Origin of the sequence: Nocardia sp. NPDC004151, from assembly GCF_042874235.1 — a bacterium.
Classification (GTDB): Bacteria; Actinomycetota; Actinomycetes; order Mycobacteriales; family Mycobacteriaceae; genus Nocardia.
This window is the reverse complement of the sequence record NZ_JBIAMR010000006.1, coordinates 55,896-384,297: the sequence shown is the minus strand read 5'-3', so window position 1 is coordinate 384,297 and position 328,402 is coordinate 55,896. Positions and strand designations below refer to the sequence as shown.

The 328,402-nt window shown below is 68.9% G+C and carries 294 protein-coding genes, 4 tRNA genes and 2 pseudogenes (1 of these 300 running past the window's edge); 164 read left to right on the top strand and 136 right to left on the bottom strand.

All coding sequences use genetic code 11. The features are described 5' to 3' along the window. Nucleotides 1-912: pseudogene (locus ACFYTS_RS17210) on the top strand (Fe-S oxidoreductase); the annotation flags it as partial. A 174-nt stretch (nt 913-1,086) separates the two neighbouring features. After that, nucleotides 1,087-1,848: a copper homeostasis protein CutC gene (locus tag ACFYTS_RS17205; RefSeq protein WP_357274450.1), complete on the top strand. Its 762-nt coding sequence runs from the start codon at nt 1,087-1,089 to the stop codon at nt 1,846-1,848. Between the two features lie 722 nt (nt 1,849-2,570). Here the strand turns inward: ACFYTS_RS17205 and ACFYTS_RS17200 are convergent. The 3 genes and pseudogenes from ACFYTS_RS17200 to ACFYTS_RS17190 all read right to left on the bottom strand — a co-directional run. Continuing rightward, nucleotides 2,571-3,854, bottom strand: a pseudogene (locus ACFYTS_RS17200) (YibE/F family protein); the annotation flags it as partial. Nucleotides 3,855-4,284: 430 nt separating this feature from the next. Then, nucleotides 4,285-5,496, bottom strand: coding sequence for a pyridoxal phosphate-dependent aminotransferase (locus ACFYTS_RS17195; RefSeq protein WP_357094657.1), 1,212 nt, complete (start codon nt 5,494-5,496; stop codon nt 4,285-4,287). A gap of 95 nt (nt 5,497-5,591) precedes the next feature. After that, entirely contained in the window at nt 5,592-6,950 is a 1,359-nt protein-coding gene (locus tag ACFYTS_RS17190; protein WP_357274451.1) for an ABC transporter C-terminal domain-containing protein, read from the bottom strand. 256 nt (nt 6,951-7,206) lie between these two features. Here ACFYTS_RS17190 and ACFYTS_RS17185 point away from each other — a divergent pair, with 256 nt between their 5' ends. Next, the gene (locus ACFYTS_RS17185; protein WP_387305143.1) at nt 7,207-7,656 is read left to right on the top strand and encodes a hypothetical protein; all 450 of its coding nucleotides are present in this window, start codon (nt 7,207-7,209) and stop codon (nt 7,654-7,656) included. A gap of 135 nt (nt 7,657-7,791) precedes the next feature. Here ACFYTS_RS17185 and ACFYTS_RS17180 read toward each other — a convergent pair whose 3' ends face one another. From ACFYTS_RS17180 to ctaD, 3 genes are all read right to left on the bottom strand, one after another. Continuing rightward, on the bottom strand, nt 7,792-9,219 hold the full coding sequence (locus ACFYTS_RS17180) for an Hsp70 family protein (RefSeq protein WP_387305141.1): 1,428 nt from the start codon (nt 9,217-9,219) through the stop codon (nt 7,792-7,794). A 205-nt stretch (nt 9,220-9,424) separates the two neighbouring features. Further along, entirely contained in the window at nt 9,425-9,997 is a 573-nt protein-coding gene (gene dcd / locus ACFYTS_RS17175) for a dCTP deaminase (protein ID WP_357274457.1), read from the bottom strand. Between the two features lie 168 nt (nt 9,998-10,165). Continuing rightward, on the bottom strand, nt 10,166-11,911 hold the full coding sequence (ctaD, locus tag ACFYTS_RS17170; RefSeq protein ID WP_357274459.1) for a cytochrome c oxidase subunit I: 1,746 nt from the start codon (nt 11,909-11,911) through the stop codon (nt 10,166-10,168). Between the two features lie 300 nt (nt 11,912-12,211). On the opposite strand from ctaD, the gene ACFYTS_RS17165 reads away from it, so the two are divergent. Then, nucleotides 12,212-12,282 (top strand) — tRNA-Gly (locus ACFYTS_RS17165). 51 nt (nt 12,283-12,333) lie between these two features. On the opposite strand, the gene ACFYTS_RS17160 is transcribed toward ACFYTS_RS17165, so the two are convergent. The 4 genes from ACFYTS_RS17160 to ACFYTS_RS17145 form a co-directional block, all read right to left on the bottom strand. Then, complete coding sequence (locus tag ACFYTS_RS17160; RefSeq protein WP_357274460.1) at nt 12,334-12,789, bottom strand: hypothetical protein; 456 nt, start codon at nt 12,787-12,789, stop codon at nt 12,334-12,336. A gap of 139 nt (nt 12,790-12,928) precedes the next feature. After that, nucleotides 12,929-13,291 carry a hypothetical protein gene (locus ACFYTS_RS17155; protein WP_357274462.1) on the bottom strand — a complete coding sequence of 121 codons (363 nt, stop codon included), beginning with the start codon at nt 13,289-13,291 and terminating at the stop codon, nt 12,929-12,931. A 32-nt stretch (nt 13,292-13,323) separates the two neighbouring features. After that, complete coding sequence (locus ACFYTS_RS17150; protein ID WP_357274464.1) at nt 13,324-13,620, bottom strand: hypothetical protein; 297 nt, start codon at nt 13,618-13,620, stop codon at nt 13,324-13,326. Then, complete coding sequence (locus tag ACFYTS_RS17145) at nt 13,607-13,831, bottom strand: hypothetical protein (RefSeq protein ID WP_357274466.1); 225 nt, start codon at nt 13,829-13,831, stop codon at nt 13,607-13,609. The genes ACFYTS_RS17150 and ACFYTS_RS17145 overlap by 14 nt, the downstream gene beginning before the upstream one ends. A 98-nt stretch (nt 13,832-13,929) precedes the next feature. On the opposite strand from ACFYTS_RS17145, the gene ACFYTS_RS17140 reads away from it, so the two are divergent. The 4 genes from ACFYTS_RS17140 to ACFYTS_RS17125 all read left to right on the top strand — a co-directional run bounded on the left by ACFYTS_RS17140 (nt 13,930) and on the right by ACFYTS_RS17125 (nt 17,572). Beyond that, on the top strand, nt 13,930-14,709 hold the full coding sequence (locus ACFYTS_RS17140) for an alpha/beta fold hydrolase (protein ID WP_387305136.1): 780 nt from the start codon (nt 13,930-13,932) through the stop codon (nt 14,707-14,709). A gap of 9 nt (nt 14,710-14,718) precedes the next feature. Then, the gene (locus ACFYTS_RS17135) at nt 14,719-15,477 is read left to right on the top strand and encodes a crotonase/enoyl-CoA hydratase family protein (protein WP_387305133.1); all 759 of its coding nucleotides are present in this window, start codon (nt 14,719-14,721) and stop codon (nt 15,475-15,477) included. A 156-nt stretch (nt 15,478-15,633) separates the two neighbouring features. Next, nucleotides 15,634-16,740 (top strand): DUF4185 domain-containing protein, encoded by a 1,107-nt coding sequence (locus ACFYTS_RS17130; RefSeq protein WP_357274472.1) that lies wholly within the window; start codon nt 15,634-15,636, stop codon nt 16,738-16,740. A 103-nt stretch (nt 16,741-16,843) separates the two neighbouring features. Next, on the top strand, nt 16,844-17,572 hold the full coding sequence (locus tag ACFYTS_RS17125; protein ID WP_387305130.1) for an SAM-dependent methyltransferase: 729 nt from the start codon (nt 16,844-16,846) through the stop codon (nt 17,570-17,572). A 15-nt stretch (nt 17,573-17,587) separates the two neighbouring features. Here the strand turns inward: ACFYTS_RS17125 and ACFYTS_RS17120 are convergent, their stop codons facing one another. Further along, entirely contained in the window at nt 17,588-18,478 is an 891-nt protein-coding gene (locus ACFYTS_RS17120; RefSeq protein ID WP_387305127.1) for an SDR family NAD(P)-dependent oxidoreductase, read from the bottom strand. Between the two features lie 78 nt (nt 18,479-18,556). Between ACFYTS_RS17120 and ACFYTS_RS17115 the strand changes: the two genes are divergently transcribed. Continuing rightward, a complete protein-coding gene (locus ACFYTS_RS17115; protein ID WP_357274478.1) occupies nt 18,557-19,129 on the top strand; it encodes a TetR/AcrR family transcriptional regulator in 573 nt (190 codons plus the stop codon). Between the two features lie 37 nt (nt 19,130-19,166). Here ACFYTS_RS17115 and ACFYTS_RS17110 read toward each other — a convergent pair whose 3' ends face one another. Further along, nucleotides 19,167-19,772, bottom strand: coding sequence for an alpha/beta family hydrolase (locus ACFYTS_RS17110; RefSeq protein ID WP_387305124.1), 606 nt, complete (start codon nt 19,770-19,772; stop codon nt 19,167-19,169). Between the two features lie 369 nt (nt 19,773-20,141). Here ACFYTS_RS17110 and ACFYTS_RS17105 point away from each other — a divergent pair, with 369 nt between their 5' ends. Beyond that, complete coding sequence (locus ACFYTS_RS17105) at nt 20,142-21,968, top strand: acyl-CoA dehydrogenase (RefSeq protein ID WP_357274482.1); 1,827 nt, start codon at nt 20,142-20,144, stop codon at nt 21,966-21,968. 138 nt (nt 21,969-22,106) lie between these two features. On the opposite strand, the gene ACFYTS_RS17100 is transcribed toward ACFYTS_RS17105, so the two are convergent. Continuing rightward, nucleotides 22,107-23,810, bottom strand: a complete 1,704-nt coding sequence (locus ACFYTS_RS17100; protein WP_387305122.1) for a VanW family protein — start codon at nt 23,808-23,810, stop codon at nt 22,107-22,109. A gap of 257 nt (nt 23,811-24,067) precedes the next feature. Here ACFYTS_RS17100 and gnd point away from each other — a divergent pair, with 257 nt between their 5' ends. The 4 genes from gnd to ACFYTS_RS17080 all read left to right on the top strand — a co-directional run bounded on the left by gnd (nt 24,068) and on the right by ACFYTS_RS17080 (nt 28,352). Next, the gene (gnd, locus tag ACFYTS_RS17095) at nt 24,068-25,096 is read left to right on the top strand and encodes a phosphogluconate dehydrogenase (NAD(+)-dependent, decarboxylating) (protein ID WP_387305119.1); all 1,029 of its coding nucleotides are present in this window, start codon (nt 24,068-24,070) and stop codon (nt 25,094-25,096) included. Between the two features lie 71 nt (nt 25,097-25,167). Continuing rightward, complete coding sequence (locus tag ACFYTS_RS17090; protein WP_387305116.1) at nt 25,168-26,337, top strand: glycoside hydrolase family 3 N-terminal domain-containing protein; 1,170 nt, start codon at nt 25,168-25,170, stop codon at nt 26,335-26,337. A gap of 130 nt (nt 26,338-26,467) precedes the next feature. Further along, on the top strand, nt 26,468-27,076 hold the full coding sequence (locus tag ACFYTS_RS17085) for a TetR/AcrR family transcriptional regulator (RefSeq protein WP_357274490.1): 609 nt from the start codon (nt 26,468-26,470) through the stop codon (nt 27,074-27,076). Nucleotides 27,077-27,176: 100 nt separating this feature from the next. Continuing rightward, the gene (locus ACFYTS_RS17080) at nt 27,177-28,352 is read left to right on the top strand and encodes a DUF5685 family protein (RefSeq protein ID WP_387305114.1); all 1,176 of its coding nucleotides are present in this window, start codon (nt 27,177-27,179) and stop codon (nt 28,350-28,352) included. A 216-nt stretch (nt 28,353-28,568) separates the two neighbouring features. Here ACFYTS_RS17080 and ACFYTS_RS17075 read toward each other — a convergent pair whose 3' ends face one another. Then, nucleotides 28,569-29,435, bottom strand: a complete 867-nt coding sequence (locus ACFYTS_RS17075) for a MaoC family dehydratase (RefSeq protein WP_387305184.1) — start codon at nt 29,433-29,435, stop codon at nt 28,569-28,571. Beyond that, the gene (locus ACFYTS_RS17070; RefSeq protein WP_387305111.1) at nt 29,435-30,793 is read right to left on the bottom strand and encodes a 3-oxoacyl-ACP reductase; all 1,359 of its coding nucleotides are present in this window, start codon (nt 30,791-30,793) and stop codon (nt 29,435-29,437) included. The genes ACFYTS_RS17075 and ACFYTS_RS17070 overlap by 1 nt, the downstream gene beginning before the upstream one ends. A gap of 187 nt (nt 30,794-30,980) precedes the next feature. Between ACFYTS_RS17070 and ACFYTS_RS17065 the strand changes: the two genes are divergently transcribed. After that, complete coding sequence (locus ACFYTS_RS17065; RefSeq protein ID WP_357094168.1) at nt 30,981-32,303, top strand: acetyl-CoA C-acetyltransferase; 1,323 nt, start codon at nt 30,981-30,983, stop codon at nt 32,301-32,303. A gap of 74 nt (nt 32,304-32,377) precedes the next feature. Here ACFYTS_RS17065 and ACFYTS_RS17060 read toward each other — a convergent pair whose 3' ends face one another. Beyond that, the gene (locus ACFYTS_RS17060) at nt 32,378-33,487 is read right to left on the bottom strand and encodes an ADP-ribosylglycohydrolase family protein (RefSeq protein ID WP_387305108.1); all 1,110 of its coding nucleotides are present in this window, start codon (nt 33,485-33,487) and stop codon (nt 32,378-32,380) included. Between the two features lie 16 nt (nt 33,488-33,503). Beyond that, a complete protein-coding gene (locus ACFYTS_RS17055; RefSeq protein ID WP_357274500.1) occupies nt 33,504-33,944 on the bottom strand; it encodes a hypothetical protein in 441 nt (146 codons plus the stop codon). Nucleotides 33,945-34,310: 366 nt separating this feature from the next. On the opposite strand from ACFYTS_RS17055, the gene ACFYTS_RS17050 reads away from it, so the two are divergent. The 4 genes from ACFYTS_RS17050 (at nt 34,311) to ACFYTS_RS17035 (ending at nt 40,643) form a co-directional block, all read left to right on the top strand. Next, nucleotides 34,311-34,805 carry a universal stress protein gene (locus tag ACFYTS_RS17050; RefSeq protein WP_357274502.1) on the top strand — a complete coding sequence of 165 codons (495 nt, stop codon included), beginning with the start codon at nt 34,311-34,313 and terminating at the stop codon, nt 34,803-34,805. A gap of 163 nt (nt 34,806-34,968) precedes the next feature. After that, complete coding sequence (locus ACFYTS_RS17045; RefSeq protein WP_387305105.1) at nt 34,969-36,060, top strand: isochorismate synthase MenF; 1,092 nt, start codon at nt 34,969-34,971, stop codon at nt 36,058-36,060. A 148-nt stretch (nt 36,061-36,208) separates the two neighbouring features. Further along, nucleotides 36,209-36,379 (top strand): DUF2613 domain-containing protein, encoded by a 171-nt coding sequence (locus ACFYTS_RS17040; protein WP_071812209.1) that lies wholly within the window; start codon nt 36,209-36,211, stop codon nt 36,377-36,379. Continuing rightward, entirely contained in the window at nt 36,360-40,643 is a 4,284-nt protein-coding gene (locus ACFYTS_RS17035; RefSeq protein ID WP_387305102.1) for an alpha-(1->3)-arabinofuranosyltransferase, read from the top strand. Before ACFYTS_RS17040 ends, ACFYTS_RS17035 begins: the two co-directional genes overlap by 20 nt. Nucleotides 40,644-40,656: 13 nt before the next feature. Here ACFYTS_RS17035 and ACFYTS_RS17030 read toward each other — a convergent pair whose 3' ends face one another. After that, nucleotides 40,657-41,808 (bottom strand): acyltransferase family protein, encoded by a 1,152-nt coding sequence (locus ACFYTS_RS17030; RefSeq protein WP_387305099.1) that lies wholly within the window; start codon nt 41,806-41,808, stop codon nt 40,657-40,659. Nucleotides 41,809-41,995: 187 nt separating this feature from the next. Between ACFYTS_RS17030 and ACFYTS_RS17025 the strand changes: the two genes are divergently transcribed. From ACFYTS_RS17025 to ACFYTS_RS17015, 3 genes are all read left to right on the top strand, one after another. Then, on the top strand, nt 41,996-43,132 hold the full coding sequence (locus ACFYTS_RS17025; RefSeq protein ID WP_357274506.1) for a DUF3068 domain-containing protein: 1,137 nt from the start codon (nt 41,996-41,998) through the stop codon (nt 43,130-43,132). A gap of 185 nt (nt 43,133-43,317) precedes the next feature. Continuing rightward, complete coding sequence (locus ACFYTS_RS17020) at nt 43,318-44,607, top strand: polysaccharide biosynthesis protein (protein ID WP_387305182.1); 1,290 nt, start codon at nt 43,318-43,320, stop codon at nt 44,605-44,607. A 9-nt stretch (nt 44,608-44,616) separates the two neighbouring features. Next, entirely contained in the window at nt 44,617-46,506 is a 1,890-nt protein-coding gene (locus ACFYTS_RS17015) for a hypothetical protein (protein ID WP_387305097.1), read from the top strand. 72 nt (nt 46,507-46,578) lie between these two features. Here ACFYTS_RS17015 and ACFYTS_RS17010 read toward each other — a convergent pair whose 3' ends face one another. Further along, entirely contained in the window at nt 46,579-47,748 is a 1,170-nt protein-coding gene (locus tag ACFYTS_RS17010; RefSeq protein WP_387305094.1) for a glycosyltransferase family 4 protein, read from the bottom strand. Nucleotides 47,749-48,014: 266 nt separating this feature from the next. Between ACFYTS_RS17010 and ACFYTS_RS17005 the strand changes: the two genes are divergently transcribed. Then, entirely contained in the window at nt 48,015-48,806 is a 792-nt protein-coding gene (locus ACFYTS_RS17005) for a class I SAM-dependent methyltransferase (protein ID WP_387305091.1), read from the top strand. 15 nt (nt 48,807-48,821) lie between these two features. Here ACFYTS_RS17005 and ACFYTS_RS17000 read toward each other — a convergent pair whose 3' ends face one another. Beyond that, complete coding sequence (locus ACFYTS_RS17000) at nt 48,822-49,124, bottom strand: hypothetical protein (protein WP_357274514.1); 303 nt, start codon at nt 49,122-49,124, stop codon at nt 48,822-48,824. A gap of 203 nt (nt 49,125-49,327) precedes the next feature. Further along, nucleotides 49,328-49,531 (bottom strand): hypothetical protein, encoded by a 204-nt coding sequence (locus tag ACFYTS_RS16995; RefSeq protein ID WP_357274516.1) that lies wholly within the window; start codon nt 49,529-49,531, stop codon nt 49,328-49,330. Between the two features lie 239 nt (nt 49,532-49,770). On the opposite strand from ACFYTS_RS16995, the gene ACFYTS_RS16990 reads away from it, so the two are divergent. Then, a complete protein-coding gene (locus ACFYTS_RS16990) occupies nt 49,771-51,210 on the top strand; it encodes an aldehyde dehydrogenase (RefSeq protein WP_387305088.1) in 1,440 nt (479 codons plus the stop codon). A 130-nt stretch (nt 51,211-51,340) separates the two neighbouring features. Here the strand turns inward: ACFYTS_RS16990 and ACFYTS_RS16985 are convergent, their stop codons facing one another. From ACFYTS_RS16985 to ACFYTS_RS16975, 3 genes are all read right to left on the bottom strand, one after another. Then, nucleotides 51,341-53,167 carry a phosphoenolpyruvate carboxykinase (GTP) gene (locus ACFYTS_RS16985; RefSeq protein WP_357274520.1) on the bottom strand — a complete coding sequence of 609 codons (1,827 nt, stop codon included), beginning with the start codon at nt 53,165-53,167 and terminating at the stop codon, nt 51,341-51,343. Nucleotides 53,168-53,410: 243 nt separating this feature from the next. Continuing rightward, complete coding sequence (locus ACFYTS_RS16980; RefSeq protein ID WP_387305179.1) at nt 53,411-55,294, bottom strand: hypothetical protein; 1,884 nt, start codon at nt 55,292-55,294, stop codon at nt 53,411-53,413. Between the two features lie 51 nt (nt 55,295-55,345). Further along, a complete protein-coding gene (locus ACFYTS_RS16975; protein ID WP_387305085.1) occupies nt 55,346-56,014 on the bottom strand; it encodes a GTPase domain-containing protein in 669 nt (222 codons plus the stop codon). 268 nt (nt 56,015-56,282) lie between these two features. Here ACFYTS_RS16975 and trmB point away from each other — a divergent pair, with 268 nt between their 5' ends. Genes trmB through ACFYTS_RS16960 form a run of 3 tightly spaced genes read left to right on the top strand, consistent with a single transcriptional unit; the run spans nt 56,283 to nt 61,212 of the window. Continuing rightward, entirely contained in the window at nt 56,283-57,137 is an 855-nt protein-coding gene (gene trmB / locus ACFYTS_RS16970) for a tRNA (guanosine(46)-N7)-methyltransferase TrmB (RefSeq protein ID WP_387305083.1), read from the top strand. Next, on the top strand, nt 57,134-57,904 hold the full coding sequence (locus ACFYTS_RS16965) for an NYN domain-containing protein (protein WP_357094131.1): 771 nt from the start codon (nt 57,134-57,136) through the stop codon (nt 57,902-57,904). Before trmB ends, ACFYTS_RS16965 begins: the two co-directional genes overlap by 4 nt. Then, nucleotides 57,904-61,212 carry an MMPL family transporter gene (locus tag ACFYTS_RS16960; protein WP_387305081.1) on the top strand — a complete coding sequence of 1,103 codons (3,309 nt, stop codon included), beginning with the start codon at nt 57,904-57,906 and terminating at the stop codon, nt 61,210-61,212. Before ACFYTS_RS16965 ends, ACFYTS_RS16960 begins: the two co-directional genes overlap by 1 nt. 59 nt (nt 61,213-61,271) lie before the next feature. Here ACFYTS_RS16960 and ACFYTS_RS16955 read toward each other — a convergent pair whose 3' ends face one another. From ACFYTS_RS16955 to ACFYTS_RS16930, 6 genes are all read right to left on the bottom strand, one after another. Then, nucleotides 61,272-63,545, bottom strand: a complete 2,274-nt coding sequence (locus ACFYTS_RS16955; RefSeq protein WP_387305078.1) for a DUF2339 domain-containing protein — start codon at nt 63,543-63,545, stop codon at nt 61,272-61,274. An 89-nt stretch (nt 63,546-63,634) separates the two neighbouring features. Beyond that, nucleotides 63,635-64,444, bottom strand: a complete 810-nt coding sequence (locus ACFYTS_RS16950) for an alpha/beta fold hydrolase (protein ID WP_387305076.1) — start codon at nt 64,442-64,444, stop codon at nt 63,635-63,637. A 42-nt stretch (nt 64,445-64,486) separates the two neighbouring features. Then, the gene (locus ACFYTS_RS16945) at nt 64,487-65,131 is read right to left on the bottom strand and encodes a DUF1707 domain-containing protein (RefSeq protein WP_357275863.1); all 645 of its coding nucleotides are present in this window, start codon (nt 65,129-65,131) and stop codon (nt 64,487-64,489) included. A 106-nt stretch (nt 65,132-65,237) separates the two neighbouring features. Beyond that, nucleotides 65,238-65,900 (bottom strand): response regulator, encoded by a 663-nt coding sequence (locus tag ACFYTS_RS16940; protein ID WP_387305073.1) that lies wholly within the window; start codon nt 65,898-65,900, stop codon nt 65,238-65,240. A gap of 14 nt (nt 65,901-65,914) precedes the next feature. Further along, complete coding sequence (gene macS, locus ACFYTS_RS16935; RefSeq protein WP_357274536.1) at nt 65,915-67,105, bottom strand: MacS family sensor histidine kinase; 1,191 nt, start codon at nt 67,103-67,105, stop codon at nt 65,915-65,917. Further along, nucleotides 67,089-68,381: an AI-2E family transporter gene (locus ACFYTS_RS16930; RefSeq protein ID WP_387305069.1), complete on the bottom strand. Its 1,293-nt coding sequence runs from the start codon at nt 68,379-68,381 to the stop codon at nt 67,089-67,091. The genes macS and ACFYTS_RS16930 overlap by 17 nt, the downstream gene beginning before the upstream one ends. Before the next feature lie 226 nt (nt 68,382-68,607). Here ACFYTS_RS16930 and ACFYTS_RS16925 point away from each other — a divergent pair, with 226 nt between their 5' ends. Genes ACFYTS_RS16925 through ACFYTS_RS16915 form a run of 3 tightly spaced genes read left to right on the top strand, consistent with a single transcriptional unit; the run spans nt 68,608 to nt 71,718 of the window. Beyond that, nucleotides 68,608-70,125, top strand: a complete 1,518-nt coding sequence (locus ACFYTS_RS16925) for an adenylate/guanylate cyclase domain-containing protein (protein ID WP_357275868.1) — start codon at nt 68,608-68,610, stop codon at nt 70,123-70,125. A 4-nt stretch (nt 70,126-70,129) separates the two neighbouring features. Next, nucleotides 70,130-71,284, top strand: a complete 1,155-nt coding sequence (locus tag ACFYTS_RS16920) for a YbhN family protein (protein ID WP_387305066.1) — start codon at nt 70,130-70,132, stop codon at nt 71,282-71,284. Nucleotides 71,285-71,334: 50 nt separating this feature from the next. After that, nucleotides 71,335-71,718 carry a DUF3054 domain-containing protein gene (locus tag ACFYTS_RS16915; protein ID WP_357274540.1) on the top strand — a complete coding sequence of 128 codons (384 nt, stop codon included), beginning with the start codon at nt 71,335-71,337 and terminating at the stop codon, nt 71,716-71,718. A gap of 7 nt (nt 71,719-71,725) precedes the next feature. On the opposite strand, the gene ACFYTS_RS16910 is transcribed toward ACFYTS_RS16915, so the two are convergent. Further along, nucleotides 71,726-73,402 carry an NTF2-like N-terminal transpeptidase domain-containing protein gene (locus ACFYTS_RS16910; RefSeq protein WP_357274542.1) on the bottom strand — a complete coding sequence of 559 codons (1,677 nt, stop codon included), beginning with the start codon at nt 73,400-73,402 and terminating at the stop codon, nt 71,726-71,728. 337 nt (nt 73,403-73,739) lie between these two features. On the opposite strand from ACFYTS_RS16910, the gene ACFYTS_RS16905 reads away from it, so the two are divergent. From ACFYTS_RS16905 to ACFYTS_RS16885, 5 genes are all read left to right on the top strand, one after another. After that, entirely contained in the window at nt 73,740-74,357 is a 618-nt protein-coding gene (locus ACFYTS_RS16905; protein ID WP_357274544.1) for a hypothetical protein, read from the top strand. Nucleotides 74,358-74,385: 28 nt separating this feature from the next. Then, the gene (gene aroQ, locus ACFYTS_RS16900) at nt 74,386-74,823 is read left to right on the top strand and encodes a type II 3-dehydroquinate dehydratase (protein WP_357274546.1); all 438 of its coding nucleotides are present in this window, start codon (nt 74,386-74,388) and stop codon (nt 74,821-74,823) included. A gap of 160 nt (nt 74,824-74,983) precedes the next feature. Further along, on the top strand, nt 74,984-75,913 hold the full coding sequence (locus ACFYTS_RS16895) for an ABC transporter ATP-binding protein (RefSeq protein ID WP_357274548.1): 930 nt from the start codon (nt 74,984-74,986) through the stop codon (nt 75,911-75,913). Further along, nucleotides 75,910-76,761: an ABC transporter permease gene (locus tag ACFYTS_RS16890; RefSeq protein ID WP_387305062.1), complete on the top strand. Its 852-nt coding sequence runs from the start codon at nt 75,910-75,912 to the stop codon at nt 76,759-76,761. Before ACFYTS_RS16895 ends, ACFYTS_RS16890 begins: the two co-directional genes overlap by 4 nt. A 28-nt stretch (nt 76,762-76,789) precedes the next feature. Then, complete coding sequence (locus ACFYTS_RS16885) at nt 76,790-76,993, top strand: helix-turn-helix transcriptional regulator (RefSeq protein ID WP_387305175.1); 204 nt, start codon at nt 76,790-76,792, stop codon at nt 76,991-76,993. Here the strand turns inward: ACFYTS_RS16885 and ACFYTS_RS16880 are convergent. After that, complete coding sequence (locus ACFYTS_RS16880) at nt 76,921-77,853, bottom strand: NAD(P)-dependent oxidoreductase (RefSeq protein ID WP_387305060.1); 933 nt, start codon at nt 77,851-77,853, stop codon at nt 76,921-76,923. The genes ACFYTS_RS16885 and ACFYTS_RS16880 overlap by 73 nt on opposite strands. A 138-nt stretch (nt 77,854-77,991) precedes the next feature. On the opposite strand from ACFYTS_RS16880, the gene ACFYTS_RS16875 reads away from it, so the two are divergent. Then, entirely contained in the window at nt 77,992-78,348 is a 357-nt protein-coding gene (locus ACFYTS_RS16875; protein ID WP_379272881.1) for a winged helix-turn-helix transcriptional regulator, read from the top strand. Here the strand turns inward: ACFYTS_RS16875 and ACFYTS_RS16870 are convergent. Continuing rightward, nucleotides 78,345-79,460 (bottom strand): glycerate kinase, encoded by a 1,116-nt coding sequence (locus tag ACFYTS_RS16870; RefSeq protein ID WP_387305058.1) that lies wholly within the window; start codon nt 79,458-79,460, stop codon nt 78,345-78,347. The two genes, ACFYTS_RS16875 and ACFYTS_RS16870, sit on opposite strands and share 4 nt — an antisense overlap. A 98-nt stretch (nt 79,461-79,558) precedes the next feature. On the opposite strand from ACFYTS_RS16870, the gene ACFYTS_RS16865 reads away from it, so the two are divergent. Beyond that, the gene (locus ACFYTS_RS16865) at nt 79,559-79,882 is read left to right on the top strand and encodes a GNAT family N-acetyltransferase (protein ID WP_357097358.1); all 324 of its coding nucleotides are present in this window, start codon (nt 79,559-79,561) and stop codon (nt 79,880-79,882) included. 3 nt (nt 79,883-79,885) lie between these two features. Here ACFYTS_RS16865 and ACFYTS_RS16860 read toward each other — a convergent pair whose 3' ends face one another. Then, nucleotides 79,886-80,647: a lysophospholipid acyltransferase family protein gene (locus ACFYTS_RS16860; protein WP_357274558.1), complete on the bottom strand. Its 762-nt coding sequence runs from the start codon at nt 80,645-80,647 to the stop codon at nt 79,886-79,888. Nucleotides 80,648-80,771: 124 nt separating this feature from the next. Between ACFYTS_RS16860 and ACFYTS_RS16855 the strand changes: the two genes are divergently transcribed. The 3 genes from ACFYTS_RS16855 to ACFYTS_RS16845 all read left to right on the top strand — a co-directional run bounded on the left by ACFYTS_RS16855 (nt 80,772) and on the right by ACFYTS_RS16845 (nt 82,788). Continuing rightward, entirely contained in the window at nt 80,772-81,386 is a 615-nt protein-coding gene (locus ACFYTS_RS16855; protein ID WP_357274560.1) for a YqgE/AlgH family protein, read from the top strand. Nucleotides 81,387-81,559: 173 nt separating this feature from the next. After that, complete coding sequence (locus ACFYTS_RS16850) at nt 81,560-82,066, top strand: sigma-70 family RNA polymerase sigma factor (protein ID WP_387305055.1); 507 nt, start codon at nt 81,560-81,562, stop codon at nt 82,064-82,066. Beyond that, nucleotides 82,063-82,788: a zf-HC2 domain-containing protein gene (locus ACFYTS_RS16845; RefSeq protein WP_357274564.1), complete on the top strand. Its 726-nt coding sequence runs from the start codon at nt 82,063-82,065 to the stop codon at nt 82,786-82,788. Before ACFYTS_RS16850 ends, ACFYTS_RS16845 begins: the two co-directional genes overlap by 4 nt. Here ACFYTS_RS16845 and ACFYTS_RS16840 read toward each other — a convergent pair. From ACFYTS_RS16840 to ACFYTS_RS16830, 3 genes are all read right to left on the bottom strand, one after another. Further along, nucleotides 82,785-83,555: an ABC transporter permease gene (locus ACFYTS_RS16840; RefSeq protein WP_387305052.1), complete on the bottom strand. Its 771-nt coding sequence runs from the start codon at nt 83,553-83,555 to the stop codon at nt 82,785-82,787. The two genes, ACFYTS_RS16845 and ACFYTS_RS16840, sit on opposite strands and share 4 nt — an antisense overlap. Further along, nucleotides 83,552-84,511: an ATP-binding cassette domain-containing protein gene (locus ACFYTS_RS16835; protein WP_387305050.1), complete on the bottom strand. Its 960-nt coding sequence runs from the start codon at nt 84,509-84,511 to the stop codon at nt 83,552-83,554. The genes ACFYTS_RS16840 and ACFYTS_RS16835 overlap by 4 nt, the downstream gene beginning before the upstream one ends. Nucleotides 84,512-84,629: 118 nt before the next feature. Then, nucleotides 84,630-85,145 carry an EXLDI protein gene (locus ACFYTS_RS16830; RefSeq protein WP_357274571.1) on the bottom strand — a complete coding sequence of 172 codons (516 nt, stop codon included), beginning with the start codon at nt 85,143-85,145 and terminating at the stop codon, nt 84,630-84,632. Between the two features lie 193 nt (nt 85,146-85,338). Here ACFYTS_RS16830 and ACFYTS_RS16825 point away from each other — a divergent pair, with 193 nt between their 5' ends. The 4 genes from ACFYTS_RS16825 to ACFYTS_RS16810 are packed head-to-tail and all read left to right on the top strand — an operon-like array spanning nt 85,339 to nt 89,873. Then, complete coding sequence (locus ACFYTS_RS16825) at nt 85,339-87,042, top strand: thiamine pyrophosphate-binding protein (RefSeq protein WP_387305047.1); 1,704 nt, start codon at nt 85,339-85,341, stop codon at nt 87,040-87,042. A 3-nt stretch (nt 87,043-87,045) separates the two neighbouring features. Beyond that, the gene (locus tag ACFYTS_RS16820) at nt 87,046-87,705 is read left to right on the top strand and encodes an SRPBCC family protein (RefSeq protein ID WP_387305044.1); all 660 of its coding nucleotides are present in this window, start codon (nt 87,046-87,048) and stop codon (nt 87,703-87,705) included. A 9-nt stretch (nt 87,706-87,714) separates the two neighbouring features. Further along, nucleotides 87,715-88,758: a 3-oxoacyl-[acyl-carrier-protein] synthase III C-terminal domain-containing protein gene (locus ACFYTS_RS16815; protein ID WP_357274577.1), complete on the top strand. Its 1,044-nt coding sequence runs from the start codon at nt 87,715-87,717 to the stop codon at nt 88,756-88,758. After that, entirely contained in the window at nt 88,755-89,873 is a 1,119-nt protein-coding gene (locus ACFYTS_RS16810) for an aminotransferase class I/II-fold pyridoxal phosphate-dependent enzyme (protein ID WP_387305042.1), read from the top strand. The genes ACFYTS_RS16815 and ACFYTS_RS16810 overlap by 4 nt, the downstream gene beginning before the upstream one ends. Here ACFYTS_RS16810 and ACFYTS_RS16805 read toward each other — a convergent pair. Then, the gene (locus tag ACFYTS_RS16805) at nt 89,827-90,795 is read right to left on the bottom strand and encodes a bile acid:sodium symporter family protein (RefSeq protein WP_357274581.1); all 969 of its coding nucleotides are present in this window, start codon (nt 90,793-90,795) and stop codon (nt 89,827-89,829) included. The two genes, ACFYTS_RS16810 and ACFYTS_RS16805, sit on opposite strands and share 47 nt — an antisense overlap. Before the next feature lie 127 nt (nt 90,796-90,922). On the opposite strand from ACFYTS_RS16805, the gene ACFYTS_RS16800 reads away from it, so the two are divergent. The 5 genes from ACFYTS_RS16800 to ACFYTS_RS16780 are packed head-to-tail and all read left to right on the top strand — an operon-like array spanning nt 90,923 to nt 93,985. After that, complete coding sequence (locus ACFYTS_RS16800; protein ID WP_387305039.1) at nt 90,923-91,861, top strand: TIGR04222 domain-containing membrane protein; 939 nt, start codon at nt 90,923-90,925, stop codon at nt 91,859-91,861. Further along, a complete protein-coding gene (locus ACFYTS_RS16795) occupies nt 91,858-92,742 on the top strand; it encodes a DUF692 domain-containing protein (RefSeq protein WP_357274585.1) in 885 nt (294 codons plus the stop codon). The genes ACFYTS_RS16800 and ACFYTS_RS16795 overlap by 4 nt, the downstream gene beginning before the upstream one ends. Further along, entirely contained in the window at nt 92,739-93,089 is a 351-nt protein-coding gene (locus ACFYTS_RS16790) for a hypothetical protein (protein ID WP_387305036.1), read from the top strand. Before ACFYTS_RS16795 ends, ACFYTS_RS16790 begins: the two co-directional genes overlap by 4 nt. 27 nt (nt 93,090-93,116) lie before the next feature. Further along, nucleotides 93,117-93,539: a hypothetical protein gene (locus tag ACFYTS_RS16785; RefSeq protein ID WP_357274589.1), complete on the top strand. Its 423-nt coding sequence runs from the start codon at nt 93,117-93,119 to the stop codon at nt 93,537-93,539. A 14-nt stretch (nt 93,540-93,553) separates the two neighbouring features. After that, nucleotides 93,554-93,985 (top strand): GNAT family N-acetyltransferase, encoded by a 432-nt coding sequence (locus ACFYTS_RS16780; protein ID WP_357274591.1) that lies wholly within the window; start codon nt 93,554-93,556, stop codon nt 93,983-93,985. 1 nt (nt 93,986) lies between these two features. Here the strand turns inward: ACFYTS_RS16780 and ACFYTS_RS16775 are convergent, their stop codons facing one another. Beyond that, complete coding sequence (locus tag ACFYTS_RS16775; RefSeq protein ID WP_357274593.1) at nt 93,987-94,391, bottom strand: SdpI family protein; 405 nt, start codon at nt 94,389-94,391, stop codon at nt 93,987-93,989. 161 nt (nt 94,392-94,552) lie between these two features. Between ACFYTS_RS16775 and leuS the strand changes: the two genes are divergently transcribed. Next, nucleotides 94,553-97,426, top strand: coding sequence for a leucine--tRNA ligase (gene leuS / locus ACFYTS_RS16770; RefSeq protein ID WP_357274595.1), 2,874 nt, complete (start codon nt 94,553-94,555; stop codon nt 97,424-97,426). 64 nt (nt 97,427-97,490) lie between these two features. Here the strand turns inward: leuS and ACFYTS_RS16765 are convergent, their stop codons facing one another. The 3 genes from ACFYTS_RS16765 to ACFYTS_RS16755 all read right to left on the bottom strand — a co-directional run bounded on the left by ACFYTS_RS16765 (nt 97,491) and on the right by ACFYTS_RS16755 (nt 99,915). Beyond that, nucleotides 97,491-98,273: a polysaccharide deacetylase family protein gene (locus ACFYTS_RS16765; protein ID WP_387305032.1), complete on the bottom strand. Its 783-nt coding sequence runs from the start codon at nt 98,271-98,273 to the stop codon at nt 97,491-97,493. Between the two features lie 54 nt (nt 98,274-98,327). Then, nucleotides 98,328-99,125, bottom strand: a complete 798-nt coding sequence (locus ACFYTS_RS16760; protein WP_357274599.1) for a polysaccharide deacetylase family protein — start codon at nt 99,123-99,125, stop codon at nt 98,328-98,330. Between the two features lie 85 nt (nt 99,126-99,210). Next, complete coding sequence (locus ACFYTS_RS16755; RefSeq protein WP_387305029.1) at nt 99,211-99,915, bottom strand: SDR family oxidoreductase; 705 nt, start codon at nt 99,913-99,915, stop codon at nt 99,211-99,213. Nucleotides 99,916-100,162: 247 nt separating this feature from the next. On the opposite strand from ACFYTS_RS16755, the gene ACFYTS_RS16750 reads away from it, so the two are divergent. Then, nucleotides 100,163-101,503, top strand: coding sequence for a glycogen debranching protein (locus ACFYTS_RS16750; protein WP_357097401.1), 1,341 nt, complete (start codon nt 100,163-100,165; stop codon nt 101,501-101,503). An 86-nt stretch (nt 101,504-101,589) separates the two neighbouring features. Continuing rightward, nucleotides 101,590-102,318, top strand: coding sequence for a glycoside hydrolase family 25 protein (locus ACFYTS_RS16745; RefSeq protein ID WP_379102690.1), 729 nt, complete (start codon nt 101,590-101,592; stop codon nt 102,316-102,318). A gap of 19 nt (nt 102,319-102,337) precedes the next feature. Here ACFYTS_RS16745 and ACFYTS_RS16740 read toward each other — a convergent pair whose 3' ends face one another. The 3 genes from ACFYTS_RS16740 to ACFYTS_RS16730 all read right to left on the bottom strand — a co-directional run bounded on the left by ACFYTS_RS16740 (nt 102,338) and on the right by ACFYTS_RS16730 (nt 105,722). Further along, entirely contained in the window at nt 102,338-103,063 is a 726-nt protein-coding gene (locus ACFYTS_RS16740; protein ID WP_387305025.1) for an amino acid ABC transporter ATP-binding protein, read from the bottom strand. Next, nucleotides 103,060-104,853 (bottom strand): ABC transporter substrate-binding protein/permease, encoded by a 1,794-nt coding sequence (locus ACFYTS_RS16735; RefSeq protein ID WP_387305022.1) that lies wholly within the window; start codon nt 104,851-104,853, stop codon nt 103,060-103,062. The genes ACFYTS_RS16740 and ACFYTS_RS16735 overlap by 4 nt, the downstream gene beginning before the upstream one ends. Nucleotides 104,854-104,945: 92 nt before the next feature. Next, entirely contained in the window at nt 104,946-105,722 is a 777-nt protein-coding gene (locus ACFYTS_RS16730; RefSeq protein WP_387305019.1) for an LLM class F420-dependent oxidoreductase, read from the bottom strand. A 193-nt stretch (nt 105,723-105,915) separates the two neighbouring features. Between ACFYTS_RS16730 and ACFYTS_RS16725 the strand changes: the two genes are divergently transcribed. After that, a complete protein-coding gene (locus ACFYTS_RS16725) occupies nt 105,916-106,986 on the top strand; it encodes a sn-glycerol-3-phosphate ABC transporter ATP-binding protein UgpC (protein WP_357097411.1) in 1,071 nt (356 codons plus the stop codon). A gap of 30 nt (nt 106,987-107,016) precedes the next feature. Here the strand turns inward: ACFYTS_RS16725 and ACFYTS_RS16720 are convergent, their stop codons facing one another. Beyond that, entirely contained in the window at nt 107,017-107,517 is a 501-nt protein-coding gene (locus ACFYTS_RS16720) for a helix-turn-helix domain-containing protein (protein WP_357274614.1), read from the bottom strand. Between the two features lie 98 nt (nt 107,518-107,615). On the opposite strand from ACFYTS_RS16720, the gene ACFYTS_RS16715 reads away from it, so the two are divergent. Next, nucleotides 107,616-108,785, top strand: a complete 1,170-nt coding sequence (locus ACFYTS_RS16715; protein ID WP_387305016.1) for a thiolase family protein — start codon at nt 107,616-107,618, stop codon at nt 108,783-108,785. Between the two features lie 59 nt (nt 108,786-108,844). Here the strand turns inward: ACFYTS_RS16715 and ACFYTS_RS16710 are convergent, their stop codons facing one another. Further along, complete coding sequence (locus tag ACFYTS_RS16710; protein WP_387305013.1) at nt 108,845-109,813, bottom strand: hypothetical protein; 969 nt, start codon at nt 109,811-109,813, stop codon at nt 108,845-108,847. A gap of 122 nt (nt 109,814-109,935) precedes the next feature. On the opposite strand from ACFYTS_RS16710, the gene ACFYTS_RS16705 reads away from it, so the two are divergent. Beyond that, nucleotides 109,936-110,913 carry an o-succinylbenzoate synthase gene (locus ACFYTS_RS16705; protein WP_387305010.1) on the top strand — a complete coding sequence of 326 codons (978 nt, stop codon included), beginning with the start codon at nt 109,936-109,938 and terminating at the stop codon, nt 110,911-110,913. A gap of 8 nt (nt 110,914-110,921) precedes the next feature. Here ACFYTS_RS16705 and ACFYTS_RS16700 read toward each other — a convergent pair whose 3' ends face one another. Both ACFYTS_RS16700 and ACFYTS_RS16695 read right to left on the bottom strand, forming a co-directional pair. Then, nucleotides 110,922-111,434, bottom strand: a complete 513-nt coding sequence (locus ACFYTS_RS16700) for a TIGR04338 family metallohydrolase (protein ID WP_357274622.1) — start codon at nt 111,432-111,434, stop codon at nt 110,922-110,924. 11 nt (nt 111,435-111,445) lie between these two features. After that, complete coding sequence (locus ACFYTS_RS16695) at nt 111,446-112,288, bottom strand: DUF2786 domain-containing protein (protein ID WP_357274624.1); 843 nt, start codon at nt 112,286-112,288, stop codon at nt 111,446-111,448. A 151-nt stretch (nt 112,289-112,439) separates the two neighbouring features. Here ACFYTS_RS16695 and ACFYTS_RS16690 point away from each other — a divergent pair, with 151 nt between their 5' ends. From ACFYTS_RS16690 to ACFYTS_RS16665, 6 genes are all read left to right on the top strand, one after another. Then, complete coding sequence (locus ACFYTS_RS16690; protein ID WP_357274626.1) at nt 112,440-113,744, top strand: ABC transporter substrate-binding protein; 1,305 nt, start codon at nt 112,440-112,442, stop codon at nt 113,742-113,744. Nucleotides 113,745-113,947: 203 nt separating this feature from the next. Next, complete coding sequence (locus ACFYTS_RS16685) at nt 113,948-114,859, top strand: carbohydrate ABC transporter permease (protein WP_387305172.1); 912 nt, start codon at nt 113,948-113,950, stop codon at nt 114,857-114,859. Continuing rightward, the gene (locus ACFYTS_RS16680) at nt 114,859-115,749 is read left to right on the top strand and encodes a carbohydrate ABC transporter permease (RefSeq protein WP_357097426.1); all 891 of its coding nucleotides are present in this window, start codon (nt 114,859-114,861) and stop codon (nt 115,747-115,749) included. Before ACFYTS_RS16685 ends, ACFYTS_RS16680 begins: the two co-directional genes overlap by 1 nt. A 305-nt stretch (nt 115,750-116,054) precedes the next feature. Next, complete coding sequence (locus ACFYTS_RS16675; protein WP_387305007.1) at nt 116,055-118,268, top strand: transglycosylase domain-containing protein; 2,214 nt, start codon at nt 116,055-116,057, stop codon at nt 118,266-118,268. 175 nt (nt 118,269-118,443) lie between these two features. Beyond that, the gene (locus ACFYTS_RS16670; protein ID WP_387305169.1) at nt 118,444-118,899 is read left to right on the top strand and encodes an effector binding domain-containing protein; all 456 of its coding nucleotides are present in this window, start codon (nt 118,444-118,446) and stop codon (nt 118,897-118,899) included. 7 nt (nt 118,900-118,906) lie between these two features. Continuing rightward, nucleotides 118,907-119,332 (top strand): GyrI-like domain-containing protein, encoded by a 426-nt coding sequence (locus ACFYTS_RS16665; RefSeq protein WP_357274632.1) that lies wholly within the window; start codon nt 118,907-118,909, stop codon nt 119,330-119,332. Between the two features lie 126 nt (nt 119,333-119,458). Here ACFYTS_RS16665 and ACFYTS_RS16660 read toward each other — a convergent pair whose 3' ends face one another. Both ACFYTS_RS16660 and ACFYTS_RS16655 read right to left on the bottom strand, forming a co-directional pair. Further along, a complete protein-coding gene (locus tag ACFYTS_RS16660; protein WP_357274634.1) occupies nt 119,459-120,556 on the bottom strand; it encodes an inositol-3-phosphate synthase in 1,098 nt (365 codons plus the stop codon). Continuing rightward, nucleotides 120,549-121,130, bottom strand: a complete 582-nt coding sequence (locus tag ACFYTS_RS16655; protein WP_357274636.1) for a PadR family transcriptional regulator — start codon at nt 121,128-121,130, stop codon at nt 120,549-120,551. Before ACFYTS_RS16655 ends, ACFYTS_RS16660 begins: the two co-directional genes overlap by 8 nt. Before the next feature lie 194 nt (nt 121,131-121,324). Between ACFYTS_RS16655 and ACFYTS_RS16650 the strand changes: the two genes are divergently transcribed. From ACFYTS_RS16650 to ACFYTS_RS16640, 3 genes are all read left to right on the top strand, one after another. Beyond that, nucleotides 121,325-121,738, top strand: coding sequence for a DUF5318 domain-containing protein (locus ACFYTS_RS16650; protein WP_357274638.1), 414 nt, complete (start codon nt 121,325-121,327; stop codon nt 121,736-121,738). A gap of 777 nt (nt 121,739-122,515) precedes the next feature. Further along, on the top strand, nt 122,516-124,690 hold the full coding sequence (locus tag ACFYTS_RS16645) for a transglycosylase domain-containing protein (protein WP_387305166.1): 2,175 nt from the start codon (nt 122,516-122,518) through the stop codon (nt 124,688-124,690). A gap of 93 nt (nt 124,691-124,783) precedes the next feature. Continuing rightward, entirely contained in the window at nt 124,784-126,397 is a 1,614-nt protein-coding gene (locus ACFYTS_RS16640) for a glycosyltransferase 87 family protein (protein ID WP_357275878.1), read from the top strand. A 33-nt stretch (nt 126,398-126,430) separates the two neighbouring features. Here ACFYTS_RS16640 and ACFYTS_RS16635 read toward each other — a convergent pair whose 3' ends face one another. Next, nucleotides 126,431-127,738 carry a TerD family protein gene (locus tag ACFYTS_RS16635; RefSeq protein ID WP_387305002.1) on the bottom strand — a complete coding sequence of 436 codons (1,308 nt, stop codon included), beginning with the start codon at nt 127,736-127,738 and terminating at the stop codon, nt 126,431-126,433. Nucleotides 127,739-127,849: 111 nt separating this feature from the next. Here ACFYTS_RS16635 and ACFYTS_RS16630 point away from each other — a divergent pair, with 111 nt between their 5' ends. The 4 genes from ACFYTS_RS16630 (at nt 127,850) to dhaM (ending at nt 131,026) form a co-directional block, all read left to right on the top strand. Further along, nucleotides 127,850-128,590: a hypothetical protein gene (locus ACFYTS_RS16630; RefSeq protein ID WP_357274642.1), complete on the top strand. Its 741-nt coding sequence runs from the start codon at nt 127,850-127,852 to the stop codon at nt 128,588-128,590. A 101-nt stretch (nt 128,591-128,691) separates the two neighbouring features. Continuing rightward, complete coding sequence (dhaK, locus tag ACFYTS_RS16625; protein ID WP_387304999.1) at nt 128,692-129,693, top strand: dihydroxyacetone kinase subunit DhaK; 1,002 nt, start codon at nt 128,692-128,694, stop codon at nt 129,691-129,693. Beyond that, the gene (dhaL, locus tag ACFYTS_RS16620) at nt 129,693-130,304 is read left to right on the top strand and encodes a dihydroxyacetone kinase subunit DhaL (protein ID WP_387305165.1); all 612 of its coding nucleotides are present in this window, start codon (nt 129,693-129,695) and stop codon (nt 130,302-130,304) included. Before dhaK ends, dhaL begins: the two co-directional genes overlap by 1 nt. Further along, nucleotides 130,301-131,026 (top strand): dihydroxyacetone kinase phosphoryl donor subunit DhaM, encoded by a 726-nt coding sequence (gene dhaM / locus ACFYTS_RS16615; protein WP_387304996.1) that lies wholly within the window; start codon nt 130,301-130,303, stop codon nt 131,024-131,026. The genes dhaL and dhaM overlap by 4 nt, the downstream gene beginning before the upstream one ends. 3 nt (nt 131,027-131,029) lie before the next feature. Here dhaM and ACFYTS_RS16610 read toward each other — a convergent pair whose 3' ends face one another. Genes ACFYTS_RS16610 through ACFYTS_RS16595 form a run of 4 tightly spaced genes read right to left on the bottom strand, consistent with a single transcriptional unit; the run spans nt 131,030 to nt 136,738 of the window. Continuing rightward, complete coding sequence (locus tag ACFYTS_RS16610; RefSeq protein WP_387305162.1) at nt 131,030-131,836, bottom strand: HAD family hydrolase; 807 nt, start codon at nt 131,834-131,836, stop codon at nt 131,030-131,032. Nucleotides 131,837-131,857: 21 nt separating this feature from the next. Next, the gene (locus tag ACFYTS_RS16605; RefSeq protein WP_387304993.1) at nt 131,858-134,287 is read right to left on the bottom strand and encodes a phosphoribosyltransferase; all 2,430 of its coding nucleotides are present in this window, start codon (nt 134,285-134,287) and stop codon (nt 131,858-131,860) included. Next, nucleotides 134,284-135,495: an HpcH/HpaI aldolase/citrate lyase family protein gene (locus tag ACFYTS_RS16600; RefSeq protein WP_357274654.1), complete on the bottom strand. Its 1,212-nt coding sequence runs from the start codon at nt 135,493-135,495 to the stop codon at nt 134,284-134,286. The genes ACFYTS_RS16605 and ACFYTS_RS16600 overlap by 4 nt, the downstream gene beginning before the upstream one ends. Before the next feature lie 40 nt (nt 135,496-135,535). Continuing rightward, nucleotides 135,536-136,738: a hypothetical protein gene (locus ACFYTS_RS16595; protein WP_387304990.1), complete on the bottom strand. Its 1,203-nt coding sequence runs from the start codon at nt 136,736-136,738 to the stop codon at nt 135,536-135,538. Nucleotides 136,739-137,000: 262 nt separating this feature from the next. On the opposite strand from ACFYTS_RS16595, the gene ACFYTS_RS16590 reads away from it, so the two are divergent. Together ACFYTS_RS16590 and ACFYTS_RS16585 are read left to right on the top strand one after the other, a co-directional pair. Continuing rightward, nucleotides 137,001-137,576: a TerD family protein gene (locus ACFYTS_RS16590; protein ID WP_357274658.1), complete on the top strand. Its 576-nt coding sequence runs from the start codon at nt 137,001-137,003 to the stop codon at nt 137,574-137,576. Nucleotides 137,577-137,722: 146 nt separating this feature from the next. After that, on the top strand, nt 137,723-138,829 hold the full coding sequence (locus ACFYTS_RS16585) for a DUF475 domain-containing protein (protein ID WP_387304987.1): 1,107 nt from the start codon (nt 137,723-137,725) through the stop codon (nt 138,827-138,829). 75 nt (nt 138,830-138,904) lie between these two features. Here ACFYTS_RS16585 and ACFYTS_RS16580 read toward each other — a convergent pair whose 3' ends face one another. Further along, the gene (locus ACFYTS_RS16580) at nt 138,905-139,867 is read right to left on the bottom strand and encodes a DUF389 domain-containing protein (RefSeq protein ID WP_387304984.1); all 963 of its coding nucleotides are present in this window, start codon (nt 139,865-139,867) and stop codon (nt 138,905-138,907) included. Nucleotides 139,868-139,966: 99 nt separating this feature from the next. After that, nucleotides 139,967-140,905: a DMT family transporter gene (locus tag ACFYTS_RS16575; RefSeq protein WP_387304981.1), complete on the bottom strand. Its 939-nt coding sequence runs from the start codon at nt 140,903-140,905 to the stop codon at nt 139,967-139,969. Nucleotides 140,906-140,989: 84 nt separating this feature from the next. Between ACFYTS_RS16575 and ACFYTS_RS16570 the strand changes: the two genes are divergently transcribed. Continuing rightward, entirely contained in the window at nt 140,990-141,550 is a 561-nt protein-coding gene (locus ACFYTS_RS16570) for a CGNR zinc finger domain-containing protein (RefSeq protein ID WP_387304978.1), read from the top strand. Here the strand turns inward: ACFYTS_RS16570 and ACFYTS_RS16565 are convergent. Continuing rightward, on the bottom strand, nt 141,452-142,870 hold the full coding sequence (locus ACFYTS_RS16565) for a hypothetical protein (protein ID WP_387304975.1): 1,419 nt from the start codon (nt 142,868-142,870) through the stop codon (nt 141,452-141,454). The two genes, ACFYTS_RS16570 and ACFYTS_RS16565, sit on opposite strands and share 99 nt — an antisense overlap. A 237-nt stretch (nt 142,871-143,107) precedes the next feature. Here ACFYTS_RS16565 and rpsF point away from each other — a divergent pair, with 237 nt between their 5' ends. From rpsF to dnaB, 5 genes are all read left to right on the top strand, one after another. Further along, nucleotides 143,108-143,398 (top strand): 30S ribosomal protein S6, encoded by a 291-nt coding sequence (gene rpsF, locus ACFYTS_RS16560; RefSeq protein WP_357274669.1) that lies wholly within the window; start codon nt 143,108-143,110, stop codon nt 143,396-143,398. A 103-nt stretch (nt 143,399-143,501) separates the two neighbouring features. Beyond that, a complete protein-coding gene (locus ACFYTS_RS16555; protein ID WP_120739211.1) occupies nt 143,502-144,059 on the top strand; it encodes a single-stranded DNA-binding protein in 558 nt (185 codons plus the stop codon). A gap of 61 nt (nt 144,060-144,120) precedes the next feature. Further along, nucleotides 144,121-144,390 carry a 30S ribosomal protein S18 gene (rpsR, locus tag ACFYTS_RS16550; protein ID WP_040814320.1) on the top strand — a complete coding sequence of 90 codons (270 nt, stop codon included), beginning with the start codon at nt 144,121-144,123 and terminating at the stop codon, nt 144,388-144,390. A 17-nt stretch (nt 144,391-144,407) separates the two neighbouring features. Further along, entirely contained in the window at nt 144,408-144,863 is a 456-nt protein-coding gene (rplI, locus tag ACFYTS_RS16545; protein WP_357274672.1) for a 50S ribosomal protein L9, read from the top strand. 490 nt (nt 144,864-145,353) lie between these two features. Continuing rightward, nucleotides 145,354-147,999, top strand: a complete 2,646-nt coding sequence (dnaB, locus tag ACFYTS_RS16540; protein WP_387304971.1) for a replicative DNA helicase — start codon at nt 145,354-145,356, stop codon at nt 147,997-147,999. On the opposite strand, the gene ACFYTS_RS16535 is transcribed toward dnaB, so the two are convergent. Then, entirely contained in the window at nt 147,996-148,355 is a 360-nt protein-coding gene (locus tag ACFYTS_RS16535; RefSeq protein WP_387304968.1) for a hypothetical protein, read from the bottom strand. The genes dnaB and ACFYTS_RS16535 overlap by 4 nt on opposite strands. Before the next feature lie 456 nt (nt 148,356-148,811). Here ACFYTS_RS16535 and ACFYTS_RS16530 point away from each other — a divergent pair, with 456 nt between their 5' ends. The 3 genes from ACFYTS_RS16530 to ACFYTS_RS16520 all read left to right on the top strand — a co-directional run bounded on the left by ACFYTS_RS16530 (nt 148,812) and on the right by ACFYTS_RS16520 (nt 153,421). Next, nucleotides 148,812-150,731, top strand: coding sequence for a CocE/NonD family hydrolase (locus tag ACFYTS_RS16530; RefSeq protein WP_387304966.1), 1,920 nt, complete (start codon nt 148,812-148,814; stop codon nt 150,729-150,731). 116 nt (nt 150,732-150,847) lie between these two features. Next, nucleotides 150,848-152,773 (top strand): DUF6301 family protein, encoded by a 1,926-nt coding sequence (locus tag ACFYTS_RS16525; protein ID WP_387304963.1) that lies wholly within the window; start codon nt 150,848-150,850, stop codon nt 152,771-152,773. 9 nt (nt 152,774-152,782) lie between these two features. Beyond that, nucleotides 152,783-153,421 carry a class I SAM-dependent methyltransferase gene (locus ACFYTS_RS16520; protein WP_387304961.1) on the top strand — a complete coding sequence of 213 codons (639 nt, stop codon included), beginning with the start codon at nt 152,783-152,785 and terminating at the stop codon, nt 153,419-153,421. A 12-nt stretch (nt 153,422-153,433) separates the two neighbouring features. Here ACFYTS_RS16520 and ACFYTS_RS16515 read toward each other — a convergent pair whose 3' ends face one another. Then, nucleotides 153,434-153,856: a helix-turn-helix domain-containing protein gene (locus ACFYTS_RS16515; protein WP_357274683.1), complete on the bottom strand. Its 423-nt coding sequence runs from the start codon at nt 153,854-153,856 to the stop codon at nt 153,434-153,436. 66 nt (nt 153,857-153,922) lie between these two features. On the opposite strand from ACFYTS_RS16515, the gene ACFYTS_RS16510 reads away from it, so the two are divergent. The 3 genes from ACFYTS_RS16510 to ACFYTS_RS16500 all read left to right on the top strand — a co-directional run bounded on the left by ACFYTS_RS16510 (nt 153,923) and on the right by ACFYTS_RS16500 (nt 158,201). Next, the gene (locus tag ACFYTS_RS16510) at nt 153,923-154,846 is read left to right on the top strand and encodes an NADP-dependent oxidoreductase (RefSeq protein ID WP_387304960.1); all 924 of its coding nucleotides are present in this window, start codon (nt 153,923-153,925) and stop codon (nt 154,844-154,846) included. 68 nt (nt 154,847-154,914) lie between these two features. Beyond that, nucleotides 154,915-156,450: an FAD-binding protein gene (locus tag ACFYTS_RS16505; protein ID WP_387304957.1), complete on the top strand. Its 1,536-nt coding sequence runs from the start codon at nt 154,915-154,917 to the stop codon at nt 156,448-156,450. Nucleotides 156,451-156,650: 200 nt separating this feature from the next. Beyond that, on the top strand, nt 156,651-158,201 hold the full coding sequence (locus tag ACFYTS_RS16500; RefSeq protein WP_387304955.1) for a phytoene desaturase family protein: 1,551 nt from the start codon (nt 156,651-156,653) through the stop codon (nt 158,199-158,201). A gap of 10 nt (nt 158,202-158,211) precedes the next feature. Here ACFYTS_RS16500 and ACFYTS_RS16495 read toward each other — a convergent pair whose 3' ends face one another. From ACFYTS_RS16495 to ACFYTS_RS16480, 4 genes are all read right to left on the bottom strand, one after another. Further along, nucleotides 158,212-158,856, bottom strand: coding sequence for a class I SAM-dependent methyltransferase (locus tag ACFYTS_RS16495; protein ID WP_357274691.1), 645 nt, complete (start codon nt 158,854-158,856; stop codon nt 158,212-158,214). Nucleotides 158,857-159,039: 183 nt separating this feature from the next. After that, entirely contained in the window at nt 159,040-159,960 is a 921-nt protein-coding gene (locus ACFYTS_RS16490) for a LysR family transcriptional regulator (protein ID WP_379277052.1), read from the bottom strand. A 66-nt stretch (nt 159,961-160,026) separates the two neighbouring features. After that, nucleotides 160,027-161,436 carry an IS607 family element RNA-guided endonuclease TnpB gene (gene tnpB / locus ACFYTS_RS16485; RefSeq protein ID WP_387304952.1) on the bottom strand — a complete coding sequence of 470 codons (1,410 nt, stop codon included), beginning with the start codon at nt 161,434-161,436 and terminating at the stop codon, nt 160,027-160,029. Between the two features lie 286 nt (nt 161,437-161,722). Beyond that, the gene (locus ACFYTS_RS16480) at nt 161,723-162,349 is read right to left on the bottom strand and encodes a GDSL-type esterase/lipase family protein (RefSeq protein ID WP_387304950.1); all 627 of its coding nucleotides are present in this window, start codon (nt 162,347-162,349) and stop codon (nt 161,723-161,725) included. Nucleotides 162,350-162,545: 196 nt separating this feature from the next. Here ACFYTS_RS16480 and ACFYTS_RS16475 point away from each other — a divergent pair, with 196 nt between their 5' ends. After that, nucleotides 162,546-164,987: a YbhN family protein gene (locus ACFYTS_RS16475; RefSeq protein ID WP_387304947.1), complete on the top strand. Its 2,442-nt coding sequence runs from the start codon at nt 162,546-162,548 to the stop codon at nt 164,985-164,987. 56 nt (nt 164,988-165,043) lie between these two features. Here the strand turns inward: ACFYTS_RS16475 and fadD5 are convergent, their stop codons facing one another. Continuing rightward, the gene (fadD5, locus tag ACFYTS_RS16470; protein WP_387304944.1) at nt 165,044-166,609 is read right to left on the bottom strand and encodes a fatty-acid--CoA ligase FadD5; all 1,566 of its coding nucleotides are present in this window, start codon (nt 166,607-166,609) and stop codon (nt 165,044-165,046) included. A gap of 283 nt (nt 166,610-166,892) precedes the next feature. On the opposite strand from fadD5, the gene ACFYTS_RS16465 reads away from it, so the two are divergent. From ACFYTS_RS16465 to ACFYTS_RS16445, 5 genes are all read left to right on the top strand, one after another. Further along, entirely contained in the window at nt 166,893-167,867 is a 975-nt protein-coding gene (locus tag ACFYTS_RS16465) for an NAD(P)H-dependent flavin oxidoreductase (RefSeq protein WP_387304941.1), read from the top strand. Nucleotides 167,868-168,022: 155 nt separating this feature from the next. Then, the gene (locus tag ACFYTS_RS16460) at nt 168,023-168,190 is read left to right on the top strand and encodes a type II toxin-antitoxin system VapB family antitoxin (protein WP_357098794.1); all 168 of its coding nucleotides are present in this window, start codon (nt 168,023-168,025) and stop codon (nt 168,188-168,190) included. 184 nt (nt 168,191-168,374) lie between these two features. Further along, entirely contained in the window at nt 168,375-171,137 is a 2,763-nt protein-coding gene (locus ACFYTS_RS16455) for an acyltransferase domain-containing protein (RefSeq protein ID WP_387304938.1), read from the top strand. 35 nt (nt 171,138-171,172) lie between these two features. Next, a complete protein-coding gene (locus tag ACFYTS_RS16450; RefSeq protein WP_387304935.1) occupies nt 171,173-171,562 on the top strand; it encodes a hypothetical protein in 390 nt (129 codons plus the stop codon). Between the two features lie 7 nt (nt 171,563-171,569). Then, the gene (locus tag ACFYTS_RS16445) at nt 171,570-172,733 is read left to right on the top strand and encodes a cation:proton antiporter (RefSeq protein WP_387304932.1); all 1,164 of its coding nucleotides are present in this window, start codon (nt 171,570-171,572) and stop codon (nt 172,731-172,733) included. 9 nt (nt 172,734-172,742) lie between these two features. Here ACFYTS_RS16445 and ACFYTS_RS16440 read toward each other — a convergent pair whose 3' ends face one another. The 3 genes from ACFYTS_RS16440 to ACFYTS_RS16430 form a co-directional block, all read right to left on the bottom strand. Further along, nucleotides 172,743-173,138 carry an RNA-binding S4 domain-containing protein gene (locus tag ACFYTS_RS16440; RefSeq protein WP_357274713.1) on the bottom strand — a complete coding sequence of 132 codons (396 nt, stop codon included), beginning with the start codon at nt 173,136-173,138 and terminating at the stop codon, nt 172,743-172,745. 17 nt (nt 173,139-173,155) lie between these two features. Then, nucleotides 173,156-173,767, bottom strand: a complete 612-nt coding sequence (locus ACFYTS_RS16435; RefSeq protein ID WP_357275884.1) for an NlpC/P60 family protein — start codon at nt 173,765-173,767, stop codon at nt 173,156-173,158. Nucleotides 173,768-174,051: 284 nt separating this feature from the next. After that, nucleotides 174,052-174,306 (bottom strand): hypothetical protein, encoded by a 255-nt coding sequence (locus ACFYTS_RS16430; RefSeq protein WP_357098812.1) that lies wholly within the window; start codon nt 174,304-174,306, stop codon nt 174,052-174,054. Nucleotides 174,307-174,462: 156 nt separating this feature from the next. Between ACFYTS_RS16430 and ACFYTS_RS16425 the strand changes: the two genes are divergently transcribed. Together ACFYTS_RS16425 and ACFYTS_RS16420 are read left to right on the top strand one after the other, a co-directional pair. Further along, nucleotides 174,463-175,647, top strand: a complete 1,185-nt coding sequence (locus tag ACFYTS_RS16425; protein ID WP_387304927.1) for an AAA family ATPase — start codon at nt 174,463-174,465, stop codon at nt 175,645-175,647. An 89-nt stretch (nt 175,648-175,736) separates the two neighbouring features. Further along, nucleotides 175,737-177,692, top strand: coding sequence for an acyl-CoA dehydrogenase family protein (locus tag ACFYTS_RS16420; RefSeq protein ID WP_357274717.1), 1,956 nt, complete (start codon nt 175,737-175,739; stop codon nt 177,690-177,692). A gap of 63 nt (nt 177,693-177,755) precedes the next feature. Here the strand turns inward: ACFYTS_RS16420 and ACFYTS_RS16415 are convergent, their stop codons facing one another. Next, a complete protein-coding gene (locus ACFYTS_RS16415) occupies nt 177,756-178,184 on the bottom strand; it encodes a hypothetical protein (RefSeq protein WP_387304924.1) in 429 nt (142 codons plus the stop codon). Nucleotides 178,185-178,413: 229 nt separating this feature from the next. On the opposite strand from ACFYTS_RS16415, the gene ACFYTS_RS16410 reads away from it, so the two are divergent. Then, complete coding sequence (locus tag ACFYTS_RS16410) at nt 178,414-179,400, top strand: alpha/beta hydrolase (protein WP_357274722.1); 987 nt, start codon at nt 178,414-178,416, stop codon at nt 179,398-179,400. Between the two features lie 182 nt (nt 179,401-179,582). After that, complete coding sequence (locus ACFYTS_RS16405) at nt 179,583-179,870, top strand: hypothetical protein (protein ID WP_357098825.1); 288 nt, start codon at nt 179,583-179,585, stop codon at nt 179,868-179,870. A gap of 128 nt (nt 179,871-179,998) precedes the next feature. Here the strand turns inward: ACFYTS_RS16405 and ACFYTS_RS16400 are convergent, their stop codons facing one another. Further along, nucleotides 179,999-181,336, bottom strand: coding sequence for an acetyl-CoA acetyltransferase (locus tag ACFYTS_RS16400; RefSeq protein WP_357274724.1), 1,338 nt, complete (start codon nt 181,334-181,336; stop codon nt 179,999-180,001). 336 nt (nt 181,337-181,672) lie between these two features. Here ACFYTS_RS16400 and ACFYTS_RS16395 point away from each other — a divergent pair, with 336 nt between their 5' ends. From ACFYTS_RS16395 to ACFYTS_RS16380, 4 genes are all read left to right on the top strand, one after another. Then, nucleotides 181,673-182,503, top strand: coding sequence for a hypothetical protein (locus ACFYTS_RS16395; protein WP_387304920.1), 831 nt, complete (start codon nt 181,673-181,675; stop codon nt 182,501-182,503). A gap of 40 nt (nt 182,504-182,543) precedes the next feature. Then, entirely contained in the window at nt 182,544-184,472 is a 1,929-nt protein-coding gene (locus ACFYTS_RS16390) for a fumarate reductase/succinate dehydrogenase flavoprotein subunit (protein WP_357274728.1), read from the top strand. A gap of 2 nt (nt 184,473-184,474) precedes the next feature. Further along, nucleotides 184,475-185,221: a succinate dehydrogenase/fumarate reductase iron-sulfur subunit gene (locus tag ACFYTS_RS16385; protein WP_357274730.1), complete on the top strand. Its 747-nt coding sequence runs from the start codon at nt 184,475-184,477 to the stop codon at nt 185,219-185,221. 146 nt (nt 185,222-185,367) lie between these two features. After that, nucleotides 185,368-185,565, top strand: a complete 198-nt coding sequence (locus ACFYTS_RS16380; protein ID WP_357274732.1) for a hypothetical protein — start codon at nt 185,368-185,370, stop codon at nt 185,563-185,565. A 98-nt stretch (nt 185,566-185,663) separates the two neighbouring features. Here the strand turns inward: ACFYTS_RS16380 and ACFYTS_RS16375 are convergent, their stop codons facing one another. After that, nucleotides 185,664-185,867 (bottom strand): DUF397 domain-containing protein, encoded by a 204-nt coding sequence (locus tag ACFYTS_RS16375; RefSeq protein ID WP_357088699.1) that lies wholly within the window; start codon nt 185,865-185,867, stop codon nt 185,664-185,666. Next, complete coding sequence (locus tag ACFYTS_RS16370) at nt 185,864-186,751, bottom strand: helix-turn-helix transcriptional regulator (protein WP_357274736.1); 888 nt, start codon at nt 186,749-186,751, stop codon at nt 185,864-185,866. Before ACFYTS_RS16370 ends, ACFYTS_RS16375 begins: the two co-directional genes overlap by 4 nt. A gap of 253 nt (nt 186,752-187,004) precedes the next feature. Here ACFYTS_RS16370 and ACFYTS_RS16365 point away from each other — a divergent pair, with 253 nt between their 5' ends. The 3 genes from ACFYTS_RS16365 to ACFYTS_RS16355 all read left to right on the top strand — a co-directional run bounded on the left by ACFYTS_RS16365 (nt 187,005) and on the right by ACFYTS_RS16355 (nt 188,881). Next, nucleotides 187,005-187,208, top strand: a complete 204-nt coding sequence (locus tag ACFYTS_RS16365) for a hypothetical protein (protein ID WP_357088694.1) — start codon at nt 187,005-187,007, stop codon at nt 187,206-187,208. A 339-nt stretch (nt 187,209-187,547) separates the two neighbouring features. Further along, entirely contained in the window at nt 187,548-188,018 is a 471-nt protein-coding gene (locus ACFYTS_RS16360; protein ID WP_357274739.1) for a GNAT family N-acetyltransferase, read from the top strand. A gap of 2 nt (nt 188,019-188,020) precedes the next feature. After that, nucleotides 188,021-188,881: a hypothetical protein gene (locus ACFYTS_RS16355; protein ID WP_387304914.1), complete on the top strand. Its 861-nt coding sequence runs from the start codon at nt 188,021-188,023 to the stop codon at nt 188,879-188,881. A gap of 9 nt (nt 188,882-188,890) precedes the next feature. Here the strand turns inward: ACFYTS_RS16355 and ACFYTS_RS16350 are convergent, their stop codons facing one another. From ACFYTS_RS16350 to ACFYTS_RS16335, 4 genes are read right to left on the bottom strand one after another with little or no spacing between them, the layout of a single operon-like run. Next, entirely contained in the window at nt 188,891-189,874 is a 984-nt protein-coding gene (locus ACFYTS_RS16350) for an SCO2521 family protein (protein ID WP_387304911.1), read from the bottom strand. Between the two features lie 12 nt (nt 189,875-189,886). Further along, nucleotides 189,887-190,936: an SCO2522 family protein gene (locus tag ACFYTS_RS16345; RefSeq protein ID WP_357274745.1), complete on the bottom strand. Its 1,050-nt coding sequence runs from the start codon at nt 190,934-190,936 to the stop codon at nt 189,887-189,889. Then, nucleotides 190,933-191,865 (bottom strand): SCO2523 family variant P-loop protein, encoded by a 933-nt coding sequence (locus tag ACFYTS_RS16340; RefSeq protein ID WP_357274747.1) that lies wholly within the window; start codon nt 191,863-191,865, stop codon nt 190,933-190,935. Before ACFYTS_RS16340 ends, ACFYTS_RS16345 begins: the two co-directional genes overlap by 4 nt. Next, nucleotides 191,862-193,742 (bottom strand): SCO2524 family protein, encoded by a 1,881-nt coding sequence (locus ACFYTS_RS16335; protein WP_387304909.1) that lies wholly within the window; start codon nt 193,740-193,742, stop codon nt 191,862-191,864. The genes ACFYTS_RS16340 and ACFYTS_RS16335 overlap by 4 nt, the downstream gene beginning before the upstream one ends. A 212-nt stretch (nt 193,743-193,954) precedes the next feature. Between ACFYTS_RS16335 and ACFYTS_RS16330 the strand changes: the two genes are divergently transcribed. Genes ACFYTS_RS16330 through ACFYTS_RS16320 form a run of 3 tightly spaced genes read left to right on the top strand, consistent with a single transcriptional unit; the run spans nt 193,955 to nt 196,948 of the window. Beyond that, entirely contained in the window at nt 193,955-194,842 is an 888-nt protein-coding gene (locus ACFYTS_RS16330; RefSeq protein WP_387304906.1) for a carbohydrate ABC transporter permease, read from the top strand. After that, entirely contained in the window at nt 194,832-195,662 is an 831-nt protein-coding gene (locus ACFYTS_RS16325; protein ID WP_357274754.1) for a carbohydrate ABC transporter permease, read from the top strand. Before ACFYTS_RS16330 ends, ACFYTS_RS16325 begins: the two co-directional genes overlap by 11 nt. Nucleotides 195,663-195,673: 11 nt before the next feature. Then, entirely contained in the window at nt 195,674-196,948 is a 1,275-nt protein-coding gene (locus tag ACFYTS_RS16320) for an ABC transporter substrate-binding protein (protein WP_387304903.1), read from the top strand. Between the two features lie 7 nt (nt 196,949-196,955). Here the strand turns inward: ACFYTS_RS16320 and ACFYTS_RS16315 are convergent, their stop codons facing one another. Together ACFYTS_RS16315 and ACFYTS_RS16310 are read right to left on the bottom strand one after the other, a co-directional pair. Then, a complete protein-coding gene (locus tag ACFYTS_RS16315; protein ID WP_387305160.1) occupies nt 196,956-197,879 on the bottom strand; it encodes a DNA-3-methyladenine glycosylase family protein in 924 nt (307 codons plus the stop codon). A gap of 59 nt (nt 197,880-197,938) precedes the next feature. Further along, nucleotides 197,939-200,716: an FAD-binding and (Fe-S)-binding domain-containing protein gene (locus ACFYTS_RS16310; protein ID WP_387304901.1), complete on the bottom strand. Its 2,778-nt coding sequence runs from the start codon at nt 200,714-200,716 to the stop codon at nt 197,939-197,941. Between the two features lie 133 nt (nt 200,717-200,849). Here ACFYTS_RS16310 and ACFYTS_RS16305 point away from each other — a divergent pair, with 133 nt between their 5' ends. From ACFYTS_RS16305 to ACFYTS_RS16280, 6 genes are all read left to right on the top strand, one after another. After that, nucleotides 200,850-202,730 (top strand): ABC transporter ATP-binding protein, encoded by a 1,881-nt coding sequence (locus tag ACFYTS_RS16305; RefSeq protein WP_387304898.1) that lies wholly within the window; start codon nt 200,850-200,852, stop codon nt 202,728-202,730. Nucleotides 202,731-202,825: 95 nt separating this feature from the next. Beyond that, a complete protein-coding gene (locus ACFYTS_RS16300) occupies nt 202,826-203,785 on the top strand; it encodes a class I SAM-dependent methyltransferase (protein ID WP_387304896.1) in 960 nt (319 codons plus the stop codon). Nucleotides 203,786-203,975: 190 nt separating this feature from the next. Continuing rightward, nucleotides 203,976-204,446 (top strand): hypothetical protein, encoded by a 471-nt coding sequence (locus tag ACFYTS_RS16295; RefSeq protein ID WP_357274766.1) that lies wholly within the window; start codon nt 203,976-203,978, stop codon nt 204,444-204,446. Between the two features lie 73 nt (nt 204,447-204,519). Next, a complete protein-coding gene (locus ACFYTS_RS16290; protein ID WP_387304894.1) occupies nt 204,520-205,596 on the top strand; it encodes a DNA polymerase IV in 1,077 nt (358 codons plus the stop codon). A gap of 30 nt (nt 205,597-205,626) precedes the next feature. After that, nucleotides 205,627-206,412 (top strand): enoyl-CoA hydratase/isomerase family protein, encoded by a 786-nt coding sequence (locus ACFYTS_RS16285; protein ID WP_387304891.1) that lies wholly within the window; start codon nt 205,627-205,629, stop codon nt 206,410-206,412. Between the two features lie 69 nt (nt 206,413-206,481). After that, nucleotides 206,482-207,474, top strand: coding sequence for an oxidoreductase (locus tag ACFYTS_RS16280; RefSeq protein ID WP_387304888.1), 993 nt, complete (start codon nt 206,482-206,484; stop codon nt 207,472-207,474). Here ACFYTS_RS16280 and ACFYTS_RS16275 read toward each other — a convergent pair. From ACFYTS_RS16275 to ACFYTS_RS16265, 3 genes are all read right to left on the bottom strand, one after another. Further along, nucleotides 207,471-208,175 carry an endonuclease/exonuclease/phosphatase family protein gene (locus ACFYTS_RS16275; protein WP_387304886.1) on the bottom strand — a complete coding sequence of 235 codons (705 nt, stop codon included), beginning with the start codon at nt 208,173-208,175 and terminating at the stop codon, nt 207,471-207,473. The genes ACFYTS_RS16280 and ACFYTS_RS16275 overlap by 4 nt on opposite strands. Nucleotides 208,176-208,320: 145 nt before the next feature. Next, complete coding sequence (gene lon, locus ACFYTS_RS16270; protein WP_387305158.1) at nt 208,321-210,702, bottom strand: endopeptidase La; 2,382 nt, start codon at nt 210,700-210,702, stop codon at nt 208,321-208,323. Nucleotides 210,703-210,861: 159 nt separating this feature from the next. Continuing rightward, nucleotides 210,862-211,473, bottom strand: a complete 612-nt coding sequence (locus ACFYTS_RS16265) for a TetR/AcrR family transcriptional regulator (protein ID WP_387304883.1) — start codon at nt 211,471-211,473, stop codon at nt 210,862-210,864. Nucleotides 211,474-211,571: 98 nt separating this feature from the next. On the opposite strand from ACFYTS_RS16265, the gene ACFYTS_RS16260 reads away from it, so the two are divergent. From ACFYTS_RS16260 to ACFYTS_RS16220, 9 genes are all read left to right on the top strand, one after another. Further along, on the top strand, nt 211,572-212,453 hold the full coding sequence (locus ACFYTS_RS16260) for a metal-dependent hydrolase (RefSeq protein ID WP_357274781.1): 882 nt from the start codon (nt 211,572-211,574) through the stop codon (nt 212,451-212,453). Continuing rightward, nucleotides 212,450-213,472 carry a PDR/VanB family oxidoreductase gene (locus tag ACFYTS_RS16255; protein WP_387304880.1) on the top strand — a complete coding sequence of 341 codons (1,023 nt, stop codon included), beginning with the start codon at nt 212,450-212,452 and terminating at the stop codon, nt 213,470-213,472. The genes ACFYTS_RS16260 and ACFYTS_RS16255 overlap by 4 nt, the downstream gene beginning before the upstream one ends. 23 nt (nt 213,473-213,495) lie before the next feature. Further along, nucleotides 213,496-214,005 carry an SRPBCC family protein gene (locus ACFYTS_RS16250; RefSeq protein WP_387304877.1) on the top strand — a complete coding sequence of 170 codons (510 nt, stop codon included), beginning with the start codon at nt 213,496-213,498 and terminating at the stop codon, nt 214,003-214,005. After that, nucleotides 214,002-215,465 carry a flavin-containing monooxygenase gene (locus ACFYTS_RS16245; protein ID WP_387304874.1) on the top strand — a complete coding sequence of 488 codons (1,464 nt, stop codon included), beginning with the start codon at nt 214,002-214,004 and terminating at the stop codon, nt 215,463-215,465. The genes ACFYTS_RS16250 and ACFYTS_RS16245 overlap by 4 nt, the downstream gene beginning before the upstream one ends. After that, complete coding sequence (locus ACFYTS_RS16240) at nt 215,465-216,298, top strand: short-chain dehydrogenase/reductase (RefSeq protein WP_387304871.1); 834 nt, start codon at nt 215,465-215,467, stop codon at nt 216,296-216,298. The genes ACFYTS_RS16245 and ACFYTS_RS16240 overlap by 1 nt, the downstream gene beginning before the upstream one ends. Continuing rightward, entirely contained in the window at nt 216,295-218,013 is a 1,719-nt protein-coding gene (gene fadD11 / locus ACFYTS_RS16235; RefSeq protein ID WP_387304869.1) for a fatty acid--CoA ligase FadD11, read from the top strand. Before ACFYTS_RS16240 ends, fadD11 begins: the two co-directional genes overlap by 4 nt. A gap of 67 nt (nt 218,014-218,080) precedes the next feature. Then, a complete protein-coding gene (locus ACFYTS_RS16230; protein WP_357274795.1) occupies nt 218,081-218,932 on the top strand; it encodes an alpha/beta hydrolase in 852 nt (283 codons plus the stop codon). After that, entirely contained in the window at nt 218,925-219,497 is a 573-nt protein-coding gene (locus tag ACFYTS_RS16225; RefSeq protein WP_387304866.1) for a TetR/AcrR family transcriptional regulator, read from the top strand. Before ACFYTS_RS16230 ends, ACFYTS_RS16225 begins: the two co-directional genes overlap by 8 nt. A gap of 4 nt (nt 219,498-219,501) precedes the next feature. Then, the gene (locus ACFYTS_RS16220) at nt 219,502-220,509 is read left to right on the top strand and encodes a zinc-binding dehydrogenase (protein ID WP_357274800.1); all 1,008 of its coding nucleotides are present in this window, start codon (nt 219,502-219,504) and stop codon (nt 220,507-220,509) included. Nucleotides 220,510-220,532: 23 nt separating this feature from the next. Here ACFYTS_RS16220 and ACFYTS_RS16215 read toward each other — a convergent pair whose 3' ends face one another. After that, a complete protein-coding gene (locus ACFYTS_RS16215; protein WP_387304864.1) occupies nt 220,533-221,609 on the bottom strand; it encodes a metallophosphoesterase in 1,077 nt (358 codons plus the stop codon). Between the two features lie 227 nt (nt 221,610-221,836). Between ACFYTS_RS16215 and ACFYTS_RS16210 the strand changes: the two genes are divergently transcribed. From ACFYTS_RS16210 to ACFYTS_RS16185, 6 genes are all read left to right on the top strand, one after another. Beyond that, nucleotides 221,837-223,192, top strand: a complete 1,356-nt coding sequence (locus ACFYTS_RS16210) for a hypothetical protein (RefSeq protein ID WP_357274804.1) — start codon at nt 221,837-221,839, stop codon at nt 223,190-223,192. Nucleotides 223,193-223,279: 87 nt separating this feature from the next. Beyond that, nucleotides 223,280-224,071, top strand: a complete 792-nt coding sequence (locus tag ACFYTS_RS16205) for a TIGR03084 family metal-binding protein (protein WP_387304862.1) — start codon at nt 223,280-223,282, stop codon at nt 224,069-224,071. A gap of 381 nt (nt 224,072-224,452) precedes the next feature. Further along, nucleotides 224,453-225,154, top strand: coding sequence for a hypothetical protein (locus ACFYTS_RS16200; RefSeq protein WP_387304859.1), 702 nt, complete (start codon nt 224,453-224,455; stop codon nt 225,152-225,154). Between the two features lie 10 nt (nt 225,155-225,164). Continuing rightward, nucleotides 225,165-226,358 (top strand): L-2-hydroxyglutarate oxidase, encoded by a 1,194-nt coding sequence (gene lhgO, locus ACFYTS_RS16195; RefSeq protein ID WP_387304856.1) that lies wholly within the window; start codon nt 225,165-225,167, stop codon nt 226,356-226,358. A 51-nt stretch (nt 226,359-226,409) separates the two neighbouring features. Continuing rightward, on the top strand, nt 226,410-226,910 hold the full coding sequence (locus ACFYTS_RS16190; RefSeq protein ID WP_357274813.1) for an SRPBCC family protein: 501 nt from the start codon (nt 226,410-226,412) through the stop codon (nt 226,908-226,910). Between the two features lie 10 nt (nt 226,911-226,920). After that, nucleotides 226,921-227,571: a ribonuclease H gene (locus ACFYTS_RS16185; protein WP_357274815.1), complete on the top strand. Its 651-nt coding sequence runs from the start codon at nt 226,921-226,923 to the stop codon at nt 227,569-227,571. 122 nt (nt 227,572-227,693) lie between these two features. Here ACFYTS_RS16185 and ACFYTS_RS16180 read toward each other — a convergent pair whose 3' ends face one another. From ACFYTS_RS16180 to ACFYTS_RS16140, 9 genes are read right to left on the bottom strand one after another with little or no spacing between them, the layout of a single operon-like run. Beyond that, complete coding sequence (locus ACFYTS_RS16180) at nt 227,694-228,572, bottom strand: hypothetical protein (RefSeq protein ID WP_357274817.1); 879 nt, start codon at nt 228,570-228,572, stop codon at nt 227,694-227,696. A 51-nt stretch (nt 228,573-228,623) separates the two neighbouring features. Then, nucleotides 228,624-229,796, bottom strand: coding sequence for an MlaD family protein (locus ACFYTS_RS16175; RefSeq protein ID WP_357274819.1), 1,173 nt, complete (start codon nt 229,794-229,796; stop codon nt 228,624-228,626). Next, entirely contained in the window at nt 229,793-230,914 is a 1,122-nt protein-coding gene (locus ACFYTS_RS16170; RefSeq protein ID WP_357274821.1) for an MCE family protein, read from the bottom strand. Before ACFYTS_RS16170 ends, ACFYTS_RS16175 begins: the two co-directional genes overlap by 4 nt. After that, on the bottom strand, nt 230,911-232,002 hold the full coding sequence (locus ACFYTS_RS16165) for an MCE family protein (protein WP_387304852.1): 1,092 nt from the start codon (nt 232,000-232,002) through the stop codon (nt 230,911-230,913). Before ACFYTS_RS16165 ends, ACFYTS_RS16170 begins: the two co-directional genes overlap by 4 nt. Next, entirely contained in the window at nt 231,999-232,994 is a 996-nt protein-coding gene (locus ACFYTS_RS16160) for an MCE family protein (RefSeq protein ID WP_387305155.1), read from the bottom strand. Before ACFYTS_RS16160 ends, ACFYTS_RS16165 begins: the two co-directional genes overlap by 4 nt. Next, on the bottom strand, nt 232,994-234,037 hold the full coding sequence (locus ACFYTS_RS16155; RefSeq protein WP_357274826.1) for an MCE family protein: 1,044 nt from the start codon (nt 234,035-234,037) through the stop codon (nt 232,994-232,996). The genes ACFYTS_RS16160 and ACFYTS_RS16155 overlap by 1 nt, the downstream gene beginning before the upstream one ends. Continuing rightward, the gene (locus tag ACFYTS_RS16150) at nt 234,034-235,488 is read right to left on the bottom strand and encodes an MCE family protein (protein ID WP_387304850.1); all 1,455 of its coding nucleotides are present in this window, start codon (nt 235,486-235,488) and stop codon (nt 234,034-234,036) included. Before ACFYTS_RS16150 ends, ACFYTS_RS16155 begins: the two co-directional genes overlap by 4 nt. A gap of 12 nt (nt 235,489-235,500) precedes the next feature. Then, nucleotides 235,501-236,364 (bottom strand): ABC transporter permease, encoded by an 864-nt coding sequence (locus ACFYTS_RS16145; protein ID WP_357274830.1) that lies wholly within the window; start codon nt 236,362-236,364, stop codon nt 235,501-235,503. A 3-nt stretch (nt 236,365-236,367) separates the two neighbouring features. After that, nucleotides 236,368-237,186, bottom strand: a complete 819-nt coding sequence (locus ACFYTS_RS16140) for an ABC transporter permease (RefSeq protein ID WP_357088587.1) — start codon at nt 237,184-237,186, stop codon at nt 236,368-236,370. Nucleotides 237,187-237,685: 499 nt separating this feature from the next. Between ACFYTS_RS16140 and ACFYTS_RS16135 the strand changes: the two genes are divergently transcribed. Continuing rightward, nucleotides 237,686-238,348: a serine protease gene (locus ACFYTS_RS16135; RefSeq protein WP_357274832.1), complete on the top strand. Its 663-nt coding sequence runs from the start codon at nt 237,686-237,688 to the stop codon at nt 238,346-238,348. A 103-nt stretch (nt 238,349-238,451) separates the two neighbouring features. On the opposite strand, the gene ACFYTS_RS16130 is transcribed toward ACFYTS_RS16135, so the two are convergent. After that, nucleotides 238,452-239,081, bottom strand: a complete 630-nt coding sequence (locus tag ACFYTS_RS16130; protein WP_357088584.1) for a hypothetical protein — start codon at nt 239,079-239,081, stop codon at nt 238,452-238,454. 122 nt (nt 239,082-239,203) lie between these two features. Here ACFYTS_RS16130 and ACFYTS_RS16125 point away from each other — a divergent pair, with 122 nt between their 5' ends. The 6 genes from ACFYTS_RS16125 to ACFYTS_RS16100 all read left to right on the top strand — a co-directional run bounded on the left by ACFYTS_RS16125 (nt 239,204) and on the right by ACFYTS_RS16100 (nt 246,186). Further along, on the top strand, nt 239,204-240,502 hold the full coding sequence (locus ACFYTS_RS16125; protein WP_387304845.1) for a cytochrome P450: 1,299 nt from the start codon (nt 239,204-239,206) through the stop codon (nt 240,500-240,502). A gap of 295 nt (nt 240,503-240,797) precedes the next feature. Further along, complete coding sequence (locus ACFYTS_RS16120) at nt 240,798-241,703, top strand: Ig-like domain-containing protein (protein WP_387304842.1); 906 nt, start codon at nt 240,798-240,800, stop codon at nt 241,701-241,703. A gap of 239 nt (nt 241,704-241,942) precedes the next feature. Next, nucleotides 241,943-242,872, top strand: a complete 930-nt coding sequence (locus ACFYTS_RS16115) for a sugar ABC transporter permease (protein ID WP_357274836.1) — start codon at nt 241,943-241,945, stop codon at nt 242,870-242,872. 68 nt (nt 242,873-242,940) lie between these two features. Further along, entirely contained in the window at nt 242,941-243,732 is a 792-nt protein-coding gene (locus ACFYTS_RS16110; protein WP_357088804.1) for a carbohydrate ABC transporter permease, read from the top strand. Nucleotides 243,733-243,751: 19 nt separating this feature from the next. Next, nucleotides 243,752-245,080: an ABC transporter substrate-binding protein gene (locus tag ACFYTS_RS16105; protein ID WP_357274838.1), complete on the top strand. Its 1,329-nt coding sequence runs from the start codon at nt 243,752-243,754 to the stop codon at nt 245,078-245,080. 26 nt (nt 245,081-245,106) lie between these two features. Further along, nucleotides 245,107-246,186, top strand: coding sequence for a sn-glycerol-3-phosphate ABC transporter ATP-binding protein UgpC (locus ACFYTS_RS16100; protein WP_357274841.1), 1,080 nt, complete (start codon nt 245,107-245,109; stop codon nt 246,184-246,186). 66 nt (nt 246,187-246,252) lie between these two features. Here ACFYTS_RS16100 and ACFYTS_RS16095 read toward each other — a convergent pair whose 3' ends face one another. From ACFYTS_RS16095 to ACFYTS_RS16085, 3 genes are all read right to left on the bottom strand, one after another. Then, nucleotides 246,253-248,235, bottom strand: a complete 1,983-nt coding sequence (locus tag ACFYTS_RS16095) for a M13 family metallopeptidase (protein WP_387304839.1) — start codon at nt 248,233-248,235, stop codon at nt 246,253-246,255. A gap of 87 nt (nt 248,236-248,322) precedes the next feature. Beyond that, the gene (locus tag ACFYTS_RS16090; protein ID WP_387304837.1) at nt 248,323-248,703 is read right to left on the bottom strand and encodes a DUF397 domain-containing protein; all 381 of its coding nucleotides are present in this window, start codon (nt 248,701-248,703) and stop codon (nt 248,323-248,325) included. A gap of 31 nt (nt 248,704-248,734) precedes the next feature. Further along, nucleotides 248,735-249,586 carry a Scr1 family TA system antitoxin-like transcriptional regulator gene (locus ACFYTS_RS16085; protein WP_357274847.1) on the bottom strand — a complete coding sequence of 284 codons (852 nt, stop codon included), beginning with the start codon at nt 249,584-249,586 and terminating at the stop codon, nt 248,735-248,737. Nucleotides 249,587-249,676: 90 nt separating this feature from the next. On the opposite strand from ACFYTS_RS16085, the gene ACFYTS_RS16080 reads away from it, so the two are divergent. Further along, complete coding sequence (locus tag ACFYTS_RS16080; RefSeq protein WP_387304835.1) at nt 249,677-250,189, top strand: hypothetical protein; 513 nt, start codon at nt 249,677-249,679, stop codon at nt 250,187-250,189. Here the strand turns inward: ACFYTS_RS16080 and ACFYTS_RS16075 are convergent. Next, a complete protein-coding gene (locus tag ACFYTS_RS16075; RefSeq protein ID WP_357274852.1) occupies nt 250,167-250,697 on the bottom strand; it encodes a DUF4190 domain-containing protein in 531 nt (176 codons plus the stop codon). The genes ACFYTS_RS16080 and ACFYTS_RS16075 overlap by 23 nt on opposite strands. A gap of 9 nt (nt 250,698-250,706) precedes the next feature. Continuing rightward, a complete protein-coding gene (locus tag ACFYTS_RS16070) occupies nt 250,707-251,480 on the bottom strand; it encodes a pirin family protein (protein WP_357274854.1) in 774 nt (257 codons plus the stop codon). Between the two features lie 281 nt (nt 251,481-251,761). On the opposite strand from ACFYTS_RS16070, the gene ACFYTS_RS16065 reads away from it, so the two are divergent. The 3 genes from ACFYTS_RS16065 (at nt 251,762) to ACFYTS_RS16055 (ending at nt 255,307) form a co-directional block, all read left to right on the top strand. Continuing rightward, nucleotides 251,762-252,232 (top strand): NUDIX domain-containing protein, encoded by a 471-nt coding sequence (locus ACFYTS_RS16065; RefSeq protein WP_357088557.1) that lies wholly within the window; start codon nt 251,762-251,764, stop codon nt 252,230-252,232. Beyond that, nucleotides 252,229-253,584: a hypothetical protein gene (locus ACFYTS_RS16060; protein WP_387304832.1), complete on the top strand. Its 1,356-nt coding sequence runs from the start codon at nt 252,229-252,231 to the stop codon at nt 253,582-253,584. The genes ACFYTS_RS16065 and ACFYTS_RS16060 overlap by 4 nt, the downstream gene beginning before the upstream one ends. A gap of 79 nt (nt 253,585-253,663) precedes the next feature. After that, a complete protein-coding gene (locus tag ACFYTS_RS16055) occupies nt 253,664-255,307 on the top strand; it encodes a DUF4185 domain-containing protein (protein WP_387304829.1) in 1,644 nt (547 codons plus the stop codon). Between the two features lie 27 nt (nt 255,308-255,334). Here ACFYTS_RS16055 and ACFYTS_RS16050 read toward each other — a convergent pair whose 3' ends face one another. From ACFYTS_RS16050 to ACFYTS_RS16010, 9 genes are all read right to left on the bottom strand, one after another. Continuing rightward, on the bottom strand, nt 255,335-256,198 hold the full coding sequence (locus tag ACFYTS_RS16050) for a biotin-dependent carboxyltransferase family protein (RefSeq protein ID WP_357274861.1): 864 nt from the start codon (nt 256,196-256,198) through the stop codon (nt 255,335-255,337). 3 nt (nt 256,199-256,201) lie between these two features. Beyond that, the gene (locus ACFYTS_RS16045; protein WP_387304826.1) at nt 256,202-256,939 is read right to left on the bottom strand and encodes an allophanate hydrolase subunit 1; all 738 of its coding nucleotides are present in this window, start codon (nt 256,937-256,939) and stop codon (nt 256,202-256,204) included. 16 nt (nt 256,940-256,955) lie between these two features. Continuing rightward, nucleotides 256,956-257,708 (bottom strand): LamB/YcsF family protein, encoded by a 753-nt coding sequence (locus ACFYTS_RS16040; protein WP_379102943.1) that lies wholly within the window; start codon nt 257,706-257,708, stop codon nt 256,956-256,958. 127 nt (nt 257,709-257,835) lie between these two features. Beyond that, on the bottom strand, nt 257,836-258,954 hold the full coding sequence (locus tag ACFYTS_RS16035; RefSeq protein ID WP_357274867.1) for an ATP-binding cassette domain-containing protein: 1,119 nt from the start codon (nt 258,952-258,954) through the stop codon (nt 257,836-257,838). Then, nucleotides 258,951-260,135: a DUF885 domain-containing protein gene (locus tag ACFYTS_RS16030; RefSeq protein ID WP_387304824.1), complete on the bottom strand. Its 1,185-nt coding sequence runs from the start codon at nt 260,133-260,135 to the stop codon at nt 258,951-258,953. The genes ACFYTS_RS16035 and ACFYTS_RS16030 overlap by 4 nt, the downstream gene beginning before the upstream one ends. Nucleotide 260,136: 1 nt before the next feature. After that, nucleotides 260,137-260,568 carry a DUF885 family protein gene (locus ACFYTS_RS16025; protein WP_387304822.1) on the bottom strand — a complete coding sequence of 144 codons (432 nt, stop codon included), beginning with the start codon at nt 260,566-260,568 and terminating at the stop codon, nt 260,137-260,139. A gap of 5 nt (nt 260,569-260,573) precedes the next feature. Beyond that, complete coding sequence (locus ACFYTS_RS16020) at nt 260,574-261,341, bottom strand: ABC transporter permease (RefSeq protein ID WP_387304819.1); 768 nt, start codon at nt 261,339-261,341, stop codon at nt 260,574-260,576. Further along, nucleotides 261,341-262,132, bottom strand: a complete 792-nt coding sequence (modA, locus tag ACFYTS_RS16015; protein WP_387305151.1) for a molybdate ABC transporter substrate-binding protein — start codon at nt 262,130-262,132, stop codon at nt 261,341-261,343. Before modA ends, ACFYTS_RS16020 begins: the two co-directional genes overlap by 1 nt. Then, the gene (locus ACFYTS_RS16010; protein WP_387304816.1) at nt 262,105-262,533 is read right to left on the bottom strand and encodes a molybdopterin-binding protein; all 429 of its coding nucleotides are present in this window, start codon (nt 262,531-262,533) and stop codon (nt 262,105-262,107) included. The genes modA and ACFYTS_RS16010 overlap by 28 nt, the downstream gene beginning before the upstream one ends. A gap of 140 nt (nt 262,534-262,673) precedes the next feature. Between ACFYTS_RS16010 and ACFYTS_RS16005 the strand changes: the two genes are divergently transcribed. After that, nucleotides 262,674-263,501, top strand: a complete 828-nt coding sequence (locus tag ACFYTS_RS16005) for a hypothetical protein (protein WP_357274876.1) — start codon at nt 262,674-262,676, stop codon at nt 263,499-263,501. Between the two features lie 27 nt (nt 263,502-263,528). Here ACFYTS_RS16005 and ACFYTS_RS16000 read toward each other — a convergent pair whose 3' ends face one another. After that, the gene (locus ACFYTS_RS16000; protein WP_387304813.1) at nt 263,529-264,992 is read right to left on the bottom strand and encodes a CCA tRNA nucleotidyltransferase; all 1,464 of its coding nucleotides are present in this window, start codon (nt 264,990-264,992) and stop codon (nt 263,529-263,531) included. A 173-nt stretch (nt 264,993-265,165) separates the two neighbouring features. Between ACFYTS_RS16000 and ACFYTS_RS15995 the strand changes: the two genes are divergently transcribed. The 8 genes from ACFYTS_RS15995 (at nt 265,166) to ACFYTS_RS15960 (ending at nt 277,291) form a co-directional block, all read left to right on the top strand. Further along, complete coding sequence (locus ACFYTS_RS15995; protein WP_357088536.1) at nt 265,166-265,720, top strand: NUDIX hydrolase; 555 nt, start codon at nt 265,166-265,168, stop codon at nt 265,718-265,720. Beyond that, nucleotides 265,717-268,248, top strand: a complete 2,532-nt coding sequence (locus ACFYTS_RS15990) for a DUF6049 family protein (RefSeq protein WP_387304809.1) — start codon at nt 265,717-265,719, stop codon at nt 268,246-268,248. The genes ACFYTS_RS15995 and ACFYTS_RS15990 overlap by 4 nt, the downstream gene beginning before the upstream one ends. Before the next feature lie 473 nt (nt 268,249-268,721). Continuing rightward, a complete protein-coding gene (locus tag ACFYTS_RS15985) occupies nt 268,722-272,621 on the top strand; it encodes a murein biosynthesis integral membrane protein MurJ (protein ID WP_387305148.1) in 3,900 nt (1,299 codons plus the stop codon). 183 nt (nt 272,622-272,804) lie between these two features. Beyond that, nucleotides 272,805-273,362, top strand: coding sequence for an RNA polymerase sigma factor SigM (gene sigM, locus ACFYTS_RS15980; protein WP_357274885.1), 558 nt, complete (start codon nt 272,805-272,807; stop codon nt 273,360-273,362). 140 nt (nt 273,363-273,502) lie between these two features. After that, complete coding sequence (locus tag ACFYTS_RS15975) at nt 273,503-274,294, top strand: hypothetical protein (protein WP_387304806.1); 792 nt, start codon at nt 273,503-273,505, stop codon at nt 274,292-274,294. A gap of 231 nt (nt 274,295-274,525) precedes the next feature. Next, nucleotides 274,526-275,509 carry a thioredoxin-disulfide reductase gene (trxB, locus tag ACFYTS_RS15970; protein WP_387304804.1) on the top strand — a complete coding sequence of 328 codons (984 nt, stop codon included), beginning with the start codon at nt 274,526-274,528 and terminating at the stop codon, nt 275,507-275,509. An 11-nt stretch (nt 275,510-275,520) separates the two neighbouring features. Beyond that, a complete protein-coding gene (gene trxA, locus ACFYTS_RS15965; RefSeq protein WP_357088521.1) occupies nt 275,521-275,856 on the top strand; it encodes a thioredoxin in 336 nt (111 codons plus the stop codon). A 238-nt stretch (nt 275,857-276,094) separates the two neighbouring features. Continuing rightward, nucleotides 276,095-277,291 carry an N-acetylmuramoyl-L-alanine amidase gene (locus ACFYTS_RS15960; protein ID WP_357274892.1) on the top strand — a complete coding sequence of 399 codons (1,197 nt, stop codon included), beginning with the start codon at nt 276,095-276,097 and terminating at the stop codon, nt 277,289-277,291. Nucleotides 277,292-277,372: 81 nt separating this feature from the next. Here the strand turns inward: ACFYTS_RS15960 and ACFYTS_RS15955 are convergent, their stop codons facing one another. From ACFYTS_RS15955 to rpmH, 9 genes are all read right to left on the bottom strand, one after another. Further along, complete coding sequence (locus tag ACFYTS_RS15955) at nt 277,373-278,092, bottom strand: GNAT family N-acetyltransferase (RefSeq protein ID WP_357088516.1); 720 nt, start codon at nt 278,090-278,092, stop codon at nt 277,373-277,375. 160 nt (nt 278,093-278,252) lie between these two features. Beyond that, on the bottom strand, nt 278,253-279,266 hold the full coding sequence (locus ACFYTS_RS15950; RefSeq protein ID WP_387304800.1) for a ParB/RepB/Spo0J family partition protein: 1,014 nt from the start codon (nt 279,264-279,266) through the stop codon (nt 278,253-278,255). Between the two features lie 50 nt (nt 279,267-279,316). Then, nucleotides 279,317-280,285 carry a ParA family protein gene (locus tag ACFYTS_RS15945; protein WP_387304798.1) on the bottom strand — a complete coding sequence of 323 codons (969 nt, stop codon included), beginning with the start codon at nt 280,283-280,285 and terminating at the stop codon, nt 279,317-279,319. A 310-nt stretch (nt 280,286-280,595) separates the two neighbouring features. Further along, nucleotides 280,596-281,375, bottom strand: a complete 780-nt coding sequence (gene rsmG / locus ACFYTS_RS15940; RefSeq protein ID WP_357088507.1) for a 16S rRNA (guanine(527)-N(7))-methyltransferase RsmG — start codon at nt 281,373-281,375, stop codon at nt 280,596-280,598. Nucleotides 281,376-281,458: 83 nt separating this feature from the next. Beyond that, nucleotides 281,459-281,995 carry a protein jag gene (locus ACFYTS_RS15935; RefSeq protein ID WP_387304793.1) on the bottom strand — a complete coding sequence of 179 codons (537 nt, stop codon included), beginning with the start codon at nt 281,993-281,995 and terminating at the stop codon, nt 281,459-281,461. Nucleotides 281,996-282,025: 30 nt separating this feature from the next. Then, nucleotides 282,026-283,108: a membrane protein insertase YidC gene (gene yidC / locus ACFYTS_RS15930; RefSeq protein ID WP_357275896.1), complete on the bottom strand. Its 1,083-nt coding sequence runs from the start codon at nt 283,106-283,108 to the stop codon at nt 282,026-282,028. A gap of 4 nt (nt 283,109-283,112) precedes the next feature. Further along, the gene (yidD, locus tag ACFYTS_RS15925; protein WP_357274901.1) at nt 283,113-283,454 is read right to left on the bottom strand and encodes a membrane protein insertion efficiency factor YidD; all 342 of its coding nucleotides are present in this window, start codon (nt 283,452-283,454) and stop codon (nt 283,113-283,115) included. Further along, complete coding sequence (rnpA, locus tag ACFYTS_RS15920) at nt 283,451-283,822, bottom strand: ribonuclease P protein component (RefSeq protein WP_387304791.1); 372 nt, start codon at nt 283,820-283,822, stop codon at nt 283,451-283,453. Before rnpA ends, yidD begins: the two co-directional genes overlap by 4 nt. A gap of 87 nt (nt 283,823-283,909) precedes the next feature. Continuing rightward, nucleotides 283,910-284,053, bottom strand: coding sequence for a 50S ribosomal protein L34 (gene rpmH, locus ACFYTS_RS15915; protein WP_033085250.1), 144 nt, complete (start codon nt 284,051-284,053; stop codon nt 283,910-283,912). Nucleotides 284,054-284,612: 559 nt separating this feature from the next. Between rpmH and dnaA the strand changes: the two genes are divergently transcribed. The 13 genes from dnaA (at nt 284,613) to ACFYTS_RS15850 (ending at nt 300,506) form a co-directional block, all read left to right on the top strand. Then, nucleotides 284,613-286,718, top strand: a complete 2,106-nt coding sequence (gene dnaA / locus ACFYTS_RS15910; RefSeq protein WP_387304787.1) for a chromosomal replication initiator protein DnaA — start codon at nt 284,613-284,615, stop codon at nt 286,716-286,718. A gap of 781 nt (nt 286,719-287,499) precedes the next feature. Then, nucleotides 287,500-288,669 (top strand): DNA polymerase III subunit beta, encoded by a 1,170-nt coding sequence (gene dnaN, locus ACFYTS_RS15905; protein WP_357274908.1) that lies wholly within the window; start codon nt 287,500-287,502, stop codon nt 288,667-288,669. Nucleotides 288,670-288,763: 94 nt separating this feature from the next. Beyond that, the gene (gene recF, locus ACFYTS_RS15900) at nt 288,764-289,936 is read left to right on the top strand and encodes a DNA replication/repair protein RecF (protein ID WP_357274910.1); all 1,173 of its coding nucleotides are present in this window, start codon (nt 288,764-288,766) and stop codon (nt 289,934-289,936) included. Between the two features lie 114 nt (nt 289,937-290,050). Beyond that, on the top strand, nt 290,051-290,644 hold the full coding sequence (locus tag ACFYTS_RS15895; protein ID WP_387304784.1) for a DUF721 family protein: 594 nt from the start codon (nt 290,051-290,053) through the stop codon (nt 290,642-290,644). Between the two features lie 422 nt (nt 290,645-291,066). Then, nucleotides 291,067-293,109: a DNA topoisomerase (ATP-hydrolyzing) subunit B gene (gene gyrB, locus ACFYTS_RS15890; protein ID WP_387304781.1), complete on the top strand. Its 2,043-nt coding sequence runs from the start codon at nt 291,067-291,069 to the stop codon at nt 293,107-293,109. Nucleotides 293,110-293,188: 79 nt separating this feature from the next. Continuing rightward, nucleotides 293,189-295,702: a DNA gyrase subunit A gene (gyrA, locus tag ACFYTS_RS15885; RefSeq protein WP_357274918.1), complete on the top strand. Its 2,514-nt coding sequence runs from the start codon at nt 293,189-293,191 to the stop codon at nt 295,700-295,702. A gap of 89 nt (nt 295,703-295,791) precedes the next feature. Then, entirely contained in the window at nt 295,792-296,709 is a 918-nt protein-coding gene (locus tag ACFYTS_RS15880) for a DUF3566 domain-containing protein (RefSeq protein ID WP_387304778.1), read from the top strand. 138 nt (nt 296,710-296,847) lie between these two features. Continuing rightward, a tRNA-Ile gene (locus ACFYTS_RS15875) sits at nt 296,848-296,921 on the top strand. A 30-nt stretch (nt 296,922-296,951) separates the two neighbouring features. Next, nucleotides 296,952-297,024, top strand: a tRNA-Ala gene (locus ACFYTS_RS15870). Nucleotides 297,025-297,085: 61 nt separating this feature from the next. Then, the gene (locus ACFYTS_RS15865) at nt 297,086-297,193 is read left to right on the top strand and encodes a DLW-39 family protein (protein WP_357274922.1); all 108 of its coding nucleotides are present in this window, start codon (nt 297,086-297,088) and stop codon (nt 297,191-297,193) included. A 71-nt stretch (nt 297,194-297,264) separates the two neighbouring features. Then, entirely contained in the window at nt 297,265-298,290 is a 1,026-nt protein-coding gene (locus ACFYTS_RS15860) for an adenylate/guanylate cyclase domain-containing protein (protein WP_357274924.1), read from the top strand. A 387-nt stretch (nt 298,291-298,677) separates the two neighbouring features. Then, nucleotides 298,678-299,667, top strand: coding sequence for an ATP-binding cassette domain-containing protein (locus ACFYTS_RS15855; protein WP_357274927.1), 990 nt, complete (start codon nt 298,678-298,680; stop codon nt 299,665-299,667). Then, a complete protein-coding gene (locus tag ACFYTS_RS15850; RefSeq protein ID WP_387304775.1) occupies nt 299,664-300,506 on the top strand; it encodes an ABC transporter permease in 843 nt (280 codons plus the stop codon). Before ACFYTS_RS15855 ends, ACFYTS_RS15850 begins: the two co-directional genes overlap by 4 nt. A 25-nt stretch (nt 300,507-300,531) precedes the next feature. Here ACFYTS_RS15850 and ACFYTS_RS15845 read toward each other — a convergent pair whose 3' ends face one another. From ACFYTS_RS15845 to ACFYTS_RS15835, 3 genes are read right to left on the bottom strand one after another with little or no spacing between them, the layout of a single operon-like run. Further along, on the bottom strand, nt 300,532-300,711 hold the full coding sequence (locus ACFYTS_RS15845; RefSeq protein ID WP_357274929.1) for a hypothetical protein: 180 nt from the start codon (nt 300,709-300,711) through the stop codon (nt 300,532-300,534). 54 nt (nt 300,712-300,765) lie between these two features. Further along, on the bottom strand, nt 300,766-302,604 hold the full coding sequence (gene glmS, locus ACFYTS_RS15840; RefSeq protein WP_387304772.1) for a glutamine--fructose-6-phosphate transaminase (isomerizing): 1,839 nt from the start codon (nt 302,602-302,604) through the stop codon (nt 300,766-300,768). A gap of 15 nt (nt 302,605-302,619) precedes the next feature. After that, nucleotides 302,620-302,889, bottom strand: coding sequence for a hypothetical protein (locus tag ACFYTS_RS15835; RefSeq protein ID WP_246598244.1), 270 nt, complete (start codon nt 302,887-302,889; stop codon nt 302,620-302,622). A 141-nt stretch (nt 302,890-303,030) separates the two neighbouring features. Between ACFYTS_RS15835 and ACFYTS_RS15830 the strand changes: the two genes are divergently transcribed. Both ACFYTS_RS15830 and ACFYTS_RS15825 read left to right on the top strand, forming a co-directional pair. Further along, nucleotides 303,031-303,558, top strand: a complete 528-nt coding sequence (locus ACFYTS_RS15830) for a peptidylprolyl isomerase (protein ID WP_387304769.1) — start codon at nt 303,031-303,033, stop codon at nt 303,556-303,558. Nucleotides 303,559-303,596: 38 nt separating this feature from the next. Beyond that, nucleotides 303,597-304,466 (top strand): rhomboid family intramembrane serine protease, encoded by an 870-nt coding sequence (locus ACFYTS_RS15825; protein WP_387304766.1) that lies wholly within the window; start codon nt 303,597-303,599, stop codon nt 304,464-304,466. On the opposite strand, the gene ACFYTS_RS15820 is transcribed toward ACFYTS_RS15825, so the two are convergent. Beyond that, the gene (locus ACFYTS_RS15820; protein WP_357274937.1) at nt 304,463-304,906 is read right to left on the bottom strand and encodes a PH domain-containing protein; all 444 of its coding nucleotides are present in this window, start codon (nt 304,904-304,906) and stop codon (nt 304,463-304,465) included. The genes ACFYTS_RS15825 and ACFYTS_RS15820 overlap by 4 nt on opposite strands. 107 nt (nt 304,907-305,013) lie before the next feature. After that, a complete protein-coding gene (crgA, locus tag ACFYTS_RS15815; RefSeq protein ID WP_357088463.1) occupies nt 305,014-305,280 on the bottom strand; it encodes a cell division protein CrgA in 267 nt (88 codons plus the stop codon). Nucleotides 305,281-305,429: 149 nt separating this feature from the next. Here crgA and ACFYTS_RS15810 point away from each other — a divergent pair, with 149 nt between their 5' ends. From ACFYTS_RS15810 to ACFYTS_RS15800, 3 genes are all read left to right on the top strand, one after another. Further along, complete coding sequence (locus ACFYTS_RS15810) at nt 305,430-306,068, top strand: aminodeoxychorismate/anthranilate synthase component II (RefSeq protein ID WP_357274939.1); 639 nt, start codon at nt 305,430-305,432, stop codon at nt 306,066-306,068. A gap of 90 nt (nt 306,069-306,158) precedes the next feature. Continuing rightward, nucleotides 306,159-306,842, top strand: coding sequence for a RibD family protein (locus tag ACFYTS_RS15805; protein WP_387304761.1), 684 nt, complete (start codon nt 306,159-306,161; stop codon nt 306,840-306,842). After that, on the top strand, nt 306,832-307,293 hold the full coding sequence (locus ACFYTS_RS15800; protein ID WP_387304759.1) for a dCMP deaminase: 462 nt from the start codon (nt 306,832-306,834) through the stop codon (nt 307,291-307,293). Before ACFYTS_RS15805 ends, ACFYTS_RS15800 begins: the two co-directional genes overlap by 11 nt. Before the next feature lie 85 nt (nt 307,294-307,378). Here ACFYTS_RS15800 and pknB read toward each other — a convergent pair whose 3' ends face one another. The 7 genes from pknB to ACFYTS_RS15765 all read right to left on the bottom strand — a co-directional run bounded on the left by pknB (nt 307,379) and on the right by ACFYTS_RS15765 (nt 317,525). Continuing rightward, nucleotides 307,379-309,283 carry a Stk1 family PASTA domain-containing Ser/Thr kinase gene (pknB, locus tag ACFYTS_RS15795; protein ID WP_357274945.1) on the bottom strand — a complete coding sequence of 635 codons (1,905 nt, stop codon included), beginning with the start codon at nt 309,281-309,283 and terminating at the stop codon, nt 307,379-307,381. After that, a complete protein-coding gene (locus tag ACFYTS_RS15790; protein WP_357274947.1) occupies nt 309,280-310,887 on the bottom strand; it encodes a protein kinase in 1,608 nt (535 codons plus the stop codon). Before ACFYTS_RS15790 ends, pknB begins: the two co-directional genes overlap by 4 nt. A gap of 109 nt (nt 310,888-310,996) precedes the next feature. Then, entirely contained in the window at nt 310,997-312,490 is a 1,494-nt protein-coding gene (locus ACFYTS_RS15785) for a peptidoglycan D,D-transpeptidase FtsI family protein (RefSeq protein ID WP_387304755.1), read from the bottom strand. Further along, nucleotides 312,487-313,953 (bottom strand): FtsW/RodA/SpoVE family cell cycle protein, encoded by a 1,467-nt coding sequence (locus tag ACFYTS_RS15780; RefSeq protein WP_357274952.1) that lies wholly within the window; start codon nt 313,951-313,953, stop codon nt 312,487-312,489. The genes ACFYTS_RS15785 and ACFYTS_RS15780 overlap by 4 nt, the downstream gene beginning before the upstream one ends. Beyond that, nucleotides 313,953-315,461: a PP2C family protein-serine/threonine phosphatase gene (locus ACFYTS_RS15775; protein WP_387304752.1), complete on the bottom strand. Its 1,509-nt coding sequence runs from the start codon at nt 315,459-315,461 to the stop codon at nt 313,953-313,955. Before ACFYTS_RS15775 ends, ACFYTS_RS15780 begins: the two co-directional genes overlap by 1 nt. Then, the gene (locus ACFYTS_RS15770; protein ID WP_213558686.1) at nt 315,458-315,925 is read right to left on the bottom strand and encodes an FHA domain-containing protein; all 468 of its coding nucleotides are present in this window, start codon (nt 315,923-315,925) and stop codon (nt 315,458-315,460) included. The genes ACFYTS_RS15775 and ACFYTS_RS15770 overlap by 4 nt, the downstream gene beginning before the upstream one ends. Nucleotides 315,926-316,133: 208 nt before the next feature. Further along, nucleotides 316,134-317,525 (bottom strand): FhaA domain-containing protein, encoded by a 1,392-nt coding sequence (locus tag ACFYTS_RS15765; protein WP_387304750.1) that lies wholly within the window; start codon nt 317,523-317,525, stop codon nt 316,134-316,136. 260 nt (nt 317,526-317,785) lie between these two features. Between ACFYTS_RS15765 and ACFYTS_RS15760 the strand changes: the two genes are divergently transcribed. Further along, nucleotides 317,786-317,868, top strand: a tRNA-Leu gene (locus tag ACFYTS_RS15760). Between the two features lie 753 nt (nt 317,869-318,621). Here ACFYTS_RS15760 and ACFYTS_RS15755 read toward each other — a convergent pair. Next, on the bottom strand, nt 318,622-319,668 hold the full coding sequence (locus tag ACFYTS_RS15755; RefSeq protein WP_387304748.1) for a stage II sporulation protein M: 1,047 nt from the start codon (nt 319,666-319,668) through the stop codon (nt 318,622-318,624). Between the two features lie 178 nt (nt 319,669-319,846). Between ACFYTS_RS15755 and ACFYTS_RS15750 the strand changes: the two genes are divergently transcribed. Further along, nucleotides 319,847-320,659: an RDD family protein gene (locus ACFYTS_RS15750; protein WP_387304746.1), complete on the top strand. Its 813-nt coding sequence runs from the start codon at nt 319,847-319,849 to the stop codon at nt 320,657-320,659. Here the strand turns inward: ACFYTS_RS15750 and ACFYTS_RS15745 are convergent. From ACFYTS_RS15745 to ACFYTS_RS15725, 5 genes are read right to left on the bottom strand one after another with little or no spacing between them, the layout of a single operon-like run. Next, entirely contained in the window at nt 320,637-321,980 is a 1,344-nt protein-coding gene (locus ACFYTS_RS15745) for a DUF58 domain-containing protein (RefSeq protein ID WP_387304744.1), read from the bottom strand. The genes ACFYTS_RS15750 and ACFYTS_RS15745 overlap by 23 nt on opposite strands. 3 nt (nt 321,981-321,983) lie before the next feature. Beyond that, nucleotides 321,984-323,009: an AAA family ATPase gene (locus tag ACFYTS_RS15740; protein ID WP_387304742.1), complete on the bottom strand. Its 1,026-nt coding sequence runs from the start codon at nt 323,007-323,009 to the stop codon at nt 321,984-321,986. Beyond that, nucleotides 323,006-324,073, bottom strand: coding sequence for a DUF4129 domain-containing protein (locus ACFYTS_RS15735; RefSeq protein WP_387304740.1), 1,068 nt, complete (start codon nt 324,071-324,073; stop codon nt 323,006-323,008). Before ACFYTS_RS15735 ends, ACFYTS_RS15740 begins: the two co-directional genes overlap by 4 nt. After that, nucleotides 324,070-324,945 (bottom strand): hypothetical protein, encoded by an 876-nt coding sequence (locus tag ACFYTS_RS15730; protein WP_387304737.1) that lies wholly within the window; start codon nt 324,943-324,945, stop codon nt 324,070-324,072. Before ACFYTS_RS15730 ends, ACFYTS_RS15735 begins: the two co-directional genes overlap by 4 nt. Before the next feature lie 10 nt (nt 324,946-324,955). Further along, nucleotides 324,956-325,522, bottom strand: coding sequence for a TetR/AcrR family transcriptional regulator (locus tag ACFYTS_RS15725; RefSeq protein WP_357274969.1), 567 nt, complete (start codon nt 325,520-325,522; stop codon nt 324,956-324,958). A 78-nt stretch (nt 325,523-325,600) separates the two neighbouring features. Between ACFYTS_RS15725 and ACFYTS_RS15720 the strand changes: the two genes are divergently transcribed. Next, on the top strand, nt 325,601-327,172 hold the full coding sequence (locus ACFYTS_RS15720; protein ID WP_387304734.1) for an MFS transporter: 1,572 nt from the start codon (nt 325,601-325,603) through the stop codon (nt 327,170-327,172). A gap of 73 nt (nt 327,173-327,245) precedes the next feature. Here the strand turns inward: ACFYTS_RS15720 and ACFYTS_RS15715 are convergent, their stop codons facing one another. After that, nucleotides 327,246-328,402, bottom strand: the 3' portion of a protein-coding gene (locus tag ACFYTS_RS15715) for a DUF4407 domain-containing protein (protein WP_387304731.1). The gene runs 703 nt beyond the window's last position; 1,157 of the gene's 1,860 nt are visible here — the last part of the coding sequence; its start codon lies beyond the right edge, outside the window — the gene reads right to left on this strand; its stop codon occupies nt 327,246-327,248.

Below are 328,402 nucleotides of genomic sequence, written 5' to 3'. Positions count from 1 at the left end.
GAGCCGGAGCCCGCTCCGGAGCCGGTCAAGGCCGCGGTCGCGGTCGCCGAAGCTCCGGCCGAGGCCGCTCCGAAGGCCGCTCCGGCCGGTGGCGGCCTGGGCATGAAGGGTGGCCTGAAGCCGCCGGGTGGCGGTAAGGGTCTGGCCATGAAGGGCGGGCTCAAGGCCCCGGGCGCGAAGACCGAGGCTCCGGCCGCCGAGGCCGCTCCGGCCGCCGAGGAGACCGCCGCCCCGGCTCCGGCCAAGGGTCTCGCCATGAAGGGCGGCCTGAAGGCCCCCGGCGGCAAGGGTCTGCAGATGAAGGGCGCCGCCAAGGCTCCCGGCGCCAAGGCCGAAACCGCTTCCGCCGCCGCGGCTCCCGCCGAGGCCGCTCCGGCCGAGGCCGCCACCGCTCCGGAGGCTCCGGCCGCCAAGCCGGGCGGGCTCGCCATGAAGGGCGGCCTGAAGGCCCCCGGTGGCAAGGGTCTGCAGATGAAGGGCGCCGCCAAGGCTCCGGGCGCCAAGCCCGCCGCCGCGGCCGCTCCCGCCGAGGCTCCCGCGGCCGCCGCTCCGGCTCCGGCCGCCGAAGCTCCCGCGGCCGCCGCCCCGGCCGCGGAGGCCAAGCCGTCCATCGCGCCCAAGGGTCTGGCCATGAAGTCGGGTCTGAAGCGTCCCGGCCCGAAGGCTCCGGGCGCCGCTGCTCCGGCAGCCGCCCCGGCGCCGGAAGCACCTGCGGCTCCCGCTGATTCGGCTCCGGCCGCTCCGGCTCCCGAGGCCGAGCCCGCCGCTCCGGCCGAACCGGCCGTGCCGGAGAGCAACGGCACTCCGGAGGCCAACGGTGCTTCGGAAGGCAATGGCGCGACGCCGCCCGCCGCGAAGCCGGGTGGTCTCGGCTTCAAGTCGGGCATGAAGGCTCCGGGCCGGAAGAACTAGGCTCCGGCCCGAAACACCGGGCTGCCGAACCTGATTGACCAGGGCGGCGCTACCGATTCGGTAGCGCCGCCCTGGTCGTTTCCGGTCACGGTGTGGCCCGGTTCACGAGGCGTTCACCGCGCAGCGGCTAATCTCGGGCAACAAACTCGGCGGGAGTTCGCCATACTGCAAGGTATGACGGATGCGCGGGCGGTGCGGGTCGAGATCGGGGTGGAGTCTCTGGGCGGGGTCCGGATCGCCGAACAGGCGGGGGCGGCGCGCGTGGAGTTGTGTTCGGGCCTGACGGTCGGGGGGCTCACGCCGGGTCCCGCGCTCATCGAGGCGGCCGTGGCCGCGGCCGGGCACACCCAGGTGCACGTCCTGATCCGGCCGCGCCCCGGCGATTTCCGCTACACGCCCGACGAGGTGGCGCTCATGCGCGCCGATGTCGAGCGGGTCCGCGCGGCGGGCGCGCACGGTGTGGTGCTCGGCGTGCTCGACGAGGACGGGCACGTGGATCCGGCCGCCAATACCGAACTGCTGGCCGCCGCCGACGAGCTGGAGGTCACCTTCCACCGCGCGTTCGACGTGTGCGCCGATCCCTACGCGGGGTTCGACCAGCTGCTGGAACTGGGTTTCACCCGGCTGCTCACCTCCGGCCGCCAGGAGTCGGTGCTGGACGGCGCGTCCCTGATCGCGCGCATGGTGAGCCTGTCCGACGGCCGCATCGACGTGATGGCCTGCGGCGGCCTGCGCGCCGATAATGCCCGGCGGGTGATCGAGCTGACCGGCACGCGGGATCTGCATGCGGCCGTGCGCATTCCGGTGCCGGGCCGCCCGCAGCCGGATACCGAGGTCACCTTCGCCGAGTTCGGAGTGCCGAGCGGTTTCGACCATTTCGCCACGGACGCCGACGGAGTCGCGGCGCTGTGTGAAGCGGCGAGAACGGCAGTCTGACCGGACGCGAACTCCACTGCGATCCAACGTTCACCGCCCTGCACCGCACCCTGAACTGGGAGTACTTCATCGGCGGCACCCGGGTCGCGGTCTTCGACGGCGGCAACAACCCCCCGCCCCAGGACGGCGTCAGCCACACCGTGGACCTGAGCGAGTACGGCGGCCGTCAGAAACTGCTGGCGGTCTGGAACATCGGCGACACCGTCAACGCCTTCTACTTTTCCTCGGAAACACGCCCCTCGCACTATCTTTCGCTCCAGCAGTCCGTTCGATCAGGAGTCGGGCCGCGAATGCCGCCCGCCGCGCGGCGGTTCGGGTGGCGGCCCCGGGTTCCGCGCCCCCGGTTCCGACCACGGCTCGTCGGGATGGAACCAGGACGACGTGGTGTACCGCGGCTCCTGGGGCGGCGCCCCACCATCGAACCACGACTGCTGCGGCGGTGGCGCGGGCTCGACCGGAGTCGGAGCCGGTTGCACCACACTGGTTCTCGGCGCCGTCGGCTCGCCGTCCCCGGACTCGGAGGGTGCCTGGGGCGGCACCGGCTGCGGCCCGGTGCGCGGGTCGCCGGTATCCGGTCCGAGCCGCACCACGAACTGCGAACCCGAGCGCGGTGCGTTCTGATCGCCGCCACGCCGCGGCGCGGGCTGTCCGCCGGTGCGCGGGCCGCCTGCCGGTCCACCGGGTCGCCGCGGCGTATTCCGTTGCGGCCCACCACTCCGCGGCCGATTGCCACCCGTGGCCGCGACCGTGCGCGCCGTGCCCGGCGGCCGCGCGAGCAGCACCGCGATGGCGGTGGTCAGCGGCACCGACAGCGCCAGCGCGATACCACCGACCGCGGAGCGCGCGATCTCGATGCCCACCGCGTCGCCGGTCAGCACGTCGCGCATGGACCGCCCCGCCACGCTGAACAGCATCAGCAACGGCAGCGCGCCGCCGGCGTAGGCGAGCACCAGGGTGTAGACGGTACTGGCGATGTGGTCGCGCCCGACCCGCATGGCCGCCGCGAAAATCCCGCGCCGCGTTGCCTTCTCGTCCAGCGCCGCCAGTTCGAAGGCCGCGGACGCCTGCGTGATGGTGACGTCGTTGAGCACACCCAGCGAGCCGATGATGAACCCGGCGAGCAGCAGCCCGGTAATGCTCACATGCTGCAGATAGGTGGCGACATTGGTGTTCTGCTCTTCGGAGAACCCGGTCAGATGGGTCATCTTCAGTGCCGCCCAGGACAATACGGCCGCCAGCACCATCGCCGACAGCGTGCCCAGCAGTGCCGAGCTGGTGCGCAGATTCACCCCGTGCGCGAGATAGAGCACCGCGTACAGGATCACCGCGCCCGCGACGAGTGCCGTGGGGATGGCGGGTTTTCCGTCCAGCAGCGCGGGCAGCAGGAACACCACCAGGACGCCGAAGGCGACCACGAGTCCGAGCAGCGCCCGCAGTCCGCGCCACCGCGCGACCGCGATGATGACGACGGCGAACACGATGCCGATGATGGTCAGCGGCAGTCCGCGCGCGTAGTCGTCGAACGAGTAGGTGGTGACCAGGCTGGGGTCGGCGTTCTTATCGGCCTTCGGATCCACTTGGCGCACGATGCGGATCTTGTCGCCGGCGCGCAGATCGGGTTGACCGGGCCCGGGCGCGATCTCGAAGAGCGTCTTCTCCCCCTGGCTGGGTCCGGAGTCGATGGTGACGATGCTGCGCTGGCACGAGTAGCCGTTGGCGCGCGGGGCCTGCGGTTCGTCGCTGAAGACCCGGCCGTTGGAGGGGCTGCCGCAGGGTCCGATGTCCTGCTTGATCACGGTTCCGGCCTCGGTCTGCACCGCACCGCCGCCGCCGTTCTGCATGGGCAGCGGGATGTCGATGTGCTGAGCGCTGGGCCAGAGCCAGATCAGCCCGGCCACGACCGCCACGCCGATCAACGCGAGCAGTCCGATCACGACCTTGGCCGCATTGGTGCCGATCGCGATGGGTCCCGAGTGGTCGTGATGGTGGTGATGGTGATCGCTCACGCGGAGAGCCTAAACGAAAACCATTTTTGACATGCTGAGAGGTCTCGGCATTTGGCCAGGTGAGGCGGTCGCGATCGCGAGAATTTTTTAGGGGGCGGCGGAGAGCAGGGGGATGTCTCCGCCGCCCGGGGTCAGCGGCCCAGGGGGGGTAGGCCGACTAACCAGGGCCGGACGGCCCAGGGGGGGTAGGCGGTCCGGCCGGGCACTCGAAGTGCCGAGGACCACTGTACACAAAAGACGGTTCTTTGCGCTAGCTAAGTCTCTAAAAACCCAACTTTTTCGTACCAGCGGTTTGTTTTAGCCAGAGTCCCACCTGCGCCACACCCCGCGAGGGAGGGTGTCCACTCCTGGACAAAACCGCATAAGCGCAGGTCGAGAGGGCTCACGGGATACCCCATGAACCCTACCGGTCGATATTTCCGCCCGGAAGTTACTGGCGGTAGCTGGACAGGAAGTTGCCGAATCGTTCGATGGCGACCGACAGATCCCGCGCCCACGGCAGCGTCACGATGCGCAGGTGGTCGTGATGCGGCCAGTTGAAGCCGGTGCCCTGCACCATCAGGATCTTCTCCTGCAGCAGCAGATCCAGCACCAGCTTCGAATCGTCGTGGATCTCATGGACTTCCGGATCCAGCCGCGGGAACGCGTACAGCGCGCCCTCCGGCTTCACACACGACACACCCGGAATCGTGTTCAGCTTCTGCCAGGCCACATCCCGCTGCTCCAGCAGCCGCCCGCCCGGCAGCACCAGATCGTCGATGCTCTGATGTCCGCCCAGCGCCACCTGAATGGCATGCTGCGCGGGCACATTCGGACACAGGCGGGTGGAGGCCAGCAGGTCGATGCCCTCCAGGAAGCCGCCCGCGTGATCCTTCGGACCGGTGATGACCAGCCAGCCCGAGCGGTAGCCCGCCACCCGGTAAGCCTTGGACAGACCGTTGAAGGTCAGGCACAGCAGATCGGGGGCCAGCGTGGCCAGCGACACATGCTTGGCGTCGTCGTAGAGGATCTTGTCGTAGATCTCGTCGGCCAGCAGCAGCAGCTGATGCTTGCGGGCCAGGTCCACCACCTGCTGCAGCACCTCGGCGGAGTACACCGCCCCGGTGGGGTTGTTCGGGTTGATCACGACAATCGCCTTGGTCTTGTCGGTGATCTTGGATTCCATGTCGGCGATGTCGGGCTGCCAGCCGTTGGACTCGTCGCACAGGTAGTGCACCGGGGTGCCGCCCGCCAGCGAGGTCATCGCCGTCCACAGCGGGTAGTCCGGGGCGGGGATGAGCACCTCGTCGCCATTGTCGAGCAGCGCCTGCATGACGATGGTGATCAGCTCGGAGACGCCATTGCCCAGGTAGACGTCGTCCACATCGAATTCCGGGAAGCCCGGCACCACCTCGTAGCGGGTGAAGATGGCCCGGCGCGCCGACAGGATGCCCTTCGACTCGCTGTAGCCCTGCGCGTACGGCAGCGCCGCGATCATGTCGCGCATGATCACGTCGGGCGCGTCGAACCCGAACGGCGCGGGATTGCCGATGTTCAGCTTGAGGATGCGATGCCCCTCGGCCTCCAACCGCGCCGCATGCGCGTGTACCGGCCCCCGGATCTCGTAGAGAACGTTCTGGAGCTTGGTGGACTGCTCCAGCATGCGCGGGGACCGATGCGAAGGGTGACTCTGAGGGCTCACCCGACCGAGTCTAATTTGCCCTCCGCTTCGCTCCGGGCCTGGTTCGCGGCTGCGAATCAGCGGGCCGTATCGGGCGGCAACACGCTGCGGGCGGCGGTGGAGCCGCAGAACTCCTCGATTCGCTCGTCCAGGTCCTGCGCCTCGCCCGCGGCACGGAACTCGGGGCTGGCGAGGCGCCGGCGGAGCACGGACAGGCGTTCCTCGAGTTGGGCGATGCGTTTGTCCTCGTCCAATTCGAGCACCGGTTCGAGGGCCGCGGCCGCGCCGTCGAGGCTGCCGTTGATCAGGTGCGCGGCGGCGTTGTCGATCCGGGCGAGCGACTCCGCGCCGTAGGAGCGCTTGTCGGTGGGGCCGTTCACGTACAGGTCGATGGCGCGGCGGGTGGCGTCCAGCGCGGGTTCGGCCTGACCGAGGTGGATGTAGGTGGCGCCCGCGTAGTAGTGGCTCTTGGGCTGGTCGAAGCCGAAGACACCGCCGACGTCGTCGTGCAGGGTGTCGCTGGATTCGCCGTCGCGGGCCTCGTCGGCGGCGCGGATGCAGCGTTCGGTATCGGCGGCGCTGCCCAGCCGCGACCAGATGCGGGCCTCGATGTTCAGCAGCCGCACCTTCGAGGTCGCGGATTCGGTGTAGCGCTGGCCGCTCTGGGCCAGCAGCACCGCGCGGCGCGGGCGTTCGGAGCGGTACTCGATGAGCGCCTGCATGCCGCGAGTCCAGGCGCGCAGCGGATTGTGCTCGCACAGTTCGGCGTAAGCCCATGCGGCCCTGGCCTGTTCACCGGCCGCGTCGAAATAGCCCAGATCCGTACTGGCATTCGCCAGCAGACCGGACAACGTACCCGCCAACAGATACAGATGCGCCGTATCCGAGGGCCGCTGATGGCCTTCCAGCAACCGGTACACGCGCCGCCGGACCCGCAACATCTCCACCATCATCGGCACCGGAGGCATGTGCACGTAGTCGTTGGCGATGCGCGTGACATCGGCATCGAGCTGTTCCAGCAGGGTGGCACCCACATTGGTGCCCTCCGCCCGGCCGGCGTGCTCGCTGGCTTCATGGGCAGCCGCCATTATCAAGTCCCTCTCCGAAATCGCCGCTAACGCATCGCCCCTCATCGCACCCGTGTCGACGAGGGCCAGCAGTTCCGCGTCGCTGGAATAACTGGCCTGCGCCGGCATGCCGCTCCACAACTCGGAACCGCCTTGGCGCACATCGAAACCGGGAACGGCGGGGCCACTCGAGGGCTGGTCGATCAAGGCCGCGAACCGTGCCCGCACCACATCGTCGGACCGGGCAAGGGATGTATCGAGGGCGGCCTGATTGACGGGGCGGGGATGCACCCGATCGCCCCCGGCCTCCCACTTCGAGACCAGTCGCTCGTGCACCCCCAAGTGGGCGGCGAACTCCCGGATACTCATGCGTTTGGCATCACGGAGGGCACGGGCCTCTTTGCCTGACCAGTGCCGTACCACGGTGCCATCCCTTCCGAACGAACTCCGAACTCCAGGGTACGAGCGGAAACTGGCCGCGGCCACAGCCGAAACCTAGCTGGTACCAGGCTTTATGCGTAGCCGCAACAGTGGCGGCGGAAAGGCAGTGGAAGGCGGGTGTGCGGGCGTTTTCCCATCCGGCTCCGGCGCGCGACCCTGGTGACCAGGGGAAGGAGGCGGGGAAGTGAACGCGGACAAGCGCAGAACAGTGGACGACTGGGTTTCCTACTACCGGCACGAGTTCGGACTGCCGGTCACCGAACGCGGCGGATTCGTCATTCTCCCCGTCACCGCGGAGGTCGCGGTCGTGCACCTACCGGTCGCCCGAGCCGAAAAGGTCCGCAGCGCACTGCAACAGCGCCGGACCGATGGCCCCATGCTGGCGCGCCAGATTCGCTGGAGCTTTCTGGCCGAACCGGATTCGGTGCCCGGCGCGCAGATCATGGAGGTCCTCGACCGCCTCGACATCGGCATTCCGACTATCGGCAGCGCGGTCATGCTCCCCACCGGCCTCGGCCGCTGGACCCGCGAGGGCTGCCACTGGGTGCGCCCGCCCGCCCGAGACTCCAAACTCCCACCCCTGTCGGCGATCATCACGGCAGCTCTGGCGGTGGGAACGGGAAGCGAGGATTGAACGCAGCCTTTCCTCGCACCGGCGCGCCACGCGCCGGAGCCACCGGGTTCGCCCCCTCTTGGCAGTCGACGGGGCGGACTCGGTGTTGAATTTGCCCCTCCGCTGCGCTCCGGGGCGGGTTGGTCTACCTGTGCGTCAGCGCACTTGCTGCTGCTGCGCGGGGGCAGGCGGGAAGAGCGGCGGCAGGGTGGGCACGACCACCGGCGGGAGGCCGGGGATGAGCGTGATGGTGTTGGGGCCGACCGTGGTGGTGGGGGCCTCGGTGGTGGTGGTCGTGTTCTGCGGCTGCGGCGGCCCGGCCAGCGCCTCGTTGGTGGCGTCGGTGGTGCTCGGGACGACGGTGGCCGGTTCGCTCGGGCGGGTGGTGCTGGTCGGCACCGAGCTGGTGACCGCGTCCTGGCGCTGTGAATCGTGGCTCAGCACTTGGGTTCCCCAGCCCAGGGTGATGCCGATGGCGGCCACCACGACCAGCGCGCCCACGGCGACACCGGCGAGGCTGACCTCGCGGCGGCGGCCCGGGCCGGCGGGCGGGCCCGCGACCAGTGGCCGGGCCGGGGCGGGCTCGGCGGGCCGCGGCGCGACCTCGTCGCGCGGCGCGGCCGGGAACGGGGCGGGGGCCGGGCGTGGCATGACCGGGCGGGCCAGCATGGCGGCGCCGCGGGTCACCACGGTCTCGGGAGCGGCGGGCACGATCACCGGGACGCCCAGCCAGCGCCGCAGAACCTTTGCCACCAGCGGAATCTGGGCGCAGCCGCCGAGCAGGGCGACGGCCTGTACGGGCTGCTCGGAGCGCAGGATGACATCGCGGGTCATGCGCGCGGAGGATTCGACGGCCAGCATGATGAGGGCCTCGAAGTTCTCCTGCGACAGCAGGACCAGCCCCTCGGTGGAGGGCAGAGCCACCGCGCTGCTGCCGGAAAGCTGTTCCTTGGCCTCGCGGCACAGCTTGTCCAGGGCGGTGAGGCCGGTGTGATCCGGCGGATGGGCGATGCGCCCGGAGGCGATCTGCTGTTCGCGGATGAGCGCGTCCAGGTAGTCGCCGCTGATATCGCTGGTGCGCTCGGTGAAGCAGACCTGGCGGGTGCCGATGTCGACCACCGTCACGGACAGACCGGACGCACCCAGGTCGTAGAGCGCGACGGTGCCGAAGCCCGGCCCAGGGAGGTGGGGCCGTAACTCGCCGGAGTATTCGAGGAACTCCAGGGCCGCCACCACATCTGGCACCAGCTCGTAGTTGGTGAACTGCCGCCGCGCCAGCTCGGCGCGGATGGCGCGCGCGTGGTTCTCGTCGCGGTAGGCGATGGCGGTGGCGCTGATCCGCGAGTCGGCGGCCAGCACCGCTCCGACCGCGTCGGCGACCAGCTCGTCGACGCGACGTTCGCCGACCGGCACGGCCTGCACATCGAACGCGTCGGGGGGACCGTCGAATCCGCTGCGGGCCCGGCCGTATCCGGGCGCGGGCGGGGCGGCGAAATTCCTGGTGGGCTCGGCGGATTCACCGGTGTACGGACGTGCGACGCGAACCGCGCCCGCCCCCACCGACACTCCCAGCACCGAACTCATCGCCAGCCCATCTCGTTCACACCTACCTGTCGTCGCCACCTTACGACGTGCCGGGCCATCCGTACACCCGGCGAACCCGCCCACCGGACGGCGTAATAGCGCCATTCCATGACGGTCAACTGTCCAGGCAGCGACCGATTTCCGCCGGGCGCCCGGCCGAACCGGCTACCCCGTAACACAACTCACGCGCGCCGGGGTCCGTGGCTCACTGCCGGGCGGCGAAGTTCAGGTAGGCCTTCGACGGCGTCGGCCCGCGCTGCCCCTGGTACTTGGAGCCCACGGTGGCGCTGCCGTAGGGGTGCTCGGCCGGACTGGTGAGCCGGAACAGGCACAACTGGCCGATCTTCATACCCGGCCACAGCGTGATCGGCAGGTTCGCGACGTTCGACAGCTCCAGGGTGATGTGCCCGCTGAACCCCGGGTCGATGAACCCGGCGGTCGAGTGGGTCAGCAGCCCGAGCCGTCCCAGGCTGGACTTGCCCTCCAGCCGCCCGGCCAGATCGTCGGGCAGCGAGCACACCTCGAGCGTGGAGCCGAGCACGAACTCACCCGGGTGCAGCACGAACGGCTCCCCCTCGGCGGGCTCGACCAGCGAGGTCAGCTCGTCCTGCCGCTGCGCCGGGTCGATATGGGTGTAGCGGGTGTTGTTGAACACCCGGAACAAGCTGTCCAGCCGCACATCGATGCTCGACGGCTGCACCAGCTTCTCGTCGAACGGATCGAGCCCGAGACGACCGTTGGCGATTTCCTTGCGGATGTCGCGATCACTAAGCAGCACGTGCAAGAGCGTATGTCAATGGTCGGGCTGTGTTCGATTTGCCCTCCGCTTCGCTCCGGGCGGGTTCGCGGCCCCGAGGTCTCGATTCTTCCCTCCACCGCTTCGCTCCCCCACTCCAAGGCGGAGGTCGATCAAGCCGCAGTCCAGAATCGAGACGGCCGCGAACCTTCAGGTTGCGGTATCGCTAACCGAAACATCGATGACCTGCTTCGGCTTGCGCAGACCCCAGGTGGCGTGGGCCTCCGCGCGCATGCGCGGCACCATGTGCGGGTAGTGCAGCTCGAAGGCGGGGCGCTCGGAGCGGATGCGGGGCAGCTCGTAGAAGTTGTGCCGCGGCGGCGGGCAGGTGGTGGCCCACTCCAGGGAGTTGCCGTAACCCCACGGGTCGTCCACCGTCGCCAGTTCGCCGTAACGGTAGGACTTGAAGACGTTCCAGACGAACGTGACCATCGAGAACCCGAGGATGAACGAGCCGACCGTCGAGATGGTGTTGAGCGTGGTGAATCCGTCGCTCGGCAGGTAATCCGCGTAGCGCCGCGGCATGCCCTCGTTCCCCAGCCAGTGCTGCACCAGGAAGGTGGTGTGGAAGCCGAGGAACGTGGTCCAGAAGTGCAGCTTGCCGAGCCGTTCGTCGAGCATCCGCCCGGTCATCTTGGGGAACCAGAAGTAGATGCCCGCGAAGGTGGCGAACACGATGGTCCCGAACAGCACGTAATGGAAGTGCGCCACAACGAAATACGAGTCCGACACGTGGAAGTCCAGCGGCGGCGAGGCCAGGATGACGCCCGACAGCCCGCCGAACAGGAACGTCACCAGGAAGCCGACCGAGAACAGCATGGGTGTCTCGAAGGTCAGCTGACCTCGCCACATGGTGCCGATCCAGTTGAAGAACTTCACCCCCGTCGGCACCGCGATCAGGAATGTCATGAACGAGAAGAACGGCAGCAGCACCGATCCCGTCGCGTACATGTGGTGCGCCCACACCGCGATCGACAGCGCGCCGATGGCCAGCGTCGCGTACACCAGGGTGGTGTAGCCGAACAGCGGCTTGCGGCTGAACACCGGGAAGATCTCGGTCACGATCCCGAAGAACGGCAGCGCCACGATATAGACCTCGGGATGCCCGAAGAACCAGAACAGATGCTGGTAGAGGATGGCCCCGCCGTTGGCCGAGTCGAAGACGTGCCCGCCCAGGTGCCGATCGAACTCCAGCCCCATCAGCGCGGCGGTCAGAATCGGAAACGCCAGCAGCACAAGCACACTGGTGACCAGGATGTTCCAGGTGAAGATGGGCATGCGCCACATGGTCATGCCCGGGCAGCGCAGGCACACGATCGTGGTGACCATATTGACACCGCCCAGGATGGTGCCGACGCCGGACACCGCCACGCCCATGATCCACAGGTCCGCGCCCATGCCCGGCGCGTGTTCGGCCAGGCTGAGCGGGGTGTAGGCGGTCCAGCCGAAGTCGGCCGCGCCGCCGGGGGTGATGAATCCGGCGGTGGCCATGAGCGCCCCGAACAGGTACAGCCAGTAGCTGAGCGCGTTCAACCGCGGGAACGCCACGTCGGGCGCGCCGATCTGCAGCGGCAGCACCGCGTTGGCGAAGCCGAACACGATCGGGGTCGCGTAGAACAGCAGCATGATGGTGCCGTGCATGGTGAACAGCTGATTGAACTGTTCCGGGGTCAGGAACTGCATGCCCGGCCGGGCCAGCTCCGCCCGCATCAGCAGCGCCATCAGGCCGCCGATCAGGAAGAACGCCATGGCCGTGAACAGATACATGTTCCCGAGCATCTTGGGATCGGTGGTGGTGATGGCCTTCCACAGGTAGGAGCCCTGCGGGCTCTTCCGACGTGGAAACGGCCGCACGGGTTCGAGCTCGGGAACCTCACGAGCGGGCACCGCGGTCATACGTCCTCCTCGACCGCCGAGCAGGAGCACCGAACCAGCGCCAGCTAACGTTCAGCGCATCCAAACTTCCAGTGGTGGACGGGTTTTCGACCCTGCGGGTCAGTGTAGGACCGGCCGTGCACGGAACTCGGTGCTTCGGTGAAATAGCTACGCGATCTTCGGCGCGTCGCGCCGACACGGGTGATAGATGGGGGCTGGGCCCCCGCCGCCCCGCACCCTCGAAACCCGTGCGGCCCGGGCCCGTGAATTTGCACCGGCGGAGAAGTGGTCTGATAGAGTCGCGTGCGCAAGCAGGACCGTGCCGGTGTGGTGTAGTGGCAACACGCTACCTTCCCAAGGTCGAATTGCGGGTTCGATTCCCGTCACCGGCTCCGACGACAAGCCCCGCCCGATTCGGGCGGGGCTTGTCGCATGTCAGGGCCCTACTTGGTGCATTCGGTGGCGATCCGCTTGCCGGCCTTGCCCGCCTTGAGCAGATCCTCGGTGCCGAGGTTCACCTTGGTGGGGTTGGCGCCGTTGGCGCTCTCGATGATCTTCTGGATGCCGCTGTCGGACAGGCCTTCCTGGATGTAGATCCCGGCCACGCAGTCGGCGGTCTGCTGGTTGAGTTTGCCCTTGTCCTGCAAGGCTTTCGAGATCTCGGCGGCGGTCAGCGCGCCGACCGCGCCCGGCGTCGCCGCGATCGAGGACGGGAGGGTCACCCCGGAGGGGAGCGTGGGCAGGCCGGACGGGAGGGAGGTGGGCAGGCCGGACCCGCTGGTCGGCGCCACGGACGTCGGCACACCCGCGGGCGTGGGCGTGGCCGCCTGCTGGCTGTTGGCGCAGGCGGACAGTAGGGGCAGCGCGAGCAGCGCCACCACGACGACGGATTTCCGCATGATGTGATCCCTCCCGGATGCCGGGTCGATCCCGGTCGATTCAGAAATTGCACACCGGCACCGGAGAGTTAACAAGGGCGGCGCGGAAACCGCAGGCCGCCAAGGCCCCTGGCGGCCGGAGCCGCCGGGGAGACACCCGCTACTGCTGCTTGAGGCAGTCGGTCACGATCTTGTTGGTGGCCGCGCGCGCCTTCTCCGCGTCCTCCTTGCTCATACCGAGCGACTCCGGATCGGTGGCGGCCGCCGACTTGGCGTCGTTCTTGATCATGATGCGCAGGCCGTCCTGCGAAATACCCTGATCCACATAGACTTTGGCTGCGCAGTCGGCGAGCTTGGTGTCCTTGAGGCCGCCGTCCTGCAACGCCTTGGAGACGTCCGCCTGGCTGACGTCGGCGGGCTTGTCGCCGCCGCCGCAGCCGGCCAGCAGGGGAAGGGCGACGAGCGCGGCAGCCATCAGGCCTGTGCCGCTCAGAGAAAGACGCACCGGTGCCTCGACTCTCATGATTCGATGGGAGAAATACGCCTGGCACCTTCTCACAGATCCATCGCGGCGCGCAGCGCTGTGTCGATTCGCTCGGCCGTCTCGGCGTCCACCTCGGCGACCCGCTCGGCCAGCCAGCCACGATAGATGCGGCCCAGATTGCCGGCGTGCACCCAGCCGTGGCCGGGAATCGGGACCGCGAGGATGTCCTGCGGATCGGCGGCCTCGACCTCGGCCGCGATCAGCCAGGGCCGCGGCGACTCATTGATGCCGTCACTGGAGATGAGAACGATGGTGCGGGTGCGGGTGGTGCCGTGCGGGTGGTAGACCCAGAGTTCACCCCTGCGCACGCAGCTCCTTCTCGGCGGCCAGCATTTCCGCCTCGTCGGCGGCGGCGAGGTCGACCGGATCCGATGCCGGGCCGCACCCCAGCCGCACGGCTTCGCGGCGTGCGGCGCGGGAGATCCACGCCGACGGCGACATGCCCGCGCGGGCGGCGGCGTCCTGGGCATAGGACCAGGCGGCCTCGTCCAGCGACAGGGTCACTTTCCGGGTTGCCATACCTTTTATCGTACCGCCGGAGGCCCATTTCCCAGCCTGTTGGCGACACGTCAACAACTGTAGGGTGACATCAGCGATCGCGGCCTGGGGAGTGACAGATGACCATGTTGAACCATTACCGGACCGGCAGCGGCGAGCCGCTCGTGCTGGTGCACGGCGTCGGCAGCCGCTGGGAGGTGTGGGAGCCGATCATCGGCACGCTCGCCGAATCCTTCGATGTGATCGCCGTGGACCTGCCCGGCTTCGGCAGCAGTGAGCCGCTGACCGACACCACCGTCACCACCCTGGCCGACACGCTCGCCGAATTCCTCACCGCCGAGGGGCTCGAGCGGCCGCATCTGGCGGGCAATTCCATGGGCGGCGGCATCGCCCTGGACCTGGCCGCGCGCGGCCTCGCCCGCTCGGCCACCGCCTTCTCCCCCATCGGCTTCTGGGACACGGCCGGCCGGATCTGGTGCCAGCAGGCGCTCGGGCGCGCGAAACAACTGCTCACCGCGCTGCACCCGGCCGTACCCGCCCTGCTCGGCAACACCGTGGGCCGGTCCGCCACGCTCGGCCTGGTGTTCGGCAAGCCCTGGCAGCTCGACCTCCGGATGTCGACGCAGACCGTCGAGGGCCTGCTCGGCGCGGAGGGCTTCGACGCCGCGCTGGCCTCCTTCACGAACTTCCGGCTCCCCGATCCGGCCGCCCTGTCCGATGTCCCGGTCACCATCGCCTGGGGCAATCGTGACATTCTGCTCACGTACGCCACCCAGGCCCGCCGCGCCCGCGCGCTGCTGCCCGGTGCGCGGCACGTCACCCTGCACGGCAGCGGCCATACGCCGTTCTCCGATGATCCGGCCGGCTGTGCGCGACTGCTCCTGGACCAGCTCGGATAAGGAATGACCGTGAGCCACAACGTTTCCCTGACCATCACCGGCGACCGGGCGTACGTGGCCCTGGACCGGCCGGACAAGCACAACGGCCTGACCATCGACATGCTGAACGAGCTCGTCCGGGTGGCGGGCGTGATCGCCAAGCGCCCGGACGTGCGCGCGGTCATCCTGTCCGGCCAGGGGCCCAGCTTCAGCTCCGGCCTGGACGTCGCCAAGGCGATGGGCAATCCGCTCGACGTGGTCCGCAACTTCGTCCCGCTGCCGTGGCGCGGCACGAACACCTTCCAGGAGGCGTGCTGGGCTTGGCGGCGGCTGCCGCAGCCGGTGATCGCGGTGGTGCACGGTCGTTGCTACGGCGGCGGACTGCAGCTCGCGCTGGCCGCCGACTTCCGGTTCGTCACACCGGATTCGGAGTTCTCGGTGATGGAGGCCAAGCACGGCCTGATTCCCGACATGACCGGCGCGGCCACGTTGTCGCGGCTCATCGGCATCGATCAGGCGCTGCTGCTGACCATGACCGCCGACCCGGTCGACGCCGCCTACGCCGAGCGCATCGGTCTGGTCACCGAGGTGTCCGCGGACCCGCTCGCGGCCGCGGAGAAGCTGGCCGATCGGATCGCGGCGCGCTCCCCGCACGCGGTCGCGGCCGCCAAGAAGATGTTCGACCGGACGTGGCAAACTTCGGTGCGCCGGACCCTGTCCATCGAACGCGCCACCCAGCTGCCCCTTATCGTTCGACAGGCCCTCGGACGTGATAGGAATGGAAAGTAAGCCAATTCACGGCAAACACACTGGTGTGCAGTCACGATCGACTCGCTATCACTGTTAGCATTTTCACACTTTGCCAACGAGTCGAACGCATTGTGCGGTCCGCCACATACCGTTTGGTCCGCGCATTATTCGGCGAGACCCGGAGGACGCACGCAATTGACCAAGACCGCTCCGCTGCTGCTGTCCGCTGTGGCCGGTGCCACGGCCTTGTTCGTGGCGATGACATCACCGGCCGCAGCAAACCCCAACGCCATCAATCCGATTCCCGTGCTCAACGGAACCAACGGTTTGCCACAGCTGCCCGGCCGGACCAAGGCCGTCTTCCAGGTCACCGGCATGGCGAGCCCCAACAACACCCAGGCCTACAACGTGCTCGGCACCGATCTGGGCATCATGTGGGACAACGGCAACGGCGAACTGCTGACCGCCTTCGGTGACACCGCCGGTCTGGGCCTGCCGAACCTGCTGGTCGGCAGCACCTGGGCCTGGCGTTCCAACATCCTGGTCCGCTCGCACACCCAGGACCCGTCCAACGGCATCTACTTCGACTCGGTGGTGCGGGACATCTTCGGCCAGGCCCGGGACCTGATCCCGAGCCCCAAGATCCCCTTCATCGAGATCAGCCGCATCCCGACCGCGGCCATCTCGGTCGGCGGCACCCAGATCATGAGCCTTATGTCGGTGAAGAGCTGGGACGACGTCGGGCAGTGGACCACCAACTACTCCAGCCTCGCGGTCTCCGGCGACAACGGCGAGAACTGGGTCGAACTGCCGGCCACCCGCCGCGGCGACGACGGCGGCAACTCCAACTTCCAGATGAACGCCTTCGTCAAGCGCGGCGGCTTCCTGTACGACTTCGGCACCGACTCCGGGCGCAACCACCCGGCCTACGTGGCCCGCGTCCCGGAGGGCGCCGCCACCGATCTCGACGCGTACGAGTACTGGGACGGCGGGCGGTGGCAGAAGGACGTCAATGCCGCACAGCCGGTGGTGGGCGGCGGCGTCTCCGAGATGTCGGTGATGTGGAACGACTACCTAGGGCAATACATCATGCTGACCACGGACCCGTGGAACTCGGTGGTCATGTACACCTCGCCCAGCCCGGAGGGGCCGTGGAGCCCGCCGTCGGTGCTCATCGACACCCGCGAACTCCCGACCGCGTACGCGCCGTACATCTTCCCGTACCAGACCGGGCGCGACCTCTACTTCCTCACCACGGTCCACAGCCAGTACAACGTGCTGCTGATGCACACGACGCTCTAGCGGAACCCCGCTCCAGGGACTCTCCCCGCTCGACCTGCCGCCCGCGAACGCCCCGCGTTCGCGGGCGGCTTCGTCTCCGCGCACAACTTCTAAACTCGTTCCCATGGATGCCGCCGCATGGGACGAGCACTACTCCACCACCGAACTGGTGTGGGGCGCGCCCCCGAACGCCACGGTGGTCGAGCAGGTCTTCGGGCTGGAACGCCGGGTGCCGGTGGGCGGGTACGGGGCCGGCGAGGGCCGGCCCGAGCTGCCGCGGGTGCTGGACCTGGGCTGCGGCGAGGGCCGCAACGCGCTCTGGCTCGCCACCCACGGCTGGCAGGTGGACGCCGTCGACTTCTCCCAGACCGGTATCGACAAGGGCCGTACCGTCGCCGCCCGGCTCTCCCGCTCGGTGCGCGGGCGCATCCGCTGGGTGCACGGCAATGTCACCGATCTGGACCGTGCGGGCATCACCGGCCCCTACGAACTGATCCTGGTCGCCTTCCTGCACCTGCCGCCCGAGGACCGTCGCATCCTGCTGCTGCGCGCGGCCGGGATGCTCTCCCCCGAGGGCACCCTGCTGGTCATCGGCAACGACACCCTCAATCTGGTCGAAGGCTATGGCGGCGAACAGGATCCGGCCCTCACCTTCACCCCGGCCGACATCATCGCCGATCTCGCCGCCGCCGAACCGGCCATTCGGGTCCAGATCGCCGACCGCGTGCACCGGCCCACGGAGGACCGCGACGCCATCGACGCCCTGGTGGTCGCCACCCGTCCGGCGGTCGAGGACCCGGACGCGCCGCGGGCCCTCGAGGTTCCGCAGCCCCCGGCACTGGACATGTTCTGACGGGCGCGCGGCTCGTCAGTGGTCGACCGTCAACCCCGTGAGCCGTGCGCTCTCGTCCCACAACCGGGTGCGGCGGGCCGGATCGGTGGTGTGCGCGGCGGTCGCGACATCCTTGCGGCGCACGAAGAATCGACCGGACACGCCCTCGACTTCGGGCGCGGTGGCCAGCCAGACCGGCGTATCGGCCCCGGCGTCGGGACCGGGCAGCAGCGGATTGACCCACTGCGACCAGCCGAAGATCCGCAGCAGCCCGCGCGCGGACTCCCGGCCCAGCCCGGTGTGCCGGATGATCCCCGGATGCGCGCCGTTGACGGTCACGCCACTGCCCGCGAGCCGCTCGGCCAGGCTGTAGACGAACATCGCGTTCATGTTCTTGGTGCGCCCGTAGGCCACGAAAGGCCGGAAACTGGGCGGGAATCCGAGCGCGCGCGGATTCCGGAATCCCAGGTCGTCGAGATCGACGGGCACCGAGCGCAAGGCGGTCGGTGACGCCCCGACCACCACCAGTCGCGCGGATCGCCCCGCGTCGGCGAGGTTCTCACCCAGGGTGCGCAGCAGCAGGTACGGCGCGAGGTGATTGGTGGCCAGGGTCGGCTGCAAGCCCTCGGCGGTGCGGTCGGCGATGTCGGCCACCACGGCGGCATTGCTGATCAGGATGTCGATCCGGCTGTCCCGCAGGCGATCCGCGAGCGCGCGCACGTCCGCGACCAGCGAGAGGTCCGCGAGTTCGTCCCGCAGTACGGCGTCGGGCACCGCCGCCGTGATCCGTTCCCGCGCGGCGCGCAACCGGCCCGGATCCCGCCCGACCAGCACCACCTCCGCACCGGCCGCGGCGAGTTGCCGCGCGATCGCTTCCCCGATGCCATTCGTCGCGCCCGTGACGACGGCTGTTGTTCCCCGGTCCATACCCGCTCCCCTCAAAGGTTGACAGTGTCAACCTAGGCGCGCTGGTTGACACTGTCAACCTCTGATTACGATGGACCGATGCCGCCGTCCACCCGCACCGTGCTGCTCGATTCCGCCCTCCGCCTGCTCGACGCCGGCGGGGTCGAGGCCGTCACGCTGCGCGAGGTCGGCAGCGGCGCGGGCGTCTCGCACAACGCGCCCTACAAGCACTTCGCCAACAAGGACGCGCTGCTCGCGGCGGTCGCCGCGCGCGAATTGTCCGAACGCTCAGCGGATTTCGCACGCATCGTGCAGGAGCGCCCGGAGCCGGTCGAAATGCTGCGCGGGGTGCTGCACGGCTATATCGCGTGGGCCCTCGAACACCCCGCCCGCTTCAAACTGGTCTTCGGCCACTGGGCCGACGAGACCCCCGAACTCGCCGAAACCGGCCGCAATGCCCAGAACGCGCTGATCGCCCTGGTCGGACTGGCCCAGGAGGCGGGCAGCCTGCCCGGCGGCGACACCGAACGCCTGGCCTCCCTGGTCCGCGCGCTGGCCCACGGGGCCGCCGACCTCGCCTCCTCCGGCCACCTGGACGCGAACGGCAAGGGGCACGCGACGCCGACCGACCTCGTCGACGACCTGCTCGCCTACCTGAGCAAAGCCCGCTGAGCCCGCGGGCCGAACCCGGTCGGCGGTACCCACCCGCTCAGTTCGCGGACCAGCGCTCCAGCCACGGCTCGATCGCGGCGACGATCTCGTCGAACCCGGCGCGATACGAATGCGCCTGTCCCGCAATGACATGCACCTCGGCCGCATCGGCGGCGTCGGGAATGCCGAAGGGGTCGCGCGCGCCGTTGACCACGACGACCTCGATATCGCCGGGGTCGAGCAGTTCCTCGCGCCGCGACTTCTCCGGCTTACCCGGCGGATGCAGCGGGAACGACAGCGCGACCACGCCGCGCGCACCGGCCGCGCGCGCGGTCCGGCACGCCACCCGCGCACCATTGCTCCGCCCGCCCTGGACCAGCGGCGCGCCCCGGACTTTCTTCCGCAAGGCCGCGATGATCTCCAGCCAGGCCGCGTCCTGCACGTCGGCCTTGCCGGGCGCGCGCCGCCCCGCGACCCGATAGGGCTGGGTCACCAGCGCCACCGCGCCCCCCAGGGCGACAGCCGAATCCCGCACGGCCAGCAAATCTTTCGCATCCACCCCGCCGCCGGCGCCGTGGGTGAGCACCAGCAGGAATCCGGGCTTGTTCCGCCCGGGCTCGGCGATCTCCACCTCCGCCGGTCCGGCACTCGTCTCGATCCGCATATACGCACCGTAACCACCGTCACAGGCCGGTTTCGCGCGGCACACCGGCGGTGTGCGCGAGGGTTGCCCACCCGCCCGGAACCGACTGTGTCGAGGGCCTCACATCGCCCCGGCATCGATCTCCGACAGGGCTTTCACCTGCGATGACGGGATCCCCACGGACTCAACACAACCCCAACCCGCGGTTACCCGCGTGCTTTCGGTCACATTCGGCCTCGATCGGGTTGGCGGGCCTCCTACCGGTCGGTAACATGGCGCATAAGTTACCCGCTAGTAGCGCTGCTTTACGGTGTCTACCCGGTGGAGACCTTACGGGCGGGAACGGCACACACCGAACCGCACCCATCTCAATGGAGAGTGAGTACGACCATGGGTCACTACAAGAGCAACGTCCGCGACCTCGAGTTCAACCTCTTCGAGTTCCTGGGCATCCAGAAGCTCCTCGACGCGGGCGCCTACGGCGACCTCGACGCCGACACCGTCAAGGAAATGCTGAGCGAGGTCCGTCGCCTGGCCGAGGGCCCGCTGGCCGAGTCCTTCGCCGATGCCGATCGCAACCCGCCGGTCTTCAACCCGGACACCCACACGGTCACCCTCCCCGAGTCCTTCAAGAAGTCCTACCGCGCCCTCGAGGACGGCGGCTGGTCCAAGGTTCCGGTCCGCGAGGAGCTCGGTGGCCTGGGCGCCCCCTCCGTCGTCGGCTGGGCGCTGGGCGAGATGGTCCTGGGCGCCAACCCGGCCGCCCAGATGTACGCCGCCGGTGCGGGTTTCGCGCAGGTCTTCTACAACAACGGCACCGATGAGCAGAAGCAGTGGGCGCAGAAGATCGCCGACCGCAACTGGGGCGCCACCATGGTGCTGACCGAGCCCGACGCGGGCTCCGACGTCGGCGCCGGCCGCACCAAGGCGATCCAGCAGGAGGACGGCTCCTGGCACATCGAGGGCGTGAAGCGCTTCATCACCTCGGGTGACTCGGACGACCTCTTCGAGAACATCATGCACCTGGTGCTGGCCCGCCCCGAGGGCGCCGGCCCGGGCACCAAGGGCCTGTCGCTGTTCTACGTGCCGAAGTTCCACTTCGACTTCGACACCGACACCATGGGTGAGCGCAACGGCGTGTTCGTCACCAATGTCGAGCACAAGATGGGCATCAAGGTCTCGGCCACCTGTGAGGTCACCTTCGGCGGCCACGGCGTGCCCGCCAAGGGCTGGCTGGTCGGCGAGATCCACAACGGCATCGCGCAGATGTTCGACGTCATCGAGAACGCTCGAATGATGGTGGGCACCAAGGCCATCGCCACCCTGTCGACCGGTTACCTGAACGCGCTCGAGTACGCCAAGACCCGCGTCCAGGGCGCCGACTTGACCCAGATGACCGACAAGGCCGCCCCGCGCGTCACCATCACCCACCACCCGGACGTGCGTCGTTCGCTGGCCATGCAGAAGGCGTACGCCGAGGGCCTGCGCGCCGTGTACCTGTACACCGCCGCGCACCAGAACGCCGACGTCGCCGAGCTGGTCTCGGGCGCCGACGCCGACACCGCGTTCCGCGTCAACGACCTGCTGCTCCCGATCGTCAAGGGTGTCGGCTCCGAGCGGGCCTACCAGTACCTGACCGACTCGCTGCAGACCTTCGGTGGCTCCGGCTTCCTGCAGGACTACCCGATCGAGCAGTACATCCGCGACGCCAAGATCGACTCGCTGTACGAGGGCACCACCGCCATCCAGGCGCAGGACTTCTTCTTCCGCAAGATCGCCCGCGACCGCGGCGTGGCGCTGGCCCACGTGGCCGGCCAGATCCAGAAGTTCATCGAGCGCGAGGGCGGCAACGGCCGTCTGAAGGCCGAGCGCAAGCTGCTCGCCACCGCCCTCGAGGATGTCCAGGGCATGGCCGCCACCCTGACCGGGCACCTGATGGGCGCCCAGCAGGACCCGAAGGAGCTCTACAAGGTCGGCCTGGGTTCGGTCCGCTTCCTGCTGGCCGTCGGTGACCTGATCATCGGCTGGCTGCTGCTGTCGCAGGCCGAGGTCGCCATCAACGCCCTCGACGCCGGCTCCACCGAGAAGTTCTACGACGGCAAGATCGCGACCGCGCAGTTCTTCGCCCGCAACGTGCTGCCCGAGCTGACCTCGGTCCGCACCGTCCTGTCGAACCTCGACAACGACATCATGGAGCTGGACGAAGCCGCGTTCTGACGAAGGGTCCCGGGGGCTTCGCCCCCGAAACTCCGTAGGGAAACGTGGGGCCCAGCCCCCAAACCCGCCAGCAAAGCGATGCGGCCCGGATTCTTCCGGGCCGCATCGCTTTCGGTCGTTATTGGAACCGTTTGGCCGTTATTGGCACCGCACGACCGGGATCGGGTCGTACTTGACGGTGCGGGTGTTGCGGGAGATCTCCTTGCCCGTCTTGGCGTCGCGGATGACGCGGGTGTCGGAGGTGGTGAAGCCGGAGCCGCCGCTGGAGGGGACGCAGTCCTTGCCCGCGGGCAGCGTGATGGTCTGGGGCTCGGTGTATTTGGAGCGATCCCCGGTGATCGATTCGACCTCGACGGTCTTGGTGCTCCACATGCGGACGGTCACGTTCGAGTCGTCGGAGGTGGCGTCGATGATCACGCCGTACGGGGTGTTGTTGCGGAACTTCAGGTCGATCGCGCCGTCGAAGACGGTGGCCTCACGGGCGGCCGGATAGCGCGAGATGTAGTAGCTGTGCTCGGTGTGGCCCGCGTCCTCCATGCCCGCGAAATAGGCGGCGTTGTAGAGGGTGGTGGCGAACTGCGAGATGCCGCCGCCGACCGCGTTGGCGGGACGGCCGTTGTTGATGATGCCGGACTCCACGTAGCCCTCGGCCAGACCGCGGGGGCCGGTGAAACCGTTGAGCGAGAACGTCTCCCCGGGCCGCACCAGCGCGCCGTTCACCTTGCGGGCGACCACGCCGATGTTCACCCCGGACGGTCCGCTGAACCCGCCGGTGGTGAAGGAGCCGATCACCTCGGTGATGCCGAGCTTGCCCGCCTCCTCGGTGGTCAGCTTGGGCTGCACGTCCTTGTAGGTCACCGGCTTGACCCGCATACCGGGCGAAGTCAGCACGGCCGGAAGGTCTTCCAGGGTCTTGTCCCAGTCGACCAGCAGCCCGGGCACCGCGGGCCGCACAGTGGCGCGGGAACCGCTCAGGTCGAAGCTCGCGTCCTGCGGCTTCGTCTCGGTGGCCTGCAACTGCGGGGCCAGGATCGCGATCATCGCCTCCCGGTTGCTCGAAAGGCCCAGTCCGCCATGGCCGTCCGGCGGGAAGGAGAGCACGCTCGCGATCTGCGCCGGTTCCACGGTGGCGTCGCCGCCCTGTCCGGTGAATGTGATCGGGGCGCGCACGGCCGGTTCCGCGACCATCCGCACGGTGCGGTCGACGGCGTCGGCGGTCACCTTGGCCGGGGTCTCCACCATGGGCAGGGTCACCGTCGAGCCGTCGGCCCAGTGCTCGATCAGCGTGGTGCGGGCGGCCGGGACGTCGAGGGTCAGGCCGGGCACCGGGCGGACCGCGACGGGCCGCGCGCCCTCGAAGGCGATCCCGCCCTCGACCGGACGCCGATCGTGCGCCCGCAGGGCCTCCAGCTGCTTGTCCAGGGCCGCGGCGTCGACGGTTGAGGCTGGCTCCACATCATGGGTGGTGAAGAAGGATGCGATCCGGGTGAAGGGGTTGAGCGGCTGACCGCCGATCCGGTCCCACGTGCCGTCCCAGTCGACGTCCAGTCCGGCGGCCCGCGGCACTACTTCGGTGGTGGTGTCCCCGGCGCGGACGGTGACCGGGTGGGTCGCCCGCTGTTCGAGCGCGGGTTCCAGTCGGGCCCGCGCGGCCGCCCGGTCCTCGCCGCCGATATCGATCCCGGCCACCTGTGTACCGCGCGGCACATTTCCGGACGAAACGGACAGATCAACCAGGTATCCGACCGTCGCGGCGGCTGCCAGCACACCCACGGCGATCCCGGCGCGACGCCCGGCCTTCGAATTCAGAACGTGGCGTACATGAGCAATTCCACCGGTCACGAACCATCTCCCAGATTTCAGCAAATCTGCTGCAACGATACCGGGCGTGTGATTTCGGACCAGTCCTGAGACGCAGAGAGCTCCGTGCGGTTGCCGGGTCGGGGGTCTGGCAACAGCACGGAGCCACCCGTTCTATCGACACCGGTTCCAGGGTGTTACACACCCATTTCACGAATCGGGAAAAGTTTCCGGCGAGGGCTATCGTCGTCATAGCGAACGCAACATCTGATCTCGAAAGAGGCGGAGGAGCGACACCTATGCAGCTGGGGATGATCGGACTCGGGCGGATGGGCGCGAATATCGTGCGCCGGATCGTGCGCGACGGGCACACCGCGGTCGGATATGAACGCAAGTCCGCACACATCGAGGAACTCGCCGGGGAACTCGGCGACAAGTTCCAGGGCAGTACCGAACTCCAGAAATTCGTGGCCATGCTCGACACCCCGCGCGTGGTGTGGGTGATGATCCCCGCCGGTGCGACGGGCGCGGTCATCGATGATGTCGCCGAGCTGCTGGAGCCCGGCGACATCATCGTCGACGGCGGCAACAGTCGCTACCACGAGGACATCGCCCGCGCGAACACACTGCGGCCCAAGGGGATTCACTACATCGACATCGGCACCTCGGGCGGCGTGTTCGGCCTCGACCGCGGCTTCTGCCTGATGATCGGCGGCGAACCGGAACCGGTCGCGCACCTGGATCCGCTGCTGAGATCCATCGCCCCCGGCGTGGACGCCGCACCCCGCACGCCCGGGCGCAGCGGCACTCCGTCCCAGGCCGAGCAGGGCTATCTGCACTGCGGCCCGGCGGGTGCGGGGCATTTCGTGAAGATGGTGCACAACGGGATCGAATACGGCGCCATGGCCGCCTATGCCGAGGGCCTCAATATCCTGCACAAGGCGAATGTCGGCAAAGAGCGGGACGACGAGCATTCCGCCGAAGTCACGCCGCTCGAACATCCCGAGTACTACCGCTACGACATCGATATCCCCGAGGTCGCCGAGGTGTGGCGGCGCGGATCGGTGGTGGCGTCCTGGCTGCTCGATCTCACCGCGGCCGAGCTGTACGCCGACCCGAATCTCGACTCCTTCGGCGGCCGGGTCTCCGACTCCGGCGAGGGCCGCTGGACCGTGGACGCCGCCATCGACGAGGGCGTGCCCGCACCGGTGCTGTCGGCGGCCCTGTTCCAGCGCTTCGCCTCCCGCGGCGAAGCCCTGTTCGCGGACAAGACGCTGTCGGCCATGCGCCAGGCCTTCGGCGGGCACCACGAGCTACCGAAGCAGTAAATGGGATACGGACCACGGCTCGCGGCTGGCCGCTGAAGTCTCGGCGAGGCGGGGGAGCTACCGTCGGAGATATGCGCCTTGCACCGGGGATCGTTGTCGCGGTAACCGCCCTCGCACTGACCGCCTGTTCGAGCGGAAAGGGCACCAACGACGCCGCGCCGAGCAGTAGCGTCAGCGCGGCGGCGAGCAGCAGCGCCGTCGCGCCGCCGCCGACGACGCCGGGTAAACAGGACTGCGCGGCGGGGTACCTCTCGGAGTTCACCCTGCGGCAGAAGCTCGCGCAGTTGCTGACCGTCGGCGTGACCGGTGAGGCCGACGCCGAGAACGTGGTGCGGAACGAGCAGATCGGCGGCATCTTCATCGGCAGCTGGACCGACAAGGCGATGCTGGCCCAGCATCAGGTCGACGCGGTGCAGCAGGCGTCGCGGACCCCGCTCATGGTGACCATCGACGAGGAGGGCGGCCGGGTCTCGCGGGCCAAGGACCTGATCGGGCCCGCGCCCTCGGCCCGGGTGATCGCCCAGACCATGAGCCCCGACGAGTTCTACACCTTCAGCCTGGACCGCGCGAAGAAGCTGCGGGCCCTCGGTGTGACCGTGGACTTCGCGCCGGACACCGATGTGAGCGCGCAGGCCGACGACTCGGTGATCGGCGACCGCTCCTTCTCCGATGATCCGGATGTGGTGACGCAGTACGCGGGCGCGCAGATCCGGGCGATGAAGGACGCCGGGCTGGGCAGCGTGATCAAGCATTTCCCGGGTCACGGCTCGGGTTCGGGTGATTCGCACACCGGCGCGGTGCGCACGCCGCCGCTGGATCAGATGCAGACCACGGACCTGGTGCCGTTCCGCAATCTGGTGGATTCGGGCGCCGCCGTGATGGTCGGGCACCTGGATGTGCCGGGTCTGACCACCCCGAATGTGCCGGCGAGTATCAGCCCGCAGGCGATGGCGCTGCTGCGTCAGGGCACGGGTTACGGCGCAGCACCCTTCGAGGGGGTCATCTTCACCGATGACCTGGGCGGCATGGCCGCGATCACCAGCCGGATGAGCATCGAGGACGCGGTGGAGGCCGCCCTGATCGCGGGCGCCGACAATGCCCTGTGGATCACCACGGACGCGGTGCCGAAGGTGCTGGACCGGCTCGTGGCGGCGGTGAACAGTGGCCGCTTACCGGGATCCCAGGTGGATGCCTCGGTCTTGCGCATGGCAAAGTTCAAGGGCTCCGCGCCGCACTGCTGAGATCATCCCCGACGCCGCCGTCCAGGCTTGGCGAATCACCGGCAATTCACACTGGCGGAACTTACCATGGAGTAAGATAAGGGCTTCGGCGCTTGCGATGAGCGCCGGATGTCCGGTCCGAGGAGAGTGAATGGCAGGCGGAACGAAACGGCTTCCTCGCGCGGTGCGCGAGCAGCAGATGCTCGACGCCGCCGTGGAGGTCTTCTCGCGCAAGGGCTACCACGACACCTCGATGGACGCGATCGCCGCCGAGGCGAAGATCTCCAAGCCGATGCTGTACCTCTACTACGGCTCCAAGGACGAACTCTTCCGCGCCTGCATCCTGCGCGAGAGCGCGCGGTTCATCGAGGCGGTCGCGGTCGCGGGCAACCCCAAGCTCACCCCGCACGAGCAGCTGCGCGCGGGCCTGGAGGCGTTCCTCGCCTACGTGGACCAGAACCGGCTGTCCTGGCAGGTCCTCTACCGGCAGGCGCTCGGCCAGCAGCCGTTCGCCACCGAGATCGCCAACAGCCGCGACCGGGTCATCGAGCTGACCGCGAAACTGCTGGAGTCCAGCGCCAAGTACGCCGAGCCGGGCACCAATTTCGAGGTGGTGTCGGTGGCGGTGATCGGCGCGGGCGAGGCCATCGCCGACCGGGTCGCGAGCGGGCAGATCGATATGGACGTGGCCGTGAATCTGCTCGACGATCTGGCCTGGCGCGGCCTGTCCGGCAACAAGAAGCGGGCCGAGCCCGCCTGAGCTGGTCGGCCCACCGGACTTGCCGTCCCGGCGCGCGCCTGCCACAGTTCGCTGCGATCGTGTTGCAGGACGGCCCTTCCGGCCGGGGAGCGGGGACATCTTGTTCGGCTTGCTGAAGCCGTGCGCGCACAGTGCGGCACGGCACGGAATCGATCCCTCGGCGTGGCAGGCGCACATGTGCGGCCTGTGCCTGGGCCTGCGCGACGGCCACGGCCAGCTGGCCCGCGCGGCCACCAATACCGACGCCATCGTGCTCGAGATCCTCACCGAGGCGCAGCAGTCGCTGCCTTCGCCGCGCACGGCCGCGGGCCCGTGCGCGCTGCGCGGCATGCGCCGGGCCGAGGTGCTCGCCGCGGACGCGCCCGGGGTCCGGCTGGCCGCCACCGCGTCACTGCTGCTGGGCGCGGCCAAGATTCGCGATCACGTGGACGACGGCGACGCCCACCGGCTGGCCCGCCGCCCGCTGACCCGCGTCTCCACCCGCTGGCACGCCCGGGCCCGCTCGGCCGCGGCGCCGCTGGGCCTGGATGTGGAACCCCTGATCGCGGCCATCGAATCGCAGCTGCGCCTGGAGAACTCGCCCGGCAGCTCGCTGGCGGAACTGACCGAGCCGACCCAGGTCTGCGCCGCGGAACTGTTCGCGCACACCGCGATCCTGGCCGATCGCCCCGAGAACGCCGACGCGCTGCGCGAAGCCGGATGGCATTTCGGCCGGATCGCCCATCTCGCGGACGCGCTCGAGGATCTCGACGCGGACCGCGCCGAGGGTCGCTTCAATCCGCTGTCCGCCACCGGAATCACACCCGAGCAGGCGCATGCCTTGGTGGCCGAATCGAATTCGCTGCTGCGCGCGGCCCTGACCCGGGTCGCCCTGGACCGGACCGCGACGGTGCGCTGGGCGCTGCTCGATCCGCTGGGCAGTGTGGTCAAGCGGCTCGGCCGGGCCGCGGGCGTCGTCCACACCTGCGCCACGGGCGCGTGCCGCACCCAGGCCGCCGCTCTGCCGGTGGCCGCCTTCACGCAGCGCCCCGATTCCGATGACCTGATCAAGCAGCCGAGCCTGCTCGAGGGTCTCGGCATCATCTGCACCCAGTACTGCACCGGTTACGCGTGCTGCGCGGAGCACACCGGCCCGTGCAGCGGCCGCCGCAAAGAGCCGTGGATGAACTGCTGCGACGGCTGCGGGAACTGCGGCTGCGACGGCTGTGACGGCTGCGGAGACTGCTGCGACTGTGACTGCGACTGCTGCGACTGCGGTTGCGATTGCAGCTGCTGACGGCCGGATTTCGTCCGGCTCCGGAATGGCAAGAGCCGCACGCTGTTCCGTCCCGGATGTAGAAACCCCTGCGTGGCGACATCCGAAATATGAAACAGCGTGCGGCTCCTCACCCCCATCGGGCGAACCGCGAATCGCGATCCGGCCCGAGTCTGCGGGTGCCGGGCTCAACACTCCCTCGCGCCGCGGAGCTGAGACCGCTCCGTTTTGCGAGGATCAGCGCAGCGTAGCCGTCAGATGCGGATAGCCCTTCTTCGGGTGCTTCAAGGACAAGTCCCACCCACCGGACGCCTGGTCGGCGTACACGTTCACGGTGGACGGCAGCAGGATCGGCTTGCCGAACTTCACCGAGTAGGTGGTCCGGTCCGGAACCCGGCCCTCGATGGAACCGAGAATGGCGGCCGCCGACCACATGCCGTGCGCGATGGGCTTCGCGAATCCGAAGGCCTTGGCGCCCAGCGCGGAGGTGTGGATCGGGTTGTGGTCGCCCGAGGCGGCGGCGTAGCGGTTGATCATCTTCTGGTCGACCCGCAGCGTGCGCAGCGGCGGGGGCGGCACCTCGTCCGGCTTCGGCTCCGGCTTGGGGCCGCCGGACAGCGAGGTGCGCTGCTGGTGCAGGAAGGTGGTGACCTGCCGCCACACCAGCTCACGGCCGACGCTCACCTCGGTGACGGCGTCCACGAGCAGGCCTTTCGGGTGCTCGCGCAGGTTCTCGATGTGGGTGTCGAAGTCCAGCGGCTCGGCGACCGAGATGGGGCGGGTGCGCTCGATGACGTTCTCCGCGTGCACCGCGCCGACCGCCACGAACGGGAAGTCCCGGGCGACGACCAGCTGCATGGCCAGCGGGAAGCTGAGCACGAACGGGTAGGTCAGCGGCAGCGAGTCGCTGAAGCGCAGCCCGGTGGCCCGGCAGTAGGCGGCCAGGTGGTCCGGGTTCACCCGGAAGCCCTCCAGCCGGACGCGACGGTCGGGCAGGGTCGGCTTGCGGGCCGAGAGTCCGGGCACCGGCAGCGCGCCGAGGGCGGCCTTGACGAACAGGCCGCCGTTCTTCGGCACCTCGGACAGAGTGATGGTCTGCGACATCATGCTCCGATCATGGCCTGGCCGCAGACGCGAACGATGTTGCCGTTCACCGCGTTCGAGGCCGGGGAGGCGAAGTAGGCGATGGTCTCGGCGACGTCCACGGTCTGACCGCCCTGCAGCAGGGAGGACAGCAGGCGGCCGCCCTCGCGAGTGGCGAGCGGGATGGCGGCGGTCATGGCGGTCTCGATGAAGCCGGGGGCGACCGCGTTGATGGTGATGCCCTTCTCGGCCAGCTTCGGGGCCTCGGCGTTGACCATGCCGATGACACCGGCCTTGGAGGCGCCGTAGTTGGTCTGACCACGGTTGCCCGCGATGCCCGCGATGGAGGACACGTCGATGACGCGGCCCCCGGCGCGCAGCGCGCCCGCGGCGACCAGGCCCTCGGTGATGCGGTGCGGCGCGGCCAGGTTCACGTTGATGACCGAGTTCCAGCGGCCCTCGTCCATATTGGCGAGCAGCTTGTCGCGGGTGATGCCGGCGTTGTGGACGACGATGTCGATGCCGCCGAAACGCTCGGTGGCGAAGGCGGCCAGCTTCTCGGCGGCGTCGGCGGCGGTGACGTCGAGCGCGAGCGCGGTGGCGCTGACCTTGTTGGCGGTCTCGGACAGCGCCTCACCGGCGGCCGGGATGTCGGCGACGATCACGGTCGCGCCGTCACGGGCGAAGACCTCGGCGATGGTGGCGCCGATACCGCGGGCGGCGCCGGTGACCACGGCCACCTTGCCCTCCAGCGGCTTGTCCCAGGAGGCGGGGGCGACGGCGTCGTCGGAGCCGACCCGGAAGACCTGGCCGTCGACGAAGGCCGACTTGCCCGACAGCACGAAACGCAGGGTGGACTCCAGACCCGTTGCGGCGGTGGCGGCTTCGGGGTGCAGGTAGACCAGGTTGGAGGTGGCTCCGCGCAGCAGCTCCTTGCCGACCGAACGGGTGAAGCCCTCGAGCGCACGCTGCGCGATCTGGCCGTCGACCGAACCGGCCAGCTCCGGGGTGGTGCCGATGACCAGCACACGGCCCGAGGGGGCGATGCTGCGCATGGCGGGCTGGAAGAACTCGAACAGCTGCTGCAGCTCTTCGATGGTCTTGATGCCGGTGGCGTCGAACACGAGCGCGCCGAACTTCACACCCGGGGTGACGGCGTCGACGAAGGTGTAGTCGCCCAGCAGGTTTCGCACGGCGTCCGCGGCGCGGCCCTTGCCGCCGAGCAGCACGGGGCCCGGGAGGGCGGCCTCGCCCGCCTTGTAGCGACGCAGCGTCTCCGGCTGCGGCAGGCCCAGCTTCGAGGCCAGGAACGCGCCGGGGGCGGAGTGAACGAAAGATCCGTAGAGGTTGGGAGCGCCCTTGCTCTTGCTGGCAGCCACGTTTCCTACCTTCTCCTTGTCTAGGCCCGCGGACGGTGGATTCTTCAAGAGCGGCATTGCGCACATCTGCGGGGTACGGTGTCGACAATGAACTTACTCCAGAGTAAGTTTAATGTAAACCGACTGACGTGCGCCCCTCGGGGACGCACGGGCGGAAACTCCCACCGACGAGACACTGGAGACTCGAGTGACCACCAAAGCCCGTTCTGCGAAGGCCGCGGCCAAGAACACCAAGCAGGCCCGCCCGGTTGCCATCCTCGGCGGTAACCGCATCCCGTTCGCGCGGTCCGACGGCAAGTACGCCCACGCCTCCAACCAGGACATGTTCACCGCCACCCTGAACGGCCTGGTCTCCCGCTTCGGCCTGCAGGGCGAGCGCCTGGGCATGGTCGTCGGCGGCGCGGTGCTCAAGCGCGTCGGCGAGCACGGCATGATCCGCGAGAGCGTGCTGGGCTCGACCCTGTCGCCGTACACCTCGGCCCACGACCTGCAGCTCGCCTGCGGCACCGGCCTGCAGTCCATCGTCACCGTCGCCGACGGCATCGCCCTGGGCCGCATCGAGAACGGTATCGGTGGCGGCACCGACACCACCTCCGACGCGCCGATCGGAGTCAGCGAGGGCATGCGCGAGTGGATGCTCGACGCCAACCGCGCCAAGAAGAACTCCGACTACGTGAAGCTGGTCGGCCGTCTGCGCCCGTCCATGGTCGGCATCGAGATCCCGCGCAACGCCGAGCCGCGCACCGGCCTGTCCATGGGTGACCACGCCGCCATCACCGCCAAGGAGTTCGGCATCTCCCGCGAGGCGCAGGACGAGCTGGCCTACCTGTCGCACAAGAACATGGCCGCCGCCTACGACCGCGGCTTCATGGACGACCTCATCACCCCGTTCCTGGGCCTGACCCGCGACGACAACCTGCGTCCGGGCTCCACCCTGGAGAAGCTCGCCACCCTGAAGCCGGTCTTCGGCACCAAGCTGGGCGACGCCACCATGACCGCCGGCAACTCCACCCCGCTGACCGACGGCGCGTCCGCGGTGCTGCTGGGCTCCGAGGAGTGGGCGGCCTCGCGCAACCTCTCGCCGCTGGCCTACCTGGTGGACTCCGAGGTCGCCGCGGTGGACTACATCCACGGCCCCGACGGCCTGCTCATGGCCCCCACCTACGCGGTGCCGCGCATGCTGGCCCGCAACGGCCTGACCCTGCAGGACTTCGACTACTACGAGATCCACGAGGCCTTCGCCTCGGTGGTGCTCGCCACCCTGCAGGCGTGGGAGTCGGACCAGTACTGCAAGGAGCGCCTGGGCCTGGACGGCGCGCTCGGCAAGATCGACCGCTCCAAGCTGAACGTGAACGGCTCCTCGCTCGCCGCGGGCCACCCGTTCGCCGCCACCGGCGGCCGCATCATCGCCCAGACCGCCAAGCAGCTGGCGGAGAAGGGTGGCGGGCGCGCGCTGGTCTCCATCTGCGCCGCGGGCGGCCAGGGCGTCGTCGCCATCGTCGAGCGCTAGCCGACACCGCGTCACCCCCGCGAAGGCGGTGCGGTCCGAGTCTTCGGATCGCACCGCCTTTCTCGTATCCGGGGCTATACGAACAGGTTTCGCGTGCGGCCGGCCAGGTCGGCGAGACCGTCGCCGTCGATGGTGGAGAGCGCGGCGGCCCCGGTCAGGATGCCCGCCACCGAGCCCACGGTCGCGCTGTTCGAGTCGGTCTCCCAGCCGCCCCGGACGGTCAGGGTGACCGTCCGGTCGAAATCGCCTTCGCCCCAGAGCAATCCGGCCGCGATGAGGCAGGCGTTGCCGATGGCGTGCACCCGGTTGTAGTGGTCGTGGCGGGCATGGACGGCGGCCACCGCCCGCTCCCAGGTGTCGCCCCGGGCGTGGTCGGCGAGCACCTCGGCCAGGGCGACGGCGAGGCGGGAACGGGCCGGGACGACGGCCGCGGCGGTGCTCAGCGCCGAGGCCGGCACGTGGTCGGTGAAGGCGGCCGCGATCAGGGCGGCCGACCACATGGCGGCCCATAAACCGTTGCCCGTGTGGGAGATCGAGGCGTCGCGGGCGGCCGCGCCGGCAGCCCGCCGGGGGTGTCCGGGGTGGGTGTAGCCGTGGATGTCGGCGCGGGCGAGGGCGCCGACCCACTCCCGGTACGGGTTTCGGTGGATGGCGGTGTCGGGCGGGGCGAAACCGTCGATGAGATTGCGATACGCGACCCGTTCGGCGGTGTAGGTCCGAAGGAACGGCAGGCGCTCGAGCCATTCGGCCGCAACGTCGTCGGGGCTGAAGTCGAGGCCGCGGCGTTCCAGCAGGTGCAGGCCGAGCACGGCGTAGTCGACCTCGGTGGCGGCGCGGGAGCGGGCGGTGTGGCGGCCGAGCCAGCCGCCGTGGAGGCGATCCAGCAGTTCCGGTTCCGGCAATGGTCCGGCCGAATCCTGGTCGCTCCCGGCCGGATTGCCGAGGTGCGGTGCGTCGGCCCATTCCGTGTACGGCCAATCCGGTAGCCGGGGTGCGTGTTCGATCTTGTCCAGGAGTCGGAAGCAGGCTGCGGGAACCGGCCGGTCGGTGTTCGCGAGCTCGTGCACTTCTTCCTCGAAGTCGTCCACGGCGTAACCGGATTCGGCGCGCTGACACCACTCGTAATACAGCAGGGCACGGGGGTCGGCCTCATGATGGCCGAACATGGCCGCCTCGATCGTCACCTCGATACCGCAGCGGTCACAGCACCGCACGGGTGGCCGCGACCACCTCGGAGAGCAACGGCAGCGATTCGTCGCGACGGGGCTCGCGCGCCCACCAGCGACCCTCGTGGGTGTGCCGCCCGAATCCGGTGGGCAGGATGACATTACTGCGATGCGGGCCGATGTCGACGCTGTTGCGCTCCAGCAGCTCCAGCAGGTCGTCGCCGGGGTAGCCGTCGAAGACCGCGAGGAAGGTGCGGCGCGGCGGCTTGTCGCGCACCAGCACCGGGCCGGGCGTGCCGCGCCCCATCATCTCGTGAAGGATCAAGCCCCCCAAGGGTTCCGGGGTGTTCAACGCCGCGATGGTGTCGTTGAGCGGTAGCACCACGAAGCCGGGGGTGGTCACGTGCACGTAGGGGAGACCGAACAGGGAGCGGTACACACGCGCCCACTCCTGCGGGGTCGTCAGCTCGTCCAACCGCACAATCCACCCCTCGTTCGGGCCCTGCTCCAACGACGGCGATGTCGATCGTCGGCGACCGCCGACGATTTCAGTGAAAACCCGTACCCCCCATCGCACCACCGCTTTGGGTGAATCGTTCGCAAACTGTGGAGAACTTGCGACCGTGTCGAATTGCCCTACGCTTCGCTACGGGCGGGTTCGCGGCCCCTGGTCCCGATTCTTCCCTCCTCCGCTCCTCCGCCCCGCTCCCCCGCTCCAAGCGCGGGGAGGCGGAGCGCAGTCCAGAATCGGGACGGCCGCGAACACTGAGTTCGGGCTTGACAGGTAGTTCTCGGGGTAGTGTCTGAGAGACAGAGAGGCGTTCCCACCAGGAGGTTCGTCATGCCCTGCGATTTGATGCTGATCGCCTACGACGGCTCCGAGAACGCCCGGCGGGCCGTCGAATACGCGGGACGGTTCCTGGCCGCGAATCGGGCCGTGGTGCTGACGGCGTGGGAGCCGATGGTGCGACAGGCCGCGCGGCTGTCGGGGTTGTCCGGGGTGATGCAGCCGGAGTGGATGACCGACGACGAAATAGAGGACGTCGCGCTCGCGGACGCCCGGAATATCAATGCCGAAGGCGTGCGGCTGGCCAAACTGGCCGGTCTCAACGCTGAGGCGCGCACCGTGGAGTGCAGCACCACCATCTGGACCGCGATCGTCGAGACCGCCGACGAGCTGGATGTGGACATCATCGTGGCGGGCACCCGCGGGGCCACCGGCATCCGCGCCCTCATGCACTCCAGCGTCGCCGACGCCGTGCTCAAGCACTGCCACCGGCCGGTGCTGATGGTCCCGCCGGGCCGCGAACCCGCCCCGAAACCCGCCGGTCGGTGAGGCTCCGGCGCCGCTCGGCGCCCCGCTCGCGGGCCGGATCGCACCGCTTGCGGGAAAGATGCTGGGCCGCAGGGTGATCCGTCTCACCACGCCGACGGCCGGGTGAGAGATGCGTCGCTCCCCGGGCTCGAGCGCGCGGGCGCGGGGCTATCGTCGATCCATCATGGACGGATTTCTGCTCGCGACCCCGGACGGTGTGCTGCGCACCTCCGGCACCCGGGCCACGTTCGACTCGGCGGCGGCCGCGAGCACGGCGCTGCGGTCCGGCGCGGCAGAGCTGATCGTGGGCGCACTGCCCTTCGATCCGCGCGGGCGGGCCGCGCTGACCGCGCCCGAGCAGGCCCTCCACACCGCCGGTCCGTGGCGGCCCGCCGCCCTGCCGGACCTGCCCGACGTCCGGGTCGTCGCCGAAATACCGAGTGCCGCAGACCATGTCGCGCGGGTCACCAAACTGGTCGAGCAGCTGGGCGATCCCGCGCAGCCGCTGCGCAAGGTGGTGGCCGCCCGCGTGCTGCGGGTGGCGGCGGAAGCCCCGCTGGAACCCGAGGTGATCGCGGGCCACCTGGTCACCGGGCATCCGCGCGCCGCCGTCTACGCCGTCGACCTGACCGCCGCCGGACGGCCGGGCGACACCCTGCTCGGCGCGACGCCGGAAACCCTGGTGTCGCGGCACGGCCGCGCCGTCTCCCTGCGCCCGCTGGCGGGCACCCTGCCCCGGCTCGCCGATCCGGCCGCCGACGCCGAGCAAGCCCGGGATTTGCTGGCCAGCAGCAAGAATCGCGACGAGCACGCGTACGTGATCGACTGGATCCGAGAACGGCTGACCCCCGTCTGCACCGAGCTATCCATCCCCGACGCCCCCGAACTGCTCTCCACCCCCGAGGTCTGGCACCTGGCCACCCCCATCCGCGGCGTCCTGCGCGACCCGGCCACCACCGCCCTGGACCTGGCCGTTCTCCTGCACCCCACCCCCGCGGTCTGCGGCACCCCCACCGACCTGGCCCTGGACGCCATCACCGCGCTCGAGGGCGACCGCGGCTTCTACGGCGGCGCGGTCGGCTGGTGCGACGCCGCGGGCGACGGCGACTGGTTCGTGGCGATCCGCTGCGCCGAACTCGCCGCCGACGCCCGCACCCTGCACGCTTCCGCCGGCGGTGGCATCGTCGCGGCTTCCGACCCGGTCGCCGAACTCCACGAGACCACCGCCAAACTCCGCACCTTCCTGGGCGGATTGCACTGCGTGATGCCCGAGTAGCGGCAGCGCTGACACCACCTGTCGCGGGGGTTCGGGGGCGCGGCCCCCGGGATTCATTTCGACCGGCGGTGTGGGGGCGGGCAGCCCCCACGTCAAAACCTGCTAGGTTGGCCGGGTTACGCATGCGTCCGATGTTGGGAGTACCGCGATGAAGTTTGCCGTTCCTGGTGCAGCGAGTGCTGTCGGTGGAGCCCTCGTCGGCCTGGCGGCGGTCCTGGTCATCACAATGGCGGCCTCGCAGGACAAGCGGCCCGATATCGACCGCAGCGGTGACGCCTCGTCGTCGCTGCTGAACAACGTTGAGTACGGCTCGCGCTGACCGGACGACCTCCGAACCAGACCACACCGAAGACTCACAGTCCGCGACCGGTCCGGACGAGGACCGGTCGCCGACTACCGCGCCGCTGGGCCGCCGCTGGCTGCTCGGCAGCGTCATCGCAGCATTCCTGCTGACCTTTCTGCAGGCCCCCGGGCAAACCGTCGCCGATACCAAGTACGACCTGGCGCAGAATCCGCTCGGCTTCCTGTCCCGCGCCTCGCATCTGTGGAGTAGCCAGGCCCCGATGGGCCAGGTGCAGAACCAGGCGTACGGCTACTTCTTCCCGCACGGGGCGTTCTTCTCGCTCGGGCACGTGCTCGGACTGCCCGCCTGGGTGACCCAGCGCATCTGGTGGGCGCTGCTGCTGCTCGCCGGATTCTGGGGCATTGTCCGGCTCTGCGAGACCCTCGGCATCGGCAGCCGCGGGTCGCGGGTGATCGCCGCGGTCGCGTTCGCCCTGTCTCCCCGCGTGCTCACCACCCTCGGCTCGATCTCCTCGGAGACGCTGCCGATGATGCTGGCCCCCTGGGTGCTGCTGGCCCCGGCCGCGCTGGGCGTGGCGATGCGGCGGGACCGGAACACCGAACCACCGCGGCGCGGGATGGCGACGCCCGCCGGCAGCGCCGCGGCCCTTGCCCTGATGGGTTCGGTCAACGCCGTGGCCACGGCGGCGGCCTTCCTGCCCGCGGCCCTGTGGTGGTTGTCCTACAAACCGAATCGGGCGTGGTGGCGGTTCACCCGCGCCTGGATCCCGCTGCTGGCGCTGGGCACCTTCTGGTGGGTCGTGCCACTGTTGTTGCTGGGCAAGGTGAGTCCGCCGTTCCTGGACTACATCGAGTCCTCGGGCGTCACCACGCAGTGGGCGTCGCTGGGCGAGGTGCTGCGTGGCACCGACAGCTGGACGCCGTTCGTGTCGCCGGAGCGCATCGCGGGGGCGGTGCTGGTCACCCAGCCCGCCGCGGTGCTGGCCACGGGTCTGCTGGCGGCGGCGGGCATGGCGGGCCTGGCCATGCGGGCCATGCCGAATCGCGGTCGGCTGGTGCTGATCCTGATCGTCGGCCTCACCGGCATCTGCGCGGGCTACGCGGGCGCGCTGGGCGGGCCATTCGCCGAGCAGGTGCGCCTGTTCCTGGATTCCGGCGGCGCGCCCCTGCGGAACGTGCACAAGCTGGAACCGCTGATCCGACTACCTCTGGTGCTCGGGCTCGCGCACCTGCTGGCCCGGGTCCCGCTGCCCGCCTCGGTGCCGATGCCGGTGTGGCGCAGGGCGTTCGCGCATCCGGAACGCGATCGCATGGTGGCGGTGGGGGCGCTCATCCTGACCGCGCTGGCCCTGTCCACCTCGCTGGCCTGGACCGGCAAACTCGCACCGCGCGGCAGCTACGACGAGGTCCCGGCCTACTGGCGGCAGACGGCGGACTGGCTGGCGCACAACGCCTCCGACACCCGCGCGCTCATCGTGCCGGGCGCGCCGTTCGCCTCCCAGGTGTGGGGCCTGACCCGCGACGAGCCGATGCAGGCGCTGGCGAGCACCCCGTGGGCGGTGCGCGACGCGGTGCCGCTCAACCCGCCCGGCGCGATCCGCGCCATGGATTCGGTGCAGCGGCTCATCGCCGACGGGCGGCCGTCGGCGGGCCTGGCGACGACGCTGGCCGGACAGGGCATCGGAGTCCTGGTGCTGCGCAACGACCTCGACCCGGAGACCTCCCGATCGACCCGGCCGATGCTGGCGCACCGCGCCATCGAAGGATCACCGGGGATCCGGAAGGTCACCGAGTTCGGGGATACCATCGAGACCGGCAAGGTGGAGGGCCTGGTCTCGGACGGGGATCTGCGGCCCGGCTACCCGGCGGTCGAGATCTACCGCGTCGAGGCGCTCGCGCCCGGCACGCCCACCAGCGTGCGCGGCGGTGTCGGCGCGCCGGATTCGTTCCCGGGCGCGTTCACGGTCCCGCTCGCGAATCTCCCTGTCGTGCAGGGCGGACCCGAAGCCGTGGAACGACTGCGGCGCAATCCGGCCGTACCGGCCGGACCGGTCCTGCTGTCCGCCGACGCGAACACCGCCGGACTGCTGCAGCACGGCGTCACCATCACCGACACCCCGATGGACCGCGAAGCCGACTTCGGGCGCGTCGACAACCACAACTCGGCGCTGCGCGCGCCCGGCGACGCCCGCCGCACCCACAATCTGGTCCCCGACTATCCGGTGCCCGGCGCGCCGCTGGTGGAGGGCGAATGGTCTGGCGCCACCGTCACCGCCTCCAGCGCCGCGGGCGACGCCACCCAGCTGGGCGGGGCCGCGCCCGGCAGCTCCACCGCGGCCGTGGTGGACGGCGACCCGGCCACCGCGTGGATCAGCAATGGCGCCGAACACGCGGTCGGCCAATGGCTTCGACTCGACCTGGACAAGCCGGTGAGTTCGGCGGTACTGCGGCTGACCACCAGCCCGGCCGCCATCGGCAGCCCGATCAAATGGGTCGAGGTCGAGACCGCCAAGGGCACCGTCGCGGGCCGCATCACCGAACCCGGTGCGCCCGTGTCGATCTCACTGCCGCCGGGGCGCACCGACTGGATCAAGATCACCGCCGTGCACACCGAGGACGGCAGCGCCGGCGGACAGTTCGGGATCGCCGAACTGAGCCTGGACGACTACGCCGACCGCGAGAACCCTGTCACCGTCGACATCCGGCATCGCACCGTGCTCCCGCCCGCCCCCACCGGCGCCACCGTCGCGGGCTGGGACCTGGGACAGGAATTCCCCGGCCGCAGCGCCTGTTTCGACTCCCCCGACCGGATCCGGTGCAGCAAGGGCCTGGCGCTGGCCGCCGAGGAACCGAGCCTGTTCGAACGCACCCTCCAGGTGCCGGAACCCGTCACCGTGGCCCCGGACCTGATCGTGCACACCCGCCCCGGCCCCGCCCTGGAGGCCCTGCTCACCGATCCGGAGCGGCCCATCGCCCGCGGCCGGGCCGATGTCGCGGACCCGCGCGGCTCGGCGCTCGCCGCCACCGACGGCGACCCGCTCACCAGCTGGACCGCGCCCGAGACCACGGTGCGCAACCCCGCCGGGCCCAAACCCACGCTCACCATCGAACTTCCGGCCCCCACCCTGGTGACCGGGCTGACCGTGACACCCTCGCGCGGCGACCTCCCCGCGCACCCGACGGCCGTCACCGTGAACCTGGGCGACGGTCCACAGGTGCGGGAGGTGCGGCCGGACTCCGGCAGCACCACCCGCCTGGAGCTGCACCCGACCGTCACCAGCCGCATCGAGATCTCGCTGCAGAGCTGGGACGGCGTGCTGGACCGCACCGCACTGGGTTTCGCGCAGGAACAGCCGCCGGGCCTGGCCGAGGTGACCGTGCTCGGCCCGGACTATCCGGCTCCCGCCGATTCGAATCGGCCCATCACCATCGACTGCGCGCACGGGCCCACCATCGTGGCGGCCGGTCGCACCCTGCACACCACGGTCACCGGGACCGCCGCCGAATTGCGTTCCGGCGCACCGCTGTCCGCCACCGTGTGCGGGGTGGACGACAATGGCGGCGGCGCGTCGGAAGAGCACTCCTTCGAATTCCTCTCCGGGCGTGTGGATGTCGCGGTCGCGCCGACCGATCTGTTCACCGTCGACGAGCTGCGCCTCGACCGCACCCCTCCCCTGCCCGCCGCGACGGAGGGGACCGAGGCGACCGGCGACCGGGTGCTGGTGCTGCCGCTGTCGACGAATGTCGGCTGGCAGGCCACGACGGCCGACGGCACCGCGCTGAAACCCGTGGTGATCAATGGCTGGCAGCAGGCGTGGCTGGTGCCGGCCGGCGCGCACGGCCCGATCACCGTGTCCTTCCCCACCGACCGCTGGTACCGGCTGGCCATCTTCGGCGGTCTGGTGCTGCTGATTCCGTTGCTGGCGCTGGCCTTCCGGGGCGCACGGTCGCCGGTTCGCTCGGACGGTGCGCCGCCGCGCGCCTGGCGCAGCCGGACCGTCGCCGGGCTCGGCTTGGCCGCCGGGGCCGGCCTGATCGCGGGCCCGGTCGCGTTGGTGCTCACCGTGTTCGGCTTGATCGGCGATCATCTGCGGCCACGCGGGTGGTCGCGCATCCTGATCGCGCTCGCGGGCGGCGGCACCGCCGTGTGCGCCGCCGCGCTGTCCACCGGACCGTGGCGGTCGTTCGAGGGCTATGTCGGCGGTTCGCTGTGGGTCCAGTTCCCGGCGCTGGTCGCGATCATCGCGGTCGGGATCGCGGCCCTCCCGCCGCGGCGCTGAATCACGCTGCCGCTCAGCCGAAGCGGCGGCGCGTCCACTTCCGGACCGGCTCCTCGACGAGGGCGAAACTGGCGGCCGCCAGAGGCAGCGTGAAGACGACGGTCAACAGGTAGACCATCACGAAATGCCCGCGGAACGGCACCACGCCGAACACCGGGAACACGATCGACAGCACCGCCAGGTGCCAGATGAAGATGCCGTAGGACCAGCGGCCGAGGGTGGCCGCGACCCGGCTCTCCAGCCACCGGTGCGGCAGGTCCGGCCGGAGCACCAGCGGGGCGATCAGCCCGAAGCCGACGATCGCGCCGAGCGCCATCTTGGCGGCGTACTGCCAAGGCTGGCCGTGCACCAGCCCGCGCGGCCCGGCCAGGTCGGTGGTCGCCAGGACCATGGCCGCCACGGCGAGCGGCCACATCAGCCACCGGTTGCCCGCCACCCGCCGCCACGTCGGCGCGGGCTGGTCGGCGAGTTCGGCGAGCAGCATGCCGACCGCGAACCAGGGCAGGTAGCCGGGCAGCCAGTTGTCGGAGTGGATGCCGTCGGGGGTGGGGACGGGGAGGAAGTTCCAGCCGAGACCGATCAGGGCGAGGCCGAGCACCACCGGCACCCGCAGTCGCGCCCGCTGCCCGCGCAACCACACCAGCGCGAACGCCAGCAGCGGCAGCACCAGATAGAAGGCGACCTCCACCGAGAGGCTCCACATCTGGGTGAGCCCGTCGGTCAGCGTGAACGGCACGAAGACCTGCAGCAGGCCCAGATTCGACAGCCACACCCGCAATCCGGCGGTATGCGCCGCGCTCGGCAGCAGGATCAGCACCGCGCACACGACCACCCAGTAGGCGGGCAGGATGCGGGCCGCGCGGTGCAGCAGATAACGTCCGGCGCTCGGTGCCACCCCGTGGCCGCGGGCCGCCGCGGCGTGCGGCCGCCACAGCAGGAATCCGGACAGTGCGAAGAACACCGCGACCGCGAGGTCGAAGCGCTCCCAGACCCGGCCGAGCACCGGCTGACCGGTGGCGCCGGTCTGGAAGGCGACGTGGGTGAGCACGACCCCCAGGGCGGCGAGCGCGCGCATGCCCTCGAGTGCGGGAACGAAGCGGCCGGGACGGACCGGCGCCGGGTCCAGGCCGGGCGTCTCCGCGGTGGTGAGGGTGGTCGTCGTCATCGGGTCCCAGTGTGCCTTGCGGGTGTTCCGCGGATCATCCGGCTTTTGACTTGGGGGCGTTTCGGGGTGTTTTCCTGCCTCGGCCACACTCAGGGACCGCTCGGACTGTTAGTGTCTGGGCTCACGAGTGCTGCGCGGCGACCGCAGTACTGGAAGAAACACGCGTTCGACGACGAGGAGAACCTGCATGGCACTCAGTGCCGGTACCAGAAGGACGGTTGCCTGCGTACTCGTGGGGCTCGGCGCGATGCTGCTTGTCGCCGCCATCATGATTCCCACGTACACGGTGAGCCGCCTCGCGAAGACGCCGTTGGACCTGGAGATCACGACCGTCGCGACCAACCCGCAGACCGGGGCGCCCAGTGAGGTGCTGGACTCGAAGTCGCTGACTTCGACGACCGGTTCGGCGAAGGTGGACCAGAACGTCCCGCTCGTCTCGCAGCGCTTCCTCACCGTCGAAAACCCGTCCGACGCTTCGGAAATGACCATTCAGGCCGGTCAGACCCTGCGCCGCACGGACAAGCAGGGCGACACCGGCCTGCTGACCGCAAGCATCGACCGCGTCACGGTGGACCGCAAGACCGGTGAGCCCGTCGAGTCCGTGGACGGCGGCCCCAACGGCGCGATCGCCGTGACGGTCGACAAGAAGGGCGAGTCGGTCATGGACCCGGTGCAGCACGTCGGTCTGCAGTACCGCTTCCCGATCGGCACCGAGAAGAAGACGTACCCGTACTTCGATCTCAACACTCGCAAGACCTACGACGCCGCGTATGTCGAGGAATCCGAGATCAACAGCCTGAAGGTCTACCACTTCCAGATGACGGCGCCGGTCACCGACCTGTCCACCGTCGCGAACTCGCCGACCAACAAGCTGACGCTGCCCGCCGCCAAGTGGGGCGTGGAGGGCGACGGCGACGTCACCATGGCGCGCTTCTACACCAACGTCCGCGACCTGTGGGTCGAGCCGGACACCGGCACCGTCATCAAGGGCCAGGAGCAGATTCACCTGTTCTACGCCCGCACCGGTGACAAGCCCGAGGTGACCGCGCTCAAGTCGACCCTGGTGTTCGACGAGAACACCATCGAGTCGCAGATCTCGGTGGCCAAGGAGAACATCGACAAGCTGTCGCTCTACGGCCGCACCCTGCCGATCATCCTGGGCGTCGTCGGCCTGCTGTTCCTGATCGCCGGCATCGTCCTCGGCCTGCTCGGCAAGAACGGCGACGGCCGGACCCCGGCCCGCCGCGTCCCCGCCCCCGCGGGCGGCCCGGCCCCCTCGTTCGACGCGCCGACCCAGCAGATCGACATGAACAAGCGCCCCTGACGGCACCCGTTCCCGGCGGCCCAGCACCTTTCGCAGGTGCTGGGCCGCTGTCGTTGGCGGACACACGTCCGGGTTGCGCGGGGTGGCGGGCCGGAACCCGGACCCCGGATGGGAGCATTGCGGGCGTGTCTGTTGTACGCCGTCTGCCCGTGGTCAAGGACCTGACCTTGGTGACGGCGGGGGCCATGACCGCGAATGTCGCGGGGTATCTGCTGCAATTGCTCGCCAGCCGCTGGCTGGGGGTGTCGGGCTACAGCTCCTTCGCGAGCCTGCTCGCGATCCAGGTGCTGTGCGCCGTGCCCGCGCTGGCTTTGCAGAACGTGGTCGCGCGCGAAGTGGTCCGCGGCGCACCCGTGACGGCCGTACGCGGACTCGCGCTGCGCTGTGCCGCGCTGGTCGCGGCGGCCGCGGTCGTGCTGGTGCCGATCGTCGCCCTCGTATTGAAGGTGAGTGTCGCGGCCGCGGCGGGCGCACTCTGCTCCGCTCCCCTGCTGGTCCTGCTCGCGGGCGAACAAGGGATTCTCCAGGGTGGCAGCCGATTCCGGCCGCTGGCGTGGGTGCTGGGCGGCGCGGCGATCCTCCGGGTGACTCCGGCCCTGGTCGCGCTCGCGGTCGGCGGCGGGCCCGCGCCCGCACTCTGGGCGGGTGCCGCCGGGGCCGCCGTCGCGGCCGTCGCTGCCCGGCGCGTCGCCGACACAGTCGGCACCCCGCACCCCGAATCCCCGGTCACGCAGCGGGGATCCTCGGGGCGCACGGCGGCGGGCGGCTCCGAGAACGCGGCACAGGCTGTTGCCGCCGAGGCGGCGGCTCCGGTCCCTTCCGTCGGCGAACGCACGCGCGACGTGGCCCTCGGGGTGGTTCCGGTCTTCCGGGCGGCGCAGGTGCAGGCGGCATTGATGGCGTTGTCGTCGGCCGATCTGCTCATCTCACGAATCGTGCTCAGCGAGAACGATGCCGGGCGGTACGCGCTGGGGGCGATCGCGGCCAAGATCGCGTTCTGGCTGCCGCAGGCCGTCGGCGTGGTGCTGTATCCACAGATGGCGCAGCCCAAGCATTCCGCGCGGGCCATGCGGTCCGCGCTGGCGGTGCTGATGGGGATCGGCGCGGTCACGGTGCTCGGGGCCGCGCTGGCCGCCCCGCTGGCCCCCTTGTTCGCGGGACGCGACTACGCGCCGATCCAAGGGCTGCTGTGGCTGTTCGCGCTCGACGGTGCCCTGCTGGCGGTTCTGCAAGCGGTGCTGTTGTCGGCGATCGCGGCCGACCGCACCGCGCCCGCGGCGATCACCTGGGTCGGGCTGGGCATCGGGGTCACGGTCATGCTGACCTGCGCCCACTCGGTGCTCACCCTGATTCTCATCGCCACGGTCACCGCGGCCGTCACCACCCTGGTCCTGACAGCGGTCACCCTGCGCACCGCCCGCGACGACGCCGAGACCCCTTCGCGGGTCCCCGATCTCGGGCCGACCGGAACGTAGGGTGCCGGTGTGAACGCGGTCGGTGGAGAACGGCGGTGGCGCGGGCTGATCCCGGCCGGGTACAGCCTGCTGCTGTCCGTGATCGTCCTGGGCCCGCTGCTCGGCCCCGGCTACCTGCTCCTGCGCGACGCCGTCAGCACCCCGCGCTCGTATCTCACCGACTCCGCGCTCGGGCTCGGTGACGCCGCACCTCGCGCGGTGCCGCAGGACGCGCTGATCGCCACCCTGTCCGCGGTCGTCGACGGCGGACTGATCGTCAAAGCGATTCTCCTGATGGCCCTCTGGCTGTCCGGCTGGGGCGCGGCGGTCCTGGCCCGCGACCTGTTGCGGGTCTCGCTGGGCCCGCGGCTGGTCGCGACGACCGTCGCCGTCTGGAATCCGTACGTGGCCGAACGTCTGCTCCAAGGACATTGGAGCCTGCTCACGGGCTACGCCGCCCTGCCCTGGATCGCGCTGCTCGCCTGGCGGTTACGCGCGGGACCGGACCCAGCCCGAGCAAGCGCGGACGTGGCGTCACGCCACCCGCGACGCCTCAGCTCCGTAGGCGGGTGGGCCGGGCTGGCGGGCTGTCTGGCCGCGGCGGGGCTCACGCCCACCGGATCCCTGCTCGCCGGTACGTTGGCGCTCGTGCTGGTGGGCCGCCGGAATCTGGTGGGCGCGGCGTTGCTCTGGATCATCTCCGCTGCCCCGTGGCTCACCGCGACCGCGCTCTCCTCCGCCGCGGCGGAGCCCTCCGATCCGGCGGGCGTCGCGGCCTTCGCGGCCCGCGCGGAACCCTGGCTCGGCACCCTGGGCAGCCTCGCCGGACTGGGCGGCATCTGGAACGGCACGGCTGTTCCCGGCTCACGCACCACCTTTTTCGCCCTGGTGGGGACTCTGCTGTTGCTCGCCCTGGTGGCGACGGGCGTGCGTACGGTGGTGAGCCGAGCCCCGGAAGAGGCTGCGACCGTGCCGAATACGGGGACCGACCACGGACTGGTCGTCCGTCGCCGACTGGTGTGGTTGGGGCTCGCGGCGATCGTGTTGCCCGCGCTCGGGGCGACCGGGTGGGGGCTGTCGGCGGGCGAGTTCCTGGTGCGTGAGGTGCCGGGGACCGGGCTGTTGCGTGATACTCAGAAGTATGTGGCGCTGGCGGTTCCGGCGTACGCGTTGTGCGCCGCGGCGGGGTGCCTGGTGGTGGGACGCTGGATCTCCCACGTGGGGGCGGACGAGGCGAGCGACCTGCCCCGGCGGGCCCGAACCGCCGGGGCCGCAGCGCTTTTCCTCGCGATCCTGTTCCTGACGCTGCCGGATATGGCGTGGGGTGTCGGTGGCGCATTACGACCGGTGCACTATCCGGACGGGTGGCGGAAGGTCGCGGCCGAGGTGAGCGCGCCCGGCGATGTGGCGGTGCTGCCGGGCGGGATGTTCCGCAAGTTCCGGTTTTCGGGGAGCGCGCCGGTACTGGATCCCGCACCGCGCATGTTGCCGCGAGATGTGCTGCAGACCGGGGAACTTCCGGTGCGCGGCGGCAGTGTCGCCGGTGAGGGCGCACGCGCCCGGAAGGTGGAGAGCCTGCTGCTGCGCGGTGGGTCCGTGCGCGAACTGGCGGGCCTCGGCGTTGGATGGGTGCTGGTCGAGGGTGGTACGCCCGGACCGTTGGGTGATTCGAAAACCGTTCTGGCCCAGCTGACTCCGGTCTACGCGGATCGAGATGTACAGCTGTACGAGGTGCCGGGCGAGATCGCCACGCACGAGGCTTCCGCGAGCAGCCGCCGGATCGCCGGGGCCGCACACCTGCTGTGGGTCGCGCTGCTGGCCGGCGGATTCCTCACCGCCGCAGTCCTTTCGGTGCGGCGCGGGTCAGTCCTTCGGGAAGCCGCGCGCGAATCCCGCACCGATCACGACAACGCTGATTAGCGCGATGACGACGATGATCCGCATGCCTCGATGCCGGGAATCATGACCGCGTCGCGGCGGGACTTCGGCGAATCAGACGCGCGCGGGCGCGATCAGCCCGCTCACCCGCTGACCGCGGGTCACCGCGGACAGCACCTCGTAGACGCCGTTTCCGGTTTGCTCCCAGGAGAATTCACGCGCCCGCGCCCGCGCTTTCTCCCCCAGCACGGTGCGGGCCTCGCTGTCGCGGAGCAGTTCGCCGACGGCCGCGGTGAGCTGGGCGGAGTCGTCGACCAGTAGCCCGGTGACGCCGTCCACGACGGAATCGGTGAGCCCGCGCGAACTCCGGTAGCCGACGGTCGGCACCCCGTGCTGGGCGGCTTCGATGACGGCCAGTCCCCAGCCCTCCTTGCGGGAGGGCAGCACGTGCACCCAGGCGCGGGCCAGCAGGCGATGCTTCTCGTCCTCGTCGACGTGCCCGTGGAAGGTGACCGCGTCGGCGATGCCGAGCTCGTGGGCGTGCGCGCGCAGATTCTCGTCCCACCAGCCGCCGCCGACCACATCCAGGTGCAGGCCGGGGATGCTGTCGCGCAGTCCGGCGACCGCCGCCATGGCGTCCTCGATCTGCTTGTGCGGCACCAGCCGCGAGAGCACCACGATGCTCGGATGCGGGGTGCGGGCGGATTCGTCACCGGCGGGCACGCATTCGGGGATGGGCTCCGCGCCATTGCGCACCACCGCGATCCGCGGCGCGTCCACGCCGAGCGCGGTGAGCTCTTCGGCGGACGGCAGCGACACCGTGAGGTACTGGTCGCCCCGATGCACGCGCGGCGAGAGCCGCGATTCGATCCACCACCCGATCCGGCCGACCAGCTTCCCGGCCACCGGCCACTGCTCCCGATGCCCGTGGTGCACCAGCACCACGGTCGGCGCGGCCGTCACGGTGCGAGCGAAGAAGGGGATCCCGTTCTGGGTGTCGATGACCGCGTCGGGCCGCAGCCCCTTCAGCGGTCCGAGCCCGACACGCCCGAGCGCGATGGCGGCCAGCGCCCGCGGGTACACGGTGAACCGCCCGCCGCCGCGACTGATCTCGATCCCGTTGACCGATTCCCGCCGCGCCGCACCCGGATATCCGGCGGTCCGCAGCGTCACCTTCACACCGCGCGCGGCCAGCTGCGCGCCGACCTGCTCCAGATACCGCTCACTCCCGCCGCCCTGCGGATGCCCGGTGTCGCGCCAGCACAGCAGCAGCACTTCACGCACGGGCGAATCTCCAGGACAGAGTAGGTGGGCGGACAGACAATGGGCTCAACCGTACCGGTTCACCCGAACTTCAGTGGACAGCCTGGAGCATTCATCGGATCGCATCCGCTACTCGCGCGACGGAACGACTGGTTTGGCGAGGTGAGGGCACCCCTGGGGTAACCCCGGAATCGGGTTGGCTCCGAACCGCCGGCACGGGTGCCGGGCGGTGAGCGGAGTCCAGGCCGCCCGCTGAAGTCGCGGAGAGGCGGGTTAGCCTTGCCGCCGTGCTTCGAGCCGATCAGACCACAGTGCGCCGTCCGCGATTCGCCCGCCGGGCGACGCTGCGACGCTCGCTGCGGCTGCTGGGGAGCTTCCGGTTCGAGCAGACCGATCCCGCCGTGTTCTACGGCGGTGTGGCCACCGATACGGCCGAGCTGGTGTCGGACTTCTACCGGGATCTGACCGGGCAGTCGCTGCGCGGCACCGTGGTGCTGGACGTGGGCGGCGGGCCCGGCTATTTCGCGGACGAGTTCGGTCGCGCGGGCGCGCGCTATCTACCGGTCGAACCGGACCCCTCGGAAATGCACGCGGCCGGGTTGCGGGTCGCGGGCGCGGTGCGCGGGTCGGGCATGGCCTTGCCGTTCCGCGACGACGCGGTGGAGGTGTGCGTCTCCTCGAATGTGGCCGAGCACGTGCCGCAGCCGTGGGTGATGGCGGCCGAGATGCTGCGGGTGACGAAACCCGATGGCCTCATGGTGTTTTCGTACACGGTGTGGCACGGCCCGTTCGGCGGGCACGAGACCGGGCCGTGGCATTACCTGGGTGGGGAATACGCGGCCAGTCGGTATCGCCGCAAGCACGGGCGGGAGCCGAAGAACCGCTTCGGGCGTTCGCTGTTCGCGGTCAGCGCGGCCGAGGGCGTGCGCTGGGCCGCGGCGACACCGGACGACATCGAGATCCTGGCGGTGTTCCCGCGCTACCACCCGCGCTGGGCATGGTGGGTCGTTCGGGTTCCCGTGCTGCGGGAGCTGCTGGTCAGCAACCTGGTGGTGGTGGCCGCCAAGCGGCCGCGCTAGCCCACCCGGGCGCGCTCAGCGGAGGGAGAAGCCGCGCCGCCACACGCGGCGGAAGCCGGTGCAGGCCTCGGATTCGCCCCACGGTGACTCCTGGGTTGCCAACCCCACGGTCTCCATAGCGGTCAGGCCGACCTGACTGGCGAGGTCGTTCACGGCGGCAACCGCCTCGGCCGCCAGTAATGCGGCGGTGGCTTGCGCTGTGGTGAGGGTCCGGCCGGGTAGGAAGGACACCACCCATCCGCCCGCGCCGACGCTTTTCGCCTGATGCGGCGTGAGATCGCTGGTCATCAGCGCTCTGCCGACCACTTGCACCGCCATGACTCGGACTCCCCTGTGCGGTAACGGTTCATGTTACGTGCGAGCTATCCACGGTAGCTACAAAGCATGCTCGCTATGGCTTCCGAATGCAATAGTGCGTTCGGCGAAAATCGAACCGACAGGTCGGGATTCGATTATTCGGAGCGCTCACGATTTGCCACAAGAATGCGGAAGCGCTTGCGCCACTACGCGTCCGACGCGGATCAGTCCTCCGGCATCAGAAGTCGCAGCGCCGGTTGCCCTTTCCGGACAGTCGGATAGGTCGCCTCCACCACCTCCACCCGCCACCCTGGCGGCAGCACCCGCCGCAATTGGCCCGCCGCACGCTGCATGGGGGTGCTGGTCACCGAAGAGTCGGTATCGGACAACTCATTCACCAGGAAGTCATCGAGCCGCGTATCAGCCATGCGGGGATCTACCTTTCGAAGAGCTATGGAATAGCGACCGACCGAAGTGGTGGAGAAAGGTGTTCTGACCCGAGCATAGGCCACCGCCGGGCAACCGAGATTTCAAACCGCGTATTGCCTCGCCGGTAACAAGGGTGCTTAGAAACTGAGGGGTCCAATTTCAAAGAAAATCCCGGCCAGCGGGACGATTGCCCACCGGGACGCGGACAAGTCAGGGCGCAAAACTGTAACGTGTTCTCATGGAGTACCAGAGTCTGTTCATCGGTGGCCGCTGGACCGCGCCGGCCGGCCCCGACACCCTGCCCGTCGTCTCGCCCGCAACCTTGGAAACCGTCGGCAGCGTGCCTGTCGTCACCCGCGCCGACGTGGACGCCGCGGTCGCCGCCGCCCGCCGGGCCTTCGACAGCGGACCCTGGCCCGCCACCCCGCCGGAGGAACGCGCCGCCCTGCTCTCCCGCGCCGTCGCGCTGCTGGACCAGAAGTCCGGGGACATCGCCAACGCGCTCTCCGCCGAGACCGGTGCGCCGCCGATGGCCGCCAGCACCCTCAACTACGTCTCCGGCCGCGCCACCCTCGACTACTACGCCGGCCTCGGGAAGTCCTTCCCCTGGACCGAGACCCGCACCGGCCTGTTCGGCACCACCCGCGTCTCGCGCGAACCGGTCGGCGTGGTCGCCGCCGTCATCGCCTGGAACGTGCCCATCTTCCTGGCCATCAACAAGCTCGCCCCCGCCCTGCTCGCCGGGTGCAGCGTGGTCCTCAAGCCCGCGCCGCTGACCCCGCTGGCCGCCAACCTGCTGGCCGACATCTTCGCCGAGGCCGGACTGCCCGAAGGCGTGCTCTCGGTGCTGCCCGCCGAGGCCGACGCCTCCGAGTACCTGGTCTCGCACCCCGGCGTCGACAAGGTGACCTTCACCGGCAGCTCCGCCGTCGGCCGCAAGATCGCGAGCATCGCGGGCAGCCAGCTCAAGCGGTGTTCGCTGGAACTCGGCGGCAAGTCGGCCGCCATCCTGCTGCCCGACATGAACATCGAGGACATGCCGAAGCTGGCCTTCTCCGGCCTGATGAACAGCGGCCAGGCCTGCGTGGCCCAGACCCGCATCCTCGCCCCCCGCGGCCGCTACGACGAGATCCTCGAGGCCCTCACCGCATCGGTGGACCTGTTCCCGATGGGCCTGCCCGACGATCCGGCCGCCCAGCTCGGCCCGCTCATCTCGAAGGCGCAGCGCGAACGCGTCGAGGGCTACATCGCCAAGGGCAAGGACGAGGGCGCGCGCCTGATCCGCGGCGGCGGCCGCCCCGACGACCTGCCCGGCTGGTACGTCCAGCCCACCGTCTTCGCCGACGTGGACAACGCCATGACCATCGCCCGTGAAGAGATCTTCGGCCCGGTCCTGTCGGTCCTCCCGTACGACACCGAGGAGGAGGCCATCGCGATCGCCAACGACAGCGACTACGGCCTCGCCGGTTCGGTGTGGACCGCCGACGTCGAGCACGGCGCGACCGTCGCCGCGAAGGTCCGCACCGGCACCTACGCCATCAACTGGTACGCCTTCGACGCGTGCGCGCCCTTCGGCGGCTACAAGACCTCCGGCATCGGCCGCGAGAACGGCCCCGAGGGCCTCGACGCCTATTGCGAGACCAAGTCCCTGCTCCTGCCCATGGGGTACGGCGCGTAACCAGCCGAACAAGAAACGGCTCGCCCGCACAATCCGTGCGGGCGAGCCGTTTTCGCTTATCGGGGGCGTGGGAGGTGAGATCCCCGCCCCATGGTGTGGGTGTGGGGGGCGGAGCCCCCACGACCGGCTGTCACGCCAAGCGCTGCTTGAGCGCCTCGAACTCGTCGCGCAGGCCCGAAGGCAGCTTGTCACCGATGAACTGGAACCACTCCTCGATCGAGGGCAGCTCGTTCCGCCACTCCTCGACGTTGACCGCGAGGGCCTCGTCGACGTCGGCGGCGGTCACGTCGAGGCCCTCGAGGTCGAGGTTCGCCGCGACCGGCACATTGCCGATCGGGGTGGCGATGGCCTCGGAGCGGCCCTCGATGCGGCCGACGATCCACTCCAGCACACGGGAGTTCTCACCGAATCCGGGCCACAGGAAGCGGCCGTCGTCGCCACGGCGGAACCAGTTGACGTAGAAGATCTTCGGCAGCGCCTGGGCGTCGGCGTTCTTGCCGAGGGTGATCCAGTGGTTCAGGTAGTCACCCACGTGGTAGCCCATGAACGGCAGCATGGCCATCGGGTCGCGGCGGACGGTGCCGACCTTGCCCTCGGCGGCGGCGGTCTGCTCGGAGCCCACGGTCGAGCCCATGAACACGCCGTGCTGCCAGTCGAAGGACTCGGTCACCAGCGGGATGGTGGTCTTGCGGCGACCGCCGAACAGGATGGCCGAGATCGGCACGCCCTGCGGGTCGTCCCACTCGGGGGCCAGGGTCGGGCACTGCGACATCGGGGTGCAGTAGCGCGAGTTCGGGTGCGCGGCGAGGGTTTCCGACTCGCGCTCGTACCAGTCGTTGCCCTTCCAGTCGACGAGGTGGTCCGGAGTGCCCTCGAGGCCCTCCCACCACACGTCGTTGTCGTCGGTGAGGGCGACGTTGGTGTAGACGGTGTTGCCGGCCTCCATGGTGGCCATGGCGTTCGGGTTCGAGCTGCGGTTGGTGCCGGGGGCGACACCGAAGAAGCCGAACTCCGGGTTGACGGCATATAGTCGGCCGTCCGCGCCGAAGCGCATCCACGCGATGTCGTCACCGAGGGTCTCGGCGCGCCAGCCCGGGATGGTCGGCTGGATCATGGCGAGGTTGGTCTTGCCACAGGCCGACGGGAACGCCGCGGCGATGTAGTAGGCCTTGTTCTCGGGCGAGATCAGCTTGAGGATCAGCATGTGCTCGGCCAGCCAGCCCTCGTCGTGCGCCATGGCCGAGGCGATGCGCAGCGAGTAGCACTTCTTGCCCAGCAGCGCGTTGCCGCCGTAACCCGAACCGTAGGACCAGATCTCGCGGTCCTCGGGGAAGTGGGTGATGTACTTGGTGTCGTTGCACGGCCACGGCACGTCGGCCTGGCCCTCGGCGAGCGGCGCGCCGACGGAGTGCAGGGCCTTCACGAAGGGGCGGTCGGTGCCCAGCTTCTCGAGGGCGGCCTGGCCGGCGCGGGTCATCACGCGCATGGAGACCACGACGTACTCGGAGTCGGTGATCTCGACGCCCAGCTTGGGGTCCTCGGCGCCGAGCGGGCCCATGCAGAAGGGCACCACATACATGGTGCGGCCCTTCATGGAGCCGCGGTACAGCTCGGTCATGGTGGCGCGCATCTCGGCCGGGTCGACCCAGTTGTTGGTCGGACCGGCGTCGGCCTCGTTCTTGGAGCAGATGTAGGTGCGCGATTCGACGCGGGCCACATCGGAGGGGTCGGAGAGCGCCAGGTACGAGTTGGGCTTCTTCGACTCGTTCAGCTTCTTGAAGGTGCCGGCGGCGACCAGCTGCTCGGAGAGACGGGCCGCTTCCTCTTCGGACCCATCCGACCAGACCACGCGGTCGGGCTGGGTGAGTTCTGCGACCTCCTGTACCCAGGCAAGCAGTTCCTTGTGCTCGGTGGGCGCGGTGCCATCGTGAAGACCAGGAATGGTCGCTGAGGTCATGAAAACTCTCCTGAGATGGGCGGCCCCGATGAACATCGAGCCGAGGAGCGCGGCTCGCGACACCGAGTGCCACCAATTGCGGCAAGGCTCCCGTCGGTCCCGCACGCGTGCCCATACCGGCTGGACGCACGTACAGGAACTCGGCGGATGCCCTGGTTCCTGCCATAGAGGTTAACGCCATATATCGCGCTGTACGGAATCGGGTTGTCCAGTCGGTACCGGGTCGAAACCTCCGACCAGCCGCTATACGAATTCGAGTGCGACCAGGTCACGTTCGCATGCCTGCACGAGCGCGGGTCGCCGCTGCGCCGCGTGCCGCAATTGCGCCTCCAATTCACCAACCCGCAAATCGGTTTCGACCATGCGGGCGGCGGCGCTGCCGAGCACCTCGTCGGTGAGCCGTTCCTCGGCGTCCACCAGGGCGGTGGCGACCCGCTGTTCCAGTCCCGCGCGGGCGTCGACCAGTGCGTCGGCGACCCATTGCCGCAGGTGAGCGCCCTCGGCGAGGCGTCGGCGGGCGCGCACCACCCAGCCCGCGCCCGCGGCACCCAGGACCAGACTGATCGGCATGATCGCGTAGTCGAAGGCCTGCAACAGGGCCAGCGGCGTCACCAGCAGCCGCCCCAGCCCGAACCCCGCCGAGGCCCCCAGCACCAGCACCAGGTGGTCTTCCACGCCCCGCAGCCGCGGTCCCGGCGTCGGCGCGGCGCGCGACACCCGGTCCGCAGGGGCGGGAAAAGATATATGCCATTCCTCCGCGACGGATTCCTCGACCTGACGGCACAATTCGCCGATCCGGGACCGAATCGACCGATCCATCTCCTGTGTGAGTTTTTCCACACATTCGCCGACGCGCCGCGGAAATTCTGCGAGCGCATTCCGCGCCAACCCGTCGATCTCATCGCGCAACTCGCCGTGCAGCCCCCGAATCCGCGCCCCGACCTCGTGCAACAGCTCCACCCGAGCCAACTGCGCCCGATTCCGCACCACGCTCATCGCCGCCCCGCGACCCCCGTCCCCCACCGCCAGCAACCGCGCCCTCTCCTCCCGCAACCCCGCCACGTCCCCACCGTCCCGCACCTTCCCCAACTGCCCCCGAATCCGGCGCCGCGTCTCTTCCAGCACCCGCTCGCGCACGATCGCCACCTGATCCCCGACCGCGCCCGCCCCGGCCGCCGCCACCAACCGCGCGTGCAACAACCCCACCCCCGACCGATCCACCAGCGCCGCGTCCCCCGCCGCGCGCCCCACCGCCGCCATCCGCGCCGACACCGGCACGATCTCCTCCCCGCCGCCGCCCGCCTCGGCCAGCAGCTCCACATCCAGCTTCCGCACCTCCCGCCACTCCCGATGCGCGTGAATACCGTCGAGCGCGAACACGATCCGCGTCCCGTCGGCCCGCAACCCTCGCACTCTCCCGATCAGCTCCGCACCGATCAGGGCACCGGCATCGAGCACGACCAGCGCCACCGGGTGCGGTCCGGCCTCCGGCCCGCGGCCGCCATCGCCCGCCGCGCCGACAACGGTGAGGTCGACGCGCGGCCGATACCGGGCCAGTTCCACCCGCAATGCCGCCGCGTGTGATTCGTCACCGCCGATGAGCGCGACCACTTCGGACTCCCGCGGCTGCGGCGTCGCCATCCCGCGCAGCAAGGCCAGCCCGTGCGGATTCCACCGCATGACAACGGCTTCCACGGCCTCCGGCAACACCGCTGCCGCGGCCGCGGTCGGCGGGGCCGCCACCGACCCGCTCGCCTCGGCCGAGTCGTCCACCCGCTCGCGGGTGTCCGCGGGATCCGGACCGGACGGCGAGCAGGAAGTTTCGGAGCCCGGCTGGTCGGCGGGGGCCGTCCGGTCCAGCGGAGGCAGGTCGAGCCGGCCACCGGGAGCGGGGTCCGCCCGTGGAGCGGTCCGAGTCGTGGCCGCCCCCTGATCCGGGTTCGTGGAAACGCGAACCGGTGGCGGCAATGCGAGGCTGCCGACCGCGGCTGCCGACTGGTCCGCACCCGTGAGCTGGATGTCGGCTCGCGCCGCAATGGATTCCGGCTCCGGCGCGACGGAATCGGGACGCGCGGGCGCCGGCTTCCGCTCAGGAAGCGAGGGGTCGGCGGAGCGGTGTGCGGGCATCACCACCGCTGATTCGTTTCCGGCGGTGGGTTCGGCTCGGTGGCCGGCGGATCAGTCGTGGATGCCCGCGGCGACGGCTTCGTAGCGGCGGTGGATTTCGCGGTGGAGGCGGTCGATTCCGCTGGCGCAGTGCAGGATCTGGAGCAGTCGCTGGGCGGGGAGCCCGGGATCGTGACGCAAGGCGGTCAGGGCGCAGGAGACGCCGAAGAGCTCCCAGCGGTCGAGGAGGGCACGCCGGGCTTCGAAGTCGGGGGCGAGGCCCGGGGTGAGGAAGAGGTCGTGGGAGAGGGCCAAGGGCGGGTCCGGGCGGTCGCGGTGGCGGCGCAGGGCGGTCAGGTCGGCGTCGTCGAGCGTGCCCGCCCGGGTGCGCGCGGCCAATGCCGCGACCACGGGGAAGACCGGACGACCGAGGTCGGCGGTGAGCGCCTCCGCGGTGGTGGCGGCGTCGGACCAGCGGACACCGATGGCGTCGGCCTTGTTCAGCGCGATGAGGGTCCGGTCCGTCGGGAGGGTGGCGAGGATGCGCCGGTCGGCGGCGTCGGCCAGACCGGGCAGGACATAGAGGAGAAGGTCGGCGTCGAGGGTGGGGTTCGGGCGGCCGGGGCGGTCGAGCGGGCCGGTTTCCTCGGCGGTGAGCAGGGACAAGGCGCGGCAGAGCGTGGTCTTCCCGGCGCGGGCGCGGCCGGTGACCTGGATGCGCGGCGTTCGCCGGGGCGGCACGCGGGCAGCGTAGCGGGCGGATGCGGAGGTGGGGGCGGAAAACTCTCACGGAACTCACAATCAAGACCGCGCGGTCGGGGACGCGGGCTCGGGAGCACCCCGCGACAGGTGGTGGAAATGGCAACTACCGCAAGGTGAGTCACCGTGCGGTCGTCATCGCGCGTGGTCGCGTCGGCGTGTCCGGTGTGGCGTCCGGCCTGGCAGCCGGATTGATCTTGGCCGTCGGAACCCGTGGTCGATTGCTGCGCCAAGGATCGAATACTGGACAATGGACGCCGTGAACGACGCCGCGAACCCCTCTGCCGAGCCAGCTCCCGGGCCGCGGTCCGCCGACCCCGCCGGTGACCCCGGTCACTCGGAGAACCCCGCCGCCGAGTCGGAGCAGACCGCCGGCCGCGAGCGCCCCGTCGGCGGCAACCGGCTCTATCCCCGGGTCACCAGCTTCCGCGCCCGCCGCGGCGCGGTGTCGCCCACCCGCCAGGATGCCTGGGATCGGGTGTGGCCGGTGATCGGCAAGGACGTGTCCGACGAAAAGCTGGACGCCGACGCCTGGTTCGGCCGTTCGGCCCCGCTGATCATCGAGATCGGCTGCGGCACCGGCACGGCCACCGCGGCCATGGCGCAGGCCGAGCCGGAGTTCAACCTGATCGGCATCGAGGTCTACAAGCCGGGTCTGGCGCAGCTGGTGCAGCGGGTGGAGCGGGAGGGGATCGACAATCTCCGACTGCTGCGCGGCGATGCCGTGGATGTCCTGGAAAATATGATTGCTCCCGAATCGCTGACGGGCGTGCGCGTGTTCTTTCCGGACCCGTGGCCTAAGGCCCGCCATCACAAGCGGCGGCTGTTGCAGCCGGAAACCTTCGCACTCATCGCAAGTCGGCTGATTCCGGGCGGCGTGTTGCACGTCGCGACCGACCACGCGGACTACGCGGAGTGGATCGGCCTGCACGGCAATGCGGAACCCCAGCTCATCGGCATGAACGAGCCCACCGGTGGGGACCCTGACGCGTATCGAAACAAGGCACCGATTGGTTTCGAACGTCCGATTACCAAGTTCGAAAACAAAGGACTCCGCGCGGGTAGCGCCATCACCGAGTTCATCTGGGGGAAGATCGAATCATGAGCGTCAGTGAGATGACCCCGGAGGTCGCGGAAGTTGCCGGAATAATGCACGGCGGCGACTCGACCGGACTACAGGGCACCACCGGGCTCCACGGCAACGCAGCCGTAGCCATTGGCGGCACCGCCACCGACGTACGCCGCGTGCTGTTGGTCTGGGATGCACCGAATCTCGATATGGGCCTGGGCGCCATCCTCGGCGGCCGCCCCACCGCCGCCTACCGCCCGCGCTTCGACGCGCTGGGCCGCTGGCTGCTGGCCCGCACCGCCGAACTGTCGGTGGGCAGCACCACCCGGGTGGAGCCCGAGGCCACCGTCTTCACCAATATCGCCCCCGGCACCGCCGATGTGGTGCGGCCCTGGGTCGAGGCGCTGCGCAATGTCGGCTACGCCGTCTTCGCCAAACCCAAGATCGACGAAGACTCCGACGTGGACAGCGACATGCTCGGCCACATCGAGCTACGCCGCCGCGGCGCCGGACTGGCGGGGATCATGGTGGCCTCCGCCGACGGGCAGGCGTTCCGCGCGCCCCTCGAGGAGATCGCCGCTTCCGGCGTGCCTGTTCAGGTGTTGGGTTTCCGCGAGCACGCGAGTTGGGCCGTCACGTCGGATATTCTCGAATTCATCGACCTCGAGGACATCCCGGGCGTGTTCCGTGAACCGCTGCCCAGGGTCAGCCTCGACTCGCTGCCCGACGAGGGTGCGTGGCTGCAGCCGTTCCGGCCGCTGTCGGCCCTGCTCACCTCCCGCCCCGCTCAAGGAGTCGCTTAGTGTTCACCCGCTGGGGCGACCTGGTCTACAAGCTGCGCTACACCGTCCTGGGTGTGGTCGTCGCCGCACTGCTCTCATTGGGAGCGTTCGGGTTCGGGCTGGAGGACCATCTCAGCTCCAGCGGATGGGACGACCCGACCTCGGAGTCGACCGCGGCCGCGCAGCTCAAGGACAAGGTTTACAACCGCGACCACAACAGCGATGTGGTGCTGCTGTACACCGCGCCCGACGGCGGGACCATCGATGACCCGGCCTGGAATCAGAAGGTCATCGAGTCCCTGAACAACCTGCCCAAGCAGCATCCGGAGATCACGCAGGTCAACGCGTCTCCGTGGCGGACCGAGACCGGTCAGCAGCTGGCGCAGGCCGCGAGCCCGGATCGCAAGCATGCCTTCGCGACCGTCGCCATCAAGGGCGACAACGACACCGAGATCATGCGCAACTACCGGAATGTCAAGAACGCCTTCGACGTTCCGGGCGTGACGGTCGAGGTCGGCGGTATGCAGCCGATCGCGGGCACCCTGAACGACACCATGGCGCAGGACCAGAAGCGCATGGAGATCATCGCGATTCCGGTGGTCGCCGTCCTGCTGTTCTTCATCTTCGGCGGCGTCGTCGCGGCCGCACTGCCGCTGATCATCGGTGGCCTCACCGTGCTCGGCGCGAACGGCATCGTCATGGGGATCACGAAGTTCACCGAGGTGAATTCGTTCGTCTCCCCGGTGGTTTCGATGATCGGCCTGGGCCTGGCCATCGACTACGGCCTGTTCATAGTCAGCCGCTTCCGGGAGGAAGTGGCCGACGGCTACGACACCAAATCGGCGGTGCGGCGCACGGTGCAGACCGCCGGCCGCACGGTCATCTTCTCGGCGACCATGATCATCGCCGCCAGCGCCGGCATGCTGCTGTTCCCGCAGGGCTTCCTGAAGTCCGTGGCCTACGGCACCATCGCGACCGTCGCACTGGCCGCGATCTCCGCGATCACCGTCCTGCCGGCGCTGTTGTCCATTCTCGGGCCGCGCGTGGATGCCCTGGGCCTCAAGCGTTTCCGCAAGGAGAAGACCACCGAGCAGATCGAGAACGGCTTCTGGGGCCGGATGACCGCGTGGGTCATGAAGCACCCGCTGAAGGTGGCCATCCCGATCACCATCGGCCTGCTGCTGCTCATCATCCCGGTGAAGAACCTGCAGTTCGGCGGCATCTCGGAAACCTATCTCCCGCCGGACAATTCGACCCGTCTGGCGCAGCAGCACTTCGACGAAGTGTTCCCGATGCGCAAGTCCGATCCGCTGCAGCTGGTCATCATCACCGACGACTCGCGCAGTGTCGGACCGCTCATCAGCGCGGCCAACGCGGATACGCCCGGCCTGCTGTCCAACGGCAAGTTCCAGATCCCGTCGAAGCCGCCGAACGGCTCCAACGTGTGGGTCTCGGAAGGCCGCCTGGAGAAGGGCGCGGACAAGGCCGCCGCCATCGAGGTGCTGCGCGCCATGGAGGTGCCCGAGGGCGTCGACATGATGGTCACCGGCCAGCCCGCCATCGAACAGGATTCGATCAGCGCGCTGCTGGACCGCATGCCATTGATGATCGCGCTGGTGGTGCTGGTGACCACCATCCTGATGTTCCTCACCTTCGGCTCGCTGGTGCTGCCCATCAAGGCGGCGCTGATGAGCGCGCTCGGCCTGGGGTCCACGCTCGGCATCCTGACCTGGATCTTCATCGACGGTCACGGCGCGGGTCTGTTGAACTTCACGCCGCAGCCGATCATGTCGCCGGTGCTGGTGCTGATCATCTCCGTGGTCTACGGCCTGTCCATCGACTACGAGGTGTTCCTGCTCTCCCGCATGGTGGAGTCGCGCACGCAAGGCGCGAGCACCACCGAGGCGGTGCGCGCGGGCACCGCGCAGACCGGCCGCATCATCACCGCGGCCGCGCTCATCCTGCTGGTCGTCACGGGCGCGTTCGCGTTCTCCGACCTGGTGATGATGCAGTACATCGCCTACGGCATGGTGTCGGCGCTGTTCATCGACGCGACCGTGCTGCGCATGCTGCTGGTCCCGGCCACCATGAAACTGCTCGGCGACGACTGCTGGTGGGCGCCCAAGTGGATGAAGAAGGTTCAGCAGAAGATCGGCCTGGGCGAGCCCATCCTCGACGATGAGCGGCCCGGCGGCGGCGAGGTGGTGGACCTGGTCAAGACCACCCCGATCACCGACCCGGTCACCATGCAGATCCCGATCGTCTCCGACGGTTCCACGCCCGCGCGCCCGCGCAAGCCGCGCCCGCGCCGCACCGTCGACGTGGACAGCGAGGCCCCGACCCAGCGCATCGACACGGTGACGCCGGCCGAGTCCACGCCGCCCGCCGACAACACGCCGCAGCCGCCGGAGAACACCGCGCAGCAGGTGGAGAACGCCGCGCCCGCGCCGGAACCGGAGCGCCCCCGGACCGGATTCCCGTCCGCCACCACGCGTCCCGGCTTCGGCGTCACGCCGTCGACCACCGCGCCCCCAGCCTTCGCCAAGCCCACCGGAATCACCGAACCCAGCACCGAGGCGACCTTCAGCCCGCCGGTGGAGACCTTCGGGACCGCGTCGGAGAGCTATGGCGCGCCCGCGGAGTCGGTTCCGCCGCTGGCCCCACGCCGGGTGATCAGTGCGGCCGCCGCGGAAGCGCCGACCACCGAACTCGGTTCCGTCCCGCCGGTCGCCCCGGCCGGACCCGCCGAGTCCGCCGCGCCCCGCGGTCCGGTGACCCCGATCGGCGACTTCGCCTCGCCCGCACGCGGTTCCGCCCCCGGTCTGCCGCAGCGCAAGCCCGAACAGCCCGCCGCGCCCACCGAGAGCCAGGCGTACGGCCAGGACGTGAGTGTCACGCCCCCGCCCGCCCCGGTCACGCCGGCCAGTTCGGTGCCGTCGATCTCGCAGCCCGCACCGCCGGTCACCCCGGTGCCGCAGCCCGAGGCGACACCACCCGCGTCCACGGTCGGGTCGGAGCGGGTGCTGCCGCCGCCCGTGCCGAAGATCGCGCCGCATCCGGCCACCCGGGCCCAGCTGTACCAGCCGCAGCCGGAGGGCGAGCAGCCCGCGCCGGAAGCCGCTCCCGCGGAACATCATCCGGCGCATCACGCGGCCGGTGAGCAGCCCGAGGACGGCGGCGGGCGCAGCAGCATCGAGCAGTGGATGTCGGATCTGCGCACCTCCCGTCGTCGTCCCGGCAAGCCGGAGGAGGACGACGCCAAGCACCGCGGTGGTGAGGGGCAGCAGGTGAGCGTCAACGAACTGCTGCGTCGCCAGAACAACGACTGACGCGATACGACGCGGGAGGCCCGGCCGAATCCTCGGCCGGGCCTTCGTTTTCCACCGCTCTAGGTGCGTGCGTTCAGATCGGCGAAGGCCCGCGCGTAGCGGGTGCCGACCATCAGCAGCAGCACACCCACCACCAGGAACGCCGCCGCGCGCAGCAGGCCCGCCAGGGTCGCCAGGTCGAACAGGAACAGCTTGGCCAGGGCCGCGCCGGTGAGCAGCAGGCCCGCCACCAGCGCCACCTTCGCCTGCGGCGACCTGCGCGAGAGACGGCGCAGACCGAACAGCAGGGCTGCGGTGGCCGCGGCCATCCAGATCACCGTGGCGATGCCGTGTCCGGCGAGGAACCCGTCGCGGCTGCCGGTGGCGACGCCGAGCGAGACGGTCAGGGCGGTCACCGCGTACAGCCCGCCGATCCCGGCGAACACCGACAGGACGGTGGCGTCGGACTCCCGGTCGAGCAGACCCAGACGACGCGCGGTCCAGGCCGCGACCGCCAGCACCGCGAGCAGGAACACCGCCGACAGCGCGGTCGAAATACCCAGGTGCGCTTCGGCTTCCGCCTGCCCCGCCAGCGTGGCCGGGTCGGCGCGGAACAGGAACACGAGCGCCCCCAGCCCGCCGTAGGCCGCGCCGAGCGCCGCCGCGAACCGCGACCGCTGCTGTCCGGCCACCGCCAGGAAGCCCATGGCGACCACGAACAGCGCCGTCGGCAGCGTCCGCACCTCGGTCACGCCGACACACGCCTCGAGCAGCGCGACCGCGCCGGCCAGCGCGGACACCGCCGCCAGGTGCCCCGGAATACGCGCGGCAGCACCGAGTTTCGGCACCCACGGCACCGCCGCGACCAGCAGCAGCACCGCCGCGACCGCACCGGCCACCACCGTCGGCCCGGTACGCCCGGAGAACAGCACGGGCGCGGCCAGCATGGGTACGGTCGCCGCCCCGAAGCTCAGGCTCGCGGTCACGTCACCCGCCCGCAGCCGCCCGGCGAGCACCGCACCGGCCAGCCCGGTCACCGCGATGACGATCGCGGCGGCCAGCGCCTGATACCGGTCCGGGCCCGCGCCCGCATCGAGGGCCGTGCCGACCACCGCGAGCAGGGTCACCAGCACCGCCGGAATCGTCCGAATCACGTGCAGCCACGGCCAATCCCGCACCAACTGCACCGGCAGGGCGGCGATCTGCAACACGATCAGGAAGCCGACGAGAAGCATCAACTCGGTCGACACGAACGGCGCGAGCACCGCCGCCCCGGCGGTGACCAGCACGGCCAGACCCTGGGAGTTCCACCGCATGGCGAGCGCCATGCCCCCGGCCGCGATCCCGAATGCCACCACGTACCCGACAATGGGATCCAGCCACCGGTACATCGTGGTCATGGCGACGACATCCAGATATCCCCCGGCGATACCGGTGGCCGCCAATGCGATTCCCCCGACCCGGCCCCCCGGCTCGGCGAACACTCGCGCCCCGACCCCCACCAGAGCGGCCGAGAACAGTCCACCGGCAACAACTCTCGGCACCGGCCCGAAGAACCCGGCCTGCGCCGCCAGCACCAGCAGCATGACCACGCCGATCAACGTGACCGCCACCCCGGCCACGGCCAGCACCCGGCTGATCACACCTTCCCGCTGCCACCACGGCTCCCGCACCGGCCGCCCGGCCACCACGCGCCGCTGCTGCGGTAACCCGGGCATCGGCGACAGCGGCTGCGCACCCGGACCGGCCCAGCCCGGCCCAGCCGCGCCTACCGGACCTGGGACAGGCTGCGCCCCAGGCATTCCCATCGGACCCGACGGCGGGATCCAACCGGAGGCGGGTGGGATCGGCGCACCCGGCACCCCGGGCATTCCGATACCTGACGAGGGCGGCTGCCCCCACCCGGCCGCCGGACCAGCGCCGGGCGCTCCCGGGGTCGGAACCCCCTGCTGCGCAGGCCATCCCGGCACGCCCACGGGTGACTGCCCCCATATGGGCGCGGCCCCGGCCGGGCCGGACCCCGGCGCACTCCAGGCCAGAACCTCCTGCCCCGTCGGAACCGTCCCCTGAACCGGCAGTCCGCCCTGCTCAGCAGCGGCAACTTCATCGAGTGTGCCCGGAACGCCCTGGTCCGTCCGCCGTTCCGTGACCGAGACGGTCGAAGGGGCCTCAGAACTGCCCGCTCCGGCAACGCCCGTACCGGTCGCGGTCTGTGCCGCGGTGCGCATGGTTTCGGCGAGAACCTGCGTGTGCAGGGTGTCGAGGTCGCGGCCGAGGATGTTCAGGTGCTCGCCGAGCGAGGTGAATTCGGTCGACAGCCGCGCGATCAGGCGGGGATCGATGGCGGGATTCATGCCCGCAATGCTCCCGACCTGGAGGTTCTGCCACATGAGTAGAAACACCCGGGTGCCGGGCGATTACTACGCGAGTCGCAGTCGAGCGGTCAAGCGGAGTGGGCGGCCGCGCGCGCGATGGTCGCGGTGATCTCGGCGGTGATCAGGTCGGGCGCTTCCAGCATGGGGACGTGGCCCAGGTCCGGCAGCGGCCGGATCTGCACGGCCGCGGTGGGGGTGAGGGGCGCGTAGACGTGCGGCGGCAGCACCCGGTCGTGTTCGGGCAGCAGGATCGTGGTGGGGACGTCGAGCTCGGCGAGGCCGGTGAAGCCCACCGGCAGCTCGGGGTCGGTCGCGAGGTCGTCGACGATGGCGCATTCGGTGATGGCCGCGGTCATGGCCTTGGCGAGCGGGTTCGGCACGGCGGCGGGCCGGTAGGCGAGCAGCGGCAACAGCAGGCTGCGCAGCAGGGACGGCATGGTCGGCTGCTGGCCGGGGCCCAGCCCGATGAGCGGCCCGAAGGCACGGAACCGGCGCAGCAGCGAATCCGCGGCGGCCGGGGTGCGCCACAGTCCGGCGGGCGCGATGGCGGTGCAGGAGCGGGCCCGGCCGCGGGCGGCGAGTTCCAGGGCGATCCAGCCGCCCAGCGAGTTGCCCGCGATATGGACGGTGTCCCAACCGGATTCGTCGAGCAGCCGTTCGCAGTGGTCGACCAGGGCGGTCACGGTGGCGGGACGCGCCGCCTCGGGTCCGCCCCAGTGCCCGGGCAGGGTGGGGGCGAGCACGGTGTGGCTCGCGGCCAGGTCGTCGAGCACGCCGCCCCAGGACTGCCAGGTGAGCAGGACGCCGTGCAACAGCAGCAGCGGTTCGCCGCGGCCGGTTCGATGCACTGCCTCGGGGGCCGGGACGCCTTCCACCATGGGCGTGACCCTACCGTCCGGCTCCGGCTCCCGCCGACCGGTTCACGCCCCGTTGAGGAAGCGCTTCCAGTTGGTCCCGAACGGGTGCTTGGCGGTGACGGAGCTGAATCGCAGGCTCCCGCGCACGATGATGTGCAACGGACCCATCGGCGGCCCGCTGCGCACCTTGGTGTTGGCGCTGGACCCGATCAGGTCGATGGCATTGAGATCCACGGTCGCCTCGGCGGGCAGGATGAGTTCCAGCGAGCTGCAGGTGTCGTTCACGTGGATCTCCACCACCTGGGTGGACATGACGGCCTGGGTGAAGTCCAGGTGCACGCTGCCCATCATGCTGTTCAGCACGAGGCTGGGCGGCACGTGCCAGACGCCCCTGCGATGCACGCTCGACATGCGCGCGCGAATCACATTGCCGGGCATGGGTTGCGGCAGACGCGGCGGCCCGCTCACGAATCGGGGCTGCGGCGCCACGTAATGCGGCGCGGCGGGGGCGGGCTGCCCGACCAGCCGGACCCCCGGCAGATCGATCAGCACCGCGTTGAGTTCGCCGCGGGTCTTGGCCGCGAGCGCGGTGTCCATGCGCTCGGTGAATTCCCCCAGCGACAGCATGCCCAGCCCGACCGCTCGCTGCAGCAGCCGGCCGACATGTTCGCGTTCTACATCAGATACCCGTAGATCCCGGTCGCCGATCACGGTGCCGGTCTCGAGCGCGGAAACCGCTTCAGGACCTCCCATGTCTTCGAGGCTAGCGAGCCCGGACCGGTCACCGCATCAGGGCAATCCCTGAACCGCTCCCCTACTCGAGGCCCTGTTCGATGGCGTACCGGGTCAGTTCGACGCGATTGCCGAGCTGGAGTTTGCGCAGCGTGGACTGCACGTGGTTCTCGACGGTGCGGTGGCTCAGCCCCAGCCGGGTGGCGATCTGCCTGGCGGACAAGCCTTTCGCCACCATCCGCAGCACTTCGGTCTCGCGGTCGGTGAGCGCGGGCCGGTGGGGTTCGTCGCGGTCGGCGGGGGTGCTGGCGATGCGGCGGAATTCGCCGAGGACCAGTCCGGCGAGGCCGGGGGTGAATACCGCCTGGCCGGCGGCGGTGGCGTGCACCGCGTCGAGGAGTTCGGTGGCCGAGGCGCTCTTGACCAGGTAGCCGGTGGCCCCGGCCTTGATGGCGTCGAGCACGTCGTCGCGTTCGGCCGACGCGGACAGCACCAGCACCCGGGTGCGCGGGGAGACCCGCAGCACCTCGGCGGTGGCGTCGGCGCCGTTGCCGTCGGGGAGCTGCATGTCCATCAGCACGACGGCCGGGCGGACGGCGGCGGCGCGGGCTCCGGCCGAGCGCACGCCGTCGGCGGTGGCGACCACGTCGAACCCGGCCTCGGCCAGGTCGCGGGCGACGCCGTCGCGCCAGATCGGGTGGTCGTCGACCACCATCACGGTGATCCGGTCCGCCACTTCGCTCATGTCCGCCTCCGCTCTCATTGTGGCCGTTCGACGGGAATCCGGAACTCCCATTCCGCGCCCGCCCCCTCGTCGCCGTCCTCGGGTACCGCCTCGAACAGCAGCTGCGCGGTGCCGCCGAGCGCGGCGACCCGGCCGATGATGGAGCGCGAAACACCCATGCGCCCTTGCCCTTCGGCCTCCGCGAGCCGCCCGGGCGGAATACCCGGACCGTCGTCGCGCACGCTCACGACGATCTCGTCACCCATATCCTCCAGCAGCACATAGGCTTTCGCGCCCGGTCCGGCGTGCTGGACCACATTCGCCAAGGCGGCGGCGACGGCCGCGGCGACCTCGCGGGCCGCCCAGTGCCCGAGCAGCACCGGATCGCCGGGCGTGGAGACGAAGACGGACGGCGTGGTCTGCGCGGTGAGCAGCGGCCGCAGGTCCTCGTCCACCCCGCTGACGTCGGCGGGTTCGCCCTGTTCGGAGATGAGCACCCGCAGCGCGACCTCCTGCTCCCCCGCCCGCTGCGCCAGTTCCGCTGTCGGCCCGCCGATCTCGTTCCCGCGCCGCTTGATGTAGCTGAGCACCTGGAGGACGCCGTCGTGCACCTGGCGGGCCAGCCGTTCGCGTTCCTGGGCGGCGGCGGTGAGCCGGATGGCCCGCTGGAGCTGCGCGTGGGCGCGGCGGGCGGTGTTGGAGGCCAGGCCCAGGGCCAGGCCCACCGAGATCAGCACCGGCAGCGTGGCGTCGCGCCAGACATCGACATCCCATTGGGCGCGGGCGGTGATGACGGCGGCGGAGACCAGCAGCCCCGAGCAGATGCCGCCGAACGGTCCCCACAGGATCGCCGCGGAGACCACGGCATTGGCGGCCCACAGCGTGGTGGGCAGGGTCTGGTGGCCGTGGTACCAGTCGTACGGCGCGACCAGCCGGGTGGCGAAGATGAGGGCGATCACCACCACGTGGTCGCCGATCACCACACCGGTGCGCACCCGCGGCTCGTGGCGGATCCGCCACTGCGACAACAGGATCGCGGAAATGCCCGACCACACCGCCATGACGGCGATCAGCGCCCAGCTCAGCCGCTGATTGGTGTAGTGCGGCACCGAGGCGATCTGCTGGCCGACCGCGTACAGCAGGGTGACCAGCCGGAACGCCTGCACCGCCCGCCACAGCGGCGCGGTCGCCCCCCAGGCGGGATCGGGTTCAGGCCCCGGTGTCACCCTCGGTCCCCGGTGTCGCCGTTCCGCCCGCGGGCTTCGGAGCGGGGATCGCCGGGCGCTCGTCGGCGGCCGCCGGCAGCGGGATCTTGTACCGGTCGGGGTCGGGCCGGTCGGGTTCGGCGCTGAACATCGGTTTGTCCGGGTCGCCGCTGTGCAGCTCCTGATAGAGCTCCTGCGGCGAATCGGCGAGCAGCGAGCGGATGGCGGTATTGAGCACCGCTACGAACGGGACCGCCAGCAGGCCGCCCGCCAGCCCGGCCAGCACCACGCCCGCCGCGATGGCCAGCACCACGGCCAGCGGGTGGATGCGCACCGCGCGGCCCATCAGCAACGGTTGCAGCACATGGCCTTCCAGCTGCATGACCGCCACCGTGATGCCCAGCACGATGAGCGCGGTGACCAGGCCCTTGGTCATGAGGGCGATGAACACCGCCACCGAGCCGGCGATGAACGAACCCACGATGGGGATGAACGCGCCGATGAAGACCAGCGAGGCCAGCGGAAGCGCCAGCGGCACATTGAGAATGGCCAGGCCGGCGCCGATGCCGATGGCGTCCACGGCCGCCACCAGCACGGTGGCGCGGACGAAGCCGGTGAGGGTGCCGAAGCCGAGCCGTCCGGCAGCCCGCACCCGCGCCCGGTGCGCGGTCGGGACGATGCGGGTGCAGAACTCCCAGATCTGGTCGCCGCCGTAGAGGAAGAAGATGAGGATGAACAGCGTCAGGAACGCGCCGGTGAAGAATTCGCCGATGACGGTGGCGGTGGTGAGCGCCCCGCTGGTGAGCGCGTCCTTGTTGGATTCGACGGTCTTGACGATGGTGTCGCCGGCGTTGCGGATCTGATCGTTGCTCAGGTGCAGCGGCCCGTTGATCAGCCAGTCCTGCACCTGGTGCACGGAGGTCTTGAACTCGTCGGACAGCTGCGGCACACCGGAGACGAACTGTTCCACGACGAAGGTCATGATCCCGGCCAGGATCCCGAGCGACCCGATCAGCGCGACCAGCACCCCGATGGCCCGCGGCACCCCGAACCGCTGCATCCAATTGACCAGCGGCGCCATCAGAGCCGCGCCCAGCAGCGCGATGGAAATCGGAATCGTCACCGTGGACAGCCGCCGTGCCAGATACGCGACCGCGACCACCGCCGCGAGAATGAGGAGCAGCCGCCAGCTCCATTCCGCGGTCTGCCGGACGAGCGGGTGCACAGCCTCCGCGTCGCGCCGCCGTACTCCGCCGGGCTCGTCGGATCTGCTGGACAGTGCCTGCTCCTCGCTCACACCGGCGAGCCTACTGTGCCCGCACGGCTCCCGGTCCTAGGCGCGTGTCGGGAAACACCGTTCCGACCTGCCTATCTCAGGCGATTCCATGGAGGTTCGCGGCGCGTCTCGTTCTGGACCGACGAGACCTCCAGCGCCGCGAACCCGCCCGCAGCGAAGCGGAGGGCAATCGAGCACCGCTAGATTGGAGCTCGTGTCAGCGCCCCTGGAAGCGGTCAAACAGACCATGCATACCCGCTGGCCGCTGTACTTAGCTTCGATGCTCGCGGCCAACGCGTTCGGCGCTGTCCTGGTGTGGGCGTTCATCGAGTACGGGTTGCCGGTGCCGGAGGGCGGCACCAGCGCGACCCGCGAGACCGGGCTGCTGGTGCCCGCGCTGGTCTTCGTGATCGGCGGATTCCTGAGCGTGACGGCGTCGGCGCTGATGCTGCGGCCGGTGATGCGGTGGCAGATGCGGGGCGGGCCGCCGTCGCGGCAAGAGCAGATGGCGGCGCTGCACGCCCCGTTGCGGCAGGCCATCGTGCATCTGGTGTTGTGGCTGATCGGCGGCGCGGTGCTGGCCTCGCTGATCATCGTGCGCACCCCGGAGCTGGCGGCGGCGGTGATCGTCACCGAATGTATGGCCGCCACCATCGTTTTCGGCTTCACCTACATGCTGGGGGAACGGATTCTGCGGCCGGTCGCGGCCGAGGCGCTGACCGTGGGGGCCTTCGACCACACCCTGACCGCGGGTGTCGGCACCCGGATGGCCATGACCTGGGGGATGGGCACCTTCGCGCCGACCATCGCCATCGTGCTGCTGTGCGTCACCCAGATTTCTTCTCGCGTCCAATTTTCCGCGCAGTCGCTGGCGGTCTCGATTCTCTTGCTGTGCGGCGTGGTGATCATGCAGGCGCTGGCGCTTTCCATGCTCACCGGCTCGTCCATTTCCGATCCGATCCGCCAGCTCAGCCAGGCCATCGACCGGGTGCAGGAAGGCGCCCGGGATGTGCAGGTGGAAGTTTTCGACGGCTCCGAGATAGGGCTGCTGCAGGTTGGCTTCAACCGAATGATGGGCGAGGCCGCGAAACGCCGGGAACTGCAGGAATTATTCGGTCAGCATGTCGGCGAGGATGTGGCCCGGCGCGCCCTGGAGTACGGCACCGAACTCGGCGGTGAAACCCGATTCGTGGCGGTCCTGTTCGTGGACATGGTCGGCTCGACCGCGACCGCGGCGGAACGCCCGCCGACCGAAGTGGTCAGCCTGCTCAACGAGTTCTTCCGGGTCGTGGTCGATGTCATCGACCGCCATCACGGGCTCATCAACAAATTCATGGGCGACGCCGCGCTGGCCATCTTCGGTGCGCCGCTGGATCGCCCCGACGCGCCGACCGCGGCCCTGGCCGCGGCCCGTGAACTGCGTGAAGCCCTGCGCGAGGTGGTCGGCCTGGATATCGGGATCGGCGTCTCGGCCGGGCTCGCGGTGGCTGGGAATATCGGCGGTGCAAATCGTTTCGAATACACCGTGATCGGCGATCCGGTGAACGAGGCGTCGCGTCTGACCGAACTCGCGAAAGATCGGCCCGAACGCGTCCTGACCTCGTCGAGTGCCCTGTTCTTCGCCGATGAGAACGAACAGCGGCATTGGCAGACCGGAGAAGAAGTGCAACTGCGTGGCCGCCGCCGGAAAACCCGGCTGGCGTGGCCGCGGGAAAGCACCGACCCCGCTGCTGCAGACGAGGCGGCGGCGAGTTCGTTAGGCTGACGACGTGACGGCCCATGGTGAGCTGGACGGCGAACCCACGCCGCCCGCGGACAACGCGCGCCGTGGCAGATTCTGGTGGGCCAAATGGGTGCTGGGCGCCGCGCTCGTGGGACTGCTGATTTCCGAGGGCATTTACCTATATCCCCGCCTGCACGAATCCTGGAAGAACCTCACCGAAATACATGGGGGCTGGGTCGCCGCCTGCATCCTCATGCAGGCGGTTTCCATGTCCGGGTTCGGTCGCATCCAGAAACAGCTGCTGCACGCCGGCGGCGTGGAGGTGAGTCAGCGCAAGTCGGTGTCGGTGGTGTACGGCTCCACCGGTATGTCGCTGACCTTGCCCGCCGGTCAGGTGTTCTCGACCGCCTTCACCTACCGCCAGACCCGCCGCTGGGGAGCGAGCCCGATCGTGGCGTCCTGGCAGCTGGTGATGTCGGGCGTGGTGGCGGCGGCGGGGCTGGCGCTACTGGGCCTGTTCGGCACGGTGCTGGCCGGGGACCGGGTGGGTCCGGCCAAGGTGATCTTGACGCTGGGCACGGTCGCGCTGCTGATCTGGGCGGTGAACTACGTGTCCCGGCACCCGGACGGGGTGCAGGGCCTGCTGCAGCGAATCCTGCACCTGGTCAACCGGATCAGACGCAGACCCGCGGACGACGGCATGGACAAGATCGAGGAGATCATGTCCCAGCTGGAATCGGTGGACCTGGGCAAACGCGATGGCGCGTGGGTGGTGGCCTGGGCACTGGTACACCGGCTCGCCGACGTCGCCTGCCTGGGATTCGCCTGCTACGCGGTGGGCGCGGACCCGCGCTGGGCGGCGCTCATGCTGGCTTTCGCGGCCGGAAAGGCCGTGGGCACCATTCCTTTGGCTCCCGGCGGCATCGTCTACGTGGACGCCACCCTCATCTACTCGCTGACCGCCGCGGCCGGGCTGCCCGCCGCGCAGGCCGTGGCCGCCGCCTTCCTCTACCGGCTGGTGAGCTTCATCCTGGTGGCGATCGTCGGCTGGATCGTCTTCCTGTTCCTGTTCCGCAAGCCGCAGGCCGGTGACGCCGAACTGGAGAAGGAGTTCGAGGAGCGCGGCAATTCGCTGGTCACGGACCGCCGCCGCGCCGCGCCTCCCGCGGACCCGGGCTCCCCCGCCGCCCCGGATCTTTAGCGTGGTGTCCCTGCACGAGCGTTCGCGGGCGGCCCGATAGCCTGTCCCGCGTGAAGAAACTCGTGCCCTTCGTCGTGGATGTCGCCCTGGTGATCGTGTTCTGCGCGATCGGGCGGCGCAGTCACGACGAGGCGATCGCCGCGGGCCTGCTGCGCACGTTCTGGCCGTTCGGCACCGGGCTGCTGCTGGGCTGGGTGCTCGCGGCGGCGGTGGCGGCGGGCCGGGAAGGCGTCTCGGCGGCACGGCGTTTCGACGGCCGCACGGTGTGGCCGACCGGCGTGATCGTGTGGCTGAGCACGCTGGCGGGCGGCATGCTGCTGCGCGCGGTGTCGGGTCAGGGCGTCGCGGTCAGCTTCGTCATCGTGGCCGCGACCGTCCTCGGGCTGTTCCTGGTCGGCTGGCGCGCGGCCGCGCAGGCGGTGTCCTCCCGCTGAACCGCCGCTAGTCCGGGGTGGCCAGCGACTGCAACAGCCGGGCGGCCACCCGAGCGGTGAGGTCGCCGCTGTCGGGATCCTCGATGTGGATGGCGAAGGCCAGATCCCCGAGGGTCGCGACCAGCCACCCGTTGTTGCCGGTGGTGGCGCTGTAGACCTGGACATCGCGATACCGGCCGAGGGCGGCCATCTCCGGCGCGCCGCCACCGTCGTGCAGCATGGCGCGCAAGCGGTCGGTGGCCTCCGGCGGCAGCGCGGCCAGGTCGGCCTCGGTGGTGGCCGGCTGGCCGATGGCGATCATCGGCTTGGGCACCTGCCCGCGCGCGACCGCGGCCGCCGCGATGGCCATGCCCCAGGGGCTGGCCAGCAGTGAGTCGGCGGCATTGCCGCGGCCGACGTTCTCGGCGGTGTTCTTCCCGGTGGGCAGACGGCCGGTGGTCTCGTCGAGGCCGGGCACCCGGAAGTCGATGCCGATGCCGAGCAGGCTGGCCGCGTCGGCGGCGTCGCCGACCGAGACATCTTGCGGCGCTTTGTGTTTGGTGACCGCGGCGACATTCTTGAACAGCTCGATCATGCCGCCGACCGGGTACAGCCCGGTGAAGGCGATATTGCCGCGCTCACTGGCCTGACTGTTCTGGGCGACCGCGACCAGGGCCCCACTCGAGGGCTGGATGGCGACGATGGAGGTCGGCGAGCCGGTGCTCACCGCGGCGTCCTCGGCGGCGCGCTGCAGGTGCTGGTCCATGGTGCCCGGAACGTCGGGTCCTGGCGGGCCCTGCTCCCCGGCGAGCTGGGTGACCATGGCCCCATCGGGCTCGAACAGCTGCACGCCCCAGCCGGAGTGGCTGTCGCGGTTCTCGTCCCACACCTTGGTGAGCGCGTCGAGCATGGGCGACCACACCCGGCGGTCGGCGGAGATGAGCTTGGGCTGCTTCTCCAGCACCACGCCCGGGATCGGGGCCATGCGCGGTTCGAGGATGGCGAAGTCGCCGTCGCGCAGGTTGACCGCGGTGATGGGTTTGCCCTGCGCGGCCGAAAGCTGTTGCATCAGGGCCGGTCCGTCGATGAGCGGGGCGACGGGGGCGATGGCGGCGGCGAGCGCGTTGGTCGAGGCGACCGGGTCGGCGATCTTGGCCGGGTCCAGCTTGACCACATTGATGGTCTGCTCGGTCATGAGCGGCTGGCCGACGATGTCGTTCACCCGCGGGGAGGGGTGGGCCTCGGTGCGGACCAGTTTGGCGGTCCGCTTGGCGTCGAGCTGCGGCATGACCAGGGCGGGATCCCACGAAATGCGCCAGCCCACACTGAGTTTGCGGACGGTGCCGTTGAGGTCGTACTTCCAGTTCCGGTTCTCGCCGAAGTTCCAGGCGCCGGTCATGGAGAAGAGGCCAGTCGTACCGTCCAGTTTGATGAACTGGGTCACGCGGTAGTCGGGCTTACCCGACCCCAGGCCCTCGAAAACTTGCTTCAGCGTTGCCGAAGCGCCCGCCGGATAGGAGGTCAGTCGCGACGCTCCGTCGTAGTCCTTCTTGTCGATCAGCGAGGTGAACTGTTCGACCACGTTCTCCGCGCCCGTCGATTTGTCCCGAAACCCACACGACCCCATCGCGATCGCGACGGCCGCCACACCCGCGAGTGCGATCGCACCCCGAACTCGGAAGCGGCGGGATCCCCACACATCCATATCGCCCACTCTTCACTCTGGCCACATCAGCATCAGGTCCACGGTACCGCGCTCCGAACGCCGCGGCGCCACCTTCTCCACCAGGTGCGCACATACTGAGCATCACCATAGTGCCGAAATCGTTCAGCAGGGACCAGTTACATGATCACCGGTCGGTTACAGCACTGGCGTGTTCGAGACTCGGCAGACCATTCGGTTCTCACTGGTGACAGCCCCGCGCGCGATTCGTGACCATGCCTCGAGACCCCGTTCTCCCAGAGCGGAACCCACGCCCTCAATTTCGACGTAACGTTGTAATCAGCATTACAACTCCATGCCGTAAGTGAGTGTGACCAACATGAGACACGGACATCGTGGACCCGGCTTCGGACGCACCGGCGGTTGGCAGCAGGCCGACCTCCCTGACGTCTCGGACGCCCCCGACTGGTTCGCTGGCAGATTGCCAGCCGACTGGTTCACCGGTCCCGCAACCCTCGAGGTCGATCGCGACGAAATCGTCGTCCTCGGCGAACTCCCCCTCCCCCCAGCCGAATCCGCCCCCGCCGCCGAACCCGGCGCGGACGCCCCCGCCGCCGACGCGGCCCCGGCCGGCGTCCCGCAGGCCACCCGCGAGGGCCTGCTCGCCCGCTTCCGGGAGTCCACCCGGCCCGCCCGCATGCAGATCGCCCAGGAGGCGCAGGCCCGCTACGGCCGCAATGTCGCCTGGGGCGTGCTCGTGGACGGCGAGCGAATCATGTTCACCCATCTGGCCGTACCGGTCATGACCCGATTGCGCCAGCCCGAGCGCAAGGTGCTCGACACCCTCGTCGACGCCGGGGTCGCCCGCTCCCGCTCCGACGCGCTGGCCTGGACGGTCAAACTGGCCGGCAAGCACGCCGAGGAGTGGCTCGGGGAATTGCGCACGGCCATGCGCAAAGTCGACGATCTGCGGACGGAGGGACCGCGCGGCCTGTGATCGCCGGACCGGCCGATAGAGTGGGCGCATGCCTGCTACCGGTCCGATCCTGGTGCTCAACGGCCCCAATCTGAACATGCTGGGCACCCGTCAGCCCGAGGTGTACGGGGCCGACACGCTCGACGATGTGGTCGAACTGTGCCGCAAGACCGCGGCCCGGTTCGATCGCGAGATCGTGGCGTTCCAGTCCAATCACGAGGGCGCGCTGATCGACCGCATCCACGCCGCCCGCGGTGTGGAGTCCGGCATCGTCATCAACCCGGGCGGGCTCACCCACACCTCGGTGGCGCTGCGGGACGCGCTGGTGATCCCGGAGGTGCCGATCGTCGAGGTGCACATCAGCAATGTGCACGCCCGCGAGGAGTTTCGGCACCACTCGTTCGTGTCCCCGATCGCGACCGCGGTGATCGCGGGCATGGGCATCCAGGGCTACGCGGCTGCCATCGAGTTCCTCAGCACGCGCTGACCGGTTCCCCAGCACGCGCCGATCGGCGCGAATCCTTCGACGAAGGGCCCGGCTCTCCCCAGAGCCGGGCCCTTTTTCACGTTCTGGACACATAGCTTGAGCACCTCAAAATGTAGTAGTTATGCTACATACGATCCGTCTTCTACTACCGAGGGGTGTCATGACGGTCGGCGAGGACGTCGTACTCGACGTCGAGAATCTGCGCATGCGCTACGGCACGCGCGACGTGCTGCACGAGGTCGGTTTCCAGGCGCATCGCGGCGAGGTGCTGGCCCTGCTCGGTCCCAACGGCGCGGGCAAGACCACCACCATCGAGATCCTCGAGGGCTTCCGCATGCGCTCGGCGGGCCGGGTCGAGGTGCTCGGCACCGACCCCGCGCACGGCGGCGAAGCCTGGCGGGCGCGCCTGGGCGTGGTGCTGCAATCGTGGCGCGACCACGGCAAATGGCGGGTGCGCGAACTCCTCGACTACCTGGGCATGTTCTACGCGCCCTACTCCACCCCCGCCATCCGACGGCCCTGGGACACAGACGAACTGATCGCCGCCGTCGGCCTCACCGAGCACGCGGACGCCAAGGTGATGACCCTGTCCGGTGGCCAGCGTCGCCGCCTGGACGTGGCCATCGGCATCGTCGGCCGCCCCGAACTACTGTTCCTGGACGAGCCGACCGCGGGCTTCGATCCGCAGGCGCGCCGTGAATTCCACGACCTGGTGCACCGTCTCGCCGACGACGACCACACCACCATCCTGCTCACCACCCACGATCTGGACGAGGCCGAGAAGCTGGCCGACCGCATCCTGATCCTGGCGGGCGGCCGCATCATCGCCGACGGCTCCGCCGATCAGCTCTCCCGCCGCATCGCGGGTGAGGCCGAGGTGAAGTGGACCCGCGACGGGCAGCGCTTCGTGCACACCACCACCGAGTCCACCAAGTTCGTCCACGAGCTGTTCAAGCAGTTCGGCGAGGCCGTGGAGGAGCTCGAGGTGCGCCGCGCCTCGCTCGAGGACACCTACATGACCCTGGTCCAGCGGTTCGAATCCGGCCAGGGCGACATCGAATTGCACAGTTTGGAAGAGGTGGCCCGATGAACCCGACGACCATGGCGATCCGGGCCGGGCTCCGGCGCGGGCGCATCGAAGTGGTGCAGACCCTCACCAACGGGATGGACATCTTCTCGCAGTTCTTCTGGCCGGTGGCCACCATGGTCGCGGTGTTCTTCATGCGGCACGGCGACTTCGAGGGCACCGGCGTCGGCCTGGGCGCGCTGGCGCTGCCCAGCGTGCTCGGCATGCTGGTCGCCTTCACCGGCATGTTCGGCATCGCCCAGGGCCTGGCCATGGATCGCGAGGACGGGACCCTGTTGCGCGCCAAGGCCACTCCCAACGGGATGCTGGGCTATCTGATCGGCAAGGTCACCGCGGTCTCCGGCGTCACCGTGGTGCAGGTGGCGCTGATCCTCGGTTTCGGCCTGTTCGCCATCGGCGGGGTGAGCCTGGACAGCGTCGGCGCGTGGGCCACCCTGATCGGCATCCTGGCGCTCGGTCTGCTGGCGTGCCTGCCGCTGGGCGCGATCATCGGCTCGGCGTTCGACAGCCCGCGCAGCATCGGCTTCGTCTCGTTCCCCATCATGGGTCTCGTGGCGATCTCCGGAATCTTCTACCCCATCACCGGCCTGCCCGGCTGGCTGCAAGCGGTGGCGCAGGTGTTCCCCATCTACTGGATGGGCCTGGGCATGCGCTCGGCCATGCTGCCCGACAGTGCTTCGGTGGTGGAGCTGACCCACTCCTGGCGGCACCTGGAGACCGTCGCGGTGCTGGGCGCGTGGGCAGTCGCGGGCATCCTGATCGCGCCGATGGTGTTGCGCCGCATGGCCCGCCGCGAATCGGGTGCGGCGGTGGCGGCCCGCCGCGAGAGGGCCATGGCGCGTGCCTACTAACAGCGAGGTCATCTACAACCGGATCGCCATGTTGCGGGCCGAGCGCGGTATCTCGCGGCGGGAACTGGCCGAGGCCCTGGGCGTGCACTATCAGACGGTCGGCTATCTGGAGCGCGGCGAGTACAGCCCGAGCCTGCACCTGGCGCTGCGGCTGGCGACCTATTTCGAGGTGCCGGTGGAGATCATCTTCTCCACCGCCCCGTTCCCGCGCATCGGCTCCGAAACCGCCTGAGCCATCAGCTCATAGGTCGACACCGGGTTCCCGGCCGCCAGGCTGGCGGCCACCGCCCGGCGCCAGAACTCCTGGGCGGTGTGCGAGAGCGTGGCGTCCACGCCGGCCTCCTCGCTGGCGTCGATGACGTGCTGGGCGCCCGCGTCCATCATGCGCAGCCCCGCCAGGTCGGCCCAGCCGCCGCTCGCGTTCCGCACCGAGAACTGCTCCATGAAGTACGGGAAGGCGGCATTGGAGCGCACCGCGAACGGCACGAACTGCGCGATGTCGTGGCCTGCCCGGGCGATCATGGCCGTGGCCTGGTCGAAGGCCAGCAGCCAGGGATGGAAGATGGTGAGCAGGCCCTGGTAGAAGACCTGGGCCAGACCGTCATCCGCGCCCAGGTATTCCTGCGGGCCGAGTGGGCGCAGCAGCTCGGCGTGCGGGTCGAAGACCGCGCGCGGGCCGCTGTAGAAGATGTACGACGCCGGGTGCTCGATATTGTTGCCCGCCGACATGACGCCGCCGGACAGGAATTCGGCGCCGCGCTCCCGCACCCACGCCGCGCCCCGGCGCGCCTGCTCGGGTGAATCCGAGGACAGGTTGGCGATCACCTTGCCGCTCAGGCGATCCGCGTCCGGCCCGAGAACGTCGTACATGGCCGCGTAGTGGGTGAGGCTGAGCACCGTCACCTCGTTGGCGTCGAGCGCCTCGGCGACGGTGCCCGCCCGCTTCGCCCCGAGCTCGACCATGGCGTCCGCCTTCTCGGGGCTGCGGTTCCAGACCGTCACCTCGACCCCGGCCTTCAGGAATGCCTTCACCATCGCCCGGCCCATCGGGCCCAGGCCGATGACGGTGACGGAATTGCGCTGATCGGACATGCTGTACCCCTTCGATTTCGGCTGTTCTGTGGTGGCGCGCCGGAATCGATGGTGGCCCGGGATCGGTAGCCTCGGGAAGACCGCACCCGCGGGTGCGGTTGCTTACCTGGAAGTTGGCGATCTGGTCAGGAGGGCGCGATGAGTACCGGTGGTGACGGGGATCACGAGGTGTGCGGCATGTCCATCGCCATCGGCGCGGTCGGCGGCAAATGGAAACTGCACCTGATGTGGGTGCTGGCCGAGGGCACGCAGCGCTTCGGGCAGATCCGGCAACTGCTGACCGGCGTGAGCGAGAAGGTGCTCACCGAGAACCTGCGGCAGATGGAGGCGAGCGGTCTGGTGCACCGGGAGATCTTCCCGGAAATCCCACCGCGCGTGGAGTATTCGCTGACCGAGCTGGGCCAGGAGCTCAGCGCGGCCCTGCGACCGCTGGAGGAGTGGGGCGACCGCAATCGGAACCGGATTCCCGGCCGCGCGCTCACCCCGTCCGCCTAGGCTCCGCCGATCCGCTCACCGATCCGTTCCAGTAGATCCGCGGCATCCGCCATGCTGCGGGCCGGGTCGGGCTCCAATTCCGACAGCGCGTAGGCCGCCTCGAATCCGGCGCCCCGCACCTGGTCCGGGGTCAGCCGCACCCGGCCCGCGACCGCGATGACCGGCAGGCTCGCCGCCCGGGCCGCGCGGCAGACCCCGATCGGGGCCTTGCCGGACAGGCTCTGCGCGTCCAGTGAGCCCTCCCCGGTGACGACCAGGTCGGCGTCCTTCAGCTGGGCCGGGAAGTCGATGAGGTCGAGGATCAGCTCGATGCCCGGGCGCAGTCGCGCGCCGAGAGCGGCCAGCGCCCCGAATCCGGTGCCGCCCGCCGCGCCCGCACCCGCCCGGTCCGCCCATTCCGGCCCGAGCACGGCGGCCCAATTCTTCAGTGCTGCTTCGAGAGTGGTGACCTGCTCGGGGTCCGCGCCCTTCTGCGGGGCGTAGATGGCGGCCGCGCCGTCCGGTCCGAGCAGCGGGTTGTCCACATCGCTGGCCAGGGTCACGGTCGCATCGGCCAGGCCGGGATGCAGATCGCTGCGGTCCACGCGTACGGCGCGCGCGAGAGCCGCTCCCCCGCAGGGCAATTCGTGGCCGTCGACATCGAGGATGCGCAGGCCGAGGGCTTGCAGCAGGCCCGCGCCGCCGTCGGTGGAGGCGCTGCCGCCCAATCCGAGCACGATGTCGCGCGCACCCCGGTCGAGCGCGTCACCGATCACGTCGCCCACGCCGTAGGTGCTGGCGTGCAGGGGATCCGGTTGCCTGTCCGGCAGTTTCGCGAACCCGCTCACCGCGGCCAGCTCCACCACGGCGGACCGACCGCGCACCGCGTAGGAGGTGGTCACCGGCGCGAGGGTGGGCCCGAAGCTGTCGACCTCGATCCGCTCCCAGCCCGCCGCCACGAAGGCGTCCACGGTCCCGTCGCCGCCGTCGGCCACCGGTGAGCGCCGCACCTCGGCGCCCGGGTCGGCGCGGGTGATTCCCGCCGCGAGTGCGTCCGCCACCTGTGCGGCGGTCAGTGAGCCCTTGAATTTGTCCGGGGCGAGCAGCACCCGGCGCGGCCGTGGGTCCGTCATGCGTCCAGTGTGATCGCTGCGGCGGAAAGCGACACGCCAGGCGACACGGTTCGACCAAACGGACAAATTGCCAGGGCCGGGGAACTAGCGTCGCACGCATGCCGAGTCAGTCGATCGAGGTCCGTAAGAATTCCGCGCTGGAGCGGTTCGAGTTGTATATCGACGATTACCTCGCCGGGGTCGCGGCGTATCAGGACACCGCCAATGAGCGGGCCTTCGTGCACACCGAGATCTATCCCCAGTTCGAGGGGCAGGGGTACGGGCGCAAGCTGGTGCAGGGCGCGCTCGATCAGACCCGGGACGCCGGGTTCGGGATCCTGCCGCTGTGCCCGATGGTGCACCACTTCGTCGAATCCCGGCCCGAATACCTGGCTTTGGTGCCGCACTGGTCCCGGGAACGGCTCAATCTGCCGCAGCACTGACGCCTAGTACTCCTTCACCGCTCCGTCCAGCGCGACCTGCAGTTCGTCGCGGACCACCCGGGTGATCTCGGCCGGTTTGGCGGGCAGCCCGGCGACCGGCACCCCGAAGTAGAAGCTGGCCGAGTACGCCTCCTCCTTGGTGGGCTCCACCGCCGGATCCAGGCGCGGTCCGTAGCTGAGCCCGAGGCTCACCAGCGCCGGTTCGGCGCCGAGCTTCTTGGCTCGGAAGGCGATGTGCCCGATGCCGCTTCCGATGGTCTGCACCTGGGTGGGGTCGACATCGTTGCAGGTCCCCTCCGGGAACACCGCGATCCCGTCCCCGCGGGCCATGCGCTCGGCGCAGATGTCGATCATGCGCTGCCCAGCCGCGTTGACCGCGCGCAGCCCGTGGTCCTTGCCGCGGAACACCGGGATCCCGCCCATCATGTCGATGCGTTCGCGCAGCTTGGGCTCGGTGAACAGCTCGTCCTTGGCCAGCACCCGGGTGCGTCCGATGACCGGCCGCAAGGCGCTGCGCCAGGCCGCGGCGGCGACCGTGTACGGATCCAGCTGGGAGAGGTGGTTCACCGCGATGAGCAGCGGACGCCGCTGGGAGATCAACTCGCGCAACTTCTCCCGCGCCCCGGCCGCATAGGTCACGCGGGGCCGGTAGCGACGACCCAGCAGCCAGTAGGCCGCCTTCGCCTTCAGCAGGTTCTGCTGATGGTCACGGTAGAAGTCGTACACGATATCGGCGTTCTCGAGGATGACCTCGGGGCGTTCCATAGCGCCCACCCTAGCTACCAACCGCAAGGTATGCGGGACAAGTTCTTCCGCCCCCCGACGGCACAAAAGGGTAACCGGCAAATTAAGCAACGCAATTACCCAGTCTCAGTGCGATGATGACTGAGTGGCACGTGCAGAGGAACACGGTGACCGATCTCGACGCGAATTCCGGCATGAGGACCAAGTGGTTCGGCCAGGAACTCTGCTGGTGTCGGCAACCGATCTGACCGAGCCGTCCTTCCGGCGCTCGGTGGTCTACATCCTCGAGCACAATGACGGCGGCACCTGGGGCGTGGTGCTCAACAAGCCCAGCGACACCGCCCTGCACGATGTGCTCCCCAACTGGTCCGAACTCGCTGCCGGGCCGCGCGCCCTCTACATCGGCGGCCCCGTGAAACGCGATGCGGCACTCTGCCTGGCCACCATCAAGGTGGGCGCGTCCATCGCCGGGGTGGCCGGCGTGCGGCGGGTCGACGGCCGGGTGGCCCTGGTGGACCTGGATTCCGACCCCGACCAGATCGACGGTCTGGTCGACGGCATCCGGGTCTTCGCGGGCTACGCGGGCTGGACCTTCGGCCAGCTGCAAGGCGAATTGGACCGCGGCGACTGGATCGTGCTCTCGGCTCTGCCCACCGACCCCCTGGCGGGCCGCGTCGACCTCTGGGCCCACGTCCTGCGCCGCCAACCCCTCCCCCTCTCCCTCCTCGCGACGCACCCGATCGAACTGGAACGCAACTAGGATCGTGGATCCGGTATGGCACCCACTGCCGTCCCGAACGCGACAACTGATCTGGTGATCCATGGGTAACTCACCGGGTACGCCCAGAACGCCAGCTTCACACCGCCGGTCCGGTGCGCGACCGATGTGGCACCCCGCCGTCGGCGAGAGTCGCGGAGAGGCGGGTTAGCGCGATGCCGGAGGACCAGGCCGCCCTGCTCCGGGCGCTCTACGAGGAGCACGCGGGCGCACTGTGGCGCTACACCTACGGGTTGGTCGGAGATCCGGGCCGGGCCGAGGACATCGTGCAGGAGACCCTGCTACGCGCCTGGCAGCGGCCCACTGTGCTGGATCAGTCCACCAGTTCCGCGCGGGCGTGGCTGTTCACCGTCGCCCGTAACCTGGCGGTGGACGAGCATCGCAGCGCGCGCAGCCGGCGCGAGTTCCGCACCGATCGCCCCCCGGAGGTGCCCGAACCGGACAAGACGGATCGGGCGCTGGACGGGTGGCTGGTGGCGGACGCGCTGGCGCGACTGAGCGTCGATCACCGCGAGGTGATCGTCCGCGCCTACTACCGGGGCCTGTCCACGCATCAGATCGCGGGGGAACTGGAGATTCCGGAGGGCACGGTCAAATCGCGCATGCACTACGGCATGCGGGCGTTGCGATTGGTGCTGCAGGAGATGGGGGTGACGAGATGACCGAGGGCCATGAGCTGTGCGATGGCTACACCACGTGGGATGGCGCATATGTGCTCGGCGCTCTCACCCGGGACGACCGCCGCGAGTACGAGGAGCATCTGACCGGATGCGACACCTGCCGCGCGGCCGTGTCGAAACTGGCGGGACTGCCCGGCCTGCTGGCCCTGGTGGACCCGGAGACCGCGCTGTCGATTGCGGCGCAGGAGGATCCGGCCGCGAGCGTGCCGCCGCCGCCCGAACGCCTGCTGCCCGCCCTGGCGAACCGGGCGCTGGCGAGCCGCCGGCGCGGCCGCCGGCGGTCGATCGGCGCGGCGGTGGCGGCGGCGGCCGCGGCGGTGGCCGTGGCGGTGCCGGTGACCGCGACCGTCGACCGATCCGACCGTCCGGCGGTGGTGCAGCAGGTGGTGGCGCAGGGACCGCTGAAGCCGCAGACCGACACCCCGATGCAGGCCACCTTCAAGGTGGTGTCGATCAACGGCCAGACCCGGGTGGACATGTGGTGCGCCTACCCGCCGTCCGACGAGAAGGACGAGGTGTACGCGTGGACGCTGACGATGTGGGTAACCCGCGTCGACGGCGTGCAGTCCAAACTCGCCGAGTGGACGGTCAAGTCGGGCCAGAGCCTGACCCTGGACGGCACCGCGTCGGCCTCGCCGGAGCAGTTGAAGACGGTGGAGATCCGCAACCTGTCCGGCAAGGTCCTGATGGCGGCCGGGCTCTAGGCGGTCTTGCGACGGAAAGTCGTGGTGGCCCAGAAGTATCCGGCGACGGTGATCACCACGCACCAGCCGATGGCGAGCGCCCCGTTGTGCCCGATCGGCCCGCCCATCAGCAGCCCGCGCAGGGTTTCGGTGATCGGCGTGAACGGCTGGTACTCGGCGAACTGCTTCACCCCGGCGGGCATGGTGTCGGTGGGCACCAGCCCGCTGCCGAGGAAGGGCAGCAGCATGATCGGCATGGGCAGGTTGGAGGCGCTCTCCGGAGTCTGGGCGACCAGGCCGAAGCCCGCGCCGAGCCAGTTCACCGCGAACACCATCAGCCCGAGCAGTCCGAACGCCGCCAGCCATTCCAGCGCGTTCGCGTGCGGCCGGAAGCCGATGGCGACCGCGGCCAGCGTCATCACGACCACCCCGGCCATGCCCTGGATCCAGGTGCCCACCACGTGCCCGGTCAGCACCGACGGATGCGAGAAGTGCATGGTGCGAAAGCGATTGATGATGCCCTTGGTCATATCGGTGGACACCCCGACGGCGATGCCCGCGACCATGTAGGCCGGGATCAGCAGCATCATGCCGGGCGTCAGATAGTCGATGTACCGGCCGCCGGTGGCGGACTTCAGCGCGCCGCCGAATACGAAGTTGAACAACAGCAGCAGCACCACCGGCATGATGACCAGCGCGAAGGTCATGCCCGGATACCGCTTGGCGTGCACCAGATTCCGCCGCAGCATCGTCTTGGAATCGGCGAACGACGTGGTGAGAGTGCTCATTTCAGGTTCTCCTCGATGGAAGCGTGGCCGCCGGTGAGGGCCAGGAAGACATCGTCGAGGTCGGGGGTGTGCACGGACAGTCCCGCGGGCTCCACCCGCGCCGCGTCCAGCCGGTCGAGCACCTCGCGGACCGAGCGCACCGCGCCGTCGCTCGGAATGGCCAGCGTGAGATCACCGTTGACCCGCGCCGCGTCGCCGAACAACTGTGCGACGGAGTCGAATTCACCGCGTTCGAGGAAGTCGAGCCGGATATATCCGCCCGGCACCATGCGCTTGAGCTGATCCGCCGTGCCCTCGGCCACCAGCCGCCCCTGATGCAGCACGGCGATGCGATCGGCCAGCTGATCGGCTTCTTCGAGGTACTGGGTGGTGAGGAAGATGGTGACGCCCCGCGCGGTGAGGTCGCGAATGATGTCCCACATGGCCCGGCGGCTGCGCGGATCCAATCCGACGGTGGGTTCGTCGAGGAAGATGATGCGCGGATCGCCGACCAGCGTCATGGCCAGATCGAGTCGCCGCGTCATACCGCCGGAGTAGCTGGACGCGATCTTGTCGGCGGATTCCTCGAGATCGAAGGTGGCCAGCAGTTCCGCTGCGAGCCTGCGGTTCTCGGCGCGCGGCAGCTGGTGCAGGTCCCCCATCAGCAGGAGATTCTCCCGCCCGGTGAGCAGTTCGTCGACGGCCGAGAACTGGCCGGTGACCCCGATGACCGACCGCACCCCGCCGGGATCGGTGACCGGATCGTGCCCGCCGACGCTGATCTCGCCGCCGTCGGGCCGCTTCAGCGTGGACAAGATCTCCACGGTGGTGGTCTTGCCCGCGCCATTGGGCCCGAGCAGCGAGAACACGCTGCCCGCGGGCACGGTGAAGTCGATGCGGTCTAGCACGATCTGCTCGCCGAAGGATTTGCACAGGCCGGTGACGCTGATGGCCGCCGGACCGGGTTCGAGGTTCATGTCTCCCTCTCATCAATTAATAGGCATGAATGCATGCGTCATCTACGCCGTGACCGCCGAGGCTTGCGGTCAAGGTTGTCGGTTACAGCTGTTCGGTTGTGTTACACGGATTGTCGAATCAGATGTCGAGGTCCTCGACGTTCGGATGTTCGGTGGCGTCGATAACGCGGGCGTAGAGCCGATCCGGGATCTTGCCCCTCAGCTCCTGCACGGTGTCGAAGACCTCGAGGGTGAAGTCTCCCCAATTCTGTTCCCCCACACCGAGGAAGCGCCGCCATTGCCGCCAGTCCTTGAGGATGTTGGTGTCGGCCGGGAACTCCGACCAGTTGGAGAAGTGGCTGTGCACCGCGTACGCGCCTTTGCGTGTGCGGTACACCCGAATGTCCTCGATGCGCTCATTGGTCACCTGGTGCCAGTCGGTCAGCAGGGTGGCGGAGAATCGAACCTGCCGGATCCCGTCCTTGCCGACCTTGAGGACCACCTCGTCGTAGCCCTGCTGGCGGCCCTCCTCGAGCTCGATGAAGCGCCGCAACGCCGTCACGATCGCCCCCGAGAGATTGCCCCCGACCAACTCCTGAGCCCGCTGAAAGAGTGTGAGGTCGTCATCGGAAACGTAGATCGTCTTGTTCGGCATGACCCAACTATACGTAGACGTATACATACACGGCAAGAGTTGATCCAACTCTCGGAACTCTCAGGGACTTCACCCCTGAAACCCCACGAACACCGGCAGTCGAGCAGCAGGATTGAACCGCTGGCTACCCGGATTTCGTATCCCGAGTGAGCGGTACTCGGTCACCGGTGGCGACCACCGAAAGGAATCGCCCATGCATAGCGGTACACGGGTCGCGGACCGGCTGGTCCAGGCGATCTCGACGCTGGGCGTACGGCACCTGTTCGGGGTCGGCGGCGCCAATATCGAGGACCTGTACGACGCGGCCTACGAACAGCGCGACCTGATCACCGCGGTCGTCGCCAAGCACGAGTTCGGCGCGGCCACCATGGCCGACGGCTACGCGCGCTCCACCTCGGGTCTCGGGGTGGTCTGCGCGACGTCCGGCGGCGGGGCCGTGAACCTGGTCGCGGGGCTCGCCGAATCCTTCGCTTCCCGGGTGCCGGTGCTGGCCCTGATCGGCCAGCCCCCGACCGCGCTGGAGGGCCGGGGCGCGTTCCAGGACTCCAGCGGGCAGGCGGGCAGCTTCGACGCGGTCGCGCTGTACTCGCCGATCTCGCAGTACTGCGCGCGGGTGGAGGCTCCCGCCGACCTGCCCGCGCACCTCGCCCACGCCGTCACCGCCGCCCGCCGCGGTGGCCCCGCGGTCCTGTTGCTGCCCAAAGATATTCAGCAGGCCGACCTGGTCATCCCGGATTTCGTGCCGCCCTCGCGCGACTACCGCCGGGAGATCGAGAGCCTGTGGCGGGTGGTGCACATCGTGCGCGGCGCCCGGGCCCTCGGCAAGATCGTGATCATCGCCGGGGACCAGGTGGCCCGCGACGACGCCCGCGACGAACTGGCCCGCTTCGCCGCCCGGCTGGACGCGGCCGTCGGGGTCGCGCCCGACGCCAAGGACGTCTACCACCACGCCGACCCGGGGTTCTGCGGCGTCTCCGGCAGCATGGGCAATCCGGAACTGCTCGACGCGCTGCAGGGCGCCGCCCTGTGCCTGCTGATCGGCACCCGTATGCCGGTCACCGCCCGGGCGGGTATGGAGGACGCGCTGGCGGCCGTGCCGCTGGCGAGCGTCGGCGCGCTGCCGCCGTACCTGCCCGCCGCCCACGCGCACAGCAATTACCTGTCCAAGACGCTCAACGAGCTGATCGCCGAATTGGATTCCGCCCCGGCCGAGAACACCGCCCGGATCATTCCGCTGCGACCCCATCCGCACCGCGAGCCCGCCCTCACGCCGCTGCCCGTCCCGCCCGCACACGGTCCCGGACTGCGGTATCGCGAGGTGGTCGAGATCATCAACGACGCCCTGCCGCCAGGCGCGGACGTGTTCGCCGATGCGGGCAATACCGGTGCGGCCGTGGTGCATCACCTGCGGCTGCCGCGCGGCGGCCGGTTCACGGTGGCGCTCGGCATGGGCGGCATGGGGTACGCGTTCGGGGCCGGCATCGGATCCGCGTTCGCCCGCCACCACCGCCCCGACGGCGGCCCGCGGCGCACCTTCGTGATCGCCGGGGACGGGGCGTTCTTCATGCACGGCATGGAGATTCACACCGCCGTCGAGCACCGGCTGCCGATCACCTTCATCGTCCTCAACAACAACGCGCACGCCATGTGCGTCACCCGCGAACAGCTGTACTACGGGGATCGGTACAGCTTCAACCGATTTCGTCCCGCGTATCCGGGCGCGGGGATGGCCGCCATGTTCCCGGATCTGTGCACCCACGCACCGGAGAACCGGGCCGAGCTCGCCGCGGCGCTGCGGCACTGCCTCGACCGCCCGGGTCCGTCGTTCGTCGCGATCGACTGCGATCCCGACGAAATCCCGCCGTTCACACCGTTCCTGACGCCACCCAGGAGGTAATCCGTGACCACCCGTGCCCTGCCCGCCCTCAGTGACATTCCGGACGCGGTCGTGCCCGGCGTGCTGCGGATCGAGAACTCCGATCGCGACGCCACCACCCCGATCATCCTGGACATGCTCCGCTCGGTGTACCCCCACGACCAGATCTTCGGCGACTTCTGCCCGGTCCAGGGCTATATCGACGCCCCGCCCCGGGACCTGTACGAGTACCTCGCCGACACCCGGTGCCTGGAGGAGTGGACCTACAGCCTGCGCGGATTCACCGAGACCGAGGAACCCGGACTGTGGGAGTCCTACGACCGGCTGGGCGACAACACCCGGATCTACACCCGCACGGTGGCCAATCCCGAAGCCATGACCGTGGACTACCACTGCGCCTGGGATCAGCGCGAGCACCTGTGGATGGTCTATCTGATGCGGGTGGTCGACGCCCAGGTGGTGTTCGACAAGCCGGGCTCGGTGGTGCTGTGGACGAACTGCCATCACCCGTTCTACGACAAGAACCCCTGCAAGGACACCGCGCCCGACAAGCGCAAGGTGTGGGTGGGCGACTTCTGGGAGATGTTCTCCGCCGGGCACCAATTGGAGCTCGACAACCTCCGGGGCATCGCGGAGTACCGGGCCTCGCACGGGCTACCCATCAAGCCCGCCTGGATGAAATGAGGACGCGCCATGGACTTCACCGATCCCGCCCTGCGGATGCCGCCCGCGGTCAGTCTGGTCGATGTCGCCGGGTACCTGCCCGGTGATCCGGTCGGCACCGAGTACTTCACGCAGTTCTCGCGCTCGGACCGGATGGCCAAGAACGTCATGTTCCGCGCTCCCCAGGGCCGTCACCATGTGGGTCGCGACGAGACCGCCGTGGACATGGTCGAGCAGGCCGTCGCCCCGCTCATCGAACGCCATGGGGCACAGGAGATCTCGAACATCGACGTGCTGCTCACCCACACCCAGCTGCCCGACAACCCAGTGCTGGGGGCCGGCCCGGAAGTGGCGCGGCGGCTGAACATGAAGCCGCGCTGGGTTTTCGACATCCACAACGGCGGCTGCGCGGCGTTCGTGCACATGATGTGGACCGCCCGCATGATCCTGCAGACCACCGACGCGCGCACCGCGCTCATCGCCTGCACCCAGAACTGCGCGGGCCCGGTGTTCACCCAGCCCGATATCCGCGGGCTCGCGCAGGCCCCCGTCCCCGGCGACGGCTGCGGGGTCGGGCTGCTGGTGAAGGACGGTTCCGCGCCGATCCTCGACATCGAATGCCGCACCTATCCGGAGTTCGCGGGCGATATGGAATTCAGCACCAACGGCGACCGCAAGTACTGGGAGCCGGGCGAAGGCCAGGGCTGTGTCAGCTTCACCGAATCCAAAGTGGCCAAGGTGATGACGCGCGGCAATCGGCTGGTGCCGGAGGTCGCGCAGGCGGTGTGCAAGCGGATCGGCGTGAAGTCCAGCGATCTCGACACCTTCGTCACCAACCAGCCCAACCGGCTGTTCCTGCGCAATTGGAACGAGGCCATGGAACTGCCGCCCGAACGGCATCCCGACACCTTCGACAGCTGCGGAAACCTGTTCGCCGCGGGCATTCCGGTGACCCTCGACGCCGAGAACCGGGCGGGGCGGCTGCGCAACGGATCGGTGGTGCTGATGGCCGCCTTCGCGCACGCGGGCGACTTCGCGGGTGCGGCGGCCGTGCGCTGGGGAGCCGCCCGATGACCCGCCCCGTGCCGTGGCCGACGGGGCTGCGCGCCGACTCGGGCGCCGTCCGCTTCGACCTGAGCCTGAGCGAGAATCCTTTTCCGCCGCTGCCTTCCGTCATCGCCGCGATCGACACCAGTCTCGGCGGGGTCAACCGGTACCCGGAATTCCTGCCGCAGCGGCTGCCCCGGCTGATCGGCGAGCACCTCGGGGTGGACGCCGACCGGATCGTGGTGGGGGCGGGCGCGACCGGGGTCACCATGCAGATCATGCAGACCCTCCCTCGCCCCGGATCCGAATTCGTCTACGCCACACCGACCTTCGATGGCTATCCGATCATGGCGAACATGGCGGGACTGCGGCCGGTGGCGGTGCCGCTGGACGGCAACGGCAACCAGGACCTGTGGGGCATGGCGCGTGCGGTCGGCGACCGCACCGGACTGATCGCGGTGTGCCGCCCGCACAATCCGACCGGCACCGTCGTCGGGGCCAGCGAGTTGAAGGCGTTCCTGTGCTCGGTTCCGGCGCGGGTGCCGGTGATCCTGGACGAGGCGTACGTCGAATTCCTCGGCGCGGCCGACGCACTGGACCCGCTCGAACTTATCCACAGGCATCCCAATGTGCTGGTCCTGCGCACTTTCTCGAAGGCGTACGGGCTGGCCGGGCTGCGGATCGGCTACGCCTTCGGCGCGGCGGAGCCGGTGCGGCGGGTGCGGCGGCTGCAACTGCCGTTCGGGGTGCCAGGCCCGGCGGTGGCCGCGGTGCGCGCCTCCTATGCCGCGGAAGCCGAACTGGGCGAACGGATTCTGCGCATCGCCACCGAACGCGAGCTACTCCGGACAGACCTGCGCCGCGCGGGCATCCGGGTGCCGCGCTCGAGCGCCAACTTCCTGTACCTGCCCGGCCGCGACATCGCGCCCGCGCTGGCCCGGGCCGGGATCGCGGCCAAGCGCTACCCGGACGGCAGCGCCCGCATCGCGGTGGGTCATCCGGGTGCGCACCGCGCCGTGCTGCACGCCCTGGCCGACCGGCCCTCCGCCGGACTGCGCCGCGCGCTGCGGCGCGAGGACAGCCGGCTGCTGTCACTCACGGCGCGGTACGAGCCCAGCGTCCTGCGAGAGCGGCACAGGTGATCAGCTGAATCTGGTGGAACATCATGAGCGGCAGCACGACCAGGCCCACCGAGTGACCGGCGAACAGCACCGTCGCCATGGGCAGCCCGGTGGCCAGGCTCTTCTTGGAACCGCAGAACACCACCACGATCCGGTCGGCGCGATCGAACCGCACCGCCTCGCCGAGGAAACCGGTGGCCGCCAGCACGATCGCCAGGATCACGCAGCACACCACCGCCAGCCCCAGAATCCGCCACGGCGACATGGCGTGCCAGATGCCCTCCACCATGCCCGCGCTGAAGGCGCTGTAGACCACCAGCAGGATGGACCCGCGATCCACCAGCTTGGTCGGCTCGGCGTAGCGGGACAGGAAGCCCTTCACCTTGGGCCGGATCAACTGGCCCACGAAGAACGGCACCAGCAGCTGGAGCACGATGTCCACCACCGCGGACGGATCCACGCTCGCCTGGCCGGTGGTGTTCATGAGCAGGATCACCAGCGCGGGGGTCAGGAACACGCCCAGCAGGTTCGACACCGTGGCGCTCACGATCGCGCCCGCCACATTGCCCTTGGCGATGGAGGTGAACGCGATCGAGGACTGCACCGTCGACGGCACCAGGCACAGGAACAGCACGCCGGTGTAGAGGTCGGGGGTGAGGATGTGCGGCACCAGCACCCGCGCGGCCAGGCCGATCAGCGGGAAGACGATGAACGTGCAGGACAGCACCGTCAAGTGGAGTCGCCAGTGCTTGAGGCCCTCGATCGCCTCGTGCGGCGCCAGGCGGGTGCCGTAGAGCAGGAACAGCAGCGCGATGGCTATCTTCGTCAGCCAGTTCACGACCTCGGCGGCGTCGCCCCGGGCCGGGAAGATGCTGGCCAGGACGACCATCCCGAGGATCGACAGAATGAAGCCGTCGATGTAGAACTTGCTGAGAAATCGCACCGGATCAGGCTAATCACCGAAAGTTTCTTCGGATGACCACCCCGAGGTCGCTCGGATAACACGGCACCCGCGCAGCCGCGATACTGGAGTTGATCGACTGTCACGACGACTCCCGAGGGGAATCGCCATGGTCCATGGGACCGTCGCGGCCGCCGCCGCGACCAACACCTGGGGGATATCCGGCCCGGCCTTCCTCTTGTTCTATGTCCTCGCCGGGTTGCTGGCGATCGCTGCCGGATACGCGATCCGCGCGAGCGTGCTGCGGCGGATCGACCCGGCCTGGCCGCCCGCGGGACCGCTGACGCCGAGCGAGACCGCCCTGCTCGTCGACGACCGGCGGCCGGTGCTGGCGGCGCTCGCACAGCTGCGCGGCCACGGGATCATCGATTCCAGCGGCAGACCGGTCCGGCCCTACAGCGCCGGCGAGGCCTCGGAGCTGGATCAGATCTCCCGCACCCTGTGGGCGAGCCTGAGCCGATCGGACCAGCTCAACATGACGTCGATGCTGGTCGCGACCGCCGGCGTCACCGATCGGATGCGCAAGGACCTCAGCTACCGCGGCTACCTCTTCGGCGACCAGCAGCGAAAATCTCTGCGGACGGCCCGGTTTCCGCTCTTCGCCGTGCTGCTGCTCGGACTTGCCCGGCTGATCGCTGGTGTGGCAAGCCATCATTCGGTGGGCTTCCTGGTGATCGTCATGATCGTGCTGAGCGTCGTCACCGTCGTGGTGGGTCGCGCGCCGCGGCTGACCCGACGCGGCCGCGACACCATCGAGCACGCCCGCAACAACAACCTGCATCTGAGACCCGCCAACGCGCCCGCCTACGCGGCGTACGGCGCCGGTAGCGCCGCCCTCGCGGTCGCGCTCTACGGCTCGCTCGTGTTGTGGACCCTGGACCCGGCCCTCGCCGGGGCCGCCGATCTCGCGGCCGGAACCAGTGGCGGCGGAAGCAGCTCGTGCGGCAGCGGATCCAGCTGCGGCACCAGCGACAGCGGAGGCGGCAGCAGCTGCGGAAGTAGCAGCAGCTGCGGCAGCAGCTGTGGCGGAGGAGGCTGCGGCGGATGACCGGATCACCGCTTCCCGAGGGCGCGCTGGGCATCGGCTGGCGGCGCGAGATCTGCGGCATGGTCGCCGCGCTGGACGGCATCGGCTTCTGCGAGGTCATCGCGGAGACGTTGGCGCCGAGCGGTTCCGGGCGCAGGCGCGGGCGGGGCGCCGGGGCCGTGGTGCCGGAGGAACTCGCCGCGCTGGTGGCGCGCGGGATACCGGCGGTGCCGCACGGTGTTTCACTATCCCTGGGCGGTGCGGAAGGGGTGGACGACCGGCGGGTCGCGCATCTCGCCGACTGCGCGCGGGCCCTGGGCTCGCCGCTGGTGAGCGAGCACATCGCCTTCGTGCGCGCGGGCGGACTGGAAGCCGGTCACCTGCTGCCGGTCCCGCGCACCCGCGAGGCGCTGGATGCCTTGGAGCGCAATATCTTCCGCGCCAGCAGACAGCTGGACGTACCGTTGGCGGTGGAGAATATCGCGGCGCTGTTCGAATGGCCGGACGCCGACTACACCGAGGCCGAGTTCCTGCAGGAACTGGTGGAACGCACCGGCGTCTATCTGCTGCTCGATATCGCGAATGTCTATGCCAATGCCCGCAATACGTCACGTGACCCGCTGACCGAGCTGTTGCGGCTACCCGCCGAACGGGTCGCCTACTGCCATGTGGCGGGCGGCCACGAGTCGGACGGACGCTACATCGACACGCATGTGCACAGCGTCCCCGCCGAGGTCCTGGACCTGGTGGCCGAGTTCACCACCGGGCGATCGGTCCCGCTCATGCTGGAACGCGACGGAAACTACCCGCCCGCAACCGAACTCGCCGCCGAGCTGAACGCCATCGCCGCGGCGTCCGGCCGCGCGCCCGTCACCCTGCACCCGGAGGCGATTCCGGCATGACCATCGAATCGGAGCGCGCCGCGGGCACACTCGCCGAACAGCAGGCCGCGATCGTGCGCGCCCTGGTCGCCGGGGACAGTCCGCCGCCCGGCTTCGACACCGGTGACCTGGCGGCCACCGCCCACGGCCTGCTGCACAAGCGGGCCGACGAGGTGGCGCGGCGCTTCCCGGGACTGGCCGTCGCCGCCGGTCCCGACTTCCGCACCCGGTATCTCGAGTGGGCGCGCACCCGCCCGAAGACCAGCACCCCCGAGGACGCGGCCGCCTTCGCCGCGTCGGTCGGCCTGCCCGACCCGCGCCCGCGCCGCGGCCTGCGTGCGCGACTGCTCGGCCGCGGTCGGCACTGAGGCCACCCGGATCGGCAATGATGGATCGTGGTCTTCTCCAGGCGTGATCCGCGACACGGCTTCCGGCCCAATCCCGCACCGGCGGCCGGGACGGCCAGCCGGGTGCTGTTCCGATTCGGTGTGGCGCGATGGGAATTCGTACTGCGGCAGACGATCCTCGAGCCGGGCGGCCGCACCGGCTGGCACTACCACGACGGAACCCTGTTCGTGCTGGTCACCGGTGGTGCGCTCGATCATCCGCGAGCGGATTGCACGCCTGTCACCGTGCGGCCGTGGCGAGTCTTCCGCGAGCCCAGCGGTCCCCGGCACGCACATCTGGCGCGCAACAGCGGCGGACGGCCCATCATGCTGACCGTGTTCTACGTGAATCCGAAGGGCAGCCCGCTCTCGCGGGGCATTCCGACCCCGCCGTGCGCGGGCGAACCCTCGGCGAGTGATCCGGCGCACTGAGGCATGCTGAGTTCATGATCGAGGTCGTCACCGTCAGCACCGAGCGGGAACTCGCCGACGCCTACGCCGTGCGGTTGAAGGTCTTCGTCGCCGAGCAGGGCGTGCCGGAGGAGATCGAGATCGACGAGCTCGACGAGGTCGCCGATCATTTCCTGGGACTGCTGGACGGCAGGCCCGCGGGGGCCGGGCGGCTCATCGTGCGGGACGGGATCGGGATTCTCGGGCGGCTGGCCGTGCTGGCCGAGTCCCGCGGCACCGGACTCGGCGCGGCCCTGGTCCGGGCCATCGAGGAGCGGGCGCGGGCCCGTGGACTGGTCGCGATCGAACTGCACTCGCAGACCCACGCCACCGGCTTCTACGAGAAGCTGGGCTACGTGCGGTTCGGGGAGATCGGCATGGACGCGGGCATCCCGCACATCTGGATGCGGCGCTCGCTCACCGAGTGAGTCAGGCGGTCTCGCAGGTGTCGCGCAGCGAGCACCCGCCGCATGCGCTGCCGCACCCGCCGACCTTCTCCTCCGGGAAGGCGTTCGCGATGGCCTTCTCCGCCGCCGCCGCGCCCGCACCCATGGTGAACAGCGCGATCACCACGGCGACCACCGCGAGCGCCAAGGCCGGGACGCCCCCGGCCACCAGCGCCACCGCGCCGCTCGCCGCGAGCAGCAGACCCGCCACGATGGAGGTCGGGCCGGCCACCTTGTTGGCCAGCTTGAAGGCCTCCTCGGTCTTCAGCGCCGCGTCGGAGTGCACCCCGAAATAGCGATTGCCGGGCAGGGTGCCGGTGAGTCCGAGCACGCCCGTGACCACGGCCACAGCCGCGAGGACAAAGAGGATCAGCGCCACGACGAACACCCCGCCACGGTACCTGTCAGGCCGGTGCGGACCCGCCGCGGGCCTGCTCCGGACACCGTCGGCGGGAGCAGCCTCGACCCTTTTTGGGGCCCGAGGTACCGACGTTTTACCCTGGTGAGCGACCTTAATCGGGGATTGGCTGGACAAGCGAAGGCAGGACCGTGCAGGACACCCGTGCAACCGAAACACCCACCGCGACCGCGGCGGGGGGCGGCGACGTTCCCGCACACCGCTACAACGCCGACCTCGCCGGCCGCGTCGAGCGCAAGTGGCAGCGCAACTGGGAGGAGCGCGGCACCTTCTTCGCGCCCAACCCGGTCGGCCCGCTGGCCGCCGGCGTTCCCGCCGACAAGCTGTTCATCCAGGACATGTTCCCGTACCCGTCGGGCGCGGGCCTGCATGTCGGACACCCGCTGGGCTACATCGCCACCGACGTGTTCGCCCGCTACCACCGCATGCACGGCCGGAATGTGCTGCACGCGCTGGGCTATGACGCCTTCGGCCTGCCCGCCGAGCAGTACGCGGTGCAGACCGGCGCGCACCCGCGCGACACCACCATGTCGAACATCGCGACCATGCAGCGGCAGCTGGACCGGCTGGGCCTGGGCCACGACCGCCGCCGGTCGTTCGCGACCACCGACCCCGAGTACTACAAGTGGACGCAGTGGATCTTCCTGCGCATCTACAACGCCTGGTACGACGAGGGCCTGAACAAGGCGCGCCCGATCACCGAGCTGATCGCCGAATTCGATTCCGGCAAGCGGTCTCCCGCCGACGGCCGGGCCTGGGCCGGCCTGTCGCCGGTCGAGCGCAATGCCGTGGTCGACTCCTATCGCCTGGTGTACCAGACCGATTCGATGGTCAACTGGTGCCCGGGCCTGGGCACCGTGCTGTCCAACGAGGAGGTCACCGCCGACGGCCGCTCCGAGCGCGGCAACTTCCCGGTGTTCCGCAAGCGCCTGTGGCAGTGGATGATGCGCATCACCGCCTACTCCGATCGCCTGGTCGACGACCTGGACGAGCTGGACTGGCCGGAGAACGTGAAGTCCATGCAGCGCAACTGGATCGGCCGCTCGCGAGGCGCGCAGGTCAGGTTCGAGGCCGGCTCGGACATCATCGAGGTCTTCACCACCCGCCCCGACACCCTGTTCGGCGCCACCTACGTGGTGGTCGCGCCCGAGCACGAGCTGGTGGACCGGCTGACCGGCAGCACCTGGCCGTCCGGCACCGAGGCCCGCTGGACCTTCGGCAATGCCGACACCCCGGCGGAAGCCGTTGCGGAGTACCGCAAGTCGATCGCGGCCAAGTCGGATCTGGAGCGTCAGGAGAACAAGGAGAAGACCGGCGTCTTCCTGGGCACCTACGCCACCAACCCGGTGAACGGCGCCCGCGTGCCGATCTTCATCGCCGACTACGTGCTGTCCGGCTACGGCACCGGCGCCATCATGGCCGTCCCCGGCCACGATCCGCGCGACTGGGAGTTCGCCACCGCCTTCGGCCTGCCCATCGTGGAAGTCGTGGCGGGCGGCGACATCTCGCAGGCCGCCTACACCGGTGACGGCACCCTGGTGAACTCCGGATACCTGGACGGCCTGGACATCGACACCGCCAAGGCCAAGGTGATCACCCAGCTGGAGTCCGACGGCCACGGCAAGGGCACCGTCCAGTACAAGCTGCGCGACTGGCTGTTCGCCCGCCAGCGCTACTGGGGCGAGCCCTTCCCGATCGTCTACGACGAGGACGGCGCGCCGCACGCGCTGCCGGAATCCATGCTGCCGGTGACGCTGCCGGAGATGGAGGACTTCGCGCCGGTCACCTTCGACGCGGACGACGCCACCTCCGAGCCGTCCCCGCCGCTGGCCAAGGCCACCGACTGGGTGCACGTCGAACTGGATCTGGGCGACGGCCCCAAGAAGTACCGCCGCGACACCAATGTCATGCCCAACTGGGCGGGCAGCTCCTGGTACCAGCTGCGCTACGCGGACCCGACCAACACCGACGCCTTCTGCGCCCCCGAGAACGAGAAGTACTGGCTGGGCCCCCGGACCGCCGAGCACGGTCCGAAGGATCCGGGCGGCGTGGACCTGTACGTCGGCGGCGTGGAGCACGCGGTGCTGCACCTGCTGTACGCGCGCTTCTGGCAGAAGGTGCTGTTCGACCTGGGTGACGTGTCCGGCTTCGAGCCGTACCGCCGCCTGTTCAACCAGGGCTACATCCAGGGCTTCGCCTACACCGACGCGCGCGGCGCCTACGTGCCCGCCGCCGAGGTCGTGGAGCGGGACGGAAAGTTCTTCTGGACCAACGCCTCCGGCGTCGAGGAAGAGGTCTTCCAGGAGTACGGCAAGATCGGCAAGTCGCTGAAGAACGCCATCTCCCCCGACGAGATGTGCGACCTGTACGGCGCGGACACCTTCCGCTTCTACGAGATGTCGATGGGTCCGCTGGACACCTCGCGCCCGTGGGCGACCAAGGACGTCGTGGGCGCGCACCGCTTCCTGCAGCGCGTGTGGCGCCTGACCGTGGACGAGGAGACCGGCGCGCTGAAGGTCACCGACACCGAGCCCTCGGCCGAGGCGCTGCGCCTGCTGCACAAGACCATCGCCGGGGTCGACGACGACTACGCCAACCTGCGCGACAACACCGCGGGCGCGAAGCTGATCGAGCTGACCAACTACCTGACCAAGAACTACGGCGACGGCGCGCCCCGCGCCCTGGTCGAGCCGCTGGTCCTGATGCTGGCCCCGATGTCCCCGCACGTGGCCGAGGAACTGTGGGAACGCCTGGGCCACCACACCGCCCTGGCGCACGGCCCCTTCCCGAAGGCGGATCCCGCACTGCTGGTGGAGGATTCGGTCGAGTACCCGATCCAGGTCAACGGCAAGGTCCGCAGCCGGATCAGCGTGCCCGCCGACGCCGATCAGGCCGCGGTCGAGGCCGCCGCCCTGGCCGACGAGAAGATCGCCGAGCTGCTGGGCGGCAAACCGCCGCGCAAGATCATCGTGGTGCCCGGCCGCCTGGTGAACATCGTCGCGTAGCCGACAGCCGAATCGGTCCCGGCGTGCAGTGCACGCCGGGACCGATTTCCTTTTGTCCCAGGCTTTACCGCGGCGGGATGAGCACGTCGTTGAGGGTGACCAGTTGCAGGTTGCGTTCGCGGACGATGTCCATGAGCTGGTCGTAGATGTGGGTGACGGTGGGGCGGTTGGCGTGGCCGATGACGATGGACTGGGCTCGGAACCATTGGCGGGCGGCGTCGAGCAGGATGCCTTCGTTGATCACCGTGTTGGTGTCGCTGAGGCTGCCGTACCACATGGTCGGGACGGTGTAACCGCAGTCGGCGGCCACCGCGTCGACACCGGCATTGTGCCTGCCGAAGGGCGGGCGGTAGTACGGCGTGGTGTCGACGCCGTACTGGTCCCAGAGGAAGTCCTTGCAGCGGTTCAGCTGGTCGGCGATCGCGCCGCCGGACAGCCGGGTCAGGTCCGGATGGTCCCAGGTGTGGTTGCCGAGCTGAATCTGCCCGGAATCGACCATGGGGCGCAACGCATCCCGGTGATCGAGCCAGCCCGGGTAGTAGGCGGTGACGAAGAAAGTGAGACGCGCACCGGTAGTGCGCGCGAAATCGATGAACCCGCCGATGGTTTCGGAGCTGGCGCCGTCATCGATGGTGAGCGCCATATGGTTTCCGTCGCCGGGCAGCCCCTGGATGGTGCCCGGCCCGATCGGCGTCTTGGGCCCGAAATCCGGTGTCACCCCGGGCACTGGCGGAACGATCCCGGAAGACCCGGTATCGAAGGGGAATTCGGCGCGGGCTTCCCCCGCTCCCAGCAATCCGGCGACCCCACCCGCAGCCAGCAACGTCAACAGCCGACGTCTGTCCATCTCGACCTTCAATCACTCTTCCGAACGAAACTCCCGCGCCCCCCGGCGCAGCCGTCAGGCCGGTGACACCAGCACGTCGTTGAGGGTCACCAGCGAGAGGTTGCGCGCACGGATGATCTCGACCAGACGGTCGTAGCAGTGCGTCACGGCGGGGGCGTTGGCGTGGCCGATCACGATGGCCTGCGCGTTGAAGTACTTCTGCGCGCACTCGATCAGATAGTCCTCGGTGATGACACCGGAGTCGGACAGCGAGCCGTACCACATGGTGGGGACGGTGTAACCGAGATCGGCTGCCACCTTGTCGACGGTAGCATCGTGGCGGCCGAAGGGGGGCCGGAAATACGGGGTCCCGTCCACGCCGAAGTTGTTGTGCAGGAAGGTCTTCGCCTTGGTCAGCTGGGCGGCGATCTCGGTGGTGGACAGCTTGGTCAGGTCCGGGTGATCCCAGGTGTGATTGCCCAGCTGGATCTGCCCGGATTCCACCAGCGGCCGCAGAGCGGCCTTGTGCGTGGTCCACGAGTCGTAGTACGCGGTGACGAAGAAGGTGAAGCGGGCCCCGGTGTCCTTGGCGAACTTCACGTAGGCCCCGACCACCTCGGGGCTGGCGCCGTCGTCGACGGTGAGGGCCAGGTTATTGCCGTGTCCGGGCAGCGCCGTGATCGTGCCCGCGGGAATCGCGGACTTCTGCGCGGGCGGCGCGGCGATCGACTTCGGCGCCGCGGACGGCGCAGGCGTCGCGACGGGTCCACTGATCCGCGGGGTCACCTTGGGGGTGGGGCCCTCCGAAGAGCACCCGGTCAAGGCGGCCGCAGTGCCCGCCGCGAGCATCGCGAGCAACTGTCGTCTATCCATCGCGTTCGTTATATCCATACGGCGTGAACCGGGCACCAATTCTGTGCGAAATGATCGCAATTCAGCACGGAAATTCAGGTTCCTCTCAGCGGGCGATGGGACGCAGCACGATCTCGGTCGGATGGGCGTCACGCGGCGTCTCCACCGCATTGCGGACCGCCCGCGCCACCGTCTCCGCGGTGAGGAACTCGTTCGGGTCGTAGTCGCGGCCCTCCCCCGCGATGATCTCGCGCTGCATGTCGGTGTCGATCCGGCCCGGATGCACCGAGGTCACCCGCAGCGCCGGTTCCTCCAGCCGCAGCGCGTCACCGAAGGCCCGCAACCCGAACTTGCTGGCCGCGTACACGCCCCAGCCCGGATTCGCCCGCAGTCCGGCGCCCGAATTGATCAGCACCACATGGCCATTGGCGGCGCGCAGCGCGGGCAGCAACAGTCTGGTCAACTCCGCGACCGCGATCAGGTTGGCTTCCAACGTATTCCGCCACTGCGCAACCGACGAATCGGCTATCGTTCCCAGGTCGGCGATCCCGGCATTGTGCACCAGGACATCCAGCCGTTCGATACCGTCCACCGCGCGCGCCACCGCCGCGTAATCGGTGAGATCGACCGGCCATCCGGCGCTGCCGGGCAGCTCGCGCAGCACCGGTTCCAGGGCCTGCCGCGTGCGCGCGCCCAGCAACAATCGATGTGCCGGAGCCAGTTCCCGCGCAATCGCCGCCCCCAGCCCCCGGCTGGCCCCGGTGATCAACGCGGTCGGCCGGTCGGATTCGGGCCTCGCGGAATTCGCCATGTGATCACCGTAACCGGCCCCGCCGGTCCGGCGATGCTCCGGACGGGCACACCACCGCTAGCTGATTCACGAGAAGGCGAACGAAGTGCAATCTGGCGATCAGGAGTCGTCCACAGGCGATCAGGAGTCGTCCACGGGCGACCCAGCGCAGTCCACTGTCCACGCGTCATCCCCGATCCACCGAGCGTCGAGCCACACCTCCTCGCCCTACCGCGCATACCTCCGGGTACCGGCGCAGAATAGGGCGATGACACACCCGGGATTCACGCCCACCCAGCTCGCGGCCCGCGCGGCCTACCTGCTGCGCGGCAACGACCTGGGCACCATGACCAGCGCCGCGCCCAAGCTCTATCCACACATGTGGAGCTGGGACGCGGCATTCGTAGCGGTTGGTTTGGCGCCGCTCAGCGTCGAACGCGCGGCCCTGGAACTGGACACCCTGCTGTCGGCGCAGTGGCGCAACGGGATGATCCCGCACATCGTGTTCGCCAATGGGGTGGACGGCTACTTCCCCGGGCCCGCCCGATGGGAATGCCGCCGCCTCGCCGCCGACGCGCCCGACGGGCCCGACACGTCGGGAATCACGCAGCCGCCCGTGCATGCCATTGCGGTGCAACGGATTCTGGACCACTCGCGCCGGCACGGGCGCAGCACCCGCGCGGTCGCCGAGGACTTCCTGAACCGGCGCTGGCCCGACCTGATGCGCTGGCACCGCTGGCTGGCCTACGCGCGAGATCCCAAGCAGCACGGGCGGATCACGCTCTACCACGGCTGGGAATCCGGCATGGACAACTCGCCGCGCTGGGATCGGGCCTACGAGAACGTGATTCCCGGTCCGGACCTGCCGCCGTACCAGCGCGCCGACACCCAGGTGGTGGGCGATCCCACGCAGCGCCCCTCCGACCGCGAGTACGACCGCTACCTGTGGCTGGTCGAGCAGATGCGCCGCGCCGGGTACGACGACTACCAGCTGGCCTCCACCATGAGCTTCGCGGTCGAGGACGTGTTCGTGACCGCCATCTTCGCGCTGGCCTGCGATGTGCTCGCCAATATCGGCGAGGACTACAAGCAGCCGCACGCGGACGTGCGCGAACTCTACGAGTGGGCCGACTACTTCCGCGCGGGCGTGATCGCCACCACCGACGCGCGCACCGGCGTGGCCCGGGACTTCGACGTGCGCGCCGACAAATGGATCGAGACCGAGACGCTCGCGTCCTTCGCGCCGCTGCTCAGCGGCGGACTCCCCCGCGACGCCGAACGGCGGCTGCTGCGGCTGTTCGAGGGCCCGCGCTGGTGCGGGCACCCGGATCTGCGCTACGCGCTGCCGCCGTCGACCTCCCCGGTGGCGCGGGACTTCCGCTCCCGCGAGTACTGGCGCGGACCGGTGTGGCCGGTGATCAGCTGGCTGTTCTCCTGGGTGTTCGCCCGCCGCGGCTGGGCCGAGCGCTCGTTCATGCTGCGCGCGGAAGGACTGCGCCAGGCCAGTGACGGCAGCTTCGCCGAGTACTACGAGCCGTTCACCGGTGAACCCCTGGGCAGCATGCAGCAGTCCTGGACCGCGGCGTCGGTGCTGGACTGGCTCGGCTGACGGCCGGACAGATCGGCTAACGATTGGCGAATTAGACAGTCGCGCCTTCGCCGCTCCGGCGGCGGTTCGGCCTAGCGTTTTTGTGCATGACCGGACGCACACTGATGAAAGTGCTAACTGTCGCGGCTACAGGCATCCTCATGGCTACCCCAGCCGGGGTGGCTGCCGCCGATATCGAGGGCCCGGACGTGGCCTCGTGGCAGCACCCCGGCGGCGGCAGCATCAACTGGTTCGGCGTACGCGCCGCCGGATACTCGTTCGCCATGCTCAAGGCGACCGAGGGCCTCAACTACGTGAACCCGTACTTCGTGCAGGACAGCCTGTCCATGCGAGTGGCCGGCGTCGCGCGCGGCACCTACCACTTCGCGCGCCCGAACCTGCTCCCCGAGGCGCAGGCCGCGTTCTACTCGGCCATGGTGCTGGGCCAGAACGGGCCCATGGACCTGCCGCCGGTGCTGGACCTCGAGGACTCCGGCGGACTGCCCCCGGCCGCCCTCATCGACTGGACCCACCGGTACCTGAACACGGTCCGCGCGCTGACCGGCCGGATGCCGATCATCTACACCTATCCCCGCTTCTGGCAGACGGCCATGGCCGACTCCAACGAGTTCACCGCCTACCCGCTGTGGATCGCCGACTACCGCGGCAACGACCAGCCCGAGGTCCCGGGCGGCTGGCCGCACTGGACGTTCTGGCAGACCACCGACGCCGGCCGGATCCCCGGCATCGCCGCGGGCGTGGATCTGAACATCTACAGCGGCGCGCAAGGCGACTTCGGCCGCTACGCGAACCTGCCCTTCGCGGGCAGCAGCTGACCCGCTCGCCGAGAGTCGGTCACAGCACCTGGGAGAGGAACTGGCGCAGCCGAGGGGTTTCCGCGTTCTCGAAGAGCGCCTCGGGTGCGCCGGTTTCCACCACCCGGCCGTGATCCATGAACACGACCCGATCGGATACCGAACGGGCGAAGCTCATCTCGTGAGTGACCACGATCATCGACATGCCGCCGCTCGCCAGCTCCGACATGAGCGCGAGCACGCCCTTGACCAGCTCCGGATCCAGCGCCGAGGTGGCCTCGTCGAAGAACATGATGTCCGGCTTCATGGCCAATGCCCGGGCGATGGCGACGCGCTGCTGCTGACCGCCGGACAGTGACGAGGGGCGCACGTCCGCCTTCCCCGCCAGTCCGACCGCCTCCAGCTGCTGCAGCGCCAGCGTCCGCGCCTGCTCCTTGGACAGCCCGTGCAGTTTGCGGGGACCGAGCGCCACATTGTCGGCGACGGTCCGGTGCGGGAACAGGTTGAAGTGCTGGAACACCATCCCGATCCGCTGCCGCAGCCGGTCCGGGTTCTCGCCCAGCACCGACGCGCCGTCCAGCAGGATGTCGCCGGAGTCGGGTTCGTGCAGCCGGTTCAGCACCCGCAGCAGTGTCGACTTGCCGGACCCGGACGGCCCGATCACCGTGGTGGTCTTGCCCGCGTCCACGTGCACGTCCACGCCGCGCAGGATCTCGGTGCGGCCCAGCGTCAATCGCAGGCCGGTGCCGGTGAGGGAGGCACTCATGCTCCACGCCCTTCCGTGATGACGGCCCGTTCGACGGGTTCGGCGGGATCGCCGGCGGCGGAGCGGCCGTCACGCATGCGCTTGTCGATGTAGTTGACCAGGTGCGTGAGCGGCACCGTCAGCAGCAGGTACACCAGGCCGGCCGCCACCAGCGGCGACAGATTGCCGGTCTGCGCGTTGAGATCCCGGCCCACCGCGAACAGTTCGCGTTGCGAGGCCAGCAGACCCAGGAAGTAGATCAGCGAGGAGTCCTTGATCAATGCGATGAACTGGTTCATCAGCGCGGGCAGCACCCGGCGCACGCCCTGCGGGATCACCACCAGCGTCATGGCCTGCCGGTAGCCGAATCCGATGGCGCGGGCCGCCTCCAGCTGCCCGGCCTCCACCGACTGGATGCCGGACCGGAAGATCTCACCGATGTACGCCGAGGCCAGCAGCGCCAGCGCCACCGCGCCCAGCCAGTACGGGTTGTTGCCGGTGATGCCCTTGACCACCGGTCCCACGCCGAGACCGATGAGCAGGATGATCACCACGGCGGGCAGACCTCGGAAGATGTCGGTGTACACCCGTGCGGGCCAGCGCAACCAGCGGGTGCGGGAGATGCCCGCCACCGCGAGCAACATGCCGAGCACGGTGCCCAGCAGGCCCGAAACCAGCGCCAGGATCAGGGTATTGGGCAGACCCGTCTTGATCAGATCCGGGAAGGCCTTGCGGTACAACGACCAGTCGAAGAACGTGTCCTTCAACCGCCGCAGCGTCGACTTCGGCTGCGCCGTGCCCGCCCCGGACCGGTCGCCCGCGTGTTCGGCTGCGATCTTCGCGAAGTCCGGAAGCTGTGGTGCCGCCGCGGCTTTGGAGCCCGGCTTCCAGCCCGGCGGCAGTTCGCGTGGCACCCAGTTCTCGTACAGCTTGGCGTAGGTGCCGTCCGCGATCACCGCGTCCAGGCCCGCGTTGAGCGCGTCGGTGAGCGGCTGATGGCCCTTGCGCACCGCCCAGGCGGTGAAGTTGTTGACGCTGAACGTGTTCTGCGTGATCGAGGTCGGATCGCCAGGCTTGATCGCGCCGATGGCCTGCTGCGACGGCGCCACCCAGGCGTCGATCTGTCCGGACTTCAGGTTCGCGTAGGCGGTGTTGTAGTCGGGGAACTTCACCGGATCCAGGTGCAGTTCGTTGACCACATACTCGTCCTGCACGGTGCCCTGCACCACGCCGATCCGCTTGCCCCGGTTCAGGTCCCCGAAACCGTGGATGGCGCTGCCGTTCGGCACCACCAGGGAGAAGTAGCCGAAGTCGTAGCCGTTGGTGAAGTCGACCAGCTGCCGCCGGGCGTCGGTGGTGGTGATGCTGGACGAGCCGATGTCGAAGCGGCCGTTGGCGACCTGGGCCAGCAGGCCCGCGAACTCGGTGCCGGTGAACTCCACCTGCAGGCCGAGTTTCGCGCCGATCGCCTTCAACAGCTCGTTGTCGAAGCCGGTGAACGTGCCCTTGGAGTTCACGCAGATGCTCGGCGGGGCGTCCGACAGGGTTCCGACGCTCAGTTTGCCGGGCGTGAGCAGCCCCAGCTTGGTGATGTCGATCGTGTTCAGCGGCACCGTGGTGGGCGTCGTGAACCGGTCCGCGCTCTGGTTCTGCCGCCCCGAGGCCAGGTTGGTCGGCGCCGCGCTGGCCGCCGCCGGACCGGGCGGCGAACACAGATCACGGTCGTCGGCCGCCGCGCCGCCCACGCCGAGCGTGGCGACGCCGACCAGCCCTACCAGCAGGACACCCGCCAGGTGCCGCAAGGAAACCATGGCAAATCACCCTAGTGCCGGATGTTTGCCACTCCAGGTTTAGCCTCACGCCGATTCGGAAGCGTCACCTTCCCGAACCCGATCGACCCGGTCTACCCCTGATTGACGCGATCGCGCCAGGTCACCGCCTCCTGGATCCGGGCGGTGTCGTAGTCGGGTCCGCCGGAGCTCACCGTGAACAGGGTCACGCCCGCCGCGTGATAGTCGTCGGCCGCGTCCAGGCCCGGCCAGGCCACCGACTTCTCGATCGCCGCGGCGTCGGTGCCGACCTCGGCGCAGTGCTCGCCCAGGATGCCGATCTTGCGCTGCAGCACGTCGATGTCGGAGAAGCTGTGCCAGATGTCGGCGTACTGGGCGACCAGTCGCAGCGTCTTCTTCTCCCCGCCGCCGCCGATCAGGATGGGGATGTCGCGCACCGGCTGCGGGTTCAGCTTGGCCAGCCGGTCGGTGATCCGGGCCATCGATTCCTTGAACAGCGCGAGACGGCTTCCGGCCGTACCGAATTCGTACCCGTACTGGTCGTAGTCCTTCTCGAACCAGCCCGCGCCGACACCGAGCACGAGCCGCCCGTTGCTGATGTGGTCGACGGTGCGCGCCATATCGGCCAGCAGGTCCGGATTGCGGTAGCCGCCGCCGGTGACCAGCGCGCCGAGCTCCACCCGCTCGGTCTGCTCGGCGATCGCGCCCAGCATGGTCCAGCACTCGAAGTGCGCGCCCTCGGGATCGCCGTACAGCGGATAGAAGTGGTCCCAGTTGAAGACGATGTCCACCCCGATGTCCTCACATCGCCGCACCGCGTCCCGGATCAACCCGTAGCCGGGCGCGTGCTGCGGCTGAAGCTGGACTCCGATACGAACCGGTTTGCTCATGACGTACTCCTCGTCGCGGGGCGGAGATCGATTCGAGGCTACCGAGGTAGGGCGACCCGGGTGCGCCTACCATGTCCCCGGAACCGCTCCCGGGGGTTCGGGGGCGCAGCCCCTGAGAGTCCCGAGAGTTGGGTCCATCCCCTCTACTACGGATCGTCCGGCACGTTCCTGCCGGTGAAGGGAAGTGCTAACCGTGGCAACGGTGACTTTCGACCAGGCCACCCGGCTGTACCCCGGCTCGGGCAAGCCCGCCGTCGACGCGTTGAACCTGGAGATCGCCGACGGCGAGTTCCTGGTGCTCGTCGGCCCCTCGGGCTGCGGCAAATCCACCTCGCTGCGCATGCTCGCGGGGCTCGAGGAGGTGAGCGACGGCCGAATCCTGATCGGGGACAAGGACGTCACGCACGCCGAGCCCAAGGAACGCGATATCGCCATGGTGTTCCAGAACTACGCGCTGTACCCGCACATGAGCGTGGCCGAGAACATGGGCTTCGCGCTGAAGATGGCCAAGGTCTCCAAGGAGGAGCGGCAGCAGCGCGTGCTCGAGGCCGCCAAACTGCTGGACCTGGAGCCCTACCTGGACCGCAAGCCCAAGGCCCTGTCCGGCGGTCAGCGCCAGCGTGTCGCCATGGGTCGCGCCATCGTGCGGTCCCCGCAGGTGTTCCTGATGGACGAGCCGCTGTCGAACCTGGACGCCAAGCTGCGCGTGCAGACCCGCACCCAGATCGCCCAGTTGCAGCGCCGGCTCGGCACCACCACCGTCTACGTCACCCACGACCAGGTCGAGGCGATGACCATGGGCGACCGGGTGGCGGTACTCAAGGACGGGCTGCTGCAGCAGTGCGCGTCCCCGCGTGACCTGTACCGGGATCCGGCCAACCTGTTCGTCGCGGGCTTCATGGGCTCGCCCGCCATGAACCTGTTCACGCTGCCGGTCGGCAACGGCTCGGTGACGCTCGGCGGCTGCCCGCTGCCGCTGCCGCGCTCGGTGGCGGCGGCCACCGGCGAGCGGGTCGTGGTCGGCGTCCGGCCCGAGCACCTGGACTTGGTCGGCACCGGGGCGGGCATCGCCATGGAGGTGGACGTGGTCGAGGAGCTGGGCTCCGACGCCTACATCTACGGCCGCACTTTCGGTGAGGGGGAATCGATTGTGGCGCGCGCGGATTGGCGCAACCCGCCGACCAAGGGCGCGCAGCTCTCGCTGGTCGCGGACCCGGCGCACACCTACTTCTTCCACCCGGAGGACGGCAGCCGGCTGCACTGACGGGTCAGGTTCGCACTGACGGTTCAGGTTTCAGGAATGGCGGCGGGCTTTCCGCCGCCATTCGTCGTTCACCCGGATGCGCAGATTCTCCAGTGGAACCTCGTTGCCCGAGGCGCTGCGCAGTTCGGCGCGGACCGGCTCGCCGCTGGAGTCCTCCAGCCGTTCCAGCGGCGCGGGCCCGTCCTGCAGATATTTGTCACCCCACTGCCAGAGCGCGACCACGGCGGGCAGCAGGTCCCGCCCCATCTGAGTGAGCACGTATTCGTTGCGGGTGCGCTTGCCCTCCTCCTGGTAGGGCCGCTTGGCCAGCAGTCCGGCGTCGACGAGTTTGCGCAGTGCGCTGGAGGCCGCCGCGTCGGTGATCCCCACCCGCGCCGCGAAGCCGTCGAACCGCGTGGTGCCGTAGTACGACTCCCGCAGAATGAGCACGGCCGAGCGGGTGCCGACGATGTCCATCGCCTTGGCGATCGAACACTCCTCGGGCTTCCACGAGCTCAGGTCGCTGAGTTTTCCCTCCAGTACGGCCGACATGGCGTACATCATACCTTGCTGACTTGCCCTAACTATGGCCAGCTTCTACCCTGACTTTAGAGACATCTAGTCAGATGCCCGCTCGGAAGGGAACGTCAATGAGAGACGCAGTCATCGTCGAAGCCGTCCGCACTCCCATCGGCAAGGGCAAGGCCACCGGCGCACTGCACGGCGTGCACCCCGCCGACCTGCTCGCGCACAGCCTGCGGGAAGTGGTACGACGCTCCGAGATCGATCCGGCGCTGATCGACGATGTGATCGGCGGCGTGGTCACCCAGGTCGGCGAACAGGGCTCCAACCTGACCCGCCGCGCCGCCCTGGCCGCCGGATATCCCGAATCGGTTCCGGCCACCACCGTGGACCGGCAGTGCGGCAGCAGCCAGCAGGCCATCCACTTCGCCGCCCAGGGCGTGATCGCCGGGGCCTACGACATCGTGGTGGCCGCGGGCGTGGAATCCATGAGCCGGGTTCCCATGGGGGCCAACCTGATCGGGGCCGAGGATATCGCCGGGGTCGGCTTCGCCGAACGCTATCCGGACGGCCTGGTACCGCAGGGCATCAGCGCCGAACTCATCGCCGCCAAGTGGGGGCTGACCCGCACCCAGCTCGACGAATTCGCCCTCGCCAGCCACGAGAAGGCCGCCGCCGCAACCAAGAACGGGGCCTTCGAGGCCCAGCTGTCGCCCTTCGACGGACTCGCCGAGGACGAGGGCATCCGCCTGGGCAGCACCCTCGAGACCCTGGCCGCCTTGCGCCCCGCCTACTACAGCGAGGAGATGGCTGCCCGGTTCCCGCAGATCGGCTGGAACATCACCGCCGCCAACGCCAGCCAGATCAACGACGGCAGTGCCGCCACCCTCATCATGACCAGTGAACGCGCCGCCCAGCTGGGCCTGCGTCCGCTGGCCCGGGTGCACAGCTTCGCCGTCGCGGGCGACGACCCGCTGCTCATGCTCACCGCGGTCATCCCCGCGACCCGGAAGGTGTTGCAGCGCTCCGGACTCGACCTCGCCGACATCGACCTGTTCGAGGTCAACGAGGCCTTCTCCTCCGTCGTCCTGGCCTGGGCCCGGGAGACCGGGGCCGACCTGTCCAAGGTCAACGTGAACGGCGGCGCCATCGCCCTCGGCCACCCCCTGGGCGCCTCCGGAGCCCGCCTGGCCACCACCCTCGTCCACGCCATGCACGACCGCGGCGCCCGCTACGGCCTGCAAACCATGTGCGAGGCGGGCGGTCTCGCCAACGCCACCATCTACGAACGCCTCTGAAACCGAACGCCGCCCCGGCAACCACCGGGGCGGCGACTCACCACATCGCGAGACGCTCCTCAGCTGATGGCCGTGGCCACCAGTACATGCCCCGCACCGCCCGCGACGACGATCACCGGCAGCGCGATGGCCGTCCAGATCCACGCGCGACGACCGGTCATGGCCGCTACCGAGGCCAGCACCATGGCCCCCACCAGCGCCAGGAACATGCCGCCCCCGCCGATCAGCAAGCCCCACAGGGCCGAGGCGGGCGGGCGGATCACGATGCACTGCACCGAGAAGTCCTTTTTCGCGGTGCAGCGGTTGTGGACCAGATCGAACAGTTTCGCGAACAGATCGTAGGCCCAGCCGAACGCCGCGACCACGCCGAGCAGATACAAGCCGGCCGCGAGCGCGATATCCCTGCGGGCCAGCGGCTTCCGCTCCGGCGCGGCCGCCGCCTCGACCCCTGACGGCCGCAGCGGCGCGGGCATGGTCCGATCGTCCACTTGCGGCGCTTCGGCATGCGGCGCCGGACCGGGAGCCGGGGCAAAGCTCGTGTCCGGGTTGGGGAGTGACTGTTGCGGCGGCCCGGGCGGCCACGCCGGACCGCCCGGCTGACCGGGACCGACGGGACCGGCCGCGGGCGGGCGCGCGCCCGGCGCCATACCGGCCGGACCGCCCGATCGCGGTGGGACACCGACTACTTCGGGAGCCTGCGGCGGCACTCGCGGCGGCGGGTTCTGCCGGCCGCCCTTGGGAAGAGTGGGCGCGGCCTGATCGACAGCACCGGCCCGCGGCCCGCCGGGCGGCTGTGGGGGTGGGGGCGGCGGCGCCTGCCCACGCGGTCCGGGCAGCGTCGGCCCCTCCGGGCCGGCCAGGTGGGCGGCGTCCTTCGCCCCCGGTCCACCGGAGCCGGGTAGCGAGCGCGGCGATCCGGCGGCGCGCTGGCCGGGACCGGCCTGGTGCCGGCGGCCGTCCGGTCCGCCGGGCCCGGGCGGGGGAAAGTTCTCCGGCGCTGGACGTCGGGGATCGTTGGGCGGGTTCATGATTGCGGTCTCCCCCACGGCGCAGGTCTGCGAAGCCGGACATGGCTCCATTTCGCATTGTCGCCGGGGGCGGGCCGCGCCGCCACCTCGGGTCCGCGCGGGCGGTCGGTAGGGTGCGACGGATGAGCGACAGTGCGGTGGATTTCGAGTCGGCGGTGGTCTACGCGATTCCCATGCGAACCCGATTCCGGGGGATCACTGTTCGCGAGGGCATGCTGATTCCCGGGGCCTCGGGATGGGGAGAATTCTGCGCGTTTCCCGAGTACGACGACCGGGAAGCGGCGTCCTGGCTGGCCACGGCGGTGGAACAGGCGACGATGGGATGGCCGGAGCCGGTGCGGGATCGGGTGCCGGTGAACTGCATCGTGCCCGCGGTGGGGCCGGAACGGGCGTACGAGATCGTGGCCGGGTCCGGCTGCCGCACCGCGAAGGTGAAGGTCGCCGACCACCCCGACTCGCTGGGCGAGGATCTGGAGCGGGTGGCGGCCGTGCGCGACGCGCTCGGGCCGGACGGCGCGGTGCGGGTCGATGCCAATGGGCTCTGGGATGTGGACACCGCCATCGACCGGATCGGGCGAATCGACCGGGCCGCAGGCGGTTTGGAATATGTCGAGCAGCCGTGCCGGACGATCGAGGAATTGGCGGCCGTGCGCAAACGGGTGAATGTGCGCATCGCCGCCGACGAGTCGATTCGGCGGGCCGAGGATCCGCTGCGCGTGGCCGTGGCGGGCGCAGCCGATGTCGCGGTCCTGAAATGCACTCCGCTGGGCGGGGTCCGGCGCGCACTCGAGGTCGCGGCGGCCGCGGGGCTGCCGTGCCTGGTGTCCTCGGCGCTGGAGACCAGCGTCGGACTGGCCGCGCAGGTCGCGCTGGCCGGCGCACTCCCCCACCTCGATTTCGCCTGTGGCCTGGACACTTTGTCACTGCTCACCGGCGATGTGGTCACCGCGCCACTGCGCCCGGTCGACGGCCGGCTGGAGGTGCCGCGCACTCCCCCGGCCCCGGATCCCGAACTCCTGGACCGGTACCGCCACCCCGACGCCGAGCGCACCGAGTGGTGGCGTCAGCGCCTGGCCCGGGTCCGGAAATTGCTGCCCTAGCACGCTACTCAGGCGATGCGAACGCCGCACGAATACATCGTGGTGCGCAACAGCAGTGCGGCTTCGGGCCCGATGACGCCGTCCACCAACTCCACATACCGGGCGCAGAACTCGGGGCCGTGCGGCGCGGCCTCGGTCAGCTCCGGGTCCAGATGGTGCGCCAGCTCGTGCAGGATCACCAATTCGCGTAGCGCCCAGGCACTTCCACCGGCGTGCAGCGGCACCGCGAGCACGGCCCCCGCCGACTCGTAGTGCGCGGCCTTGGTCCCGGCCCGGGCGCGCACCGTCACCGGGACCCCCGCCCGATCCCACTGGGCACGCACCCAGTTCAGCGCCAGCACCCGGTCCGCGTAGCTCTGCACCGATTCCACCGACCCGAACCGCCGCTCGATGGGCAGCGTCAGATGCGATCCGTGCACTTCGACCGTCCGCGTGTCGAATTCGTCGGCGCGGTCGAACATTCCGCGCACCAGACCCTCGGCGTCGTACACCCGGGACCGCTGCGCATCCCGGGCAGCCATGCGCGCGTTCGCTATTCGCCCGAACCGCGCGGCAGCTGCCCGCGCGCGCCACCGAGTTCGGCGGCGCCGCCCAGCCGCGCGGCCTTGCCCGCCCGGTCCCCGGCCCGCCGGGCGGCCGCCGAGTACCCGGCCGAGGCCTGCGGGCCCCGCCAGGTGCCGCGCGCTTCCGAGGTGCGGGAGTAGTAGTCGGTGAGCTCGAGTTCCTTGTCGCGCAACGCGAGCGCGGTGCCCGTGGGCGCGGCCCCGGCGGCATCGGCCCGCACGGCTTCCTTCTCGACCTCCGCCTTCACCTCGCCGAGGCGGCGGCCGATCCGCGCGGCGAAGGCCATCTGAAAGTTCAGGCGCGCCGTCACCGCTGCGACCGGCACCTCCACCGGATGGTGGTAGACGCGGCCGTATTTTCGCTCGACGACGACCTTCTGCGCGGTGGCCGTCTTGTACGCGCCCGATTTGATGTAGTGGTCGGAGGCACGCACCATCTGCACCAGCAGGCTGGTGTACAGCGCCGAACAGGTGTCGATATCGGTGTCGAAACCGTAGGCGTACACCGTCGTCGAACTGCGGGCCACATCACAGCGCACGTCATTGGCGGCGGCGATGGCCACGAACAGCTGGACATATGTGCGTAGACCACGTTTTCCGGGTTCCCCGATCGGGATCACCCGCTGCGTCGGAGCAGGGCGTCGTTCCCGGTTGGCGATATGCGCCCGCGCCACCGCCAGATCCACCGACGAGCCCGTCGCGAGCCGTTGCGCGGCGGCGAGGAAGGCTTCGGCCTCGTGCTCGTTATCGGTCGATTCGGCCTGCCGCAACAGGCCCCCGATCCGGGTGAGCATCTTGTCCTGAGAAGACATCGCGGCCCAGCCTAGCGGCAGCGGTGATCGCCGGGGTCACCCACGCGGAGACCAGGTACTCCCCGCGCACGGTAGCGTCACCATGTATCTTGCCTTGTGCAGCCCCGGCTGAGTGTGCCACTGGTCACTCATCGACCCTGGAGTATTCGCAATGGCTTTGAAGAAGGTGTCCTCTCTACGCTCGACGTTGGTGCCGCGTGCCGTGCTGGCCGTCACCTCCGCGGCTCTGCTGACCGCGACATTCGCCGCGGGCTGCTCGAGCAGCAACGGCGGGAACAGCTCGACCGGTGAGAACCTCACCGGCCGTGGCCCGATCACCTATGTGGAGGGCAAGGACACCACCGAGACCGGTGCGGTGAAGCAGCTGGTCGAGCGCTGGAACGCCGCCCACCCGGACGAGAAGGTGACGTTCAAGGAGCAGTCCAACGACGCCTCCCAGCAGTACGACGACCTCAAGCAGCACATGCAGGCCAAGGCGTCGGACTACGACGTGGTCGCGCTGGACGTGCCGTGGACCGCGGAGTTCGCCGCCAAGGGCTGGATCCAGCCGCTGAAGGACTCCTTCCAGATCGACACCTCCACCCTGCTGTCGCCGCCGGTCGCCTCGGCCACCTACAACGGCACCCTGTACGCGGCTCCCCGCAACACCAACGGCGGCCTGCTGTTCTACCGCAAGGACCTGACGCCGGAGCCGCCCAAGACCTGGGCCGAGATGATCTCCCTGTGCCCGAAGGCCCGCGACGCCGGAATCGGTTGCTACGCAGGCCAGCTGGCCCCCTACGAGGGTCTGACCGTGAACACCGCCGAGGTCATCAACGCCTTCGGCGGCAGCTTCGTCGGCGCCGACGGCAAGACCCCGACCGTGAACAGCGCGCAGTCCAAGGCCGGTCTGCAGACCCTGGTCGACGCCTACAAGAACGGCGACATCCCGAAGGAGGGCATCTCCTTCAAGGAGCCGGAGTCGCAGAACGCCTTCGTCACCGGCAAGCTCATGTTCATGCGCGGCTGGCCGTCCACCTTCGGTGACGCCGGGTCCGACGCCTCCGCGGTGAAGGACAAGTTCGGCGTCGCCCCGCTGCCCGGCAAGGACGGCGTCGGCGCCTCCACCCTCGGTGGCTACAACGCCGCGATCAGCGCCTTCTCCAAGAACAAGGCCACCGCGCTGGACTTCCTGCGTTTCCTGATCAGCGAGGACGCCCAGCACATCGTGGCCTCCGGCGCGCTGCCGTCGGTCCGCGCCTCGGTCTACGACGACCCGGCGCTGATCGCCAAGATGCCGTATCTTCCCGCACTGAAGGAATCCATCGCCTCCGCGGTGCCGCGCCCGGTGACCCCCTTCTACCCCGCGGTGTCGAAGGCCATCCAGGACAACGCCTATGCTGCGTTGACCGGAAACAAGTCGGTCGACGATGCCATCGCGGGCATGCAGAAGGGCATCGAGACCGCCGGATCGTAGGGCGTGCTCGACGGCGAAGCCCCGGAGAACGATCAAGGGCTGAGTCCCGTAGGAGAAGAGAACAGGTGTCACGTCCTTCGGGAGCGACCGATATCGAGTCGCCCGACCGTACGGAGCCGAGCGTGAAATCCGTAGCGCCACAGAACAACGCGCCGCAGACCAAACGCCGGGGTGATCGGCTGGGCGTCTCGGCCCGGGCATGGATGTTCGTCACCCCGGTGCTGCTCGCCCTCGCCGTGGTCATCGGCTATCCGGTGGTCCGGGCCCTGATCATGTCCTTCCAGAAGGACTCCGGCCTGGACAAGTCCACCGGCATGTTCGTCGAGGGCGGCGGCGCGGGCTTCAGCAACTACACGCACTGGCTGCTGCAGCAGTGCACCAACTCGCTCGGCGAGACGGTGGACTGCCCGACCGGCAACCTGGGCTCACAGTTCTGGGCCGCCATCGGCGTCACCCTGCTGTTCACCGTCGTGACCGTCGCGCTGGAGGCCACCATCGGCCTCGGCATGGCGGTCATCATGGGCAAGACCTTCAAGGGCCGCGCCCTGCTGCGCGCCGCCGTGCTCATCCCGTGGGCCATCCCGACCGCCATCACGGCGCGGTTGTGGGAGTTCATGTTCCAGTACGACGGCGTGGTGAACCGCATCTTCGGCACCCACATCCTGTGGACCGCCGACCCGTGGCCCGCCCGCTTCGCGGTCATCGCCGCCGACGTATGGAAGACCACCCCCTTCATGGCGCTGCTGATTCTCGCGGGCCTGCAGGTGATTCCGGAGGACGTGTACGAGGCCGCGCGCGTGGACGGCGCGTCCGCGTGGCAGCGGTTCCGGCACATCACCCTGCCGCTGCTGAAGCCGGCGCTGCTGGTGGCGGTGCTGTTCCGCACCATGGACGCGCTGCGCATGTACGACCTGCCCGCGATCATGACCCAGTCCAACCCGGCCACCCGCACCATCTCCATGCTGGTGGTGGACCAGGTGCGCCAAGGCCCGAACAGCGCGTCGGCGCTGTCGGTGATCACCTTCCTGCTCATCTTCACCGTGGCGTTCTTCCTGGTGAAGGTGTTGGGCGCGAACGCCGTTCGCACCCAGGAAGAACAGCGGGAGGCCCACTGATGAGCACCAACGTCGTCGAGCGGGCCGCGAACAAGCCCGCGCCGCAAGCGGTTCCGTGGAGCAAGCGGCTCGCATCCGGCCGCGTCTACCTGGGCGCGCTGATCGTGCTGGTGTGGGGTCTGGGACCGTTCTACTGGATGGTCGTGACCGCGCTCCGCGATCCCGCCTACACCTTCGACAACACGCCGTGGCCCACCCACGTCACGTTCGAGAACTTCCGCAACGCCTTCGACACCAGCCGCGGCAACAACTTCGGCCGGGCGCTGGGCAACAGCGTGATCATCGGCGCGGCCACCACGGTGGTGGCGCTGCTGATCGGCATCATGGCCGCCTACGCGCTCGCGCGGCTCACCTTCAAGGGCAAGTACCTGGTGTCCGGACTCATCCTGTCCGCCTCCATGTTCCCCGTGGTGGTGCTGGTGACGCCGCTGTTCCAGCTGTTCACCGACCTCGGCTGGATCGGCCACTACCAGGCCATGATCATCCCGAACATCTCGTTCGTACTGCCCATGACCGTGTACATCCTGGCGTCCTTCTTCGCCGAACTCCCCTGGGAGCTCGAAGAAGCCGCACGGATCGACGGCGCGTCGCGGTTCCAGGCGTTCCGGCTGATCATGCTGCCGCTGGCCGCCCCCGCGGTGTTCACCACCGCCATCCTCGCGTTCATCGCGGCGGTCAACGAATACCTGCTGGCGCGACTGCTCTCCAGCGACAAGACCGAACCGGTGACGGTCGCGGTGGCCCGCTTCTCGGGCAACAACCCGCTGGTCCAGCCGTACACGGCGATCATGGCGGCGGGCACCATCGTCACCATTCCGCTGGTCATCATGGTGCTGCTCTTCCAGCGCCGCATCATCTCCGGCCTCACCGCGGGCGGCGTCAAGAGCTGAGCTGATTGCCTCCGCTTCGCTCCGGCGGGGTTCGCGGCGCTGGAGGTCTCGTTCTTCCCTCCCTCCGCTGCCCCGCTTCGCTCCTCCGCTCCACTCGGTCCAGAACGAGCGCTCCGCCACCCCGCGCTTGCGCCGCGAACCACCGGGTCTTCCGAGCCCGGTGGCGTAGCCTCCGGCCCCGTCAATTGCGCCGAGTGGCCGGAGCGTCGATTAGCATGGGGCGAGCCGCGGCCGGCGTCACGGGGTTTCAGTGTGCCCCCACCCCGGTGGGGTCGAACCGCGCTTTGTCGACGCTCCGGAAGGAGATGCTCGTGAGCTCGTCCCGCGACCGGCACGGAGGAGAACCGGAAGCGTCCGCCACCAGGGCGGAGTGGAACGAGCTGGCGGCCAGCGCATCCCATCGGCAGCGGCATCCCTCGCCGAGCCGCCCACGGCGGCGGGCCAAGCCGCCCGTCAACCCTGATCACCCGGGTACTCCACCGGCGCACACCCGCGGACAGCAGATCCGGCGACTGGTCCTCGCACTGTTCCTGGTGCTGGTGGTCATGCCGACCACCCTGCTGGGCGTCGCCTATTGGAGCGCCGAGATCCCGGACCCGAACGCGGTGCAGACCAACCAGATCGCCACCATCTTCACCTCCGACGGCGCCACCGTGATCGCGAAGGTCGTTCCGCCGCATGGCAATCGGGTGCCGGTGCCGCTCACCGACGTGCCGCTGCCGGTGCGCCAGGCCGTGCTGTCGGCGGAGGACCGCAACTTCTACTCCAATCCGGGCTACTCCACGTCGGCGTTCCTGCGCGCGGCCCGCGACAACCTGCTCGGCCGCGACGACGCCGGCGGCGGCTCCACCATCACCCAGCAATACGTGAAGAACGCCTTCCTGAGTTCGGAACGAACGCTGAGCCGGAAGATGCGCGAGCTCATCATCTCCGCCAAGATGGCCCGCGAATGGAGCAAGGACGAGATCCTCGCCGCCTACCTCAACACCATCTACTACGGTCGCGGCGCGTACGGCATCTCCGCCGCGGCCCACGCCTACTTCGGCAAGTCGGCCCCCGAGCTCACCCTGGCCGAGGGCGCGGTACTGGCCTCGGTCATCCGCACCCCGTCGCTGCTGGACCCGGAAACCCACCTCGACCAGCTACGCGCCCGCTGGGCCTACGTGCTCGACGGCATGGTCGAGATGGGCACGCTGACCCGTGACGACCGCGCCGCCACCCAGTTCCCGCTCATCATCCCGGGCACGGCGTCGGACGACGGCACCCCGCGCGGCCCCGAGGGCCTGATCCGCGCCCAGGTGCTGCGCGAACTGCGCGCCTCCGGGATCAGCGAGCGCGAACTGAATACCGGTGCGCTGCAGATCATCACGACCATCGACGCCAAGGCCCAACAGGGCGCGCAGACCGCGGTCGGCAACGCGCTGTCCGGGCAGCCGAGCGAACTGCGCTCGGCGGTGGTGTCGGTCGACCCGCGCTCGGGCGCGGTGCGCGCCTACTACGGCGGACCCGACGGCATCGGCTTCGATTTCGCGCAGGCCCCGCTGCAAACCGGTTCCGCCTTCAAGACTTTCGCGGTGGTCGCCGCGCTGGAACAGGGAATTCCGCTGACCTACCAGCTCGACAGCGCGCCACTCACCGTCAACGGCGAGAAGATCCAGAACGTCGGCGGCGAGTCCTGCGGCACCTGCTCGCTCGGGGAGGCGTTCAAGCGCTCGCTCAACACCAGCTTCTACCGGCTGTCCGGAACCCTGTTCGAGGGCCCGAAGGCGATCGCCGACGCGGCCCACCAGGCCGGTATCCCCGACCAGATCCCGGGCGTACGCGGCAAGACCCTGACCGAGGACGGCGGCGGCCCGCCGCTGCCCGCCATCGTGCTGGGCGCCTACTCGGTGCGCCCGATCGACATGGCCTCGGCCTACGCCACCCTGGCCGCCTCCGGCGCCTACCGCGCACCCTATTTCGTGCAGAAGGTCGTGACCGGCGACGGCCGGGTGCTGCTCGACCGCGGCGCCGCGCCCGGCGGATCCGAGCAGCGTATCCAGGCCGACGTCGCCGACTCCGTCGCCCAGGCCATGCTCCCCATCGCCGCCTACTCCAACGGCCATGGCCTGGCCGGCCGGCCGTCCGCGGCCAAGACCGGCACCACCCAGCTCGGCACGACCGGCCAGAACAAGGATGCCTGGATGGTCGGCTTCACCCCGGCTTTGTCCACCGCGGTCTGGGTGGGAACCGAACAGCCCCAACCCATCCGGACTGCCCGCGGCGCCGCCATCTACGGTTCCGGCATGCCGTCCGACATCTGGAAGCAGACCATGGACGCCGCGCTGGCCGGAACACCGGTCGACCAGTTCCCCGGTCCGGCGCCGGTCGCCGGGAATCCCCCGGCCAACAGCAATTACGACATCCTGAACCCGCCGACCCCGGCCCCCGCGCAGGAACCGGTCCTGGTCATCCCGCCCGCTCCCGCGCCTCGCGAGGTCGAGATCTTCCCCGGCCTCAGCGTCCCCGTCCCCGGGTAGCGTTCATAACATTCATGTCCTGTTGATCATGTTTCGTGCCTACCGCTCCATCCGCGCGCGGCCGCGGATATTGTGGAACCCGCTACCGGATTCAGCGACTCCGAATGCCGGTGGCAGGATGCGGGTTGGGAGCAGGGTGGGGTCGGAGACAGCACGAGACTTAGGGGCGACGCCGGTGGAATTCAATGTTGTTGAACGCCACGAAACGCTGGTAGCCGGAACGGTGCTACGCAGCCCGGCACTCGCGGTCGAAGGGCCGCGCCGCGCGAAGGTCGAGGAGGCCTGGAAAAGAACGATCGCACGCGATCTGCCGGGCCCGCCCGCGACCGCGTACGTGGATCACGCGCCCGAGATCGGTTCGTATCTGACCCATATCGTCGGCTACGAATGCAAGAATCCGGACGACCTATTGCCCGGCGATGTACTGGCGCGTATCCCGGGCGGCGTTTTCGCCCGCTTCATTCGCAGCGGCGACAATCTCGGCGACGTGATCGTGTCGATCTGGCGGACGGTCTGGGATCTCGAGGCGGCCGGCAGCCTGGTGCGCGCCTACACCGGGGATTTCGAGCACTATCCGGACAACCGGACGGTGGAGGTTTTCGTCGCGCTGGATCCGAGCGCGGAGGGGTAGGGGAGCAGTGGACTTCGAAATCGTCACCCTGGAGGAATTCCTGGTCGGCGGGCTGACCATCCCTCTGGCGGGCCGTGAGGTCACCGCCCGCGACCTGGACCTGGTGAACTTCACCTGGGACCGCTATCTGGCCCGGGAGAAGAAGGCCGAACGCGTCGCCGCCTACATCGGCCAGAACGATCACGCGGTAGCCGTTCTCGGATACCAGCTTTCGGGCCTGCCCGACCTGGACACCGGCGACGTCATGACCCGCATCCCCTCGGGCCGCTACGCGAAATTCGTTGTCTCGGACAAGCCTTACGATCTGCTCCGCACCGCCTGGGCCCAGGTCGCCAAGGCCGAGAACGCGGGCACCATCACCCGCTCCCACGCCGCGGAGATCGAGCGATACACCGGTCCCACATCCGTCGAGGTCTACGTCTCCCTCGACTGACGTCGAAAAACCGATAAAGGGCGGCATCGCGATTGCGATGCCGCCCTTCGTGTTCGGTGCGTCGGGGCGGAGCCCCCACGTCTCCCATCGAGGGTTCGGAGGTGCAGCCCCCGAGAGCGATGCGAGTTATTCGGCGTCGATGATGAAGGCCTCGAGCTGGGCGCGGGCCACGTCGTCGGCCAGCTGCTTGGGCGGCGACTTCATCAGGTAGGCCGAGGCCGGGAGGACGGGTCCGCCGATGCCGCGATCCTTGGCGATCTTGGCGGCGCGGACGGCGTCGATGATGATGCCGGCCGAGTTCGGCGAGTCCCACACCTCGAGCTTGTACTCCAGGTTCAGCGGCACGTCACCGAAGGCGCGACCCTCGAGCCGGACGTAGGCCCACTTGCGGTCGTCGAGCCACTCGACGTAGTCCGACGGGCCGATGTGCACGTTGCGGTCGTACACCTTGCCCGAGAGCGGGCCCTCGAGGTTGGAGGTCACGGCCTGGGTCTTGGAGACCTTCTTCGACTCCAGGCGCTCACGCTCGAGCATGTTCTTGAAGTCCATGTTGCCACCGACGTTGAGCTGGTAGGTGCGGTCCAGCACGACGCCGCGGTCCTCGAACAGCTTGGCCATCACGCGGTGGGTGATGGTCGCGCCGACCTGGGACTTGATGTCGTCGCCGACGATCGGCACGCCGGCGTCGGTGAACTTCTGGGCCCAGACCGGGTCGGAGGCGATGAACACCGGCAGCGCGTTGACGAAGGCCACGCCCGCGTCGATGGCGCACTGCGCGTAGAACTTGTCGGCCTCTTCCGAACCGACCGGGAGGTAGGAGACGAGGACGTCGACCTTGGCATCCTTCAACGCCTGGACGACGTCGACCGGCTCGGCCTCGGACAGCTCGATGGTCTGCGCGTAGTACTTGCCGATGCCGTCCAGCGTCGGTCCACGCTGCACGGTCAGACCCGACGGCGGCACGTCGGAGATCTTGATGGTGTTGTTCTCGCTGGCGAAGATAGCGTCGGACAGGTCGAAACCGACCTTCTTGGCGTCGACGTCGAACGCGGCAACGAACTTCACATCACGGACGTGGTACGGACCGAACTTCACGTGCATGAGTCCGGGGACGGTCGAATTCTCGTCGGCGTCCTTGTAGTACTGCACGCCCTGAACCAGGGAAGATGCGCAGTTACCCACGCCGACGATGGCCACCCGAACTTCGGTGTTGATCTCACTCATGGCCGATATTTCCCTCTTTCTGTGGTGCCGCCTTCGTCGATTGCTCCGCAGCAATCAACTCGTTGAGCCAGCGCACTTCGCGCTCGCTTGATTCGAGACCGAGTTGATGGAGCTGGCGGGTATAGCGGTCCAGTTGCCCACTGGCTCGCTTTATCGCTTCCCGCAGTCCTTCTCGGCGCTCCTCGACCTGCCTCCGCCGCCCCTCCAGGATTCGCATCCGCGCTTCCGCGGGGGTGCGGCCGAAGAAGGCCAGATGAACGCCGAAGCCGTCGTCGGTGTAGTTCTGGGGTCCGGTGTCGGCGAGCAGTTCGGCGAACCGCTCCCGCCCCGGGTCAGTCAGGTTGTAGACACGCCGCGCACGGCGCGTTGCAGAGCTCGACCACGAGGCTGTCGCAGGGCCCTGCGGACTCTCCTCCGCGATGAGGCCGTCGGCCTGCATGCGCCGCAGGGTCGGATACAGCGACCCGTAGGAGAAGGCCCGGAACGGGCCCAGCAGACCGGTGAGCCGCTTGCGCAGCTCGTAGCCGTGCATCGGCGACTCGAGGAGCAGCCCGAGGATTGCCAACTCCAGCACCGGGCTTCACCCCCTGACTGTTGTGTTCAGACCTAACCGATGGATGCAGTTACAAACTATATCGCGCCGATATAAACGGCGCACCGAACCACCGCGACCCGGCGTGTGGCGACCCGCGTTACGCCGTGTGGCGAATTGATCAGAGTCCGTCCGGGGCGTGCGGGCCGAGGGCCACCGCAAGTACTCTGGGTCGCGTGCGAATACAGCGGCAGGTAGTGGACTATGCGCTCCGGCGCCGGTCCCTGCTGGCCGACGTCTACGCGGGGCGGGTGGACGTCGCGGATGTGTGCGATGCCAATCCGTACCTCCTGCGGGCGGCGAAGTTCCACGGGCGGGGAAGCGAGGTCACGTGCCCTATCTGCAGGAAAGAGCAGTTGACACTCGTCTCGTGGGTCTACGGCGACGGCTTGGGCGCCGTCGCGGGCTCCGCTCGCGCGCCGGAGGAACTGGTCCGGTTGGCCGAGACTCGGGAGGAGTTCTCGGTGCATGTGGTCGAGGTGTGCCGGACCTGCAGTTGGAACCATCTGGTGCAGTCCTATGTGCTGGGCCTAGCCCCGGCGCCGACGGGCCGACGCCGCGCCGGCACCCGTCGTACGGCCGCCGAGTGAGAGGCCACGTCGACTGCTGATCCGCGGGCACGCATGCCCGCCGCGGTACACCGACAGTGACCGCATCGAGCCCTGCCCGGGGACCCGGACCGTATCGAGAAGTAATTGGAGAGCCAGGCTGTGACATCGCCCTATGACGACGGACCGCACGGCGGCCGCCCCCGTGGCGGTTCGCAACCCGGCCCCGGTGGTTACCCGCCGCCGGCCCAGGGGGGACGGCCCGCGGGGCCGCCGCCCGGGGCGCGTCAGCCCATGGGGCCTGGTGGCCCGCAGCGCGGCAACGGCGGTGGTCCCGGCGGGATGCCGCCGCGCGGACCGAACGGCCAGCCGCAGCGCGGGGGCGCGCCGCAGGGCGGACAGCCGGCCCGTCGGCCCGGACCGCCCGGGTCGCCGCCCAGACCCGGCAATCCGGATGCGACCCGCAAGCTTCCCAACCCCGCCGCCGATCAACGCGTGAACACCGGCGCACGACAGGCGGTTCCGAATCACGTCTCCCGGACGGCCGCCTCGGACCGCCCCCAGCGGGTCGCCGATCGCGGGATGCGCGCGGGCGCCGCGGCGGGCGCGGGCGCGGCGACGCGGACCCGCCCGGCCGAGGGCAACCGGCCGCCGACCGGTGGCCAGCCCGCCACCCGGCGTCCCCAGGGCGGCACCCCTCCCGGCCCGCCGCCGCGGCGGCCGGGCGGCAACGGTTCCGGAGGCGGCAAGGGCGGCGGCAAGGGCGCCCCCCGCAAGACCTCCATCTGGCGGATCATCCGCCGGACCATCTACGTGGGCATGGCGCTGGTGCTCGGCCTGGGCAGCACGGTCTTCCTGTACGCCTATTCGACGGTCAACGTGCCGCAGCCCGGCGACCTGAAGAACAACCAGGTGGCCACCATCTACCTGGCCGACGGCAATTCGGTGCTGGCGAAGATCATTCCGCCCGAGGGCAACCGGACCGATGTGACGATCGATCAGATCCCGCCGCACGTCCGCAACGCGGTCATCGCGGCCGAGGACCGGTCGTTCTACACCAACCCGGGCTTCTCGATCCAGGGCTTCGGCCGCGCGTTCGTCGGTCAGCTGACCGGCAATTCGAGCGCCGGTGGTGGTTCGACGATCACGCAGCAGTACGTGAAGAACGCGATGGTCGGCAACGAGCACTCGCTCACCCGAAAGCTGCGTGAGCTGGTGATCTCGGCCAAGATGGCCAAGCAGTGGTCCAAGGACCAGATCCTGGCCGCCTACCTGAACACCATCTACTTCGGCCGCGGCGCGTACGGCATCGACGCGGCGGCCAAGGCGTACTTCAACAAGCCGGTGCAGGATCTGAGCGTGGCCGAGGGCGCGGTCCTGGCGGCCACCATTCAGCAGCCGTCGAACCTGGATCCGGAGAAGAACCCGCAGGGCGCGCAGACCCGCTGGAAGTACGTGCTGGACGGCATGGTCGACGGCGGCAACCTGCCCGCCGCGGACCGCGCGAACATGCAGTACCCGGCGGTGATCTCGGCCGCCGAGGCACAGCACGACAAGACCCTGGACGCGGGCCCGGAGGGCCTGATCAAGACCCAGGTGCTCAAGGAGCTGGAAGCCGCGGGCATCTCCGAGCACGACCTGAACACCCAGGGCCTGCAGATCACCACCACGATCGATCAGAAGGCCCAGGACGCCGCCGTCAACGCGGTGAACAAGGTGATGGACGGCGAGCCGGAGAAGCTGAAGGCCGCGGTGGTGTCGGTGGATCCCAAGACCGGTGCGGTGCGCGCCTACTACGGCGGTTCCGACGGCCAGGGCTTCGACTTCGCCAATGCCGGTCTGCAGCCGGGCTCCTCGTTCAAGGTGTTCGGCCTGGCCGAGAACCTGGAACTGGGCAAGCCGCTCTCGACCATGTACGACAGCTCCTCGCCGTTCAAGGTCAACGGCATCGAGATCCACAATGTCGCCGACGAGAACTGCGGCATGTGCACCATCGCCGAGGCCACCAAGCGGTCCTACAACACCAGCTTCTACCGGATGATGCTGGACATGCCGGGCAACGGCCCGCAGAAGATCGCCGACATGGCGCACCGGCTCGGCATCCCCGCGAACGTCGACGGCATCGGCAAGACGCTGGTGGAGCCGGACGGCTCGTCGCCGAACAACGGTATCGTGCTGGGCCAGTACAACGTTCGCGTGCTGGACATGGCCTCGGCGTACGCCACGCTGGCCGCGTCGGGCATGTACCACGCGCCGCACTTCGTGACCAAGGTGGTCGCCTCCGACGGCACCGTGCTGATGGATCGCGGCGACGTGGCCGGTGAGCGCAAGATCTCTGCGGCGGTGGCCGACAACGTGACCGACGCGATGAAGCCGATCGCGCAGTACTCGAACAAGCATCAGCTCGCGGGTGACCGCCAGTCCGCGTCCAAGACCGGTACCGCCCAGCTGGGCGACACCATCGAGAACAAGGACGCCTGGATGGTCGGCTACACGCCGTCGCTGTCCACCGCGGTGTGGATCGGCACGGCCGCCGGAAACGAGAAGCTGCGCAACGTCAATGGCGGCATGATCTACGGTTCGGGCCTGCCGTCCGACATCTGGAAGTCGACCATGGACGGCGCCCTCAAGGGCACGACGAACGAGTCCTTCCCGAAGCCGGGCAATATCGGTAGCTCGCAGGGTGGTGTGCCGTCCTGGTCGGCCCCGTACACCGCGCCCTCGACCACCGAGGCGCCGCTGCCCCCGGTCGTCACCACCAGCCAGATGCCGATCCCGGGTCTGCCCGGGTTCTCCATCCCGGTGCCGGGCCTGGCGCCGAATCCGCAGAACCAGCGGCAGCAGACCCAGCCCGAACCCACCCAGGAGCAGCAGGGCGGCGGCACGGGTCCGATGTCCGGGCAACCGGTCGCGCCCGCGGACGGGGGCGCCACGACCACGGCTCCGAACAGCGGTGGCGGTACCGGCAACGGCAATGGGCGGCCGAATCGGTAGCCTGCTGGCGTGATCGAGCAGCAACTGGCGCACCGGTCGGCCGCCGCGAGCGGACCGGCCGGCGCGGCGCCGGAGCCGGGGGAGGCAGCAGGAGTGGAACAGGCTCGTGCGCAGCGTGATACACCGGTCGGCTACGAGTCGCCGGCGCCGCTGGCGGCCGATCTGCGATCGGCCGACGACCGGGACAAGCCGAGTCGCACCGACACGCTGACCGCGCAGCTGTGCGATCCGCTCGGCGGCCCGGTCGGCGACCACGCGGTGATCGGCCGGGTCCGCTTCTGGACCCCGATGCGGGTGCTGATGGCGTTCGCGGTGCTGTTCCTCGCGTTCGGCTGGTTCGGCAAGGCGGCCTGCATCCAGCAGCGGCCGGACTCCTCGGGAGTCATGGGCCTGGACTGGAACAACGGCCGCCAGTACCTGGCCATGTGCTACTCGGACACGGTGCCGCTGTACGGCGCCGAGCATCTCAACGAGGGCGCGTTCCCGTACAAGAAGCAGTGGGTCGAGTTCAGCGACGGCAAGCCTCAGGTCCGCTACATGGAGTACCCGGTGCTGTCCGGGATGTACCAGTACATCTCCATGGGAATCGCCAAGGCGTGGAAGGTCTCTCCGCTGCCGGGCAGCGGCGCGCTCGAGGTGGTCATCTACTTCAATGTGGTGGCGATCGGCCTGGCGCTGGCCTGGCTGGTGACGATCTGGGCGACCGCGCGATCGGCCGGGCGGCGGATCTGGGATGCCGCGCTGGTGGCGCTGTCGCCGCTGGTGGCGGTGCACGCGTTCACCAACTTCGATTTGCTGGCAACGGCTTTCGCGGCGGGCGGCCTGCTGGCCTGGGGCCGCCGCCGTCCGGTGCTGGCGGGCATCCTGCTGGGCTTGGGCGGGGCGGCGAAGCTGTATCCGCTGCTGCTCCTGGGACCGATCCTGATCCTGTGCGTCCGCGCCGAACGGCACGATGAGGACGACGCGGCCTTCGGCGGCCTGACGCCGATGCGGGCCGCGGGTGCGGCGGTGGCGTCGGCGGCGATCACCTGGCTGGCGGTGAACGCGCCGATCGCGGCGCTGTACCCGAACGGCTGGTGGGAGTTCTTCCGGCTCAACACCGAACGGCACGCGGACCCGGATTCGATCTACAACGTGATCACCTCGTTCACCGGCTGGGCCGGATTCGACGGGGTGCTCGGCTCACAGGATGTGCCGACCGTGCTGAACACGGTGTCGCTGCTGCTGTTCATCGCGGCGTGCGCGGGCATCGGCTGGATCGGCCTGACCGCCGCGCGGCGGCCACGGCTGGCGCAGCTGGCCTTCCTGGTGGTGGCGGCGTTCCTGCTGACCAACAAGGTGTGGAGCCCGCAGTATTCGATCTGGCTGGTGCCGCTGGCCGTGCTGGCGCTGCCGCACCGGCGGATCCTGTTGGCCTGGATGACGATCGACGCCCTGGTGTGGGTGCCGCGCATGTACTACTACCTGGGCCCGGATCACAAGGGCCTGCCCGAGCAGTGGTTCACCGGCACCGTGGTGGTGCGCGATCTGGCGGTGATCGCGTTGTGCGTCCTGGTGATCCGCCAGATCTACCGTCCCGCCGAGGATCCGGTGCGCCGCGACGGCGCCGACGATCCGGGCGGCGGTGTGCTCGACCGCGCCCCGGATCCTCAGCATCCGTGGCTGCCGTCCTGGCTGTGGCCGCGCCGGCCGGAACCCGTGCCCTGAGCCGACGCTCAGGGCCGGGACCCGCTCACCGCCTCAGAGAAAGCGGGCCAGCTGCGGAACGGCCTCGCCCGGGTGCTTGGCCTGGAAACCCTCACCGAGGGCCTGGAACTTCCAGTCCCCGCCGGGAGCCGGGCGGAACATCTTGCCCATGGCCATGCCGGTGAACGGCATGCCGCCGGTGAGGGTGAAGCGTGCCATCTCGGCATTGGTGGCGCTGTCCACCAGACGGCAGTAGGCATTGGCGAGCTGTTCGAAGGTGTGGCCCTTGTAGGAGGTCACGATGAACAGCAGGGTGGTGACCGACGGCGAGATGCGCGACAGGTCGACGCTGATCTCCTCGTCGTCGCCCTCGCCCTCACCGGTCAGGTTGTCGCCCTGATGGCGGATCGACCCGTCCTTGGAGGTGAGGCTGCCGTAGTACACGACGTCGACCGGGCCGTGTCCGGCGAACATCACCACCGAGGCGTCCAGGTCCACGTCCACGGCCTTGTTGCCGAAGATGCCGCCGCGCTTGACCGGGTCCCAGCCCAGACCCATCTTCACGTAACTCAGTGCGGCGCCGCCCTCTTTGCGCAGGTTGATGCGCTGGCCCTTGACCAGGCTGACGACGTGGCCGGTGGGCAGATCGCGATCGGCCTGCGGCGCGGGCGGCGGCGGAGGCGGTGGCGGCGGGAAGCCGCCGGTGGGCGCGGGGGGCGGCGGGAAGCCGCCGGTCGGCGCGGGGGGCGGCGGGTAACCGCCCGTGGGCTCGAATTGCGCGGGCGGGGGCGGATATCCGCCCGTGGCCGGGGCGAACTGCTCGGGAGCGGGTGCGGACACGGGCGCGGGCTGCGGCGTGTCGTCGACGCGCACGCCGTGGTCGGTGACCAGCGCGGCGAAGCCGCCCGCGTACCCCTGCCCGACCGCGCGGGCCTTCCAGCTGCCCTGGCGGCGGTACAACTCCAGTGCGATGACGATGGATTCGGTGCTCAGGCCCTCGATCCGGTACTCGTACAGCGAGTTTCCGGCGGCGTCGGAGACCCGGGCCACGGGCGCGGACAGTTGCCCGAAACTGCCGTTGGCGTCGTCGAGGGTGATGACGGCCCGAAGCTGTTCGATATCAGCGGGAATCGCGTCCAGCGACACCGCCAGCACGGCGGGCGTGCCCGGCGCGCCGGGGCGCAGTGTCACCCCCGGCCCGGAGGGCTGGTTGAAGAACACGAAATCGGCGTCGGTGCGCACCGTGCCCGCCGGGGTGACGAGTAGCGCGGACAGGTCGGCCGGTGCGGCCACCTCCACGCTGATCACCAGTTCGTGGACACTCAGCGGACCGTTCTGGCCCTTCACCAAAACTGCGGACACGATCGACCCTTCGCTTGACGGTGCGGTCGCTGCCACTCTACGAGAATGTGGCGACACGGGCCGGAGGCGTGGTGGCCGAGTATGCCGGGAACGCGTGGCAGTATCGGCACCGTGAGCGACGGTGAGGTGGAACCCGCGGAAGCGCACGAACAGTACCTACGCGCCTTCCGGCACCCGGCCGTGTCCCGCGACCAGCTGCGCGACCTGCTCGACGCGGTGAACGCCTTCCTGGACACCATCACGCCCAAGGAGGGCGAGGTCACGCCGCGCGGCGGCTGGGCCCCGGAGTCCACGGCCATGGCATTCCAGATCGGGCGCGCGGTCGAGCAGGTGCTCTCCGAGCGCGAGGACGCCGATCGGGAGCTGGTGCGCCGCCGCGATATTCGGGACCGCCTGGTGGCGGCGCTGGACGCGGTGCTGGACTGCCTGCGCACCCTGCCGGAGCTGGCCGAGGCCGAGGTGTCGCTGGGCACCCTCTGCGTGAACGAGGGCTTCCAGGTCTACGACGACGGTTCGGTCCGCACCACCCCGGAACAGGAGGCCACAGCGGACGCGGGTCTGCTGGAGCGCCGCCGGATCGAGTTGGACGAGCAGATGACGGCCGCGGTGGCCGCGCGCACCGCCCTGGTGGAGGACACCACCGATCTGATCCGGGAACGGCTCGGCGTGGCCGAGGTGGGGATTCCGTGGGTGATCCTGGCCGCCACCCAGGGCGGCCTGGATGTCTCCGAGCCGTTCGAATTCGCCGCCGACCATCTGCCCGACGGTGAACTGCGGGATCTGATGGTGCAGCTGGTCACCGATATCGAGCTGGCCCGCACCCTCGAGGAACCCGCGCAACCGCTGGCTTAGCCCGAATCCCGTCGCAAAAGCCCGAAACCACATCGCCGCCGCACCGGCGGTGCGAGTCTGACTCGCAGGGACCCGAACCGGCCTTCCGACGGGAGATTTCGGTGAAGAAGCTCATCAACGATCCGGCCGATGTGGTGGACGCCGCCCTGGCCGGGATGGCCGCGGCGCATCCGGAACTGCGGGTGGACACCGAACGACGCATCGTGGTGCGCGCCGACGCACCGCGCCCGGGCAAGGTCGGCCTGGTCTCGGGCGGCGGCTCCGGACACGAACCTCTGCACGGCGGCTTCGTCGGCCTCGGCATGCTGGACGCGGCCTGTCCCGGCGAGATCTTCACTTCCCCGGTGCCCGATCAGATCCAGGCCGCCACCGCGGCCGTGGACTCCGGGGCGGGCGTGCTGCACATCGTGAAGAACTACACCGGCGACGTGATGAATTTCGAGATGGCCGCCGAACTGGCCGCCGCCGAATCCGGTGCGGAGGTCCGCGCGGTCGTGGTGAACGACGATGTGGCGGTGCAGGACAGCACCTACACCGCCGGACGGCGCGGCGTCGGGGCGACGGTGATCCTCGAGAAGATGGCGGGCGCGGCCGCCGAACAGGGCCGGCCGCTCGACGAGGTGGTGCGTGTCGCGGAGGTGGTGAACGCGTGCTCGCGCAGCATGGGGATGGCGCTGACCTCCTGCACCGTCCCCGCCGTCGGGCACCCCACTTTCGAGCTGGGCGACGCCGAGATGGAGATCGGCATCGGCATCCATGGCGAGCCCGGCCGGGAGCGGGTGCCGCTGGCCTCGGCCCGCGATGTGGCGGGGATGCTGCTGGAGCCGATTCTCGCGGATCTGCCGTTCGCAGCGGAGGATCGGGCGCTGTGCTTCGTCAACGGCATGGGCGGGACGCCGCTCATCGAGCTGTACCTGATGTTCGACGAGGTGTCGCGGATCCTGCGCGGGCGGGGGATCCGCGTCGAGCGCTCGCTGGTGGGACCGTACATCACGTCACTCGACATGGCGGGCTGCTCGGTCACCGTGACTCGCCTGGACGAGGAGCTGACGGCGCTGTGGGACGCGCCGGTGCGGACTCCGGCGCTGCGGTGGGGCATCTGATGGCGGCGGTCGACGTGTCCGCGTGGGTGCGCGGATTCGCGGCGCTGGTGGACGAACACGCCACGGAGTTGACCGCACTGGACGCCGCCATCGGTGATGCCGATCACGGGACGAATATGCGGCGGGGTATGACAGCGGCCGTTGCGGCACTGGATGATTCGTCGTCACCGGCCGACACCATGAAGCAGACCGCGCTCGTGCTGATCCGCACCATCGGCGGCGCCGGCGGGGCGCTGTTCGGCACGTTCTTCCTGCGCTTCGCCGGCTCCATCGACAGCGGTTCGGACATGGTCGATTTCGCGCGGGCGTTCCGGACGGGCCTGGACGGTGTCATCGCGCGCGGAAAGGCCGAGCTCGGGGACAAGACCATGGTGGATGCCCTCGCTCCCGCCGCCGATGCCTTGGACAGGGAAGTCGCGGGTGGCGCCTCGGCCGAGGTGGCCCTGGATGCCGCGGTCGCTGCGGCGCAGGGCGGCCGGGATGCCACGACGCCGCTGGTGGCGCGCAAGGGCAGGGCGTCGTATCTGGGTGAACGCAGTGCGGGACACCAGGATCCGGGCGCGACCAGTGCCACGCTGCTGGTCCGGGCGGCGCGGCGGGCATTGCGATGATCGGACTGGTGGTGGTCTCGCACAGCCGGGCGCTGGCCGAGGCCGCGGTGGCGCTGGCCGCCGGGCTGCTGCCCGATCAGGGTGTGGCGGTGCGGATCGCGGCGGGCCTGTCCGCGGCGGAATTCGGCACCGACGCGGTCGCGGTCGCCGACGCGGTCCGGGAGGCCGATTCCGGGGACGGCGTGCTGGTGTTGATGGATCTGGGGAGCGCCGTGCTGTCCGCCGAGACCGCGCTCGATCTGCTCGAATCCCCAGTGCGGGTGCGTCTCTCCGCGGCACCGCTGGTCGAGGGTCTGGTGGTGGCGCTGGCCGTGGCGGGTGGGGGCGCTGATCTCGAGACCGTCGCCCGCGAGGCCGAGGGCGCGCTCACCGCGAAGCGGTCGCAGCTCGGTTCATCCGTGGAACCGGGGGGCGCGATCGATCCACATCTATCCACAGGTAGTGCACCTGTGGATAACTCCGCCGTCATCGAGATATTCGAGGTGACCGGTCGGCACGGATTGCATGCCCGCCCCGCTGCCGAGTTGGTCTCGGCCCTGCGGGATTTCGACGCACACGTCGAACTCCGCAATGACACCACCGGCATCGGACCGGTGCGCGGCGACAGCCTGACCAGCGTCCTCACCCTCGGCGTACTTCCCGGTCATCGGCTGGAAGTGCGCGCGACCGGTCCCGATGCGGCCCTGGCCGTCGCGAAGGTTCGCGCCCTGACCGTGAATTGACGCCTAGCGCGGTACCGCCGCGCCCAGGAAGAAGTCGACGATCTCCTCGGACGCCTGGATACCGGACGCCGCGGTGATCGCCACCCGGGGATGAGTCCAGTTCCGCTGTTCCAGCTCACCGTGGCGGGGCCGGATGGCGGCGTCGGCGGTGATCAGCATCTCCGCGTCGAGCGAGCCGTCGCCCGCGGCCAGCAGCGGCGACCCGGCGCGCAGTTCACCCGAGTCCAGCATGCGGTGTCGAACCTCGTGCACCGCATGGCTTTTGCACACCGGGGTCGGCATGGCATAGATCTTGCGGCCCTGCTGCGAGGCCGACCAGCCGCGCGGGCGGCACCAGGCGTCCCAGTCGGCGAGGAATCCGGCGGGCAGCCGGGCCTGGTCCACGACCAGGTAGCAGAACAGGTCGTCGGCCTCGCGCAGTCGCAGCGCGAACGATTCGTCCACGCGGGCCCGCAGTTCCGCGCGCACCTCGACGAGGGTGGCGCATTCGGCGCGCACCCGGGCGTCGAGGGCGGAACGCCAGCGCCGGTCCGGCAGGCCGTTGCGCAGGATGCTGCCGCCATTGCTGGTGACGGCGTAGGGCCACGGCCCGCCGGGCAGGCGGATGCGCTGGAACTGTTCGATGGTGCGGGTGGTGACCGGTACCACCGCCGAGGTCTCGGCCAGGATCTCGAGCCGTTCGGCCGCCGTCACCGTCATGTACGAGAGCGGCTGTCCCTCATACTCTTCCACGCACACCTTGTCGGGGTCCGCGTTCCCGAAGGCCGCTCGCGTATAGATCAGCGTCCGATCGAGATCGGTCGCCACCATCACCTCGCGCTGCTGCACCCGCTACCCCTTCACTTCCTTGATCAAGCCCATACAGGCGTACGCCAAATCCGGCACGACTTCGACCGGCACGCCGCGCGCCGCGGCGAGCAGCCGGATGTGCGCGTGCTCGCCCGCGTCGGGATCTCGCACCAGCACCCGCCACGGCACCCGCCGCAGCAGCACCCGGGTGGTCTCTCCCACACCGGGTTTCACGAAGTTGACGCTCGAGATCCCGTACTCGGCCCGCACCCGCTCCACCGAGGCCCAGCCGGCCCAGGTGGGGGTCCGGTCGGCGGTCAGCAGCTCGCGCACCCGCGCGTCCACCCGCGGGCGCACCCGGTCGAAGCAGCCGCTCACGGCGTCCAGCAGGCGGTTGGACTGGTCCTCGCCCGCGAGGTCGCGGTAGAACTTGGCGCCGTGGAACTGTCCGGGTGCGAGCAGCCGGTCATTGAGTACCGTGCGCGAAATCAGCCCCGACACGGTCGAATTCAAGCACGCGGAGGCGATCAGGAAGTCGTCGCGCGTGCCGAAGGTCCGCGCGCAGCCGCCCGGATCGGCCAGTACCGCCAGGTCCGGGTCGAACCGGGCCCCGCCCGCCGCGTGATACGCCGCCAGCGCCGAGTCGAGTTCGCGGGTGATGGCGCCCTTGCCGGTCCAGCCGTCCACGAACACCACCCGCGCCGGATCGTGGTTGCGCGCGAGGTGATCCAGTGCGGCCGCGTCGATTCCGCGATCCCGCACGATCGACACCGCGTAGTGCGGCACCTCGATTCCCCGGCCGCCCAGCCACCGGCGCATGAGCACCCCGACGGGCGTCCCGGCCCGCGCCAGGGACGCCAGCACGATGTCGTCCCCGCGTTCGGCGACCACCAGCTCCGCGACGGTCGCCACCGCCAGCGCCAGCCGCTCGGCGCTCTGCTCGAGCACCCGGTCGAACAGCTCCCGATACTCGGCATCCGGCTGATATTCCACCGGCAGCGACTCCGCGTAGTGCGCCGCCCCCGATTGGATCCGCCGCTCGCGTTCGGCGACATCGGCTTCCAGGGCGACGCCGGACAGATCGGTGAGCAGCCACGCCACCTCGTCGCGCGCGTACGACCCGAACTCCGGCCCGTACAACGGTTCCGGCGGCGCCGAACGCGTCGCGGCGAGCGCGCGCGGGTCCGATTCGGTCAGCACGGCCAGCAGCACATCGGAACCTGACGCGGTGAGCACGTCGACGAGTCCGCCTGCGGCCGTGAGCCGTTCGGTGTCCGCCGGAGTATCGACGACGACCAGCAGGATCGGATCGACCGCCGCACGATCCTCGCCCGGCCACCGGGCGTTGTACAGGTATCGCGGAGCGTCCTCGCCGGTCTCGGGCGCGGTGAAGCGGAATCCGCGGCGCAGCGGGTACCCCGGCTCGTCGAGAACATAGGCCGGTGAACGCGTCGTCGTCTGGTAGCGAGCGGGAATCCCGTTGTCCGCCAACCCCGCCGCGATGCGCAGCGGCAGGTACATGAGTTCCTCGTGGGCGATGACGATGACCGGCCGCGGTTCGGCCAGTTCGGCGGAGAGGGCCTTGGTGGCGCGGGCGAGCGCCGCCTCGAAGGGTTCGGTGTCCGAGTCGAGGAAGCCGTGGCGACCGCCCTCGGGAACATCGTGGGGCCAGGGGATCTCGACCCGGGTGCAGGCGCCCCGGAGTTCGGCGACCGGGTTCAGCACGGGATCGGGCAGTGCGGCGACCGCGTCGATCAGGTCCGCGGGCAGCACCGTGCTGCCGCCCGCCAGACAGACGGTGTCGATGCGCGCGCCGAGGTCGGCGGCCGCCTGCTCGAAGGCGCGGCGGTCGGCGTCGGTCCGCATGTCCACCAGGGATGCCAGGATGTAGTGCGTGCGCGGGGTCAGGGTGTGCAGGGCGCGGACGGCGTCCAGTGCCGTTGCGCCGGTGGAGATCTCGTCGTCGACGAGCACCATGGGCAGGTCGTTGTGGAAGACCGCGGCGGGCATGGGTTGCAGCAGGTGGGAGGTGGCGTGCGAGTGGCCCTCCTCGAAGCCCGCGAGGGTGTCGGCGGTCGGCACGTCGCGGCGGGTGGAGTGCAGGTAGCACCGGGCGCCGATGCGGGCCGCCACGGTGTGGCCGAGTCCGGTCGCGGTTTCGGCGAAGCCGAGCACGACCGCGCTGCCGGGCCGGTCGCCGGACGCGGCGAGTACGTCGAGCACCAGGTCGCCGAGCCGGTCGCCCGCCTCGAGCACCCGGTGCGGGTCGGTGGGCAGATGCTTGCCGAGCACCGTCGAGACCAGCAGGTGGGCGCGGCGCGGATTGCGGCGCAGCCCGGGTTCGACGAGCGTCTCCACGCGCCAGTCCGGACCGGGCAGGCGGGTACCGGTGTGGTGCAGGGTGAGGCCGAGTTCCCTGGTGGCCCAGGGGAGTTCGCGGGTGGCCGAGGGTAGGGCGGGGTCGGCGGTCACGATTCGACCAGGGCCTTGAGCAGGTCCACGAAGGAGACTCCTTTGTTGGCGACGCCGAAGACCCGGGCGCGCAGCATGATCTGGTGGGCCCAGCTGCGGTGCGGGCGCATCTCGTTCATCTTGTTGCGGTATTCGGAGGCGGCGACCCCGCCCGCGCCGGTGCTGAGAATGTCGGCGGCGTCGGCGTATTCCTCGTGGGTCACGATGGACAGCGCGTGCACGACCGCGACGTGGGTGGGGTGGATGACGGTCTTGCCCTGGATGCCGTTGGCGCGGTCCAGGGTGATCTCCCGCAGCAGCCCGTCCATGTCGCGGCTGACCAGCGACTGCCGGAACGGGACGGCGTCCACCTCGGCGAAGGGCGCGGTGCGCAGCAGCGGCCGGAACATACGGGTGTGGTCGGCGAAGTACTCCCAGACCGGTCCGGTGATGGTGAATCCGGTGCCGTCGGCGCGGCCCAGATAGTTGACGATGTCGGCGATGACGTCGGCGACCACGCGCACGTCGTAGATGGTGAGGTCGCGGTCGCGGCGAATCCCGAAGGTGGAGCACATGTCCGTGGCCCCGATGCGGACGGCGAGGATGCGGTCGCGGTGCGCGGTGAGCAGCTCACCGATGCGCCCGAGTTCCCGATCGCGGGTCTCGCGGTGTACCAGCGCGGGAGATTCCAGCACCGGCATACCGAGGACGGTGCGGCCCAGCCGTTCCGAGGCGAGTTCCAGCGCGTGCAGGTAGTCGGCGGCGCAGGCGCTGTCGAACTTGGGCAGCACGAATCCGGTGAGCGCCGTCGCGCCCGCCCCGAGTCGTGCGGCGATCTCGCCGATGCTCTGCGGGTCGCGTACCCGCACGAACAGCAGCGGGTAGGCCTCGCCGCTGGCCGCCAGTTCGTCGAGGGTGGCGGCGGCCTGCCACTTCCCGTACTCGACGGCGTGGTCGGCGACCGCGTCCTCGAGGTCGATGACCATCGAGCAGACGCCGCGTTCGGCGCGGCGCAGGATGGTGGCGGTGAGGTCGGCGCGGGTGGCGGGCACGTACAGGGTCGCGCCCAGTGCCATGGCCAGCAGGTCGCGATCGCGGGAACCGCCGAAGGCCTCGGGCAGGCGGTGGAACAGCCGCCGCAGCTCCGGGCCCGGCACCTGCCGGAAATGCCGCAGCGGGAAGCGCTTCCGCAAGGAGACCGGTGCGACGTCCGAGTCGCTGGTGATCATCGCGGTCATCGTCGCGGACGTCCTCCTGGTGACTGTCGTTCTATCTGTCGGTATTTCGCATGCGTTCGACGACTCCGGCGACGAACGCGGTGATCGCGTCGAGTTCGGACACGTACGCCCAATAGTCGGGATGGCGGCCGGTCAGGCCCGCGGTGGCCCGGTCCAGGCGTTCGGCCTGGGCGTCGAGCACCGAACCCCATTGCGGGACGACGCCTTTGTTGACCGCCAGCATCTGCGCGTCGCGCAGTTTGAAGCGAACGGCCTTGGCGCGCTCGGCGGGTTGTTCCCGGACCGCGCGTAGCTGGGCGAGCCGGTCGGTGACGGCCTCGGCGCTCTCCTCGGCGGCGGCGAGGCGGGCGCGGGCGGTGGTAGTCAGGTCGAGCGCGTCCTCCGGGTCGTGGGCGGCCAGGGCGGCCCGGGCGCGGGTCAGGTCCGCGTCGGCGGCCTCGACGGCCTCCCGGGCTTGTCGCTCATTGTTGGCCAAATCGTTCGATGACGCAGCCGCGAATTCCCGCAGCAGCGCGGACATGGCCGGGGCGACGCGGTCCAGACGATTACGGGCGGCGTCGAGCCGGGTGGCCGCCGATGCCAGCGCCGTGGTGGCCGAATGCTGTTTGCCGGGAGCGGCTTCCAGGGCGCTGGACAACTCCCGGGTGCGGGACTCGAGCCGGGTCGCGGCGTCGCGGGCGGGGCCCCCGGCGCCGCCGATCGCGGCGGCCTCGAGTGTGAGCAGCGCCTCATCCAGAGCCGCCGCGCATTGCCGGACCGAGGGGTAGGCGGCGTACGGGGAGGCGTCGGCCTGCTGCCGGACCCGCTGCGCGTCGGCGCGGGTCTGCGAGACCAGTTGCGGCACCGAGCCGAACACCGCGACCGCGTGCTCGAGGTGGGCCTGATCCCCGCGGTAGAAGTCGTCGACCGCCCGCGCGGCGTCGGTGAGCCGACGGACCACGCCGTCGATCTCGGGCTGCGGAATCACCCCCGTGCCCTCGCGTTCGACCTGCTCGAGGCGCTCGTCGAGGGCGAGGTAGGCGCCGGACGCGTCGTAGCAGCGGGCACGCACCGGTTCCCAGCGCGCGGCCGCGCCACGTTCGGGGAACAGCGCGGCGGACGCGGCGACGGCGGCCTCGGCGATGCTCTGCCGCCGATCCATATCGAGGAAGGCCGCCGTCAGCATCGACCGGGCCTGTTGCACCCATTCGTTGTCCCGGGGTGCCCGGAACCATCCGCTTCGACGGCCTGCCACGCCACGATCGTAGGCAACCCTGGACGATCACGGCGACCGTGCGTCGGCGAACATCTCGGCCACGCGTTGACGATTGCCGCGACCGCGGCGATGGAGTGTGTGACCCTGTCCTGTGACAGGCTGTCGTCGCACAATGTTCTTGACCCATTCCTACCCATGGCTTGGGGAAACCATTACTGTCGACGACGGCGGAACCTGGACAGTGGGCGAAGCCGTTAGACAAGAAACGCTTCGAACGCTAAACAACGGAAGGATCCCCGCAATGGGTGTCAGTTTGTCCAAGGGCGGTAACGTTTCACTGACCAAGCAGGCGCCGAACCTGACCCAGGTCGCGGTCGGCCTGGGCTGGGACGTGCGCACCACCACCGGCACCGACTTCGACCTGGACGCCAGCGCCATCGCGACCGGCGGCGACAAGAAGGCGCTGTCGGACAAGCACTTCGTGTTCTTCAACAACCTGCAGTCCCCGGAGGGCACCATCGTGCACGCCGGCGACAACCTCACCGGTGAGGGCGAGGGCGACGACGAGGTCATCAACATCGACCTGGCCAACACCCCGCCGGCCGTGGAGTCCATCTTCTTCCCGGTCTCGATCTACGACGCCGACTCGCGCGGCCAGAGCTTCGGCCAGGTCCGCAACGCCTACATCCGGGTCGTGGACCGCGCCAACGGAACCGAGCTGGCCCGCTACGACCTGTCCGAGGACGCGTCCACCGAAACCGCCATGGTGTTCGGTGAGCTCTACCGCAACAATGGTGAGTGGAAGTTCCGGGCCGTCGGCCAGGGCTACGCCTCGGGCCTCTCGGGCATCGCCCGGGACTTCGGCGTCAACGTCTGACGCGACCAGCTCGCGACCGACGCGAAGTACCAGCGTCTCAATAGAACACACGGCGACACGTCGAGGGCTCGGTCGCACGAGCCCTCTTCGTGTGTCCGCTCGACCGGCATGTCACCCGACCCCGGCACAACGAAAGGCCCACTGCGGTGCGAATATTCGGCCTCTCCATCATCGTCACCGTACTGTCGCTGATCGCGGCGCTGGTGTACGGCGGACCCACGGCCCTGGTGCTGTGCGCCATCCTGGGCATCCTCGAGGTGTCCCTATCCTTCGACAACGCGGTCATCAACGCCAGCATCCTGCAGCGGATGAGCGAGTTCTGGCAGCGCATCTTCCTGACCATCGGCGTGGTCATCGCCGTGTTCGGTATGCGCCTGGTGTTTCCGCTGGCCATCGTGTGGATCACGGCCGGGCTCAGCCCCGTTCGCGCGTTCGACCTGGCCATGAACCCGCCCGCCGACGGCGCGCTCACCTTCCCCGACGGCAGCGCCTCCTACGAGAAGCTGCTCACCGACGCGCACCCGCAGATCGCGGCCTTCGGCGGCGCGTTCCTGCTGCTGCTGTTCTTCAACTTCATCCTCGAGGAGCACGAGGTCACCTGGCTGGGCTGGATCGAACGCCCGCTGGCCAAGCTCGGCAAGCTGGACATGCTCGCGGTGGTGCTCACCCTGGCGGGCATCGTCATCGCGGCGGAGTTCATCGCCCATGACGACGACCGCGGCACCGTGCTGCTGGCCGGCATCCTCGGCACCATCACCTACATCGTGGTCGACGGACTCGGATCGCTCTTCCACACCGAGGAACACACGGGCGAAGGCGGACCCTCGGAGGTCGTGAAGGCCACCGGTAAGGCGGCGTTCTTCCTGTTCCTGTACCTGGAAGTGCTCGACGCCTCGTTCTCCTTCGACGGCGTGATCGGCGCGTTCGCCATCACCTCCGACCCGATCCTGATCGCCCTGGGCCTCGGCCTGATCGGCGCCATGTTCGTCCGCTCGATCACCGTGTACCTGGTGCGCAAGGGCACCCTCTCGGAGTACGTGTACCTCGAGCACGGCGCGTTCTGGGCCATCGGCGCCCTGGCGGTCATCCTGCTCATCACCATCGGCGTGCACGTCAACGAGGTGATCAGCGGTCTGGTCGGCGTGGCGTTCATCGGCGCGGCGTTCATCACCAGCATCATTCGCAACCGGCGCGAGGAAGCGGAAGCCGACGATGCGGAACCCGAACTGGAGAAGTCGCCCAGCCTGAGCTGACCCGCACACGAAACACGAAGCCCGCCGTCCGATTCCGGACGGCGGGCTTTTCTGTTCACACCGCGGCTCGCGCGTTCACACCATGCGGCGCGGGATGGCGTGGTGTTTGGCCCGCCGCACCGATACCTGCGACCACAGCACATGTTGCAACCACAGGGTCAACCAGCCCGCGACCGCCATTCCGACGATGTTCACCAACAGCTGCGCGAGACTGCCCCAGACCGTCGCACCGTCGGCGACGGCCACGCCGAGCGCGATATTGCCGGCCGCGGGCACCGTGGTCACCGAGATGAAAACACCCGCCAGGCCGAGCGATTTGGCCGAGGTGATGGACAGCACGCCCGCGGCACCCGCCACCACGGCCACGATGAACGACCACTTGTCAGGCGTGTAGATGAAATGGGTGGCCGGACGGGGGCCGGTCACCTGCGCGACCGTGATCCAGCCCAGTGCCCGTCCGATCAGCGCCAGAACGATGGTGACGCCGATCGCGGCCACGAAGCCGAACACCAAGGTGCGCAAGGCCAGTCGAAACAGGACGAAACGCCGCCGCACCAGGGCTACCCCCAGCGCGGCGATGGGGCCGAACTCCGGACCCAGCACCATCGCACCGACGGTGAGGATCTGCGAATCGGTGATGATGGCGATACTCGCGATGACGATGGCCAACGTCAGGAAACTCAGGTAAGTCCAGTTCAACTCGGTTTCGTCGTAGGCTCGCTGCGCCACCTGCGCCCAGACCACCGAATCCGTACTGCTGCCCGGGGTACGCACCTCGGCCTCGAACCCGCTGCGCGACAGCCAGGTACCCACCTGGTCGATCTCGATGCTGCCCTCTTGGTGCACCCGCATCTCACGCAGCCGCGCCACCAGATCGTTGGCGGCCTCACGGGCGATCTGCGCGGTGATCAAGTCGCCGGGCGGACGCAGTGCCGCCCCGCGGACCAGGACCAATCCGGTCACCGCGTCATCGGATTCGAGGACCTCGAGCACGTCGTCGGTCATGGCGGCCGGGGAGAGTATCCGCAGGTGCAGCATGTGGACAGTCTGCCCGTCGCGGGGCCTGGATCGTGTGCCGGCAATACGAAACGGGCGGGATGTCAGCGAATTCGCGCCCCACGACCCTGCCGCGCGGGTTCACACCCGCTGCACATGCGGGCCGACCTCGATGCGGTGGGGCGCGGCGGCGGGTTCCAACTCATGTTCCGGGCCGGGCGCCGCGGCGGCGCGCCGGGAGGCGAGGACCAGGCCCAACAGCCCGACCGCCAGCCCGGCAATCGTCAACGGGCGCAACGGCTGACCGATGACCAACCAAGCCATGACGGCGGTGACGGCCGGGATGGCGAAGAAGAAGCGGCTGACGCGGGTGGTGTCCCAGCGCTGCAGCATGGTGTTCAGCAGCAGGAACGCGCCGATGGAGTTCACCAGCACCATCCACACCATGGAACCGGCGAAGCGGGCGGGCCCGGCGATGTGGAAATCGCCGCCCGCCCAGGCCATCGCGCCCGCGAACGGAGCGCTCACCGCAATGTGCAGTGCGGTGCCGGTGCGCGGATCGATCTCCGGCGTGAAGCGCTTCTGGTAGACCGTGCCGAGGCTGAGTCCGAGCAGACCGACGACGCACAGCAACAGGCCCGGCAGCGAGAAGCTGGACTGATCCGTCACGGCCAGCCCGACACCCAGGCCGCCGACCCCGAAGCCCAGCCACTGCCGCGCGCTCACGGATTCGCCCAGGGCCCCGGCGAATACCGCGATCACCACCGGGCTCAGGCCCTGAACCAGGGAGATCACCGCGGCGGTGACGTGCTCGTGCATGGCGGTGTAGAAGGCGCCGAACTGGACCATCTGCATGAGCAGGCCCGCCACCAGGGTGTGCGCGAGCACCCGGCCGCGCGGCCAGACCGCACGGGTCAGCAGCGCGAACACGATGAGCAGCGCGCCCGCGATGCCGAATCGGGCGAAGAGCACCAGCATCGGCGGAGCCGCGCCGACGCCGATGATCCCGGCGATGAAGGCGCTGCTCCACATGAGGATCAGGGCCGGTGGGCCCGCGACGTCCAAGAGCCGGTTCTCCATGATCCCTCCAAGCGCTAACCCGTTCAGGTGGTTATCACCGTCGCACCACGTCACATAACCTGTCAAGGGGGTTATGATCGGGACATGTCATCGTTCGCCGACCCGCACCTGTTCGTCAGCGGCAATCTCGCGCTGAACTTCATCGGCACGGCGCAGGAACGGCGCACCGCCTTCATCGAACGCCTCACCAGCGCCGAAGACCTGGGCGAATGGACCGTCGCGGCCGGAATCCTCGACACCGCGCCCGACTGCGCGGACGCCCTCGAACCCGCGCTCGCGCTACGCGAGGCGGCCTGGCGGCTCATGCAGGCCACCCTGCACGGCGAACCCCTCGCCGACGCCGACCGCACGCTGCTCAACCGGCACGCGCACGCCGGCCTGCCCGAACTCACGCTGCGCGCGGACGGTTCGGTCACCCGCGGCGGGACCATCGAAACGGCGCTCACCGCCATCGCCCGCTCCGCCGTCGAACTACTCGGCGGCCCGGAACGCGAACGGCTCAAGGAATGCGGGCGAGACGCCTGCACCCGCCTCTACCTGGACACCTCACGCGGCGGTTCGCGCCGGTGGTGCGATATGGCGGTCTGCGGAAACCGAGCCAAGGGCAAGGCTTTCCGCGCCCGGAACGCCGATACGGAAGGGTGACCGCTCCGAGGCGGACACGAACACGAAGAAGAACACCAGCAGCAGCACCGCCCGGCCCCACACGCCGATCTGCACCAGGTACTGCTCCACCTCGTACGGGTGACCCGACCCGAGCTCGTAGAAGTAGCGGAAGACGCCGACGCCGATACACAGATCCGCCAGCAGATACGCGATCACCAGGCTCCACGGCACCCGCAACAGCACCAGGAACGGGATCAGCCACAGCGTGTACTGCGGCGAATGCACCTTGTGGAACAACAGGAATCCACACAGCATGGCGCCGCTGACCCCGATCCACGGATACACCCCGGCCAGCCGATACCGGCGCACCCCCAGCCAGCAGGCCAGCACGAACGACGCCACCACCAGCGTCGGCGAGAGCACCGACACCACGTGCTGGAAGGCCGATTCCGACTCCTGCGACGGACCGAACAGCGGGCGCAATCCCCAGTACCAGATGGAATTCGTGGTGATATCGGCCTGCCGCAATTGCTGGAAGGTGATCGACGCGCGCCAGCCGTCGTAACCCGCGAGCGCGAACGGCAGATTGATCGCGACCACCGTGCCGATCGCGGTCGCGGCCACCATCAGCGCGCCGCGCACATCGAATCGTTTCTCCCGCAAGGGATGTTCACCGAGCAGCACGTAGATCAGCAACGGCAGCACGAAGATGCCCGGATACAACTTGAAACAGAAGCCGATCGCCAGGAACACCGCCGCGGCGATCGCGCGATCCCGCAGGGAATACCGGGTCAGCGTCGTCATCACGTAGAACGCGGCGACCGCGGTCGCGACCACCGGCAGTTCCCAATTGTGAAAGGCGTAGAGCACCAACGGCGGTGCGGCCGCCCACAACAATGCCGCCGGACCGGCCATACGGGCCAGCAGGTACGCGGTCAACAAAGCGAACGGGGCCAGCAGCAGCGCCGAATGCCACAGGAAGGCCGCGTCGGTATGCGCGCCGATACCGCCGATCCACATGAACAGGCCGCTGAGCACCGGATACTCCACCGCGCCGCCGGTCAGCTGACCGTCCGGGGTGATGCCGCCGGTTATATAAGGAAAGACGTGGTGATCGATGCCGCGACCCAGCCACAAGTACTGGATGTCGGAATAACAGACGTCCGAATCCTTGATCACGTCGAAGAGCGCGCTGCGCCCGGATTCGTCATACGGGCCGACCGCGCAGCGCGCCTTGTTCACGAACGCGATCAGCAAGGTGAGCCCGCACACCAGCGTCGAGACGACCGCGATCATCGACCCGCGCGCATCGCCACGGCGGGGCGCGGCCGCAACGCTGACGACGGGTCGATTCGGCATGGGCATCACCCTAGGTGGCTGGTCGGCGTGTTCGCCTGTTCAAAATCTGGACTGGCCCGATTTCGCAGGCCACGCCTTGGTTATCTACCCCGGATCCGGCGCCGTGAACGCCGTCCGGACCCCTTTTCCGTTCATCGCGGCCGCTCATGTAGCCTTGTCGGGTTGCTGACGCAACGAACCCTCCTGCCCACGGACAGTCCGTGGGCCGTTCACAGTCCACAGGAGGTGATGAGGTCCGTGCGTCATTATGAAGTGATGGTTATTCTCGATCCAGCGATGGATGAGCGCACCGTCGGCCCGAACCTGAACAACATGTTGGGTGTTGTCGGGTCCGAGGGCGGCAAGGTCGACAACGTCGACATATGGGGTCGCCGTCGTCTCGCCTACGAGATCGCCAAGCAGGCCGAGGGCATCTACGCGGTCGTCACCCTGACCGCCAAGTCCGAGACCGTCAGCGAGCTCGATCGCCAGCTGGGCCTGAACGAGTCGGTGCTGCGCACCAAGGTGCTGCGCCTCGACAAGAAGTAAGACCAGTCCTCCCGCGACGTCGCTCGTAACCGTCGGTGCCAATCTCTAGGCTGACCGGTGAACGCGAGCGCATTGCGGACTGCACCGGAAAGCAGGAGGAACCATGGCCCAGGGCGACACGGTCATCACCGTCATCGGCAATTTGACGGCTGACCCCGAGCTTCGATTCACGCCCGCGGGAGCGGCCGTCGCGAACTTCACGGTCGCGTCGACTCCCCGTGTGTTCGACCGTAATACCAATGAATGGAAAGACGGCGAAGCGCTTTTCTTGCGCTGCAACATCTGGCGTGAAGCTGCGGAGAACGTTGCCGAGAGCCTGACCCGTGGCTCGCGAGTGATCGTGAGCGGACGACTGAAGCAGCGCTCCTACGAAACCCGCGAGGGTGAGAAGCGCACGGTCGTCGAACTCGAAGTCGACGAGGTGGGTCCCTCCCTGCGGTACGCGACCGCGAAGGTCAACAAGACCACCCGTGGCGGTGGTGGCGGCGGCTTCGGCGGTGGCGGACAGGGCGGCGGCGGCCAGCAAGGCGGCGGCGGCTTCTCCGGTGGTGGCAGTGGTGGGGGTCGTGGCGGCCAGAGCGCCGGCGACGACCCGTGGGGCAGCGCCCCCGCGGCCGGCTCCTTCGGGGGCGGGCCCATGGACGACGAACCGCCGTTCTAGACAACGGCTTTCCCCGGAATCCGCTTCGGCGGGATTCCCAAAATTACGGAGTTGAAAGACCATGGCCAAAGCACCGGCACGCGAAAAGGTGCTGAAGAAGAAGGCTTGCACCTTCTGCAAGGAAGACAAGGCCGGCAAGAAGAACAACACGGCCGGCGCGAAGATCGACTACAAGGACACCGCGCTGCTGCGCAAGTACGTGTCCGACCGTGGCAAGATCCGCGCGCGCCGGGTGACGGGCAACTGCGTCCAGCACCAGCGCGATATCGCTGTCGCCGTGAAGAACTCGCGTGAGGTCGCTCTGCTGCCTTACGTGTCCACCGCTCGCTGAGAAAGGAAGACACAGCTATGAAGCTCATCCTCACCGCTGATGTCGACAACCTCGGTGCGCCCGGCGACACCGTGGAAGTCAAGGACGGCTACGGCCGTAACTTCCTGCTCCCGCGCGGCCTGGCGATTGTCGCCACCCGTGGCGCGGAGAAGCAGGTCGAGGGCATTCGCCGGGCACAGGATGCCCGCCGCGTGCGCGACCTGGACCACGCCAACGAGCTGAAGCAGGCCATCGAGGGCCTGACCGGCGTGTCGCTCGCGGTCAAGACCGCCGGCACCGGCAAGCTCTTCGGTTCGGTCACCGCGGCCGACGTCGCCTCGGCGATCAAGACCGCCGGCGGCCCGGTCGTCGACAAGCGCAGCATCGAGCTGCCGAAGGCCCACATCAAGAGCACCGGCAAGCACGGTGTCGTGGTGCATCTGCACCCGGATGTGGTCGCCAAGGTCGACCTGCAGGTCACTGCCGCCGAGTAATTCGGTTGATCGGAGGCCGCCTCACCCGTGGGGGCGGCCTCCGATTTCTTTTGTTTGCTCAGGAATCGCCAGATTTCGGATCGGTTGTGGATTGCCCAGCAAACCAACCGTTTTCGTTGTGCGACCAGTCACACCCGTGTGACCGTTCGTTAACCCAACACGCCCGGCCGTTGCCGTCCAGCGACACGCCGCACGAAATTGATCCACAGCTGCGAACAATGAGAATTACGCCACTACCAGCGCTTTGAGCAGCGCAATCGACTGTTGTCCCCAAGTTTTCCACAGGGGGTGCACAACAGGCGGTGAACAATACCCACGTTATCCACAGGTGTGTACACAGCTCGGTTTGGCGGGTCACCGTCCGGTCGCCTAGGTTCGCCTTCGAGGTCGTGACCACGGCTCGAGCGTGGCGGTCCCAACATGTCGGTGCGCTGGCGTACAACGGGTCTTGCACGCCGTTGCGGCGCGAGCAGAGAGGACGGTCGAGCCCATGGCAGTCGTCGATGATCGCGGCCACGACGATCACGGGCACTCCGACTATCCCGACGCTCCCGGTGAGGATTTCGGCCGTCAGCCGCCTCACGACATGGCGGCGGAACAATCCGTTCTCGGTGGCATGCTGCTGTCCAAGGACGCCATCGCCGACGTCGTCGAAGTCATCCGCCCCGGCGACTTCTACCGCCCCGCGCACCAGGCCGTCTACGACGCCATCCTCGACCTCTACGGCCGCGGCGAACCCGCCGACCCGGTCACCGTCGCCGCCACCTTGGACCGCAAAGGCGAACTCAAACGCATCGGCGGCGCACCGTATCTCGTCACCCTGACCCAAACGGTCCCCACCGCCGCCAACGCCGGCTACTACGCCGAGATCGTCGCGGAGAAGTCGGTGCTACGCCGCCTCGTCGAAGCGGGCACCCGCATCGTCCAATACGGCTACGCCGGCGCCGACGGCCAGGACGTGGCCGAGGTCGTGGACCGCGCCCAGGCCGAGCTCTACGACGTCACCGAACGCCGCTCCAGCGAGGACTTCGCACCCCTCACCGACATCCTCCAGCCGACGATGGACGAACTCGACTCCATCGCCTCCCGAGGTGGCATCTCCCTCGGCGTCCCCACCGGCTTCACCGAACTCGACGAGATCACCAACGGCCTCCACCCGGGCCAGATGGTCATCGTCGCGGCCCGACCCGGCGTGGGCAAGGCTCTCGCGCTCGATACCCCGCTGCCGACACCGGGCGGCTGGACCACTATGGGCGAGGTCAAGGTCGGCGACGAGTTGCTGGACGCACAGGGCCGACCCACACGTGTGGTTGCCGCCACCGAAGTGATGCTGGACCGCCCTTGCTACGAGGTCGAATTCTCGGACGGCACAGTCATAGTCGCGGACGAACAACATCAGTGGCTCACCGAGACACGATCCTCGCGCCGGTCGGCGCAGCAGGCCGCCACCGGCCAGAACCGGCATCGGAATCAGAAGACCTTCGCGGAAGTGCGGACGACTGCCGAAATCGCGGCCACTGTGCGCTGCACGACCGCCGATCGACGGCTCAACCACTCGGTGGTGAACACCGAGGCATTGCAACTGCCCGAGCGCGACCTGCTCTTGCCCCCGTACACATTGGGCGCTTGGCTCGGCGACGGTAGTTCGGCGTGTGCGCAGCTGACCACGGCCGACCCCGAGATCGTGTATCGGATCGAGAACGAGGGCATCGTGGCGACGCACTCGGATTCCGCACCGCTGCGCTACAGCCTCCGGCTACCCGAGGACGCGCCGATCGATCCGCGCGACTGCATCGTCTGCGGTACGGAGTTCATCCCATTCACCAGTGAGGTCCGCACCTGCGGCCGATCCTGCGGTGGTAAAGCTCGTTTCGTCTCCGGTCCGGCGCCCAGCCCGACCTGCCCGCAGTGCGGCGGCCCGTCCATCGGACTGCGTCTGTGCCAGTCCTGCCGCAATTCCGTCGGCAGCGTGCAAGCTCGTCTGCGCACCATCGGGGTGCTCAACGACAAGCACATTCCTGCCGAGTACCTGCGCGCTTCCGAGACGCAACGACGCGCCCTGCTCGCCGGCCTGCTCGACACCGACGGGACCGTCACCAAGGGCGGCTCGGTCCAGTTCGCAGTGACCAACGAGCAGCTTGCCCGGGATACCGAAGAGCTGATCGTGAGCCTCGGCTACCGCTGCCAGCTGTCGACCAAGCGAGTCCGAGGCCGTACCGAAGCGAGTTCGACCGCCTACACCCTGACCTTCGCCACCGAGGACGAGGTCTTCGGTCTGAGCCGAAAAGAGCTGCTGCACAAGCAACGACGTGGCGCGGCCACTACATCACGCTCCAGCTCGCGCTTCATCGTGGATGTCCGTCCGATCGCATCGGTCCCGGTCCGCTGTGTGGAGGTGGACAACGCGGATCATCTCTACCTCGCGAGCCGAGCGATGATCCCGACTCACAATTCCACCCTGGGCATGGATTTCATGCGCAGCTGCTCCATCAAGCACGGCATGGCCAGCGTCATCTTCTCCCTGGAAATGAGCCGCACCGAAATCGTCATGCGCCTCCTATCCGCGGAAGCGAAAATCAAACTGGGCGATATGCGTTCGGGGCGTATGAGCGACGACGACTGGACCAAGCTGGCGCGGCGCATGAGCGAAATCAGCGAAGCGCCGCTGTTCGTGGATGATTCGCCGAACCTGACGATGATGGAAATTCGGGCGAAGGCCCGACGGCTCAAGCAGAGGCACGATCTGCGCCTTATCGTGGTGGACTATCTCCAGCTGATGAGTTCAGGTAAAAAGGTTGAATCGCGACAGCAGGAAGTTTCTGAATTTTCGCGAAGCCTGAAGCTCATGGCGAAGGAACTGGAGGTGCCTGTGATCGCGATTTCGCAGCTCAACCGTGGTCCTGAGCAGCGGACGGATAAGCGGCCCATGGTGTCCGATTTGCGCGAGTCGGGATCGCTTGAACAGGATGCCGACATGGTTATTCTGTTGCATCGCCCTGATGCATTCGAACGAGATGACCCTCGCGGCGGCGAAGCGGATTTAATTTTGGGTAAGCACCGAAACGGCCCTACTGCGACGATTACCGTTGCTCACCAATTGCACCTGAGTCGCTTCGTCGATATGGCACGAGGTTAGCATAATTCGCTGCCGTCGAACACGGATTCGAGATACATTGAGTTCGTGCAGACAAACCATGCTCCCGAGGAGTCATCCGGTAGACGCACCAAAACCTTTGGGTCCTGCAGACTGGGCGGTCTAGCAGAATCGGCACAAGTCTTCCGCGCCGATAATGGGACTTCTATATCACTGAAGAAACTTCTGGAATCGCGGACGGCAGTGATACCGAAGTGGGAGGCAGCCGCTGTCACGGCAGCCAGATTCTCCTCGTCGATGCTGGCGTAGCGGATGGGCTGGCGCTTCACGCAGGACCCATCACCGATCATGTGAGCCAACAGGATCACCTCGGGATCGGGCATTTCGATGGCGCTCACGGGCTGCGGGATCCAACGTGGGATGGCAACCCGGTCGTTGACTCCGAGTGCCTCTGCCGGTCGCCAGCCGCTCACAGTCAATAGCTGTGAATCGGCTGCCATCTCCAGCGAACGGCCGGACGCCACGTGAAGGCGCACGACCCAACGATGTGTTCTGGGATCGGATCGCCGACGTGACCGATCTTGGAGAACAGGACGTCTTCTCGGCATCCGTTCCAGGTACTGAGAACCTTGTTGCACAGGGGGTTTCCGTCTACGCCGGAAACTAGCCTGTCCATCCGAGGGGGTCCTATTCGTCGGTTCGGTCGAACCTGCGAAAGGACCTACCGTGGATATCACCGACAAGACGGCGGCTACTGGGCGGCGGGAGTGGCTGGGGCTGGGTGTGCTGGCCTTGCCTATTCTGTTTGAGCGATTGTCGGCCGGTGGGGGTGGGCGCGGCGTTACCGTCGATTCATGACCCGGAGTGGGCGACGGCGTGGCCGGATCGCACAGGTGGGAGCGGTGGTCGCGCTGATCGCCGCCGGGTGCGGGAGCGGCGGCGGGTCGGGGCCGCAGGACGCGGGGAGCTGGCCGCCCGCGGGTGGGCGTGGGGCGTGCGCGGTGGACAAGCAGGAGGACGTACCCGCGACCATGCGGGACGGGGTGGTGTTGAAGTCCGATGTGTATCGGCCGAGGACCGGTGATGCGGTGCCGGTGGTGCTGATGCGGACGCAGTACGGGAAGGCGGCGGCGCAGATCCAGCCGTACCGGTATCGGACGCCGGAGTGGTTCGCTTCGCACTGCTATCTCGTTGTGGTGCAGGATATTCGCGGACAGGGTCGGTCGGCGGGGGTGTTCACCGAGTTCGGGAACGACATGACCGACGGCTACGACTCGGTGGAGTGGGCGGCCGCGCTGCCGGGGACGAATGGCAAGGTCGGGATGTACGGGTCGTCCTATGTCGGTGCGACGCAATGGCTTGCGGCGATCAGCACGCCGCCGCATCTGACCACGATCGTTCCGGCCAATACCGCCTCGGATTACTACGACGGGTGGACTTACGAGGGCGGAGCGTTCCGGTTGGGGTTCGTCGAGCCGTGGGCCATGGAGACGATCGGGGCGAGCGCGGCCGCCAATCGCGGCGATACCGGCACCGCCAAGCAGCTGGCGGCCGACGGCGCGAACTACACCCGGTGGCTGGGTTTCCGCCCGTATCAGCAGTTTCCGCCGCTGCACCCGGGGGATCCGGTGATCGCGCCGTGGTTCTACGACTGGGTGCGGCATTCGACCCGCGACGACTATTGGAAGCAGTGGAGCATTCGGGACCGGTACGCGAGTGTCACAGTCCCCGTCTTGAATTTCGAGGGCTGGTACGACGCGTTCCTGGCCGGTGGCGTGGAGAACTTCACGGGGATGGTGGCCGGGGGCGGTTCGCCGGAGGCACGGGCAGGGCAGCGGCTGGTGCTGGGGCCCTGGGATCACCTGGGATGGGGTCGGCCCGGAAGCGGGGTGACGACGCCCCTGCTGGCCGCGACCGGGGCGGCGGGCGACAGTCCGATCAATGAGCTGATGCTGGCCTGGTTCGACCATTTCCTGAAGGGCGAGGACAACAAGGTTTCCGGGCGGCCGGTGGTCGACTATTTCGTGATGGGCGCGAACAAGTGGAAGTCGGCGTCGGCGTGGCCGTTGCCGAATACCCGCTGGACCACCTACTACCTGTCCGGGAACGGCGGCAATTCGATGCTGGGGCGGACGGGCGCGCTGACCGCCGAGGCGCCGAAGGATCCGCAGCAGCCGGATCGGTTCGAGTACGACCCGTTGAATCCGGTGCCGAGCGCGGGCGGGCATTCGTGTTGCGGGGCGTCGTCGGGCCCGCAGGGGCCGGTGGATCAGTTTGTCGTGGAGCAGCGGTCGGATGTGCTCACCTATACGACCGCGCCGATGCCGGGGGATACGGAGATCACCGGTCCGGTTCGAATGACGTTGTGGGCGGCCTCGAGTGCGCCGGATACCGATTTCACGGCGAAGCTGGTGGCGGTGGCGCCGGACGGGTCCACGGTGAACCTCAACAATGGGATCATTCGGGCGACGTTCCGGGATTCGCTGGAGCATCCGACGCCGATCGTGCCGGGGCAGCCGTACAAGTACTCGATCGATATCTGGCCGACGAGTTATCTGGTGAAAGCGGGATACAGGATCCGGGTGGAGGTGTCGAGCAGCGATTTTCCGCAGTTCGCGCCGAATCCGAATACCGGTGATCCGTTCGGGGAGAACACGAATACGCAGGTCGCGACGCAAACCGTCTATCACGACCCGGACCATCCGTCGGCGCTGGTGCTGCCGATCATTCCGGCGGGCGACGCGGGAAGTTCGCGATTCCCGACCGAGCATTGAAGACCGTGGCCGGGCTTCCCGTGAGTTGTCCGCCCCGTGGGAAGCGCCGGCCGCTTACATAATAGTCGCGGCCGCGTAGTTTCCCGACATGGCCGGGCCGGGGTTAGTGTCGCGAGGTGGGATTCGAGGTACGGGTCGATATCGCGGGTGCGGTCGAGATCGTCGGTGCGGCCGCGGGGTTCGGCTGGCGTTGGGGTTCCGGGAATGCCGCGGAATTCGCCCGACTGGTCGGTTGGACCGGGCCGCAACCGGTCGGCACCCTCCGCAACGGTCCGGTCTTCTCGCGCACCGGGCTGCCGGTGTGGTGGGACTCGGCCATGTTCTGGGGCAGTGACCGCGGCCTGGACCATGTGCGCGTGGCCATCTCCGATTGCCCGGATCCCGCGGACGCCCGCAGCCGGGACCTGCTCGCCGCCGCCATGGCCCGCGCCGCCGCGGAGTTCACCACCCGCTGGGGCGATCCGGAGACCACCGCCGCGGGTCCCGCCGAGGGCCTGGCCTGGCGTTTCCCGAATGTCTTCGCGGGTCTGACGATCGGCGCGGACACCGTGGACCTGCTGCTGGTGAACCCGACCGCGCAACGGTATTGGATGGAGCGCCGCCACGAGGCCGCCCGCCGTCGCGCCGCCGTGGGCCCCTGGATCCGGTTCGCCGAGAGCCTGGCGGGATTCCTGGAGACGCTGCCGCTCGACGGGCGACTGCTGGTGACCGCGCCCGGTGGGCGCTTCGTGCAGTTCGAGTCCGGGCCGGAGCAGCTGGCGGGCGAGCTGGCCCGCAGCGAATTCATCGATCCCGCCTGGTATTACGGCCCCGAACTGGAACGACAGCTCATCGAGCTGGGCTGGACGCCGCCTCGCGAGGGCAATTGGACGCGCGGCCTCTCCCGGCGCGCGGGCACCGTCGCCATGAGCGGGCTGGCCCTGCGCACCACCGACACGCTGCGCGCGGTCGGGGTCGCCGCACCGACCGAACTGGTGGCCGACGCCTGGGTGGAGGGCGGCACCGACCTGGAGGTGAGCACGCTCGGCATTCCGCCGCACCCGACCTCCCGCACCCAGCGCGCGGAATTCCTGCGCCGCCACGCCGTCTCCGAATTCGATGCCGGGCCGCTGCGCGTGGATGTGCCCGCCGGCGTCGAGATCGCCCGCGCCGCCCGCGCCTTCGAGTGGACCTGGACCCGCGCCGACCTGGACGGTTTCGCCGCCGCCGTGGGCTGGAAACCGGTGTACGACACCGATGTCGGGGAGCGCACGGTGTGGGCCGACACCGCGCTCCACGTGGACGATCCGCGCGCCCGCTTCTGCTTCGACGGCGACCGGCTCGAGGCGGTCTGCGTCACGCTCAGCGACAGCATCGAATCCTTCCTCTACGACGAGGGCCTGCCCGCCGAGGTCGCGGCGCAGCGCACCGCCGCTCGGGCCCGTGCGCTGGACGGGTTCCGTGCCGAGTTCGGGGCGCCCCGGCACGCGGTGCTGGGCCAGGCGTACGGACCGGCCTGGCCGGAGGGCCGCCTCACCTTGGGCCTGGTTCCGGAGGCCGACACGGTGGAGCTGTATCTGGTGCGGCCGGGCGAACGCGACCGCCGCCTCATCATCGAGCAGCAGCGGGCCGCGTATCGCGCGCACGATCGCGAATGGGAGCAGTGCTACGAGGAATTGGCCGCTCTCATCACCGATCTGGCGGACTCCGGCCAGCTCACCGTCGATGCCGGCGACCCGCATCGGGCCCGGGTCGACCGGGACGGCGACCTGCTGCGCCTGGAACTGGCCACCGCCACCGCCCGCGAATTGTCGCCGCGCGTGTTGAAGTTCATGCTGCGCGACGGCTGGCAGCATCCCGATCACCGCTATCCGCTGTGGCACATCGACCTTCAGCTGCCCGCGCTGCCGCGGGACCTGCGCCGTCTGGCCCGGCTGGCGATCCTGCCGCTGCGCACCCTGATGCCGCCGCAGGCCCGGTTGCGGGTGCTGTTGAACGGCGAGTACCTGCCGGTTCGGGCACCGTCCACGGGCGCGATCGGGGCACTGCCGACGGAGGCCTAGAGTCGAAACATGGTGGACAGTGCGGACATAAGGGTTACCCGGGACGCGTACGACGAGGTCGCGGAGCTGTACACCGATATGTTCCGGCGGCAGTTGCAGGACAACCCGTTCGACGCCGTGATGCTCGACGCGTTCGCCCACACGGTGCGGGAGCACGGGGCGGGACCGGTCGCCGATATCGGCTGCGGTCCGGGCCGGATCACCACGCATCTGGCGGCGGCCGGACTGGAGGTGTCCGGAATCGACCTGTCGCCGGAGATGATCCGGATCGCCCGCGAGCAGTACCCGGACCTGTCCTTCAAGGTCGGCCCGATGGAGCGGCTGCGGTTCGAGGACGAGTCGCTGGCCGGAATCGTGGCCTGGTACTCCATCATTCACACCCCGCCGACCCGGATTCCCGATGTGCTGACCGAATTCGCCCGGGTGCTGCGACCCGGCGGGCACGCGCTGTTCGGCTTCCAGGCCGCCGACGAACCGACCGGCGTGCACGACTACGACCACAAGGTCGCCCCCGCCTACCGCTGGGCTCCGGTCACGTTCGCCGAAGCGCTGGCCGCGCACGGCTTTCGCGCCACCGCGACGCTGGCCCGGGAGGCCCGCCCCGACGAGCGCACCCCGCAGGCCACCGTGCTGGCGGTCAAGGTGTGAGCGAACCCGGGTTCAGGAGCTGACCGGTTCTGGCTCGCGGGCCGCCCGTTCGTCGAAAGCGGCTCGGGCGACGGCGATCTCATCGGCGTGCCGCAGCGCCCACTGTCCCATGGCGTGCGTGATGTGCCCGAGATCCGCGCCGAGTTCGGTCAGCGCGTACTCGACCCGGGGCGGCACGGTCGGGTACACGGTCCGCCGGACCAGCCCGTCACGTTCCAGGTCTCGCAGCGTGCGGGTGAGCACCTTCTGGGTGATGCCGTCGAGGCGGCGGCGCAGTTCGTTGAACCGGATCGGGCCGCCCTCCTTGCGCAGCGTGCCCAGCACCAGCAGCACCCATTTGTCGGCGAGCACCGCGAGCACATCGCGGGCGGGGCAGCGCCGCAGGTAGCTGTCGACCAGATTTCCGGATGGCTCCCAGTCGGAGACGGTATCCATGAGGTACCTCGGGATCAAAAGAGTGCCTTCTTCCCGATGGAGACTATCCCGCGCAGGATCGAGATCATGAAAGCGATCAGTCAGCGCACCCTCGGCGGACCCGGCGTTCTGGAGACAGTGGAGGTCGAACGGCCGCGCCCCGGCGCACGTGAGGTGCTGGTGCGGGTGGAGGCCACCTCGATCAATGCCGCCGATTGGAAACTGCGCTCCGGCGCGATCACCAAACTGGGCCCGCCGCCGTTCACCCTGGGCCTGGACCTGTCGGGCGTGGTCGCCGAAGTCGGGGCGAAGGTCACCGAATTCCGGCCCGGGGACGAGGTTTTCGGCAATGTCGTCAGCCGTTCGGGCGCGAACGCCGAATACACGGTGACCCCTGCGGAATTCCTCGCCGACAAGCCCGCCGGACTCGATCACGTCCGAGCCGCCGCGCTGCCCACCGCGGCACTCACGGCGTGGCAGGCTCTCGCCGACGTCGAACCGGGACAGCGGGTTCTGGTACACGCGGCAGCGGGTGGCGTCGGCCATCTGGCGGTGCAGATCGCGAAGGAGCGCGGCGCGTACGTGATCGGCACGGCCCGCACCGCCAACCACGAATTCCTGCGCGACCTGGGCGCCGACGAGCTGATCGATTACACGACAACCGATTTCACCACCGCCGTGCGCGACGTGGACCTGGCCTTCGATTTGGTCGGCGGCGATTACGCGGCCCGATCTCTGCGCGTGCTCACCCCGCGCGGCCGGGTGATCGACGCCCAGGGCGAGGAAGCGCTCGACGATCCCCGCTACCACCGTCACTACTTCACCCCGTCCGGCGCGGACCTCGCCCGGGTGGCCGAGCTGGTGGTGGCCGGTCGCCTGCGCGCGGTGATCGACCGGGTGCTGCCGCTCGCCGACGCGGCCGCGGCGCACGCGCTGGGCGAGTCCGGGCGGGTGCGCGGCAAAATCGTGCTGACCTCCTGGAACCGATCGGCTATCCGGCCATTGGGATAGTTGATGCGCCGGGCGCGCCCGCCCGCATACCGTCGCGCGGAGAGACCGCGTCGATCAGGGAGCAAACGGTGACGGACTGGAACGAAGAAGTCGATGTCCTGGTGGCAGGGTCGGGCGGCGGCCTGGCCGGGGCCTATACGGCCGCCCGCGAGGGGCTGAGCGTGGCGGTGGTCGAGGCCACCGAGAAGTTCGGCGGCACCACCTCGTTCTCCGGTGGCGGCGGCGTCTGGTTCCCCTGCAACCCGGTGCTGCGGCGCGAGGGCGTGGACGACACCGTCGAGGACGCGCTCACCTACTTCCGCGCGGTGGTCGGCGACCGCACCCCGGCGGACCTGCAGGAGACCTACATCCGCAATGGCGCGAAGGTCATCGAGTACCTGGAGCAGGACGACGCGTTCACGTTCCAGATGTTCCCGTGGCTGGACTACTTCGGCAAGGCCCCGAAGGCGCGTCTGGACGGCAAGCGGCACATCGTGCCCGCGCCGCTGAAGGCCGCCAAGCTGGGTGAGCTGAGCGAGTCCGTGCGCGGACCGCTGGCCACCGAACGGCACGGCGACCCGCAGCCGGACTATCTGATCGGTGGGCGCGCCCTGGTCGGCCGCTTCCTGCTGGGCCTGTCGAAGTACCCGAACGTGGCGCTGCACCTGAACACCGCGCTGGTCGAGCTGGTGACCGAGGACGGCGCGGTGACCGGTGCGATCGTGGAGCGCGACGGTCAGCGCATCGCCATCCGGGCCCGCAAGGGCGTGCTGCTGGCGGCCGGTGGTTTCGAGGGCAACGACGAGTTGCGCCGGCGCTACGGCGTGCCGGGCGTGGCCCGGGACACCATGGGGCCGTGGGGCAATCAGGGCAAGGCGCACGTGGCGGGCATCGCGGCGGGTGCGGACACCGACCTGATGGATCAGGCGTGGTGGTCGCCGGGCCTCATCCATCCCGACGGGCGCGCGGCGTTCGCGCTGTGGTTCACCGGCGGCATCTTCGTCAACCAGGCCGGTGAGCGGTTCGTCAACGAGTCCGCGCCCTACGACCGGCTCGGCCGCGACATCATCGAGCACCTCGACGACGGCTCGGTGACCCTCCCGTTCTGGATGATCTACGACGACGCCGAGGGCGTGGTGCCGCCGATCAAGGCCAGCAATGTGCCGATGGTCGAGGCGGAACGCTTCATCGAGGCGGGCCTGTGGAAGACCGCCGACACGCTGGAGGGTCTGGCCGTGGAGATCGGCGTGCCCGCCGACGCGCTGATCGCCACCGTGGCCCGCTTCAACGAATTCGTGACCGCGGGCGTCGATCCGGACTTCGGCCGCGGCGACGAGGCCTACGACCGCGCCTTCTCCAATGGCGAACCGCCGCTGGCCCCGATCGTGCGGGGCCCGTTCCACGCGGCCGCCTTCGGCATCTCCGACCTGGGCACCAAGGGCGGTCTGCGCACCGACACCGCCGCCCGCGTCCTGAACGAGGCGGGCGAACCCATCCCGGGTCTGTACGCCGCGGGCAACACCATGGCCGCGGTCAGCGGCACCGTCTACCCAGGTGGCGGCAACCCGATCGGCGCGTCGGTGCTGTTCAGCCACCTCGCCGCGCTCGACATGAGCTCCCGCTAGAACACCCCGGAGAACACCCCGGAGGTTCGCGGCGCAAGCGCGGGGTGGCGGAGCGCTCGTTCTGGACCGAGTGGAGCGGGGGAGCGCAGCGGAGGAGCGGAGGGAGGGAGGGAGGGAAGAACGAGACCTCCAGCACGCCGCGAACCCGCCCCGGAGCGAAGCGGAGGGGCAAATCGAGCACAGTGTGATGCGATGGAGGCATGACGCAGGCGGGATACGACGTGATCGTGGTCGGCGGCGGCCACAACGGGTTGGTGGCCGCCGCCTACCTGGCCCGGGCCGGGAAGTCGGTGCTGGTGCTGGAACGCGCGGACCATACCGGCGGCGCGGCCGTTTCCGAGCGGGTGTTCCCCGGCTTCGACGCGCGGCTGTCGCGGTACTCGTATCTGGTGAGCCTGCTGCCCGAACGGATCGTCCGAGACCTGGATCTGAGTTTCGAGACCCGCAAGCGCCGTATCTCCTCGTACACGCCGATCGGCGATGCGGGGCTGCTGGTGGACAACGGCTCCGAGGCGGCGACCCGCGCGAGTTTCGCGCAGGTCACTGGGTCGGAGCGGGATTACGAAGCGTGGCAGCGGTTCTACGCCATGACCGGGCGGCTGGCCGAGCGGGTGTTCCCGACTCTCACCCATCCGCTGCCCACCCGCGCCGAATTGCAGCGCACGGTAGATGATTCCGCCGCCTGGGAGGCGATCTTCGAACGGCCCCTGGGGGAATCGGTGGAGTCCGCCTTCACCGACGACACCGTGCGCGGCGTGGTGCTCACCGACGCGTTGATCGGCACCTTCACCCACGCCCACGATCCGTCGCTGCTGCAGAACCGTTGCTTCCTCTATCACGTGATCGGCGGCGGCACCGGCGACTGGAACGTGCCGGTCGGCGGCATGGGCGCGCTCACCGACGCGCTCGCGGCGGCGGCCCGCCGGGCAGGAGCGGAGATCCGGACCGGCCGCACCGTCATCGGCATCGACACCGACGGCGACACCGCGGAAGTCCGCTTCACCCACGGCGATCGCACGGGCACGGCCGGCGCCCGGCACGTGCTGGTGAACGCCGCGCCGTACACACTGGCGGGCCTGCTGGGCGAGTCGGCCGACAAACCCGAAGGCGCGCAGCTGAAGATCAATATGCTGCTGCGGCGGCTGCCGAAACTCCGTGACCCACGCGTGGATCCGCGCACCGCCTTCGCCGGGACCTTCCACGTCTCCGAGTCCGCGGCCCAGCTCGACCGCGCCTATCGGGAGGCCGCGGCGGGCGGGCTGCCCTCGGCACCGCCGTCGGAGATCTACTGTCACACCCTCACCGACCCGTCGATCCTCGCGCCGGAGCTGATCGAGAACGGCTTCCACACCCTCACCCTGTTCGGACTCCATACGCCCGCACGGCTTTTCGCCGATGATCCGCGCGGCGCGAAGCGGCGCTTGGTGGACGCCACTCTGGCGCAGCTGGATTCGGTGCTGGCCGAACCCATCGGTGACTGCCTGGCATTGGATGGTGAGGGCAATCCGTGCATCGAGGCCCGCACCCCGGTCGAACTCGAACGCGAGGTGGGCCTGCCCGGCGGACATATCTTCCACGCGGACTTGACTTTTCCCTATCGCACCGGCTCCGCCGACAGCCCGGCGGAGCGTTGGGGCGTCGCGACCGGGCATCGCAATGTCCTGCTGTGCGGGGCCGGCGCGGTGCGCGGCGGCGGGGTCAGCGGCATCGGCGGGCACAATGCCGCCATGGCGGTCCTGGAACAGGACTGAGCGGGTCCCGTCACCGCGAGGGCAGCAGCTGGGTGACCCGCCACAGCCGCCGCGGCAGCTCGCCCTCCTCGAACGCGTGCCGGTCGCGCAGTTCCCAGCCCGCGGCCAGGCTGTCCACCAGCGCCTCGGAGAAGAAGTGCACCGCGAACCCGCCGTGCTCGTAGATGTCGTCGCCCAGCGCCTTACCGGTGCCGAAGTGCGCGTCGTCGGTATTGCGGACGGTGTAGACGAACGCCCCGCCGGGCTTGAGCACCCGGCGGATCTCCGCGACCAGGTCCCGCAGTTCCTGGGTGCTGAGGTTCATGCACAGCAGCATGTGCGCGTAGACCGCGTCCACGCTGCGGTACGGCAGCGGAATCGGCTGGCGGACATCGTGTTCCAGGGTGGTCACCCGCGCGCTCAGCCCGGCCGCGTCCGACCACTCCCGCAACTGGGCCAGCCCGACGGCGCTGAAATCGGTGGCCGTGACCCGAAAACCGCGGCGCGCCAGATAGATCGCGTCGCGGCCGTGGCCCGCGCCCAGTTCCAGCACCTCGACGGCGCCCTGCTCGCGGAACAGGTCGGCCGCGTACACCGCGGCCTCCGAGGGCTGCTCGCCGTACATGCCCGGATGCGTGCGGTAGGTGCGCTGCCAGTGTTCGTGCTGGTCGCTCATGCTGTGTCCTTTCGAGCATGAGCGGAGCGCTGCGTGGTTACGCTGCGCTGCCGCCTCCGCGCTTGACCGCTCATGCTGCGTCCTTTCGAGCATGAGCGGAGCGCTGCGTGGTTACGCTGCGCTGCCGCCTCCGCGCTTGACCGCTCATGCCCCCATCATGTCCGACCGGCGGCTGCCCGGGGGCTAGGACGTGCGGCGGCCGTCCGCGCCGTGCTGGCCGCCCATGATGTCGGAGCAGCAGCGAATGAAGTAGCGCACCACCGGATCGGCCTCGGAGGCGTCGGGCCACACCACCGCGACCCGGGTGGGGCCGATGCCGTGCACGGGCCGGAACACCACGCCCGGGAATTCGGTGCGGGAGGTGGAGGCGGGGGTGAAGCTCACCCCGAAGCCGTTGGCGATGGCGCGCAGCCATTCGTCGGTATTGCGGGCGATGGCGCCGATGATGGCGGTGTCCGCGGGCCGCGAGTCCAGGCCCATCCAATAGTCTCGCCACCAACCGGTTTCGGCGGGCGAGGCGACGTAGGGCTCGTCCCACAGTTCCCGGAACGCGATGTCGTGGCGGTCCGCGAGCGGATGGTCCTCGGGCAGCGCGATCCAGCGCGGTTCGGCGAACAGTTCTCGCAGGTGGTATTCGTCCTGACCGGGAAAGGGCAAGCGCAGCAGGGCGACATCCACATCGCCCTCGTCGAGTCCGGCGGTCGGGTCGGTCCAGCCGCCCTGGTGCAGATCGACCTGCCAGTCCGGGTGCAGCCGATGGAAGACCCGGATGATTTCCGGGATGTGGCCGTCGGCCGCGCTGTTCACGCAGCCCAGCCGCAGTACCCGGGAGGCGCGGCTGGAGTCGCTCTTGGTGGCGCGCAGGATCCGGTCCCAGGACGCGAGCAGCGCGGGCAGCTGCTCGGCGAGCACCTTGCCGGCCGCGGTCAGGGTCCAGCCCGCCCGGGACCGGATGAACAGCTCCACACCCAGCTGCTGTTCGAGCTGTTTGATCTGGGTCGCCAGCGCGGGTTGCGCGACATGCAGTCGCTGCGCCGCCCGCGGCAGGTTCTCCGCATCCGCGACTGCCAGGAAGTAACGCAGTAGTCGCGTGTCGATATCCATGCCACCAGGTTAGGAACAGGGCAATGCCACCAGGTTAGGAACCAAGGCAACCGGTAGGCATACCGTTCACGGCAGGTGTTGTCTAGTTCCGTGACCTGCGAGATTGCTCCGGCAGGGTTGGCCCGCAACCGCAGTTTCGGGTCTTCCCGTGGCGATACCACCGCCCTGCGAGCCGGGTCTTACACGGTTTCCAGCGGGCATCTTTACCGTCCCGACGCAACTCGCCGAGGACACCAACGCCGCCAAATTACGGGCAGCGTTCACATCACGATCCAACACCAGACCGCAATGATCACAACGGAATACGCGCTCACCCAAAGCCAGCTTGGTTTTCACTGTCTTGCAGGAAGAGCACGTTTTGGAACTGGGGTACCAGCGGTCGGCGGTCACCAACCGCCCGCCGTACCAGCGGGACTTATATTCGAGCTGGTGGCGCAGTGTGGAGAACCCGGCCGACCAGATCGCCTTGGCCAGGGACCGATTGCGCAGCATCCCCGCAACATTCAAGTCCTCCACCACGATCGTCCCGTAGGTGCGGGTCAGGCGGGTGGTGAGCTTGTGGAGCCCGTCACGGCGCATCGCGGTCACACGATGCTCGAGGCGGTTGGCATTGGCGTTGGCCTTCTCCCACCGCCGCGACGGCCCCACGCCGTGCTTGTGGTCGGGGCCTCGGCGGCGAGACCGCACCCGCCCAAGCCGGCGACGCCGCTGCTGGGTCTTCTGGTAATGCTTCGGGTCCGGGACAATCTCGCCCGTGGACAGGACGGCCAGGGACTTCACGCCGACATCCAACCCAACCCCGGCGTCAGGCCGCGCGGGTTTCGGATCGTTGCGCTGGACCCGGACGGTGAACGACACCCACCAGCGGCCACCGCGCCACGACAGGGTCATGCCGCCCAGTTTCGCGGTCCCGTTGCGCAGCCGCCTGGCGAGCTTGCGCGTCGATTCACCGGTCCGGACGACCCCGATACGGGGAATCTTGACCTGCCGCGACCCGTCGCCGAGACCGTAACTACCGGTGGTGACGGTGAACGACTGGTGCGAGTGCTTCTTCTTCCGGGCCGGGACGCCCATCCTCGGGCCGGTGCGGGTGCCGCGTTTGGACTTCGAGTGGTTGGCGAACGCATCAGCAACGCGCGCAAGCCCGCACGAGTACGCCTCTTTACTGTTCTCCACCCACCACGGCGCGACCGTATCTTTCTCGGCGTTCCAGGCTTTGCGGAGACTGTACGCGGATTGGTTGACCCACGGTGTCAGGTCTTCGTCGGGGATGCCGTAGGTGGCTTCGGCCTGCCGCTGCGCCCAGTTGGCGAGGACCTTGCGGCGGCCCCAGTTGTAAGCGAACCGGGTTGCCCCGCAATGGGAACGCAAGGCTTGTGCCTGGTCGTGAGTCGGTTCCAACGCGAACCGGTACGCCTGAATCTGCCTCACCCCAGCCTCTCCGGGGCGATCGTTCGACGACGATGGTTCGCTCACCTGTTCGACATTAGAGAAGCCGGACCAGACACGACAACATCGAAACCGAAGACACGCCAATCGAATTACAGCCACCGCACCGAAGCCCGACCGTCCCACCGCAACGCGCAACGCGCAACGGCACGAAACGTCACAAACCACCCAACAGTTTGACTATCCCCTGGCTTGGAGGATGGGATTCGGGCGGCATGCTACCGGCGGTTCCGGGTCGGGAGGGGCGGCGCGCGGGGAGTGACGGTGGTCGCGTCCGGCGATTCGTGGACCAATGGCTGGGCCCCGGCGAGAATCAGCGCACGACAGGCAGTTCCGACCCCGGATCGGCGAGCCAGAGCAGCCAGTGAGGGGCGAGCAGGGCGGCGAACTCCTCGTATCCGGTCGCGCTCGGGTGGTAGCCGTCACCGGCGGCGATGTCGCGCATCCAGATCTGGTTCTCACGTAAGGGCTGATGGGCCCGCAGGTAGGGCGCCTGCGCCTCCTCGCACAGCTCGGCGTAGCGGACGTCGAGGTCCAGCAGCCGGGCATTGTGCTCATCGTCGACATTCGGGGGCGGCGCGACCACCATTGCCTGCCAACCCTTTTCCCGCGCCCGGCGCAGGATCTCGGCCAGATTGCGCACCGACTCCGCGGAATCGACTCGGGGACGCCCGTTCTCGAACTGGGTGTCGTTGACGCCGGTGGAGATCACCACCCGGCAGTCCGCGCCCGCGGGCAGCCGGGGCGCGCATTCGGCCTCCCACCGCCCCCGTAGCTCGGTGCTGTTCTCCCGACGGATCCCCAGGTTGTAATAGGTCAGGGGCTGCCGGGCCGCGGCGGCGCGGGCCGCCAGCCGCCCCGCCCACCCCAGGCATTTCTGATCACCGACCCCGGCGACGAACGACTCCCCCAGAAAGCAGACACGCAGATCGAGCACCACGGGCAGATCCTCGCACGCCGGTCGAACCGCCGCCCGATGCTCGGGACAAGCCGGAAAAACCGATACCCGGAACCGGGCGCGGCGGACGCTTCGGGCCAGGCTTGTCGGGCAGTGTCCGGCGCACGGGTTACGGTTAGCGGCGTCAGCCGACCCTGGGACCACAGCCGTTCCCACGATCCGAAAGCGCGAATAGGACATGCGAGTCGACGGGCGGGAGATTCCCGTCTCCGGCAGCCTGCTGCAGCCGCGGATCCGCCGGACCAGTGACATTCTGCGCGTCGTGCTGTCCGCGCTGTCGGTGGCCGTGGTCATCGCGGGATCGTTGATCACCAGGCCGCAGTGGGAGGATTTGGAGCGGTCGGTATCCACCATCGTGGGTTTCCTGACCCCGGAACAGTCCAACCTGGTCTACATCGTCTACGGCATCGCCGTGCTGGTGCTGCCCTTCGCCATCCTGGTGCGGCTGGTGCTGCGCCGGCAGTGGAAGCTGCTGGCGGGTTTCATCTCCGCGGGCCTGATCGCGGTGGCGCTGTTCTCCATCACGGACAGCGGGTTCTCCGCGCCCCGCTGGCATCTGTCCGAACCCGACCAGGTCAACACCTTCCTGTCGCAGTTCCTCGACGACCCGCGCTGGATCGCCATGCTGGCCGCGACGCTCACCGTGGCCAGCCCGTGGCTGCCCGCCCGGGCCCGGCGCTGGTGGTGGACGCTGCTGCTGGCGTTCGTGCCGATCCACCTGTTCGTCTCGCTGGTGGTGCCCGCCCGCGCGGCTCTGGGTCTGGTGGTGGGCTGGCTGGTGGGCGCGGTGATCGTGCTGGTGGTCGGCACCCCCGCGCTGGAGGTGCCGCTGGCCGCGACGGTGCGGGTGCTGGCCCAGCGCGGCTTCCGCGTCACCGCGTTCACGGTGCTGCGCCCGGCCGCCCGCGGGCCGCTGGTGCTGTCGGCCTCGACGACGCCGCAGCCCGAGCTCAGCGCCTCGCCCAACGGTCCGTCCGGTACGGCCGAGACCGGCGAATCCCATTCGCCGGACGATGAATTGATCATCGAGCTGTACGGCGCGAACCAGCGCAGCCGGGGAATGCTGCAGCAGCTGCGGCGCTGGCTGACCATTCGCAGCGGCGAGTATCCGGCCCCGTTCGCGTCCATGCGCCGCGCGGTCGAGCACAAGGCGCTGATGGGTTTCGCCATCGCGGATCTGGGCCTGGCCAGCTACAAACCGCTCACCGTCGCGGCGCTGGACCGCGGCTGGACGCTGTACGCGCACACCGTGCCCCAGGGCCGTCCGCTCGCGGCCGCCGACGGGGAACCGGCGCTGACCCGGGTGTGGCAGGCGCTGCACCGCATGCACCAGGCCCAGATGTCGCACGGGGACCTGCGCACCGACGAGATCCGCATCCTCGACGACGCCGTGCTGTTCGGCGGCTTCGTGCAATCGGAATTCGGCGCCTACCAGGTGCGTTTCGACTCCGACGTGGCCCAGCTGCTGCTCGGCTCGTCCGCGTTGTTCGGCACCGGCCCGGCGGTGCGGACCGCGCTCGAGGTGCTGGACAAGCAGGCCGTGCTCGACGCCTCGGCGCGACTCACCAAGACCGCCATGCCCACTCACGTCCGCCAGGCGGTGCCCGACGCCGGCGAGCTGATGAAGTCCATCCGCGAGGAAGTGGCCGCGCAGACCGGGCAGGACAAGATCGAGGCCGCGCAGATCAACCGCTTCTCGCGCAACCAGATCATCCAGCTGGTCCTGCTGATCGGCCTGGTGTACGTGGCCTACCCGTACATCAGCGCGGTGCCGACCTTCGCCTCCGAACTGGGCAACCTGAACTGGGGGTGGGCGCTGCTCGGCCTGACCGTGTCCGCGCTGACCTACGTGGGCGCGGCGATGGCGTTGTGGGCGTGCGCCTCCGAGGCGGTGAAGTTCGGCAACCTGCTGCTCATGCAGATCGCCAACACCTTCGCCGCGACCACCACCCCGGCCGGTGTCGGCGGTCTGGCGTTGAGCGTGCGCTTCCTGCAGAAGGGCGGGCTCGGCGCGGTGCGGGCCACCGCGGCGGTCGCGTTGCAGCAGACCGTTCAGGTGGTGACCCACGTGGTGTTGCTGCTGATCTTCGGCGCGCTGGCCGGAACCTCCACCGACCTCTCGCATTTCGTGCCCAGCGCCACCGTGCTGTACCTCGTGGCCGGCGCCCTGCTGGGCCTGCTGGGCGTGACCATGTTCGTCCCCAAGGTGCGCAAGTGGCTGCTCAACGAGGTGCGCCCGCAGCTGGCGGACGTGGTCGGCCAGCTGAAGGACCTGGCGCGGCGACCGGGGCGGCTGGCCATGATCGTGGGCGGCTGCGCCACCACCACCCTCGGCATGGCGCTGGCGCTGTGGGCCAGTATCGAAGCCTTCGGCGGCAGTACGACTTTCGTGACCGTCACCATCGTCACCATGATCGGCGGCACGCTGGCCTCGGCCGCGCCGACACCCGGCGGTGTGGGCGCGGTGGAGGCCGCGCTCATCGGTGGTCTGGCCGCGTTCGGAGTGTCGGCGGGGATCGCGGTCCCCGCCGTGCTCCTCTACCGCGTGCTGACCTGCTGGCTGCCGGTGTTCTGCGGCTGGCCGATCATGCGCTGGCTCACCGCGAAGGACATGATTTGACAGTCGCGCCCGGTGCGGGAGCAACGGGCGCGGGCGGCTAGAGCACAGCTGTCGGGTCAGGCCGAATACTGGTCGCGCAGTGTGACCTTCACGACCTTGCCGCTGGCATTGCGGGGCAGCTCGGGCACCACCACCAGATGCTTGGGGTGCTTGTAGCGGGCCAGGGACTCGTTCAGGAACGGCTCCAACTCCTCGAGGGTCAGCTCGTCGATGCCCGCGGCCAGCGCGACCACCGCCACCAGCACCTCGCCCCACTTCTCGTGGGCGCGGCCGACCACGGCGGCCTCATGGATCTTGGGGTGCGCGAAGAGCACGTTCTCGACCTCGGCGCAGTAGATGTTCTCGCCGCCGGAGATGATCATGTCCTTCTTGCGGTCCACCACGTAGACGAAGCCCTCCTCGTCGCGGCGCACGAGGTCACCGGAGTGGAACCAGCCGCCGTGAAAGGCCTCCGCGGTGGCCTCGGGCTTGTTCCAGTAGCGCTGCATGAGAGTCGGTCCGCGGTAGACGATCTCGCCGATCTCACCCTGGGCGACATCGTTCATCTCGTCGTCGACGACCCGGACCTGCAGGGTCGGGATGGGCAGGCCGACCGAGCCGAGCTTGCGCAGCGCGTCCTTGCCCTCGAGCACACAGGTGATGGGCGACAGCTCGGTCTGACCGAAGACCGCCACGTTGAAGGCGTCCGGGAAGCAGTCGGCCATGGCCCGCAGCACCGTGTCCGAGGCGGGGGCCGCGCCCCACGACAGCGCCCGCAGAGCCAGCTTGCGCTGCTTGACGGTGGGTTCCTCGCAGATGAGCTGCCACTGCGCCGGGACGCAGAACGCGGTGGTGGCCTGCTCGGCCTCGATGGCGTCGAGGAATTCGGTGGCGTCGAACGCGCCCAGCGGGTGCAGCACGGTGGTGCCGCCGAGCATGAAATACGGTGCGAGACTACCCAATCCGGCGATGTGGAACAGCGGGGAGGTGCAGAAGCCGATCGAATCGGGGGTGATCTCCAGGGCCCGGATACAGGTCAGCGCCTGCGCGTTCATGTTCGCGTGGGTGAGCACCGCGCCCTTGGGGCTGCCGGTGGTGCCCGAGGTGTACATGATCAGGCAGGGCGTGTCCTCCGGAATGTCCAGCGGCGCATGGGGTTCGCCCGGCTCGGCGAGCAGCTCGTCGTAGCCGAGCACGCCCTCGCCGGTCCGCCCGTTGATCACGACCACGGTGGACAGCTCCGCGGCCTGCCCGGCCACGCCCACCGCGAGCGGCTGCAGCACCGAGTCGGTGACGATCGCCTTCGCGCCGGAGTCGGCCACGATGTAGGCGACCTCGGGCGGGGTGAGCCGGAAGTTCACCGGCACCGCGATGGCGCCGAGGGCGTTGATGCCCATGACCGCCTCGATGTACTCGGTGTAGTTCAGCGCCAGGATGAGCACGCGATCGCCGAACCCGACCCCTCGACGGGACAGCGCGTCGGCGAACTTCTCCGACCGCTCGTGCAGCTGCTTCCAGGTGGTCTCCGCGCCCTTGAACGTGAAGGCCACGTGGCCGGGCCGCATGGCCGCGTGCGTGGCGATCTGGTTCACCCAGTGGTTGCGAACCGATCGAATCGGCTCGTCTAGCGGCTGGAAGGTCATGCGGTGTCCTTTCACGCTGATCGACCGTGAGAATACCGCTTAACTTTCTGACGTGACAAGGGTTACAGAGAAGGATTAATCGATACGTTCTCACCCAGTCATACAGCAGTTCAGAGGCTGTATTCGGGGGTGCACCACCCTGTTGTCCGCAGGCAACCATCCACAGACCCACAGGTGACGGCACTGCGTTTATGCAAACTCTGACTCACATCAGGGTTGTCGCCCCATATGCAACTATGCGAGTATCGGGGCAGTTGCGAGAGGCAGGGAGAGGACAGCGCCCATGGCACTGAAGACCAGATTCACCGAGACCTTCGGGGTGGAGCACCCGATCGTGCAGGGCGGCATGATGTGGGTCGGCCGCGCCGAGCTCGCCGCGGCCGTCTCCGAGGCGGGCGGCCTCGGCATCATCACCGCGCTGACCCAGCCCACGCCCGACGACCTGCGCCGCGAGATCGACCGCGCGCGGGAGCTGACCGACAAGCCCTTCGGCGTGAACGTCACCATCCTGCCGTCGATCAACCCGCCGCCGTACCAGGAGTACGCGCAGGCCATCATCGACTCCGGCGTGAAGATCGTGGAGACCGCCGGGTCCAACCCCGAGCCGTTCCTGCCGTACTACAAGGACGCCGGGATCAAGGTGCTGCATAAATGCACCAGCGTCCGGCACGCGCTCAAGGCCCAGAAGATCGGCGTCGACGGCGTGTCCATCGACGGCTTCGAATGCGCCGGCCACCCCGGCGAGGACGACGTGCCCGGTCTGATCCTGATCCCGGCCGCCACCCAGGCGCTCGACATCCCGGTCATCGCCTCCGGCGGTATCGCCGACGCCCGCGGCCTGGTCGCGGCGCTGGCGCTGGGCGCGGACGGCGTGAACATGGGCACCCGCTTCATGTGCACCCAGGAGTCGGCCATCCACCAGACGGTCAAGGAGCAGATCGTCGCCAACTCCGAGCGGGCCACCCAGCTCATCTTCCGCACCATGCACAACACCGCGCGGGTGGCCGACAACGAGATCAGCCGCAAGGTCGTCGAGATCGAAAAGGCGGGCGGCAAGTTCGAGGACGTCCGGGACCTGGTCGCGGGCGCCCGCGGTCGCCGGGTGTTCGAGGAGGGCGACCTGGACGCCGGCATCTGGTCGGCCGGTCAGGTGCAGGGCCTCATCGACGACATCCCGACCTGCGGCGAGCTGGTGTCGCGCATGGTCGCCGAGGCCGAGGCGCTGATCGGGCAGCGGCTGGCGGACATGCTCGGCTGAGCCCTTCGGGATGTCCGGCGAAAGTCGGTACGTCCCAGACAATTACGACAAGAGCCCTTGGCACTCGTGCCGAGGGCTCTCGTCATTCGGGGTATCCCCGGACGCTGGATCCGTCATGCTTTTCAGTAACGACGGATGCGGCGGAGGTGCCTGAAATGGCAATCACTCGAATCTATCTCGACGACGACGCGCTGCGCCGGACCATGGCCATCTCCGGTGTGTACACCGAACAGGACGCGGTGAACCTAGCACTGCGGTTCTTCAGTACCCACGCCACGGCCGAGGATTTCGACCAGCCCTTTCACTCTCGCACCGCCTCGTAATCCCAGGTGGCGGTGAGCCTCGCGCCGGTCGCGGGGCCGTGCCTGCTCGAAAGGTCTTCAGACCGCGAGGAAATCTTGGCAGAATCGCCGGAGTACCTCGACGGCCGACAGCGCGCGGACACGGGAGGGCATTCCTGTGCACCACAGTACGAGAGCGACCACCGATCCCACCCCGGCGACGAGGGTGTCGATCGTCGGTGTCGGTTGCCGGGCCACCGGCACCGACTTCGACCACGCGTGGTTCGGGCTGGACCGGCTCGCCGCCGTCGGCCTGACCCCGCGCCAGCGCACCACCCTCGAGGCGGCCGTCGAAGCCCTCGACGACTCCGGATTGGGTTGCCTGGCAACCGGTTCCCGGGCGGCGGTCGTGTTCGGCACGATCGGCGGCACCAACACGGCACACCACCTGTCGCGGGCGCTCGACCTGCGCGGGCCCAGCCTGACCGTGGACAGCCAGCGGGCCTCACCGCTGGTGGCGGTGGACATGGGCGTCCGGCTGCTGGCCGACGAATCCGTGCCGTTCGTCCTCGCCGGGGGCGTGGATCTCACGCTGCTCCCGGACATCTCGGACCTGCGCCTGCCGCTGCCACGAGGCGCGGGACTCGAGGGCGGCGACCGCGCGGGCGGTGGCGCCGGGGTGTGCACCGTCCTGGTGCTGCAACGCACCGGCGACGCGTTGCGCACCCGGACCCGCCGGTACGCCGAAATCGGCGGCCCCGGAATCGGTTTCCGTGAGGCGCGCGGTGTGGACGCGCACATCGCCCTCGACGATCCGCGCCGGGGCGGATCGTCCGACGCCGACCGCGGCGAGGAACCGCCCGTCCTCATCCCGGTCTCCGGACCCGACGCCGTCACCATCCGCCACCTGGCCCTGCGCTGGGCCGTCGCGCTCGGCTCGTACCGATCCCTGCGCGAATTCGCCGCCGCCACGGCCAGACTCGTGCCCGAACCGGCGCGCGCCGCCGTTCTCGCACGGGACGGCATCGAGGCCGCCGCCCAGTTGCGCGCGCTCGCCCGCCGGATCGAGGCGAGCACCGCGACGGATCACGCACGGGCACCGCTGGCGACGCCCGGCACCGGCTCCCTGACAGCCGCTCCCTTCGTGACGGTCTCCGGGCCCGATGTCTTCACCCCGGTCCGCGAACGTGCCAACGGCGGTGTGCTTTTCCTGTTCCCCGGGACCGGAGACCATCCGCGCATGGGACGCGCCCTCGCCGCGCGCTACCCGGTCTTCGCCGCGGCCCTCACCAGGGCTGTCGACGTGGTCGTCGCGGTGGGCGGCCCGCGAGTATGGACGCCGCGCTATGGATTCGGGCGGAACGGGCACGTCGCGGTGTCGGCCTCGACCCCGCACCCGGCGTCGGACCATTCACCGCCGTCCACGGCCACCGCCGCCTCGAGTCGCGGCGATGACCGAGCAGACGCTGCGGAGCTCGACGAGACACCGTGCGCGGGTGCCCCTCCCGATAACCAGACCGGCAGTGGGATCCACGGCGATCTCCGAGACTCCAGTAGGCACGACGGGGGAGTCACGGGCATCCCGGATGGCCGCGATGGGATCGTTGCCCGGCAGATTTCGCTGTTCGTCTTCCAGTACGCGCTGACGGAATTACTGGAGTCGTGGGGGATTCACGCGGACGGGGTCGCCGGGCACGGTGCCGGCGAGGTCGCGGCGGCGGTCGGGTGCGGCGCGTTGTCGCTCGAGGACGGGGCGCGCGTCGCGGTGGCGCGAGCGCGGCTGGTGGCCCGGGCCGGTGGCGGCGGGACCGCGGCGGTGCTGGAAGCGACCCCCGCCGAGGTGAATCAGCTGGTCACGCCGATGAGCGCGGAGGTCGCGGTGGCAGCCGTGGACGGCCTGGCGATCACCGTGTCAGGTGAGCCACGGTATGTCGATGCGCTGGTCCGGCGAGCCCATCGGCGCGCCATCTTCGCACAGCGGGTACCCGCCGGATCGGACCACGAGCCGCCACACCTGCCGATGGTCCGCGGCCGCGCCCACGAATTGCGCGGCGAGCTCGCTGATCTCGCGCCCCGGCACCCGTGGTGGCCGCTCTATTCGACCACCCGACGCGGCGCCGTGTTGCGCCCCGACAGCCCGGATTGCTCGCCCCTGATGGACGGCGAGTATTGGACCGCGAACGTCTCGCAGGCGGTCGAGCTCGCGGCGGCGTTGGACGGTGTTGTCGCGGACGGCTTTTCGACCGTGCTCGAGGTCGGTCCCACCTCGGTGCTGACCTCCGCGGTGAGGGAGCGGATCGCGCTGCGGGACGGCGCGTGGCCCGTGCTGGCGGCGGATGACGAGGCGGGGAGTCTGTTGCGCACGATCGCGCGGTTGTATCTGGAGGGGCGGACCGTGGATTGGACCGCACTGGGTCCGCACACGACCGCACCGCCGCAACGGCAGTGGCGGCGACCGGATTCCGGTGATTCGGGCAGTTGGCCGCGGCCCGGGTTCGCCGCGGACGGACATCCGCCCGGTCCGGTGTTCCCCGATGTGGAGATCCGTCCCGAGGGGACATATGTGGTAGCGGGCGGGCTGGGGCCGCAGGGCGAAGCCGCGGTGCGGTGGCTGCTGGCGGCCGGTGCGCGGGACGTGGTGGTGTTGACTCGCACACCGCGGCCGCTGCCCGCCCGATTGACCGGCATGGAGGATCGGATCGTCATGATGCGGTGCGACTGCGCCGATCGCGCCGACCTCGCGACAGCCCTGCAGGACATACGCGAATGCGGGTCGGCGGTACGGGGTGTGGTGCACGCGTCCGGCGCGACGCGACTGGTGGCGGCGACCAATCTGCTGGAGCTGACCGCGGCCGATCCCACGGACTTCACCGTGCTGCTGACCTCGGCGCCCGGCGCGGGCGGGCCGGAGGCGGTGCGGGAACTCGCGGACGCGCAGGCGGATCGGCGGGTCATCTGCGTGGAGTGGGAGGTCGGGCCCGCAGCCTGAACGAGGATCGGCGCCGGCTGAGGCATGATGACTGGATGACGGATCCCGAGATCACGGTCGAGTGGAAGAAGGAGCCGGACGAGCACGATTACCCGGCCGCCGCGGACTACCTCGAGATGCTGGCGGAGCCGGACGTCATCGAGCAGGTCGTCCAGTCGCTGCGCGACGCGCCGGTGACCCACAAGAAGGCCAAGGACCTGTTGCGGGCATCGCACCTGGAGATCCTGCCCAGCTACAACCCCTACGTGCGGCGTGACCTGGCCAAGATCACGGCCGGGAAGGCGCTGTCGCCGATCCTGGTGGTGCGCGGCGACTTCCGCAAGGGCGTGCCCATGCAGATCGTCGACGGCTACCACCGGGTGTGCGCCATCTATTACACCGACGAGAACATCGCGATCCCGGTGAAGATCGCCCCGCTGCCGTGAGCTCGGCGTGAACTTCCAGACCCTCACCCTGATCACCGTCCTCGGACTGGCCGGGCCCTGGCTGGCCTGGCGGCAGTCCTGGCATCTGCCGGTGATCCTGGGCGAGCTGCTGGCCGGAATCGTCTTCGGCACCACCGGCTTCGGCCTGCTGCACCCGGCCGACCCGACCTTCACCTTCCTGGCCGACGTCGGCTTCGCGGTGGTCATGTTCGTGGCGGGCACCCACGTTCCGGTGCGCGACGCGGCGATCCGCTCGGCGCTCGGGCGCGGCGCGGTGCGCGCGGTGGCGGTGGGCGTGCTGGCCATGAGCGCGGGGCAGGGCATCGCGGTCTGGTTCGACACCGGGCACGGGCTGCTCTACGCGGTGCTCATCGCCTCGTCGTCGGCGGCCATCGTGCTGCCGATCATCGATTCGCAGGGCCTGGGCGGAAAGCCGGTCCTGGAGTTGACCGCTCAGGTCGCCCTCGCCGACGCGGCCGCGGTGATCGCGTTGCCGCTGGTGATCGATACGGGCAATGCGGGCCGGGCGGCCATCGGCGCGCTGCTGGTCGCGGCGGCCGCGCTGATCGTCTACTTCTTCCTGCGCTGGCTCGAGGAATCCGGTATCCGGCACCGGCTGCACACGGTGTCCGAGGATCGGAAGTTCGCTCTCGAATTGCGGGTCAGCCTGGCGCTGCTGTTCGCCCTCGGCGCGCTGGCCACCCGCAGTCACGTGTCGATCATGTTGGCGGGCTTCGCCCTCGGTCTGGCGGTGGCGGCGGTCGGCGAACCGCGCCGGGTGGCCAGGCAGCTGTTCGCCCTGAGCGACGGATTCCTCGCGCCCTTGTTCTTCGTCTGGCTGGGTGCGCGTCTGAACCTGCGCGAGTTCGGCGACCACCCGTACCTGATCCTGCTCGGCCTGGCCCTCGGGGCGGGCGCGGTGCTGGCCCACGCGCTCATGCGGGTGCTGGGTCAGCCGGTTCCGTTGGGCGCCATCGCCTCGGCGCAGATCGGGGTCCCGGTCGCGGCGGTCACGGTGGGCACCCAACTGCATGCGCTGAAACCGGGCGAACCGGCCGCCCTCATGCTGGGCGCACTGGTGACCATTGCCGCGGCCGCGTGGGGAGCCCGGTCGGCCGCGGCGACGCAATCGGGGAATCTCGCTCCGGCGCAGGGCGATAAGAAGTCCTGAGCGTCCCGATCAGTCGGATTCGCGACCGAGGAGTTTGTCGGTCTCGCGGCGCTCCCGCTTGGTGGGGCGTCCCGCACCGCGATCCCGGCGCGGTATCAGCGCGGTCAGTTGCGGATCGGGCGGCGGCGGGCTCTTGTCGATCATGCACTGTACGGCCACGGCCGCGCCCACCCGTTTGGTGATGAGCTGCTCGACGATGACGATGCGTTCGGTCCCGTTGACGCGCACCCGGATCTCGTCACCGGGTTTCAGCGAGTGCGCGGGTTTCACCGGCACGCCGTTCACCCGGACATGCCCGGACCGGCAGGCCGCCGCGGCCGCCGAGCGGGTCTTGAAAATGCGGACGGCCCAGGTCCAAGAATCAACTCGGGCCTGGGCCGTAGTGCTCAGTGGAGCAGGGGTCACGCTCTAAAGATTACGTGTCACGCGTTGACGACGCGGCGGGCGGTGACCACCTGGCTGGCGTGCAGCGGGGTGTAGGAGACCGGGGTGCCGGACTGCACGGCGTTCAGCAGCTTGCCGTCGCCGGCGTAGATGCCGACGTGGCCGCCACCGTTGGTGATGACGATGTCGCCGGGCTGCAGGTCGTCGAAGGCGACCGGGGCGCCGACATTGGACTGCTCGAAGCTGGTGCGGGGCAGCTCGATTCCGGCCTGCTTGTAGGCCCACTGGACCAGGCCGGAGCAGTCGAAGCTGTAGGGACCGGTCGCACCCCAGGAGTACTGGGCGCCGACCTTGGTCTCGGCCGCGTGCAGGGCGATGTCACCCACGGAGCTCGGCTTGTTGAAGATGGTCGGCAGCTGGAACTGCGGAGCGGGCGCGACCGCCGGAGCGCCGACCTGGGCGCCGCCGCCCAGAGCGCCGGGGGTCTGCAGCGCCGTCGCGGCGTCCTTGACCGTCTGGTTGAACTGCTGCACCTGGGGCGTGAATTCGTCCGGCACATCGAAGTTTCCGATGCCGGGGATCTCGACGGTGGCGGCCGTGGCGGTGATCGCCGGGAAGACACCAGTAGTCGTCGCCGCCATCGCACCCATGACGATGGCACCCTTCACGGAAGCCGGAAGCTTCGATTCCTGCTGCAAGCTGTGCTTACCCACTGAGACGCATCTCCGATCGTGCTGCTTGTAACTTCGCGGGCTGCCTCTCCGATGAAGCAACAGACTCCGCTAAGTCACGAGAAGATTACGACTCGGTCGCCCGGTTGTCCACCCGACACAGGCGGCGCGTCCAATGTTTCCGAAAACGTCCCGCTAAGCGGTCATTTCGGTGTAAAGAGCCGTGGATCACGAGACGGTATAGGCGATCGTTCCGGCCGTTATCAACCCTTCGCCTGAGCGCCCCGCTCCAGTTCGGCAATCCGCCGGCGCGCGTCGGCGAGGTCCACTTCCAACTGGCCCAGGGCCATCACCAGCGGTCCCACCGCGAGGTCGGCCACCAGCTGCGGATCGTCGTACCCGCGCTCGATGGCGACCAGGATGTTGTTGCGGATGCGCGCGGCGACCACCGCCTCGGCGGGGACGTTCCAGGACTCGACCACCTCCGCGACGGTGGGGGGTACGACTTCTTCCGACATGAACCCTCCTGCCCTGGATCCCAACGAATCAGGCATAAGGGTAGAGACCCCGGGCGACACCGCGGGCACATGTGCCACATGCCGGTCGATAGCTGCGTCTAGGGCCCGCCATAGATACCCGGATAATCCGTGATTCCCGCGCTACGGTTGGGCCGCATGGACCCCGTCAAGAATCCGTACGCACCCGGCGCGGGGCAGCGGCCACCGGAACTCGCGGGCCGGGGCCGGCAGCTCGCGGCCTTCGACATCGTGCTGGAACGGGTGGCGAAGGGCAGGCCGGAGCGCAGCGTCATGCTCACCGGACTGCGCGGGGTCGGAAAGACGGTGCTGCTCAACCAGCTTCGCTCCGCCGCCCGCACCCGCGGATGGGGCACCGGCAAGCTGGAGGCGCGGCCGGATCAGGAACTGCGGCGGCCGCTGGCCTCGGCGCTGCACATGGCGGTGCGTTCCCTGGCCGTGGGACACCGCAATCCGGAGCAGGTGGACGATTTCCTGGGGATTCTCAAGGCTTTCGCGCTGCGCTCCACCGCCGACAAGGGCATGCGGGACCGCTGGAACCCGGGCATCGACGTGCCCGCGGTGACCGGGCGCGCCGACTCCGGCGATATCGAGATCGACCTCGTCGAGCTGCTCGTGGAGGCCGCGGCGCTGGTGCGCGATCACGGCATCGGGATCGCGGTGTTCATCGACGAGATGCAGGATCTCGGGGCCGCCGACATCTCCGCCATCTGCGGGGCCTGCCACGAATTGAGCCAGGACGCCGCGCCTTTGATCGTGGTCGGGGCGGGGCTGCCGCACCTGCCCGCGGTGCTGACCGCGTCCAAGAGCTACTCCGAGCGGTTGTTCTCCTATCACCGGATCGATCGGCTGGATCGGGAGTCGGCGGATCAGGCGTTGATCGCGCCCGCCGAGCGGGAGAGCGTGGAGTACTCGGCGGAGGCGCTGGACGCGCTCTACAAGAAGGCCGACGGGTATCCGTATTTCGTGCAGGCGTACGGCAAGGCGGTGTGGGACGCGGCGGCGCGGAGTCCGATCTCGGCCGAGGACGTGGCGGTGGCGTCACCCGCCGCCGAAGAAGAATTGGCGGTCGGTTTCTTCGGTTCCCGCTACGAACGCGCTACGCCCGCCGAGCGTGAATACATGCGCGCTATGGCCGATCTGTCCGGAGACGACGGACCGGTCGCGACCTCGGCGGTCGCCAACGAACTGGGGCGAAAACCCGCATCTCTGTCCCCGGCCCGGGACGGGCTGATCAAGAAGGGACTCATCTATTCGGCCGAGCGCGGCACCATCGGTTTCACGGTTCCGCATTTCGGCCGCTATCTCCGTGGTGTGCAATAGGAATGGTGAACGATCGATATACCCCTACCGGTGGGTAACAAAGGCTCCTACACTCGAATGTGATTCTCATCACGGTCGAGGAGGACATCATGGCGACTGTCGCCAAAGTCGACGCCACCGAAGAACAGGCCCGGGCACTCGTCGAGGAATCCCGCGAAACCACCTGGGCAAAGCCATCCTTCGCCAAGGAGATGTTCCTCGGCCGATTCCGGCTCGACCTCATCCATCCCTTCCCCCGCCCCAGCGCCGCCGACGAGGCCGCGATCGAGGCCTACCTGACCCGGCTGCGCGCGTTCTGCGAGACCATCGACGGCCTCCGCATCGAGGCCGAGGGCCGCATCCCCGACGAGTACGTGCGCGGGCTGGCCGAGCTCGGCTGCTTCGGGCTCAAGATTCCCGCGGAGTACGGCGGGGTCGGACTCTCCCAGGTCGGCTACAACCGCGCGCTCATGCTGGTCGGCTCCGCGCACGCCAGCCTCGGCGTGCTGCTCTCGGCGCACCAGTCCATCGGCGTGCCGGAACCGCTGAAGCTGGCGGGCACCCCGGAACAGAAGCGGGAGTTCCTGCCGCGCTGCGCCCAGGGCGCGGTCAGCGCGTTCCTGCTCACCGAACCCGATGTCGGCTCCGATCCGGCGCGCATGGCCTCCACCGCCACCCCCACCGCCGACGGCGAGGCCTACGAACTCAACGGCGTGAAGCTGTGGACCACCAACGGCGTGGTGGCCGAACTGCTGGTGGTGATGGCGCGGGTGCCCAGGAGCGAGGGGCACCGCGGCGGCATCTCCGCGTTCATCGTGGAGGCCGACAGCCCCGGCATCACCGTGGAACGCCGCAACGGGTTCATGGGTCTGCGCGGCATCGAGAACGGCGTCACCCGCATGCACAATGTGCGGGTCCCGAAGCGAAACCTGGTGGGGCGTGAAGGCGACGGGCTGAAGATCGCGCTGACCACCCTCAATGCCGGTCGCCTGGCGATTCCGGCCATGTGCACCGCGGCGGCCAAGTGGTCGCTGAAGATCGCGCGGGAATGGTCGGCCACCCGTGTGCAGTGGGGCCGCCCGGTCGGCGAGCACGGCGCCGTCGGCACCAAGCTGTCCTTCATCGCCGCAACGACTTTCGCGCTGGAGTCGGTGCTCGACCTGTCCGCCACCATGTGCGACGAGAACCGCAACGACATCCGCATCGAGGCCGCGCTGGCCAAACTGTGGGCTTCGGAGATGGCCTGTCAGATCGCCGACGAGCTGGTGCAGATCCGCGGCGGCCGCGGCTACGAGACCGCGGCATCGCTGCAGGCCCGCGGCGAAAGGGCGGTCGCCGCCGAGCAATTGGTGCGGGATCTGCGGATCAACCGCATCTTCGAGGGCTCCAGCGAGATCATGCGCCTGCTCATCGCCCGCGAGATGGCCGACGCCCACATGGCCGCCGCCGGCGCCCTGGTCGACCGCAATGCCGAACTGAAGGACAAGGCCAAGGCGGCGGTCGGCGCGAGCGGCTTCTACGCCAAGTGGTTCCCGCAACTGGCCGTCGGCGCGGGCACCGCCCCGGTGAGTTACGGCGAATTCGGCCCCCTCGCACGCCACATGCGCTACGTCGAACGCATGTCCCGCAAGCAGGCCCGCGCCCTCATGTACGGCATGGCCCGCTGGCAGGCCAAGCTCGAATACAAACAGGGCTTCCTCGGCCGCATCGTCGACATCGGCGCCGAACTGTTCGCCATGGCCGCCGCCTGCGTCCGCGCCCAGTCCCTCCGCGTCGCGGGCGGCCCCGACGGCGAAGCCGCCGAGGAGCTGGCCGAAGTCTTCTGCCGCCAGTCCCGTCTCCGCATCGAGCGCCTCTTCGACGCCCTCTGGTCCAACACCGACGACGCCGACACCGACCTGACCCGCGGCATCCTCGACGGCCGCTATCGATGGATCGAGGGCGGCGCCCTGGACCCGAGCGAAGGCACCGGCCCCTGGATCGCCGAATGGCAGTTCGGCCCGTCGGTGGAGAAGAACCTGATCCGCCCGTTCCTGCCGTCCACGAAAACGGAGGCCGCGACCTAGCCGACGGCGCGCGCGATAAAACTCTGCCGCTATCTAGCGAATTGCCTAGATAGCGGCAGATTCTCAGGACGAGGGGTGGGGCGCCAAGGCGCGGGCCCAGATCTCGCGGAGGGCGATGGCGACGAGGACGATCGGCAGGGCGGGGAGGACGGCGGAGGTGCCGCGGCCGCCGCAGCCGGTCGGATTTACCGACCAGAGCACGATGGCCGCGACGAACGGGGTGCCGACGGTCATCAGGCCCGGGGCGAGGCGGCCGACCGCGGCCGCTTCCACCGCGGCGGCGATGATCAGGACCAGGAAGGCTACGACCGCGATCGGGCCGGCCATGCAGAAGCCGTCGGAGGGGAGGTAGTCGGCGTATCCGCGGGGCAGGTCGACGTCGCCGGTCCAGCTGAAATCGGCGCTGCCCGGCCACAGGGTCGCGACGACGAAGACCCACCAGCACGCGTGGCCGGTGACATGGACGAACCGGAACAATCGGTCTCGTGTCACCGGGTCAACTTTAGTCGTGGACTATCTAGGGGTTTCTATTGTTTTTGATAGATACAAGTAGATATTCATGAGGTGCAAGTTGCCGAGGCGGGGGAGGATCCGTCGGCAGGCTGTATAGATCAGCGGAGACAGTTGGACAACTTGTGCATAACGCCTGGTGTGGGGGGTTAACGCCGGGGGCATCCATTCCGACAACCGGGCAAGAAGGCGCACTCTTCAGGAGGACGTCATGTCCACGCTCAACTCTCGCGCGGCCGATTTCGACGGCCGCCACATCACCGTCACGGCGGATGACGGCGTGCCGCTCGCGGTTCGCGAGTTCGGCGCCACCGATGCCCCGGTCACCGTGGTGTTCGTGCACGGACACTGTCTGCGCGCGGAATCGTGGGCGTTCATGCGCGGGCATCTGATGGAGACCTGGGGCGAGGACACCCACATGGTGTTCTACGACCATCGCGGACACGGGGATTCGGGCAATGCGGACCCCTCGACCTACACCATCGAGCAGCTGGCCAAGGATCTGGACGCGGTGTTGCGGGCCGTGGTGCCGACCGGACCCGTTGTGCTGGTGGGGCATTCGATGGGCGCCATGACGGTGCTGGCGTACGCGCGGCTGCACCCGATGGCCATCGGCACCCGGATCGTGGGCGTCGGCCTGATCTCCAGCGCCGCCAATGGCGTGACCCGGGTGGGGCTGGGACGGCTGCTGAGCCCGCCCGCGGTGAGCTCGCTGCGCGCTGCGGTGAAGCGCGCGCCGCGGGCCATGCAGGCCTCGAAGCATCTGAGCCGCAGGATCTTCGAGCCGATCATGCGTGACGCCACCCTGGGCACCCGGAAGGTGAGTCCGCGCATGCTGGCGGTGGCGACGGCCATGCTCAACGACACCTCGCTGCTGACCATGGCCAGCTTCCTGGAGTCGTTGATCCAGTTCGACGAGTCCGCGACCCTGCACCGGCTGGGCGAGATTCCGGTGCTGGTGCTGGCCGGGTCCGCGGACATCATGATCCCGTTCGCGCATTCGGTGGTGCTGGCCTCCCAGGTCGCCGATGCCGAGCTGGTGCGCCTGGACGGGGCCGGGCACAGCGTGATCCTGGAGCGGGCCGAGGAGGTGGCCGCGGCGGTGGTCGGGCTGGTGGCGCGCGCGACCGCGGCGATGCGCGCCGAGAACCCGGATTTCGGCCCGGACGGCGGGCCCGAGTACGCCATCGCGGGGTAGCCGGAAGCCGCTCGGCGACGGCCCGATTCGTGGATCTGAAACGTGTCAGACCCCGATTCGAGCCCTCTCGACAGGCCCTCGACCAGCAAATATCCATCGCGGACGAGACGAATCCCGCATGATCACGTACTGTGTTGTAGATCACGATGTGTGGTCTGTCACACAGGTCGAGGAGGTTTTCGATGACACGCAGCGAGATTGCGGAACTCCGCTACGCGGTTGGCCAGCTCCGCCAGTGCGTGGGCGCGCTGCGCTCGCACTACGGAGACGCGGGCACCGTCCGCCGGCTGGAGAACGATCTGGAGCGGCTCAGCATCGATGCCGACGAGTTCGAGCAGACCCCGCCCCCGGAGTCCCCGGCCGCGAAGCAGGAGACCATCTACGTCCCGGACGCCAAGCACGACGAGGCGGCCTGGATGGGCGCGCAGGACGAGGGCCTCGGCTTCCACTCCCGTCCCCGCACCAAGTAGCCGAACCGTCGTTTCGAACAGCAGCTGAGCCACCTCGACAATGGCGTCGGGGCTCGGTGATTCGGCCAGCGCGTCGGGTGAGCTCAGTTGCCGCTGTAGCGCGCCGATGAGCCGCGCATGGGGATCAGTCAGGGGCGGTGACGACCTCGACCGGAGCGCCGGCCGCCCGCGCCACGGAAGCGCGCACCGCGCGGCGTCTCGGAAACCGGTGTTCGATCCGGTGATTCGAAGATCGCCGCCAGGGCGGTGTCGGGGCCCGCGGGGGTGACCGCCAGGCCGAGTCCGCCTTCCCGGCGAGCCAATTCGTACAGCATGGTGGTGACCATGCGCAGGCCCGCGGCGCCGCCCGGCTCGCCCAGGGCGATCGACCCGCCGTGCACATTCAGGCGGCCGTCCGCGGGGTCCGCGATACCGCCCGCGTGTTCCGCCGACCCACCGGCGTGTTCCGTCAGGCCCAGCACGCGGGCCAGCGCCAGAACCTCGACGGCGGACGATTCCTCGACCTCCAGCAAGGCCAGATCGGACAATTCGAATCCATTGCGCCACAGGGTCTTCGCGATCGCGCCGGTGGCGGCCGGAGCGGTGGCGTCGGCGGGCGCGGCGGCGCTGGCCCAGTCCATCAGGTAGGCCAGGGGTTCCAGGCCCAGGTCGGCGAGGCGGTCCTCGGCGACCACCAGGCAGGCCGAGGCGGCGAGGCCACGGGTGCTGCTGTTGGCGGCGGTGGTCACCCCGCCGGGGCGGAACGGGGGCAGGGCGGCGAAGGCGCGGTGCGAGACATCGTCGCGCAGGCCCTCGTCGCGGTCGACCAGACGCACCACCTCGGAGTTCGGGTCGTCCGGTCGGGCACACACGACCGTCGGCGCGATCTCGGCTCCGAAGACGCCCTGCCGGTGAGCGCGGGCCGCGCGGCGGTGGCTGACCGCGGCGAAGTCGTCGGCGGCGGTCCGGTCCAGGCCGTGGTGGCGGGCCAGCTGTTCGGTCCGCACCGAATCCGCTTGTCCGCGTGCCGGTTCCGTGGCCCACAGCGCGATCTGCTCGTCGGTGCTGGGGCCGGCGTCCGGAGCTCCGGGCCCGGCGGCGGGCGTCCGGACGCTGGCGAATTGCGCGGCAAACGACGGTGCGGCACAAGGATATTCGGCCCCCACGGCCAGCACCACGCCCGCCGCGCCGGACCGCACCATCATGGTGGCGGTGATCAGGGCACGCAGGCCGCTGCCAGGTCCGGATCCGACGGTGAATTCGCCGAGCTCGGGGGACAGCCCGCAGCGTGGCAGCGCGGGGCGGATGACGCCGGGGTCGGGCACGGCGGTGACCAGCTGTTCCACCCGGAGCGGGTCGATGCCAGACCGGCCGAGCACCGCCCCAATAGCCGTGCCGACCAGACGGTTCGGCGGCACCGCGGCGAGCGCGCCGCCGGGCAGGCCCACCGGTGTGCGCATCGGCATGACGATGGCGGCACGTCTCATCATCGGCTCCCTTCCAGCCCTCATCAGGGGGACAGGCCACCACACCCTTGTTGCTGCCGTGTGACGGTGTGTAACCGGCGAAAACAACCCTCCGGAGCTGCGCAGTCACGCCACGGCCAATCCCGGTGACAGCCCGCCGAGTTCGCGCGATTGCCGTTTGTTCACTACACGAACGAAACGCGAAAGTTCGCAGGAAATGTGGCGCAAATCACTGGATCACGAAATAGCTGATGCGAGCTCGAGTAATAGCACTCCTGTCGTAGGGTGCTCACCATCACATTCGATGCCGGAGGTAACGATGACGTTCCACGGGGTAGAGCAGCGAGGCAGGCCGCAGTGAGCGCCGCACCAGTCAAGGCTTCTGAATCGAGTACCGGGGTTTTCAGCAGGGGTCGGGCCGCCATCGCGGCACGCACACTGCGCACCGACCGGTGGTGGTTGCCGCCGGCATTGACGGTGCTCGGACTGGGGGCGTTCGTCGTCTACGCGACCGTCAGATCCTTTGTGCGGACCGCGTATTGGGTGAACGACTTCCACTATCTGACACCGTTCTATTCGCCCTGCCTGAGCGCTTCGTGCGTCGAGGGCTCGAGCCACTTCGGCACCCCGATCGGCCACCTGCCCATGTGGATTCCGCTGGGCTTCCTGGTGCTGCCGTTCCTGCTGCTGTTCCGGCTCACCTGTTACTACTACCGCAAGGCCTACTACCGGTCGGTGTGGATGTCCCCGCCGGCCTGCGCGGTGGCCGAGCCGCACGCCGAATATTCTGGGGAGACCAAGCTTCCGCTGATCATCCAGAACGCACACCGCTACTTCTTCTACGTCGCGGTGATCATCTCGGTGATCAACACCTACGACGCGGTGATCTCCTTCCACGCCAAGGACGGTGGCTTCGGCATCGGCCTGGGCACGGCGATCATCACCGGGAACGCCCTGCTGCTGTGGGCGTACACGCTGTCGTGCCACTCCTGCCGGCACATCGCGGGCGGGCGGCTCAAGCACTTCTCGCAGCACCCGGTGCGCTACCGCTTCTGGACCGTGGTGTCGAAGCTGAACACCCGGCACATGCAGTTGGCCTGGACCACGCTGGGCACGCTGGTCCTCACCGATTTCTACGTCATGCTGGTCGCGAGCGGAACCATCTCCGATCCTCGCCTCATCGGCTGACAGTCCTCTATTCCTCAGTCTCCCAGGAGTATTCGGTTCCATGCCTGAAGTCGAGCGGCACAAGTACGACGTCGTCGTGATCGGTGCCGGCGGTGCCGGTCTGCGTGCGGTGATCGAGGCCCGCGAACACGGGTTGTCGGTGGCGGTGGTCTGCAAGTCCCTGTTCGGGAAGGCGCACACCGTCATGGCCGAGGGCGGCTGCGCGGCCGCCATGGGCAATGCCAACGAGAAGGACAGCTGGCAGGTCCATTTCAAGGACACCATGCGCGGTGGGAAATTCCTCAACAACTGGCGCATGGCCGAACTCCACGCCCAGGAGGCGCCCGACCGGGTGTGGGAGCTGGAAACCTATGGGGCGCTGTTCGATCGAACCCCGGACGGGCGGATCAGCCAGCGCAACTTCGGCGGCCACACCTATCCGCGGCTGGCGCACGTCGGTGACCGCACCGGCCTCGAGATCATCCGCACCATGCAGCAGAAGATCGTCTCGCTGCAACAGGAGGATTTCGCGCAGACCGGCGACTACGAGGCGCGGATCAAGATCTTTGCCGAGTGCACCATCACCGAACTGCTCAAGGACGGCGACAAGATCTCCGGGGCCTTCGGCTACTGGCGGGAATCGGGCCGCTTCATCCTGTTCGAGACGCCCGCGGTGGTCATCGCCACCGGAGGCGTCGGCAAGTCCTACAAGGTGACCTCGAACTCCTGGGAGTACACCGGCGACGGCCACGCGCTCGCGCTGCGCGCCGGGGCCTCGCTGATCAATATGGAGTTCCTGCAGTTCCATCCGACCGGCATGGTCTGGCCGCCCTCGGTGAAGGGCATCCTGGTCACCGAGGGTGTGCGCGGCGACGGCGGGGTGCTCAAGAACTCCGACGGCAAGCGGTTCATGTTCGACTACATCCCGCCGGTGTTCAAGGGGCAGTACGCCGAGAGCATCGAGGAGGCGGACCAGTGGTTGAAGGACAACGACTCCGCCCGCCGCACCCCGGACCTGCTGCCCCGTGACGAGGTGGCGCGTGCCATCAACGAAGAGGTGAAGGCGGGACGCGGCACCGAACACGGCGGCGTGTACCTCGACATCGCCTCGCGGCTGCCCGCCGACCAGATCATCAAGCGGCTGCCGTCCATGCACCACCAGTTCAAGGAGCTGGCGGACGTGGACATCACGAAGGAGCCGATGGAGGTCGGGCCGACCTGCCACTACGTCATGGGCGGCATCGAGGTCGACCCAGACACCCAGGCGGCGAAGGTGCCGGGCCTGTTCGCGGCCGGGGAGTGCGCGGGCGGCCTGCACGGATCCAACCGGCTCGGCGGCAACTCGCTGTCGGACCTGCTGGTGTTCGGCCGTCGCGCCGGACTGGGCGCGGCCACCTACGTGGAGCAGCTGGCCGCACGGCCCAAGATCTCCGACACCGATATCGCCGCGGCCGCGAAAGCGGCGGTGACGCCGTTCGATCCGCCGGACGAGGGCCGGGGGGAGAACCCCTACACCCTGCACATGGACCTGCAGCAGACCATGAACGACCTGGTCGGCATCATCCGCAAGGAACACGAGCTGAAGCAGGCCGTGGAGAAGCTCTCCGAACTGCGCGACCGCTACGACCACGTCACCGTGGAGGGGCACCGGCAGTTCAACCCGGGCTGGCACCTGGCCATCGACCTGCGAAACATGCTGCTGATCAGCGAATGCGTCGCGCAGGCGGCGTTGTTGCGCACCGAGAGCCGCGGCGGTCACACCCGCGATGACCACCCGGGCATGGATCCGGTGTGGCGGAATCAGTTGCTGGTCTGCACGATCGGCGAGGACGAGGTCGGCTTCTCGGTGCCCGCGGTCACCGTCACCTCCGAGGCCCAGATCCCAATGCGCGCCGAGCTGCTGCGGCTGTTCGACCTGGCCGAACTCGAAAAGTATTACACCCCCGCCGATCTCGCGGAGCTGCGGGACGACGCCGGAAAGGCGGAATAGCCATGGGTTATCAGGCGAAGTTCAAGGTGTGGCGCGGCGATACCGAGGGCGGCGGCCTGCACGACTTCACCGTGGAGGTGAACGAGGGCGAGGTGGTGCTCGACATCATCCACCGCCTGCAGGCCACCCAGGCCCCGGATCTGGCGGTGCGCTGGAACTGCAAGGCGGGCAAGTGCGGTTCCTGCTCGGCCGAGGTGAACGGCCGGCCGCGGCTGCTGTGCATGACCCGGATGTCGACGTTCACCGAGGACGAAGTGGTGACGGTGACGCCGATGCGCACCTTCCCCGTCATTCGCGACCTGGTCACGGATGTGTCGTTCAATTATCGGAAGGCGCGCGAGGTCCCGTCGTTCACACCGCCGGTGGATCTGAAGCCGGGCGATTACCGGATGCAGCAGGCCGACGTGGAACGGTCACAGGAATTCCGCAAGTGCATCGAGTGCTTCCTGTGCCAGAACACCTGTCACGTGGTGCGCGATCACGAGGACAACAAGCACGCATTCTCCGGCCCGCGTTACCTGATGCGTATTGCGGAACTCGAAATGCATCCTCTCGATGTGGCGGATCGCCGTGATCTGGCGCAAGAGGACGCCGGGCTGGGCTACTGCAATATCACGAAGTGCTGCACCGAGGTGTGCCCCGAGCACATCAAGATCACCGACAATGCGCTGATACCACTCAAGGAACGCGTGGTGGACCGGAAATACGATCCGATCGTCTGGCTGGGAAACAAACTGTTCCGTCGCTGACGATCACCACAGAAAATTTGCCACCGGGGCCCCGCGCACCAGCGCGGGGCCCCGGATTCCCAGCGCTGAGAGTTGATCACGAAACGGCAGCCGTTCAGCAACGAAACCATGTTTACGCGCGTTAAAACATGGGTATCCAACTATTCGTGGACCGAGGACTGAAGAATGCACGTCCCCGGTACCGCAAATTGGGTCCTGACGACTGGGTCGAACGGCTGATCGTAGGGATGCTCTTCGCGGTATCGGCGATGGGCGTATACATACTGACCGGCGCTTTGATGCCTTCGGTCGCGATCGGTGTGCTGGTGGCCGCCGTCGCGATCGGAGTAGTCGCGATTCTCTGAGTGTGATCGTGAACGACTGATGCCGAGGTGTGCGGGCAATGGAGCCCGCGCACCTCGTTCAGTTTCTCAGCGCTCGCGAATCGTCCGCCGCACGTGAATCACCTGTCGAAGCGACCGTTTTCGAGGCCGGCGGTGAACGACGACCACTCCGCGGCGCCGAACACCAGCGCCGGCCCCTGCGGATTCTTGCTGTCCCGCACGCCGACCCGGCCCGCGGGCAGGAACGCCACTTCGACGCATTCCTTACCGGCCCCGCTGCGGCTGCTCTTGAACCAGCGGGCCCCGGAAAGCTCCACACTCATGCCGAATACTCCTTCGCCACCTGCCGCAGCAGGCTTCTGCTGTCCTGAACGTCCAACGCGCAGCGTTCCAGCCCCGCCTGGGCCCGGCGATAACGCTGAACGTCGCCCTGTCTCTCGAGATACAGATCGCCGGTGAACCCCTCCACGTAGACCACCGGGGGCTCCACCGGCTGCCCCTTGCCGTCGGATCCGAACTCCAGGATCACGAACGGGCCGGTCGAAAGTCCCAGGGGGACACCGGCGGCGAAGGGCAGAATGCGCAGGACGACATTGGACCGGGTACTCAGTTCCGCCAAGTGCCGCACCTGCGCCGCCATCACCCTTGCACCTCCCACCAGGCGGCGCAATACCGATTCGTGCAACACCATGGCGATCGCGGCCGGGCGCATGCGCCGGGTGATCATGGCCTGGCGCTGCATGCGCAGCTGAACGCGCCGATCCACCTCGGCCGCCGTCTCTTCCGGGTATCCGAGCCGGTTCAGGGCCCTTGCGTAGTCGGAGGTCTGCAGCAGGCCCGGCACCAGTTCCGATTGGTAGCAGGACAACTGCTGCGCGGATGCCTCCAAACCCACGTAGACGTCGAAGTTCTCGGGAATCAGGTCGCCGTAGGAGTGCCACCAGCTCTTGACGGCCGCCTGCTGCGCCAAACCCTTGAGTCCGTCGGCGATTTGGGCGGGGATCCCGTAGATCCGGCACAGCTCCTGGATGTCGATGGTGCGGATGCGGTCCGCGTTGCCCTTCTCCAGCCGCTGCAGGGTGCTGGCGCCCCACTCCATCAGCTTGGCGGCCTCGGCGATGGTCAATCCTGCCTGGATACGCCAGTCCCGTAGGTAGCGGCCGAGCTGGCGGCGCGGCAGGGTGGATGACGCGGGACCTTCTGACACAACACGCTCCATTCGCGTTCGCGGGCATGGATCGGGGGACGCGAGGTTCGTCCACTATGGAGAATCGTCCTCTCCCAAGTGGATTCGCTGCTGGGAATTCGCGCAATTTTGCGTTCTCCTTGTCGAAATTCGCCCGCTTGGCGTCTGCTCGTGGTGTGCTAGATATGTGCCCGGAGCGGTGTAGCTAGGCCCCTTTCCTTTCCTGAACCTCCGGGCACTTCAGGAACCAGCGGGAACGAGGAGTGGTCTGGACATGCAACTGACGTCCCTCAATTTGCACATCGCCGTTTTGTCGCGCTGCCGCCGGGATCCGGGGGTGATGACCGCCGAACAGGCCCACGCAGCAATGCAATTGCACCTCGATTGCACCGTGCAGACCTGCAAGGTGCGTCGACGAGCCCGGGCCACCCTGGTGGAGGAGGGACGGTGCGTGCTCGACGAGCGCGCGTTGCCATGACGTCCATCGAACCAGCGCACTCGGGCTTCGACCGGGTCGTGTATCGGCTGTTGTGGCTGGTGCTCGACACCCGTTCCACGCGCCATCGCACCCGGAAGTTTTCGCGGTCCGGGACATACCGGGGAATGCCCCCGGCCGCGATAAACGCTGCGGCACAGCGCTTTCGAACGCCCCGCGCCTAACCTCCGGGCGACGGCGGCGTGGTCCCCACCGCGTGCAGCAGCGCGGTTCGGCCCGTTCGTTCCACAGACGGCGAGCGGGCCGAACCGCACCCATCCTTCGGCGTGACGCTTACCCTGGAATCCATCGCACTTGCGCCCGGGGTGGAGGGGAACACCGTTGTTGGCCTTCGAAGAGCCGGATATTCCGGTATGTCGGACTGCGTCGCTGGCGGATCTGGACGCCATTCGAGCGCTCGAGGTGGTCGAGTTCGAACATCTCGCGTATCCGTATTTCGTTCTGCGGCAATTGTTCGAATTACACGGAGCAAACTGGACGGTTGCTGAAGATGCGGGGGAGGTGTGCGGGTATGTCCTCACCGCCATCGACGGCGACGGCACGGCGTGGTTCCTCGGCTTCGCCGTGGCTTCCGCCTGCCGCGGCCGCGGTTTCGGCCGGGTCCTGCTGGAAGCCGCGCTGGCCCACTGCCGCAAGGTCCACGCCGAACAGGTCTACGTGACCGTGAAGCCGGGCAATCGCACCGCCTATCACCTGTACAAGGAGGTCGGGTTCGCCTGGGCGGACCACGAGCCCACCTACTTCGGGGCCGATGAGCCCCGAGATGTGCTGGTGCACAGGATCTACCATTGATCATGCTCGAGAGAAACGCGCCGTCGTCACCCTTCGTGGCCGATATGAGCATGCGGATCGAGCGCCACGCCGACGCCTACGGCGAGAGCATCACCGAATTCCTCTCCCAGCCACACGGATTGCGGCGGCGCGCCACCGAGCAACCCCTGCTGGATCTGTTCACCCGGCACACCGAGGCGGTGGTCGCCACCTACGATCCGCCCGGAATCCGCCGGGCCGGCGACAGTCTCGTCTTCGGCCACATCTACGCGCCCGCGCTGCTCCGCCCGGCCGGGCCGGATCCGCAGGCCGTGCCGGTCAACCAGCTGCTCGCGGCGCTCATCGCCGCGGAGGTCGAGTTCCGGGGCCCGCTCCGGCTGAGCCGCACCCAGAATCGGCTGCTCGCCGAGGCGTACGAACGTCTGGGACGTCCGCTCGTCCAGGCCGGACTGCCCGGACACGCCGCCCTGGCCTATCGGCGCGCGGGCAGTCTGTATCGCATCGACGAGGACACCGACGCCGAGGACCGCTGCGGGCTCGCGCTGGCCCGGGCCCGGCGGCAGGCGCAGCCGCAGGCCTGGAGGCGGCTCGGCGGCCTGGTCCCGGATCTGGTCTGCGGCTACGGGTATCGGCCGTTCCGGATGCTGTGGTTCGTGGTGTTCCAGCTCCTGGTCTTCACCGGCGCGGTGGCGTTGCGCGCGGAGCAGCCGGTGGCCGTGACCGTGTACCAGGTGCTGATGAACTACCTGAACCCGCTCGGTATCGGCGACACCGATCACCTGCGGGTGGGCGGCCGGGCGGTGTTCGTCACCGAGGCGTACACCGGTGCGGTCACCATGTCGGTGTTCTTCGCCCTGCTGGTGCGCCGCTGGTTCCGGCTCTGAGCACCGCCATCACCACTGCACGGTGCTGATCTTGGAGCTGCGCAGCGCTTCCAGGGTGGCCACCGCCAGCCGGTCGCGCAGGTGCCCGACCTGCGCGGTCCACTGCCGGGTGAAACCGGGATCGGATTCCAGCCGGGTCCACAGTTCGCGCAGCCGGGGCGGGGTGTGCGCACCCGGCATCCACAGGTGCACCAATTGTTCGAGCAGCGGAGCCAGTTCGCCTGTGGGATCGCGTTCGAGCACGGGACGATTCGCGTCCGACAACGCGGCGGCGAGGGTGGACAGCAGCCAGTCGTGGACGGCGAGGTCTTCGCAGAAGCGCTGCACCCCGGCCAGGTCCCGGACAGTCGGCACCATGATCCGGACAGACCGGGTGTTCTCGTCCTCCAGCCGGAAGGCGAACAGCGTCCGCCCCCGCGCGCTCCCATCCACCGGCGGCGCGACGCGCGCGGCCCAGCGCAGCCGAGTCGCCCCGGAGTGCACCGGCGGATCCTGGTCCAGCCGCGGATCGGTGCGCACCCGGGTGAGTAGCCGTTCGCTGATCGAGCCGAGGTCGAGGGTGGTGGCGCTGGACGCCTCCAGGAAGCCCTCGGTGAGGTCGACCGCCGTGGCGGTGTCGTCGCCGATGCGGTGCACCAGTTCGACGGTCCCGGCCCGGCTCAGATAGTGCGACCAGGGCCGCCGGTTCTGATTGGCCGCCCGCACCACACTGGAGCAGGCCGAACTCTGGATCACCCGGCCGCCGACCAGTACGGCGTGCGCGGCCACCGTGCCGATGGCCCGGCTGTCGGACCGCGACACCGTCGCCAGTCGGCAGTCCACGCCCACCGGTGTGGTCGGCGAGATGGCCAGCGCCAGTGGTCGTTCCCGCATCAGCACCCGCTGCCCGGGCAGCAGCGAGAGCAGCGCCGACGCTTCCCGCGCCGCCAGACCCCCCGCATTCGGCAGCAGCGCGGTGCGCACCTCCCCCAGCAGGACCAGCGGATCGCTCATACGGCGGCCACCTCAGACGTCACCGAGGAACAGGTGGTTCAACCGGCGGGTGGCCTGACGCGGCACCGCGACCGGAATCCGTTCGCCCGCACCGCGTTCGGCGAGCTTGGCGTGCACATCGTCGTCGAGTTGCAGGTGGTCCAGGATCACCCGCACCGCGTGCTCGATACCCAGGTAGCTGTAGGGCAACACCGACAGCGCCCGATAGGCGGCGAACGGTTTGGCCTGCGGATTCAGCTGCACCACCGCGGGCAGCCGCGACCACTCCTCGGGCCACGGGTCGCCCCACGCCACCGGGGCGGCCACCATGGCGCCCTCGTCGCGAATCATCCCCAGCCGCAACAACTGCCAGATGGAGGCGAGGAACGGGCAGGACCAGAGGATGCGCTCCACCTGCTGTCCGGCCACCTCCTCGAGCCGGCGACTCCACAGCTGGACGTCCAGGAAAATGGAGTGGTTGCGGGCCCCGAACTCCTCCGGTGGCCGGTACCGCGCGATCCGCATGGCCTGTCCGGCATCGTATTCCGAGGAGCGGCGGCCGTTGCACAGCCAGCCGGATTCGACGGTGGGCGGGCGGCGTCCGGTGCTGTCGCGTTCGGGTTCGGCGACGATGCGCGCCGCCATCATCTCGGCCAGCCGCACCGGTTCGCCCACGGGTTCACCGTCCAGGAACGCCGGCACCTCCGCGCACCCGGCCTCACGGGCCAGGTAGTCGATGCGGACCTCGCATTCCTCCGCGGCGGTCAGCAGTTTCTCGAGCACGTGCCGGGGGTCGGCGACGCGGCGGGCGTCGCGGCCGCGGCCCGGGGTGCGGCCCCAGAAGTAGTCGTCGACCAGGAAGCAGGTGCTGACCCGCGCGCCCGGGCCGAATTCCTTTTCGGCGGCCGCGATCTGGGTCTCGACGATGGGCGCGACCTTGCGCAGTTGCGCGCGGATCCGGTCGACGCCGTTCACCAGCTCGTCCATGTAGAAGTGCCCGACCTCGATGGACAGGTGCGAGAGCGGCTGCCCGGCCACGCGGTTGCGTTCGCCGGCCTCGCTGTAATCGGTCGCGGAGCTCATCTGCGTATCTCCACCTGTTCCCAGACGGCGTCGTTCATGAGTTTCTCGGTGAGCGTGCGGAACGCGTCCACGGTCTCGGCATTGGCGACGTGGGCGGCGACATCCACATCCAGGATCACCTGCTCCCGGCATTGCAGCATCGGTTCCACCGGGGTCTGGCCCAGTATCCCGCTCGGACCCATCCCGTGCCGGTTGGCCGCGCGGGTCAGGGTGTTGTGTTGTTCCTGCAGCCAGGCAGCCTGGGCCGGACGCAGCCCGGCGGTGCGGTTCAGTTCGGGTACCGCGATGCGGACGAAGCGCAGCGAGTTCAGCAGTCCGGTGCGGTCGTGTCCCCACGCCTCCCCGGTGGCCAGCACCCCGTGGTCGTCGTGCACCAGGCCGCGGGCGGCGGCGATGTGCTGGCGGGTCCAGCGATGGAAGATGAGCCACCGGCACACCGCGCGCGACAACTGCGACTGCTTGGTCGCGCTGAGCGCGAGCGCCAGGGCGATGGAGCGGCCCGCGCTCAGATCCACGAAGGTGACGTCGAATTCCTGCTCGCAGGTGGCGAACAGAGCGGCGCAGCGGTCGATCATGCGCTCGTCGAGGGTGGTGAACTCGGAGCCGCCGAGATCACCGGGGAACAGCACCAGGCGGCCCGAGGGATGCCGGGACCGGCTCAGTTCCATCCGGTCGGTCTCCGAGCGCACGCTCAGCCGGGCGGGGGAGCCGTTCTCGTTGAGCAGGTACGCGTGCAGGCCGGTGCCGTCACGCACCCCGTTGTCGATGCGGCTGATCTCGAAAGTCCCGCCCGCGGTGGGCGATCCGAAATCGAAGTCCAGATAGGCGACCTTGTGGCCCTTCATGCTCAGCCAGTACGCCATATTGCAGCTGGTGACCGAGCGGCCGGTGCCGCCCTTGTCGGACGCGGAGAACACGAGCACGGTCATTCGCTCCTGGTGGCGTCGAGCCGGGCATAGGCGAGTTCGTCCAGCTCCAGGAGAGCCTGCGAGGCCAGACTGACGGCGGTGCCCGGGCGCTCGTCGATGAGTGTGCGGGCCCGTTCCAAGCGTTGCTCGGCCAGCGCCAATGCGGTACGGCCCGCGGTGATGTCGGTTTCGCTGAGCTCCAGTATCTCCCGGTTGAGCAGGTGTTCGGCCTCGGTGAGCAGCTCCATCGCGCGGGTCGCCGAGTTCGGCGCGCGCAGTGGCGGTTCCCGGTACATGCGGGCGGCGGTCACCATGCACTCGACCACACGCTCGGTGAGATACCAGGACGGCAGATGCGAATCGCTGCCGCCGAAGATGCGGCTGGGGTCGTCCCAGAGGCCGGTGGCCGGTCCCTCACGGAAGGCGCGCTGATCGAGGTGGTCCATGGTGGCCTGGGCCAGCGCCATCAGCTGATCCCGGGTCTCGATGGTGCCGGAGAGCCGCGCCGCCTGCAGGGTGCGCTTCAAAAGCACCGTGGCGTAATCGGATACGGTCCACAGCAGCAGCGGGCCGTCCAGCTCCTCGCTGCCCAGCAGGCGCAGGCTCACGCCCGGGGTGTGCATGGTGCGGGCCGGGTCCCCGGCGGTGAAGCGGCGGATGATGCGGCCGCGGCGGGCCAGTTCGTCGAAGATGGTGGCGGCGCGATCCAGGTCGTCGTCATTGGCCTCGCGGTTGAGCAGATCCTGCATGAGGACCGCGGACACGATGAGACTGAAGTAGTCGGACTCCTCGCCGTCGGAGGTGCGCCACGGAATGTCCTCCAGCGGCCAGCGGCCATTGCCGAAGCGGGCCACCGCCGCCCAGTAGCGCTGAGCCAGATCCCAGCGCAGCTGCAGCGCCTCGGCCAGACGCCGCTGCTCGGGATCGAGCAGGTCGAGTTCGCGGGTGCGCTGCGAGGTGAGGTCGTTGATGCCGTCCAGCGCCACCACGGTGAAATGCAGGTAGGGGCGGGCGACGGCGTGGCCCGGCTGCTGCGCGACGGGCAGGTCGACGAAGTCGATGTCGGCGGCCTTGCGCACGATGGCCCAGCTCCAGCCGCATTCGAACAGCATGTCCGAGCTGTCCAGGTCGACGCCCTCGATCTGGCTCAGCGTGGCGTCGTTGCGTAGTCGGATCCGGACCCGGTCCAGGCGGTCCCGCACCGCCCGTACCACCGTGTCGGTGGAACCGCCCGTCTGATTCAGCATCGACAGCATGGCCTGCCCCGCCGGGGACTTGGGCGTCACCGTGTTCACCACGAAACTGCGGATCAGCCCCACCATCGCGGCGGTCAGGCGGGTATTGATGTGCGCGTCGAGGCGGTCGATGCGGGGGCCCAGGTCGATGGCGGTCCGGTTTCGCCGGCCCACCGCCAGCGCCGACACCGGACCGCTGAAGCCGCGCAGGAACTTCAGGGCGGCCAGGCACAGGGTCAGCGACATCGAATAGGAGTCGACGACTTCGAGCGCGTGCTGGTCCGAGGTCGGCTCGGCGCCGTCGGAGGAGGCCAGATAGCTGCCCGCGGCGAAGTTCGGCAGTTCCTTGCCGGTATCCGGATCGTGGTCGGTGTGCCGTTCGACGTACTGCTCGAGCAGCCACACCACCCGCTCGCCGATCCGCAGGCCGTCATCGCCCAGTGGGGACAGCACCGCGAGGATGTCGTCGGCGATCTCGTCGGGCGTCTCCAGGCCGAATCCGTCGATCTCGGTGGCCGGATACAACAGGCACAGCAGCTGTTCGGCGTCGCTGATGGAGTTGGAGCCGTTGCGGCCGCCCCAGACCCAGGCCCCGTCCTGGTAGCACGCGGTCAGCAGCGACCGCCAGACTCCGAGGATCTGTTCCCGTGGCTTGATTCTCATCGACGCCGTCCCCTGCCCTGTCGTGGCCAGCCTCGCCGTCATCGCGATGTACGAGCGCGGCACAAACTATCATGCGCCGACGCCGCGCACCGGGTGGAAAGCCGGCTCGAAATCGCGTCGCGCACAGCGCAATATCGGACATCACACAATATCGGGCAAGTCGGGCGTGGGACGGCGCGCGCACCCGCGCCGGGCCGGTAGCGTCGCCCATCATGGACCGGACGGCCCGCCGCGCCACAGCCGGCACCAGGCACGCCGCGGTCGGCTACGCGCTGCTGCTGCCCAGTCTGCTCGGGGTCGGCTGCTTCCTGTTGCTGCCGATCGCGGTGGTGCTGTGGCTGAGCCTGCACAGCTGGAATCTGCTGGGGCCCACCCGATTCACCGGCTGGGACAACTGGCGATCCGTCCTCACCGACCGGCAATTCGGACATTCCATCCTGGTGACACTGGTGTTGACGGCGCTGGTGGTGCCGGTGCAGACGGTCTTGGGGTTCGCGGTGGCGGCGCTGCTGGCACGACGCGGGCGGGCCGGAACCGTGCTGCGGGTGGTGTATGCGCTGCCGTGGATGTGCGCGCCCGTGGCGGTAGGCGTGGTGTGGCAGTGGATCTTCGCGCCGACCGGCGGGGCGCTGAACGCCGTCCTGGGGCATCGGGTGGAGTGGTTGAGCTCGCCGAGCCTGGCGCTGCCCGCCGTGGCAGCGGTCATCGTGTGGATGAATGTCGGATATGTGGCTTTGTTTTTCGTGGCCGGGATCCGGGCCATACCGCCCGAGATCCTCGACGCGGGGGCCTTGGACGGAGCCGTCGGGTGGCGGCGGGTGCGTTGGCTGATCCTGCCGTTATTGCGGCCGACCATGTTCTTCGTGCTGGTCACCGGGGTGCTCAGCGTGTTCCAGACCTTCGATGCGGTGTACGCGCTGACCAAGGGCGGGCCGGGGCACCACACGGATGTCGTTGCCATGCGGATCTATTCGGAGGCGTTCGACGCCGCGCATCCGGGGCGGGCGGCGGTCATGGCGGTGGTGGTGTTCGCGGTGATGTTCGTGATCACGGTGGCGCAGCACCGGTACTTCCGGAATCGGACCAGCTATGAGTACTGACCGGCGGACGGCGGCGCGGGCGGTCGCCGCGTACGGGGTGTTGATTCTCGGGGCGCTGCTGACGGTCGCGCCGCTGGTGTTGAGCGCCATGACGGCGTTCAAGACACCCAAGCAGTTCGCGGCCGAATCCGCCATGGCCACACCGGATCCAGTGACTGTGGATAACTTCCGCACAGTGCTGGATCAGGGGCTGGGCCGGGCTGTCGCGGTCACCGCGCTGATGACGGTGTGCATAACCTGTGGACAACTCGTGACGTCGATCATGGCGGCATATGCGTTCGCACGCACCAGGTTTCCCGGACGGGACGTGCTGTTCTGGGTATACCTCGGGACCATGATGGTGCCCAGCGCGGTCACCCTCGTGCCGCTGTACCTCATGTTCGCGAAACTGGGGTGGCTCAACACCTTCTGGGCGCTGGTGCTGCCGTTCCTGTTCGGGTCGCCGTACGCGATCTTCCTGCTGCGCCAGTACTTCCTGGCCATCCCGGGGGAGATCATCGACGCGGCGCGGGTCGACGGCGCGAACACCCTCGACATCCTGTTCGGCGTGGTGGTGCCGATGAGCAGGCCCATTCTGGCCACCCTCACCGTCATCACGGTGGTCTCGCAGTGGAACAGCTTCATGTGGCCGTTGGTCGCCGCGTCCGGGGCGAAGTGGCAGGTGCTGACGGTGGCGACGGCGAACATGCAGACCCGGTACAACGCGCAGTGGACGCTGATCATGGCCGCCACCACGCTCGCGATCGCGCCGCTGGTGCTGCTGTTCGTGGTCTTCCAGCGGCAGGTGCTGCGGTCCATCGCGGTGACCGGACTCAAATGAGGAGCCTCCACGTGAAGGACTCGACCCGGGCGGTCCTCGGAATCATCGTGGTCGCGGTACTGCTGGTGGCCGCGGCGCTGTGGCTCGGGCGAGATGCGGAGAGCGGCGGGCGGACGGTGGTGCGGCTGCGGATCTGGGATCAGAGTTTCGTCACCGCCTACCGGGCCTCGCTGGATGATTTCCAGCGCGCCAACCCGGATGTCGAGGTGCGAATCACGCTGGTGCCGTGGGCGTCCTACGCGCAGAAGCTACGGCTGGACGTGGCGGGCGGGATCGCCGACGACCTGTTCTGGACCAACCTCTACGAGGACTACGCCGACGGCGGACACCTGATGGATATCGGCGCGACGCTCGGACCGGAGGCCGCGCGCGGTTGGGATCCCCAGGCCGTCACCCAGTTCACCCGGAACGGGACGCTCTGGGCGGTACCGCAATTCGTGGACGGCGGTAGCGCGGTCTACGTCAATCGGGACCTGCTCGGGCAGGCCGGGGTCGATCCGGGTGAACTGGCCGGACTGCGGTGGAATCCGGATCCCGGGCAGGACACCTTCCGGCCGGTCCTGCGGCGGCTGGCCGCGGTCTCCACATGGCCGTACAACGCCGCCAACGACTTTCAATCGATCGCGCTGCCGTATCTGGGCTCGGCGGGCGGGCAGCTCCAGCGGGACGGGCGGTTCGCGTTCGACTCTCCGCAGGGGCGCGACGCCTACGGATACACCGTGGGTCTGGTGGCCGACCGGCTGTCACCATCGGCCGCCGACACCAATACCAGCGGCGACTTCGCCAAGAACGCCTTCTTGCAGGGCCGGATGGCCTTGTTCCAGTCCGGCACCTTCAATCTGGCCACCATCGCACGGAATGCCGGATTCCCTTGGGGATTGGCCATGATTCCCGAGGGACCGGCCGGTCGGGTCAGCGCCAACAATGCCATCGGGGTCGCGGGCAATGCCGCCACCGCACATCCGGACGCGGTGCGGCGCGTACTGGCATGGCTGGGCAGCGCGGCCGGCAACCGCTACCTCGGCCTGGACGGGAACACGATTCCGGCGGTGGTGTCGGAGCAGCAGGTGTATCGCGACTACTGGGCGCGGCGCGGTGTGGACGTGTCGCCGTTCTTCGACGTGCTGCGCGGCCGGACGATCAGCGCCGGTGGTGGGCCCGGATTCCCGGTCGCGCTGCAGGCGATCACGCCCATCTTCGACGAGATGTACCTGGGCCGAATCCCGGTGCCCGAAGCCCTGACCCGCGCGCAGCGGGCGGCGGACACCGCCGCCGAACAGCGGTGATCGGCGTTCAGATGCGGCTGTGATCGGTATAGGGCGTGCGCGGACCGAACTTCGGCTTGTGCGCGAAACCGGCCAGTCCGAGCAGCCGCACCGCCCGATACCGGTGCGGGCGTAGCGGTTCCAGGTATTCGACCATGGCGTCGTCGTCGATCGGCTCACCCAGCAGAGTCCAGCCGACCATGGCGGCCAGATGGAAATCGCCCACCGACAGGGCGTCCGGATCGCCGAAGGCGCGCTGCGCGATCTCGGCGGCCGTCCAGATCCCGATCCCCGGCACGGTACGCAGCCGGTGCGCGGCGTCGGCGTGACCCAGGGTGGCGGCCTGCTCCAGCTTCGGCGCCATCCGGGCCGCCAGCACAATGGTTTTCGAGCGCTGCGGCCCGACATTGGCGCGGTGGTAGACCCACGACGGGATATGCCGCCAGGTCTCGGCGTCCGGCATCACCCGCAGACCGGCGGGGGCCGGTCCGGGCGCGGGAGTCCCGTAGCGCCACACCAGTTTCCGCCAGGAGTCATGGGCGGTCCTGGTGTGCACCTTCTGCTCCAGCACCGCGGGAACCAGCGCCTCCCACACCAGACCCGTGCGCAGCATGCGCAGGCCCGGATTGCGGCGGTGTGCCTCGACGATCTTGGGATGTTCGGGAGTGAAGTCGCTGACGTCCTCGTCCAGGCACAGCATGCGCGGCAGCTGCGCGAGGAATTCCTCGCTGCCCGGGCCCCAGGCGCGGGCGTCGACGGTGTGCCGGTCGCGCTGACGCAACCGGTAGGTGACCTCGCCGGACGGCATCCGCGAGGCGTGCCAGTGCGAGCCGTCGGGCGTTTCGCGGTGGCAGGGGTCGCCGAATCCGCGGCGCAGCGGGGAGATGGTGGCGGCCAGATCCAGCGGCCGGTCCGAGCTCAGCGTCCGGCTGTGCTCCGCGGCGACAGCCACCGGCCCGCGAGCGGGCTGGGCGGACGGCGGGGAAGTCACCGCGTCATTCTAGGGACGCCTCACCGGTCCAACAGGAACTGGGCGAGATGGCGGGAGGAACGCCCGGTCAGCTGCGCGGCCTGGGTCCGGCAGGAGAAGCCGTCCGCGAGCAGGATCGCGTTCGCGGGCGCGGTGCGCAGGGCCGGGAGCAGGCCGCGCTCGGCGACCGCGACCGAGACGTCGTAGTGGCCGCGCTGCATGCCGAAGTTGCCCGCGAGTCCGCAGCAGCCGATGACCTCGATCACCCGCGCGCCGGTGCGGTCCAGGATCCTGCGGTCGGCGGCGAATCCGAACACGGCGTGCTGGTGGCAGTGCGGCTGCACCAGCACCGTGCGGCCGGAGCGGTCCGGGGGCTGCCAGCCGGGCTGGGTCTCCAGGAACTCGGCGAGGGTGTGCACCGCGGCCGCGACGGCGGTGGCGCGCGGGTCGTCCGGGAGCAGGCGAGGGAGGTCGTCACGGAGGGCGGCGGTGCAGGACGGCTCCATGCCGACGACCACGCCGCCGGATCGGACGTGGGCGTCGAGCGCGTCGACGGTGGCGCGCAGTCGCTGTCGCGCGCCGTCCAGTTGGCCGGTGCTGATCCAGGTCAGGCCGCAGCAGACGCGCCGGTCCGGGATGTGCACGTGATGGCCGAGCGATTCGATCAATTCGACCGTGGCGGTGGCGATCTCGGGATCGAAAGCGTCGGTGAAGGTATCCGTCCACAGCAGCACGCCCGGCCCGTCCTGCGGAGGCGCCGAAGGACGCCAAGTCCGGCGGAAGCTCTTCTTCGCGAGTGCGGGCACCGTGCGGCGGGAATCCATTCCGGCCGCCCGCAATCCGAGTCCGCGCAGCGGACCGGCACCGCTGAGCGCGTTGACCAGACCCGGCAATCGCGACGCCGCTGCCAGCCAGCGCGGCAGCTGACCGAGGGTGTAGTGATCGATCGGCCGGGGCCTGCCCCGATAGCGGCGGTACAGCGTCTCCGACTTGTAGGTGGCCATGTCGATGCCGGCCGGACACTCGGAATGGCAGGCCTTGCAGGACAGACACAGGTCCAAGGACTCCGCGACGGCCTCCGACCGCCAATCCAGCTCGCCCCTGACGACATCCTGGAGAACTCGGGCGCGGCCCCGGGTGCTGTCCTTCTCGTCGGCGGTCGCCAGATAGGACGGACACATGACGCCGCCGGGAGTGTCCGCGCGGCACTTGCCGATACCGACACAGCGGTGCACCGCGGCGGCCAGATCACCGTCGGCGGGGAAGGCGAATCCACCCGTGGTGGGCACCGGGCGCAGACCCGCCAGGCGTAGGTCGGCGTCGAGCGGGCGGGGATGAACGAGGACACCGGGATTCAGGACCGCGTCCGGATCGAACAGCGCCTTGAAGCCCGCGAAGGCGTCGAGCGCGTCCTGGGAGTACATGAGCCGCAACAGATCCGAACGGGCGCGGCCGTCGCCGTGCTCACCCGACAGCGAGCCGCCGAACCCCACCACCTGCCGGGCCGCGTCCTCGAGGAAGGCGCGGAAGCGTTGCGGCGCATCGGCTATCGGCAGATCCAGGCGCACGTGGACGCAACCGTCGCCGAAATGGCCGTACAACAGGCCGTCCACGCCGTGCTCACGGGTGAGCCGCTCGAAGTCGCGCAGGTAATCCCCCAGGCGGGCGGGCGGCACCGCGGCGTCCTCCCAGCCGGGCCAGGCCGGATGACCGTCCGGGGTGCGTCCGGCCAGGCCCGCGCCATCGGCTCGGATGCCCCACAGTGCGCCAGCCACGGCCGCGTCGGTCACCAGCCGGGAGTCGAGGGCGTGGGCGGACGCGCGCAATTCCTCAGCCTTCTCGCGCGCCTGTTCCGTTGTGTCACCGTCGATTTCGATCAGGAGCCAGCCGCGGCCACGCGGCAGTTCGGGCACCGCGCCCCGGTGCACACGCACCACATCGACCAGGCGAGCATCCATACCTTCCACGGCGATCGGCCCGGCGGCCATGATCGTGGCGATATCGTCGGCGGCCGTGGGCATGTCCGGGTAGCCGAGCACGACCAATACCGTCGCCGCGGGCACCGGGACCAGATCGACGGTCGCGTCGAGCAGAAGTCCACAGGTTCCCTCGGTGCCGACGAAGGCCTTGGCCGCCGACGAACCGCGTTCCGGCAGCAGATGTTCCAGCGCGTATCCGGATGCCTGCCGTTCGAATCTGCCGAGTTCGGTGCGAATCAAGGCCAGGTGTGCCCGGGTGAATTCGGGCAGCCCAGCGAGTACCGACGGATCGGCGCCGAGGGTGCGCTCCACGCCGCGCCCGTCGAGAATCCGCAACTCCCGCACCGTATCCGAGGTCCTGCCCCAGGCCACGGCGTGCGGGCCGCAGGCATTGTTGCCGATCATCCCGCCCAGCGTGCACCGGTTCTGGGTGGAGGGATCCGGGCCGAACCGCAGCCCGTGCGCCCCCGCCCGCCGCTGCAACGCGGCCAGCACCACGCCCGGCTGCACGCGGGCGATCCGCCGGTCGGGGTCGAGCTCGAGGATCCCGGTCAGGTGGCGGCTGAAGTCGAGGACCAGACCCGGTCCGATGGCATTGCCCGCGACCGAGGTGCCCGCCCCGCGCGCGGTCACCGACAGTCCCTCGGCCCGGGCGATATCGAGGGCGGCCATGACATCGGCCGCGTCGCGCGGAAACACGACGGCCGCCGGTGGCACCCGATAGTTCGACGCGTCCGAGGCGTACTCAGCCCGCCGGCGCGGTCCGGTGTCGACCTCGCCGGTGATCGACCCGCGTAATGCCCGCTCCCACGCCGCGCTCACGTCCCGACCTCGCTTCACGGGTCCAACCCTAGGCGGGTTTCGCTGCGAGCGAACTCCTGACCAGGCCGGAAGCACTTGCCCTCAACCTTTGTTGAGGTCTTAGTGTCGGTGGTGCGGGGTTTGCTGTACCCCGGACAGGTGAGGAGCGGGGATGAGTATCGAATCGGTGGCGTGGAATCAGCTCTATCGGCAGATGCACGCGCCCACGGAGCAGCGGCCGCTGCGGATGGCGACGGCGAAGCGGATCCTCGCTTTCGCGCGCCCGCATCACCGGCAGCTGGTGTCGTTCCTGATCTTCAGCATCGTCTCCGCGCTACTCGCGGTGGCGACGCCGGTGCTGGCGGGACGCGTCGTCGACGCCATCGTGTCGCACGGCGCGCCGCGGACGGTCATCGTGCTGGCGGTGATCATCGCGGTGGTCGCGGTCCTGGACGCCGGGCTGGGCCTGGTGATCCGGTGGCTGTCGGCGCGCATCGGAGAAGGGCTCATCTTCGATCTGCGCACCGCGGTGTTCGACCACGTCCAGAAGATGCCGATCGCCTTCTTCACGCGTACTCGGACCGGCGCACTGGTGAGCCGGTTGAACAATGACGTCATCGGGGCGCAGCGGGCCTTCAGCACCACCCTGTCCGGGGTCGTCACCAATGTGGTGACCCTCGCGCTGACCCTGGCCGTGATGCTGCGGCTGTCCTGGCAGATCACCCTGCTCGCGCTGGTGCTGCTGCCGGTGTTCGTCCTGCCCGCGCGGCGCATGGGCGACCGGCTGGCCGGGATCCAGCGTGAGGCCGCCGGGCTCGACGCGGCCATGAGCACCCAGATGACCGAACGCTTCTCCGCGCCCGGCGCCACCCTGGTCAAACTGTTCGGGCGGCCGCGGCAGGAGTCGGCGGAGTTCGGGCTGCGGGCCGGGCGGGTGCGCGATATCGGGGTGCGCACCGCCATGCTGCAGACGGTCTTCGTCACCGCGCTCACCCTGGTCTCGGCGCTCGCGCTGGCGCTCGTCTACGGGCTCGGCGGCTACCTCGCGCTGAAGGGACAGATGGAACCCGGCTCGGTCGTCGCGCTCTCGCTGCTGCTGACCCGGCTGTACTCGCCGCTCACCGCGCTGGCCAGCGCCCGGGTGGACGTGATGTCGGCGCTGGTGAGCTTCGAGCGGGTCTTCGAGGTGCTGGATCTGAAGCCGTTGATCCAGGATTCGCCGCTGGCCGGGCCGGTGCCGCCGGGTCCGGTGGCGGTCGAGCTGGACGGCGTCAGCTTCGGCTATCCATCGGCGGACAAGGTGTCGCTGGCCTCGCTCGAGGATGTGGCGACCCTGGACACCCGGGGCGGTGAGGAGGTGCTGCACGAGGTGTCGCTGCGCGCCGAGCCCGGGCAGATGGTGGCGCTGGTCGGCTCCTCCGGGGCCGGGAAATCCACCATCGCGCAATTGGTTTCGCGGCTCTACGACGTGGACTCCGGCGCGGTGCTGCTGGGCGGCAAGGATGTGCGGGAGCTGACCGGGCAGTCCATCCAGGACACCGTCGGCCTGGTCACCCAGGACGGGCATCTGTTCCACGACAGCATTCGCGCCAACCTGCTGCTCGCACGGCCCGAGGCCACCGAGGACGACCTCTGGGACGCGCTGCGGCGGGCCCGGCTGCGCGACCTCATCGAATCGCTGCCCGACGGTCTGGACACCGTGGTCGGCGAACGCGGTTACCGCTTGTCCGGTGGTGAACGGCAGCGGCTCACCATCGCCCGACTGCTGCTCAAACAGCCGCGCGTGGTGATCCTCGACGAGGCCACCGCCTCGCTGGACTCCACCTCGGAGGCGGCCGTGCAGGAAGCGCTGGCCGAGGCGCTCGACGGCCGCACCGCCCTGGTCATCGCGCACCGGCTGTCGACGATCCGCAATGCCGACCAGATCGTCGTGCTCGAGCACGGCCGGATCGTGGAACGCGGCACCCACACCGAACTGCTCGCCGCGGACGGCCGCTACACCGAGCTCTACCGCACCCAGTTCGCCGATTCCAGCGTGCCCGCGACGGCCTGATCGGACTCGGCGGGGTCGGCCTGATCGGACCGGACACCTTGCCGGATCGGCAAAAGGATTCGAGGCGGGTGGGCGCTCCCCGATAGCGTCGGGGCATGAGCGCTCACTCCCACGAACAGGCAGGCACGCACGGACACCAGCATTCCCACGGTCACGGCCACGGGCATGCGCACGGTCACGGTCACACGCACGACGGAATCGACTGGGCGACCATGATTCCCGACCTGCAGCGCGACGACGCCATGTCGGCCGCCACCAATGCCGAGATCGCGCGCCGACTGGTCGGATCGATTCCCGCCGGGGTCGAGGCGGTCGTGCTCGACATCGGTGCGGGCGCGGGCGGTCAGAGCGTGGCGTTCGCGCGCGAACTACTCGCCCGCGGCGGCGGCCGGTTGCTGATCGTCGACGCCGTGCCCGAACTGCTCGAGGTCGCCCAGCAGGCCGTGAAGGTCGCGCTGGACGGCGACGACCGGGTGCACGTCGAGACGGTGACCGCCGATGCCGCGGCCGCGGACTTCGGCGCGGGACTCCCGGCCGCGGACCTGGTGTGGGCCTCCCGCATGGTGCATCACCTGCCCGATCAGCAGGCGGGCGTGGCACGCTTCGCCGGACTGCTGCGTCCCGGCGGGCGGCTGGCGCTGGCCGAGGGCGGGGTGAGCGTGCGGTGCCTGCCGTGGGAACTCGGCATCGGCGCACCCGGTCTGCAGGATCGGCTGCTGGGCCTGCGCGACGCAGGCTTCGCGCAGATGCGCACCGACATCACCGGCGCGGTCTCCATGCCCTACGGCTGGAATGTGGCGCTGACCCGGGCGGGGCTGGCCGAGTCCACCTCCTTCAGCGTGCTCACCGATCACCCCGCGCCGCCCGCACCGGCCGTGCGCGACAGTGTGGTGGCGTGGCTGACCGGTTTGAGCGAGCGGGTCGGTGAACGCCTCGACGCGGCGGACCGGGCCACCATCGCGGCCCTGCTGGATCGAGACGCCGATACGTATATCGGTGCGCGCGAGGACATTTACATTCTCGGGGCCACCACGGTGTTCGTCGGCCGCCGCTGATCCGGCTCCCGCCATGCCGCGGGACGACATGTCGATCGGGCGCGATCGTGATCTGGCCGTGCCCGAACCGACACCGTGTTGTGGCCGCAGAACCCGCTCCGACCTCCCGAAATGCCCTGCTATGCGGCATAATTCGAGCTCCCATGGCATAACCCACATGATCGTTTCACATGCCGGGGGAGGAGTTTCGGTGACCCGTACCAAGGAGCAGCGGCAGACGGCCGCGACCCGCGTCGACGATATCGAGGGCGTGCTCGGTGCACGCCGATATCGGCCCTCGATGGACGCGCCTCCCCTGGAACTACGGGTGACCAGCGGCACCAAACGCACCGACGAGGACTGGATCGTCCCCAAACAGCTGGTCGCCGAATGCGTCTCGGGCAAGCTGGTGGTCGACTTCACCCAGGCCCGGTGCTCCCGGCGCGAGATCGACATCCGGGTCGCGGCCGGTGCGGGCGCCATCGTGCTGATCGTGCCGCGCGGCTGGCGAGTCGACACGGACGGCGTGCGACCCGGCAACGGCACCGTCGCCAATCGGGTCAAGCTGCCGCGGTTCCCGGGCGCCCCGCTGATCCGGGTCACCGGGGAGGCCGATTCGGGTGCGGTGAAGGCGCGCTACGCCTACCGCACGCCCATCGGGCTGCTGCGCCGCTCCCGCTGACCCCGGGCGCGCTGCCACCCGACGGATTCCGCGGATCCCGGCATTCCGGGAAACCATGCGGTATGACGGAAGGGTGACGCGCTGGCTGCTGCACGTCGACCTCGACCAATTCCAGGCCGCGGTCGAATTCCGGCGGCACCCGGAGCTGCGCGGGCAGCCGGTCATCGTGGGCGGGAACGGCGATCCCACCGAACCTCGCAAAGTGGTGTCCTGCGCGTCCTATCCGGCGCGGGCATTCGGGGTGCGCGCGGGTATGCCGCTGCGCACCGCCGCGCGAGCCTGCCCGGACGGTGTCTTCCTGCCGCAGGATCTGGCCACCTACGCCGAGGCGTCCGAGGAGATCATGGCGCTGCTGCGCACCTTCCCCGGACGGGTGGAGGTGCTCGGCTTCGACGAGGCCTTCCTCGCCGTCGACACCGAGGATCCCGAGGAACTGGCGGGCGAGATCCGGTCCGCCATCGCGGAATTGGATCTGACCTGCGCGGTCGGCATCGGGGACAACAAGACCCGGGCCAAACTGGCCACCGGGTTCGCCAAGGCCGTGGGGAAATCGCCGCCGGCGGCCGACGAGCCGCCGCCCGAGCAGGACGCGGGGACCGGGGTATTCCGGCTGACCAGCGCCAACTGGGTCGAGTTGATGGCTCACCGGCCGACTACCGCGCTGTGGGGGATCGGCGCGCGCATCGCGAAACGCATGAGCGGGTTGGGCATCGAGACCGTGGCCGATCTGGCCGCCGCCGACCGAGGCTTGCTGGCGGCCGAGTTCGGGCCCAATACCGGGCCCTACCTGTGGGTACTCGGGCACGGGGCGGGCGACACCGATATCGCCGAGCCGCGAGAACCGGTGGGGCACAGCCGCTCCGAGACCTTCCCGCGCGACCTCACCGAACGCGACGAGATCGACGCCGCGGTGGTGCGGCTGGCCACCCAGGTGGCGGAGGAGACCTTCGCGGCCGGGCGGGCCATCGGGCGGGTGAGCGTGACGGTGCGGACCAAGACCTTCTTCACCCGCAGCAAGCAGCGGAAACTACCCGCGCCGACCACCGACGCCGACGAGATCGCGCAGACCGCGTTGGAGGTACTGGACGGGTTCGAGCTGGATCGGCCGATCCGGTTGCTCGGGGTCCGTGTCGAGTACGCCATGCTGTGATCAGGTCTACCGACGGAAGGCATCCTCTCGATGAGCGACAACTACGAGAACATCCTGTTCGAGCACGACGGCCCGATCGCCCGCATCACGCTGAACCGGCCGAACGCCGCCAATGGCATCGATCAGGCGCTCGCCGAAGAGCTGGAGCGCGCGGCCACCTACTGCTCGGAGGATCCGGCGGTGAAGGTCGTGGTGCTGACCGGGGCCGGGCGGTTCTTCTCCGCGGGCGGCGACGTGCGGGCCATGGCGGCCAGCGGCGACACCGGCGCGTTCATCGAGAAGCTGGCCGGGACCCTGCACCGCGCGGTGTCGGCGCTGGCCCGGATGGACGCGCTGCTCATCGTGGGCGTGAACGGCACCGCCGCGGGTGCGGGCATGAGCCTCGCGGTGGCCGGTGACCTGGTGGTGGCCGCCGAGTCCGCCGCCTTCACCATGGCGTACACCAAGATCGGCCTGAGCCCGGACGGCGGCGCGTCCTACTATCTGCCGCGTCTGATCGGCCTGCGCAAGACCCAGGAGCTCATGCTCACCAACCGCACCCTGCGCGCGGCCGAGGCCCTGGAGTGGGGTCTGTTGCACCGCGTCGTCGCCGACGACGAGCTGGCCGCGGCGGTCGAGGCGCTGGCCCAGGAGTTCGCGGCCGGTCCCAAGGCATCGAACGCGGCGGTGAAGAAGCTGCTGCTGGTCTCCGGGCAGCACAACCTGGAGGAGCAGCTCAACACCGAGGCGGCGTTCATCACCCGTAACGCGGAATCCGCGGACGGCCAGGAGGGTATCGCCGCCTTCACCGGGAAGCGCGCCCCGAAGTACGCCTGACGTCCGGATTCGTCTGAGCCCGGCCGTTTTCCCCGATCCGGCCGGAGCTCCGCCCCCTATGCTCGGACCATGGGTTTCCAGGCGATGGTGGCACAGGAATCGGACAGCGGGATCGCCCTCATCCGGGAGGAAGTCGCCGACGACTTCCTCATGCCGGGTGACGTGACGATCAAGGTGCATTTCTCGAGCGCCAACTACAAGGACGGACTGGCCATCACCCCGCGCGGCGGCGTGGTGCGGCAGTACCCGCTCATCCCCGGCATCGACCTCGCCGGTGAGGTGGTCAGCTCCACCGATCCGGAGTTCGCGCCCGGCGACCTGGTGGTCGCCCACGGCTACGACATCGGCGTCGCCCACCACGGCGGCTTCGCCGAATACGCCCGCGTCCCCGCCGGCTGGGTGGTGAAACTGGACGGCCTCACCCCGCGCGAGGCCGCCGCCATCGGCACCGCGGGCTATACCGCCGCCATGAGCGTGCAGGCCCTCCTCGACCGCGGCCTCACCCCCGACTCCGGCCCGGTCCTGGTCACCGGCGCGACGGGCGGCGTCGGCACCGTCGCCGTCGACATCCTCTCCGGCCTGGGCTTCGAAGTAGTGGCCTCCACCGGCAAACTCGGTGCGAGCGAATTGCTTTCGGCCCTCGGCGCGACCTCGGTCATCGGCCGCCTCCCCGCCGAAGGGGAAAAGCTCCGCGCCCTCGGCAAGGCCCAGTGGGCCGCCGCCGTCGACAGCGTGGGCGGCGAATCGCTGGCCCACATCCTCAGCACGGTCAAATATGGTGGCGCGGTGGCTGTTTCCGGCCTGACCGGCGGCTCCGACCTCCCCACCACCGTCATGCCCTTCATCCTGCGCGGCGTCTCCCTCCTCGGCATCGACTCGGCCCACTTCCCGATCGCCCAGCGCCGCGACCTGTGGGCCCGCCTCGCCAAAGACTTGAAACCCCAGCACCTCTCATTGCTGGAAAATTACGCCCCCATCACCGAAGCCGAATCCGTCCTCCGCTCCATCCTCGACGGAACCCACTCCGGCCGAACGATTCTCGGCGTCGCAGGCGAGTTCTAGCCGACGATCGCATGAACGAGATTGTGGTCGGAGGCTCCGGCCACATCCTCGACGACGAGGTCGCGCACGGGCACTCCGTGCGCGACAACATGATCGATGAACTGGGACTTCGACCCCGAGTCGCGAGGGCGGGTCGGGATGGAATCCGACGGGAACTCGGCCACGGTGTATCCGTCGCCCAATCCGGCCGCCAGCACCGCCCTGTCGATATTGAAGTCACCGAGCAGGACCGCCGGTCCGGTCGCGGTGAGTTCGCGCAGCTGAGCCAGTTGATCGACGCGACGCTCGTCGCCGGTCACGTGCGTGGCGACAATCCGCAGTCCGTCGATCTCGATGGCGACCCAGCCATTGCCCGGATCGGAGTCGAAGGGCACCGCGCCGACCTGCCGTGCGGATCCGTTCACCATGAGCACGAGATGCTCGGTCCGATCCGCCAGGACATCCGGCACGCGCCGCGGCTTCGGCACCCGCGGGTAATCGAGAACGTGGAATTCCCTGGCCGGCAGCGCAGCTCGAAGGCTTGCCAGCTGGTCGCCACTGACCTCCATGAGCGCGATGACGCGCTCGGTCCGGGCCGCGAGGGTCGCAGTCACGGCCGCGATGCGCTTCGATTCCTCCGGCCACTTCTCGGCGATAGTACTGGCCCAGTTGTCGGCATGGATGCGGTGCAGGACATTCCAGGTGGCGACGGTAATCACCATTGCACCCTATGAGATCCGAACGGACCGTGCGGCTTTCGTTTCATGTGAAACATAGAAGTTCGCTCAGAGGTTGCGGGGTATCGGCCCGCCGAAACGAAAGGAGCCGTGTGTCCGCACAGCAGACACACGACTCCGGCTCGATCACTTACGCGGTCGCGCTCAGCTGCCGCCCGTCGTAGGCCGGTTCGGCGACCGGTTCGATGGCGTAGGCCAGGATCTCGGCCACGTCGGCCACGGGGCGGACATCCAGGGCGGCCAGCACCTCGGCGGGGACCTCGTCCAGGTCCGGCTCGTTGCGGGCCGGGATGAACACGGTCTTCAGGCCGGCGCGCTGGGCGGCGAGCAGCTTCTGCTTCACGCCGCCGATCGGCAGCACCCGGCCGTTCAGCGTGACCTCACCGGTCATGCCGACATCCGCGCGGACCTGGCGACCCAGGGCCAGCGACACCAGGGCGGTGACCATGGTGACGCCCGCGGACGGTCCGTCCTTGGGCACCGCGCCCGCCGGGAAGTGGATGTGGATATTGCGATCCAGCACCTTCGGCTCGATGCCGATCTCTTCCAGGTGGGAGCGGACGTAGGTCAGGGCGATCTGCGCGGACTCCTTCATGACGTCACCCAGCTGGCCGGTCAGGGTCAGCGAGCGATCGCCCTCGGCGGCATTGGCCTCGATGTAGAGGACGTCGCCGCCCGCGCCGGTCACGGCCAAACCCGTTGCGACGCCGGGAACCGCGGTGCGTTCCACCCCGTCGGGGGTGAAGCGCGGACGGCCCAGGTAGTCCTTCAGGTCACCCAGTCCGATCACCAGCTTGCCGGACGCCGTCGCGTCGGCGTCGTAGCCCAGATCCTGGTCGTACCCCAGGCCCTCCGGCACGAATTCGCCCTTGCCGACCAGGCTTTCGGTGTCCGAGATGTCCGCGGACTCCGACAGCTTGGTGGCCGCCTTGCGCAGCGCCTTCGCGATCAGCCGCTCCATCTGGCGCACACCGGCTTCCCGGGTGTAGTTGGCGGCGACCTCACGCAGCGCCTCGTCCGTGATCGAGACCTCCTCGGCGGTCAGAGCGTTGCGCTCCAGCTGCCGCGGGATCAGGAAGTCGCGGGCGATGGCCACCTTGTCGGCCTCGGTGTAGCCGTCGACGCTGATCAGTTCCATGCGGTCCAGCAGCGGGCCGGGGATCGTCTCGAGGACGTTCGCGGTCGCGATGAACAGCACGTCGGACAGGTCCAGATCCAGGTCCAGGTAGTGGTCGCGGAACGTGTGGTTCTGCGCCGGGTCCAGCACCTCCAGCAGGGCCGCCGCGGGATCGCCGCGGAAGTCGCTGCCGACCTTGTCGATCTCGTCCAGCAGGACAACGGGATTCATCGATCCCGCCTCCTTCATGGCGCGGACGATGCGGCCGGGCAGCGCGCCCACGTAGGTGCGCCGGTGACCGCGGATCTCGGCCTCGTCGCGCACGCCGCCCAGGGCGACACGAACGAACTTGCGGCCCAGCGCCCGTGCCACGGACTCACCCAGCGAGGTCTTGCCGACGCCGGGCGGACCGACCAGCACCAGCACCGCGCCGGAACCGCGTCCGCCGACGACCTCCAGGCCGCGGGCGGCCCGGCGGGAACGCACGGCCAGGTACTCGACCATGCGGTCCTTGACCTCGTCGAGGCCGTGGTGGTCGGCGTCCAGCACCGCGCGGGCGGCCGAAACATCGGCGGAGTCGGTGGTTTTCACCGTCCACGGCAGTTCCAGCACGGTGTCCAGCCAGGTGCGGATCCAGCCCGTCTCCGGGCTCTGATCACTGGAGCGTTCCAGCCGTCCGACCTCGCGCAGCGCGGCCTCGCGGATGTCGTCCGGCAGGTCGGCGTTCTCGACGCGGGTGCGGTAGTCCTCCGCGCCGTCCGGCTCGTCCTCGCCCAGCTCCTTGCGAATCGCGTTGAGCTGCTGGCGCAGCAGGAATTCGCGCTGGGTCTTCTCCATCCCCTCGCGGACGTCCTCGCTGATCTTCTCGCTGATCTCGGTCTCGGCGATGTGCTGGGTGGTCCAGTCGATCAGCTTGTTCAGTCGCGCTTGGGTATCCGGAGTGTCGAGGATCTCGCGCTTCTGCTCGTTGCTCAGGTACGAGGCCCATCCGGCCGCGTCGGCCAGCGTGGACGGATCGTTCATCTGATTGACCGCGTCGATCACCTGCCACGCCTCGCGGCGCTGCAGGACCGACACGACCAGCTTCTTGTATTCGGCCGCAAGCTCTTTCGTGCGTCCGTCGGCGGCCGGAATCTCCACCGGCTCGGCCTCGACCCACAGCGCCGCGCCCGGCCCGGTCACGCCGTGCCCGATCTTGGCCCGGCTCTCGGCCTTCAAGACCGCCGCGGGCGCGCCGCCGCGCATCCGGCCGACCTGTTCGATGGTGGCCACCACGCCGTAGGCGGCGTAGCCCTCATCGAGGCGAGGCGCGACCAACACCTGGTTGACCTTGCCCGCGCGGGCGGCATCGATGGCGGCCTGCGACGACTCGTCCAGCTCGATCGGCACGACCATGCCGGGCAGCACGATCGGATCGGTCAGGAACAGGACCGGCAGGTTCTGAGGTGTAGTCACGTCTTCGACCCCTTCCAAGGTTGAGCGTCACCCAGTCAACCTCGGAGGTATACCGATTGTTCCACCCCGCTGTTCGCCGGCGGCGAACGTGGCCGCGACCTAGGGAATGAGGATCGGGACCAGGTAGGTCCTGGCGAAAGCCGTGAGCGCGGGTTCGGAGTCGAGGTCGATGCCGCCGGTTGGTTGCAGGATCAGGGAGTGGACTATTCGGCAGACGACTTCGGTGCGGGAGGAGAGGTCCGCGGGTTCGGGTAGGGCGTTGTCGGTCAGGACTTTTCGGAGGAGTTCGGTGGCGGAGACGACAGCGAGGACGAAGGGGGCGGCGCCGTCGGTGGTGAATTGGGGGAGGAGGCGCTCGGGTTCGAGGGTCATCAGGCGCTCGACCAGGGGGTGGGTGCGCCAGCGGGTGACGACGGTGGAGAAGACGGCGGCGACCGTGTCGGCGAAGGTGTCGTGGCGGGACGGGATGTCCTCGAGGTCGTCGAGGAGGCGGCGGACCTCCCGGGCGGTGACGGCCCGGACCAGTTCGTCCCGGGAACCGATGCGGCGGTAGACGGTGACGCGGTCGACCTCGGCTTGGCGGGCCACGTCCTCGATCGTCGTCTTCTTGACTCCGACGCGGCCGAATTGCACCAGGGCGGCGTCGAGGATGCGGTCCTCGATGGAGTCCGTTCCGGGGGTGTCTTTCGAGGTGGCGGCTGTCGGGGGCACGGTTCGAGGCTAACAGTCGGATGCAGCGATGCAACAATTTGCGGTGATTTGTGGCTGCAACATTGCCATGGTGTTTGTTGCTTTGTTACGGTCGCGGCATGGCTGAGGACAGTGCAACGAGGCGCTCCTATCAGGACGAGGCCCACGCGATTCAGGCTCGGGACGTGCATTTCGACTTCTCGTCGGTGCCGATGCACTACATCCCGGGGGAGGTGCTGGCGACGCACGTCGTGAATGTCATGCACCTGGTGCTGCCGGAGGGGGAGCGGGCCATGGCGGCCTGCCTGGCCGAGGCGCTGCCATTGATCGACGACGAGCGGTTGCGGGAAGAGGTCGCGGGGTTCGTCGGACAGGAGTCGATGCACGCGAGCAGCCACGAGGGGGCGCGGAAGCACCTGCAGGAGATCGGACTCGACGTCGAGTCGTATGTCTCGAAGATCGCGTGGCTCACCGATCGGGTGCTCGGCGATCACGGCCTCACCGGGCGCGCGAAGCAGGAATGGCTGAAGGAACGGCTCGGATTGTTCGCGGGGATGGAGCATTTCACCGCGGTCATCGGCGAGTGGCTGCTGGAAACCGATGCGCTGCAACGGGCCGGGATGGATCCGACCATGCTGGATCTGGTCCGGTGGCACGGCGCGGAGGAGGTCGAGCACCGCAGCGTGGTGTTCGACGCGTACATGCACGTCGACGGCGGATACGGGCGTCGGGCCCGGACCGGGCTGCTGGCCAGTGGACTGCTGCTGCCGCTGTTCGTGATGTCGACCGCGTACCTGTACCGCCGCGATCCGAGCCCGGACAAGGGCCGCTTCTGGCTGAAACAGTTCGTGAGCGCGACCCGGCGGCAGGTGATTCCGAACTTCACCACCTTCGTCACCGAGATGCCGCGCTACCTGGACCGGAGATTCCATCCCTCCCAACTGGGTTCGATGGACAACGCGCTGCGCTACCTGGCGCACTCCCCGGCGGCCCGCGCATGACGGCCGCGCCGACCTTCGGGCTGCGGGCGCTGGGCGCGGCGGTGGACGTGTACAAGAAGGTGTTCACCACCCCCGCGCTGTCGCGACCGCACCCGGTACGCCACAACGGCTTCGACATGGACGCCGTCGTCGAGACGGCCGAGGCGGAAGCCGAGGATGTGGTGAGCCTGACCCTGGTGCGGCCCGGCCGGGAACGGTTGCCCGCGTGGCGGCCCGGATCGCATCTGGACCTGTTTCTGCCGTCCGGCCGGCAGCGGCAGTACTCGCTGTGCGGCGATCCTGTCGACCAGCACTGCTATCGGATCGCGGTGCGCCGGCTGCCCGACGGTGACGGCGGATCAGTGGAGATGCACGCGCTGCGCCCCGGCGATCCCGTGCGAATTCGCGGTCCCCGCAACGCGTTCACGTTTGTCGAGCGCGCGCCTTCCTATCTCTTCCTCGCCGCCGGAATCGGCATCACGCCGATCCTGCCGATGGTGCGCGCGGCCGGAAAGCGCGGCCACCTCGTCTATCTGGGGCGATCCCGGGACACCATGCCGTTCCTGGACGAACTGCCCGTCGACACCGACATCCGCCCCGATGACGAGTGCGGCGCGCCCGATATCGCGGCGATCCTGCGGACCGCGGAGCCCGGCGCGGCGGTCTACGTCTGCGGCCCGCCGCCGGTCCTGGAGGCCGCACAGCGCACGCTGTTCGCGGTGAATCCGACAGCCTCCCTGCACACCGAACGCTTCTCCGCGTTACCGGTGATCGACGGCCGGGAATTCGCTCTGACTTTGGCGCGCAGCGGAATCGAGGTGCGGGTCGGCAGCGCCGAAACCGCGCTGGACGCCATCCGCCGGGTGCGACCCGACGTCGCCTATTCCTGCCGCCAAGGCTTCTGCGGCACGTGCCGGACGCGCGTGCTGTCCGGCTCGGTCGACCATCGCGACCGGCTGCTCACCGAGGCCGAACGACCCGGTCACATGCTCACGTGTGTGTCCCGCGCGGTCGACGGCCCGCTCGTGCTCGACCTCTGACCAGTGAAAGGCCGAACGGTCTCATGCTCACTCGCTTCCCGCTCACACCCACCGATGACACCTTCCTGACCACCGCCGCGCACCGCTACGTCCACGTGGTCGATCTCCCCGGCTCCCCGCAGGCGGTCTGGCAGCTGCTGATCGCCGACGATGCCCTGGCCTCCTGGTCGGCGGCGGTCACCTCGGTCGAATGGCTGTCGCCCCGCCCCTTCCGGGCAGGCACCACCCGGGTGGTCACGCTCGGCGGCGTCGTCAGCCTGCTGGAGCGGTTCTACCGCTGGGAGCCCGGTTCGCGAATGACCTTCACGGTCGACGCCGCGTCGATTCCCGGTCTGAAACACTTCGCCGAAGACATTCGGCTCGAGCCCATCTCGACGGGAACACGGTTGACCTGGACCTTCGCCCTCGAAGGAACCCCGGCGCTGCGCCCCCTGCTCACCGCGGCGAGCCCACTCCAGCGGTACGTCACCCAGACGATCGCCCGGGGCGTCGCCCGTCGGGCGCAGCCGGCTTCCGCGGAGGCCCGACGATGACCGACTCCATCGAACACCGGAACATCGTCATCCTCGGCGCGGGCTTCGGCGGGATCGGGCTCGCGATCAAGTTGCGGGAAGCCGGATTCGAGGATCTGGCGCTGCTGGAACGCGCGGCGGATCTGGGCGGGACCTGGCAGGCCAATACGTATCCCGGGTGCGCGTGCGATGTGCCGTCGCAGTTGTACAGCTACTCGTTCGCGCCGAATCCCGACTGGTCGCGCACGTATGGGCGGCAGCCGGAGATTCTGGAGTACATCCGGGCTGTCGCCACCGAACACGATGTGGTGCGGCACATTCGGCTCGAAACCGAGGTGCTGGACGCGCGCTGGGACGAGGAGCGTTCGCATTGGCTGATCGAGACCTCACGAGGGCCGATCACGGCGGACTATTTCATCGCGGCGGCGGGAATCTTCGCGGAGGCGAAGTATCCGGACCTGCCGGGGCTGGACACCTTCGAGGGCACGGCATTTCACTCCCTGCACTGGGACCACTCCCACGATCTGACCGGGGAGCGGGTCGCGGTGATCGGGACCGGCGCGTCGGCGGTGCAGTTCATTCCCGAGATCCAGCCGAAGGCCGCGCGGCTGACCGTGTTCCAGCGTTCCGCGCCCTGGATCGTGCCGCGCATGGACCGGCGAACGCTCGGGATGGAACGTGCGATGCTGCGCCGGATTCCCTTGACGCAGCGCCTGGTTCGCGGCACCTGGTACGCGCTGATCGAGAGCTTCGGCCTGGTCGGATTCGTGGACAATCGATTCCGGCATCCGTTCGAGACGCTCGGGCGGATCCAGCTGCGACGGCAGATCCGCGATCCGGAGCTGCGCGCGAAGCTGACCCCGGACTACATGATCGGCTGCAAGCGGGCGATCTTCTCCGACGCCTATCTGCCCGCGCTGGAGCGGGACAATGTCGAGGTCGTCACCGACGGTATCGCGGAAGTCCGCCCGCACTCGGTAGTGACACGCGCAGGCGTCGAAATCCCGGTCGACACCATCGTTTTCGGCACCGGATTCGAACCCCTCGCCGCCGCTTTCGAACACATCACCGGCCGCGACGGCCTCAGCATCGCCGAGCTGTATCGCAAACAGCCACGCACCTACCTCGGGACAGCGGTCGCCGGCTTCCCCAACTTCTTCTGCACCCTCGGCCCGTTCGGCGCGGCGGGCAACCAGTCGGCCGTCTACATGATCGAGTCGCAGATCGCCTACATCGTCGACGCCCTCGCCACCGTGCGCGACCGCGGCGCGCGCCGGGTGGAAGTGCGGGCCACGCAACAGGACGCGTTCGTGGCCGAGATGCACCGGCGCAGCGCGGCGACGGTGTGGCTCACCGGCGGCTGCGAGACGTACTACACGACGCCGGACGGCAGCAATGCCGGACTGTATCCGGGCTGGAGCTTCGAGTACCGCAGGCGCACACAGCAGTTCGATTCCGACGCGTACGAGGTGAGCGCCTGATGGAGTACGACATCGACGGCAAGGTCGTCCTGATCACGGGCGCGGGCCAGGGCATCGGCCGGGCCCTCGCCGCCATCCTGTGCCGGCGCGGCGCACGGGTGATCGTCGCCGATATCGACGCGACCGCCGCGCGGCGAACCGCACTCGACCTCGGCGAACGCGCCCACGCCGTCACCGCTGACGTCACCGATCGGGCGCGGATGGCGGCCGTGATCGCCGAGGCGGTCGAGCGGTTCGGCGGCCTGGACGTGGTCGTCGCCAACGCGGGCGTGACACCGGTGCCCGCCACCCTGCGCACCATGGACCCGCGCGACTTCGACCGCGTCCTCGGCATCAACCTGACCGGCGTCTTCAATACCGTGCACCCCGCCCTCGACCACATCGTCCGCGCCCGCGGCCACGTCGTCGTGGTGTCCTCCTGCGCCGCCTTCGCCCCCGGCATGGGCGGGTCGCCGTACATGATGAGCAAGGCCGCGGTCGAGCAGCTGGGCCGCGCCCTGCGGGTGGAGCTCGCCGCGAGCGGGGCCACCGCCGGCGTCGCCTACTTCGGCATCGTCGAGACCGCCATGACCCACGACATGCTCGACGCCGACGACCTCGGCCGCCGCCTGGACGCCTTGCTGCCCTGGCCACTGAGCGTGCGCATCACCGCCGACCAGGCCGCCCGCACCATCGCCGACGGCATCGCGCGCCGCGCCGCCCGCACCATCGCACCGCGCGGATGGACGCCCTACGCCCTGCTGCGCGGCGCGATCAATGTCGTACTCGACGGCCGACTGGCCGCGAATCCCACTGTCCACCAGCTCATTCACGCGATCGAGGACCGCCGATGACCGACACCCTGCCCGCGGCCTTCCAGCACACCGCCGCCCTCGACCCCGACGCGATCGCCCTGCGCACTCCTGGCGACACACGCACTCTGACCTGGCGGGACTACGCCCGTCAGGTGCGGGAGGTCGCCGCCGGGCTAGCCGCCATCGGCGTCACGCGCGGGGACACCGTGGCGCTGATGATGAGCAACCGGGTCGAGTTCTATCCCCTCGAAGTCGGTGCGCAGCATCTGGGAGCGACATCGTTCTCGGTGTACAACACACTGCCCGCCGAGCAGCTGGCGTACGTGCTCGGGAACGCGGGAGCGCGAATCGTGATGTGCGAGCCGCAATACGTGGAGCGGTTGCGGAGCTGCGGGGCGCCACTCGATCGGATCATCTGCGTCGACGACGCGCCCGAGGGGACCATGACGGTCGCCGAGCTGATCGCTTCCGGTGCAGCCGATTTCGACTTCGAGGCCGCATGGCGGGCCGTTCGACCGGAGGACATCGCCACCCTGATCTACACGTCCGGGACCACCGGCAATCCCAAGGGCGTGGAGACCACGCACGCCAATCTGCTGTTCCAGGTGCGCGGGATCGCCGAGGTACTGGGGTTCGTATTCGGCGACACCATCACCTCGTTCATGCCGACCGCGCACATCGCCGACCGGCTCACCGCGCTGTACGTGCAGGAAGTGCTCGGCACCCAGGTCACCTGCGTCAGCGACGCCAAGGAGATCGCGCCCGCGCTGGTCGATCTGAAGCCGACCGTGTGGGGTGCGGTGCCCCGGGTGTGGGAGAAGCTCAAGGCCGCAATCGAATTCAAGGTCGCCAACGAACCGGACGTGGATCGGCGGGCGGCGATGGAGTGGGCGCTGTCGGTGGCTGCCACCCGCAGCGGCTACCAGCTGGCCGGCGCAGCCGTGCCCGAGGATGTCGCCGCGGATTGGAAGCGCGCCGACGACTTGGTGCTGCGACACCTGCGGGCCGCCCTGGGGTTCGACCGGCTGCGCTGGGCGCTGTCGGGAGCAGCGCCGATTCCGCCGCAGACCCTGGGATTCTTTGCCGGACTGGGTATTCCGATCGCGGAGATCTGGGGCATGTCGGAGCTGTCGTGCATCTGCAGCGTCTCCCATCCGGACGACGCGAAACTCGGCACAGTCGGAAAACTATTGCCCGGCATGGCGGCCCGGCACACCGCCGACGGTGAGCTCCAGGTGCGCGGACCACTGGTGATGAAGGGGTATCGAGGGCTGCCCGAGCAGACCACGGAGGCGATCGACGCGGAGGGCTGGCTGTCCACCGGCGACATCATCACCGTCGACGCGGACGGATTCCTCACGGTCGTGGACCGCAAGAAGGAACTGATCATCAACGCGGCGGGCAAGAACATGTCGCCCACCCACATCGAGAACACGGTGAAAGCCGCGACCCCGCTGATCGGGGCCATGGCGGTGATCGGTGACGGTCGGCCGTACAACACGGCGCTGATCGTGCTCGACGAGGAGACCGGGGAGCGATTCGCCGACCCGGCGGTGCTCGAGGCGATCGCGGCCGGGGTGGCCGCCGGGAACGAACGCCTGTCCCGGGTGGAGCAGATCAAGCGGTTCGTGGTGCTGCCGACCTTCTGGGAGGCGGGCGGCGACGAGACCACGCTGACCATGAAGCTGAAGCGCAAGGCCATCGCCGCCAAGTACGCGAAGGAGATCGACGAACTCTACGAAGTCAGGGGTTGACGCGGTTGGCTAACTCGATTAGCTTTATGGCTATCGCAGTTAGCCACTCTCGGAGAGCGACAAGACCATGACGCAGTACGTGGACATCGACGGCGGCCGGATCGCATACGACGAGCAGGGCACCGGCCCGCTGGTGGTGCTGTCCCATGGGATGGGCATCGACCGCACCGTGAACCGGCGCCTCGCCCCGCTGCTGGCGGCGGCCGGATACCGGGTGGTCAACACCGATATGCGCGGCCACGGCGAATCCAGCCTGGACTGGGCGTCGGAGACCGGCAAGGCGGCCATCAGCCGCACCGATGTCGCCCACGACCTGCTGGCCGTCATCGAGAAGCTGGGCGGCGGCCCCGCCATCGTGGTGGGCCACTCGCTCTCGGGCGGCTCGGCCACCATCGCCGCCGCGCTGCGGCCGGACCTGGTGCGGGCGATCGTGGAGATCAACCCCTTCACCCTCACCCAGAAGGCCGACGTGGGAGCGCTTTTCACCAACGCGCGCCACCGCCGCGGCATGGTCCCGCTGATGGGGACCATGATGTTCAAGAGCATCGGGCAGTGGCTGAAGTACCTGCGGGTGGCCATGCCGTCCCAGCCCGCCGACCTCGACACCTACCTGGGCGAGGTGGCCGCGAAGCTGAACGAGCCCGGTCGCATGGCCGAGTTCATGAAATGCGGCAAGTCCACCCCGGCCGACGCGGAAGCCCAGGTGCCCAACGTGACCCGGCCCGCGCTCATCCTGATGGGCACCGCCGACCCGGACTTCCCGAGCCCCGAGGCCGAGGGCCAGCGCATCGTCGCCGCCCTGCCCGCCGGACTGGGCAGCCTGGGCCTGATCGAGGGCACCGGCCACTACCCGCAGTTCGAGGCCGCCGAGCGCACCGCCGAACTGATGCTGCCGTTCCTGAAGGAACACCATGCCTAGGGCCGGGCTGAACCGGCCCGACGTCATCGCCGCCGGCGCCGCCCTCGCCGACGAGGTCGGCTTCGGCGACCTGGCGCTGGGCGCGCTCGCGCAGCGGCTCGGAGTGCGCACGCCGTCGCTGTACAAGCACATCGAGAGCTTGGCCGATCTGCAGCACGGCATCGCCGCGCTCGCCATGGCCGAACTCGACGCCCGGGTCCGCGACGCCATGCACGGACTCGCGGGCCGCGACGCGCTGACCGCCTTCGCCAACGCCTTCCGCGGCTACGTGGTCGAACATCCGGGCCGGTACGCCGCCACCGTGGGCGCGCGCTTCACCGGGCCGGACGACCCACTGCTGCAATCGGGTTCGCGGCTGCTGGAATCCATGGAGGCGGTGCTGCGCGGCTACGGCATCGGCGCCGACGAGATGGTGCACGCGCTGCGCACGCTGCGCTCCACCTTCCACGGTTTCGCCAGCCTGCAGGCCTCCGACGGCTTCCAGTGGAGCGACGACGCCGAGCAGAGTTTCGTCTGGATGATCCGTTTTCTCGACCGTGGACTCACCGACATCGGCCTACGATGATCCGATGACGATGCTGGCCGCACGACTCCATCTGGGACCCGAACGCCGACTCGAACTGGACCGGGTGCCGATCCCGGAACCCGGCCCGGACCACGTGCTGGTCAAGGTCGAAGCCGCCGGTGTGTGCCTGTCCGACGTGCACCTCATCGACGGCACCCTCACCCCGCTGTTCCTGCGCGGGGACGTGGTGACGCTCGGCCACGAGGTCGCGGGCACCGTCCACACCCTCGGACCGGGGGTCACCACCGCGAAGGTCGGCGATCGAGTCCTGTTGCAGGCGGGCGAACTGCGCGGCGGCGCCACCTTCACCCGCGGCGTCGACTACGACGGCGGCTGGGCCGAATACACCCTGGCCCGCGTCGACACCCTGGTCCCGATTCCCGACGAACTGCCCTTCGAACAGGCCTGCTTCATCCCCGACGCGGTGTCCACGCCGTGGGCGGCCATCACCGCCACCGCCGAGGTGAAAGCCGGTGAGGCCGTGGGCGTCTGGGGTGTCGGCGGGCTCGGCGCGCACGGGATCCAGTTATTGCGCCTGGTCGGGGCCGCACCCATCATCGCGATCGATCCGCTGCCCGCCGCCCGTGAGCGCGCGCTGTCCTTCGGCGCGGATCTGGCGTTCGATCCGGCCGATCCGGACCTGCGCGCCAAGATCTTCCAGGCCAGCGGCACCGGTCTGGCCGCGGCCTTCGACTTCGCGGGCGTGGCGCCGGTGCGCGAACAGGCGGTCACCTGCCTCGCACCGCAGGGCCGCCTGGTGCTGGTCGGGCTGACGGACAAGCCGATCACCATTACCGGCGGCACCGCGTTCAGCTTCTTCCAGCAGCAGCTGCGCGGGCACTACGGGTCCGCACCGGAGCATGTCACCCAGCTGGTGAAACTCCAAGGGCTGCAACGAATCGACTTCGCGCGCTCGGTGAGCGCCGTGGTGCCGCTCGCCGACGCCCCCAAGGCCGTGCACGCCCTGGAGGCCAAGGAAGGCAACCCGATCCGGATCGTCCTGAAACCGTAGGCGACGAGCGTGCCTGGTGCGGGCTAGCCGAGCCGACGTTGGAAGACGTTGGCGGACTGGCCGTTCGAGAGGTCGACGGTGTAGACCCCCAGGTCCGCTGAGGCGGGGGTCAGGTCCAGGACCATGAAGCCCAGGTCGTTGTAGTTCTCGTAGAGCGCGACGTTGGGGCTGCCCTCGCCGCCCGAGGACGGTTCGCCGTGCACGGATTTCGCGGCCGCGCCGGAGATGATCTGCCGGGTGCCCTTCGACGCGGTGGTGGGTTCGAGCACCTGCAGCGAATGATCGTGGCCCGACAGCAGGAACTGACAGCGGCCGACCACGTGCGCCTCGAAGAAGTCCCGCGCGTGGCGGCCGTCGATCGGGCCGATGGTCAATCCGTCGTATTCGCCGGCGTTCCCGTGCGGCCCATTATTGCGGTACGGATGGTGGGTGCAGGCGATCTTCCAGGGCGCGGGGGACTCGTCGAGAGCGCGGTCCAGCCAGGCCGCCTGCTCGGTCATGAACTGGCCGTCGGCCGCCCAGTACGGCTGGAAGAGCGGGGGCAGGTAAGCGGCGACGGGATTCAGGTCGAGCACGAAGAACTCGACGACCGGATTCTCCTGCGGAACCCGCACCGAGTAATAGCGCGACGGCATGAACCAGCGGGCCGAGCGAGCGTGATAGGCCACCTCGTGATCGCCGCGCAGCAGCCAGCCGCCATCGCCGGGCAGGATCGAGGAATTGTCGTGATTGCCCTGCACCATGAGCCAGGGGAAGTCGAGGTCGTGGTTGGGGTTCTCGAACTTGGCCGCGAACTGGGCGTCGTCGTCGGCCCACGGGCCCTGCTCGTAGACATTGTCGCCGAGGGCGAGGGCGAGCGAGAACGGGTCGCGCGCATGCTGTTCGCGCATGGCGTCGGCGACCTGCCACTGCGGGCGCGCGCCGGTGCCCGCGTCGCCGGTGACGAGCACGCGCAGCCGCTGCGCGTCAGGGAAGGCGAATTTACCGACGGCCGGGGCGTTCTCGGCCTGCGCGGGCGCCGCGCCCACGGTCAGCGCCGCGGCGCCGCCCATTGCCGCGGCGGCGGTGCCGCCGATGAAGGCCCGACGATCGACGGTCATACTCTGCTCCCTGCCTGTCACCCTGGACTCCCCGACTACCACCCTGGTCGGTTGACCAGTATTCCGAACTCCCGGACCCGCCGCAGAGTACGTCGCCATGACCCCGCCCACACCGGCACGACACGACACGTTCTTCCAGGCCAGGACCTTTTGACAGCGACTCGGACCGATGAGAGTGTTGGGGATCTGATTTCTCACCACGAGCTCGGCCGTAGGGGGACCCCGCAATGACGACACTGGCCTCGGGCCTGTTCCTGGATTGGGAACAACTGACGGGCCAGTCCAAACTCGTGGTCGATCTGATCAGCTTCCCCATCTTCAGCGCCATCGCCGGCTGGCTCACCAACTGGACCGGCGTGCTGATGTTGTTCTGGCCGGTCTACTTCAAGGGTTTCCGGGTGCCCGGCCTCGAGATCCTCTACCCCTACCTGCCGCGCCGCGTCCAGGTGCTGCCCACCTTCTCCGGCGACGGCAGGCAGCTCGGCTTCCAGGGCTTCATCCCCGCGCGCGCCGAGAAGATGGCCAGCATCTGTGTGGACGTGGCCATCATGCGGATCGGCAGTCCCAAGGACTTCATTCGCGAACTCGACCTCGAGGGCATCGCCGACCACATCGCCGAGGTGGGCCGCAAACAGGTGCCGGGCATGGTCGACGAGATCATGAGCAAGGAGAACCCTGACCTGTGGGGCGCGGTGCCCAAGTCCGTGCGCAATGCGCTCTACCAGCGCATCGAACGCGAACTGCCGTCGCTGGCCCGGACCGCCTTCGACCAGCTCGGCGACAATGTCGACCAGCTGATCGACATCAAGGACTTCGTCATCCGGTATCTGCGGGAGAACCCGGAGATCCTCAAGGACCTGACCACCACCATCGCCGCACCGGAACTCAAGTTCATGGTCCGCATCGGCCTGCTGGGCGCGCCGTTCGGCCTGCTGCTCGCGCTGTACATGCATGTGCACCAGAGCATTCCGGTGCTGGGCTGGATCCCGCCGTGGCTGGTCATCCTGTCCGCGACCGCGACCATCGGCGTGCTGGTCAATGTCATCGCCGTCAAGATGGTGTTCGAGCCGGGCGATCCCCAGCCTTGGTACAAGTACCTGTGGAAGCAGGCGCTGCTGGCCAAGCGGCAGCCCGAGGCCGCCGCCGATCTGGCCCACATCCTGGCCTACCAGGTGCTGACCCTGCCGAACCTGGCGGGCGAACTGCTCAGCGGCCCCAACGGTGACAAGACCCGGCAGCTGCTGGAACGGCTCATCGCCAAGGAGATCCACCGCCAGCTCGGGCCGACGCACTCGGTGGTGCGGACCGTGTTCGGCAAGCGGCAGTTCGACAATCTGAAGATCGGCGCGACCACCGCGGCGGTAGGGCTGGCCCCGAGCCTGGCCGACGATCCGGAATTCGCGGCCGCGCAGGCCAAGAAGATCGACGAGTTCGCGGCCCGCAAGCTGCAGCAGCTCACGCCGGGCGAGTTCATGGAGATGTTCTACGCCTCCGTCGAGCAGGACGCCTGGCTGCTGTATCTCCACGGCGCCGCCCTGGGCCTGGTGGTCGGGGCCGTGCATCTGATCCTTTTCGGCTGGTAGACAGCCCTTTCGGAGCAACTCTCCGGCAGCCCAGGAAATCAAGCACGCATGCTTGCATTTTTCCGGGACGGCTGCGATGCTGGGCCCGTGGCCGATCTCGAGGCATTGCTCGCCGACTTCACCGCCGAATGCGCCGATCTCGATCGGCTGATCGCGGACCTGGATCCGACCGGCTGGGAGCGCGACACGCCCGCCGCCGGGTGGACCATCGCGCACCAGATCGCCCACCTGAACTGGACCGATCAGGTCGCCGCCATCGCGGCCACCGATGCGGCCGAATTCGACAAGCTGGTGCAGGCGGCGCTGCCGAAGGCCCTCACCTTCGTCGACGAGGCCGCCGAGGAGGGCGCGAAAACCCCTGCGCCGCAATTGCTCGCCGACTGGCGTCGCGACCGTGCCGCCCTGGTGGAGGCGCTGCGCGCCGTTCCGGCCGGGACCAAACTGCCCTGGTTCGGCCCGCCCATGAGCCCCGCCTCCATGGTCACCGCCCGCCTGATGGAGACCTGGGCGCACGGCCAGGACGTGGCCGACACGCTCGGCCTCACCCGGGAGCCCACCGCTCGGCTGCGGCACATCGCGCACATCGGCGTCCGGACCCGGAACTTCGCGTACATGACGCACGGCAAGACCGCTCCCGCCGAGGAGTTCCGCATCGAGCTGACCGCGCCCGATGGCAGTCTGTGGACCTGGGGCCCGGACGACGCCGCGCAGCGGATCAGCGGTCCGGCCTGGGATTTCTGCCAGCTGGTCACCCAGCGTCGCCATCTCGACGATCTGGCTCTCGAGGTGCGGGGCGAGGAGGCGTTGGAATGGCTGGGCCTGGCCCAGGCCTTCGCCGGTCCGCCCGGAAGCGGCAGAACGGCGGGCCAGTTCGCCTGACCCGCCGTCGATCCCGGCCTCCGACCAGAATCCCCAATTCCCACAGGGGCTTTTCTCCCAGCGGTCCGGGCAATGCCCGACCGACCGGGAGGGAGCGAGCGAGCGCCAGCCTGGGTGCGCCGTGCCTGGTGCCGACCGGACGCCGTTGGCCGGAGGTCTCTTCGATGGCAGTCGAGTTGGCGCTCGCCGCTAACAAGTTTTTACCCAGGCTTTCGCTGCCGAAAACCTGATGATGCCCAACCTTTCTCGATAGTGATCCTGGTCTCACCCCAGGCATGTGGTACCCGCCGCCACCGTAATCTGGACGTGCGTACGACTTTCAATGGTGCGGGTCTGCGTTGCGCAGGGGGCCCCAGGGGAGAGGGAGAGGACGCACCAGTCATGTCGCATCAATTGGCGACCCAGGCCGCCCGGTCGACCCGGCGAACAGCCCAGGTGATCCGCTACAGCGCCATCGTCACCGCCAGCATGGCCAGCATCGGGCTGACCGTCGCGGCGGGCTCGTACATCGCCAACGAGATGGCCCAGCGGCCCGGCAAGCTCACGACCACCACACCGGCCGGACGCCCGGCGCTCGCCGCGCCCGGCCCCGCGACCGATCGGCCGGGCGTCCAGCTCGGCGCGCCGATCGCCGAGAAGATCACGCTGACCTCGCTTTTCAGCAAATATCCGCTGGATTCCGCAGTGGCGCAAGTGATTCCGGACCACACCCCGGGCACCGCTCCCGCGGCCGAGACGCCGCGGCCGCTGGCCGGTCAGCTCCGGCTCGGCACCACCTATGTGGGCGCGCAGCTGGCCGGGGTTCAGCACGAGACGGTGACCCTCACCCTCGACACCAACGTCTTCGCCACCGTGGCCGACGTGCTGCTGAACTCGCCACTCGGGCAGCAGCTGGGAATCACCACCGATCCGACCGCCAACACCCGGCTGCGCACCGATGTGAACAGCCGCGGCGACGTGACGCTGACCCTGTCGGATCCGGCGCTGGGCACCTACGGCCTGCAGATCGCCCGGCATCCGGTCCCGGCCGCGGCCGATACGAACGTCGTCCACGGAGCAGACTCCGCGACCGTCACTGTGTGAGACTTCCGGTGTGTACGACTACTGCGTGATCGGCGGGGGCATCGTCGGGGTGGCGACCGCGCGCCGCATTCTCCAGCGTCACCCGGGGGCGAGCCTGCTGCTGGTGGAGAAGGCCGGACAGCTGGGCCTGCACCAGACCGGGCACAACAGCGGGGTCATCCACTCCGGCATCTACTACGAGCCCGGAAGTCTGAAGGCGCGGCTGTGCGTGCGCGGCGCGGAGCTGACCAAGGAATTCGCGGCGGCACACCACATTCCGTTCGAGGAATGCGGAAAACTGCTGGTGGCCACCGATGCGGCAGAGCAAGCGCGGATGCTCGCGCTCTACGAGCGGTCGGTCGCCAACGGGGTCGAGGTGGAATTGCTCGACGCCGCCGAACTGGTGCGACGGGAGCCGCGGATCACCGGGGTCGGGGCCCTGTTCGTGGCGAGCACCGGTATCATCGACTACGGCAAGGTGACCCGGGCGCTGGCCGAGGACGTGCGCGCGGCCGGGGGCGAGATCGTCCTGAACGCGGAGATCGCCGCCATCACCGAAACAGACTCAGCGGTAACAATTTCCGGTCCGCCCGGCACCTGGCAGACCCGGCGGCTGGTGGTGTGCGCGGGCCTGCAGGCCGACCGGATGGCGCGACTGGCGCGACTCGACATCGATCTGCGCATCGTGCCCTTCCGCGGCGAGTACTACCAACTGCCGCCGCACCGCAAAGATCTGGTGAACACCCTCATCTACCCGATCCCGGATCCCGAATTGCCGTTCCTGGGGGTGCATCTGAGCCCCACCATCGACGGCGCGCTGACCGTCGGGCCCAATGCCGTGCTCGGCCTGGCCCGCGAGGGGTACCGCAAGGGGAGCGTGAATCTGCGTGACGCCCGGGAGATCCTGGGCTACCGCGGTTTTCACAAGGTGGCCGCCGCCAATGTCCGCACCGGGCTGCGGGAGCTGCGCAACTCCCTGTTCAAGCGCGGCTATCTGGCCGAATGCCGCCGCTACTGCCCGGAGTTGACGGCCGCCGACCTGTTGCCACGGGAGGCCGGTATCCGCGCCCAAGCGGTGCTGCGCGACGGTAGCCTGGCTCACGACTTCCTGCTCGAGCGCACCCCGCGCTCGGTGCATGTGCTCAACGCACCGTCCCCGGCGGCCACCTCCGCGCTGCCGATCGCCGAGTACATCGTGGATCGATTGGGCGACTCCGTTCAATAAATAGGATTGCTGTAGTACTTTTGATGGCAGCCGTGGGACAGGGAGCAGCCTATGGGCCATTTCAAGTACGCGAGTGATGTCGGCGCACCGGTGGAAGTCGCGTTCACATATACGGACAACCATCAGTTCGTGCCGGACTGGGCGTTCGGCGTGGCCGCCTTCGAGCCGGTCGGGGATTCCGACCATGGTCTCGGAGCGGTGTTCGCCGCGACGCTGCGCGTCGGCCTGTGGCACCCCACGATCGAGTGTGAGATCACCGACTACCGCCGCAACGCGGTCATCGAGTACACACTGCGCCGACGCCGGAAGGGGAAGCCGGCGTCGGCGTGCTCCAACTTCTGTGTCATCACCCTGCGCTTCGACCCGCTCGGGTACGGACGCGCGGTGCTGACCTCGGAGACCGAATACTGGGCGCCGCGCGGTGTCACCGGCAAGTTGCTCTCCGCGGCGCTGGCCGCATTGGTGCAGGCCACGGTCCGGCAGACCGAATCGCAATTGCGCAGGGAGATAGAGGAATTCCACGGCACCGATCTTGTCGGCCGGATCGCGTAGGGTAGGCCGCATGATCATCGTGAGCACCGACGGATCATGCCTGCGCAATCCGGGCGGGGCGATCGGCTGGGCCTGGGTCAATCACGCGGGCGGCTCGGCCAGCGGCGGCGGGCCCTCGGGCACCAATCAGATCGCGGAACTGCGCGCGCTACTCGAGGCCGTCCGGGCCCATCCGAGCGCCGAACCCCTACTCATCGAGAGCGATTCGCTCTACGCCATCAAATGCGCCTCCGAGTGGATCCACGGCTGGCGCAACAACGGATGGAAGACCTCGACCGGCGCGGCGGTCAAGAATGTCGAACTGATCCAGCAGATCGATCGCGCCATCGCCACCCGCCCCGGTCCGGTCCGGTTCCGCTGGGTGCGCGGCCACGTCGGCAACTACTTCAACGAACAGGCCGACACCCTGGCCGGACAGGCGGCCCGCCAGGCCGCCGCCACCGGGCAGACCACCGACTCCGATGCCGGTCAGCCGGAGCCCTTCGATCCGCCCACCGCGCCGATCCCGGTCGTGGAACCCAAGACCGAGCCGCTGCCGGTGACCGCGCCCGCGGAACCGGCCGAGAAGATCGGCGCGACCGCGCATTCCGCACCGGCCACCCCGCGCCGCCGGGCCGCCGCCGCCAAAGCGCCTGTCACCGAGGCACTCACACTGTTCTGAGAACAGCCCCGAGGACCCCGATGCAGCGCGCCTACCTGCGACGATAACGCCGCGATACAACCAGAAGGGCCCACCTCCGGAAAGATCCGGGGGCGGGCCCTTTTCGCGCTGTGGCGAACTACTCAGTTGCCGGGCTTGGGAGCCGCGGACGTCGGCGCGGGCTGCGCCGGGGGAGTCGCCTGGCCCGAGGGCTGGACGCCCTGCTTGTCGCCACCCGCGCCGGGGATGGCGCTGTCATCGTTTCCATAGACCGTGCGGTACTTGGTGACCAGCCATTTGTCGCCCTTCTTCTCCAGCTCGACGTAGGAGGGCAGCGGCAGCACGACCGGCTGGGCGTGCAGATCGTTGCTGGCGGTCTGGAGCACGTCCACCAGGATGGTCGCCTTGTTCGCGTCGCCGGACTCGTAGGCGCAGCGCAGCATGCCCAGCGTCGCCTTGGCGTGCTGCTTGATCAGTAGATCCTGCAGGTCGGAGGCGACCGGATCGAAGCTCTGCGCGAACTCGCCGCCGTCGGCGATCTGCGCCTTCATCCGGGCGGCGAAGTCGGGCAGCGACTTCTCGTCGTACGCGGTGAGGGTGCGTACGAAACCGCAGGCCGCCGAGGTGGCGTTGTCGCGGTCGTCGAGCTGCTGGGCGCGGTCGTGGGACTGCCACCAGAATCCGGCCGCACCGGCGATCGCGGCCACCGCCACCACACCGAGGGCGCCGAGCGCGACCAGCGGCACCGGCACGGCGGACAGCAGGCCGGACTTGCCGCCCGCCTTCGGGTCGGCGGGCGACTCGGAGCCCGCCGCGGCCTCGGCGTCCACACTCGCCTTCGGCTCGGCGTCCTTGCTGATCACCACCGTTTCGGCGGTTTCGCTCGCCTTCGGCTCGGCGGTTTCGCTCGCCTTCGGCTCGGCGGCGGCCGGCTCGGTGACCTGTTCGGCGTTGCCCTGGCTAGCGGCCTCGGCGATCGAATCGTCTTCGGTTTTCTTGTCCTGGGCAGCGTCGTCCGACATCTATCGATCACTTTCCCGGTGCGCTGCGGACGCACCGTGTTGGTTATGGCCTCACTTGACCGGCGGCAGGGTCCGCTCGTTCGGATCCGCGCCCGCGGGCGGCAGTGCGCCGTTGTTGGGCACGTCCGGTCGCGGAGCGTTGGCCGATCCGCGGATCTGCTGGTCCTGCGGCGGGTTCTGGCAGTAGCCCGCCCACCGCGGGAAGGTGTTCTCGGTGGCCGCATCCGGCCGCACCTTCTTGGTGACGTAGTCGCAGAAGGACCGCGGCCAGATATCGAGAATCGTGTAGAACTCGCCGTCGTGCGCGGGCACACCCATGGCGGAGGTACCGATCACCAGCGACGGGAACAGTGCCCGCAGCGCCGGCGCGCGCAGCTGCGCGGCCCTGGTGATGGCCGCGAAGTTGGTGGCCAGGCTGGTCATCGGGTCCGCGGTCCGGTCCAGCACCGCGCCGAGGTCCCGCATCTGGCCGGGGGCCTGCTCCAGGATCTTCTGGAGTTCGGCATTCGCGTCGTTGAACTGGTTGAACAACACACTCGAATTACGGGTCAGCGTACCCAGGTCCGGTTGCGCGAGCGCGGTGGTGCCGGAAATGACCTGCAAATTCTTGAGCAGGTTGGTGGTCTGCGGGAGCAGATCGTCGAGACCCTTGGTGGCGATGCTGACCGCGTTGATCAGCGAACGCAGCTGGTCCGGGCCGCCGGACAACGCGGTGTCCAGCTCGGTCAGGACGACGCTGAACTTGTCCGGATCCACCTGCGCGATCAGGGCGCTGGCGTTGTCGAGCACCGACCACACCGGGGTGGGCGTCTTGACCTTGGCCGGATCGAACTGCACCAGCGAGCCGTTGTGCAGGAACGGGCCGCTCTCGGTGTTCGGGCGGAAGTCGATGTACTGCTCGCCCGCTCCGGAGAGCGCGCCCACCGCGACCACGGTGTCCGCGGGAATGGAGTACTTCTTGTCGATCTCGGCGGTGGCCGCGATGGCCGCGCCGTTGTCGATCAGCTTGATGTCGTCGACCTTGCCGACCCGGAAGCCGCGCAGGGTCACGTCATTGCCCGCCTGCAACCCGCCGGAACGGTCCAGATTGACCGTCACCGTGTAGGTTTCGCGCAGCGGGTTCACCCGCATCACGCTGATCGCCAGGTAGGACGCGCCCACCAGCAGGATCAGCACCAGCGCGGCATTGGACACCAGGTTCTTGTGTCGCGATACCCAGTTCATCGGTGTCCCCCGTTGATCCGGCCGTAGATGATCTGCAGGACCTGGATCAGGCTGCCGCCGAAATCGTTGAGGTCCTTCAGGTCCGGGAACTTGCTGTTGGCCGGGTCGGTGAGCAGGCCGATATCGAGCATGGTGAGGGTGGCGCCGACGGCCAGGGTGTCGCCCTTGAAGGAGGCGTCGGCCTTGGGCCGGATGTCGTGCAGCGCGTCCAGCGCTGGGCCGAGCGTCTGATCGGTCCGGGCCAGCGCCGACATCAGCTGGTTCAGGTTGTCGAGCAGACTGCCCAGCGAGTCCGACGTGGTGTTCGCGTAATCACCCAGGGCCGCACTGGTCGTCGAGATCTTGTTGAGCAGATCGCCGATGGCCTGGTTGTTCTCGGCGATGGCGCCGATCATGCCGGGCAGGCTGTCGGCCACCTGGCCGAGCTGCTGGTGATTGGCCTCGATGGTGTTGGCCAGCGCACTGAAGCCGGACAGCACATTGTCGACGCGCGCGCTGTTCTTGTTGAGACTGGCCATCACACTGGTCATCTGGGTCAGCACGTGGCCGAGTTGTTCCCCGCGGCCGCCGACGATGGAGTCCATCTCGGAGGTCAGCTTGGACAGGCTGGCGATGCCACCGCCGTTGAACAGCAACGAGACCGAGATCAGCAGCTCTTCGACGGTGGCGCCGGCCGAGGTGTTCTCGATCCGGCCGCCGTCCTTCAGCATCTCCGCGCCGGGCTGGGTCTTGGGTTTGGACACCGCCACGAAGACGTCGCCGAGCGGGGTGGCCTGCCGCAGTTCCGCCGTGCTGCCCTGGGGCAACTCGATGTCCTTGCGGATGGCCAGGTCGACATTGGCCTTGAAGTCCTTGGTGGTGATCTTGGTGACCACCCCGACGTCGGAACCACCGATCTTGACCTTGGCCTGGTCCGGGAGGTTCAGGGCATTGTCGAAGGCCGCGTGAATCGTGTAGGTATCGCTGCCCGGACCGGGTTTGGGCAGCGGCAGGCTCTCCACCGTGACACCGCAGCCCGACGCCACCACGGCCGTCGCGGTGACCGCGACCGCGACGATCGCGCGCCGCGCCCGGCGGCCCGTGCGCTCACCCCAGAGGGCCGACATTCGATTACTCATTTGGTCATCCCCAGCGCCGCCGCCATCAGACCGAAGTCGGGTCCGAAGTCCTCCATCTTGCCCGTCCGGCAGCCGTCCGCCTTCATCTGCACACGCTCGCAGAACAGGCTGACGATCTCACCCGAGAGCGCGGTGCCGATCAGGCCGTGCAGGCGAATGAAGTTGCCCTGCCGGTTGACCGAGCGGTCCAGGTTCTGCATGAGCAGCGGCGTCACGTCGACCACCTCGGTCACCCCGGCCGCGTTGTCGCGCAGCTGCTTGGTGACCGCGGTGAGCCCGGTGAGGGTGCCGTTGAGCTGATCGGAGTACTGCGAGAACGCGCCACTGGTGTTGGCCAGGAAGGCGTTCAGCTGATCGAGGGTGGCCTGCAGGCCGGGGGCCTGGTCGGACAGCAGCCCGGTCATCTGGGTGATCTTGTTGCTGAACCCGCGCACCGAATCGTCGTTCTCGGCGAGCATGGTGGTCAGCTCGTTCAGCTTGATGATGATGGTGGAGATGGCGTCCTTGTTGTCCAGGCCCGTCTTCAGGGCGCCGGACAGCGAGTTGAGCACATCGCGCATCTTCTCGCCGTTGCCGTTCATCATCGGGTAGAGCACCCGGCCCGACAGCGGGCCGATGCCGTCCTGTCCCTCTTGGGGTTTCAGCGCGGCGGCGAACGAGTCGATGGTCTTGATCATGGTGTCCAGCTCGACCGGGGTCTTGGTCTGCTGGGTGGTCAGGTGCGCGCCGTCGCGCAGCTTGTCACCGCCGGTGTAGCGCGGGGTGAGCTCGATGTGCCGGTCGGTCACGATGGAGGGCGAAACCAGCGCGGCCTGAACGTTCTTCGGGATGTCGACACCCTTGTCCACGGTCATGTGGACCTCGACGTACTGACCCTTGGGCACGATCTTGTCGACCCGGCCCACCTCGAGGCCGAGCACGGTGATCGGGTTGCCCTCGAACATGCCCGCGATATTGAGGAAGTCGGCGGTGAAGTGCTGGGTCTGACCCGCGGCGTCCTTCACGCCGAGCGGAACGAGCGAGCACGAGCCGACGGCGGCGGCCGCCACACCGACCATGGCCGCCTGGGCAATTCGTTTCAGCATCATGGGTGGCACCCCTCGTTCACCTGCGCGAAGCACAACCAGTTGTCCGGGAACAGCCAGGGCAGCGCGACCTCACCGTAGTTGCCGTTGCCGAAGACATTGTTGAACTGCCGCACGGCCGGCGGCATGATCGACAGCAGCCGATCCAGGTTGTCCTTGTTCTTCTGCAGACCCTCGGCCATGGTGTTGAGCTGCGTCAGCGTCGGGCCGAACCGGTTGTCGTTCTGCGCGCCGATCTGCTGCAACTGCTTGCTGAGCGTGGAGATATTGTCCAGCAGGCTCTTGAGCAGGCCCTGCCGCTCCATCACCCGGTTGGCGATGGCCTCGCCCTGGGTGATCACCAGCAGCACGCTGTTGCGGTTGTCACCGAGGATCTTGGTGACCTTGTCCAGATCCTTGAGCAGCTGGTCGACCTGGTCCTTGCGGTTGTTCATGGTCTTGGCCAGCGCGCCGATGGCGTCGAGGGCCTGCACCGTCATCTGGGGGGTGTCGCCCATCTGCTGATTGATCAGATTGAGCGAGTCCGCCAGCTTCTTGGTGTCGAGCTCCTCGAACTTCGGCGTGCCCTCCTGGACCACGTCGGCCAGGTTGTAGGGAACCACGGTGTTGGACTTGGGGATCCGGTTGCCCTTCAGGCCCTTGCCGTCACCCGGGACGAGGTCGACGTAGCGCGCGCCCAGCAGGGTCGCCATCTTGATCGAGGCCTTGGCGTCCTGGCCGAGCTTCACATCGTCGTTGACGCTCAGGGTGATCAGCACGTGGTCGCCCTCGAGCTCGGCGGCCGAGACGGTGCCGACCGGGACGCCGGAGACGTCCACCTTGTCACCGACCTTGATGCCGGCGGTCTGCACGAACTCCGCCTTGACGCTCTTGGTGCCGATGCCGACCGACTTGTAGATGGAGGAGCCCATCAGCAGCCCGACGATCACCGCGGCGCCGAGCACGCCGAGCCAGAAATTGCGGTTGGAATTGAAGCGGGACTTGAGTTTCGACATCATGGCCGGCACACCGCCGAGTGGGAGTTGCCGCCGATCTGCGAGAACAGACCGCGCGGGAAGAGGACACCGTACAGCGAGACATCCAGGCCGCACAGGTAGGCATTGGCGTAGGCGCCGTTCTGGGTGAACTTGCCGACATCGGAGAGGATGCCGGGCAGATCCACCGCGGCCTGGTCCAGCTTGGGGCCGTTGGCCAGCAGCAACGCGAGCGCGTCGTTGCTGGAGGCCTGCGCCGCCACCAGCTTGGGCTGGATCTTGCCGAACATGTCGACCAGACCCAGTGTGGCGTCGGCGATCTGGACCGTGGACGCCTGCAGCGACTGCCCCTGGGCGTACAGGCCGCCGATCAGGGCGCGGGTCTGGGTGACCAGCGTCTCCAGTTCGTCGCCGCGCTTGGCCAGGCCGGACATGACGCTGGACAGATTGGTGATCACGTCGGAGAGGATCCCGTCGCGGCGTTCGAAGTCCGAGGCCACCGCGGCGGCCTGGGTGATGAACGCGCTCAACGAGACATTGTCGCCCTGCAACGCCAGGATGAAGGTGTTGGACAGGTTGTTCACCTGCTCCGGCTGCAGCACCTGGAACAGCGGCTGGAAACCGTTGAGCAGACCCGAGACGTCGAACGACGGCTCGGTGCGCTCGATCGGGATCACGCCATTGTTCTTCAGCGCCACGTGATCACCGGTCTTGGGCTTGCCCGCGACCGGCGGGGTCAGCGCGACATACCGCTGACCGATGAGGTTCTGGTAGCGGACCAGCGCCTTGGTGTCGCCGAACAGCGTCTGATCGCGCTGCACGATGAAGGTCACCTTGGCCTGGTTCTTGCTGTCCAGCTCGATTTTGTTCACCTTGCCGACGCGCACGCCGGCCATCCGCACGTCGTCGCCCGGACGCAGTCCCAGCACATCGGTGAAGGTCGCGGAGTAGGTGTTGGTGGACCCCTGCACGGTGCGGGCCAGTGTGTTCCAGATGACCGCGGTCACCAGGACGGACACGATCGCGAAGATGCCGAAGCCGATCAGCGGTTTGCGAATGCTCATCGGCCGGCCTCGCTCTGCGTCAGGTGCACGGTCGCATCCTTCAGAATCGGGCTCAGCAGCAGGTATTCCGCCGCGGTGGGACGTCGGCCGAGCATCGCGGTGATGGCGTCGTCACCGCCGAGGGCGATGTCCTTGCCGGTCGCCGGGGCCCCCGGCTGGCTCGCCGGGGCCGCGGGAACCAGGTTCGGGAACATGCCCTGCAGCGGGGTGCCCGCGAGCGGGTCATTGCCCGGCTGCTTCGGAGCCTCACCGGTCGAGGGCGTACCCGTGACGGTCACGCCCGGGATCAGCGGGAAGCCCGGCGGCGGCGCGGTGATCGGCAGACCCGCCGCGGCGTCGATGGACCTGGGCCGCAACGAGTCCGGCAGCGTGCCCGGATCCGAGGTGAGCGGCGCGGTGTCGCAGCTGGGCGCGGCCAGCTCGCCGTAGCGCGGGCAGTCCTCGCGGGTGTACGGCTTGTACGGCGTGAACGTGATGCCCAGGTTCCAGATCATCTGGTTCTGCGTGCCCCAGTGGAACGTCGAGCCCAGCTTGCGAACCGAGTCGTTGAGGTTCGCGATGGCCTGCGGGATCGCGTCCGGGTTGTCCGACAGCGCGCCGAACAGGGCGCTGGTGCCATTGGTGACGTCCTTACCGACATTGGGGTTGCGGGCGAAGAGGCCGTTCACCTTGTCGATGGTGTTGGACGTCCCGGCCAGCAGTGCGGTCAGCTCGGCCCGGCGGTCGGAGATGGTCTGCGCGGTCTTGACCGAATCCTGCAGCACGCCCATCAGTTCCGGCGCGGACTGGTTGAGCGCGCGGAAGGAGGTGGAGAAGTCGTCGAGGAAGCCGCCCACATCCGGGACCGCCCCGCGCACCCCGGCGAGCCAGGTGTCGACACGCTCGATGGTGGAGCCGGGCATCCGGCCGCTGCCGTCGAGGGCGTAGGACAGGGTGCCCAGCACCCGGCCCAGCTGCACCGGATCCAGCTTGCCGAGGATGTTGCGGACCGTGGTGAGGGTGTCCTGCAGGGCGATGGTGCCCTTGGAGGTGTCCTCCGCGATCTGCGAGCCCTCTTTGATGTGCGCGGAATCGGCTCCGTTGTAGACCAGTTCGACCGAGGTGACGGCGAACAGGTTGGACGGCACCACGCGCGCGGTGACATTGGCCGGGATGCCCGAGGTGTACTCGGGCTTCATCTCGATGTGCACCTGCTGCAGCTCGCCCTTGGCGGCCACCGACACATCCTTGACCGCGCCCACCAGCACGCCGCGGAACTTCACGTCCGCGTTGGCCGGCAGGCCGTCACCGGTGGTGGTGAGATTCGCGGTGACGTTGACCTTTTCGACGAAGTAGCCTTTGTACCGCGCCATCAGGAAGCCCAGGATGACGGCCATGACGGTGAGGCCGCAGATACCGGCGATGAGCAGCTGCCGCATCGTCGGTCCGCGCCCGCTCGGATCGATGATCATCGTGTGCGCCCCCTATCCCGAGATCCGGATACCGGGGTTGACCCCCCAGATCGCCAAGGTCATGAACAGGTCGGCGAAGACGACCGCGATGATGCAGTACTTGATCGCGCGCCCAGCGGCCACACCCACGCCCTCCGGGCCGCCGGAGGCGAAATACCCGTAGTAGCACTGGATGAAGGTGGTGATCGCGACGAAGATGATCGCCTTCAGCAGTGAGTACAGCACATCGTGGGGGATCAGGAACTGATAGAAGTAGTGCTGGAAGGTGCCTGTCGCGGTACCGCCCACCAGGGACACGGTCAACGAGCAGGAGATGTAGGCCAGCGGTAGCGCCAGGCAGTACAGCGGCACGATGGCGATCATGGCCGCGATCATGCGGGTGCTGACCAGGTACGGAAGCGGCCGGATGGCAACCGATTCCAGCGCGTCGATCTCCTCGGAGATGCGCATGGCGCCCAGCTGCGCGGTGAACCGGCAGCCCGCCTGCGCCGCGAACGCGACCGTGGCCAGCATGGGCCCGAGCTCACGCGTGGTGGCGAACGCGGAGATGGCACCGGTCAGCGGGCTCAACCCGAGCAGGTTCAGCGAGGTGTAGCCCTGGATGGCGACGGTCATGCCGCCGAACGCCGACAGGATCAGCACCACGCCGATGGTGCCGCCACCGACCACGAGATTGCCGTTTCCCCAGGTGACGTCGGACAGCAGCCGCCACACCTCTTTGGGGTACTGCTTGAACGCCATCGGCATGGAGCCGATCGAGCGTAGGAAGAAGAAGACCTGGTGGCCGATGCGCGCCAGCCAGTCGCGCGGCCATCCGGCCGCGCCCTTGATGCGTGTGAACGGCCGCAGTAGCGGCGGTACGTAAGTAGCTGACACGGCTCAGACCATCGCTGGGGGGAAGAAGGAGTTGTACAGCTGCGTGATGATCAGATTGACGCCGAAGAGCATGACCGCCGACATGACCACGGCGGTGTTCACCGCGTTGGCGACACCGCCCGGGCCGCCCTTGGCATTGAGCCCGGAGTCGCAGGCGATGATGGCCGCGAGCAGGCCGAAGATGAGCGACTTCAGTAGGGCGGCAATCAGATCGGCCGTGACGGCGAAGGACGAGAAGGTCCCGATGTAGGAGCCCGGCGTGCCGTTCTGCGCGAAGATGTTGAAGACGTAGCCGGTCAGGAAGCCGACGAAAACCACGAAGCCGCAGAGCAGTACGGAGACCAGCATGGCCGCGCCGAGGCGGGGGGCCACCAGCCGCCGCATGGGGTCGACGCCCATCACCTTCATGGCGTCGATCTCCTCGCGGATGGTCCGCGAGCCGAGGTCGGCGCAGATGGCCGAACCGACCGCTCCGGCGATCATGAGCGAGGTGACCAGCGGCGCGCCCTGCTGAATGATGCCCAGGCCGTTGGCCGCACCGATGAACGAGGTCGCACCGACCTGTCCGGCAACCGAACCCACCTGGATCGAGACGATGACGCCGATCGGAATGGCGACCAGCAGGGTGGGGGCGGCGGCGACATTGGCCATGAAGGCGCACTGCCGGACGAACTCACCGTAGGGGAAGCGCCTGCGGAAGATGGCCACGAAGAGCTCGGTGACCGCCGCGACACCCATCACCATCATGCGGCCGCCGGTTTCCAGCGACCGTTTCGGATGGTCCCGCCAGTACCCCTTGGCCCAATCCACTGCCGTATTCATCCGTGACGCCGGCGGTGGACTCCCCGGTCCCCCCGGGATCGTGGTCGACTGCACTGACTACCCCTCTCGACGCCGGAGTTACCCGCCTCCGGCGACTGTTTGCTTGACGCACCCTACTACGGAGTTAGGAAAAACACACCACCGATTGTGGTTCCGATCATAGAGCCGGATCACATTCACGCTATGGCTGTGAACAGCCACATCAGGGTTGGTTTTCGTGCAAAAGAACCTGGCAGATATCTAGAACTTGTTCTAGTTTTCGACTATCCACCGGAAGATGCGAACACCTACCGGCAACAATTTGCAGGACTAAATTTATCGGAATTCGATAGCCATTGCGCATTGTCCCGATATACCCATCCAACTAGGTAAGTGCCGCGAAGCCCAGCAGGACACGGCTCGGCAACACAAGGCACTACAACCGCCAACCGGGCCCGAATACTGACAGGATGTGTAACCGCAGGTTGCGATTCGTGCGGTTTCCGACACCTGGAGGGACATGATCAACAAACTGGCCGGGGCGACCGGCGTGCTCGCCGTCGCTATCGGCACCGTGCTCGCCGGCGCCGGAGCCGCTCATGCCGACGGAGGCGCCGTCATCGGCGGCGGCTCCGGGATCATCATCGACGATCAATACGAATGCACCGTCACCACGATCGGTCACGACGGAGCGGGGCGCCTGGTCGGCCTCACCGCCGGTCACTGCGGCGACGCGGGCTCCAAGGTCTGGGCCGAAAAGGACCGGGCCGCAGGGCAGATCGGGCAGTTCGTGTACTCCAACCACGATCTGGACTACGCCGTCATCCAGTTCGATCCGAACCGGGTCATCCCGGTCAACCGGATCGGCGGCGTCACCATCACCGGCATGGGCGGTCCGGCGAGCTTCCCCACCATCGTCTGCAAGGAGGGCCGGACCACCGGCAACACCTGCGGCGTCGCGTGGGGCGACGTCTTCGACACCAATGTCGAGACCTGGAGCCAGATGTGCGTCGTCGAGGGCGATTCCGGCGCGCCGGTCGTCGTCGGCACCACCCTGGTCGGCATGGTCAACGCCTACCTGGCGGTGGCCTGCTTCGGCCCGGAGGTCGGCACCAATATGAGCGCGATCATGGATGACGTCAACGCACGGGGCGGTGTCGGCGCGGGCTACCGTCCCGTCTGACCCGGCCCTCGGTCATCCGAGGCGAGAAATGCGGACAGCGGCGGTGATTCGAGAATCACCGCCGCTGTCCGTCGTACCGGTCCTGGAGCGTTTCGACGCCGTTCTAGAGCGTATTCACGCAGACGACGAAGTTGCGATCGTCGTAGACGTAGCCCTGGTCACCGTCGGGGCAGTCGTCGACGCTGGTGCTGTGCTGCACGATCGACACCACCTTCACGCCCTCGGTGGCCGTCTTGCTGGTGCACGGGATGCGGTGCGCGGTGTCGCCGCCGACCTCCATGCAGTCGCCCACCACCCAGTCGATGGTCAGGCAGAGCGCGCCGGTCTCGGAACCGTTGAGGGTCTCGTAGTAGACCTGGTCGGAGTCCTTGCCGCACTGGGCATTCTTCGGGGCCTTGCCGGTCACCTTGTAGTTGGAGTCCTGGCTGCCGCACACCGCCTTGTCGATGGTGGCGTTCTCGGTGGTGCCGCCCAGCTTCACGCAGTCGCCGATCGAGGCGTGGAAGTCGGTCTTGCCACCGCGATCCGCGCGCGGAGTGGTGGTCGGCGCACCGGGCTTGCCGGGCTTGGTGGGCGTGTTCCCGGGGGTCTTGGTCGTGGTCGGGAGCACGATATCGCCGGGGGCGGCCGTCGGATGGCCGGTGACGGTGCTCCCACAGCCGGCGAGCAGCAGGGCGGCGACGGCGGAGATCGCGGGCACGACGATCCGGACGGAAAGCTGCTGACGCAACACGGGCGAGTCCTATATTTCGAAACAAACAGGTTTGAGTTGTGCGCCCATGAGTACACCACGGGCACCCAGAAGATCGAATCAAGGCTGCGAACCATTTCATCCGGGCACCCGTAGAGGAAGCCATGAGCACCGACATCCTGGAGCGGTACGTCACCTGGCGGCGCGCCCGCGACGGCGATCCCTTCCGAGTGCGCATGCCCACGCTCGGTTCGGTTCTCTTCACCGGCACCGCCGCGGGTGCGCGGGAACTGTTCCGCGCGCCCATGGATCTGCTGGAACCGCCGCTGCCCAATCCGATCGAGCCGATGGTCGGCGCGGCCTCACTCATCCTGGCCCGCGGCGAGCGGCACCGGCGCGAGCGCGCCCTGCTCGCGCCCGCCTTCCACCGCAATCGAATCAGCGCCTACGGCACCGTCATTCGCGACGCCACCCGCGCCGAATTGGATGGCGAACGCACCGGGACGCCGTGGCGGCCGGGCACCCGCGTCGATGCCCGCGCGGCGGCCCGGGCACTCACGCTGCGGGTGATCCTGGCGGCCGTGTTCGGCATCGACGAGCCCGCGCGGCGCGCCGAGTACACCGCCGCCACCACCGCCTTCCTGGAATCCTTCGGCAGCACGCTGTTCCTGGCTCCGGGCCTGCGGCGCAACATGTTCGGGCTGACCGGCTGGGAGCGGTTCGCCGCGGCGCGGGACCGGCTCGACGAACTCGTCGACGCCGAGGTGACGCGGCGGCGCGCGCACGGGGGCGGCGGCACGGATCTGCTGGCGCTGCTGCTGGATACGCGTTACGAGGACGGTGACGCCATCAGCGACACCGATCTGCGCGAGCAGTTGCGCACGCTGCTGGTGGCGGGGCACGAAACCACTGCCACCGCACTGGTGTGGGCGCTGTACCGGCTGCACCGGGAACCGGACACGCTGGCTCGGCTGCGCGACGAATTGACCGGCTCCGGAACCGATCCCGATCCGGCCGAGTTGATGAAGCTCCCCTACCTGGACGCGGTCTGCCAGGAGACGCTGCGATTGCATCCGCCGGTGCCGATCGTGTTGCGCAGGCTCGCAGGTGATTTCGCGCTGCTCGGCAAGCCGCTGGCCGCGGGGGACACCATGGGGGTGTCGATGCACCTGCTGCACACCGATCCCGCGGTGTGGCCGGAACCACGGCGTTTCCGGCCCGAACGGTTCCTCGAGCGCAAATACGGCCCGTTCGAGTACGCGCCGTTCGGGGGCGGTCACCGGCGCTGCATCGGCGCCACCCTGGCCGATTACGAGCTGCGCATCGTGCTGGCAACCATGCTGAACGGGGTGCGGATGCGGCTCACGCCGCGCTTCGTGCGCGGGGGCGCGCCGACGTCGGTGCCGCACACCATCACAGTCGGACCGCGGCGCGCCATCACGTTCGACATCGTCGAGTCGTGAAGCGCCGTCGGTGATTTCGATCACAAGTAGGTTTTGGGAAGCAATCACTCCGAAAGCGGCCGTACCGGTGTCACTTTCGGTGAATCGCCGCCGCCATCGGCGCATACACACCCGGCGAGGAACCGACCCGCGGTGTTGTGACTGAGCGAACACCTAGCAGTCGGTATGAATAACTCGCAGAAGGCGGTTGGCGCACTCGACAGATCGCTGTAGTAATGGACGCGGGGTTGGGACTACTGCGGGTGAAGTGCGCCCGCGTTCTGCGTGAAGAACAAAGATCTGAGAGGACCAAGCTGTGCGCCATACCCGGTATCGAAAGACGGGACTGATCGCCCTTGCCGCCATCGCGGCAACCGGAGCAGTGGTGGCAGCACCCGCCTCAGCGACTCCGCTATGGCCGGGCGGCCCGGACATTCCGGGCACCCCCTCCGCGGTCATGCCGCAGCCCGAGCCGGGCTCGCTGCCGACCGACCCGAACGCCAAGGCGCCGATTCCGCCCGCCAACTTCGCGGCCCCGAACATCAGCCCCGGCGACGGTGACGTGGTCGGCGTGGCCATGCCCGTCATCATCAACTTCAAGGACCCGGTCGGCGACCACGCGGCCGCCGAGAAGTCGATCCGCATCACCTCCACCAACAAGGTGAACGGCCACTTCTACTGGATGGGCGACAAGCAGGTCCGCTGGCGGCCCGAGAACTTCTGGCCCGCCGGCTCCAAGGTGACCGTCCAGGCCGGTGGCACCGACGTGGCCTACACGATCGGCGACGAGTTCATCACCACCGCCGACGACACCACCCACACGATCACCGTGACCCGCAACGGCGAGGTCGTGAAGACCATGCCCACCTCCATGGGCAAGAAGGGTCACGAGACCCCGAACGGGACCTACATCGTCAGCGAGAAGAACCGCAAGATGATCATGGACTCGTCCACCTACGGCGTGCCGACCACCGCACCCGAGGGCTACAAGCTCGAGGTCGAATACGCGACCCGCATGTCCAACAGCGGCATCTTCGTGCACGCCGCCCCGTGGAGCCTGGCGCAGCAGGGCGTCTCGAACGCCTCGCACGGCTGCCTGAACGTGTCCACCGAGGACGCCAAGTGGTTCCAGGAGAACGTGCAGAAGGGTGACCCGGTCATCGTGCAGAACACCGCGGGCGGCACGCTGAACACCGGCGACGGCTGGGGCGATTGGAACTGATCCAGCCCTGAATGCGAGGGCCGCGCTCGAATCGAGCGCGGCCCTCGCTGTTTTCTATTGGCTAACCGTTCATATTGTTTTGGCCTCGAAACATCTTGGGCGGTCGTACGATTCGGCGCATGTCCGCGCCCCTCGGTGGTGTGACCGGTGAACAGTCGGTGGCGGGAGCCGACCGACAGTTCAGCGAGCTACCATCTGGAATTAACCAATCAGTTGCCAAGGGCCGCAAGGCTGCGCGGGTGCGATCTTGGCCCGAACGAGTACTCCCGACGCCCCCCGGGCGCGGGTGGCGAAACAGACCCTGGCGGGACTACGCGCTGTTCACCGTCCTGGTCGCGCCCAACCTGATCCTGTTGGGGCTGTTCGTCTATCGGCCGCTGATCGACAACGTGCGACTGTCCTTCACCGACTGGAACATCTCCGCGACCACCCTGAACTGGGTCGGATTCGACAACTACACCGAATGGTTCGGGCGCGACGACTCCTGGCAGATCGTCGGCAATACCGTCGTGTTCACCGTCGCCGCGGTGCTGGGCAGCATGATCCTGGGCCTGGCCCTCGCGCTGCTGCTGGACCGCAAGCTGCTCGGGCGCAATGTGGTTCGATCCGCCATCTTCGCGCCGTACGTCATCTCCGGCGCGGCCATCGGCGTGGGCTTCCAGTTCATCTTCGACCCCGGCTTCGGCCTGATCCCGGACCTGCTGCAGCGGATGGGAATCCACTCACCCGACTTCGCGCAGGACCCGCACTGGGCACTGTTCATGATCACGGTCACCTATATCTGGAAGAACCTGGGCTACAGCTTCGTCATCTATCTGGCGGCGCTGCAAGGGGTTCGGGCCGACCTGATGGAGGCCGCCGAGATCGACGGCGCCGGCCGCTGGACCACCTTCACCCGGGTTTTGCTGCCGCAGCTGCGGCCCACCACCTACTTCCTGTCGATCACGGTGCTGCTCAACTCGCTGCAGGTCTTCGACCTCATCAACGTGATGACCCGCGGCGGGCCCATCGGCACCGGCACCACCACCATGATCTACCAGGTCTATCGCGAATCCTGGGTGAACCAGCGGGCGGGCTACGGCGCGGCCGTCGCCACCATCATGTTCCTCGTGCTGCTGATCGTGACATTGATCCAGGTGCGCGTCATGGACCGAGGAGACGAGAAGTGAAGCGGCTGAACCTACTGCGCGCATTCCACGATCAGGAGTTCTGGGCCAAGGTCTTCGGCTACGCCGCCATGGTGTGCGTGCTGATCATCATCGGCGTCCCGCTGTACTACATCCTCACGCGCTCGTTCATGGCGCACGCGGAGGTCTACTCCCAGCCGGTCAGCTACTGGCCGAAACAGTGGCTGGCCTCCAACTATCACGACGCCACCACCACGCTGCCGTTCTGGCAGTTCCTGCGCAACTCCATCATCGTGACCAGCATCGTGTCCGCGGTGAAGTTCGTGCTCGGCGTGCTCAGCGCCTACGGGCTGGTGTTCCTGCGCTTCCCCGGCAAGAACATCGTGTTCCTGGTGATCATCGCGGCGCTCATGGTGCCCAACCAGATCACCATCATCTCCAACTACGCGCTCATCGCGCAGCTGGGCTGGCGGAACACCTTCCAGGGCATCATCGTTCCGCTCTGCGGCGTCGCCTTCGGCACTTTCCTCATGCGCAACCACTTCCTGTCGCTGCCCTCCGAGGTCATCGAGGCGGCGCGGATGGACGGCGCGGGCTGGTGGCGGCTGCTGACCCGGGTGGTGCTGCCCATGTCCGGGCCCACCATGGTGGCGTTCGCGGTGGTCACCCTGGTGAACGAGTGGAACGAATACCTGTGGCCCTTCCTGATGGCCGACGACGCGCGGGTCGCCACCCTGCCGGTCGGCCTGACCCTGCTGCAGAACACCGAGAACCCCAGCGTCACCAACTGGGGACCCGTCATGGCCGGGGTCATCCTGACCATGCTCCCCATCCTCATCGTCTTCCTGGTGCTCCAGCGCCAGATGATCAAGGGCCTCACCTCCGGTGCGGTCAAGGGTTGAGTCCCAGAAGGAGATTCACGTGTCCGATTCACGATTTCCCGCGCTGTCGCGCCGCGGCTTCCTCGGCCTGGCCGGCGCGGCCGCGGGTGCGGTGGCCCTGACCGCGTGCGCCGGGTCCGGTGGCGGTGGCACCCAGGGCGGCGACTCGAAGACCATCACCTTCTGGTCCAACCACCCGGGCACCTCCAAGGATCAGGAAACCGAGCTGATCAACCGGTTCCAGGCCAAGTACCCGGACCTGAAGGTCAACCTGGTCGACGCGGGCAAGAACTACGAGGAGGTCGCGACCAAGTTCAATGCCGCGCTCTCCGGCGGCGAACTGCCCGACGTGGTCATCCTGTCCGACGTGTGGTGGTTCAACTACGCGCTCAACGGCACCATCGAACCGCTGGACAGCCACTTCGCCGGCGCCGGCGTGAACGTGTCCGACTACGTCGACACCTTCATCGGCGACTACAAGTTCAACGGCAAGACCTGGGCGCTGCCCTACTCGCGCTCGACGCAGATCTTCTACTACAACAAGGACGTCTGGGCGAAAGCCGGGCTGCCCGACCGCACCCCGAACAGCTGGGCCGAATTCGACGAGTGGGGCCCCAAGATCCAGGGCGTGCTCGGCGGCGACAAGTGGGCGCACGGCTGGGGCGACGCCAAGAACTACCTGGCCTGGACCTTCCAGGGACCGTGCTGGACCTTCGGCGGCGCGTACTCCGACGAGTGGAAGCTGAAGTTCAACGACCCGGCCACCATCAAAGCCGGTGAGTACCTGCGCGACTCGATCAACACCAAGAAGTACGCCAGCATCCGGCCCACCTACGCGGTGGACTTCGGCAACGGCATCATCGCCTCGGCCATCGGCTCCACCGGCGACCTCAAGAGCATCAAGAAGAACTCCGAGGGCAAGGTCGAATTCGGCACCGGATTCCTGCCGCACCCGAACGGGGCGGGCGCCACCACCGGCGGCGCCGGCCTGGCGATTCCGGCCCGGATCAGCGACGCCCGCAAGGAGAACGCGCTCAAGTTCATCGAGTTCATCACCAACGCGGCCAACACCTCCTACTTCTCGCAGGCCACCGGCTATGTGCCGGTGCGCAAGTCGGCGCAGCAGGACCCGGGCATGGCCGACTTCCTGGCCAAGAACCCCAACTTCAAGACCGCCATCGAACAGCTACCGCTGACCAAGCCGCAGAACTACGCGCGCGTGTTCGTGCCCGGCGGCGACCAGATCATCGGCACCGGGCTCGAGCAGATCGGCCTGCAGAACCGGGACGTGGCAGGCGCTTTCGGCGACATCACCAACCAGCTGCAGACCATCATCGACCGGCAGATCACGCCCAAGCTGCCCAAGTAAGAACTAAGCGAGGAGACCCGCCCGCCATGGCGACTGTGCAGTTCGAGGGTGTTTCCCTCACCTATCCGGGTGCGCCCGGCCCCGCGGTCGACGACCTGAATCTGGAGATCGCCGACGGCGAATTCCTGGTGCTGGTCGGGCCTTCGGGCTGCGGCAAGTCCACCAGTCTGCGCATGCTGGCGGGTCTCGAAGCGGTGACCGCCGGGCGGCTGCGCATCGGCGGCCTGGACGTCACCGGCCTGCCGCCGCGCTCGCGCGACGTGGCCATGGTGTTCCAGAGCTACGCGCTCTACCCGAACATGACCGTGGCCGACAATATGGGATTCGCGCTGCGTAACGCCGGAATGAGCAAGGCCGACACCCTGGTTCGGGTCAAGGAGGCCGCGGCCATGCTGGAGCTCGAGGACCTCCTGGACCGCAAACCCGCGCGGCTGTCCGGCGGCCAGCGGCAGCGCGTCGCCATGGGCCGGGCCATCGTGCGGCGGCCGCAGGTGTTCTGCATGGACGAACCGCTGTCGAATCTCGATGCGAAACTGCGGGTCTCGACCCGCTCGCAGATCGCCGCGCTGCAGAAGCGGCTCGGCACCACCACCGTGTACGTCACCCACGACCAGGTCGAGGCCATGACCATGGGGCACCGGGTGGCGGTGATGAAGGACGGGAAGCTGCAGCAGGTCGCCGCCCCGCGGGAGCTCTACGACGACCCGGTCAATACCTTCGTCGCCGGATTCATCGGATCCCCCGGCATGAACCTGCTCACCGCGCCCGTCCGCGAGGGCGCGGCCGTGCTGAACGACCTGCGAATCCCACTGCCGCACAGCGTCGACGGCGCCAATGTCATCGTCGGCATCCGGCCGGAATCGTGGGAGGTCACCACCGACGCGAGCGATGCGCTCGCGGTCGAGGTGGAGCTGCTCGAGGAGCTGGGCTCGGAATCGTTCGTCTACTCGCACGGCGTGGCAGACGAATGGTCCAGCCGCTCCGGCCGGGTGGTGGCGCGCGTCGACCGGCGCTTCCAGGTCGCGCTGGGCGACCGGCTCTACCTGACGCCCAAGCGGGACGAACTGTTCTTCTTCGACGCCCGAACCGAAGAGCGCCTGCGCTGATCCACCGCCCCCACGCCTCGAGCCCCACCCGCCAGGACGGGGCTCGAGGTCGTCAGAGGTGAGTGATCACCAGATCTTCACGCGCTCCGCGGGATCCAGGTAGAGAGCATCGCCGGGAGTGACCTCGAAGGCTTCGTGGAAACTGTCGAGGTTGCGGACGACGCCATTGCAACGGAACTCCGGCGGGGAGTGCGGATCGACCGCGAGGCGGCGAATCGCCTCCTCCGAGCGAGCCTTGGTGCGCCACACCTGCGCCCAGCCGAAGAACACGCGCTGCAACCCGGTCAGCTGGTCGAGGACGGGGGATTCCTGACCCTCGGTGGCGATCTTGTACGCCTCCAGCGCGATCGACAGACCACCCAGATCGCCGATGTTCTCACCGATGGTGAACTCGCCGTTGACCGTATGGTCGTCGGACAGGTCCTTCGGCGAGAAGGTGCTGTACTGGGCGATCAGCGCCTTGGTGCGCTTGCCGAATTCGGTGCGGTCCGACTCCGTCCACCAGTCGATCATGTTGCCGTCGCCGTCGTACTTCGAACCCTGATCGTCGAAGCCGTGACCGATCTCGTGGCCGATGACCGCGCCGATACCGCCGTAGTTGGCGGCGTCGTCGGCGTTCATGTCGAAGAACGGAGGCTGCAGGATCGCGGCCGGGAAGACGATCTCGTTCATGCCCGGGTTGTAGTAGGCGTTCACCGTCTGCGGGGTCATGAACCACTCGCCGCGATCCACCGGGCCGCCCAGCTTGTTCAGATCCCGGTCGTGCTCGGCGGCGTACCCGCTGCGGTAGTTGCCCACCACGTCGGCGGGATCCACGGTGACGGCGGCGTAGTCGCGCCACTCGTCCGGGTAGCCGATCTTGGGGGTGAACTTCTCCAGCTTGGCCAGCGCGGCCTGCCGGGTGTCCGGGCCCATCCACTCCAGCTGGGAGATATTGCGGCGGTAGGCCTCCTGCAGGTTCTCCACCAGCTCGACCATGCGGGCCTTGGCAGCGGGCGGGAAATGCCGGGCCACATAGAGCTTGCCGACCGCCTCGCCGAGCAGGTCCTGCACCAGGGAGACGCCGCGCTTCCAGCGCTCCCGGTTCTCCTGCGCGCCGGTCAGGGTGCGGCCGTAGAAGTCGAAGCTCTCCTCGACCAGGGCCTCGGTCAGGTACGGGGCACGGGCCTTCACCACGCGCCAGGCGGCCCAGCCCTTCCAGTCCTCCAGCGACTCCGACGCCCAGGTCTGGGCGAAGGTGCGCACGTAATCGGGCTGGCGCACCACCAGTTCCGCGAACAGCTCGGCACCCGAGCGGTCCAGGCCGGCGGCCAGCGCGGAAGTCCAGGCGGTCCAGTCGAATTCCGGGTTCTCCGCGGTCAGGTCAGCGAAAGTCACCAGGTTGTAGCTCAATTCGGCGTCGCGGCGGCGCACCACGTCCCAATGGCCCGCGGCCAGCTTGGCTTCCAGGTCGAAGACCCGCTGCGCGTCGTAATCCAGGCCCGCCAGCTCGAACATACGGCACATGTGCGCGACGTACTTCGCACGGATCTCCGCGTATTCGTCCTTGTGGTAGTACGACTCGTCGGGCAGGCCGATGCCGGACTGAGTGGCGTGCACCAGGTAGCGGGTGGAGTTCTTGTCGTCGGTGTCGACGTAGAACGCCAGCGCGCCGCCGACGCCGGTGCGCTGCAGGCGGCCGATGAGGGCGGCGAACTCCGCGCGGTCGGCGACCGCGGCGACGGCGGCCAATTCCTCGGCGATCGGGGTCAGGCCCGCGGCCTCGATGACCTCGGCGGCCATGAAGCTGTTGTACAGATCGCCGATCTTGCGCTCCTCGGAGCCGGGCGCGGCGTCGGCGGCCGAGGCGTCCTGGATGATCTTCTGCACATCCAGTTCGGCCTGGTCGTAGAGCGTACGGAAGGCACCGTCGACCGCGCGGTCGGCCGGTATTTCGTAGGTGTCCAGCCATTTGCCGTTGACGTGCGCGAACAGGTCGTCCTGCACCCGCACGTCCGCGTCACGGAAGGACAGGTCGATACCGGAGGGAGGCGTCAGCTGCGAAGTCACGGTGTCCAGTATGCCGATTACGAGGGCATCCGGCCGGGGTGTGTGAACTTCGCACCCATTGCGTTCACGATTGGTGAACGCACCGATTCAGGCGCCGACCGGCACCCGGTCGAATTCCCCGTCCCGTACCCCGGCGACGAAGGCTCGCCATTCGCCAGGGGTATAGATCAGGGTGATCGGTCCGTGCCGGAGGGAGGTGTGGCCGTCCGCACCGATCTCCGCGATGAGCGCGGAGCGGTGGATATGGCGGCCCAGCACGGCGGCCAGGAATGTCATCCATTCGGCCGCGGTGACGGTGATGATGGGCTCGTCGTCAGGGCGATGTTCCGGATTGCGCCGGTACTTGCTGTCGCGGATGAGCACCGCATCACCGTCGAATCGAACCTCCACGCACTGATTTCCGTTATTGGTACGAGTCGACGTGAACCAGCCGCTGGATTCCGGCTGATACTTCGCGGTGGTAAGCATGGGCAGCATTTTACCGTTACGCATGCGTCTCCTACCCTTGCGAATAGCGTTTGATGAGCTCCAAAGATTCTGCGCGACCGAGTGATTGGTCGAGTGCGCGCACAAATGCGAACCGCAGATCGCGAATCTGATCCGGATCCTCCACGGCCCCACCGAAAACCGCGCTCTCCACCCAGGTGAAGGTGGGCAGACTTTCGGAAGCGAAATCCAGCAGATGGAAACTCGAGCCGCCCAGCATCGCGCCGCGTGTCGCGGTGAACGGAATCACCCGCACCGAAATGGAATCCAGTTCGTCCAGCAGTATTGCCAGATGTTCGAGTTGGCCGCGCAATACTTTCGGGCCGCCGATCTGCTGCAACAGGGTGGCCTCGCCGATCACCGCGGTGAGCTCCACCCGGTCGTCGCCGCGCAGCCGTTCCTGCCGCTTCATCCGCACCGCCACGAGCTGTTCCACCTGCACCGGGCGGATCATGACGTCGGCACTGATCAGCGCCCGCGCATATTCCTCGGTCTGCAGCAGGCCCGGCACCACCAGGCTGTCGTAGCTGAGGATGCTCTCCGCGCCCAGCTCCATGCCGTAATACCGTTGCAGCTCAGGCCCGATCAGCGCCGAGGACTTGGCCCACCAGCCGCGCTCCTTGCTGAGCAGCAGCAGCTCCAGCAGTTCGTCGCGCTCCTCGCCCTCCACCTCGAGCAGCTCCAGCACCGGGCCGATGGTGGTCGTGGTGAGGACGCGGCGGCCCTTCTCCACATGCGACCAGTTGGCCGGGGTGAAGCCGACGTGCTTGGCGAACGTCGCCGAATCGAAGCCGCACTGCTCGCGTAATTCGCGCAGTCGTAGGACCAGCTCCCACCGGGCGACGGTAGGCGAGACGGGTGCCACGGCCACCGATGCTACGCCGCGAAACTCGCTGGCGTGTGACTATTGTCATAGTGATTACGCGGGCTTACTGTCGGTAGCAGGAGGTTCGCCATGAGCGCGCTGGACCCGTCGTCGTACACCGCCACCCAGGAAGCGCTGGCCCGGTGCAGACGCTACCGCAAGGAACACGGGCTGTACGGCGTGGTGGATTCGACGCTGGGCCGAATCATGTTGGAGGTCGGGGCCGTCGGCGCCGTGACCATGCCTGCTGAGCTGGGCCGCAGGGTCCGCGACCAGCTCACCGCGCGACAGCGCCGCGGTCCGATCATCGCCCATCCGCGCTCCGGCCGCTGGACCTTCCTCACCGGGCCCAGCGACGATTCGTATCTCGACATGGCGCTGTTCTCGGACCTGTTCCGCGATTGCGCGTCCGTAGCGCAGCCCGGCAGCACCATCGTGCTGCCCTCACCCACCGACGAGCACAACGCCTACCGCACCTGGATTCACCCGCCCGAACGGGACTTTCGCCCGGAACTGTCCGAAGTGCTGGCCGCCGTACGCGAATGCCACCCGGGGGCAGCGGGATCCAGCACCAGCGGCGTCAGCGCGTCGGAACCGGTGTGAGGGTCACGCTGAACTTGTCCTCCAGCCGCTGATTGAACTCGCGCTGGCATTGATCGACCTTGGCCTGATCGCCGTTCGCGTCGCGGACACAGTCCAGGAAGTCGGTGGTGCCGGTGTCCTTGAACACCGTCCACACCAGCACGCCGATCACCGCGCCGCCGATCAGGCTGATCACTCCCATGATCACGCCCGCCAGCGCCATCCCGAAGCCACCGGCCGTCCCGCGCCGGGCCTTCATCACCGCGATCAGGCCCAGCACGATGGCGACCACGCCGCAGATCAGGCCGACAATGGTGAACAAGACGGTCCAGAACGTCAGCAGGCCGATGACGCCGAATACCAGGGCGGTGATCGCCATGCCCTTGCGCTGCGGCGACTCCTGCCAGTACTGCCCACCGCCCGGCGGCGGATAGTTGCCCGGCGGCGGGTACGCACCCGGCGGGTAGTTCCCCGGCTGCCCCTGCGGCGGGTACTGACCGTGCTGGTCCGGTGGCGGGTACTGGTTCATGGGCAGATGCTATTGCCCGCCGAGCCGGGCATGCATTTCCCACACCAGGAGCTCCGACGGCAGGTTGGCCGTGACCCGCTGGCCGCCGCTGCGGGCCAGCCGGACCGCGTCACCCTCGTACAGGGTCCCCGCGCCCTCCATCTCCACCTCGCCGCGTGCGACGAAAACGTGCAGGTAGGGGGCCTCGGGTAGGCGGACCTCGGTGCCCTCGCCGGGCATCCGGGCCACGTGCATGGCGGAATGACTGCTGGCGATGGCGATGGCCGTGCGGTCGCGGTACCGGGGCAGGCCCGAGGCCACGGTGACCAGGTCGCCGCTCGCGAGTTCGGCGTCGATCTCCAGCTGCTGGTAGCCGGGGGTCAGCCCGGAGTCGTCGGGCACCACCCACATCTGCACGAAATGCACCGGCTCCTGGTGTTCGGGCGCATTGCTGAGCCGCCAGGAGTCGTTCTTCTCCGAGTGCAGGATGCCGGTGCCGGCGCTCATCCGCTGGGCCAGGCCCGGGTAGATGACGCCGTTGTGGCCCAGGGAATCCTGATGCACCAGGCTGCCGCTCAGCACCCAGGTGACGATCTCCATGTCCCGGTGCGGATGGGTCTCGAACCCCTCGCCGGGCAGGACGATGTCCTCGTTGTTGACCAGCAGCAGGCCGTGATGGGTGTTGTCGGGATCGTAGTGTTCTCCGAAGGAGAAAGAATGCTTCGAATCCAGCCACGCCACACGGGTTTTCATGCGGTCGCCGCCACGATGGATATCGATGTGTGGTGTCGTGAGGGTGGACACCGCCGTACTCCTCTCACCGGCGAGCACCGATCGGATTCCAGGGTAGGGGCCGATACAGCGGCCCAACTTGAATTCCGGGTTAAATTCTAGCGTGCGGGCAGCGCTGCCCCACCTGCCGCCGACCAGGTACTACGCTTCCGGCAATCGGCCCGGGCAAATGCCCGGCGATTGTCCGGGCGCCCGGCCGCCACGTTCCCGGATCCCGCCCCGACCATCAGCGGGTTTCGGTCGGCGACCGTATCATGATGTGCCGCAAGCGAAACGGGAGGGAGAGCAGGGGGATGCGACCCGAGGTACTCGCGGGCATCGAGCGCGAACTCCGGCAGCAGGCCGAGAGCGAGGGGATCGCTCATTTCGTCATGGGCGTGGCCGTCTTCCGGGACGGCAAACTCCTGGTCGTACGGCGTGTCGAGGAAGGCTCGCACGCGGGGATGTGGGAACTGCCGGGCGGCGGCGTGGAATCGGGGGAGACCTTCGCCGACTGCGTGGCCCGCGAGCTCTTCGAGGAGACCGGGCTGCGGGTCGTGAACATCACCGATGTGCTGGGCGGCTTCGACTACGCCACCCGCACCAAGTCGCGGGTCCGCAAATACAGCTTCGTGGTCGAGGCCGAACCCGGCGAGATCCGGCTCGACCCCCTCGAACACGATCGCTACCAGTGGATCGATTCCGACACCGTCGACAACCTGCCCATGGCCGATGACATGCGCGCCGCCGTGTTCGCCCTGGTGACCACGCACCCGTCCCGGTGACCGCGCCCCCGCCCGCCGAGCCGCGCACCCGGCTCGCCGCGGTGACGGCCGCGCTGCGCGAGAACCCGGGCACCCTGCGCCTGACCCTGGTCCGGCTCACCGGGCAGTTCGGCGACGGCATGTTCCAGGCCGCCCTGTCCGGCGCGATCCTGTTCAACCCCGAGCGGCAGACCGATCCGCTGGCCATCGCCGGGGGCTTCGCCGCGCTGCTGCTGCCGTATTCGATCATCGGGCCGTTCGCGGGCGCGCTGCTCGACCGCTGGGACCGCCGCCGGGTGCTGCTGTACGCCAACCTGCTGCGGGCCGTGCTCATCGTGGCGACCGCCGCCGGGCTGCTGGCCGGGATCCGGGCCACGCCGCTCCTGCTGGGCGCGCTGGCCGTCGTCGGGGTGAGCCGCTTCGTCGGCGCGGGCGTGTCCGCGTCCCTGCCCAAGGTGCTGTCCCAGCGCTGGCTGGTCCCGATGAACTCGGTGCTGGCGACGGTGGCGTCCGGGTGCGCGATCCTCGGCGCGGGCCTGGGGTTCTCGATCATCGGCGTGATCGGGGCGGGTGACTTCGCGTCCGCGGTGGCGACGGCCGCCAGCGCCTCGGGCTCGATCGTGAGCGGGCTCGTGGTGGCCGGATTCCGGCCGCGGGCACTGGGTCCCGACCGGGACGGGCCCACCGTCGAGACCGTGGGCGGGCTCGCCACCGTACGGGCCATCGCCGCCGGACTGCGCCGGGGCGCCACCGCGGCCTGGGGGTCGCGGGACGTGACCACCGCGTTCCTCGGGATCGGCGCGCACCGCATCGTGTTCGGCGCGGACACCCTGCTCATGGTGCTGGCGCTGCGCCGCGGCGACGAGTCCGCGGTCGGCACCCACCTCGCCAAGTTCAGCGCGGCCATCACCGCGACCGGGGCGGGACTGGTGACCGCGGCCGTGGTGGCGCCGTTCCTGATTCCGCGGCTGGGCCGCCCGCGCACCGTGGTGAGCTGCCTGGTGGCCGCGATCATCGTGCAGCTGACCTTGGTCACGCCCATCACCGTCGCCACCGGCGAGACCGAGCGGCGGGCGGAACTGCTCCTGCTCGCGGCGGCCTTCCTGCTCGGGCTGGCCGGGCAGGTCATCAAGCTGACCGGCGACGCGGCCATGCAGATCGAGATCGACGACACCCACCGCGGCCAGGTGTTCGCGCTGCAGGACACGATCTTCAACATCACCTTCGTGCTGGCCCTGGCCGGGACCGCGCTGCTGATCCCGGCGGACGGGCGCTCCCCGGCGGTGGTGGTGGCCGCGGCCGCCGTCTACGCCTGCGGAATCGTCGCCATCGGGGCGAATTCCCGCCGCCGGACCGGTCCGTCCAGGGCATAGATATCGGCTCGATCACACCGGCCCGGCGACACGCGGCAGCGCTCTGTCGGATCCGGCCGGGGCCGATACCGTGGATTCAATGACTGCGCGGCGCTCCGAAGCACCTGCGGCACTGGCGCTCTCCAGCCTGGCGATGGCCGGGGTCATGGTGCTGCCCGGCGTGCCCGCCACCGCGAACGCCCTGGCGCCCTGGGCGCCGCCGCCGCTGAACGCCTGCGGCGAAACGGGATTCGATCCGCTGGCCCGGGAACCGGATCCGGACCTCCCGCCGCCGCCACCCCCGCCCGTGGACACCACCATCCACATCCAGCTCCCGGTCCCGAAGTTCACGCCGGTCCCGATCCCCGGACCCCGGCAGAACAACACCCGCATCGACCCGGCGCCACTGCCCGAGGACCCGTGCGCCAACCCGTGCCCGGACATTCGCACCGACCAGAGCCCACGGCCCGAGAACCTCCCGCCCGAGACCGAGCCCGCCGAACCGGGCGACGACGAGGACGCCACCGACGAGCCGCCCGCCACCGAGCCGGAGCCCGAACCCGCGCCCCCGCCGCCGGCCAACAGCGGATCGGACGGAATCCCGTTGCCTCGGCTCCAGATCGATCAGGTTCCCGAGACCATCCCGATCCCGATCCCCGGCGGGGAACCCCCCGAACCACAGTCGCGGCCCGCGCCGGCCGTGCCGTCCCTGGCGCCCGCGCCGGTCGCCGCGCCCGTCGCCCCCGTCGCACTCGACGAGCTGGAGCTGGTGAACCAGGTGACCGGGCACGGCTCCAGCAACCGCACCGACATGCGCTGGTCGGTCGACGGCACGGACCTCGGCCTGATGTGGGAAACCGAGCCCGGACGGATCGCCGTCGTGTTCGGCGACACCTTCGGTGAGGGCTGGGAGCCGGTCGGGGCGGGCAACGGGGACCAGGACTGGCGCAGCAACGCCATCGCCTTCAGCACCGAGCGCGACCTGTCCAAAGGTCTGGTGCTGGACACCTTCGCCCAGGACAGCCGCTGCCACGCCGCCGAAGTCCTGGCCAGCCGCAAGGTCGACAACTTCGAGATCACCACCATCCCCACCTCAGGATTCGCGCTGCACGGCCGGCAGTATCTGACCTACATGTCGGTGGCGCGGTGGAGCCGCCTCGAGCCCGGCATGTGGTGGACCACTCTGGGCGGGCTGGCCTGGTCCGACGACGGCGGCGACACCTGGACCAAATCCGAATGGGCGCGCTGGGACAACGTTTTCGGACTCGGGCGGTTCCAGGTCATGGCGATGACCCCGCACGACGGGTACGCGTACATGTTCGGCACGCCCAACGGCCGGTTCGGCACCATCGCGCTGGCCCGGGTGCCCAGCGATCAGGTGCTCAACAAGTCGGCGTACCAGTACTGGATCGGCAACACCTGGGTGCCCGCGTTCGGGCCCGACGAATTGCTCGCCACGCCCGTGGTTTCCGGGACCGCGGGGGAGGTGTCGGTGCGGTACGACGCGTCGACGCGGCGGTGGCAGATGCTGTACCTGGACCTCGACCGGGGGGCGCTGGTGCTGCGCACCGCCGCCGAACCGCAAGGGACGTGGACCGATCCGGTGACGCTGGTCGACACCCGCGAATATCCCACCACCTACGGCGGATTCATCCATCCCTGGTCGAGTGGGAACGATCTGTACTTCACCATGTCGGCGTGGAACAGCTACAACGTGTACCTCATGCACGCGAAGCTGAAGTAACGCAGTGGAATCCGTGCGGCCGCGCTGTCACTCGATGCGGCGGAAGCGCAGCGGCTGCCCCGGTCTGGCCTGCGCCACCGTGTCCACGTCGGCGTCCACCACCACCGCGATCACCGGGTAGCCCCCGGTGATCGGGTGATCCGCGAGGAAGACCACGGGCTGACCGCTGGGCGGCACCTGCACCGAACCCAAGGCCATACCCTCCGTGGGCAATTCACCGGCGACGCTGCGCTGCAACGCGGGGCCGCGCCGCCGGTCCAGCCGTGCGCCGATCCGGTCGGTGTCCGGGGACACCGTCCACTCGCCCGCGAAAAGCGCTGCGGCATCGGTGAACCAGTCGGCGCGCGGGCCGGGCACCGCGCGCACCGTGAGCAGGTCGTTGCCCAGCGCCGGAACGGGTGCGACATCCACGATCGGCAGCGCGCGCGGCGGCGGGCCCACCGGCAGCAGGTCACCCGGGCGCAGCGGTTCGGGGCCGATCCCGGAGAGGGTGTCGCGGCTGCGGGAACCCAGCACCGGCGAGACCTCGATCCCGCCGCGCACCGCCACATAGCTGCGCAGGCCGGTGGCGGCGAGCCCCAGCCGAAGCCGTTGGCCCTCCTCGATTTCCAGCACGCTGGCCGTGCCCATCGGGCGGTCGTCGACGGTGACGGGGGCCGACGCGCCGGTCACCGCCACCGTGACATGCCGCTGGGCCAGTAGTTCCAGCCCGCCCAGCAGCACTTCGATGCCGGCGGCGCCCTCGGAGTTGCCGACCAGTCGGTTCGCCAGCCGTAGCGAGGCCCGGTCCGCGGCCCCGGCCGCGCCCACCCCCGAGTCGAACCAGCCCGGACGGCCCAGATCCTGAATGGTAGCCAGCGGCCCCACCCGATCGACCCGCAATGCGCTCATGGCCTACCTCCCCGCGTCGACGAACCGGACCCGCGTCCCCGCGCGTACGAGGGCGGGCGGATCCCGGTCCACATCCCACATCGATGAATCGGTGGTGCCGATCAACCGCCACCCGCCCGGGCTGCGGCGCGGGTAGACGGCCGAATAGCCGCCCGCCAGGGCCACCGCGCCCGCCGGGATCGCGGTCCGCGATTGGGCGCGCCGCGGCACGGTCAGCCGGGCGTCGGGTGATTCCAGATAGCCGAAACCGGGTGCGAAACCCACGAAGGCGCAACGCCATACGGTCCCGGTGTGCTGGGCGACGACCTCGGCCTCGGACAAGCCGAGCAGGCGCGCGACCTCGGGTAGATCCTCGCCGTCGTAGCGGACGGGGATCACGACCGGTTCGCGTGGCGCGGCCCGCTCACCACGATCGCCCACGACATCCTCACGACTCCAGCCGTCGAGAGCGGAAGGCCGCGCCGGTGACCGCCGATCACCGGCACCGACCCGGGCCGCCGCGTCGAGCCGGTTCAGCAAGGTCAGCAACCGCTTTCGCACCGGCTCCAGCGACCGCGGCGAATCCAGAGTCACCAGCACGGTTTCGGCGGCGGGCAGAACATCCAGCACGCCGCGCGGCCGCGGCTCCAGCGCGGACACCAGCTCGGCGACCCAGGCGTGCAGCGGTGGAATCACCAGCAGCGCACGGTCACCCGCCGCCCGCACCTCGCCGGCGGCGTCGATCTGTGGGGGTTCGGTCATGGCGCACCATCCCCGGTCAGGTGAAAGCCCGCACGGGCGTGCCGGATTCGTCGAGCGCCGCGCGGATCCGGCGGGCCATCTCGACCGCCGCCGGAGTGTCGCCGTGCACGCAGATGCTGGCCGCCGTCACCGCCACCGTGCCGCCGTCCACGGCCGCCGCCTTGCCGTCCCGGGCGATCGACAGCGCCTGGGCCACCGCCGCGTCCGCGCCGAGCACCGCGCCGGGCAGCCCGCGCGGGGCGAGCAGACCCTCCGGCGTGTAGGCGCGATCGGCGAAACCCTCACCGACGAACGGGGTTCCGGCGGCCGCGGCCGCGTGCTCGAGTTCCGTGCCCGCCGGACCCAGCAGGGCCAGAGCGGTGTCGAAGTCACGCAGCGCCGCGACGATCGCGTCGGCCAGCGCCCGGTCGGCGGCCGCCTGGTGATACAGCGCGCCATGGGGTTTCACGTAGCGAACCCGGTCTCCGGCAGCGACGGCGAAGCCCGCCAGCGCGCCGATCTGATACAGCGTCTCGTCCCGCAGGTCGGCCGGGGTGACGGCGATGGCGCGCCGGCCGAACCCGGCCAGATCGCGATGGCCCACGTGCGCGCCGATCCGGACACCCTTCTCCACGGCCAGGGCGCAGGTGCGGCGCATGATGGCCGGATCACCCGCATGGAAGCCGCAGGCGATGTTCGCGCTGGTGACCACGTCAAGCATGGCGGCGTCATCGCCCATGGCCCAGTCGCCGAAACCCTCGCCGAGGTCGCTGTTCAGATCCAGCGTCATCCGCGTCCTCCCGCTGTCGTCGTGATCCGATTGTGGGCGCGCCCGCATCCGGCGACAAGAATGTCACGACAGAAACTGTGTCATGGATCACAGCGACGTGCGGCCGGTTCCGGCGGCGCTCCCCGCGTCAATACGCGTAGACGTCCACTTCGGTCGCCTTCACCGCGAAATACACCTCCATACCGGGGGCCACGCCCAGCCGGGCCACGGCGGCCGGAGTCAGGTCGGCCGCCAGGCCCGCGGTCGCCCCCGGGCCGTCCATCGCGCGTACCCGCACGATCCCGCCGCGATCCTCCAGCTCGGACACCGTCACCCGGAACACATTGCGGGGACTGCCCTCCGGATGGTCCCGATGCACGGCCACCGCGGCGGGCGAGAACACCGCCGCGGCGTCGCCACCGGGGGTCCACTCCTCCTGGGCCCGGCCGAAAACCTCGGCGCCGCCGTCCGTCACGGCGCCCAGCCCCGCACTGTCACCGGGCACCGCCGTACCGAGAATCAGGTTCACCCCGGCGATCCGGGCCGCGAAACGGCTGCGCGGACGCGCGAGAACCTCGGTGACGGAACCGGATTCGATGACCCGGCCGGACTCGATCACGACGACCCGATCCGCCAGGGTGACCGCGTCGATGATGTCGTGGGTGACCAGAATCGTGGCCGTGGGACGCGCATCGGCGAAGGCGGCGTCCTCGCCGTGCGGGCGCAGCACCTTGCGCACCAACGCCCGCATGGCCGGGGCCGCGGTCACATCCAATGCCGCCATGGGTTCGTCGAGCAGCAGCACCCGCGGATGCACGGCCAGTGCCCGGGCCAGGGCCACCCGCTGTGCCTGGCCGCCCGACAGGGAAGCGGGCGAACGGTTCGCCAAGTCCTCCGCCTCGACCGCCCGCAACCACTCCCGCGCGAGCGCCACCGCGGCCTTGCCGCGCATGCCGCGGCTCCGGGGGCCGAACGCGACATTCGCCTCCACCGACAGATGCGGGAACAGCAGGGCATCCTGCGCCAGCAGGGATACACCCCGCTGATGCGGCGGCACCGCAAGACCTTTCGAGGTATCGGTCAGCGCACGCCCGTCGAGCCGGACATATCCCTCGTCCGGAACGGCCAGGCCCGCGACCACATCCAGCAGACTCGACTTGCCGGCGCCATTCGGGCCGAGGACCGCCAGCACCGCACCGGCCGGAACCTGAACGGCCACCTGGACATCCCGCTCGTGCAGCCGGGCGGACACCTCGAGCCCGGTCACGGCGTCAGCTCTCCCAGCAGCGTGCCCAGGTGGCGGGGCGCGGGGGACCCGTGCGCGAGCATCGCGTCGTGCCAGTCCCGCAGGCGAGTCGCGGCGGGGCGCACGGCGGCCAGCGCGGCCACCTCGGTGTAGCCGACGAAATAGGTGGAGAGCTGAGTGGAGGTGAGCAGGGTGCGACGCCATTTACCGGCGGCCTCGCCCTCCTCCTGGAAGCCGCGGTCGAGCATCAAGCCCATGGCCTCGGACTCGGTCATGGCGTCGCAGTGCACCGACTGGTCCAGGATGGCGTTGATGGTCATGCGGAGGTGGGACTTCAACTGCTGCAACCGGACCGGGAGCCCGCCGAAACCGGTGTCGGCCATGAGTTTCTCGGTGTAGACGGCCCAGCCCTCGATGAACGTCCCGCTCGAGCACAACGCGCGGACCGCGGTCGACCCGCGGAAGCGGCGGGCTCGCGCCAACTGGAGATAGTGACCGGGCATGGCCTCGTGCACGGTCAGATTGCGCATCATGTGGTCGTTGTATTCGCGATAGAACGACCTCGCCCGCTCCGGCGACCAGTCCTCCGGGGTCGGGGCGATGGCGAAGAAGGTGGGGAGCTCGGCGGTCTCGAGCGGACCCACCGAATCGCAGTAGGCCACGGCCACCCCGCGCGCGAATTCCGGCATCTCCTGGATCACCAGCGGGTCCTCGACCAGCGACACCAGGTCGTGCTCGCGGACGAAGGCGGTGGCCTCGGCGAGCGCGTCGGTGGCCACGGCCACCACCGTGTCGTTCGACGGGTGCTGGGCCGACACCCGCTCCAGCGCGCGGCGCACGGTGTCGTCGTCGGGGTTCGCGACGCCGAGCAGTTCGCCCGCCGCCGAACGGATTTCGCCGGTCAGCCGCTCCAGATGACGGTGGGCGCGGTCCAGGATCTCCCGCGAGCCCAGTTCGGTGTCGAGGGTGTGCCAGAGCCTGGCCTCCCACAGGCGACGGCCCAGGCGCGGGTCACGCTCCGCGCCGTCGAGGCGACCGCCCAGCCAGGAGGTGAACTCCCTCAGCGCCGACACCGCGCCAGTGACGGCGGGCTCGATGGCGAACCCGGGCGCCTCGGCGGCCAGCGCCGGCACCTGGTCGCGCACCAGCGCGGCCACTCCGTCGAACTGGCCGATCGCGGTCCCGACATGGACGCCCGGCATGTCACCGAGCACCGCGCGCCGTGGCCAGTGCGTCCGGGAGCGCGGTGAGCCGGGCGCGCAGCGCCTCCAGCCGCACCTCGGCGGGAGCGAACGGGCGGGCGATCAGGTGATGCAGGAGCGGACCGGGATTGTGCACCAGCGGATTCCACTCGTGTTCACGGATCTCGGTGAGCTCGAAGAGCAGGCCGTCGACCCGCTGCTGCAGCAACGCCAGATCGACGCCGTCCTCCGGCGCGAGATCGTCGGGATCCACCTCGGCCAGCGTGTGCGAGGCGTCGCGCAGCAGGGCGACCCGCTCGACCACCGCACCCGGCGACAGATCCGGCAACCGGTCATCGGCGCGATGATCACCGACCTCGGCGGCCAGGTGCGGATCGGCGGTCAGCAGCGCATCGACGATGCGCTCGGCACGGGAGGCGAAGATCGGCGACATGGTGGTCACGCTAGCGTCCGCCGGTACGCGACCAGCACGATCACCGCGGCGACCAGCACCAGCAGCAGCGAAAGCGCCACCGCGGCATCCGGATCGGACTCACGTTGCAGATAGATCTCCAACGGCAGGGTGCGGGTCCGGCCCTGCAGACTGCCCGCGAAGGTGAGGGTCGCGCCGAACTCACCCAGCGCCCGCGCGAACGCCAGCACCGTCCCCGACACCAGGGCCGGGCGCAGCAGCGGCAAGGTCACCCGCCACCACACCACCGACGGCCGCGCGCCCAGGGTCGCCGCGATCCGCTCGTACCGGTCGCCCGCGGTGCGCATCGCGCCCTCCAGTGTGATCACCAGGAACGGCAGCGCGACGAACGTCTGCGCCAGCACCACCGCCGTCGTGCTGAACGCGATGCGGATGCCGAGCGACTCCAGCTCGCGGCCCAGAAGGCCATGCCGTCCGAACAGATACAGCAGCGCCAGACCACCCACCACCGGCGGTAAGACCAAGGGCAGCAACACCAGTGCGCGCAGCACCGGCATCACCCGCCACCGGACCCGGGCCAGCACCGCCGCCATGGGCACGCCCAGCAGGACGCACAATACGGCGGCGGCCAGCGAGGTGCGCAGGCTCAGCTCCAGCGCCACCCGCGAGGACTCCGAGGTGATCAGGCCGAAGAAATGCGACCAGTCCACAGCCCCGGTCAGAGCCACCAGCGGACCGGCCACCAGCACGAAGCCGATGGCGGCCGGCAGCAGCAACCAGACCGGGGGACGCATCACGGCTGCCCGAAACCGGCCTGCTGCAACGCCTTCCGACCGTCCGGTCCGGTGACCAGGGTGACGAAGTCCTTCGCCGCGGCCGCGTTCTTGGAATCCGCCACCGTCACGATCGGATAGGTGTTCACGGCCTTGGCGGATTCGGGGAAGTTCACGGTGGTGACCTTGGCGCCCGCGCCCGCCGCGTCGGTGACGTAGACCAGCCCGGCGTCGGCCTGACCCGAGGTCACCTTGGCCAGCACGTCGGTCACCGAGGACTCCTCGCTCACCGGCGAAATCGCCACTCCGGCATCGGCGGTCACCTTCTTGGTGGCCGAACCGCACGGCACCTGCGGCGCGCACACCACCAGCCGCAGACCCGCGTGCGACAGGTCGGCCAGCGAATTGACATGCGCCGGATTACCGGGCGGCGTCACGATGGTCAGCACATTGGTGGCGAAAGTCTGCGGCTTGTCGGTGATCCTGCCGCCCTTCACCGCCTTGTCCATATTGTTCTGGTCCGCGGAGGCGAAGACGTCGGCGGGCGCGCCTTGATTCAACTGCGCCACCAGATCCGAGGAACCGGCGAAGGAGAACGTCACCTTCGTCCCCGGGTGTGCGGACTCGTACTGGGTGCCCAGCTGGGTGAACACCTGCTTCAGGGACGCGGCCGCGAACACGGTGACGGTCTTGGTCTCGGTGCTGTCCGACGAGGACCCGCACCCCGCGAGCAGGCCCGCGCCGAGGACGGCGGTCGCGGAGAGGGCCGCGCCGGACTTGAAACCTAGGCCGCGCCACCGGCTTCCTTGAATGTCGCGGTGGTCGCCGTCTCCACCACGACGGTGGTCGCCTTGACGCTCGCCCACGCCACGCTGCCGGGCTGCAGCCCCAGCTCGCGCACCGACTCGCTGCTCATCAACGACACCACTGTGAACGGTCCGCATTGCATCTCCACCTGTGCCATCACGGTATCGGCCACCACTCTGGTGACCAGTCCCGGAAACCGATTGCGCGCCGAACTGGCGCTACCCATCCGGGTCTGCGGCGTGCGGGCCTGCTCGACGGCCAATTCCGCGAGCTCCCCGCCGTCCACCACCAGGCGACCGGACTCGTCCTTGCGGCCGGACAACACGCCGCCGTCGATCCAGCGGCGCACCGTGTCGTCGCTGACGCCGAGCAGCTGCGCGGCGTCACGAATCCGTATTTCGGGCATAGCAGGCAGGATATATCCGCAACTACGGAGATATCAATCGGATACATCCGCAAGTACGGATGACAAGAGTTCTCGGAGTGTTCCTGTTCACTTTCGCGCCGCTGGCGTCGCCACCGGCGGCCAGTACGCTCGAAGCAATCATGGCCACGTATTTCGATCCGAAGGCCTGGTCACCCCTGCGCGCGGTGGACCTGGGCATGGACCTCGGAAAACGCTTGTTCGACCAGGTCTGGGTGGAGCAGTGGACGAGCTTCACCAGCGCCTGGCTCGAACCGGCCGCCGACTTCGGGTCCGGAACCGTCACCGCGCTGATGCCCGACGTCCTCATGACCCTGCTGTCCGAAGGCATCCTCAGTCAGTTCGGCGGCCAGGAGGTCAGCGCCACCCTGCTCGGCAGCGATATGCGAGCCACCCTGCACACGCTCAAGGTGCGGCGGCGCGGCGCGCACTTCCAGGCCAAGACCGTGCTCACCGGACTGCTCTGGAACACCCACCCGATCGAGGAACTGACCGTCATCGCCCACGGACTGCGGCTCATCCCCGGCGTCCCCACCAAGGTCCGCACCTCACAGCTCGACCTCACCGGCGTGATAACCCTTGCCGCACTGCTGGAATGGATCAACAGCTGGCAGCCCGACTGGGAACTGGAACCCGCCGACGACGGGCTCATCCTGGCCCGGCACCGGCGGCGCCGGATCCGGGCGCTGGCCTCGGCCGAGGTCATCGACAATGTCCTGTCGATCACCGTGCACCGCGCACACTGGCGAAAAGTCCGCGCGCCCAAACGATTCACCACGCTCAACCCGATCCCGCTGACCGGGCTGCCCAGTCAGGCTCGGATCAGCCGGGCCGAACTGGTCGGCGAGCACGTGTTCTTCCGCATCGACCTGCCGGGCATCACCGGCTCGTTCGATCTCGCGCAGATCCGATCGGCCATCGTCGCGGGGACGACGCTGATCATCTTCTGACGCAACGCCTTACCGCCAGGCCAGACGCTACTTCTGCGTCGGCCACCATTCGAGCAGGGCCGCTTCGGCTTCATCACGAGTCATCGGGCCGCGGTCCAGGCGCAGTTCCTTCAGGAAGCGCCACGCCTTGCCGACATCCGGGCCCGGCTTCAGATCCAGCAGCTCCATGATCGCGTTGCCGTCCAGATCCGGCCGCACCCGCGCCAGATCCTCCTGCTCGGCCAGCGCCGCGATGCGCGTCTCCAGCCCGTCATAGGTCGAGCGCAGCGCCGCGGCCCGGCGCTTGTTGCGGGTGGTGCAGTCGGCGCGAACCAGCTTGTGCAGGCGGGGAAGCAGATCACCGCCGTCGGTCACGTAGCGGCGCACCGCCGAATCGGTCCACTGGCCCTTGCCGTAGCCGTGGAAACGCAGGTGCAGGTACACCAGCCGCGCCACATCCTCGGTGAACTGCTTGGGATACTTCAAGGCGCGCAAGCGCTTTCGCACCATCTTCGCGCCCACCACCTCGTGATGGTGGAAGCTGACGCCGCCGCCGGGCTCATTGCGCTTGGTCGGCGGCTTGCCGATGTCGTGCAGCAGGGCGGCCCAGCGCAACACCAGGTCCGGATCGCCGTCCTCCTGGTCGATGGCCTGGCGCAGCACGGTCAGCGAATGCTGATAGACGTCCTTGTGCTGGTGGTGCTCGTCGATCTCCAGCTGCATGGCCGGAACCTCGGGCAGCACCCGCTCGGCCAGACCGGTCTCGACCATGATGTCGATGCCGTCGGTCGGGTACTCGCCGCCGATCAGCTTGTCCAGCTCGGTGCGCACCCGCTCCGCGGTGATGCGGTCGATCTCGGTAGCCATCTCCACGATCGCCGCCCGCACCCGCGGGGCCAGCTCGAAACCCAGCTGCGAGACGAAACGCGCGGCGCGCAGCATGCGCAGCGGGTCGTCGGCGAACGAATCCTGCGGCAGCGCAGGCGTATCCAGGACACCGGCCAGCAGCGCCTCGACACCGCCCAGTGGGTCCACGAACTCCAGCTCGCCCAGCGCGCCGATCCGCACCGCCATGGCGTTCACCGTGAAGTCCCGGCGCACCAGATCACCCTCGAGGGTGTCGCCGAAAGTGACCTCCGGATTGCGGGAGACCCGATCGTAGGCGTCGCTGCGGAACGTGGTGATCTCCAGTTGCTGGCCGTCCTTGGCCGCGCTCACCGTGCCGAAGGCCAGGCCGCCGGTGTCCCACAGATTGTCGGCCCAGCCGCGCATCAACTCCTGCACCACTTCGGGGTGGGCGTCGGTGGTGAAATCCAGATCGGTGCCGAGACGGCCGAGCACCGCGTCGCGGACGCTGCCGCCGACCAGATACAGCTGATGGCCGTGCGCGGCGAACAGTTCGCCGAGAGGAGTCAGAACATCGGAGAGCCTGCCGAGGGTTATCGCGGCCGCCGCCAGCAAGCGAGTACGGCGATCCTCGACAGCTACATCCTCGGACTTCGGCGAAACCACGAAGACGCAGCTTAGTCGCACGTGGGCGCAATCCCCGAATAGTGTCCCGCGACCCGGTGCGGGCATCCGGCGTGCCGTGTCACGACCGGTGTCTACCTGCTATGAGAGCTCCGTATATATAGGAGCCACCGCGCTGGGGCGGGCAGAGCCGCCCTCCCCTATAGACTGACGCAGTGTCCCCGGCCGATCGTGCGAACAGTCGACGCCGCCAGCCCCGGCGGCGTGGTTCGGCCGGTAATGCGGCGAAAGCTACCGGCGCGGCGAAACCGCGCATGCGCACCGTCCGCGAGACCTCCGCGGGCGGACTCGTGGTGGACGGTCTCGACGGCCCCAGCGAGAAGCGCTGCGCCGCCCTCATCGGGCGCACCGACCGGCGCGGACGCCTGCTCTGGTCCCTGCCCAAGGGACACATCGAAGAAGGCGAGACCTCCGAGCAGACCGCCATCCGGGAAGTCCAGGAGGAGACCGGCATCCACGGCACCGTGGTCGCCGAACTCGGCAGCATCGACTACTGGTTCGTCACCGAGGGCCGGCGGGTACACAAGACCGTGCACCATTACCTGATGCGTTCACTCGGCGGTGAACTCTCCGACGCCGACGTCGAAGTCACCAAGGTGGCCTGGGTTCCCTTGAGCGAACTAGACTCCCGGCTCGCCTACGCTGACGAACGCAGGCTGGCCGAGGTCGCCAACCGGCTGATCGACCGGATGGAGAACGGCAGACAATGACGCGTGCGGGATCGCGGCGCACGCTGCTGTCACTCGTCGCGGTAATGCTGGCGGTGCTCACCTCACTGGGAATCGGCCCGGGAATCGGCACGCCCATTGCCGCCGCCGAACCCACCGGCAGCGGTAGCGGACAGAACAGTGGACCCAAATTCCTGAAACTGTCACTGGATTCGGTGACGCCGACCGCCATCACGGCCGGCAGCGACCCCTACTTCGTGGTGTCGGGCACCGTGACCAATATCGGCGACCGGCCGGTCGACGACGTCAGCGTCCGCATCCAGCGCGGCGCGGCCGTCACCAACCCCAGCGCGTTGCGCACCACTTTGCGCCTGGACCAGGCCAGTTACGACGTCACCGGTGAATTCCAGGACGTCGCAGACCGATTGACCGCCGGACAGCGCAAGCAGTTCAGCGTCACCGTCGCCCTGCACTCCGGAACCGAGCTGCCCGACGGCATCTCGTCGCTCAATATCGACGCGCCCGGTGTCTACCCGCTGCTGCTCAATGTGAACGGGCAACCCGCCTACGGCGGCCAGGCCCGCCTCGACGATGCCCGCTTCCTGCTGCCCGTGCTCGGCGTGCCCGGCGGCGCCGACCCCAAACACGCGCCCGGGCAACCCGCCCCGTCCGTCGTCGACACTCCGCCGGTCGCCACCACCCTGCTGTGGCCGCTGGCCGACCGGCCCCGGCTGGTCGCCGGGCAGCCCGGAGCACCCGACGCGCAAGCCCTGCTCACCGATGACGACCTCGCCGCCTCACTGGCCCAGGGCGGACGGCTCGACCAGCTGCTCTCGGCCCTGGAGAGCATCGTCAAACCCGACAGCGCCCGCGACCGCAGCCTGATCAACGCGGTCTGCCTGGCCGTCGACCCGGACCTGCTCATCACCGTGTCCGACATGACCAGGGACTACCGGGTGCTGGCCAGCCCCTCCGACCCCGAAGGATCCACCCGGTCCGGTAGCGGCGGCCGGGCCGCCAAGGCGTGGCTGGAACGACTGCGCACGCTCGCGCCGGGAATGTGCGTGACCGCCCTGCCGTTCGCGCAGGTCGACCCGAACGCGCTGGCCGCGGCCGGGGACGTCACGCTCGCCGACCGCGCGCTCAACGCGCCCGCCGACCTCGTCGACTCCGTACTCGGCGTGAAATCGGTGCGCGGCGTGGCCATTCCGGACGCGGGCACCGTCGACAACGAGGGCGCCGCGCTCTTCGCGCACCACGGCTTCACCACCACCGTGCTCGCCGACAACGCGGTCGCACCGGCCGACGGCCGCTCCAACCTGCTCACCGCCAAGACCCCGCCCGCGACGCCCGGCGGCGCACCCGAACCCGGCACCCCGGACATGGTCACCCTGGCCGATGTCAGCCCGCCGCCCGCCACCGGCACCACCACGCAGCCCGCACCCGCCGCCCCGCGTGCCGCCACCTTCGACATCTGGGCCGCCACCGCGCTCGCCGCCATCGGATCCAACCCGCCCACCCCGCCCTTCACCCCGGACAAGGCCCGCTACGACGTCACCGTCGACTCCCGCGCCGCCCGGTTGCAGGACGCGCTCGGGGCCGTCGCGTGGACCGCGCTCAACCCGCAGCCCGGCCGCCCGCGCTCCGCGCTGCTGGTACCGCCGCAACAGTGGGGGGCCAACCGGGACGAGGCCTCCTCGGTCCTCGCCCTGCTGGACCTGCAGCTGCGCAACAACCTCGCCACCCCGCGACCGCTCACCGAACTGCTTGCACAACAGCCCGATCCGCAGCCCTACACGCTCGACTATCTGGAGCAGGCCGCCGACGACGCGGTCCCGGCGCACTACGCCGAACCCGTGCACCAGCAGGGCCAGCGCATCACCGAACTGATGAGCGCGCTGGTGGACGTGCCACAGCAGGAGCTCAGCCCGCGCGCCTTCCTCACCCCGCTGCGCGATGACCTGATCCGGGTGCTGTCGCTGACCGACCGCCGGTCCGGGGGCGCCGCCGCCGACACCAATGCCCAGCGGCGGCTGGACCAGACCACCAAGACCATGAACAACCTGTTCGGATCGGTGACCGTGCTGCCGCCCGGCGGCGTCTACACGCTCGCCTCCGAACAGAGCCCGCTGCTCCTGGTCGCCCGCAACGACCTGCCGGTGGCCATCCGGGTGCGGTTCAAGATCAACGCACCAGCCGAGACGAATATCACCGATATCGGCGAACAGCAGCTGCCCGCCAAGGGAAACCGGTCTTTCCAGATCCCGACCGAGGTCTCCGACAGTCGAAACCTGACCATTCCCATCGGACTCAGCACGCCGGACGGCGTGCCGCTCGGCAATGCGGTCTCGGTATCGGTGCGGTCCAACGCCTACGGTCAGGTGTTGGCAATAATTACGGCGAGCGCCTGTGCACTTCTGCTCCTGCTGGTCGGTCGCCGGCTCTGGCACCGCTTCCGCGGACAGTCCGATCCGGCCGACGAGGAGGGGTTCGACGCCGGCGCCGCCCACGGTCCCGAGCAGGACGGCCGCGGGCGCAAGCGGGACATGAAACGACAGGAGGCACGGTGAGCGAGTACGGCGGACCACGCTCATCCGGCCGACCGGAGGACTCATCGGGCCGGGCCGCGGGCCACCCCGGACATCACGAAGGACAGGGCGGGCGGCAGGACGGGCCCGACGGTCCGCCGCAGGCGCGCCGTGCCCCCTCCGCGCCGTGGGAACGCGGCGTGCCCCGCCCCGGACCACGCGGACCGCAAGGCCCCGCCTCCGGAGCACAGCGAGCGATTCCCGGTCATCCGCAGGGCAATCCCGGCCGCCCCTATCCGGGTCAACCGACCGGTCCACAACGACACGTTCCCGCGCCCGGCGAATCCGGGCCCATCATGCGACGACCCCAGCAGGGCCGCCCCGAACCCGCCGCCGGACGCGTCCCACCCGAAGAGCGCTACCACTGGGGACACCCCGGCGCCGCGGGCAACCGCGCACCCGGAACCGGGCCCATCTCGATGCCGCCCGGCCCCCAGCGCTACCCGACACCCCCGATGTCGAATCCGCGCCCGATGGCCGCACCGCGCCCCGGACCGCCGACCGGGCCGCAGCGGCAAGCCGATTCGGGCCGGCAGGCAGTGGTCACCGCGCCGCGCGCCGACGAGAAGCCGGACAACTCCAACGCCAAACTCGTGCGCGACACCGGCTCGCTCGCGCTGGCGACGCTGATCAGCCGCATCACCGGATTCGCGAAACAGGCGCTGCTGCTGACCGTGCTCGGCCCGGCCATCGCCAGTGCCTTCACCATCGCCAGCTCCATCCCCAACATGATCTCCGAGCTGCTGCTCGGCGCGGTGCTCACCGCCATCGTGGTGCCCACCCTGGTCCGGGCCGAACGCGAGGACGCCGACGGGGGAGCGGCCTTCGTCCGACGGCTGTTCACCACCGCGCTCACCGTGCTCGGCACCGGAACCGTCATCGCGCTGATCCTGACCCCGGTGCTCACCGAGCACGTCTTCCTGTCCAGCGACAGCAAGGTCAACTCCGCGCTCACCACCGCGCTGACCTTCATGCTCGTGCCCGCCGTACTGCTCTACGGCATGTCGGCGCTGCTCATGGCGATCCTGAACACCCACCAGGTGTTCAAACCCGGCGCCTGGGCGCCCGTGCTCAACAACTGCGTCGCTCTGGTGGTACTCGGGCTCTACGCCCTGCTCCCCGGCGAGCTGACGCTCAACCCGGTCCGGATGGGCGAACCCAAACTGCTGCTGCTCGGCATCGGCACCACCGTCGGCGTCGCCGTTCAGGTCGCCACCCTGCTGCCCGCCATCCGGCGCGAAGGCATCGACCTGCGGCCGCTGTGGGGCCTCGACGCCCGGCTCAAGCAGTTCGGCGGCATGGCCGCGGCCATCATCCTGTACGTGCTGATCAGCCAGATCGGCTTCAGCTTCACCCTGCGCGTGGCCTCGCACGCCGACGTCGCGGGCCCGACCATCTACCAGAACGCGTGGCTGCTGCTGCAGCTGCCGTGGGGCGTGCTCGGCGTGACCCTGCTGACCGCGATCATGCCGCGGCTCAGCCGCAACGCCGCCGCCGACGACACACCGGCCGTGGTCGACGATCTGAGCGCGGCCACCAAGCTCACCATGATCGCGCTGGTGCCGATCGTCACCTTCCTGACCTTCGCCGGCACCCAGATCGGTGAGGCCATCTACGGATACGGCCGCTTCGGCGGCGACGCGGCCCGCCTCGGCGAAGCCGTGTCCTGGTCCGCGTTCAACCTGATCCCGTACGCGCTGGTGCTGATCCACCTGCGCGTCTTCTACGCCCGTGAACAGGCGTGGACGCCCACCTGGATCATCCTCGGCATCACCAGCGTCCAGATCACGCTGTCGGCGCTGGCGCCGGTGTTCTTCTCACCCGAACACGTGGTCATCGCGCTCGGCGTGGCCCGCGGGCTCGGCTTCGTGACCGGCGCGATGATCGGCGGCTGGCTGCTGCACCGCAGCCTCGGCGATCTGCGCATGGCCAATGTCGGCAAGACCATCACGCGCGTGGTGCTCGCCTCGCTGGCCGGCGGCGCGGTGCTACTCATCGTGGACAAGGTGCTGGGCCTGCACCGGCTCTCGGACTCCTTCGGCGGCTTCGGCTCGCTCATCCGGGTCGGCATCACCGCCATCGTCATGTTCGGCGTGGCCTTCGGACTGATGCGCCTGCTCGGCATCCCCGAGATCGTGGCCATCACCGTCGCCGTGTCGCGGCGGCTCGGCTTCACGCCGCCCGCCCCGGATCTGGACCTCGACGGCACCCCGCTCGAGGACCTCCACGAGACCACCCTGCTGCCCAAACCGGACCTGCGCGCCGCGCCGTACTACTACCGCTTCGATCCGTACCTCGACGCGCAGACCATGGTGCTTCCGGTCATCCGACCCGACGCGGTTGAACTCACCGAGAAGGTGGAGTTCCCGTACCCTGTTCGGCAGGCAAACGCAACTGCCCAAACCGGCCTGCCCGCGGACAGCTCCCGCGGCACGCCGGATGCCGCCCGGAACCCCGACGGCGGCTTCCGCACTACTCCGGAGGCCGCCGCGGCGGGTCCGGCGCCGACACATCGGTCTTCGACATATGAGGGCGAAGGAGGAACGAGGGTGAGCGACGACGCGGCGGGTGGTGTCCCGGCCGCCGAATCCGCACAGGCCGCGGGCGGCGGGCTCTCCACGGACACCCCTCCGGTCGGCGAGGCCGGCGGAAAGCCCGGGGTCAGAGCCGAGTCCGCGGACCGCACGAGCGGGTCCGGCGGACCGGAGAAACTACCGGAGGACCAGGACCACGCAGGTCCCGAAACCGGTGTCTACGAGGCCATCTCACCGCAGATGCCGCCCATGCGGGTGGAATCGCCGACCAAGCGGATCCAGCGCGGACCCAAGCTGACCCCCGGCGCCTCCGTGGCGGGCGGCCGCTACCGGCTGCTGGCCGGACACGGCGGCGCGCGCGGCCTGCGGTTCTGGCAGGCCCTGGACGTGAAGCTCGACCGCGAGGTGGCCCTCACCTTCGTCGACGCCGACCAGGAGGCCACCGAGAACTCCGGGCACGACGGACCGCAGGCCATCCTGTCCCGCACGCTGCGCCTGGGCCGGATCAACTCGCCCGGCCTGGCCCGCGTCCTGGACGTGGTGCGCGGCTCCTCCGGCGGCATCGTGGTGGCCGAATGGACGCCCGGCCGCTCGCTCAAGGAGATGGCCGACACCGTGCCGTCCCCGATCGGCGCGGCCCGCGCCATCCGGGCGCTGGCGGCCGCTGCCGAGATGGCGCACCGCGGCGGCGGCTCACTGTCCATCGACCACCCCGACCGGGTGCGGATCAGCGCCTCCGGCGACGCCGTGCTGGCCTTCCCCGGCACCCTGTCCGACTCCGACGCGCAGTCCGACGTGCGCGGCCTCGGCGCCATGCTCTACGCGCTGATCACCGCGCACTGGCCCATCCGCCCCGGCGGCATCTCCGGCAGCGCGATCACCGTCGGCGGACTGCCGCTGGCCGATTTCGGGCCCGACGGAACCCCGGTGGAACCCCGCAACATCCGGCCCGAGGTGCCCTTCGAGATCTCCGCGGTCGCGGTGCGCTCGCTGGAGTCCAACAAGGGCGTCCGCACCGCCGCCACCGTCCAGCACGTGCTGGAGCAGGCGTCGGTGGTGGACCAGAAGACCGACTTCATCCCCGTGCTGCGGCTCGGGCAGAAGCCGCCCAGCGCACCGGACGAGACCCTCGCCGATCCGGAACTGCTCGCCGCCGAGAAGGAACGCTCGCAGCGGATGATGTGGATCCTGGTCGGGATCGGCGTGCTGGCCGCGCTCGTGGTCGGCGTCATCATCTGGTGGCTGCTGAGCGTGTTCGCGCCCGGCTCCTCCAACGCGCCGCTCAACGAACAGCGCAATATCGGCCTCACCACCTCGGCGACGCCGCCGCCCGGCCCGGGCGCGGCCACCCAGACCCCCGTCGGCGCGCCGCCCGCCGGCGGTGTGCCGGTGCCGGTCACCGGCGCGACGGTGTTCTCCCCGGAGGGCACCCCGGACAATGTGGGCAGCGTCGGGGCCGTGCTGGACAACAACCCCACCACCACCTGGCGTAGCGACGCCTACTTCCAGCAGTTCCCGGCCCTCAAGAAGGGCGTGGGCGTCCTCACCACCCTCGGCAGCCCGTCCAAGCTGACCAAGGTGAGCATCGAATCGCCCTCGCCCGGAACGCAGGTCGAGATCCGCACCTCGCCGACCGCCTCGCCGACCCTCGACCAGACCCAGCTGGTCGGGTCGGCAGTGCTCGGCGACGGCATGACCGAGATCCCGGTGCGGGCCGACCAGCCTGCCCGGTACGTGCTCCTGTGGATCACCCAGCTCGCGAACAACGGCGGCCAGTTCCAGACGGCCATCGCCGAAATCCGCTTCGAAGCAAGTGTCTGACGGGCTCCTCCGGCGTCCTGAACGCTGACCGCCACCAGGCCGCGTGATCCGAACCAAACGGCCGCTACCTGCGCATTCTCGCGCGATTCACCGCTGCTGAATCGTTGTCCTCGATATGATCTTGGCGCTCTCGGCATGGGGAGTTCGCCGCTCTGAGGGGATGCATTGCCGTCACCGAACGCAGTGTCAGCATCGAGGACAGAGTCACCGTCGAACGCGAGCGATCGCGAACTATTGGCCGCGCACGCCGCGGGCGCACCGCACGCCTTCGCCGAACTGTTCCGCCGCCATGGCGACCACCTCTACCAAACCGCGCTACGCGCCTCCTACAGTCCCGAGGACGCCGCCGACTCGCTCCAGGACGCCCTGCTGTCCGCGCACCGCGGCGCGGCCGGATTCCGCGGCGACGCCGAGGTCCGCAGCTGGATGCACCGCATCGTGGTCAACGCCTGCCTGGACCGCATCCGCCGCAACAAACTGCGCCGCACCGAACCGCTGTCCGAGGACACCGCCGACGAGCCCGCCTGTCCGCGAGACGATTTCGCGGCCCTGGAGGCCAGCCTGCTGGTCGACGCGGCGCTGTTCACGCTGCCCGCCGACCAGCGCACCGCACTGGTCACGGTGGAACTCGAGGGCTACTCCATCGCGGATGCCGCTGCCCTGCTGGGCATCCCGGAGGGCACGGTCAAGAGCCGCTGCGCCCGCGGCCGCCGAAGGCTCGAGATGAAACTTCGCGAATAGGACGTTTGCGCGCCGACACAGCCGGGCATGAACACCTGAATTCCGCTCGAACACCGCACTATTGGGGGAACCTTGTACGGTTCCCGTACGTCCGATACGAAGACAGGTCTGTGATTCCCACTCGACGCCCTGGAGGGGCAATGGAGGAAACCTTCTCCACCGAGCTGCTGGCCGAACTGCACGGCGGCAGCCTGCCGCCGGAGCAGTCCGCACGGCTCTGGCCCGCGGTCCGGCGCGACCCCGAGGCCATGCGCTACCTGAACGCCCTCGACGGCGTCGACGACCGGCTGCGCGAACTCGGACGCGACGAGAACATCACCCACCCCATCCCCACCGACGTGGCCGACCGCTTGGAACGCATGATCGACGACCTCGCGGCGGGGGATACCCCCAGCGCCACCGCGCCCATGCCGGTCCTCAACGGCTCCATCTTCACCACCGGCCGCCTCGACCCAAGCGAACTCGAGGAACCACTCCTCCCGGCGGACCTGGACGAGGACGAGACCGCGCCCGCCGAGTACACCGAACGCCCGTCCCGCCGCCTGCGCTGGCTCACCGCCGCCGCGGCCGCCGCCGCCCTGGCCGCGGGCGCCGTCGTCGCCGTGGACGCCCTGAGCAGCCGCCCGACCACCCCGGCCGCCCAGCCCACCGACGAACTGGACCCCGCCCTCTCGCCCGGCGTCGTCCTGACCGCTATGGGCCGCCACGACATCACCGGCCCCCTGGCCACGGGCACCGCCCTCACCGACTGCCTACGCGCCGCCGATCTGGACCGCCAGGTCCTCGGCAGCCGCAGCGTCGTCTTCTCCGGCACCCCCGGTGTCCTGGTCCTGCTCCAAGGCCCGAAAGCGCCACAGATCACAGCTGCCGTCCTCGGAACGAATTGCACGCCTGGCCACCCCCAGGTGCTCGGCCGCACCGATATCGGGTAGCCCACCTGCCAGTTCGCGGCCGTCTCGATTCCGGACTGCGGCTTGTTAGACCTCCGCCTCGGAGCGGGGGAGCGAAGCGGAGAAGGGCAGAATCGAGACCTCGGGGCCGCGAACCCGCCGGAGCGAAGCGGAGGCGATCAGACCCGGGAATGACAGCGTTTAGGCTGTTGTTGACCGGTTCGCTCACGCTCGAGCGATCGAGATTCTGTACTACAGCTTCGGAGGGCCATCTTGAGCACGCCTGTTCGCGACCTGATCATCGTCGGCTCCGGCCCGGCCGGCTACACCGCCGCGGTGTACGCCGCCCGCGCGGAACTGGAACCGCTGCTGTTCGAGGGCACCCAGTTCGGCGGCGCGCTCATGACCACCACCGAGGTCGAGAACTTCCCCGGCTTCCGCGAGGGCATCATGGGCCCCGACCTGATGGAGGAGATGCGGGAGCAGGCCAAGCGCTTCGGCACCGATATCCGCACCGAGGACGTGGACGCCCTCGACCTGACCGGTCCGGTCAAGAAGGTGACCGTCGGCGGCGAGGTGTACCAGGCGCACGCCGTGATCCTCGCCATGGGTTCGGCGGCCCGCTACCTCGATGTCCCGGGCGAGCAGGAGCTGCTCGGCCGCGGCGTCAGCGCCTGCGCCACCTGCGACGGCTTCTTCTTCAAGGGCCAGGACATCGTGGTGGTCGGCGGCGGCGACTCGGCGATGGAGGAGGCGACCTTCCTCACCAAGTTCGCCAGCTCGGTGACCGTCATCCACCGCCGCGAGGAGTTCCGCGCCTCCCGGATCATGCTGGAGCGGGCCAAGAACAACGACAAGATCCGCTTCATCCTGAACTCGGAAGTCGCTGCGGTACACGGTGATTCGAGCGTCACCAGCCTGACCCTGCGCGACACCCGCACCGGCGAGACCTCCGAGCTGGCCGCCACCGGCCTGTTCGTCGCCATCGGCCACGATCCGCGCAGCGAACTGGTGCGCGGCCAGGTCGATCTGGACGACGAGGGCTACGTGCTGGTCCAGGGCCAGAGCACCTACACCTCGGTGCCGGGCGTCTTCGCCGCCGGCGACCTGGTCGACCACACCTACCGGCAGGCCATCACCGCCGCCGGCACCGGCTGCCGCGCGGCCATCGACGCCGAGCGCTGGCTCGCCGACCAGGGTGACATCACCAGCAACACCCTCGATCACGCCGGTCAGCCGGTGGAAGTGAACAACTAAGGAGTTTGGCAATGTCCGACGCCAAGACCGGTGCCACCAAGACGGTGACCGACGCGACCTTCGCCGACGAAGTACTGCTCAGCGAGAAGCCCGTACTCGTCGATTTCTGGGCGGCCTGGTGCGGCCCGTGCAAGATGGTCGCCCCCGTGCTGGAGGAGATCGCCGCCAACACGGACAAGATCACCATCGCCAAGCTCGACGCCGACAACAACCCGGAGACCTCGAAGCACTACGGGATCCTGTCGTTGCCTACCATGGTCCTGTTCCAAGGGGGCAAGGAAACCAAGCGGATCGTCGGAGCAAAGGGCAAAGCCGCCCTCTTGCGCGAACTAGAAGAAGTTCTTTAGCGACGCTGGATAGAATTTCGGCGCCAGCGGGGGCCTACGTGGTTACACAGGCAAGCGCGGAGAGGCGGAGCGACGCCTTCGGCCCCTGACGCTGGCGCCGGGGTTAGTATCCCTGCACTCGACAGTTGCCGAAATTCGGTCCGGGTCTGAAACAATCGTTCAACGCTCCGGTCGCGCGGTGGTGTGGACCACCGCGCGAATGGGTACCCGGGTTGGCGGAAGGAAAGGGCTCTCACGCATGCACCGACTTCGTCACGGCGATACAGGACCAGCCGTAGCAGAGGTTCGGAGCACCCTGGCAAGCCTCGGGTTCCTGCACACTCATCCCCATAGCGATCCGGCGGGTCTGGACGGGGAGTACTGGAAGGACGCCGACGCCACCTTCGACCATGATCTGGACTCCGCCGTACGCGCTTTTCAGCAGCACCGCGGTCTCCTGGTCGATGGCGTGGTCGGCCCGGCCACCTACCGCGCGCTGAAGGAGGCCTCGTACCGCCTCGGCGCTCGCACTCTCATCTACCAGCTCTCCGCACCACTCTACGGCGACGACGTCGCCACCCTGCAGCGTCGGCTGCAGGATCTCGGCTTCTATGTGGGCCGGGTCGACGGGTACTTCGGCCCGCACACCCACGACGCGCTCACCGCGTTCCAGCGCGAGATCGGGCTCTCCTCGGACGGCATCTGCGGTCCGGACACGCTGCGCTCGCTGGATCTGCTGGGCGCCCGCGTCACCGGCGGCAATCCGCATCGGATCGCCGAGGAAGAGGTGGTGCACCGGGCCGGGCCGCAGCTCACCGGCAAGCGCATCGTCATCGATCCGGGTCTGGGCGGGCCGGACAAGGGTTCGCCGGTGCCGACCGAATTCGGTGACGTCTACGAATCGGAGATCCTCTGGGATCTGGCCAGCCGGCTCGAAGGCCGCATGGCGGCAACGGGTATGGAGACCTTCCTGTCGCGGCCGTGGGGGGCCAACCCCTCCGATGCCGAGCGGGCCGAGACCTCCAATACCTTCGACGCCGACCTGATGATCTCGCTGCGCTGCGCCAGCAGCGACAACGATTCCGCCAGCGGCGTGGCCAGCTTCCACTTCGGCAACTCGCACGGCTCGACCTCGATGATCGGTCAGGTGCTGGCCGGGTTCATCCAGCGCGAGATCGTGGCCCGTACCTCGCTGCAGGACTGCCGGACCCACGCCCGCACCTGGGACCTGCTGCGCCTGACCAAGATGCCGACCGTGCAGGTCGACATCGGCTATCTCACCAGTGATTACGACGCGTCGGTGCTGACCAATCCGCGCATGCGCGACGTCATCGCCGAGGCCATCCTGATCTCGGTGAAGCGGCTGTACCTGCTGGGCCAGGACGACCAGCCCACCGGGACTTACACATTCGCCGAGTTACTTGCCGAAGAGTTGGCGGCCGCAGACCGGCTGTAATGTTTCACATGAAACAACCCCGCCTCCCGAACATCCGGGAGGCGGGGTTTTTCGTTGCGGTGGAACCGGACGGGTGAGTGGTCAGCGGGTGGAGATACGGGTCGGCATGGTGAGCGCCGCCGCCGCGAGAAGCTGATCGAGCGCCCGCTCGACGTCTTCCTTCCACAGGTGCTCGTGATCCAATTCCAGCCGCAGGCGCGGGAACCGGTGATGCGAGGCGACCACCTTGAAACCGACGTCCTCCAGGAAGTCGGCCTCGATCATGCAGTTCTCGGGGGAGCACCCCGAGGGCGACGGCGCGGGGGAGCGCAGCGGCGAGCCGATCCGCTCGCGCAGCGACATGGAACCGACGGCGGGCATGGAACTGGTCGGCGGATCCTTGCGAATGCCGAACGCCTCGATGGCCCGCACACCGCGGCGCACCAGATCGCCCACCACGGCCTGGATCAACTGCTGACCAACCTGCTCCCCTTGGAACGGGATTTCGGCGCTCAGCGTGGTCAGCAGCACCGCATCCGGGCTCACCGGGGACGTGGGGAAGAGACCCGCGCGCGGGACCGCGCTCGGCGGCGCGTAGATGGCGCAGCCGGCCGGTTTGTCCTCGACCACGGCGACCTGACCACACAACCCCCACTGCAACATGACGGTCGAGAGCCAGGCCTCCTTCTCGAAGACCGGGTCACTGAAGCTATGGGAATCCGCCGCCACCGCCGGATCGATCTCCCAGAACACGCATCGCCGCGCATGCACCGGAAGTTTGTCGAGTCCGCCGAGGGTAAGTGCGGTCACGCTGGTCGACACTGCTCTGCTCAGCCTCCAGCTGTCTGATTCATCCACACTCACGCCGCATCACACAGTTCTCGCCAGCAAGAATAAGCGATCAACGCTTTACGCCTCTCCAGGGCCGTAAACCCGAACGTCACAGTGACGTTTCCACTGTGACCTCCGGGATGGGCCCTCCTTAGGGCCTGGACTGCTCCATCATGCTGACAATCCGCTCCAGATCGTCGATGGAGCCGAATTCGACAGTGATCTTTCCCTTGCGCTTGCCGAGGCTGACCGTGACGCGAGTGTCGAACGACTCCGACAACCGCTCCGCCACATCCTGCAGACCCGGCATCTGAATCGGCTTCCGCTTCGGCGCCGGGGGAGCGGCAGCATCCGGATTCCGGTTCGCCAGCGTCACCGCTTCCTCGGTGGCCCGGACGGACATACCCTCGGCGACGATCCGCGCGGCCAACGCCTCCTGCGCATCGGCACCCGCCTCCAGCGCCAGCAGAGCGCGCGCGTGGCCGGCGGACAAGACGTTCGCGGCCACCCGGCGCTGCACCGGGATCGGAAGCTTCAGCAGCCGAATCATATTCGTCACCACCGGACGCGAACGGCCGATCCGCGAAGCCAGTTCCTCATGGGTGACGCCGAACTCCTCCAGCAGCTGCTGATAGGCGGCCGCCTCTTCGAGCGGGTTCAGCTGCACGCGATGGATGTTCTCCAGCAACGCATCCCGCAGCATGGAGTCGTCGGCAGTCTCGCGCACGATGGCGGGGATGGCTTCCAGCCCCGCCTCCTGGCTGGCCCGCCACCGCCGCTCACCCATGATGAGCTGATAGCGGGGGACCGGCCCGGACTCGACCTGACGCACCACGATGGGCTGCATCAGACCGAATTCCTTGATGGAGTGCACCAGTTCGGCCAGCGCCTCTTCTTCGAAGACCGAGCGCGGCTGCTTCGGGTTGGGCTCGATCTGCTGCGGTGGGATCTCGCGGTACACCGCGCCCGGGTCCGCGCCGTCGGCCGACTCGACCGGATCGGGGACCCGATGCAGGTACGCCGACGCGGGCTGCGGCCCACCCGGATCGATGCCGATGACGACATTGGCCGCGGCACTGCCCAGCCCGCCCGGTGTGGTGGCCGGTCCGGTCGGAATCAATGCCGCGAGGCCACGCCCCAGCCCGCCCTTCTTCGCCTGACTCATCGGCCTACCGATCCCTTCCGTTGTTCACCGTCACCGCCGCCGAGATTCATCTACACACCGGATTGTGCGTCCGAAACGGGCACCGGCGCGGCTTGGCGCGCCGAGTTCCGCGACGCGATCTCACGACCGGCGTCGAGGTAGCTCATCGCACCCCGCGAGCCCGGATCGTAATCGAGGACGGTCATGCCGTACCCGGGAGCCTCCGACACCTTCACGCTGCGGGGGATGACCGAACGCAGCACCGCGTCACCGAAGTGCGAGCGGACTTCCTCGGCCACCTGATCGGCGAGCTTGGTGCGGCCGTCGTACATGGTGAGCACGACGGTGGAGACATGCAGTCCGGGATTCAGGTGCGCCTGCACCAGACCGATATTGCGGAGCAGCTGACCCACGCCCTCGAGTGCGTAGTACTCGCACTGGATGGGGATCAGCACCTCCTTGGCGGCGACCATGGCATTGACGGTGAGCAGACCCAGCGATGGCGGGCAGTCGATCATCACGTAGTCGATGTCGTACCCGGCGAGGTTCGCTTCCTGGATGGCGGCCTTGAGGCGGCCCTCACGGGCGACCATGGAGACGAGTTCGATCTCGGCGCCGGCGAGGTCGATGGTGGCGGGGATGCAGAGCAGTCGTTCATTGTGCGGGCTCTGCTGGATGGCGTCGCCGACCGAGCACTCGCCGATGAGGAGTTCATAGCTGGACGGGGTGCCCGACTGGTGGGGGATGCCGAGCGCGGTGCTGGCGTTGCCCTGCGGGTCGAGGTCGATGACGAGGACCCGCATGCCCTGGATGGCGAGCGCGGCAGCCAGATTCACGGCCGTCGTGGTCTTGCCCACGCCGCCCTTCTGATTGGCGATGGTGATGACGCGCTGTTCTTTGGGACGCGGAATGTGGGCGTTGGTCCCCGACAGCACCTGACTGGCGCGCTGCGCCTCGGCGGCAATCGGGGTGTCGGCGGAGATGTTGCCGTAGGGGGTGCGGCTGAACTCGTCCGTATCGAAGGGACCGCTATCGAGCATGCCGGGAACCCGAGACGTTGTTTCCCGTGAAACATTCGCCGGACCGTTGGACATACAGGCTCCTAACCCCGAGAACTCAAAGACACGTGGCCGAGCTGAAATTCGCGCGCCTGGCAGCAGCAGCCGCGTCACTGCGTTGTCACTGAGGGCTGGCTGGAATCGGCTGGAAGTCGTTCATTGCTCGACGTTCATTAGCTTGCCAGTAGAGGACACAATACGGAAGTTGAACGCACAGCTTCGCACCACGACACACCCCGAGGCGACTCAAAGATCGCGAGGGGGCGCATGTTTCACGGGAAACATCGCTTCGTCAGTGACGCTTCGAAGGCGGGGTCCCACGACCCCCGGCTTTCCGCTCAGCACTCGCCGCTTTGCGTTCCGCACTGCCTGCCTTGCGCTCAGCACGACGCTCGGCACGGGCCAGCCGCTCCGCGCTGATGACGAAGGTGGGCGTCTCGAGCACTCCCACACCGCATTCCAGAACTTCGGCGTGACCCGCGCCCGCTTTGGTGAGCTCGTCACGATCCCGCTCGAGTTCCTCGGCGGCGCTGATTCCCTTGAGGGCCAACATCCGTCCGTGCTCGTGCACCAGCGGCATGGACCACCCCGCGAGCTTCGCCAGGGGAGCGACCGCACGGGAGGTGACGATGTCCGCGCCGCCCGCCTCCTTCTTCACGCCCGCCTGCTCGGCGCGGCCGCGCACGATGACGATATTGTCCAGCCCCGCCTCCGCCGCGAACTCGGCGAGGAAGACGGTCCGGCGGAGCAGCGGCTCCACCAATGTGATCCGGAGATCGGGCCGGGCGATGGCGAGCGGGATGCCGGGGAGCCCCGCGCCACTGCCGATGTCGACCACGCGCGCGCCGGGCGCGATGAGGTCACCGATCACCGCGCAGTTGAGGATGTGGCGATCCCAGAGCCGGGGAACCTCCCGGGGGCCGATCAGTCCGCGCTCCACACCCGCGGTCGCGAGCGCGGTGTAGTACTGCCGGGCCTTGTCGAGCCGATCGCCGAAAACGACCGCGGCGGCGGCCGGGGGATCGACCGGACCCGGAGCGGTCATCTCGGTGTCTGGTTCCACGTGAAACATCCTTCCGGGGGGACGACTATAGCTAAAAGAGTAGGGCCCCTGGGTTTCCGAAACCCGGGGGCCCTACCGCTGCGATCCGCGTGTCAGGCGGGGAGTACCACCACGTGACGATTCGGCTCGACACCTTCACTCTCGCTCACGACACCGTCGATCGCGGCCACGGCGTCGTGCACGATCTTGCGCTCGAACGGAGTCATGGGGGAGAGCGCCTCGCGCTCTCCGGTTTCCAGCACGCGCTTGCCGGCCTCGGCGCCGAGCGCGCTCAGCTCCGAACGACGCGCGGCCCGCCAGCCCGCCACATCCAGCATGAGCCGGCTGCGGATGCCGGTCGCCTGCTGCACGGCCAGCCGGGTCAGCTCCTGGAGCGCGTCCAGCACCTCACCCCGGCGGCCCACCAGCTTCGCCAGATCCTTGCCGCCGTCAATGCTCACGATGGCACGGTCGCCCTCGACATCGAGGTCGATATCGCCGTCGAAGTCGAGGACATCCAGCAACTGCTCGAGGTAGTCGCCGGCGATCTCGCCCTCTTCGATGAGCGCTTCCTCGGCGTCGCTCGCGGCGCCCGGTGCGGCCGTCGCTGACGTCACAGTGGGATCCCCTCCGTCGGTTTCAACAGTCATGGTTGTTTCCTTCATCTGGAGTTGTAAGTCTCAGCGACGCCGCTTCTGGTTGGCGCGACCACGGTTGCCCGACCGCTTCTTTCCGGTGGTGGGCTTGGCGCCGGCGGCCGGTTTGGCGGGCGCGGGGCTCACACCATTCTGCGACGCGTCCTCGGCGGCATCGGTCACGGCATCCTCGACCTTGGTGCCGGACGGCTTCTTGCGGACGTCGACCGGCTTCGCGCCCGGCTTCGGGGCGTTCTGGGCGCGTCGCTCGAGAGCGGCCTGCTTCTTCTCCTCTTCCTCTTTTTCGATCTTGCCGAAAACGAGGTGCTGCTGACCATAGGTCCAGATGTTGTTGGAGACCCAGTAGATCAGGATGGCGACGGGCAGGAACGGACCACCGACGAGCACGCCGAGCGGGAACACGTAGAGCGCCAGCTTGTTCATCATGGCGGCCTGCGGGTTGGCCGCGGCCTCCGCCGACTGCCGGGCCACCGAGGCGCGGGCGTTCATGTGGGTCGCGATACCGGCGATCACCATGAGCGGGATCGAGACCAGCGCGATGACCAGCTTGCTCGGCACGCCGCCGTAATCGGCGAAGGACTCCAGGACCTTCGCCGGCTCGGTGATGTACGCCGACAGGGGAGCGCCGAAGAGCCGCGCGGTCAGGAAGGACTGGACGTCGGCCGCGGAGAAGATGTAGTTCGGGGTGTGGGCGTTGTCGTAGGGCGACATGCCCAGCTGCCCGATCCCGGTGCCGGTGCGGTTGAACGACCGCAGCACGTGGAACAGACCCAGGAACACCGGAACCTGCAGCAGCACCGGAAGACAGCCCATGAGCGGGTTGAAGCCGTGTTCCTTCTGGAGCTTCTGCATCTCGACCGTCATCTGCTGACGGTCGTTCTTGTACTTCTTCTGCAGCTCCTTGATCTGGGGCTGCAGCTCCTGCATCTGCCGGGTGGTGCGGACCTGCTTCACGAACGGCTTGTAGAGCACCAGCCGCAACGTGAACACCAGGAACACCACGGCCAGAGCCCAGGCGAATCCGCTGTTCTTGCCCAGCACATACCCGAATGCCTGGTGCCAGAACCACAAAATGGCCGACACCGGGTAATAGATGAAGTCGAGCACGGCGCTATGCACTCCCGTCGTTCGTATCGCCGGTCACCGCGGGCGATGATCCTTCGTAAGCTGATGCCGCGCGCCGGTGCTTACGCTCCGGAACGGGGTCCCACCCACCAGGGTGCCAGGGCGCACATTTCGCCAGACGGACGGCTGCCAGTCCGAGTCCGACGAACAGTCCGCGGGTACGCAACGCCGTCACCGCGTACTCACTGCACGTGGGAGTGAATCGGCACACCGGCATGCGGGTGGGGGAGATATAGGTCCGATACAGCTCGATGAGGAATATCAGAGCTTTGGCCGGTAATCCGGCAGCCGCGCGCAGCGCGCCCGCAGAAGAATGCGGCGCGTTCATGCGAGGGAGCCGAGCTTGCGCAGTCCGCTGTGCAACTGGCGCAGCAGTTCTTCGGAGGGCGCGTCGGCGGCACCCGGGAGGGCGCGAATGACAACATCTGCGCCGCCGGGCAATTCGGCCGTCAGGCTTGCGCAGATATGACGCAGGCGGCGGGCCACCCGGTGGCGTACCACCGCCGGACCCACCGCCTTGCTGACGATCAAGCCGAAACGCGGACCGCCCACCCGGATGGGTGGGGTCGATCCGTTCGCTTGATCGTCGTGTAGCAGTACGTGCACAACGAGGTCCCGTCTCCCGATCCGCCGGCCCTGGCGCACCGTCCGGGAAAAATCGGTGCGCCGGTGCAGCCGGTAGGTCTCAGGCAGCACCTGAGCGTCCAGCGGAGTGCGGGCGGATGGGGGACCGGAGACCGGACGGCGAGTCGCTCATACGACGCCGCATCCGGGGTTACCGAATCAGGCGGTCAGCTTGGCGCGGCCCTTGCCACGACGAGCCGACACGATGGCGCGACCCGCACGGGTCCGCATCCGGAGACGGAAGCCGTGGACGCGCGCCCGACGACGGTTGTTCGGCTGGAACGTCCGCTTGCCCTTGGCCACGGTCAACACTCCTCTAGGTGGTGGACGTCCGGTGACGCCCGAAGCTGTTCGGTGAAACGGTGCTCTCGACGGACGGGAGTCCCTCGGCGCAATACCCTTGTCGGCACGGGCAGCAGACAGCCGCCACCGCACCATAGGGTGACTGTAGAAGGGTACTTACCCCCTGGACGAGGGTCAAACTCGGGGGTCGAGGCCCGATTTCGCGAGACTGGATCGATCGTTCCGCGTGGCGTTCGGGGAGGGTTCGTGTCGGAGCGCCGGTGTCGTGTACGGTCCTTCCCAGTCCCTTCCGGTGACCGCGGACGGCTTCGTCCTCCGCCCCGCGAGCGGCATTGCCAGCTGGTAGCTGTGAAGCCGCAGGTACGCGCCGGATCCGAGGAATCAGACACGCGGACGCGCGTATCCCCAGGTTGTCCACATCTGTGGATAATTGTGTGGAAATACCCCTGGAGTGGCATATTCGTAGGGCCGACGGTACCCGCCGACGCCCGGTGACTGGGGGAGCCGAGCAGCGCAACCGTCTGCTCCTATCGACCTACATCCGGGGAGGACTACGTTCGTGGACGACGAGCAGAATGTGCTGACGGCTGTCTGGCCGGAGGTGATCGCCGAATTGGCGAGCGGCTCCGCGGATGGGGAGATCCAGCCGGTCAGCAAGGCTCACAAGGCGTGGCTCAACACTATCGAACCGATCACCTTCGCGCAGGGGTTCGCCCTGCTCTCGGTGCCCGGCACGATGGCGCAGGTGACGGTCGAACGCGACTTGCGGGAGCTTATTCTGCGGTCTCTCGCCCGCCGCGGACTCCAGGTCGAGGGGCTGGGCGTGCGCATCCGCGCGCAGCAGAATCCGCCCGCCGGACGGTCCGCGAACGCACCCCGGCACGCCCGCATGACCTCCCGCCCGGAGCGTCCCCGCGAGCCCGAACCGACGCCCCCGGCGTACGCGCCCGAGCCGCCGATGACCGAGCGTCCACAGCCCTCGTACCAGTCCCAGCCGGAGTACGCGCCGCGCTACCTACCTCCCCAGGACTACCCGGGCGAGTACGACGAGCGCGAGGCTTATCCACCTGTGGAATACGGGCAGCCGCCGATGGCCGAGGAGTTGCCGCCCGTCACCGCCGACCGTCCGACCGCGCCCGAGCGGCCGTTGCCGGGTGGTGAACCGGCCGCCGCGCCCCTGGGCCAGCGGCCCGACCGGCGGCGGGACAACCATCGCGGCGCGCCCATGCCGCCGGGACAGGAGTCCCTGTTCTCCCCGGATCCCGAGGACGAACCGGTCCGGTCCGCCCCGCAGCGGTACGCCGACGAGCCCGCGCCGCAGCGCTACGCGGACGAGCCCGCGCCCCAGCGCTACGCCGACGAACCGTCCCCACAGCGCTACGCGGACGAACCCGCGCAGCAACGGTATTCCGACGAGCCCGCGCCGCAGCGCTATGCGGATGAGCCTGCGCCGCAGCGCTACGCCGACGAACCGGCGGCCCGCTACGAGGAGCCCGCGCCGCGCTACTCCGAGGAACCGGCCGCGCGCCGTCCGGTGGACGAGCCGCACGACGACGAGCCGGTGGTCAATGTCCGCAATTCGTGGCCGACCTACTTCAATCGGCCGCCCGAGCGGGAGCCCGCGCCCGCGCCGTCCTCGGCCAGCCTGAACGCGAAGTACACCTTCGACACCTTCGTCATCGGCGCGTCCAACCGCTTCGCGCACGCCGCGGCGGTGGCCATCGCGGAGGCGCCGGCGCGCGCCTACAACCCGCTGTTCGTTTGGGGCGCTTCGGGTTTGGGCAAGACGCACCTGTTGCACGCCGCGGGCCACTACGCGCAGCGGCTGTTCCCGGGCATGCGGGTGAAGTACGTGTCCACCGAGGAATTCACCAACGACTTCATCAACTCGCTGCGTGACGACCGGAAGGTGGCGTTCAAGCGCCGCTACCGGGAGACCGACATCCTGCTGGTGGACGACATCCAGTTCATCGAGGGCAAGGAAGGCATCCAGGAGGAGTTCTTCCACACCTTCAACACCCTGCACAACGCGAACAAGCAGATCGTGGTGTCCTCCGACCGGCCGCCGAAGCAGCTGGCGACGCTGGAGGAGCGGCTGCGGACGCGGTTCGAGTGGGGTCTGATCACCGATGTGCAGCCGCCGGAGCTGGAGACCCGCATCGCGATCCTGCGCAAGAAGGCGCGCATGGACCGCCTGGACGTGCCGCACGACGTGCTCGAACTGATCGCCAGCCGGGTGGAGCGCAATATCCGCGAGCTGGAGGGCGCGCTGATCCGCGTCACCGCGTTCGCGTCGCTGAACGGGCAGCCGCTGGATCTGTCGCTGGCCGAGGTGGTGCTGCGGGATCTGATGCCCGACACCGCGACGCTGGAGATCACGGCGGCCACGATCATGGCCGTGACCGCGGAGTACTTCAACACCACGCTGGAAGAACTGACCGGACCGGGTAAGGCGCGGCCGCTGGCGCAGGCCCGGCAGATCGCCATGTACCTGTGCCGTGAACTCACCGACCTCTCCCTGCCCAAGATCGGCCAGGCCTTCGGACGCGACCACACCACGGTCATGTACGCGGAGAAGAAGGTGCGCAAGGAGATGACCGAGCGGCGGCGTGTGTACGACCAGGTTCAAGAACTCACAGCCCGAATTAAACAGCGTTCGCGCTGATCCACAGTCCACAGGACCCCACGTCGTCTGACGTGGGGTTCTTTGCTTTCCGGGGTTGTGGATTCCTCGAGGAGTCCTCGAGGAAAGGATGTGGAGTCCTCGAGGAATCCCACTGTTGTCCACGGGGTTGCGCACAGGTCGCTACTCACAGTGGTGCACAGGTGTCGATCCACAGATCCCACAGGTGAATTCATCCTCGAGGGCTGAGCTGCGCGGATGGGGTTTTCGGCTTGTGGATTCCTCGAGGAGTCCCTGTCAGGTCCTCGAGGAATCCACGGGGTAGTCCCCGGTTCCATCCTCATGTGGGTATCCCGGCCCGATTCGGGGGAGCAACTCGAGGATCACTCGAGGATGGCTGGGGAGTTCCCGGCTGACTCCACAAGCACCGGCTGTTCATCCTCGAGCCACCCCAACGACATCCCCACGCCGCCGCCCGGTCGGACCTGCGGAAACAGGCGAAGTCCACAGAACTAACAGGACCTACTACTACTTCAGTTCTTCATCTAGAGAAGGTTCTTCTAAAACAGGGTGTGTGGAAACTCGGGTGGGGAGGACACGGTGCGATGGGCAGCTCCTCCACACCCGATCGGGAGGCAGGGAGGAGAAGGGAGAGGGACCGGTCCGCAGCGGAAGGCTCGGCGGGGTCGGGGCAAAGGCTCGGTGGGTCGGCGTAGGCGGGTCGGTCTCGCGCAGGTACGGTTTGGTGTCGGCCCCGTGTGCGAGACTGCCGATTACCGTTTCGAGATCCGAACGACCCCCAGTGGAGAGGACAGACCGGGCGATGGAGCTTGCAAGCATGAAGTTTCGGGTCGCCCGCGAGGACTTCGCCGAATCCGTAGCTTGGGTGGCCCGCAGCCTGCCGTCGCGGCCTCCGGTGCCCGTGCTCGGTGGCGTACTCCTCGTGGCTGACGAGGACGGCCTGACGGTGTCCGGTTTCGATTACGAGGTCTCCGCGCAGATGCGGGTGGCGGCCGAGGTCGCCGGTCCGGGCCAGGTGCTGGTGTCGGGCCGCCTGCTGGCCGATATCACCAAGGCGCTGTCCAACAAGCCCGTGGACGTGTCGGTGGACGGCACCCGCGTGCTGATCGCCTGTGGCAGTGCCAAGTTCTCGCTGCCGACCATGCCCGTCGAGGACTATCCCCAGCTTCCCGAGCTCCCGCCGCAGACCGGCGAGCTCGCCGTGGATCTGTTCTCCGAGGCTGTCTCCCAGGTGGCCGTGGCCGCCGGCCGTGACGACACCCTCCCCATGCTCACCGGCATCCGTGTGGAGATCGAGGGCCCGAAGGTGGTCCTGGCCGCCACCGACCGTTTCCGGCTCGCTGTGCGCGAACTGGAGTGGCAGCCGGGCCGTGCGGATGTGGAGACCGCGGTCCTGGTCCCGGCTCGCACCCTGTCCGAGTCCGCGAAGACCCTCGGCGCTTCCGATCAGCCGGTGCAGTTGGCGTTCGGCACCGGCACCGACGGCCTGCTGGGCATCGTGAACGGCGGCCGCCGCACCACCACCCGCCTGCTCGACGCGGAATTCCCCAAGTTCCGCCAGTTGCTCCCCAAGGAGCACACGTCGCTCGCGACCATCGCGGTCAGCGCGCTCACCGAGGCCATCAAGCGTGTGGCCCTGGTGGCCGAGCGCGGCGCCCAGGTGCGGCTGGAGTTCTCCGAGGAGGGCCTGCTGCTCTCCGCCGGTGGCGACGACGCCGGTCGCGCCGAGGAGTGGCTGGTCGCCGATTTCCGCGGTGAGCCGCTGACCATCGCCTTCAACCCCGGCTACCTGCTCGACGGCCTCTCCGCCGCGCATTCGGACCGGGTGACCTTCGGCTTCACCACGCCCAGCCGTCCGGCGGTGTTCCTGCCCGCGCCGGAGGAGGAGCCCGCGCAGCTGGAGTCGGGCGCGTTCGCGGCGCTGGCCGGGAGTTACATCTACCTGTTGATGCCGGTGCGGTTGCCGGGCTGAGCAGGTTTGGCGACCCATCGCTTCGGAGCGAACGACATACCTGTGCACAGTGTTGACAAACCTGTGAAAAACGCGGGGACGGTGGACTGACCGGATGTACGTGCGTGCGCTGTCACTGCGCGATTTCCGGTCCTGGGAGGCCGCCGAACTCGAACTTTCGCCCGGTGGAACGGTTTTCCTGGGGTCCAATGGGAACGGCAAGACCAACCTGATCGAGGCCATCGGGTATTTGTCCACACTCGGCTCACATCGGGTGTCGGCCGATGCGCCGCTCATCCGGATCGGCGCGCAGAAGGCCCGGATCGGCGCGACGGTGGTGAACACCGGCCGCGAGCTGCGGGTCGACATGGAGCTGAATCAGGGCACGGCCAATCGCGCCCAGATCAATCGGTCCCCGGTGCGTCGGCCGCGGGAGATCCTGGGGATTCTGCAGACGGTGTTGTTCGCTCCCGAAGATCTGTCGCTGGTGCGCGGAGATCCGGGGGAGCGGCGGCGGTTCCTGGACGAGCTGGCCACGGCCCGGCTGCCGCGCCTGGCCGGGGTGCGCGCGGATTACGAGAAGGTGCTGCGGCAGCGGTCGGCCCTGTTGAAAACGGCTGGGCGCAATGCCCGTTCGGGGGCGCGGGGCGCGGAGATGAGCACCCTCGATGTGTGGGACGGCCATCTGGCGGCGCACGGCGCGGTGCTGCTCGCGCATCGGCTGCGACTTGTCCACGACCTTTATCCACATCTTGCACAGGCTTATTCAGATATCGCGCCCGAGTCCCGGCCCGCGTCGATCGGCTATCGCAGTGCGAGTCTGCCGCCGGAATTGCTGGATTCCGCGCGTTCTCCACAGGACGATGACGAGGAGGCGCTCGAGGCGATCCTGTTGCGGGAGTTGGCCGCCGCGCGTCCCAAGGAGCTGGAGCGCGGGGTGTGCCTGGTCGGCCCGCACCGTGACGAACTGGATCTGATGCTGGGGTCCGCGCCGGCCAAGGGTTTCGCCAGTCACGGCGAGTCCTGGTCCTTCGCACTGGCTCTGCGGCTCGGGGCGTTCGAGTTGTTGCGGTCCGCCGGGACCGATCCGGTGCTGATCCTCGATGATGTCTTCGCCGAACTGGATCGCCGCCGTCGCAGCGCGCTGGCTCGGGTCGCCGCGGGCGCGGAGCAGGTATTGATCACCGCGGCGGTGCCCGAGGACGTTCCGCCCGAACTCGATGCCGCGCCGCAACGCGTGGAGACGACCGGGGAGGCGGATCGGCGGGCCTCCCGGATCGCGGAGTGAGGTTGCCCGAGTGCGTCGGCGGTGGGAATCGCCGAGTCGTCGGTGGCATGCGGCAGAATCACGTGACGAACCGAGGGTGATCATCCGGATTCCCAGGTGTGGAAGGAGTTGTGGATGGCCGAGTCGCCGGAAGCCGACGACCACACCCCGCGCGGGGGTGCGACCGGATCGGGCGCCGAACCGGAGTTGCGTGGAGTCGATCTGGCTCGGCGCGCCCTGGAGGAGGCGCGGGCCGCGGCACGCGCGGCCGGGAAGTCGGTGGGGCAGGGGCGGGCCTCGCCGGCCGCGCCGCGCAAGGGCGGCATACGGGCATTGCGGCGGCGCAGCAGCTGGTCGGGCGCGCACCCCGACGATCGGGATCCGCAGACCTTCGCGTCCCTGGCCATGCAGTTGGCGAAGGGCCGGGGCTGGTCGGCCAAGGTCGCCGAGGGCACGGTGTTCGGCCGGTGGGCGAGCGTGGTGGGGGAGGACATCGCCTCCCATGCCCAGCCGATCTCGCTGGAGAACGGTGTGTTGAGCATTCAGGCCGAGTCCACGGCCTGGGCCACCCAGCTGCGCATGTTCCAGTCCCAGATCCTGGCGAAGATCGCGGCGGCGGTCGGGAACGGCGTGGTCAAGCAGCTGAAGATCAATGGTCCGACCGCGCCGAGCTGGCGTAAGGGCGAGCGGCACATCAAGGGCCGCGGCCCCCGCGACACCTACGGGTAGGCCGCTGTCGCCGGGGTCCGGGCCGCGAATCCCGGCGTCCGCGCGCTGGTTTCACGTGGAACGTTCGGAGATCACGACGAACCCTCGCGCAAACGCCCGCGTGTCCGCTGGCGCATCGACCGCTGAGGCTCCCGGAACCGCCCAGACCCATAACAGGTCATATCGCTGGTCGATTTCATGACCGTACGGCCCACTCAGGGGTGTCATAGGTGGGTTCTCTGTCGGTCGTACCAGTAGGATGAGGGAGTAACTAGCGGCGATACCTCCCGGCGCGTTCCGTAGCGCCCGCGCGTGGGCCCCCGTAACTCTCGAGCAGACAGTGTTCCGGAGCTCGGGCAGACAGTGTCTGTGGGCCTCACGCGTGCGACCGCACTGTGCCGGGAGGATCAGCAAGTAAGGAGAGCTACCGACCAGTGGCTGCCATGGACTCCAACGCAGACGGCTCGACCCAGCCCAAGTCAGGCAAGCCGACGTCGTACGGTGCCGACTCCATCACCGTCCTCGAGGGCCTCGAGGCGGTTCGCAAGCGCCCCGGTATGTACATCGGTTCCACCGGTGAGCGCGGCCTGCACCACCTGATCTGGGAGGTCGTCGACAACTCGGTCGACGAGGCGATGGCCGGATACGCCTCGCGGGTCGATGTCACCCTGCTGGCCGACGGCGGCGTCGAGGTGGTCGACGACGGCCGCGGTATCCCGGTCGCGATGCACGCTCAGGGTGTGCCCACCATCGAGGTGGTCATGACCCAGCTGCACGCGGGCGGCAAGTTCGACGGCGAATCCTATGCGGTGTCGGGCGGTCTGCACGGCGTCGGCATCTCGGTGGTGAACGCGCTGTCCACCCGGCTGCAGGCCGATGTGGACACCGACGGGTACCACTGGACCCAGGAGTACAAGGACTCCAAGCCGGGCAAGCTGGTGCAGGGCAGCGCGACCAAGCGCACCGGTACCACCATCAAGTTCTGGCCGGACCCGGACATCTTCGAGACCACCACCTTCAGCTTCGAGACGGTCGCGCGCCGCCTGCAGGAGATGGCGTTCCTGAACAAGGGCCTGACCATCACGCTGACCGATCAGCGGGTGTCCGAGGGTGACGTCACCGACGAGGTGGTCAGCGAGACCGCCGAGGCGCCCAAGCACATCGACGAGAACACCCCGGCCGCCGAGCCGAAGGTGAAGACCCGCACCTACCACTACCCGGGCGGGCTCGAGGACTACGTCAAGCACATCAACCGGACCAAGACGCCGATCCACAACTCGATCGTGGCGTTCACCGGTAAGGGCACCGGCCACGAGGTCGAGGTCGCGATGCAGTGGAACTCGGGTTACTCCGAGTCCGTCCACACCTTCGCCAACACCATCAACACCCATGAGGGCGGTACCCACGAGGAGGGCTTCCGCGCGGCGCTCACCACGGTGGTGAACAAGTACGCGAAGGACAAGAAGCTCCTCAAGGAGAAGGAAGGCAACCTCACCGGTGACGACATCCGTGAGGGTCTCGCCGCCATCGTGAGCGTGAAGATCGCCGACCCGCAGTTCGAGGGCCAGACCAAGACCAAGCTCGGCAACACCGAGGTGAAGTCCTTCGTCCAGCGCACCTGCAACGAGCACATCTCGCACTGGTTCGAGGCGAACCCGGCCGACGCGAAGACGATTGTGCAGAAGGCGGTTTCGTCGGCGCAGGCCCGCGTCGCCGCCCGTAAGGCGCGAGAGCTGGTGCGGCGCAAGTCCGCCACCGATCTGGGCGGCCTGCCGGGCAAGCTGGCCGACTGCCGTTCCAAGGATCCGAGCAAGTCCGAGATCTACATCGTGGAGGGTGACTCCGCCGGTGGCTCGGCCAAGTCCGGCCGTGACTCGATGTACCAGGCGATCCTGCCGCTGCGCGGCAAGATCATCAATGTCGAGAAGGCGCGCATCGACCGCGTGCTGAAGAACACCGAAGTGCAGTCCATCATCACCGCGTTCGGCACCGGTATCCACGACGAGTTCGATATCGCCAAGCTGCGTTATCACAAGATCGTGCTGATGGCCGACGCCGACGTGGACGGCCAGCACATCTCGACCCTGCTGCTCACCCTGCTGTTCCGCTTCATGCGCCCGCTGGTCGAGCACGGTCACGTGTACCTGGCCATGCCGCCGCTGTACAAGCTGAAGTGGCAGCGCTCGGAGCCGGAGTTCGCCTACTCCGACCGCGAGCGCGACGGGCTGCTGGAGCGCGGCCTGGCGGCCGGCAAGAAGATCAACAAGGACGACGGCATCCAGCGCTACAAGGGTCTCGGTGAGATGAACCCGAAGGAGCTGTGGGAGACCACCATGGATCCGAGCGTGCGGGTCCTGCGCCTGGTCACCCTCGATGACGCCGCCGCGGCCGATGAGCTGTTCTCCATCCTGATGGGTGAGGACGTCGAGGCTCGCCGCAGCTTCATCACTCGGAACGCCAAGGACGTCCGGTTCCTCGACGTGTAATTCGCGACGGCAGCGGCCCTTCCGGGTCGCTGCCTGCGCGCCGCGAGGACCACCCACAACTTCTGACGGAGACCAATTCATGACTGAGACTTCGCTTCCGCCCTCGGGTGGCGACCGCATCGAGCCGGTCGACATCCAGCAGGAGATGCAGAACTCCTACATCGACTACGCCATGAGCGTGATCGTGGGCCGTGCGCTGCCGGAGGTGCGCGACGGTATGAAGCCGGTGCACCGGCGCATCCTGTACGCGATGTACGACAACGGGTATCGGCCCGACCGCGGCTATGTGAAGTCCGCGCGCCCGGTCGCCGACACCATGGGTAACTATCACCCGCACGGTGACACGGCCATCTACGACACCCTGGTGCGTATGGCGCAGCCGTGGGCGCTGCGGTATCCGCTGGTCGACGGTCAGGGCAACTTCGGTTCCCGCGGTAATGACGGCGCGGCCGCCATGCGTTACACCGAGTGCCGCCTGACGCCGCTGGCGATGGAGATGCTGCGCGAGATCGACCACGAGACGGTCGATTTCACCCCGAACTACGACGGTAAGACCCAGGAGCCGACCGTCCTGCCGAGCCGGGTGCCCGCCCTGCTCATGAACGGTTCCAACGGTATCGCCGTCGGTATGGCGACGAATATCCCGCCGCACAACCTGAACGAGCTGGCCGAGGCCATCTATTGGGCGCTGGATAATCACGACGCCGACGAGGAGGCCACTCTCGCCGCGTGCATCGAGCGGGTGAAGGGTCCGGACTTCCCGACCGCGGGCCTGATCGTGGGTACCCAGGGCATCCACGACGCCTACACCACCGGACGCGGTTCGGTCCGCATGCGCGGCGTGGTGGAGATCGAGGAGGACAGCCGCGGTCGCACCACGATCGTCATCACCGAGCTGCCGTACCAGGTCAATACCGACAACTTCATCAATGCCATCGCGGAGCAGGTGAAGGACGGCAAGATCGCGGGTGTCTCCGACATCCACGACGAGTCCTCCGACCGTGTCGGTATGCGCATCGTGGTGACCGTGAAGCGCGACGCCATCGCCAAGGTGGTGCTGAACAACCTCTACAAGCACACCCAGCTGCAGACCTCCTTCGGCTGCAACATGCTGTCGATCGTCGACAAGGTGCCGCGCACGCTGCGTCTGGATCAGATGATCCGGCTGTATGTGAATCACCAGTTGGAAGTCATCATTCGGCGGACCCGCTACCTGCTGCGCAAGGCGGAGGAGCGGGCTCACATCCTGCGCGGTCTGGTGAAGGCGCTGGATCAGCTGGACGCGGTGATCGCCCTGATCCGCCGTTCGGCCGACACCGAGACCGCCCGCACCGGCCTGATGCAGTTGCTGGAGATCGACGAGATCCAGGCGACCGCCATCCTCGACATGCAGCTGCGTCGCCTGTCGGCTCTGGAGCGGCAGAAGATCCTCGACGAGTTGGCCAAGATCGAGGCCGAGATCGCGGATTTGAACGATATTCTGGCCAAGCCGGAGCGGCAGCGCGCCATCGTCCGTGACGAATTGGCGGAGATCGTCGACAAGTACGGCGACGACCGCCGCACCAAGATCATCGCGGCCGACGGCGACGTGCAGGACGAGGACTTGATCGCCCGCGAGGACGTGGTCGTGACGATCACCGAGACCGGCTACGCCAAGCGCACCAAGACCGACCTCTACCGCTCGCAGAAGCGCGGCGGCAAGGGCGTGCAGGGCGCGGGTCTCAAGCAGGACGACATCGTCAAGCACTTCTTCGTCACCTCGACCCACGACTGGCTGCTGTTCTTCACCAACAAGGGCCGGGTGTACCGGGCCAAGGCGTACGAGCTGCCCGAGGCCAACCGCACCGCGCGCGGCCAGCACGTGGCGAACCTGCTGGCCTTCCAGCCGGACGAGAAGATCGCCCAGGTCATCCAGCTGAAGTCGTACGAGGACGCGCCGTACCTGGTGCTGGCCACCCGCAAGGGCCTGGTCAAGAAGTCCAAGCTGACCGACTTCGACTCGAACCGGACCGGCGGCATCGTGGCGGTCAATCTGCGCGACGAGGACGAATTGGTCGGTGCGGCACTGTGTTCGGCCGATGACGACCTGCTGCTCGTCTCCGCGCACGGCCAGTCGATCCGCTTCAACGCCAATGACGAGGTGCTGCGCCCGATGGGCCGCGCCACCTCCGGCGTGCAGGGCATGCGCTTCAACGCCGACGACGAACTGTTGTCGCTCAACGTGGTTCGCGACGCGGAGGGCATCTATCTGCTTGTCGCGACGGCGGGCGGGTACTCCAAGCGCACGGCCATCGACGAGTACACCGCGCAGGGTCGTGGCGGCAAGGGTGTGCTGACGATTCAGTACGACGAGAAGCGTGGCAGTCTGGTCGGGGCGCTCATTGTCAATGACGACGACGAGCTGTACGCGATCACCTCCGGCGGCGGTGTCATTCGCACACTGGCGCACCAGGTTCGTAAAGCGGGTCGTCAAACCAAGGGCGTCCGGTTGATGAACCTGGGTGAGGGCGATACTTTGCTCGCGATCGCTAGGAACGCGGATGAGCCCGACCAGGTTGCCGAAGATGACACCAGCGGTTCGGCGAAGCAGTAGTTTCTCCACAGCAGCGGCGGCACAACGGATCGAAGGATTCACCATTGACCACGAATCAGCCGAATGACCAGCGAGGTCACGCCAACGGCGTGACCGAGAGAATCGCCCCGTCCCCGATTCCGCCGCGTCCCATTCCGCGGCCGGGCGCGCAGGACGGTGGAACGCCGCAGAATTCCGAATTGCCGCCCAAATCCGGTGATTCGGCCGCCGAGGCCCCCGCGGCCGACGCGGCGCCCGCCGCTCCCGAGGCGGCGGACGGGCAGGGCGGTTCGCCCTTCCAGGAGGGCTGGTCGCAGCTGCCGCAGCGGGAGCCGCAGTCCAACCTGTACCGTCCGGGCCAGTCCCCGACGGCGGGCCGGCCGGGGACCAACCCGAGCCTCGGCGGTGGCGGCCTGAACGCCGGTGTCTCCAATGCCCGCACCACCGCCGACCTGGCGGCCAAGGCGGCGCGCAAGGAGGCGGCCATGGTGAAGTCCGTCGGCATCGACGGACCGACCCGCAGCATCTCCCGCCCGGAGCTGGTCAAGGATCTGCCGGATCTGTCCGAGCTGCGGCACCCGCTGCCGCCGCCGGAGCCGATCGCGCCGGCCGGTCCGGTCTCGCCGTCCGCCCCCGCGGCGGTGGCGCAGGCCGCGGCCACCGGTGAGCCGCTGCGCGCCACCGTGCAGCTGCGCCACATCGACCCGTGGTCCACGCTGAAGGTCTCGCTGGTGATCAGCGTGGCCATGTTCTTCGTGTGGATGCTGGCCGTCGGCCTGCTGTACCTGGTGCTCGAGGGCATGGGCGTCTGGGAGCGCCTGAACTCCACCGTCTCCACTTTCACCGACTCCAGTTCGGACAGCTCCTCGGCGCTCATCGACGCGGGCACGGTCTTCGGCTACGCCGGTGTGATCGGCCTGATCAATGTGGTGCTGCTCACCGCGCTGTCCACGGTCGGGGTGTTCGTCTACAACCAGTGCACCGATCTGGTCGGCGGCATCCAGGTCACCCTGTCCGATCCGGACTAGGAAACCGCTGTTTCGATCCGCCCGCGACGGCCGGTCAGTCTTGCTTCCGCAAGCCGCTGACCGGCCGTTTTGGTTATCGGTGCCGACGTACGGTAATCTTCTGCCTCGTTCGAGTCACACACTTCGAACACCCACTAAGGGACTATAGCTCAGGCGGTTAGAGCGCTTCGCTGATAACGAAGAGGTCGGAGGTTCAAGTCCTCCTAGGCCCACCCACAGGTAAAGAACGAACTGCCTTCCCAGGGGCCTTAGCTCAATTGGCAGAGCACTGCCTTTGCAAGGCAGGGGTTAGGGGTTCGATTCCCCTAGGCTCCACTCCCACCAGCCGCAGACCGCCTCGGTCTGCGGCTTCTGTCGTTGCAGTACTGTGGGATTCATGAAAATCCTGCTCACCATTGTGATCGCCGCCGCCGTCGTTTTCGGGATCAGCAAACTGCGTCAGCGCAATGACGCCGACCTGTGGCATGAGGTCACCACGCGCTGACCGCCTCGAATTTGGCTGTGACACGGAACAAGCGGCGGTTTTCCATCCGATTCACGCCGTAAGGTCGAGAGATGGCGTCCACTGAGATCTCCGAGCTGGTGCAGTCCGTGGTCGAGCCATATCTGTTGAGCGGCCCGCGCCGGTACAACCGGCATCAGGTCGCGGATCTGACCGGGTTGCCCAACAATGTCACCCGCCGCCTGTGGGTGGCGTTGGGCTTCCCGGCCGATCCGGACGACGAGGCCGTGGAATACAGCGACTCCGATATCGAGGCCGCCCAGACCTTCGCCAAGCTGCACGTGCTGGCCACCGCCGACACGCACCGTCAGACCACGGCCGCGCGCACGCTGGGACGGTCCATGGCGCGGCTGGCGGAGTGGCAGGTCGATCTGGTGACCGAGGAGATCCTGGACCGGATCACGACCCTCGCGCGCGAGCAGCCGGACCTCGATCCGAAGGAAGCGGCGCGCATCGCCACCGACGAGGTGGTCACCGAATTCGAGACCTTGCAGCGCTACGCCTTCCGCCGGCACCTGGACGCCGCGCTGGCGCGGTCGCTGGACGGGGGAGCGGCGGCGGGGGACACGGTTCGCGTGCTGGCCGTCGGATTCGCCGACATGGTCGGTTACACCCGCCTGACCCGCCACCTGGAGGCCGATGAGCTGTCGGCGCTGCTGGAGGCCTTCGAGACGGCCACCAGCAACGCCATCGTCGCCAATGGCGGCTGGGTGATCAAGAACGTGGGTGACGAGGTCATGTTCGCGGCGGCGACGGCCACCGACGGGGCGCGGATCGCGCTCGCGGTGCAGGAGGCCGCCATCGCCTCGCACGGCGTCACCCAGGAGCTGCGGGTGGGTCTGGCCTACGGGGAGGTGTTGCAGCGCTTCGGCGACCTCTACGGGTCGACGGTGAACACGGCGGCGCGGCTCACCGGTGTGGCCCGGCCGGGCACGGTGCTGGTGGACGACGGGGCGGCCGCGGCCATCGAGGCGGATCTGGATTTCACGCTGCGGCATCTGGCCACGGTGCGGGTGAAGGGCATCAATCGGCTGTACGGGCATGTGCTGCGCCGCAATGAGATTCGACCGCTGGTCTGAGTGATCCCCGTCGAGGACGTGCTCCGGGAATGGGGGCGGGCCTCGGCGAAGGGGGGGAGTTAGCCGAGGCCCGCGTAAGGTCGGCCCGGGGGGGAGGGGCCGACGGGAACGATCCTACGCGACGATTTCGGATTGTGTGGCTATCGGGGCATCGCGTTCAAAGATTTTTTCGAGTAATAAGCGCGGTTGTCGGCGGCGGGCTCGGCATCGTGACCGAAATGCGTCCTTCGCCGAATTACGTTCGAGTAGTTGACGACTCACGATCCCGGGCGCCGTCCGCGCCGACGTTGGTGAAACTCGGATGACTCACTCTGCCGATCCGGGCATACTGGCCAGACGCCGACGATCGTGTTCGACCGCATCCGTGCAGTTCGGAACAGGAGAATCATGCCTGCCGCCATAGTCGCCGAGGGTCTGGTCAAGAGGTACGGCCATCTGGTCGCCCTCGACGGCCTCGACCTCTCGGTCCCCGAAGGCACCGTGACCGCCCTGCTCGGCCCCAATGGCGCCGGCAAGACCACCACCGTGCGCGTGCTCACCACGCTGCTCATCCCCGACGCGGGTCACGCCGTCGTCGCCGGGGTGGACGTCCTGAAGGACCCGCAGCTGCTGCGCTCCCGCATCGGCGCCTCCGGCCAGTACGCCGCGGTCGACGAATACCTCACCGGCTTCGAGAATCTCGAGATGGTGGGCCGTCTGTACCACATGGGGGTGCGGCGCAGTAAGGAGCGAGCGCGCGAGCTGCTGGACCGGTTCCGCCTCGCCGACGCCGCCGACCGCCCGGTCAAGGGCTACTCCGGCGGTATGCGCCGCCGCCTGGACCTGGCGGGCGCGCTGGTCGCGAATCCGCCCGTGCTGTTCCTGGACGAACCCACCACCGGCCTGGATCCCCGTGCGCGCCTGGACCTCTGGGACGTCATCGAGGAACTGGTGGCGGGCGGCACCACGCTGCTGCTGACCACCCAGTACATGGAGGAGGCCGACCGGCTGGCCGATTCCATCGCCGTCATCGACCACGGGCGGGTGATCGCGGAGGGCACCTCCGACGAGCTCAAGGCGATGGTGGGCGGCGACCGGATCGAGCTGGTCGTCGATCACGCCGACAATCTCGCGGTGGCGCGGCAGGCGCTGGAAGGCTTGGCGCACGGCGAGATTCGGCTCGAGCCGGGGCTGCGGCGGATCATCGTGCCGGTCGAGGACGGCTCGCAGGCGCTGGTGGACGCCATCGGGCAGCTGACCGCGCACGAGGTGCAGATCCACGACGTGGGTCTGCGCCGGCCCTCGCTCGACGATGTGTTCCTGTCCCTGACCGGACACGAGGCCGAAGAACTGATCAACGGCAATCGACCCGCCGAGGAGAAGGAGGGGGCTCGATGAGCGCCACGCTCGCCGTCGCCGGAAAGCCTTCGCTCGCACAGCGACTGGCCATGGTGGTGACCGACAGCATCACCATCACCAAACGCAATGTGATCAAGATCCGCCGGGTGCCGGATGTGCTGATCTTCTCGACGCTGTCGCCGATCATGTTCGTGCTGCTGTTCGCCTACGTCTTCGGCTCGTCGATCCAGTTGCCGGGCACGTCCTATCGCGAGTTCCTGATCGCGGGGATCTTCGCCCAGACCGTGGTGTTCGGTGCGACGTTCACCGGTCTGAGCCTGGCCGAGGACATGCAGAAGGGCATCATCGACCGCTTCCGGTCACTGCCCATGGCCCCGTCGGCGGTGCTGATCGGCCGCACGCTCTCCGACGTGGTCATCAATGTGGTGAGCCTGGTGGTGATGTCGCTGACCGGTCTGCTGGTGGGCTGGCGGATCCGCGGCTCGTTCCTCGACGCGGTGCTGGCGTACGTGCTGTTGCTGCTGTTCGCGTACGCGGTGTCGTGGATCATGGCGGTGGTCGGCCTGCTGGTGCGCGCGCCGGAGGTCTACAACAACGCCAGCTTCATGGTGATCTTCCCGCTCACGTTCATCGCCAACACCTTCGTGCCGTCCGCGAACCTGCCGACGGTGTTGCGCGTTGTGGCGGAATGGAATCCGGTGTCGGCGGTGACGCAGGCGACGCGTGATCTGTTCGGCAACACCTCGCCGATGGGTCCGAGCGCGGATGTCTGGCCCATGCGGCATCCGGTCGCGACGACCCTGATGTGGATCGTCGTGATCCTGGCGATCTTCGTGCCGCTCGCCCTGAAGCAGTACAAGCGCTCGGTGAGTCGCTGAGTAACTCGGCGACTCACCGCGGGCTTCAGTGGTTCACGAGGTCCGGCGAGGGCGCCGAACCGTTGCGCGAGTAGCCCAGGCGCGGCGGTTCGGCGGCCGGTGCCTCCGGTTGCGGACGCTTGTTCACGAAAAACGCGACGACACCTCCCGCGATAGCCACGAGGGCGGCCACGATGACCTTGTTACGAACGCTCCCCAGCTCCATCCGACCATGCTGGCACAGCAAGACAATTCGTGCACGGACGGGGCCGCCGATCGATTACTCGACGGTAACGCTCTTGGCCAGGTTGCGCGGCTTGTCCACGTCCCGGCCCAGCGCCATGGCCGTGTGATAGGCCAGCAACTGCAACGGAATCGTGAGGATGATCGGGTCGAGTTCCGGGCACACCGCCGGAACCCGGATCACCGAATCCGCCAGCCCGTCCGGCAGATCGGTGTTGGTGACCGCGATGACCGGGCCGCCGCGCGCCTTGATCTGCTCGATGGTGGTGATGTTCTTCGCCAGCAGCTCGTCGCCGGGCACCAGCACGATGGAGGGCATCTCCGGGTCGATCAGCGCCAGCGGGCCGTGCTTGAGTTCGGAACCCTGGTACGCCTCGGCGTGGATGTAGGAGATCTCCTTCAGCTTCTGCGCGCCCTCGCGCGCCACCGGCCAGGCACGCACCCGGCCGATGAAGAACATGCTGCGCGCCTTGGCGAATCGCGACGCGATGTCGGCGACCGTCTCCTCCTCGGCCAGCACGGCGTCGATGGCGTCGGGCAGCGCGCGCAGCCCGGACACGATGCGCTCGCCCGCCGCGGCCGACAGGTCCCGCACCCGGCCCAGCAGCAGGCCCAGCATGGCGAAGGACACGGTCATATTGGTGAGCGCCTTGGTCGAGGCCACCGAGACCTCCGGGCCCGCGTGCAGGAACACGCCCGCACCGCACTCGCGCGCGATGGCGCTGCCGACCACGTTCACCGCGCCGATGACACGGCCGCCCTTGCGCTGCAATTCCTGAACGGCGGCAAGGGTATCCAGGGTCTCGCCGGACTGGCTGATCGCCACGTACAGCGCGTCCGGGTCCACCACCGGATTGCGGTAGCGGAACTCCGAGGCGGGCTCGGCGACGGCCGGGATCCGGGCCAGCTCCTCGACCAGCTGCGCGCCCAGCTGGCCCGCGTAATAGGCGGAGCCGCAGCCCAGGAACACGACCTTGCTGATGCCGCGCAGCTCGCGCGCGTCCATGTTCAGGCCGCCCAGGTGGGCGGTGGCGAAGCGCTCGTCGAGGCGGCCGCGCAGCGCCCGGCGGACGGCGTCGGGCTGTTCGGCCATCTCCTTGCGCATGAAGTCGGGGTATCCGCCCAGCGCGTAGTCCTCGGCCGCCATATCGATGGTGGTGGGGATCTTGTCGGTGCGGCGGGCCTCGAGACCCAGTGTGCTGGTGCGGAATTCGTCGGCGCGCACGGTGGCCAGCTCGCCGTCGTCGAGGAACACCACGCGCTGGGTGTGGTGCACCAGGGCGGCCACATCGGAGGCCACGAACATCTCACCGTCGCCGACGCCGAGCACGATGGGGGAGCCGTTGCGGGCCACCACCAGTTCGTCGGGGCGGCGGGCGTCGAGCACCAGCAGGCCGTAGGTGCCCTCGACCCGGCGCATGGCGGTGCGGACCGCGTCCTCCAGGGTCTCGGATCCCTCCAGGGCGGCGGCGACCAGATGCGCGATGGCCTCGGTGTCGGTGTCGGAGGCGAATTCCACGCCCTCGGCGGTCAGCGCGGCGCGCAGCACCTCGGCGTTCTCGACGATGCCGTTGTGCACGACCGCGATCCGGCCGGAGACGTCGGTGTGCGGGTGCGCATTGGCGTCGGAGGGTTCGCCGTGGGTCGCCCAGCGGGTGTGGGCGATGCCCACATTGCCGCGCAGCCGGGCGGCTTCGGCATCGGCCTTGTTGCGTAGGTCCTGGACCCGGCCCTGGGTTTTGGTGACCCGCAGGCGGCCGCGGTGCGGCACGGCCAGGCCCGCGGAGTCGTAGCCGCGGTATTCGAGCCGGTGCAGGCCTTCCAACAGGACCGGGACGGCCTCACGATGCCCGATATAACCGACGATTCCACACATTGCGCGACGGACTCCTCACCCGTAGACGATGCGACGCAGTTGCCGTTCGGTGAAGTCGGGGGCGGCGACCCGGCGCTGCGCGAGCTCGGCCGCCAGGCGCTGCCAGATTTCGGCATTGCGGACCTGACGGCTCTGCAATTCGGCATGTCTGCGGCGCACGAACTGCTCGGCGGTCTCGTCGAAGTATCCGACGACATCGGCGACCACGCGGGCCGCGACGGCGGGCGGCAGGCCGGTGGAGGCCGCCACATGGCGGACCAGATCGACCGGATCCCCGTCATTCACTCGACCGAACATGCCATGCCGGGACCGTTTCCGCCACTTCTGTGCCCGAATCCGGGCAGGGAATCACATCTCACGGCGGATTCGGGGGCTTCGCGTGTGCCGCTTCGGCCCGGCCACGCGCCCTGCACCTATCCTGGCGGCGTGACTTCACCGAATCAGACCGCCGTGGCGACGTTGCACACGAACCACGGCGACATCAAGATCTCGCTCTTCGGTAACCACGCCCCCGCCACCGTCCGCAATTTCGTCGGCCTGGCCGACGGCTCCAAGGCGTACAACACCCCGAACGCCGCGGGCACCGACTCCGGGCCGTTCTACGACGGCTCGCTCTTCCACCGTGTGATCGACGGCTTCATGATCCAGGGCGGCGACCCGACCGGCACCAGCCGCGGCGGGCCCGGCTACGAGTTCAAGGACGAGTTCCACCCGGAACTGCGCTTCGACCGGGGCTACCTGCTCGCCATGGCCAACTCCGGGCCCGGCACCAACGGCTCCCAATTCTTCATCACGCTGGGCGCGCAGCCTCACCTGAATCGCCGCCACACCATCTTCGGTGAGGTCGTGGACCCTGATTCCCGCAAGGTGGTCGACGCCATCGCCACCATCGCCACCGACCGCGACGACCGCCCCAAGGACGACGTGGTGATCAACAGCATCACCATCGCCTGAGAAACGGCCCTCGTACGGCCTTCGAAGAGGAAATCCCCATGCAGCCCCAGCCGCCCGCCCCGGCCTGCTACCGCCACCCCGACCGGCCCACCGGTCTGGCCTGCACCCGGTGCGGGCGTCCGGCCTGCCCCGAATGCCTCACCGCGGCCGCGGTCGGGCAGCACTGCGTGGAGTGCGTCCAGCAGGGCCGTGACGATGTCCGGCCGGTCCGCAACGCGGCCGGTACGACGCTGTCGCGGATCTCGCAGCCGTACGTCACCTACACGCTGATCGCCGTCAATGTGATCGTCTTCGCGGTCACCGCGCTGCAGTCGCACAGCCTGATGGACAACCAGCGTTCCCGGCTGTTCTACGACTGGGTGCTGGTGCCGGGCTTCGTCGGCTACGACGGCGGCTGGGCGCGGGTGCTCGGCTCGGGCTTCCTGCACTACGGGCCGATCCACCTGCTGGCCAATATGTTCGCGCTCTACGTGCTGGGCCCGTACTGCGAGGTGGCGCTGGGCCGGGCCCGCTTCGTGGCGGTGTACTTCGCGTCCCTGCTGGGTGGTTCGGCGGCGATCACCGCGCTGTCGGATCCGCTGACCGCCTCCGCGGGCGCCTCGGGCGCGATCTTCGGGATCTTCGGCGCGGTCGCGGTGATCATGCTGCGCACCCGCCAGAACCTCACTCAGATCGCGGTGCTGCTGGGGATCAACCTGTTGATCACTTTCTCGGTGCCCGGCATCTCGGTGTGGGGGCACCTGGGCGGACTGCTCGCGGGCACGCTCGCCACCACCGGAATCCTGTATCTGCCGCGCTGGATCGGGATCCGGGAAACCCGCACGGCGCTCACCGTCGGCTGGGTGGCGGTCGCGGTGGTGGCGCTGGCCGCGGTGCTGGTGACCGTGCTGGCCGCGCCTACCCTCTAACGCGACAGGTGCGCGCGCAGCACCTCGAGGACATCCTCGGGGCGCGTGCCCAGATCCCAGCGGCCGAAGATCAACAGCCGTTCCTCGCCGGAGTTGTCCACATCCATCTCCAGCATGGGCATACGACGGCCCAGCCGCCGGTAGTGCACAACCCGGACCCGCAGGATCTGCTCGGGTGCGTACCGCTGCGGCCCGGTCAGACCGCGCACCACGATATGCACAGGGTCACCGGGTTCGACGGCGAGCCGCGGCCGTTGCCGCACGCCCAGGGCGGTCAGACCGAGCAGTCCCACCGCGGCCACACCGATGAGCAGGCGGCCGGGGCCGTCCGTCGACACGATCGCGGCCACGGCCAGCACCAGGCCGCCGATGCCGCAGGCCACCAGGGCGGCCGGGGGTGTGGACCAGGACAGTCGGGAGTCGGGGCCGGTGGCGGTCACTGTCCCCACTCTTTCCTCGAGTTGTCCACAGGCTCATCCACAGGTGTGCATGAATGACAATGGTGTAAGCCACATTCCCGGGGGAGCGGGCCACCCGTGCGGGGCATTCAGCGCCAGCGCATGGTCATGATCAGACCGACCACCATCAGGCCGAATCCGATCAGGAAGTTCCACGCGCCCAGATCGCTCATCCAGTGGATCTGCTCGTTGGCCAGGTAGTAGACGAGCAGCCACACCAGACCGGCGAGCATGAAGCCCAGCATGATGGAGACGTACCAGACCGGCGACGGACCAGCCGTCTTCACCCGCACCGGGGTGCGGCTGGCCGGGTTGATCGTGTAATCGGTCTTCTTCCGGACCTTCGACTTCGGCATGACGTCCTCGTTTTCGGCGTTCTGTCTGCGTAGACATTATCCCGGGAACCCTGGGGAAAGTGTCGTCGGGGAGGGCGCGGGCGATTGTGGCGACACGGTTCGGCGGTATTGCGTGCGACGGCGGCGGCCGCGCCAACTACTCTCGAATCATGCGTGTACTGGTCGTCGACAACTACGACAGCTTCGTGTTCAACCTGGTTCAGTATCTCGGACAGCTGGGTGTGGACGCCGAGGTCTGGCGCAACGACGACGCGCAGCTCGCGGATGTGGACAAGGTTGTGCAGGACTTCGACGGCGTGCTGATCAGCCCCGGACCCGGCACCCCCGACCGCGCCGGCGCCTCCATCCCTCTGGTGCACGCCGCCGCGAAGCACGCCACCCCGCTGCTCGGCGTGTGCCTGGGACACCAGGCCATCGGAGAAGCCTTCGGCGCCACCGTGACCCGCGCCCCCGAACTGCTGCACGGCAAGACCAGCAGCGTCTTCCACATCGGCGCCGGCGTGCTGGCCGGGCTACCGGATCCGTTCACCGCCACCCGCTACCACTCCCTGACCGTCCTCGAGGAGACCATGCCGCCGGAGCTGGAGGTGCTGGGCCGCACCGAATCCGGCATCGTCATGGCCCTGCGGCATCGCGACCTGCCCATCCACGGTGTGCAGTTCCACCCCGAATCCGTGCTCACCCAGGGCGGGCACCGCATGCTCGCCAACTGGCTGGGCGTGTGCGGCGAGCGGCCGGCGGAGGGGCTGGTGCAGACCTTGGAGGCGGAGGTCGCGGCCCTGGCATGAGCGGTCAGGGGCCGGAGGAGGCAGCCTGCGTAACCACGCAGGCCCCCCGCTCATGCCATATGGAGACGGCGTCATGATGGGCGGCGCGGCGTGAGGCCGCGGGTCCTGCTGTCGGTGGCCGTCAGCATCGACGGCTACATCGACGACGCGAGCCCGGACCGCCTGTTGCTGTCCAACGCCGCCGATTTCGATCGGGTCGACGCGCTGCGCGCCGACTCCGACGCCATCCTGATCGGTGCGGAGACCCTGCGCCGCGACAATCCCCGGCTGCTCGTGAACAGTTCGGACCGCCGCCTGCAGCGGGTCGCCGCGGGCAAGCCCGACTATCCGGCGCGGGTGATCGTCTCCGCACGCGGCGAGCTCGACCCGGAGCTGCGGTTCTGGCACAGCGGCGGCGAAAGACTCGTCTACACCACCGATTCCGGGGCCGCCCGCCTCGGCGACCGGCTCGCCGGTCTGGCCGAGGTGATATCCCTGGGCGCGACGATCGATTTCGCGGCCCTGCTCGATGACCTGGGGAAACGTGGTGTCGAGAGCCTGATGGTCGAGGGCGGCGGATCGATCCACACCGCCTTCCTGTCGTCCGGATTGGTCGACGAGATCTGGATGGCCGTGGCGCCCTTGGTGGTCGGCGATCCGGCCGCCCCGCGCTTCCTGGGACCCGCCGCCTTCCCCGGCGGGCCCCAACACCGCATGCGGCTGGCCGATGTGGCCCGGATCGGGGATATCGCCCTGCTGCACTACCTGCCGAAGGAGGATTCCGATGTCGGATGAGGCACGGCTGGACCGCGGCTGGATGCGGCACGCCATCGGTCTGGCGCGGTTGTGCCCGCACAGCGACACCGCCTTCGCGGTGGGTGCGGTGATCGTGGGCCTGGACGGGGTGGAGATCGAGCACGGGTGGTCGCGGGAGACCGACGACAAGGTGCACGCCGAGGAGTCGGCGCTGAACAAGCTGGCCGCCGACGATCCGCGGCTGCGGCACGCCACCCTGTACAGCACCCTCGAGCCCTGTTCGCAGCGCGCGAGTCAGGATCGGCTGCCCTGCACGGATCGGATTCTGCGGGCCGGGATCCGGCGTGTGGTGATCGCCTGGCGGGAACCCGGCACCTTCGTGGACAACTGTGTCGGGGTGGAGCGGCTGCGTGAGCACGGCGTCGAGGTGGTCGAACTGCCCGATCTGGCCGAGGAGGCCATGTCGATGAACCGGCATCTGCGGCTGTAGGTTTCGCCCGCGCACGGTTTCACATGAAACAAGACAGGGGTTCGCGGACGATCCGCGAACCCCTGTTCTCACAATGGAATCCGAATCACGGCGGGCCGAGCGACAGCACCCCGGTCGTGATGGTCACCGTCTGGGACTTGCCCAGCGACGAGCCCGCGGTCGGCTGCTGGGCCAGGATGCGACCGACCTCGCCCGCGTTCAGCGTGCTCATGGTGTTCTGGCTGACCTGCCCGTTCCAGCCGCTCTTGCGCAGCATGTCCACGGCCTGCGCCGGGGTGAGGCCGCGCAGGTCGGGCATGGTGATCTGGTCGCCGCTCGAGACCTGGACGGTCACCGTGGAGCCCTTGTCGGCCTGGGTGCCCGCGGACGGGTTGGTGGCGATGACCGTGCCCTTGGGCTGGTTGTTCGGCACCTCCTGGACCACGACCTTGAACAGCGCGGTGTCGCCCAGCGTGGACTGCGCGACCTCGATCGACTGCCCGACCACATTGGGGACGACCACCTTGTCCGGACCCGAACCGAGGGTGATGGTGACCTGTCCGTCGGTATCGACCTTCTGGCCCGCGTCCGGGGTCGACGACACGACCTTGTCCTTGTCGTCGGCGCTGGAGGCCTCCCGCTTCACGTCGGGATTCATCCGCAGCCCTTGCGAATTCAGGGTCTGCTCGGCCTGCTGGCGGGTGAGGCCGGCCAGTTTCGGCACCGTCACCTGCTGCGGTCCCGCGGACACCTGCAGGGTGATGGTGCTGCCCTTGCCGACCCGGGATCCACCCAGCGGCTGGGTGGCGATGACATTGTTCAATGCCACCTTCGGGTCGTTCTTCTGCTGGATGGCGACCGTGAAACCGGCCTTCTCCAGATCCCGTTGCGCCAGTTGGTAGTTCTGGTTGGCGACGTCGGGCACGGTGACCTGATCGGCCCGTGACCCGGGGCCGACCAGCATCCACAGCAGGATGCCGACCACCGCGACCGCGGCCACCCCGAGGATGCCGATGAGCGCGGTGCGCCGGCGCGGGTTGGCCTCGACGATCTCCTGTTCGGTGGTGTCGTCACGGCGTTCGACGGTGCGGTAGCTGCGCGGCGGCGGCAGGTCGTCGTCGAGGAAGCCGGTGCGGTCCTCGTCGGTCATGACCATGGGGGCGGTGGGCTTCTGCCCGCCCAGCACCCGGATCAGGTCGGCGCGCATCTCGGCCGCGGTCTGATACCTGTTGGCCGGGTTCTTGCTCATCGCCTTGAGGATCACCGAGTCGAGCTCGCGCGGCACCCCGGGATGCACCTGCGACGGCAGCCGCGGATCCTCCCGGACATGCTGGTAGGCGACCGCGACCGGGGAATCGCCGGTGAAAGGCGGTTCGCCGGTGAGGATCTCGTAGAGCACGCAGCCCACCGAGTACACGTCCGACCGCGCGTCCACCTGCTCGCCGCGGGCCTGTTCGGGGGAGAGGTACTGGGCGGTGCCGATGACCGCGGCCGTCTGGGTCATGGGGTTGGAGCTGTCGGCGATGGCGCGGGCGATGCCGAAGTCCATCACCTTCACCGCGCCGGCCCGGTTGATCATGATGTTGGCGGGCTTCATGTCCCGGTGCACGATGCCGTTGCGGTGCGAGAAGTCCAGCGCCGCGCACACGTCGGCGATGACCTCCATGGCGCGCCGCGGCGGCAGCGGTCCCTTGCCGCGCACGATGTCGCGCAGGGTGTCGCCGTCGACGTACTCCATCACGATGTAGGGCAGCGGCCCGCCGTCGATCTCGGCCTCGCCGGTGTCGTACACCGCGACGATGGCCGGATGGTTGAGGGCGGCCGCGTTCTGCGCCTCACGCTTGAAGCGCAGGTAGAACGTGGGGTCGCGGGCCAGGTCGGCGCGCAGCACCTTGATCGCCACATCCCGGCCCAGCCGCAGATCTCGGGCCTTGTGGACCTCGGACATGCCACCGAACCCGATGATCTCGCCCAGCTCGTAGCGGGAGGAGAGGTTCTTCGGGGTCGTCATGGCAATCCTTGCTGCGCGACTGAGGATGAATTGGGGTCCTGTGCGTACACCGGACTGCGGTTACTGCCGGGACTCACCGCTCCGCCGGAATTCGCCCCGCCGGAATTCGCGCCGGGAGTCACTGGCAATGATGGTAGGTCGCCCCCGCCCTGGCCCGGCCACGGCCACCGGTCGGGCTTGGTGGTCGTGGGTTTCGCCGGGGTGGTGGTGACCGGCGGGGTGGTCTTGGGCGGCGTCGTCGTGGTGACCGGCGGCGGGGTGGTGGTCGGCTCGACCGTGGTGGTCGGCGGCGGCTCGACCGTGGTCACCGGGGGCGGCGGCGGCACCGGCCGTTCCCGGGTGGTGGTGGTCGGCGGGACGGTGGTGGTCGGGGTGATCACCGGCGGCGCGATCACCGCGCTGGTGCGGGCGGGCGGCGTGGAGTCGTGCGAGGAGCTGCTCATCAGGATGATGGCGGCGGCCGCGCCGAGGATCAGCGCGCCCACACCCAGTCCGGCGACGACCTTCTGGCCATTGGTGAATCGACCCGAGCCGCCGTCCTCCACACCGGGGACCGTCATGGGTCCGACCGGGGTGCGGGGTCCGGACATGACGGTGGTCTGGGCGGCGGGCGGTTCCATGGGCCCGCGCATCGGCTGCTGCGTCGGCGGGGCGTAGCGGGCGGTGGCCTGGTCGGCCCGCGCGCCCGGGATGATCATGGTCGGTCCGGGCGGCAGCACCCGGGTGGCACCGGTCATGGCCGCGGACGGCAGGCCGCCGGGCGGCGTGGGCCGGCGACCCGAACGCACCGCGGACACCGCGTCGGCGAACTCGCCGCCATTGGCGTAGCGCTGGCCCGGCTCCTTGGCCATGGTGATCTCGATGAGCTCCCGCACGTTCGGCGGCAGGTCGGCGGGCAGCGGCGGCGGGGCCTCCCGCACATGCTTCATGGCGACGGTCAGCGCGCCGTCGCCGGTGAACGGCCGCGCGCCCGCGAGCGCCTCGTAGCCGACCACGCCCAGCGAATACACGTCCGAGGCGGCGGTGGCGTCCTCACCGGTGGCCTGCTCCGGCGCGATGTACTGGGCGGTGCCCATCACCATGCCGGTCTTGGTGACCGGGGAGGCGTCGACGGCCTTGGCGATGCCGAAGTCGGTGATCTTCACCTGACCGGTCGGCGTCACGAGGATGTTGCCGGGCTTCACGTCCCGGTGCACGACACCCGCGAGGTGCGCCACCTGCAGCGCGCGCCCGGTCTGCTCGAGCATGTCGAGGCCCTGGGCCACCGAGAGCCGGTTCAGCCGGGACAGCACCGCGTTGAGCGGCTCGCCCTGCACGAATTCCATGACCAGATAGGCGATCTCGCCGCCGGACGGATCCTGCGTCTCGCCGTAGTCGTAAATGCTCGCGATGCCCGGGTGATTCAGCTGCGCGGTGGTCCGCGCCTCGGTACGGAAGCGCTGCCGGAAGGTGGGGTCGGTGGAGAACTCCGCCTTCAGCACCTTCACCGCGACCCGGCGGTCCAGCCGGGTGTCCAGCGCTTCCCAGACCTGACCCATGCCGCCGGTGGCGATCAGCCGCTGCAGCCGGTACCGGTCCGCGATCATCGCACCGTTGTTCAGCATTCGTGACCCTGTCTGCTCCCATGCAGCATGAGTGAGGGCCCCGCGTGGTGACGCAGGCTGCCTCCTCCGGGCCGTGACTCACTCATGCTGTCTTGCACTCTCATGTCTCTCAGCCCCCCAGCCCGGCGTCCAGCACGGCCCGCGCGATCGGTGCGGCCACCGAGCCGCCGGTCGCGGCCAGGGCCCGATCGCCGCCGTTCTCGACGATCACCGCGATGGCGATCTTCGGGTTCTGCGCCGGTGCGAACGCCATGTACCAGGCGTGCGGCGGGGTGTTGCGCGGATCCGAGCCGTGCTCGGCCGTTCCGGTCTTCGACGCGATCTGATACGGGCGCGGCTGCGTCCCTCCCTGCGTGTTCTTCTCCGACTCGATCATCAGATTGGTGATCTGGGTGGCCACCTGCGGGGTGACCGCCTGGCCCACCGAGGTCGGTTTGGTGGTGCTCAGCGTGCTGAGGTCCGGCGCCTGCAACTGGTCGACCAGGTAGGGCTTCATCCGCACGCCGCCGTTGGCGATGGTGGCCGCGATGACCGCGTTGTCCAAGGGGGTCAGGGCCACATCGCGCTGTCCGATGCTGCTCTGGCCCAGCGCCGCGTTGTCGGGAATGTCGCCCACGGTGCTGTCGGTCCAGGGGATCGGGATGCTGTTGTGCAGATCCTTGCCGATCCCGAACGCGCTCGCCTCGTCCTTGAGTTTCGCGGTCCCCACCTTGATACCGAGTTCCACGAAGGCCGTGTTACACGAGTACTTGAAAGCTTCTGTGAGCGAAGCGGTTTGGCTGTCGCCGGGACCGCAGTGGCTGCCGTTGTAGTTCTCCAGCGTGGTCTGGGTGCCGGGCAGGGTGATCCGCGGCGCGGCGGTGAACTGGTCCTCCGGCTTCGCGATGCCGTTGGACAGCGCGGCCGCGGTGACCACCACCTTGAACGTCGAACCCGGCGGGTAGGTGGTGGACACGGCGCGATTGATCAGCGGCTTGCCGGTGTCCTTGTCCAGCTGCTTGTAGGTGTCCTCGACCCGGCCGGCATCGTGCCCGGCGAGGGTGTTCGGATCGTAGGACGGCGTGGACACCATGGTCAGGATGCGCCCGGTGCTCGGCTCGATCGCCACCACCGAACCGGTCAGCTTCTTCGCGGTCAGCTGCTCGTAGGCGATCTTCTGCATGAGCGGGTTGATTGTGGTCACCACATTGCCGCCGCGCGGATCCCGGCCCGAGATGAGGTCGATGAGCCGCCGCCCGAACAGCTGGTTGTCCGAACCGTTGAGCACCGAGTCCTCGGTGTGCTCGAGTCCGTTGTTGCCGTTCTGGAGCGAGTAGAAGCCGGTCACCGGCGCGTAGGCCATCGGATCGGTCGGGTAGGTGCGCAGGTACTTGTAGCGGTCGTCGGTGGCCACCGAACTCGCGAGCACCGTTCCGGCCGCGGAGATCTGGCCGCGCTGGCGGGCGTACTCGTCGAGCAGCACGCGATCGTTGCGCGGGTCGTTGCGCAGGCTGTCGGCCTTGCCGATCGGGCCGATCTGGACCTGCACGTAGGTGGCGTTGATCAGCAGCGCGACGATCATCGCCATCACCGCCAGCGCCACCCGGCGCAGAGGCGTGTTCACCCGGCACCCCCCTCGACCTTGCGCAGCATCTGCGTCGACGCGTCCGCGATCGGCTCGGCCCGCTTGCGGGCGGGCGCCGGGCGGCGGGCCGCGTCGGAAATCTTGATCAGCACTCCCAGCAGGACGTAGTTCGCCAGCAGCGACGAACCGCCGTACGACATGAACGGGGTGGTCAACCCGGTCAGCGGAATCAGCTTGGTGACTCCGCCGACCACGACGAACACCTGAATGGCAATGGTGAAGGCCAGCCCCGACGCGAGCAACTTGCCGAAGCTGTCGCGGATGGCCAGCGCGGTGCGGATGCCGCGCACCGACAGGATGCAGAACAGTACGAGGATCACCGCCAGGCCGATCAGGCCGAGCTCCTCACCGATGGCGGCGATGATGAAGTCGGTCTTCGCGAACGGCACCTTCGACGGATTCCCGCTGCCCAGACCGGTTCCCGCGAGACCGCCGGTGGCCAGGCCGAACAGCGACTGCGAGATCTGGTAGCCGGTGCTGGAGTAGTCGTCGAACGGGTGCAGCCAGGTCGAGACCCGGACCCGCACATGCCCGAACGCGTTGTAGGCGAACACGAATCCGACGGTCAGCAGCACCAGCCCGACCGCCACCCAGCCCACTCGCTCGGTCGCGACGTAGAGCATGCACAGCACGGTCGCGAAGATCAGCAGCGAGGTGCCCAGATCCTTCTCGACCACCAGCACGCCCACCGAGACCACCCACACCAGCAGGATCGGTCCCATGTCGCGCATGCGCGGCAACTCCATACCGAACACGTGCTTGCCCGCGCCGGTGAACAGGTCGCGCTTGGACACCAGCACCCCGGCGAAGAACACGATCAGCGCGATCTTGGCGAACTCACCGGGCTGAACGCTGAAGCCGGGCAGCCGGATCCAGATCTTCGCGCCGTTCACCATGGAGTACCGGTCCGGCAGCAGCGCGGGCAGTGCGAGCGCGACCAACCCGAGCAGGCCGACCGTGTAGGAGTAGCGGGCCAGGCTGCGGTAATCGCGCAACGCGATCAACAACCCCATGAAGACCACCATCCCCAACCCCGTCCACAGCACCTGCTGGTTGGCGTCGGGGGAGGGGATGGGCAGGTTGGCGAAGGCGGCGTCCTGGGCCTGCGCTAGGTCCACGCGGTGAATCACCACCAGGCCCAACCCGTTCAGCAGTGCCGCGATCGGTAGGAGGAGCGGATCCGCGAACGCCGCGAACCGCCGCACCGCCAGATGCGCGACGCCGAACAGGGCCAGGTACGCGGCACCGAGTTTGGCGATCTCCCAGGTGATCGCCTGCTCCTGACTGGCCTCCACCAACACCAGGGACACGGTGGTGATGAGGGCCGCCAGCCCCAACAGCAGCAACTCGACATTGCGCCGGGTGGCGGGCGGCGGCGCAGGAGCGAATCCGCCGGGTGGACTGGGGAAGGCCCCAGTGAACGGCGGTGCCGGTGCGGACATCAGTCCGCCGTCCTGCAGTTCTGCCCCGGGTTCTGCGGTGCCGTGGTGGTGGGAACGGTGGTGGCCGGCGGATTCGGCTGCTCGGACTTGTGCTCCAGCGGGTGGTTCTCGCCGGTCCGTTCGCCGCCGCTGAGGCCGCCGGGGACGGCGGGCGGTGCGGCGGGTGTGGGGGTGACCGAGGCGCCCGGCTGGTTCGGGTCGGCGGGCGGGGCCGGAGTCGGGGTGCTCGGGGCCTGTGCCTTGGTCTCGCAGGGCGGCAGCAGCTCGGTCGACACCAGCATGCGGATCTGCTTGATGGCGTCGTCGCGCGAGCCCGGCGGCAGACCCTTGTCGACCGAATCCCGGCCGCTGGGGCGCAGCGCCTCCCGGGTCAGCGGGACACAACCGGCGGCGAACTTGTCGCCGGGAGCGGCCAGCGTCAATTCACCGGAACGGGTGACACATCCGACCTGATCCACATCGCGGATCGAGTAGCCCAGCACCGAACCGGGCAGGCCGCGCAGCACGACCACCTTCTCGCCGTCCACGCCGACGTAGTAGTTGCTGCGAATCATGTTGTAGCCCACGGTGAGACCCGCGCCGACGGCCACCAGCAGGGCCAGCGACAGCGCCAGCCAGCGCAGCTTGTGGCTCTTCCTGGGCGGTTCGGGTTCGGGCTGCGCGACCGTGCGGCGCGGGGTGGCCCGCGGCGGGCGCATGGCGGCGGCCCGGCCGGCGGCGGTGTTCGGCGGGGGAGTGTCCTCATCCTCGCCGGACGCCGCGCCCGCCACGATGGGGTGGCTCTGGCCGTAGTCCAGATCGATGACGTCGGCGACCACCACGGTCACGTTGTCGGGACCGCCACTGCGCAAGGCCAATTCGATGAGCCGGTCGGCCGCCTCGTCGGTGGTGCCCTCGCGCAGGGTGTTGGCGATGGTCTCGTCGCTGACCACGTCGGACAGGCCGTCCGAGCACAGCAGGTAGCGGTCTCCGGCACGAGCCTCGCGCACCACCAGGGTGGGGTCGATCTCGTTGCCGGTGAGCGCCCGCATGATCAGCGAGCGCTGGGGATGAGTGTGGGCCTGTTCCGGGGTGATTCGTCCCTCGTCCACCAGCGACTGCACGAAGGTGTCGTCGCGGGTGATCTGGGCCAGTTCACCGCCTCGGAGCAGATAGGCGCGGGAGTCGCCGATGTGAGCGAGGCCGAGTTTGCGGCCGGCGAACAGGATGGCGGTGAGCGTGGTGCCCATGCCGTCGAGTTCCGGCTCCTCCTCGACCTGGTCGGCGATGGACGCATTGCCTTCGTGCACGGCACGATTCAGCTTGCCGAGCAGATCGTCGCCGGGCTCGTCGTCGTCCAGATGCGCCAGGGCGGCGATCATCAGTTGCGAGGCGACCTCACCGGCGGCGTGGCCGCCCATGCCGTCCGCCAGCGCGAGCAGTCGCGCACCGGCGTAGACGGAGTCCTCGTTATTGGCTCGGACGAGACCACGGTCGCTGCGCGCTGCGTAGCGGAGAACAAGTGTCACGATCGCAGCTCGATCACTGTCTTGCCGACACGGACAGGGGTGCCGAGTGGGACTCGGACCGGAGTGGTGACCTTCGACCGGTCGAGGTAGGTCCCGTTGGTGGAACCGAGATCCTCGACGTACCAATCCTCACCGCGCGGAGACAGTCGCGCGTGGCGGGTGGAGGCGTAGTCGTCGGTGAGGACCAGTGTGGAGTCGTCCGCGCGCCCGATCAGCACCGGCTGCTGGCCGAGTGAGATGCGAGTGCCGGCGAGAGAACCCTGAGTCACCACGAGATATTTGGCGCCCTTCTGGCCCCGGCGAAAAGATGGGAGCACCGCGGAACCGCCTGCGGCCCGAGGCGCGACCCGAAGGCCGGAAGCCGCGTAGATATCGCTGCGCAGGGTCCGGAGCACCGCCCACACGAACAGCCACAACAGCAGCAGGAACCCCGCACGGGTCAATTGCAGGATCAGTCCCTGCACGGTGCTCCACCTCCTGTTCGACCGTGTCGTAGGTACGGGGCAGTTACGGAGGAATGGCTCCGTGACCCCCAACCGGTGTGTTGCGTGTCAGCGCGGCCAGAGTCCGCCGCGTGTAATGGCAGCATCATAGGGCCGTCGACCGGTTGCGATCACGATACGACCGAGGAATTCCTAGTCATATCGTGACCTGCACCGCGAGCTTACGGGATCAGACGATCCGGATCAGGATCTCGGAATGCCCGGCGCGGATGACATCTCCGTCGGCCAGCTGCCAATCCTGGACGGGAGACCCGTTGACCAGCGTGCCATTGGTCGAACCGAGGTCCGAGAGCATCGCGGTCTGGCCGTCCCAGCGAACCTCGATGTGCCGCCGGGACACGCCGGTGTCCGGCAGCCGGAAGTGCGCGTCCTGCCCACGGCCGATGATGTTGCTGCCCTCGCGCAGCTGGTAGGTGCGGCCGGAGCCGTCGTCCAGCTGCAGCGTCGCCGAGTAGCCCGACGCGCCCCGCGCGGGAGCCGCGCCGTAGCCGGCCTGCTGCTGGTCGTAGCCCTGCTGGCCGTAGCCCTGCTGGTCGCCGTAACCCTGCTCGTAGCCCTGCTGCTGGCCATAGCCCGGGTCGGCGTAACCCTGCTGCTGACCGTAGCCCTGTTCGGCGTACCCGCCCTGCTGCTGGCCGCCGTAGCCGCCACCCTGCTCGTAGCCCTGCTGACCGTAGCCCTGCTGCTGGCCGTAGCCCGGGTCGGCGTAACCCTGCTGCTGGCCGTAGCCCTGCTGGTCGCCGTAGCCCTGCTCGTAGCCCTGCTGCTGGCCGTAGCCCTGCTGGTCGGCATAGCCCTGCTGCTGGCCGTAGGCCTGATCCGGCGCGCCGTACCCGCCCTGCTGGCCGTAGCCCTGGTCGGCGTACCCGCCCTGCTGCTGGGCGCCGTAGCCGCCGCCCTGCTGCTGGTAGTCGTAGCCGTTCTGGTACTCGCCGTAGCCCTGCTCGGACTGGCCGTAGCCGTACTCGCCGTACCCCTGCTGACCGGGGCGGCCCGCAGGCGGGGGCGCGTACCCGCGGTTCCGCGGATCGGACTCCGCGGGCTCACGGCTGGGGTCGTAGCCTGAGTTCTGCGTCATGGGGCCAGCTCCTGGTTGCGGGTTGGGTCGTTGTGGGCGTTCAGGTCCCGGTGACGGGCTGGCCCGCCTGCCCGCGTCCGGATCCACCCGGCCGCGCGTCCTGAACTGTCCGGTGTGCAGCGTAGGGGATGCCTCGAACTCCACGTGCACTTCGCCGTAGGTCTGCCACCCTTGCTCACGGATGTGGTCCTGTAGATGTTTGGCGAACGCACGCACGGTGAGCTGGTAATCCTCTGTGGCGACCTGCTGGTCCGGCTGGCCTTCACCGTGGACGAGTTGCCGGAGATCGGTCTCGTTGACGGTGATGACGTAGCTGTTGGGAGCCAGCAGATGTCCCCCGCCCAGATCCTGGACGTGGTCGCCGGCCTCACGCTGCAGTGCGGCCTCGACCTCCTGGGGAACCACGCTGCCGCCGAACGCACGGGCGAAGACATCACCGACAGCACCCTGGAGGCGGCGCTCGAAGCGGGAAACGAACCCCATCGCCCCTCCTTCCCGGGTCGTGTCGTTTCTGACCTGCCAATAGTCGTGCGTGGAGCGTCCCGGAATGCAACACGCAGGCATGGCGTGTCGCCGGAGGGACACGGTCTTTGCATGATATCCACGATCGTCCACACCTGTAACTCTTGGCGGCGAGCCCAGGTTCCCGGGGCGTACCCACTGCGCCACGAAGCATGCGCACCCCCGATAACCAGGCGATTTCGTTTTGGTGCAAACCCCGTGATACGTTCTTCTCGTCGCTCGGGCGAGTGGCGGAATGGCAGACGCGCTGGCTTCAGGTGCCAGTGTCCGTAAGGACGTGGGGGTTCAAGTCCCCCTTCGCCCACAACGAGGAAGGCCCTCGATCCAATCGGATCGGGGGCCTTCTTCTTTGTCCGGACTTCCTTCTTTGTCCGGACTTCCTTCTTTGTCCGGACTTCCTTGTCTGGACTCGGTTCTCGGTCCGGCCGTCCGGTTCGCCGGGGAATCCATGGATGTGACGAAGGTCGCACACCCTGTCCGGGGTGGGTTTCGAGAGACGTTGCCAGGGGCCGTTTCTGGGCCTCGCGAGGGGTGAAAATCGTTTGCCGGAGGATGTCGCCTCGGGTATGCGCCCGATTACTGTCCAGCGTTGCCTGATGATCATTTAGCTAAACCCATTCGAAACAAACTTGAGGTTTGTTTGACCCCAAGCGACTGCTTGGCAATCACGCTGAGCTGGGACAAAACGCCAGCTTAACGGCGGTTGAACCTGCGGTGAGCGGAGAATTTGCGAGTTTTCCGCAAACCGGATGACGGCGTTCGAAACGCATCGCGCGCAATGGGTTGAAACGGGTCCTGAAACGCAACCGCGGGGATAGTTTCGGGGCCCTCCGCAGACCGCCCGCAAAGGGTATGCGGAGAATTAGCGATGGTGTCGGGTTCCCTACGGGGAGGGCGCATTTCGCCTGGTCGCGTTATACGCCCGGTGGGCAAGTCGGAGGTTGCGTAGCCATAACGATTGTGTAGAGTCAACGGCAACGCTGGCCGCAGCTGAGCCGGACTCGCTGCGGCCAGTGGAAATCAATCCGAACGGTGCTCGCGACTACGAAGTCGCCACTCACACAACCGGTTCCGGATGGTTCCCGACCGAATTGCCCGTGATGTGCTCCGGGCCCAACTCCCGCGCCACGTCGGTCAACCCTCGCGCTGTGTCGTCCATCTCTCGCACCGCCCGGCGACCACGCCCGAATACGTAGGCCAGGAAACCGAGTTCGGCCACCGCCCCGACCCCGACCCGCACCGCGGTGGGCCATCCGCTGGGCGTCACGAATCCCTCCAGGAATCCCGACACCAGCAGCACCCCGGCCAGGCCCAGCGCGATCACCGCCGTCGCGCGCCCCTGCCGGGCCAGCGCCTGCGGGCGGCTCTCCCGGCCCGGGTCGATCAATGTCCAGCCCAGTTTCAGGCCCGCCCCACCGGCCACGAAAATGGCTGTGAGCTCGAGCATTCCGTGCGGCAGGATCCAGCCGAAGAACGGCCCCAGCCGTCCCGCCTCCGCCATCAGCCCGGCACTGACGCCGAGGTTCAGCGCGTTCATGAACAACAGGTAGAGCGCGGGCAGCACCAGCACCCCCATGAACAGCACCATGGCCGACACCCACGCGTTGTTGGTCCACACCTTCGCCGCGAACGCGTCGTGCGAGTGCTCGTAGTAGTACGTCTCGAATTCGCCGCCCGGCTTCGTCAAGACGTCTGTATCCATGTTCAGCCCGAGACGCTTCCGCGTCGTCTCGGAATTGGCCACCGCCGCGCCGAGCGCCGCCGCGCCGAGCAGGAACACCGCCGCCACCGACAGCCACCATGGCCAGGCCCGGTACACGGCGGCCGGGAAGCGGTGCGTGAAGAAGTACCCGATCTCGTGGGGAGTGTCGATGCGCGCGCTCAGGATTCGTCCCCGCGCCCGGGTCAGCACCGCGGACAGCCCGGCGATCAGCTCCGGATCGGCCTCCCGGGTCTGCAACCGCGCCAGCTGCTGTGAGGCCACCCGGTACAGCCGCACCAGTTCGTCGGCCTCCGCCCCGCTGAGCCGCTTGCCTCGCGACGCCAGCCGATCCAGCCGATCCCAGGAAGGCCGGTGAACGAAGGTGTACGCGTCCAGATCCATGAGTTCCCCTCCCGCACTTCGGCTGACAAAATGCTAACCACACGATTCCTGCTCGCTGATCAACGTTCGAAGTTCGCGGCCGTCTCGATTCTGGACGGACGGAGCGGGGGAGCGAAGCGGAGGAGGGAAGAATCGGGACCAGGGGCCGCGAACCCGCCCGGAGCGAAGCGGAGGGCACATGGGCAGAGCACTTTTCACCACGGGCGAGGCCGTAGCCGTCGAACTGCCCATCGCGCGGATCCCGACGCGCGCCGCGGCGTTCCTGCTCGACCTGATCGTGCAGTTCATGCTGGGTGTGACGCTGGTCCTGCTGTTCCAGGCGCTGTTGGTGTGGATCGGCGCGGACGCCGCCTGGCGGGACGCGGCGCTGCTGGTGGCCCTGGTGTGCGCGGCCATCGGATATCCGGTGGTGTTCGAGACCCTCACCCGCGGGCGTTCGCTCGGGAAGATGGCGGTCGGGTTGCGGGTGGTGCGCGCCGACGGCGGGCCCGTCGACTTCAAGCACGCGGTGACGCGGGGCCTGGCCGGGATAGTCGACTTCTGGGTGCTGGGCACCGGTCTGATCGCCGTCGTGGTGTCGCTGTGCTCGCCGCAGGGCCGCCGGGTCGGGGACGCCCTGGCGGGCACCGTGGTGGTGCACGACCGCAGCCGCCTGCCGTTCGCGGCGCTGGCCGCGCCGCCGCCGTGGCTGGCGGGCTGGGCGCGACAGCTGGACCTGTCCGGGCTCTCCGACGAGCAGGCGTTCGCGGTGCGGCAGTACCTGCTGCGGTTCCGCACCCTGACCCCCGAGGTGCAGGACCGGCTGGGCCGGGCACTGGTGGTCTCGGTGTGCGCGAGCCTGCGCACCGCGCCCCTGAACGGCTATCCGCCGCTGCAGATCCTGGGCGCGGTGCTGGCCGAGCGGCAGCGGCGGCAGTTGCCGCCGCCGTCCTTCCCGCCGCGGCAGCTGGTCACCCCGCCCTCGCCGGTCACAGCGCTCCGGTCCGTTTGAGTTCGAGGTATTCGTCGGCCAGCGCCCCGGGCAGCAGGTCCGGCGGCGCGGTGATGACGCGGACGCCCGTGCGGCGCAGGGTCTCCCGGGCCACGGCCTCCTCCGCGATCACGTTCTCGGCGGCCGCGGCGGTGTAGAGGTCGGTCAGCCCGGTGCGGTGGATGGCGGCGGCCGCCACCTCCGGGTCGGTCACCGACACCACCAGCACCCGGTGCCGCTCCGCAAGGACCGGCAGCACCGGCCGCAGGCCCTCCTGCACGGTGGCGGCGTCGAGGTGGGTGAACCAGACCACCAGGCTGCGGCGGCGGGCCCGCTGCAGGGTGGCTCGCAGCATGCCGCGGTAGTCGGTGTCGGCCAGTTCGGGGGTGAGTCCGGCGAGCGCGTGCATCAGCTTGAGCTGCAGGCGTTTTCCGCCGACGCCGCGCACCTCGGTGCGCAGCCGCCGGTCGTAGGCCAGCAGATCCACCGAATCGCCTCCGGCGGCGGCCAATCCGCCGAGCAGCAGGGCGGCTTCGATGGCGGCGTCGAGGCGGGTGCCGCCGCCACCGTGTGCACTATCGGCGCCGCCACCGTGTGCATTATCGGCGCCGCCGATGCGGCCCGCGCTCACCCGTCCGGTGTCGAGCAGCATCACCACGTGCCGGTTGCGTTCCGGCCGCCAGGTGCGGACCAGCACGTCGTTGGCGCGGGCGGTGGCCCGCCAGTCGATGGTGCGCACGTCGTCGCCCGCGACATATTCACGGAACGAATCGAATTCGGTGCCCTGTCCGCGAATCGTGGTGGTGTTGCGGCCTTCCAGCTGCTGCAACTGCTTGACCTTGGAGGCCAGCAGCGGCTCGCTGCGGAACGGCGGCAGCGCGCGCAACCGGGCGGGCACCTCGCGGCGCACCTGGCGTCCGGCGAGGCCGAGCGGTCCGAGCAGGCGCAGCGTCACCGGACCGGCCACCCGGTCGCCGTGATAGGCGGGGGTGAGTTCGGTGCGCAGCCGAATCCTGGTGTTGGGCGGCAGGTTCAACGGGTGCGTGCGGTGCCGGGCGTGGGCGCTGGGCGGCCAGTCGTCCCACAGTGTCCCGCGCACCGGCCGGGCGCCGCCATTGAGCACCGCCAGTTCCACGTCGATGCTGCGGCCCGTGCGCACGCTGGTGAGCGGCTCGCGCGAGAGTTCCAGCGCGCCCGGCGATCCCAGCAGCAGCAGATCGAGCCCGATGAGCGCGGCCAGCGCCAGCGTGGCGACCAGCACGCCGAGCCACGACGGCAGCGCCAGCGTGACGAACAGGGCAGCGAGCACCGCGGCGGCGGCCAGCCGGCCGGTGACGACCACCGGCTACACCGGAACCGGGACGGACATCAGCAGCGAGGCCAGCACGCCCTCGGCGGTGACGCCCTCCACCTCGTGTTCGGGCCGCAGGTGCAGTCGATGCCGCAGCACCGGCGTCGCAACGGCTTTCACGTCGTCGGGGGTGACGTAGCCGCGGCCGTGCAACCAGGCGAAGGCCCGCGCGGCCGCCATCAGCGCGGTCGCGCCGCGGGTGGACGCGCCGTGCGCCACGGCGGGGGAGGTGCGGGTGGCCCGGCACAGGTCCACGGTGTAGGCGAGCACCTCGGGACTGATGGCGACCTGGGCGACCGCTGCGCGGGCAGCCGCGATGTGCGCGGGACCGGCCACCGGCCGCAGTCCGGCCGCGGCCAGGTCCCGGGGGTCGAAGCCGGCGGCATGCCGTTGCAGGATACGGAATTCGTCGTCGCGCCCGGGCAATTGGACGTCGACCTTGAAGAGGAACCGGTCCAGCTGCGCTTCCGGCAGCGGATAGGTGCCCTCCTGCTCGATCGGGTTCTGGGTGGCGACCACCACGAACGGGTCCGGCAGCGGCTGCGGCACGCCGTCTACCGAAACCTGCCGCTCCTCCATCGATTCCAGCAGCGAGGACTGGGTCTTGGGCGGGGTGCGGTTGATCTCGTCGGCCAGCAGCAGGTTGGTGAACACCGGGCCGCGGCGGAAGGTGAACTCGGCCGAGTGCGGATCGTAGATCTGGGAGCCGGTGACGTCACCGGGCATCAGGTCCGGGGTGAACTGGATGCGGGCGTGCTCCAGGTCCACAGCGGTGGCCAGCGCCCGCACCAGCAGCGTCTTGGCCACGCCCGGAACGCCTTCCAGCAGCACGTGGCCGCGGCACAGCAGCGCCAGCACCAGGAACATGACGGCGTGGTCGTTGCCGACCACGGCTTTGCCGATCTCGGCGCGCAGGGCCAGCAGCGCCTGCTGCGCGTCCTGCTCGGTCGGCGCCTGACCGTCGGTCGCCGGGGTGCCGTCGTGGTGGGCGTCCACCACGTCCTTGGACAGGTTGGTCACAAGACCTCCGCTTCGATCCATTCGAGTTGTGCCGCCACGAGTTCGAGGGTCTCCCGGTCGGTGACCGGGGCGTAGAGGGCGGCGCGGAGGACGGCCGGGTCCGCGCCGGTGCGGACGGCGAGCGCCCCGACCACCAGTTCCGCCGGGGTGCCGGCGGTGACGCCGAGCGCGGGGCGCAGCCGGCGCAGCGCCGCCGCCCGCAGTTTGGCGGCCACATGGTCGTGATCGCGCGATTTCCGGTACAGCCCGGCCTGTCCGGCCAGCAGTTCCTGGGCCGGGGCCTCGACCGGCAGCGGTTCGCGCACGATGGCGCCGCGCCTCCGGCCGCGCCACCACAACACCGTGACCCACGCGATGAGGAACTGCAGACCGCCGAAGGCCAGCCAGCCCGGCAGCCGTTCGAAGATGGAGTCCTCGCCGTCACCGAAGTTCGGCGGCGGCAGGTCCGGTTCCCGGCGCGGGGTCGGCGGATGCGTCGGCGGCATGTCCGGATGGGGCGACGCGGGCGCGTGCCCGAGATGGGTGATCACATACACCAGCGCGACGACCGCCAGCAGCGCGGCGAGCGCCGCCCACAGTCGCCAATCCCGCAGCAGCTCCGGCAGTTCCGGGCGCTGCCGGGCGGGTTTGTCCTTGGCGGCCTTGGTCTTGCGCACCTTGCGTTTCTCGGTGAGCTCGACCGGCCCGTCCTTGGGCGGCGGCGCGCTGGAGAACCGGTCGGCCTGTTCGAGCTGCCGGTACTCCGACTCGGTGGCGTACCGGCCGCCGTAGACGACCTCGTCGAAACTGTGTGCCGCCGAGGGCAGTTCACCCGCGTCGTGGACCGCCGCGGTGGCGGCCCGAGCCGTCTCCCGCGCGGTGCGCGCCCGCTCCTCGTCGAGGATGCCGCGCTGCTCCAGGCCGCGGGTGACGGCGCGATACCGTTCGCGCAGCGCCACCCCGAAGTCGCCGCGCCGGGCGGCGTCCTCCGCCGCGGCCAGGTGCGTGGCGGCCGGGCCCAGCGCGGGCTCGGGCGGTGCGGCGTGCGGGTGCCCGGGCGGTGCGGTGTGCGGAATCTCGGTCATCGGGCCCCTCCCGTGGGCACCCGGATGTCCCACGCTTCGCGGCGGCAACGCCGGTCCACATAGGTCACGACCTGGGTGGCGGATTCCACCAGCTCGCCGATCGCCACGATGAGCAGAGCCACCGAGACGATCAGCACCGTCACCGTCCCGCGGTGGGTGCCGGAGAAGTCGGTGATGAACCGCGGCAACGCCAGCAGCGGCACGATGAGCACCAGCAGCAATACGCGCAGGTACAGCCACAGCCCGACCAGCTGCCATTCCGCGCCGCCCGCAAGCAGTTTCGCCCGCCGGGCGGCTTCGCGGTAGCCGATCGAACCGTCGAAGCTGCTGGGCACCAGCGTGAATCGCCGTCCGCGCAGCCAGGCCAGCCAGATCACCGCGAACGGCGCGGTGAACAGCAGGGGAGCGCCCACGGCCAGCACGCCGACCCCGATCAGCGTGTACATCACCTGGTAGGCGAGCAGCGGCCCGGCTCCGGAGCGCAGCCGCCGCAGTACGCCGCGCCAGGTCGAGGGCCTGCGGTACACGACATCCAGTCCGGCCGGCACGGTCACCCCGCGCACGAAAAACCGTAGCCCCCAAGCGCACAGCAGGCTGGTGAGCAGCGCACCCCAGAAGGTCCCGAGGTCGGAATCGCCGGTGATCGCGGCGGCGGCCGCGGTGCCCGCGACGGACACCAGCACGGCGGCCACCCAGGCCGCCCCGAGCAGGGCCGCGAGGATCGTGATCCGGGCCTGGATCAGCGCGAACGGCAGGTCCAGCAGTTCCCGGAACTGCATCGGGCGAATCGGAACAACCGCCGGGTCGGTCGAAGTCGGTTCCCCCACCGAGCCGGTCGGCGAACCGACGGAGTCGGCGGCGGTCGGCAACACGGGCCCGAGTCTATCCGGAGTCGCGCCCCAGGAGCCGGGCGACGACCTGGCGGTACATGTCCGGTTCGATCGGCGGCATTCCCATCAGCGCGCGCAGGTAGACGCCGTCGCCGACCAGGCGCACGATCTCGGCCCGCACCGGGTCGTCGATCTCGTTGTCCAGGGCCGTCTTCCAGGAGGTCATCACCTCGGTGATGGCCCGGTCGGTCTCGGCCTGGGCGCCGTCGGCCGGGGCGTCGACGGTCCGCATGGCGGCGAGCATGGATCGGTACAGCGCGAGTTCCACGGCGTCGGATTCGTCGTCGGGGTGCGGCGCCTGCAGGTACCACTCGGCCACCGAGCGGCCCTGTTCGATCGCGGTGCGCACCTGCTGGTCGGCCCGTTCGGTGACGCGGCGCAGCAGTCCGGCGAGCAGCGCGTCCTTGCTCTTGAAGTGATAGAGGAGCCCGCCCTTGGAGACGCCCGCGGTGGCGGCGACGTTCTCCAGGGTCACCTGGGACAGGCCCTTGTCGAGCAGCAGGTTCTCGAGCGCGTCGAGGATCCGGTCGCGGGTGCCGGCGGGGTCGCGGGTGGTCACGGGGGTTGACTGTACCGGCTGGACGGTTCAGGCTGTTACTGTACCGTCTGGACGGTTCAGAAACGAAAGAGAAAGCTGATGACCACCCACCCGACCGCGCGTTCCGGAACTCCTTCGACCCTCGACCGGCCCGTGACCCCGCACGCCGCGCCCAAGGCCCGGCCCCGGGACTGGGCCGGCCTCGCCGTGCTGGCCCTGGCGCTGCTGCTGATCGCCGTCGACGCCACCGTGCTCGACCTGGCGGTCCCCTCGATCACCGCGCACCTCGCGCCCACCACCCCGCAGCTGCTCTGGATCATCGACGTCTACTCGTTCGTGCTGGCCGGCCTGCTGGTCACCATGGGCACCCTCGGCGACCGCATCGGCCGCCGTCGACTGCTGCTCATCGGCGCGGCCGGATTCGCGGCCGCCTCGGCGCTCGCCGCCTGGGCGATCAGCCCCGAAATGCTCATCGCCGCCCGCGTCCTGCAGGGTGTCGCCGGTGCGACCCTGATGCCCGCCACTCTGGGCCTGATCCGGTCCATGTTCGCCGACGCCCGTCAGCGCACCCTGGCGATCTCGGTCTGGGGCGCGATGGCCGCCTCCGGTGCGGCGTTCGGCCCGCTGCTCGGCGGCTGGATGCTCGAGCACTTCTGGTGGGGCTCGGTGTTCCTGGTGAACCTGCCCGTCATGGCGCTGCTGCTGGTCCTGGCACCGATCCTGGTACCGGAATCGCGGGATCCCAACCCGGGCCGTTTCGACCTGGTGAGCGCCGGACTGTCGATGCTGGCCCTGATCCCGGTGGTGTACGCGGTCAAGGAGTTCGCGGCCCACGGTCCGAGCCTGAACCTGCTGATCAGTGCCGGTGTCGGTGTGACGGCCGGCGTGCTGTTCGTGCGTCGTCAGCGCGGGCTGTCGGCTCCGCTCATCGACCTGGACCTGTTCCGGCTGCCCGCCTTCCGGGCCGCCGTGTTCACCAACCTGCTGTCGGTGTTCGCGCTGGCCGGTGTGCTGTTCTTCGGCTCGCAGTACCTGCAGCTGGTGCTGGGCAAGTCACCGTTGGAAGCCGGCCTGCTGCTGATCCCGGGCACGGTCGGTTCCATGTTGGGTGCGCTCGCCGCGGCCTGGCTGGTCCGGTATTGGCGTTCGGCGACCGTGCTCGCGGGCTCGCTGGCGACGGTCGCGCTCGGCGCGGGCCTGTACTGGCTGCTGCCCACCGATCCCTCGGGTTCGGTGACCCCGTTCATCGTCGGCTTCCTGCTGATCGGACTGGGTGAGGGTGTGGCCCTGACGGTGTCGGCCGACATGATCGTGAGCACCGCGCCGGAGGCGCGCGCGGGCAATGCCGCCGCGATCTCGGAGACCGCGATGGAGATGGGTATCGCGCTGGGTGTGGCGGTGCTGGGCAGTGCCGTGATGGCCGCCTTCCGCGGCGGTCTGGACCTGACGCACGTGCCGTCGGGTCAGGCGGACGCGGCGCGCGAGTCGCTGGGCGGCGCCATCGAAACCGCCCGGGCGCTACCGGAACCCGCGGCCGGGGAGCTGTTGCACTCGGCGCACACGGCGTTCGTCAGCGGCATCCACTTGGCTGCCACATCGACGGCGGTCATCCTGCTGCTGACCGCGTTCGTCGCCTACCGCGCGGCGACTCGCAAGACCGCGGTGGTGTAGTCGAAAAAGGCTGTGGCCCGGATGTTTCCGTGTTCAACGTGAAACATTCCGGGCCACAGTGCGTTTCCTCGGGTTACTCCTGGCCCTTGCCCGGCGGCAGTTCACGTGGGGCCCGGTAGTCGAGTTCGGGGTTGCGGCGACCCGCCAGCGCGTCCTGCTGCGCGGGCGCGGGCAGCGGGTAGCCCGGGTCCACCACGTGGCCCTGGGGGAGCGGGGCGTATCCCGGGTAGGCGGCATAGGGCTGATCCACCACGGTGGAGGCCACCCGCTGCGCGTAGACCTGCTGGGGCGCGCCCTGCGGCAGGTATCCGTACTGCTGGGGCTGCGCGTACATCTGCTGCTGGTGCTGCTGCGGCTGCGCGGAATCCTCCGAGTCCACCGTGACCTTGCGCGTGCGGCGCAGGGTGAAGGTGATCTCCTCGGCCTCCTCGAACGCCTGCCGCACCGTGCGCAGCGGATGCGTGGCGGTGTCGATGGCATTGGCCACGAAGGACGGGACCAGCGGCCGGATCCAGCGGGCAGCGGTGTCGGTGAACGGCACCGTGCCGATGATCGGCAGTTCCAGCCCGCCCCCCTTGGCGGGCTGCGGCGCCGGCGTGGCGGGCGCGAGCGCGCCGCCGGACGGCACGGGGGCCAGCGCACCCGAGGTGAGCTGGGCGGGCAGGTTCGGCGACTGTGTCACGATCCCCTCCTGGGACACGGTGCGGTCCTTTCGATCTCCGGCCGCGGTCCCGGCCGGAAGTTCCAGTCTGGTGGCGGAGTCGAATTCGGCCACGGCGCGCTGTGCGGGCTCGGTGATGCCGATCTCGAAATTGCCGATGGCGGCGATGATGCGGGTGCGCTGCCGTTCCCGGTCGATGGCGGTGTCGGCGTGCGCGGCCAGCCGCGCGGCGGTGAGCTGTTGTTCCGCGCGCAGGTTTTCGGTCTCCACCCGCACCTCGGCCTGTTTGACGGCGATGGCGGTGGCGGCGGCCTGGTCGATCCGGTCGGTCTCGGTGCTGACCGCGACGCTGCGGTCGAACGCCGTCTCGCCGCGCCACCAGCGCAGCAGTAGCGGCAGCAGGGCGAGGGTGATCAGGAGCAGGGCGACGGCGAGGCGCAGGACGAACGCCCCGAAATGCCCTGTGGTGTAGTCGTTCACGGCCACCCAGCGGGCCCCGAGTCCGCGGTCGCCGTCCGTATAGGCGGCCTTGCGGGCGTCGGCGAGGGCCTTGTCCTGCGCGGTGACCT

Coding starts and splice junctions, on each gene's coding strand:
- ACFYTS_RS17205 (WP_357274450.1), top strand. CDS start 1,087: ATGACGGATGCGCGGGCGGTGCGGGTCGAGATCGGGGTGGAGTCTCTG.
- ACFYTS_RS17195 (WP_357094657.1), bottom strand. CDS start 5,496: ATGCTGGAGCAGTCCACCAAGCTCCAGAACGTTCTCTACGAGATCCGG.
- ACFYTS_RS17190 (WP_357274451.1), bottom strand. CDS start 6,950: ATGAGTATCCGGGAGTTCGCCGCCCACTTGGGGGTGCACGAGCGACTG.
- ACFYTS_RS17180 (WP_387305141.1), bottom strand. CDS start 9,219: ATGAGTTCGGTGCTGGGAGTGTCGGTGGGGGCGGGCGCGGTTCGCGTC.
- ctaD (WP_357274459.1), bottom strand. CDS start 11,911: ATGACCGCGGTGCCCGCTCGTGAGGTTCCCGAGCTCGAACCCGTGCGG.
- ACFYTS_RS17160 (WP_357274460.1), bottom strand. CDS start 12,789: ATGCGGAAATCCGTCGTCGTGGTGGCGCTGCTCGCGCTGCCCCTACTG.
- ACFYTS_RS17155 (WP_357274462.1), bottom strand. CDS start 13,291: ATGAGAGTCGAGGCACCGGTGCGTCTTTCTCTGAGCGGCACAGGCCTG.
- ACFYTS_RS17145 (WP_357274466.1), bottom strand. CDS start 13,831: ATGGCAACCCGGAAAGTGACCCTGTCGCTGGACGAGGCCGCCTGGTCC.
- ACFYTS_RS17140 (WP_387305136.1), top strand. CDS start 13,930: ATGACCATGTTGAACCATTACCGGACCGGCAGCGGCGAGCCGCTCGTG.
- ACFYTS_RS17125 (WP_387305130.1), top strand. CDS start 16,844: ATGGATGCCGCCGCATGGGACGAGCACTACTCCACCACCGAACTGGTG.
- ACFYTS_RS17120 (WP_387305127.1), bottom strand. CDS start 18,478: ATGGACCGGGGAACAACAGCCGTCGTCACGGGCGCGACGAATGGCATC.
- ACFYTS_RS17115 (WP_357274478.1), top strand. CDS start 18,557: ATGCCGCCGTCCACCCGCACCGTGCTGCTCGATTCCGCCCTCCGCCTG.
- ACFYTS_RS17110 (WP_387305124.1), bottom strand. CDS start 19,772: ATGCGGATCGAGACGAGTGCCGGACCGGCGGAGGTGGAGATCGCCGAG.
- ACFYTS_RS17105 (WP_357274482.1), top strand. CDS start 20,142: ATGGGTCACTACAAGAGCAACGTCCGCGACCTCGAGTTCAACCTCTTC.
- gnd (WP_387305119.1), top strand. CDS start 24,068: ATGCAGCTGGGGATGATCGGACTCGGGCGGATGGGCGCGAATATCGTG.
- ACFYTS_RS17090 (WP_387305116.1), top strand. CDS start 25,168: ATGCGCCTTGCACCGGGGATCGTTGTCGCGGTAACCGCCCTCGCACTG.
- ACFYTS_RS17085 (WP_357274490.1), top strand. CDS start 26,468: ATGGCAGGCGGAACGAAACGGCTTCCTCGCGCGGTGCGCGAGCAGCAG.
- ACFYTS_RS17075 (WP_387305184.1), bottom strand. CDS start 29,435: ATGTCGCAGACCATCACTCTGTCCGAGGTGCCGAAGAACGGCGGCCTG.
- ACFYTS_RS17050 (WP_357274502.1), top strand. CDS start 34,311: ATGCCCTGCGATTTGATGCTGATCGCCTACGACGGCTCCGAGAACGCC.
- ACFYTS_RS17045 (WP_387305105.1), top strand. CDS start 34,969: ATGGACGGATTTCTGCTCGCGACCCCGGACGGTGTGCTGCGCACCTCC.
- ACFYTS_RS17040 (WP_071812209.1), top strand. CDS start 36,209: ATGAAGTTTGCCGTTCCTGGTGCAGCGAGTGCTGTCGGTGGAGCCCTC.
- ACFYTS_RS17030 (WP_387305099.1), bottom strand. CDS start 41,808: ATGACGACGACCACCCTCACCACCGCGGAGACGCCCGGCCTGGACCCG.
- ACFYTS_RS17025 (WP_357274506.1), top strand. CDS start 41,996: ATGGCACTCAGTGCCGGTACCAGAAGGACGGTTGCCTGCGTACTCGTG.
- ACFYTS_RS17020 (WP_387305182.1), top strand. CDS start 43,318: ATGACCGCGAATGTCGCGGGGTATCTGCTGCAATTGCTCGCCAGCCGC.
- ACFYTS_RS17000 (WP_357274514.1), bottom strand. CDS start 49,124: ATGGCGGTGCAAGTGGTCGGCAGAGCGCTGATGACCAGCGATCTCACG.
- ACFYTS_RS16995 (WP_357274516.1), bottom strand. CDS start 49,531: ATGGCTGATACGCGGCTCGATGACTTCCTGGTGAATGAGTTGTCCGAT.
- ACFYTS_RS16990 (WP_387305088.1), top strand. CDS start 49,771: ATGGAGTACCAGAGTCTGTTCATCGGTGGCCGCTGGACCGCGCCGGCC.
- ACFYTS_RS16985 (WP_357274520.1), bottom strand. CDS start 53,167: ATGACCTCAGCGACCATTCCTGGTCTTCACGATGGCACCGCGCCCACC.
- ACFYTS_RS16980 (WP_387305179.1), bottom strand. CDS start 55,294: ATGCCCGCACACCGCTCCGCCGACCCCTCGCTTCCTGAGCGGAAGCCG.
- trmB (WP_387305083.1), top strand. CDS start 56,283: ATGGACGCCGTGAACGACGCCGCGAACCCCTCTGCCGAGCCAGCTCCC.
- ACFYTS_RS16965 (WP_357094131.1), top strand. CDS start 57,134: ATGAGCGTCAGTGAGATGACCCCGGAGGTCGCGGAAGTTGCCGGAATA.
- ACFYTS_RS16955 (WP_387305078.1), bottom strand. CDS start 63,545: ATGAATCCCGCCATCGATCCCCGCCTGATCGCGCGGCTGTCGACCGAA.
- ACFYTS_RS16950 (WP_387305076.1), bottom strand. CDS start 64,444: ATGGTGGAAGGCGTCCCGGCCCCCGAGGCAGTGCATCGAACCGGCCGC.
- ACFYTS_RS16940 (WP_387305073.1), bottom strand. CDS start 65,900: ATGAGCGAAGTGGCGGACCGGATCACCGTGATGGTGGTCGACGACCAC.
- ACFYTS_RS16925 (WP_357275868.1), top strand. CDS start 68,608: ATGCATACCCGCTGGCCGCTGTACTTAGCTTCGATGCTCGCGGCCAAC.
- ACFYTS_RS16910 (WP_357274542.1), bottom strand. CDS start 73,402: ATGGATGTGTGGGGATCCCGCCGCTTCCGAGTTCGGGGTGCGATCGCA.
- ACFYTS_RS16905 (WP_357274544.1), top strand. CDS start 73,740: ATGAGACACGGACATCGTGGACCCGGCTTCGGACGCACCGGCGGTTGG.
- aroQ (WP_357274546.1), top strand. CDS start 74,386: ATGCCTGCTACCGGTCCGATCCTGGTGCTCAACGGCCCCAATCTGAAC.
- ACFYTS_RS16895 (WP_357274548.1), top strand. CDS start 74,984: ATGACGGTCGGCGAGGACGTCGTACTCGACGTCGAGAATCTGCGCATG.
- ACFYTS_RS16890 (WP_387305062.1), top strand. CDS start 75,910: ATGAACCCGACGACCATGGCGATCCGGGCCGGGCTCCGGCGCGGGCGC.
- ACFYTS_RS16885 (WP_387305175.1), top strand. CDS start 76,790: ATGTTGCGGGCCGAGCGCGGTATCTCGCGGCGGGAACTGGCCGAGGCC.
- ACFYTS_RS16880 (WP_387305060.1), bottom strand. CDS start 77,853: ATGTCCGATCAGCGCAATTCCGTCACCGTCATCGGCCTGGGCCCGATG.
- ACFYTS_RS16875 (WP_379272881.1), top strand. CDS start 77,992: ATGAGTACCGGTGGTGACGGGGATCACGAGGTGTGCGGCATGTCCATC.
- ACFYTS_RS16870 (WP_387305058.1), bottom strand. CDS start 79,460: ATGACGGACCCACGGCCGCGCCGGGTGCTGCTCGCCCCGGACAAATTC.
- ACFYTS_RS16865 (WP_357097358.1), top strand. CDS start 79,559: ATGCCGAGTCAGTCGATCGAGGTCCGTAAGAATTCCGCGCTGGAGCGG.
- ACFYTS_RS16860 (WP_357274558.1), bottom strand. CDS start 80,647: ATGGAACGCCCCGAGGTCATCCTCGAGAACGCCGATATCGTGTACGAC.
- ACFYTS_RS16850 (WP_387305055.1), top strand. CDS start 81,560: ATGCCGGAGGACCAGGCCGCCCTGCTCCGGGCGCTCTACGAGGAGCAC.
- ACFYTS_RS16845 (WP_357274564.1), top strand. CDS start 82,063: ATGACCGAGGGCCATGAGCTGTGCGATGGCTACACCACGTGGGATGGC.
- ACFYTS_RS16840 (WP_387305052.1), bottom strand. CDS start 83,555: ATGAGCACTCTCACCACGTCGTTCGCCGATTCCAAGACGATGCTGCGG.
- ACFYTS_RS16835 (WP_387305050.1), bottom strand. CDS start 84,511: ATGAACCTCGAACCCGGTCCGGCGGCCATCAGCGTCACCGGCCTGTGC.
- ACFYTS_RS16830 (WP_357274571.1), bottom strand. CDS start 85,145: ATGCCGAACAAGACGATCTACGTTTCCGATGACGACCTCACACTCTTT.
- ACFYTS_RS16825 (WP_387305047.1), top strand. CDS start 85,339: ATGCATAGCGGTACACGGGTCGCGGACCGGCTGGTCCAGGCGATCTCG.
- ACFYTS_RS16815 (WP_357274577.1), top strand. CDS start 87,715: ATGGACTTCACCGATCCCGCCCTGCGGATGCCGCCCGCGGTCAGTCTG.
- ACFYTS_RS16810 (WP_387305042.1), top strand. CDS start 88,755: ATGACCCGCCCCGTGCCGTGGCCGACGGGGCTGCGCGCCGACTCGGGC.
- ACFYTS_RS16800 (WP_387305039.1), top strand. CDS start 90,923: ATGGTCCATGGGACCGTCGCGGCCGCCGCCGCGACCAACACCTGGGGG.
- ACFYTS_RS16795 (WP_357274585.1), top strand. CDS start 91,858: ATGACCGGATCACCGCTTCCCGAGGGCGCGCTGGGCATCGGCTGGCGG.
- ACFYTS_RS16790 (WP_387305036.1), top strand. CDS start 92,739: ATGACCATCGAATCGGAGCGCGCCGCGGGCACACTCGCCGAACAGCAG.
- ACFYTS_RS16780 (WP_357274591.1), top strand. CDS start 93,554: ATGATCGAGGTCGTCACCGTCAGCACCGAGCGGGAACTCGCCGACGCC.
- ACFYTS_RS16765 (WP_387305032.1), bottom strand. CDS start 98,273: ATGGACAGACGTCGGCTGTTGACGTTGCTGGCTGCGGGTGGGGTCGCC.
- ACFYTS_RS16760 (WP_357274599.1), bottom strand. CDS start 99,125: ATGGATAGACGACAGTTGCTCGCGATGCTCGCGGCGGGCACTGCGGCC.
- ACFYTS_RS16755 (WP_387305029.1), bottom strand. CDS start 99,915: ATGGCGAATTCCGCGAGGCCCGAATCCGACCGGCCGACCGCGTTGATC.
- ACFYTS_RS16750 (WP_357097401.1), top strand. CDS start 100,163: ATGACACACCCGGGATTCACGCCCACCCAGCTCGCGGCCCGCGCGGCC.
- ACFYTS_RS16745 (WP_379102690.1), top strand. CDS start 101,590: ATGACCGGACGCACACTGATGAAAGTGCTAACTGTCGCGGCTACAGGC.
- ACFYTS_RS16740 (WP_387305025.1), bottom strand. CDS start 103,063: ATGAGTGCCTCCCTCACCGGCACCGGCCTGCGATTGACGCTGGGCCGC.
- ACFYTS_RS16735 (WP_387305022.1), bottom strand. CDS start 104,853: ATGGTTTCCTTGCGGCACCTGGCGGGTGTCCTGCTGGTAGGGCTGGTC.
- ACFYTS_RS16730 (WP_387305019.1), bottom strand. CDS start 105,722: ATGAGCAAACCGGTTCGTATCGGAGTCCAGCTTCAGCCGCAGCACGCG.
- ACFYTS_RS16720 (WP_357274614.1), bottom strand. CDS start 107,517: ATGTCGGCCGTACTGGAGGGAAAACTCAGCGACCTGAGCTCGTGGAAG.
- ACFYTS_RS16715 (WP_387305016.1), top strand. CDS start 107,616: ATGAGAGACGCAGTCATCGTCGAAGCCGTCCGCACTCCCATCGGCAAG.
- ACFYTS_RS16710 (WP_387305013.1), bottom strand. CDS start 109,813: ATGAACCCGCCCAACGATCCCCGACGTCCAGCGCCGGAGAACTTTCCC.
- ACFYTS_RS16705 (WP_387305010.1), top strand. CDS start 109,936: ATGAGCGACAGTGCGGTGGATTTCGAGTCGGCGGTGGTCTACGCGATT.
- ACFYTS_RS16700 (WP_357274622.1), bottom strand. CDS start 111,434: ATGGCTGCCCGGGATGCGCAGCGGTCCCGGGTGTACGACGCCGAGGGT.
- ACFYTS_RS16695 (WP_357274624.1), bottom strand. CDS start 112,288: ATGTCTTCTCAGGACAAGATGCTCACCCGGATCGGGGGCCTGTTGCGG.
- ACFYTS_RS16690 (WP_357274626.1), top strand. CDS start 112,440: ATGGCTTTGAAGAAGGTGTCCTCTCTACGCTCGACGTTGGTGCCGCGT.
- ACFYTS_RS16685 (WP_387305172.1), top strand. CDS start 113,948: ATGTTCGTCACCCCGGTGCTGCTCGCCCTCGCCGTGGTCATCGGCTAT.
- ACFYTS_RS16680 (WP_357097426.1), top strand. CDS start 114,859: ATGAGCACCAACGTCGTCGAGCGGGCCGCGAACAAGCCCGCGCCGCAA.
- ACFYTS_RS16675 (WP_387305007.1), top strand. CDS start 116,055: ATGCTCGTGAGCTCGTCCCGCGACCGGCACGGAGGAGAACCGGAAGCG.
- ACFYTS_RS16660 (WP_357274634.1), bottom strand. CDS start 120,556: ATGAGTGAGATCAACACCGAAGTTCGGGTGGCCATCGTCGGCGTGGGT.
- ACFYTS_RS16645 (WP_387305166.1), top strand. CDS start 122,516: ATGGCGCTGGTGCTCGGCCTGGGCAGCACGGTCTTCCTGTACGCCTAT.
- dhaL (WP_387305165.1), top strand. CDS start 129,693: ATGGCGGCGGTCGACGTGTCCGCGTGGGTGCGCGGATTCGCGGCGCTG.
- dhaM (WP_387304996.1), top strand. CDS start 130,301: ATGATCGGACTGGTGGTGGTCTCGCACAGCCGGGCGCTGGCCGAGGCC.
- ACFYTS_RS16610 (WP_387305162.1), bottom strand. CDS start 131,836: ATGGTGGCGACCGATCTCGATCGGACGCTGATCTATACGCGAGCGGCC.
- ACFYTS_RS16600 (WP_357274654.1), bottom strand. CDS start 135,495: ATGATCACCAGCGACTCGGACGTCGCACCGGTCTCCTTGCGGAAGCGC.
- ACFYTS_RS16590 (WP_357274658.1), top strand. CDS start 137,001: ATGGGTGTCAGTTTGTCCAAGGGCGGTAACGTTTCACTGACCAAGCAG.
- ACFYTS_RS16580 (WP_387304984.1), bottom strand. CDS start 139,867: ATGCTGCACCTGCGGATACTCTCCCCGGCCGCCATGACCGACGACGTG.
- ACFYTS_RS16575 (WP_387304981.1), bottom strand. CDS start 140,905: ATGGAGAACCGGCTCTTGGACGTCGCGGGCCCACCGGCCCTGATCCTC.
- ACFYTS_RS16570 (WP_387304978.1), top strand. CDS start 140,990: ATGTCATCGTTCGCCGACCCGCACCTGTTCGTCAGCGGCAATCTCGCG.
- ACFYTS_RS16565 (WP_387304975.1), bottom strand. CDS start 142,870: ATGCCGAATCGACCCGTCGTCAGCGTTGCGGCCGCGCCCCGCCGTGGC.
- ACFYTS_RS16555 (WP_120739211.1), top strand. CDS start 143,502: ATGGCCCAGGGCGACACGGTCATCACCGTCATCGGCAATTTGACGGCT.
- rpsR (WP_040814320.1), top strand. CDS start 144,121: ATGGCCAAAGCACCGGCACGCGAAAAGGTGCTGAAGAAGAAGGCTTGC.
- rplI (WP_357274672.1), top strand. CDS start 144,408: ATGAAGCTCATCCTCACCGCTGATGTCGACAACCTCGGTGCGCCCGGC.
- dnaB (WP_387304971.1), top strand. CDS start 145,354: ATGGCAGTCGTCGATGATCGCGGCCACGACGATCACGGGCACTCCGAC.
- ACFYTS_RS16530 (WP_387304966.1), top strand. CDS start 148,812: ATGACCCGGAGTGGGCGACGGCGTGGCCGGATCGCACAGGTGGGAGCG.
- ACFYTS_RS16520 (WP_387304961.1), top strand. CDS start 152,783: ATGGTGGACAGTGCGGACATAAGGGTTACCCGGGACGCGTACGACGAG.
- ACFYTS_RS16515 (WP_357274683.1), bottom strand. CDS start 153,856: ATGGATACCGTCTCCGACTGGGAGCCATCCGGAAATCTGGTCGACAGC.
- ACFYTS_RS16510 (WP_387304960.1), top strand. CDS start 153,923: ATGAAAGCGATCAGTCAGCGCACCCTCGGCGGACCCGGCGTTCTGGAG.
- ACFYTS_RS16500 (WP_387304955.1), top strand. CDS start 156,651: ATGACGCAGGCGGGATACGACGTGATCGTGGTCGGCGGCGGCCACAAC.
- ACFYTS_RS16495 (WP_357274691.1), bottom strand. CDS start 158,856: ATGAGCGACCAGCACGAACACTGGCAGCGCACCTACCGCACGCATCCG.
- ACFYTS_RS16490 (WP_379277052.1), bottom strand. CDS start 159,960: ATGGATATCGACACGCGACTACTGCGTTACTTCCTGGCAGTCGCGGAT.
- ACFYTS_RS16475 (WP_387304947.1), top strand. CDS start 162,546: ATGCGAGTCGACGGGCGGGAGATTCCCGTCTCCGGCAGCCTGCTGCAG.
- fadD5 (WP_387304944.1), bottom strand. CDS start 166,609: ATGACCTTCCAGCCGCTAGACGAGCCGATTCGATCGGTTCGCAACCAC.
- ACFYTS_RS16465 (WP_387304941.1), top strand. CDS start 166,893: ATGGCACTGAAGACCAGATTCACCGAGACCTTCGGGGTGGAGCACCCG.
- ACFYTS_RS16460 (WP_357098794.1), top strand. CDS start 168,023: ATGGCAATCACTCGAATCTATCTCGACGACGACGCGCTGCGCCGGACC.
- ACFYTS_RS16450 (WP_387304935.1), top strand. CDS start 171,173: ATGACGGATCCCGAGATCACGGTCGAGTGGAAGAAGGAGCCGGACGAG.
- ACFYTS_RS16435 (WP_357275884.1), bottom strand. CDS start 173,767: ATGGGTGCGATGGCGGCGACGACTACTGGTGTCTTCCCGGCGATCACC.
- ACFYTS_RS16430 (WP_357098812.1), bottom strand. CDS start 174,306: ATGTCGGAAGAAGTCGTACCCCCCACCGTCGCGGAGGTGGTCGAGTCC.
- ACFYTS_RS16425 (WP_387304927.1), top strand. CDS start 174,463: ATGGACCCCGTCAAGAATCCGTACGCACCCGGCGCGGGGCAGCGGCCA.
- ACFYTS_RS16420 (WP_357274717.1), top strand. CDS start 175,737: ATGGCGACTGTCGCCAAAGTCGACGCCACCGAAGAACAGGCCCGGGCA.
- ACFYTS_RS16410 (WP_357274722.1), top strand. CDS start 178,414: ATGTCCACGCTCAACTCTCGCGCGGCCGATTTCGACGGCCGCCACATC.
- ACFYTS_RS16405 (WP_357098825.1), top strand. CDS start 179,583: ATGACACGCAGCGAGATTGCGGAACTCCGCTACGCGGTTGGCCAGCTC.
- ACFYTS_RS16400 (WP_357274724.1), bottom strand. CDS start 181,336: ATGAGACGTGCCGCCATCGTCATGCCGATGCGCACACCGGTGGGCCTG.
- ACFYTS_RS16390 (WP_357274728.1), top strand. CDS start 182,544: ATGCCTGAAGTCGAGCGGCACAAGTACGACGTCGTCGTGATCGGTGCC.
- ACFYTS_RS16385 (WP_357274730.1), top strand. CDS start 184,475: ATGGGTTATCAGGCGAAGTTCAAGGTGTGGCGCGGCGATACCGAGGGC.
- ACFYTS_RS16375 (WP_357088699.1), bottom strand. CDS start 185,867: ATGAGTGTGGAGCTTTCCGGGGCCCGCTGGTTCAAGAGCAGCCGCAGC.
- ACFYTS_RS16365 (WP_357088694.1), top strand. CDS start 187,005: ATGCAACTGACGTCCCTCAATTTGCACATCGCCGTTTTGTCGCGCTGC.
- ACFYTS_RS16355 (WP_387304914.1), top strand. CDS start 188,021: ATGCTCGAGAGAAACGCGCCGTCGTCACCCTTCGTGGCCGATATGAGC.
- ACFYTS_RS16350 (WP_387304911.1), bottom strand. CDS start 189,874: ATGAGCGATCCGCTGGTCCTGCTGGGGGAGGTGCGCACCGCGCTGCTG.
- ACFYTS_RS16345 (WP_357274745.1), bottom strand. CDS start 190,936: ATGAGCTCCGCGACCGATTACAGCGAGGCCGGCGAACGCAACCGCGTG.
- ACFYTS_RS16340 (WP_357274747.1), bottom strand. CDS start 191,865: ATGACCGTGCTCGTGTTCTCCGCGTCCGACAAGGGCGGCACCGGCCGC.
- ACFYTS_RS16335 (WP_387304909.1), bottom strand. CDS start 193,742: ATGAGAATCAAGCCACGGGAACAGATCCTCGGAGTCTGGCGGTCGCTG.
- ACFYTS_RS16330 (WP_387304906.1), top strand. CDS start 193,955: ATGGACCGGACGGCCCGCCGCGCCACAGCCGGCACCAGGCACGCCGCG.
- ACFYTS_RS16325 (WP_357274754.1), top strand. CDS start 194,832: ATGAGTACTGACCGGCGGACGGCGGCGCGGGCGGTCGCCGCGTACGGG.
- ACFYTS_RS16305 (WP_387304898.1), top strand. CDS start 200,850: ATGAGTATCGAATCGGTGGCGTGGAATCAGCTCTATCGGCAGATGCAC.
- ACFYTS_RS16300 (WP_387304896.1), top strand. CDS start 202,826: ATGAGCGCTCACTCCCACGAACAGGCAGGCACGCACGGACACCAGCAT.
- ACFYTS_RS16285 (WP_387304891.1), top strand. CDS start 205,627: ATGAGCGACAACTACGAGAACATCCTGTTCGAGCACGACGGCCCGATC.
- ACFYTS_RS16280 (WP_387304888.1), top strand. CDS start 206,482: ATGGGTTTCCAGGCGATGGTGGCACAGGAATCGGACAGCGGGATCGCC.
- ACFYTS_RS16275 (WP_387304886.1), bottom strand. CDS start 208,175: ATGGTGATTACCGTCGCCACCTGGAATGTCCTGCACCGCATCCATGCC.
- lon (WP_387305158.1), bottom strand. CDS start 210,702: ATGGTCGTGCCGATCGAGCTGGACGAGTCGTCGCAGGCCGCCATCGAT.
- ACFYTS_RS16260 (WP_357274781.1), top strand. CDS start 211,572: ATGGCTGAGGACAGTGCAACGAGGCGCTCCTATCAGGACGAGGCCCAC.
- ACFYTS_RS16255 (WP_387304880.1), top strand. CDS start 212,450: ATGACGGCCGCGCCGACCTTCGGGCTGCGGGCGCTGGGCGCGGCGGTG.
- ACFYTS_RS16250 (WP_387304877.1), top strand. CDS start 213,496: ATGCTCACTCGCTTCCCGCTCACACCCACCGATGACACCTTCCTGACC.
- ACFYTS_RS16245 (WP_387304874.1), top strand. CDS start 214,002: ATGACCGACTCCATCGAACACCGGAACATCGTCATCCTCGGCGCGGGC.
- ACFYTS_RS16240 (WP_387304871.1), top strand. CDS start 215,465: ATGGAGTACGACATCGACGGCAAGGTCGTCCTGATCACGGGCGCGGGC.
- fadD11 (WP_387304869.1), top strand. CDS start 216,295: ATGACCGACACCCTGCCCGCGGCCTTCCAGCACACCGCCGCCCTCGAC.
- ACFYTS_RS16230 (WP_357274795.1), top strand. CDS start 218,081: ATGACGCAGTACGTGGACATCGACGGCGGCCGGATCGCATACGACGAG.
- ACFYTS_RS16225 (WP_387304866.1), top strand. CDS start 218,925: ATGCCTAGGGCCGGGCTGAACCGGCCCGACGTCATCGCCGCCGGCGCC.
- ACFYTS_RS16220 (WP_357274800.1), top strand. CDS start 219,502: ATGACGATGCTGGCCGCACGACTCCATCTGGGACCCGAACGCCGACTC.
- ACFYTS_RS16215 (WP_387304864.1), bottom strand. CDS start 221,609: ATGACCGTCGATCGTCGGGCCTTCATCGGCGGCACCGCCGCCGCGGCA.
- ACFYTS_RS16210 (WP_357274804.1), top strand. CDS start 221,837: ATGACGACACTGGCCTCGGGCCTGTTCCTGGATTGGGAACAACTGACG.
- ACFYTS_RS16200 (WP_387304859.1), top strand. CDS start 224,453: ATGTCGCATCAATTGGCGACCCAGGCCGCCCGGTCGACCCGGCGAACA.
- ACFYTS_RS16190 (WP_357274813.1), top strand. CDS start 226,410: ATGGGCCATTTCAAGTACGCGAGTGATGTCGGCGCACCGGTGGAAGTC.
- ACFYTS_RS16185 (WP_357274815.1), top strand. CDS start 226,921: ATGATCATCGTGAGCACCGACGGATCATGCCTGCGCAATCCGGGCGGG.
- ACFYTS_RS16180 (WP_357274817.1), bottom strand. CDS start 228,572: ATGTCGGACGACGCTGCCCAGGACAAGAAAACCGAAGACGATTCGATC.
- ACFYTS_RS16175 (WP_357274819.1), bottom strand. CDS start 229,796: ATGAACTGGGTATCGCGACACAAGAACCTGGTGTCCAATGCCGCGCTG.
- ACFYTS_RS16170 (WP_357274821.1), bottom strand. CDS start 230,914: ATGAGTAATCGAATGTCGGCCCTCTGGGGTGAGCGCACGGGCCGCCGG.
- ACFYTS_RS16165 (WP_387304852.1), bottom strand. CDS start 232,002: ATGATGCTGAAACGAATTGCCCAGGCGGCCATGGTCGGTGTGGCGGCC.
- ACFYTS_RS16160 (WP_387305155.1), bottom strand. CDS start 232,994: ATGTCGAAACTCAAGTCCCGCTTCAATTCCAACCGCAATTTCTGGCTC.
- ACFYTS_RS16155 (WP_357274826.1), bottom strand. CDS start 234,037: ATGAGCATTCGCAAACCGCTGATCGGCTTCGGCATCTTCGCGATCGTG.
- ACFYTS_RS16150 (WP_387304850.1), bottom strand. CDS start 235,488: ATGATCATCGATCCGAGCGGGCGCGGACCGACGATGCGGCAGCTGCTC.
- ACFYTS_RS16140 (WP_357088587.1), bottom strand. CDS start 237,186: ATGAATACGGCAGTGGATTGGGCCAAGGGGTACTGGCGGGACCATCCG.
- ACFYTS_RS16135 (WP_357274832.1), top strand. CDS start 237,686: ATGATCAACAAACTGGCCGGGGCGACCGGCGTGCTCGCCGTCGCTATC.
- ACFYTS_RS16125 (WP_387304845.1), top strand. CDS start 239,204: ATGAGCACCGACATCCTGGAGCGGTACGTCACCTGGCGGCGCGCCCGC.
- ACFYTS_RS16110 (WP_357088804.1), top strand. CDS start 242,941: ATGGTGTGCGTGCTGATCATCATCGGCGTCCCGCTGTACTACATCCTC.
- ACFYTS_RS16100 (WP_357274841.1), top strand. CDS start 245,107: ATGGCGACTGTGCAGTTCGAGGGTGTTTCCCTCACCTATCCGGGTGCG.
- ACFYTS_RS16090 (WP_387304837.1), bottom strand. CDS start 248,703: ATGCTTACCACCGCGAAGTATCAGCCGGAATCCAGCGGCTGGTTCACG.
- ACFYTS_RS16080 (WP_387304835.1), top strand. CDS start 249,677: ATGAGCGCGCTGGACCCGTCGTCGTACACCGCCACCCAGGAAGCGCTG.
- ACFYTS_RS16075 (WP_357274852.1), bottom strand. CDS start 250,697: ATGAACCAGTACCCGCCACCGGACCAGCACGGTCAGTACCCGCCGCAG.
- ACFYTS_RS16065 (WP_357088557.1), top strand. CDS start 251,762: ATGCGACCCGAGGTACTCGCGGGCATCGAGCGCGAACTCCGGCAGCAG.
- ACFYTS_RS16055 (WP_387304829.1), top strand. CDS start 253,664: ATGACTGCGCGGCGCTCCGAAGCACCTGCGGCACTGGCGCTCTCCAGC.
- ACFYTS_RS16050 (WP_357274861.1), bottom strand. CDS start 256,198: ATGAGCGCATTGCGGGTCGATCGGGTGGGGCCGCTGGCTACCATTCAG.
- ACFYTS_RS16045 (WP_387304826.1), bottom strand. CDS start 256,939: ATGACCGAACCCCCACAGATCGACGCCGCCGGCGAGGTGCGGGCGGCG.
- ACFYTS_RS16040 (WP_379102943.1), bottom strand. CDS start 257,708: ATGACGCTGGATCTGAACAGCGACCTCGGCGAGGGTTTCGGCGACTGG.
- ACFYTS_RS16030 (WP_387304824.1), bottom strand. CDS start 260,135: ATGCCGGGCGTCCATGTCGGGACCGCGATCGGCCAGTTCGACGGAGTG.
- ACFYTS_RS16025 (WP_387304822.1), bottom strand. CDS start 260,568: ATGTCGCCGATCTTCGCCTCCCGTGCCGAGCGCATCGTCGATGCGCTG.
- ACFYTS_RS16020 (WP_387304819.1), bottom strand. CDS start 261,341: ATGCGTCCCCCGGTCTGGTTGCTGCTGCCGGCCGCCATCGGCTTCGTG.
- ACFYTS_RS16010 (WP_387304816.1), bottom strand. CDS start 262,533: ATGCCCGAAATACGGATTCGTGACGCCGCGCAGCTGCTCGGCGTCAGC.
- ACFYTS_RS16005 (WP_357274876.1), top strand. CDS start 262,674: ATGGCCACGTATTTCGATCCGAAGGCCTGGTCACCCCTGCGCGCGGTG.
- ACFYTS_RS15990 (WP_387304809.1), top strand. CDS start 265,717: ATGACGCGTGCGGGATCGCGGCGCACGCTGCTGTCACTCGTCGCGGTA.
- ACFYTS_RS15985 (WP_387305148.1), top strand. CDS start 268,722: ATGTCGAATCCGCGCCCGATGGCCGCACCGCGCCCCGGACCGCCGACC.
- ACFYTS_RS15975 (WP_387304806.1), top strand. CDS start 273,503: ATGGAGGAAACCTTCTCCACCGAGCTGCTGGCCGAACTGCACGGCGGC.
- trxA (WP_357088521.1), top strand. CDS start 275,521: ATGTCCGACGCCAAGACCGGTGCCACCAAGACGGTGACCGACGCGACC.
- ACFYTS_RS15960 (WP_357274892.1), top strand. CDS start 276,095: ATGCACCGACTTCGTCACGGCGATACAGGACCAGCCGTAGCAGAGGTT.
- ACFYTS_RS15950 (WP_387304800.1), bottom strand. CDS start 279,266: ATGAGTCAGGCGAAGAAGGGCGGGCTGGGGCGTGGCCTCGCGGCATTG.
- ACFYTS_RS15945 (WP_387304798.1), bottom strand. CDS start 280,285: ATGCTCGATAGCGGTCCCTTCGATACGGACGAGTTCAGCCGCACCCCC.
- rsmG (WP_357088507.1), bottom strand. CDS start 281,375: ATGTTTCACGTGGAACCAGACACCGAGATGACCGCTCCGGGTCCGGTC.
- ACFYTS_RS15935 (WP_387304793.1), bottom strand. CDS start 281,995: ATGACTGTTGAAACCGACGGAGGGGATCCCACTGTGACGTCAGCGACG.
- yidD (WP_357274901.1), bottom strand. CDS start 283,454: ATGAACGCGCCGCATTCTTCTGCGGGCGCGCTGCGCGCGGCTGCCGGA.
- dnaN (WP_357274908.1), top strand. CDS start 287,500: ATGGAGCTTGCAAGCATGAAGTTTCGGGTCGCCCGCGAGGACTTCGCC.
- recF (WP_357274910.1), top strand. CDS start 288,764: ATGTACGTGCGTGCGCTGTCACTGCGCGATTTCCGGTCCTGGGAGGCC.
- ACFYTS_RS15895 (WP_387304784.1), top strand. CDS start 290,051: ATGGCCGAGTCGCCGGAAGCCGACGACCACACCCCGCGCGGGGGTGCG.
- gyrB (WP_387304781.1), top strand. CDS start 291,067: ATGGACTCCAACGCAGACGGCTCGACCCAGCCCAAGTCAGGCAAGCCG.
- gyrA (WP_357274918.1), top strand. CDS start 293,189: ATGACTGAGACTTCGCTTCCGCCCTCGGGTGGCGACCGCATCGAGCCG.
- ACFYTS_RS15865 (WP_357274922.1), top strand. CDS start 297,086: ATGAAAATCCTGCTCACCATTGTGATCGCCGCCGCCGTCGTTTTCGGG.
- ACFYTS_RS15860 (WP_357274924.1), top strand. CDS start 297,265: ATGGCGTCCACTGAGATCTCCGAGCTGGTGCAGTCCGTGGTCGAGCCA.
- ACFYTS_RS15855 (WP_357274927.1), top strand. CDS start 298,678: ATGCCTGCCGCCATAGTCGCCGAGGGTCTGGTCAAGAGGTACGGCCAT.
- ACFYTS_RS15850 (WP_387304775.1), top strand. CDS start 299,664: ATGAGCGCCACGCTCGCCGTCGCCGGAAAGCCTTCGCTCGCACAGCGA.
- ACFYTS_RS15845 (WP_357274929.1), bottom strand. CDS start 300,711: ATGGAGCTGGGGAGCGTTCGTAACAAGGTCATCGTGGCCGCCCTCGTG.
- glmS (WP_387304772.1), bottom strand. CDS start 302,604: ATGTGTGGAATCGTCGGTTATATCGGGCATCGTGAGGCCGTCCCGGTC.
- ACFYTS_RS15825 (WP_387304766.1), top strand. CDS start 303,597: ATGCAGCCCCAGCCGCCCGCCCCGGCCTGCTACCGCCACCCCGACCGG.
- crgA (WP_357088463.1), bottom strand. CDS start 305,280: ATGCCGAAGTCGAAGGTCCGGAAGAAGACCGATTACACGATCAACCCG.
- ACFYTS_RS15810 (WP_357274939.1), top strand. CDS start 305,430: ATGCGTGTACTGGTCGTCGACAACTACGACAGCTTCGTGTTCAACCTG.
- ACFYTS_RS15800 (WP_387304759.1), top strand. CDS start 306,832: ATGTCGGATGAGGCACGGCTGGACCGCGGCTGGATGCGGCACGCCATC.
- pknB (WP_357274945.1), bottom strand. CDS start 309,283: ATGACGACCCCGAAGAACCTCTCCTCCCGCTACGAGCTGGGCGAGATC.
- ACFYTS_RS15790 (WP_357274947.1), bottom strand. CDS start 310,887: ATGCTGAACAACGGTGCGATGATCGCGGACCGGTACCGGCTGCAGCGG.
- ACFYTS_RS15780 (WP_357274952.1), bottom strand. CDS start 313,953: ATGTCCGCACCGGCACCGCCGTTCACTGGGGCCTTCCCCAGTCCACCC.
- ACFYTS_RS15765 (WP_387304750.1), bottom strand. CDS start 317,525: ATGGGGTTCGTTTCCCGCTTCGAGCGCCGCCTCCAGGGTGCTGTCGGT.
- ACFYTS_RS15755 (WP_387304748.1), bottom strand. CDS start 319,668: ATGGATCTGGACGCGTACACCTTCGTTCACCGGCCTTCCTGGGATCGG.
- ACFYTS_RS15750 (WP_387304746.1), top strand. CDS start 319,847: ATGGGCAGAGCACTTTTCACCACGGGCGAGGCCGTAGCCGTCGAACTG.
- ACFYTS_RS15735 (WP_387304740.1), bottom strand. CDS start 324,073: ATGACCGAGATTCCGCACACCGCACCGCCCGGGCACCCGCACGCCGCA.
- ACFYTS_RS15720 (WP_387304734.1), top strand. CDS start 325,601: ATGACCACCCACCCGACCGCGCGTTCCGGAACTCCTTCGACCCTCGAC.